This is a genomic window from Erwinia sp. CGal63 (genome assembly GCF_037026505.1).
GTDB lineage: Bacteria > Pseudomonadota > Gammaproteobacteria > Enterobacterales > Enterobacteriaceae > Erwinia.
Genome location: NZ_JAKUMN010000004.1, coordinates 1 through 395,834 on the forward strand (window position 1 = coordinate 1; position 395,834 = coordinate 395,834).

369 protein-coding genes, 3 tRNA genes, 1 rRNA gene, 4 pseudogenes and 1 riboswitch are annotated in these 395,834 nt (G+C 56.5%); of the genes and pseudogenes, 223 read left to right on the top strand and 154 right to left on the bottom strand.

Translation table 11 applies throughout. The features are described 5' to 3' along the window. Positions 1-109, top strand: a 5S ribosomal RNA gene (rrf, locus tag MKZ79_RS13445); the annotation flags it as partial. Positions 110-224: 115 nt separating this feature from the next. Continuing rightward, a tRNA-Asp gene (locus tag MKZ79_RS13450) sits at positions 225-301 on the top strand. Positions 302-416: 115 nt separating this feature from the next. On the opposite strand, the gene yafC is transcribed toward MKZ79_RS13450, so the two are convergent. Beyond that, positions 417-1,313, bottom strand: a complete 897-nt coding sequence (yafC, locus tag MKZ79_RS13455) for a DNA-binding transcriptional regulator YafC (protein WP_336142881.1) — start codon at positions 1,311-1,313, stop codon at positions 417-419. A gap of 271 nt (positions 1,314-1,584) precedes the next feature. On the opposite strand from yafC, the gene MKZ79_RS13460 reads away from it, so the two are divergent. Next, positions 1,585-2,370, top strand: coding sequence for an endonuclease/exonuclease/phosphatase family protein (locus MKZ79_RS13460; RefSeq protein ID WP_336142882.1), 786 nt, complete (start codon positions 1,585-1,587; stop codon positions 2,368-2,370). On the opposite strand, the gene MKZ79_RS13465 is transcribed toward MKZ79_RS13460, so the two are convergent. The 3 genes from MKZ79_RS13465 to gloB form a co-directional block, all read right to left on the bottom strand. Continuing rightward, positions 2,367-3,071, bottom strand: a complete 705-nt coding sequence (locus MKZ79_RS13465) for a cyclase family protein (RefSeq protein ID WP_336142883.1) — start codon at positions 3,069-3,071, stop codon at positions 2,367-2,369. The two genes, MKZ79_RS13460 and MKZ79_RS13465, sit on opposite strands and share 4 nt — an antisense overlap. A 110-nt stretch (positions 3,072-3,181) precedes the next feature. Beyond that, complete coding sequence (mltD, locus tag MKZ79_RS13470) at positions 3,182-4,534, bottom strand: murein transglycosylase D (protein ID WP_336142884.1); 1,353 nt, start codon at positions 4,532-4,534, stop codon at positions 3,182-3,184. A 70-nt stretch (positions 4,535-4,604) separates the two neighbouring features. Next, positions 4,605-5,360, bottom strand: a complete 756-nt coding sequence (gene gloB / locus MKZ79_RS13475; protein ID WP_336142885.1) for a hydroxyacylglutathione hydrolase — start codon at positions 5,358-5,360, stop codon at positions 4,605-4,607. Between the two features lie 45 nt (positions 5,361-5,405). On the opposite strand from gloB, the gene MKZ79_RS13480 reads away from it, so the two are divergent. Beyond that, complete coding sequence (locus tag MKZ79_RS13480) at positions 5,406-6,137, top strand: methyltransferase domain-containing protein (RefSeq protein ID WP_336142886.1); 732 nt, start codon at positions 5,406-5,408, stop codon at positions 6,135-6,137. On the opposite strand, the gene rnhA is transcribed toward MKZ79_RS13480, so the two are convergent. After that, entirely contained in the window at positions 6,122-6,589 is a 468-nt protein-coding gene (gene rnhA / locus MKZ79_RS13485; protein WP_336142887.1) for a ribonuclease HI, read from the bottom strand. The two genes, MKZ79_RS13480 and rnhA, sit on opposite strands and share 16 nt — an antisense overlap. A 51-nt stretch (positions 6,590-6,640) precedes the next feature. Here rnhA and dnaQ point away from each other — a divergent pair, with 51 nt between their 5' ends. Both dnaQ and MKZ79_RS13495 read left to right on the top strand, forming a co-directional pair. After that, positions 6,641-7,375 carry a DNA polymerase III subunit epsilon gene (dnaQ, locus tag MKZ79_RS13490; RefSeq protein ID WP_336142888.1) on the top strand — a complete coding sequence of 245 codons (735 nt, stop codon included), beginning with the start codon at positions 6,641-6,643 and terminating at the stop codon, positions 7,373-7,375. Between the two features lie 123 nt (positions 7,376-7,498). Beyond that, positions 7,499-7,575: transfer RNA gene (locus MKZ79_RS13495), tRNA-Asp, on the top strand. Positions 7,576-7,654: 79 nt separating this feature from the next. On the opposite strand, the gene fsa is transcribed toward MKZ79_RS13495, so the two are convergent. Beyond that, a complete protein-coding gene (gene fsa, locus MKZ79_RS13500; RefSeq protein ID WP_336142889.1) occupies positions 7,655-8,326 on the bottom strand; it encodes a fructose-6-phosphate aldolase in 672 nt (223 codons plus the stop codon). 141 nt (positions 8,327-8,467) lie between these two features. On the opposite strand from fsa, the gene MKZ79_RS13505 reads away from it, so the two are divergent. Next, positions 8,468-9,367, top strand: a complete 900-nt coding sequence (locus MKZ79_RS13505) for a glycyl-radical enzyme activating protein (protein ID WP_336143366.1) — start codon at positions 8,468-8,470, stop codon at positions 9,365-9,367. A 4-nt stretch (positions 9,368-9,371) separates the two neighbouring features. Then, positions 9,372-11,804 (top strand): formate C-acetyltransferase/glycerol dehydratase family glycyl radical enzyme, encoded by a 2,433-nt coding sequence (locus MKZ79_RS13510; protein ID WP_336142890.1) that lies wholly within the window; start codon positions 9,372-9,374, stop codon positions 11,802-11,804. A gap of 151 nt (positions 11,805-11,955) precedes the next feature. On the opposite strand, the gene MKZ79_RS13515 is transcribed toward MKZ79_RS13510, so the two are convergent. After that, on the bottom strand, positions 11,956-13,446 hold the full coding sequence (locus tag MKZ79_RS13515) for an NCS1 family nucleobase:cation symporter-1 (RefSeq protein ID WP_336142891.1): 1,491 nt from the start codon (positions 13,444-13,446) through the stop codon (positions 11,956-11,958). 145 nt (positions 13,447-13,591) lie between these two features. On the opposite strand from MKZ79_RS13515, the gene MKZ79_RS13520 reads away from it, so the two are divergent. The 4 genes from MKZ79_RS13520 (at position 13,592) to MKZ79_RS13535 (ending at position 16,875) form a co-directional block, all read left to right on the top strand. Then, positions 13,592-14,317: a GntR family transcriptional regulator gene (locus MKZ79_RS13520; protein WP_336142892.1), complete on the top strand. Its 726-nt coding sequence runs from the start codon at positions 13,592-13,594 to the stop codon at positions 14,315-14,317. Beyond that, on the top strand, positions 14,307-15,047 hold the full coding sequence (gene hpxA, locus MKZ79_RS13525; protein ID WP_336142893.1) for an allantoin racemase: 741 nt from the start codon (positions 14,307-14,309) through the stop codon (positions 15,045-15,047). Before MKZ79_RS13520 ends, hpxA begins: the two co-directional genes overlap by 11 nt. Positions 15,048-15,077: 30 nt before the next feature. Continuing rightward, positions 15,078-16,037 carry an allantoinase PuuE gene (gene puuE, locus MKZ79_RS13530; RefSeq protein ID WP_336142894.1) on the top strand — a complete coding sequence of 320 codons (960 nt, stop codon included), beginning with the start codon at positions 15,078-15,080 and terminating at the stop codon, positions 16,035-16,037. Between the two features lie 304 nt (positions 16,038-16,341). Next, positions 16,342-16,875, top strand: coding sequence for a hypothetical protein (locus tag MKZ79_RS13535; RefSeq protein ID WP_336142895.1), 534 nt, complete (start codon positions 16,342-16,344; stop codon positions 16,873-16,875). A 302-nt stretch (positions 16,876-17,177) separates the two neighbouring features. Here the strand turns inward: MKZ79_RS13535 and hpxZ are convergent, their stop codons facing one another. The 4 genes from hpxZ to MKZ79_RS13555 are packed head-to-tail and all read right to left on the bottom strand — an operon-like array spanning position 17,178 to position 20,729. Further along, the gene (gene hpxZ / locus MKZ79_RS13540) at positions 17,178-17,558 is read right to left on the bottom strand and encodes an oxalurate catabolism protein HpxZ (RefSeq protein WP_336142896.1); all 381 of its coding nucleotides are present in this window, start codon (positions 17,556-17,558) and stop codon (positions 17,178-17,180) included. Continuing rightward, positions 17,555-18,952: an AtzE family amidohydrolase gene (locus MKZ79_RS13545; RefSeq protein WP_336142897.1), complete on the bottom strand. Its 1,398-nt coding sequence runs from the start codon at positions 18,950-18,952 to the stop codon at positions 17,555-17,557. Before MKZ79_RS13545 ends, hpxZ begins: the two co-directional genes overlap by 4 nt. After that, entirely contained in the window at positions 18,949-19,131 is a 183-nt protein-coding gene (gene hpxX / locus MKZ79_RS13550) for an oxalurate catabolism protein HpxX (RefSeq protein WP_336142898.1), read from the bottom strand. Before hpxX ends, MKZ79_RS13545 begins: the two co-directional genes overlap by 4 nt. Positions 19,132-19,142: 11 nt before the next feature. Then, entirely contained in the window at positions 19,143-20,729 is a 1,587-nt protein-coding gene (locus MKZ79_RS13555; RefSeq protein ID WP_336142899.1) for a gamma-glutamyltransferase family protein, read from the bottom strand. A gap of 196 nt (positions 20,730-20,925) precedes the next feature. On the opposite strand from MKZ79_RS13555, the gene hpxU reads away from it, so the two are divergent. From hpxU to MKZ79_RS13675, 24 genes are all read left to right on the top strand, one after another. Beyond that, positions 20,926-21,765, top strand: coding sequence for a MurR/RpiR family transcriptional regulator HpxU (gene hpxU / locus MKZ79_RS13560; protein ID WP_336142900.1), 840 nt, complete (start codon positions 20,926-20,928; stop codon positions 21,763-21,765). Positions 21,766-22,007: 242 nt separating this feature from the next. Then, positions 22,008-22,787 (top strand): transporter substrate-binding domain-containing protein, encoded by a 780-nt coding sequence (locus MKZ79_RS13565; protein ID WP_336142901.1) that lies wholly within the window; start codon positions 22,008-22,010, stop codon positions 22,785-22,787. Positions 22,788-22,799: 12 nt separating this feature from the next. Beyond that, entirely contained in the window at positions 22,800-23,459 is a 660-nt protein-coding gene (locus MKZ79_RS13570; RefSeq protein ID WP_336142902.1) for an amino acid ABC transporter permease, read from the top strand. Further along, positions 23,456-24,112, top strand: coding sequence for an amino acid ABC transporter permease (locus MKZ79_RS13575; protein WP_336142903.1), 657 nt, complete (start codon positions 23,456-23,458; stop codon positions 24,110-24,112). The genes MKZ79_RS13570 and MKZ79_RS13575 overlap by 4 nt, the downstream gene beginning before the upstream one ends. Next, positions 24,093-24,830, top strand: coding sequence for an amino acid ABC transporter ATP-binding protein (locus MKZ79_RS13580; RefSeq protein WP_336142904.1), 738 nt, complete (start codon positions 24,093-24,095; stop codon positions 24,828-24,830). Before MKZ79_RS13575 ends, MKZ79_RS13580 begins: the two co-directional genes overlap by 20 nt. A gap of 29 nt (positions 24,831-24,859) precedes the next feature. Continuing rightward, entirely contained in the window at positions 24,860-26,098 is a 1,239-nt protein-coding gene (locus tag MKZ79_RS13585) for a pyridoxal-phosphate-dependent aminotransferase family protein (protein WP_336142905.1), read from the top strand. After that, complete coding sequence (gene hpxK, locus MKZ79_RS13590) at positions 26,098-27,381, top strand: allantoate amidohydrolase (RefSeq protein ID WP_336142906.1); 1,284 nt, start codon at positions 26,098-26,100, stop codon at positions 27,379-27,381. The genes MKZ79_RS13585 and hpxK overlap by 1 nt, the downstream gene beginning before the upstream one ends. Beyond that, complete coding sequence (uraD, locus tag MKZ79_RS13595) at positions 27,371-27,865, top strand: 2-oxo-4-hydroxy-4-carboxy-5-ureidoimidazoline decarboxylase (protein WP_442897156.1); 495 nt, start codon at positions 27,371-27,373, stop codon at positions 27,863-27,865. Before hpxK ends, uraD begins: the two co-directional genes overlap by 11 nt. Positions 27,866-27,878: 13 nt before the next feature. Then, positions 27,879-28,214, top strand: a complete 336-nt coding sequence (gene uraH, locus MKZ79_RS13600; RefSeq protein WP_336142908.1) for a hydroxyisourate hydrolase — start codon at positions 27,879-27,881, stop codon at positions 28,212-28,214. A gap of 850 nt (positions 28,215-29,064) precedes the next feature. Then, the gene (locus tag MKZ79_RS13605) at positions 29,065-30,096 is read left to right on the top strand and encodes a GNAT family N-acetyltransferase (RefSeq protein ID WP_336142909.1); all 1,032 of its coding nucleotides are present in this window, start codon (positions 29,065-29,067) and stop codon (positions 30,094-30,096) included. 17 nt (positions 30,097-30,113) lie between these two features. Next, on the top strand, positions 30,114-31,280 hold the full coding sequence (locus MKZ79_RS13610; protein ID WP_336142911.1) for an aminotransferase class I/II-fold pyridoxal phosphate-dependent enzyme: 1,167 nt from the start codon (positions 30,114-30,116) through the stop codon (positions 31,278-31,280). Between the two features lie 16 nt (positions 31,281-31,296). After that, on the top strand, positions 31,297-32,037 hold the full coding sequence (locus MKZ79_RS13615) for a hypothetical protein (RefSeq protein ID WP_336142912.1): 741 nt from the start codon (positions 31,297-31,299) through the stop codon (positions 32,035-32,037). Continuing rightward, positions 32,034-32,591 (top strand): histidine phosphatase family protein, encoded by a 558-nt coding sequence (locus MKZ79_RS13620; protein ID WP_336142913.1) that lies wholly within the window; start codon positions 32,034-32,036, stop codon positions 32,589-32,591. The genes MKZ79_RS13615 and MKZ79_RS13620 overlap by 4 nt, the downstream gene beginning before the upstream one ends. Next, positions 32,588-33,481: an NAD-dependent epimerase/dehydratase family protein gene (locus MKZ79_RS13625; protein ID WP_336142914.1), complete on the top strand. Its 894-nt coding sequence runs from the start codon at positions 32,588-32,590 to the stop codon at positions 33,479-33,481. The genes MKZ79_RS13620 and MKZ79_RS13625 overlap by 4 nt, the downstream gene beginning before the upstream one ends. Continuing rightward, positions 33,478-34,086, top strand: coding sequence for a methyltransferase family protein (locus MKZ79_RS13630; protein ID WP_336142915.1), 609 nt, complete (start codon positions 33,478-33,480; stop codon positions 34,084-34,086). The genes MKZ79_RS13625 and MKZ79_RS13630 overlap by 4 nt, the downstream gene beginning before the upstream one ends. A gap of 15 nt (positions 34,087-34,101) precedes the next feature. Continuing rightward, positions 34,102-34,368 (top strand): acyl carrier protein, encoded by a 267-nt coding sequence (locus tag MKZ79_RS13635; RefSeq protein ID WP_336142916.1) that lies wholly within the window; start codon positions 34,102-34,104, stop codon positions 34,366-34,368. Then, the gene (locus tag MKZ79_RS13640; RefSeq protein ID WP_336142917.1) at positions 34,365-35,588 is read left to right on the top strand and encodes a beta-ketoacyl-[acyl-carrier-protein] synthase family protein; all 1,224 of its coding nucleotides are present in this window, start codon (positions 34,365-34,367) and stop codon (positions 35,586-35,588) included. Before MKZ79_RS13635 ends, MKZ79_RS13640 begins: the two co-directional genes overlap by 4 nt. Continuing rightward, positions 35,581-36,534: a hypothetical protein gene (locus MKZ79_RS13645; RefSeq protein WP_336142918.1), complete on the top strand. Its 954-nt coding sequence runs from the start codon at positions 35,581-35,583 to the stop codon at positions 36,532-36,534. Before MKZ79_RS13640 ends, MKZ79_RS13645 begins: the two co-directional genes overlap by 8 nt. After that, a complete protein-coding gene (locus tag MKZ79_RS13650; protein WP_336142919.1) occupies positions 36,531-36,875 on the top strand; it encodes a hypothetical protein in 345 nt (114 codons plus the stop codon). The genes MKZ79_RS13645 and MKZ79_RS13650 overlap by 4 nt, the downstream gene beginning before the upstream one ends. A gap of 1 nt (position 36,876) precedes the next feature. Next, positions 36,877-37,311, top strand: coding sequence for a hypothetical protein (locus MKZ79_RS13655; protein ID WP_336142920.1), 435 nt, complete (start codon positions 36,877-36,879; stop codon positions 37,309-37,311). 62 nt (positions 37,312-37,373) lie between these two features. After that, on the top strand, positions 37,374-38,093 hold the full coding sequence (locus MKZ79_RS13660; RefSeq protein ID WP_336142921.1) for a 1-acylglycerol-3-phosphate O-acyltransferase: 720 nt from the start codon (positions 37,374-37,376) through the stop codon (positions 38,091-38,093). 100 nt (positions 38,094-38,193) lie between these two features. Further along, complete coding sequence (locus MKZ79_RS13665) at positions 38,194-39,351, top strand: efflux RND transporter periplasmic adaptor subunit (RefSeq protein ID WP_336142922.1); 1,158 nt, start codon at positions 38,194-38,196, stop codon at positions 39,349-39,351. Then, entirely contained in the window at positions 39,348-42,428 is a 3,081-nt protein-coding gene (locus tag MKZ79_RS13670) for an efflux RND transporter permease subunit (protein WP_336142924.1), read from the top strand. The genes MKZ79_RS13665 and MKZ79_RS13670 overlap by 4 nt, the downstream gene beginning before the upstream one ends. Further along, positions 42,425-45,490, top strand: a complete 3,066-nt coding sequence (locus MKZ79_RS13675; protein WP_336142925.1) for an efflux RND transporter permease subunit — start codon at positions 42,425-42,427, stop codon at positions 45,488-45,490. Before MKZ79_RS13670 ends, MKZ79_RS13675 begins: the two co-directional genes overlap by 4 nt. A 12-nt stretch (positions 45,491-45,502) precedes the next feature. On the opposite strand, the gene MKZ79_RS13680 is transcribed toward MKZ79_RS13675, so the two are convergent. Together MKZ79_RS13680 and MKZ79_RS13685 are read right to left on the bottom strand one after the other, a co-directional pair. Beyond that, positions 45,503-46,270, bottom strand: a complete 768-nt coding sequence (locus MKZ79_RS13680) for an amidohydrolase (protein ID WP_336142926.1) — start codon at positions 46,268-46,270, stop codon at positions 45,503-45,505. Further along, a complete protein-coding gene (locus MKZ79_RS13685) occupies positions 46,258-47,418 on the bottom strand; it encodes a pyridoxal phosphate-dependent aminotransferase (RefSeq protein WP_336142927.1) in 1,161 nt (386 codons plus the stop codon). The genes MKZ79_RS13680 and MKZ79_RS13685 overlap by 13 nt, the downstream gene beginning before the upstream one ends. Before the next feature lie 139 nt (positions 47,419-47,557). On the opposite strand from MKZ79_RS13685, the gene MKZ79_RS13690 reads away from it, so the two are divergent. The 9 genes from MKZ79_RS13690 to MKZ79_RS13730 all read left to right on the top strand — a co-directional run bounded on the left by MKZ79_RS13690 (position 47,558) and on the right by MKZ79_RS13730 (position 57,693). Beyond that, positions 47,558-48,169, top strand: coding sequence for a methylthioribulose 1-phosphate dehydratase (locus tag MKZ79_RS13690; RefSeq protein ID WP_336142928.1), 612 nt, complete (start codon positions 47,558-47,560; stop codon positions 48,167-48,169). Continuing rightward, on the top strand, positions 48,166-48,852 hold the full coding sequence (gene mtnC / locus MKZ79_RS13695) for an acireductone synthase (protein WP_336142929.1): 687 nt from the start codon (positions 48,166-48,168) through the stop codon (positions 48,850-48,852). Before MKZ79_RS13690 ends, mtnC begins: the two co-directional genes overlap by 4 nt. After that, positions 48,849-49,391, top strand: coding sequence for a 1,2-dihydroxy-3-keto-5-methylthiopentene dioxygenase (locus tag MKZ79_RS13700; RefSeq protein WP_336142930.1), 543 nt, complete (start codon positions 48,849-48,851; stop codon positions 49,389-49,391). The genes mtnC and MKZ79_RS13700 overlap by 4 nt, the downstream gene beginning before the upstream one ends. A gap of 618 nt (positions 49,392-50,009) precedes the next feature. Beyond that, positions 50,010-50,210 carry a class IIb bacteriocin, lactobin A/cerein 7B family gene (locus tag MKZ79_RS13705; RefSeq protein ID WP_336142931.1) on the top strand — a complete coding sequence of 67 codons (201 nt, stop codon included), beginning with the start codon at positions 50,010-50,012 and terminating at the stop codon, positions 50,208-50,210. A gap of 309 nt (positions 50,211-50,519) precedes the next feature. Further along, the gene (locus tag MKZ79_RS13710) at positions 50,520-50,915 is read left to right on the top strand and encodes a hypothetical protein (protein ID WP_336142932.1); all 396 of its coding nucleotides are present in this window, start codon (positions 50,520-50,522) and stop codon (positions 50,913-50,915) included. Between the two features lie 241 nt (positions 50,916-51,156). Beyond that, positions 51,157-51,972: a 4-hydroxy-tetrahydrodipicolinate reductase gene (gene dapB, locus MKZ79_RS13715; protein ID WP_336142933.1), complete on the top strand. Its 816-nt coding sequence runs from the start codon at positions 51,157-51,159 to the stop codon at positions 51,970-51,972. Between the two features lie 435 nt (positions 51,973-52,407). Then, positions 52,408-53,550 (top strand): glutamine-hydrolyzing carbamoyl-phosphate synthase small subunit, encoded by a 1,143-nt coding sequence (carA, locus tag MKZ79_RS13720; RefSeq protein ID WP_336142935.1) that lies wholly within the window; start codon positions 52,408-52,410, stop codon positions 53,548-53,550. 14 nt (positions 53,551-53,564) lie between these two features. Continuing rightward, complete coding sequence (carB, locus tag MKZ79_RS13725) at positions 53,565-56,795, top strand: carbamoyl-phosphate synthase large subunit (protein WP_336142936.1); 3,231 nt, start codon at positions 53,565-53,567, stop codon at positions 56,793-56,795. 169 nt (positions 56,796-56,964) lie between these two features. Further along, positions 56,965-57,693, top strand: a complete 729-nt coding sequence (locus MKZ79_RS13730; RefSeq protein WP_336142937.1) for an acid phosphatase — start codon at positions 56,965-56,967, stop codon at positions 57,691-57,693. A gap of 100 nt (positions 57,694-57,793) precedes the next feature. Here MKZ79_RS13730 and MKZ79_RS13735 read toward each other — a convergent pair whose 3' ends face one another. From MKZ79_RS13735 to MKZ79_RS13745, 3 genes are all read right to left on the bottom strand, one after another. Beyond that, a complete protein-coding gene (locus MKZ79_RS13735; protein ID WP_336142939.1) occupies positions 57,794-58,114 on the bottom strand; it encodes a helix-turn-helix domain-containing protein in 321 nt (106 codons plus the stop codon). Further along, on the bottom strand, positions 58,111-58,452 hold the full coding sequence (locus tag MKZ79_RS13740; protein ID WP_336142941.1) for a toxin: 342 nt from the start codon (positions 58,450-58,452) through the stop codon (positions 58,111-58,113). Before MKZ79_RS13740 ends, MKZ79_RS13735 begins: the two co-directional genes overlap by 4 nt. Positions 58,453-58,694: 242 nt before the next feature. Then, on the bottom strand, positions 58,695-59,309 hold the full coding sequence (locus MKZ79_RS13745) for a LysE family translocator (protein WP_336142943.1): 615 nt from the start codon (positions 59,307-59,309) through the stop codon (positions 58,695-58,697). A 193-nt stretch (positions 59,310-59,502) separates the two neighbouring features. On the opposite strand from MKZ79_RS13745, the gene folA reads away from it, so the two are divergent. After that, on the top strand, positions 59,503-59,982 hold the full coding sequence (gene folA / locus MKZ79_RS13750; protein ID WP_336142944.1) for a type 3 dihydrofolate reductase: 480 nt from the start codon (positions 59,503-59,505) through the stop codon (positions 59,980-59,982). A gap of 32 nt (positions 59,983-60,014) precedes the next feature. Here folA and apaH read toward each other — a convergent pair whose 3' ends face one another. The 6 genes from apaH to lptD are packed head-to-tail and all read right to left on the bottom strand — an operon-like array spanning position 60,015 to position 66,819. Beyond that, on the bottom strand, positions 60,015-60,845 hold the full coding sequence (gene apaH / locus MKZ79_RS13755; RefSeq protein WP_336142945.1) for a bis(5'-nucleosyl)-tetraphosphatase (symmetrical) ApaH: 831 nt from the start codon (positions 60,843-60,845) through the stop codon (positions 60,015-60,017). Positions 60,846-60,896: 51 nt separating this feature from the next. Further along, positions 60,897-61,271: a Co2+/Mg2+ efflux protein ApaG gene (gene apaG, locus MKZ79_RS13760; protein ID WP_336142946.1), complete on the bottom strand. Its 375-nt coding sequence runs from the start codon at positions 61,269-61,271 to the stop codon at positions 60,897-60,899. Between the two features lie 2 nt (positions 61,272-61,273). After that, on the bottom strand, positions 61,274-62,098 hold the full coding sequence (gene rsmA, locus MKZ79_RS13765) for a 16S rRNA (adenine(1518)-N(6)/adenine(1519)-N(6))-dimethyltransferase RsmA (protein ID WP_336142947.1): 825 nt from the start codon (positions 62,096-62,098) through the stop codon (positions 61,274-61,276). Then, the gene (gene pdxA / locus MKZ79_RS13770; protein ID WP_336142948.1) at positions 62,091-63,083 is read right to left on the bottom strand and encodes a 4-hydroxythreonine-4-phosphate dehydrogenase PdxA; all 993 of its coding nucleotides are present in this window, start codon (positions 63,081-63,083) and stop codon (positions 62,091-62,093) included. Before pdxA ends, rsmA begins: the two co-directional genes overlap by 8 nt. After that, positions 63,073-64,368 carry a peptidylprolyl isomerase SurA gene (gene surA / locus MKZ79_RS13775; protein ID WP_336142949.1) on the bottom strand — a complete coding sequence of 432 codons (1,296 nt, stop codon included), beginning with the start codon at positions 64,366-64,368 and terminating at the stop codon, positions 63,073-63,075. The genes pdxA and surA overlap by 11 nt, the downstream gene beginning before the upstream one ends. Positions 64,369-64,422: 54 nt before the next feature. After that, entirely contained in the window at positions 64,423-66,819 is a 2,397-nt protein-coding gene (lptD, locus tag MKZ79_RS13780; RefSeq protein WP_336142950.1) for an LPS assembly protein LptD, read from the bottom strand. A 147-nt stretch (positions 66,820-66,966) separates the two neighbouring features. On the opposite strand from lptD, the gene djlA reads away from it, so the two are divergent. The 5 genes from djlA to MKZ79_RS13805 all read left to right on the top strand — a co-directional run bounded on the left by djlA (position 66,967) and on the right by MKZ79_RS13805 (position 72,120). Then, positions 66,967-67,785: a co-chaperone DjlA gene (gene djlA / locus MKZ79_RS13785; protein WP_336142951.1), complete on the top strand. Its 819-nt coding sequence runs from the start codon at positions 66,967-66,969 to the stop codon at positions 67,783-67,785. Positions 67,786-68,131: 346 nt separating this feature from the next. Next, complete coding sequence (locus tag MKZ79_RS13790) at positions 68,132-68,494, top strand: DMT family transporter (protein ID WP_336142952.1); 363 nt, start codon at positions 68,132-68,134, stop codon at positions 68,492-68,494. 2 nt (positions 68,495-68,496) lie between these two features. Further along, positions 68,497-68,823: a DMT family transporter gene (locus MKZ79_RS13795; RefSeq protein ID WP_336142953.1), complete on the top strand. Its 327-nt coding sequence runs from the start codon at positions 68,497-68,499 to the stop codon at positions 68,821-68,823. Between the two features lie 8 nt (positions 68,824-68,831). Beyond that, entirely contained in the window at positions 68,832-71,213 is a 2,382-nt protein-coding gene (cutC, locus tag MKZ79_RS13800) for a choline trimethylamine-lyase (RefSeq protein ID WP_336143367.1), read from the top strand. Then, complete coding sequence (locus MKZ79_RS13805) at positions 71,173-72,120, top strand: glycyl-radical enzyme activating protein (protein WP_336142954.1); 948 nt, start codon at positions 71,173-71,175, stop codon at positions 72,118-72,120. The genes cutC and MKZ79_RS13805 overlap by 41 nt, the downstream gene beginning before the upstream one ends. A gap of 36 nt (positions 72,121-72,156) precedes the next feature. Here MKZ79_RS13805 and rluA read toward each other — a convergent pair whose 3' ends face one another. The 3 genes from rluA to polB form a co-directional block, all read right to left on the bottom strand. Next, the gene (rluA, locus tag MKZ79_RS13810) at positions 72,157-72,807 is read right to left on the bottom strand and encodes a bifunctional tRNA pseudouridine(32) synthase/23S rRNA pseudouridine(746) synthase RluA (RefSeq protein ID WP_336142955.1); all 651 of its coding nucleotides are present in this window, start codon (positions 72,805-72,807) and stop codon (positions 72,157-72,159) included. Between the two features lie 41 nt (positions 72,808-72,848). Then, the gene (rapA, locus tag MKZ79_RS13815; protein ID WP_336142957.1) at positions 72,849-75,755 is read right to left on the bottom strand and encodes an RNA polymerase-associated protein RapA; all 2,907 of its coding nucleotides are present in this window, start codon (positions 75,753-75,755) and stop codon (positions 72,849-72,851) included. A 133-nt stretch (positions 75,756-75,888) separates the two neighbouring features. Next, a complete protein-coding gene (gene polB, locus MKZ79_RS13820; RefSeq protein ID WP_336142958.1) occupies positions 75,889-78,249 on the bottom strand; it encodes a DNA polymerase II in 2,361 nt (786 codons plus the stop codon). Between the two features lie 254 nt (positions 78,250-78,503). Between polB and MKZ79_RS13825 the strand changes: the two genes are divergently transcribed. Then, positions 78,504-79,268: a DedA family protein gene (locus MKZ79_RS13825; protein WP_336142959.1), complete on the top strand. Its 765-nt coding sequence runs from the start codon at positions 78,504-78,506 to the stop codon at positions 79,266-79,268. Positions 79,269-79,290: 22 nt separating this feature from the next. Further along, the gene (locus MKZ79_RS13830) at positions 79,291-80,178 is read left to right on the top strand and encodes a LysR family transcriptional regulator (RefSeq protein WP_336142960.1); all 888 of its coding nucleotides are present in this window, start codon (positions 79,291-79,293) and stop codon (positions 80,176-80,178) included. Here the strand turns inward: MKZ79_RS13830 and MKZ79_RS13835 are convergent. Continuing rightward, entirely contained in the window at positions 80,165-80,956 is a 792-nt protein-coding gene (locus tag MKZ79_RS13835; protein WP_336142961.1) for a substrate-binding domain-containing protein, read from the bottom strand. The two genes, MKZ79_RS13830 and MKZ79_RS13835, sit on opposite strands and share 14 nt — an antisense overlap. A 9-nt stretch (positions 80,957-80,965) precedes the next feature. After that, a complete protein-coding gene (locus MKZ79_RS13840; RefSeq protein WP_336142963.1) occupies positions 80,966-82,276 on the bottom strand; it encodes an MFS transporter in 1,311 nt (436 codons plus the stop codon). A gap of 406 nt (positions 82,277-82,682) precedes the next feature. Here MKZ79_RS13840 and MKZ79_RS13845 point away from each other — a divergent pair, with 406 nt between their 5' ends. Together MKZ79_RS13845 and MKZ79_RS13850 are read left to right on the top strand one after the other, a co-directional pair. Further along, a complete protein-coding gene (locus MKZ79_RS13845; protein WP_336142964.1) occupies positions 82,683-83,291 on the top strand; it encodes a TetR/AcrR family transcriptional regulator in 609 nt (202 codons plus the stop codon). 210 nt (positions 83,292-83,501) lie between these two features. Beyond that, positions 83,502-84,182: a type 1 glutamine amidotransferase domain-containing protein gene (locus tag MKZ79_RS13850; RefSeq protein WP_336142965.1), complete on the top strand. Its 681-nt coding sequence runs from the start codon at positions 83,502-83,504 to the stop codon at positions 84,180-84,182. A gap of 77 nt (positions 84,183-84,259) precedes the next feature. Here the strand turns inward: MKZ79_RS13850 and MKZ79_RS13855 are convergent, their stop codons facing one another. The 5 genes from MKZ79_RS13855 to sgrR form a co-directional block, all read right to left on the bottom strand. After that, the gene (locus MKZ79_RS13855) at positions 84,260-85,096 is read right to left on the bottom strand and encodes an SDR family oxidoreductase (protein ID WP_336142966.1); all 837 of its coding nucleotides are present in this window, start codon (positions 85,094-85,096) and stop codon (positions 84,260-84,262) included. A 437-nt stretch (positions 85,097-85,533) separates the two neighbouring features. Beyond that, positions 85,534-86,235, bottom strand: a complete 702-nt coding sequence (gene thiQ / locus MKZ79_RS13860; protein ID WP_336142967.1) for a thiamine ABC transporter ATP-binding protein ThiQ — start codon at positions 86,233-86,235, stop codon at positions 85,534-85,536. Further along, positions 86,219-87,838, bottom strand: coding sequence for a thiamine/thiamine pyrophosphate ABC transporter permease ThiP (thiP, locus tag MKZ79_RS13865; RefSeq protein WP_336142968.1), 1,620 nt, complete (start codon positions 87,836-87,838; stop codon positions 86,219-86,221). The genes thiQ and thiP overlap by 17 nt, the downstream gene beginning before the upstream one ends. After that, positions 87,814-88,800 carry a thiamine ABC transporter substrate binding subunit gene (gene thiB / locus MKZ79_RS13870; RefSeq protein ID WP_336142969.1) on the bottom strand — a complete coding sequence of 329 codons (987 nt, stop codon included), beginning with the start codon at positions 88,798-88,800 and terminating at the stop codon, positions 87,814-87,816. The genes thiP and thiB overlap by 25 nt, the downstream gene beginning before the upstream one ends. A 36-nt stretch (positions 88,801-88,836) precedes the next feature. Continuing rightward, positions 88,837-88,935: riboswitch (TPP riboswitch) on the bottom strand. 35 nt (positions 88,936-88,970) lie between these two features. Continuing rightward, positions 88,971-90,632, bottom strand: coding sequence for an HTH-type transcriptional regulator SgrR (gene sgrR / locus MKZ79_RS13875; RefSeq protein ID WP_336142970.1), 1,662 nt, complete (start codon positions 90,630-90,632; stop codon positions 88,971-88,973). Between the two features lie 246 nt (positions 90,633-90,878). Here sgrR and MKZ79_RS13880 point away from each other — a divergent pair, with 246 nt between their 5' ends. Together MKZ79_RS13880 and MKZ79_RS13885 are read left to right on the top strand one after the other, a co-directional pair. Beyond that, positions 90,879-92,057 (top strand): sugar efflux transporter, encoded by a 1,179-nt coding sequence (locus tag MKZ79_RS13880; protein WP_336142972.1) that lies wholly within the window; start codon positions 90,879-90,881, stop codon positions 92,055-92,057. A 239-nt stretch (positions 92,058-92,296) separates the two neighbouring features. Next, a complete protein-coding gene (locus MKZ79_RS13885; protein WP_336142973.1) occupies positions 92,297-92,797 on the top strand; it encodes a hypothetical protein in 501 nt (166 codons plus the stop codon). A gap of 89 nt (positions 92,798-92,886) precedes the next feature. Here the strand turns inward: MKZ79_RS13885 and leuD are convergent, their stop codons facing one another. From leuD to leuA, 4 genes are read right to left on the bottom strand one after another with little or no spacing between them, the layout of a single operon-like run. Next, positions 92,887-93,492, bottom strand: a complete 606-nt coding sequence (gene leuD / locus MKZ79_RS13890) for a 3-isopropylmalate dehydratase small subunit (RefSeq protein ID WP_336142975.1) — start codon at positions 93,490-93,492, stop codon at positions 92,887-92,889. Positions 93,493-93,494: 2 nt separating this feature from the next. After that, the gene (gene leuC / locus MKZ79_RS13895) at positions 93,495-94,898 is read right to left on the bottom strand and encodes a 3-isopropylmalate dehydratase large subunit (RefSeq protein WP_336142976.1); all 1,404 of its coding nucleotides are present in this window, start codon (positions 94,896-94,898) and stop codon (positions 93,495-93,497) included. A gap of 2 nt (positions 94,899-94,900) precedes the next feature. Next, positions 94,901-95,989, bottom strand: coding sequence for a 3-isopropylmalate dehydrogenase (leuB, locus tag MKZ79_RS13900; protein ID WP_336142978.1), 1,089 nt, complete (start codon positions 95,987-95,989; stop codon positions 94,901-94,903). Continuing rightward, positions 95,989-97,548, bottom strand: a complete 1,560-nt coding sequence (leuA, locus tag MKZ79_RS13905; protein WP_336142979.1) for a 2-isopropylmalate synthase — start codon at positions 97,546-97,548, stop codon at positions 95,989-95,991. The genes leuB and leuA overlap by 1 nt, the downstream gene beginning before the upstream one ends. 890 nt (positions 97,549-98,438) lie before the next feature. On the opposite strand from leuA, the gene ilvI reads away from it, so the two are divergent. From ilvI to lpxC, 19 genes are all read left to right on the top strand, one after another. Continuing rightward, positions 98,439-100,160 (top strand): acetolactate synthase 3 large subunit, encoded by a 1,722-nt coding sequence (gene ilvI / locus MKZ79_RS13910; protein ID WP_336142980.1) that lies wholly within the window; start codon positions 98,439-98,441, stop codon positions 100,158-100,160. 2 nt (positions 100,161-100,162) lie between these two features. Continuing rightward, positions 100,163-100,654, top strand: coding sequence for an acetolactate synthase small subunit (ilvN, locus tag MKZ79_RS13915; RefSeq protein WP_336142981.1), 492 nt, complete (start codon positions 100,163-100,165; stop codon positions 100,652-100,654). 192 nt (positions 100,655-100,846) lie between these two features. Then, complete coding sequence (gene cra, locus MKZ79_RS13920; protein ID WP_336142982.1) at positions 100,847-101,857, top strand: catabolite repressor/activator; 1,011 nt, start codon at positions 100,847-100,849, stop codon at positions 101,855-101,857. Between the two features lie 537 nt (positions 101,858-102,394). Then, positions 102,395-102,853: a division/cell wall cluster transcriptional repressor MraZ gene (gene mraZ / locus MKZ79_RS13925; RefSeq protein ID WP_336142983.1), complete on the top strand. Its 459-nt coding sequence runs from the start codon at positions 102,395-102,397 to the stop codon at positions 102,851-102,853. A gap of 2 nt (positions 102,854-102,855) precedes the next feature. Then, positions 102,856-103,797, top strand: coding sequence for a 16S rRNA (cytosine(1402)-N(4))-methyltransferase RsmH (gene rsmH / locus MKZ79_RS13930; RefSeq protein ID WP_336142984.1), 942 nt, complete (start codon positions 102,856-102,858; stop codon positions 103,795-103,797). After that, complete coding sequence (ftsL, locus tag MKZ79_RS13935) at positions 103,794-104,114, top strand: cell division protein FtsL (RefSeq protein WP_253455285.1); 321 nt, start codon at positions 103,794-103,796, stop codon at positions 104,112-104,114. Before rsmH ends, ftsL begins: the two co-directional genes overlap by 4 nt. A gap of 8 nt (positions 104,115-104,122) precedes the next feature. Next, entirely contained in the window at positions 104,123-105,889 is a 1,767-nt protein-coding gene (locus MKZ79_RS13940; protein WP_336142985.1) for a peptidoglycan glycosyltransferase FtsI, read from the top strand. Further along, positions 105,876-107,363, top strand: coding sequence for a UDP-N-acetylmuramoyl-L-alanyl-D-glutamate--2,6-diaminopimelate ligase (murE, locus tag MKZ79_RS13945; RefSeq protein WP_336142986.1), 1,488 nt, complete (start codon positions 105,876-105,878; stop codon positions 107,361-107,363). Before MKZ79_RS13940 ends, murE begins: the two co-directional genes overlap by 14 nt. Further along, entirely contained in the window at positions 107,360-108,721 is a 1,362-nt protein-coding gene (gene murF, locus MKZ79_RS13950) for a UDP-N-acetylmuramoyl-tripeptide--D-alanyl-D-alanine ligase (protein WP_336142987.1), read from the top strand. Before murE ends, murF begins: the two co-directional genes overlap by 4 nt. Beyond that, positions 108,715-109,797: a phospho-N-acetylmuramoyl-pentapeptide-transferase gene (gene mraY / locus MKZ79_RS13955; protein WP_336142988.1), complete on the top strand. Its 1,083-nt coding sequence runs from the start codon at positions 108,715-108,717 to the stop codon at positions 109,795-109,797. The genes murF and mraY overlap by 7 nt, the downstream gene beginning before the upstream one ends. A 2-nt stretch (positions 109,798-109,799) precedes the next feature. Continuing rightward, complete coding sequence (murD, locus tag MKZ79_RS13960) at positions 109,800-111,116, top strand: UDP-N-acetylmuramoyl-L-alanine--D-glutamate ligase (RefSeq protein ID WP_336142989.1); 1,317 nt, start codon at positions 109,800-109,802, stop codon at positions 111,114-111,116. Beyond that, positions 111,116-112,330 (top strand): cell division protein FtsW, encoded by a 1,215-nt coding sequence (gene ftsW, locus MKZ79_RS13965; RefSeq protein ID WP_336143368.1) that lies wholly within the window; start codon positions 111,116-111,118, stop codon positions 112,328-112,330. Before murD ends, ftsW begins: the two co-directional genes overlap by 1 nt. After that, entirely contained in the window at positions 112,327-113,385 is a 1,059-nt protein-coding gene (murG, locus tag MKZ79_RS13970) for an undecaprenyldiphospho-muramoylpentapeptide beta-N-acetylglucosaminyltransferase (RefSeq protein ID WP_336142990.1), read from the top strand. The genes ftsW and murG overlap by 4 nt, the downstream gene beginning before the upstream one ends. Before the next feature lie 58 nt (positions 113,386-113,443). After that, positions 113,444-114,919, top strand: coding sequence for a UDP-N-acetylmuramate--L-alanine ligase (murC, locus tag MKZ79_RS13975; protein ID WP_336142992.1), 1,476 nt, complete (start codon positions 113,444-113,446; stop codon positions 114,917-114,919). Next, on the top strand, positions 114,912-115,832 hold the full coding sequence (locus tag MKZ79_RS13980) for a D-alanine--D-alanine ligase (protein WP_336142993.1): 921 nt from the start codon (positions 114,912-114,914) through the stop codon (positions 115,830-115,832). Before murC ends, MKZ79_RS13980 begins: the two co-directional genes overlap by 8 nt. A gap of 1 nt (position 115,833) precedes the next feature. Beyond that, the gene (gene ftsQ, locus MKZ79_RS13985; RefSeq protein WP_336142994.1) at positions 115,834-116,673 is read left to right on the top strand and encodes a cell division protein FtsQ; all 840 of its coding nucleotides are present in this window, start codon (positions 115,834-115,836) and stop codon (positions 116,671-116,673) included. Further along, complete coding sequence (ftsA, locus tag MKZ79_RS13990; RefSeq protein WP_336142995.1) at positions 116,670-117,926, top strand: cell division protein FtsA; 1,257 nt, start codon at positions 116,670-116,672, stop codon at positions 117,924-117,926. Before ftsQ ends, ftsA begins: the two co-directional genes overlap by 4 nt. 72 nt (positions 117,927-117,998) lie before the next feature. After that, positions 117,999-119,156: a cell division protein FtsZ gene (gene ftsZ, locus MKZ79_RS13995; RefSeq protein ID WP_336142996.1), complete on the top strand. Its 1,158-nt coding sequence runs from the start codon at positions 117,999-118,001 to the stop codon at positions 119,154-119,156. 101 nt (positions 119,157-119,257) lie between these two features. Beyond that, positions 119,258-120,175: a UDP-3-O-acyl-N-acetylglucosamine deacetylase gene (gene lpxC, locus MKZ79_RS14000; protein WP_336142997.1), complete on the top strand. Its 918-nt coding sequence runs from the start codon at positions 119,258-119,260 to the stop codon at positions 120,173-120,175. Positions 120,176-120,181: 6 nt separating this feature from the next. On the opposite strand, the gene MKZ79_RS14005 is transcribed toward lpxC, so the two are convergent. Then, on the bottom strand, positions 120,182-120,694 hold the full coding sequence (locus MKZ79_RS14005) for a DUF721 domain-containing protein (RefSeq protein ID WP_336142998.1): 513 nt from the start codon (positions 120,692-120,694) through the stop codon (positions 120,182-120,184). A gap of 21 nt (positions 120,695-120,715) precedes the next feature. Between MKZ79_RS14005 and secM the strand changes: the two genes are divergently transcribed. Further along, on the top strand, positions 120,716-121,198 hold the full coding sequence (gene secM / locus MKZ79_RS14010; protein WP_336142999.1) for a secA translation cis-regulator SecM: 483 nt from the start codon (positions 120,716-120,718) through the stop codon (positions 121,196-121,198). 70 nt (positions 121,199-121,268) lie between these two features. After that, the gene (gene secA / locus MKZ79_RS14015) at positions 121,269-123,974 is read left to right on the top strand and encodes a preprotein translocase subunit SecA (RefSeq protein WP_336143000.1); all 2,706 of its coding nucleotides are present in this window, start codon (positions 121,269-121,271) and stop codon (positions 123,972-123,974) included. Between the two features lie 193 nt (positions 123,975-124,167). On the opposite strand, the gene MKZ79_RS14020 is transcribed toward secA, so the two are convergent. Further along, positions 124,168-124,713: an A24 family peptidase gene (locus tag MKZ79_RS14020; RefSeq protein ID WP_336143001.1), complete on the bottom strand. Its 546-nt coding sequence runs from the start codon at positions 124,711-124,713 to the stop codon at positions 124,168-124,170. Positions 124,714-124,951: 238 nt separating this feature from the next. Between MKZ79_RS14020 and mutT the strand changes: the two genes are divergently transcribed. Further along, positions 124,952-125,347, top strand: coding sequence for an 8-oxo-dGTP diphosphatase MutT (mutT, locus tag MKZ79_RS14025; RefSeq protein ID WP_336143002.1), 396 nt, complete (start codon positions 124,952-124,954; stop codon positions 125,345-125,347). Positions 125,348-125,407: 60 nt separating this feature from the next. Here mutT and yacG read toward each other — a convergent pair whose 3' ends face one another. Genes yacG through coaE form a run of 3 tightly spaced genes read right to left on the bottom strand, consistent with a single transcriptional unit; the run spans position 125,408 to position 126,981 of the window. Continuing rightward, positions 125,408-125,611 (bottom strand): DNA gyrase inhibitor YacG, encoded by a 204-nt coding sequence (gene yacG, locus MKZ79_RS14030; RefSeq protein WP_336143003.1) that lies wholly within the window; start codon positions 125,609-125,611, stop codon positions 125,408-125,410. Between the two features lie 11 nt (positions 125,612-125,622). Beyond that, complete coding sequence (gene zapD / locus MKZ79_RS14035) at positions 125,623-126,366, bottom strand: cell division protein ZapD (RefSeq protein WP_336143004.1); 744 nt, start codon at positions 126,364-126,366, stop codon at positions 125,623-125,625. Positions 126,367-126,369: 3 nt separating this feature from the next. Continuing rightward, entirely contained in the window at positions 126,370-126,981 is a 612-nt protein-coding gene (gene coaE, locus MKZ79_RS14040; protein WP_336143005.1) for a dephospho-CoA kinase, read from the bottom strand. 233 nt (positions 126,982-127,214) lie between these two features. Between coaE and MKZ79_RS14045 the strand changes: the two genes are divergently transcribed. Next, positions 127,215-128,255: a GMP reductase gene (locus tag MKZ79_RS14045; RefSeq protein ID WP_336143006.1), complete on the top strand. Its 1,041-nt coding sequence runs from the start codon at positions 127,215-127,217 to the stop codon at positions 128,253-128,255. Between the two features lie 113 nt (positions 128,256-128,368). Here MKZ79_RS14045 and hofC read toward each other — a convergent pair whose 3' ends face one another. From hofC to nadC, 4 genes are all read right to left on the bottom strand, one after another. Then, a complete protein-coding gene (gene hofC, locus MKZ79_RS14050; RefSeq protein ID WP_336143008.1) occupies positions 128,369-129,568 on the bottom strand; it encodes a protein transport protein HofC in 1,200 nt (399 codons plus the stop codon). Further along, entirely contained in the window at positions 129,561-130,952 is a 1,392-nt protein-coding gene (gene gspE, locus MKZ79_RS14055) for a type II secretion system protein GspE (RefSeq protein ID WP_336143009.1), read from the bottom strand. The genes hofC and gspE overlap by 8 nt, the downstream gene beginning before the upstream one ends. Then, entirely contained in the window at positions 130,949-131,398 is a 450-nt protein-coding gene (gene ppdD / locus MKZ79_RS14060; RefSeq protein WP_336143010.1) for a prepilin peptidase-dependent pilin, read from the bottom strand. Before ppdD ends, gspE begins: the two co-directional genes overlap by 4 nt. A gap of 211 nt (positions 131,399-131,609) precedes the next feature. Then, the gene (gene nadC, locus MKZ79_RS14065; RefSeq protein ID WP_336143011.1) at positions 131,610-132,500 is read right to left on the bottom strand and encodes a carboxylating nicotinate-nucleotide diphosphorylase; all 891 of its coding nucleotides are present in this window, start codon (positions 132,498-132,500) and stop codon (positions 131,610-131,612) included. A gap of 246 nt (positions 132,501-132,746) precedes the next feature. Here nadC and ampD point away from each other — a divergent pair, with 246 nt between their 5' ends. Both ampD and ampE read left to right on the top strand, forming a co-directional pair. Beyond that, entirely contained in the window at positions 132,747-133,310 is a 564-nt protein-coding gene (ampD, locus tag MKZ79_RS14070) for a 1,6-anhydro-N-acetylmuramyl-L-alanine amidase AmpD (protein WP_336143012.1), read from the top strand. Next, positions 133,307-134,161: a beta-lactamase regulator AmpE gene (gene ampE, locus MKZ79_RS14075; RefSeq protein ID WP_336143013.1), complete on the top strand. Its 855-nt coding sequence runs from the start codon at positions 133,307-133,309 to the stop codon at positions 134,159-134,161. The genes ampD and ampE overlap by 4 nt, the downstream gene beginning before the upstream one ends. Positions 134,162-134,197: 36 nt before the next feature. Here ampE and MKZ79_RS14080 read toward each other — a convergent pair whose 3' ends face one another. From MKZ79_RS14080 to MKZ79_RS14090, 3 genes are all read right to left on the bottom strand, one after another. Further along, the gene (locus tag MKZ79_RS14080) at positions 134,198-135,142 is read right to left on the bottom strand and encodes a glycoside hydrolase family 43 protein (protein WP_336143014.1); all 945 of its coding nucleotides are present in this window, start codon (positions 135,140-135,142) and stop codon (positions 134,198-134,200) included. Next, positions 135,139-136,551 carry an MFS transporter gene (locus tag MKZ79_RS14085; protein WP_336143015.1) on the bottom strand — a complete coding sequence of 471 codons (1,413 nt, stop codon included), beginning with the start codon at positions 136,549-136,551 and terminating at the stop codon, positions 135,139-135,141. Before MKZ79_RS14085 ends, MKZ79_RS14080 begins: the two co-directional genes overlap by 4 nt. A 221-nt stretch (positions 136,552-136,772) precedes the next feature. Then, the gene (locus tag MKZ79_RS14090; protein WP_336143017.1) at positions 136,773-138,128 is read right to left on the bottom strand and encodes an amino acid permease; all 1,356 of its coding nucleotides are present in this window, start codon (positions 138,126-138,128) and stop codon (positions 136,773-136,775) included. 497 nt (positions 138,129-138,625) lie between these two features. On the opposite strand from MKZ79_RS14090, the gene pdhR reads away from it, so the two are divergent. The 4 genes from pdhR to lpdA all read left to right on the top strand — a co-directional run bounded on the left by pdhR (position 138,626) and on the right by lpdA (position 145,675). Continuing rightward, on the top strand, positions 138,626-139,390 hold the full coding sequence (gene pdhR / locus MKZ79_RS14095) for a pyruvate dehydrogenase complex transcriptional repressor PdhR (protein ID WP_336143370.1): 765 nt from the start codon (positions 138,626-138,628) through the stop codon (positions 139,388-139,390). Between the two features lie 121 nt (positions 139,391-139,511). Continuing rightward, positions 139,512-142,175: a pyruvate dehydrogenase (acetyl-transferring), homodimeric type gene (gene aceE, locus MKZ79_RS14100; protein WP_336143018.1), complete on the top strand. Its 2,664-nt coding sequence runs from the start codon at positions 139,512-139,514 to the stop codon at positions 142,173-142,175. A 13-nt stretch (positions 142,176-142,188) separates the two neighbouring features. Further along, positions 142,189-144,075 (top strand): pyruvate dehydrogenase complex dihydrolipoyllysine-residue acetyltransferase, encoded by a 1,887-nt coding sequence (gene aceF, locus MKZ79_RS14105; RefSeq protein ID WP_336143019.1) that lies wholly within the window; start codon positions 142,189-142,191, stop codon positions 144,073-144,075. A gap of 175 nt (positions 144,076-144,250) precedes the next feature. Beyond that, positions 144,251-145,675, top strand: coding sequence for a dihydrolipoyl dehydrogenase (lpdA, locus tag MKZ79_RS14110; protein ID WP_336143020.1), 1,425 nt, complete (start codon positions 144,251-144,253; stop codon positions 145,673-145,675). A 76-nt stretch (positions 145,676-145,751) separates the two neighbouring features. On the opposite strand, the gene MKZ79_RS14115 is transcribed toward lpdA, so the two are convergent. Further along, positions 145,752-146,663, bottom strand: coding sequence for a LysR family transcriptional regulator (locus MKZ79_RS14115; RefSeq protein ID WP_336143021.1), 912 nt, complete (start codon positions 146,661-146,663; stop codon positions 145,752-145,754). A 100-nt stretch (positions 146,664-146,763) separates the two neighbouring features. On the opposite strand from MKZ79_RS14115, the gene MKZ79_RS14120 reads away from it, so the two are divergent. The 6 genes from MKZ79_RS14120 to dtnK (MKZ79_RS14145) all read left to right on the top strand — a co-directional run bounded on the left by MKZ79_RS14120 (position 146,764) and on the right by dtnK (MKZ79_RS14145) (position 154,748). Beyond that, positions 146,764-147,756: an aldo/keto reductase gene (locus MKZ79_RS14120; RefSeq protein WP_336143023.1), complete on the top strand. Its 993-nt coding sequence runs from the start codon at positions 146,764-146,766 to the stop codon at positions 147,754-147,756. An 815-nt stretch (positions 147,757-148,571) separates the two neighbouring features. Continuing rightward, positions 148,572-151,169 (top strand): bifunctional aconitate hydratase 2/2-methylisocitrate dehydratase, encoded by a 2,598-nt coding sequence (gene acnB, locus MKZ79_RS14125; RefSeq protein ID WP_336143024.1) that lies wholly within the window; start codon positions 148,572-148,574, stop codon positions 151,167-151,169. 462 nt (positions 151,170-151,631) lie between these two features. Beyond that, positions 151,632-151,781: a Hok/Gef family protein gene (locus MKZ79_RS14130; protein WP_336143025.1), complete on the top strand. Its 150-nt coding sequence runs from the start codon at positions 151,632-151,634 to the stop codon at positions 151,779-151,781. 288 nt (positions 151,782-152,069) lie between these two features. Next, the gene (yacL, locus tag MKZ79_RS14135) at positions 152,070-152,432 is read left to right on the top strand and encodes a protein YacL (RefSeq protein WP_336143026.1); all 363 of its coding nucleotides are present in this window, start codon (positions 152,070-152,072) and stop codon (positions 152,430-152,432) included. Positions 152,433-152,547: 115 nt separating this feature from the next. Then, positions 152,548-153,492 carry a 2-keto-3-deoxygluconate permease gene (locus MKZ79_RS14140; RefSeq protein ID WP_336143027.1) on the top strand — a complete coding sequence of 315 codons (945 nt, stop codon included), beginning with the start codon at positions 152,548-152,550 and terminating at the stop codon, positions 153,490-153,492. Beyond that, positions 153,489-154,748 (top strand): D-threonate kinase, encoded by a 1,260-nt coding sequence (dtnK, locus tag MKZ79_RS14145; protein WP_336143028.1) that lies wholly within the window; start codon positions 153,489-153,491, stop codon positions 154,746-154,748. The genes MKZ79_RS14140 and dtnK (MKZ79_RS14145) overlap by 4 nt, the downstream gene beginning before the upstream one ends. 37 nt (positions 154,749-154,785) lie before the next feature. Here the strand turns inward: dtnK (MKZ79_RS14145) and MKZ79_RS14150 are convergent, their stop codons facing one another. The 6 genes from MKZ79_RS14150 to MKZ79_RS14175 form a co-directional block, all read right to left on the bottom strand. Beyond that, complete coding sequence (locus tag MKZ79_RS14150; protein ID WP_336143029.1) at positions 154,786-155,463, bottom strand: SDR family NAD(P)-dependent oxidoreductase; 678 nt, start codon at positions 155,461-155,463, stop codon at positions 154,786-154,788. Beyond that, a complete protein-coding gene (locus tag MKZ79_RS14155; RefSeq protein WP_336143030.1) occupies positions 155,460-155,924 on the bottom strand; it encodes a YhcH/YjgK/YiaL family protein in 465 nt (154 codons plus the stop codon). Before MKZ79_RS14155 ends, MKZ79_RS14150 begins: the two co-directional genes overlap by 4 nt. Then, positions 155,921-157,105 (bottom strand): sialidase family protein, encoded by a 1,185-nt coding sequence (locus MKZ79_RS14160; protein ID WP_336143031.1) that lies wholly within the window; start codon positions 157,103-157,105, stop codon positions 155,921-155,923. The genes MKZ79_RS14155 and MKZ79_RS14160 overlap by 4 nt, the downstream gene beginning before the upstream one ends. 1 nt (position 157,106) lies before the next feature. Continuing rightward, positions 157,107-158,513 (bottom strand): sodium:solute symporter family protein, encoded by a 1,407-nt coding sequence (locus MKZ79_RS14165; protein WP_336143033.1) that lies wholly within the window; start codon positions 158,511-158,513, stop codon positions 157,107-157,109. A 116-nt stretch (positions 158,514-158,629) separates the two neighbouring features. After that, entirely contained in the window at positions 158,630-159,514 is an 885-nt protein-coding gene (locus tag MKZ79_RS14170) for a dihydrodipicolinate synthase family protein (protein WP_336143034.1), read from the bottom strand. A gap of 12 nt (positions 159,515-159,526) precedes the next feature. Further along, positions 159,527-160,672 carry an iron-containing alcohol dehydrogenase gene (locus MKZ79_RS14175; protein ID WP_336143035.1) on the bottom strand — a complete coding sequence of 382 codons (1,146 nt, stop codon included), beginning with the start codon at positions 160,670-160,672 and terminating at the stop codon, positions 159,527-159,529. Positions 160,673-160,877: 205 nt separating this feature from the next. On the opposite strand from MKZ79_RS14175, the gene dtnK (MKZ79_RS14180) reads away from it, so the two are divergent. From dtnK (MKZ79_RS14180) to MKZ79_RS14190, 3 genes are read left to right on the top strand one after another with little or no spacing between them, the layout of a single operon-like run. Continuing rightward, complete coding sequence (gene dtnK, locus MKZ79_RS14180) at positions 160,878-162,179, top strand: D-threonate kinase (RefSeq protein WP_336143036.1); 1,302 nt, start codon at positions 160,878-160,880, stop codon at positions 162,177-162,179. After that, entirely contained in the window at positions 162,172-163,152 is a 981-nt protein-coding gene (locus MKZ79_RS14185; protein ID WP_336143038.1) for a D-threonate 4-phosphate dehydrogenase, read from the top strand. The genes dtnK (MKZ79_RS14180) and MKZ79_RS14185 overlap by 8 nt, the downstream gene beginning before the upstream one ends. Before the next feature lie 6 nt (positions 163,153-163,158). Further along, on the top strand, positions 163,159-163,920 hold the full coding sequence (locus tag MKZ79_RS14190) for a DeoR/GlpR family DNA-binding transcription regulator (RefSeq protein WP_336143039.1): 762 nt from the start codon (positions 163,159-163,161) through the stop codon (positions 163,918-163,920). A 40-nt stretch (positions 163,921-163,960) separates the two neighbouring features. On the opposite strand, the gene speD is transcribed toward MKZ79_RS14190, so the two are convergent. From speD to MKZ79_RS14205, 3 genes are all read right to left on the bottom strand, one after another. Beyond that, positions 163,961-164,770, bottom strand: coding sequence for an adenosylmethionine decarboxylase (gene speD / locus MKZ79_RS14195; RefSeq protein ID WP_336143040.1), 810 nt, complete (start codon positions 164,768-164,770; stop codon positions 163,961-163,963). 27 nt (positions 164,771-164,797) lie between these two features. Continuing rightward, on the bottom strand, positions 164,798-165,655 hold the full coding sequence (gene speE, locus MKZ79_RS14200) for a polyamine aminopropyltransferase (protein WP_336143041.1): 858 nt from the start codon (positions 165,653-165,655) through the stop codon (positions 164,798-164,800). A gap of 105 nt (positions 165,656-165,760) precedes the next feature. Beyond that, positions 165,761-166,108, bottom strand: coding sequence for a YacC family pilotin-like protein (locus MKZ79_RS14205; RefSeq protein WP_336143043.1), 348 nt, complete (start codon positions 166,106-166,108; stop codon positions 165,761-165,763). 184 nt (positions 166,109-166,292) lie between these two features. Here MKZ79_RS14205 and cueO point away from each other — a divergent pair, with 184 nt between their 5' ends. Together cueO and MKZ79_RS14215 are read left to right on the top strand one after the other, a co-directional pair. Further along, positions 166,293-167,945, top strand: a complete 1,653-nt coding sequence (gene cueO / locus MKZ79_RS14210) for a multicopper oxidase CueO (protein ID WP_336143044.1) — start codon at positions 166,293-166,295, stop codon at positions 167,943-167,945. A 524-nt stretch (positions 167,946-168,469) separates the two neighbouring features. After that, complete coding sequence (locus MKZ79_RS14215) at positions 168,470-168,619, top strand: Hok/Gef family protein (RefSeq protein ID WP_336143045.1); 150 nt, start codon at positions 168,470-168,472, stop codon at positions 168,617-168,619. Positions 168,620-169,028: 409 nt separating this feature from the next. Here the strand turns inward: MKZ79_RS14215 and MKZ79_RS14220 are convergent, their stop codons facing one another. Beyond that, positions 169,029-169,943, bottom strand: a complete 915-nt coding sequence (locus tag MKZ79_RS14220) for a LysR substrate-binding domain-containing protein (RefSeq protein WP_442897159.1) — start codon at positions 169,941-169,943, stop codon at positions 169,029-169,031. Between the two features lie 100 nt (positions 169,944-170,043). Between MKZ79_RS14220 and MKZ79_RS14225 the strand changes: the two genes are divergently transcribed. After that, entirely contained in the window at positions 170,044-170,637 is a 594-nt protein-coding gene (locus tag MKZ79_RS14225; protein WP_336143047.1) for a short chain dehydrogenase, read from the top strand. 31 nt (positions 170,638-170,668) lie between these two features. Here the strand turns inward: MKZ79_RS14225 and MKZ79_RS14230 are convergent, their stop codons facing one another. The 7 genes from MKZ79_RS14230 to MKZ79_RS14260 form a co-directional block, all read right to left on the bottom strand. Next, the gene (locus MKZ79_RS14230) at positions 170,669-171,490 is read right to left on the bottom strand and encodes an MBL fold metallo-hydrolase (protein WP_336143048.1); all 822 of its coding nucleotides are present in this window, start codon (positions 171,488-171,490) and stop codon (positions 170,669-170,671) included. Between the two features lie 99 nt (positions 171,491-171,589). After that, positions 171,590-173,794, bottom strand: a complete 2,205-nt coding sequence (locus tag MKZ79_RS14235; protein WP_336143049.1) for a glycoside hydrolase family 2 protein — start codon at positions 173,792-173,794, stop codon at positions 171,590-171,592. Further along, positions 173,791-176,478 (bottom strand): PAS domain-containing hybrid sensor histidine kinase/response regulator, encoded by a 2,688-nt coding sequence (locus tag MKZ79_RS14240; RefSeq protein ID WP_336143050.1) that lies wholly within the window; start codon positions 176,476-176,478, stop codon positions 173,791-173,793. Before MKZ79_RS14240 ends, MKZ79_RS14235 begins: the two co-directional genes overlap by 4 nt. A gap of 2 nt (positions 176,479-176,480) precedes the next feature. Further along, positions 176,481-177,875, bottom strand: coding sequence for a DUF3131 domain-containing protein (locus tag MKZ79_RS14245; RefSeq protein WP_336143051.1), 1,395 nt, complete (start codon positions 177,873-177,875; stop codon positions 176,481-176,483). Beyond that, complete coding sequence (locus MKZ79_RS14250) at positions 177,860-179,365, bottom strand: DUF3131 domain-containing protein (RefSeq protein ID WP_336143371.1); 1,506 nt, start codon at positions 179,363-179,365, stop codon at positions 177,860-177,862. The genes MKZ79_RS14245 and MKZ79_RS14250 overlap by 16 nt, the downstream gene beginning before the upstream one ends. A 41-nt stretch (positions 179,366-179,406) precedes the next feature. Next, positions 179,407-180,756 carry a DUF3131 domain-containing protein gene (locus MKZ79_RS14255; protein WP_336143052.1) on the bottom strand — a complete coding sequence of 450 codons (1,350 nt, stop codon included), beginning with the start codon at positions 180,754-180,756 and terminating at the stop codon, positions 179,407-179,409. Then, on the bottom strand, positions 180,753-182,573 hold the full coding sequence (locus MKZ79_RS14260; RefSeq protein ID WP_336143372.1) for a glycosyltransferase: 1,821 nt from the start codon (positions 182,571-182,573) through the stop codon (positions 180,753-180,755). Before MKZ79_RS14260 ends, MKZ79_RS14255 begins: the two co-directional genes overlap by 4 nt. Before the next feature lie 321 nt (positions 182,574-182,894). Between MKZ79_RS14260 and opgC the strand changes: the two genes are divergently transcribed. The 5 genes from opgC to MKZ79_RS14285 are packed head-to-tail and all read left to right on the top strand — an operon-like array spanning position 182,895 to position 187,080. Beyond that, a complete protein-coding gene (opgC, locus tag MKZ79_RS14265) occupies positions 182,895-184,109 on the top strand; it encodes an OpgC domain-containing protein (RefSeq protein ID WP_336143373.1) in 1,215 nt (404 codons plus the stop codon). Between the two features lie 14 nt (positions 184,110-184,123). After that, entirely contained in the window at positions 184,124-185,041 is a 918-nt protein-coding gene (locus MKZ79_RS14270) for a hypothetical protein (protein WP_336143053.1), read from the top strand. Positions 185,042-185,060: 19 nt separating this feature from the next. Then, positions 185,061-186,296 (top strand): PP2C family protein-serine/threonine phosphatase, encoded by a 1,236-nt coding sequence (locus MKZ79_RS14275; RefSeq protein WP_336143374.1) that lies wholly within the window; start codon positions 185,061-185,063, stop codon positions 186,294-186,296. Beyond that, the gene (locus MKZ79_RS14280) at positions 186,286-186,630 is read left to right on the top strand and encodes an STAS domain-containing protein (RefSeq protein ID WP_336143054.1); all 345 of its coding nucleotides are present in this window, start codon (positions 186,286-186,288) and stop codon (positions 186,628-186,630) included. Before MKZ79_RS14275 ends, MKZ79_RS14280 begins: the two co-directional genes overlap by 11 nt. Positions 186,631-186,633: 3 nt before the next feature. Continuing rightward, positions 186,634-187,080, top strand: a complete 447-nt coding sequence (locus MKZ79_RS14285; protein ID WP_336143055.1) for an ATP-binding protein — start codon at positions 186,634-186,636, stop codon at positions 187,078-187,080. Here the strand turns inward: MKZ79_RS14285 and MKZ79_RS14290 are convergent. Beyond that, the gene (locus MKZ79_RS14290; RefSeq protein ID WP_442897160.1) at positions 187,077-188,240 is read right to left on the bottom strand and encodes an esterase; all 1,164 of its coding nucleotides are present in this window, start codon (positions 188,238-188,240) and stop codon (positions 187,077-187,079) included. The genes MKZ79_RS14285 and MKZ79_RS14290 overlap by 4 nt on opposite strands. A gap of 95 nt (positions 188,241-188,335) precedes the next feature. Beyond that, complete coding sequence (locus MKZ79_RS14295; protein WP_336143060.1) at positions 188,336-189,619, bottom strand: cystathionine gamma-synthase family protein; 1,284 nt, start codon at positions 189,617-189,619, stop codon at positions 188,336-188,338. Positions 189,620-189,861: 242 nt separating this feature from the next. Here MKZ79_RS14295 and MKZ79_RS14300 point away from each other — a divergent pair. The 3 genes and pseudogenes from MKZ79_RS14300 to hpt all read left to right on the top strand — a co-directional run. Then, positions 189,862-189,996 (top strand): annotated as a pseudogene (locus tag MKZ79_RS14300) (DUF3289 family protein); the annotation flags it as partial. After that, complete coding sequence (locus tag MKZ79_RS14305; protein WP_336143062.1) at positions 189,980-190,444, top strand: DUF943 family protein; 465 nt, start codon at positions 189,980-189,982, stop codon at positions 190,442-190,444. The pseudogene MKZ79_RS14300 and the gene MKZ79_RS14305, both read left to right, overlap by 17 nt. 190 nt (positions 190,445-190,634) lie before the next feature. Beyond that, positions 190,635-191,171 carry a hypoxanthine phosphoribosyltransferase gene (gene hpt, locus MKZ79_RS14310; protein WP_336143065.1) on the top strand — a complete coding sequence of 179 codons (537 nt, stop codon included), beginning with the start codon at positions 190,635-190,637 and terminating at the stop codon, positions 191,169-191,171. A 60-nt stretch (positions 191,172-191,231) separates the two neighbouring features. Here the strand turns inward: hpt and can are convergent, their stop codons facing one another. After that, the gene (gene can, locus MKZ79_RS14315; protein ID WP_336143067.1) at positions 191,232-191,897 is read right to left on the bottom strand and encodes a carbonate dehydratase; all 666 of its coding nucleotides are present in this window, start codon (positions 191,895-191,897) and stop codon (positions 191,232-191,234) included. A gap of 106 nt (positions 191,898-192,003) precedes the next feature. Between can and MKZ79_RS14320 the strand changes: the two genes are divergently transcribed. Both MKZ79_RS14320 and MKZ79_RS14325 read left to right on the top strand, forming a co-directional pair. Further along, positions 192,004-192,930 (top strand): ABC transporter ATP-binding protein, encoded by a 927-nt coding sequence (locus tag MKZ79_RS14320; protein WP_336143069.1) that lies wholly within the window; start codon positions 192,004-192,006, stop codon positions 192,928-192,930. Continuing rightward, positions 192,927-193,697: an ABC transporter permease gene (locus MKZ79_RS14325; RefSeq protein ID WP_336143071.1), complete on the top strand. Its 771-nt coding sequence runs from the start codon at positions 192,927-192,929 to the stop codon at positions 193,695-193,697. The genes MKZ79_RS14320 and MKZ79_RS14325 overlap by 4 nt, the downstream gene beginning before the upstream one ends. Positions 193,698-193,766: 69 nt before the next feature. On the opposite strand, the gene MKZ79_RS14330 is transcribed toward MKZ79_RS14325, so the two are convergent. The 10 genes from MKZ79_RS14330 to thpR form a co-directional block, all read right to left on the bottom strand. Further along, positions 193,767-194,597 carry a substrate-binding domain-containing protein gene (locus MKZ79_RS14330; protein WP_336143075.1) on the bottom strand — a complete coding sequence of 277 codons (831 nt, stop codon included), beginning with the start codon at positions 194,595-194,597 and terminating at the stop codon, positions 193,767-193,769. 172 nt (positions 194,598-194,769) lie between these two features. Continuing rightward, entirely contained in the window at positions 194,770-195,150 is a 381-nt protein-coding gene (gene panD / locus MKZ79_RS14335; RefSeq protein WP_336143375.1) for an aspartate 1-decarboxylase, read from the bottom strand. A 29-nt stretch (positions 195,151-195,179) separates the two neighbouring features. Beyond that, entirely contained in the window at positions 195,180-196,034 is an 855-nt protein-coding gene (panC, locus tag MKZ79_RS14340; protein ID WP_336143077.1) for a pantoate--beta-alanine ligase, read from the bottom strand. Between the two features lie 14 nt (positions 196,035-196,048). Continuing rightward, entirely contained in the window at positions 196,049-196,843 is a 795-nt protein-coding gene (gene panB, locus MKZ79_RS14345) for a 3-methyl-2-oxobutanoate hydroxymethyltransferase (protein ID WP_336143079.1), read from the bottom strand. Positions 196,844-196,901: 58 nt separating this feature from the next. Beyond that, complete coding sequence (gene folK, locus MKZ79_RS14350) at positions 196,902-197,378, bottom strand: 2-amino-4-hydroxy-6-hydroxymethyldihydropteridine diphosphokinase (RefSeq protein WP_336143081.1); 477 nt, start codon at positions 197,376-197,378, stop codon at positions 196,902-196,904. Then, positions 197,375-198,793: a polynucleotide adenylyltransferase PcnB gene (pcnB, locus tag MKZ79_RS14355; RefSeq protein ID WP_336143377.1), complete on the bottom strand. Its 1,419-nt coding sequence runs from the start codon at positions 198,791-198,793 to the stop codon at positions 197,375-197,377. The genes folK and pcnB overlap by 4 nt, the downstream gene beginning before the upstream one ends. A gap of 138 nt (positions 198,794-198,931) precedes the next feature. After that, positions 198,932-199,858 (bottom strand): tRNA glutamyl-Q(34) synthetase GluQRS, encoded by a 927-nt coding sequence (gene gluQRS, locus MKZ79_RS14360; RefSeq protein ID WP_336143083.1) that lies wholly within the window; start codon positions 199,856-199,858, stop codon positions 198,932-198,934. Beyond that, positions 199,858-200,313, bottom strand: coding sequence for an RNA polymerase-binding protein DksA (gene dksA / locus MKZ79_RS14365; protein WP_246758256.1), 456 nt, complete (start codon positions 200,311-200,313; stop codon positions 199,858-199,860). The genes gluQRS and dksA overlap by 1 nt, the downstream gene beginning before the upstream one ends. Positions 200,314-200,492: 179 nt before the next feature. Beyond that, a complete protein-coding gene (sfsA, locus tag MKZ79_RS14370) occupies positions 200,493-201,197 on the bottom strand; it encodes a DNA/RNA nuclease SfsA (protein ID WP_336143086.1) in 705 nt (234 codons plus the stop codon). Then, entirely contained in the window at positions 201,194-201,733 is a 540-nt protein-coding gene (gene thpR / locus MKZ79_RS14375) for an RNA 2',3'-cyclic phosphodiesterase (protein WP_336143088.1), read from the bottom strand. Before thpR ends, sfsA begins: the two co-directional genes overlap by 4 nt. Positions 201,734-201,801: 68 nt before the next feature. Here thpR and hrpB point away from each other — a divergent pair, with 68 nt between their 5' ends. The 6 genes from hrpB to fhuB all read left to right on the top strand — a co-directional run bounded on the left by hrpB (position 201,802) and on the right by fhuB (position 212,994). Beyond that, the gene (hrpB, locus tag MKZ79_RS14380) at positions 201,802-204,243 is read left to right on the top strand and encodes an ATP-dependent helicase HrpB (RefSeq protein WP_336143090.1); all 2,442 of its coding nucleotides are present in this window, start codon (positions 201,802-201,804) and stop codon (positions 204,241-204,243) included. Between the two features lie 91 nt (positions 204,244-204,334). Next, complete coding sequence (mrcB, locus tag MKZ79_RS14385) at positions 204,335-206,836, top strand: bifunctional glycosyl transferase/transpeptidase (protein ID WP_336143092.1); 2,502 nt, start codon at positions 204,335-204,337, stop codon at positions 206,834-206,836. A gap of 275 nt (positions 206,837-207,111) precedes the next feature. Continuing rightward, the gene (fhuA, locus tag MKZ79_RS14390) at positions 207,112-209,304 is read left to right on the top strand and encodes a ferrichrome porin FhuA (RefSeq protein WP_336143095.1); all 2,193 of its coding nucleotides are present in this window, start codon (positions 207,112-207,114) and stop codon (positions 209,302-209,304) included. Between the two features lie 45 nt (positions 209,305-209,349). Further along, the gene (gene fhuC, locus MKZ79_RS14395) at positions 209,350-210,144 is read left to right on the top strand and encodes a Fe3+-hydroxamate ABC transporter ATP-binding protein FhuC (RefSeq protein ID WP_336143097.1); all 795 of its coding nucleotides are present in this window, start codon (positions 209,350-209,352) and stop codon (positions 210,142-210,144) included. A 10-nt stretch (positions 210,145-210,154) separates the two neighbouring features. Next, entirely contained in the window at positions 210,155-211,036 is an 882-nt protein-coding gene (gene fhuD / locus MKZ79_RS14400) for a Fe(3+)-hydroxamate ABC transporter substrate-binding protein FhuD (protein WP_336143098.1), read from the top strand. Beyond that, complete coding sequence (gene fhuB / locus MKZ79_RS14405) at positions 211,033-212,994, top strand: Fe(3+)-hydroxamate ABC transporter permease FhuB (protein WP_336143099.1); 1,962 nt, start codon at positions 211,033-211,035, stop codon at positions 212,992-212,994. The genes fhuD and fhuB overlap by 4 nt, the downstream gene beginning before the upstream one ends. Before the next feature lie 669 nt (positions 212,995-213,663). On the opposite strand, the gene MKZ79_RS14410 is transcribed toward fhuB, so the two are convergent. After that, the gene (locus MKZ79_RS14410; protein ID WP_336143100.1) at positions 213,664-213,987 is read right to left on the bottom strand and encodes a hypothetical protein; all 324 of its coding nucleotides are present in this window, start codon (positions 213,985-213,987) and stop codon (positions 213,664-213,666) included. 808 nt (positions 213,988-214,795) lie between these two features. After that, on the bottom strand, positions 214,796-216,079 hold the full coding sequence (gene hemL, locus MKZ79_RS14415) for a glutamate-1-semialdehyde 2,1-aminomutase (RefSeq protein ID WP_336143101.1): 1,284 nt from the start codon (positions 216,077-216,079) through the stop codon (positions 214,796-214,798). Positions 216,080-216,248: 169 nt separating this feature from the next. On the opposite strand from hemL, the gene clcA reads away from it, so the two are divergent. After that, positions 216,249-217,688 (top strand): H(+)/Cl(-) exchange transporter ClcA, encoded by a 1,440-nt coding sequence (gene clcA, locus MKZ79_RS14420; RefSeq protein WP_336143102.1) that lies wholly within the window; start codon positions 216,249-216,251, stop codon positions 217,686-217,688. A 77-nt stretch (positions 217,689-217,765) separates the two neighbouring features. Next, entirely contained in the window at positions 217,766-218,110 is a 345-nt protein-coding gene (erpA, locus tag MKZ79_RS14425; RefSeq protein WP_125289078.1) for an iron-sulfur cluster insertion protein ErpA, read from the top strand. 33 nt (positions 218,111-218,143) lie between these two features. Here the strand turns inward: erpA and MKZ79_RS14430 are convergent, their stop codons facing one another. The 3 genes from MKZ79_RS14430 to mtnN form a co-directional block, all read right to left on the bottom strand. Continuing rightward, positions 218,144-218,398 (bottom strand): hypothetical protein, encoded by a 255-nt coding sequence (locus tag MKZ79_RS14430; RefSeq protein WP_336143103.1) that lies wholly within the window; start codon positions 218,396-218,398, stop codon positions 218,144-218,146. Positions 218,399-218,535: 137 nt separating this feature from the next. Further along, positions 218,536-219,309: a vitamin B12 ABC transporter substrate-binding protein BtuF gene (gene btuF / locus MKZ79_RS14435; RefSeq protein ID WP_336143104.1), complete on the bottom strand. Its 774-nt coding sequence runs from the start codon at positions 219,307-219,309 to the stop codon at positions 218,536-218,538. Continuing rightward, on the bottom strand, positions 219,302-219,997 hold the full coding sequence (mtnN, locus tag MKZ79_RS14440; RefSeq protein WP_336143105.1) for a 5'-methylthioadenosine/S-adenosylhomocysteine nucleosidase: 696 nt from the start codon (positions 219,995-219,997) through the stop codon (positions 219,302-219,304). Before mtnN ends, btuF begins: the two co-directional genes overlap by 8 nt. A 93-nt stretch (positions 219,998-220,090) precedes the next feature. Between mtnN and dgt the strand changes: the two genes are divergently transcribed. From dgt to MKZ79_RS14455, 3 genes are all read left to right on the top strand, one after another. Beyond that, positions 220,091-221,605, top strand: coding sequence for a dGTPase (gene dgt / locus MKZ79_RS14445; protein WP_336143106.1), 1,515 nt, complete (start codon positions 220,091-220,093; stop codon positions 221,603-221,605). 145 nt (positions 221,606-221,750) lie between these two features. Further along, positions 221,751-223,178: a serine endoprotease DegP gene (gene degP, locus MKZ79_RS14450; protein ID WP_336143107.1), complete on the top strand. Its 1,428-nt coding sequence runs from the start codon at positions 221,751-221,753 to the stop codon at positions 223,176-223,178. A 145-nt stretch (positions 223,179-223,323) separates the two neighbouring features. Continuing rightward, a complete protein-coding gene (locus MKZ79_RS14455) occupies positions 223,324-224,481 on the top strand; it encodes a CdaR family transcriptional regulator (protein WP_336143111.1) in 1,158 nt (385 codons plus the stop codon). Between the two features lie 96 nt (positions 224,482-224,577). On the opposite strand, the gene MKZ79_RS14460 is transcribed toward MKZ79_RS14455, so the two are convergent. From MKZ79_RS14460 to map, 5 genes are all read right to left on the bottom strand, one after another. Continuing rightward, a complete protein-coding gene (locus MKZ79_RS14460) occupies positions 224,578-224,970 on the bottom strand; it encodes a DUF3461 family protein (protein WP_336143114.1) in 393 nt (130 codons plus the stop codon). A 302-nt stretch (positions 224,971-225,272) separates the two neighbouring features. Continuing rightward, positions 225,273-226,097 carry a 2,3,4,5-tetrahydropyridine-2,6-dicarboxylate N-succinyltransferase gene (gene dapD, locus MKZ79_RS14465; RefSeq protein ID WP_336143115.1) on the bottom strand — a complete coding sequence of 275 codons (825 nt, stop codon included), beginning with the start codon at positions 226,095-226,097 and terminating at the stop codon, positions 225,273-225,275. A gap of 110 nt (positions 226,098-226,207) precedes the next feature. Then, entirely contained in the window at positions 226,208-228,844 is a 2,637-nt protein-coding gene (gene glnD / locus MKZ79_RS14470) for a bifunctional uridylyltransferase/uridylyl-removing protein GlnD (protein ID WP_336143116.1), read from the bottom strand. A 198-nt stretch (positions 228,845-229,042) separates the two neighbouring features. After that, positions 229,043-229,648 (bottom strand): hypothetical protein, encoded by a 606-nt coding sequence (locus MKZ79_RS14475; RefSeq protein ID WP_336143118.1) that lies wholly within the window; start codon positions 229,646-229,648, stop codon positions 229,043-229,045. A gap of 402 nt (positions 229,649-230,050) precedes the next feature. After that, positions 230,051-230,845: a type I methionyl aminopeptidase gene (gene map / locus MKZ79_RS14480; RefSeq protein WP_336143119.1), complete on the bottom strand. Its 795-nt coding sequence runs from the start codon at positions 230,843-230,845 to the stop codon at positions 230,051-230,053. A 329-nt stretch (positions 230,846-231,174) separates the two neighbouring features. Between map and rpsB the strand changes: the two genes are divergently transcribed. The 20 genes and pseudogenes from rpsB to MKZ79_RS14580 all read left to right on the top strand — a co-directional run bounded on the left by rpsB (position 231,175) and on the right by MKZ79_RS14580 (position 252,300). Beyond that, positions 231,175-231,900: a 30S ribosomal protein S2 gene (gene rpsB, locus MKZ79_RS14485; RefSeq protein ID WP_336143120.1), complete on the top strand. Its 726-nt coding sequence runs from the start codon at positions 231,175-231,177 to the stop codon at positions 231,898-231,900. 205 nt (positions 231,901-232,105) lie between these two features. Next, positions 232,106-232,957 (top strand): translation elongation factor Ts, encoded by an 852-nt coding sequence (gene tsf / locus MKZ79_RS14490; RefSeq protein ID WP_336143122.1) that lies wholly within the window; start codon positions 232,106-232,108, stop codon positions 232,955-232,957. 143 nt (positions 232,958-233,100) lie between these two features. Next, positions 233,101-233,826, top strand: a complete 726-nt coding sequence (pyrH, locus tag MKZ79_RS14495; RefSeq protein ID WP_336143124.1) for a UMP kinase — start codon at positions 233,101-233,103, stop codon at positions 233,824-233,826. A 113-nt stretch (positions 233,827-233,939) separates the two neighbouring features. Further along, positions 233,940-234,497, top strand: a complete 558-nt coding sequence (gene frr / locus MKZ79_RS14500; protein WP_336143126.1) for a ribosome recycling factor — start codon at positions 233,940-233,942, stop codon at positions 234,495-234,497. Between the two features lie 123 nt (positions 234,498-234,620). Further along, positions 234,621-235,823, top strand: a complete 1,203-nt coding sequence (gene ispC / locus MKZ79_RS14505; protein ID WP_336143128.1) for a 1-deoxy-D-xylulose-5-phosphate reductoisomerase — start codon at positions 234,621-234,623, stop codon at positions 235,821-235,823. A 153-nt stretch (positions 235,824-235,976) separates the two neighbouring features. Next, positions 235,977-236,729 (top strand): (2E,6E)-farnesyl-diphosphate-specific ditrans,polycis-undecaprenyl-diphosphate synthase, encoded by a 753-nt coding sequence (ispU, locus tag MKZ79_RS14510; RefSeq protein ID WP_336143131.1) that lies wholly within the window; start codon positions 235,977-235,979, stop codon positions 236,727-236,729. Positions 236,730-236,747: 18 nt separating this feature from the next. Then, positions 236,748-237,605 (top strand): phosphatidate cytidylyltransferase, encoded by an 858-nt coding sequence (gene cdsA / locus MKZ79_RS14515; RefSeq protein WP_336143133.1) that lies wholly within the window; start codon positions 236,748-236,750, stop codon positions 237,603-237,605. Positions 237,606-237,613: 8 nt separating this feature from the next. Beyond that, complete coding sequence (rseP, locus tag MKZ79_RS14520; protein ID WP_336143135.1) at positions 237,614-238,963, top strand: sigma E protease regulator RseP; 1,350 nt, start codon at positions 237,614-237,616, stop codon at positions 238,961-238,963. A 51-nt stretch (positions 238,964-239,014) separates the two neighbouring features. After that, positions 239,015-241,417, top strand: a complete 2,403-nt coding sequence (gene bamA, locus MKZ79_RS14525) for an outer membrane protein assembly factor BamA (RefSeq protein WP_336143136.1) — start codon at positions 239,015-239,017, stop codon at positions 241,415-241,417. Positions 241,418-241,568: 151 nt separating this feature from the next. Continuing rightward, the gene (gene skp, locus MKZ79_RS14530) at positions 241,569-242,066 is read left to right on the top strand and encodes a molecular chaperone Skp (protein WP_336143138.1); all 498 of its coding nucleotides are present in this window, start codon (positions 241,569-241,571) and stop codon (positions 242,064-242,066) included. Positions 242,067-242,069: 3 nt separating this feature from the next. Further along, on the top strand, positions 242,070-243,092 hold the full coding sequence (lpxD, locus tag MKZ79_RS14535; RefSeq protein WP_336143140.1) for a UDP-3-O-(3-hydroxymyristoyl)glucosamine N-acyltransferase: 1,023 nt from the start codon (positions 242,070-242,072) through the stop codon (positions 243,090-243,092). Positions 243,093-243,260: 168 nt separating this feature from the next. Next, positions 243,261-243,716 (top strand): 3-hydroxyacyl-ACP dehydratase FabZ, encoded by a 456-nt coding sequence (gene fabZ, locus MKZ79_RS14540; protein WP_024965665.1) that lies wholly within the window; start codon positions 243,261-243,263, stop codon positions 243,714-243,716. Positions 243,717-243,719: 3 nt separating this feature from the next. Next, positions 243,720-244,508, top strand: coding sequence for an acyl-ACP--UDP-N-acetylglucosamine O-acyltransferase (gene lpxA / locus MKZ79_RS14545; RefSeq protein WP_336143147.1), 789 nt, complete (start codon positions 243,720-243,722; stop codon positions 244,506-244,508). Positions 244,509-244,511: 3 nt separating this feature from the next. Next, the gene (gene lpxB, locus MKZ79_RS14550) at positions 244,512-245,651 is read left to right on the top strand and encodes a lipid-A-disaccharide synthase (protein ID WP_336143148.1); all 1,140 of its coding nucleotides are present in this window, start codon (positions 244,512-244,514) and stop codon (positions 245,649-245,651) included. After that, positions 245,645-246,262, top strand: coding sequence for a ribonuclease HII (rnhB, locus tag MKZ79_RS14555; protein WP_336143150.1), 618 nt, complete (start codon positions 245,645-245,647; stop codon positions 246,260-246,262). The genes lpxB and rnhB overlap by 7 nt, the downstream gene beginning before the upstream one ends. A gap of 22 nt (positions 246,263-246,284) precedes the next feature. Next, the gene (gene dnaE, locus MKZ79_RS14560) at positions 246,285-249,767 is read left to right on the top strand and encodes a DNA polymerase III subunit alpha (protein WP_336143151.1); all 3,483 of its coding nucleotides are present in this window, start codon (positions 246,285-246,287) and stop codon (positions 249,765-249,767) included. Between the two features lie 12 nt (positions 249,768-249,779). After that, positions 249,780-250,739 carry an acetyl-CoA carboxylase carboxyl transferase subunit alpha gene (accA, locus tag MKZ79_RS14565; RefSeq protein ID WP_336143153.1) on the top strand — a complete coding sequence of 320 codons (960 nt, stop codon included), beginning with the start codon at positions 249,780-249,782 and terminating at the stop codon, positions 250,737-250,739. Between the two features lie 336 nt (positions 250,740-251,075). Then, positions 251,076-251,390, top strand: coding sequence for a DUF3289 family protein (locus tag MKZ79_RS14570; protein ID WP_336143154.1), 315 nt, complete (start codon positions 251,076-251,078; stop codon positions 251,388-251,390). Between the two features lie 8 nt (positions 251,391-251,398). Beyond that, a pseudogene (locus tag MKZ79_RS14575) lies at positions 251,399-251,911 on the top strand (YPO3983 family protein). After that, positions 251,908-252,300, top strand: a complete 393-nt coding sequence (locus MKZ79_RS14580) for a DUF943 family protein (protein ID WP_336143156.1) — start codon at positions 251,908-251,910, stop codon at positions 252,298-252,300. Before MKZ79_RS14575 ends, MKZ79_RS14580 begins: the two are co-directional and overlap by 4 nt. Before the next feature lie 185 nt (positions 252,301-252,485). Here MKZ79_RS14580 and mtnA read toward each other — a convergent pair whose 3' ends face one another. Continuing rightward, positions 252,486-253,523, bottom strand: coding sequence for an S-methyl-5-thioribose-1-phosphate isomerase (mtnA, locus tag MKZ79_RS14585; protein WP_336143158.1), 1,038 nt, complete (start codon positions 253,521-253,523; stop codon positions 252,486-252,488). A 129-nt stretch (positions 253,524-253,652) separates the two neighbouring features. Here mtnA and mtnK point away from each other — a divergent pair, with 129 nt between their 5' ends. Further along, complete coding sequence (gene mtnK / locus MKZ79_RS14590) at positions 253,653-254,852, top strand: S-methyl-5-thioribose kinase (protein WP_336143160.1); 1,200 nt, start codon at positions 253,653-253,655, stop codon at positions 254,850-254,852. Positions 254,853-255,083: 231 nt separating this feature from the next. On the opposite strand, the gene MKZ79_RS14595 is transcribed toward mtnK, so the two are convergent. The 3 genes from MKZ79_RS14595 to MKZ79_RS14605 are packed head-to-tail and all read right to left on the bottom strand — an operon-like array spanning position 255,084 to position 256,287. After that, positions 255,084-255,593, bottom strand: a complete 510-nt coding sequence (locus tag MKZ79_RS14595; RefSeq protein WP_336143162.1) for a DUF4865 family protein — start codon at positions 255,591-255,593, stop codon at positions 255,084-255,086. Beyond that, positions 255,587-255,979 (bottom strand): tautomerase family protein, encoded by a 393-nt coding sequence (locus tag MKZ79_RS14600; RefSeq protein ID WP_336143164.1) that lies wholly within the window; start codon positions 255,977-255,979, stop codon positions 255,587-255,589. Before MKZ79_RS14600 ends, MKZ79_RS14595 begins: the two co-directional genes overlap by 7 nt. Positions 255,980-255,984: 5 nt before the next feature. Further along, the gene (locus MKZ79_RS14605) at positions 255,985-256,287 is read right to left on the bottom strand and encodes a carboxymuconolactone decarboxylase family protein (protein ID WP_336143165.1); all 303 of its coding nucleotides are present in this window, start codon (positions 256,285-256,287) and stop codon (positions 255,985-255,987) included. 98 nt (positions 256,288-256,385) lie between these two features. Here MKZ79_RS14605 and MKZ79_RS14610 point away from each other — a divergent pair, with 98 nt between their 5' ends. After that, entirely contained in the window at positions 256,386-257,264 is an 879-nt protein-coding gene (locus MKZ79_RS14610; protein ID WP_336143167.1) for a LysR substrate-binding domain-containing protein, read from the top strand. A gap of 6 nt (positions 257,265-257,270) precedes the next feature. On the opposite strand, the gene MKZ79_RS14615 is transcribed toward MKZ79_RS14610, so the two are convergent. Beyond that, complete coding sequence (locus tag MKZ79_RS14615; protein WP_336143169.1) at positions 257,271-257,756, bottom strand: GrpB family protein; 486 nt, start codon at positions 257,754-257,756, stop codon at positions 257,271-257,273. A 51-nt stretch (positions 257,757-257,807) separates the two neighbouring features. Between MKZ79_RS14615 and MKZ79_RS14620 the strand changes: the two genes are divergently transcribed. After that, positions 257,808-258,215, top strand: a complete 408-nt coding sequence (locus MKZ79_RS14620) for an ASCH domain-containing protein (protein ID WP_336143171.1) — start codon at positions 257,808-257,810, stop codon at positions 258,213-258,215. A 65-nt stretch (positions 258,216-258,280) separates the two neighbouring features. Here MKZ79_RS14620 and fadE read toward each other — a convergent pair whose 3' ends face one another. Further along, positions 258,281-260,773, bottom strand: a complete 2,493-nt coding sequence (gene fadE / locus MKZ79_RS14625) for an acyl-CoA dehydrogenase FadE (RefSeq protein ID WP_336143173.1) — start codon at positions 260,771-260,773, stop codon at positions 258,281-258,283. A 214-nt stretch (positions 260,774-260,987) separates the two neighbouring features. Between fadE and lpcA the strand changes: the two genes are divergently transcribed. Together lpcA and MKZ79_RS14635 are read left to right on the top strand one after the other, a co-directional pair. Further along, a complete protein-coding gene (lpcA, locus tag MKZ79_RS14630) occupies positions 260,988-261,566 on the top strand; it encodes a D-sedoheptulose 7-phosphate isomerase (RefSeq protein ID WP_336143175.1) in 579 nt (192 codons plus the stop codon). 19 nt (positions 261,567-261,585) lie between these two features. Next, positions 261,586-262,353 (top strand): class II glutamine amidotransferase, encoded by a 768-nt coding sequence (locus MKZ79_RS14635; RefSeq protein ID WP_336143177.1) that lies wholly within the window; start codon positions 261,586-261,588, stop codon positions 262,351-262,353. Here the strand turns inward: MKZ79_RS14635 and dpaA are convergent. Further along, positions 262,324-263,061: a peptidoglycan meso-diaminopimelic acid protein amidase gene (gene dpaA / locus MKZ79_RS14640; RefSeq protein WP_336143179.1), complete on the bottom strand. Its 738-nt coding sequence runs from the start codon at positions 263,059-263,061 to the stop codon at positions 262,324-262,326. The two genes, MKZ79_RS14635 and dpaA, sit on opposite strands and share 30 nt — an antisense overlap. Positions 263,062-263,300: 239 nt before the next feature. Here dpaA and dinB point away from each other — a divergent pair, with 239 nt between their 5' ends. Continuing rightward, positions 263,301-264,356 (top strand): DNA polymerase IV, encoded by a 1,056-nt coding sequence (gene dinB / locus MKZ79_RS14645; RefSeq protein ID WP_336143181.1) that lies wholly within the window; start codon positions 263,301-263,303, stop codon positions 264,354-264,356. Positions 264,357-264,402: 46 nt separating this feature from the next. On the opposite strand, the gene pepD is transcribed toward dinB, so the two are convergent. Further along, a complete protein-coding gene (pepD, locus tag MKZ79_RS14650) occupies positions 264,403-265,860 on the bottom strand; it encodes a beta-Ala-His dipeptidase (RefSeq protein ID WP_336143182.1) in 1,458 nt (485 codons plus the stop codon). Between the two features lie 250 nt (positions 265,861-266,110). Between pepD and gpt the strand changes: the two genes are divergently transcribed. The 3 genes from gpt to crl all read left to right on the top strand — a co-directional run bounded on the left by gpt (position 266,111) and on the right by crl (position 268,393). Then, positions 266,111-266,569: a xanthine phosphoribosyltransferase gene (gene gpt, locus MKZ79_RS14655; protein ID WP_125289117.1), complete on the top strand. Its 459-nt coding sequence runs from the start codon at positions 266,111-266,113 to the stop codon at positions 266,567-266,569. 114 nt (positions 266,570-266,683) lie between these two features. Continuing rightward, the gene (frsA, locus tag MKZ79_RS14660) at positions 266,684-267,934 is read left to right on the top strand and encodes an esterase FrsA (RefSeq protein WP_336143184.1); all 1,251 of its coding nucleotides are present in this window, start codon (positions 266,684-266,686) and stop codon (positions 267,932-267,934) included. 57 nt (positions 267,935-267,991) lie between these two features. After that, positions 267,992-268,393 carry a sigma factor-binding protein Crl gene (crl, locus tag MKZ79_RS14665; RefSeq protein ID WP_336143185.1) on the top strand — a complete coding sequence of 134 codons (402 nt, stop codon included), beginning with the start codon at positions 267,992-267,994 and terminating at the stop codon, positions 268,391-268,393. A gap of 95 nt (positions 268,394-268,488) precedes the next feature. Here crl and MKZ79_RS14670 read toward each other — a convergent pair whose 3' ends face one another. After that, positions 268,489-269,589 (bottom strand): porin, encoded by a 1,101-nt coding sequence (locus tag MKZ79_RS14670; RefSeq protein WP_336143186.1) that lies wholly within the window; start codon positions 269,587-269,589, stop codon positions 268,489-268,491. Between the two features lie 240 nt (positions 269,590-269,829). On the opposite strand from MKZ79_RS14670, the gene proB reads away from it, so the two are divergent. The 5 genes from proB to MKZ79_RS14695 all read left to right on the top strand — a co-directional run bounded on the left by proB (position 269,830) and on the right by MKZ79_RS14695 (position 274,758). Then, positions 269,830-270,933: a glutamate 5-kinase gene (proB, locus tag MKZ79_RS14675; protein WP_336143188.1), complete on the top strand. Its 1,104-nt coding sequence runs from the start codon at positions 269,830-269,832 to the stop codon at positions 270,931-270,933. A 10-nt stretch (positions 270,934-270,943) separates the two neighbouring features. Then, complete coding sequence (gene proA, locus MKZ79_RS14680) at positions 270,944-272,197, top strand: glutamate-5-semialdehyde dehydrogenase (RefSeq protein WP_336143190.1); 1,254 nt, start codon at positions 270,944-270,946, stop codon at positions 272,195-272,197. Between the two features lie 45 nt (positions 272,198-272,242). Continuing rightward, on the top strand, positions 272,243-273,187 hold the full coding sequence (locus MKZ79_RS14685) for a zinc-dependent alcohol dehydrogenase family protein (RefSeq protein ID WP_336143191.1): 945 nt from the start codon (positions 272,243-272,245) through the stop codon (positions 273,185-273,187). A gap of 164 nt (positions 273,188-273,351) precedes the next feature. Then, a tRNA-Thr gene (locus MKZ79_RS14690) sits at positions 273,352-273,427 on the top strand. Between the two features lie 164 nt (positions 273,428-273,591). Beyond that, positions 273,592-274,758: a tyrosine-type recombinase/integrase gene (locus MKZ79_RS14695; RefSeq protein ID WP_336143194.1), complete on the top strand. Its 1,167-nt coding sequence runs from the start codon at positions 273,592-273,594 to the stop codon at positions 274,756-274,758. Positions 274,759-274,773: 15 nt separating this feature from the next. Here the strand turns inward: MKZ79_RS14695 and drt4 are convergent, their stop codons facing one another. The 3 genes from drt4 to MKZ79_RS14710 all read right to left on the bottom strand — a co-directional run bounded on the left by drt4 (position 274,774) and on the right by MKZ79_RS14710 (position 277,897). Beyond that, entirely contained in the window at positions 274,774-276,390 is a 1,617-nt protein-coding gene (drt4, locus tag MKZ79_RS14700; RefSeq protein WP_336143196.1) for an antiviral reverse transcriptase Drt4, read from the bottom strand. A 548-nt stretch (positions 276,391-276,938) separates the two neighbouring features. Next, positions 276,939-277,190 carry an ogr/Delta-like zinc finger family protein gene (locus MKZ79_RS14705; protein ID WP_336143198.1) on the bottom strand — a complete coding sequence of 84 codons (252 nt, stop codon included), beginning with the start codon at positions 277,188-277,190 and terminating at the stop codon, positions 276,939-276,941. Beyond that, positions 277,187-277,897, bottom strand: coding sequence for a hypothetical protein (locus MKZ79_RS14710; RefSeq protein ID WP_336143199.1), 711 nt, complete (start codon positions 277,895-277,897; stop codon positions 277,187-277,189). The genes MKZ79_RS14705 and MKZ79_RS14710 overlap by 4 nt, the downstream gene beginning before the upstream one ends. A 541-nt stretch (positions 277,898-278,438) precedes the next feature. On the opposite strand from MKZ79_RS14710, the gene MKZ79_RS14715 reads away from it, so the two are divergent. The 10 genes and pseudogenes from MKZ79_RS14715 (at position 278,439) to MKZ79_RS14755 (ending at position 286,657) form a co-directional block, all read left to right on the top strand. Next, a complete protein-coding gene (locus tag MKZ79_RS14715) occupies positions 278,439-278,696 on the top strand; it encodes a helix-turn-helix transcriptional regulator (RefSeq protein ID WP_336143201.1) in 258 nt (85 codons plus the stop codon). Next, positions 278,693-278,941: a hypothetical protein gene (locus MKZ79_RS14720; RefSeq protein WP_336143203.1), complete on the top strand. Its 249-nt coding sequence runs from the start codon at positions 278,693-278,695 to the stop codon at positions 278,939-278,941. The genes MKZ79_RS14715 and MKZ79_RS14720 overlap by 4 nt, the downstream gene beginning before the upstream one ends. 13 nt (positions 278,942-278,954) lie before the next feature. Then, positions 278,955-279,482, top strand: a complete 528-nt coding sequence (locus tag MKZ79_RS14725) for a host cell division inhibitor Icd-like protein (protein ID WP_336143204.1) — start codon at positions 278,955-278,957, stop codon at positions 279,480-279,482. Beyond that, complete coding sequence (locus MKZ79_RS14730; RefSeq protein ID WP_336143205.1) at positions 279,479-279,745, top strand: hypothetical protein; 267 nt, start codon at positions 279,479-279,481, stop codon at positions 279,743-279,745. Before MKZ79_RS14725 ends, MKZ79_RS14730 begins: the two co-directional genes overlap by 4 nt. Continuing rightward, entirely contained in the window at positions 279,735-280,070 is a 336-nt protein-coding gene (locus MKZ79_RS14735; protein ID WP_336143206.1) for a DUF5375 family protein, read from the top strand. Before MKZ79_RS14730 ends, MKZ79_RS14735 begins: the two co-directional genes overlap by 11 nt. A 9-nt stretch (positions 280,071-280,079) precedes the next feature. After that, on the top strand, positions 280,080-282,398 hold the full coding sequence (locus MKZ79_RS14740; RefSeq protein ID WP_336143209.1) for a primase-helicase zinc-binding domain-containing protein: 2,319 nt from the start codon (positions 280,080-280,082) through the stop codon (positions 282,396-282,398). A gap of 175 nt (positions 282,399-282,573) precedes the next feature. Further along, positions 282,574-284,400 carry a hypothetical protein gene (locus MKZ79_RS14745; protein WP_336143211.1) on the top strand — a complete coding sequence of 609 codons (1,827 nt, stop codon included), beginning with the start codon at positions 282,574-282,576 and terminating at the stop codon, positions 284,398-284,400. 337 nt (positions 284,401-284,737) lie between these two features. Further along, a pseudogene (locus MKZ79_RS21275) lies at positions 284,738-284,836 on the top strand (RNase A-like domain-containing protein); the annotation flags it as partial. A gap of 820 nt (positions 284,837-285,656) precedes the next feature. Then, positions 285,657-285,959, top strand: coding sequence for a contact-dependent growth inhibition system immunity protein (locus MKZ79_RS14750; RefSeq protein WP_336143213.1), 303 nt, complete (start codon positions 285,657-285,659; stop codon positions 285,957-285,959). 158 nt (positions 285,960-286,117) lie between these two features. Then, positions 286,118-286,657, top strand: a complete 540-nt coding sequence (locus MKZ79_RS14755; protein ID WP_336143215.1) for a DUF2058 domain-containing protein — start codon at positions 286,118-286,120, stop codon at positions 286,655-286,657. A gap of 59 nt (positions 286,658-286,716) precedes the next feature. Here MKZ79_RS14755 and MKZ79_RS14760 read toward each other — a convergent pair whose 3' ends face one another. Then, positions 286,717-287,415 carry an RluA family pseudouridine synthase gene (locus MKZ79_RS14760; protein ID WP_336143216.1) on the bottom strand — a complete coding sequence of 233 codons (699 nt, stop codon included), beginning with the start codon at positions 287,413-287,415 and terminating at the stop codon, positions 286,717-286,719. Between the two features lie 177 nt (positions 287,416-287,592). Here MKZ79_RS14760 and MKZ79_RS14765 point away from each other — a divergent pair, with 177 nt between their 5' ends. Beyond that, on the top strand, positions 287,593-288,075 hold the full coding sequence (locus tag MKZ79_RS14765) for a cold-shock protein (protein WP_336143218.1): 483 nt from the start codon (positions 287,593-287,595) through the stop codon (positions 288,073-288,075). Between the two features lie 37 nt (positions 288,076-288,112). Here the strand turns inward: MKZ79_RS14765 and MKZ79_RS14770 are convergent, their stop codons facing one another. Genes MKZ79_RS14770 through paoA form a run of 4 tightly spaced genes read right to left on the bottom strand, consistent with a single transcriptional unit; the run spans position 288,113 to position 292,895 of the window. Next, positions 288,113-289,045 carry an XdhC family protein gene (locus MKZ79_RS14770; protein ID WP_336143220.1) on the bottom strand — a complete coding sequence of 311 codons (933 nt, stop codon included), beginning with the start codon at positions 289,043-289,045 and terminating at the stop codon, positions 288,113-288,115. A gap of 9 nt (positions 289,046-289,054) precedes the next feature. Next, positions 289,055-291,253: an aldehyde oxidoreductase molybdenum-binding subunit PaoC gene (gene paoC, locus MKZ79_RS14775; protein ID WP_336143222.1), complete on the bottom strand. Its 2,199-nt coding sequence runs from the start codon at positions 291,251-291,253 to the stop codon at positions 289,055-289,057. Positions 291,254-291,255: 2 nt separating this feature from the next. Next, the gene (locus MKZ79_RS14780) at positions 291,256-292,206 is read right to left on the bottom strand and encodes an FAD binding domain-containing protein (RefSeq protein ID WP_336143223.1); all 951 of its coding nucleotides are present in this window, start codon (positions 292,204-292,206) and stop codon (positions 291,256-291,258) included. Further along, on the bottom strand, positions 292,203-292,895 hold the full coding sequence (paoA, locus tag MKZ79_RS14785) for an aldehyde dehydrogenase iron-sulfur subunit PaoA (RefSeq protein WP_336143226.1): 693 nt from the start codon (positions 292,893-292,895) through the stop codon (positions 292,203-292,205). The genes MKZ79_RS14780 and paoA overlap by 4 nt, the downstream gene beginning before the upstream one ends. 345 nt (positions 292,896-293,240) lie before the next feature. Between paoA and MKZ79_RS14790 the strand changes: the two genes are divergently transcribed. Then, positions 293,241-294,050, top strand: coding sequence for a flagellin N-terminal helical domain-containing protein (locus tag MKZ79_RS14790; protein ID WP_336139811.1), 810 nt, complete (start codon positions 293,241-293,243; stop codon positions 294,048-294,050). A 112-nt stretch (positions 294,051-294,162) separates the two neighbouring features. Here MKZ79_RS14790 and MKZ79_RS14795 read toward each other — a convergent pair whose 3' ends face one another. Next, positions 294,163-294,399: a hypothetical protein gene (locus tag MKZ79_RS14795; protein WP_336143231.1), complete on the bottom strand. Its 237-nt coding sequence runs from the start codon at positions 294,397-294,399 to the stop codon at positions 294,163-294,165. A 176-nt stretch (positions 294,400-294,575) separates the two neighbouring features. On the opposite strand from MKZ79_RS14795, the gene MKZ79_RS14800 reads away from it, so the two are divergent. The 5 genes from MKZ79_RS14800 (at position 294,576) to MKZ79_RS14820 (ending at position 298,989) form a co-directional block, all read left to right on the top strand. Then, positions 294,576-294,701 (top strand): hypothetical protein, encoded by a 126-nt coding sequence (locus tag MKZ79_RS14800; protein ID WP_336143232.1) that lies wholly within the window; start codon positions 294,576-294,578, stop codon positions 294,699-294,701. 97 nt (positions 294,702-294,798) lie between these two features. Continuing rightward, the gene (locus tag MKZ79_RS14805) at positions 294,799-294,999 is read left to right on the top strand and encodes a hypothetical protein (RefSeq protein ID WP_336143234.1); all 201 of its coding nucleotides are present in this window, start codon (positions 294,799-294,801) and stop codon (positions 294,997-294,999) included. A 151-nt stretch (positions 295,000-295,150) separates the two neighbouring features. After that, entirely contained in the window at positions 295,151-295,828 is a 678-nt protein-coding gene (locus MKZ79_RS14810) for a hypothetical protein (RefSeq protein ID WP_336143235.1), read from the top strand. 141 nt (positions 295,829-295,969) lie between these two features. Next, entirely contained in the window at positions 295,970-297,388 is a 1,419-nt protein-coding gene (locus MKZ79_RS14815; protein ID WP_336143236.1) for a sugar porter family MFS transporter, read from the top strand. A gap of 311 nt (positions 297,389-297,699) precedes the next feature. Then, positions 297,700-298,989: an MFS transporter gene (locus MKZ79_RS14820; RefSeq protein ID WP_336143237.1), complete on the top strand. Its 1,290-nt coding sequence runs from the start codon at positions 297,700-297,702 to the stop codon at positions 298,987-298,989. Between the two features lie 647 nt (positions 298,990-299,636). Here MKZ79_RS14820 and MKZ79_RS14825 read toward each other — a convergent pair. Further along, a complete protein-coding gene (locus MKZ79_RS14825; protein WP_336143239.1) occupies positions 299,637-300,686 on the bottom strand; it encodes an FUSC family protein in 1,050 nt (349 codons plus the stop codon). A 267-nt stretch (positions 300,687-300,953) separates the two neighbouring features. Here MKZ79_RS14825 and crcB point away from each other — a divergent pair, with 267 nt between their 5' ends. Further along, positions 300,954-301,334, top strand: coding sequence for a fluoride efflux transporter CrcB (gene crcB, locus MKZ79_RS14830; RefSeq protein WP_336143241.1), 381 nt, complete (start codon positions 300,954-300,956; stop codon positions 301,332-301,334). Between the two features lie 16 nt (positions 301,335-301,350). On the opposite strand, the gene MKZ79_RS14835 is transcribed toward crcB, so the two are convergent. Together MKZ79_RS14835 and MKZ79_RS14840 are read right to left on the bottom strand one after the other, a co-directional pair. Then, positions 301,351-302,133, bottom strand: a complete 783-nt coding sequence (locus MKZ79_RS14835; protein ID WP_336143243.1) for a hypothetical protein — start codon at positions 302,131-302,133, stop codon at positions 301,351-301,353. A gap of 80 nt (positions 302,134-302,213) precedes the next feature. After that, positions 302,214-303,662, bottom strand: coding sequence for a sugar porter family MFS transporter (locus MKZ79_RS14840; RefSeq protein ID WP_336143244.1), 1,449 nt, complete (start codon positions 303,660-303,662; stop codon positions 302,214-302,216). 262 nt (positions 303,663-303,924) lie between these two features. Here MKZ79_RS14840 and iraP point away from each other — a divergent pair, with 262 nt between their 5' ends. Together iraP and MKZ79_RS14850 are read left to right on the top strand one after the other, a co-directional pair. Continuing rightward, the gene (iraP, locus tag MKZ79_RS14845) at positions 303,925-304,215 is read left to right on the top strand and encodes an anti-adapter protein IraP (protein ID WP_336143245.1); all 291 of its coding nucleotides are present in this window, start codon (positions 303,925-303,927) and stop codon (positions 304,213-304,215) included. 23 nt (positions 304,216-304,238) lie between these two features. After that, positions 304,239-304,715 (top strand): nuclear transport factor 2 family protein, encoded by a 477-nt coding sequence (locus MKZ79_RS14850; RefSeq protein WP_336143247.1) that lies wholly within the window; start codon positions 304,239-304,241, stop codon positions 304,713-304,715. Positions 304,716-304,830: 115 nt separating this feature from the next. Here the strand turns inward: MKZ79_RS14850 and MKZ79_RS14855 are convergent, their stop codons facing one another. Beyond that, positions 304,831-305,031: a hypothetical protein gene (locus MKZ79_RS14855; RefSeq protein WP_336143249.1), complete on the bottom strand. Its 201-nt coding sequence runs from the start codon at positions 305,029-305,031 to the stop codon at positions 304,831-304,833. Between the two features lie 164 nt (positions 305,032-305,195). Next, a complete protein-coding gene (gene yjbE / locus MKZ79_RS14860) occupies positions 305,196-305,453 on the bottom strand; it encodes an exopolysaccharide production protein YjbE (protein ID WP_336143251.1) in 258 nt (85 codons plus the stop codon). A gap of 584 nt (positions 305,454-306,037) precedes the next feature. Here yjbE and MKZ79_RS14865 point away from each other — a divergent pair. Then, a complete protein-coding gene (locus MKZ79_RS14865) occupies positions 306,038-306,268 on the top strand; it encodes a hypothetical protein (protein ID WP_336143253.1) in 231 nt (76 codons plus the stop codon). Between the two features lie 65 nt (positions 306,269-306,333). Here the strand turns inward: MKZ79_RS14865 and MKZ79_RS14870 are convergent, their stop codons facing one another. Both MKZ79_RS14870 and MKZ79_RS14875 read right to left on the bottom strand, forming a co-directional pair. After that, complete coding sequence (locus MKZ79_RS14870) at positions 306,334-307,350, bottom strand: acyltransferase (RefSeq protein ID WP_336143257.1); 1,017 nt, start codon at positions 307,348-307,350, stop codon at positions 306,334-306,336. A 111-nt stretch (positions 307,351-307,461) separates the two neighbouring features. Next, positions 307,462-307,692: a hypothetical protein gene (locus tag MKZ79_RS14875; RefSeq protein ID WP_336143258.1), complete on the bottom strand. Its 231-nt coding sequence runs from the start codon at positions 307,690-307,692 to the stop codon at positions 307,462-307,464. 657 nt (positions 307,693-308,349) lie between these two features. On the opposite strand from MKZ79_RS14875, the gene MKZ79_RS14880 reads away from it, so the two are divergent. Further along, positions 308,350-308,544 (top strand): hypothetical protein, encoded by a 195-nt coding sequence (locus tag MKZ79_RS14880; protein WP_336143259.1) that lies wholly within the window; start codon positions 308,350-308,352, stop codon positions 308,542-308,544. Positions 308,545-308,577: 33 nt separating this feature from the next. On the opposite strand, the gene MKZ79_RS14885 is transcribed toward MKZ79_RS14880, so the two are convergent. From MKZ79_RS14885 to MKZ79_RS14915, 7 genes are all read right to left on the bottom strand, one after another. After that, positions 308,578-310,146, bottom strand: a complete 1,569-nt coding sequence (locus MKZ79_RS14885) for an ABC transporter substrate-binding protein (protein ID WP_336143260.1) — start codon at positions 310,144-310,146, stop codon at positions 308,578-308,580. Positions 310,147-310,286: 140 nt separating this feature from the next. Next, the gene (locus tag MKZ79_RS14890) at positions 310,287-310,949 is read right to left on the bottom strand and encodes an ABC transporter ATP-binding protein (RefSeq protein ID WP_336143380.1); all 663 of its coding nucleotides are present in this window, start codon (positions 310,947-310,949) and stop codon (positions 310,287-310,289) included. Continuing rightward, entirely contained in the window at positions 310,942-311,790 is an 849-nt protein-coding gene (locus MKZ79_RS14895; protein ID WP_336143261.1) for an ABC transporter ATP-binding protein, read from the bottom strand. Before MKZ79_RS14895 ends, MKZ79_RS14890 begins: the two co-directional genes overlap by 8 nt. Next, complete coding sequence (locus tag MKZ79_RS14900) at positions 311,780-312,637, bottom strand: ABC transporter permease (RefSeq protein WP_336143262.1); 858 nt, start codon at positions 312,635-312,637, stop codon at positions 311,780-311,782. Before MKZ79_RS14900 ends, MKZ79_RS14895 begins: the two co-directional genes overlap by 11 nt. After that, positions 312,634-313,686: an ABC transporter permease gene (locus MKZ79_RS14905; RefSeq protein ID WP_336143263.1), complete on the bottom strand. Its 1,053-nt coding sequence runs from the start codon at positions 313,684-313,686 to the stop codon at positions 312,634-312,636. Before MKZ79_RS14905 ends, MKZ79_RS14900 begins: the two co-directional genes overlap by 4 nt. Further along, positions 313,686-315,251, bottom strand: coding sequence for an ABC transporter substrate-binding protein (locus MKZ79_RS14910; RefSeq protein WP_336143265.1), 1,566 nt, complete (start codon positions 315,249-315,251; stop codon positions 313,686-313,688). Before MKZ79_RS14910 ends, MKZ79_RS14905 begins: the two co-directional genes overlap by 1 nt. A 123-nt stretch (positions 315,252-315,374) precedes the next feature. Beyond that, on the bottom strand, positions 315,375-316,103 hold the full coding sequence (locus MKZ79_RS14915) for a CPBP family intramembrane glutamic endopeptidase (protein ID WP_336143266.1): 729 nt from the start codon (positions 316,101-316,103) through the stop codon (positions 315,375-315,377). A gap of 174 nt (positions 316,104-316,277) precedes the next feature. Between MKZ79_RS14915 and MKZ79_RS14920 the strand changes: the two genes are divergently transcribed. Together MKZ79_RS14920 and MKZ79_RS14925 are read left to right on the top strand one after the other, a co-directional pair. Continuing rightward, positions 316,278-318,869, top strand: coding sequence for a bifunctional diguanylate cyclase/phosphodiesterase (locus MKZ79_RS14920; protein ID WP_336143267.1), 2,592 nt, complete (start codon positions 316,278-316,280; stop codon positions 318,867-318,869). A 284-nt stretch (positions 318,870-319,153) separates the two neighbouring features. Beyond that, on the top strand, positions 319,154-319,450 hold the full coding sequence (locus tag MKZ79_RS14925; protein WP_336143268.1) for an I78 family peptidase inhibitor: 297 nt from the start codon (positions 319,154-319,156) through the stop codon (positions 319,448-319,450). A gap of 4 nt (positions 319,451-319,454) precedes the next feature. Here MKZ79_RS14925 and MKZ79_RS14930 read toward each other — a convergent pair whose 3' ends face one another. Beyond that, positions 319,455-319,961 (bottom strand): redoxin domain-containing protein, encoded by a 507-nt coding sequence (locus MKZ79_RS14930; RefSeq protein ID WP_336143269.1) that lies wholly within the window; start codon positions 319,959-319,961, stop codon positions 319,455-319,457. 382 nt (positions 319,962-320,343) lie between these two features. Continuing rightward, complete coding sequence (locus MKZ79_RS14935) at positions 320,344-320,592, bottom strand: biofilm development regulator YmgB/AriR family protein (protein WP_336143270.1); 249 nt, start codon at positions 320,590-320,592, stop codon at positions 320,344-320,346. 512 nt (positions 320,593-321,104) lie between these two features. Between MKZ79_RS14935 and cspE the strand changes: the two genes are divergently transcribed. After that, the gene (cspE, locus tag MKZ79_RS14940; protein ID WP_125288360.1) at positions 321,105-321,317 is read left to right on the top strand and encodes a transcription antiterminator/RNA stability regulator CspE; all 213 of its coding nucleotides are present in this window, start codon (positions 321,105-321,107) and stop codon (positions 321,315-321,317) included. 130 nt (positions 321,318-321,447) lie between these two features. Next, a complete protein-coding gene (locus tag MKZ79_RS14945) occupies positions 321,448-322,650 on the top strand; it encodes a multidrug efflux MFS transporter (protein ID WP_336143271.1) in 1,203 nt (400 codons plus the stop codon). Positions 322,651-322,743: 93 nt separating this feature from the next. Here the strand turns inward: MKZ79_RS14945 and MKZ79_RS14950 are convergent, their stop codons facing one another. Beyond that, positions 322,744-325,818, bottom strand: coding sequence for a beta-galactosidase (locus MKZ79_RS14950; protein ID WP_336143272.1), 3,075 nt, complete (start codon positions 325,816-325,818; stop codon positions 322,744-322,746). Positions 325,819-326,093: 275 nt separating this feature from the next. On the opposite strand from MKZ79_RS14950, the gene MKZ79_RS14955 reads away from it, so the two are divergent. Together MKZ79_RS14955 and MKZ79_RS14960 are read left to right on the top strand one after the other, a co-directional pair. Then, on the top strand, positions 326,094-326,240 hold the full coding sequence (locus MKZ79_RS14955; protein WP_336143273.1) for a hypothetical protein: 147 nt from the start codon (positions 326,094-326,096) through the stop codon (positions 326,238-326,240). Positions 326,241-326,464: 224 nt separating this feature from the next. Continuing rightward, positions 326,465-327,994 carry an FAD-dependent oxidoreductase gene (locus MKZ79_RS14960; RefSeq protein WP_336143274.1) on the top strand — a complete coding sequence of 510 codons (1,530 nt, stop codon included), beginning with the start codon at positions 326,465-326,467 and terminating at the stop codon, positions 327,992-327,994. A gap of 33 nt (positions 327,995-328,027) precedes the next feature. On the opposite strand, the gene proC is transcribed toward MKZ79_RS14960, so the two are convergent. Beyond that, a complete protein-coding gene (proC, locus tag MKZ79_RS14965) occupies positions 328,028-328,837 on the bottom strand; it encodes a pyrroline-5-carboxylate reductase (RefSeq protein ID WP_336143275.1) in 810 nt (269 codons plus the stop codon). Between the two features lie 98 nt (positions 328,838-328,935). Between proC and MKZ79_RS14970 the strand changes: the two genes are divergently transcribed. The 4 genes from MKZ79_RS14970 to MKZ79_RS14985 all read left to right on the top strand — a co-directional run bounded on the left by MKZ79_RS14970 (position 328,936) and on the right by MKZ79_RS14985 (position 331,428). After that, positions 328,936-329,454, top strand: coding sequence for a hypothetical protein (locus MKZ79_RS14970; protein WP_336143276.1), 519 nt, complete (start codon positions 328,936-328,938; stop codon positions 329,452-329,454). Between the two features lie 9 nt (positions 329,455-329,463). Next, positions 329,464-329,910 carry a DUF421 domain-containing protein gene (locus MKZ79_RS14975; RefSeq protein ID WP_336143278.1) on the top strand — a complete coding sequence of 149 codons (447 nt, stop codon included), beginning with the start codon at positions 329,464-329,466 and terminating at the stop codon, positions 329,908-329,910. 293 nt (positions 329,911-330,203) lie between these two features. Next, complete coding sequence (locus MKZ79_RS14980) at positions 330,204-330,908, top strand: MgtC/SapB family protein (protein ID WP_336143279.1); 705 nt, start codon at positions 330,204-330,206, stop codon at positions 330,906-330,908. A 67-nt stretch (positions 330,909-330,975) separates the two neighbouring features. Then, positions 330,976-331,428 (top strand): YaiI/YqxD family protein, encoded by a 453-nt coding sequence (locus tag MKZ79_RS14985; protein WP_336143280.1) that lies wholly within the window; start codon positions 330,976-330,978, stop codon positions 331,426-331,428. 34 nt (positions 331,429-331,462) lie between these two features. On the opposite strand, the gene MKZ79_RS14990 is transcribed toward MKZ79_RS14985, so the two are convergent. Then, entirely contained in the window at positions 331,463-332,170 is a 708-nt protein-coding gene (locus MKZ79_RS14990) for a DUF2076 domain-containing protein (protein ID WP_336143281.1), read from the bottom strand. Positions 332,171-332,469: 299 nt separating this feature from the next. On the opposite strand from MKZ79_RS14990, the gene aroL reads away from it, so the two are divergent. The 4 genes from aroL to ppnP all read left to right on the top strand — a co-directional run bounded on the left by aroL (position 332,470) and on the right by ppnP (position 334,753). After that, the gene (gene aroL, locus MKZ79_RS14995) at positions 332,470-332,994 is read left to right on the top strand and encodes a shikimate kinase AroL (RefSeq protein ID WP_336143282.1); all 525 of its coding nucleotides are present in this window, start codon (positions 332,470-332,472) and stop codon (positions 332,992-332,994) included. Positions 332,995-333,121: 127 nt separating this feature from the next. Continuing rightward, positions 333,122-333,313 (top strand): YaiA family protein, encoded by a 192-nt coding sequence (locus MKZ79_RS15000; protein ID WP_336143283.1) that lies wholly within the window; start codon positions 333,122-333,124, stop codon positions 333,311-333,313. Positions 333,314-333,616: 303 nt separating this feature from the next. Beyond that, positions 333,617-334,408 (top strand): AroM family protein, encoded by a 792-nt coding sequence (locus MKZ79_RS15005; protein WP_442897157.1) that lies wholly within the window; start codon positions 333,617-333,619, stop codon positions 334,406-334,408. Between the two features lie 54 nt (positions 334,409-334,462). After that, a complete protein-coding gene (gene ppnP / locus MKZ79_RS15010; RefSeq protein ID WP_336143284.1) occupies positions 334,463-334,753 on the top strand; it encodes a pyrimidine/purine nucleoside phosphorylase in 291 nt (96 codons plus the stop codon). A gap of 30 nt (positions 334,754-334,783) precedes the next feature. Here ppnP and rdgC read toward each other — a convergent pair whose 3' ends face one another. Next, positions 334,784-335,695 (bottom strand): recombination-associated protein RdgC, encoded by a 912-nt coding sequence (gene rdgC / locus MKZ79_RS15015; RefSeq protein ID WP_336143285.1) that lies wholly within the window; start codon positions 335,693-335,695, stop codon positions 334,784-334,786. A 92-nt stretch (positions 335,696-335,787) separates the two neighbouring features. Then, the gene (gene eat, locus MKZ79_RS15020) at positions 335,788-337,152 is read right to left on the bottom strand and encodes an ethanolamine permease (protein ID WP_336143286.1); all 1,365 of its coding nucleotides are present in this window, start codon (positions 337,150-337,152) and stop codon (positions 335,788-335,790) included. A gap of 222 nt (positions 337,153-337,374) precedes the next feature. On the opposite strand from eat, the gene MKZ79_RS15025 reads away from it, so the two are divergent. Both MKZ79_RS15025 and qhpR read left to right on the top strand, forming a co-directional pair. Further along, positions 337,375-338,376 (top strand): phosphotransferase enzyme family protein, encoded by a 1,002-nt coding sequence (locus tag MKZ79_RS15025; RefSeq protein WP_336143287.1) that lies wholly within the window; start codon positions 337,375-337,377, stop codon positions 338,374-338,376. A gap of 62 nt (positions 338,377-338,438) precedes the next feature. Beyond that, the gene (gene qhpR, locus MKZ79_RS15030; RefSeq protein ID WP_442897158.1) at positions 338,439-339,491 is read left to right on the top strand and encodes an AraC-like transcriptional regulator QhpR; all 1,053 of its coding nucleotides are present in this window, start codon (positions 338,439-338,441) and stop codon (positions 339,489-339,491) included. Here the strand turns inward: qhpR and MKZ79_RS15035 are convergent. Further along, a complete protein-coding gene (locus tag MKZ79_RS15035) occupies positions 339,488-339,889 on the bottom strand; it encodes a cell envelope integrity TolA C-terminal domain-containing protein (protein ID WP_336143289.1) in 402 nt (133 codons plus the stop codon). The genes qhpR and MKZ79_RS15035 overlap by 4 nt on opposite strands. A gap of 241 nt (positions 339,890-340,130) precedes the next feature. Here MKZ79_RS15035 and MKZ79_RS15040 point away from each other — a divergent pair, with 241 nt between their 5' ends. The 4 genes from MKZ79_RS15040 (at position 340,131) to MKZ79_RS15055 (ending at position 342,929) form a co-directional block, all read left to right on the top strand. Further along, positions 340,131-340,808, top strand: coding sequence for a CsgG/HfaB family protein (locus MKZ79_RS15040; protein ID WP_336143290.1), 678 nt, complete (start codon positions 340,131-340,133; stop codon positions 340,806-340,808). 13 nt (positions 340,809-340,821) lie between these two features. After that, on the top strand, positions 340,822-341,175 hold the full coding sequence (locus MKZ79_RS15045) for a DUF4810 domain-containing protein (protein ID WP_336143291.1): 354 nt from the start codon (positions 340,822-340,824) through the stop codon (positions 341,173-341,175). Next, positions 341,175-341,822 (top strand): DUF799 domain-containing protein, encoded by a 648-nt coding sequence (locus MKZ79_RS15050; RefSeq protein ID WP_336143293.1) that lies wholly within the window; start codon positions 341,175-341,177, stop codon positions 341,820-341,822. Before MKZ79_RS15045 ends, MKZ79_RS15050 begins: the two co-directional genes overlap by 1 nt. 156 nt (positions 341,823-341,978) lie before the next feature. Continuing rightward, positions 341,979-342,929, top strand: coding sequence for a bifunctional helix-turn-helix transcriptional regulator/GNAT family N-acetyltransferase (locus MKZ79_RS15055; RefSeq protein WP_336143294.1), 951 nt, complete (start codon positions 341,979-341,981; stop codon positions 342,927-342,929). 34 nt (positions 342,930-342,963) lie between these two features. On the opposite strand, the gene MKZ79_RS15060 is transcribed toward MKZ79_RS15055, so the two are convergent. Both MKZ79_RS15060 and MKZ79_RS15065 read right to left on the bottom strand, forming a co-directional pair. Next, positions 342,964-343,440, bottom strand: coding sequence for a DMT family transporter (locus MKZ79_RS15060; RefSeq protein WP_336143382.1), 477 nt, complete (start codon positions 343,438-343,440; stop codon positions 342,964-342,966). Positions 343,441-343,447: 7 nt separating this feature from the next. After that, positions 343,448-343,882, bottom strand: a complete 435-nt coding sequence (locus MKZ79_RS15065; RefSeq protein WP_336143296.1) for a DMT family transporter — start codon at positions 343,880-343,882, stop codon at positions 343,448-343,450. A 99-nt stretch (positions 343,883-343,981) separates the two neighbouring features. Between MKZ79_RS15065 and MKZ79_RS15070 the strand changes: the two genes are divergently transcribed. Further along, positions 343,982-344,929 carry a LysR family transcriptional regulator gene (locus MKZ79_RS15070; RefSeq protein ID WP_336143297.1) on the top strand — a complete coding sequence of 316 codons (948 nt, stop codon included), beginning with the start codon at positions 343,982-343,984 and terminating at the stop codon, positions 344,927-344,929. A gap of 11 nt (positions 344,930-344,940) precedes the next feature. Here the strand turns inward: MKZ79_RS15070 and MKZ79_RS15075 are convergent, their stop codons facing one another. Together MKZ79_RS15075 and sbcD are read right to left on the bottom strand one after the other, a co-directional pair. Continuing rightward, positions 344,941-348,612 (bottom strand): SbcC/MukB-like Walker B domain-containing protein, encoded by a 3,672-nt coding sequence (locus MKZ79_RS15075; RefSeq protein WP_336143298.1) that lies wholly within the window; start codon positions 348,610-348,612, stop codon positions 344,941-344,943. Beyond that, entirely contained in the window at positions 348,609-349,826 is a 1,218-nt protein-coding gene (gene sbcD, locus MKZ79_RS15080) for an exonuclease subunit SbcD (protein ID WP_336143299.1), read from the bottom strand. Before sbcD ends, MKZ79_RS15075 begins: the two co-directional genes overlap by 4 nt. A 200-nt stretch (positions 349,827-350,026) precedes the next feature. Here sbcD and phoB point away from each other — a divergent pair, with 200 nt between their 5' ends. The 7 genes from phoB (at position 350,027) to MKZ79_RS15115 (ending at position 358,281) form a co-directional block, all read left to right on the top strand. Further along, positions 350,027-350,716 carry a phosphate response regulator transcription factor PhoB gene (gene phoB, locus MKZ79_RS15085; protein WP_336143300.1) on the top strand — a complete coding sequence of 230 codons (690 nt, stop codon included), beginning with the start codon at positions 350,027-350,029 and terminating at the stop codon, positions 350,714-350,716. 23 nt (positions 350,717-350,739) lie between these two features. Further along, complete coding sequence (phoR, locus tag MKZ79_RS15090; protein WP_336143302.1) at positions 350,740-352,053, top strand: phosphate regulon sensor histidine kinase PhoR; 1,314 nt, start codon at positions 350,740-350,742, stop codon at positions 352,051-352,053. 17 nt (positions 352,054-352,070) lie between these two features. After that, entirely contained in the window at positions 352,071-352,991 is a 921-nt protein-coding gene (locus MKZ79_RS15095; RefSeq protein ID WP_336143304.1) for a PstS family phosphate ABC transporter substrate-binding protein, read from the top strand. 387 nt (positions 352,992-353,378) lie between these two features. After that, on the top strand, positions 353,379-354,482 hold the full coding sequence (locus MKZ79_RS15100; protein ID WP_336143305.1) for a cobalamin-independent methionine synthase II family protein: 1,104 nt from the start codon (positions 353,379-353,381) through the stop codon (positions 354,480-354,482). A gap of 387 nt (positions 354,483-354,869) precedes the next feature. Next, positions 354,870-356,192: a branched-chain amino acid transport system II carrier protein gene (brnQ, locus tag MKZ79_RS15105; protein WP_336143307.1), complete on the top strand. Its 1,323-nt coding sequence runs from the start codon at positions 354,870-354,872 to the stop codon at positions 356,190-356,192. A 60-nt stretch (positions 356,193-356,252) separates the two neighbouring features. Then, positions 356,253-357,608 (top strand): proline-specific permease ProY, encoded by a 1,356-nt coding sequence (gene proY, locus MKZ79_RS15110; RefSeq protein ID WP_336143309.1) that lies wholly within the window; start codon positions 356,253-356,255, stop codon positions 357,606-357,608. A gap of 178 nt (positions 357,609-357,786) precedes the next feature. Beyond that, positions 357,787-358,281 (top strand): Hsp20 family protein, encoded by a 495-nt coding sequence (locus MKZ79_RS15115; RefSeq protein ID WP_336143383.1) that lies wholly within the window; start codon positions 357,787-357,789, stop codon positions 358,279-358,281. 154 nt (positions 358,282-358,435) lie between these two features. Here MKZ79_RS15115 and MKZ79_RS15120 read toward each other — a convergent pair whose 3' ends face one another. The 3 genes and pseudogenes from MKZ79_RS15120 to MKZ79_RS15130 form a co-directional block, all read right to left on the bottom strand. Continuing rightward, positions 358,436-358,621 carry an Ail/Lom family outer membrane beta-barrel protein gene (locus MKZ79_RS15120; RefSeq protein WP_336143384.1) on the bottom strand — a complete coding sequence of 62 codons (186 nt, stop codon included), beginning with the start codon at positions 358,619-358,621 and terminating at the stop codon, positions 358,436-358,438. Between the two features lie 84 nt (positions 358,622-358,705). After that, positions 358,706-359,119 (bottom strand): annotated as a pseudogene (locus MKZ79_RS15125) (POTRA domain-containing protein); the annotation flags it as partial. Between the two features lie 188 nt (positions 359,120-359,307). After that, positions 359,308-360,555 carry a histidine-type phosphatase gene (locus tag MKZ79_RS15130; RefSeq protein ID WP_336143310.1) on the bottom strand — a complete coding sequence of 416 codons (1,248 nt, stop codon included), beginning with the start codon at positions 360,553-360,555 and terminating at the stop codon, positions 359,308-359,310. A gap of 260 nt (positions 360,556-360,815) precedes the next feature. Between MKZ79_RS15130 and ycgZ the strand changes: the two genes are divergently transcribed. From ycgZ to MKZ79_RS15145, 3 genes are all read left to right on the top strand, one after another. Then, on the top strand, positions 360,816-361,061 hold the full coding sequence (ycgZ, locus tag MKZ79_RS15135; RefSeq protein ID WP_336143311.1) for a regulatory protein YcgZ: 246 nt from the start codon (positions 360,816-360,818) through the stop codon (positions 361,059-361,061). Between the two features lie 177 nt (positions 361,062-361,238). Then, positions 361,239-361,532, top strand: a complete 294-nt coding sequence (locus MKZ79_RS15140) for a hypothetical protein (RefSeq protein WP_336143312.1) — start codon at positions 361,239-361,241, stop codon at positions 361,530-361,532. Positions 361,533-361,576: 44 nt separating this feature from the next. Further along, complete coding sequence (locus MKZ79_RS15145; protein ID WP_336143313.1) at positions 361,577-361,825, top strand: biofilm/acid-resistance regulator YmgB/AriR; 249 nt, start codon at positions 361,577-361,579, stop codon at positions 361,823-361,825. Positions 361,826-362,299: 474 nt separating this feature from the next. Here MKZ79_RS15145 and MKZ79_RS15150 read toward each other — a convergent pair whose 3' ends face one another. After that, a complete protein-coding gene (locus MKZ79_RS15150) occupies positions 362,300-362,902 on the bottom strand; it encodes a peroxiredoxin C (RefSeq protein ID WP_125288397.1) in 603 nt (200 codons plus the stop codon). A 178-nt stretch (positions 362,903-363,080) separates the two neighbouring features. Then, a complete protein-coding gene (locus tag MKZ79_RS15155) occupies positions 363,081-363,662 on the bottom strand; it encodes an ACP phosphodiesterase (protein ID WP_336143316.1) in 582 nt (193 codons plus the stop codon). A 379-nt stretch (positions 363,663-364,041) separates the two neighbouring features. On the opposite strand from MKZ79_RS15155, the gene queA reads away from it, so the two are divergent. The 5 genes from queA to secF all read left to right on the top strand — a co-directional run bounded on the left by queA (position 364,042) and on the right by secF (position 369,539). Further along, positions 364,042-365,112 carry a tRNA preQ1(34) S-adenosylmethionine ribosyltransferase-isomerase QueA gene (gene queA, locus MKZ79_RS15160; protein WP_336143385.1) on the top strand — a complete coding sequence of 357 codons (1,071 nt, stop codon included), beginning with the start codon at positions 364,042-364,044 and terminating at the stop codon, positions 365,110-365,112. A gap of 91 nt (positions 365,113-365,203) precedes the next feature. Next, entirely contained in the window at positions 365,204-366,328 is a 1,125-nt protein-coding gene (gene tgt, locus MKZ79_RS15165; protein WP_336143317.1) for a tRNA guanosine(34) transglycosylase Tgt, read from the top strand. 24 nt (positions 366,329-366,352) lie between these two features. Next, on the top strand, positions 366,353-366,685 hold the full coding sequence (yajC, locus tag MKZ79_RS15170; RefSeq protein WP_336143319.1) for a preprotein translocase subunit YajC: 333 nt from the start codon (positions 366,353-366,355) through the stop codon (positions 366,683-366,685). 27 nt (positions 366,686-366,712) lie between these two features. Then, positions 366,713-368,560, top strand: coding sequence for a protein translocase subunit SecD (gene secD / locus MKZ79_RS15175; protein ID WP_336143321.1), 1,848 nt, complete (start codon positions 366,713-366,715; stop codon positions 368,558-368,560). A gap of 10 nt (positions 368,561-368,570) precedes the next feature. Further along, on the top strand, positions 368,571-369,539 hold the full coding sequence (secF, locus tag MKZ79_RS15180) for a protein translocase subunit SecF (protein WP_336143322.1): 969 nt from the start codon (positions 368,571-368,573) through the stop codon (positions 369,537-369,539). A 60-nt stretch (positions 369,540-369,599) separates the two neighbouring features. Here secF and MKZ79_RS15185 read toward each other — a convergent pair whose 3' ends face one another. Continuing rightward, the gene (locus tag MKZ79_RS15185) at positions 369,600-370,157 is read right to left on the bottom strand and encodes a DUF3251 domain-containing protein (RefSeq protein ID WP_336143323.1); all 558 of its coding nucleotides are present in this window, start codon (positions 370,155-370,157) and stop codon (positions 369,600-369,602) included. A gap of 6 nt (positions 370,158-370,163) precedes the next feature. Further along, positions 370,164-370,604: a peptidoglycan-binding protein LysM gene (gene lysM / locus MKZ79_RS15190; RefSeq protein ID WP_336143327.1), complete on the bottom strand. Its 441-nt coding sequence runs from the start codon at positions 370,602-370,604 to the stop codon at positions 370,164-370,166. A gap of 194 nt (positions 370,605-370,798) precedes the next feature. On the opposite strand from lysM, the gene nrdR reads away from it, so the two are divergent. The 6 genes from nrdR to pgpA all read left to right on the top strand — a co-directional run bounded on the left by nrdR (position 370,799) and on the right by pgpA (position 374,858). Continuing rightward, positions 370,799-371,248 carry a transcriptional regulator NrdR gene (gene nrdR, locus MKZ79_RS15195; protein WP_125288405.1) on the top strand — a complete coding sequence of 150 codons (450 nt, stop codon included), beginning with the start codon at positions 370,799-370,801 and terminating at the stop codon, positions 371,246-371,248. A 3-nt stretch (positions 371,249-371,251) separates the two neighbouring features. Further along, complete coding sequence (gene ribD, locus MKZ79_RS15200; protein WP_336143329.1) at positions 371,252-372,352, top strand: bifunctional diaminohydroxyphosphoribosylaminopyrimidine deaminase/5-amino-6-(5-phosphoribosylamino)uracil reductase RibD; 1,101 nt, start codon at positions 371,252-371,254, stop codon at positions 372,350-372,352. Between the two features lie 89 nt (positions 372,353-372,441). After that, positions 372,442-372,912 carry a 6,7-dimethyl-8-ribityllumazine synthase gene (ribH, locus tag MKZ79_RS15205; RefSeq protein WP_336143330.1) on the top strand — a complete coding sequence of 157 codons (471 nt, stop codon included), beginning with the start codon at positions 372,442-372,444 and terminating at the stop codon, positions 372,910-372,912. A gap of 16 nt (positions 372,913-372,928) precedes the next feature. Further along, positions 372,929-373,348: a transcription antitermination factor NusB gene (nusB, locus tag MKZ79_RS15210; protein ID WP_336143331.1), complete on the top strand. Its 420-nt coding sequence runs from the start codon at positions 372,929-372,931 to the stop codon at positions 373,346-373,348. A 54-nt stretch (positions 373,349-373,402) separates the two neighbouring features. Beyond that, positions 373,403-374,374, top strand: a complete 972-nt coding sequence (gene thiL, locus MKZ79_RS15215) for a thiamine-phosphate kinase (protein ID WP_336143333.1) — start codon at positions 373,403-373,405, stop codon at positions 374,372-374,374. A gap of 25 nt (positions 374,375-374,399) precedes the next feature. Further along, positions 374,400-374,858 carry a phosphatidylglycerophosphatase A gene (gene pgpA / locus MKZ79_RS15220; protein ID WP_336143386.1) on the top strand — a complete coding sequence of 153 codons (459 nt, stop codon included), beginning with the start codon at positions 374,400-374,402 and terminating at the stop codon, positions 374,856-374,858. Positions 374,859-374,916: 58 nt separating this feature from the next. On the opposite strand, the gene MKZ79_RS15225 is transcribed toward pgpA, so the two are convergent. The 4 genes from MKZ79_RS15225 to xseB all read right to left on the bottom strand — a co-directional run bounded on the left by MKZ79_RS15225 (position 374,917) and on the right by xseB (position 379,002). Beyond that, on the bottom strand, positions 374,917-375,891 hold the full coding sequence (locus tag MKZ79_RS15225; protein ID WP_336143334.1) for an aldo/keto reductase: 975 nt from the start codon (positions 375,889-375,891) through the stop codon (positions 374,917-374,919). Between the two features lie 84 nt (positions 375,892-375,975). After that, entirely contained in the window at positions 375,976-377,841 is a 1,866-nt protein-coding gene (gene dxs, locus MKZ79_RS15230; protein WP_336143336.1) for a 1-deoxy-D-xylulose-5-phosphate synthase, read from the bottom strand. 19 nt (positions 377,842-377,860) lie between these two features. Beyond that, positions 377,861-378,760 carry a (2E,6E)-farnesyl diphosphate synthase gene (gene ispA, locus MKZ79_RS15235; RefSeq protein WP_336143338.1) on the bottom strand — a complete coding sequence of 300 codons (900 nt, stop codon included), beginning with the start codon at positions 378,758-378,760 and terminating at the stop codon, positions 377,861-377,863. Next, on the bottom strand, positions 378,760-379,002 hold the full coding sequence (gene xseB, locus MKZ79_RS15240; RefSeq protein ID WP_336143340.1) for an exodeoxyribonuclease VII small subunit: 243 nt from the start codon (positions 379,000-379,002) through the stop codon (positions 378,760-378,762). Before xseB ends, ispA begins: the two co-directional genes overlap by 1 nt. A gap of 232 nt (positions 379,003-379,234) precedes the next feature. Between xseB and thiI the strand changes: the two genes are divergently transcribed. Beyond that, positions 379,235-380,683 (top strand): tRNA uracil 4-sulfurtransferase ThiI, encoded by a 1,449-nt coding sequence (gene thiI, locus MKZ79_RS15245; RefSeq protein WP_336143342.1) that lies wholly within the window; start codon positions 379,235-379,237, stop codon positions 380,681-380,683. Between the two features lie 242 nt (positions 380,684-380,925). Here the strand turns inward: thiI and yajL are convergent, their stop codons facing one another. Next, a complete protein-coding gene (gene yajL, locus MKZ79_RS15250) occupies positions 380,926-381,525 on the bottom strand; it encodes a protein deglycase YajL (RefSeq protein WP_336143344.1) in 600 nt (199 codons plus the stop codon). Next, positions 381,485-382,399 (bottom strand): 2-dehydropantoate 2-reductase, encoded by a 915-nt coding sequence (panE, locus tag MKZ79_RS15255; RefSeq protein ID WP_336143346.1) that lies wholly within the window; start codon positions 382,397-382,399, stop codon positions 381,485-381,487. Before panE ends, yajL begins: the two co-directional genes overlap by 41 nt. Before the next feature lie 151 nt (positions 382,400-382,550). Here panE and MKZ79_RS15260 point away from each other — a divergent pair, with 151 nt between their 5' ends. Then, positions 382,551-383,042 carry a YajQ family cyclic di-GMP-binding protein gene (locus MKZ79_RS15260; protein ID WP_336143348.1) on the top strand — a complete coding sequence of 164 codons (492 nt, stop codon included), beginning with the start codon at positions 382,551-382,553 and terminating at the stop codon, positions 383,040-383,042. 53 nt (positions 383,043-383,095) lie between these two features. Here MKZ79_RS15260 and MKZ79_RS15265 read toward each other — a convergent pair whose 3' ends face one another. The 8 genes from MKZ79_RS15265 to MKZ79_RS15300 all read right to left on the bottom strand — a co-directional run bounded on the left by MKZ79_RS15265 (position 383,096) and on the right by MKZ79_RS15300 (position 392,229). Further along, on the bottom strand, positions 383,096-384,460 hold the full coding sequence (locus tag MKZ79_RS15265) for an MFS transporter (RefSeq protein ID WP_336143350.1): 1,365 nt from the start codon (positions 384,458-384,460) through the stop codon (positions 383,096-383,098). Positions 384,461-384,585: 125 nt separating this feature from the next. After that, the gene (cyoE, locus tag MKZ79_RS15270; protein WP_125288628.1) at positions 384,586-385,473 is read right to left on the bottom strand and encodes a heme o synthase; all 888 of its coding nucleotides are present in this window, start codon (positions 385,471-385,473) and stop codon (positions 384,586-384,588) included. A gap of 13 nt (positions 385,474-385,486) precedes the next feature. Beyond that, positions 385,487-385,816 carry a cytochrome o ubiquinol oxidase subunit IV gene (locus MKZ79_RS15275; RefSeq protein ID WP_312046973.1) on the bottom strand — a complete coding sequence of 110 codons (330 nt, stop codon included), beginning with the start codon at positions 385,814-385,816 and terminating at the stop codon, positions 385,487-385,489. Beyond that, positions 385,816-386,430, bottom strand: a complete 615-nt coding sequence (locus MKZ79_RS15280) for a cytochrome o ubiquinol oxidase subunit III (RefSeq protein ID WP_336143354.1) — start codon at positions 386,428-386,430, stop codon at positions 385,816-385,818. Before MKZ79_RS15280 ends, MKZ79_RS15275 begins: the two co-directional genes overlap by 1 nt. After that, positions 386,420-388,411, bottom strand: coding sequence for a cytochrome o ubiquinol oxidase subunit I (cyoB, locus tag MKZ79_RS15285; RefSeq protein WP_336143355.1), 1,992 nt, complete (start codon positions 388,409-388,411; stop codon positions 386,420-386,422). Before cyoB ends, MKZ79_RS15280 begins: the two co-directional genes overlap by 11 nt. A 4-nt stretch (positions 388,412-388,415) precedes the next feature. Further along, complete coding sequence (gene cyoA / locus MKZ79_RS15290; protein WP_336143357.1) at positions 388,416-389,342, bottom strand: cytochrome o ubiquinol oxidase subunit II; 927 nt, start codon at positions 389,340-389,342, stop codon at positions 388,416-388,418. A gap of 787 nt (positions 389,343-390,129) precedes the next feature. Next, a complete protein-coding gene (ampG, locus tag MKZ79_RS15295; RefSeq protein WP_336143359.1) occupies positions 390,130-391,605 on the bottom strand; it encodes a muropeptide MFS transporter AmpG in 1,476 nt (491 codons plus the stop codon). A 45-nt stretch (positions 391,606-391,650) separates the two neighbouring features. Continuing rightward, the gene (locus MKZ79_RS15300; RefSeq protein ID WP_336143360.1) at positions 391,651-392,229 is read right to left on the bottom strand and encodes a lipoprotein; all 579 of its coding nucleotides are present in this window, start codon (positions 392,227-392,229) and stop codon (positions 391,651-391,653) included. 285 nt (positions 392,230-392,514) lie between these two features. On the opposite strand from MKZ79_RS15300, the gene bolA reads away from it, so the two are divergent. From bolA to MKZ79_RS15320, 4 genes are all read left to right on the top strand, one after another. Further along, positions 392,515-392,829 (top strand): transcriptional regulator BolA, encoded by a 315-nt coding sequence (bolA, locus tag MKZ79_RS15305; RefSeq protein WP_336143361.1) that lies wholly within the window; start codon positions 392,515-392,517, stop codon positions 392,827-392,829. A 322-nt stretch (positions 392,830-393,151) separates the two neighbouring features. Beyond that, complete coding sequence (tig, locus tag MKZ79_RS15310; protein ID WP_336143363.1) at positions 393,152-394,456, top strand: trigger factor; 1,305 nt, start codon at positions 393,152-393,154, stop codon at positions 394,454-394,456. A 328-nt stretch (positions 394,457-394,784) separates the two neighbouring features. Further along, the gene (gene clpP / locus MKZ79_RS15315; protein WP_336143364.1) at positions 394,785-395,408 is read left to right on the top strand and encodes an ATP-dependent Clp endopeptidase proteolytic subunit ClpP; all 624 of its coding nucleotides are present in this window, start codon (positions 394,785-394,787) and stop codon (positions 395,406-395,408) included. A gap of 79 nt (positions 395,409-395,487) precedes the next feature. Continuing rightward, a partial coding sequence (locus tag MKZ79_RS15320) for a ClpX C4-type zinc finger protein (protein ID WP_336143365.1) occupies positions 395,488-395,834 on the top strand: 347 nt, incomplete at its 3' end.

Here is a 395,834-nt window from a genome sequence, read left to right on the forward strand (position 1 = left end):
GCCGTAGCGCGGTGGTCCCACCTGACCCCATGCCGAACTCAGAAGTGAAACGCCGTAGCGCCGATGGTAGTGTGGGGTCTCCCCATGCGAGAGTAGGGAACTGCCAGGCATCAATTAGAGCAGTAAATGTGAGTTAACCATTTGCGCTCAGACCTTCCGGTGACGCGGAAAGGGTGAAACACCTGATATCAGAAGCGACATTCTGAGTTCAGTACAGAATCGGTGGAGCGGTAGTTCAGTTGGTTAGAATACCTGCCTGTCACGCAGGGGGTCGCGGGTTCGAGCCCCGTCCGTTCCGCCACTTAATATAAGGCCCTGAGCAATTGCTCAGGGCTTTTTTTTTTGCCTGTAGCTTTATCTGGTCAGCCTTTTCCCTCATCCTGTTTTCGTGAAAAGTGATATCACCCTCAATCCGTTCATACAGGATTGTGTCTGAGCCATTCGCTAACAAAGTCGATAAAAGATCTTATGCGCGAGTTAACCGCGCGGTCGCCGTAATATACGGCGTTGAAAGGCATATCTACCGGCAAGACTTTATCCGCCATGACTTCCACCAGCGTACCTTCGCTAAGATCTCTATTGATCATAAAATCCGACAGGCAGGCGATGCCATTTCCGGTCAGGCATAGCTGTCTGAGCGTTTCGCCGCTGTTTGAAGTGCTGGCAGGGGTAATATCATAAAGCTGACCGTCAGCGTTAGCGACAGGCCAGCGATTTAAACTCAGCGGCTCGACAAAGCCCAGGCAGGCGTGCTGTGACAGCTCTTCTACAGATTGCGGCGTACCATGCTGTTGCAGCCATTCAGGGCTGGCGACTATCTTACGGCGGCTGTTAAACAACAGGCGAGCGCGCAGGCTGGAGTCGGTAAGAGTACCGGCGCGGATCGCCACGTCCACTTTTCTTTCAATCAGATTGATATAGGTTTCAGAGGAAACCAGCGAGATCGCCACTTCAGGAAAGCGCTCACGAAAAGGTTTTATCATCGGCATCAGCAAATGCAGTACAACCGGCGTGGCGGCATCAATACGCAACGAGCCCTGCGGCAGCCTTTTACGCTCTGTTAGTTCATTTTCAGCCGCTAACATCTCCTGAAGGATCGTCTGCACTCGTTTAAAATAAATTTCGCCTTCCTCTGTGAGTTTAATTTGCCGTGTCGTACGGGTTAATAGTTCTACCTCCAGCCGCGTTTCCAGTCTCTTCACCGCACGGCTGACCGCGGAATTAGCCATCTTTAGCCGTTCGGCGGCTTTGCTGAAGCTACCGCTTTCCACTACGGCGACAAAAATCGCCAGCTCCTCTGAGTTTGCTTTCATAAACGCTTCCCGAACGAAATAAGTTTGCTGATGTGCTGCCGGCCATTAAAACATGGGGGAAACGGGGATGCCATCTGCCCACGGCTACCGGTTACAGAATGAAGCGCTGCAGCGGGACGCCGGCGGTAAATCGACTACAGTTATAGGCTGGGTTTGTACCTGCTTACTTTCAACGGGTACTTATCAGGCGCCTCTGATTGAAACCCGGCCATAAAGCCCCTATAACTGAAGGTAGAGATGATAAGTCAACATGCAGAGGTCAGACGCTAACGTGCGGAAAAAAACTTATGCCATGAGGTATGTTGCAGGACAGCCAGCGGAACGTATTTTTCCGCCGGGCGCGATGCTGCATATGGGCAAAGCGTTACCGCCCGGCGCGCCGCTAACGACTCATTCAACGCTGCGCGTTCTGGTCTGGAACATTTTTAAGCAGCAGCGTGCAGAGTGGCTGTCGGTACTGCAGGATTTCGGTAAAGACGCGCAATTGGTACTGCTGCAGGAAGCGCAAACTACACCGGAGCTGATACGCTTTGCCACCAGTAATTATCTGGCGGCGGATCAGGTGCCGGCTTTCGTGCTGCCCCAGCACCCTTCGGGCGTGATGACGCTGGCTGCTGCGCATCCGGTTTACTGCTATCCGCTAAGGGAGCGTGAGCCGCTGCTGCGACTGGCTAAATCTGCCCTGGTTACCGCCTATCCGCTGCCGGACGGTAAGATGCTGATGGTGGTCAATATCCATGCCGTGAACTTCAGTCTGGGGATCGACGTTTACAGCAAGCAGCTTGGCCCTATCGGCGAGCAAATTATTCACCATAAAGGGCCGGTGATCATGGCTGGCGACTTCAATGCCTGGAGCCGTCAGCGCATTAATGCGCTGTACTCCTTTGCCCATAATATGGGGCTGCACGAGGTCAATTTTACCGACGATCATCGCCGTAAAGCATTTGGCAGACCGCTGGATTTTGTTTTTTACCGCGATATGGACGTGGCGGAAGCCTCCGTACTGGTGACGCGTGCCTCCGATCACAACCCACTGCTGGTAGAGTTTACTCCTTAAGCCGTCCGCTTAACTAAAGCCACGGCCCGCACAGGCGAAGCGGAAGCGCCTTTAATACGCAACGGCAGGGCGATAAAGGTAAAAGCCGACGGCAGGCTATAGAGTCTGGCCAGGCTTTCGATAATCATACCGTCCGCGCTCAGTACCGCCTGATGGGCCGGATATTCTTTGCTGTCAGCACAATCCAGAGACATAGCGTCCGTGCCGAAAACGCTTACTCCCTTTTCCAGCAAGTAGTGCGCGGCTTCAGCGGAAAGTCCCGGCCAGCCGCACATAAACTCAGCATGATCGGGACGGCAGCGCCATTTTTTATCGTAGCCGGTACGAAACAAAACGATGTCCTGCGCGACGATCTCACCGTGACTCTCTTCCCAATCCTCAATCATGCCAAAGGTGATTAAACCGTTTTGCGGCAGGTGAGACATATCCAGGCAGCGGCCGCGTCCGGTTAGCCGACGCACGTTAACGCTATCAATGCTTTTTCCTTGCGGTATAAAATGCGCCGGCGCGTCTATATGGGTGCCGCAATGGTCGCCCAAGCTAAGCTGACAGTTATAATTACCATCGCCTGCAGCAAAGGTTTCCGCGCTGCTCAGAAAAAAACGGCCATCACCTGGCCAGACCGGCATACCTTCCTTGTAATCGTGGCTTAGTTCAATCAGGCGATGCTGGTTTAGTAGCGCAACTAATTCGTCAGTCATGGCGATCTCTGCTCTGTCACAGGAGCAGGCAGTAAAGCACAGCAGAGAGGGGCGGGAAACGACGGATATAAAAAAACCAGTCCGAAGACTGGTTTTTATACGCGGCACCTTTAGCTGTCAGGCGTGGTGGTGTTGCTGACAAACAGCGTTAGCTTGTCGCCAGGCTGGATATTATCCAGACCGCCGCTGTTCCAGCGCAGCAGATCTTTCATCCCTACGCCGTGACGTTTTGCGATGCTGGCCAGAGAATCACCTTTACGAACTTTATAGGTGATGCTGTTGCCATTATCGGCCAGTCTGGTTGCGCTTTCGCTGCCGCCCAGGCTGAGCGTCTGTCCCGGTTTGATTATTCCACCGCGCAGGTTATTGGCCTGCTGAAGCGTTTTAACCGATACGTTCAGGCGTTTCGCAATGCCTGACAGCGTATCGCCGTTGCGCACCTTATAGGTACTGTTACTGGCCAGCGCCGTCGGCTGTACTGCCGCAATATCGCCTGTTGCCAGGGAGTTGCGCAGTTTCGCCACGTTCGACTTCGGCACCATAATGTAGTGCGGGCCGTTAGGGGCGGTCTTGCCGCGCTTATAGCCTGTATTAAAGCTCTTCAGCTTGCTGAGCGACATGCCGGCCATTTCCGCCGCCTGCGTCAGTTCAATCTGCTGACCCACTTCGACACGCGCCAGCGCGCGGGTTTCGTTAGGTTCAGGAAGACGAATACCGTAACGCTTGTTGTTTTTCAGCAGCTCGCTCAACGCCAGCATTTTCGGCACGTACACCGTGGTTTCGCGCGGCAGCGACAGCGACCAGAAATCGGTCGGCTTACCGCGAGCCTTATTGCTCTTGATCGCCTTCAGCACGCGGCCTTCGCCACTGTTGTAGGCGGCTACGGTCAGCAGCCAGTCGCCATCAAACATATTGTTCAGGCGCTGCATCATATCCAGGGCGACTTTGGTGGAAGCGACAATATCGCGACGACCGTCATACCACTGGTTCTGTTTGAGCCCGTAGTTACGTCCCGTTTGCGGCACTATCTGCCAGATGCCGGCGGCATTGGCAGAAGAGGTCGCATGAGGATCAAAAGCGCTCTCCACTATGGGTAATAGTACCAGTTCCATCGGCATCTTACGTTGCTTAATCTGCTCGACTATCCAGTACATATACGGCTCAGCCCGTAACGTTACATCGTGGAGATAGCTCTTGTTTCTTAAATACTTTTGTTTTTGTTCGCGTATCCGGGGGTTTTCCGGAACCTTCATCTTCAGCTCATCGCTGACAAAACTCCATAGATCCTGATCTTTCGCCAGGCTGGTTCCATCGTCCTGCCAGCGTGGTGATAACAACCGATCTGCGTTTTGACTGCTCTGCGCTGAAGACAAACTCTGTGCATGCTGTTCAGGTGCGTCATGCTTTGACGCCTGGCACCCCACCAGCAGGACCGAGGCGAGTAATATCGCTTTAGCCTTCATGTGTGTGTCATTGTTCGCTTAAAAGACGAGCAACTATACGTGCTCGGGCTGCTCAACACAACCCGAAAAATCAAAAATGGTCTTTCTTCTCGCGTAGAGTTGCAAAAACATTCCATTCATGTTGCGGAGGTGTTTCAAATCCAATTACTTTTTGTAATTCATGATCTTGCGTACGCAGAAAAACATTTATTTGCCGCTCGAAAGCGAGCGTTACGGGCAAGGAAACTGCATTTTTTGCCCGTAACTCCTTAATTTCGCGGTAATAGCCTGCTATTTTCGCATCCTCAGGCAGCAGCGAAACGGCAAACTTCATGTTTGATAACGTATATTCGTGCGCGCAGCACACCAGCGTTTCACCGGGTAACTGATTAAGCTTTTGAAAAGAATTAAACATCTGTTCAGGCGTGCCTTCAAAGAGACGACCGCACCCGCCCGAGAACAGCGTATCGCCACAGAAAAGGTAAGGTCGGCTGTAGTATGAGATATGTCCTAAAGTGTGACCCGGTGTAGCGATTACGCTAAATTCAAGTCCCAAAATAGCGATTTTATCGCCTTCACGAACAATCCGGCCTGCGCCCTTATCCCTTGTTTCCTCAGGCCCGTAAACTATCAGATCGGGATACTTTCGCAGCAGTTCTTTTACGCCGCCGACGTGATCCTGATGGTGGTGGGTAAGCAGAATCGCTGCCGGCCGCCACTGGTTTTTTTGCAGTGTCGCCAACACTGGCGCCGCTTCGCCCGGATCGACGATCAGGCAGTCGCCCTGTTCGTTATTTAATGTCCAGATGTAGTTATCCTGAAAAGCCGGAATGCTGGTAAGATTCATTATCGCCTCGCTGACCTGGCCGCAATGGAAAGAAGATGGTAAAGCATGAAGCCCGCTAAAACACGCCAAATTCGTCACGTGCCGCACTCCTGGGATGAGATGCCCTGGGGAGACTATTATCGTGACGCGCTTAATCAGCATCTGCAACCCTGCCTCGACAGGCTGTATGGTTTCCATCTGTTGAAAATTGGCCAGCTAAGCGCGCAAATCGATACTGAAAGCTGCGCTATCTCGCATCAGGTTAACGTGGGATTAAGCGGTGAAAATCTACAGGTTATCGCCGAGTCCGGCAGCCTGCCTTTTGAATCCAAATCGATCGACGCCTGCCTGCTGGCGCACACGCTTGCCTGGAGCAGCGATCCGCATCGTATCCTGCGTGAGGTCGATCGCGTGTTGATCGATGACGGCTGGATGATTATCAGCGGCTTTAATCTCTTCAGCGTATTGGGTATGGGAAAATTGATCCCTGGCCTGCGTCGGCAGGTGCCGTGGAACAGCCGCATGTTTACGCAGACGAGGCTAATAGACTGGCTTAGCCTGTTGAACTATGAGGTGGTACAGCGCACACGCTTTCAGGTATTACCCTGGAACCGGCAGGGCGGCAAAGTCATCAGCACGCATCTTCCGGCGCTGGGCTGCCTGAGTATTATCGTGGCGCGCAAACGCACCTTTCCGTTAATTATGAATCCGGCCAAAAAGGCGGCCGCGAAAAGAAGGCTGGCGCCAGCCGTTGGCGCTACCAGCCGTATGCGCCAGCGCCATCAGGATTCCGACTGATAGCCAATATCTTCAAAGGCTGGACTGCCTGCGGCGGCACGCGCCAGCTCGTCGCAGCGTTCATTCTCCGGATGGCCCGCGTGGCCTTTAACCCATTCCCATTTTATCTGATGCTGGCCCAGTGCCGTATCCAGCCGCTTCCATAAATCGACGTTTTTTACCGGCTTTTTATCCGCCGTTTTCCAGCCGCGTTTTTTCCAGTTATGGATCCAGCTGGTAATACCCTGGCGCACGTACTGGCTGTCTGTGCTCAGCACCACTTCGCATGGCTGGGTCAGCGCTTCCAACGCGACGATAGCCGCCATCAGCTCCATGCGATTATTGGTGGTCAACTGATAGCCGGCGCTGAACGTTTTCTCATGCTGGCCGTAGCGCAAAATAGCACCGTATCCGCCTGGGCCGGGATTGCCAAGACAAGAACCATCGGTGAAAATTTCTACCTGTTTAGGCATCTCTGGTAGACTCCCTGTGGAAAAACGCCAAGTCTGACATAAACGGGTCCTATGAGCACAGTAAATACAACGCGCCAGATTGTCCTGGATACTGAAACCACCGGTATGAATATGATCGGGGTGCATTATGAAGGGCATCGCATCATTGAAATCGGTGCCGTTGAGGTGGTAAACCGTCGTCTCACCGGCAATAACTTTCATGTTTACCTCAAGCCCGACCGCCTGGTCGATCCGGAGGCTTTCGGCGTTCACGGTATCGCCGACGAGTTTCTGGCCGACAAGCCGACCTTTGCCGAAATCGCCGATGATTTCATCGACTATATAAAAGGCGCCGAGCTGGTGATCCATAACGCCTCGTTCGATATCGGCTTTATGGACTATGAATTCGGCATGCTGGGCCGCAATCTTCCCAAAACGGAAACCTTCTGTCAGATCACCGACAGCCTGGCGATGGCGCGCAAGCTGTTTCCCGGCAAGCGCAACAGCCTTGATGCGCTCTGCTCGCGTTACGAAATAGACAACAGCAAGCGAACGCTGCACGGCGCGCTGCTTGACTCCGAAATTCTGGCTGAAGTATTCCTGGCTATGACCGGCGGCCAGACGTCGCTGAAGTTCTCCATGGAAGGCGACAGGCAGGAGCAGAGCAATGACGAGGCTATTTACCGCGTTACGCGTCCGGCTTCCGGCCTGTGCGTGCTGGCGGCGACCGAGGACGAGATTGCCGCGCACGAAGCGCGCCTCGACCTGGTAATGAAGAAGGGCGGAAGCTGCCTGTGGCGCGCCTGAAAGGGCTGAAAAGCCGCACCAGCTGAAAAAACAGCCAGTCGATCGGAAAGCCGCAGAAAAAGCATTGACGCCATGCGGCGCGCACCGTAATATTCGCCCCGTTCCCGACGGGGAACAAAGCGCGGAGCGGTAGTTCAGTTGGTTAGAATACCTGCCTGTCACGCAGGGGGTCGCGGGTTCGAGCCCCGTCCGTTCCGCCAAGTATTCGAAAAGCCTGATGCAGAAATGCATCAGGCTTTCGTCGTTTCAGAACTGTGCAAGCAGTCTCTTGCTCGCCTTTTATCCCAGAGTTAATGAAGCTTTACCAAAAGCATCAAGCCACTGCTGCTCGAACTGCTCTACGGCGGCGGCCACCGCTGGGGAAGAAAAGATCTGCCCGGCGACGTCCAGCGGTAAAGTAATAGCGCCGCAGCCGGCCAGCATACAATCCAGCGCCTGGCGCGGCGTTTTAAAGCTGGCGGCCAGCACCATGGACGAAGGCGCATGCAGCGTCAGCAGCTGCTGAAGATCTTTTACCGTCTGGATCCCGCTGCCGCCCTGAGCGTCAATTCGATTAACGTAAGGCGCAACGTATTCCGCGCCAGCCAGCGCTGAAAACAAGCCCTGCGCCGCGCCATAAACCGCTGTGCCCAGCGTCGGCACGCCTTCCTGCTTTAGCCATTTAAGCGCGCTCAGGCCCTCAGCCGTCACGGGAATTTTCACCACTAAATTCGGCACGATTGCGCGTAGTTGCAATGCTTCCTGCGCCATTTCTTCCGCCCGGGAGGCAATCACCTGCGCAAACAGCTTGCCCTGACCGCCCAGCGCTTCCTGCAGCTCAGGCAGTAGCGTCGTCAGCGGCTTTTTGCCGCCCGCCACAATAGACGGGTTCGTTGTGACGCCTGCCAGCGGCAGCACGCGAGCTAAACGTTTCACCGCATTCACGTCAGATGTATCAAGATAGAGTTCCATACCAGTCCCTTAAGTCATTTGTGAGCTGAAGCCAGGTTTACGAATCTTATCCCGCCTGCGGTTTTTTTTATTGCTCAGGGTCAATGTTACTTTCTTTCGAAACCTATTTAATCTTCGTACGTAAGTTGCAGGGGCCAGATGATGATCTTTAATATCCAGCGTTACTCCACGCATGATGGGCCAGGCATTCGCACCGTAGTCTTTTTAAAAGGCTGCTCGCTAAGGTGCCGCTGGTGCCAGAATCCCGAGAGCTATTCACGACATCGGGAACTGTTATTTGACGCGCGGTTTTGCTTACCGGGCTGTCAGCTCTGTCAGCAGGCCGCTCCGCAGGCTATTGTCCGACAGCCTGAACAGCTGACAATTTGTCGCGTAAAGCTGCAGCCGCAGGATTTAACGGCGCTGGAAAACTGCTGCCCGACGCAGGCGCTAACAGTGTGCGGAGAGGAGAAAAGCGCGGAAGAGATTATGGCGGTAGTAAGGCGTGATAAACCTTTCTATCAGCGTAGCGCTGGCGGCATGACATTATCGGGAGGCGAACCTTTTATGCAGCCCGCGCTGGCGGAAGCGCTGCTGCGCGCCTGCCATCAGGAAAATATTCATACCGCTGTGGAAACCTGTCTGCACGTGCCGTGGCGCTCAATAATGCCCAGCCTTCCTGATATCGATCTCTTCCTGGCCGACCTGAAGCATACCGACGAAACGAAATTTCAGGCATGGACTAAAGGCTCGGCAAAGCGCGTGCTGGCTAACCTGCGTAAAGTGGCGGCGGCAGGCAAGCCAATGACTATTCGTGTGCCGTTAATCCCGGGTTTTAATACCGATCGGCAAGCCCTTCAGCAAATCGTCGATTTTGTCGCTGACGAACTGCAGGTCAGCGATATCCATTTTCTTCCTTATCACACACTCGGCAGAAACAAATACGCCTTACTCGACCAACCTTATCTGGCGCCGGATAACCCGCTGACCTGCCCGAAAACGCTCGATTTCGCGCAAGCCTACGCAGAGCGGCGAGGCCTGAAGCCTTTATTAAGAGGATAAAGCGATGACCGTACTTAATCTTGATACCCTGAGCAACCGTATCCGCGACCATAAAGAAGCGTTAATCCATATCACCAAACCGCCCATCTGTACCGAGCGGGCGCGGCACTACAGCGAAATTTATCAACGGCATCAGGACAAACCGGTGCCGGTTTGCCGCGCGCTGGCGCTGGCGCATCATCTGGCGGAGCGTACTCTCTGGATCCAGCACGATGAGCTGATTGTCGGCAATCAGGCAAGCAAAGTGCGAGCCGCGCCGATTTTTCCTGAATATACCGTTTCGTGGATCGAAAAAGAGATCGACGATCTGGCGGATCGTCCGGGCGCAGGCTTTACCGTTACGGAAGAGGATAAACGCGTGCTGCACGAAATCTGTCCGTGGTGGCGCGGCCAAACCGTACAGGATCGCTGCTACGGCATGTTTACCGATGAGCAAAAGGCGCTGCTGGCAACCGGCATCATCAAAGCAGAAGGCAATATGACTTCCGGCGATGCGCATCTGGCGGTGAATTTTCCACTATTGTTGGAAAAAGGGCTGGATGGTCTGCAGGAAAAAGTAGCGGCGCGGCGGGCGGAGATCGATCTGACGCGCCTGGATGATCTGCATGGCGAACAGTTCCTGAAAGCTATCGCCATCGTGCTGCAGGCCATCAGCGAGCATATTCACCGTTATGCCGGGCTGGCCCGCACGATGGCGGAAAGCGAAAGCAGGGCCGAACGCCGGAAAGAATTGCTAACCATGGCGGAAAACTGCGAAATCATCGCCCATCGGCCGCCGGAAACCTTCTGGCAGGCGCTGCAGCTTTGCTACTTTATCCAGCTGTTTTTGCAGATTGAATCCAACGGGCACTCTGTTTCTTTTGGTCGCATGGATCAATATCTCTATCCCTGGTACCGTCGCGATGTGGAAATGGAGCAGCGCATCGACCGCGAACAGGCGATTGAACTACTGCAAAGCTGCTGGCTGAAGCTGCTGGAGGTCAACAAAATTCGTTCCGGCACTCACTCCAAAGCTTCTGCGGGCAGCCCGCTGTACCAGAATGTCACCATTGGCGGCCAGAACCTGATTGCAGGTCAGGCGCGGGATGCCGTCAATCCACTCTCTTACGCCATCCTGGAATCCTGCGGTCGACTGCGTTCAACCCAGCCGAATCTGAGCGTGCGCTACCATGCGGGCATTAGCGACGATTTTCTGGACGCCTGCGTGCAGGTTATCCGCTGCGGTTTTGGGATGCCCGCCTTTAATAACGATGAGATCGTCATTCCTGAATTTATCCGGCTGGGCGTGGAGCCGGCGGACGCTTACCAGTATGCCGCTATCGGCTGTATCGAAACCGCCGTCGGCGGTAAATGGGGCTATCGCTGCACCGGTATGAGCTTTATTAATTTTGCGCGCGTGATGCTGGCGTCACTGGAAAGCGGTCGTGACGCTACCAGCGGCCAAACGTTTCTGCCGCAGGAGAAAGCCCTTTCCACGGGCAGTTTCGCGGATTTCAGTGAGGTCATGGCGGCCTGGGACAGGCAGATACGTTACTACACGCGCAAATCTATAGAAATTGAGTACGTCGTGGATACGATGCTGGAAGAAAACGCGCACGATATTCTCTGTTCGGCGCTGGTGGATAACTGTATTGAGCGGGCGAAAAGCATCAAGCAGGGCGGTGCTAAGTATGACTGGGTTTCCGGTTTGCAGGTAGGCATCGCTAATCTGGGCAACAGCCTGGCGGCGGTAAAAAAACTGGTATTTGAACAGGGCGCCGTTGCCCAGCAGGCGCTCGCGGAAGCGCTGGCGACAGATTTCGAAGGGCTGAGCGGCGAGCAGCTTCGTCAGCGGCTGGTGAACGGCGCGCCAAAATATGGTAACGATGATGACTATGTGGATGAACTGCTGAGGCAGGCTTATCAGAGCTATATTGATGAGCTGCAAAACTATGTTAATCCACGCTATGGCCGTGGCCCGATCGGCGGTCGCTACTATGCGGGCACCTCTTCCATCTCCGCCAATGTGCCTTTCGGCGCGCAAACTATGACGACGCCGGATGGCCGTAAAGCCGGAACGCCGCTGGCGGAAGGCGCCAGTCCGTCTTCGGGAACCGATCGCCTGGGGCCGACAGCGGTAATCAATTCCGTCAGCAAGCTGCCTGTGGAATCCATTCTGGGCGGCGTACTGCTGAACCAGAAGCTGAATCCCGCTACGCTGGACAACCCTGGCGATCGGCAAAAACTGATGCTGCTGCTACGTACCTTTTTTGAAGAGCATAAAGGCTGGCATATTCAGTACAATATCGTCTCGCGCGAGACGCTATGCGCCGCCAAAGAAAATCCTGACGCTTACCGCGATTTGGTGGTGCGGGTCGCCGGCTATTCCGCTTTCTTTACCGCGCTTTCGCCGGACACGCAGGATGATATTATCGCGCGTACTGAACATATGCTGTAGCTGTTGATTAGCAGGCCGATTTCGCCAGGCGAAGCCGGCCTTTTTTGCTGGCAGGTTCTTTACAGAATTATCTTCGTTAAAATTCCTGGCCGCCATCAACACGCCTTAATAACAGAAGACGGGGGACGCAATGTGCTTATACCGCGTCCTTTTACCTCTTCTGCACCGCCATACGGCTATAGCTTTGCGCAGCACCCGCGCACTCTTCACGCGCCATCCAGCGATAGCCGCCAGCCGCCAGGGCGACGCCAATAAACCAGCTAAAATTCGCCACTTCATGCAGCGAAGGCGAAAAACTGATCGCCAGCCCAATCAGCACCGACGGCAGCAGCGCGGCAATCGCCTTAGGATTGAAACCGCCGCGATACCAGTATTTACCCTGTGGCGTAGCGTTAAACAGATCGTCGGTTGAAATTTTTCCGCGCTTAATCAGATAGAAATCGCACAGCAGAATACCGAACAGCGGGCCGATAAAGGCGCCGAGCACGTCCAGCGTATAGTGGATCAGTTCAGGCGACTGAAAAAGATTCCACGGCGTCAGCAGCACCGAGCCGACAGCGGCGATCATCCCGCCGGTACGAAAGCTTATTTTCTGCGGCGAACAGTTGGAAAAATCGAAAGCGGGCGAAACAAAGTTGGCGACGATATTAATGCCGATAGTGGCGGTAATCATGGTGAGCAGGCCAACGGCTACCGCCAGATCGCTGCCTACGCGGCTGACGGTTTCAATAGGATCGGTGATCATATGGCCAAACAGCGACTGCGTACCGGAAACGATCACCACCGTCACCACGGAAAACAGCAGAAAATTAAACGGCAGACCCCAGCGGTTGCCCCGACGGATCGCTGTCATGCTCTTGCCATAGCGGGCGAAATCGCCAAAGTTAAGCAGCGGCCCGGAGAAATAGGAAACCACCAGCGCCGTCGCGGTAATCATCTGCCACAGCTGCTGGCCGCCGCTTAGCTGTTTGGCAGACAGCGTGAAAGAGATGCCGTCAAAACCCGTCTTGTATACAATCCATCCCGCCAGCGCCACCATTACCACATAAACCGCCGGGCCGGCGACATCGATAAAGCGTTTAATCGCGTTCATACCGTGCCAGAACACCAGCGCCTGCGCCAGCCACATAAAGCCAAAGCAGATCCAACCGAGCTGCGACAGGCCAAGCCAGGAAACCTGCGTCATCGGCGCCAGCGAAGGCCAGAATTTCAGCGAAACCAGCATCAGCGCGTTAGCTGCCAGGTAAGTCTGGATCCCGTACCAGGCGAAAGCGATCAGGCCGCGTATCACCGCCGGAATATTGGCGCCGAACACGCCAAAAGCCTGACGGCACACCACCGCATAAGGGACGCCGGTCATCTGGCTGGGCTTCGCCACCAGATTAGCGAAAAGCTGCACGATACAAATCCCCGCCAGCAGGCAAATCAGCACCTGCCAGCTCGCCAGTCCCAGCGTAAAGAAGCTGGCTGCCACCACATAGCCGCCCATGCTGTGCACGTCCGACATCCAGAAAGAAAAGATATTGTACCAGCTCCAGTTCTGCTCGCGCGTTGGGGCCAGATCCTCATTGCACAGCCGCGGGCTGTAGCTGGCGCGAGCTTCCTCTGCCGACGCCGGAGAAACATTTAGACTCTTTGGCATGAAACCTGCTCCTCAACAGTTAACTGACAATCACACGATTCAAAAGAGGCATTGCAGGATCCAGGCCAGAAACGCATTTCATGTATACAAAATAGAGATCTACTGTGTACGATTCTTAGCGAGATAAACCTGAACGGACCAGGAAATGAATAGTGAAACCGGCCTGAAAACGGCCTCCGACCTGAATGACAAAGACGAACTGATTTATCAGGCGTTGATGAAAGCGATGGTGGAACGCCAGCTGCCGCCGGGCTGCAAACTGCCGGAAGAGGCGCTTTCTGGCGTCTTTGGCGTCAGCCGCACCGGTATTCGTAAAGTGCTGACGCGCCTCGCCGCAGTGCAGATGGTTGTTTTAACGCCCAAACGTGGTGCACAGGTCGCCACGCCTTCCGTGGAAGAGGCGCAGGATATCTTCCGTACCCGCGAACTGCTCGAGTGCGCCAATCTGCCGGCCGTGCTGGCGCGCTGTCAATCGACTCATCTGGCCGCGCTGGAAAAGCTGATCCGCCAGGAGCAGCAGGCGCACGACGCGCACGACGGGCCGGCGGCGATTCGTCTTTCCGCCGCTTTTCATATTCAGCTACAGGCGATTTCGGGCAACCAGGTGCTGACCGAAATGGTGACGCGGCTGACTCAGCGTTCGTCGCTGGTGATTGCGGCCTGGGGCGCGCCCTGGCAGCAGGGTTGCCGCTGCGACGATCACGGCGAGCTGATCGCGTTGCTCAGGCAAAAAGCGCTGGCGCCGCTCACTGAAGCAATGCGGCAACATTTTGCGCATATAGTGGCGAGCCTGCACTTTGAGCGCGGCGGTGAAACGCTACCGGACTTTGCCAGCCTGTTCGCCGATTTTGGAGAAGAAAATGCACGCTAAACGACTTATCCAGGTGATCAACCCCAATACCAGCCTGGCGATGACCGACACCATTGGGGAAGCGGCGCGCGGCGCGGCTTCATCGGACACCGAAATCCTGGCGGTTTGCCCGTCCGAAGGCGTCCCTTCCATCGAAGGACATTTTGACGAAGCGGTAGCCGCCATCGGCGTGCTGGAGCAGGTTAAAGCCGGACGCGAGCAGGGCGTTTGCGGACACGTTATCGCCTGCTTCGGCGATCCGGGCCTGCTGGCCGCGCGTGAAATAGCCGCCGGCCCGGTAATCGGTATCGCCGAGGCGGCCATGCATATGGCCACAATGGTCGCCACTCGCTTTTCGGTAGTCACCACCTTGCCGAGGACGGTGATTATCGCCCGTCATCTGTTGCGGCAGTATGGTTTTGAACACCACTGCGCCGCGCTGCACGCCATTGATTTGCCGGTGCTGGCGCTGGAGGACGGCAGCGGGCTGGCGCAGGAAAAAGTCCGGCAGCGCTGTATACAGGCCAAAAAAGAGGATGGCAGCGGCGCCATCGTGCTGGGCTGCGGCGGTATGGCCCGGCTTGCGCGCGAGCTGACGCTGGAGCTGGAGATGCCGGTCATCGACGGCGTCGGCGCAGCGGTAAAAATGGTGGAATCGCTGGTGGCGCTGGGACTGTCGACCAGCAAACAGGGCGATCTTGCCTGGCCGGTGCGAAAAACCCTGTCGGGTCAGTTTAAGCGCCTAAACTAAGTTATCTTGCCCTGGAACAGGACTGCGATCATGACCGATGCTGATGAAAAAAAAGAGTACAGCTTTAATAAAAACTATCCCCGCGATCTGATCGGCTATGCAGGTAAACCGCCACATGCGGCCTGGCCGGATAATGCGCGCATCGCCGTGCAGTTTGTTCTGAACTATGAGGAAGGCGCGGAAAACAGCGTGCTGCATGGCGATACCGGATCCGAGCAATTTCTGTCGGACATTATCGGCGCGGCCAGCTATCCCGAACGCCATATGTCGATGGAATCGCTGTACGAATATGGCTCCCGCGCCGGTTTCTGGCGTATACACAACGAATTTCAAAAGCGCGGCCTGCCGTTAAGCGTGTTCGGCGTGGCAATGGCGCTGGCGCGGCATCCGGATATCGTCGAGGCGATCAAAAGCGCTGACTATGATGTGGTCAGCCACGGCTGGCGCTGGATCCACTATCAGGCGATGGATGCGAAAACCGAACGTCAACACATGCAGCAGGCGGTAGATACGCTGACCGATCTGTTCGGCAAAGCACCAACCGGCTGGTATACGGGACGCGACAGCCCGAACACGCGCAGGCTGGTGGTAGAGCAGGGCGGCTTTAGCTACGATAGCGACAACTATGGCGACGATCTGCCGTTCTGGACAAAAGTGACCTGTCAGGACGGCACGGTAAAACCGCATCTGATCGTCCCCTACACTTTAGAAACAAACGACATGCGTTTCGCCACGCCGCAGGGCTTTAATACGGCGGAACAGTTCTATACCTACCTGAAGGACAGCTTTGACGTGCTGTATGAGGAAGGCGAAACCGCGCCGAAAATGCTCTCTGTCGGTATGCACTGCCGCCTGTTAGGGCGACCAGGCCGCTTCCGCGCGCTGCAGCGTTTTCTGGACTATATCCAGCAGCATGAAAAAGTCTGGATCTGTACGCGCCAGCAGATTGCCGAGCACTGGATAAAAACGCATCCGGCGCCGGAAGTTTGACCGACGCGGCGCGGATTCGTCGTACTGCTCTTAAATAAGGCTCGCTCAGGCGAGCCTTTATTATTACTGTGGGGCGCTATTAATAAAGCGGGACGCCGCCAAATTACATGGCGTTGCATTATTTTACGAGCGGCCTTCCATATTAAAATAAAGCGTGCGTCGTTACCGGGAATGCTATTGACGGCGGAATACAAAGGAATAGAGTAGGCGAGCGTTACAGCAAAAAGGGTATAGCGCTGCGGGGCTGACGAAGAGAGCAGGCAAACTGCAATAAAAGTATCGCTGGCGCGGCAAGGAGCTGAAGATGGCAAGAAAGATGAATGAAAGAGAGCCGTACAGAACCCTGGCCGGTTCTGAAGCCGGATGCCGGGAGAGCAACCAGGGCTGGGGTGACAGGCTTGAAAGCCGCACAGCCAGGCTGGAAACAAGCGTTGATCATATCAAAACCGACATTCGCGATATCAAAATCGATTTGCGGGAGTTACGCCAGGATCTTAAGCATGAAACCACCGCTCTCAGAGAAGATCTGAATCGGGAAACCACTGCGCTGCGTCAGGACATTATGCGAGAAACGGGTGCGCTACGTGAAGATTTGACCCGGGAAACCACCGCGCTGCGTCAGGACATTGTGCGGGAGACGAGTGCGCTACGCGAAGATTGGACTCGGGAGACGACCGCGCTGCGTCAGGATCTCGTGCGCGAAACCACCAGCCTGCGGAAAGAAGCCACCAGCCTGCGCAAAGAAGCCAGAACGGACTTTCGCCTGATGTTCGGCGCGCTTATCTCTGTAGCGCTTGGCCTGGCGGGGTTAATGGCGAAGGGGTTTCACTGGCTTTAATTCCTGACGTCAGAGCCTGATATTTTTTCAGGGTTATGTTACGCATTATGCTTTTCTCGCGGCCGACGATAATTCGACAATATTTTCGCTAACGCTATAAATAAAATAAATAAGCGCAGCTCGTTATTGATTTCTTTAACCGGTCGCAATAAACAGCGCAGGATAACGTTGCGAACAATAGTGTCATACTCCGCTGTTAACCGATGACCAATACAGCGATCTGGCCGCCTGCGAATAATTGTCGGTTAAGGTGCAGTGAACCAGGCGGAGCGCAGCCTCCGTGCCGCGACGCTCGCTATTGATTAGCTCATCAGGCTTACCTGCGCGGCGACAATGCGCCAGCCTTCAGGCAGCTTTACCCAGGTCTGCTGCTGACGGCCAATTTTATCCGTGCCGTCACGGGTAAATTCCGTGCTGCATACCGCGTAATCTTCGCCGAAAGTGGTGATCACCGTGTTGTGCAGCTGACGGTCGAGTCCCTTAGCGGGCCGTGCGGCGCGAAAAGCGCGGATGGCTTCGATACCGTAAAGGTTTTCTCCGGCGCCCAGCCGCACGGTACGCTCATCGTGCCAGAACAGCTCGTCCAGCGTCGCTGTATCGTTACTGACCAACGCCTGCTCGTAGCGATAAAAAGCGCTGGTGACCTCTGCCAGCACCGCCGGCCTGTTAATTTGATTGCTCATGTTAATCCTTGTGCGACAGGCGCTTTGGCGATACCCATTTTTTCCAGCATCCAGGCGGCGCGCAGGCAGGCTTCTTCTTTAAACGGCGCGGCGATAAGCTGCAGGCCGATTGGCAGGCCGTCCGGCGTCAGCAGCGGCACCGTTGTCACCGGCAGACCGAGGAAAGAGATGGGCTGGGTCAGCATTCCCATGCTGGCACGGATTGGCAGATCGCTGCCGTTAATGCGCATTGTTTCCTGACCGATAGCCGTGGCGCTGGTGGGCGTGGCGGGCGCAATCAGTACGTCAAACTGCTCAAACAGCGGTAGCGTCTGTTCGCGGAAGTAGCGACGAAAGCGCTGCGCCTGCACGTACCAGGCTGAAGGCGTCATCGCGCCGGCCAGCAGCCGCTCGCGCGACAGCGGTTCGAAACGCTCCGGCTGCGCGCGCAGCGCAGGCAGATACGCATTGCCGCCTTCGGAAGCGGTAAGAATAAACGCGGCGGTGCGGGCCAGCGCGGCTTCCGGCATCAGGACTTCCTCCTGCGCGTTTAGCGCCCTGGCCGCTGCGGCCACGGCCGCACGCGCGCGATCGTCGCACCAGGTCTGGAAATAGCCGCCCAGCACGGCGCAGCGTAAGCCTTCGGCGCCGCGCTGCAGCAGAGGATATGCGGGATGCACAGCTTTTTCCGCCTGAAAATCGTCGCGCTTATCGCGGCCCTGCAGCGCGTCGTAAACCTGGGCCAGATCCTCGGTGGTGCGGGCGAAAGGGCCGACATGATCCAGGCTGGCGACGAACGGCTGGCTACCGCTGCGCGACAGCCGGCCAAAGGTCGGTTTCAGGCCGAAGATCCCGCACAGCGAGGCGGGCACGCGAATGGAGCCGTTGGTGTCCGACCCCAGCGAGAAATGCGCCAGCCCCGAAGCGACTGCGGCCGCCGAGCCGCCGGAGGAGCCGCCAGCGATACGCTGTAAATCATGAGGATTGCGCGTAGCATCGTAGTGACTGTTTTCCGTGGTAAAGCCGTAGGCATAGGCGTCCATATTCAACATGCCGGAGAGCAGCGCGCCCGCTTCGCTCAGTTTGCGCACCGCCCAGCTGTCTTCGCGGGCTGCGGGGCGATCGCTGAACAGGCTGGCGCCCGCCAGCGTGGTATGGCCCGCCACATCGAAAAGATTTTTTACCGCATAGGGCACCGCCGCCAGCGCAGGTAAAGGACGATCTTCTTTACGCAAACGATCGATACGATCGGCTTCGCTGAACATACGATCCGCCGTTACGGCTGTCCAGGCGTTGATCTGCGGATTGCTTTGTTCGATCCCGTCCAGGGTTTGCTGCGCGATCTCACGGGCGCTCAGCTCGCCTTTTACCAGCGCGGCCTGCAGGCCGGCAACAGAGAAATCACTGAGCTTCATGCTTTATAAACTCCCGCGACTTCCTGGCGCTCGTCCAGAGGGAAAGCCATCAGCGGCCCGGCCATATCGGCAATGCGTGAAAATTGCGTCAGCAGCTCGGCGCGACGCTGGTCGTCCAGCTTCATATCCAGCAGCTGCTCCATTTGCGCCACATAAGCGGCCAAATCTGTCGGTTGCATTCTCTCTCCTGTTAAAAACCGGCCGCGCTGCCGTTGCTGCGGGGATCGCAGGCGCCTTCCAGCATGCCGTTGGTATGGCGGACGATGGCGCCCGCGTGTCCGACCGCCTCGCTGAAATCGGGCAGCGCTTCGACTTCGTGCCCCAGCTCGCGCAGGCGGTTAAAAGTGTCGGGGGAAAAGCGGCCTTCCAGCTTCAGCGAATCGGAAGCCTGGCCCCAGGTTCGTCCAAGCAGCCAGCGCGGCGCGCTGACGCACTGTTGCAGCGGCATGTTCTGCACCACATGACGGGTAAAGATTGCTGCCTGAGTTTGCGGCTGGCCGTCGCCGCCCATTGAGCCATAAACCATCGTGCGTCCGTCGTTCAGCCGCGCGGCGGCGGGATTCAGCGTATGGAAAGGTTGCTTTCCCGGCGCCAGAGCCAGCAGATGGGCGGGATCGAGACTAAAGGCCGCGCCGCGGTTCTGCCAGGTAATGCCGGTACCGGGGATCACCACACCGCTGCCGAATTCGTGATAAAGACTCTGGATAAAGGAAACGGCCAGGCCGCTGCTGTCCATAACGCCCATCCAGACGGTATCGCCCGGGCCTTTGCCGGTTCCCCACGGCGCGGCGCGGCAATCGCTGATCTGGCCCGCCAGCGCCTGCAGCCGATCGGTATCCAGCAGCGCCTGCATCTCTTCGCTCATATGCAGCGGGTCGGTGATATAGCGGTCGCGCAGGTCGAAAGCCAGCTTGGTGGCCTCCACTATGCGGTGTATGGTCTGCGCCTCGTCCGCCTCTGCCATCTTCAGATGATTAGTAATGCCGAGGATCGCCAGCGATACCAGGCCCTGCGTCGGCGGCGTCATATTAAATATTTCGCCATAGTCATGCTTAACGCTCAGCGGCCTGCGGCGTTTCGCCCGCTGCTTATTCAGATCCTCCAGCGTAATCGGCATCCCGAGCGCGGACATTTCGCCAGCCAGCCGGTTCGCCAGCGAGCCGCGATAGAAACACTCCAGGCCTTCTTCCGTCAGCAGGCTCAGCGTGCTGGCCAGTTCCGGTTGGGTAAAGCGGCTGCCGGCGCGCGGCACTTCGCCATCCGGCAGAAAGGTAGCGGCGAAGCCGGGCTGATCCGCCAGCTCCTGATATTTGCCGGCGGTAGCGGTCGCCTGCGAGGCAGTGACGGGAATGCCGTCCGCGGCGTAGCGAATGGCGTCGGCCAGCAGGCGCGAAAGCGGCATAACGGCGCCGCCGGACTCTTTTGCCACCGCCAGCGCTTCCGCCCAGCCGCTTACCGTGCCGGCAACGGTCAGCGCCGCTTTCGGCCCGCGATGAGGGATCGCCGCCACGTCCTGATAGAAGGCGAAATCAGCCAGCGAACCCGCCGCGCCGCTGGCGTCGATAGCCACAGGATCGCCCTGTGGCGGCATGATTAGCCAGAAACCGTCGCCGCCCAGGCCATTCATATGGGGATAGACCACGGCGATAGTGGCCGCTGCCGCCACCATCGCTTCGATCGCGCTGCCGCCTTCGCGCAGGACGGCCAGCGCGCTTTCGCTGGCAAGATGGTGCGGCGTCACGGCCATACCGAGCGGCGCGATATTACTTTGAATCATCACAATCTCACTATTGGTGACAGAGAGCAGGATCAAGCAAGAGCCGTTCCACTTTGCCACGGCTTTGCCCGTTAGGTGTCGCGCGTGCCGTCGAAACCCGCCGCGACCGCCATGCGAACCAGAGAAAATTCTTCTTCAGGCATGGTATTTGTATAAGCTCTTCCTCTCTGAAACGAAAGTTACGAAGGGTTACGCCATGAAGCAGCTTGATGAACGTCTGAAAAGCCACTATCCGCAGCTGTCGCCGCAGGAACAGCGCGCGGCGGACTTTATCTTCGATCACTTCGACGACCTTATCAGCTACAACAGCGCGGAACTGGCGCGGCTCAGCGGCGTTTCCAAAGCGACCGTCAGCCGCCTGTTCAGGCGGCTCGGCTATGAAAAATATCGCGATATGCGCGATGAGCTGCGTACTTTACGCCAGAGCGGAATGCCGCTGACCGACAACCGCGACGCGGTGCAGGGCAACACTTTACTGGCGCGTCACTACAAGCAGGAGATGGCGAACCTCACGCAATTAGTCAGCCAGCTGGATGCGGCGCAGTTCAGCGAAGTCGTACAAAAGCTGGCCGTCAGCAGACGTATTTTTATTGTCGGGATGCGCAATTCCTGGCCGGTAGCGCTGCATTTCAGGCAGCAGCTGTTACAGGCGAGAGGCGATGTGGTGGTTTTACCGCAGCCGGGACAGACGCTGGCGGAAGAACTGCCGGATATCACGCCGGACGATATCGTGGTGGCTGTCGCTTTTCGCCGTCGTCCGCGCATCATAAAGCCGCTCCTGCAGCAGCTGCGGCAGGCAAACATCCCCACGCTGGTGATCTGCGAGCCTCAGGCGCAGACGATTCTTGCTCTGGCTCGCTGGCAGCTCTGCGCGCCGCTGGACAGCGTTTCCGCCTTCGACAGCTACGCCTGCGCCAACAGTTTAATTAACCTGCTGACCAACGCGCTGCTGCACGAGCTGTTGAGTAAAGGCCGCCAGCGCATTCATCAAATCGCCGACCTCTACAGCCAGCTGGAGGAGCTGGAGCAACGCTGACAGGGCACCATTTTGGTGCTTTGCTTTATGACGGGGCATCCTGCAGAACCCTGTTACTCTCTTATTAAGCGTCTCTGCTGCTGAACGTTGTTACCCGCTTTCTGCCTGGTTAAAAAGCCTTTTTATGCTTTCTCTGGCTCGCTGAAGTGATTTCCCGCGCTTGCTCTCTCTCTGGCACATTAGTTGCAGAAGCTTTTATCAGGAATCTTTCGTTTCATCTTGTATCGACCGGGGAAGAAAAAATGAAAAAAGCACTACTGATGATAGCGGGCGCGGCCCTGATGTTTACGCACTTCGCCAAAGCGGACCAGCTGCAGGATATTGAAAAGCGCGGCGTACTTCGCGTGGCGGTGCCGCAGGATTTTCCGCCTTTTGGGTCGGTGGGCACCGATCTGCAGCCTCAGGGCTACGATATTGATATGGCGAAATACCTGGCCGGCCAGATGAAACTTAAGTTACAGCTGGTGCCGGTAACCAGCGCCAACCGCGTGCCTTATCTGCAAACCGACAAGGTGGATCTGGTGATTTCCAGCCTGGGGAAAAATCCCGAGCGGGAAAACGTTATCGCCTTCAGCCGCGCCTATGCGCCTTTCTTTCTGGGCGTCTTTGGGCCAAAAGAGGCGGCGCTGAAGGACGCGGCTGCGCTGAGCGGTAAATCGATCGGCGTGACGCGCGGCGCGGTGGAAGATATGGTGCTGAGCGATGCGGCGCCGAAAGATGCGCAGTTAAAACGCTATGAAGATAACAACACCACGCTGTCGGCTTACCTGTCGGGTCAGGTGCAGTTTGTGGCGACCGGCAACCTGGTGGTTGCGGCGATTGCGCGACAGAACGCCGATAAAGCGCCAGTGGCGAAATTTATGCTGAAGGATTCGCCCTGCTTTATCGGTATGCGTAAAAACGAACCGGCGCTGAAGGCGAAGGTGGATGCGCTGATCGAGCGGGCGGTGAAGGATAAAACGCTGGATAATCTGTCGCAGCAGTGGCTGAAGGCGCCGCTGCCGGCCGACTTCAGCGCGTAAGGCGGCATCCCGATGGCGCAACTTAATTTTCCCGCTCTGCTGCCTTACTGGCCGCAGCTGCTGGCCGGGTTATGGGTCACTATACAGCTGACCGTAATGGCGACCATTGGCGGCGTGGCGCTGGGTATTCTGGGCGCGGCGCTGCGCAGCGGACAGCCTTCTGCGCTCAGCCGCCTGTGGGGCGGTTACGTAGAGCTCATCCGCAATACGCCTTTTGTCGTGCAGCTCTTCTTTATCGTGTTCGGTTTACCCAATCTCGGGCTAAAGCTGACCGCGGGCGAAGCGGCGCTGCTGGCGATGCTGATCAACCTCGGCGCCTACAGCACGGAAATTATTCGCGCCGGCATTCAGGTGACGCCGAAAGGGCAGTGGGAAGCGGGACGCGTACTGGGCCTGACGCGGTCGCAAACCTTTCTGCGCGTGGTGCTGCCGCCCGCGCTGAAGCGCATCTATCCGGCGCTGGTCAGCCAGTGCATTATCGTGATGCTGGGGTCGTCGGTGGTGTCGCAGGTTTCTTATGAAGAGCTGACCTTCGCCGCCAACCTGATTCAGTCCCGTACTTTTCTGAGCTTCGAAGTTTATCTGGCCACCACGCTGATCTATCTGGCGCTGTCGATCGCAATGCGTCAGCTGCTGCTGGCCGCCGGACGTAAATGGTTGGGAGCCTTATGAACACTTTTACCGACTGGGATATCTTGCGCAACCTGCTGCTGGCGGCTCGCTGGACGCTGCTGCTGTCGCTGACCGCTTTCATCGGCGGCACGCTGGTGGCGATGCCGCTGGTGATGGTGCGCCTGACGCGTCGCCGCTGGCCCAACCGGCTGATTAGCGCTTATATCGAACTGTTTCAGGGCACGCCGCTGCTGATGCAGCTGTTTCTGGCTTTTTTCGGCGTGGCGCTGTTTGGCGTGGATGTTTCCCCGTGGACGGCGGCTTCGCTGGCCTTAACCTTCTACAGCAGCGCCTTTCTGATCGATATCTGGTTCGGCAGCATCAAAGCGTTGCCCAAAGGTCAGTGGGAAGCCTCGCGCTGCCTGGGGCTGGATTTTGGGCAAACCCTCTGGCGCGTGGTGTTGCCGCAGGCGCTGCGCGTCGGTATCGCGCCGACCGTAGGCTTCGCCGTTCAGGTGGTAAAAGGCACCGCGCTGGCGTCGATTATCGGCTTCGTCGAGCTGACCAAAGCGGGCACCATTCTGAATAACGTCACTTATCAACCGTTTAAAGTTTTTGGGCTGGTGGCGCTCGGCTACTTCCTGATCTGCTATCCGCTGTCGCGCTACAGCCAGTACCTGGAGAAAAAATTCAATGCCGCTCATCACCATTAATCAGGTACAGAAATATTATGGCGACAACCACGTGCTGAAAGGCGTGGATCTGGACGTTGAAATGGGCGAGGTGATCTCGATTATCGGCCGCAGCGGCTCGGGCAAAAGCACGCTGCTACGCTGCATCAACGGGCTGGAAGGCTATCAGGAAGGCAGTATCAAGCTGGGCGGCATGACCATTACCGATCGCGACTCGCAGGCGCGCGAAATCAGCCGCTCCGTTGGCATGGTATTTCAGAACTTTAACCTCTTTCCGCATATGACAGCGCTGGAAAACGTGATGCTGGCGCCCAGGCGCGTGCTGAAGAAGAAAGAGGCGGAATGCCGCGCGCTGGCGGCGCAGATGCTGGAAAAAGTGGGGCTGGGCGATCGTATGGATTACTACCCGGCGAACCTTTCCGGCGGCCAGCAGCAGCGCGTGGCGATTGCGCGGGCGCTGGCGATGACGCCGAAAGTGCTGCTATGCGACGAAATCACCTCGGCGCTGGATCCGGAGCTGGTGGGCGAAGTGCTGAAAGTGCTGGAGCAGCTGGCGCGCGAAGGCATGACGCTGATTCTGGTGACGCACGAAATGAATTTCGCCCGCGAAGTCGGCGACCGCGTTGTGTTTATGCATCAGGGCCGCGTCCGCGAGCAGGGTGACAGCAAAAGCCTGTTCGCCAGCCCGCAGACGCCGGAGCTGAAACAGTTTATCTCATCGGTGCGCGGCCTGAGCTGAGCGCCGAATCCGCAAGAGAAGGAAAGAAAATGGACGTAACCCGCTACCCGCAAATCAATCCGCCGCAGCGCCTGCTGATGGGGCCTGGGCCCATTAACGCCGATCCTCGCGTTCTGCGCGCCATGTCCAGCCAGCTGCTTGGCCAGTACGATCCGGCGATGACGCATTACATGAACGAAGTCATGGAGCTGTATCGCGGCGTGTTCCGCACGCAGAACCGCTGGACGCTGCTGATCGACGGCACTTCCCGCGCGGGGATCGAGGCGATCCTGCTGTCGGCGATCCGCCCTGGCGATAAGGTGCTGGTGCCGGTATTTGGCCGTTTCGGCCACCTGCTGTGCGAAATCGCCCGCCGCTGCCGCGCCGAAGTCCACACGATTGAAGTACCGTGGGGCGAAGTCTTTACGCCAGACCAGATCGAAGACGCGATCAAAAGCGTGCGTCCGCGCCTGCTGCTGACCGTGCAGGGCGATACTTCCACCACCATGCTGCAGCCGCTGGCCGAGCTGGGCGCTATCTGTAAAAAATATGGCGTGCTGTTCTATACCGACGCCACCGCCTCGCTGGCCGGCAACGCGCTGGAAACCGACGCCTGGGGACTGGATGCGGTTTCCGCCGGCATGCAGAAATGCCTCGGCGGCCCGTCCGGCACCTCGCCGATCACGCTGAGCGCGGAAATGGAAGCGGCGATCCGCAAACGTAAATGCGTGGAGGAAGGGATCCGGACGGCAGAGCATCAGGATGGCGATGACGAGATGATCTATTCCAACTATTTCGATCTCGGCATGATCATGGACTACTGGGGGCCGGAGCGGCTTAACCACCATACCGAAGCGACTTCGGCGCTGTTCGGCGCGCGTGAATGCGCCCGTCTGATTATGCAGGAAGGCCTGGAAAACGGCATCGCGCGGCACAAGCTGCATGGCGATGCGCTGCTGAAAGGCATTCAGGGCATGGGGCTGGAAACCTTCGGCGACCTGAAGCACAAGATGAACAACGTGCTCGGCGTGGTGATCCCGCAGGCTGTTAACGGCGACCAGGTGCGCAAGCTGATGCTGGACGATTTCGGCATAGAGATCGGCACCTCTTTCGGCCCGCTGCACGGTAAGGTATGGCGTATCGGCACGATGGGCTACAACGCTCGCAAAGACTGCGTGATGCAGACGCTAAGCGCGCTGGAGTCGGTGCTGACGTATCTGGGTTACCAAACGCCGCAGGGCGCGGCGATGCAGGCGGCCTGGGATCATTACGCCGCTGGGAGCCGCTGATGACGCCGGTAAGCCTCGCAGAGGCGCAGCGAGCGGCAGCCAGGATAATGGCGCGCTGCGATCGTCTGGCGACGATCAGCGAAACCCCGGACGCGCTGACCCGCGTCTACCTGTCGCCTGAACATCTTCAGGCCAACAAACTGGTTGGCGAATGGATGGCCGCGGCCGGGATGCGCGTCTGGCAGGACAGCGTCGGCAACATTTGCGGGCGTTATGAGGGAGAGCAGGCCGGCGCGCCTGCGCTGCTGCTGGGTTCGCATCTGGATACCGTGCGCAACGCAGGTCGCTATGACGGTATGCTTGGCGTGCTGACCGCCATCGAAACCGTGCAGGCGCTACAGCGGCAAAATCAGCGGCTGCCGCTGGCTATCGAAATCGTCGGTTTTGGCGATGAAGAGGGAACTCGTTTCGGCATTACGCTGCTTGGCAGCCGCGGTCTGACGGGAAGCTGGCCGGAAAGCTGGATTAACCATCCGGACGGCAACAGCATCACCGTGGCGCAGGCGATGGCCGATGTCGGGTTAGATGCGCAGGCGATCGGCCTGGCAGCCCGCGAAGTAAGCGATATCGCTGCCTATCTGGAACTGCATATTGAACAGGGGCCGTGTCTGGAACAGGCGGATCTGGCGCTGGGCGTGGTCACGGCGATTAACGGCGCGCGTCGGTTGAACTGCCGCTTTGTCGGCGAAGCGGGCCACGCGGGTACGGTGCCGATGGCGCACCGTAAGGATGCGCTGGCCGCAGCGGCGGAATGGATGGTGTTTATCGAGCAGGCCGCGCCGCAGCATAGCCCACAGCTGGTGGCTACCGTCGGCACGCTGCAGTGCCAGCCCGGCGCGGTCAACGTTATTCCTGGCGAAGTCGCACTCAGCCTGGATATTCGCGGGCCGGAAGATCGCGCGCTGGCGGAGCTGCTGTCGGAACTGCTGACTCAGGCGGAAGCGATAGCGCTGCGTCGCGGTTTAAGCTTCAGCGCCGAAGAGTATTATCGCATCCCGGCTACGCGCTGCGATGAAAAACTGCAGGCCGTGCTGGTTGATGCGGTGACGCAGGTTCAGGGCCGTTCGCTGTCGCTGCCGAGCGGCGCGGGTCACGACGCCATCGCTATCGCCGAGCGCTGGCCGGTCGGTATGCTTTTTGTGCGCTGCGATGGCGGCATCAGCCATCATCCCGCAGAAGCGGTAAAAACCGAAGACGTGGCGCAGGCCGTGCGGGCGTGGACAAAAGCGGTCAGCGATGTGGCGATGCTATGGCCGTGCGCGGGAGGTGAACGTGTCGCCTGAACAATTTAACGAATTACCGACTGACGAAGCCAGAAAGCGGCTCGCCCACTGCGTGGCGTTGGCAGACTGGATTGAAAAACTGGTGGCCGCACGGCCTTTCTCATCGCTGGAAGAACTGTTGCAGACCGGCGACAGGCTGGCGCGCGGCTGGGATGGTCAGGCGCTGGACGCAGCACTTGCCGCTCATCCGCGCATCGGTGAAACAGCGTGCGGCGATGGCAAAGAGGCGGCGCTCTCCAGAAGCGAGCAGAGCAGCGTAAAAGAAACCGGCGACGAGCTGAAAGAAGCGCTACGCTCAGGCAATGCCGCTTACGAGCAGCGCTTTGGCCGCGTGTTTTTGATTCGCGCCAAAGGGCGAAGCGGCGAGGAGATGCTGGCCGAACTGCGTCGGCGGCTGGGCAACGAGGCGCAGCGTGAACAGCAGGAGGCGCTGGATCAGCTGCGGGAAATTACGCTGCTGCGCCTGCGGGAAACTTTTCAATAAAGGAGCGCGCTTAATGAGCACCATCACTACCCATATTCTGGACACTGCGCTGGGCAAACCGGCCATCGGCGTCGCGGTTTCGCTGGAGCAAAACAGTAGCCAGGGCTGGCTGCCGGTAGCGCAGGGCGACACCGACGCGGACGGGCGGATTAAAGATTTAACGCCTGAACCGCTTGCGCCGGGACACTATCGTCTGATCGCGGAAATTGGCGACTATTTCGCGGCAGATGGCCGCGACGCGCTCTATATCAGTGCCCAAATCGATTTTGTGCTGTCGGAAGCGGGTAGCCATTACCATCTTCCTTTTCTGATCTCGCCGTGGTCATGGTCGACCTATCGCGGTAGCTGACCCAATCGCGGGTGTTACCCGTCAGATATAGCTCTGTGCCTGCTGACAGCGGCTCACGCGACTTTTGGTCGTGCAGATACTCTTGCACCCAGGCTGCGCGCCGCTTCGCACAGTAACCCCTCGTTACGCTCACGTTTTAACTCTTTTCCTGAGTGGCTAACACGGTTTTTACATCGGAAACCGCTGTTATTATCGTGGAACTAAAACCGTTCTTTCGTCTTCTAAAAGGCTCCAAAAAGTGCCTGGATTTTCGCCGATCCGCAACGATGGGTCATCGTCATTTTAGCCTGTTATTTTCCTCGGAAGCGTTTTTAACCCCTTGTCTGAAAGCATGATTGGCAAAAAAAGCAGCACCTTGTCTTCTGGTAACTTAACGCAAAAGCGCGATTAAAATCTTTATGTTAATGAGAATTATTTGCATTATTTTAATCTAAAAAATATCTTTGCCAGCTTGCTGAGCGATGCCGATGGCTGAAGGAGATAGCAGACCTGAATGCGCAGACACGCCAGGCCTGGCGGGGAAGAAGCTATTTACAGGTAGTGGCAGGAGATTATTTTTTAATCTGCTCCGAAGAGCCTTTTTAAGAGTAACCTCACGCTTATCCTTCACCCTAAGCTTTGTTTATGTATCCTTTTACTTTTTTCACCCCTCTTTTTGCAGGGATAATTTTCTGCGCAGGGTAAAGGCAGCGATCGCTTCTCTTGTTGTGCTATAAATTTCAATCAACTACAGATATTTCTCAACAAAAATTATGTGCGTAGTTCAATTTTTATATTAATTCCTGTTGTTGACGTAATATTACAAATCGTGCAAGCATTAATTTACCTAATATAATCAGGCTGAATGGGTATGTACCGCTATAGCTGCGATCTGCAGGACGTTGAGAAAAAAGCGTTAACCGAAATTTATAACTCACAGCACCACACGTCTTTGGATGTAGCAGCGTTAAGCGAGCAGATCGACAGTGCCATTGGTTTATCAAATGCCGACGTGACTTTTCCGCTTATCGTGAGCGGACAGAATCAGGTCAAAGCATTTTGCCTGGTGCATTACTCCGCTCAGGAAAAAATACGCGACTCAGGCCAGCTGCATTTTTCAATGTTTATTGCGGCCAACGAAAGCGCGGTATTACGCTTTTTGTTCGACTCCGTTTTTGTTGAGGTGAACAGGCGTGCATTACCGCTGGCGGAGAAAACCGCTCTCTATGGCCCGCTGCATAATTCCGTTCTGATCAAACGAGGATTAAGAACCTTTGCAGATGAGCCATTTACTTATCAAATGCCGGATAACGATCCGGCCTGTTGTGAAAACCTGCTGGAAGCCGGAGCGGTAAAAGCGAAAGATCTGCTGGAAATTATCTATGAATATCATCCTGACGACAGTTTGCTGACGCAAGTGGATCCCCGTTTGCTGACTCGTCTGGAGGCGGTTTCATTTGAATTTGTGCAGAAAGAGCAGATAACGGCCTGTCAGGATGAAATCGCCGCCGTCTATAACGCCGCCTGGAAAGATAACTGGGGAACCAGCGCAGCCTCGCCCAATGAAATTGCCCTTGCTGCAGGCAATGTCAAAAATATTATGGGCATGCTGGCAAGAAAGGATGGACGCATTATTGGATTCACCATGATGCAGTTTATCGACGACGACAGTGGAAAAACCGGCCGGGCGTTTCTTTCCGGCGTGCTGCCTGAATGGCGCCAGCGTGGATTATCGGTGGTATTGACCTCAAAACTCTCCGCGATTGCTATTAGTCAGGGTATTAAAAACTTCAGCATCTCATGGATGCTGGAAGACAATAAAATGATAATCAGGACGATGCAAAAGTTTACCCGGCATGGAAAAGGGCGGGTCAGACGTTACAGAATATTCTCTTTTGCGTGAAATTTAAGGAAACCGGTATGAGTTTGTACGAAATGGTCAATGCCGAACAAGGCGGCATTAACCTGAACTATTTCCCTCAGGTACGTTCCGCCTGCGGAAGATATCTTCACCTTGCCAACGGCGATAAAAATATCAATTTTTCGTCGTGCGATTATTTAGGTATGGCGAATCATCCGTTAATGAAAGAAGCGGCGATCCGCGCCATTGAGAAATATGGCACAAACATCAGCGGCCCGATGATATTTTGTGGTTACACCGAATATCATGAGGAGCTGGAAAAGCGTTACGCGGAAATGTTCGGCGTTAACCAGGCGCTGATGTATACCACTTCCTACCAGGCTAATATCGGCGCGCTGCCTGTGATCGCGCAGGAAGTTGACCTGATCGTGATGGATAAACTTTGCCATGTTTCGCTTTATGATGCGGTCAAGCTCAGCGGCAAGCCGTTTCGCGTCTACCAGCACAATAATATCGCCAGGTTGGCGGATATTATTAATAACAATCCCGGCAAGAAAATCCTGGTGGTGTCAGACGGCGTATTCTCCGCTGACGGTGATTTCTGCGACGTGGCCGCCCTGTGTGAACTTAAAGCGGATAATCCCAACCTGATTCTCTATATCGACGACGCGCATGGCGTGGGCGCGCTGGGCGCAGAGGGCTGCGGTCTGGTAGAAGCCAGCGGCTGCCTGGGAAAAGTCGATGTGATTATCGGTACCATGAGCAAATCTTTCGGCTCAACCGGCGGTTTCTGCATCATTAAAGACGATGAGCTGGCGCAAAAAGTAAAATATAAAAGCCCGACCTATAACGCTTCGCGTGCCGTATCACCAGGCGTGGCGGCCGCTTCCTGCATGGCGCTGGAGCTGAATAAGCGGGAAGGGAAAAGCCGACGCGCGCAGCTGGCGGAGCTGATCGACTACGCGCACCGTCGTCTTGAGCAGACCAGCGTCAATAAGCAGTACTCCGTGTCTGCCGTGATCCCGATTATCTTTGAAAAGGCGGAGCAGGCGGCGGCGGTTAACGCTTTTCTGCTGCAGAAAAATATTATGGCTTCCCTGTTTGTGCCGCCTTATGTCGAAAGAAATAAATCACGCCTGCGCGTTACCCTGACCAGCAATCATACCAATGAGGATATCGATCTGCTGGTGGATGCCCTGGAAAAGGCAATGGCCGTCGCCAGCTGAAATTGAGCCTGAAACTATGAATGGAAATATTTTTCTCCCTACGGCCGTACTGGTTTGTTGCTACTGGCTGCTTTGTTCTGGCCTGGGAATGCTGGCCAGTAATTATAATATCAAGATTAACTACACGCGAAAGATTGGGCATTTCTCTATGTTCATTTTTCCGGGCGTGGTCTATCTGCTTTTTAATATCAGCAACTCGACCGACAAAATCATTATAGCCTCGCTTTCCAGCGTCTGCTTTTTTCTGAGCCTGTTAGGTTTTTTCCGCGAGAAGCTAAAATATTTGTCGCTCTCTTTTCGCGCCATTGACCGGCCAGAAGATCGCCCCTATACGCTGGTCTGGATATTTTCGCAAACCTTTGTCGGGTTTATCGTGCTGGGCGCATTCAGCCTGCTGTGGAATAAGTTAAATATCCCACAGGAATTTATGTATATGACCATACTGACCACCACGCTGGGCGATGGCCTGGCGGAGCCGGTAGGGGTCAGGTTCGGCAAACATAAATACAAGGTGAAAGGGTTTCTTATCGAGAAAACCTTCTATCGCAGCTATGAGGGAAGCCTGGTTGTTTTCCTGGCCGCGCTTATCCTGGCCCTCTGTTTTATTAATCAATTTCATGGCGCAGGAAAAATGCTGATGATTTTTGTTTTTCCGCTGGCCATGATGCTGACGGAAGCTAAATCTCCCCATACCTGGGATACGCCGTTTCTGTTTTTTGTCGGGAATATCATCATTACCTGTGCCTGCTTATTATGATTGTCCTCGTTCGTCACGCCACGCCGAAAATTGACTATTCGCGCTGCTGTTATCGCACGGCCAGGGAGCGTCTGAACGATTACGATCAAACCAGAGAGGTAGATGAACAGGAGATTCAGCGTTTTTTCGCTTCTCCTGTTTATCAAAATATCGGCAATAAAGAGCTGCGGGTTTATAGCTCGCCAACGGGCAGGGCGGAACGTACCTGCCAGTTACTTTTTCACGCTGTTGATGATTACGTTACAGAGCCGAACCTGAAAGAGGTTTCCCTGAGCATCTTTCCTGTGCCGTTATTAAAAATGAAGGTGCGAAGCTGGTTTTTGCTTTCGCGGCTGGCCTGGCTGGCGGGATTTAGCCGGGAAAAAGAACGGGCTCGCCATGCCGTTCAGCGCGCCGTCGATTTTTTTCCCGTGCTTGAGGAAAACGAAAACGTTGCGATTGTTTCTCACGGTTATTTTATGCATTACCTGAAAAAAGAGCTGCGTAAAAACCGCTACAGACAGGGCGAGATATTCCGTGAGGGTTGTTTTACCGTAGAGGTCTGGGACAAATGAAAAAGGTTCTGATTACGGGAGCCAGCGGATTTATAGGGAAAAGCGTAGCCGATTACCTGAGCAGGCAGCCAGGTATCGAAGTCGTGCGCTATTCCCGATATCCAAAGCCCGGTTACTTTAGCTGCCAGCCGGGCGACGACGCCTGGCTAAAAATCGTCGACGAGTGCACGGCCATTATTAATTGCGCCGGCGTTGGGCTGGCTAAAATCAAACGTCAGCGCAACGCCAATGAAGCGATCGCCAGAGAACTGGTCGCTTCGCTGCCGTTGAAGAGCGATAAAAAGTATCGGCTCTTACATCTGAGCACCATTAAAGCCTATAACGCCCGCGGCTACGACGACGCCTACGCCGATGACAAGCAGCGCGCGGAAACCGTTTTTCTTGATAACAGCGACAGGTTGCGCGGCGAGCTGCTGCGTATTCCGGCGGTCTTCGGGACGAATGATGCGAATCTCAATCCTCTACTGAAGCTGGCGCAAAAGGGAAAACTGCCGGAAATCGAAGGCGATATCAGTAACTGGTTCTGCATCAGTAATGAGCAGATTGCCTGCTATATCCATCGCTGGCTGGAAGAGGAAAATCAGCAGCAGCTGCGCTGCAGCTATCTGCTCAGCCGTGCGCGCTACAGCGTCAACGATTTGATTAAAGCGGTTAATCGTCATATTCACGGCGACGCTTATCGGGCGGGGCGCAAAAAGCTTTTCCAGATCAGGATGCTTTATCGAATTTTGGCCCTGAAAAGCCGCCTGGCGGCGGGATTTCGCTGGAACCAGTTTCCCGCCGAGCGTTTCCAGGATCTGTTTCAGCGTAGCTGGGAGATAGAGCAATCGGAAAACATCGCCTTACACCTGGTTAATTTCGCCCCTGACGATATATGGAAAGGAAAATGAAAAAATTCCGCTTTTCACTGCTGTTTGCGTTTCTGACGCCGCTGCTGGTTTCGCTGGTCGCCGCCGTTTATCTCCATCGCGAACTGTTTCTTTATCCGGCCGCTTTGCTGGCGGTACTGAACGAACTTCTCTTTTTACGCGAGGTTTCCGACGCGCAGTCGCGGGATAAAGGCATCCTTAGCGCGGTAGTTATCTCTTCCACTATTGCGGTACTGATTTACTTCTCCGGCTCTTTTCCGCATACCGAGCCGCAACTGTGGGCTGGCGCGCTGCTGGTGCTGCTGGGCTGCGTTCTGCGCACCTGGGCCAAAATCACCCTGGGCGTGCATTTTTCCCATACGCTCCGGGTCATTACCGATCATCAGCTGATTAATCACGGCCTGTTCCGCTTTATCCGTCATCCGGCCTATAGCGGCACCATTTTGCTGATGGCCGGATTCGGCTGTTTTCTGCATCCCGATGCCGCTCTGCTCAGCTTTTTCATCTTCTTTATTCTGGCGATGCGACGCATCGAAAATGAAGAAGAGATGATGAACGCCAGCTTTGGCCAGCAATATACCCTTTATAAAAGATATTCCTGGAAATTATTCCCTTTTATCATCTAGTTAACGGAGAAGTTTATGCACACTGAAGAGACTCAGGCAAAGCTGAAAGCGCTGGTTGCGGAAATCCTTGAGGTCGACGCGGACGAGATTGCTGACGACGCCAACTTTAAGCACGATTTCGGCGCCGATTCGATCACCGGCATTGAGATTCTGGCCGCCATCGAAGCGGAATTTGGTTTAAATCTTCCCGAAAGCTACGTGGAAAACATGACCGATATGCGTTCTGTCTACGCCATCACGCAGCAGCATCTTGAGGCGCAGCCCGTAGGGATCGGGGAATGAGTCAGCACAGCGCGCAGGACCACGAACGTATTGTCGTCACAGGCTTAGGGCCTGTTCATGCGTTGGGGATCGGTAAAGAGGCTTTCTTCGCCTCGCTGGCCGCCGGTACGGACAGCGCTGCGCCAATCCGTTCCGTTGACGCCACGCAATACAAACATCACTACGGCTGCGAAGTGAATGAAGAGGCGCTGTCGCGCTATCCGCTTGATGATTTGCCCGCTGGCTGTGAAAAAGCGAGCCGATACGCCATTCTGGGCACCAAACTGGCTATCGAAGATGCCGGACTAACGCGCGAAGCGCTCTCCGGTCAGCCGGTCGGCTGTTTTTTAGGCACTACCGATGGCGAGTCGCAGCGTATCGACACGCTGGTTCATCAGCTGCAGGACGAGGCGGAGCCAGGCGCAGGCAGCTTTGCGGCGGTCGCGCATGCCCGCATCAGCCGTAACGTCAGCCTCTACCTTAACGCCACCGGGCCGGCTTACACCATCGGCAACGCCTGCTCGGCCAGCAACGCCGCTATTGTTTCCGCCGTAGAGTACCTGCAGAGCAGCCAGGCGGATTTCGCCATCTGTGGCGGCAGCGATGTCGCCTGTCGCAAAACGCTCTCTATTTTTCATCGGCTTTCCGCTATCAGCGAAAAGAAATGCACGCCGTTCGATAAAGCGCGCAAAGGCATTATTCCTGCGGAAGGCGCGAGCATCCTGCTGCTGGAGAAACTCTCCTCTGCAAAGCGCAGAAACGCGCGGATCTATGGCGAAGTCGTAGGCTACGGCATGAACTGCGACGCGACGCACATGACCAACCTTAACCCCGACAAGATCAAAACCTGTCTTGAGCGTGGCCTGAGCAGCGCCGGTCTGATCCCTGCGGATGTGGACTACATCTGTATGCACGGCACGGGTACGCCCGCTAACGATCTTAACGAGTATCAGTCGGTACAAAAAGTTTTCGGCGACGCGATCCCGATGTGCGGTTCGATTAAATCTATGGCCGGACATGCAATGGGCGCGGCAGCGGGATTTGGCGCTATCGCCTGCCTGTTTGCTTTAAATAAAGGCATACCGCCGACCATCAACCTGACCGAGCAGGATCCGGCTATCGTCTTACCGCTTACCAGCGAATTTTTACCGCAAACCGTGAACGTCGCGATTAATAACGCTTTCGCTTTCGGCGGGAACAATGCCATCGTCGCTTTCAGAAGGATGAACCATCATGAGTAACCTTTCACTTGCTGTCGCTCACTGGCATAGCCTGAAAGATGGCGTGCAGGCAGGTTCCGGGCAGCCGCTGCCCGCTGAAAATGGCCGCATCAATCCGGCTGAGGTGCTGGCCGGTAAAAAGCTGCGCAATATCGATCCGCAAACCATCGATATGCTGTGCTGTTTCGCCGCCCTGAGCCAGGTCGCCAACTGGGAACCTCATGCCGCAATGGTCAGTGCGACATCGATGGGCGCGTTCGACAGCGTGTGTAAACTGCTGCGGGAATCGAGGGAAAACGCGCTGCCTCACCAGATTTCGCCGGGCAATATTCCCAATACGGTGATTAACTCGACGGCTGGCCTCTCGGCGATTCACTATGGGTTTGACGGCCCTAACATCAGCCTGTGCGCCAACGAACTCTCTTTTTATGAAGCGTTAACCAAAGCTTTCGCCCTGATGCAGCGTCAGCAGGCCAACGATATTTTTGTCAGCGCGGTAGAGAGCTGGCAGGGTTTGTATGGTCGCTCGTTGAATCCTTACAGAACGGAAGATAACCGGGAAAAGCTGCCTCAGCTTTCTTACGCCGCGCTGTTTATGTTTTCCCGCTTGCCCGAGAGCGACGCGGTCGATCGCGTGCTGGCGGTGACCACGGGACGAGTACTGCAGCCTGCCGACCTCAGTGACAAACTGGCCAGTTTTTTGTTCAGCAGCGGCCATGCCTGCGACGACATTGAGCAGATCAACCAGTGGGGCGCGGACGGCCAGACAGAGGCGATCGCGCAACTTCTTCCCGGCGCCACGCTGACCAGCCTGAGCGCTTCGGCAAAGGTACTGATGTCTGGCCTGGGCGCCTGGCAACTGGCGCAGCTGCTTTCCACCGTGCGGCCGGGAAAACTCGCGGTTCAGCTGGCGATGGACAGTGAAGGGTTTTACGGCATTGCGATTATTAAGAAGGCGCAATCTTGAAAAGTTCTGCAAACACCTCGACGGAGAGTGAAATCTTTACCCGCTATTATGAGGCCGGCCATCGGGCGTTTCAGGGGCATTTTCCCAATAACCCGATTTTACCGGGCGTATTCTATTTTCGGGAAATACGCAGCCTGCTGCCTTCCGCGATGACGGCGGGCAGTTATGTAATTAAACAGGCGAAGTTTATTAAAATGGTCGGGCCCGATACGCAATTATTTTATCAAATCGGCCAGCGTCCTGTTGCCGACGAGGATAAAACAGAAGTGACCGCCATAGTGAAAAACGCAGCGGAAGAAACGGTGGCTAAAATACAATTTATAGTAAAGGCGGAAGGGTGAAATGCAGGCTGAAAACCGGGAGCATATCGGCATTATCGGCGTTAATCCTCATCGGTTTCCGATGGTTCTGGTGGACCGAATTATTGAAAACGGCAGCCAGGTCATCACCGAGAAGTTCGTTTCGTTGAATGACTATGAATTCCGTCAGGCGGATTTTAACAAGCCGGACGAACTGATTTATCCCGACTGGCTGATCGTTGAATCTTTTTTTCAGTCAGCCGGGCTTTTTTTGCATGATGTCGGCCGCGAACTGTCACCTTACGTTATCTCATGCAAGCAGGTTGAAATTTGTCGAACCGTCATGGCTGGCGATATTATCCGCCATCATGTTTCGCTTGATGTCCGTAAGGAGAGCTTTATTATTGTCAGCGGTGAAAGCCGGGTAGGTGATGAAAAAGCCATCAGCTACCAGCAGGTAATGCTGGGTTTTCAATGAGATAAAACGCAACAGGGTTAATGATTAGGCAAAATATGATCGCGATAGTCAGACTGATTCTTATGGGAATATTTATAATAGCCAGCACCTTTATAGTGCTGATCGTTTGCCTGCTACGGCCGCGTAACGTTAAAAATGTCTACTTTGCCGCACAGCTTTACAGCAAAATAGCCTGGCTGCTTGGGGTAAAAGTGACCATAACTGGCCAGGAAAACATTCCCGCCGGAAGCTGCGTTTATGTCGCCAATCACCAAAGCAACTACGATATTTTTTTCCTGACGGCAGCGGTTCCTTCCGGAACGGTCAGCATTGGCAAAAAAAGCATTCTTTACTTTCCCTTTTTTGGTTTGATCTACTGGCTGTCAGGCAACATCTTTATTGAGCGCGGCAACAAGATAAAAGCGATGCAGGCGCTGAAGAAAACAAAGGAAAAGATGCTAAAGAAGAATATGTCGGTATGGCTTTTTCCTGAAGGGACGCGCAATTATGGCAAAGGCTTAAAGCCATTTAAAACCGGTGCGTTTCATCTTGCCCGCAACGCCGAGCTTCCTCTGGTGCCGGTCAGCGCCAGCAGCTATTACCCGAACTTCCGTCTGAATCGATTAAATAATGGCGAGATGATTATTAAATATCTGCCGCCTATTGATAAAGAGACGCTGCTTACGCAGCCGGTTCGGGAAGTGGTCGCTTCCGTCTATGAAAAAATAAATAATGAAATCGCCTTGCTGGATGAAGAAACTGCTCGCGCCAATCGCCGTGCGGTGAAACAGCACACGCCTTAATTTTACGTTATTCCGTGGTTTTTATGCTGCCAGCGAAAGCTGGCAGTGGATTTCTGCACGCTTTTTCTGGCAATACAGGCTGTATCAATCGGAACGATTTATGAAGAAATCAGGAAAAATAACCCTCAGGTTTGTCATTTTACTTCTCGGTCTGACTACGCTGGGAGGATTTTTCCTGCGGGGAGAAGAAAAAACCGCTTCAGCAGAAAACGACGCCGGGGAAACCGCGCGTCAGCCTGTACAGATAGCCGCCGTCAGGCAGGCGGACGTGCCTGTCTTGCTGCAGGCGCCGGGCAATATCGTTTCCGAAGCCACCGTGAATATTACCAGCCGGGTGGACGGGCAGTTGACGGCCATTTATTTCACCGAAGGCGAAGAGGTGAAAAAGGGCCAGCTGCTGGCGCAAATCGATCCCAGAGAATATGAAGCGGCCCTGCAGCGCTACCAGGGCGAGCTGGCTGAAAACCGGGCGATGCTGAAAAGCGCCGGCGAACAGCTGAAACGCTACAAAACGCTGCAGCAGCAGCACCTGATCGCCCGTCAGGATCTGGACAACCAGGCGGCGACGGTGGAGCAGCTGCAGGGCGCGATTACCGCCTCGCAGGGACAGATTGCCGCCGCGCAGCTCAAGCTGGCGTTTACCCGTATCACCGCGCCGGTTTCCGGACGGGCAGGCCTGCGGCTGATCGATGAAGGCAACATGATCATTGCCAGCGAAAACAAAGCCATTGTTACCCTGACTCAGGAGCAGCCGGTTGCCGTCACGTTCAGCCTGCCGCAGGAAAACCTGTTCGCTGTCCGGGCGAAACAGCAGCGCTCGCGCCTGCCGGTGGCGCTCTTTGACGCCGATAATCGGCAGACGCTGGCGCACTGCCAGCTGCGTTACATCAGCAATGAGATCGATTCCGCCACGGGCAGCATCAAACTCAAGGCCGTTTGCGATAATGAAAATCGCGCGCTTTACCCCAGCCAGTTGGTTAACGCTCATCTTCAGCTCGATCTGCTGAAAAACGTGGTGGTTCTCCCTCAGCGCGCTATTCAGTACAGCCATCAGGGCAACTTTGTTTATGCCGTCGATGCCGGACGAGTTGTTCAGCGCGAGGTCACTACCGGCGCGCCCTATGGTCAGGACGATGTCGTCCTGAAATCCGGACTGCGCCCCGGCGAAAAGGTGGTCACCGAGGGATTTGCTGATTTGCATAACGGCAGCGCCGTTGACATTGTCGACGCCTCCGCAGGCAAAGAGGCTGTGCCGTGAATCCTTCTCAGCCTTTTATACGTCGGCCGGTCGCCACGCTGCTGCTGGCGCTGAGCCTTTTCGTCGGCGGGCTGCTGGCCGCGATAACCCTGCCGGTGTCGGCGTTGCCGCAGGCCGATTATCCGGTGATTCAGCTGACCACCTACTATCCCGGCGCCAGCCCCAAAATTATGGCTTCCGCCGTCACCGCGCCGCTGGAGCGCCAGCTGGGCATGATGTCGGGACTGGCGCAAATGTACTCCACCAGCGGCAACGGCATTTCGCTGATCACGCTACGGTTTAACCTGACGCTACCGCTGGATGTCGCGCAGCAGGAAGTGCAGGCCGCGATTAACGCCGCGACGAAACTGCTGCCGGAAGATTTACCGACGCTGCCGGTGTACAAAAAAATCAACCCGGCCGATAAGCCGCTGGTCACGCTGATGGCGACTTCCGAACGGCGACCGCTGACGGAAGTGCAGGATGTGATTAACAAGCGCATTGCGTTGAATATTTCTCAAATCAGCGGCGTCGGTAATCTCTCGCTGCTGGGCGGCCAGCGGCCCGCCATTCGCTTAACCTTCAATGAAGAGGCGCTCGCCGCCCACCATCTGAGCCTGGAAGCGGTGCGGCAGCGCGTGCTATCCAGCAGCCTGCAGAGCGCCAAAGGCGATATCAGCGGCCGCTATGAAACCTTGCTGCTGGATACCAACGATCAGCTGCAAACCGTCGCCGACTGGCGTCAGTTGATTCTCTCCTGGCAGGACGGCGTCGCGCTGCGGCTTGGCGACGTGGCGCGGGTAGAGCAGGGCGCGGAAGATGTTTTCCAGGCCGCATGGGTTAATCGTCAGCCCGCGATCGTACTGAATATTCAGCGTCAGCCGGGCGTCAACGAGGTCAAAGTGGCCGAGGCGATTCGCCAGCATCTGCCTGAATGGCAGGCGTCGCTGCCGCCTGACGTCACGCTGAAAATGCTGGTCGATCACAGCGAGACGATAAAATCGTCGGTGGCCGGCGTGGGAAAAGAGCTGGGCTTTTCGATACTGCTGGTGGTGCTGGTTACGCTGTTTTTCCTGCGCGATAGCGCCGCCACGCTGGTTACCGGCATCGTGGTGCCGCTGTCGATGGCCGGCACCTGCGTGGTGATGCATTTTTGCGGCTTCAGCCTGAATAACTTCACGCTGATGGCGCTCACCATCGCCTGCAGCTTCGTTATCGACGACGCGATTGTGGTGGTCGAAAACATCTCCCGCTGGCTGGAACGCGGCATGTCGCGCGTCGAAGCCGCTTTAAAGGGAACGCAGGAGATAGGCTTTACCGTGATTTCCCTGACGCTATCGCTGCTGGCCGTGCTGGTTCCTTTGCTCTTTATGCCGGGTATTACAGGCCGGCTGCTGCGGGAATTTTCCATTACGCTGGCGACGGCGATCGCCATGTCGATGATCATTTCGTTAACGCTTACGCCATCGCTCTGCGCGGCGCTGTTGAAGAAGTCCGCTCAGACTGGCGAAGGCCGCTTATTAATGCGTCTCAGAACGCTTTATGGTCGGGCGCTGGACCGCTGTTTAGATAACTCACGCCTGATTGTTTTTTCTACGCTGGCACTGGCGGTTGTTGCCGCCGCGCTCTATATGGCTGTGCCAAAAAGCTTTTTTCCCACGGAAGACACCGGCGTTATCCGCATTACCGCTGTGGCGCAGGGCGCCATCTCCAGCACGGAAATCAATCGGCGTCAGCAGCAGCTAAACGCGCTCATCCTGCAAAATCCGGCGGTGGCCAGCGTCACAGCCAGCACCGGCGTCAGCCCGGAAAACCCGGCGCTTAACCGCAGCCTGATGGTGGTTAACCTGAAACCTTCTTCGCAGCGCCGCCTGTCGGCGCAGCAGGTAGCACAGCAGCTACAACGCGCGGCCCTGAAGAAAACGGCGATGAAGATCTATGCCACCGTCGCGCCGCGCCTGACCTTAAACGATCTCGTCGCGCCGGGACGCTATCAGTTTACGGTTGAAGATACCGCTCGCGACAGGCTGCAGGAGAGCGCCGCCAGGCTGGTGGAGGCGATGCGTCGGCTGCCCGGTTTGACCGACGTCAGCAGCAGCGCGGACGAGCAGGCGAAAACCGTCAGGATTTTGATTAATCGCGATAAAGCTGCCCGTTTGGGGCTGAGCGTCGCCGATATCGATGCCGCGCTTTACAACGCCTTCGGGCAGCGCCAAATTGCCACGCTTTACACCGAAGCCAGTCAATATCGGGTAGTGCTGACCGCGCGTTCGTTGCATAACGGCGGCCTTGATGCGCTAACCCACCTTTCGCTGACGACCGATACGGCGGAAAACCGTAGCGCCGCTCGCGTTCCACTCAGCGCCGTAGCGGATTTTCAGCTGGGTCGGGAGCCGGTCACACAGGAAAAGATCAATCAAATCCCGGCGGTGGCGTTTTCCTTTAATTTGGCCGAAGGAGAGTCGTTACAGGCGGCGACAGAGGCTATTCACCAGCTTAAGACCCGGCTCGGCCTGCCGGAGAGTACGGTACTGCGTTTCCAGGGCGAAGCCGCGCTGTTTGAATCCTCACCGGCCAGCGAGCTATGGCTGATCGCCGCCGCGATCTTTTCAGTCTATGTGATCCTCGGCATGCTTTATGAAAGCTTTATCCATCCGGTCACTATCCTCTCTACGTTGCCTTCCGCCGGAGTTGGCGCGCTGCTGGCGCTGTGGGCAGGCCGGATGGATTACACCCTGATCGCCATGATCGGCATGATCCTGCTTATCGGCATCGTGAAAAAAAACGCCATTATCATGATCGATTTCGCGATTCAGGCGCAGCGGCGCGAGAAGCTGAGTGCGAAAGAGGCGATTCGCCAGGCCTGCTTGCTGCGTTTCCGCCCGGTGATCATGACCACCATCGCCACGCTGCTGGGAGCGTTGCCGCTGATGTTTGCCGTGGGCGACGGCGCCGAGCTGCGACAGCCGCTTGGCCTGGTCACCGTTAGCGGCCTGCTGGTCAGCCAGCTTTTAACGCTGTTTAGCGTTCCGGTGGTTTATCTGAGCCTGGCGCGCTTCGCTTTTTCGTCCGCCTTCACGCAGCGGGTTACGGCATGAAAACGCTTATTCGGCTGTTTATCGGTCGGCCTGTGGCGACGCTGTTGCTGACCATCGCCATCACTCTGGCCGGTCTGATTAGCTACCGTTTGCTGCCCGTTGCGCCGCTACCGCAGGTGGATCTGCCCACGATAGTGGTGACGGCTTCGCTGCCCGGCGCCAGTCCCGATACCATGGCGGCGACGGTAGCCGCGCCGCTGGAGCGCACGCTGGGGCAAATTGCGGGCGTTACGGAACTCACCTCCAGCAGCTCGCCGGGCAACAGTATGCTCGTGCTGCAGTTTGCCGTCAGCCGCGACATTGACGGCGCGGCGCGCGATGTGCAGGCGGCGATTGACGCCGCACAGTCGCTGCTGCCTGCCGACATGCCGACGCTGCCCGCCTGGCGGAAAATCAATCCGGCCGACGTGCCGGTACTGGTGATCGCCATGACCTCGGATAAGCTCTCTCGTGCAAAACTCTACCAGCTGGTTTCAACGCAGATTCAGCAGCGGGTCGCGCAGCTTCCCGGCGTAGGCACAGCCGATATTCTCGGCAGCTCGGCGCCGGCCATCAGAATTGATATCGATCTGCCGCGCGTCACCGCGCTTGGGCTTTCGCCGGAAAAGATCCGGCAGGCGATCAAGAACGCCACCTCCGCCAGAGCGGAAGGCGTGCTGGAGGTAGCCGATTCCCGCTTGATTCTGGCGGGCGAGATGCAGGCCGACAGCGTTGAGCAGTATCGCTCGCTGATCGTCAGCTGGCAGCACGGTAACGCTGTCCGGCTGGGCGAGATCGCCAGCGTCTACGAAGGCGTGGAAGATAACAATAACGTCGGATTTTATAACCAAAGTCCGGCGGTGATGTTAAGCGTTACCCGCCAGGCTAACGCCAATATGCTGGAGGTGATCGCTGGCGTGAAGCGGCTGCTGCCCGAGCTGCAGGCCAGCCTGCCTGAACAGGTAGCCATGAATATCGTCGTGGATCGCGCCGACTACGTTCACTCTTCGCTACGGGAAGCGGAGTTGACGCTGCTGTTGGCGATCCTGCTGGTGATCGCGGTAATTTACTATTTTATCCGCGAAAAACGGGTGCTTTTTATCGCGGCCATCACGCTGCCGGTCGCGCTGCTGGGAACCTTCACGGTGATGTGGGCGATGGGATTCAGCCTGAACAACCTGTCGCTGATGGCGCTGATCGTCTCGACGGGCTTTATTGTCGATGACGCTATTGTGGTGCTGGAAAACGTCAGTCGTCATGCGGAAAAGAAAAGCGCGCTGCGCGCCGCGCTGGCGGGAACGCGCGAGGTCTTTTTTACCCTGATCGCGATGACGGCTTCGCTTATCGCTATTCTGCTGCCTCTGCTGCTGCTGGATAATTTAATGGGCCGGGTTTTTCGCGAGTTCGCGATTACGCTGGTCGCCACCTTGTTGATTTCGCTGTTTCTTTCTCTGAGTCTGACCCCCATGCTGTGCGCGTGGCTGCTGCGCAAAAAATCGGGGACGGCGGCAGAAAATAAACGGGGAGGCGCGCGACTCCACGCGGCCTACATGCGCGCTTTAGCCTGGACGCTGGCTCATCAGCGACTGACCGTTCTGGCGCTGGTAGTGATGACGGGCCTGAATATTCTGCTTTACGGCTGGGTCGACAAAGGCTTTTTTCCGCCTCAGGATACCGGTCTGCTGAAAGGCGTCGTTCAGGTGGAAGATAACGCCTCGTATGATGAGTTACAGCGGCAGTTGCTCAGCAGCGTAGAGCGTATTCGTCAGGATCCGGCGGTGAAAAGCGTGATTACCGCCAGCAACAATGGGCTGTTCGTTAACCGGACGGTGGCCACCATCTATATTTTACTCAAACCCTGGGAGCAGCGTGCCGACACGGCGCTGGCCGTCGCCAGCCGGCTCAACGCCACCATGCGCAAGCGATCGGGCGTAAAGGTCCTGCTGCGCCCGGCGGAAGATCTGCATATCGGCGCCCGCAACGCCAATGCCGCCTGGCAATATACCCTGACCTCAGACAGCAGCGATCGGCTAAGGAAGTGGGCGGCGATTATGAAAACGCGATTGCGCGCGCTGCCGCAGCTGCGCGATGTGGATAGCGATCTGCAGGCGGGCGGGATCAAGGCGATGTACACAGTCGACCGGGACAAGGCTGCGCGGCTGCAGGTCGACATGGCTGATATCAATAGCTTGTTTAACGATCTGTTCAGCCAGCGGCAGATTGCCACCTGGTATCGGGATGACGATCTGCGCCATGTGGTGATGAATATCGACAGATCGGCATTAGCGAACCCGCGCCTGGCGGAGGCGCTCTATGTGGTGAATGCGGCCGGAGAAAAGGTGCCGCTGCGGGCGTTTTCTCAACTGACGTACGTACCGGCTTCGGTCGCCGTAGCGCATCAGGGCGGCATCGCCGCCGCGACGCTGAGCTTTAATCTTCAGGAAGGCGTATCGCTGAAACAGGCGATGGAGTTAATCAGTCGCGAGGCGATCAAAGCCGGTCTGCCGGGCTCCGTGCAGGGCGAGTTCCAGGGCAGCGCGAAAGCTTCTCACCAGTTTACCCTGACCATGCCGCTGCTGATTTTCTCGGCCTTTTTTATTCTTTATGTGGTGATGGGGATGCTGTATGAAAGCTATCTTCATCCGCTGACCATTCTTTCCACGCTACCTTCGGCGGGCGTTGGGGCGCTGCTGCTGCTGCTGCTCACCCGCACGCCGCTGACTATCGTGTCGCTAATCGGCATTTTGCTGCTGGCGGGCATTATTATGAAAAACGCCATTATGATGATTAACGTGGCGTTGAAGGCGCAAAACAGCGGAACCACGCCGACCGAGGCCATAACCTATGCCTGCCTGCTTCGTTTTCGTCCCATTATGATGACTTCTCTGGCGGCGTTTTTAGGCGCTATGCCGCTGGCGCTGAATTATGGCGGCGACGCGGCGCTCAGGCGGCCTTTGGGGATTGCGATCGCGGGCGGGCTGGCGCTCAGCCAGATTTTAACCCTGTTCACCACGCCCGTTGTCTGGCTCTGGTTTGAACGGCTCCGCCGCCGCGTTGCAGCACGGAAAGCGCAGAGCCGTTAATATCAACGTCGATCAGAAGTGAAAATCATCCGCATCGCGCCAGGCCGGAAAGCGTTCACGATACTCACGCAGGGTTTCCAGCGACAGCTGCGCGTTAAGGATGGCTGGCTGATGCGGTTCGCCGGCCGCCACTATCTCGCCCTGCGGGGTGATGATGCGGCTGTCGCCGCTGTAGCTATGATTGTTGGCGTCCACGCCGACTCTGTTGCAGCCGGCGACATACGCCTGGTTCTCGATAGCCCGCGCCAGCAGCAGCGCCTGCCAGTGCGCCGAGCGCGCCTGCGGCCAGTTGGCGACATAGAGCGCCAGGTCGTAGTCGTCGCGATTGCGGGAAAAGACCGGAAAGCGCAGGTCGTAACAGATCTGCGGCAGAATGCGCCAGCCGCGAAACGTCACGATTTCGCGACGCTCGCCCGCCAGATAGTGCTGGTGCTCGCCAGCCATACGAAACAGATGACGCTTGTCATAGCGATGCAGCGTGCCGTCCGGCTCCGCCAGCAGAAAACGGTTAACCGCGCCCTGTTCCGTCTGAATGGCGGCGCTGCCGCCGACCATTGCGTTTGCCTGCGCCGCTTTTTCCCGCAGCCACTCGATCACGCGCGCTTCCGGCAGCGAACGTTGCGCCGCCTCCATCGCAAAGCCGGTGGTGAACATCTCCGGCAGCACGATCAGATCGCGATCCGTTAATCCCGCCAGCAGGCCGTCAAAGAAACGCAGATTGGCTTCGCCGTCCATCCAGACCAGCGGCTGCTGTAGCACGCTCAGGTTTAAAGCTGACATAAGCGCTCCGCGGCGGCGTCCAGCGTGGCTTCCTGCTTGGCGAAGCAGAGGCGGATAAGCTTGTGCGGGAAAGGCCCGGCGCAGAACACCGACAGCGGGATCGCCGCGACGCCCGCTTCTTTGGTGAGCCACTGGCAGAAGGCGACATCGTCCAGATCGGAAATCGCACTGTAGTCGGCCAGCAGGAAATAGGTGCCTTCACAGGGCAAAATTTGCAGGCGGCTTTTCGCCAGCGCCTGCACAAAACGATCGCGGCGCGCCTGATAAAACGACGGCAGTTCGCGATAGTGCTGCGGCTCGGCGTTGAGCATATCGGCCAGCGCCAGCTGGGCAGGCGTATTTACCGCAAAGGTCAGATATTGATGCACCTTGCGCACTTCCGCCGTTAATGCCGCAGGCGCTACGCAGTAGCCGACTTTCCAGCCAGTCATATGAAAGGTTTTGCCGAAAGAAGAGACGGCTACCGCGCGTTCGCGCAGCCGGGGATGCGCCAGTACGCTGGTATGGCCTTCTTTGGCGAAACAGATATGCTCGTAAACCTCGTCGCTCAGCACATAGGTTTCCTGCGCTTTTATCGCCTGCCACAGAGACTCGAAATCGCTTTTCTGCCAGACGGTGGCAGAAGGGTTGTGCGGCGTATTCAGAATAACCAGGCGGGTTCGTGGCGAGAGCAGCGCGGCAAATTCCTGCCAGTCGGCGCGAAAAGCCGGCGGATGCAGGGCGATGCGTTTCATTACGCCGCCGGCCAGCGTCACCGCGGGCGCATAGCTGTCGTAGCTGGGATCGAAGCAAATCACTTCGTCGCCCGTCCGCACCAGCGCGGTAATGGCGGCATAGAGCGCTTCGGTCGCGCCTGCCGTTACCGTGATTTCGCTGTCGCTATCCGGTTTGTAGCCATACAGCTCCGCAGTTTTAGCCGCGATCGCCTCGCGCAGCGGCTGCACGCCGGTCATCGGCGCATACTGGTTGGCGCCCGCGCTGACATGGTACGCCAGCCGTGCTTTCAGGTAGTCCGGCCCATCGAAGTCGGGAAAGCCCTGGGAAAGATTAATAGCGTTGTGCTGCTGCGCCAGCGCGCTCATCTGCGAAAAAATCGTGGTGCCGAGCGCGGGGAGTTTGCTCTCGGGGGTAATCGACATCTGGCTCATTAGCAGTAACCCTTGCGGAACGTTGTTTGTGAGGTGTCAGACCGTTGCCGCCACTATACCGGCAGTGTTAGTATTTGGCAATCAAGACGCTTAGACGTCTAAACGCATAAGCTTATGCCGTGCAAAAAAAAGGAAGGCTATGACAACATCGCAACTGGACCAGCTGGTGGCGGCCTGCCACTGGATTGGGGCTAAAGGCTGGGCGCCCGCGACCGGCGGCAATATGTCGGTGCGTGAAAGCGACGCATTTTGTCTGCTCAGCGAATCCGGCAAAGACAAAGGCGCACTGACCCGCGACGACTTTATTCAGGTCGCTATCGCCGACAATAGCGTGCCTTCCGGGCGTAAACCCTCAGCGGAAACCGGGCTGCACACCCTTATCTACCGGCTTTTTCCTGAGGCAGGCGCAATACTGCATACCCATACCGTTAATGCCACCGTGCTCTCAAGAGTTGAGAAGAGCGCCGCGCTGCAGCTGCAAGGTTATGAAATGCAGAAAACGCTCGCCGGACAGAACTCGCATCTGGAGAGCGTGCATATTGCGCTTTTCGACAACGATCAGGATATTGAAGCGCTGGCCAGGCGAATTGAAAGCTTTGCCGCCGCTAATCCGCTGCGCTACGGTTTTCTGCTGCGTGGCCACGGGCTGACCTGCTGGGGCCGCGACGTCAACGAAGCGCGGCGGCAGCTTGAGGGACTGGAATTTCTGTTTCAGTGTGAACTACAGCGTCGGCTTCTGGAGGCCAAATGATCCGCGCCATTGTCACCGATATCGAAGGCACTACCAGCGATATCCGCTTCGTGCATAACGTGCTTTTTCCTTATGCGCGCGAAAACCTGGCGGCCTTTATCGCCGCTTTTCAGCATCGCGACGATGTCGCGCAGGCGCTGAACGATCTGCGGGAAGAAATCGCGCAGCCGCAGGCCACGACAGAAGATCTGATCGCCGTGCTGTTCGGTTTTATGGATGAAGATCGCAAATCGACCGCGCTGAAAGCCCTGCAGGGAATGGTCTGGCGCGACGGCTACCTGAATGGCAGCTTTACCGGCCATCTCTATGCCGATGTGCTGCCTGCGCTGACAGCCTGGCAGGCGCAAGGCCTGAAGCTCTATGTTTATTCATCCGGTTCAGTAGCTGCGCAGAAATTGTTGTTTGGCTACAGCGACGAGGGTGATATTACCTCGTTGTTCAGCGGCTATTTCGATACGCATGTCGGCGCCAAACGCGAGACGGCCTCATATCGAAATATCGCGGCAAAGATCGGACTGCCGCCTGATGCGCTGCTGTTTTTATCGGATATTCATCAGGAGCTGGACGCCGCTCGGGAAGCGGGCTGGCACTGCGTGCAGCTTATTCGCGACGAGGCGGACAGCCAAAGCCGCCATCGTCAGGTCAGCGGTTTTAATGAGATAAATCTGGAGTGGTTTTTATGAGCGCACTGACTATTTTTACCGACAGCGAAGCCGCTACGCCGGTCTGGCACAGCACCGATGCCGAAGAAATCCGCCAGAAGCTGAACAGCAAAGCGGTGCGTTTTGAGCGCTGGCAGGCGGATCGCGACCTGGGCGAAAATCCGCAGCCGGAAACGGTGATCAAGGCCTATCAACACGCCATCGATCGGCTGGTGGCGGAGAAGGGCTATCAGAGCTGGGACGTTATCAGTATGCGGGCGGACAACCCTCAAAAAGAGGCGCTGCGAGAGAAATTCCTCTCTGAACATACGCATGACGAAGATGAAGTCCGCTTCTTTGTGGAAGGCGCCGGACTTTTCTGTCTGCATCTGGATGGGCATATCTATCAGGTGCTGTGCGAGAAAAACGACCTGATTTCGGTGCCGGCGGGGACGCCGCACTGGTTTGATATGGGTTCCGCGCCGCATTTCACCGCTATTCGCATTTTTGACAATCAGGAAGGCTGGATCGCCAGGTTTACCGGCGACAGGATTGCGGATGCCTATCCGCGGCTCTCTTAGCCGTTTACTTTAGCCCTGGTACGCAGCAGCGTGAATTCGCCAGATGATGCCGGATTTTCAGGCTGTTGCGTCCCGCTTCCGATGCGGTGGGCGAAGCTGTCACTGCCGCTATGCGCTTCTGTTTGGCAGCGGTTAAGCGGCGACTGCCTGTGGCGTCGGGTTGCACAGGCGCACCTGTTTGAATACGCATTCCGGAACGCAAAGCCTGCTCTAAGAGAGATAAGGTTAATTGTCGGCGCAGTGCATAAAATTTATCTGGAAAATAAAATCAATTTATTCTGATGTCGTTTTAGAATAACAGATTTAAAAACGCAGGCGCCTGATGATTTCTGGATGTTTATTGTTTCTTTTTTATAAGTCGATCAGGGTGTTTTATAATTTCCCGATATTTCCCTTTTGATTTATTTATCTTCACAAGGAATATTCCTGGGCGGAATAGAATAAAAAAGTTGAAGTATCTTTTTGTCCTGTTATTATCATTTCGCTACTTAAGATAATTGTATGCGGCTACCAGCCAGATAAACTAATGTCTTAAGTTGTCTGTTTCTGCTTTCAGCCTTCCAGGTTAATTCTGGATTTGTTAGCAGGCGATTGTGTAAATAAAAAAAGGAATTTATTATGAGAGAGTTAAATCAAAAAGAAGTTAACGAAGTTAGCGGTGGCTGTGGCCTGGTGACTGGCGTGCTGAGTGGCCTGGCTGCTGGCGCAGTAACCTTTTTCAGCGCTGTTTACAACCTCCTTAATCCAAAAACGTCGGATTCAAGCGCAGGCTCAGATTCCAGCTCTGATTCCAGCTCAGGTTCCGGCTCTTCTTCATAATTAAGGCTTTGCTTTTAATTCCGGTTTCTTTTATTAGCCTGTTCTGACCTGTGCGCAGTCCACTCTACGGCGCTCTGGTTTTGCTTATCTGACGGGTGGCCGGAAGAAAGTCAGGGAGGGCATTTTTAATGTGTCTGCTGACTATTAAAAACTGCCCTCCTGTTTAATTGCAAAGAAAAACCTATAATCGTTTTATGAGATTATGATGTTCTTAAATAAATGGCCTGTATAAAAGGTAATGTTGCTCCTCTTGGGGGAACAGGCTCTTTTCGGGCAAAAAATCTGAATTTTTATTTAAAAGGATATTATATGAGAGAGTTGACGGTTACAGAACTTAATGAAGTAAGCGGTGGGTTCTTTTTGTTGGCGACGGGCTGTGCGATAGCCTGTACGGCAGCGGTGGCGGCCGCCGGTATCGCTGGCGTCGCTGGTATCGCTGGCGTCGTTGTCGGCGGGGCGGCTGTCGGAGCGCTGGCCGCGGCGGCTGCAGTTGGCGCCCTGGCGGGCGGTGTGGCCGTGGGCGCCGGAGCGACCGCCGCCGCGCTGGCGATTGGGGCCGCCGCGGGCGCCGTGACAGTAGGCGTCGCCGCTGCAGCGGTTGGGACGGTCGCGGCCGGCGTCTATCTTGTAGGTGATTTTATCACTTATCGTACCATGCAGCAGGCGGGGCTTATCGCGCCAGTTGAGCTGCCGACGATCGGCTGATATTTTCGCGTAAGCGACGAGCGCGGCTGTGCCCTCTTTATCTGCTGCTTTGTCCGCTTCATCCTGAACGCCGTGACCGGAAGGCCGTGGCGTTTTTTGTCGTCCCGGACTGTGGATTGGCTTTACTGATAACTTTCTCCCTCCAGCCTGAAATTCTAATCCTGCTATTTTGTTGTAGCCTGACCAGCTATGCCTGGTTAACCTGTTTGCGTTTTGCATGCGTAACCTTAAGGGATTCATTATGAAAGATGCACAGATCCGCCTGGCGATAGTGGGCGCGGCCGGACGCATGGGGCGTCAGCTGATTCAGGCCGCTCATGAAGCGGAAGGCGTGGTTCTCGGCGCCGCGCTGGAGCGTGAAGGCTCTTCGCTTGTCGGCAGCGACGCGGGCGAGCTGGTGGGTATCGGCAAGCTGGGCGTTACGATCGGCGATCGACTGGTGGCGGAGGATTTTGACGTTCTGATCGACTTTACCCGCCCGGAAGCATCGCTGAACTATCTGGCTTTTTGCCGTCAGCATAAAAAAAGCATGGTTATCGGCACCACCGGGTTTGATCAGGCCGGCAAAGAGGCGATTAAAGCGGCGGCGCAGGAGATTGGCATCGTATTCGCCGCTAATTTTAGCGTCGGCGTTAATCTGGTGCTGAAGCTGCTGGAGAAAGCGGCCAAAGTCATGGGCGACTACGCGGATATAGAAATTACCGAAGCGCACCACCGTTATAAAGTCGATGCTCCTTCCGGCACCGCGCTGGCGATGGGGGAAGCGATTGCCGACGCAATGGCGTGGGATCTGGACGAACATGCGGTCTACAGCCGTGAAGGCCATACCGGTGAGCGTAAGCCGCAAACGATAGGTTTCGCTACCGTGCGTGCCGGGGATATCGTAGGCGAACACACCGCAATGTTTGCAGATATCGGCGAACGGGTAGAGATAACCCACAAGGCTTCAAGCCGTATGACCTTTGCAAAAGGCGCCATTCGCGCCGCTGGATGGATAAAAGCCAAAGATAAAGGGCTTTATGATATGAGAGATGTGCTTAATCTGGATGAAATCTGATTTTTAGTTTTCTAATATCTCAATTAAAACCTGCTATTATCAACAAGTTGCTTTGTTTATTGTTTTTATAGCGGGTTTTTATTATTTTTAAATTAAAGTTTGCGTTTTTGGTGATATTCTCTGGTTTTACTACGTCTCAAACCTAAATTTTGACCATTTGGTCTGGTTTTTCCCTCTCGCAAAGTCTTTATTCAGTTACTTTCAGCACGAAACCGTTTTTATCAGCGCATTATCTGCTGTTTTTGGTGGTTATCGTCCGCCTTTGCCGTCAGTTGCGTAAAAAAACATGCTTCAGGGTAGACATTAGCCAGAGCGATCATTAGAATGCGCGCAATTTGCCAAAAATCGAGCGGTCAGGCGGTTTTTGCATTGATTTAAGGGTACTCTCTGAATTAATATGCAAATAATGTGACTGTTTATTCTCTGGAGGATGTTTTGATTAAGTCAGCGCTATTGGTTCTGGAAGACGGAACCCAATTCCACGGTCGGGCCATCGGGGCAACTGGTACGGCCGTTGGGGAAGTCGTTTTCAACACGTCGATGACCGGTTATCAAGAAATCCTCACTGATCCTTCCTATTCACGCCAGATTGTTACTCTTACCTATCCTCATATCGGCAATGTCGGCACCAATATCGCCGATGAAGAATCCGCCCAGGTTCACGCCGAAGGTCTGGTTATCCGCGATCTGCCGCTGATTGCCAGCAACTTCCGTAATGAAGAAGGCCTGTCCGCTTATCTGCAGCGTCTTAATATCGTGGCGATTGCCGATATCGACACGCGCAAGCTGACCCGTCTGCTGCGCGAAAAAGGCGCGCAGAACGGCTGCATCATCGCGGGCGATGCGCCTGATGCGGCGCTGGCGCTGCAGAAAGCGAAAGCGTTTCCCGGTCTGAAAGGCATGGATCTGGCGAAAGAAGTTACCACGAAGGAAAGCTATCAGTGGCTACAGGGCAGCTGGACGCTGGACGGCCTGCCGACGCCGAAGAAAGCCGAGGAGCTGCCTTTCCATGTGGTCGCCTACGACTACGGCGTCAAACGTAACATTCTGCGTATGCTGGTGGATCGCGGCTGCCGTCTGACGGTGGTGCCGGCGCAAACGCCTGCGGAAGAGGTGCTGAAGATGCAGCCGGACGGCATCTTCCTCTCTAACGGCCCTGGCGACCCGGAGCCGTGCGACTACGCGATCGATGCGATTAAAACTTTCATGGAAACGGAGATTCCGGTGTTCGGTATCTGTCTTGGCCATCAGCTGCTGGCGCTGGCGAGCGATGTGAAAACGGTGAAGATGAAGCTGGGCCATCACGGCGGCAACCATCCGGTAAAAGATCACGACAACAACACGGTGATGATCACCGCGCAGAACCACGGGTTCGCCGTTGATGACAACAATCTGCCCGCGAACCTGCGTATCACGCATACCTCGCTGTTTGACCATACGGTGCAGGGCATCCACCGCACGGATAAACCGGCGTTCAGCTTCCAGGGCCATCCCGAAGCCAGTCCCGGCCCGCATGACGCCGCGCCGCTGTTCGATCACTTTATCGAACTGATCGAAGCCTACCGTTCAACTAAATAATCAGGAGCGAGAAAATGCCAAAACGTACCGACATAAAAAGTATCCTGATCCTTGGCGCTGGCCCGATCGTAATCGGCCAGGCCTGTGAATTCGACTACTCCGGCGCGCAGGCGTGTAAAGCGCTGCGCGAGGAGGGCTACCGCGTCATCCTGGTGAACTCTAACCCGGCGACCATTATGACCGATCCGGAGATGGCCGATGCGACCTACATCGAGCCAATTCACTGGGAAGTCGTTCGCAAAATTATCGAGAAAGAGCGTCCGGACGCGGTGCTGCCGACTATGGGCGGCCAGACCGCGCTGAACTGCGCGCTGGAGCTGGAGCGTCAGGGCGTGCTGGAAGAGTTCGGCGTCGCGATGATCGGCGCAACTGCAGACGCCATCGACAAAGCGGAAGACCGTCAGCGTTTCGACAAGGCGATGAAGAAAATCGGCCTGGAAACCGCACGTTCCGGTATCGCGCACAATATGGAAGAGGCGCTGAAGGTCGCTGAAGACGTCGGCTTCCCGTGCATTATCCGTCCTTCCTTTACTATGGGCGGCACCGGCGGCGGCATCGCTTACAACCGCGAAGAGTTCGAAGAAATTTGCGAGCGCGGCCTGGATCTGTCGCCGACCAACGAGCTGTTGATCGATGAATCGCTGATCGGCTGGAAAGAGTATGAAATGGAAGTGGTGCGTGACAAAAACGACAACTGCATCATTGTCTGCTCCATTGAAAACTTCGACGCGATGGGCATCCACACCGGCGACTCCATCACCGTAGCGCCAGCGCAGACGCTGACCGACAAAGAATACCAAATCATGCGTAACGCCTCGATGGCGGTACTGCGTGAAATCGGCGTGGAAACCGGCGGCTCCAACGTGCAGTTCTCGGTTAACCCGGAAAACGGTCGTCTGATCATTATCGAGATGAACCCGCGCGTTTCCCGCTCTTCCGCGCTGGCTTCCAAAGCGACCGGCTTCCCGATTGCGAAAATCGCCGCCAAGCTGGCCGTGGGCTATACGCTGGACGAGCTGATGAACGATATCACCGGCGGCCGCACGCCAGCTTCGTTCGAGCCTTCTATCGACTATGTGGTCACGAAGATCCCACGCTTCAACTTTGAAAAGTTCGCTGGCACCAACGATCGTCTGACCACGCAGATGAAATCCGTGGGTGAAGTGATGGCGATTGGCCGCACGCTGCAGGAATCGATGCAGAAAGCGCTGCGCGGCCTGGAAGTGGGCGCGAACGGCTTCGATCCCAAGGTAGATTTAAACGACGCGGAAGCGCTGACTACCATTCGTCGCGAGCTGAAGGATGCCGGTTCCGATCGCATTTGGTATATAGCCGACGCTTTCCGCGCGGGCATGTCCGTCGACGGCGTCTTTAACCTGACCAATGTTGACCGCTGGTTCCTGGTGCAGATTGAAGAGCTGGTGCGTCTGGAAGAGCAGGTCGCTCGTGAAGGCATCAACGGCCTGACGGCGGATTTCCTGCGCACGCTGAAGCGTAAAGGCTTTGCCGACGCGCGCCTGGCGGCGCTGGCCGGCGTGGCGGAATCGGAAGTGCGCAAGCTGCGCCATCAATATAACCTGCATCCGGTTTACAAACGCGTGGATACCTGCGCGGCAGAGTTCTCCACCGATACCGCCTATATGTACTCTACCTATGAGGAAGAGTGCGAAGCCAATCCGAACCAGGATCGCGACAAGATTATGGTGCTGGGCGGCGGGCCGAACCGCATCGGTCAGGGCATCGAGTTTGACTACTGCTGCGTACACGCCGCGCTGGCGCTGCGCGAAGATGGTTTTGAAACCATTATGGTCAACTGCAACCCGGAAACCGTTTCGACCGACTACGACACTTCCGACCGTCTCTATTTCGAGCCGGTGACGCTGGAAGACGTGCTGGAGATCGTGCGTATCGAGAAGCCGAAAGGCGTTATCGTTCAGTACGGCGGCCAGACGCCGCTGAAGCTGGCGCGCGCGCTGGAAGCGGCGGGCGTACCGGTTATCGGTACCAGCCCGGATGCGATTGACCGCGCGGAAGACCGCGAGCGCTTCCAGCAGGCGGTGGATCGCCTGGGCCTGAAGCAGCCGGCTAACGCCACGGTAACGGCGCTGGAGCAGGCTGTTGAGAAAGCTGTCGCTATCGGCTATCCGCTGGTGGTGCGTCCTTCTTACGTGCTGGGCGGCCGCGCGATGGAAATCGTTTATGACGAAGTCGATCTCAAGCGCTACTTCCAGACCGCCGTATCCGTATCCAACGATGCGCCAGTGCTGCTGGATCGCTTTCTGGACGACGCGGTGGAAGTGGACGTCGACGCGATTTGCGACGGTGAACGCGTGCTGATTGGCGGCATCATGGAGCATATCGAGCAGGCTGGCGTTCACTCCGGCGACTCGGCCTGTTCTCTGCCGGCCTATACGCTGAGCAAAGAGATTCAGGATGTGATGCGCCAGCAGGTAGAGAAGCTGGCCTTCGAACTCTGCGTGCGCGGCCTGATGAACGTGCAGTTTGCGGTGAAAGATAACGAAGTCTATCTGATCGAGGTTAACCCGCGCGCCGCTCGTACCGTGCCGTTCGTCTCTAAAGCGACCGGCGTGCCGCTGGCGAAAGTCGCCGCTCGCGTCATGGCGGGCAAAACGCTGGCGGAGCAGGGCGTAACGGAAGAGATCATTCCGCCTTACTACTCGGTGAAAGAAGTGGTGCTGCCTTTCAACAAGTTCCAGGGCGTCGATCCTATTCTTGGCCCGGAAATGCGCTCTACCGGCGAAGTCATGGGCGTTGGCCGCACCTTTGCGGAAGCCTTCTCTAAGGCGATGCTGGGCGCGCAAAGCAACATGAAGAAAAGCGGTCGCGCGCTGCTCTCCGTGCGCGAAGGCGATAAAAAGCGCATCGTGGATCTGGCCACCAAGCTGCTGAAATTCGGTTTCGAGCTGGATGCCACGCACGGCACTGCGGTGGTTCTGGGCGAAGCGGGCATTAATCCGCGCCTGGTCAACAAGGTGCATGAAGGCCGCCCGCATATTCAGGATCGCCTGAAGAACGGTGAATATGCCTATATCGTCAACACCACCGCAGGACGCCAGGCGATTGAGGATTCCAAACTGATCCGCCGCAGCGCGCTGCAGTACAAGGTGCATTACGACACCACGCTGAACGGTGGTTTCGCCACGGCGATGTCGCTGAATGCCGATCCGACCGAGAAAGTGATCTCCGTGCAGGAGATGCACGCGCAGATTAACGGTCAGGCTTAACGTCTTCCCCGTGTTAATTATCCCCGCTCCGGCGGGGATTTTTTTTGGAAATTTATCCGCTGCTTTGTTGAATCTGTGATCTTACCGTTGGCACATACGCTGGCGGTTACCTTATATTCAGTTTTCCATGATGGAACATTGTTCACAATACTGTAATAAGGGATTAAAGATGAGAAGAACCCTGGTGGCCGCGGTCACGCTGGCGATAGCCTTTCCTGGTTTCGCTACATTTGATGTCACTACCCATCCCGATCTGTTTTTCCTGAAAGAGTCTCAGTCTTTTGACAGTTTTGCTTTATTGCCGCCGCCGCCAGCGGGCGACAGCATCGAGTTTCTCAGCGATAAAGCGCAGTACGACGCGGCCAAATTGCTGCGAAATACGCCGCGCGGAAAGCAGGCCTGGCAGGATGCGCACGTTGCCGGCAACGGTCTGCCAGAGGTGTTCTCTGCCGCCTTTGGGCAGGAAATTTCCAAAGAGAAAACGCCGGAACTTCATCGTTTGATGACGAAAATGATCGAGGATGCCGGCACGCTGGCCACCAGCACTGCCAAAAAGCACTACATGCGTATCAGGCCGTTCGCTTTTTATAATGAACCCACCTGTCGGCCTGAGGATCAGGCTACGCTCTCTAAAAACGGATCTTATCCTTCCGGTCATACTTCCATAGGTTGGGCGACCGCGCTGGTGCTGGCTGAAATTAACCCCACCAGGCAGGATATTATTCTGAAACGAGGCTACGAACTGGGGCAGAGCCGGGTTATTTGCGGCTATCACTGGCAGAGCGATGTGACGGCCGCGCGAGTGGTCGGCAGTGCGATTGTGGCTCGTCTGCATGCCGATGAAGGCTTCGCCCGGCAGCTGCAAAAAGCGAAAGACGAGTTCAAGCGCGCTTTGTGATCGCATAAGTTCACTCATCGCCGCTTAAGAGCGGCGGCAGATCAGGCGCCGCTCTGTTTAGTCACGTCGGCCTTCTCTGAAGTGGGCCGCGAGCCGTTCTTTATGTTGAGAGGGTTGCCAGGGTTTGCAGCAGCTGTGGATCTTTTTCCACCATTTTGATCAGTAAAACCGCCTGATTATTGGGCTTCGCCCGGCCCTGTTCCCAGTTCTGATAGGTGGTAAGGCCGGTATGCAGATACTGAGCGAACAGCGCCTGCGACAGCTGCAGCGACTCTCTGATCCGCCGCAGATCGCCGGCGGGCAGCGCGATATCGCGCTCGATGCTCAGCCGGTGGGTTTTCAGGGTTTTTTTGCCCGCGTTCAGTTCGCCCCAGGCGTCCATACCCTCAACCAGTTCGGTAAATAACTGACGTTTTTTCATGGTTCCGTTTCCGCTATATGATAGTCCAGTAGGTGACGCAGCTGGCTCTTCTGCGTGCAGGTTAAATCCCCCATCTCCCCTTTGCTGTAAAGCGTAAAAAGAAGGAAATGCGACCTTTCCTGCCACCAGTAGTAGATAACACGCAGACCGCTTCGCTTCCCTTTATGGCGCTGGTCATCACCCAGCCTGAGCTTTCGCAATCCTCCGGTATGCTGCATGACATCGCCGCAGCAGGGTGAGAGCAGCAGCAGATTTTGCAGACTGCGAAACGCTTCATCAGAAAGGTATTCCGCACGGTGACGTGCAAAAGGGGGCAACTCAACAAAAACAGCGTCCATTGCCGTCTCTCCTTATCGCAATAAACTATCCCCATATTGAGGTTAGTTCAATGGGTTTGATCAATTTTTCATCGCTATTTTGCCTGTTATAGCGACGGCGCGCCGCTGCGAAATGTTCGTATTGCGTAACGTCTCGCAGGCGGAACAGACAAACCTGTCGGCAGAGCGCATCAAAGGAGGAGAGAAGCAGAGAACGTTGAAAGCGCCGTCGGCGCGCTGCCGACGGAGCCGGAAAAGCGTAATCAGGAAAGCGCGACCTTAATGCCGAAAGCAATCAGCACTGAACCCAGCAGCTTATCGATAATTTTTTGCGTTTTGGCCAGACCACGGCGTACCGGCGCGCTCTGGATCAGCATCACCAGCGTTGGCCACCACAGGGAGGAGAGCGCCAGAATAATCCCGGCATACCAGATCTTTTCACCAAAGCCTGAGTTGACGTTCAATACCTGGGTGAAAATCGACAGGAAAAAGAGCGTCGCTTTCGGGTTGAGCAGATTACACAGGTAGCCCTGCATAAACGCTTTCCTGAGCGAGGTCTGCTCCGGCTTCACGCTGTCGAGATCCAGCTTGCCGCCGCCGCGCGACAGCAGAGCCTGAATGCCGACATAGATAAGATAAGCCGCGCCCGCATACTTCAGCAGCATAAACAGCCACGGCGTGGTGGTGATCACCACCGCCATCCCGGCAACGCAATAGAGCATATGGGTCGCTACGGCGCAATTAACGCCCAGCGCGGTCATCAACGCGGCCCGACGCGGATAGCGCGCCGCGTTTTTAACGATAAGAAAGAAGTCGGGGCCAGGCGAGAGCATGCCCAGCGTCGCAATAGTGACGATCAGTAAACTGGTTTCTAACATGATGTTCCCGGAATCTTACGTAATAGAGAGGTTTTAAACGGCCTGATGCGGCTATTTTAGCCTGAAGTTCTGCTAAAAGACACGCAAACGAGATACCGTCAAACCTTTACGTATTTCGCTAAGCTTACCTATCGACGAAAGTTTCGCCTTTCCGTATGATGGCGCCAATTTTACACCTTGTGAGTATGCTCAGATGATAAGCCTGATTGCGGCCATGGCCGCCGACCGCGTTATTGGGATGGAAAATGCGATGCCGTGGCATCTGCCGGCCGACCTGGCCTGGTTTAAGCAAAATACCCTGAATAAGCCGGTCATTATGGGACGCCGCACCTTTGAATCCATTGGTCGTCCGCTGCCGGGCCGTTTGAATATCGTGATCAGCAGCCAACAGAACGGCGCGGAAGGAGTAAGCTGGGTTTCCTCTATTGAAGAGGCGCTGAAAGCGGCGGGCGACGCGGAGGAGATCATGGTGATTGGTGGCGGACGCGTTTACGAGCAGCTGCTGCCGCACGCCGATCGGCTTTACCTGACGCATATTGATGCGGAAGTTGAAGGCGATACCACTTTCCCGGACTACGAGCCGGACCAGTGGCAGTCAACCTTCAGCGAATTCCACGACGCGGACGAAAAAAACAGCCACAGCTACTGTTTTGAAATCCTCGATCGTCGTTAATAAAAAGGGCGGATACTCTCCGCCCGGTTTCTCTACTCTTCTGTCGCGCGCTCACGGTTAGAGGCCTGCGTGAACCAGGTTTTATCTTCCCAGCGCAGCATCGTCAGCACGCCGCCCCAGCAGCAGCCGGTGTCCAGACCTAAAACATTTTCCGGCGTGCCTTTTCCCTCCAGCGAAGCCCAGTGACCAAACGCAATGGTATAGTCGCGCGAAACCGGCCCGGGAATAGCGAACCACGGCTTAAGAGGCGCAGGCGCCGAAGCGGGCGAATCTTTGCAGATCATATCCAGCTGGCCGTTGGGAAAGCAGAAGCGCATACGGGTTAATGCGTTGGTGCTGAAACGCAGGCGCGCCAGACCGGTGAGTTCCGGCGTCCAGTTGTTAGGCATATCGCCGTACATCGCGTCCAGAAACAGCGGATAGGTGTCGCTGGCGAGCACGGCTTCTACCTCGCGGGCGCAGGTTTTCGCCGTGGCGAGATCCCATTGCGGCGTGATCCCCGCATGCGCCATCACCAGTTTCTTCTCTTCGTCGACCTGCAGCAGCGGCTGGCGACGCAGCCAGTTGATCAGCTCGTCGGCGTCCTCCGCCTCCAGCAGCGGCGACAGACGATCCTTCGGCTTATTGCGGCTGATCCCGGCGAAGACCGCCAGCAGATGCAGATCGTGATTGCCCAGCACTACTTTGACGGCGTCGCCCAGCGAGCGAACATAGCGCAGTACTTCCAGCGAAGCGGGGCCGCGTGCGACCAGATCGCCCGTCAGCCAGAGGCTGTCCTGAGCGGGATCGAAAGCAACCTGCCGCAGCAGCGCCCGTAGTTCATCGTAGCAGCCGTGAATATCGCCAATCAGGTAAGTGCTCATAAACAGTCCGGATCTCTGCGCCGGACAAGCCCGCCCGGATCGCAATCAGAATTAGTGTATGTGACTGGGAACGGCCAGCCGGAACACCGGGATCGCCACGCGGAAGGCTTCGCCCTCGCTGTCGATCATCTCGTAGTGTCCCTGCATGGTGCCCATAGGGGTTTCAAGAACGGCGCCGCTGGTGTACTGAAATTCATTGCCGGGCGCGATATGCGGCTGTTCGCCAACCACGCCTTCGCCCTGAACTTCCGTTTCGCGGCCGTTGCCGTTGGTGATCAGCCAGTAGCGGCCGAGCAGTTGGACAGCGTGACGCCCCAAATTACGCACGGTAATGGTGTAGGCAAAAACGTAGCGGTTCTCTTCCGGCGCGGACTGCGACGCAATATAAGCGCTCTGAACATGCACACAAACTCGGGGCGTATCCATATTTAACTCTCCTGCGGCAGCTGAGGATGCGCGAACAGCCAGTTCGCCAGCTGGCAATATTGCGCCACAGAGATGTTTTCCGCGCGCAGCGTCGGATCGATATTCATCTCCTGCAGCGCTTCCAGCGTAAACAGATGGCCGAGGCTGTTGCGCAGCGTTTTACGGCGTTTACCAAACGCTTCGGTAGTGATCCTGCTCAGGATTTTAATATCCTGCACGGGATTAGGAAGCGTTGCGTGCGGCACGAGGCGAACCACGGCGGAATCAACCTTCGGCGCCGGCGTAAAGGATTCCGGCGGGACTTCCAGTACCGGGATCACCTGGCAATAGTATTGCGCCATAACCGTCAGGCGGCCATAGGCTTTGCTGCCTGGCCCGGCGACCAGCCGGTTGACGACCTCTTTCTGCAACATAAAGTGCATGTCGCGGATCGCATCAGTATAGCTGAAAAGGTGGAACATCAACGGCGTGGAGATGTTGTAGGGCAGGTTGCCGAAAACGCGCAGCGACTGGCCTTTTTCGCGAGCGTAAGCCGCGAAGTCAAAGGTCATGGCATCCTGCTGGAAAATGGTCAGCTTTGGCCCCAGGAACGGATGGGTCTGTAAACGAGCCGCCAGATCGCGGTCAAGTTCGATCACCGTCATCGCTTCCAGCCGATCGCCGACCGGTTCAGTCAGCGCGCCCAGGCCTGGGCCGATCTCGACGACCGCCTCGCCTGGCTGTGGATGGATGGCGGCGACGATGCTGTCGATAATATACTGATCGTTAAGGAAGTTCTGGCCGAAACGTTTGCGGGCGAAATGGCCCTGATGGACGCGATTATTCATTACTGCTCTTGATCATGGTGATGGCGAGGTTAAGCGCCGTAATAAAGCTGCCCGCATCGGCGTTGCCCAGACCTGCCAGCTCTAAAGCGGTGCCATGGTCAACGGAGGTGCGGATAAATGGCAGGCCGAGCGTGATATTTACCGCTCGTCCAAACCCCTGGTATTTCAGTACCGGCAGGCCCTGGTCGTGATACATCGCCAGCACCGCATCGGCATGCTGCAGATATTTGGGCTGGAACAGCGTATCCGCCGGCAGCGGGCCGGTCAGCTGAATGCCGCTGCGCCGCAGTTCGTCCAGCGCAGGAATGATAACGTCGATTTCTTCACGGCCCATATGGCCGCCTTCGCCGGCGTGTGGATTAAGGCCGCAGACAAAGATATGCGGCTGCGCCAGGCCAAACTTAGTTTGCAAATCGCTATGCAGAATGTTGATTACCTCGTGCAGGCAATCGCGGGTAACCGCAGCGGAAACATCCTTCAGCGGCAAATGCGTGGTCGCCAGCGCGACGCGTAGCTCTTCCGTCGCCAGCATCATCACTACCCGCGCACGACCTGCGCGTTCCGCGAAGAATTCGGTGTGGCCGCTGAACGGGATGCCCGCGTCATTGATTACGCCTTTATGCACCGGGCCGGTAATCAGCGCCGCGAACTCGCCGTTAAGGCAGCCATCGCAGGCGCGCGCCAAAGTTTCCAGCACGTAGCGGCCGTTGGCAACGCAGAGCTCACCCGCTTTGACCGTCTGCGGCGTTGCTATCGGCAGCACCGTCAGCGTACCGGCGGTCTGCGGTCGGGCAGCGACGCCCGGCTGATATTCACGTAGCGTCAGAGGGAGATCCAGCTTTGCCGCGCGCTCGCGCAGCAAAGCTGGATCGGCAACGACGACCAGTTCAACCGGCCAGTCGCGCTGGGCCAGTTGTAAGGTGACATCGGGACCAATCCCGGCGGGTTCGCCGGGAGTGATCGCCACGCGCAAATTACTGAGCATTGGCATCCAGAATTTTCACGTAGGCAGAGGCGCGCTGCTCCTGCATCCAGGTTTGCGCTTCTTCTGCGAATTTACGGTTAAACAGCAGGCGATAAGCGCGCTCTTTCTGCGCCGCGTCGGTTTTGTCCACCTGACGGGTGTCTATCAGCTGAATCAGGTGCCAGCCGAACGAAGAGTGTACCGGCGCGCTCATCTGGCCTTTTTTCAGCTTCAGCAGGGCATCGCGGAAGGCAGGATCGTAAACCTCCGGCGAGCTCCAGCCCAGATCGCCGCCCTGGTTGGCGGAACCTGGATCCTGAGAAAGCTGTTTAGCAGCCTGCGCGAAAGAGGTTTTGCCGCTGTTGATATCGGCCGCAACCTGGGTCAGCTTCTGCCGCGCCTGGTCGTCGGTCATCACCGGCGATGGTTTCAGCAGAATATGGCGCGCGTGCACTTCCGTTACGGAGATGTTCTGCCGATCGCCGCGAATATCGTTCACTTTGAGGATATGGAAACCGACACCGGAGCGGATTGGGCCGATGATATCGCCTTTTTTCGCCGTCACCAGCGACTGAGCGAACAGCGTAGGCAGTTCCTGAATGCGGCCCCAGCCCATGTTGCCGCCTTTCAGCGCCTGCGGATCGGCAGAATAGGTAATAGCCAGCTTGCCGAAGTCCGCGCCGCCTTTAGCCTGACCAACCAGCTGTTTCGCCAGCGTTTCCTGGTCGTCTACCTGCTGCTGCGATGGGTTTTCCGGCAGCGGCAGCAGAATATGGCTGAGGTTCAGCTCGGTAGAGGCGTTGTTCTGCGAGGCAACCTGGGTCGCCAGCGAGTCCACTTCCTGCGGCAGAATAGTAACGCGACGACGCACTTCATTGTTGCGCACTTCGGCAATCGTCATCTCTTTACGGATCTGCTCGCGGTAAGTGCCGTAGTTCATGCCGTCGTAGGCCAGACGGCTACGCAGCTGATCCACGCTCATTTTGTTCTGGGCGGCGATATTGGCGATAGCCTGATTAAGCTGATCGTCCTGGATCTGAATCCCGGCCTGTTTCGCCATCTGCAGCAGAATGTTATCCATCACCAGCCGCTCGATAATTTGGTGACGCAGGGTTTTATCATCCGGCAGCTGCTGGCCAGCCTGCTGCGCCTGGCTTTTCACCGACCGCATCATGCCGTCGACGTCGCTCTCTAAAACCACGCCGTTATTGACCACGGCGGCTACTTTATCAACAACTTGCGGTGCTGCAAACGCGGTGCTGGCGGTGAGCGCAGCGCCAAGGATCAGCATTCTCCAGTTCTTCATACTTTTTCCATTCTTCTATCCGCACTGCGGGTTGGCATACTAATTATCACAACATCAGAAAGAGCGCTGATAAGGCAGGATGCCCTGACGCAGCATTTGCCCGGTGCCCAGGCTATAGGATGGGCTCAGGCCGCGCAGCTCAATGTTGAACGAGATTTGGTTGTCATAGGTACTGCTGTTGTTTTCCCAACTGGTGATCTTACGTTCGTAACCCAGACGAATAGCGTAGCAGCAGGAGCTGTACTGCACGCCAATCAGCTGATCGGCAGGCTGTTTGGCTTTGGTATCGTAATACCATGCGCCTACCACCGACCAGGCGTCGGCGATGGGCCAGCTGGCCGTCGCGCCTACCTGCGAAATCCCCTGCTGATAGCCAGGGTTGCTGATCTGGCTCAGCGTCTGCTGGATATATTCCGGGCTGGTGTAGCGATAGTTCAGCTGCACCATACGATCGGCATCGCGGCGATATTCCAGCACGGCGCTGCCCTGGGAAACGTTGTCGATGCGGGTATCGTACTGCACACCGCCGCGCGCGCCCCAGCGATCGCTAATCTTCCAGTAAGTGTCGCCGGCCCAGACCAGGCTACCGCGATCGTCACTGTCCGCGTTCTCCAGTCCGGTACGGGACGGAGTAAACGAGTAGATTTGACCAATAGAAGCGTTAAAACGTTCAACCAAATCGTTATCAAATATTCGCGTCGTCACGCCGCTGGTTAGCTGGTTGGCCGAAGCGATGCGATCCAGGCCGCTATAGGTGCGGTCGCGGAACAGGCCGGTGTAGTCGCTTTGCAGCAGCGTGGAGTCGTAAGCGCGGATGGTGCTCTGGTCGCGATAGGGGATATAGAGGTACTGCAGGCGCGGCTCCAGCGTCTGGGTATAGCCTTCTGCCCAGTCCATATCGCGGTCGAATACCATTTTGCCGTCGACCTTGAACTGCGGCATAACGCGGTTCACCGTGCTTTTCAGCTGGTTAACTTTGCTGGTGTCGACGTTGTCGTTGTAATACTCGATATCATCCTGCTGATAGTGCGTGGCCAGCAGTTTCGCTTCGGTATTGATGCTGCCCCAGCCGTTGGCGAGCGGCAGGTTGATAGTTGGCTCCAGATGCAGACGGGTCGCGTCCGGATAGGACTCGTTGACGTTGGTGAACTTCACCGCCTGCGCATAGAGATGCGTATCGAACGGGCCGACGTTGTTCTGGTAATAGTTAAAGTCGAACTGCGGCTCGGCGCGATAGACGTCGTTATTGGTCTGGGTGGAGAAGATCTGGAACTGTTTGGTCGACAGCGTCGCGTCCCAGTTTTTCTCGGCGTAGCCTATGCTGAATTTCTGCGTAACGTAGCCGTCGGTAGAATCGCCGTAGGTGGAATCCAGATCGGTGAAGTAGTAAGGATCGCTGACCTTGGTGTAATCGGCGTTGAAACGCCAGTTCTGGTCATAAACGCCGGAATGTTTCCAGAAGAAGAGCCAGCGATTGGAGTCTTTATCGTCCGCGATACCGCGCGTCGCCGCGTCTTTGTTGTATTGATCGTCGGTCGGCAGGTAGTCGAACTCGATCAGGCCCGCGCCCGCTTTGGTCAGGTAACGGAACTCGTTCTGCCACTGCAGGCCGCGCTTGCTCATATAGTGCGGCGTGATGGTGGCATCGGCCTGCGGCGCGATGTTCCAGTAGTAGGGCAGAATAAACTCGAAGCCGTTGGAGCTGCCATATTTAGCGTTCGGGATTAAAAAGCCGGAACGGCGGCGATCGCCAATCGGCAGCTGCAGATAGGGGCTGTACAGCACCGGTACCGCGCCGATTTTAAAGCGGGCGTTCCAGATTTCCGCTACCTGCTCTTCACGGTCTTCGATAACCTGCGTGCCCGCCACGCTCCAGCTGTTGTCGCCGGGCAGACAGGACGTAAAGGTGCCGTTCTCAAGGATGGTGTAGCGGTTTTCGCCGCGCAGCTTCATCTGGTCGCCGCTGCCGCGTCCCTGACGTCCCACCATCTGATAGGTGCCGTTCCAGACGTTGGTGTCTTTGGTATTAAGATTCGACCAGGCTTTCGGCCCTTTCAGGATCACCTGGTTGTCGTCGTAATGCACATTGCCCAGCGCGTCGACGGTACGTACCGGCGCCGTCTGGCCCGGCTGCTGGCGCTGATGCAGCTGCACCTCGTCGGAGAGCAGCCGGCTGTTGCCCTGGCGGATGTCGACATTGCCGGTGAACACCGCATCGTCAGGATAGTTGCCTTTCGCTTGATCCGCGTTGATAGTAACCGGTAGTTCATTGGTATTTTTACCCTGAACCAGAGGCCGGGTGTAGCTCGGTACGCCCAGCATACACTGCGAGGCAAGGTCATCTGCCAGACCCTGTTGGCTATAGAGCGCTGAGCCGATAAGCGTGGCCAGCAAAGTAGGTAGTCGTTTTTTCATACGCGGTATCGAAAATTCCGTGATAGCTGGCATCATGCCGACAAACGGTCAGAGACTAACGCACTCAACTGCGTTGCGCTAGTGTTATCCAGGCTGTTTGACCGCGTTGCCGTTAGGCTCAGAGATAAATGACGAGTATGATAATGCAATTTTTAGCCTTCAGCATGGCGAATTGAGGAGTATATGCGCTATTGGGGAAAAGTAATCGGGCTTGTGCTGGGATTGTTAAGCGGCACCGGCTTTTGGGGGCTGGCCATCGGCCTGCTTTTCGGTCATCTGATCGACAAGGCGCGAGCGGTGCAGGGACAGGGCTATTTCGCCAATCAGCAAACCCGTCAGGCGCTTTTTTTCAGCACCACCTTCCAGGTCATGGGCCATCTGACCAAATCTAAAGGCCGCGTGACCGACGCGGATATTCAGATGGCCTCGCTGTTAATGGATCGTATGCAGCTGCATGGCGAGGCGAGAACCGCCGCGCAGCAGGCTTTTCGTCAGGGAAAAGAGGGCGACTATCCGCTGCGTAGCAAACTGCGCGAGCTGCGCAGCGCCTGCTTTGGCCGCTTCGATCTGATCCGCATGTTTCTGGAAATCCAGATTCAGGCCGCGTTCGCCGACGGCTCGCTGCACCCGAATGAACGACAGGTGCTGTACGTGATCGCGGAAGAGCTGGGGATCTCCCACGCGCAGTTCGACCAGTTTTTGCGCATGATGCAGGGCGGACAGCAGTTTGGCGGCGGCGGTGGCTATCAGCGCGGCGGCTCGCAGGGCTATGCGCCCCCGCGCGGGCCGACGCTGGAAGACGCCTGCAGCGTGCTGGGCGTGAAAAGCAGCGATGACGCGACGACCATCAAGCGTGCCTATCGCAAGCTGATGAGCGAACACCATCCGGACAAGCTGGTAGCGAAAGGCCTGCCGCCGCAGATGATGGAGATGGCCAAGCAAAAAGCGCAGGAGATTCAGGCGGCTTACGATCTGATCAAGCGCGAAAAAGGCTTTAAGTAAACGCCTTCAGCCCGGCGACGCTCCGTCGCCGGCTTTTTAAAATTGATTATTTATTCTTAATTCCCTTCCGCTACGTTTCTAAACGCTGCGTTAACCACGCCAGAGTAAATTTATTATTACCGGGCTGAACAGCGCTAATAACCCCTTTTTTGTCAGTCTGGTAGCTTTATCAGCGCTTTTTTTAAGCAAATTATAAATAAGTCAGTTTATATAAATATTATTGGATGCCGGAATTTTTTTGTTTTCAGATCTGCGGTGTTGAGGCAGGGTTTACAGGCTCGTCGCTATGATAAAGAAAATAAAATAATTAATCATGGGTGATGATGGCAATCCGGTTTAATAAAATATGAATAAAGATAAACACTCGCTCTTCCTCTGTATTGCCGTAGCGGCTGAAATAACCGCCACTATGCTGCTGACGCTTTCCAGAGGCATGTCGGTATTGCTGCCGACCATTCTGGCGCTGAGCAGCTACGCGGCCGCCTACTATTTCTTAACGCTTTCGCTAAAAAGAATCCCGCTGGGCCTGGCCTATGCGCTCTGGGCCGGCGCGGGTATCGTGATGACCTCCACGATTAATTTCTTCCTCTTTAACATCTCTTTAAGTCCCGGCGGTTTTATCGGTGTGACAATGATTGTCACAGGCGTGCTGATTATTAATCTTCTGGCAAATAAAGGTCAGGATGAAAAAGCCGTGGAGGTAAAATAATTATGCACAGTACGCTGATCGGATTAGCGTGGCTTGCCAGCGCTATCCTGCTGGAAGTGCTGGCAACCAGTCTGCTGCCGAGTACTAATAATTTTAAACGCTGGCCGCTTACCGCTGGCGTGCTGGCGCTGTACGGCCTCTGTTTTTACGGGTTATCAAAGGCGATCGTTCTGCTTTCCGTCGGCCTTTCCTACGCGCTCTGGGCAGGACTGGGAATTGTGGTTATCAGCCTGGTCGGCGCGATTTTTTTCCGCCACAGCCTCGATAAATATTCCGTTGTCGGCATTGGTTTTATCGTTTTAGGCTGTCTCACTATGGGGATTTTTTAATGGCTACTCTGAACACGCAGCTTCTTCCTCGCGTCGATCGCCTGCGCGATCGCTATTTGCAGGCCAAACCTTTTATTTCCGCCGCTCGCGCCCGAGCGGTGACGGAAATTTATCGTCGCTATCCGGGGATGCCCGCTATTCTGCTGCGCGCGATGGCTTTTCGTCACGCCTGCCGCACGGCGCCGCTGGTGATAGAGCATGATGAACTGATTATCAGCCATCCGGCGGGTGCGGCGCGCGGCGGCGAAATTTCGCCGGAAATTGCCTGGCGCTGGGTCGCGGACGAGCTGGAGACTATGTCCACGCGTGCCCAGGACCCTTATGAAATCAGCGAAGAGGTCAAGCGCGAGCTGCGTGAAGAGATTTTCCCTTTCTGGCAGGGCCGCTCTCTTGATGAGGTGGCGGAAACCCAGCTGCGCCACGCCGGTTTATGGGAGTGGAGCACGGTAGAAGGCATCTGCGATTTAAGCATCAAAACGCAGAACGGCGGCGGCGATACCTGTCCGGGCTACGATATTATTCTGCTGCGAAAAGGCATGGGCGGCGTACGCGCCGAGGCCGAGGCGGCATTGGCCAGGCTGTCGCCGACCTGTCCGCAAGATCAGGACAAGCGCTATTTTTACGAGGCGATTGTCGAAACCTGTCAGGGCGTGGTGGATTATGCTAACCGCTATGCCGACTATGCGCTGGAGCTGGCGCAGCAGACGGCGGACGCGCAGCGCAAAGCCGAGCTGGAGAAGCTGGCCGCGATCTGCCGCCGCGTGCCGGAACAGCCGCCGGCCAACTTCTATGAAGCGCTGCAGGCGATCTGGTTCGCCCAGTCGCTGTTTATCCTGGAAGAGAACCAGACCGGGATTTCGCTGGGTCGCGTCGATCAGTATCTCTGGCCGCTGCTGGAAGCCGATCTGGCCTCGGGCGAACTGACGCAGGAGCAGGCGGAAGAGCTGCTCTGCTGCTGGATGATTAAAATGTCCGAATGCATGTGGATCTGCAGCGCCAGCTCCGCCATGTATTTCGCCGGCTATCAGCCTTTCGTCAATCTGGTGGTCGGCGGTCAGAAGCGCGAAGGCGGCGACGCCACCAATCCGCTTTCGCTGCTGATTATGGACTGTTCGCGCAAGCTGAAAATCTATCAGCCAAGCCTGGCGGTACGAATCCACAACCAGTCGCCGCAGCCTTTTATGCGCAAAATCGTCGAGGTGATCCGCGCCGGCATCGGCTTCCCGGCCTGCCACTTTGACGATGCCCATATCAAAATGATGCTGCGTAAAGGCTTCGATTACGACGACGCCCGCGACTATTGCCTGATGGGCTGCGTGGAGCCGCAGCGTTCCGGCCGCATCTATCAGTGGACTTCGGTCGGCTATACCACCTTTACCTGCGCTATCGAACTGGCGCTGAACAACGGCAGAAGCGCCAGCGGCAGCCAGATGGGGCCGCAGACTGGCGAAGCGGCGGAGCTGACCAGTTGGCAAGCCTTCGACGAAGCGGTGAAAACGCAGCTGCGCCATATTGTCAAACAGGCCGCGCAAGCCACGCTGATGATGCAGAAGCTGCATCGCGAGCTGGCGCCCAAGCCGTTTATCTCCTGCCTGGTGGAAGGCTGCCTGGAGCAGGGCAAAGAGGTGATGCAGGGTGGCGCGATGATCAACAATGGCCCAGGCCTGATCTGGACCGGCATGGCGGACTACGCCAACTCGATGATGGCAGTACGCGAGCTGGTTTATAAACGGCAGCAGGTGACGCCGGAAGCGATGGCGCAGGCGCTGCGCGACAATTTTAGCGGTCACGAAGCGCTGCGCACCGCCTGTCTGAACGTTGCTAAATTCGGCAACGATATCGAAGAGGTCGATTTGATTGCCCGCGATCTGATCCGCTTTATCGAAAACGAACATCGCCAGTATCGTATGCTCTATGGCCCGTTCACTCACGGCACGCTTTCTATTTCCAACAACACGCCTTTCGGCCTGGTGACCGGCGCGCTGCCCAGCGGACGCCTGGCCGGCATGCCGCTGGCGGATGGTATCAGCCCGTCGCAGCAAACGGATTACGCCGGCCCGACCGCCATTATCAACTCCGTTGGTCGCATCAATGTCGAAGAGATGGAGATCGGCGTGGTGCACAACTTCAAGCTGCTGCACGGCATCCTGGATACGGAAGAGGGCGAGCAGGGCATTATTACGCTGCTACGCAGCGCCAGCATGTTGGGCAACGCCCAGATGCAGTTCAGTTACGTGGATAATGAAACGTTGAAGAAAGCGCAGGAAAATCCGGAACAGTATCGCAACCTGATGATTCGGGTAGCGGGCTACAGCGCCTTTTTTGTCGAGCTCAGCCGTGAGGTTCAGAATGAAATTATCAGCCGTACCGAACTGTGTACCTTCGGTTAACGACAGCGGCAGGGTTTTCAATATTCAGCGCTTTTCCCTGCATGACGGGCCAGGCGTGCGCACCGTGGTTTTTCTGAAAGGGTGTCAGATGCGCTGCGCCTGGTGCTCGAATCCGGAAAGCCTGGCGCCGCAGCCGGAAATCTTATTCGACCGCCAGCGCTGCGGCAAAACGTCGTGCTGGCAGGCCTGTCCGGGCAAATCGGCGCTGAAAACCAGCGCCGTAAGCTATAAGAGCTGGCCGGATGAGGCGAGCTGTCCGGCGGCGGCGCTACGTAAGGTGGGCCAGACGCTCAGCGTGGAGGAGGTGATCGATCTGGTTGCGGCCGATGAGCTTTATTACCGCACTTCCGGCGGCGGCATGACGCTCAGCGGCGGCGAAATCGCGATGCAGCCGGAATTTTCCCGCGCCTTGCTGCAGCGCGCCAGAAAAGAGGGCATCCACACCGCGGTGGAAACCTCGGGCTTCGCCGCCTGGCCAGCGCTCTGGCAGGTCTGCGAGGCCAGCCAGCTGATTTTGTACGATCTCAAGCTGGCCGACGACGCTCTGCACCAGCGCTATACCGGCGTCAGCAACCGCAGCATTCTGCAAAATCTGGCGCGTCTGCTGGAGCAGCCGATCCCGCTACGCATCCGCGTACCGGTGATACCGGAAGTGAATGACGGTGATGAAGAAGCGGAGAAGATGATGCGGCTAATCGCCGGAATAACGCGAGAGAGCCGTAGCTTTCAGGGAATCGACCTGCTGCCCTATCACAACTTCGGCCTGCGTAAATATGCGCTGTCGGACAGGCAATATCTCTATGAGGAGCTGCATCCCGCACACGGCAAGCCGCAAACGGCAGTGCTGGAAGCGGTGGCCAGTCGCTATGGCCTGAAAACCGCGACGCTGTCGCACTGTATTGGCTAAAAAAAAGCCCCTGCGGCTGGCGCAGAGGCTTCTGGTTCAGAAATCCGCCGGTTGCCGGAAGGTCATCGGCGTCTGATATTTGGGATGGGTAATGGTCAACATTTCCGCGTGCAGCAGCAGGCGCGGCGCCATTGCCCTGGCCTCTTCATGGGCATAGAAATTATCGCCCAGAATCGGATGGCCGAGCGCCAGCATATGCACGCGCAGCTGGTGGGAACGGCCGGTAATCGGCATTAACCGCACGCGAGCGCTGTTATCCGCCGCATACTCAAGCACCTGATATTCCGTCTGCGCCGGCTTGCCGGTTTCAAAACAGACTTTCTGTTTCGGCCGCTGCGGCCAGTCGCAGATCAGCGGCAGATCGATCAATCCTTCTTCCTGCTCAGGATGTCCCCAGACGCGAGCCAGATAGGTTTTCTTCGGTTCGCGCTCGCGGAACTGACGCTTTAATTCCCGTTCGGCCGCCTTAGTCAGCGCTACAGCAATAATGCCGCTGGTGGCCATATCCAGACGATGCACGGATTCCGCCAGCGGAAAGTCGCGCTGAATACGCGTCATAACGCTGTCCTTGTGCTCGGGCAGACGACCGGGCACCGACAGCAGGCCGCTCGGCTTGTTGACCACGATAATATGCTCGTCCTGGTAAAGAACGGCCAAAGGATCTTGTGAAGGATTATAGGGTTCCATCTTTCTGCCTGTGTGGGGCGACCGCGGCCGCCCCGTGCCAATTACTGATGCGTGACAACAATCAGGCGCAGCGCGTCCAGCCGCCAGCCCGCGTCGTCCAGCGCCGCCAGCACCTGCTCGCGGTTGCTTTCCATTGCGTCGATCTCATCCTGACGGATATTGGGATTGACGGCGCTCAACGCCTGCAGACGCGACAGCTCCGCGCTCAGGTTCTCGTTCGCTTCGGCGCGTGCCGCCTCGATCAGCTTGCGTGCTTCCTCGGCCGCCTGATCTTCCGCCAGCTTGAGGATCGCGTGCACATCCTGCTGTACCGCGTTAACCAGCTTGCTGCCGGTATGACGGTTGACCGCGTTCAGCTGACGGTTGAAGCTTTCGAACTCCACTTTGCCCGCCAGGTTGGTGCCTTTGCGATCCACCAGCATACGTACCGGCGTCGGCGGCAGGAAGCGGGTCAGCTGCAGCTGCTTCGGCGCCTGCGCTTCCACCACGTAGATCAGCTCCAGCAGCAACGTGCCGACCGGCAGCGCTTTGTTTTTCAGCAGCGACAGCGCGCAGCTGCCGGTATCGCCGGAGAGGATCAGATCCAGACCGTTGCGGATGATCGGATGCTCCCAGGTTACATACTGCGCGTCTTCGCGCGACAGCGCCTGACCGCGATCGAAGGTGATGGTGCAGCCATCTTCCGGCAGGCCAGGGAAATCCGGCACCAGCATATGATCGCCCGGCGTCAGCACGATCAGGTTATCGCTGCGGTCTTCCTGGTTGATGCCGACGATATCAAACAGGTTCAGCGCGAAGTTGACCAGTTCGATATTGTTGTCCTGCTCGCTGATGGTTTCCGCCAGCGCCTGCGCTTTTTCGCCGCCGTTGGAGTTCAGCTCCAGCAGGCGATCGCGACCCTGTTCCAGCTGGCTCTTCAGCGCGTTGTGCTGCTCGCGGCACTCGCTGATAAAGTCGTCCAGGCCTGCCGTATTTTCCGGCGAGGCCAGATAGTCGATCAGCTGCGTGCTGACCTTGTCGTAAACGGCGCGTCCGGTCGGGCAGGTATGCTCAAAGGCGTCCAGCCCTTCGTGGTACCAGCGCACCAGTACCGACTGCGCGGTTTTTTCCAGATAAGGCACGTGGATTTTGATGTCGTGCGCCTGGCCGATACGATCGAGACGGCCGATACGCTGCTCCAGCAGATCCGGGTTGGCGGGCAGATCGAACATCACCATCTGGCTGGCGAACTGGAAGTTACGGCCTTCGGAACCGATTTCCGAACAGAGCAGCACCTGAGCGCCATCCTCTTCGGAAGCGAACCAGGCCGCAGCGCGGTCACGCTCGATAATAGACAACCCTTCGTGGAACACGGCGGCGCGGATACCTTCGCGCTCGCGCAGAACCTGCTCCAGCTGCAGCGCAGTGTTCGCTTTAGCGCAGATCACCAGCACTTTGCTGTTGCGGTTGCTGGTCAGAAAGCCCATCAGCCATTCGACGCGCGGATCGAAGTTCCACCAGGTACCGCTGTCGCCTTCGAACTCCTGATAAATCTGCTCCGGATAGAGCATGTCGCGCGCGCGCTCGTCGGCCGCCTTACGCGCGCCCATAATGCCGGAGACTTTGATCGCGGTCTGATACTGCGTCGGCAGCGGTAGGCGGATCTGGTGCAGCTCGCGTTTCGGGAAGCCTTTTACGCCGTTACGGGTATTGCGGAACAGCACGCGGCTGGTGCCGTGGCGATCCATCAGCATGCTAATCAGCTCCTGACGCGCCTCCAGCTTGCCTTCGCGATCGCTGTTGGCGATTTGCAGCAGCGGTTCGATATCCTGCTCGCCCATCAGATCGTTCAGCATATTCATTGCGGTGTTATCAAGCGGCTCGTCGGCCAGCAGGCCGGCGACGGCGTCGGCGATCGGACGGAAGTGCTGCTGCTCTTCGACAAAAGCGGCGAAGTCGTGGAAGCGATCCGGGTCCAGCAGGCGCAGACGAGCGAAGTGGCTCTCCATCCCCAGCTGTTCCGGCGTGGCGGTCAGCAGCAGCACGCCCGGAATATGCTCGGCCAGCTGTTCAATCACCTGATATTCGCGGCTCGGCTGGCCCTCTTCCCAGGCCAGATGGTGCGCCTCGTCGACAATCAGCAGATCCCATTCCGCTTCCGCCAGCATTTCCAGACGCTGCTTGTTGCGGCGCACGAAATCGAGCGAGCAGATCACCAGCTGCTCGGTGTCGAAGGCGTTGTCGCTGTCCAGCCGCGCCTGCGCATAGCGATCGTCGTCGAACAGGGCGAAGCGCAGGTTAAAGCGCCTGAGCATCTCAACCAGCCACTGGTGCTGCAGGGTTTCCGGCACCACGATCAGCACGCGCTCTGCGCGGCCAGCCAGCAGCTGCTGATGGATAATCATGCCCGCTTCGATAGTCTTGCCGAGGCCCACTTCGTCAGCCAGCAGCACGCGCGGCGCATGGCGGCGGCCAACGTCGTGCGCGATATGCAGCTGGTGTGGGATCAGGCTGGTGCGCATTCCGCGCAGGCCGCTGACCGCCAGGCGATACTGCTCGCTCTGATATTTACGCGCGCGAAAACGCAGGGCGAAGCGATCCATACGATCCAGCTGGCCGGCGAACAGGCGATCCTGCGGTTTACTGAACACCAGCTTGCTGTCCAGCATCACTTCGCGCATCAGCACGCCCGCTTCTCCGGTATCCAGACGAGTCCCGAGGTAGGCTACCAGCCCGTTCTCCTCAACGACTTCCGCGACCTCCAGCTGCCAGCCTTCGTGACTGGTGATGGTGTCGCCCGGATTAAAAATCACACGAGTAACAGGCGAATCATTTTTAGCGTAAAGACGGTTTTCGCCGGTGGCGGGGAAAAGCAGCGTCACCATGCGCGTGTCTACCGCGACCACAGTTCCTAATCCCAGTTCGCTTTCCGTATCGCTGATCCAGCGTTGACCAAGTGTAAAAGGCATAGATATTCGGCTCGATTCTCGTAGAGGTTATTTCAGGCAATAGCACGGCTACCCGGCGATAAAAGCCCGGCAGAATTTTTTCGTTTTGCAGGAAGGGCGCTATGGTACTGGAAGGTGGCGCGTTCGTCACCTGTCAAAAAAGCCCCAACTGTCCTGTAACCAGTGTAGCAAAGTCATCCTGAACAAAAGGCAGAATGCCTTCCGCCACCGGCTGCAGCTGGCGGGAAAGGTAGTGTTCGTAGTCCAGCGGCGTCAGGCGCGCCTCCAGCGGCTCCGGCCCTGACGTAGCCATCACATAGCGGATGCGGCCGCCTTTCTGGTACTGCAAAGGCCGATCCTGCTTGCGGTTCTGCTCGTCGGCCAGCCTTGCCGCGCGCACGTGCGGCGGCACGTTGCGCTGGTAATCATCCAGCGGTCGGCGCAGCTTTTTACTGTAAACCAGCTGATCGTCCAGCTCGCCGTCCAGCAGCTGGCGCACGGTTTCACGGATATAATCCTGATACGGCTGTTTTTTGAAAATCCGCAGATAAAGCGCCTGCTGGAAATTTTTCGCCAGCGGCGTCCAGTCAGTGCGCACTGTTTCCAGCCCTTTAAACACCATGCGCTCCGCGTCGCCTTCGCGGATCAGGCCCGCGTAGCGTTTTTTACTGCCCTGTTCCGCGCCGCGAATGGTAGGCATCAGAAAACGGCTGAAGTGGGTTTCGTACTCCAGCTCCAGCGCGCTTTCCAGCCCAAACTCCTGCTGCAAATGGCTGCGCCACCAGGCATTGATCTTCGTCACCAGCTGCTGGCCGATGGCGGCGGCCGCAGGTTCGTCGTGCGGCGCTTTCAGCCAGACAAAGGTGGAATCGGTATCGCCATAGATAACGTCGTAGCCTTCCGCCTCGACCAGCTCTCTGGTCTGCCGCATGATTTCATGGCCGCGCAGCGTAATAGAAGAGGCCAGCCGCGGATCGAAAAAGCGGCACGAGCTGGTGCCCAGCACGCCATACAGGGCGTTCATAATGATTTTTAGCGCCTGCGACAGCGGCTTGTTGCCCTGCTTTTTCGCGGCCTCGCGGCCCTGCCAGATTTGCCCGACGATCTCCGGCAGGCAATGAAGGGTGCGCGAGAACCGCGCTTCGCGGAAACCGCTGACCGAGTCTTTGTCGTCAGGATGCGCCAGGCCTTCCACCAGCCCGACCGGATCGATCAGGAAGGTACGGATAATCGAGGGATAAAGGCTTTTGTAATCCAGCACCAGCACCGAGTCGTAAAGGCCCGGCCGCGAATCCATGACGTAGCCGCCCGGGCTGGCTTCCGGCGCCACCTCGCCAATCCCCGGCGCGACATAGCCCGCACGATGCATACGCGGCAGATAAAGATGGCTGAACGAGGCGACCGAGCCGCCGTGCCTGTCTACCGGCAGGCCGTTGACGGTGGCTCGCTCCAGCAGAAAGGGCATGATCTCCGTGCGCCGGAAAATACGCGTCACCAGCTCGCAGTCTTTCAGGTTGTAGTGCGCCAGCGCTGGCTTATCTTCCGCGAAGCGCTGGTTAATCTCCTGCATTCTGTCCCACGGATTGTTGATGGCTTTGCCTTCGCCCAGCAGCTCGCGCGATACCGACTCCAGGCTGAAAGAGGGAAAATCCCAGAACGCGGACTTCAGCGCCTCGATGCCGTCGATAATCAGCCGGCCGCTCGCCTGGGCGAACCAGATCCCTGGCTTGAAGCCATGCTCGCGCCACTCCAGCGTCTCGTTGTTGCGCCCCAGCCGCAGCGGAATAGCATAGCGATCGGCATGTTTTTGCAGGATACGCAGATCGAACTGCACCACGTTCCAGCCAATCAGCACATCCGGGTCATGTTCGGCAAACCAGGCGTTGAGCTTTTCCAGCAGCGCCGGACGGCTGGCGACATATTCCAGTTGGAAATCGAGCCGGCTGGCGTCGCCGTTCTCCGGCCCCAGCATATAGACTACGCGCTGGCCGCAGCCTTCCAGCCCGATGCAGTAAAGCTCGCCGTGGCGCGTGGTTTCAATATCCAGCGACACCCATTTCAGCGGCGGGCGATAGTCCGGATTGGGTTTCAGGCGCGCTTCCGCCAGGCCGTTGCCGCTCTGCCGGCCGCTGAACCAGACCGGCGCGGTGATAAAACGCTCCATCAGGAAGCGCTCGGGCGGCCGGATATCCGCCTCGTAAACCATCACGCCGTTTTCACGCAGCAGCTTTTCCAGCTTTTGCAGCTGGCGATACTGTTTGCAGTAGAGCCCGGCGACCGGGCGCTGGCGGAAATCCTTCAGTTTCAGCGGCGTCAGCCGAAAGTCGCGTTCGGCGCGCAGCAGCGTCTCCGCCTGAACCATCTGCTGCTGCGGAATAAAGGCGACCGACTCCTGCGGCGGCAGCGTCACTCGCTGCGGGCCGTCGTCCGTGGCCAGCCACAGCACGATTTCCGTGCCGTTGGGCGTATCCCGCCAGTGTCGGGTCAGCAGAAAACCTGCGCGCGCGTCGTTCACCTGAATCTCCTGGAGCGAGAGGAAAAGAGGGTGGAACCGGCATCCGCAAAGACAACGCCGGTCAATCTGCCTACTTTAGCATGTTTATTTATACAGGGCTTTATTTGGCAAAGCGGCTTTTCATCGCGACGTTGGCGGCATTTTTTTCTTTACCGGACAACGAAAAATATCCGCATTCCCATACAAAACAGCGCTTGACGGAGCCTGATCGGGTCGGGACAATCCGACCTCCCGATAAGCAGAATGTGAAATTTATGGAAGCCTGGCTGGATCATCTTATTACTCAATCAGTTGCCTGGTCCCTGCTGGCGGTCGGGCTGGTCGCCTTTTTTGAATCGCTGGCGCTGGTCGGACTGCTGTTGCCCGGCACGGTGCTGATGGCGTCGCTGGGCGCGCTGGTCGGCAGCGGGCAGATTAACCTCTATCCGGCCTGGGGCGCCGGTATCGTCGGCTGCCTGCTGGGCGACTGGATCTCCTATTTTATCGGCTGGCAGTTTAAAGGGCCGCTGCACCGCTGGTCGTTTATCAGGAAACATCAGGCGATGATGGATAAAACCGAACATGCGCTGCATCAGCACAGCATGTTTACTATTATCGTCGGTCGCTTTATCGGCCCAACGCGGCCGTTAATTCCGCTGGTGGCCGGGATGCTGGAGCTGCCGGTAAAGAAGTTTATTCCGCCTAATCTGATCGGCTGCCTGCTGTGGCCGCCTCTCTATTTGCTGCCGGGCATTCTGGCGGGCGTGGCGATTGACGTGCCGAAAGATGCGCAGAGCGGCCTGTTTAAATGGCTGCTGCTGGCGGTGGCGCTGCTGGTCTGGCTGGGCGGCTGGCTCGCCTGGCGCTGGCTGCGCGCCAAAAAACAGCAGGACTGGGCGAGCGCGTATCTGCCCGCCAGCCGTCTGCGCTGGCTGGCGCCGTTGATGATGGCTATTGGGGCAGGCAGCTTTGTGGCGATCCAGTTCCATCCGATGATGCCGGTGTTCCGTCATCTGCTGTGGCAGGTGTTTATCGGCTAGCGCGGCGCGCAAGGGGGAGACTATGCCGGTTAATTTCGACCTGAACGACCTTTATGCTTTCCGGGCGCTGGTGGAGTACGGCAACTTTCGCCTTGCGGCGGAGTCGATTTGCCTTTCGCAGTCCGCCCTGAGCCGCAGAATCGACAAGCTGGAAAACGCGCTGGGGGTGAAGCTGTTTGAGCGCACGACCCGACGCGTCAGCCTGACGCTGACGGGGCAGAGCTTCGCCGAGCGTTCGGGACGGCTGCTGACCGATTTTGAGGACGTGATGGCGGATCTCAGCGAGGTCAGCCAGAACCGTACCGGGCTGGTCACCGTCGCCAGCGTGCCTTCGGCGGCCTACTACTTTATGCCCGACGTGATTCGCCGTTTTCAGCTGCGCTACCCGCGCGTGCGCGTCAAGCTTATCGACAGCAGCGCCAGCAACGTGTACGACTCGGTGGTCAGCGGCCAGGCGGATTTCGGCATCAGTTTTTCCGGCCGCACGCAGGCCGATATCGAATTTTTGCCGCTGTTGCAAGACAGCTACGTCGTCGCCTGTCGGCGCGATCATCCGCTGGCGCAGCGCGACGGCCTGACATGGCAGGAATTTTATCAGCAGGCGTGGATCGGGCTGGATAAGACTTCGGGAAACCGCAATCTGTTGGATCTGGCGCTGGCGGACATCGTTCCGGCACGGCCCAGCATCTGTGAAACCCGGCACGTCACCACCATGCTGGGCATGGTCGAAGCGGGGCTCGGCATCGCTGCCGTACCCGCTATGTCGATGCCCTCGTCAGGCCATTCCGTGCTGACCAGCGTGCCGCTGACCGATCCGGTGGTTCAGCGTACGGTCGGCTTGCTCAGGCGTAGCGGCCGCGTGCTGTCGCACGTTGCCGCCGAGCTCGAGAAGTTAATTATTGAACGGTAGCCGTCTGCTTCGCTACGGTTTTCAGGCCGGTAGCGCGTACGGTTTGCTGCACCGCTGGCGAAGAGAGATAGCGCAGCAGTTTTTGCGCCTCCTGGCCATCGACAGCGCCTTTCGTCACCGCGCCCGCGAAGCGGGTAGTGTACTGCACGCTGGCCGGTAGCTCGCCGATAAAGGTGACGCCGGGAACGGGAAGCAGTTCGCTGACCTGCTGAAAGCCCAGCGCGTATTGGCCGTCGGCCACGACGGAAGCGACCGGGATCCGCTCTATCATCCGCGCCTTGCTGCTCACCCGATCCGCAATGCTCAGCTTTTCAAACAGCTGGCTGCTGACGTATCTGCCGCTGGCGCTGTCCGAGTAAGCGACAGATCGCGCCCGCAATAAAACCGTGCGCAGCTCCTCTGTGGTTTTAATGCTGACGGGCGTGTCGCCTTTTTTAATCACTGCGCCAACGGGCGAATCGGCCAGCTCCACGCGGGAGCCAGGCAAAACCCAACCCGCTTTATCGAGTTTTTCCAGCGCGTCGCCAACCATAATCACTACGTCTGCTCGTTCCCCGCGAGCCAGTCTGGCGGGGATAGCCTGCGCCGATTGCCCCATCGAAGGCCCCGAAACCGTAGTGATTTTATAGCCTTCCTGCGCAGCGAAGCGCGGAGCGAGCTGCTCCCAGGCGGCTTTAAAACCGCCGGAAATCATGACCGTCAGCTCTTTTGCCTGTACGCCTGCGTTGAAAAGCGCCAGCAGCGGCAGCGCTATCACGATACGACCTGTTTTGTTCATGCTCTCTCCTTAACCGAGCGATTTAGCGGCAGACTGAAAATGCGTGGCGCTGCGGCGATAAAGGTAAAGCGTTGCCAGCAGCGCGCAAACGGCGGCAAAGCTCATCCAGTAAGCCGGTGAGGCTTTATCGCCTGTCAGCTCAATCAGGCCTGTAGAAACCACCGGCGTGAAGCCGCCGAAAATCGCGGTCGCCAGGCTATAGGCCAGCGAGAAACCGGCAACCCGCACCTCCGGCGGCATAATTTCCGTCAGGGCCGGGATCATGGCGCCGTTGTACAGGCCATAAATAAACGACAGCCACAGCAGCACGCCCAGCATCATAAAGAAACCCGGTGCGTCGGCCAGCAGGCGCAGCGCGGGCCAGGAGGTGGCAAGCGCCAATAGCGTCATGGCAATCAGCACCGGCTTGCGGCCGAAACGATCGGAGAGCGCGCCGCCCACCGGCAGCCAGCAGAAGTTGGAGACGGCGACCAGCAGCGTTACCAGCAGACTGTCGGAAGCGCTGAGCAGCAGCACTCTTTTGCCGAAGGTCGGCGCATAAACGGTGATCAGATAAAAAGCGGTGGTGGTCATGGCGACCATCAACATCCCGGCGACCACAACCTGCCAGTTAGCCAGCAGCGTTTTAAATACCTGGCGCATCGCCAGATGCGTGCGGCGGGCGTTGAATTCCTGCGTCTCTTCCAGCCTGCGGCGCAGCAGAAAAATAAAAGGCACGATCAGGCAGCCAAACAGAAACGGAATGCGCCAGCCCCATTCGCGGATAGCGGTTTCTCCAAGAAGAGCATTAAGCGCGAAGCCCATCGCTGCCGCCACCATAATGGCGACCTGCTGACTGCCCGATTGCCAGCTGGTGTAAAAGCCTTTGCGGCCTGGCGTGGCGATTTCAGCCAGATAGACCGAGACGCCGCCCAGCTCCGCGCCAGCAGAAAAGCCCTGTAACAGGCGTCCCGTCAGCACCAGTAGCGGCGCCCAAAGTCCGATAGCCTGATAAGAGGGGATCAGCACAATCAGAAAGGTGCCTGCGGCCATAATAGAAAGGGTGACGATCAACCCTTTGCGTCGGCCCACTTTGTCGATATAGGCGCCCAGCACTACCGCGCCGACGGGCCGCATCAGGAAGCCCGCGCCGAAGACGGCGAAAGTCATCATCAGCGAGGCGAACTCGCTGCTGGCCGGAAAGAAGGTGTGGGCGATATAGGTAGCATAAAAACCGAACAGGAAGAAATCGAACTGCTCCAGAAAATTGCCTGAAGTGACGCGGAAAATAGCGCCAATCCGGGCACGGGTAGTAAGGGGTGAGCCAGAAGTAAGTTGCATAGCCATCTCCAGTTTGTCAGTGGCGCTTTTCGCCGCGCCTGCTTTGAAGACTGGCTGAGTAAAGCAAAGTAAATAAGCGCAATTAACGCATGAATTGATGCGTTGGGCGCATTAATCCAGGCTAATCAAAGAAAACTGCTTGGAATTATTCAGGTTTTATTTTCAGGTTAATTTTCTGAGAGGTAAAAATTGTTAAGAGGAAATTGCGTATTTGTGACGTGATTCATAAAGGCGTACCAAACAATGACCGCTGTAACGCTACCACGCCATAATTTTCATCTAATTTATTGATAATTATAATTTTACTATGAGATTGGCTAAGGTAATGCGCGCATTCAAAGCAGCGGTAATAAAAAAGTTACCAGAAAATGTAGACGACCGGTCTAATCAGGGGTAGGGTTAAAACATGAACACAGCGACGCATAAACACAAAGACAACGTTCGCGAGCATATTCTCGCGACCGGCCAGCGCATTATGGCAGGCAGAGGCTATTCGGCGGTTGGACTGAATGAAATCCTGACCGAAGCAGGCGTGCCAAAGGGCTCTTTCTATCACTATTTTGGTTCGAAAGACGCTTTTGCGGTCGCTATGCTGGAGAGCTATTTCGCCGATTATCTGGACGAGCTTGATCGTACGCTAAGCCAGAGCGGCCTGACCATGGCGCAGCGGCTGATGAACTACTGGCAGCAGTGGCAGGATACGCAGTCCTTCCAGGATTGCCAGGGAAAATGCCTGGCGGTAAAGCTGGGCGCGGAAGTGGCCGATCTGTCGGAAAATATGCGCCAGGCGCTGGACAAAGGGACGTCGCAGATTGTCGCGCGGCTGGCGGAAGCGCTGGAAGCGGGTGCCACGGAAAACTCCCTGAGCCTCGGCGGCAGCGAGCCGCGTCAGGTGGCCGAAAGTCTTTACCAGCTCTGGCTGGGCGCCAGCGTGATGGTGAAGATCGCACGCAATAAAGCGCCCTTTGTGGCGGCAATGCGCTTGACCCGACAGACGCTTGGCGTAGCGCTTTAAGAAGCGGTTGCGACATGCCTTTGAGCGCGTCGCAGCAGAACGGCTTCAGAGATAGCGAACCGCTGTTGCTGTCGCGCAGTTTGCTGAACTAAAGCGATTGCGCGGCAACGGTTTTACAAATGGCACGGTCAGAAAGCCGGCCTGTTTTTTTACTCCGTTACAAGACGACTGGTCTACTATTGTTTAATAACCCCGATTCGGAGATAGCTGATGAAAATTTTAATGGTTCTGACCTCACACGATCGCCTGGGCGATACCGGCCGCAAAACCGGCTTCTGGCTGGAAGAGCTGGCCGCGCCTTATTACGCCTTTAAAGACGCGGGCGCCGAAATTACGTTGGCCTCGCCGGCGGGCGGCAATCCACCGCTGGACCCTAAAAGCAACGAGCCCGCTTTCCAGACGGAACTGACGCACCGTTTCGAAGCGGATGCCGATGCTATGGCGCAGCTGGCCGCTACCGTACGCCTTGATACGGTTTCTCAGTCCGATTACGACACGGTTTTCTATCCGGGTGGTCACGGCCCACTGTGGGATCTGGCGGAAGACAAACATTCCATCGCGCTGATCGAGTCATTTATTGCCGCAGAAAAACCAGTGGCGCTGGTGTGCCACGCGCCGGGCGTGCTACGTCATGTGAAAACGCCTGCGGGCCGTCCGCTGGTGGAAGGCAAGAAAGTGACCGGCTTCGCTAATAGCGAGGAAGAAGGCGTAGGCCTGACTGACGTCGTACCTTTCCTGGTTGAAGATGAGCTGATCGCACAGGGCGGCATCTACTCCAAAGGCGCGGACTGGGGATCTTATGTGGTTCAGGACGGTCTGCTGATTACCGGGCAAAACCCTGGCTCTTCCGCAGCAACGGCTGCGCTGCTGCTGGAACAGTTTTCGCGCTAATCGAGGTTTCCTGCGGCATAGCGCCGCAGGGAAAGCTATGTTGGTAGCCGTCTTCTGTCGCAACCATGGCTGAATGCCTAAACGGCCAGGCCGTTTACTCTTAGCATAAAGAGATCGCCTGCCCGGATCTCTTTTTTCCTCTCCATCAGCAGATCTAAATCGTCTTTGACCGTCAGATAGAGCCCGCTTAACGATTTATATTTTCCGCTGCACAGATGTTCGATATTGATCAGGCTTTGCGCTTCATCAACCGTATTTCCCGCGTCTTTTTCGCTATAAACCCATTGCAGAGCTTTACCGCGAGCGCTGTTGCTGTCGGTAATTGTTTCAATAAGGTTAGTGACCATGCCGGTGGAATGCACCAGACCCGGATGATAAGCGTAAAGAGAGATATTCTCTCGTTTCATTTCGACGGCGAGATTTTCCGTTAATTTAATCACGGCGGCTTTAGTGACGGAATAAGCCGTGCAGTAAGGCCAGCGGTAAACGCCCGCGTTGCTGACAATATTAATAATAATGCCGCGCTTTTTTGCACGCATGGGTTTTAACGCTTCATGCGTACACCAGGAGAGCCCGAGCAGATTGATATTAATCGCTTCAAACCAGTCATCCATTGCGATATCAACGAATTTATCGACCGGCCCCCAAACGCCCGCATTATTGATTACCACATCAATATGGCCAAATTTTTCAGCAATTTCAGCGAAACAGGCGGCGACAGCAGCTCGGTCGGTAACGTCGCACTGCAGGCAGTGAATGGCGCCGCGAAACTCATCTTCAAGCTCGGCCAGCCTCTGCGCGTCTCTGCCGGTAATGATGACCCGATGATCTTTAGCCAGCGCTCTGGCATAGGAAAGGCCAAGCCCTTTGGAACCGCCGGTGATTAATATCGTCTTTTTTTGCGCGTCGATCATTGCCCGTTTCCTTTAATGAAGTGTACTGCTGGCTATTTTCTCTCAGGGCATTAATAGCACTTTGTTGTGAAAGTTACATTACATCGGTCATTCATTTTGGTTATGGCGAGATAATATTCTGCCTGATGCGAAAGGTAATAATCCAGGAGAGGTAATATAACGGCATGAAACGAGTTTGAATGATGCTCTTTTTTGGCGAAGACAATTTTGTCATGAATACGGGCTAAGAGGTGATTAATAATGCTGGCCCTGTAACAGGAGCACTCCTCACCTTCTTAATTGTGAAAAAGATACCTGATAAAGCGGAGCAAATTATTGCGGCGCTGACGTGTCAGCGCCTCGCCGGTCAGGCTGTAGGACATTTTTCCTCGATCGCGTCGGCATGCAGTTTTTTGCAGGCTTGAACGGCGAAGCAACGCTGCTGCGGCTGGCCGCTTTTAGCGCAGAGCAATTCCCAGCACGGCAGCCTCTTTGACCTCGCCGTTAAGCAAGGCGGAAGTGCCGCCGTCCCAGCAGATCCGGCCATCGACCACCAGCGCGCTGCGCGGCGTGATACGCGCCGCATCCTCAATGCTGTGCGATACCATCAGCAGCGTGATGTTTCTTTCCCGACAGACTTCATCCGTCAGCGCCAGCATCTCCTTGCGCAGCGCCGGATCCAGCGCGGAAAACGGCTCGTCCAGCAGCAGGATCGGCTGTTGGCGCACCAGGCAGCGGGCCAGCGCGGCGCGCTGTCGCTGACCGCCGGAAAGCTCGCCGGGCAGACGTGCCAGGTACGCTTCCAGCCCGACTCTTTCCGCTATCCTCTGTAAACGCTGACGCTGATCGGCGTCCAGCCGCAGTCCCGGATGCAGTCCCAGCCCGATATTTTGCGCCACGGTAAGATGGGGGAACAGGTTGTTCTCCTGAAACAGCATGGAAACCGGCCGTTTCGCCGGCGGCGTAAGCAGGTGATCCGCGCCGTTAAGCTGCAGTTCGCCGCTGTCGGCAAGCAGAAAACCGGCGATCAGGCTTAGCAGCGTACTCTTGCCCGCACCGCTGGGGCCGAGGATGGCCAGACGTTCTCCCGCCTGCATTGAAAGGGTAAAGCGCATCGGCAGATGCTGGTAGATCCAGGTCAGGTTAGTCAGCGTCAGCATGGCGTCCCGGCAGTTTTTCAATCAGGGTAAACAAAAGGAAGCAGAGCAGCAGCAGCAGCAGCGCGCTTACCGCGCCATCTTCGCTGCGATAGGAGCCCATCTGCTGATAAAGATAAAAGGGCAGCGTACGGAAATCTTCGTTGCCAAACAGCGCCACTACGCCGAAATCGCCGACCGACAGCACGCTGGCGAAAGCCATCGCCTGCGCCAGCGGTCGTTTCAGCGCGCGCAGCTCTATCAGCCGCAGCCGGTTCAGGCCGCGAATATCCAGCGCCAGGCAAAGGCGGTTATAGCGTTCGGCGATATCGCGCAGCGGGTTTTCCAGCACTTTGATGGCATAGGGGATGGCCATCAGCGCGTTGGTAAAGATAACGATGCCTTCCGCCGACTGCGGCAGGCCGCTGGTCTCGTTCAGCAGCAGAAAGAAGCCGGTAGCAAGCACGATGCCGGGCATCGCCAGGATCAGCATACCGCTCAGTTCCAGCATCTGGCCGGCGAAGGGCTGCTGGCGCAGGCGCAGTTCCCGGCTGCTCCACAGCAGCATTACGGTAAGGATTACGCAAATCGCGCCCGCGCCCAGCGCGATGCTTATCGAGGTATAAACGGCTTGCCACAGCGCGGGCTGCTGAAGGACGCTAAACAGGCTGCTGTTTAACCCGCTGACGATCACCGCCAGCAGCGGCGGCGCTATCAGCAGCAGCGCCAGCGTCAGCAGCACGGTATCCAGAACCTTCGCGCGTCGGCTATCCTGCCGATCCCGCCAGCTTTGCAGGCTGGTTGTGCCGGAAGGCAGCGCCTTGCTCAGCCGCTGGCTCAGCAGCACCAGGCTCAGACAGCAGATCATCTGAATAAGCGCCAGCAGCGCGGCGCGCCCGGGGTCATAATCAAAATTCAACGCCTGGAAGATCGCCAGTTCGATGGTGGTGGCTTTGGGGCCGCCGCCCAGCGCCAGCACGGTCGCGAAGCTGGCGAAACAGAGCATAAAGATGAGCGAACCGGTCGGCAGCAGCTGCCGCCGCAGCCAGGGCCACTCCACCAGACGAAAAGAGTGCCATCCCGTTACGCCAAGCTGGGCGGCAAGCTGACGCTGCTCTGTCGGGATCTGCTCCAGCGTCTGCAGCAGCAGCCTGGCAGCCAGCGGCAGGTTAAAAAAGAGGTGCGCCAGCAAAATGCCCTGCAGGCCATAAGGCGAAAAGAGGTAGTCCACGCCAAGCCAGCCGCAAAGCGTCGCCAGCCATCCCGAGCGTCCGTAAACGCTCAGAATACCGAATACGGCCACCAGCACCGGCAGCACCAGCGTCATAGCACAGAGGCGCAGCAGGATGTTCCGGCCGGGAAAGCGGCGGCGCCAGAGCGCCCGCGCCAGCGGAACGGCAGGCGCCAGCGCCAGTAAAGCGGAGAGGAAAGCCTGCCAGAACGAGAAGCGCAGGACGTGCCACAGATAGCTGTCGTGCCAGAGACTGCCCGCATTGACCGACGCGTGACGCCACAGCGCCATAAAAGCGAGCAGCGCGACGGCAACCAGCAGCGTGGCGACAAGGCCGCCGGGAACCAGGTTGCCCGACGGTCTGCGGCGGCTTAGCGACTGACGGCGCGTTGCCATGCGCTGACCCACTCGCTGCGATGGCTGGCGACTTCCTGCGAGGAGTACTGCAGCGTGGTTTTCGGTACGGTCAGCGTGTCAAAGCCGGCAGGCAAGGCTGTCGGCACTGCCGGATACATCCAGTTGCCCTGCGGGATCGTCTGCTGGAAAGGCTTGTCCAGCATAAACTGCATAAATTTCTGCGCCAGCTGCGGCTGTTTGCTGCCCTTAAGCTGACCGGCGACTTCCACCTGTAAATAGTGCCCTTCGCTGAAGTCCGCCGCGGCGTACTGCGTTTTTTTCTCTTCGATCAGGTGATAAGCCGGCGAAGTGGTATAGCTCAGCACCATATCGGCTTCGCCTTTCAGGAACAGGCCATAGGCTTCGCTCCAGCCTTTAGTGACGGTAACGGTTTTCTTCGCCAGCTTCTGCCAGGCGGCAGGCGCGTCGTCGCCATAGACTTTTTGCATCCAGAGCAGCAGCCCCAGGCCAGGCGTGCTGGTGCGCGGATCTTCATAGATGACTTTCAGCGGCTGGCTGCCGTCGACCAGCTCCTTCAGGCTTTTGGGTGGATTGGCCAGTCGGGTTTTATCGTAAACAAAGGCGAACCAGCCATAGTCATAGGGCACGAAAGTGCTGTCGTGCCAGCCGCCCGGCACTTTAACCTCGTGGGTGTCGATATGGCTTTCGGTAAACAGGCCGGTTTTTTTCGCCGCATCCAGCAGGTTGTTGTCCAGACCCAGCACTACGTCAGCCTTGCTGTTTTTGCCTTCCATGCGCAGACGGTTCAGCAATGCAACGCCGTCGGCAAGGGCGACATAGTTCAGCTCGCAGCCGCAGTCGGCCTCAAACGCTTTTTTAATCGCCGGGCCAGGCCCCCAGTCAGAGGCAAAAGAGTCGTAGGTATAAACCGTTAGCGCAGGTTTGGCGGCGACGGCGGAGAGCGAGCAGAGCAGCAGCAGAGGCAGGGCTTTTTTTAACACTTTGCGTTCCTTGAGGGTCAGGGCGACGCGCGATCTGAGCAAAACACTCTCAAATCCCTACGCCGGTATTAGCCGGATCAGGTTCGACGGGTTTATCTCAGCCTCGGCTTGCGCCGCGCACCCCGTTGAGAACGCCTTATTCTAATGATTTCCAAAGAGTAGCGAAAGCGTCATGATTCCGGCGGCGCAAACCAGGCGGATTTGAAATCGAACCAGCCAAGCGTATTCATCCGCACGCCACGCATACTGCGCTCGCCCTCCAGCAGCAGCCAGTGGTGAAACAGGGGATGAAAGTAGCAGTCGGCTATCAGCTCTCTGCTCCAGTCGGCCAGCGACAGCTGCTGCTCGCGCCAGCGCTGCGCGTCCTTTTGCCAGTCAATCGGCACGCAATGCTGTAGCAGCGGGATCTCATAGAGCAGCGCAAACAGAGAGAAGGTCAGCGGCAGGGTGAAATTGGCGCTGCCCAGCCAGATATCGCTTTCCGCTTCGCCGCGATGCCAGCTGTCGTAATCGACCTGTCTGGTAACTAACTCAACGCCCTGAGAAGCCAGCAGCGGCTGCAGCAGATTAGCGATAGCCTGATGCTCGATATGATCGCCATACCAGGTCAGCGTCAGCGAGGTGAGGCCTGGAGGTTTCTCCGGCGCCGCCAGATCCCGGCGATGATGCCAGCGCGGCAGCAGTCCATAAGCCGGAAACCAGTAGCGCTGATAGCCGGTTCCTGCCTGGCTTAGCAACGTTATCGGGTTAGCGATGGCGCTAATCCAGCGGCGTACCTGCTCATCGCGACCCTGCGGCGAACGCTGATCGAACAGCAGAAAATAGCAGCCTTCTTCCAGGCGACTCTCCTCGGATTTTTCATCCAGGCTGCCGCCTTCCAGCCTGACGCCGGAGTAAACCAGCTCTTCGCTGATCTCCGGCAGTACCCAGATATTGACCTCGTCGATCAGCGCGCGGTAGCCGAAGTAGTCATCGAACGCTGCAATACGCAGCTGGCTTTGCTGGTTGCGCACTACGGCGTAAGGGCCGGTGCCGACGGGCTGGCGGCTGAAATCCGTCATCGAAGGCCATTCCCGCGGCAGAATTAGCGCGCTGACGCCTGCCAGCAGCCACGGCAGCCAGCGGTCGGGCTGATGAAGGTGGATATCCAACGTCCAGGGTGCGGAAGAGCTAACGCGCTGAATATGGCTGAAAAGCGGCTGCTTTTTTGCCCGCTCCAGCGTGGCGATCGCGTCCGCGACTTCCATTTCACGTCCGTGGTGAAAATGGACGGCGGGTCGCAGATAGAAACGCCAGTGCAGCGGCGTAACGGGCTGCCAGTGATGGGCGATATCCGGCTCGATTTCCCCGTTTTCCTCATTTATGCGAGTCAGGCCGCTGAAGATCTGTCTGGCCAGATGGGTTTCCGAGCGGCGCAGCGCCGTAGCGGGATTAAGGTTCAGCAGGGAACGATAGTAGAGTATCCGCAGGATATGTTTTCCCTGACGGAAGCTGCGGCCAAGATGGGAAATCAACATCTGCCGCACGGCGTTTTTATCGCCGACCAGCTGCACCAGCTGATCGATGCGATCCTGTTCCAGCAGCTCTTCCGCGCGCTGCTGCTGCAGCGCCAGGCCCGTATAGCGAAAGGTCAGCTTTGAGCGCTTGCCGCGGCCGGCTTCGGCCTGCCACTCCAGCCAGCCCGCCTTCTGCATGGCGCCAAGCAGGTTGCGCATATGACGGCGCGAGCAGCTTAGCTGAACCGCTAACCGCTCCAGTGTGGTTTCCTGCGACTGGCCTTCGCAGCTTTGCCACAGCCGGATAAACTGCTGCTGTAAACGTGTGGATTGCATAAAAGAGGAAATCCTGATGAAAACTCGCCTGTTTTTTCTGCCTTATATTAGAGCAATACTTATTGATGATGAAAGGGCGGGAGGCATTCTTTTGAATGGCGCGCTTTCAAGAATTTATATCTGAGTAGGGTGGGTTTTCACCAGCCAGCGGGCGTCTTGCCTGCTGGCTTTTTTCATTTTGCCGTTTTCTTCTATGCTTGCTGTTTGCGCCTGCAAGCAGGCCTTTTTATTTGCAGGGGATGAGGTATGAAATCGCTGCTGACGCGCCGTCGTCGTATTAATCCGGTTTATCTGGCCTTTATGGCGGTTTCTTTTATGGTTGGCGTGGCGGGCGCGCTGCAGGCGCCGACGCTGAGCCTGTTTCTGTCGCGTGAGGTAGAGGTACGGCCGTTTTGGGTCGGGCTTTTTTATACCGTGAATGCCGTCGCCGGCATTGTGGTCAGCCTGCTGCTGGCGAAAAGGTCGGACAGCAGCGGCGATCGCCGTATGCTAATTCTCTTTTGCTGTCTGATGGCGGTGGGCAACGCGCTGCTGTTTGCTTTTAATCGCCATTATCTGACGCTGATTACCTGCGGCGTGCTGCTGTCGGCGTTGGCCAGCGTAGCGATGCCGCAGATTTTCGCGCTGGCGCGGGAGTATGCGGACAGCTCCGCGCGTGAGGTGGTGATGTTCAGCTCGGTGATGCGCGCCCAGCTCTCGCTGGCATGGGTGATTGGGCCGCCGCTCTCTTTCGCGCTGGCGCTGAATTACGGTTTTACTACCATGTTTGTCGTCGCTGCCGCGCTGTTTGTGATCTGTATCGCGCTGATCTGGTTCGCGCTGCCTTCCGTGCCGCGCGTCGAGCAGCCAACGGAAATCGTGATTACCCAAATCAGCGCGTGGAAAAACCGGGACGTGCGGCTGCTGTTTATCGCCTCGCTGCTGATGTGGACCTGCAACACTATGTATATCATCGATATGCCGCTTTATATCAGCAGCGTACTGGGGTTGCCGGATCGGCTCGCCGGGCTGCTGATGGGCGTGGCCGCAGGTCTGGAGATCCCGGCAATGCTGCTGGCCGGCCATTACGTTAAGCGCTTCGGCAAACGTAAAATGATGCTGTTTGCCGTGGCTGCCGGCGTGCTGTTTTATCTGGGCCTGGTGCTGTTTCATTCACGGGCGGCGCTGCTGGCGCTACAGATTTTCAACGCCATTTTCATTGGCATTATCGCCGGGATCGGCATGCTCTATTTTCAGGATCTGATGCCCGGCAGGCCTGGCGCGGCCACCACGCTGTTTACCAACAGTATTTCAACGGGCGTCATTCTGGCGGGCGTTTTCCAGGGCGCGCTGGCCGAGACGTTCGGCCACTATGCGGTCTACTGGGGCGCGCTAATCCTCTCTGTCGCCGCGCTGGCGATGTCGGCTAAGGTAAAAGATGTTTAAGCTATTGGTGTTAGAAACTTCCAGATAGCGCCAGTTTTTGTTGCAAAAAAAGGCGAGTCGCCGCAAAATCCATCAGGTTATAATTTGTACTGGCGGGCATTGCCTGGTTGTCGAACGCAGTCTGCCTTTACTTCATGATGGACGGAATCAACATGTTGGCACCTAAGGAAACGCCCGAACGTTGCCGGAGGGAACAGAGCCGGTATTCGTTCGCTATGAAAAATCAGCAAGGAGGCGTAATGGACGATATCAGGGAAAAAATCGGGCGGCTGGAGAGCGAAACCAGCCAGATGCGGGTGGACATAGCGGCGCTGATCGAGCGCTCAAAGCATGCCGCCAATCAGTCATCGCTGGATACGCTGGTGGAGCAGGCGAAAGGGTTTGCCAGCCAGGCTGCGCTGGACGCGCTGGCGGAGCAGGCGAAAGGGTTTGCCAGTCAGGCTGCGCTGGACGCGCTGGCGGAGCAGGCGAAGGGGTTTGCCAGCCAGGCAGCGCTGGATGTGCTGGTAGAACGGTCGGAAAGCTTTGCGACGAAAGCCGACCTCGGGCTGTTACGAAGCGATCTTTATAAAGAAGTAGGTATGGTGCGAAGCGATCTTCAGCAAGAGATTTATGCTTCTGAAAACCGCCTGAACGCTAAGTTCGACGCGATCAATAACAGGATCACCTGGACGCTGCTGCTGCCCGCGCTAACGGCCATTATTCTCTGGTTCGTTAAGGTGGCTATCCTGAAAATATGAACGATAGCCAGAGAAGGATCTTTTCAACTTAACACACTGAATAAAAATATGTTTTGGCTATGATGTTGGGGCCGAAGCCCCAATAGCCTCTAGCGTAAAAACGTCGGCTGGCGCTGCTCGTAGTCGCTGATGCTGGCTTCGTGCTGGAGCGTCAGGCCAATGCTATCCAGGCCGTTCAGCAAACAGTGGCGGCGAAAAGCGTCAATAGCAAACGCGTAACGCTTCTCACCGGCAACCACTTCCTGTTTCTCTAAGTCCACGGTAAAGCTGATGCCTGGCTCAGCTGCCACCAGACGGAACAGCTCATCCATTTCCTCCTCGCTTAGCGTCACCAGCAGCAGCTGATTATTAAACGAGTTATTGGCAAAGATATCGGCAAAGTCGCTGCCGATAATCGCCCGAATGCCATAGTCGGTCAGCGCCCAGGGCGCATGTTCGCGTGAGGAGCCGCAGCCAAAATTTTCCCGCGTCAGCATAATGCTGGCGCCGCGAAACGCCGGTTTATTCAGGATAAACTCCGGATCGGGGATCTGGCCTTCCGCATCCTTATAGCGCCAGTCAAAAAACAGGTTGCGGCCAAAACCGGTGCGCGTCACCATCTGCAGAAACTGCTTGGGGATAATGGCGTCGGTATCGACATTGGCGGCATCCATCGGCACCACAACGCCGGTATGCTGCGTAAATTTTTTCGCCATAGTTACTCCTGATTCAGCTCGCGGATATCGGCAAAGCGTCCGGCGATCGCCGCCGCCGCTGCCATCGCCGGGCTGAGCAAATGCGTACGTCCACCGCGACCCTGGCGTCCCTCGAAATTGCGGTTGCTGGTCGAGGCGCAGCGCTCGCCGGGGCTTAAGCGATCGTTGTTCATCGCCAGGCACATTGAGCAGCCGGGCAAACGCCATTCGAAACCGGCATCCAGGAAAATTCTGTCCAGGCCTTCCGCTTCCGCCTGCGCCTTAACCGGCCCGGAGCCAGGCACCACATAAGCCTGTACGTTAGCGGCAATTTTATGGCCTTTCACCACCGAAGCGGCCGCACGCAGATCCTCGATACGCGAGTTGGTGCAGGAGCCGATAAATACCTTATCGATTTGCACTTCGGTCAGTTTGATTCCCGGTTTGAGATCCATATAGGCCAGCGCTTTTTCCGCCGAGGCGCGCTCAACAGGATCGCTGAAGCTGGCCGGATCGGGGATAACGTCGTTAACGGCAATAACCTGTCCCGGATTGGTGCCCCATGTTACCTGCGGCGCAATATCGGCGGCATTCAGCGTCACCACTTTATCAAAGCGCGCGCCGCTGTCGGATTTCAGCGTGCGCCAGTAAGCGATCGCTTTTTCCCACTCCTGCTCTTTCGGCGCGAACTGACGGCCCCGAACGTAGTTAAACGTGGTTTCATCCGGCGCGACCAGGCCCGCTTTCGCGCCCAGCTCAATCGCCATATTGCACAGCGTCATTCGGCCTTCCATGCTCAGCTGCTCCACCGCCGGGCCGCAAAACTCCACCACGTGACCGTTGCCGCCGCCGCTGCCGGTTTTGCCGATAATCGCCAGCGCGATATCTTTGGCGGTAATGCCCGGCGCGGTCTGGCCCACGACCTCAATCTTCATGGTTTTCGCGCGCGACTGCTTCAGCGTCTGCGTCGCCAGCACGTGCTCGACTTCCGAAGTGCCGATGCCAAAAGCCAGCGCGCCGAAAGCGCCGTGAGTGGAGGTGTGCGAGTCGCCGCAGACGATGGTCATACCGGGCAGCGACATGCCTTGCTCAGGGCCGATCACGTGCACAATGCCCTGAAAAGGATGCTTCAGGTCATACAGGCGCACGCCGAACTCTTCGCAATTTTTAATCAGCATGGACATCTGGATACGCGCCATTTCACCACTGGCGTTGATATCACGCGTTTGCGTAGAAACGTTGTGATCCATCGTAGCGAAGGTTTTCGCTGGCTGGCGCACAGGACGACCGTGCGCGCGCAGGCCGTCAAAAGCCTGCGCGGAAGTGACCTCATGCACCAGATGCCGATCGATGTAGAGCAGCGGCGTCTCGTTGGGCGCTTCGTGCACGACATGGGCGTCAAACAGCTTCTCGTATAATGTTTTCATAATCAGGCTTCGCGAATAAAGCGGGCGATAACGGTGCCCATTTCCTCAGTGCCGATCGCTTCGCCGCCGCCGGCCAAATCGCCGGTGCGGTAGTTTTCCGCCAGGGCGCGGCCGATCGCCTGCTCAATAGCTTCGGCTGCTTCGGCGGCATCCAGGCTGTAGCGCAGCAGCAGCGCCAGCGACAGGATCTGGGCAACCGGATTAGCGATATTTTTGCCGGCGATGTCGGGCGCGGAGCCGCCCGCAGGCTCAAACAGACCGAAGCCCTGTTCGTTCAGGCTGGCGGAAGGCAACATGCCCATAGAGCCGGTAATCATCGCGCATTCGTCAGAAAGGATGTCGCCAAACAGGTTGGAGCAAAGCATGACGTCGAACTGCGAAGGCTCCTTGATCAGCTGCATGGTGGCGTTATCGATATACATATGATGCAGCTCGACATCGGGATAATCCTGCGCCACTTCGGTGACGATCTGCCGCCATAAAATAGAGGACTGCAGCACGTTGGCCTTGTCGATCGACGTGACTTTTTTACGGCGCTTGCGGGCGGACTCAAAAGCGATACGGGCAATGCGCTCGATTTCGAAGCGGTGATAAACCTCGGTATCAAAAGCGCGCTCGTGCTGGCCGCTGCCTTCGCGGCCTTTCGGCTGACCGAAATAGATGCCGCCGGTCAGCTCGCGCACCACCAGAATATCGAAACCTTTCGCCGCGATATCGGCGCGCAGCGGGCAAAAGGCCTCCAGTCCCTGATGCAGGCTGGCCGGACGCAGGTTGCTGAACAGCTTGAAGTGCTTACGCAGCGGCAGCAGCGCGCCGCGCTCCGGCTGTTCTGCTGGCGGCAGATGTTCCCATTTTGGGCCGCCAACGGAGCCGAACAGAATCGCGTCCGCCTGCTCGCAGCCTGCGACGGTGGCGGGCGGCAGCGGCTTGCCGTGACGATCGATGGCGATGCCGCCGACATCATACTCGCTGGTGGTAATGCGCAGGTTGAAACGCTGGCGTACAGCGTCCAGTACCTTGCCGGCCTGAGCCATCACTTCCGGGCCGATGCCGTCTCCGGGCAAAACCGCAATATGATAAGTCCTTGTCATTATACCGCTTCCTTCTCGTTGGCTTTACGCTGCAGTTCCTGCTCGACCTGGCGCGCGCGCCAGATATTATTCAGGGCGTTGATCATCGCTTTGGCGGAAGACTCCACGATATCCGTCGCCAGGCCTACGCCATGGAATTTACGCCCGTTGTAGTTCACCACGATATCAACCTGGCCCAACGCGTCTTTGCCGTGGCCTTTGGCGGTCAGCTGATATTTCACCAGCTCGGCGTCAAATTCAGTAATGCGATTAATCGCCTGATAAACCGCATCGACCGGGCCGTTGCCCGTCGCCGCTTCCGCTATGGATTCGTCGCCGCAGGCCAGTTTAACCGAGGCGGTCGCCATCACGCTGGAGCCGGACTGCACGCTGAAGTAATCCAGACGGAAATGCTCCGGTTCCTCGTTCTGTTTGTTGATAAAGGCCAGCGCTTCCAGATCGTAATCGAACACCTGGCCTTTTTTATCGGCCAGCTTCAGGAAGGCGTCGTACAGGCTGTCCAGATTGTAATCCTGTTCTTTATAGCCCATCTCATCCATACGGTGCTTCACGGCCGCGCGGCCGGAACGCGAAGTCAGGTTCAGCTGAATCTGATGCAGACCGATCGACTCCGGCGTCATGATTTCGTAGTTTTCGCGGTTTTTCAGCACGCCGTCCTGATGGATGCCGGAGGAGTGCGCGAACGCGCCGGTACCTACTATCGCCTTGTTGGCCGGGATGGGCATATTGCACAGCTGGCTGACCAGCTGGCTGGTGCGATAAATCTCCTGATGATGAATATTGGTATGCACGTTCATCAGCTGGCTGCGGGTTTTGATCGCCATGATCACTTCTTCCAACGCGCAGTTACCCGCTCGTTCGCCCAGGCCGTTAATAGTGCCTTCAACCTGGCGCGCGCCAGCCTGCACGGCAGCCAGAGAGTTGCCGACTGCCATCCCTAAATCGTCATGGGTATGCACGGACAGAATGGCTTTATCGATATTGGGTACGCGGTTACGCAACTGACTGAAAATATTGCTGTATTCGCTCGGCAGCGTATAGCCTACGGTATCCGGAATATTGATAGTGGTCGCGCCAGCGTTGATAGCGGCCTCCACTACGCGACACAGATCGTCGATCGGCGTACGGCCGCCGTCTTCGCAGGAGAACTCCACGTCGTCAGTGTAGTTGCGGGCGTGTTTCACCATACGCACGGCGCGTTCAATTACTTCCGGCAGCGTGCTGCGCAGCTTGGTGGCGATATGCATCGGCGAGGTCGCCAGGAAGGTGTGGATACGATAGGCCTCCGCTACGCGCAGCGCTTCATAAGCCGCATCGATATCTTTTTCAACACAGCGGGCCAGCGCGCAAACACGGCTGTTTTTTACCTGGCGAGCGATAGTCTGTACGGATTCGAAGTCGCCCGGCGAGGAGACAGGGAAACCGACCTCCATCACGTCAACGCCCATACGCTCCAGCGCCAGCGCTATCTGCAGTTTCTCTTTCACGCTCAGGCTGGCCTGTAATGCCTGTTCGCCGTCACGCAGCGTGGTATCGAAAATAATAACTTGTTGGCTCATCAGATAATTCCTTTCATGTTTGCATCGCTAATGCTACGAGCATAAAAAAACCCGCGCAGTAGCGCGGGTTTTTTAGGTTTGCAAGCCTGAATCAGTGATTCATTCCGCCCACAAGTCTACCGCGCAAGAATCTGCGTTTAGTAGTAGACCGAGTAGGAGGAGGGTACGAATCATTGAGTCAGGCCTCATAAATTTGCTGTTCCCTTATTGATACTTGAAAGCAGGGGGCGATGTCAAGGCAAGCCGTAAGGTTATAATCCGCAGCGGAAAAGCGACGCAGGAAAAATATTCTGGCTCAGCTTTGGCAGGCAGAAGAAAAAGGCGAGTGCCGACAGGCGCTGTGTAGAAAAGCGTAGGGGTAAATTGCGCTTTTTTATCGTTAATTTTCTTTGCAAACAATGGGTTATCTGAGTTTCCCTCGCGGCGATCCCCCACTGGAAATTAGCAGTTAATTAGTTAATTCTTTTATGAAAATAATCACATTTAGCAGAAAAAACTAAATCATTCGGCCTGTTTGAACAGGTAAACTTTATTCAAAGAAATTTACTCGCCAATAACGAAACGATCACACTGAAAAAAAAGGCTTGGTCAGCATAAACCGCTTTTTTAGCAGCATATCATCAGCGTAAACGTCGACAGGCTGGCGTGACCCGTAGTGCCTTAATAGTCGCTTGCGTTCATTAACCGCGAGAAGGAGGTTTGCCTGCCAGGTTTTCTGCGGTTATGGTAAAACAAAAATAAAGAGGGCAGCGCCCTGTACCCGACGACTGAAATTATTTTCAGCGTTTGAATAAACACAGGTTTTGAACTTATTGGCATGCAGCCGCTATTTCTGCAATAAAAGCGGAAAGCATACTGATAAATCAGCACCTTAAAGCCTGGAGGCAAAAATGGAGATGTTGTCAGGAGCGGAGATGGTGGTCCGATCGTTAATCGATCAGGGCGTAAAACATGTGTTCGGCTATCCCGGCGGAGCCGTACTGGATATTTATGACGCATTGCAAACCGTAGGCGGTATCGATCATATCCTGGTGCGCCATGAGCAAGGCGCTGTGCATATGGCGGACGGCTATGCCCGCGCTACGGGTGAAACGGGCGTGGTTCTGGTCACTTCCGGCCCTGGCGCGACCAATGCCATTACCGGGATCGCCACTGCCTATATGGATTCCATTCCTATGGTAGTGCTTTCCGGTCAGGTTCCCTCTTCGCTGATCGGCTACGATGCCTTTCAGGAGTGCGATATGGTCGGGATTTCACGCCCGATCGTCAAACACAGCTTTATGGTGAAGCAGGTCGAAGAGATCCCCACGATAGTGAAAAAAGCTTTCTGGCTGGCTTCCAGCGGACGTCCTGGTCCCGTGGTGATCGACCTGCCGAAAGATATGATGAACCCGGCGAACAAGCTGCCTTATCAGTGGCCGGAGACGGTCAGCATGCGTTCCTATAATCCCACGACTCAGGGGCATCGGGGCCAGATCAAGCGTGCGCTGCAAAGCCTGCTGGCGGCGAAGAAACCCGTGCTCTACGCGGGCGGTGGCGTAATCAATGCCGACTGCGCCGCAGAGCTGCGTAAGATCGCCGAGCAGCTTAATCTGCCGGTAACCTGTTCGCTGATGGGGCTGGGCGCTTTCCCCGGCACGCACCGGCAGTGTCTGGGGATGCTGGGGATGCACGGCACCTACGAAGCGAATATGACCATGCATAACGCCGACGTTATTTTTGCCGTTGGCGTGCGTTTCGATGATCGCACCACCAATAACTTAATGAAGTACTGCCCGAACGCCACCGTGCTGCATATTGATATCGATCCGGCCTCTATCTCGAAAACCGTGTCGGCGGATGTGCCTATCGTTGGCGACGCGCGCGACGTGCTGCAGCAGATGCTGGAAATGCTAAAGCAAAACAGCGAACAGGATTTCGACAGCCTGCGTGACTGGTGGCAAAGTATCGAGCAGTGGCGTTCGCGCGAGTGCCTGGCTTTCGATCGCAACAGCGATAAGATCAAGCCGCAGGCGGTTATTGAGACTATCTGGCGGCTGACCAACGGTGACGCCTACGTGACTTCCGACGTCGGTCAGCACCAGATGTTCGCCGCGCTCTATTATCCTTTCGATAAGCCGCGCCGCTGGATCAACTCTGGCGGGCTGGGCACGATGGGCTTTGGTCTGCCCGCCGCGCTGGGCGCGAAGCTGGCGCTACCGGAAGAAACCGTGGTTTGCGTCACGGGCGACGGCAGTATTCAGATGAATATTCAGGAGCTGTCGACCGCACTGCAGTATGGTCTGCCGGTACTGGTCCTGAGCCTGAACAACCGCTATCTCGGCATGGTGAAGCAGTGGCAGGATATGATCTATTCGGGTCGCCATTCGCAATCTTATATGGAGTCGCTCCCTGATTTCATTAAGCTGGCGGAAGCTTACGGCCATGTCGGCATCCGTATCGACCGCCCGCAGGAGCTGGAGGAGAAACTGAGCCAGGCGCTGGCGGAATTGCAAAAAGGTCGTCTGGTGTTTGTGGATGTTAACGTGGATGGCAGCGAACACGTTTACCCGATGCAGATCCGCGGCGGCGGAATGGACGAAATGTGGCTGAGTAAAACGGAGAGGACATAATTATGCGTCGTGTTTTATCGGTACTGCTGGAGAACGAGTCCGGCGCATTATCGCGCGTGGTGGGGCTTTTCTCACAGCGCGGCTATAACATTGAAAGCCTGACCGTAGCGCCGACTGACGATCCAACGCTGTCGCGGATGACCGTGCAGACCGTAGGCGATGAGAAAGTGCTGGAGCAGATTGAAAAGCAGCTGCACAAGCTGGTAGACGTGCTGCGCGTCACCGAACTGGGGCAGGGCGCTTTTGTCGAACGTGAAATCATGCTGGTGAAAATTCAGGCGACCGGCTATGGACGCGAAGAGGTCAAACGCAGCGCGGAAATTTTTCGCGGACAGATAGTCGACGTGACGCCTTCGCTTTATACGGTTCAGCTCGCCGGCACCAGCGACAAACTGGATGCTTTTCTGAGCACGGTTCGCGAAGTGGCGGAAATCGTCGAGGTAGCGCGTTCCGGCGTCGTCGGCGTGGCGCGCGGCGAGCGTATTATGCGCTGATCGCTCAACGCGATGAAGGTGAAATATTGCTAACCCGGCGTAATGCCGGGTTTTTTCATTTTTGCCAGAAAGCTCCCGCCTGGCGCTAAAAGAGGTTGCTGGCGCTGCTGTTAGATGTAAAGATTATCTTATCCTTAGCCGCGACGTGGCTATTTTTTCTGCGCCGTCACGGTGCCTGAGCGTGGAGTGATTGTGAAACTGGATGAAATCGCGCGTCTTGCTGGTGTATCGCGCACGACGGCCAGCTACGTTATAAACGGTAAAGCCCGGCAGTATCGTGTCAGCGACAAGACCGTAGAAAAAGTTATGGCGGTGGTTCGCGAACATAATTATCACCCCAACGCCGTCGCCGCAGGCTTGCGCGCGGGGCGTACCCGCTCCATTGGCCTGGTGATCCCCGATCTGGAAAATACCAGCTATACGCGAATCGCCAACTATCTGGAGCGGCAGGCCCGCCAGCGCGGCTATCAGCTGCTGATCGCCTGTTCAGAAGATCAGCCGGACAATGAGATGCGCTGCGTGGAGCATCTGCTGCAGCGCAAGGTGGACGCCATTATTGTGTCTACCTCACTGCCGCCGGAACACCCTTTTTACCAGCGTTGGATCAACGACCCGTTGCCGATTGTCGCGCTGGATCGCGCGTTGGATCGCGAGCATTTCACCAGCGTCGTGGGCGCGGATCAGGACGATGCGGAGATGCTGGCCGCCGAGCTACGTAAACAGCCGGCTGAATCCATTCTTTATCTCGGCGCGCTACCAGAGCTCTCCGTCAGCTTTCTGCGTGAAATGGGTTTTCGTCAGGCCTGGCAGGGCGACGAGCGCCCTATCGATTTCATCTACGCCAACAGCTTTGAGCGCACCGCGGCGGCGGCGCTGTTCGAAGAGTGGCTGGAAACGCATCCAATGCCCGACGCGCTGTTTACCACCTCTTTTGGCCTGCTGCAGGGCGTAATGGATGTGGCGCTGAAACGTGAAGGGCGTATGCCGACCGATCTGTCGATAGCCACCTTTGGCGACCACGAGCTGCTGGATTTTCTGGATTGTCCGGTTCTGGCGGTGGGCCAGCGTCATCGCGACGTGGCCGAACGCGTGCTGGAACTGGTGCTGGCAAGCCTGGACGAGCCGCGTAAACCTAAAGCCGGCCTGACCCGTATCCGGCGTAACCTCTATCGCCGCGGGCGTTTAAGCCGTAAAGAAAGTTAATCATTCAGGGCGACATCATTGTCGCCCTCTCTTTTATGTTTCCCTCGTTATGCCCGTCGCGTCAGATCGCCAAATAAAAGCGATTCGCCGGACTCCCGCCGTTAACGTAAATAAAAGTAAAGATATAATTCCAGCTGATTTTAACTTTCCGAAAACTCTGGCTTATTAAAAAGTTACCTGACATGGGTTCAGCCAGCCCAGCCAGAACGGCGCTGTCGGTGCCATTCCTTAAGAAATTCCTTAAAATGCCGGCGGGACAGCAGCGCTGACGACAGCCTCTTTACAGGCGATAATTGATATATTTTTAAGCAATTTAAGATTCCTGAAAAATTTCCCGTCACTATTCATTGGTTTATTTTTCAATAGCTGACTAAAGCTCGCTCTTTTTTAACTCTTTGCTGATTTTTCAGGAAAAGAAATAATCCCTTGCGGCCTGCGCTGTCGCTTGACAATGATTTCCTCCGCTCCGTAAACTCCACCGGGTGGGAATTTGTGGTGTAAAGTGGGGCTTAAGGGTAACAGAGGGGGAAGACTGGCATGTTCCGTGGAGCAACGTTAGTCAATCTCGACGGCAAAGGGCGGCTCGCTGTACCCGTACGCTATCGCGAAACGCTGGTGGGAGAATCTCAGGGGCAAATGGTTTGCACTATTGACCTCCATCAGCCATGCCTTCTGCTTTACACCCTGCCTGAATGGGAAATTATTGAACGTAAGCTGGCTCGCCTGTCGAGCATGAACCCCGTAGAGCGCCGCATTCAGCGCCTGTTATTGGGTCATGCCAGCGAATGCCAGATGGATAATGCAGGCCGTTTGCTGATTGCGAGTACGCTCCGTCAGCACGCGAATCTGACCAAAGAAGTGATGCTGGTTGGACAGTTTAACAAGTTTGAGCTGTGGGATGAACAGACCTGGTATCAACAAGTCAGGGAGGATATTGACGCGGAGCAGTCGACTCGGGAACCGCTATCCGAGCGCTTGCAGGATTTGTCATTATAGCTATGCAGGAAAATTTCAAACATACCACGGTGCTGCTGGACGAGGCCGTCAACGGTCTCAATATCAAACCTGACGGCATCTATATTGATGGCACATTTGGACGAGGCGGACACTCCCGGCTGATCCTCTCCGCGCTGGGCGAACAGGGGCGTCTTTACGCCATCGATCGTGACCCGCAGGCCATCGCCGCTGCGGCAGCCATTACCGACCCGCGCTTTACCATTATTCACGGACCTTTTTCCGCGCTGGCCGAGTACGCCGAAGCCCGCGGGCTGACCGGCCGTATTGACGGCATTTTGCTGGACCTGGGCGTTTCGTCGCCGCAGCTGGACGATGCCGAACGCGGCTTCTCTTTTATGCGCGACGGCCCGCTGGATATGCGAATGGATCCAACGAAAGGTCTTTCCGCCGCGGAATGGCTGCTGCAGGCGGAAGAGAGCGATATCGCCTTTGTGCTGAAAACCTTTGGCGAAGAGCGCTTTGCGAAGCGTATCGCACGTGCCATCGTCGAGCGCAACCGCGAGCAGCCGATGACCCGCACCAAAGAGCTGGCTGACGTCATTTACGCCGCCACGCCGGTTAAGGACAAATTCAAACATCCGGCGACGCGTAGCTTCCAGGCTATTCGTATCTGGGTGAACAGCGAACTGGAAGAGATTGAGCAGGCGCTCAAGGGCGCGCTGCTCGCGCTGGCGCCGGAAGGACGCCTGTCGGTCATCAGCTTCCACTCGCTGGAAGATCGTATCGTTAAACGTTTTATGCGCGAACAGAGCCGTGGCCCGCAGGTGCCTGCCGGTCTGCCGATGACGGAAGCGCAGCTAAGCAAGCTCGGCGGTCGTCAGCTTAAGGCGCTGGGCAAAATGATGCCGGGCGAAGCGGAAGTGGCGGAAAACCCGCGCGCGCGCAGCTCTGTACTGCGTATTGCTGAGAGGACGGCTTCATGATTGGCAACGAGCGACACAGTTTACCGGGCGTTATTGCGGGCGATCTTCTGCGCCACGGCAAAATCCCGCTGATTCTGGCTGTCGCCGTGCTGGTTTCTGCGGTGTTAGTGGTTACTACCGCGCATAAAACGCGACTGCTTACCGCACAGCGCGAGCAGCTGGTTCTGGAACGCGACGCGCTGGATATCGAATGGCGCAACCTGATTCTGGAAGAGAACGCGCTGGGCGATCACAGTCGCGTTGAAAGAACGGCTATGGAAAAGCTGCAGATGCAGCATGTCGATCCATCGCAGGAAAATATTGTGGTACAGCCATAAGGGCATAAATGAAAGCCGCAGTTAAGACGCTTAAGACAAAACGTCAGGAAGATCAGGCCAGCTTTGTCAGCTGGCGTTTTGCGTTGTTGTGCGGCTGTATTCTGGTGGCGCTGGGCGGCCTGCTGGCGCGTATGGCTTATCTGCAGGTTATCAACCCGGATAAACTGGTGCGCGAAGGCGATATGCGTTCGCTGCGTGTGCAGGCTGTGCCGACCTCGCGCGGGATGATTACCGACCGCGCCGGACGTCCGCTGGCCGTCAGCGTGCCGGTCAACGCCGTTTGGGCCGATCCTAAAGAGCTGAACGCCAAAGGCGGTATCACTTTAGACAGCCGCTGGCAGGCGTTATCCGATGCGCTCTCTATTCCGCTGGATCAGCTGGCGAACCGCGTTAACGCTAATCCCAAAGGCCGCTTTGTTTATCTGGCGCGCCAGGTCAATCCCGCCATCGGCGACTACATCAAAAAGCTCAAGCTTCCCGGCATCTTTTTACGTGAAGAGTCGCGTCGTTACTATCCGGCAGGCCAGGTCACGTCGCATCTGATCGGCTTTACCAATATCGACGGCCAGGGCATCGAAGGCGTGGAAAAAAGCTTCGATAAATGGCTGACCGGCGAACCGGGCGAACGCACCGTGCGTAAAGACAGGCATGGCCGCGTAATTGAAGACGTCTCCTCTGTAGACAGCCGTGCTGCTCACAACCTCGCGCTGAGCATTGATGAACGTTTGCAGGCGCTGGTCTACCGCGAGCTGAATAACGCCGTGGCGTTTAACAAAGCGGAATCGGGCACTGCCGTACTGGTGGACGTTAACACCGGCGAAGTACTGGCGATGGCCAATAGTCCTGCCTATAACCCCAATAACCTTACCGGCACCACCAAAGACGTGATGCGCAACCGCGCCATTACCGATATTTTCGAACCCGGTTCCACGGTGAAGCCGATGGTGGTGATGACTGCGCTGCAGCGCGGCGTGGTGCGCGAAAGCAGCGTGCTGAACACGGTGCCTTACCGGATCAACGGCCACGAGATCAAAGACGTGGCGCGCTATAACGAACTGACCCTGACCGGAGTGCTACAAAAATCGAGTAACGTCGGCGTTTCCAGGCTGGCGTTAGCGATGCCGTCCTCGGCGCTGGTAGAAACCTACTCGCGCTTTGGGCTGGGCAAGCCGACCAATCTGGGACTTGTCGGAGAAAGCAGTGGCTTGTATCCCCAAAAACAACGGTGGTCTGACATAGAGAGGGCCACCTTTTCTTTCGGCTACGGGCTAATGGTAACGCCGTTACAGTTAGCGCGAGTCTACGCCACGATCGGCAGCTATGGGCTTTATCGTCCGTTGTCGATCACCAAAGTCGATCCGCCCGTCGGCGGACAGCGCGTTTTTCCTGAAGAGCTGGTGCGCACCGTGATGCACATGATGGAGAGCGTGGCGCTGCCCGGCGGCGGCGGCGTAAAAGCGGCCATTAAGGGCTATCGTATCGCTATTAAAACCGGTACCGCGAAGAAAGTCGGGCCGGACGGTCGCTACGTCAACAAATATATCGCTTACACCGCTGGCGTGGCGCCGGCGAGCCGTCCCCGTTTCGCTCTGGTTGTGGTGATTAACGATCCACAGGCCGGCAAATATTACGGCGGCGCGGTTTCCGCTCCGGTCTTTGGCGCCATTATGGGCGGTGTGTTGCGCACCATGAATATTGAACCTGATGCGCTGCCTGTCGTTGAAAAAAACGAGGTGGCAGACAACAGAAGTGAGGGATCAAGTGACAGATCGTAATTTGCGCGATTTACTGGCGCCCTGGGTGCCTGCCGCGCCTTCGCTGCCGCTGCGTGACATGATTCTGGACAGTCGCCAGGCGGCTGCCGGCGATCTCTTTGTCGCCGTGAAAGGCCACGCGGTCGATGGCCGTCGTTTTATTCCCCAGGCTATCGCTCAGGGCGTAGCGGCCGTCATTGCTGAAGCGGAAGGCGAGGCGGAAGATGGCGATATCGTCAGCCAGCACGGCGTACCCGTTATTTATCTGGCGCAGCTGAATCAGCGACTCTCCGCGCTGGCCGGCCGTTTTTATCAGCAGCCGGGCGAAAAGCTGCGCCTGATCGGCGTTACCGGCACTAACGGCAAAACCACTACCACTCAGCTGCTGGCGCAATGGGCGCAGCTGCTGGGCGAAACCGGCGCGGTGATGGGCACCACCGGCAACGGCCTTTATGGGCGTCTTAAGCCGGTCGAAAACACCACCGGTTCTGCGGTAGAAGTACAGCAAACGCTGGCTTCGCTGGTTGAGCAGGGCGCGACGCTGGCCGCGATGGAGGTTTCCTCCCACGGTCTGGTGCAGCACCGCGTAGCCGCGCTGCCTTTTGCCGCTGCGGCCTTTACCAACCTCAGCCGCGATCATCTTGACTATCATGGCGATATGACTCGCTATGAATCCGCTAAATGGCTGCTTTTCTCCGAACATCTGGTCGGCCAGGCGATTATTAACGTCGATGACGAAGCGGGCCGCCGCTGGCTGGAAAAACTGCCCGACGCCGTCGCCGTGACGATGGAAAATAATCTGCAGCCGGGCTGGCATGGCCGCTGGCTGAAAGCCACGGAAGTGAACTATCACGATAACGGCGCCGCTATCCGCTTCGACTCAAGCTGGGGCGGCGGCGAACTGCAGAGCCGTCTGATGGGCGCTTTCAACGTCAGCAACCTGTTGGTAGCGCTGGCGACGCTGCTGGCGCTCGGCTATCCGCTGGCCGATTTAGCCGCTACCGGCAATCAGCTACAGCCGGTTACCGGCCGCATGGAAGTGTTCAGCGCGCCAGCGAAACCAACCGTGGTAGTGGATTACGCCCATACGCCGGATGCGCTGGAAAAAGCGCTGGAGGCCGCGCGCCTGCACTGCAAGGGCAAGCTGTGGTGCGTCTTCGGCTGCGGCGGCGATCGCGATAAAGGCAAGCGTCCGCTGATGGGCGCCATCGCCGAACAATTTTCCGACGTGGTGGTTATCACCGACGACAACCCGCGCAGCGAAGATCCCGCAGCGATAGTCGCCGACGTGCTGACCGGGCTGCTCGATCCGGGCCGCGCTCACGTTATCGCCGGACGCGCGCAAGCGGTCACTAACGTCATTATGCAGGCTAAAGAAGAGGATATCGTGCTGGTTGCAGGTAAAGGCCATGAAGATTATCAAATTGTCGGCAATCGCCGGCTGGATTACTCCGACCGGGATACCGTGGCGCGTCTGCTGGGGGTGATGGCATGATCGCGCTTTCCCTGCAAAAGCTGGCCGAGGTCACCGGCGGCGAACTCTTCGGCAGCGACCTTACCTTTAGCGAAGTAACCACTGACACACGCAAGGTTAGCGCGGGCTGCCTGTTTATCGCGCTGAAAGGCGAACGCTTTGACGCGCACGAACTGGTCGGCGATGCGATAGCCGCGGGTTCGGCGGCTCTGTTGGTCGGTAAGCACTTACCTGTAGCGGTGCCGCAGGTCGTGGTGAAAGATACGCGGCTTGCGCTGGGACAGCTGGCAGGCTGGGTACGCCAGCAGTCATCGGCTCGCGTGGTTGCGCTGACCGGCTCTTCCGGCAAAACCTCGGTGAAAGAGATGACGGCGGCCATTCTGCGCCAGTGCGGTGAAACGCTCTATACCGCAGGCAACCTGAACAACGATATCGGCGTGCCGCTTACGCTGCTGCGCCTGACCGCAGAACACCAGTATGCGGTGATTGAACTGGGCGCCAACCACCAGGGTGAAATCGCTTATACCACTTCTCTGACGCGTCCGGAAACGGCGCTGGTCAATAACCTGGCGGCGGCGCATCTGGAAGGATTCGGTTCACTGGCTGGCGTAGCGAAAGCCAAAGGCGAAATTTTTCAGGGGTTGCCGGAGAACGGCACCGCTATTCTCAACGCCGATAGCAACGATCGGGCCAACTGGCAGCCGCTGCTGGCGGGCAAAAGAGTCTGGCGTTTTTCGCCGCAGCCGCAGGCAGAGAGCGACTTTTCCGCCAGCGAAGTGCGCATCACCAGCCAGGGCACGCATTTTCTGATGAAAACGCCAGAGGGCAGCGTGACCATCCATCTGCCGCTGCCTGGCCGTCATAATATCGCCAACGCGCTGGCAGCGGCGGCGCTGGCGCTCTCCGTCGGTGCCTCCCTTGAGGCCATTCAGCAAGGACTCAGCCAGCTTAAAGCCGTGCCTGGCCGCCTTTTCCCGCTACTGCTGGCGGAAAACAAGCTGCTGCTGGACGACAGCTATAACGCCAACGTCGGTTCGATGACCGCTGCGGCTCAGGTGCTGGCAGAGATGCCCGGTTACCGCGTGATGGTCGTGGGCGATATGGCGGAGCTGGGCGATGAAGCCGAAGCCTGCCATCGGGAAGTGGGCGAGGCGGCGCGGCGCGCCGGTATCGACAAAGTGATCAGCGTAGGCGTTTTGAGTCGAGCTATCAGCGAAGCCAGCGGCGCGGGCGAACATTTTACCGATAAGGCTGCCGCCACGGCGCGTTTGCGAACGCTGCTGGCGGAGCAGCCCGTTATTACCGTTTTAGTTAAGGGTTCACGTAGTGCCGCCATGGAGCAGGTAGTACAGAGCTTACAGGAGAAAGGAACATGCTAGTCTGGCTGGCCGAACATCTGGTCACTTTTTATTCAGGCTTTAACGTCTTTTCCTATCTGACGTTTCGCGCCATCGTCAGCCTGCTGACCGCCCTGTTTATCTCGTTGTGGATGGGGCCGCGCATGATCGCCCGCCTGCAGGAGCTCTCCTTTGGTCAGGTAGTGCGTAACGACGGCCCGGAATCGCACTTCAGCAAGCGCGGCACGCCGACGATGGGCGGCATTATGATCCTGTTTTCCATCACCGTTTCGGTGCTGATGTGGGCCTATCCCTCCAACCCTTACGTCTGGTGCGTGCTGGTGGTGCTGGTAGGCTTCGGCATTATCGGCTTTGTGGATGACTATCGCAAAGTGGTGCGCAAAGACACTAAAGGGCTGATCGCGCGCTGGAAATACTTCTGGATGTCGGTGATTTCGCTGGGCGTCGCCTTCACGCTTTATGCGACAGGCAAAGGAACGCCGGCGACACAGCTGGTAGTGCCTTTCTTCAAGGATATCATGCCGCAGCTTGGGCTTTTTTACGTGCTGCTCGCCTACTTTGTGATTGTCGGCACCGGCAACGCGGTAAACCTGACCGACGGTCTGGATGGCCTGGCGATTATGCCGACCGTGTTTGTAGCCGCCGGTTTCGCGCTGGTTGCATGGGCGACCGGTAATATGAACTTCGCCAACTATCTGCATATTCCCTATCTGCGCCATGCGGGCGAACTGGTGATCGTCTGTACGGCGATCGTCGGCGCCGGGCTGGGCTTTTTATGGTTCAACACCTATCCGGCTCAGGTATTTATGGGCGACGTGGGATCGCTGGCGCTGGGCGGCGCGCTCGGCACTATCGCCGTGCTGCTACGCCAGGAGTTCCTGCTGGTGATTATGGGCGGCGTCTTCGTGGTGGAAACCCTGTCGGTGATCCTGCAGGTCGGCTCCTTCAAGCTGCGCGGCCAGCGCATTTTCCGCATGGCGCCTATCCATCACCATTATGAGCTTAAAGGCTGGCCGGAGCCGCGCGTGATCGTGCGCTTCTGGATTATTTCACTGATGCTGGTGCTGATTGGCCTGGCGACGCTGAAGGTGCGGTAACGATGGCTGATTATCAGGGGAAAAAAGTTGTCATTATTGGTCTGGGGCTGACCGGACAATCGTGCGTTGACTTCTTTTTAGCGCGTGGCGTTACGCCGCGCGTAATGGATACCCGAATCGTGCCGCCAGGGCTGGAAAAGCTGCCTGCAGGCGTCGAGCGCTGGCTCGGCTCGCTGAATGACGACTGGCTACAGACTGCCGATCTGATTATCGCCAGCCCCGGTTTGGCGCTGTCGCATCCTTCACTGACGGCGGCGGCGAAAGCAGGCGTGGAGATTATCGGCGATATCGAACTGTTCTGCCGCGAGGCGCAGGCGCCCATCGTCGCCATTACCGGCTCTAACGGTAAAAGCACCGTTACCACGCTGGTAGGCGAAATGGCGAAGGCGGCTGGCTGGCAGGTTGGCGTTGGCGGCAATATTGGTCTGCCGGCGCTGATGCTGCTGGATAAGCCTGCGCAGCTTTACGTGCTGGAACTTTCCAGCTTTCAGCTGGAGACGACCCACAGCCTGAAAGCGGCTGCAGCCACCATTCTGAACGTGACGGAAGATCATATGGATCGCTATCCGTTCGGTATGCAGCAGTATCGTGCGGCCAAGCTGCGCATCTACGAGCAGGCTGAAGTCTGCGTGGTTAACGCGGATGACGCGATGACCATGCCGGTACGCGGCGCGGATAAACGCTGCGTCAGCTTCGGTGTGGACGTGGGCGACTACCACCTGACGCGCCAGCAGGGCAGTACGTGGCTGCGCGTGAAGGGTGAGAAAGTGCTGAACACGGCGGAAATGTCGCTGGTTGGCCAGCATAACTACACCAACGCGTTGGCGGCGCTGGCTTTGGCCGACGCCGTTGGCCTGCCGCGCGCCTCCAGTCTGAAAGCGCTGACCACTTTTACCGGCCTGGCGCACCGCTTCCAGCTGGCGTTCGATCGTAACGGCGTTCGCTGGATTAATGACTCCAAAGCCACCAATGTCGGCAGTACCGAAGCGGCGCTGAGCGGCCTTGAAGTCAAAGGTACGCTCTGGCTGCTGCTGGGCGGCGACGGCAAATCCGCCGACTTCAGCCCGCTGACCCGCTATCTGCAGCGCGACAACCTCAAAATGTACTGCTTTGGACGGGACGCGGCCGCGCTGGCGGCGCTGCGTCCGGAAATCGCGACGCAAACCGAAACCCTGCAGGAAGCGATGCGGCAGATCGCCGCCAAAGTGCAGCCGGGCGATATGGTACTGCTGTCGCCAGCCTGCGCCAGCCTCGACCAGTTTAAAAACTTCGAGCAGCGCGGCGATATCTTTACTCAACTGGCAAAGGAGCTGGGATGATGCGCGTACCCGGACTGAGCCTGGCTAACTGGCTGACGGAACATCTGAAAGAGTGGGTAATGGGGTCGCGTGAGAACGACGCCAGCACTATGGTGCTCTACGATCGCACGCTGCTCTGGCTGACCATCGGCCTGGCGATTATCGGCTTTGTGATGGTGACTTCAGCCTCCATGCCGGTCGGCCAGCGTCTCTCTGACGATCCTTTCTACTTTGCCAAGCGCGACGCTTTCTATATCGTGCTGGCGTTCGGCATCGGCCTGGTGACGCTGCGCGTGCCGATGGCTTTCTGGCAGCGCTACAGCAATATCATGCTGCTGGTCACGGTAATGATGCTGCTGATCGTGCTGGTCGTGGGCAGCTCGGTAAACGGTGCGTCGCGCTGGATTGCGCTTGGCCCGCTGCGTATCCAGCCCGCAGAACTTTCCAAACTTTCGCTGTTCTGCTATCTCGCCAGCTATCTGGTGCGCAAAGTGGATGAGGTGCGCAACAACTTTTGGGGCTTCTGTAAGCCGATGGGCGTGATGGTGGTGCTGGCGGTGCTGCTGCTGGCGCAGCCCGATCTCGGCACCGTGGTGGTGCTGTTCGTCACTACGCTGGCGATGCTGTTCCTGGCGGGCGCCAAATTATGGCAGTTTTTGGCAATTATCGGCTCCGGCATCTTTGCCGTTTGCCTGCTGATTATCGCCGAGCCTTACCGTATGCGCCGCGTGACCTCTTTCTGGAACCCGTGGGAAGATCCCTTCGGTAGCGGCTACCAGCTAACCCAGTCGCTGATGGCGTTTGGCCGCGGCGAATTCTGGGGGCAGGGCCTGGGTAACTCGGTGCAGAAACTGGAGTATTTACCGGAAGCGCATACCGATTTTATCTTCTCGATTATTGGGGAAGAACTGGGTTATATCGGTGTGGTTTTGGCGCTGTTAATGGTATTCTTCGTCGCTTTTCGCGCGATGTCCATCGGGCGCCGCGCGCTGGAGCTCGACCAGCGCTTCGCGGGTTTTTTGGGATGCTCCATCGGCGTCTGGTTCAGCTTCCAGGCGCTGGTTAACGTTGGCGCGGCGGCGGGGATGCTGCCGACTAAAGGCCTGACGCTGCCGCTGATCAGTTACGGCGGCTCCAGCCTGATCATTATGTCCACCGCCATCGTATTTTTGTTACGCATAGATTATGAAACGCGTCTGGCTAAAGCCCAGGCGTTTACGCGAGGTAGTCGATGAAAGGGAAGCGACTGATGGTTATGGCCGGCGGCACCGGAGGACACGTTTTCCCCGGTCTGGCGGTCGCGCACCATCTGATGGCGCAGGGCTGGCAGGTGCGCTGGCTCGGCACGGCCGACCGTATGGAGGCCGATCTGGTGCCGAAACACGGCATCGATATCGATTTTATTCGCATCAGCGGCCTGCGCGGCAAAGGGCTGAAAGCGCTGCTTGCCGCGCCGCTGCGGATTTTTAACGCGGTGCGCCAGGCCAGAGCCATTATGAAGGCGTATAAGCCTGACGTGGTGCTGGGCATGGGCGGTTACGTCTCCGGGCCTGGCGGTCTGGCGGCCTGGAGCTGCGGTATTCCGGTGGTGCTGCATGAGCAAAACGGCATCGCCGGCCTGACCAACAAATGGCTGGCGAAAATCGCTAAAAAGGTTATGCAGGCCTTTCCCGGCGCGTTTCCGGATGCGGACGTAGTCGGCAACCCGGTGCGCACTGATGTGCTTGCGTTGCCGCTGCCCGGCGAACGGATGGCCGATCGCAGCGGGCCAGTACGCGTGCTGGTGATTGGCGGCAGTCAGGGCGCTCGCGTGCTGAATCAGACTCTGCCTCAGGTGGCCGCGAAACTGGGCGACAGCATTACTTTGTGGCATCAGACCGGCAAAGGCGCGCTGGCGGAAGTCAACGAAGCCTATCGCGCGGTCGGACAGACGCAGCATAAGGTCACCGAGTTTATCGACGATATGGCGGCAGCCTACGCCTGGGCGGACGCGATCGTTTGCCGTTCCGGCGCGCTGACGGTCAGCGAAGTGGCCGCTGCAGGATTGCCGGCTATTTTCGTGCCGTTTCAGCATAAAGATCGCCAGCAGTACTGGAACGCGCTGCCGCTGGAAAAAGCGGGCGCGGCGAAAATTTACGAGCAGCCGCAATTTACGGCTGACACCGTGGCGCAGACGCTGGCCGCATGGGATCGCCCAACGCTGATGGCGATGGCGGCGAAGGCCCGTGCCGTAGCGATACCGGACGCGACCGAACGAGTGGCAGCCGAAGTCAGCAAAGCGGCGTTATAGCACAGGACGATTAGTTGTCCCGGAACAGGGTGCGTAAGGCACCGACAGGCAAAAAGAGATGAATACACAACAACTGGCGAAACTGCGTTCAATCGTGCCCGAGATGCGTCGCGTCCGGCACATTCACTTTGTTGGCATCGGCGGTGCCGGCATGGGCGGTATTGCCGAAGTGTTGGCGAACGAAGGCTATGAAATCAGCGGTTCCGATCTGGCGCCGAACGCCGTAACACAGCATCTGAGCGCGCTTGGCGCCACTATCTATTTTAACCATCGCCCTGAGAACGTCAGCGACGCCAGCGTGGTGGTAGTTTCAACGGCGGTGTCGCAGGACAACCCGGAAATTATCGCGGCGCGCGAAGCGCGTATCCCGGTGATCCGCCGCGCAGAAATGCTGGCCGAGCTGATGCGTTTCCGTCACGGCATCGCCGTCGCCGGCACGCATGGCAAAACCACCACCACGGCGATGGTTTCCAGCATCTATGCGGAAGGCGGCCTGGATCCGACCTTTGTCAACGGCGGTCTGGTTAAGGCTGCGGGCACGCACGCGCGTCTCGGCAGTAGCCGCTATCTGATTGCCGAAGCGGACGAGAGCGACGCTTCCTTCCTGCATCTGCAGCCGATGGTGGCTATCGTTACCAATATCGAAGCCGATCATATGGATACCTATCAGGGCGACTTCGAAAACCTGAAGCAGACCTTTATCAACTTCCTGCATAATCTGCCGTTTTACGGCCGGGCGGTGGTGTGCGTCGATGACGCGGTAATCCGCGATTTGATCCCGCGCATCGGACGGCAAATTACCACTTACGGCTTCAGCGAAGATGCCGATGTGCGCATCGCCAGCTACGAGCAGCATGGCGCGCAGGGCCACTTTACGCTGGCTCGCCATGATAAGCCGCTGATGCGCGTCACGCTGAACGCGCCCGGTCGTCACAATGCGCTGAACGCCGCCGCGGCAGTCGCCGTCGCTACGGAAGAGGGGATCGACGACGAAGAGATCCTCAGCGCGCTGGAGAGTTTCCAGGGTACCGGGCGCCGCTTCGATTTTCTGGGGGAATACCCGCTGCAGGAAGTCAATGGCGTGCAGGGCACCGCGATGCTGGTAGACGACTATGGCCATCATCCGACGGAAGTGGACGCCACCATCAAAGCGGCCCGCGCGGGCTGGCCGGATAAACAGCTGGTAATGATTTTCCAGCCGCACCGCTACACGCGCACCCGCGATCTTTATGATGATTTCGCCAACGTGCTGTCGCAGGTAGATGTGCTGCTGATGCTGGACGTTTATTCCGCTGGCGAAACGCCAATTCCGGGCGCGGACAGCCGTTCGCTTTGCCGCACCATTCGCGGACGTGGCAAGGTCGATCCTATCCTGGTATCGGACCATGAGGCGGTGGCGGAGATGCTGGCGCCAAAGCTTAACGGCAACGATTTGATTCTGGTGCAGGGCGCGGGCAACGTGGGACGCATAGCCCGCAGCCTGGCTGAGCAAAAGTTACAACCGCAGACGAAAGAAGGTAATCATCATGGCTGAGAAAGTAGCGGTATTGCTGGGTGGCACTTCTGCGGAACGCGAAGTCTCTTTAATGTCCGGCAACGCGGTGCTGGCCGGACTGATTGAAGCCGGCATCAACGCGCACGCCGTCGATATCCGCGATTTCCCGGTGACGCGCCTGAAAGAGGAAGGCTTTGATAAAGCCTTTATCGCGCTGCACGGTCGCGGCGGCGAAGATGGCACCTTACAGGGCGTGCTGGAGTTCCTGGATATCCCCTATACCGGCAGTGGCGTTATGGCTTCCGCTATTACCATGGACAAGCTGCGCACCAAATGTTTGTGGGCCGGCTGCGGCCTGCCGGTGGCGCCCTATGTGGCGATCACCCGTAAAGAGATGGACGCCGGCCTGAACGAGGAGATTCGTTCGCGCATCGCCGCGCTTGGCCTGCCGGTTTTCGTCAAGCCAAGCTGCGAAGGCTCCAGCGTCGGCATCAGCCGCGTCAACGAGGCTGGCTCGCTTCAGGCCGCGCTGGAAGAGGCATTCCGCCATGACGACGATGTGCTGGTCGAAGCTTTTTTAAGCGGCCCGGAATACACCGTAGCGGTAGTGGGCGAAGATATTCTGCCTTCTATTCGCATTCAGGTGGTTTCTGAGTTCTATGACTATGAAGCTAAATACTTTTCTGACGATACTCAATACTTCTGCCCAAGTGGTTTAACGGCTGAACAGGAAGCGGAACTGAGCGATATCGTCATTAAGGCCTGGCGCGCGCTGGGCTGCAGCGGCTGGGGACGCGTCGATGTCATGATGGGCGGCGATGGTCGATTTTATCTGCTGGAGGTAAATACCTCTCCGGGCATGACCAGCCACAGTCTGGTGCCGATGGCCGCGAAGCAGGCGGGTATGAGTTTTTCCCGGCTGGTAGCCCGCATTCTGGAACTGGCGGACTGATATGTCCCAGGCCGCTTTGAATGTTCGCAATCGCGAGGCGCAGGAAAAAGCGCGTACCGGCCGCAGCAACGGCTCGCGGCTGGCCGGCATTCTGTTCCTGCTGGTAGTGCTGGGCGTTATGGCCGCAGGCGGCTACGTGGTGGTGCGCTGGATGAATGACGCTTCACGGCTGCCGCTGTCGAAGCTGGTGGTGACGGGGCAAATGCACTACACCACCAACGACGATATTCGTCAGGCGATATTGTCGCTGGGCGCGCCGGGGACTTTCATGTCGCAGGATGTAGACGTCATCCAGCAGCAGATTGAACGGCTGCCGTGGATCCAGCAGGCCAGCGTTCGCAAGCAGTGGCCAGACGAATTAAAGATTCATCTGGTTGAATATGTGCCGGTTGCCCGCTGGAATGACCTGCATCTCGTTGATGCGAACGGTAAATCATTCAGCGTGCCGGCTAATCACCTCGGTAAAGAGAAGATGGTGATGCTCTACGGGCCGGAAGGCAGCGAATCCGAGGTGCTGGCAGGCTGGCACCAGATGGACGCGATGCTGGCCGCCGCAAAATTTAAGCTGAAGGCGGCGGCGATGACGGCGCGGCGTTCATGGCAGCTGGTGCTGGACGACGATACGCGTCTGGAGCTGGGGCGCAACGAGGATATGAAGCGGCTGAAACGCTTCATTCAGCTCTGGCCAACGCTGCAGCAGCAGGCGCAAGCGGAAAATAAGCGGATCGGTTATGTGGACCTGCGATACGACTCTGGCGCGGCAGTAGGCTGGGCACCGCCACTTATTCAGACCACTGACGGTAATAAGCAACAGAATCAGGCACAGGTTAAACAACAATGATCAAGGCGACGGACAGAAAACTGGTAGTTGGACTGGAAATCGGCACCGCGAAGGTCGCCGCTTTGGTAGGGGAAATTTTGCCCGACGGTATGGTCAATATCATCGGCGTGGGCAGCTGTCCTTCCCGTGGCATGGATAAAGGCGGCGTTAACGATCTGGAATCGGTCGTGAAATGCGTGCAGCGCGCTATCGATCAGGCGGAACTGATGGCGGATTGCCAGATTTCATCCGTTTATCTGGCATTATCCGGAAAACATATCAGCTGTCAGAACGAAATAGGGATGGTTCCTATTTCGGAAGAAGAAGTGACCCAGGAAGATGTGGAAAACGTTGTGCACACCGCGAAATCCGTGCGTGTTCGTGACGAACACCGAATTTTGCATGTTATTCCGCAAGAGTATGCGATCGACTATCAGGAAGGGATCAAAAATCCGGTAGGCTTATCGGGCGTGCGTATGCAGGCTAAGGTACATTTGATCACCTGCCACAACGATATGGCGAAAAACATCGTTAAAGCTGTCGAAAGATGCGGACTGAAAGTGGACCAGCTGATTTTCGCCGGTCTGGCTTCCAGTTTCGCGGTGCTGACGGAAGACGAACGTGAACTCGGCGTTTGCGTTGTGGACGTCGGCGGCGGCACAATGGATATCGCCGTCTATACTGGCGGTGCGCTGCGCCATACCAAGGTGATCCCTTATGCGGGGAACGTTGTGACCAGCGACATCGCCTATGCGTTCGGCACGCCGCCGACCGATGCGGAAGCAATCAAAGTGCGTCACGGCTGCGCGCTGGGCTCCATTGTCGGCAAAGACGAAAACGTCGAGGTGCCGAGCGTCGGCGGTCGTCCGCCGCGCAGCCTGCAGCGTCAGACGCTGGCGGAGGTTATCGAGCCACGCTATACCGAGCTGCTGAACCTGGTCAACGACGAGATCCTGCAGCTGCAGGAGCAACTGCGTCAACAGGGCGTCAAACACCATCTGGCCGCCGGCATCGTACTGACCGGCGGCGCAGCGCAGATAGAAGGCCTGGCGGCCTGCGCGCAGCGCGTGTTCCATACGCAGGTGCGCATCGGCCAGCCGCTGAATATCACTGGCTTAACAGATTATGCGCAGGAGCCTTACTACTCGACGGCTGTCGGGCTGCTGCACTACGGAAAAGAGTCTCACCTTAGCGGTGAGGCGGATGTGGAAAAAAGAGCTTCAGTGGGCAACTGGTTCAAGCGAATCAATAGCTGGCTGAAAAAAGAGTTTTAATTTAGAGAAAAGGAGATCATGCTAGGCTTATTTTATGATCTCCAGGCGACAGGCACATAACGGAGAGAAATTATGTTTGAACCTATGGAATTAACCAATGACGCGGTGATTAAAGTCATCGGCGTCGGCGGCGGCGGCGGCAACGCCGTAGAGCATATGGTGCGTGAGCGCATCGAAGGCGTAGAATTCTTTGCCGTTAATACCGACGCGCAGGCGTTGCGTAAAACGGCAGTAGGCCAGACCATCCAAATCGGTAACGGGATTACCAAGGGTCTGGGTGCCGGGGCAAACCCGGAAGTAGGACGCAATTCAGCGGAAGAAGATCGTGAAGCGCTGCGTCAGGCGCTGGAAGGCGCGGACATGGTGTTTATCGCTGCCGGTATGGGCGGCGGTACAGGTACCGGCGCTGCGCCGGTGGTGGCTGAAGTTGCCAAAGATTTAGGTATCCTGACCGTAGCCGTCGTCACCAAGCCTTTTAATTTCGAAGGCAAAAAGCGTATGGCCTTTGCGGAGCAGGGCATTGCCGAGCTCTCCAAGCATGTCGATTCTCTTATTACTATTCCGAACGACAAGCTGCTGAAGGTGCTCGGTCGCGGTATCTCCCTGCTGGACGCGTTCGGCGCGGCCAATGACGTGCTGAAAGGCGCGGTGCAGGGTATCGCCGAGCTGATCACTCGTCCTGGCCTGATGAACGTCGACTTTGCCGACGTGCGTACCGTAATGTCCGAAATGGGCTATGCGATGATGGGCTCCGGCGTGGCGTGCGGTGAAGACCGTGCGGAAGAAGCGGCGGAAATGGCGATTTCCAGCCCGCTGCTGGAAGATATCGATCTCTCCGGCGCGCGCGGCGTGCTGGTTAACATCACGGCTGGTTTCGATCTGCGTCTGGATGAGTTTGAAACCGTGGGTAACACTATCCGCGCCTTCGCCTCCGACAACGCGACCGTGGTCATCGGTACCTCGCTGGATCCGGAAATGAACGACGAGCTGCGCGTTACCGTCGTTGCTACCGGCATCGGCATGGATAAACGCCCGGAAATTACCCTGGTGACCAACAAGCAGACCCAGACTCAGCCTGTGATGGATCATCGCTATCAGCAGCACGGTATGGCGCCGCTGCCTCAGGAACAGAAACCTGCGGCGAAGGTCGTCAACGAGCCCGGCACGCAAACCAACAAAGAGCCTGACTATCTGGATATTCCGGCTTTCCTGCGTAAGCAGGCGGACTAAGAATTTCCCGAAGGTTGGGGTTCTCCGCTCTTTGTGTTAAAGTGTTCGCCCGTCAGTGATTTATACTGGCGGTCGGATGAGTAATTTTGCGAGATAATGCGATGATCAAACAACGGACATTAAAACGTATTGTTCAGGCGACTGGCGTCGGTTTGCATACCGGCAAGAAAGTCACTCTGACGCTACGCCCTGCGCCGGCTAATACCGGGGTCATCTATCGTCGCACTGACTTGAATCCACCGGTTGACTTCCCGGCTGATGCCAAATCCGTGCGTGATACCATGCTCTGTACTTGCCTGGTTAACGAGCATGACGTGCGTATTTCCACGGTCGAGCACCTGAATGCTGCGCTGGCCGGTCTCGGCATCGATAATATTGTGGTGGAAGTCAACGCGCCTGAAATTCCTATTATGGACGGCAGCGCCGCACCCTTTATCTATTTGCTGATGGATGCGGGCATTCAGGCGCTGAACAGCGCGAAGAAATTTGTGCGTATTAAGCAGCCTGTCCGGGTTGAAGACGGCGACAAATGGGCCGAACTGGTGCCGCATAACGGTTTTAAACTCGATTTTACCATCGACTTTAAACACCCGGCGATCGACGCCAGCTCCCAGCGCTACAGCATGGATTTCTCCGCTGAAGCTTTTGCTCGTCAGATCAGCCGTGCGCGCACCTTCGGTTTTATGCGCGATATCGAGGCGCTGCAGTCTCGCGGTCTTTGCCTGGGCGGCAGCTTTGATTGCGCCATCGTGGTGGACGACTATCGCGTGCTGAACGAAGATGGCCTGCGTTTTGAAGACGAGTTCGTGCGTCACAAAATGCTGGACGCAATCGGCGACCTGTTTATGTGTGGACACAACATCATTGGCGCCTTTACCGCGTTCAAAGGTGGTCACGCGCTGAACAACAAGCTGCTGCAGGCCGTACTGGCTAAGCAGGAAGCCTGGGAATGGGCAACGTTCGAAGACGAAGCCGAACTGCCGGTGACATTCAGGGCACCAAATCTGGTTTTGGCGTAAGCCGAACTATTTATTACGACTGGTCGAGCGGGTACTCTCTCCGGCCAGCAAGGCCAGTCGTTCTATTGTTCTCTTCAGTTTTTCCGGGCTACGGCTCGCGACTCCCCGTAAGATCTCCGCACTCTGTTCGCTAAGCTGGCGACCCGGACTCTGTTCCTGCTGTTGCCGATCGCTGCTTTCCTGCGCGTTTTCCTGTGCTTTTGCCGCCAGCGTTGGATTTATCCTGATGTCGATCGACGTCAATGATGGTAATATTTGCGCTCGTAAAGCTGACAGCAGGCTGGACTGCTCATAGCGTAAGCGCATCATCCAGCTGGCATTAGCGGTTTCAAGCACCAGAACGCCCTGGCGAAAATTCGCCACGCGGCACCAGGGACGCAGCTGAGCCGGGATGATTCCCTGCAGAGCACGGTTCAGCTTATTTAGCGCGATAGCGCGTTGCTGAATGGATTGCAGCATGCTCTGGCCTTCGGCGGCTTCGAAAAAACTTTCAATTGATTGCGGGCGACTATCGCGCATAGCAGGCTCCGGCGGAAAACAGTGGGTATTCTTAATTGTTGGCGACAATTTGGCAGACGTTACTTCTGGCCGCATCTCCTGCTGGGGATGGTCGCGGCGAGCTTTGGTCTGCCTCACGCTTCAGGTGATACCTTACCAGAAACCGCCTCCAGAAGTCTGAATATCAACAGCGGCGCGCGCTTTGAAAGTCTGGCGCTGCTGCATGCCCGCCGTGCCAGTTTCAATGTGGATTACTGGCATCAACACGCCATCCGCACCGTTATCCGCCATCTCTCTTTCACGCTAACGCCGGCCAGCGCCGTAGTCGAACAGGCGACGCCGCTTGAAGTGCATCGGCTGGCGTTGCTCGACACGCTAAACGCGCTGCTGACTCACGAAACCAAACCGCCGGTTATCGTGCGCCGCACAACGACGCAGCAAAGCGTTGACGTGCCCTGTTATCAAACCGGCCTGTGGCTGGCCAGCGTGCAGGGCATTCGCGCCGGGCCTGTCTCTCTCTCATAAATCGACTATAGTTCCCCCATTAAAAGTTTAGTGATGCCCCGCGAAAGCCGCGGCTGAGAGAATATTTTTTATGTTAATCAAATTATTAACCAAAGTTTTTGGTAGCAGTAACGACCGTACGCTGCGTCGTATGCGTAAAGTGGTTGAACAGATCAACAAGATGGAACCGGATTTCGAAAAACTTTCCGACGACGAGCTGAAAGCGAAAACCGCCGAGTTCCGCGCGCGCCTGGAAAAAGGCGAAGTGCTGGAAAACCTGATCCCGGAAGCGTTCGCTACCGTGCGTGAGGCGAGCAAGCGCGTGTTCGGTATGCGTCACTTTGACGTTCAGCTGTTGGGCGGCATGGTGCTGAACGATCGCTGCATCGCGGAAATGCGTACCGGTGAAGGTAAAACCCTGACCGCGACGCTGCCAGCCTACCTGAACGCGCTTAGCGGCAAAGGCGTGCACGTGGTCACAGTGAACGACTACCTGGCGCAGCGCGATGCGGAAAATAACCGCGCCCTGTTCGAATTTCTTGGGCTGAGCATCGGCATCAACCTGCCAGGTATGCCCGCACCAGCCAAGCGTGAAGCCTACGCTGCCGATATTACTTACGGCACCAATAACGAATACGGCTTCGACTACCTGCGCGATAACATGGCGTTCAGTCCTGAAGACCGCGTGCAGCGTAAACTTCACTACGCGCTGGTGGATGAGGTCGACTCTATTCTGATCGATGAGGCGCGTACGCCGCTGATCATCTCCGGGCCGGCTGAGGACAGCTCCGAGCTCTATATCAAGGTAAACAAAATCATTCCTCGCCTGATCCGTCAGGACAAAGAGGATTCCGATACTTTCCAGGGCGAAGGCGACTTCTCCGTGGATGAAAAAGCGCGCCAGGTGCATCTGACCGAACGCGGCCTGATGAAAGTGGAAGAGCTGCTGGTTAGCGAAGGCATTATGGAAGAGGGCGAGTCGCTCTATTCGCCGGGCAATATCATGATGATGCATCATGTTACGGCCGCGCTGCGCGCTCACGCGCTCTTTACCCGCGACGTGGACTACATCGTGAAAGACGGTGAAGTCATTATCGTCGATGAACATACCGGTCGTACCATGCAGGGCCGCCGCTGGTCGGATGGTCTGCATCAGGCGGTAGAAGCCAAAGAAGGCGTGGAGATCCAGAACGAAAACCAGACGCTGGCTTCTATCACTTTCCAGAATTACTTCCGTCTGTATGAAAAGCTGGCCGGGATGACCGGTACGGCGGACACCGAAGCTTTCGAATTCAGCTCTATCTACAAGCTGGAAACCATTGTGGTGCCGACTAACCGACCAATGGTGCGTAAAGATCTGCCGGATCTGGTCTATATGACCGAGAAAGAGAAGATTGACGCGATCATCGAGGATATTCGCGATCGTACCGCCAAAGGGCAACCAGTGCTGGTAGGCACCATCTCTATCGAGAAGTCGGAAGTGGTTTCTGCAGAGCTGACGCGTGCCGGCATCGAACACGCGGTACTGAATGCTAAATTCCACGCCCGCGAAGCGGATATCGTCGCTCAGGCGGGTCAGCCAGGCGCAGTGACCATCGCCACCAACATGGCGGGTCGTGGTACGGATATCGTGCTGGGCGGTAGCTGGCAGGCGGAAATCGCCGAGCTGGTCGATCCTACGCCAGAACAGATCGAAGCGATCAAGAGCGCATGGAAAGTACGCCACGATGCCGTTCTGGCTGCCGGCGGCCTGCATATCATCGGTACCGAGCGTCACGAATCACGCCGTATCGATAACCAGCTGCGCGGTCGCTCCGGCCGTCAGGGCGATAACGGTTCTTCCCGTTTCTATCTGTCGATGGAAGATGCGCTGATGCGTATTTTCGCCTCCGACCGCGTTTCCAACATGATGCGCAAACTGGGAATGAAGCCGGGCGAAGCGATTGAGCATCCGTGGGTGACGAAAGCCATCGCCAACGCGCAGCGTAAGGTAGAGAGCCGTAACTTCGATATTCGTAAGCAGCTGCTGGAATATGATGACGTGGCCAACGATCAGCGTCGCGCTATCTATACCCAGCGTAACGAGCTGCTGGATGCTTCCGACGTATCGGAAACTATCGCCAGCATCCGTGAAGACGTATTTAAAACTACTATCGACACCTATATTCCGCCGCAGTCGCTGGAGGAGATGTGGGACGTGCCTGGCCTGCAGGAGCGTCTGAAAAACGACTTCGATCTGGAGCTGCCGATTGCCCAATGGCTGGATAAAGAGCCGGAACTGCATGAAGAGACGCTGCGCGAACGTATTATGTCGCAGGCCAGCGAGCAGTATCAGCGTAAAGAAGAAGTGGTCGGCACCGAAATGATGCGCAACTTCGAAAAAGGCGTCATGCTGCAGACGCTGGATTCCCTGTGGAAGGAGCATCTGGCCGCTATGGACTATCTGCGTCAGGGCATCCATCTGCGCGGCTACGCACAGAAAGATCCTAAGCAGGAGTACAAGCGTGAATCCTTCGCTATGTTCGCCGCTATGCTGGAGTCGCTGAAGTATGAAGTGATCAGTACCCTGAGCAAGGTACAGGTACGCATGCCGGAAGAGGTCGAAGCGATGGAAGAGCAGCGTCGCGAAGAGGCCGAGCGTCTGGCGCAGCAGCAGCAGTTGAGCCATGTGGATACCGAAACCGAAGCGGCGATGGCGCTGGCGGAGCAGACTGGCGAACGCAAAGTCGGCCGCAACGATCCTTGTCCGTGCGGCTCCGGCAAAAAATATAAGCAGTGTCACGGCCGTCTGGCATAACACTCGTAGATAACGCAAAAACCGGGGAAATCCCCGGTTTTTTTATGGCTGGCATTCTCCGGGGATAAAGCTGATTCCTGTACAGCCACAGCCACAGCCACAGCCACAGCCACAGCCACAGCCACAGCCACAGCCACAGCCACAGCCACAGCCACAGCCATAACCACAGCCATAACCACAGCCAGAAGCGTCTTTAGCCATACAGCCAGAGAAAAAGCGCCCAGCCGGCAAAAGAGAGCGCAGGCCCGAAGGGAAAGGGCTTGTCCAGAGCGTGGCCAACTGTCAGCCAGGCGATAAACAGCGATGCCGCCGCGATCAGCGAGGCCGCCAGCACTATCCACGGCAAGCGCTCTACGCCCATCCATGCACCCAGCGCCGCCAGCAGTTTGGCGTCGCCCAGTCCCAATCCTTCTCTGCTTCTCAGCAGCCGGTAACCGCGTGAAAGCAGCCAGAGCGAACCATAGCCGGCCGCCGCGCCGTAAACAGCCTGCTCAGTCGTCATGCCCGGCAGCCATCCCGAAGTGCTGACAAGCAGCCCAAGCCACAGCAAAGGCAGCGTCAGCTTGTCCGGCAGCAGCAGCGACCGACTATCCACCAGCGACAGCGCCAACAACGCCCAGCTCAGCAATAGCGTCGGCAGCCACAGGCTGACGGGCATCCGCCACACAACGATTAGCGTTACTGCCAGCAGCGCTGACGTAACCCCTGCTTTTGCTCCACGGCTGAGTAGCTGGCACATTTCTCACCTCTTGTTCTGTCCCTGAGTCGGCGGCTGCCGGCATCCTGTTTCGCCTTTTTAAAGCGGTTGTTATGTGCGGAATTTTACGCTCTGTTTTTATCGACGTAACGGCAACAAAGCGGTTTCATGCCGTTACATGCTGCGTTTTCGAAATGCGCCGCAAATTTCGGTGGTACTTGTTATCACATGACAACGCTGGAATAGTGGCAGGGTACTTAAAGCGATTCAGAGAACAGTTATGAAGCATTTGCAGGTGGCAGTAGGCATCATCCGCGACGACCAGCGGAGAATATTTTTAACTCAGCGCTCCGCTAAATCCCATATGGCTAATCGTTGGGAGTTTCCCGGCGGCAAAATTGAAGCGGGCGAAACGCCTGAGCAGGCGTTAAAACGTGAACTTCAGGAGGAAACCGGCATCACCCTGCTGAGCGCTTCAGCCTGCGGCACGGCCAATCACAAGGACAGCGAGCTGCTGGTCACGCTGCATTTCTTTCTGGTCGAGGAGTGGCAGGGCGAGCCCTGGGGACGTGAAGGCCAGCCGCAGCGCTGGGTCGCGCAGCAGGCGCTGCAGGCGGAAGAGTTTCCTCCCGCCAACGCGGAGCTGATTGCTCGTCTACAGGCCGGACTGATTTAATCCACAGCCAGAGATTATCGCAGCGGGAATCGCATATCACCTGCCGTTTCCCGCTGCGGCTTAGTAGCGATCTTTAGGCTCTTCGCTCCACTCATCGCTGTCGGACAGATCGCCTTCGCTGGGAATGCGCTTCTCTTCGTTAGCCCATTCACCCAAATCGATCAGCTGGCAGCGCTTGCTGCAAAAAGGCCGATACGGGCTAAGTTCGTCCCAGATAACCTCTTTATCGCAGGTTGGGCAGTTAACCGTTATGACTTCATTCATCGCTTATTTCCTCAGCAGCAGGCAAGTTGAAAATCGAGGCGCGCCGGCACCTCGCCATGCTCACTGTCGAGCGGCAGAAAACGAATGGCGTAGCGGCTCTTATGGCCGGACACCTGCGGATAGAGCGAATCCTCCAGCGTCAGCTGCAGGCGCAGCAGCTCGGCATCCTCCGCGTTATCCTGATAAAAGCCGTTCAGGCTGGTCTGATGGCGAAAAGCGCCCGACTGGCGAATCAGATCCAGTATTAGCGTCAGCGCTTCGCGGATAGGCGACAGCGAATCCATCCACAGCGCCACCTGGCTGTCGCGCTTCTCCTGCGCGATATGCAGCCAGATATGCAGCGTAGGCAGGTCGAAACTGCAACAGCCGCCGGGAATGCTCAGGCGCTGACGCACCAGAGCAATCAGCCGATCTTCCCGCATCAGCTGGCCCATGCGCGGCGCCGCCATCAGGATAGCCGAACGCGACTTCAGACTGTCATGCAGCTGATGTACCACGTCCATATCCACGCCCGGCACTTCAGCCCAGGAGCGCAGCTTCTGCTGCTGTTTATCCAGCTCTTTAACAATTTCGGTGCGCAGTTCGCCGCGCTCAAACACGTCCAGCAGCTCGGCCGCGTTACGGAAAAAGGTCAGCGCGCTTAGCGAATCGACAATAATGCGGCTGCCTTCCAGCTGATTAAGTAAAAACTCGATACGCAGCCAGGTGCGCATTTTTTCATTTAAAGGGTGCTCAAATAAAACCGTTGTGCTCATGCTTTAATCCCGATCTGTTGCTCCGGCAAGCTGGCGATAGCGCTGGTCCAGCAGGGCAACTCTGGCGGCGACGTCTTCCGGCGCGCCGTCGTTATCAATAATGTCGTCGGCTGCCGCAAGTCGCGCTTCACGCGAGGCCTGCGCAGCCAGAATATGTTCAGCCTGTTCGCGACTGATGTTGTCCCTGGCCATGGTGCGCACCAGCTGCGTCTCGCGATCGACATCCACCACCAGCACCCGATCGGCCAGATGCTGCAGATTATTTTCGACCAGCAGAGGAACTACCCATAAGCACCAGGGCGAGCGGGTTAATGCCAGCTGGCGACGGGTTTCACGATGGATCAACGGATGCAGAAGGGCGTTCAGCCAGGCTTTTTCCGGCGCGGAACTGAAAATCCGCTGGCGCAGCGCGGCGCGGTCTAAGGTGCCGTCCGGACGGATGACCGCTGCGCCGAATCGCTCACGAATAGCCTCCAGCGCCGGCTGGCCAGGCTCCACAACCTGACGGGCGATGACGTCGGCATCGACAATATCCACGCCTCTTGCCGCAAAGGCGTTAGCGATGGTGGTTTTTCCACTGCCGATACCACCGGTCAGCGCAACAGTATAGCTCATAGTCCCGATTCTCATGGCTCTGATGTGGCTGCATCCGCTCTGACCTGCAGCTGGCTGGCCTTAAAGTGAGGTGCAGATCACATAAGAGAATCACAGATAAATTTATCGGATTGTAGCCTAAATAAACCTGTTTTCGCAGTCTTGTCCGCTGGTTTTTAGCGCGTATGATAAGGCTACTGGAGCTGGCCGCAGCACCCAATCATCAGATTGCGCCATCAACCAGGAAGTGATTTATGCGTATTGAAGAAGATATTAAGTTAGGTTTTAAAGATGTCCTGATCCGTCCCAAGCGTTCCACGCTAAAGAGTCGTTCACAGGTCGAGCTGAACCGTCAGTTTACCTTTAAGCACTCCAACGTTGCCTGGTCAGGCGTACCGATTATTGCCGCCAATATGGATACCGTCGGCACCTTCAGCATGGCGGAAGCGCTCGCCTCATTTGAACTGCTTACCGCCGTCCACAAGCATTACAGCGTGGCGCAGTGGCAGGCGTTTATCGCTCGCGTACCGGAAAGCGTACTGAAGTACGTCATGGTTTCCACCGGAACTTCCGACGCCGATTTTCAAAAAATGCAGCAAATCCTCGCTCTTTCGCCCGCCCTCAACTTTATCTGCATTGACGTGGCTAACGGCTACTCCGAACATTTTGTAGAATTCCTGCAGCGCGCCCGTGAGGCCTGCCCGGACAAAACGATCTGTGCGGGCAACGTGGTGACGGGCGAGATGGTGGAAGAGCTGATCCTTTCCGGCGCCGATATTGTCAAAGTCGGTATCGGGCCTGGCTCCGTTTGCACCACCCGCGTCAAGACCGGCGTAGGCTATCCGCAGCTTTCCGCCGTGATCGAGTGCGCCGACGCGGCACATGGCCTGGGCGGGCAGATCGTCAGCGACGGCGGCTGTTCCGTACCGGGCGACGTGGCGAAAGCCTTCGGCGGCGGCGCCGACTTCGTGATGCTCGGCGGTATGCTGGCCGCGCACGACGAATGCGAAGGCACGCTGGTGGAAGAGGATGGCCAGCAGTTTATGCTGTTTTACGGCATGAGCTCGGAGTCGGCGATGAACCGCCACGTCGGCGGAGTCGCGGGCTATCGCGCCGCAGAGGGTAAAACCGTTAAGTTGCCCTTACGCGGCCCGGTGGAAAACACGGCGCGCGATATTCTTGGTGGTCTGCGTTCCGCCTGTACCTATGTAGGCGCCGAGCGGCTGAAAGAGCTGACCAAGCGCACTACCTTTATTCGCGTGGCGGAACAGGAAAACCGGGTATTTAACCGTTAGCCGCTTTATCCAGCCTGCCGCTTGCGTCACGCGGCAGGTTTTTCAGTGCGAGCAGAATGCAACGTTACAAAGCCTGAGCCACCTGACCCTTTTGATAAAGCCAGTCAACCAACCTATCCCAACGCATCGCCCAGATTGAAAATAGGCAGATACATAGCGATTACCAGCGTTCCTACCAGCACACCGGTGACTACCATCATCAGCGGCTCCAGCGCGGCAGCCAGGTTATCCGCCAGATCGTGAGTACTGGCTTCGTGCCATTCGCCAAGCCGCAGCAGCAGGCTGTCGAGAGCGCCCGCCTCTTCGCCAACCTTGATCAGCTGGTAGCAGAGCGGGGTAAAAAGCTGGTGGTGCGCCAGCGCCTGATGCAGCGGACTGCCGCCAGCGATATGCTGTTGCAGCGCGACGATCGCTTCCCGCCACAGCAGGTGATGGAGTGTTTTTTCCACGGCCTGAAAGCCCTGCAGTAGCGGCAGTCCGGCCTGCTGCGTTAACGCCAGCGTCAGAAAAATACGGCTGAGCTGGCCGCCGCGATAGAGCCTGCCGATAAGCGGAAGCTGCAGCAGCCACTGCTGTTCGCTGCGCTGCCAGGCAGGTAGTCGGCGGCTCTGCCAGCGCCAGTAAGCGAAGCCGCCGCCCGTCAGCGGCAGGATAAGCAACCCATAATGCTGTAGCCCTTCCGAAAGCGCGATGACCGCGGCGGTAAAGGCTGGCAGCGGCGCGTTAAACGACTGATAGATGCTGACAAACTCCGGCAGAACGAACACCAGCATGCCGATGCTGACCAGCAGCGCGACGGCGACCACAAACAGCGGATAGCGTAATGCCCGGATCACTTTCTTTTGCAGCAGCTGCTCTCTCTCCTGCTGACCAGCCAGTCGCAGACAGCACTCATCCATTCTGCCGGTAAGTTCGCCAACCGCGATCAGCGCGGGATAGAGCGGCGGAAACACCACGGGCCACTCAGCCAGCGCCTGCGAAAAAGGCACGCCTTCCGACACGCTTTGCTCTATCTGCGTCAGCAGCGCCTGCCAGCCGGGATCGGCATGCCCTTCGCCGACGAGCCGCAGGCTGGCCGACAGCGTCATACCGGCCTGCAGCAGCGTTGCCAGCTCCCGGAAAAAGGCGATTTTGTGCTGCCATTTCCAGTCGCCCGCGCGATAGCGCCGTCCTTTACTCACCTTGAGCGGCAGCAGTTCAAGCGCCATCAGCCGCTCCATCGCTTCCTGGCGACCGCTGCAAAAGCAGGCGCCCTGATGAAACTCGCCTTTGTTATCCGTAGCCTGCCACTGAATCAGCAGCGGATCAGCCATCCTCGCTTCCCACTATCCTGTTCAGTTCCGCCAGCGTGGTTTCTCCACGGTTAACGCAGTGCAGGCCCTCGATAAACAGAGAGTTAATATTTTGCTGTCTGGCGAGCGTCAGCAGCGTTTCCTGCGGGCTGTCGGCCGCGATGGCGTTTTGCAGCTTTGCGGTAACGGGAAGCAGTTCGAACAGCGCCAGCCTGCCGTAAAAGCCGGAATAACAGCGTTCGCAGCCCACTGCCTGCCAGTTTTGTACCGTGCCTGGCCAGATTTCCTGCGGGAAATGGGCTACCGCTTCGGCCGGTTCACGGCAGTATGGACAGAGACGACGCACCAGCCGCTGGGCGATCACCAGCTTCAGCGCGGAGGCCAGCTGATAGCCGGGAATGCCTATTTGCCTTAGCCTGGTCAGCGTTTCCGCCGTAGAGTTGGTATGCAGGGTGGAGAGCACCAGATGACCGGTTTGCGCCGCTTTGATAGCAATTTCCGCCGTTTCGGCGTCGCGGATTTCACCAATCATAATCACGTCGGGATCCTGGCGTAGCAGCGCGCGCAGCACGAGATTGAAATCCAGACCGGCTTTGGGATGAACCTGAGTCTGGTTAACGCCAGACAGCGGGATTTCCACCGGATCTTCTACGCTGCACAGGTTGCGGCCAGGCGTATTAAGCGAGCTGAGGCCGCTGTACAGCGTGAACGTTTTGCCGCTGCCGGTTGGGCCGGTAACCAGAATTAATCCCTGCGGCCGCGCCAGCGCCTCGCGGAAAGCGCGCAGCGACGCTGGCGGCATCCCGAGGTTTTCCAGCGCCACTGACTGAGTGTCGTTTTGTAGCAGGCGGATAACCGCTTTTTCGCCGCAGCGCGTGGGCAGCGTCGAGAGGCGAAAGGAGGCCGGCTTGCCCGACAGCGTCAGCGTAAACTGACCATCCTGCGGTATCCGGCGTTCGGCGATATCCAGACTGGCCACTATTTTCAGCCTGGCCAGCAGCGCCGCGCCGCTGTCGCCCGGCATAGTCGGCACAGGCTGCAATACGCCATCGACCCGAAAGCGGATGCGCAGCCCGTCGGACTGGGGTTCGATATGGATATCGGAAGCGCGCTGCTGTATGGCCAGCGTCAGCAGATTGTCGATACGTTCGATAGTGGTTTCGCTGTTTTCCGTACCGAATTCAGCAACGGCGGGCCACTCCTGACGATGCTGCTCCAGCCGCGCAGGCGGCCAGTACTCCACGTCAATGGCGCCCTGAGCGGTGAAACGCAGCGCCGCCATCATTTCGGCAGAGGGCGGCGTAGCCACCGCGATATGCAGCCGCTGCGGCGTAAAGGAGATCACCACGGCCTGGTAACGCTGACAGAGGGCCTCCACGGCCCTCAGAGAAGAGGAGGTCGTCATTCGGCCACCTCGTCGCTGTCGTCAAAGCGGAAGATATTTTCGCAGGCTTCCTGCAGTCCTGTCTGTGTCGTGGCGCAGGTGCGCTGCCAGCTTATCTGACCCTCAGTGCCGTCCCAGAGCGGTTTCATCGTCACCTTCAGGCCATTCAGGCTTTCCTGACCGGTCAGGGTCAGCGTTCCGCTCTGCACGGTGACGGCGGATACATAGCGCGATCCTTTGCCTGAAGGGACGCCGTTGCTGCCTTCGCTACAGCCATCCGCGCCGCCATGTTCGATGGCGCACAGCTCCACCGCCGTTTTGAAAGGCATGGCCGTTTGCAACATATCGGTTAGCGCGGCCTTTTGCAGATAGTTCTGGTAAGCCGGCAGCCCGATGGCGCTGAGAATGGCGATGATAGCGATAACTATCATCAGCTCGACAAGGGTAAAACCCTGTTGGTTTTCCATGATACTGACCTCCGTGTGTTTAAGGAGTCAGCAAGGTATCGCCACAAAAAAGCGCAAACCAGCGGCAAAAAAGGGTTTCCCGAGCCGCGCTGGGGGAAATGTTTCCCTGTTGCAGCAATACATATTAAGGCCGGAAGACAGCTCGCAAAAATAGCGCGAGGAAAAGAAAACGCCATCCGAAGATGGCGTAAGCGGTATAGCCGAAAAGTGACTAACGAAAGCGCATGGAGAGATCCAGCGCTCGCACATGCTTGGTCAACGCACCGACCGAGATATAATCCACGCCGGTTTCGGCAAAGGTGCGCAGCGTGGCGTCGGTGACGTTGCCGGAGACTTCCAGCAGCGCGCGACCGGCGGTTTGCCGTACCGCTTCCCGCATCTGCTCAACGCTGAAGTTATCCAGCATGATAATGTCGGCGCCCGCTTCGATCGCTTCAGCAAGCTCCGCCAGCGACTCCACTTCGACTTCCACCGGCACGTCCGGATGCAGCCAGAAGGCTTTTTCCACCGCCTGACGAATGGAACCGGTGGCGATAATATGGTTTTCCTTGATCAGGAAGGCGTCGGCAAGACCGAGTCGATGGTTGGCGCCGCCGCCGCACAGCACCGCATATTTCAGCGCGGTACGTAGTCCCGGCACGGTTTTTCGCGTATCCAGCAGCTGGGTATTGGTGCCTGCGAGAATAGCGACATAGCGGCTGACCTCGGTCGCCACGCCGGAAAGCGTCTGCACGAAATTCAGCGCGGTACGTTCGGCCGTCAGAATCAGCGCGGAAGGGCCGCTGACTTCGAACAGCGGCTGGTTGGCCTCAATGGCCTCGCCATCTTCCACATGCCAGACGATCCGCGTTTTGTTGCCAAGCTGGATAAAAACTTCTTCCACCCAGCGTTTTCCGCAAAAAATGCCTGGTTCACGCGTAATCACTGTGGCATGAGAGCTGGCATCAGCGGGCAGCAGACTGGCGGTAATATCTTTGCTGGCGTCAATTTCGCCACCCAAATCTTCTCGCAGCGCCTGAGCTACAGCGGGCGGAATATCATCCTTAATACGTTCCAGCAGCACGGCGCGGCGGCTGTCCGGATCGTAGCGGCGGGTTGTCATGATCGAACTCCGAAAGAACGGCTTGAAGGTTTGACCATGCTAGCTTTTTTGCCTGCGGCTGGCGAGACGGTCAACTCCTGAACATGTTGAAATTTTTGTGTCAGCCAGCCAGCCCGTCGAGCCCCGTAAGCTGGCCGACGGAAGGAAAGGAAACGGCGTTTCACGGTTTTTTGCACATAAAGGCGGGCTTTTTGCCAAAAGGTTTCATGTTACTCTGACGTTATCTGGAAAGAAGGAGAGCAGGGCATGCAGTTACAGGCAGGATGGATTGTCGGCGCCAGGCGCGTGGCGTCGCCCCATTTTAATCAGCGTCCGGACAACGAAATCCCCACGCTTTTGGTTATTCACAATATCAGCCTGCCGCCGGGCGAGTTCGGCGGCCCGTGGATTGACGATCTCTTTACCGGCACGCTCGACCCTGCTGCGCACCCTTATTTTGCGGATATCGCCCATCTGCAGGTTTCCGCGCACTGCCTGATTCGTCGCGACGGCGAAATTGTTCAGTACGTGCCTTTCCATTTGCGCGCCTGGCACGCGGGCGTTTCCTGCTATCAAGGGCGTGAAGCCTGCAACGACTTTTCCATCGGTATTGAGCTGGAAGGTACGGATACGCTGCCCTATACGGAAGCGCAGTATGCGGCTCTGCAGGCGGTTACCCGGCTGCTGACAGAGCACTATCCGCAAATCGCGGAGAATATTACCGGGCATAGTGATATCGCGCCGGAAAGAAAAACCGATCCCGGCCCGGCGTTTGACTGGGAAAGATTTCGGGAAGGGCTGGAAACGCCCCACAGCAGGAGTAGCAGATGACGCTTTTTAGTTTGTTGTTGGTTTTAGGTTGGGAGCGCCTGTTTAAAATGGGCGAACGCTGGCAGCTGGATCACCATCTTTCCGGGCTGTTTCGGCGTCAGCGCCGTTTTTCTCTGCTGCGCACGCTGGGAATGACGTTTATCGCCATGGCGATTGTGGCGCTCTGTTTACTGGCGCTCAAAGGGCTGTTTTTCGGCCTGTTGCAGCTACTGTTCTGGATTGGCGTTGGGCTACTGTGTATCGGCGCGGGCTCGATGCGGCTGCACTATCACGCCTATCTGAAAGCGGCCAGCCACAACGACACGGAGGCGCATAAAGCGATGGCCGAAGAGCTGACGCTGATCCACGGACTGCCGATTGAGTGCAGCGAGCGCGAGTATCTGTGTGAGCTGCAAAACGCGCTGCTGTGGATCAACTACCGTTTTTATCTGGCTCCGCTGTTCTGGTTTGTCGTGGGCGGCGCATGGGGGCCGGCGTTGCTGGTGGGCTACGCTTTTCTGCGCGCGTGGCAAAGCTGGCTGGCGCGTCACTCTACGCCCCTGGAGCGTTCGCAATCCGGCGTGGACGCTATCCTGCACTGCGTGGACTGGATTCCGGTGCGGCTGGCGGGCGTCGCCTATGCGCTGCTGGGACACGGTGAGCGTGCGCTGCCCGCGTGGTTCGCCTCGCTGGGCGACCGGCATACTTCGCAGTATCAGGTGCTGACCCGCCTGGCGCAATTTTCGCTGGCGCGCGATCCGCATACCGACAAGGTGGAAACGCCCCGTATTGCCGTAGCGATGGCAAAGAAGGTTTCGTTGGTGATTGTGGTGGTAGTGGCGTTATTAACCATTTACGGCACGCTGGTTTAGAAACGATCCGGCTGCAAGGCCGGATCGAATCGCAGATCAGCCGGCAGGCGGCTCGCCGAATAGCGGCATTCCTTCGCTATCCCAGCCAAACGTTTTAATGCAGGTATGGCGGTTAGGATCGTAAAGCGGGTCGCCTTCGATCTCCGTGTAATTCCTCGCGTGATAGACCAGCACATCCTCGCCGTTTTCCGCTACGGTAAAACTGTTATGGCCAGGCCCGTACTGACGGTTTTCCCAACTGGTTTTAAACACCGGTTGCGGCGACTTCTGCCAGTTTTCCGCCTGCATAGGGTCGGCGTCCACATCGATCCACAATAATCCCATGCAGTAGTTTTCATCGGTGGCGCTGGCGGAATAGCTGACAAACAGACGGTTGCCGTGGCGGATAACCGCCGGCCCTTCGTTAACGCTAAAACCCACGCACTCCCAGTCAAACTCCGGGCGGCTGAGCATCACCGGCTTGCCTTTCAGTGACCAGGGCGTCTCCAGCTCGGCCAGATAGAGGTTGGAGTTGCCCGGAATAGCCGGATCTTTCTGCGCCCACAGATACCAGTTTTTCTGCTGATGCACAAAATGGGTGGCGTCCAGCGCGAAGCTGTCGATCGGCGTCACAACCTGGCCGCACTCGCGCCAGCTGCCGGTCAGCGGATCGTCATTGTGGCAGACGATGGCGAACATGCGATGCTGAAACAGACCGTCTTTTATCTCTCGCGTCGGCGCGGCAGCGAAGTAGATGACCCAAACGCCGTCGATACGGTGCAGCTCCGGCGCCCATATCAGTTCGCTCATCGCGCCGACATCATGCTTTCGCCAGACAACCACGGCCTCCGCTTCCGCCAGCCCGGCCAGCGTGTCGGCGCGGCGCAGCTCAAGCCGATCGTACTCCGGTACAGAGGCAATAAAGTAGTAATGCTGCTGGTAGCGCAGAATAAAAGGATCGGCGCGCTGTTCGATTAGCGGGATGGGCCAGTGGTTGCTCATGCTCCTGTTCCTTCTGGTTTTACCGGCGCTTTGCCGTGATGATAGTCGTTGAGTTCGCGATAATTATGGCGGCGCTGCTCCAGGTCGAGCTGGATTTTCTGCATGGTCGGACGGTCAACCTTCAGCAGCCTGACCACGCCGGCGGTAATCAGATAGCCAACGCCGGGAATAATCGTAAAGAGCAAAACAATACCGTTAACCGCCGTTGGCGACTGCGCTTTTGCGCCCGCGTCGTAGCCGTAGAAAGAGAGCAGGAAGCCGACCATCGCGCCCGCCACGGCCAGACCGACCTTAAGGAAGAACAGGTTGCCGGAGAAGCTGATGCCGGTAATGCGCTTGCCGGTTTTCCATTCGCCGTAATCGTCGACGTCCGCCATCAGCGACCAGTGCAGCGGCGACGGAATTTGATGCAGGATGTTAAGCAGAAAATACATGACCACTACCAGAAGCGTGGCCTGCGGATTAAGGAAGTAAAAGCCGCAGGAGAAGATCGCCAGCACGATATTGGTCCAGAAAAAAACTTTCAGCTTGCACCAGCGATCGGTCAACACCTTCGCCAGCGTGCTGCCCAGCATCATGCCGACCACGCCCAGGCTGATAAACAGCGTGGCGAAATGCGTGGACTGGCCCATCACCCAGGTGACGTAATACATTGTCGCCGCCATGCGGATAAAGCCAGGACAAACATTGCAGAAGGTCAGCAGCAAAATGCGTACCCACTGATCGTTTTTCCACACGTCCCGCAAATCGGATTTCAGATCGCTGTTGCTGGGAACCGCAGGATGGATACGTTCGCGTACGGTGGCGAAGCAGAACAGAAACATGCAGAGGCCAATAAAGGCCAGCACGCTCATCGCCATCTGGTAGCCGCGCGCTTTGTTATCGCCGCCAAACCACTCCGCCAGCGGCAGCAGCGAAAGCGACAGGATCAGCGTAGCGATGCCGACCATCACAAAGCGGTAAGACTGACAGGAGACGCGCTCGCCGGGATCGTTGGTAATCACGCCGCCCAGCGAACAGTAAGGAATATTGATGGCGGTATAGGTCAGCGACATCAGGAAATAGGTAGCGAAAGCATAGATAACCTTGCTGTCGTAGCTCCAGTCCGGCGTGGTGAACATCAGCACGCTGAACAGCACGTAAGGCAGCGAAATCCACAGCAGCCACGGGCGAAAACGTCCCCAGCGGCTTTGGGTTCTGTCGGCAATCGCGCCCATAATGGGATCGGTAATGGCGTCCACTACGCGCACCGAGAGCAGCAGCACGCCTACCAGCGCCGGCGCCAGGCCAAAGACATCCGTATAAAAATAGTTAAGAAAGAGCATGATGGCGCCGCCGATCATATTGCAGCCCGCGTCCCCCATGCCGTAGCCAATTTTCTCTTTTACCGACAGCGCCTCGCCCTTCATGGATAGTTCTCCCGCACAGGATGAAGTAAGCAGTATTATCGGCTTAGAGCAGGAACATGCTGGCGAAACAGGTTACAGAGATGGACAAAACGGCTGTGAACGAAAAAGTGTGAGTAAGCTGGCAATTCAATCCGAAGGCGTCAGGCGGGAAAAAAGGGTAAGGCTGGCTGGAGTGTCGCCGGCGAACCGGCGTAAAAAAGGGCGCCGAAGCGCCCCGATATTTATGCCTTTTGCAGACGTTTCTTCATCGCGTAGCCGATGGCCAGCACGGCGACCCACGGCGGGATCAGCCAGACGGAGATCGCCATGCCTGGCGTCAGCGCCATAACCACCAGGATGCCGACAATGAACAGCAGGCAAACCCAGTTGCCGACAGGATAGAACAGCGCTTTGAAACGCGTCTGCACGCCTTCACGAGCCTTGCCCTGACGAAACTTCAGGTGGGTATAGCTGATCATCGCCCAGTTAATCACCAGTGCGGAAACCACCAGCGCCATAAACAGACCGAGAGCCTCGCCCGGCATCAGGTAATTGACCAGCACGCAGATTGCCGTAGTGGCAGAGGAGAGCGCGAGCGCTACATAAGGTACGCCGCGACGGTCAACTTTCAGCAGAGATTTCGGGCCGTTGCCCTGACGAGCCAGGCCGTAAAGCATACGGCTGTTGGAATAAACGCTGCTGTTATAGACCGACAGCGCGGCGGTCAGGAACACCAGATTCAGCACGTTGGCCGCGAGGGTTTCGCCCAGATCGTGGAAAATCATGACAAAAGGGCTGCTGTTAGCCGTGACTTTCGTCCACGGATAGAGCGAAAGCAGCACGATAATCGAGCCAACGTAAAAAATCAGGATACGCCAGATAACCTGATTAGTCGCCTGAGGAATCGTTTTGTGTGGGTTGTCTGCTTCTGCCGCAGCAATGCCGACCAGCTCCAGGCCGCCAAATGAAAAGACGATAATCGCCATCGCCATTACCAGTCCGCCGACGCCATGCGGGAAGAAGCCGCCAATCGCCCAGATATTGCTGACGGCGGCTTCCGGGCCGCCCTGGCCGCTGAACAGCAGCCAGCAGCCGAAAACGATCATCGCCACCACGGCCACGACTTTTACAATTGCCAGCCAGAACTCCATTTCACCAAAAACTTTTACGCTGCTCAGGTTAATGGCGTTAATCAGCACAAAGAAAATGGCGGCGCTTGCCCAGGTCGGAAAGTGCGGCCACCAGACCTGAACGTACTGGCCCACGGCGGTCAGCTCTGCCATTGCGACCAGCACGTAGAGTACCCAATAGTTCCAGCCGGAAGCGAAACCGGCAAAGTCGCTCCAGTATTTAAAAGCGAAATGGCTGAAAGAGCCGGCAACCGGCTCTTCCACGATCATCTCGCCCAGCTGACGCATAATCATAAAGGCAATAAAGCCGGCAATGGCATAGCCCAGCAATACAGAAGGGCCGGCCATACGGATGGTTTGTGCTATCCCCAGAAAAAGGCCGGTGCCGACGGCGCCGCCCAATGCAATCAGCTGAATATGGCGGTTTTTAAGTCCGCGCTTCAGCGTATCGCCCTGCTGTTGTTCCATAGTTATCCTCTTGCTCTCGTTTTGTACTAAGGGCGAGCCTTTGTCATTTTTTTATTACAGTCTATGTAGTGAAAAGTTTACATAAAAAAGCCCGCTAAACCGGGCGTGCTACTACCTTCGCGACAAGAATAATGATAAGCGCGCGCTAATGCACTCGCTTTCTGTTTTAAGGAAGAAGAGCGTCAAAAAAAATTCATCACGCTGCATTTCCAGTTTTTGTCATAAAGGATTCATAAAGACGAATCGCTTTTACTTATGACGCTATACAGGGAGCGCAGATAACCATTTGCCCGCCTTATAAAAAGTTAATTTTTTTAACATTCTTTCCGGAAATTTACGCGAGTCTGAACGCGTTAATCCTTGTTAGTAAAACGAGACATGCGTCTGGTTTCGTGCCGTTGCCATATAGACATCAGGTGAATACTTTGTTACTTTACGGGCTCCTTTTTGCAATTGGTATGACCAATTTACTCGGGCAAACGGCACAAGAAGGGATGATGGCCTACAGCAAAATCCGCCAACCAAAGCTATCCGATGCTATCGAGCAGCAGCTTGAATCCCTGATCATGGAAGGGACGCTGCGTCCCGGTGAAAAGCTACTCCCTGAACGCGAGCTGGCTAAACAGTTCGACGTCTCCCGTCCCTCTTTGCGTGAAGCTATCCAGCGTCTGGAAGCGAAAGGCCTGCTGCTGCGCCGTCAGGGCGGCGGCACCTTTGTACAGAGCAGCCTGTGGCAAAGCCTGAGCGATCCGCTGGTGGAGCTGCTGGCCGGCCATCCTGAATCCCAGTTCGATCTGCTGGAAACGCGCCACGCGCTGGAAGGGATAGCGGCCTATTACGCGGCGCTGCGCGGCACCGAAGAAGACATCGATCGCATTCGCGACTGCCATCTGCAAATTCAGACCGCGCAGGAGAGTGGCGATCTGGATGCCGAAGCCACCGCCGTTATGCAGTATCAGATAGCCGTCACAGAGGCGGCGCATAATGTGGTGCTGCTGCATTTGCTACGATCAATGGGGCCGATGCTGCAGCAGAACGTCCGACAGAATTTTGAATTGCTCTACTCGCGCCGCGAAATGCTGGCAAAAGTGAGCGGTCACCGCGCCAGTATTTTCGAGGCGATTGTGGCACGCGAACCCGAACAGGCACGCGAAGCCTCACACCGCCATCTGGCGTTTATCGAGGAAATATTGCTGGACAGAAGCCGGGAACAGAGTCGAAGAGAGCGTTCCCTGCGCCGATTACAGCAGCGTAAGGATTAACGCGTAATCATAACGCGACAACCACGAAGGGCCTGTCTCCCTGTGCTTTAGAGCGAAGCAGAGTACAGCGAGACAGGCTCCAGACAATTCAACGTATTAGACACAGATAAGGAATACCCCCATGTCAGAACGTTTACACAATGACGTGGATCCGATCGAAACTCGCGACTGGCTACAGGCGATCGAATCGGTCATCCGTGAAGAAGGTGTAGAGCGCGCGCAGTTCCTGATCGATCAGGTATTAAGCGAAGCGCGCAAAGGCGGCGTAAAGGTAGCGGCGGGCACTGGGGCCAGCAGCTATATCAACTCTATCGCCGTTGAGGACGAACCTGACTATCCGGGTAACACCACGCTGGAGCGTCGCATTCGTTCCGCGATCCGCTGGAACGCCATCATGACCGTTCTGCGTGCGTCGAAGAAAGATCTGGAGCTGGGCGGCCATATGTCCTCTTTCCAGTCTTCCGCCACTATCTATGAAGTGTGCTTTAACCACTTCTTCCGCGCTCGCAGCGAGAAAGACGGCGGCGATCTGGTTTACTTCCAGGGCCACATTTCGCCGGGCGTTTACGCGCGCGCTTTCCTGGAAGGCCGCCTGACCGAAGAGCAGATGAATAACTTCCGTCAGGAAGTGCACGGCAAAGGGCTCTCTTCCTATCCGCATCCAAAACTGATGCCGGACTTCTGGCAGTTCCCGACTGTTTCGATGGGTCTTGGCCCGATCGGCGCGATTTATCAGGCGAAATTCCTCAAGTATCTTGAGCATCGCGGCCTGAAAGACACCTCACAGCAGACCGTTTACGCCTTCCTGGGCGACGGCGAGATGGACGAGCCAGAATCCAAAGGCGCGATCACCATCGCTACCCGCGAGAAGCTGGACAACCTGGTGTTCATCATCAACTGTAACCTGCAGCGCCTGGATGGCCCGGTTACCGGCAACGGCAAGATCATCAACGAACTGGACGGCATCTTTGGCGGCGCCGGCTGGGAAGTGATCAAAGTGATCTGGGGCGGACGCTGGGACGAGCTGCTGCGCAAAGACACCAGCGGCAAGCTGATCCAGCTGATGAACGAAACCGTCGACGGCGACTACCAGACCTTTAAATCCCGTGATGGCGCCTACGTGCGTGAGCACTTCTTCGGTAAATACCCGGAAACCGCCGAGCTGGTCAAAGATATGACCGACGACGAGATTTGGGCGCTGAACCGTGGCGGTCACGATCCGAAGAAAATCTACGCAGCGCTGAAAAAAGCGCAGGACACCAAAGGCAAACCTGTGGTGATCCTGGCACATACCATTAAAGGCTATGGTATGGGCGACACGGCGGAAGGCAAAAACATCGCCCACCAGGTGAAGAAAATGAACATGGATGGCGTTCGCTACATCCGCGATCGTTTCAATGTGCCGGTGGAAGACGACAAAATTGAAAGCCTGCCGTACGTGACCTTCGACAAAGAGTCCGAAGAGTACAAATACCTGCACGGCCAGCGTCAGAAGCTGGGCGGCTACCTGCCGACCCGCCAGCCGAACTTCAGCGAGAAGCTGGAGATGCCTGCGCTGGAAGATTTCCGTCAGCTGCTGGACGAGCAGAACAAAGAGATCTCCACCACTATCGCCTTCGTGCGCGCCCTGAACGTGATGCTGAAAAACAAGTCGATCAAAGATCGCCTGGTGCCAATCATCGCCGACGAAGCGCGTACCTTCGGTATGGAAGGCCTGTTCCGTCAGATCGGCATCTACAGCCCGAACGGCCAGCAGTATACGCCGCAGGACCGTGAGCAGGTTGCCTACTACAAAGAAGACGAGAAAGGTCAGATCCTGCAGGAAGGCATCAACGAGCTGGGCGCGGGCGCGTCCTGGCTGGCGGCTGCGACCTCTTACAGCACCAACAACCTGCCGATGATCCCGTTCTACATCTATTACTCGATGTTCGGCTTCCAGCGTATCGGCGATCTCTGCTGGGCGGCGGGCGACCAGCAGGCGCGCGGCTTCCTGGTCGGCGGCACTTCCGGTCGTACCACGCTGAATGGCGAAGGTCTGCAGCACGAAGATGGCCACAGCCACATTCAGTCGCTGACCATCCCGAACTGTATCTCTTACGATCCGGCTTACGCTTACGAAGTTGCGGTCATCATGCATGACGGCCTGGTGCGTATGTATGGCGAAGCGCAGGAAAATATCTACTACTACATCACCACGCTGAACGAAAACTACCACATGCCTGCGATGCCGCAGGGTGCGGAAGAAGGTATCCGTAAGGGTATCTACAAGCTGGATACGATTGAAGGCAGCAAAGGCAAAGTACAGCTGCTGGGCTCCGGTTCTATCCTGCGTCACGTGCGTGAAGCGGCAGAGATCCTGGCGAAAGATTACGGCGTAGGTTCCGATGTCTACAGCGTAACCTCTTTCACCGAGCTGGCTCGCGACGGTCAGGACTGCGAGCGCTGGAACATGCTGCATCCAACTGAAGAACCACGCGTGCCTTACGTTGCGCAGATCATGCACGACGCGCCAGCCGTGGCTTCAACCGACTATATGAAACTGTTCGCCGAGCAGATCCGTACCTATATTCCGGCCAGCGACTATCGCGTGCTGGGTACTGATGGTTTCGGTCGCTCCGACAGCCGCGAAAACCTGCGTCACCACTTCGAAGTGGACGCATCTTACGTGGTGGTTGCAGCGCTGGGCGAACTGGCTAAACGCGGCGAGATCGATAAGAAAGTGGTGGCGGAAGCGATTACCAAATTCAATATCGATGCCGATAAAGTCAACCCGCGTCTGGCATAAGAGGTAAAGATTAATGGCTATCGAAATTAAAGTACCGGACATCGGTTCTGATGAAGTGGAAGTTACCGAGATCCTGGTCAAGGTTGGCGACAAGGTGGAAGCCGAGCAGTCGCTGATCACCGTGGAAGGCGACAAAGCCTCTATGGAAGTGCCTTCGCCGGAAGCGGGCGTGGTAAAAGAGATCAAAATCGCGACCGGCGACAAAGTAGAAACCGGCTCGCTGATCATGATCTTTGACTCTGCCGATGCGGCTGCTGAAGCACCGGCTAAAGCGGAAGAGAAAAAAGAATCTGCTCCGGCACCGGCTGCCAAAGCGGAAAGCAAAGAAGTTAACGTGCCGGATATCGGCGGTGATGAAGTTGAAGTTACCGAGATTCTGGTCAAGGTCGGCGACAAGGTGGAAGCTGAGCAATCGCTGATCACCGTGGAAGGCGACAAAGCTTCGATGGAGGTGCCTGCGCCGTTCGCGGGCACGGTGAAAGAGATCAAAATCGGCACCGGCGACAAGGTCAGCACCGGTACGCTGATTATGATTTTCGACGCGGAAGGCGCTGCGCCTGCCGAAACGCCAAAACCGGCGATGAAAGAAGAAGCGGCGTCGGCTCCGGCTGGCGGCGGCTCGAAAGAAGTCCAGGTGCCGGATATTGGCGGCGATGAAGTCGAAGTCACCGAAGTAATGGTGAAAGTCGGCGATAAAGTCGCAGCTGAACAGTCGCTGATCACCGTGGAAGGCGATAAAGCCTCGATGGAAGTGCCGGCACCGTTCGCGGGTACGGTAAAAGAGATCAAAATCGCTACCGGCGACAAGGTCAGCACCGGCTCGCTGATTATGATCTTCGAAGTAGAGGGCGCGGCGCCAGCTCCTGCGGCTAAGCAGGAAGCGGCTCCGGCTAAGCAGGAAGAGAAAGCCGCTCCGGCTTCCGCACCGGCTCCGGCCAAAGCTGAAGCCAAAGGCGATTTCTCCGAGAACGATGCTTACGTCCACGCTACGCCGGTTATCCGTCGTCTGGCGCGCGAATTCGGCGTGAATCTGGCGAAGGTGAAAGGCAGCGGTCGTAAAGGCCGTATCCTGAAAGAAGACGTGCAGGCCTACGTGAAGGACGCGGTGAAACGCGCCGAAGCGGCTCCGGCCGCCGCTGCCAGCGGCGGTAGCCTGCCAGGTCTGCTGCCGTGGCCGAAAGTCGACTTCAGCAAGTTCGGCGAAGTGGAAGAAGTGGAGCTGGGCCGTATCCAGAAAATCTCTGGCGCGAACCTGAGCCGTAACTGGGTGGTGATCCCACACGTTACCCACTTTGATAAAACCGATATCACCGATCTGGAAGCGTTCCGCAAGCAGCAGAACGCCGAAGCCGAGAAGCGTAAGCTGGATGTGAAATACACGCCGGTCGTGTTTATCATGAAAGCCGTCGCCGCCGCGCTTGAGCAGATGCCGCGCTTTAACAGCTCGCTTTCTGAGGATGCGCAGAGGCTGACGCTGAAGAAATACATCAATATCGGCGTTGCGGTAGATACGCCGAACGGCCTGGTGGTTCCGGTCTTTAAAGACGTGAACAAAAAAGGGATTACCGAACTCTCCCGCGAGCTGATGGCGACCTCGAAAAAGGCGCGCGACGGCAAGCTGACCGCCAGCGACATGCAGGGCGGCTGCTTCACCATCTCCAGCCTGGGCGGACTTGGCACCACGCACTTCGCGCCGATCGTTAACGCGCCGGAAGTGGCTATCCTCGGCGTTTCCAAATCCGCGATGGAGCCGGTGTGGAACGGGAAAGAGTTTGTGCCGCGTCTGATGATGCCGATCTCTCTCTCCTTCGACCACCGTGTGATTGACGGAGCCGACGGCGCCCGCTTTATCACCATCATTGGCAATATGCTGTCCGATATTCGCCAACTGGTGATGTAAAAGTACTCAGGCCGGCTTATGCCGGCCTTCTTATAGCCGACTTCCGCTGTTTGAGTCGACAAGATAGTTGTTGTGGTTTGGGGCAGGTTGTTTGCACTATGTTAACAATTCTGTAAACTCTTGCCCTGAATACGAACCGGTGGATGGATATCCTCCAGTTAACTAAGAGGTCATGATGAGTACAGAAATTAAAACTCAGGTCGTGGTACTTGGGGCAGGTCCGGCAGGTTACTCTGCGGCTTTTCGCGCTGCCGATTTAGGTCTGGAGACCGTGATTGTTGAGCGTTACAGCACCCTGGGCGGGGTTTGTCTGAACGTCGGCTGTATCCCTTCCAAAGCGCTGCTGCACGTGGCGAAAGTGATCGAAGAAGCGAAAGCGCTCGAAGAGCACGGCATCGTGTTCGGCAAGCCGCAGACCGATATCAACAAAATCCGCACCTGGAAAGAGAAGGTCATCAATCAGCTGACCGGCGGTCTGGCTGGGATGGCGAAAGGCCGTAAGGTGAAGGTTGTGACCGGTGAAGCGAAATTCACCGGCGCGAACACCATGGTTGTCGCAGGCGAAAACGGCGAAACCACCATCAACTTCGATAACGCGATTATCGCTGCCGGTTCTCGTCCTATTCAGCTGCCGTTTATTCCACATGACGATCCGCGCGTATGGGATTCCACCGCTGCGCTGGAGCTGAAAGAAGTGCCAGAGCGTATGCTGGTGATGGGCGGCGGCATTATCGGCCTGGAAATGGGCACCGTTTATCACGCGCTGGGTTCGCAGATCGACGTGGTCGAGATGTTCGACCAGGTGATTCCTGCGGCGGACAAAGACGTGGTGAAAGTCTTTACCAAACGCATCGCTAAGCAGTTCAACCTGATGCTGGAAACCAAAGTGACCGCGGTAGAAGCCAAAGAAGACGGCATCTACGTCACGATGGAAGGCAAAAAAGCGCCAACCGAACCGCAGCGCTATGACGCGGTGCTGGTCGCCATCGGCCGCGTGCCGAACGGTAAAGGCCTGGATGCCGGCAAAGCGGGCGTGGAAGTGGACGACCGCGGCTTTATCCGCGTCGACAAGCAGATGCGCACCAACGTGCCGCACATCTACGCCATCGGCGATATCGTCGGTCAGCCAATGCTGGCGCATAAAGGCGTGCATGAAGGCCACGTAGCGGCGGAAGTGATCTCCGGCAAGAAGCACTACTTCGATCCGAAAGTCATTCCATCTATCGCCTATACCGAGCCGGAAGTTGCCTGGGTTGGCCTGACCGAGAAAGAAGCGAAAGAGAAGGGCATCAGCTATGAGACGGCGACCTTCCCGTGGGCGGCCTCAGGCCGTGCTATCGCTTCCGACTGCGCGGACGGCATGACCAAGCTGATCTTCGATAAAGAGACGCATCGCGTGATTGGCGGCGCGGTTGTCGGTACTAACGGCGGCGAGCTGCTGGGCGAAATCGGTCTGGCGATCGAAATGGGCTGCGACGCGGAAGATATCGCGCTGACCATCCACGCTCACCCAACGCTGCACGAATCCGTGGGCCTGGCGGCAGAAATCTTCGAAGGCAGCATTACCGATCTGCCAAACGCGAAAGCGAAGAAGAAGTAAAAGCTAATTTTATAACGGCTCCTTTATGGGGCCGTTTTTTTATCCGCAGAATACTAGCTGCATTCTGAACATACCGTTATTCCAGACCGCCTTTCTGATTAAACTCCTGCAAATACTCAATAAAACAGCGCAGCGCGGTGGAGTAATATTTCCGGCTGGGATAATAAAGCCAGAAGCCCGCCAGCGGCGCCGTAAAATCGGCGAGCACCTCAACTAATTCACCGCTGTCCAGCTTCGACTGCGCCAGACCTTTAATTACAAAGGCCAGACCTTCACCGCTGCCTGCCGCTTCGATCATCATCATATCGTTATCCAGCGTTAATCCGCCTTCCACCGCGATCTCCAGCGGCTGACCGTTATTGCTGAACTCCCATTTATAATTCACGCCGCTGGGAAAGCGGTGCTGGATACAGGAAAAATGCGCCAGCTCCCGAGGATGCTGCGGTGCGCCGAAACGCTTAATAAAATCCGGGCTGGCGATCACCGCGCCGCTCAGTTTTGGCCCAAAAGGAATTGCCACCATATCCTGCGGAATCGCCTCGCCGAAACGCACGCCCGCGTCAAAGCCGCTTTCAACAATATTAACGAAGCTGTCGCTGGTGGTGACTTCCAGCGCGATATCGGGATAGCGGCGACGAAAAGGCAACAGCAGCGTACGTAAATAGAGTACTTCCGCGCTACGGGGAAGATTCAGCCTTAACGTACCTCGCGGATCGCTGCGCCAGTCGTTCAGCTCATCAACGGCCAGAGAGAGATCCAGCATCGCCGGCTCAATACGCTGCAGAAAAGCGCGTCCCGCTTCGGTCAGCGAGACGCTTCTGGTGGTGCGACTGAGCAGGCGTACGCCGATGCGCTGCTCCAGATTGCTGAGCGTATGGCTGAGCGTGGATGGCGTAACGTTTCGCTCCTCCGCCGCTTTGCGGAAATTGAGATGGCGGGCGATGGCGATAAAGATTTCCAGTTCCTGCAGCGTGGCGCGTGTTTTCATATTAGTGATAATTCTTCATTAATTCGGTGCAAAAGGGTCAATTGTTGATTTTACTGCCGCAAAGTATAACTGTTCCGTCGCTAATTTAAGGAGAGAAAATATGAAACGCAGAACGTTAGGCAATCTGGAAGTATCGGCAATCGGGCTTGGCTGTATGGGAATGTCTTTCGCCTATGGCAGCAGCGATGAGAAAGAGGCTATCGCCACGCTGCATCGCGCTTTTGAGCTGGGCGTGGATTTTCTCGATACGGCCGAAGTCTATGGGCCGTTTGAAAATGAAAAACTGCTGGCGAAAGCGCTAAAAGGCTATAGCGGCAAAATTAAGGTCGCTACCAAGTTTGGTTTTAATATCACCGACAAAGGAGAAGGTTGGGAGCGAATCAAAGGCGTCAACAGCCAGCCGGCGAATATCCGCAAGGTGGCGGAAGCCTCTTTAAAGCGGCTGGGCGTTGAAACGCTCGACCTGTTTTACCAGCATCGTCCCGATCCCGCCGTGCCGGTTGAAGAGGTGATGAATACGCTGGCCGATCTGGTCCGTGAAGGCAAAATCCTGCATATCGGTCTGTCAGAGGTTTCCAGCGAAACGTTGCGTCGCGCGCAGGCGGTCTATCCGGTTACCGCTTTGCAAAGCGAATATTCGCTGTGGAGCCGAGATGTGGAAAACGACGTGCTGGCAACCTGCGGGGAATTAAACATCGGCTTTGTGCCTTACAGCCCGCTGGGACGCGGTTTTCTGACCGGGAAAATGGCGGCGCCTTCCGCGCTTGATGAGAACGATTACCGCCGGAATTTGCCGCGCTTTCAGCCGGAAGCGCTGGCGCATAACGAGAAGCTGGTTGCTCAGCTAACGGAAATGGCGGCAGGTTATCACTGTACGGCAGCGCAAATCGCGCTGGCCTGGGTACTGGCGAAAGGGCCGAATATTGTGCCAATTCCCGGCGCGCGCAAAATAGCGCATCTGGAAGATAACTGCCGTGCGGTGGATATTACGCTGCTGGCGGATGATGTTGCGCTGCTGGATCGCCTGTTCGACAGTAAAAATATTGCGGGCAAGCGCTACAACGACAAAGACTATGCACTCGTAGAGGGTTAACTTTCAGATCGACAGCCGGTGGCGACTGGCTGTTTAGCCGCACAATCGCCACAGGCTTTTTTGCCATGCCAATCCTGGTTTCTGGCCAGGTTCATAAACCCTTTTTTTGATGGCTTTTATAAGTGATTGTTTTTAAGTGGATTAAAACAGACAGCAAAAAAAAGGGTTTCTACCTGGTTTGCGTCAAAATTCTTTAAAGATAAAGGCGTTATCCTGCATCGCTAACAGTTCACTGCCGCACAGGCAGCTTAGAAAAACGTAACACCATTACGGCCTGATAAGCAGGCGTTCACTGCCGCACAGGCAGCTTAGAAAAGCCATCTCCTGCCATTCCATTAGCTGTCCCGGTTCACTGCCGCACAGGCAGCTTAGAAACGAACTGTAACGACAAAATTACCGCTGATAGAGTTCACTGCCGCACAGGTAGCTTAGAAAATAAACATTTTCTCTATAGCTTCTTTGAGCAACATACTGCCGTACAGGCAGCAATAAAAACCCTAATCCCTTACCACGCGGCCCATAACATCCGGTTAAACCCCCGCTTCTAAAAGCATACAAAAAGTGCTGAAAGTCAGCGTTAGGGCACCGTTTTTTGACCCGCTGACTATCCCAAAAGCCGTTTTTCCTGACTAATCCGTGTGCTGCGCCATCTTGTTAACTATGTTGCTTTTTTGTAAACAGATTAACATCACACCGAAATCCTGCTATGCTGGCCTCCGCGAAACCGGGCACCTTACCCTACAGAAAAGAGCGCAAACTATTTTGCGGCGAGCCTGAAGGCGCCCGGTCATTACACTGTGAGCGAGGAGAACGTCGTGCTAGAAGAATACCGTAAGCACGTTGCCGAGCGTGCTGCCGAAGGGATTGTTCCTAAACCATTAGATGCTTCCCAAATGGCCGCGCTGGTTGAACTGCTGAAAAACCCGCCAGCGGGTGAAGAAGAATTCCTGTCCGATCTGTTAATTAATCGAGTTCCGCCGGGCGTTGACGAAGCGGCCTATGTCAAAGCCGGATTCCTGGCTGCTGTCGCCAAAGGCGAAGCGACCTCTCCTCTGGTTACTCCTGAAAAAGCGGTTGAACTGCTGGGCACCATGCAGGGCGGCTACAACATTCATCCGCTGATTGAAGCGCTGGAAGACGAAAAGCTGGCGCCGATTGCCGCAAAAGCGCTCTCCCATACGCTGCTGATGTTTGACAACTTCTACGACGTGGAAGAAAAAGCCAAAGCCGGTAATGCTCACGCCAAACAAATCCTGCAGTCCTGGGCTGATGCCGAATGGTATCTGTCGCGCCCGGAGCTGGCGGAAAAAATCACCGTCACCGTCTTTAAAGTTACTGGTGAAACCAACACCGACGATCTTTCTCCTGCGCCTGACGCCTGGTCACGCCCTGACATCCCCTTACACGCACTGGCGATGCTGAAGAACGCCCGTGAAGGCATCGAGCCGGATCAGCCTGGCGTCGTCGGCCCGATCAAACAGATCGAAGCGCTGCAGGCCAAAGGCTTCCCGCTGGCCTACGTCGGCGACGTGGTCGGCACCGGTTCTTCCCGTAAATCCGCTACCAACTCGGTGCTGTGGTTTATGGGCGACGACATCCCGAACGTGCCGAACAAAAAAGGCGGCGGTGTGGTACTCGGCAACAACATCGCGCCGATTTTTTTCAACACGATGGAAGATGCGGGCGCGCTGCCGATCGAAGTGGATGTGCAGAACCTGAATATGGGCGACGTCATCGATATCTATCCGTATAAAGGCGAAGTGCGTAACCATGAAACCGGTGAAGTGCTGGCTAACTTCGCGCTGAAAACCGAAGTGCTGCTCGACGAAGTTCGCGCGGGTGGTCGTATTCCGTTGATTATCGGTCGTGGTCTGACCGCAAAAGCACGCGAATCGCTTGGTCTGCCGCACAGCGACGTATTCCGTCAGGCGAAAGACGTGGCGGCAAGCACGCGCGGCTACTCGCTGGCACAGAAAATGGTTGGCCGCGCTTGTGGCACCGAAGGCGTGCGTCCAGGCGCATACTGCGAACCGAAGATGACTTCCGTAGGTTCTCAGGACACTACTGGCCCAATGACCCGTGATGAGCTGAAAGATCTGGCCTGTCTGGGCTTCTCCGCCGATCTGGTGATGCAGTCGTTCTGCCACACGGCGGCCTATCCGAAGCCGGTTGACGTCTCCACGCACCATACGCTGCCGGACTTTATTATGAACCGCGGCGGCGTGTCGCTGCGTCCGGGCGACGGCATCATCCACAGCTGGCTGAACCGTATGCTGCTGCCGGATACCGTTGGTACGGGCGGCGACTCGCATACCCGTTTCCCGATCGGCATCTCTTTCCCGGCAGGTTCTGGCCTGGTGGCTTTTGCGGCGGCAACCGGCGTTATGCCGCTGGATATGCCAGAGTCCGTGCTGGTGCGTTTCAAAGGCAAAATGCAGCCGGGCATCACGCTGCGCGATCTGGTGCACGCTATTCCGCTGTACGCCATCAAACAGGGCCTGCTGACCGTTGAGAAGAAAGGCAAGAAAAACATCTTCTCCGGCCGCATTCTGGAAATCGAAGGCCTGCCGGAACTGAAAGTCGAGCAGGCGTTTGAGCTTTCCGATGCCTCCGCGGAGCGTTCTGCGGCTGGTTGTACTATCAAGCTGGGCAAAGATCCTATTATTGAGTACCTCAACTCCAACATCGTTCTGCTGAAGTGGATGATTGCGGAAGGCTACGGCGATCGCCGTACGCTGGAACGTCGTATTCAGGGCATGGAGAAATGGCTGGCGGATCCGCAGCTGCTGGAAGGCGATGCGGATGCGGAGTACGCGGCAGTGATCGAAATCGATCTGGCCGAGATCAAAGAGCCAATCCTGTGCGCGCCAAACGATCCGGACGATGCGCGTCTGCTGTCGGACGTGCAGGGCGAGAAGATTGACGAAGTCTTTATCGGTTCCTGTATGACCAACATCGGCCATTTCCGCGCGGCGGGCAAGCTGCTGGACAGCCACAAAGGCCAGCTGCCGACTCGTCTGTGGGTGGCGCCGCCAACCAAGATGGATGCGGCGCAGCTGACGGAAGAGGGCTACTACAGCGTCTTCGGCAAGAGCGGCGCACGTATCGAAATCCCGGGCTGCTCGCTGTGCATGGGTAACCAGGCGCGCGTAGCGGACGGCGCGACGGTGGTTTCCACCTCGACCCGTAACTTCCCGAACCGTCTGGGTACCGGCGCGAACGTTTACCTGGCTTCTGCGGAGCTGGCTGCGGTCGCCTCGCTGCTGGGCAAATTGCCAACGCCGGACGAGTATCAGCAGTTTATGGCGCAGGTCGACAAGACGGCGGTGGATACCTATCGCTATCTGAACTTCGACCAGTTAAACCAGTACACTGAGAAAGCCGACGGCGTCATTTTCCAGACGGCGGTGTAAATCAGCGAAGCGTTATTCGGTTGAATAGCGCTTATCTCTGAATAAAAATCCGGGCCTGTTCGCAGGGCCGGATTTTTTATGGGCGTAACCCAGCTTTGGCGACGGATAGTGAGCAAGATCAGAAATAGTCGTCTTAGCGTTATTAGCCGGTGTTCTCCGCGCAAGCGGAGATAAAGCAGTCGCCGGTATATACATTGGCCTGCAAACCCATATAGTCCACGCAATTCAGCTTAAAAATACCTGGAATATTGAAGCGGGCACGCAAAAAATGACGTAGGGAGATTGAGCTGGCAGCCAGGCTGGGTAGTATGGCACCGGGTGCTTTGGGCTTTCTGCCTGAAGCATTAGCCGACGGCAGAAAGAGAAAAGCCCCAGGTGACTATAAATCAACCTGAGGCCCATCTTTATGCTTCGACAACATAAAGGTAGCCTCTTACGCGCCGCAAGGCAAGGAGAGCAACCATGAAGCAGCGAACGGCGATCCTGATCGCCATCATCGTAATAGTGGCGGCTGCAGCCGTCCTTCTGGTGACGCGAAAAGACCTCTGCGAGGTACGTTTGCGAACCGGAGAGACGGAGATTGCTGTCTTTATGGATTACGAACCCAGGTAAGGGCAACCGGCGGGGAGTTTTCCCCGCCACTTAAGTTGTTCTGGCATAGTCTCATCGCACCCGCTCTTATTTTTTGGCTGCTGGTTGACTGAGTCGCAAAAGCATACTGATTTTGGTTGGTTTATTTGTAGTCTCTTTTTTTGAGACTGTCAGACACAGTCCCGCCCAGACGAAACAAACCCACGCTATTACTGAAGGCGGTCGCTGTTTTTCCGGCAACTTGTTGCGATAATTAACCTTATCGGCGATTATGCGCGCCCTCGGCGCAGCCGTTCAGAGGAAAACAGCATGGAATACGAATTTTTACGCGACGTTACCGGCACGGTAAAGGTACGCATGTCGATGGGGCATGAAGCCATCGGCCACTGGTTTAATGAAGAAGCGGCGGATAACCTGGCGCTGCTGGACGAGGTGGAAGCCGCCGTTGCCGAAGTCAAAGGCAGCGAGCGCCAGTGGCAGCGCGTGGGCCGTGAATACACCATCTGGCTGGATGAGGAAGAGGTGATCGTTCGCGCGAACCTGCTCAGCATCGAAGGCGACGAGATGGAAGAGGGCATGAGCTACTACGACGAGGAAAGTCTCTGCTTCTGCGGCGTAGAGGACTTTCTGGCGGTGATCGCCGCCTATCGCAGCTTTCTGCAGGGACGCTAGGCCCGTCTGCAACTATTTGCTCATTTTTAATGTTTTTATCTGCGATCCTGATCGTTTTTATTCACCGTTGATTTATTAAAATCAAAAAAGGAATAACAAACGAGGCAGGATGCTGATGAAACTGAAACAGGCTATCGAAAAAATTCCGGGCGGTATGATGGTCGTACCGCTGGTTGCCGGAACCGCTCTTAATACTTTTGCGCCGCAGCTGCTGCAAATCGGCGGCTTTACCACCGCGCTATTCAAACAGGGCGCCGCGCCGTTGATTGGCGCCTTTCTGGTCTGCATGGGCGCCGGGATCAGCTTTAGCGCGGCGCCAAAAGCTATTCTGCAAGGCGGCAGCATCACGCTGGTAAAACTGCTGGTCGCGGTGGCGCTTGGCTTTACCGTCGATAAACTGGCAGGCGCCGGAGGCTTTTTCGGCCTTAGCAGCGTGGCGATTATCGCCGCGATGAGCAATGCCAACGGCGGGCTTTACGCGGCGCTGGTCGGTGAGTTTGGCAGCGAAACCGATATTGGCGCTATCCCACTGATGTCCATGAGCGACGGCCCTTTCTTTACGCTGATTGTATTGGGCGCCGCCGGCATGGCTTCCATTCCTTTTATATCGCTGGTCGCCGTAATAGTGCCGCTGCTGGTCGGCATGCTGCTGGGTAATCTGGATGCGGAAATGCGACGCTTTCTTACCGCTGGCGGCCCGGTGCTGATCCCCTTTTTCGCCTTCGCGCTGGGCACAGGTATCGATCTGGCGATGCTGCTGGAAGGCGGTATCGCAGGCATCGTACTGGGCCTGTTGACCACTTTCCTCGGCGGCTGGTTTAACGTTCGCGTCGATCGGCTGGTTGGAGGAAGCGGCATTGCGGGCGCGGCGGCTTCCAGCACGGCGGGAAACGCGGTCGCCACGCCGCTGGCGATTGCGCAGGCCGATCCTTCTCTGCTGAAAGTGGCTTCGGCCGCCACGCCGTTAATCGCCGCTTCCGTGATTACCACCGCGATCCTTACGCCCCTTTTTACTTCCTGGATAGCTAAACGCAGCGCGCCGCAGGAGGCCAAATCATGAAAATGCTGGTGATTGCCGATGATTTTACCGGCGCTAACGATACGGGCGTGCAGCTGGCGAAAAAAGGCGCGCGCACTGAAGTTTTATTGCAAAGCGACCCGACGGTTAACAGTCGTGCTGACGTGTTGGTCATTAATACGGAAAGCCGCGCCGTCGATGCGCAAGCGGCGGCGCGCTGCGTGACTGAGGCGATAGAGCATTACGCCGAGCAGCGTCCGACCCTCTATAAAAAAATCGATTCCACTTTTCGCGGTAATCCCGGCGCGGAAATCGCTGCGGCGCTGGCAGCGACGGGCGCGCGTCTGGCGGTGATCGCGGCGGCGATCCCGGCGGCGGGCAGAACCACGCTGAATGGGGAGTGTCTGGTTAACCGGCAGCCGCTGCACACCACCGAATTCGCCAGCGATCCCAAAACGCCGATCCTCAGCTCGCGCATCGCCACCATTCTGGCCAGCCAGACCGCTTTGCCGATAGAGGAGTTCTCGCTGGCTGCGGTACGTTCTCCTTCGCTCGGCGAGCAGCTGGCCGCGCTGGCGCAGCAGCAAACGCTGGTGGTGATGGATGCGGAAACGGAAGAGGATCTTGCCGCCATTGCCCGCGCGGCCGCGCGACTCGCTTTTCCCGTGGTCTGGGTGGGCGCGGCCGGGCTGGCGAACGCTTTGCCCGCGACCTTATATATGCAGCCGCGCAGCCGACTGCCGCTGCTGATTGTCGCCGGATCGATGAGTGAGGCGACCCGCAAACAGATCCATTACGCCAGTGCGCATGAAAATACGGCTGTGGTGGATGTTTTTCCTCAGGCGCTGTTGGGCGAAGAGGCGGCTGACTGTCTCAACCGGCTGGCGGACGAAAGCGCGGCCGCGCTGCTGCGGCAACAGCACTGCATTCTGCGCGCCAGCCGCAGCGAGCAGGAGAGAGAGCTTATTGGCAGCCTTTGCCAGCAGTGGCAATTAAGCCGCCAGCAGCTGGGCGAAACCATCAGCAAACGGCTGGCTGAGCTGACGGTGGCCATCCTTAATCGGGCGCAAATCGGCGGGCTATTTTTGACCGGCGGCGATATTGCTACGGCAGTGGCCGCCAGCCTGCATGCAAAAGGCTATCGGATTTCCGGCGAGATCGCGCCCTGCATTCCCTGGTGTACCTTTGTTCATAGCGATCTTGACGATCTGCCGGTGATCACTAAAGCCGGCGGCTTCGGCAGCGAAAATATTATCAGCGAGGCAATTGGCTTTCTGGAAAGGCTCTACGAGGAGTAAGAAAGCGGCGGCGTGGTTTATCCTGGCCGCCGCTTTTTTACAGCGAGGCGCCGCCGCAGATCACCAGCTCCTGGCCGGTGATGGCATCGGCGGCGGGCGAGAGCAGATAGCCGACCAGCGCGGCCACTTCCTGCGGCTGGATGTAGCGGCCAATCGGCGGCAGCTTCGGCGGCGAGCTTTCGCGGCCCGGCTGGCTCAGCATCGGCGTTTCCGTCGCGCCGGGCGCAACAATATTCGCGGTAATGCCGCGCGGCGCCAGCTCTGCCGCCCAGCTTCTTACCATGCCCTTCATCGCCGATTTGGTGCAGACATACTGACTGCGTCCCGCCGCGCCGGTCGAGGTTCGACTGCCGAGCAGCACGATGCGGCCGCCAGTCGGCAGCCGTGACGCCAGCTGGTTCGCCAGTACTTCCGCTACGCGAATATGCAGCTGCCAGAGCTTTTCGCTCGTCTCCTCATCCAGCTCGCCCAGCGGCGCGGCCTTCATCATGCCGGCGGCGTGGATCACCGCATCTATCTGCGGCAGCGTGGCGAGCGCCTGTTTTAGCGCGGCGGTATCGAACAAATCCACAGAGAGCGAGGTGAAAGCGGGATTGTCGCGCTTAACCAGCGTACGGCTCAGCCCGGTCACGCGCCAGCCTTCCTGCAGCAGCTGTTCCGCGATGGCGGCGCCAATCCCCGAGCTGACGCCGGTAAGCAAAGCGTGACGACTCATAGCGCCTCCAGCGGGATTTTAAAGACTGCTTTACGAATGGTGGCCGGTTCGCCGACCGCGCACAGCGCCTGATGCGCTTCGCCGGGATAAAAGATGGCGAAATCGCCTGGCCGCAGATGCAGCGAGTGCGGCAGCTGCGGCTGCGCGACGATAAACAGATCCGGCTTGCGCTCTTCCGCCTGCTGCTGGCGGGCATCGGCGCAGGAAAAGTGAATAATCTCTTCGCCCTCAAGCAGGATCTGAATATCCAGATATCGGCGATGAAACTCGGTATGCCGTGTTTCCTCAGGCGCGGTATTCGCCACGCCGATATTGCAAAACCAGCCAGCCTCCTGCGGCTGAATTTTTCCATCATCATGAGCGAGCAGCGCCGCAAAGCTGTGCTCGGGTCGGGAAAGCAGCGCTGCCAGCGCGGGCGGCAGCGTTGCCATTTTCAGCGTCGCCAGATTGCCGGTAATCATTGCGCCTCCTTAACCCAGGCCTCGTCCACGCAGACATATTTAATCGCCTGGCGGAAATAAGTGTAGGCAATATGCAGTTCGCCATGAATGCCCTGTTTGATGCTGGGATAGGAGAACTCGCGATTCAGCTTCTGCTGGGAATTATTGGTCATGCAGTAGCCGTCGCCTTCGTCCAGATTACGCCGCCACGGCCAGCTTCTGCCGCCGTCGGTGGAAATCGCCAGCGTCATCGGCGCACGCGGCGCGCCCCAGAACGCCGTTTTGCCGCTATGCGTGACAGGTTGCGTCGCCACGGCTACGTCGTCCTCTTCATCTTCAATTTCGTCATAGAGCGACAGGCGACGTTCGCTGGCGCCTTCGGCGCTCATGGCGTTGTAGACCAGCGCCAGATCGCCGTTAGCCAGCGTCGTGAGCTGGATCGACGAATTATTATTCGGCAGCTCGGTCGGCTGCGGCGCCGACCAGCTTTCGCCGTTATCGGTCGAGCGACTGGCATAAATGTTATCCGCCCAGCGGCTGCGGAACAGCGCCAGCAGCGAGCCGTCCTTCAGCAGCGTGATGTTCATATGCACGCAGCCGGTGCTCTCCGGCACGGCCACGTCGCGCCAGCTTTTTCCCTGGTCAGAAGAGATCTTCACCGCGCTGGTATCGTAGTTGCCGACCCACTTTTCGCCGGGCCGCGTGGTGCAGTAAAACACCGGCAGCAGCCAGTTGCCGTTCTCCAGCACCACAATCGGCTGACGGATAAAGGTGCCGGGCTTGTCCAGCAGCGTGGCGATCGGGCCCCAGCTTTTGCCGAAATCCTGCGACTGGCGAAAGCGCACGATGGCGGTATCCTGGTTGCCGGACTTCTGCGCCGTCCACAGCAGCCACAGCACGTTATCGGGCGCGAGAAACAGTACCGGGTTCTGCTCGGAGCGACTGCTGTCGTCGGAAAGCTTCTGCGGCTCGCTCCAGCAATCGCTGTTTTTCGCCAGCCGCGAGCACCAGACGGAGATATCGGCGATGCCTTCCTGAGTGCCGCCAAACCAGACGCAAAGCAGGTCGCCGTCCGGCAGCGGCAGCAGATTGGCCGCATGGTTTTGCGGGCAGGGCGAAGGCAGCATCGCCACTTGTTGGCGAGGATCTTTATCGGCCGGCTGCACCAGACCATTACGTTCCACTGTCAGGGTTTCACTCATATCAGGCTCCACTTTTTTGCATGCTGTTTTTTACGCTCTGACGGCTCGGGATCAGATAGTCGATAGCCATAATCACCGCTGGCGTAATCAGCGCGATATACATGTTGTTGATACCAAAAGGATCGCCCAGCACGAACCAGACGGAAGTCATCACGCAGGCGCCGATCAGGCCCCAGTTCGCGCCGCGCGCGCTTTTAAACATCGGCAGATAGAAGGCGATAATCGCTACCACGGAGATCGACAGACGGATCGCGCGGGTAAAGAAAGAGAGCTTGAGTACTTCCGGGACGAACAGCACGAAAATCAGCGGCGCAAAGCCGATCGCCAGCGACAGCCAGCGGGTCATTTTAAATTCGCGCTCCGGCGTTGGCTTGCGGTAAGGCACATAGAAATCTTTTACGATCAGCGAAGCGATAGCCAATGCTACGGTGCCGACGCTGACAAAAATCGAGGCGACCAGCGAAGTGGTGACAATACCCGCCAGCCACGGGCTCATATCCTGTAAGAACACCGGCAGCGCATAGAGGCTTTGAATATCCGGGTGCAGATATTTCGCCGCCACGCCGATCATCGCGATAGCAATACCAATCGGCAGGCAGAAGAAGAACGCTACCCAGGTTGCGCGCCGCGCCGCCGCAGGACTTTTGGTGGAGGAAATTGCCTGGATCACAAACTGGGTACAGAAGATCGAGCCGATGGTGCCAATCAGCCAGGCGACGATGGTGCTGGCGCCTACGTGGCCGTCCCACGTCCAGTAGAAGGAAGGCATTTTCTCAACCATTGGCGTAATGCCGCCGGTCATTTTCAGCGCCACGCCGAGAATAATCAGGATACCGACATATTTCAGCGTGCTGTGCAGCATCGTCACCCAGGCCATGCCTTTCATGCCGCCGAAAGCGAAATAGAAAGTACTGACAATGGCGGTAATAAAGGCCGCAACGGGCAGATTCACTTTTAATACGGTAGAGATAGCCGCCGCGCCGCTGACGTAATTGCCGACGTTCACCAGCAGCAGCGCGTAAATCATAATAACAGAGATAATATTCTTGGTGGTGCTGCCGTACTTTTCCGCTATCGCGCCGGAAATAGTAATCTTGCCGGTATTATAAATGCGCTTCACCAGCAGCAGGCCGAAGATGGGAAAGCCAATCGCCGCGCCGATGACCGACCAGGATGCGGCAAAGCCATCTTCAAAAGCGGCCTGCGCGGTGCCGATGGTCGATTTGGCGCCGATATATTCCGACATCAGCATAATACCGACGATAAAAGCGGGCATGGCGCGCGACCCTTCCATAAAGTCGCCGGAGCTTTTACTTCTTAGCCGGTAAGTCAGCCAGGTGGTAAACAAAATATAGGCGACCACCATGCAAACAATAATTAGCGTGCCTTCAGCAGAAAACTCTTTCATTGTGATGCCTCACTATGAGCGGACGCGGCGGCCTGCGGCTCTTTTCGCGCCCTTGTAGGGTTAAGCGCCGGATAGGGCGCTGAAGGTGGAATATGCCCCAACGGCCTGCACAGGGATTATTGGGTGTACTGATTGACGATCTGGCGAATACGCTGCTCTTCTTCGGCGCTGAAGCGCACGGCATAGCGGCTTTCGCCCACGTCGTAGCCCATCAGCGCCACGGCTTTTTTCACCGCCGCAGGCGAGAAGGCGACGCCGTAGAGATCGGTGCGCAGGCCGGTGACGTTTTCCTGCTCTTTGCGCGAGCCTTCGATATCGCCATCGTTAAAGCGCGCCCAAATTGCGTTGATCTCTTTAGGCGCGACGTTGGCCAGCCCGGAGATGCAGGCGGAACAGCCGTCGACAAAGCCCTGGTGGATTAGCGAATCCGGGCCGTTGAGCACGTTAAAGTTTTCAGCGCCTTCGGCAGCCTGTAAAAAACCGCTCAGGCTCTCATAGCTGCCCGCGCTGTCCTTGATGCCGACGATATTGGGATGCGCCGCCAGCATGCGTACCGTCTCTGGCTGTAGCGTATTGCCGGTGCGCGCCGGGATGTTGTAGAGAAACACAGGCACTTCCAGCGCGTCGGCGACCGCTTCGTAATGGGCGATCAGCTCTTCCTGCTTCAGCGGCACGAAGTAAGGCGTAATCACTGAGACGGCATCCACGCCCATGCTGGCGACCTGTTTGCCCAGGCGGATAGTTTCGCGGGTAGAAATCTCGCCGACATGCGCGACCAGAAACGCCTTGCCGGCCACTTCCTCCACGCAGGTCGCGGTCACGGCCAGCTTCTCTTTTTCATTCAGCACGAAAAACTCGCCGTTGGTGCCGCCGCAAAAAATGCCGTTGCCCGCAGCGAGCTGGCGCTGGATCTGCTGACGCATCGCGCGCTCATGGTAGTCGCCCTCAGCGGTAAACGGCGTGACGATAGCGGTCAGCACGCCGGTTATTTTCTTTATCATGGCTTTGTCCAGTTAGTGATTCAGAGTGGGAAACAGCGTCAGATAAACCTCGCGCACATCGTCGGCGCTGACGCTACCCGGCACGTTTTTCATCAGGCGCTGTACGTCCAGCGCGGCCTCGACCAGATAGGGCAGGTGATCGGCGTTGATACCCAGTTCGTCCAGGCTGGCGGGTAGCTTCAGACGCTTCACCAGCGCGGCGAAGTAGTCCACCAGCGCTACGGATTTTTCTTCCTCGCTGAGTGAGGCATTGGCGTCCGGCAACAGATCGTAAGCCTGCGCGAATTTGCCGACCGCAGCCGGACGCACGAAGCGCATACAGGGCGCCAGCAGAATGGCGTTCGCCACGCCGTGCGGCAGATGGTATTTGCCGCCCAGCGGATAGGACATGGCGTGCACCAGATGTGTGCCAGCGTGCGCGATAGCCGCGCCGCCGTAGTAAGAAGCCCAGAGCATATCCAGACGCGCCGCCAGGTTATCCGGCTCCGCGATGGTCTTTTCCAGGCTGGCGAACAGCTTCTTCATGCCGATCAGCGCGTAGTTATCACTAACCGGATTAGCGACGTTGGCGGTAAAGCATTCGAGCAGATGACAGAGCGCGTCGATGCCGGTCGAAGAGGCGATATGCGCAGGCATACTGGTGGTCAGCTCGGGCGCCAGCACTACGTAATCGGGCAGCATCACCGGCGAAATAATGCCGACTTTGGTTTCTTTCTCCGGGATAGCCAGGATTGCGTTTGGCGTGGCCTCGGAGCCTGTGCCAGCGGTCGTTGGGATCAGCAGCGAAGCGGTGCGGCGCTGCGGTTTTTCGCCGGCCAGCAGCGCTTCCAGCGAGGGCGCGTCGTCCGCGCAGAGCACGGAAAGCAGTTTGGCGACGTCCAGCACGCTGCCGCCGCCAACGCCGATCACCAAATCCACTTTCCGCGTCGACAGAGAAGCCAGCACCGTCGCCACATCATGCTGACTGGGTTCCGGCGGCACCGAATCCACAATGTTCAGCATTGTCTGGCCGCTAATCTGCGTAATCAGCTGCTGTACCGCCGGGATACCGACGATATTTTTGTCCGTCACCATCAGCACCTGCTGATGGTTCTGCAGCAGATAGCCAATGTCGTTAAGCGTCTGGTATCCGCTAATCACGGTGCTGTTGATATTCATGCCTTTTACCCTGTTGTCGCTGCCGATGGTTGCACGGCGTGATTGTATTTGCTCATTTATGACCCTTCTCCGGCGGGAGAGGGATAAATTTATAGGGCAAATTGATTTTGATTAATTTGATCGTGCTCACATATAATCAATCGTGATTGAATATAATCATATCCGGCGAGAGCACTTCGCTTTCGCGCTGCCGTCAGGAGAAGAGATGTCGCGCTTAACGTGGAAAACGCCCGTGCTGGTGATCGCCGATGACTTCACCGGCGCTAACGACGCCGGAGCCGGACTGGCCAGCGTCGGCGCGCGCGTACAGGTGCTGTTTGATGCCGCCACATCGGCAAAACATTGCGATGTGCGAGTAGTGAATACGGATAGCCGGGCAGTTAGCGCAGAGCTGGCGGCCAGCCGCATCGCAGCAGCCGTAAACGCGCAGCAAGAGAGGGCGCGCGACGGCTGGCTGTTTAAAAAAATCGACTCCACGCTGCGCGGCAATCCTGGTGCTGAGACAGAAGCGGCGCTTAGGGCCAGCGGAAAAAGCGTTGCGCTGATTGCGCCAGCAGTGCCTGCGCTGGGCCGCACCACGGTAGAAGGCTGCTGTTATATCGACGGTCGTCTGCTAACGGAAACGGAATATGCCAGCGATCCTAAAACGCCGGTAAGCAGCGCCAGCATTCCGGTCAGGCTGCGGGAGCAAACGGCTTTAGCGATCGGCGTGATCCCACTGGCGGCGCAGGATCTGCGTCAGCGCATCGAGGCGGCCATTGCGGATGGCAAGCGGCTGATCGTGTTGGATGCGCAAACGGACGGCGATCTGCAACGCATTATGCAGGCGGCGGACGAGCTGCCAGAGCGGCCTTTGCTGGTTGGCGCCGCCGGGCTGAGCGAGGCGCTGGGCAGACAGCTGGCCGGAACCACGCGGAACCGCGCGGCGACAAATGCGCCGAAGATCGCGTCGGCAAAGCCCGTGCTGGCGGTAATAGGCTCAATGAGCGAAGCGGCGCAGCGGCAGATCGGCCGGCTGATGCAGCGACAGGCGATCGAGCTGATCGACGTCGATATCCGGCAAATTTTCAGCGGCGACTCGCAAAGTCTGATTTGGCGCCAGGCGGTCACGGCGGCGCTGCAGCAGGGCCGACACTGCGTGATCCGCACCTGCCAGCAGGCAGAGCAGCGCCAGGAGATTGCGGCGCTGTGCGAACGCTATGGCCTCAGCCGCCAGCAGCTCGGCGAACGGATTTGCGCTTATCTGGCGGCGCTTACCGCCGATGTGCTGCGGGACGTGACGCCGTCAGCGCTTTATCTTTCCGGCGGCGATGTGGCAATAGCGGCGGCGCGCGGATTAGGCGCGCAGGGCTTTCAGATTACAGGACAGATAGCGGGCTGCGTGCCTTATGGCTATCTGCTGCAAGGCAATGACAACCTGCTGGTGCTTACCAAGGCTGGCGGTTTTGGTGATGAAAACACCCTGGTAGAAGTTTTTCGTTTTATTGAGGAGAAGGCGAGTGAGTAAAATTATTGCGGTTACCATGGGCGATCCGGCGGGTATTGGCCCGGAAATAATCATCAAATCCCTGGCGGAAGGCGAGCTTTCCGGCGCGCCAGCCGTCGTCGTGGGCTGTGCCAGCACGCTGCGACGGATTATGGCAATGGGCATTACACCGCAAGCGGAACTGCGAGTGTTGGACAGCGTGGCCGATGCGCATTTTGCGCCGGGCATGATTAACATCATCGATGAGCCGCTGGCCGATCCCGAAGCTTTAAAACCGGGCGTGGTACAGAAAGCCGCAGGCGACCTGGCTTATCGCTGCGTAAAGCGCGCTACCGAGCTGGCGCTGGCGGGCGAAGTGCAGGCTATCGCCACCGCGCCGCTGAATAAAGAGGCGCTGCATTCCGCCGGGCATCTTTATCCGGGCCACACTGAATTGCTGGCGAAGCTGACCGATAGTAAAAACTACGCAATGGTGCTCTATACCGACAAGCTGAAAGTCATTCACGTCACCACGCATATCGCGCTGCGTAAGTTCCTGGATACGCTGAACCGCGATCGCGTAGAGACGGTGATCGGCATGGCGGAAACTTTCCTGAAGCGCGTCGGCTATGAAAATCCGCGCATTGCGGTAGCAGGGGTCAATCCCCACGCGGGCGAAAACGGCCTGTTTGGCGACGAGGAGATAAAAATTGTTGGGCCATCGGTAGAGGCAATGAAAGCCAAAGGCATTAACGCCTTCGGCCCTTGTCCGCCGGATACGGTGTTTTTGCAGTGCTACGAGGGGCAATACGACATCGTGGTAGCGATGTATCACGATCAGGGACATATTCCGCTCAAGCTGCTGGGCTTCTATGACGGCGTTAATATCACTGCTGGCCTGCCGTTTATTCGTACTTCCGCCGACCACGGCACGGCGTTTGATATTGCCTGGACAGGTAAAGCGAAGTCTGAGAGCATGGCGATTTCCATTCAGCTAGCGATGCAGCTTGCATAAGGACATATGAAGGGACAAAGTCGCCTTGACCAGATCATGGACTATCTGAAAAGCCATAATCTGGTAACCGTCGATCAGCTGGTGGCGGCCATTTCCGCGTCGCCGGCCACGATTCGGCGGGATCTGATCAAACTGGATCGGGAAGGGGTAATCAGCCGGACGCACGGCGGCGTTACCCTGAACCGCTTTATTCCCGCTCAGCCTACTACGGTCGAGAAGATGCAGCGTCATCTTAGCGAGAAACAGGCTATCGCGATGGCGGCGACCAGTCTGGTAAAAGCCAACGACGCCGTGGTGCTGGATGCGGGCACAACTATGCTGGAGCTGGCTCGTCAGCTTACGCATCTGCCGCTGCGGGTGATTACCGCCGATCTGCATATCGCCCTGTTTCTGTCGGAGTTTAAGCAGATTGAAGTGACGATTATCGGCGGACGAATCGATGACTCCAGCCAGTCCTGTATCGGCGAGCACGGCCGCAGGCTGCTGCGCAATATCTATCCCGACGTGGCTTTTGTCAGCTGCAACTCCTGGAGCCTGGAGAAAGGCATCACCACGCCGACGGAAGAGAAAGCGGGCCTGAAAGAGGATCTGCTGATTAACGCGCGCCGCAAAGTACTGCTGGCGGACAGCAGCAAATATGGTTCCTGGTCGCTGTTTTGCGCCACGCCGCTGCAAAGTCTGACCGATATCATTACGGATGAACAGCTGGGTGAGAAAGAGGTGAAGGAGCTGAGCGGCCAGCCGTTTACGCTGACGCTGGCGCGCTAAATGTAAAACGGGCCGCCCGAAGGCCGCCCGCTGGTGAAACCTACAGCGTTTTAAAGCCTACGGAGGGAATATTGCGTCCGTAGTAAATTTCCCGCATCTCTTTCCACAGCAAATCGGTAATGCGCTTGTGCTCATGCGGCGTCAGATCTTCTGGCCGCGTGTGGAAAAGATAGTGCTTCAAATCAAACTCTTTCAGCAGCATCTTGGTGTGGAAGATGTTCTCCTGATAGACGTTGACGTCCATCATGTCATACATCGACTTCATATCTTCCGACATAAAATTCTGAATCGAATTGATTTCATGATCGATAAAGTGCTTCACGCCGTTAACGTCGCGGGTAAAGCCGCGCACGCGATAGTCGATGGTGACGATATCGGACTCAAGCTGATGGATCAGATAGTTCAGCGCTTTCAGCGGCGAAATCACGCCGCAGGTCGACACTTCGATATCCGCGCGGAAGGTGCAAAGGCCGCCTTCTGGATGGCTTTCCGGATAGGTATGCACGCAGATATGGCTTTTATCCAGGTGCGCGACCACCGAGCCGGGCAGCGGGCCGGGATGTTCCGAGTTATCGATATCTTTGGGGTCGATCGGCTCCTCGCTGACCAGGATAGTGACGCTGGCGCCCTGCGGCTCGTAATCCTGGCGCGCGATATTCAGCACGTTGGCGCCGATAATCGAACAGGTTTCGCTAAGGATCTCCGTCAGCCGGTTGGCGTTGTACTGCTCATCAATGTACGCAATATAGCCGTCACGCTCCGCTTCGGTATTCGCGTAACAGATATCGTAGATACAAAAACTCAGGCTTTTCGTCAGGTTGTTGAAGCCATGTAGTTTAAGCTTTTGCAATTTCGTTCACCCCCTTAAAATGCCCGGTTAGTCGGCCAGCGCATTCAACAGATATTGCGGCAGGGCAAAGCTGCCGGTGTGGATCGCCGGATTGTAGTAGCGACAGGTCAGGCCGGACTGCTGATAACGCGCCGCAAGCGTGGCCGTATCCAGCTGGCGCAGCGCCGGGTTGTCGCTCGCCCAGGCGAACGTCATAATGCCGCCGTAATAGGTCGGCACGGCCGCCTGATAGAAGCTGACGTCCTTAAAGTAGTGGCTCAGCTTACGGTGGCTGTTGACGGCTTCATCCTGCTGGAGAAAGCAAACGCCATTCTGCGCCACAAAAATGCCGTTTTCATTGAGGCAGCGCCGACATCCTTCATAAAAGTCCGAGGTAAACAGACTTTCGCCCGGCCCGATCGGATCGGTGCAGTCGGAGATGATCACGTCGAACTTTTCGTTGCAGCTGCGCACAAAGTTTACGCCATCGTCGATCACCAGCTTAAAGCGCGGATCTTCATAGGCGCCGGCATTGTGGTTAGGCAGATACTGTTTGCAGAACGTCACCACGCCCGCGTCGATCTCCACCATGGTGATCTGTTCGATCTCTTTATGACGGCTGACTTCGCGCAGCATAGCGCCATCGCCGCCGCCGATAATCAATACGCGCTTCGCCGCGCCGTGCGCCAGCAGCGGCACGTGAGTCATCATTTCGTGATAGATAAACTCATCGCGCTCGGTGGTTTGCACCACGCCATCCAGCGCCATTACGCGCCCCAGCTCGGCGTTTTCAAAGATAACCAGATCCTGATGTCCGGTCTGTTCGCGGTATAAAATTTTATCGACAGCAAAATACTGCCCAAAACCGGTATGAAGCGTTTCATACCACATCTCTTTTTCGGCCATGGTACGGCTCTCCTGGTTGTAGCAGCCACGAAAAATGGGCGCGATATGATAGCCAACTCTGACCGTGCTTGCACGGTCAAACTGGCGGCGGGAAAACGGCGGGGGTTACTTCACGTAGGCAAGCAGGCTGAGCGAATCGCGCGCCAGAGATTTGCACTTGGTGTCGTTGGGAACGGCGATGCCGCTTAAATCGCGGTAGCTGTCTGCGCCCAGCGATTTCATATTAAAGCTGCTGTAATTGCTCAGATCCCAGCGGTTTTGCCGGGCGAAAAAGACCAGCGCGCGACGGATCTGACTATCCGGCAGACTCTGGTAGCCGCAGTCGTTTTTCAGATAAACAAAAACAGCGGTCAGATCCGCCAGATCTTCCGCTTCCGACTCGCTCAGCGCAAAACTTGTCGATGAGAAGCCAAACAGGCCCAGTAACAACAGAGCCTTGATGCTTTTCTTCATAACTCTACTCAAAGGGTGACAGTACTCTGACGTTAGCACAGTTACCGTCGCGCGACAGTCAATTTCAGCAGAGAAATGTTCGTAAATCGCAATTTTTCGGCGATAGGCGGCAAAACTTGACCTTCCCTCAGGGGAAGGGTTTATGCTGCGGACGATAAGTTAAAGCCGGGTTGAGGATGGATTAATGCAACGTCGTGATTTTATCAAGCTGAGCGCCGCGCTGGGCGCAGCCGGCGCACTACCTTTATGGAGCCGGTCGCTGATGGCCGCGCAGCAGCGCCCCGTACTGCCTGTTCCCACCTTACTGACGCCGGATGCGCGCGGCGAAGTGACCGTTACGGCGCAGCAGGGCGTCACAAGCTGGGCAGGAAAATCAGTGCCAACGTGGGGCTATAACGGCAGCCTGCTGGGCCCGGCGATTCAGCTGGAGCGCGGCAAAGCGGTGACGGTAAATTTACGCAATCAGTTACCGGAGGCGACCACGGTTCACTGGCATGGATTAGAGCTGCCTGGTGAAGTAGATGGCGGGCCGCAAGCGCGCATCGCGCCTGGTGCCACGCGTACCGTCAGTTTTACGCCCGATCAGCCTGGCGCGACCTGTTGGTTCCACCCTCATCAGCACGGGCGTACCGGCTTTCAGGTGGCGCAAGGTCTGGCCGGTTTAGTGATCTTAAAAGACGAGGCGACGGAAAAGCTGCTGCTGCCGAAAATCTGGGGCATCGACGATATTCCGGTGATCCTGCAGGACAAAAGGCTTTCGACGGATAACAGCAAGATTGACTATGAGCTGGATATCATGAGCGCCGCCGTTGGCTGGTTTGGCAATACCATGCTGACCAATGGCGCAATCTATCCACAGCATACCGTGCCGCGTGGTTGGCTGCGCCTGCGGCTGCTTAACGGCTGCAACGCCCGTTCGCTGAATATCACGGCCAGCGATCGTCGTCCGCTTTATGTAATCGGCGGCGACGGCGGCTTGCTGAGCGAGCCGGTAAAAGTCACCGAGCTGTCGATGATGCCGGGCGAACGCTTTGAGGTGCTGGTGGATACGCTGGACGCCAAGCCGTTTGATTTGCAAACGCTGCCGGTGCGGCAGATGGGCATGTCGCTGGCGCCGTTTGATCGGCCGCTGCCGCTGCTGAGCATCCAGCCGCTGCGGGTGATGGCCAGCGGTTCGCTGCCGGATAAGCTGGTCGATGTGCCGCCGCTGCCGTCGCAGGATGGGTTAAAGAGTCGTTGGCTGCAGCTGTCGATGGATCCGGAGCTGGATCGTCGCGGTATGCTGGCGCTGATGGAGCGCTACGGCCATGCTGCGATGGCGGGTATGAGCGGCGATGCGCACGACAGCGAAGCGATGGCCGGCGGCTCGCATGGCGGGCATCAGATGTCCGATATGGAAAACGGTGCGCATCAGAAGATGGAAGGGATGGAAGATCATGCGATGGAGCATGATGCCGGGTCAGCTAAGCAGACGAATTCAGCCTACGATTTCCATAACGGCAATAAGATTAACGGCGTTGCGTTCGATATGACCAAACCCTCTTTCGATGTAAAGCAGGGCGTTACGGAGAAGTGGACAATTTCCGGCGAAGGCGACGAGATGCTGCATCCCTTCCATATTCACGGCACGCAATTCCGCATTATTTCTGAAAACGGTAAGCCGCCGGCACCGCATCGCAGCGGCTGGAAAGATACGGTTCGTGTGGAAGGCTGGCGCAGCGAGGTGCTGGTGCGCTTTAACCATCTGGCGGATAAAGACCAGGCTTATATGGCGCATTGTCATCTGCTGGAGCATGAGGACACAGGTATGATGCTGGGCTTTACGGTTAGCGCCTGACCGCGATACCCTTTTTTCTACCGCTTTCTTATCTTATTGATTTAAGTGATTTTTATATAAGGGCTGAAAAAAGGGTTTTTACGGGTTTTACATCAATTTTTCTGGCAAAACATCAGGTTAAACTTTTCGCGCAACAGTTCACTGCCGCGCAGGCAGCTTAGAAACCCGCCAGATCGAGTGAAATAGACACCATTTTGTTCACTGCCGTACAGGCAGCTTAGAAAACGACAGTGTTACCAGGCTGCCGCTGGTTTTCGTTCACTGCCGTACAGGCAGTTTAGAAATTGCAGGCTTCAGCAAAGGTTAAATATTGGAGCTGTCGCGCAAAAAGGCAGCAGGAAACGTTGAGCTGGCTGGCAGGTTGAGTAGTATGACATCGGGTGCTTTGGGCTTTCTGCCTGAAGCATTAGCCGACGGCAGAAAGAGAAAAGCCCCAGGTGACTATAAATCAACCTGAGGCCCATCTTTATGCCTAGACAACATAAAGGTAGCCTCTTACACGCCGTAAGGCAAGGAGAGCAACCATGAAGCAGCGAACGGCGATCCTGATCGCCATTATCGTGATAGTGGCGGCGACAGCCGTCCTTCTGGTGACGCGAAAAGACCTCTGCGAGGTACGCTTGCGAACCGGAGATACGGAGATTGCTGTCTTTATGGATTACGAACCCAGGTAAGGGCAACCGGCGGGGAATTTTCCCCGCCACTTAAGTTGTTCTGGCGCAGTCTCATCGCACCCGCTCTTATTTTTTAGCTGCTGGCTAACTCAGTCATAAAAGCATACTGATATTTTTTCATTTATTTGAGTCGTCTCGCTATCTTAAGACTGTCAGACACGATGTATATTGTGGATGCAACAAAAGGCGATGAGAATTTTTAATTATGATTAAAAATCAATAGGTTAAAAAAAATAATAAAACGGTTTTGCTGGTGGAATTTGAGAGGTGGAAAAATACCTTATTTTTCAGGTATATGTTTTTAGAGTGTTCCCCGCGCGAGCGGGGATAAACCGGATCACTTGCCGCAGAACAGCTTTAGGAAATGGTGTTCCCCACGCGAGCGGGGATAAACCGCGCTATCTGACCTCTATTTTTTCTGCGGCAATGCCGTCTTGATTTGCAGCCTTTCCGGCACCCGCGTCAGCATCCAGTCAATAAAGCTGCGGTGCCTGGCGCTGGCGTGCAGATCCTGCCGCCATAAAAGGTGAACCGGTCGCGGCTCGGGTAGCTCGCTCTCCAGCAAAGAAACCAGCCTGCCCGCTGCGATATCTTCCGCCAACAGAACGGCAGGCTGCAAAATAAGCCCGGCACCGGAAAGGGCGGCGCGGCGCAGCGCCTGACCATCATTGCAGCTGAAGGTTGCGCTTTCTGGCCAGATAAGCGCATCGCCGCTGCGCCATGCGTTGCGCTTGTTCCAGAAGCTATAACGCAGGCAGCGGTGACCGGCGAGATCGGCCAGCGTTTTCGGTGTACCATGCTGGGCCAAATAGTCTGGCGCACCGGCGATAACCATTTGATAGTTGCCGACACGTCGCGCGATAAAAGGCGTGTCAGGCGACAGGTCGCCGGAACGGAAAGCAAAATCAAATCCTTCTGCCACGATATCGACAAATCGGTCGCTAAGATCCAGCTCAATATGCACATCCGGATAATGTAGCTGAAACTCGCTGCACAACGTGGCTATAGCGCAGCTTCCCAGCGTAGAAGGGGCAGTGACGCGCAGGCTGCCAGCCGGGAAGCGGCGTAAACTCTCAATCCGATTTTCTGCACTACGCAGCGCGGCCAGCACCTGCAAACTCTCTTCGTACCAGGCGCGACCCGCTTCCGTCAGCGCCTGGCGGCGAGTATTGCGCTGCAATAAACTGGCCTGAAGTGCCTTCTCCATTTGCGCCACCAGCTTACCGACCATCACGGCGGAAATATCCAGCCGCTTCGCCGCCTCGCTAAAGCTGCCGTTGTCGACCACGGCGACAAACACTTCCATCCAGCGCAGTTTATTCATCATTCCTAACCTGAAGTTTATTATCTTTAAATTTTTGGGTTATTTTTCCCTGGATTGCAATATCGCAGGATGGAATCTGGATAAAGCAGAGGGCAAAAAAATGAAAGTAATGGTGATTGGCGCAAGCGGTACAATCGGCCGTGGCATTGTAGAGAACCTGGAAAAAGATCATGAAATCATTCGCGTAGGCAAAACCCAGGGGGATTTGCAGGTCGATTTAACGGATGAAGCCAGCGTAAAACAGCTGTTTACGCAAAGCGGCAAGGTTGATGCTGTTATCGCAGCAACTGGCAGCGTGCATTTTGGGCCGCTGGCGGAAATGAGTAGCGAACAGTTTAACGTTGGCCTGCAAGACAAGTTGATGGGGCAAATACGGCTGGTACTGATTGGTAAAAATTATCTGCATGCAGGCGGTTCTTTTACGCTGACTACCGGCATTCTTACGCAACATCCCATCAGAACCGGCGTTAATGCTACAGCGGTAAACGCCGCTATAGAGGGCTTTGTACTGGCTGCGGCCAACGAGTTGGATTTTCGCATTAATGCAGTCAGCCCCACGGTATTGACCGAAGCGCTGGATAAATACGGCTCATTTTTTCCCGGTTTTGAAAGCGCGCCAGCCAGCCGCGTAGCGCTGGCTTATCGCCGCAGTCTGGAAGGCATAGATACCGGCAAGGTTTATCGGGTCTGGTAAAACAGGCGGTTTAAGAACAAGTTTTTCTGTATTAAGCCAACAGCCGTTCCAGCTCCCGAAAATCATGGCTGCAAAACAGAGTAATGTCTGAAGAATGAGCGGCAGCAAGCTCGCGCAGGCGCTGCTGGTTAACCAGCCTGGTGCTGTTATCGGCAGCCATAAACCACTGATAAAAACGTAATCCGGGCGTGCAGTGGCGCTGGTGTTCCAGCTCGCGCTGATAAAACCAGGCGTCGCCGCCGTGCAGCAGCCAGCCGGCGTCCGTTTTCACAGCGATGCCCGCATGGCCATGCGTATGGCCGGGCAGCGGGATCAGCAATATCTCTGGCGGCAGCCCTTTCAAAGCGGTAACGGAGTCAAAGCCAAACCACTTCTCGCCGGATACCTCATAGCCCGACCAGCCTGAAACGCCGCTCCACTGGCCTGGCCGATAACGGGAACGGGCCAGCCAGCTGTCGCGCTGGCGGGAAGTGTCGATTTCGCGCTGCATAAGGTGTACCTGCGCCTGCGGAAAATCGGTCAGCCCTCCGGCATGATCGAAATCCAGATGGGTCAGCACAATATGGCGCACGTCGGAGGCTTTATAGCCCAGCGCCAGAATCTGCGAAAGCGCGGTCAGGGAAGGCTTTCGCTGGATGTTATTCATCACACGGAAAAAAGTAGCTATACGGCCAGCCGGCGCCCGCATATCTTCGGTGCCGAATCCGGTATCAACCAGCACCAGGCCGCTGGTTTCCGTCTCGATCAGCAGGCAGTGACAGGCCAAATGCGCCCGAATCCCCTTGCTGAAGCCATCGTAAAGCGCGCCGCCGACAGGACACATACAGCCACAGTTTAGATGAATAACCTTCATAAATTCGTCTCCGTCAGGTTATGCCCGGTCGCTGCCGCCTGAACCAGACGCTGACCCGCAAATGATGAATAGTAGCAGCGGAAGCGGCATTGCGAACCTTTATCGTTTCTCGGCGACCAGCGGCAACGTCAGCTGGTTTCCGGCAATTTCTTTGCCGTCGGCGTCGACAATCTTGCTCTGCATCGTTAACGGCAAATCGCTTAGCGGCGTTATCTGAAGCTCAACGATTTTCTCCCCGGCGTCGGGCTGAATGTCCACCTTTTTTTTCCCTTCAGCCAATACCTTACGCCCCTGGCTTATGCGCCATATCAGCTGGCTGTGGGGATGACTTTTGGGTAGATCGTTAATCACCCAGAGATGCACTTTTCCGGGCTGCGCTTTCTTCCATTGAGTGGTCAGGGGATCAATTGAGGGAAGCAGCGGCTGATAAGCGCGCTGCAGAGCGAAGTAGCCCGCTTTGGGATGGCGCAGATAGTCGACCACGCCCCAGTTAATGGAAGGCCAGATTTCGACAAACATAAACTGGAACAGCGCCGTCACCGGCTGGAAGCGTTGACGACGATAGCTTTCCGCCGCCAGCGCCACCAGCTGCGCCTGATACCGCTGCGTATTGGCGATAAACGCCGGAATGTTATCGCCGCGCGAGATGCCGGCGTTTTTAAAGGTCTGAATAGGCTGAAAATTATGATACTTCCAGCGAGTCCATTTCGGATCGCCAGGCTGCGTGGTGGCAGGCCACCAGTCGCGTTTGGGAATAATGGTTTTCAGCGTGGCGAGTCGCGGCAGAGCCTGCGCGCCGAATTCGGTGATGGTGGCCGTTTTCGCCGGTTCCAGCAGATTATCAAGCGTGCCGAAATACCAGCCAGCCCAGTAGTGCTCCTCAACGGCGGAAAATGGATGCACGATGCGGCTGTTATCATCCGCCAGGGTATCGGCGACACGCTGCATCAGATTACGGTTGAGATCTTTATTCCAGTCAGGGAAGCGCTTGCCCATCCACGGCGAGTTAAACGGCGGTTCATTTTGGCCGCCCCAGACCACAATCGATGGCGCGTTGCCGAACTGCTCCACCATTTCTCTGGTTTGCCTGACGGCGTTATCCGCAAATGCCTGACTGTCGTTATAGCCCCACTGTAACGGCACATCCTGCCAGATCATCAGGCCGCGTTCATCGGCGGCCTGATAAAGGGCGCGTCCCGCCACGTGGCCATGCACGCGAATAGCGTTAGCGTTCATTTTCTCCACCAGATCGAAATCGCGGGCGTAGCGCTGTTTCGTCATGGTGCTTAGCCAGGGCGAGCCGATATAGTTAGTGCCACGGATAAAGACGCGCTGCCCGTTCACCAGCCAGCCGCGATTATCCGGCTGTTCGATCACCTGGCGTAAGCCCGTTCTGCTGCGCCGACGATCGAGCACGCCAGTTTTGTCGCGTAAGGTCGCGCTGACCTGATAAAGATTGGGCTTGCCGTAGCCGCGCGGCCACCAGAGGCGCGCCTCCGGCATCGGCAGCAGCAGCGTTATTTTTTGAGGCGTTGCGCCGGTTGCCGCCAGCGTTACCGACTGCCGTACCTGATAATTTTTTCCGGAAAAGTTGTCGGGACGCGCAGTCAGGATCAGCTCCGTGGTTTTTGCCGCCGGCGCGCGATAGACGATTTCCGCCTGCAGTTGAGGATGCGCCAGACCTTTCGACCAGTCGGGACGCAAAATCAGGTTATCGATAGCGGCGTCGCGGCTGAGGCGTACTCTGACCGGCGCCCAGATGCCGCCGGAGTTGGCGTCCTGTCCCTGCGGCGACCAGGCGCCGCCGGGCCGCGCATCGTGCTGATTTAAGATGCCCTTCATCAGGTTCTTACGCAGCGGCCAGTTGGTGTTGGGATCTTCGAAAGGGCTGTCGACGCGGACGGCCAGCTGATTATGGCGTCGCATTTCGCTGGTGACGTCCACGGCGAAGCGCTGAAAATAGCCTTCATGGCGCGCGTGCTGGCGACCGTTGAACCAGATATCGGCGTAGTAATCGACGCCGTCAAACTCCAGCGTAGCCAGCCGACCGGCGGGGATTTCAGGAACGGAAAATTCGGTGCGATACCAGAGCGCGCCCTGATGATCCCAACCCGCGCTGTACCAGTTGGCCGGCACGCGCAGCTTGCGCCAGTTTTTATCGCTGCCGCGCCAGCCGGAAAAAGCAGCGTCGTTGCCGTCATGCGCGCGCCACTGGCCTGCCAGCGACCATGCCTGCGGCGCTTCCGCTGCTGTGGCGGCAGCGGCAAAAAGAGTGCAAATCAACACGGCGATGCTACGGATCATAAAGCCTCCTGCAGATCGTTCAGCTGGCGCATGGCTTCTTCTGCCACCTGCGTCAGGGATGCGGTAAAGGCCTCGACGTCCAGCGGCGCCTGTTCGCCAGCGGCCGATTCAATCTTTTGCAGCAGCGCGGTCAGCGTATGAAAGCGGAATGCGGAAGCTTCGCCGCGCAGTTTATGCGCTGCCCGCCGTACCCGATCGCGATCGTCGCTGGCCAGCGCATCCTTCAGGCGGGCGACGTTCTCCGGAAGCTCGGCGGCGAAAAGCGCCAGCAGCTCATTCAGCAGCGCATCGTCAATGCCAAGCTGCGTTATCAGCGTTTGTCTGTCCGGCAATACCTCCGGCTCTCTTTCCTTGAGCGGCAGCGCCATCACCCGGCTGATTTCAGCCTGGATGATCTCCATACTCACCGGCTTGGCGATATAGCCGTCAAAGCCGTGCGCCAGACAAAACTCCTCGTCGCCTTTCATCGCATGCGCCGTCATGGCGATAATACGCTGGTGCGGTCGGGCCGGATTGCGGGCCTCACGCTCGCGGATCAGGCGAGTGGCGTGCTCGCCATCCATCTCCGGCATCTGTAAATCCATCAGGATCAGATCCCAGCGAGTGGTATCCAGCAGTTCCAGCGCTTCAATACCGTTGTTGGCGACCGCGAACTCGTGGCCCAGCCGGGTAAGGAAATGGGTCGCCAGCTTCTGATTAACTAAATTATCTTCGGCCAGCAGGATACGCAGCGTGTTCCCGCGGTCGACGGCTAAAGGCGCGGCAGGCGAGGGCGCGGAGAGCGAAGCGGGCTGCAGCTGCAGCGCGGCGAGAATCGCTTCATAAAGCTCGCGCTGATCCACCGGCTTGCTCAGAAAATGCGTTACGCCGATGCGCTTCATCTGCTCCGCATCCATATAGCGGCTCATGGAGCTGAGCATAATAATCTGACAGTGCGCCAGCGCCGGCGTGGCTTTGATCTCCTGAGCCAGCGTCATGCCGTCTTTGACCGGCATTTGCGCATCCAACAGGATCAGCGGGAAATCGGCATTTTGCTGCAGTAGAGCAAGGGCCGCGTCGGCGCTTTCCGCCAGCACCGGCTTCAGGCCCATATTGCGCAGCATATCGCTCATCAGATGCCGGTTAGTGGCGTTGTCATCAATCACCAGCACGGCGACGCTCTCCAGCGGCGGAGAGGTTTTCAGCGGATCGACGACGTTCTGCGCCGCCACGGGCAAACTAAAGCTGAACAGGCTGCCTTTGCCGGGCTCGCTTTTCACTTTCAGCTCGCCGCCCAGCATCTCTACCAGCCGCGCCGAAATGGTCAGTCCCAGCCCCGTGCCGCCATATTTGCGCGTGGTGGAGGTGTCGGCCTGGCTGAAGGATTCAAATATAATATGCTGTTTTTCCTCCGGAATGCCTATGCCGGTATCGCGCACCTGAAACCTTAAACGGTGCGGTTGGTCATCCGGGATCACCGCCAACTCCACTTCGCCCTCGTGGGTAAACTTCAGGGCGTTGCTGACCAGATTGGTCAATACCTGACGCAGGCGAACGGTATCCGTCAGCAGCCGCAGCGGGACTTCCGGCGCCACTTTGATCAACAGCTCGATATTTTTTTCCGAAGCCGCAGGCAGCAGCGGGCGCATTAACGAATGCAGGAAAGGGCGAACTTCAAACTCTTCTTCATCCAGTTCAATTTTGCCCGCTTCAATTTTCGAATAGTCGAGAATATCGTTAATCACGCGCAGCAGCGTATGGGCGGAGTGATAAACCAGCGTCATATACTCGCGCTGCTCTTCGGTAAGCGGATTATCCAGACAGAGCTGCGTCATGCCGAGAATACCGTTCATCGGCGTGCGGATTTCGTGGCTCATATTGGCCAGAAAGGCGCTTTTCGCCTCGTTGGCGGCCCGCGCGGCGGCCACGGCCTGCAGAGAGAGCTGCTCCGCCTCTTTGCGTTTGGTGATGTCCTGCAGCGTGCCGATAACTCGCGCCGTTCCGCCTTCCACCGTGACGCTGGCGACCTGGCCTGAAAGCAGCAGCCAGCGATAGTCGCCGTTGTGATGAAGCAAGCGGATTTCTCTTTCAAATATCGGCAGCTGTGAGTTGCTGGCGCTGGCGAATAGCTGCTGCAGCGGCTCGCGATCGTCGGGATGCAGCAGCGCGTCGAGGAAGCTGGCGCTGTAATGCCAGGTTTCGCGCGGATAGCCCAGCATATTCAGCAGAGCGTCGTTGACCTGTAACAGGTCTTTATCCTGCTGCCAGTCCCAGATGCCGATCTGGGTCGATTCCGCCGCCAGCACGAAATCCTCATGAAGCTGCTGGCGCGATTCGTTGATCAGCTCGAAACCGGACATATCGATATGCAGGCTGACGATGCCGCCCTGCGGCGTGCGGTTGTGCTGCACGAAGACTTTACGGTTGCCGATCCGGCGCATTTCGCTATGGTTGTCGAGACGACAGCGGCTGACCAGATTCTCCACCATCGCCTCTTTACGCGGCTCGTTTTCCGTCATATAGGCCGAGTCAACGAACTCCCGGGCAATCTGGGTCAGCGTCATTCCCAGACAGAGGCGATTTTCTATGCCGGGATAGAAACAGGTAACCTGCTTGTTATAGGCGGTCAGCCGCTCGTCCGCGTCGTACATCAGAACCGCGGCGCGCAGCGAATCCAGCGCTTGAGGTAACTTTACTTCAGGCATAATCACTCCTGGTCGACGGCCGGCGCCACAGGAAAACAGCGCTGCGGCGCGGTAAACGGATCGCTCAGCTGCCGGCGGAAGTAGCTGCGCGCAGGGATTTCGCCGTGCTGCAGCAGCGGCCCCATATTGCTTTTAAAGAACAGCGCCTCCAGCACCATCGCATTGGTGGAAAGCGTGATTGCGCGGTTATAGCTGCCCGTAGCCTCCACGCGCCCTTCAAACCAGCCGCGCGCCGGATCGTTTTGCAGGCGCGTCATTTTCATCAGGTTCTGGGTGAAAGGCGTATCCCAGAGCGCCCACAGGCCGAACACCGCGCGAGTAGAAACCTGAGCCAGCCGCGGCAGCCAGGCGCCGTCATCAGCCAGCGTATTCCAGGCGTAGCCGTTCGCGAAAATGGTGTCGTTGACGTGCCAGGGCGGCGCGGCGAGCGCGAAGTCGCTGCGGGCGGTCAGGATGTTCTCTTTTTCCCAGCGCTTTTCCTGCACGCGATAGACGTTGCTGGCGCGCTGGCGCAGCACCTTGATGATGTCGCGATCCGCGCCCGGCAGCTCCCAGCCATATTCGATGCCGCTCAGGACATAAGGCGTGGTAGTGATAGCGGCCGGCGTCCAGGTGGTACGGGGATCGCGTGAGTCAATATCCAGCGCCAGCCCGTCAATGATGACGTGCTGCGCGGGTGGCCGCAGCGACTGCTGGTTGGCGAATCCCCACAAACCCAGCCCGGCGGCGCTGTATTCGCTGTCGCCAAGTCGGCCTTCCGCCCGGTTAACCAGCTTGTTGTTTTGCATCTGCCCGGCGTAAAGCTGACCCTGAGCATCGACAAGGCGGCAGAAATCCCAGCGCAGGATGGTGCGCTCCAGATACTCGCTGTATTCAGGATGAAAAGCGGCCACGATACGCAGCGCGATCATCAGGCGGGCGATATCGCGCGATGACCAGCCGATAACCTGCGGCGTATTGCCGTAGCCGACCATAGTGACGTTTTGCGTGTTGTAGAGCAGGTTAGGCAGTTTGGCCGAGGTCAGCGGCAGCTGGTTTAGCGTGCCGAGCAGCGGAGTAAGGCGGCTGTCGAAGGCAATATCGTCGATCAGATCGAGCTGACGGGCAGCGGTCAGCGCAATCAGCGCATCGCCCATTTGCCAGAGGCTGGCAACCGGCCGCTTATCGCTGCCGTTGACCAGGCCGCTTCCGGGCTGAGTATTATTTTCCACATAGCGCCAGGCGATAGCGGCCCAGCGTCGCTCCTCCGAGTTCAGCTTGCCGAGCCGCGCCGTGGTATGCCATCCGCCGTTGACCAGCCAGCGCCAGCCTGCCGCGTCGTGTCGCGCCAGCAGCCAGCCGGCGGCCATAATGATAGCCAGCAGCAGCACAGCAAGGCGAATTACTGTTTTAGGCATGAGGTCGCTACCGGCGGCAGTTTAACAGGCGCCTGGCTGTCGCAGCGGGCGCATTTGCAGGCGCGACATGAAGGCGCCGTGCGCACGGCGGTACCGCTTTGTTCGCACCAGTTTTTAATGCCCGGCGTTACGTTAATAAACGGGCGATTGCGCTTGTTGTTGTTCTCTTCGAATATATTGACCAGCCGCTTTTCCCACATCGAGGGCGCATAGTCGCTTTTGCGCGGATCGTTGCTGTTAAAGCGCAGCAGCTTGCCCTCTTTTTTAAACAGCAGCGCTTCCAGCATGATGCCGTTGTTGTTGGCGGTGAACTCCTTGATTGGGCCGTCGCCGTTTTCATACAGGCCTTCGTAATAACCTTTGCCTTTCTCGTCGGCATTTTCAATCGCGTCCAGCAGGCGATCGGTATAGGGCGAGTCCCAAAGCACCCACATGCCCAGCGCCGCTTTCAGGGAAACGGCGGCCACTTCAGGCACGTACTGGCCTTTATCGGTGATGGTGTTCCAGTTAAAGCCGTCGCTGTAGATGGTGTCGTAAACGAAGTAGGGCGGTTTATCGAGCTGATGTTCCGAGCGCGCGGTCAGCGTGCCGGTGATCATATAGCGATTTTCCTGCGCCTGATAAACGCGGTCGGCGAAGTTTTTCATCCAGGGATGGCTGAAATTGTTGGGGCTGTTTTCCCGATCGTCGCTGTTGTCCCAGCCCATTTCCAGCCCGTGCAGCAGATAGGATTCGGTTACCACGTAGTTGTGCTGGTTGGTTAAGCGCGGATCGCGAGAGTCGTAAGGCACCAGCACGCAGTAAATATCCGCCAGGGCATAGGGTTCCGGTCGACTTGCCTGACAGGTGGTAAATCCCCACAGCTGATAGCCGGCCGCCGCGTACTCTTCATAGCCGAGACGGCCTTCCTGCACGTACTGCGGCTGCTTGTCCTTATCCAGATAAGCGCCGTAAAGCGTGCCGCAGTCGTCCACCACGTGGGTAAAATCCCAGCCAAGCACCACGTTATCGATATTGTTGGCGTGTTCCGGGTAGCGCTCTTTGATGATTTTCAGCCAGAGCAGCATGCGGCCGATATCGATGGCGGAGAAGCCGATCTCGCCCGGTTTGTTCAGGTAGTTCACCTTCTGGCCGGTAATGGTGTTATAGGCTTTGTTGGGTACCTGGTTCTGGAACAGCACGAGTTTGTTAAGGGTCGCCATAAACTGCAAAAAGCGGCGGTCGAATTCCGCTTTGTCGATAATGCCCAGCTCTCTTGCTGCCGTAAGCGCGGCCAGATAGGAGGCGCTGTCCCACATGGTGGTAGAGGGATATTTATTTACCGCGTTTACCAGGCCAGTCGTGGGCTGATAGTTGGCGATAAAGTATTCCCAGGCATTTTTCGCCACCGCCATTTCGCGCGGCGTCAGTTCGCCGTGGCGAACCTTGTAATCCGAGGCGGGCAGGCTGACCGCCGCCTGCAGCAGCGGCGCGGCAAGCATCAGCGCCATCAACAGGAGCCCTGCGCTGTAGTGACGAAGCCATAGTGATTTCATTCCGGGGTCGCTCCTTGTTGAGGGCTGTCGGCGGCCGGAGCCAGGCAGCCCAGGCAAAGTAGTTGGCCATGTGCGATATAAGAGAGGCTTTCCAGCACCATCGCGTTGGTGTCGGCATCGATAGCCGGATTGACGCTGCCGTCGGCGTTAAAGCCCGCTTTCCAGCCTTTTCCCGGCTCGATCATCGGTAGCATTTGCTGTCGCAGCGCCTCGCTCCATTTGTTGCGGAACAGCGCGTACCAAGCAAAAGCGGAGCGGGTCGAGGTCAGCGCGCGAGCGGTAAGCCTGTCGCTGGCGCGGGCGTTTTGATCCTGCAGCGGCAGCGGCTGGCTGCCCGGCAGCGCGCTGGCGAAGTCCGGCGCCTGTTCGGCGTAGTCCGTGTTGATCGTGTCTTTGTCTTCCGGCATACCGGTGCGCTGCTGCAGGATCTGCATCAGGCGCCAGGCGATCTCTCCGCTGCGGGCGTCGAATCCTTGCTCCAGACCGCCAAGCAGATAGGGCATACTCACCAGCGAAGGCTGCTTGCCCCACGGCGTTCGCAACCCTTCATCCGGTACGGCGTAGCCGTCGATCTCAACCATCTTCAGTCCGTCCGGCGGCTGAGTAACGGCCAGCCCGGCGGCGGCGTTAATAAGCCGCAGCACGCTGCCCGCATAGAGCCGATAGCCATAGCTGCCGCGCGGATCGTCGGTACGGATAACCCAGCGATTGAGCGGCAGGCTGGCGCCCTGCGGCCCGCTGCTTTGCAACAGCGCGGCCAGTCGCCACTTCGCCAGCAGTTGGTTGACCTCGACGGCGTGTTGAGGATAGCGCCAGAGCAGGATCTGCAGCGGCATCAGCAGGCGGCCCATATCGATAGCCGAGCCGCCGCTCTGGTCGGGCGAAACGACAGGCTGTAGGGTATCCGCGTGATAAAAAGCGGCAGGCAGGCCTTCCGCCTGCAGCGGCAGCTCGCCAAGCGAGTCGAGGGCGGAAGTAATGCGATCGTCAAATTCAGCGGCCGGGATAATTTGCAGCTGATACGCCGCGATAGTGGCCAGCAGATAGCTGCCGGTACTCCACAGGCTCAGCCAGGGCTTATCCGCTTCCGCGTTGACCAGCCCGTTGGCCTGACTGTTGTTGACGAAATATTGCCAGGCGATGCGCGCCCAGACGGCTTCGTCAAAGGTGAGATCGCGCGATTGCGGCAGCGGCGGAAAGCTCTTGCTCAAGACGATACCGTCCGTGGTTTCAACCCTGGCGGGCATCTGCCTTTCCACCCACAGCACGATGGCGAAGCCGATCAAAAAACCGATCAGAATGGTCAGATAGCTGCGGGCGCTGAGAATACCGGCTTTCAGGCTCATGCGGCTTCAGCCTCCTGCGCGGCGGGCGGCGTCCACATGGCGGCCATAATCATCGGCATCATGGCGGCGATATTCACCATTCCCCAAAAGATATTGATAACGTAGCCCGACGGGTCGTCAACATTGCCTCGTGCCACCTGGATTCCTCCCCAAATCAGCCCCAGCAGCGTCAGCGCGACGATAGCCAGCTGCGGCTTAACCAGATAGAGAAAACGGCCAGACTGGCGCTCTTTGGGCGTGACGTGAAACTTGATTTTTTCACCGCGCAGCACCGTGCCCAACGCCCGCAGGTTCACCGAGAAAAACGCCAGATAAGAGGAGCGTCCGTCCCAGGCGGAGATCCCCCAGGTGCCGAACATAAAGGCCAGCTCCGAAACGATAAAAAACGGCAGAAAATGCAGATAGAAAGGGGTGGAGTAAGCCGAGACGGGCGGAATGCCGGTAAAAAGGTAAACCAGCGGCGAAATCAGGAAAACGGTATTCCAGATGCAGGCGAGATAAGACCAGAAAGTGGTGCCGTACATCAGGGTTTGCCCCAGGCTCAGCTTAAAGCGGCGGCGGCTGAAAATTTTATCGTGAAACAGGATATCCAGCGAGCCGGCGGCATATTTAAAGCGCTGGATCATCCAGGTCAGCAGATCCTGCGGCGAGAGCATTTTAGACTCAATGCCGGGATGCATCACCGAGCGCCAGCGACGGCCGCTGTCGCCATGCAGCACGATAGAGGTGTAGATATCCTCGGAAACGTGGAATTTATACGGCGTCAGCTCGGTATCGTTAATTACGTGCGGACGCATCGCCATGCTTAACGCCGCGCGAGTCTCTTCGTCGCTGATATCGCGCGTGTAGCGTGCGATCTCTTCTTCGATGGTAAAGACGTAGCTGCGCAGCGCCGCCTGCATGACCGCTTCACGACGATGGATCGAAGCCGCGCCGCAGCAGAAGGCGGCATTGGCCCAGTTGCGCCGCCGCTGGATCACATCGTAGAACATGCGCGGATCGTTGAAAAACGGGTCGCTGCCAACGGTCAGAGGGCCGAACACGCCTTCGGTCAGGCGGCCCAGCAGATAGCCTGGCCGGCCAGCACGACGACGCAGCCAGCTGGCGAGGCGCTCGCCTTCAGGCAGATCGTAAAACCACTGCGGCGTCTGTACCCAGGCGACATCGGGATCGCGAAAATAGCCGAGCGTATTAGCCAGTAAGCCGGGAAACACGCGCGTATCGGCATCGCAAATCACCATAAAGTCACCGTCCGTTTGCTCCATCCCGTTACGGATATTGCCCGCCTTAAAGCCGATATTGTTTTCGCGGGTGATATAGCCCACGCCTTCCTGCTCGCAGACGGCGCGCATTTCCGGCCGCTTTCCGTCATCCAGCACGTGAATTTTAAAAACGATATCGCCGGGATAGCTCACCTTTAGCGCATCAAGGATCGATAGCCTGACCAGTTCCGGATCTTCCGAATAGGTGGCGATAAACAGATCCACTTTCGGCGGACGGGATTCGCCGCGATCCTCTGGCTGCAGGCACTGATTGATATCCTCCGGCGGCGAAGGGCAGGGCGGATCTTTTTCCTGCCAGATATTGATAGTAAACAGCAGCGTTCCGAACCAGGCGAAGGTTTCCGCCAGCGCCAGCGGGACGGCATACCACAGGGCATCCGTATTCAGCGAAGAAGTCCAGCGCCAGCGAATATAATTGGCGCCCAAAATTAACCCGGCGACGGCCAGAACCTGCCAGGTTTTCACTACCCATTTCGGGGTGGAAAGGGGCGAAGGCGGGCGGCGATGCTCAAAACGTGAAAAATAGTGATCCATTGGCATTCGGTCTCATTCGGAAAGTGCCGTTGTCTGCTTTTTCACCTGGTAAAATCGAAATAAATAAGAAAAATGAAGGTGTTTACTTAAGTTGTTGTTAACTGGAATCATAGTTTGTGCAAAGGCTATTGCAAGATATGTAAATGAAATGGGCGTCTTTTACTATTCAACTCACTGTTATCGCGATGTTTATGGAAATATTTTTATTTTATCGACCTCGTCGTGACTTAAAGCGTAACGCGGCTACACTTTTCTTTACGTTGTGATAAAGCGCGCTGCTTATCATTCCGCTTCGCTTGTTATTAACAATGGTAATGAATGATGGTGGATTCAGCTTCCGTTCTGCAGACCACGGCTATCGACCGGCGCGCCTGGCGTTACGCCATACCGGGAAAACGCGATCTGCGTATTGATATGCTGCGCGGCATCGCGCTGGTGATGATGGTGGTGGCCCATACCGAAGTGCTGTCGCTGGTGAATATTTTCACCTGGGAGCGCTTTGGCTTAACGACCGGCGCGGAAGGATTCGTCATTTTATCCGGCTTTATGCTGGGCATGTTAAACCGGCAGCGGCTGCAAAAAGAGGTGTTGCTGACGATTAGCTGGACGCTCTGGCGGCGTGCCGGAAAAATCTATCTGGTCAACCTGATTATTATTCTGCTGATGCTGGCGTTGACCAAACTGAGCTTTATCAACACCTTCGAGGTCACTCACTTCGTCGATCGCTTTTCCGGTACCGTCTGGGCGCTGTTTCCCACCACGCCGCAGATCAAAGAAACCTGGTTTAACATTATTCTTTATCTGCAAATCGGGCCCCATCAGACGCAGATCCTGGGGCTTTATATCTGCCTGCTGCTGGCAAGCCCGCTTTTTCTCGGACTGCTGCAGAGTGGACGAGTTATCTGGCTGCTGCTCATTTCGCTGGCGGGTTATGTCAGCTATCAGCTCTGGCCGACGCGGCTGACGGTGGCCGAGTTCGAGTTCGCTTTTCCCCTGCTCGCCTGGCAGCTGATTTTCGTCTGCGGCATGTGTTGCGGCTGGTATAAAGAGGAGCTGACGTCGCTGGCGCGGACGCCTATCGGCCGCATTGTTATCGGCGTGATGATTGCCTGTGCGCTGGTGATGATGTTTATCGCGCAAAATCATACCAATCCTTTTATGCCGCCGGCGCTGCTGATGCACGTGATACCGCCTGCGGATTTTAACTGGTTTTATCACCATCTGGCCGGCAAAAACGCGCTGGGGCCGTTTCGGGTGTTAAATGATTTCTGCCTGATACTGTTGGTCTATCTGGTGCTGACTTTCTACTGGCAGCCGCTTGAGCGCCTGTTCGGCTGGTTTTTGATCCCGCTGGGCCAGCACTCGCTCTACACCTTTATTCTGCATGTATTTATCGTGCTGGCGGTCAGCCAGTTTGTGCATTTCGATCTCTGGCATCACGCCTGGCTACGCAACACCTTTGTCCATCTCGGCGCGCTGGGCCTGCTGTGGTGGATGGCGAAAAAAGAAATCGGCGGCCGCTTTATTCCTAATTAAACGAGGGAAACTGCATGTTTTATCGCGGGCGGACAGCGCGCAACCGGAGGCTGCTGGGACTATTTCTCTGTGCGACGGCTCTGCCTTACGCGCAGGCGGCAACAACCGACAACGAAACGGTTTCAGCGAACGGCGAACCTGTGCAGGCTGGCGTGTTCACTAACCGCTGGGGCCGCCTGTTTTCCGGCAACAAAGATAAGTTCTCCGGCGCGCTGAGCTTTTCCAGCGGGCTGAAAGAGCAGTGGCTGACGATCCCGAACGGCTCGTCTTCCGCGCAGCAAAAAAAGAAAATCAATCAGCTGCTGAATCTCAGTATGCAGTACTCGCCATACAGCTACTGGTTCGGCAACGTGACGCTGCGCGCGCCGATTACCGATTTCGACAAATACACCACCGATTTCCGCTACAGCTTTGGCTATGACGACTGGCATCCCAATACCTTTAGCCTGGTCTACAGCAACTATGGCGATAATCATCTCTTCACCTCCGGCAATGCGCGCCACACCTATTTTGAGCAGGGCGCTTTTACTTTTGCCTATAAATTTTCGTTACCCAAATCGCTGGAAAAGCATCTGCTGATTAACAAAGGCGACGCGCTGACCTGCCAGGTCGGCTACAGCTGGATTCCTCGTTACTATTCGCTGGCCGACAACGATATCAAAGCCAATAAACAGGTCGGGCTGGGCGGCTGCGGCTACACCTTTAAGCAACACTTTTTTGTGCGCGCGACCGCTTTCTGGTTCCCCAAATCTGACCAGCAGCAGCCGTGGAACGGCGACTACAGCTATAGCTTCGGCTATGCCGGCTACACGCCCGGTTCGCTATCCTTGCAGTACAGCAACTACAGCGGAACCCGCTTCCCTGGCCGCAGCGGCGGTAACGCCAAATTCCGCGAAGGCACGCTTTCACTCATCTGGTTTCTGCCCTTTTAAGGCCGCTATTATGCTGACGCTGCAGTCTCAACCTGTTCTGGTCGTCGACGATGCCACCACCTATCGGAAGCTGCTGGCCGGACTGCTGAAAAAATGGGGCTATGAGGTTTTTGAAGCCGAAAACGGCGAGCAGGCGCTGGCGGTGCTGTCGGCTCACCCGATTAATCTGCTGATCAGCGACTGGGAAATGCCGGTAATGGATGGCCTGACGCTCTGTCGGCAGGTTCGTCAGCAGGTGCAGGATCGCTACGTTTATCTGATTGTTTTAACCGCACGTGAGAGCGTCGAAGATCTGCAGGCGGGCTTTGCCGCCGGCGCGGATGATTTTTTGCGTAAGCCCGTTAACCAAATTGAACTGCAGGCGCGGCTTCATGCCGGCGAGCGCGTCCTGCAGCTGGAAAGCACGCTGGCGGCGCGCAATCGACATTTAAGCCAGGCGCTCAGGCAGATCGAGCAGGATTTACAGGCGGCCGCCAGCCTGCAGCTCAGCATTTTGCCGCCGCACGATCTTCAGCACGGCCCCTATTATGCCGACTGGTTATTTATTCCTTCAGCGTGGGTATCGGGCGATATCTTTAACCTGTTTCCGCTCGATCATCAGGCGGTTGGCTTTTACTGCGTGGATGTCGCCGGACACGGCGTTACCGCGGCGATGATGTCGGTCGCCGTCGCCAGGCAGTTTTTGCATGGCCGCACGGTGGATCGCTTTCTGTTCAGCGGCGACAGCGTGACGCCGCCCGCTCAGGTGGTCAAAATTCTCAACGAGCGTTTTTGCGCTCAAAGTCAGGACATCCTTAGCTATTTCACCATGATTTATGGCGTGATCGATTTGCAGAGCGGCGAGGGCAGGCTTTGCCAGGCCGGTCATCCCACGCCTTTTATTGTCGGTCGCGCAGGAGAAATACGTCAGGTCGGCGACGGCGGCCCGCCGGTCGGCCTGCTTGACGAACTTAGCTGGGAAGAGAGCCATTTTCAGCTGGCGCCCGGCGAGCGGCTCTGTCTCTACAGCGACGGCATCAGCGAATGCGAGAACCCCGAGCATGAGATGTTCGGCAGCCAGCGGCTGGAAGCCCTGCTGGCAACGCTTGCCGCTGCGCCGTTGGGCGAGCTGCTGAGCCAGGTAGAGCATAGTCTTAATCTCTGGCGCGATACGGCGCCGGCAGAGAATGCGCCTGCGGCGGACGATATTTCGCTGCTGGTGATTGAGCGGCAGTCATCTTACTCATTTGAAAGAGAGGAAACCGATGAAAATTGAAACGGAAAAAGAGCAGGGCGTCACGCTGTTGACGCCGGTGACGCGACGGCTTGACGCCTCTGTCGCGCTGCGCTTTAAAGAAGAGGTGCTGTCGGTAATCCAGCAGGGAGAAGCGCGGCTGATTCTGGACTTTTCTCGCGTCGACTTTATCGACAGCAGCTGTCTGGGGGCGCTGATTTCCCTGCTGAAGGCGACCAGCGGCAAAGGCACGCTGGCGCTCTGCGCGCTGAACGGCAATATTAAAAATATGTTTACGCTGACCCGCATGGATCGCGTCTTTACTATCTATCCGGAGCGACGCGACGCGCTGGCCGCGCTGGGCGCAGGAGAATAGACAATGACGCTACAGGTGCCCGACGAAGAGTGGCAGCTTCCGGCCACGCTGAACAGCCTGACCACGCTTGGGACGCTGCTGCGCCGCTACCTTGACGGTTTCCCTGTCGACGAGAGCTGGACTTATCTTCTCGATCTGGCGCTTTGCGAAGCCGCCAGCAATATCATTCGCCACGGCTATCCGGACGATAAAGCGGCGGGCTATCGCGTCCTGTTCAGCCACGACGCCCGCGCCATAACCGTAATGCTGATCGATCGCGGTCTGGCTATTCCAGCGGCGCTGTTTACTTCTGCGCCAGCGGAAGAAGAGGAGCAGGCAACGCTGCCCGATACTGACGACCTGAGCGAAGGCGGCAGAGGCATAGCGCTGATTTTCGCCTGTGTGGATAACGTCAGTTATCGGTCGGAAAGCGGCGAGAATCAGCTGACGCTAACTAAGAAGCTGCCTTAAGGGCGAAACAGTTTTTGCACAAACTCAATGTAAGCGGGACGCCAGAGCGCCATTTCGTGACCTACGCCGGGCACGCTATGCCAGTCCGTCACGACGCCGCTGCGATCGAGCTGAGCCTTCAGGCCGGTCATATCACGCCCGGTTACCTTATCTTCTTCGCCCGTTACCAGGGTAAATAGCCTGAGCTGGCGATTAATCGCCGTTGGTTTTTTAAGCTGTGCGGCAACGCGGAAGTCGGGCACGCTTTCCGTGGTCACGCCGCTGAAAACGCCCAGCCACGCAAACTGGTTCAGATGGCGCATACCGCCGATCAGCGCCTGATAGCCGCCTTGCGATAAGCCCGCCAGCGCCTGGCCTTCCGCTTCCTTACGCACGTGATAGCGCTCTGCGATCAGCGGAATAATTTCCTGCATCAGTTCTTTATCCGCGGCCAGGGCGTTGCGCGGATAAAAGGTTTCCCGGCGGCTGGCGGGCGCGAAGCTTTCCGGTATGGCGTCAGCGATATCGGTTTCCGTATCGGGCATCACCACCAGCATGGGCACAATCTTCTTTTCCGCCAGCAGGTTATCCATGATCTGCGGAATACAGCCCTGAACCAGCGCAGAAAGGGCGCTATCGCCAAAACCATGATAGAAATAGAGCACAGGTAAAGGCTCGTCGCTTTTTTCCGCGCCCGGCGGAACCCAGACAGAGAGCTGGCGCTCGCGGTTTAACACGGAGGAGTGCCAGCTCAGGGTATGGATTTCGCCATGCGGCACGCTACGCACGTCCAACAGGCTGCCGGGCACCAGGATCAGGCTGGTATTAGCCTGACGCTGCGGCTTGACCTGGCCGCTGCCGGTATCGATGCTTCTGAAGCCGTCGACGTTAAAGAAATATTCATATAAGTCAGGTTTCATCGCCTCGCTGGTGAACGACCAGATCCCGCCTTCATCTTTGGTCATGGCGTGCGAGACATAGCTATCGGGCGTGGCGCCAGTCACCACGTCCACCGCTTTTGCCGCAGGCGCCCAAAGCCGCCAGGTGATGGTGTTGTCGTCGTTCACATGGGAGATATAGTTGTCCGGCGGCAGCGTTTCCGACGGCCTGGCGGGTAAGGGGATAGCCAGCAGCGAACCGCTCCAGAGCGCGGCGGCAAAGCAAAGAACGCGGCAACGAATATTCATCAGAATTCCTTTACTAAAAGCGTCGTCTCTCCATTGTGGCATATTCGTGGAAAAGCGCAGCCTGTGGCGGCTAAAGGCAGATCGGCGCGTTAAACCTGCGCCAGCGCCAGACGCAAATCCTCAATCAGATCGTCTTTGTTTTCGATACCTATCGACACGCGCACGGTAGCTTCATGAATGCCGATGCGCGTGCGAACGTCCGCAGGTACGCCGGAGTGTGTGGTACTGGCAGGATGGCTGGCGAGCGATTCGGTGCCGCCGAGGCTGACCGCCAGCTTGAAAAGCTGCAGAGCGTTCAGCAGCTTAAAGGCCGCAGCCTGGCCGCCGACCACATCGAAAGAGAAAGTGGAACCGGCGCCGGTGCACTGTCTTTGATAAACCTGTTCCGCAGGCGAACCGCTTTCCAGAAAAGGCAGATAGTGCAGCTTTTCGATTTTATCGTGGAAACGCAGGAATTCCGCGACCGCTGCGGCGTTGTCGTTGGCGCGCTCCATGCGCAGCGACAGCGTTTCCAGCGAGCGGCCAATCATCCAGCAGGAATGGGGATCGAGCTGGGTGCCGATAGCGCTGCGCAGCGCTTTGATCTGTTTGATCAGCGCCTTGCTGCCCATAGCTGCGCCCGCGATCAGATCAGAATGGCCGCCGACATATTTGGTCAGCGAATAGAGCGAGAGATCCGCGCCGTGTTCAATCGGGCGCTGAAACACCGGCCCCAGCAGCGTATTGTCGCAGGCGATAATGGGCCGATGCTGCTGCTGCCGTTCGATCTCTTCCGCCACTCGCTTAATCAGCGCGATATCCACCAGGCTGTTGGTGGGGTTGGCGGGCGACTCAATCAGAATAACCGAAACGCGGCCTTTGCTTATCGCCTCAGCCGCTGCGGCGCGAACGGAGGCTTCATCCACGCCATCGGCGAACCCCACCGAAGCCACGCCCAGCCGATGAAAGGTTTTGGTCAGCAGCGTTTCTGTGCCGCCATAAAGCGGCTGTGAATGCAGGATAACGTCGCCTGGCTCGACAAAAGCCAGCAGCGCGGTAGAGATGGCCGACATGCCGGAAGAGAACAGCGCCGCGCTTTCGCTGCGCTCATAAATCGCCAGGCGATCCTCGACAATTTCGCTGTTGGGATGATTGAAGCGGGAATAGACCAGACCGTTGCCTTCGCCTTCCGGCGGTTCGCGACGACCGGAAACGTAATCAAAAAAGTCGCGGCCTTCTTCGGCGCTGTTAAAAATAAAGGTGGAGGTCAAAAACACCGGCGGCTTAACTGCGCCTTCCGACAGCGCCGGATCGTAGCCGTAGTTGAGCATCTGCGTTTCAGGCTGCAGCTCGCGGTCGCCGAGATGCGTTTTCTTTGCATGTTGCGTAGCCATATAAACTCCTGCCTGCGGCGCAGGCGCTGACGAATGATTTTGAGGTAAGCTAGCACGGCGATCGGACGGCAATTAAATAAATTAAAATTCTAAGGTTAAAACCGAAAGCGCGATGAAATCTGGTGGAAAAGGATTTTGGAAGGCTGTATGTCTGTATGGCCAGAGCGTGCTGATTTTAAGCAGCAAGTAGAGTATGTTTTTCCCTGTTACTATTAATCACATTCGTAGTGTTTTTTTGGGGCCAGTTTAAACCTTTCCATTTTTTTCGTATCTGGTTTGTACTACAGCGCTACAATAATTTCGGGTTTAAACCCTTTATAACAAATATGGAAACCACAGTGGAAATTAACGGAAAACGTCATGAACGTAAAAACTAAAAAAAAGCTTAGTGCGCTGGTGTTACTTTTTTGTTTATCGATTAGCTATTTAATCTGGTTTTCGATACGTTCAGTAGAGGTTATCGCTGTGCATAAAGATGGAAACTATACCTCTGTTTTAGTAAAATATTTTCCTGTCACAGATAAAGGGAAAATATACTGGTGGCTGGCGAATCGGGATAAACTGCAAATTCGGTATGGCATCCCAAAACCGGCAGCCTATGGCGGATTCAATATTACTTTTTGGGACTTTGGCGATGGCTATAAAAAAGAAGGAAAATATGACAGGCTTTGTTTCGACGATATGCAGACGAAAATTAGCTGCATTGATAAGAAGCCTCTTTTTACAGTAAGACGTTTTAATAATGAAAGGGAGTTGTTTATTACCTATGAAGGTCGATACAGCCTGGGCAATGACGGCAGCATAATACAAGTCGACCGTGATTAGCTGGCATAGAAATTTTCGCGCGGCTGGCCATTTAAGGTTAAAACCGAAAGCGCGATGAGATCTGGTGAAAAAGGAGTTTGGAAGGCTGTATGTCTGTATGGCCATCAATAACGCCTGGGGCAAAAGCCAGTGAAAAGTGTGATAAACTTCGCGGCTTCTCTCTAAGCCACCGACGATATCGACACAACCTATGAAACACACTGTAGAAGTCATGATCTCCGAGCAGGAGATTGCCAAACGCATCGCTGAGCTGGGCCGGCAGATCACGGAAGACTATCGCGACAGCGGCAGCGAAATGGTGCTGGTCGGCCTGCTGCGCGGCTCCTTTATGTTTATGGCGGATCTCTGCCGTAAGATCGAGGTGTCGCACGAGGTCGATTTTATGACGGCTTCCAGCTACGGCAGCGGCATGTCCACCACGCGCGATGTGAAAATTCTGAAGGATCTGGACGAAGATATCCGCGGCAAGGATGTGCTGATCGTGGAGGATATTATCGATTCCGGCAACACGCTGAGCAAAGTGCGCGAAATCCTGCGCCTGCGCGAGCCGAAGTCGCTGGCGATTTGTACGCTGCTGGACAAGCCTGAACGCCGCGAGGTAGAGGTACCGGTCGAATACGTGGGCTTTACCATTCCCGATAAGTTCGTGGTGGGTTACGGTATTGATTACGCCCAGCGCTATCGCCATCTGCCCTACGTTGGCCATGTGGTGATGCTGGAAGAGTAGCTTACCGCACAATCGACTAAGGCCGGATTTTCCGGCCTGTTATAAAATGCCGCCCGGCAATCAGCTTTGGTTTTGCAGGCCTTTCAGGGCGTTAGCGATACCGGCGTGATGACGCTGTTCAAGCACATCCATGCTGGAAGCGCCAACTTCCAAATCGTGCAGATGGCCATCCTGAATACCGTAAACCCAGCCGTGAATTTTAACATTCTGACCGCGCTTCCATGCCGACTGCATGATGGTCGAGTGGCCCAGGTTATAAACCTGCTCGATCACGTTGATTTCGCAAAGTTTGTTAAAACGCTCTTCCGGCGTCGGCAGCTGTTTCAATGACGAACTATGCTTGTACCACAGGTCGCGGATATGCAGCAGCCAGTTGTTGATCAGGCCCAGTTCCGGGTTTTCAACCGCGGCCTGCACGCCGCCGCAGCCGTAGTGGCCGCAGATAATGATGTGTTCCACCTGCAGCACTTCCACAGCGTACTGCACAACGGAAAGGCAGTTCAGGTCAGTGTGGATAACCAGGTTAGCCACGTTGCGATGAACGAACAGTTCGCCCGGCTCCAGGCCGGTCAGACGTTCGGCTGGTACACGGCTGTCGGAACAGCCAATCCAGAGAAAACGCGGCTTCTGCGCCAGCGACAGGCGTTCAAAAAAAGCCGGGTTTTCTTCTTTCAGCAGGCGAGACCACTCGCGATTGTTACTGATGAGAGTATCAATATCTTTCATTTTTATAGCGCCATAACTTGATATGCGTGGCAGTAATATAGGCCATCAAACTGTGATTTAAAACGCTAAACAAGAAAACCATACAAAACAGGGCAATCTTTTACTTATGACTTATGCACTGGAACTCGAAAAACTGACCAAAACCTATACAGGTGGCGTTCAGGCGTTGAAAGGAATCGACCTTAACGTGGAAGCGGGCGATTTCTATGCGCTGCTCGGCCCTAACGGCGCGGGCAAATCCACCACCATCGGCATTATCAGTTCGCTGGTAAACAAAACCGCCGGCAAGGTGCGGGTGTTTGGCTATGACCTGCAGCAGGATGTGGTCAACGCCAAGCGCCAGCTCGGCCTGGTGCCGCAGGAGTTCAACTTTAACCAGTTTGAAACCGTGCAGCAGATCGTGGTCAGCCAGGCGGGCCTGTATGGCGTCGAGAAAAAAGAGGCGCTGAGCCGGGCGGAAAAATATTTAAAGCAGCTGGATCTGTGGGACAAGCGCAACGAGCGCGCGCGGATGCTTTCCGGCGGCATGAAGCGTCGCCTGATGATCGCTCGCGCGCTGATGCATGAGCCGAAGCTGCTGATTCTGGATGAGCCAACCGCGGGCGTTGATATCGAACTGCGTCGCTCCATGTGGAGCTTCCTGCAGGATCTTAACGCTAAAGGCACCACTATCATCCTGACCACGCACTATCTGGAAGAGGCGGAGATGCTCTGCCGCAATATCGGCATTATTCAGCACGGTCGCCTGGTGGAAAACACCACCATGAAAGGGCTGCTGGCCAAGCTGAAATCGGAAACCTTTATTTTTGACCTGGCGGCGAAAAGCCCGCTGCCGGCGCTGGAAGGGTTCCAGTACCGGCTGGTGGATACCTCGACGCTGGAGGTGGAAGTCATGCGCGAGCAGGGACTGAACAGCGTGTTCAGCCAGCTCAGCCAACAGGGCGTGAAGGTATTAAGTATGCGCAACAAGGCCAACCGTCTTGAGGAGCTGTTTGTCGACCTGGTCAACGGGCGCAAAGGAGAAAAAGCATGACACATCTTTACTGGGTCGCCCTGAAAAGCATTTGGGGAAAAGAGATCAACCGCTTTGCCCGCATCTGGATCCAGACGCTGGTGCCGCCGGTGATCACCATGACGCTCTATTTCATTATTTTCGGCAACCTGATCGGCTCGCGCATCGGCGATATGCACGGTTTCAGCTATATGCAGTTTATCGTGCCGGGCCTGATTATGATGGCGGTGATCACCAACGCCTACGCCAACGTGGCTTCATCCTTTTTTAGCTCCAAGTTCCAGCGCAATATTGAAGAGCTGCTGGTCGCGCCTGTCCCTACGCACGTTATTATTGCGGGCTATGTGGGGGGCGGCGTGGCGCGCGGCGTCTGCGTAGGGATTCTGGTGACGGCGGTTTCACTCTTCTTTGTGCCTTTCCACGTGCACTCCTGGCTGATGGTGGCGGTCACGCTGCTGCTGACGGCGATCCTCTTCTCGCTGGCGGGCCTGCTGAACGCGGTGTTCGCTAAAACCTTTGACGATATCAGCCTGATCCCGACCTTTGTGCTGACGCCGCTGACCTACCTGGGCGGCGTGTTCTACTCGCTGACGCTGCTGCCGCCGTTCTGGCAGATGGTGTCGAAGCTGAACCCTATTGTCTATATGATCAGCGGCTTCCGCTTTGGCTTTTTAGGCATTTCCGACGTGCCGCTGGTGTTTACCTTAGGCGTGCTGCTGGCCTTTATCGTGGTGTTCTACATTCTGGTCTGGACGCTGATCCAGCGCGGAAGAGGATTGCGCACCTGATTGTTGTCCGTTCCGCTAAACCCGGCCTCGCGCCGGGTTTTTTGCGTATGGCGGCAGCCGTAAGACTTTTTAGTGACGGTTCGCGCAGCCGCACTGCGACATTTCACCCGGTTTCGTTTTGCCCAGATGGGAATGCCTGCAGCGCAGTTCGCCCTGGCGCCACGCGCCGTTGATATCGGTGCGCTCTTCCAGCAGGCGATTGAGCGCCTCTTCAACCTGCAGGCCGCAGGGCTGCGACCAGCTGGTAAGATGCCAGGTTGTGGCGCGCGCCTCATCCATATCGCCGAATCCCACTACGCCGATATGCGCGCCCTGACCGAAATCGCGGATCGCCTGCATTGCGCCAAAGGCCAGCAGATCGTTCTCGCAAAACAGCGCGTTGATGCGCTCCGACGAGCGGGCCTGCTTCAGATAGGTCATCGTTGCCTGCCACGCCAGTTCGCGATCGCTCTCGCCTGCGGTCAGCAGCACCTCCAGCCTGATATTTTCCGCCGCCAGTGCGGCAGCATAGCCGGCCAGCCGCTGTGAGCGTAAATCGCTGGCGCTCAGGTAGCCGAAACGTTGGTAATGCTGGCTAAGCAGCAGCCGACCTGTCTCCACGCCAGCGGTATAGTCGTCAACGCTAATCGCTTCCGCATGGGTGCTGCACAGATGCACGGCCGGCACAGTGGCTGGCAGCGCGTCAGCGGGCATATCACCCAGAAAAATCGCGCCGCTAACCTGTAACCGATCGGCCAGCTGCGCCAGCGAATCGCTGTGGTTCAGTAGCAGGGGAACGTGGCCGCGTTGGGCCAGCTGGCGGGTGATTTCATTCAGCATTCTGCCATACAGCGGATGAGCAAAATCCTGGCTGATAATGGCAACCAGCTTTTCTGGCGCGTTGTTTCCACTCTTATTCATCACAGATTGACCGCTATTGATAACGAAGAATTAACAAAATAGAGTAATTCGCCGCGGCGTAACAGCGCGCGAAGGCAATTGTGTGGCGTGGTTCATTTTTTCAGAAAGGCGGCGCGTCGGCAGCAGAGCGCTGGCGACGCGCCGTAAAGGGCGCTATCGGTACTGGAGAGGATTAAGCGACCTGAACGGGTACGGCCTTCGCCAGGCGCTTCATGACGTTATCGCCTTCAAAATAGGCGACTTTTGGCTGCCACTCGCGGGCTTCGGCGTCCGGCATCGTTACGTAAGAGCAAATAATCAGGATATCGCCTTCGCAGGCGCAGCGGGCGGCCGCGCCGTTAACGGAGATAATTTTTGATCCGCGTTCGGCGGCGATAGCGTAGGTGGAGAAACGCTGGCCGTTGGTGACGTTATAGATATCGATAGCTTCATATTGCAGAATGCCGGCAGCGTCCAGAAAATCCTGGTCGATGGCGCAGGAGCCTTCGTAGTTGAGATCCGCCTGCGTTACTTTGACCCGGTGGAGTTTGCCCTGCAGCATGGTACGGTTCATCATTAACCTCTGGTGAAAATAAAAAGGCGTCAGGCGGTCAAATCGACCTGCTTATTATCGATCAGGCGCGCTTTGCCCAGCCAGGCGGCCATAAGAATAACCGCGGTTTTGCTCTCTGTGGTCAGCGGCAGCAGCGTTTCGGCATCAACGATAGCCAGCCCGTCGGCACGCAGCCCGTGGATCGCCAGCGCGGCTTCCGCGTCGGCGATAATCTCCTCTACGTGACGCTCTCCGTCAGACAATCTTTCCGCGACGCTGTTCATCACGCGGCTCAGCGCCGGCGCGATTTTTCTTTCGTCGGCGGAGAGATAGCCGTTGCGCGAGCTGAGCGCCAGGCCATCTTTGGCGCGTACCGTCGGCACGCCGACGATTTCAATGTCGTAGCCCATATCCGCCACCATTTTGCGGATCAGCGCCAGCTGCTGAAAATCTTTCTCGCCGAAGCAGGCCAGATCGGGCTGCACCAGGTTAAACAGCTTGCTGACGATGGTCGACACGCCGCGAAAATGGCCGGGACGGCTGGCGCCTTCCAGCAGCGAAGAGAGTCCCGGTACTTCGACGAAGGTTTGCTCGCCCAGCCCTTTGGGATAGACATCGGCGGGCGCGGGCGCAAAAACCAGATCCACCTTGCGGCGGTTCAGCTTTTCACAATCTTCCTGCAGCGTGCGCGGATAGCGCTCCAGATCGTCAGCGCGCTCGAACTGCATTGGGTTGACGAAAATGGTGGTCACCACAATGTCGGCGCGCTCGCGGGCTTCATCCACCAGCGTCATATGGCCATCATGCAGATTGCCCATTGTCGGCACCAGCGCGATACGTTTGCCTTCCTGCCGCCAGCGGCGGATCTCACGCCGCAGCATGGGTATTGTTTCAATAATCAGCACTTGCCGCTCCCGTCTCAGTAAAAACTGTGTTCTTCAGCAGGATAGGTTCCCGCTTCGACTTCCGCTACATACTGGCGAACGGCAGCGCGCATATCGCCAGCCTCCAGCAGGAAATTTTTGGCGAATTTAGGAATATGTCCGCCGGTAATGCCGAAGGCGTCATGCATCACCAGGATCTGACCGTCGGTGACATTGCCCGCGCCGATGCCGATTACCGGAATGGTCAGCGCTTCGGTCACGCGCCGCGCCAGCTCGACCGGCACGCACTCCAGCACCACCATCTGCGCGCCAGCCGCTTCCAGCGCCAGCGCGTCGGCCAGCAGCGTCTCCGCCGCCTCGCTCTCGCGGCCCTGAACCTTATAGCCGCCAAAGATATTCACCGACTGCGGCGTCAGGCCCAGATGGCCGCAGACCGGCACGGCGCGCTCGGTAAGCTGGCGTACGGTGTCGCACAGCCAGGCGCCGCCTTCAATTTTGACCATATTGGCGCCGGCGCGCATCAGCTCCGCCGAGCTGGCGCAGGCCTGTTCCGGCGTGGCGAAAGTCATAAAAGGCAGATCGGCCATCAGTAGCGCGGCAGGCGCGCCACGGCGCACCAGGCGAGTATGATAGGCGATATCCGCCAGCGTAACCGGCAGCGTGGAGTCGTGCCCCTGAACGACCATGCCAAGCGAATCGCCGACCAGCATCACCTGAATGCCTTCATCGGCAAACAGACGGGCGAAGCTGAAGTCATAAGCGGTAATGGAGGCGAACTTGCGCCCGCTCTTTTTCCACTGGCGAAGGGTGGAGACCGTTGTCGGTTTCATCACAACCTCTGAGAAAGTCTTCTGGTGGGCGTATCTTAATGGAAGGGCGGTAGCCTGGCTACCAGCACTTGATGGCGCGGGTATCCAGCGCGGCGACAAGGTTTTTCAGCGGCGTGCCGTCTGGCATCGTCAGCGTCGGCGCGATAGCCAACAGCGGCACCAGCATAAAAGCACGGTTGTGCATATCGTAGTGCGGAACGGTCAGGCGCGGCGTGTTCAGCGTCAGATCGCCAAACAGCATAATGTCCAGATCCAGCGTGCGCGGCCCCCAACGCTCATCCTTACGCACGCGACCCTGCTCCAGCTCGATGCGCTGGGTCTGGTCGAGTAGCGCTTCCGGCGCCAGATCGGTTTCCAGCAGCACGGCGGCGTTAAGGTAGTCAGGCTGATCCGGCGGCCCGTAAGGCGGCGTGCGGTAGAACGGAGAGGTGGCGAGCAGGGTGGTTTGCGGCAGCGTGGCCAACGCATCAAGCGCGGACTGCACCTGATGCAAAGGGTTGGCCAGATTGCTGCCTAAGGCAAGGTATGCCTTCATACGTTGCTGCTGCTGCCGTCGCGACGTGGGCCAGGCACGCGTTTGCGTGGACGGCGGGTACGGCGGCGCGGCACAGGATCGTCGCCCAGCGTGTTGAGCATGGTTTTCTGCTGCGGCGGCGCGGCGACCTGGAACTCGCTCCACCAGGCTGAAAGGCGCAGCAGTTCCTGGTTGTTCTCGACTTCGGCGCGCAGCGCCAGCAGATCGTAAGCGGCGCGGAACTTAGGATGCTCCATCAGTTTCCAGGCGCGCTTGCCGTGACGACGGGAAAGGCGCAGCTGTAGCTGCCAGATATCGCGCACCAGCGTGGTGATGCGTTTCGGGATCGCTAGCGAACGGCACGCCTCGTCCAGCACGTCGTTCATCGCCAGCGCGAAGGCGTCGTAATAGGCCAGGCCGCTCTCCTGCGCGATTTTCTGCGCCGCTTCCAGCTGCGGATACCAGAAGATGGCGGAGAACAGGAACGCCGGATTCACGCGCATATCGTTATGAATGCGGTTATCGGTGTTTTTCAGCACCTGGACGATCATCCGTTCCATATTGCTGTCGCCTTTGTCCGTAAAGTAACGGGTAATCAGCGGGAACAGCGGCTGGAAAAGCTGGTATTCGCGCAGCTGCAGATAGGTGGCGTAGCCGTAGCCGGCCTGCAGCAGCTTTAAGGTTTCTTCAAACAGGCGAGCTGGCGGAATATCGTGCAGCAGCGTCGCCAGGCGTGGAATAGGCTCGGCCGTTTCCGCGGCGATGCTCATATCCAGTTTGGCGGCAAAGCGGATCACGCGCAGCATACGCACCGGATCTTCGCGGTAGCGCGTTTCCGGATCGCCAATCAGGCGGATAATGCCCTGTTGCAGATCGTTCAGGCCGCCAACATAGTCGCGCACGGTAAAGTCCGCCACGCTGTAATAGAGGCTGTTGATGGTTAAATCGCGGCGCTGGGCGTCATCTTCAATAGAGCCGAAGATATTGTCGCGCAGCAGCATACCGTTCTGGCCGCGCTGCGAGCTGTTGCGATCGGACTGCGGCTGTTCCGCTTCATGGTGGCCGCGAAAGGTCGCGACCTCGATGATTTCCGGGCCGAACATCACGTGCGCCAGACGGAAACGGCGACCGACCAGACGGCAATTGCGGAACAGTTTGCGCATCTGCTCCGGCGTGGCGTTGGTGGTCACGTCGAAATCCTTGGGTTTTTTGCCCAGCAGCAAATCGCGGACGCCGCCACCGACAAGGTAAGCCTCATAGCCGGCTTTATTCAGTCGGTACAGTACCTTGAGGGCATTTTCACTGATGTCTTTACGCGAGATAGCATGACGATCGCGCGGGATCACGGTCATCTGAGGCGCTTCCACCACCTCGACGGGCGCCTCGCCTTCACGGCTCAAAACTTTTCGGCAAAAATTAGCAACTCGGGTAAAAATGGGACACCTCGATAGTGACGTTAAAGCTGGGCGATAAAAAACAGCGGCTAATCATAGCTCAGTGCGGCGCGTTTGAGAATGCTCATCTCAGATCCGGGCCTTTTTCACGCCAGAGCCGCCGCGCCTGTTCACCTCAGATTAACTATTTTGCAACAGTATGTTCTGACGCGGCACGCGCGCCAAATCCCAGGCGGCGACGGCTTTTGCCAGTAAAGCGGGCAGCGTTTCATCCCGCCATTCGTCGTCGACCGGCTGGCCTAAAAAACGCAGCGCCTGAACCAGCACGGGACGCGGATCGCCTTCCGGTAGCGGCGGCGCATGGTTCTGTTTGGAAAGCTTGTTGCCGTCGGCATTCACCGCCAGCGGCAGATGCAGATAGCGCGGCGCCGGCCAGCCGAAGCGCTGATAAAGGGCAATCTGTCGCACGGTAGGCTCAATCAGATCGGCGCCTCTGACCACTTCCGTCACGCCCTGAAAATGGTCGTCCACCACCACCGCCAGGTTGTAGGCGAACAGGCCATCACGGCGATGAATAATAAAATCTTCCCGCGCCAGTCCGGCATCGGCGATAACCTCGCCGCGCAAAATATCAGAAAAATGCTCAACGGGCCGATCGACTCGCAGACGTAACGCCGCATGGGTCGGGTCGCGACCAAGCAACCGGCAGTAGCCGTCGTAAAGGCCGCCGATTTCCCGAATGCGGCTGCGCGTGCAGGTGCAGTAATAGCTGTAACCCTGCTGATTCAGCCAGGCCAGCGCCTCGCGATAGGCTTCGTGACGCTGCGACTGCCAGAGCACCTCGCCGTCCCAGTGCAGGCCATACTGCTCCAGCTGCTGAAGAATACGCTGCGCCGCGCCGGGCACTTCACGAGGCGGATCGATATCTTCTATGCGCACCAGCCATTTGCCCTGCTGCGCGCGAGCCTGCAGATAACTGCCAAGCGCGGCAATCAGCGAGCCGAAGTGAAGTTCACCGGAAGGAGACGGGGCGAAGCGCCCGATATAAGACACCGAGGAAGAGACAGGCAGTGAAGCGGATGCCTCACTGCGCAATCCATTAGCCATTAACCGGCCATTTGTTTTTCGCGGATTTCCGCCAGCGTTTTACAGTCGATGCAAAGATCGGCGGTAGGACGCGCTTCAAGGCGACGAATACCGATTTCAACGCCGCAGGAATCGCAGTAGCCGAAATCGTCATCTTCTACTTTCTTCAGCGTCTTCTCGATCTTTTTGATCAGTTTGCGCTCGCGGTCACGGTTACGCAGTTCAAGGCTGAACTCCTCTTCCTGCGCCGCCCGGTCAACCGGATCGGGGAAGTTGGCTGCTTCATCCTGCATATGTGTGACCGTGCGATCAACTTCGTCACGAAGCTGGTTACGCCAGGCTTCAAGGATCTTCTTGAAATGCGCCAGCTGGGCTTCATTCATGTACTCTTCGCCCGGCTTCTCCTGATAAGGTTCCACACCAGCGATGGCGAGAATACTCAGGGACGAGGTTTTACGGTTTTGCCCTTCTTGCATGTTGTTTCTCCTGGATAACACGCACTATCGATCCCCAAAGGGGATAAAAACAGGTCGCTATAAATAGCAGAAGCGATCAAGGTTGGCAATTATTCCTGAACATCCCTTGACAAGGCTGTGAGGAAAAGCGTATCTGACGCAACATAAGACCCTTCATATAACAGCTAATTGCGTCCGGATCACCGATTCACAATCAATTCCTTCTCTAATGCCAGACCTTCAGGCGAGAAGCTTGCTTTAAAGGCAAGCACCTCAACCCCGCTTGCGCGCGCCTGAGCCATGAGTTCTGCGTAGCGTGCGTCAATATGACGCGCCGGGGTAACGTCCTCAATCCCCGAATGCAGAACGGCAAATAAAAGCACCGCTCGTTCACCATTTTCCGCTATCTTCGCCAGTTCGCGCAGATGCTTCTGGCCCCGTTCGGTGACCGCATCCGGGAAGTAGCCCTTACCCTGTTGTAAGAGCGTCACGGATTTGACTTCAATATAGCAGTTGACGCGATCTTCCGCCTTCAACAGGAAATCAATTCGGCTTTTTTCGGCGCCATATTTCACCTCGCCGCGCAGATCCGTATAACCGGATAATTCCGGAATTCGTCCGGCCAGCAACGCTTCTTTCGCCAGCGTGTTGGCACGCAGCGTATTGACGCAGATCCAGTAGCCCTGCTGCGTTTGCGTCAGTTCCCAGCTGTGCGGATACTTTCTGGTCGGGCTTGCCGACGTGGAGTACCACACGGTGTCGCCTGGCGTAGCGCAGCCGGTCATCGCGCCCGTGTTGGCGCAGTGCAGCGTCAGCGCCACGCCATCCGGCGTGACCACATCGGCCAGAAAGCGTTTATAGCGTTTTATCAGCGTCGCCTGGCGCAGCGGCGGATCAAAATTCATAAAATTTCCTGTTGCAGGTCCCAGCCCGCCAGTTCCCGGTAGCGCGTGCGGCCTTTACTGAACAGCGACTCGAAAAGCGCAAAGCGCTCTACGCGAAACTGCCAGCTAAAATTGCGCGGCGGCAGCGTGACCGGCTGATGAGCATTACGGAGTAATGTTACATGCGGATGAAAGGGTAGCGGACTTTGTGCGCAACCGCTGCGCGCGGCCTGCGAGCGCAGCAGTTCGGCCAGCTGCAGCAGCCCGCGCGGCGCCTGCTTCGGGCCCAGCCAGACCACGCCCGAGCGCGGCCAGTGACCGGCGTCATCCAGCCTGAGCGTAAACGGCGGCTGTTTAATCCGCGCAGCAAGCTGGCACAGCGCACGGCTTTTCTCCTGGCTGACGTCGCCCAGAAAAGCCAGCGTCAGATGCAGGTTCGCCGCCGCTATTGGGCGTCCGCTCTCTTCCGCAAAGGTCGCGGCGCGCCATTTGATAATGCTCTGGCCCTGCTCTTCCGGCAGCGCGACGCCGAAAAAGAGTCTTTTTTGCTCGCTCATGGTGCTCTCCGGTATTCCAGCAGCAGGAATGCTACAATGCCCGGCAAATTAAGGCCAGGAGCAGAGAAGTGAGTTTATTACCAGTCAGCGCCGTGTTACCTGAGCTGCTGGCGGCCCTGCGCGATGCGCCGCAGGTGCTGCTGGCGGCGCCGACCGGCGCGGGAAAATCGACGTGGCTGCCGCTGCAGCTGTTGCAGCAGGCGGATTTTAGCGGACGCATTCTGCTGCTGGAGCCGCGCAGGCTGGCGGCGCGCAACGTGGCGCAGCGGCTGGCGGAGCTACTGGGCGAAGAGCCGGGCCAGACCGTCGGCTATCGGATGCGTTCGGAAAGCCGCAGCGGCCCGTCGACGCGGCTGGAAGTGGTAACGGAAGGCATTCTGACCCGAATGCTGCAGCAGGACCCGATGCTGGAAGGCGTCTCGCTGGTGATCCTGGATGAATTCCACGAGCGCAGCCTGCAGGCCGATCTGGCGCTGGCGCTGCTGCTGGATGTACAGCAGGGATTGCGTGACGATCTGAAAATCCTGCTGATGTCGGCTACGCTTGATAACCAGCGGCTGCAGGCGCTGCTGCCGGGCGCGCCGTCGATCTGCTCCGAAGGGCGCTCTTTCCCGGTAGAACGTCGCTACGCTTCCTTATCTGCCAGCTACCGGTTTGAAGAAGCGGTGGCTCGCCAGGTCAGCGAACTGCTGCGGGAAGAGCAGGGATCGCTGCTGCTTTTTCTGCCCGGCGTTGGCGAAATCCAGCGGGTACAGACTCAGCTGACGGCGCTGGTCGGCAACGATGTCGATCTCTCTCCTTTATATGGCGCGCTGCCGCTGGCGGAGCAGCGTAAAGCTATTCTTCCTGCGCCAGTCGGGCGTCGCAAAGTGGTGCTGGCGACCAATATAGCGGAAACCAGCCTGACCATTGAGGGGATTCGGCTGGTGGTGGACAGCGCGCTGGAGCGTACGGCGCTGTTCGATACGCGCACCGGCCTGACCCGGCTGCAAACGCAACGCGTCAGCCAGGCTTCCATGACCCAGCGCGCCGGACGAGCCGGTCGTCTTGAGCCAGGTATCTGTCTGCATTTGCTCCCGAAAGAGCAGGCGGAACGCGCGGCTTCCCATAGCGACGCGGAGATCCTGCAAAGCGATTTAAGCTCGCTGTGGCTGGATCTGCTGCAATGGGGCTGTCACGACGTGGCGCAGCTTAGCTGGCTGGACAGGCCGCCAGCCGCCAATCTGGCGCAGGCGCAGCGGCTGCTGTTACAGCTTGGCGCAACCACCGCGTCGGGACAGCTAACGGCCAAAGGGCGACGCATGGCCGCGCTCGGCAGCGACCCGCGTTTCGCCGCTATGCTGATCGACGCGGGCGACGATGCCGATAGCGTTGCTACAGCGGCGATGCTGGTGGCGATTCTGGAAGAGCCGCCACGCGGCAATGTCGATCTGCGGGACGCGCTGCATCGTCGCCAGCCCAACTGGCAGCAGCGAGCCAGACAGCTGCAGCAGCGGCTGCGGATAACCGGCGGCACGATTGCGGCGGATTTGGCGGCTTCTTTGCTGGCAGGCGCTTTTCCCGATCGCATCGCCCGGCGACGCGGCATGGAAGGACGTTATCAGTTGGCCAACGGCATGGGCGCGATGCTTGATCGGGAAGAGGCGTTGACCCGTTATGAATGGCTGCTGGCGCCTGCGCTGCTGCAGGGTAGCGCGCAGCCGGACGCCAGAATATTGCAGGCGCTGCCGCTGGATATCGACGCGCTGGTCAGAGAGCGGCCGCAGCTGCTGGAGCAGCGGGTCGAAGTGGAATGGCACGACGAGCGCGGCACGCTTTCCGCATGGCGCCGCGAGCAGATTGGCGAACTGGTGCTAAAATCGCAGCCGTTGAGCAAGCCGGACGAAGAACTACTGCATCCGGCGATGCTGCGCTGGATCCGCAGCAAAGGGCTGTCGGTGCTGAACTGGAGCACGGCGGCCGAACAGCTGCGCGTGCGGCTGGTCTGCGCCGCGCGCTGGCTGCCGGAGCAGGCGTGGCCAGCGGCTGGCGAAGCGGATTTGCTCGCCACGCTGGAAAAGTGGCTGCTGCCGATGATGGGCGGCGTGCGCGATGCCAAAGGCCTGAAGCAGATCGACTGCGTCAACGCCCTATTACAATTGCTCACATGGCCGCAACGCCAGCTGCTGGATACTGTGCTGCCAACTCATTACACTGTGCCCACCGGAAGCCGGCTGCCGATTCGCTACGATGAAGAAAAACCGCCGGCGCTGGCGGTGCGGCTGCAGGAGATGTTCGGCGAGGCGCAGAATCCCTGCGTGGCCGAAGGGCGCATTCCGCTGGTGCTGGAGCTGCTGTCGCCAGCGCAGAGGCCGCTGCAGATCACCCGCGATCTGGCGGCGTTCTGGCAGGGCGCTTATCGTGAAGTGCAAAAAGAGATGAAAGGACGCTATCCCAAACATCTCTGGCCGGACGATCCGGCCGCGGCGCTGCCTACGCGGCGCACCAAAAAGTATTCTTCGCCTTCCTGAGCCGCGTTTCGGAAGGTTCCCGTTCCACAGCAACAGATGTAAGAACAAAGTAGTCGGCTTTGCCGACTACGGCTCCGGAGAAAAGAAACGAATGTCAGACGATCGCGAACCTATCGGGCGTAAAGGTAAACAGCCCAAACCCCCGCGTAATACCACGGGACGAGGTCGCCGCAGGGAAGTTGCTTTTCAGGATGACGATCAGGATAACGAGGAGATGCAACCCGTGCCACGTAAAGGAAAAGGGCGCCCGCCGCGTAAGAAAAGAGGCTGGCTGAGCTTAATGATTAAGCTGCTGCTGGTATTTATTGTGCTGATGGCGGTCTACGGGGTTTACCTCGATTCGCAGATCCGCAGCCGTATCGACGGCAAAGTCTGGCAGCTGCCCGCCACGGTTTATGGCCGCATGGTCAACCTTGAGCCGGGTATGGCCTACAACAAAAAAGAGATGATCGCGCTGCTGGAAGGCACGCAGTACCGCGAGGTTACGCGCATGACGCGTCCTGGCGAGTTTACCGTGCAGGGCAACAGCATCGAGATGATCCGCCGTCCGTTTGATTTCCCGGACAGCAAGGAAGGGCAAATCCGCGCGCGGCTGAGCTTTGACAACGACTCGCTGACCGAGATTAAAAACCTCGACAGCGGCCGCGATTTCGGCTTCTTCCGTCTCGATCCGCGCCTGATCACCATGCTGCAGTCGCCTAACGGCGAACAGCGTCTGTTTGTGCCGCGTTCGGGCTTTCCCGATCTGCTGGTGGATACGCTGGTCGCTACCGAGGATCGCCATTTCTATCAGCATGACGGCATCAGCTTTTACTCTATTGGCCGCGCTTTCCTGGCGAACATCACGGCGGGAAGAGCGGTGCAGGGCGGCAGTACGCTGACGCAGCAGCTGGTGAAAAACCTGTTCCTGACCAACAAGCGCTCGCTGTGGCGTAAAGCCAACGAAGCCTATATGGCGCTGATTATGGATGCGCGCTACAGCAAAGATCGCATCCTGGAGCTTTACCTGAACGAGGTTTACCTGGGTCAGGCGGGCAACGATCAGATCCGCGGCTTCCCGCTGGCCAGCCTTTACTACTTTGGCCGTCCGGTGGATGAGCTGAGCCTGGATCAGCAGGCGCTGCTGGTCGGCATGGTGAAAGGCGCCTCGCTCTATAACCCGTGGCGCAATCCGAAGCTGGCGCTGGAGCGGCGTAACCTGGTGCTGCGTCTGCTGCAGCAGCAGAAGGTCATCGATCAGGAGCTGTATGACATGCTCAGCGCCCGGCCACTCGGCGTGCAGCCGAAAGGCGGCGTGATCACGCCTCAGCCTGCGTTTATGCAGATGGTGCGCAACGAGCTGCAGGCGAAGCTGGGCGATAAGGTGAAGGATCTTTCCGGCGTGAAAATCTTTACCACGCTGGACTCGGTTTCGCAGGACGCGGCGGAAAAAGCGGTGGAAGAGGGCATTCCGGCGCTGCGTAAACAGCGCAAGCTGAACGATCTGGAAACTGCGATGGTGATCGTCGATCGCTTTAGTGGTGAAGTGCGCGCGATGGTCGGCGGCGCCGATCCGCAGTTTGCGGGCTATAACCGCGCCCTGCAGGCTCGCCGCTCGATCGGTTCTCTGGCCAAGCCGGCGACCTATCTGACCGCGCTGAGCCAGCCGGACACTTATCGTCTTAATACCTGGATTGCCGACAACCCGATCGCGCTGAAGCAGCCGAACGGTCAGATCTGGAAGCCGCAGAACGACGATCGTCGCTTCAGCGGCCAGGTGATGCTGGTGGACGCGCTGGCGCACTCAATGAACGTGCCGACGGTGAACCTCGGCATGACGCTGGGGCTACCGCAGGTGGTGGATACCTGGACCAAACTGGGCGTGCAGAAAGATCAGCTGCAGCCTGTTCCGGCGATGCTGCTGGGCGCCCTGAACCTGACGCCGGTTGAAGTCGCGCAGGCGTTTCAGACCATCGCCAGCGGCGGTAACCGCGCTCAGCTCTCCGCGCTGCGTTCAGTTATCGCCGAAGACGGCACCGTGCTGTACCAGAGTTTCCCGCAGGCGGAACGGACTATTCCGGCCCAGGCCGCTTACCTGACGCTCTACGCGATGCAGCAGGTAGCGAACGAAGGCACGGCGCGTGCGTTAGGTTCGCGCTATCCGAAAGCGCACCTGGCGGCCAAAACAGGGACGACCAACAACCAGATCGACAGCTGGTTCGCGGGCGTGGATGGTAAAGAAGTGGCGATCACCTGGATTGGCCGCGACAATAACCAGACCACCAAACTCTACGGCGCCAGCGGCGCGATGCAGATCTATCGTCGCTATCTGGACAATCAGGCGCCGATGCCGCTGCTGCCGACGCCGCCGGAAGATATCGCGCCGATGAACGTCGATTCGGCTGGCAATTTCGTCTGCGACACGGGCAGCAGCAGCTGGCGGACGCTGCCGGTCTGGACGATTGATGCCAACGCGCTCTGTCAGCAGCAACAGCAGCTCCAGCAGCAGCAAATGCAGCAGCAGGATGGGCAGCTGAACCAGCCGCAGCCGCAAAACGAGCAGAAAGACGCCGATGGCGTAGCGGGCTGGATTAAAGATATGTTTGGTAAGTAACTGACCCGCTGCGAAAAGCCGGCTCTGTACGAGCCGGCTTTTTTTTGCCTGCGGTTGCGCGGCGTGGCGAGCGTAAAGAGGCGAAAAGAGGCTTTTCATTCGTCCGACGTTTTTATGGCTCTGTTTTCCCTGCTTTACACTGGCTGCGAACCGCATTGATTTGTCCTGTCGTCAGCGGATTTTTTCTTGCGAAACTTCCGACAGTTCGCCTATTATCCTGTCGTTATAATAATAATTCTCGTTTACATTCCACTTTTCATTCAGAGAAACGCTAAATGGCTCTTTCATCTTTGAAATCATTCTCTTCACCAGTTAATACCCGTTTATGCCGCCTGGCCTGCCTTGTTGCCGCCGCGATCTCCTCGTCGGCTTTTGCCGCCGGCGAACAAACTATCACCGTGAGCGCCGATGCCGGCACCGCCAGCGAAAGCGCCTGGGGGCCGTCACCGACCATCGCCGCCAAACGCAGCGCTACCGGCACCAAGACCGATACGCCAATTGAAAAAAATCCGCAGTCCGTTTCCGTCGTGACCAGCGAGGAAATGGAATTACGCAACGTTAACACGGTAAAAGAAGCCTTTAATTACGCGCCGGGCGTGATGACGGGCAACCGCGGCAGCTCGCAGGTGATTGACGCGCTGTCGATTCGCGGCTTCAGCGAAACCAACACTAACCAGTATCTGGACGGCCTGAAGCTGCAGGGCGATAACTACTCTGAATTCGCTATCGATCCTTATTTCCTGGAACGCGCCGAGCTGCTGCGCGGGCCGGCTTCCGTGCTTTACGGCAAAAGTAATCCTGGCGGCGTGGTCGCGCTGGTCAGCAAGCGTCCAACGACGGAAACGCTGCGTGAAGTACAGTTCCAGATGGGCACCGACAACGAGTTTTCTACCGGCTTCGACTTCGGCGGCGCGCTGGACGACAACGGCGTTTACTCTTATCGTCTGACCGGCCTGGCGCGCAGCCAGGATGCGCAGCAGGCTATGCAGAAAGAAAAGCGCTACACCATTGCGCCTTCCTTTAGCTGGCAGCCGGACGCCAATACCAACTTCACGCTGCTGACCTATTTCCAGAACGAGCCGGAAACCGGCTATTACGGCTGGCTGCCGCGTCAGGGCACCGTGGTGCCGATCGTTGACGCCAACGGCCAACAGCACAAGTTGTCGGCCGATTTTGACGAAGGCGAAGCGAGCAACAAGATCTCCCGCAACACCAAAATGGTGGGCTATAACTTCTCGCACAGCTTTAACGATACCTGGACCGTGCGCCAGAACCTGCGCTACGCCGAGCTGCGCACTGACTATCGCAGCATCTACGGCAACGGCTTTGACAGCGCCAACAACATCACTCGCGGCTATGCGGTTTCCGAAGAGGAGCTGAACCAGTTCGCTGTCGATAACCAGGCGCAGGCGAAGTTCGCTACCGGCGAGCTGGATCACACGTTGCTGCTGGGCGTCGACTATCAGCGCACCCGCAACGATATCAACGCCGGTTTCGGCTCTGCCTCTTCCCTGAACGCGGTGAATCCGCAGTACGGCAACGACGCGCTGGTTCCCGGCTCGCTGTTCCCTTATCACTACCTGAACAAGCAGGAACAGACCGGTCTGTACGCGCAGGATCAGATGGAGTGGAATCGCTGGGTGATGACGCTGGGCGCGCGTTACGATTACGCGATGACCTCAGCGTTTAACCGCAACGGCGACAGCCTGACCAAAAACCATGACCAGGCCTTTACCTGGCGCGGCGGCCTGAATTACGTCTTTGATAACGGCGTGGCGCCTTACTTCAGCTACAGCGAATCCTTTATCCCGACCAGCGGCACCACCAAAGAAGGGCAGCCGTTCGATCCTTCGCGCGCCAAACAGTATGAAGCGGGCGTGAAATACGTGCCGAAAGATCGCCCGATTGTGATTACCGGCGCGCTCTACCAGCTGACCAAAACCAAAAATCTGACGGCGAATCCAGAGGATAGCGCCTACAGCGTACAGGGCGGCGAAATCCGCTCGCGCGGCGTGGAGCTGGAGGCGAAAGCGGCAGTAAATGCCAATGTCAACGTAACGGCGGCCTATACCTATACCGATGCGGAATACACGCATGACACCTTGCTGAAAGGCAGAACGCCGGTGCAGGTGCCGAAAAATATGGCTTCGCTGTGGGCGGATTACACCTTCCATGAAACGGCGCTTTCCGGCGTAACGCTGGGCGCGGGCGTACGCTACGTGGGCGAGAGCAAAGGGCTGTACAGCACCGGAAGCAATATTAATCAAAACTTTAACGTGGCGAGCTACACCACGGTAGACGCGATGGTGAAATACGACCTGGGCCGTTTTGGCCTGCCGGGTTCCTCCATTGGCGTCAACGTCAGCAACCTCTTCGATCGTGACTATGTCGCCAGCTGCTACCGTGACTACGCCTGCTACTGGGGCGCCGAACGTCAAATCACCGGTACCGCTACCTTCCGTTTCTAATCAAACCGGGCGCGGTTCGCCGCGCCCGTCAGACAGAAGATCGTTATGCACTCTCCGCACCTGACCGACAGTACGTTTTCGCTACACCAAACCTCTTTTGCCGTGCCTGGCCGTATTCTGCTTCAGCCGCTGTCGCTGACTTTTCCCGCCGGGAAAGTCTGTGGCCTGATCGGCCATAACGGCTCCGGCAAGTCCACGCTGCTGAAGCTGCTGGGTCGCCATCACGAGGCGACCGGCGGCGAAGTGCGCCTTAACGACAAAGCGGTGGCGCAGTGGCCGGCAAAACTATTCGCCCGCGAAGTGGCTTATCTGCCGCAGCAGCTTCCTGCGGCTGAAGGCATGACGGTGCGGGAGCTGGTAGCGATGGGACGCTATCCCTGGCACGGCGCGCTGGGGCGTTTTGGTAGCGAAGATCGCGAGCGCGTGGAAGAGGCTATCACGCTGGTGGGGCTAAAGCCTTTCGCCTCGCGGCTGGTAGACAGCCTGTCCGGCGGCGAGCGGCAGCGCGCCTGGCTGGCGATGCTGGTGGCGCAGAACAGCCGCTGTCTGCTGCTGGATGAGCCGACCTCCGCGCTGGATATTGCCCATCAGGTGGAAGTGCTGGCGCTTATCCGCCAGCTTAGCCGCGAACGAGGATTGACGGTGATCGCCGTGCTGCACGATATCAATATGGCCGCGCGCTACTGCGATCGTCTGGTCGCACTGCGCAGCGGCGGCATGATAGCCCAGGGCGACGCGAACGCGATTATGCAGCCGCAGGTACTGCAGGAAATCTACGGTATCCCCATGGGCATTTTGCCGCATCCGGACGGCGGTACGCCGATAAGCTTTGTTTATTAAAGGGATGACTATGCCGGATTTTTCTCGCCGCCGTTTGCTGATGGCGATGGCGCTTTCGCCGCTGCTGCCCGCTTTCAGCATCCACGCCGCCGCTGCTATTGACGATACGCGCATTATCTCGCTGGAGTGGCTGCCGACCGAACTGCTGATGGCGCTGGGCGTTAAGCCGATGGGCGTGGCCGAAATGTATAACTATCAGCTGTGGGTCGGCGAGCCGAAGCTGCCGGACACCACGGTAGATGTCGGCCTGCGCACCGAACCCAATCTGGAGCTGATGATGCAGATGCGGCCATCTTTGATTCTCTACTCTGCAGGCTACGGCCCCTCCGCTGAAAAATTCAACAGGATTGCGCCTGCAATGGGCTTTGCCTTCAGCGACGCCAGCGGCAGGCCGCTAACCGTGGCGCGCCAGTCGCTGATGCAGCTGGCCGAGCGTATCGATCGCGTGCCGCAGGCGCAGCGGCATCTGGCGGAGTTTGACACCTTCATCGCCGACACCAGAACGCGTCTTGCCGGGAGAAAGCGGCGCCCCGTGTTGCTGATGTCACTACTGGATGCGCGTCACGCGCTGGTCTTCGGTAAGGGAAGCCTGTTTCTGGAGGTCATGAACGAGCTGGGGCTGGAAAACGCCTGGCAGGGCGAAACCAATTTCTGGGGCAGCGCGGTTATTGGCCTGGAACGGCTGGCGACGATGAAGAACGTGGACGCGATCTGCTTTGCGCATGGCGATGACAATTTGATGCAGCAGGTCAGCGCGATGCCGCTTTGGCAGGCGATGGACTTTGTGCGGCAGAAGCGTTTTCGCCGCGTGCCGCAGGTCTGGTTCTATGGCGCCACGCCTTCCGCTATGCGCTTTTGCCGCTCGCTGGCTGGCGCGCTGGAGTCGCTATGAGATCTTTTCGTTTTCCTGTTGCCCTGCTGACGCTGCTGTTTGCGCTGGCGCTGAGCCTTACTTATTACAACTTTACCCGACAGCTGTCGCCCGCGCGGTGGTTCACTTCAGTCGATCCGGAAAACATCAGCCAGATGCTGTTTCACTACAGCCTGCTGCCGCGGCTGGCGCTTTCGCTGCTGGTTGGTGCCGGGCTGGGGCTGGCCGGGCTGCTGTTTCAGCAGGTGCTGCGCAATCCGCTGGCGGAACCGACCACGCTTGGCGTCGCGACCGGCGCGCAGCTTGGCCTGACGGTGGCCGCGCTCTGGAGCCTGCCGCTGTTCGGTCAACAGCTGGCCGCAATGGCGGGCGCGCTGCTGATCGGCGCTATCGTTTTCGGCATTGCCTGGGGAAAAAGGCTTTCGCCGGTGACGCTAATCCTTGCCGGGCTGGTGATGTCGCTCTATTGCGGCGCGGTAAACCAGCTAATCGGCTTGTTTAACCACGATCGGCTGCAGAATATCTTTTTATGGGGAACCGGCTCGCTGAACCAGATGGACTGGAGCAACGTGACCTTTCTCTGGCCTAAGCTGCTGCTGGCTTTTGTGCTGGCGCTGCTGCTGAGAAGGCCCATGACGCTGATGGGTCTGGATGACGGCGTGGCGAAAAACCTGGGGCTGGCGCTTTCGCTGGCTCGTTTTGCCGTGCTGGCGCTGGCGATAACGCTCAGCGCGCAGCTGGTGAACGCGGCGGGCGTCATCGGGTTTATCGGGTTGTTCGCGCCGCTGCTGGCGAAGATGCTGGGCGCGAGGCGGCTGCTCAGTCGTATGCTGCTGGCGCCGCTTATCGGTATGCTGCTGCTGTGGCTGGCCGATCAGAGCGTTCTCTGGCTGACTGAAAACTGGCAGGAGGTTTCCACCGGCACGGCCACCGCGATTATCGGCGCGCCGCTCTTGCTGTGGCTGCTTCCTCGTTTACGTGCCTCGTCTGCGCCGCCAGCGCTGAATCAGGGCGATCGCGTACCTGCCGAGCGTCGTCATCTGCTGCTGTGGAGCCTGGGCGGCGTGATGGTGCTGCTGTTGCTGACCGCGACGGCGCTCAGTTTTGGCCGCGGCGCGCATGGCTGGCAGTGGGCCACGGGCGAGCTATGGCAGCAGCTGCTGCCGTGGCGAATGCCGCGACTGGCGGCAGCGATAGCGACGGGCATGATGCTGGGTGCGGCTGGCTGTCTGGTGCAGCGGCTGAGCGGCAATCCGATGGCCAGCCCGGAAGTGCTGGGAATTAGTTCCGGCGCGGCGTTTGGCGTGGTGATTATGTTGTTTCTGGTACCCGGCGACGCTTTTGGCTGGCTGCTGCCTGCCGGCAGCCTGGGCGCGGCGGGTACGCTGCTGATAGTAACTTTTATCGGCGGCCGCGGCGGCTTTTCGCCTGAACGGATGCTGCTGGCAGGCATGGCGCTGAGCACGGCGTTCGCTACGTTGCTGTTGCTGTTGTTAGCCAGCGGCGATCCGCGGATGGCGACGCTGATGACGTGGATTTCCGGTTCGACCTATAACATAGATGGCGCGCAGGCGTTGCGAACGGCCATTGTGGCAGCGGTATTGCTGACGCTGACGCCGCTGTGCCGACGCTGGCTGACGCTATTACCGTTAGGTGGCGAGACGGCGCGTTCATTGGGCGTGGCGCTGAAAACCTCGCGTATGGCGATATTGCTGCTGGCGGCAGCGCTGACGGCGGCGGCCACGCTGACTATCGGCCCGCTTAGCTTTGTGGGGCTAATGGCGCCGCATATGGCAAGAATGCTGGGCTTCCGGCGAGCGCTGCCGCAGCTGACGATAGCGGTGCTGTTGGGCGGCGGGCTAATGATGATAGCGGACTGGTGCGGGCGGATGGTGGCCTTTCCGGCGCAGGTTCCGGCCGGCCTGCTGGCAACCTTTATCGGTGCGCCCTATTTTATTTATCTGCTGCGCAAGGTGTGAAGGGCGGCACCGGGTCAAAATGTAATGGCGTAAGCCCTGGGTTCCAGTCGCAGCGAATCTGGCGCCAGGCAGCATAAGGCAGCCTGGCTAAGCCCTACAAGCAGCGCGTGGGTTCAGGGCGGCTAATCCTCTGAGTTGCGATAAATTACTCAGGCCAGAGCGTTGCGATAAATATTGCTGCGATCGCAGCGCGACGTTGTGGCGAGGGAATGCGCCTGATTTTTTTGAAAACAATATTGCATAAAAACCGCGGCGAAATTCAGCCTGATTGATAAATTCAATGTCGTGGCTAAACCCAGCCAAGTTATTAAATCAATCGCTGCGGCTAAATTTAGCCGGTTTGATAAATTAAGCGCTGTGACTAAACCCAGTCAGGTTATTAAACTAAGTGCTGAGGCCAGGCCCAATGAGGTGGTTAAATTAAATGCCCTGGCCGAATACAGTCAGTTGTTAAACTAAGCGCTGCGACTAAGCCCAGTCAGAGCTTTAAATTAAGCGCCGCAGCTCAATTCAGTCTGGCTGTTAAATTAAACGTCGCGGCTAAATATAGCTATGATTTTAAATTAAGCGCTGCGGCAAAAGCTGTCGAAAGCCGTCAGCGAACGGCCACGGCAGCTATATGCTGTAAAATCGCAGCGGTATCCATAAAGCAGCGAAAAGACCGGGTTATCAGAACCTGATTATTTCGCCATGAGTGGTTTTATGACGTGACGCTTTAAGTAACTCTACCTGATAGCCGACTAAATCGAACAGAAGATCGATAAGCGTTACCTCTGTTTCCGGCTCGGTTTCACCGTTAATTAATACCTGCGTCAACGCACGACAATATTTCGTGACTTTCTCAGGCTCAATAATAAACAGGGCGTAAAGGAAATCAGGCTCGTTGGTCGCTGCCGACTGCGAAGCCGCTTCATCGCACGCTGGCTGCTCATGATTCATCTCCAGCTGCTCAAGGCTGGCGGCGATTTTTTTATAAAGTGAAAGACGTTCCATATCATTATCCATTTCTGTTCAGGCGACAGCCAGACTCTGGCTCTGTGTCGCTCTCCTCTAAGTCTGGTCCCGTAAAGGGAAGTTGTTTTGGTCTGAAAAAGTTCAGGTGCATGGTCTAAAGCTATAGTGGTTGCTCCTTTGAATTTTCATTTGAATGATGGGTTAGCTCTGTTTTCAGCTTGCCTTCTGGTGTTGCCATCTTTTTCTGTCTGACGCCTGTTCACTCTATGCTTATTTTTTTATTCGTCAATACTGTATGGGCAGGATATTTCGCTTTAGTAATGCCAGTATCAAATTATGGAAGATGGCTCGAAAAATAATGATTGGGATGTAATTTTATTCTGTTGTTTGCGAGCGGCTACGAAATAAAGATGTAATAAGCTTTTTTTTAGTGGCGGTGTCGATATCATGCGGTCAGGTTAATTAAGCGAAAGAGGGCTGCGCATAAATCTTTTAATAAGGCAGCTATCATAAATTTTTAGCCTGGAGAGGGTTAACAAACTAAACGGCCAGTCGTTTATCGTGAAGAGGCCCTGGCGTTTCCGGCACGATATCAATGAGCGTCAATCAACATCAGACATATGTTTATGCGGTGAACCGGCCGGACAAAAAGGTTATGCGGCTATAACGCGTATTCAGGGTAAAAAGCGCGGGCAGAGCAGGGCGTGCTTAGGCCGAAAGAAATACGGGCAGGCGCGAGGCGTACTCAGGGAAAAAAGGGCGCTTATCAGCAAGATTACCCGCTGCGGGCGGCGTCCGAAAGTGGAGCGCCGCCCAATCGCCTTAGCTGGCGATGCGCCGACTTTTATCAGGCCAGCTTAGCGAAGCTGCGACGTGCGGCGTCCACGGTGCGCTGAATATCTTCCTGGCTATGCGCCAGCGACATAAAGCCCGCTTCGAAGGCAGAAGGCGCCAGGTAAACGCCTTCTTCCAGCATCAGATGGAAGAAGCGCTTAAAGCGTTCTACGTCGCATTTCGTGACGTCGGCGTAGCTGGTCACCTGTTCAGCATCGGTAAAGAACAGGCCGAACATGCCGCCGACATGATTGACCACCAGCGGAATATTGCTCTCTTCCGCCGCTTTAAGCAGGCCGCGCGCCAGCTGTGCGGTAAGCTCGGACAGCGTGGTATGGGTGCCGGGTTTAGCGATTTCGCTCAGGCAGGCAAAACCGGCCGCCATCGCAATTGGGTTGCCGGAAAGCGTCCCCGCCTGATAAACCGGCCCGGTCGGCGCCAGCGCTTCCATTACCTCGCGACGGCCGCCGAACGCGCCTACCGGCATGCCGCCGCCGATGATTTTGCCCAGGCAGGTCAGGTCCGGCTTCACACCGTAATGCGCCTGTGCGCCAGCCAGCGCTACACGGAAGCCGGTCATCACTTCGTCGATGATCAGCAGCGCGCCAAATTCGTCGCACAGCGCGCGCAGGCCAGGCAGGAACTCCGGCAGCGGCGGGATACAGTTCATATTGCCTGCGACCGGCTCCACAATAATGCAGGCGATTTCATGCGGGTACTGCTCAAACGCGGCGCGCACGGAAGCGAGATCGTTATAGGTGCAGGTCAGCGTGTGTTTGGCGAAATCGGCCGGCACGCCCGGCGAGTTCGGCTGGCCCAGCGTCAGCGCGCCGGACCCGGCTTTTACCAGCAGATGGTCGGCGTGGCCGTGGTAGCAGCCTTCAAACTTGATGATTTTATCGCGATGGGTGAAGCCGCGAGCCAGACGAATAGCGCTCATGGTCGCTTCGGTGCCGGAGTTTACCATGCGCACCATATCCATCGTCGGCACCAGCTCGGTGACCAGCTCGGCCATTTTAACTTCCATCTCGGTCGGCGCGCCGAAGCTCAGACCGCGCTCTACGGCTTCGATTACCGCGTTGCGAATGGCAGGATGGTTATGGCCCAGCACCATAGGCCCCCAGGAACCAACATAATCGATATAGGCTTTGCCGTCGGCGTCGTAAAGGTAAGCGCCGTCAGCGCGTTCAATAAAGAGCGGTACGCCGCCGACGCCGGTAAAGGCGCGCACCGGCGAGTTGACGCCGCCGGGAATAACTTGCTGTGCCTGAGCATAAAGATTTTCAGACTTACTCATGGTTCCGCTCCTGAGGATGCATTAAGAAAAACCTGGTTATTCTAGGGAACATATAGCCGGGTTAAAAGGCCGATGGCGCTTTTGACACGAAAGGACAAGCATTTCTCCGCGACATCCACGTCGGGATGAGTAAAATATCGGCTTCGACTGAACTGCTAACGAATGGACTATGCACCAGACAACCTCTTCGTCTTCGTCCGACCAGTTAAACGTTGTGCCTGCCAGACGTGGCGATTTTCTTCGCCTGTTGTTAAGACGCGATAAAACGCCCGTCATCGTATTAATTATGGCGGGGATCGTGGGTTTGCTGGCCGGCCTGGTCGGCGTCGCTTTCGAAAAAGCGGTGCATACGGTAAACCTTTGGCGGCTGGCGATGCTGTCAGGCGTGGAGAAACACTGGATCCTGCTTTTTCCGCTGGCCTTTATTCTTTCGGCGCTGCTGGCCGTAGTCGGCTACTACCTGGTGCGGCGCTTTGCGCCGGAAGCATCGGGATCCGGTATTCCCGAAATCGAAGGCGCGCTGGAGGAGCTGCGACCGGTGCGCTGGTGGCGAGTTATTCCCGTTAAGTTTATTGGCGGGATGGGAACGCTGGGCGCGGGGATGGTGCTGGGACGCGAAGGGCCAACGGTGCAGCTGGGCGGCAATATCGGGCGGATGGTGCTGGATATTTTCCGCATGAAAAGCGCCGAGGCCCGCCACTCGCTGCTGGCTACCGGCGCGGCAGCCGGACTGTCAGCCGCGTTTAACGCGCCGCTGGCGGGCATTCTTTTTATTATCGAAGAGATGCGTTTGCAGTTTCGCTACAGCGTGATCTCCATTAAAGCCGTGTTTATCGGCGTAATCATGTCGAGCATCGTGTTCCGCGTGTTCAACGGCGAACATGCGGTGATCGCAGTCGGTAAACTGTCGAATTCACCGGTCAACACGCTGTGGCTTTATCTGCTGCTGGGCATGATTTTCGGCATTGTCGGCGTAGCCTTTAACGCGCTGATTTTTAAAGCTCAGGATATGTTTCAGCGTTTCCACGGCGGCAATCTGAAAAAAATCCTGATTATCGGCGCCATTCTGGGCGGCGTTTGCGGCGTGCTGGGGGTGATCGAGCCGGAGGCGGCGGGCGGCGGCTTCGAGCTTATTCCCATCGCGGCGGCCGGCCATTATACGGTAGGCACGCTGCTGTTTATTTTTATTGCCCGCGTAGCGACGACGCTGCTTTGCTTCGGTTCCGGCGCGCCGGGCGGCATTTTCGCGCCTATGCTGGCGCTGGGTACGCTGCTGGGCACCGCTTTCGGCATGGCCAGCGCCTCGCTGTTTCCCGCTTACCATCTGGAGGCGGGCACCTTTGCGATAGCGGGAATGGGCGCGCTGTTCGCCGCTTCGGTCAGGGCGCCGCTGACCGGCATTGTGCTGGTGCTGGAGATGACCGATAACTATCAGCTTATTCTGCCGATGATTATCACCTGTCTTGGCGCAACATTGCTGGCGCAGTTTCTGGGCGGCAAGCCGCTTTATTCCTCGCTACTTGCCCGCACGCTGGAAAAACAGCAGCAGGCGGATGACGCGGTAGCAGCGGCTGCTAACACGCCGACCGACAAACAGGCGCATACTTGATTGCTATACTGGTGTGTAAGATAATGGTGCAATTAATGGTCGAATTATGACCGGCCGAGCGCCTGATGGAGTATAAAATGAGTGAAGATGTAGCTCTGCCCCTGCAATTTACCGAAGCAGCGGCCAGTAAAGTTAAAAACCTGATCTCAGATGAAGAGAATCCCGACCTGAAGCTGCGCGTCTATATTACCGGCGGCGGCTGCAGCGGCTTCCAGTACGGCTTCACTTTTGACGACAAGGTCAATGACGGCGACATGACGATTGAAAAATCGGGCGTGGCGCTGGTGGTGGATCCCATGAGCCTGCAGTATCTGGTGGGCGGATCCGTGGACTATACCGAAGGGCTGGAAGGCTCGCGTTTTATCGTGACCAATCCTAACGCGAAAACCACCTGCGGTTGCGGTTCCTCTTTCAGCATCTGATAAAAAACCCCGGCGTTTCCGCCGGGGTTTTACTTACCATTCTACAGTGACCAGTTTCGACGTCTGGCGCGTTTCGCGGTTAGACGAAATCACCGTCTGCGTAACTTTCGGCTGTGCTGCGATCTGTTGGCCGCAGTCCACTGCAGGTGTTGCTGCTGTGATAGTACTCTGCCCGTCAATGTGACATTGCGAGTAAATGGTCAGCCTGACGCCAATGCTGCCGGTAATGGAAGCAGCAGAGGCCTGACCTGCCATCATCAGGCCTAAGGCCATATAAACGGCTTTCATTGCTGTAGTTTCCTGGTGTAAAAGGGCTAACGCCCTGATAATGCGGACAGCGTTTGTATTATCCTCGCCGCCTCGTAATTAGGTTAACGACCATCTTTGCTGAAACTTTAGTCGACTTAAGTACAGTCCTCTTCGCTTCAGGGCTGCAATTTACCGCACAATTCCCGCGCAGCCTGAATAATACGAGGGCCGGGTCGGCTGAGCCAGTCATCATTTATTACAATTACTTGTGCGTTTAGCTGCGGTTGCCAGAAAGCGCGGACGGCGGCCGCGTCGCTGCCGGTGACAATTGCTGCGGGACGGCGCATTAATACCTGCTCGCGGCTTACCTGCGGCCAGGGAACGCGGCTGTCGGCAAAGATATTTTCTCCACCGCATACCTGCACGATCTCATTTTGCAGCGTACTGCGCGAGGCGGTGAAAAGCGGCTGCTGACTAAACTGCAGGAATACCGGGATTTTAGTCGTGCTCTGATAACGCTGTTTTAGCGCCACCCACTCTTGCAGCAGGCTGTCTGCTGCCTGTTCAGCCTGCTGCGGATGTGGGCTGAAAGCTTTCAGATCGCGCACGCTGGCGATCATCTCGCTAACACTTTTTGGCGCTATCCAGACAACCTTAACGCCGAAAGCCGCCAACTGTTCGACCTGACGCCGTGGATTACCTTCGCGCCACGCCAGCACCACGTCCGGTTTCAGGCTCAGGATGCGTTCAACGTTGATGCCCTGCCAGTTGGCGACCTGTTCGATAGCGGCGGCGGCGGGCGGATAATCTGAATAAGCGCTGACGCCGACAGGCGTGATGCCTGCGGCAAAAGCCATCTCGGTAAGGTTTGGGGCGAGAGTGACGACGCGCGGAGCGGCAGCTGCTGCTCCGTAACAGAGCAGCAGCAGAAGGGCGAAGAACTTAGCCATGAAGCTGAGTCAGCAGCTTTTCCACCAGTAAGGAAGACTGCTTAGCGGCAACGGTCAGGAACTCGTCGAAGCTCAGATGGGATTCCTGGTCGGCCACGTCGGAAATCGCGCGCACGACCACAAATGGCGTGGCGAACTGGTGGCAAACATGAGCGATAGCGGTCGCTTCCATCTCCACGCCTACCGCCTGCGGGAAAGTGGCGCGAATGCGTGCCAGCGGTTCAGCACCATTGATAAAGGCGTCGCCGCTGACCACCAGGCCACGCACGGCGTTCAGGCCCAGCTGGGCGATGCAGCTTTCTGCGGCGGCAATCAGCTTGTCATCGGCCTTAAAGGCTGCCGGACAGCCCGCCATCTGACCCGGCTCATAGCCGAATGCGGTAACGTCGGCATCGTGATAGCGCACTTCATCGGAAACCAGGATATCGCCGACTTTCAGCGTTGGCGCCAGCCCGCCGGCAGAACCGGTGTTGATCACCAGATCTGGTTTGCAGAGCTCCAGCAGCAGCGTGGTGCCCATCGCTGCGGACACTTTACCGATACCCGATTTCAGCAGGGCAACCTCAACACCGTTCAGCGTGCCGGTATAGATCTCGCAGCCGGCCAGCGCGATGGTCTGGCGGTTTTCAATTTTATCGCGCAGCAGGGTAACTTCCTGCTCCATCGCGCCAATAATGCCTGCTTTCATAGAATACTCGCTATTGTTGTGGAAGTTGTTCAATGTGGTGCATAGTTTAACATGATTACCTGATTCAACTCATCAAGGCGGGCGAGGGCCATTATGACAGCGACAGATTTCAGGACGAAATTCAGTTTCGAACGCCCTTTTAATAACCGTGAGAAGCCAGAAGGCGAATATTATATTACCCGCCATTTTGAAAGCGATCGCGGACGTATTATTAATTCGGCGGCTATCCGCCGACTGCAGCAAAAAACGCAGGTTTTCCCACTGGAGCGGAACGCCGCGGTGCGCTCGCGGCTGACGCATTCGCTGGAGGTGCAGCAGACCGGCCGCTATATCGTGAAAGAGGTGATTCAGGCGCTGAGAAAGCAGCCCGGCGGGCTGGAGCAGTATGGCCTGACCGATCTGACTGGCGCATTTGAAAGCCTGGTGGAGATGGCCTGTTTACTACACGACGTCGGCAATCCGCCGTTCGGCCACTTTGGCGAGGCGGCGATCAACGACTGGTTTCGCGTCAACCTGCCCGGCATGCTGACCGAGCCGCAGGAAGCGGGCGTTGAAAACAGCGAGCAAAACGAAAAGTTCCTCGCGATGAACGCGCGGCTTCGTCAGGATCTTTGTCATTTCGAGGGTAACGCGCAGGCTATTCGCCTGGTGCATACGCTGCTGCAGCTTAATCTCTCTTATGTGCAGGTCGCCTGCATTTTAAAATATACGGCCCCGGCCTGGTTTCAGGGCGAAAAGCCGGCGCAGTTCAGCACGCTGATGAAAAAACCGGGTTACTACCTTTCCGAAGAGAAGTACGTCGCCGATTTACTCAAAGCCACCAACACGCAGCAGTATCATCGCTTTCCGCTGACTTATATTATGGAAGCCGCCGATGATATCTCTTATTGCATCGCCGATTTAGACGACGCCGTAGAGAAAGCGATTTTCAGCGTCGATCAGCTTTACCAATTCCTGCGGGACGAGTGGACGCTGTTAAGAAAAAATAAAAAGGTCGCTTCTGACGAGCTCTTTGTAAAGATCGTCGATTTCGCTTACACAGAAGCGCAAAGCAAAGAGCGCTACCGCAGCCGAAGCGACACCTTCTTTATGAAGCTGCGGGTTAAAGTTCAGTCCGCGCTTGTCGAACATGCGGTGAAACGTTTCGTCGATAATATTGAGCCGATCTGGCAGGGAAGTTTTAATCATTCCCTGCTGGAAGATGACGGCGCCGAAAACCAGCTGCTGAATATTTTTAAAAAGGTGGCGAGAAAGCACGTATTTAATCATCCGGAAGTCGAACAGCTGGAGCTACAGGGATATCAGGTTATCAAAGGGCTGCTGAATATTTATAAGCCTTTGCTGCAGCTTTCTTATCAGGATTTTAACATGCTGATAAATGAAGATTTCCATAAAGATTACCCTATTGAAACGCGCCTTTTTCATAAATTATCCGGCAAGCATCGGAAAGCCTATTCCGTGCATATGAAAAATCTGAAGATTGAACATCGATTTGAACGGCTGCTTTGGGAACGTTATTATCGTGCGCGGCTGCTGCAGGATTATGTCAGCGGCATGACCGACCTTTATGCCTGGGACGAATATCGTCGTTTGATGGCAGTGGAATAAGCGTTTTTTCCGGCGGGTTTGTAAAGGCAGAGAATAATTTTTTACTTTTCGCTGAAACTTATACATGAACTTAGCGTTAAAAAATGACTCTTACCAGCACGTCCGCTGCATGTTTTGCTTATCAGATCATAAGAGAATCGAACGCATGAAAAAAACACTTTTAGCCAGTGCGCTGGCCCTGAGCCTGGGAATGGCAATGGGGCCGCTAACCGCTACGGCCGCAGAAACGGCTTCCTCTTCCAGCCAGCAACTGCCAAGCCTGGCGCCGATGTTAGAAAAAGTGATGCCTTCAGTAGTGAGTATCAACGTTGAAGGAAGCACAACGGTACGCACGCCGCGTTTACCTCAGCAGTTCCAGCAGTTCTTTGGCGGCAACTCGCCATTCTGTCAGGACGGCTCGCCTTTCCAGGGCTCGCCAATGTGTCAGGGCGGCGGTCAGCAGGGCGGCGCCGACACTCAGCAGGAGAAATTCCGCGCGCTGGGCTCTGGCGTGGTGATCAACGCTGAAAAAGGCTACGTCGTTACCAACAATCACGTTGTGGATAACGCCACCAAAATTCAGGTGCAGCTGAGCGATGGCCGTAAGTACGATGCCAAAGTCATCGGCAAGGATCCGCGCTCCGATATCGCGTTAATCCAGCTTAACGACGCGAAAAACCTGACGGCGATTAAAATCGCGGATTCCGACGATCTGCGCGTTGGCGACTATACCGTGGCTATCGGCAACCCTTACGGTCTGGGCGAAACAGTGACGTCCGGGATTGTTTCCGCGCTGGGCCGCAGCGGTCTGAACGTAGAAAACTACGAAAACTTTATCCAGACGGATGCGGCCATTAACCGGGGTAATTCCGGCGGCGCGCTGGTGAACCTGAACGGCGAGCTGATCGGTATCAATACTGCTATCCTGGCGCCGGACGGCGGAAATATCGGCATTGGCTTTGCTATCCCAAGCAATATGGTGAAAAACCTGACGGCGCAGATGGTTGAGTATGGCCAGGTGAAACGCGGCGAGCTGGGCATCATGGGTACCGAGCTGAACTCTGAACTCGCGAAAGCGATGAAGGTGGACGCGCAGCGCGGCGCCTTTGTCAGCCAGGTGCTGCCGAAATCCTCGGCCGCTAAGGCAGGCGTGAAGGCGGGCGACGTCGTGGTTTCCATTAACGGCAAGCCGATTTCCAGCTTTGCGGCGCTGCGCGCGCAGGTAGGGTCGCTGCCGGTCGGCACCAAAATGGCGCTGGGCCTGATCCGCGACGGCAAGCCGCTGACGGTGAACGTTGAGCTGCAGCAGAGCTCGCAGGCGAAAGTCGATTCCGGCAATATCTATGTCGGTATCGAAGGCGCCGACCTGAGCAACTACGATGCGAAAGGCATGAAGGGCGTGAAGGTCGACAGCGTGAAAGCGGGCTCCGCCGCGGCGCGCATCGGTCTGAAGAAAGACGACGTGATTTTGGGCGTGAACCAGCAGGCGGTCAGCAATCTGGGCGAACTGCGCAAAATCCTCGACAGTAAACCTTCCGTGCTGGCGCTGAACATTCAGCGTGGCGACAGTAGCATCTACCTGCTGATGCAGTAATTTCCTCTCTGATGCCGGCCTCAAAGGCCGGCACGATCCCCTTCCGCTTATTTTTCCACTCTGGATCACGCCTGGGGCATTTGCCTGATGTCGTGGCGTCAGCCTGCGGGTATGCTGGCCCGACAAGACTTTTCAGGAGTGACGAATGGCCACCTATCATCTCGATGCCCGGCTGGCGCAGGAAATCGTCGCCCGGACCATGAAAATAATTGACAGTAATGTCAACGTGATGGACGCGCGCGGCCGGATTATCGGCAGCGGCGATCGGGAACGTATTGGGGAAATGCACGAAGGCGCGCTGCTGGCGCTTTCGCAGGCGCGAATTGTAGATATCGACGAGGCGGTGGCGAAGCATCTTCACGGCGTGCGTCCCGGCATCAATTTGCCTATGCGCATTGACGGTGAAATCGTCGGCGTTATCGGCCTGACCGGCGAGCCGGAGTCGTTACGGCACTACGGCGAACTGGTCTGCATGACCGCCGAAATGATGCTGGAACAGGCGCGACTGCTGCATATGCTGGCGCAGGACAGCCGCCTGCGCGAAGAGCTGGTATTGAATCTGATCCGCAGCGATACGCTCTCTCCGGCGCTGAGCGAGTGGGCGCAGCGGCTGCGCATCGATCTTAATCAGCCGCGCGTGGTCGCGGTGGTAGAGGTCGACAGCGGGCAGCTTGGCGTGGACAGCGCCATGTCGGAGCTGCAGCAGCTGCAAACGCTGCTGACCACGCCGGAGCGGGACAACCTGATCGCCATTGTTTCATTAACCGAGATGGTGGTGCTGAAACCAGCTTTTAATTCGCATGGCCGCTTTGATGCGGAAGATCACCGTAAACGTGTGGCGCTGCTGCAGTCCAGGATGAAAGAGAGCGGACAGCTGCGGATGCGCATCGCGCTGGGCAACTTCTTTACCGGACCAGGCAGCATTGCCCGCTCTTATCGTACCGCGCGTACGACTATGCTGGTGGGCAAGCAGCGAATGCCGGAGCAGCGCAGCTATTTCTATCAGGATCTGGTACTGCCGGTGCTGCTGGACAGCCTGCGCGGCGGCTGGCAGGCGGAGGAGCTTTCCCGACCGCTGGCTAAACTTAAGGCAATGGATAATAACGGGCTACTGAGAAGAACGCTGGTCGCCTGGTTCAGCCATAACGTACAGCCTTCGGCCACCGCGAAAGCGCTCTATATCCATCGTAATACGCTGGAGTATCGGCTTAACCGCATTTCGGAACTGACGGGCCTGAATCTGAGTAATTTTGATGACAGGCTGCTGCTCTATGTCGCGCTGCAGCTCGATGATGAACCCTGATAAACAGCACGCTGGCTAAAAAGCGGAGAAGAAAAAAAATGCGCCGGAAAAGCGTTCCGGCGCATTTAGTAACGTTTAACAGCACCGTTCGCGCGATTAGTGACCGTTGCGCGTCAGTTTTTCTAAATCGGCTTCGATCTCGGCAATCTTGTTGGTAACTACGCCTTCAAGATGACGGAGATCGTCCAGAATTTTGCGTTTCAGATCGACTTCCGCCCGATCGCGCTGGCAAATCTGATCCAGCTCGTCGATAACGTAGCGCAGGTTAGGGCTAATCTCCTGAATCTCTTTAAAACCCTGGCTGACGTTGTCGGCCACCACGGTTTTACGCTGGCGCGGGTATTTAAATTTGACGCTTTTTGCGAAAAACTCGCCCTTGTCCTTGCGGAAATAGATTTTCAGGATGTCGTTGCTGGCTTCCTGACGCAGGCTGTAGCGATCGATGTCGTCAGGATTGGCGATACCTAAACCTTTCAGATTGTCATACATAAGATTTTTTCCTGTGCGGGAGAATAAAAATATGCTGCGATTCACAAATATTCTGCGGGTCAACACGCCGTTTCTGGCGAATGCGTGGCACATTGCCCATTCTGTCTTTTCCAGGCCTGCTCGTCCCGTGCTCAGCTGAGTATATGTGAAAATCTGAAAAAGGGGCCGGTACGCCTGATGGCGCGGATTATCGCCTGGTTATTGCGCAATAGCATTACTTATTTCGCGGGGGAAAACATCTTTTTGCGGCTGCGCTGTAAAGAAAAGATGACGGGCCGCGGAAGGCGGCCCGGAAGGAAAATTTAGTCGATAGTGCGCAGCAGTTCGTTGATGCCGACCTTGCCACGGGTTTTCGCATCCACTTTTTTTACGATAACCGCACAGTAGAGGCTATAGCTGCCGTCTTTAGAAGGCAGGTTGCCGGAAACCACCACGGAACCGGCAGGCACGCGGCCGTAGTGTACTTCGCCCGTTTCACGATCGTAGATTTTGGTGCTCTGACCGATGTAAACGCCCATGGAAATGACCGCGCCTTCTTCAACAATCACGCCTTCAACGATTTCTGAACGCGCGCCGATAAAGCAGTTGTCTTCGATAATGGTTGGGTTAGCCTGCAGCGGCTCCAGCACGCCGCCAATGCCGACGCCGCCGGACAGGTGAACGTTTTTACCGATCTGCGCACAGGAACCTACGGTTGCCCATGTATCTACCATCGAGCCTTCGTCCACGTAGGCGCCAATGTTAACGTAAGAAGGCATCAGCACGGTGTTACGTGCGATAAAGGCGCCCTGGCGAACGGCAGCAGGCGGTACTACGCGAAAACCCTCTTTCTTAAAGCGCGCATCATCGTAGTCGGCGAATTTCATTGGCACTTTGTCGTAGTAGCGGCTTTCGGCGCCCTCAATCACCTGGTTGTCATTGATGCGGAAAGAGAGCAGCACGGCTTTTTTCAGCCACTGATGCGTCACCCACTGGCCGTCGATTTTTTCGGCCACGCGCAGCGCGCCGCTGTCCAGCAGCGCGATAACCTGGTTTACCGCTTCCCGCGTTACCGTATCGGCATTAGCGGGGGTGATCTCGGCGCGGTGCTCAAAGGCGCTCTCAATAACACTCTGTAATTGTTGCATTAATTCAGCTTTCCTGTGTCAAATCATGTTTTGGGGCGAATTTTACGGCCTCTATGGTAAAAAAAGGCCGATCCGATTGCGCCCGCAAACGGGGTAAAAGTAAATCCTGGTCACACTTTATCGTTTGGATTAAGGGCCTCTGTCAACCGTTGTCGCAGCTCGTGACGTAATTCGCGGCTGAGCGCGCGTCGATCGCTGTTCGCCAGGATAAAGAGATCCTCAACTCTTTCGCCTATGGTGCTGATGCGCGCGCCGTGCAGCGAAACATTAAGATCGGCGAAGATCTCTCCCACGCGGGCCAGCAGACCGGGCTGATCGAGCGCGATCAGCTCCATGTAGGTGCGCCTGTCGGTGTGGCTCGGCAGAAACTTGACCTCGGTATCCACGCTAAAATGCTTTAACCGGGCTGACTGGCGACGCATTCTGGCCGGCTGAAAGCTGCTTTGTCCGATGGCCTGCTCCAGCGCCTGGCGGATGGTTTCATGCCGATCCGGCGCCAGCGGACTGCCGTCCGGCTCCAGCACGATAAATGTGTCCATCGCCATGCCGTCACGGCTGGTGAAGATCTGCGCGTCGTGTACGCTGAGATTGCGACGATCCAGCTCGCCCGCGACGGTGGCGAAAAGATAGGGCCTGTCAGGACTCCAGATAAAGATCTCTGTGCCGCCGCGGGTCGCCTGCGGACTCAACAGAACCAGCGGCTGCGAGAGATCGTGCTCCATCAAATGGCGGGCATGCCAGGCCAGCTGATTCGGCGTGTGACGCAGGAAATAGTCCGCGCGACAGCGCGCCCAGATATCGCGCAGCGCCTGTTCGTCCAGGTTATCCATACGCAGCAGCGCCAGCGCCTGCAGACGATGATGCCGGACACGCTCACGCAGATCCGGACTGTGCTCCATGCCGCGCCGCAGCTGTTTTTCGGTAGCGAAGAACAGCTCGCGCAGCAAACTCTGCTTCCAGCTGTTCCATAACGTTTCATTGGTGGCGCAGATATCCGCTACCGTCAGGCAAACCAGATAGCGCAGGCGGTTCTCGTTTTGCATCACTTCGGCGAACTGCTGGATTTCCGTGGGATCCTGAATGTCGCGGCGCTGCGCCGTCACCGACATCAGCAGATGATGGCGCACCAGCCAGGCAACGAGCTGAGTTTCCCGTGAATTCAGTCCGTGCAGCTCAGCGAACGCCAGCGCGTCCTGCGCGCCCAGAACAGAGTGATCGCCGCCGCGGCCTTTAGCGATATCGTGAAACAGCGCGGCCATCAACAGCAGTTCCGGCTGAGGCAGGCGCGGCCAGATTTCCACGCAGAGCGGATGGCGCGGACGAGTCGTCTCATCCGCAAAACTCTCCAGCTTCTGCAGAACGCGAACGGTATGCTCATCCACGGTGTAGGCGTGAAACAGGTCGAACTGCATCTGGCCGACGATATTGCCCCATTGCGGCATATAGGCCCACAGCACGCTATGGCGATGCATCGGCACCAGCGCCCGGCTGACCGCGCCCGGATGGCGCAGAATCGACAGAAACAGCTGGCGCGCTTCGGGAAGCGTGCACAGCGGCTGCTGGAGATGGCGACGGGCGTAACGCAGCTGGCGCAGCGTTGTGGAGTAGATACCGGTAATATTCGGCGTTCGCACCATAGTGTAAAACATACGCATAATGGCGACCGGATCGCGCGTAAACAGCTTTTCGTCGATCAGGTCGATCAGCGTGCCGCGCAGCTGAAACTCATCGTCGATGGCGCGCGGCTTCTCATCCTCGCCCAGCGCCAGAATCGCCTCGTCAAACAGCTGCAGCAGCATCTGATTCAGCTCGCCGATACGACCGGTAACGCGATAGAAATCTTTCATCATTCGCTCGACCGGCTCGTTGCCTTCGCCCTGATAGTTCAGACGCTGCGCCACGTTCAGCTGACGATCGAACAGCAGCCGGTTGTCGTAACGACTAAGCGTCAGATGCAGCGCGAAACGCATCCGCCAGAGCAGCGTCTGGCATTCGTTCAGCTCGTTACGCTCGGCCTGGGTCAGAAAGCCAAAACCAACCATTTCATCCAGCGAGGTGGCGCCGAAGTGACGGCGCGCGACCCACAGCAGCGTGTGAATATCGCGCAGGCCGCCCGGGCTGCTTTTAATATCCGGCTCCAGGTTATAACTGGTGCCGTGATAGCGCTGGTGACGCTCCTGCTGTTCGGCGATTTTAGCAGCGAAGAAACGATCGGAAGGCCAGAAGCCTTCGCTGAAAACGTTTTTCTGCAGCTCAAGAAACAGCGCCACGTCGCCGGTCAGCAGGCGCGACTCAATCAAGTTGGTGGCGACGGTCAGATCCGACAATCCTTCCAGCAAACACTCTTCCAGCGTTCTGACGCTGTGGCCCACTTCCAGTTTTAAATCCCACATCAGCGTCAGCAGCTCGCTGGCGCGCTGAGCATCCTGTTCGGAGAGGGGACGCCGGCTCAGAATCAGCACGTCGATGTCGGAAAGCGGATGCAGCTCGGCCCGGCCATAGCCGCCAACGGCGACCAGCGCGATATCCTGCTGTTCAGGGAAACCATAGAAACGCCACAGGCGACGCAGCAGACGATCGATAAACAGCGTGCGGGCAGCGATAAGATGCTCAACGGCCTCGCCCGCGTCAAAAGCCCTGGCCAGCTGCTGCTGGAAACGATCGAGATGCTGTTTTAACGCTTCCCGCGTCAGCTCTTCATCCTGCCATTCGGCAGCCTGCCCGTAATCTTTCAGTATCGTACTCACGCCAGCGCTCCCGCATTTTCTGCCGCATAAAGACAAGCAGTGACAATAGCGTTTCCTGGCGCCTGAGATCAAAAAATTCCAGCGGCGCGGGTTTGATTTTTTTTGCGCGGTCGCCATACGGCGACAGGCGACGCGATAAAGCAGCATCGGCCAGGAGCGGAGCACAATTTTCTGCTGGCAGGATAAAAGTTGCCGCGGTTACCTGAACCAGGCGCCGACGGCAGCGATAGCCGCCAGCGTCGCAGGAATAACCGTTAGCAGCAGCACCGTTTGTTTGCTTATGGCTTTGCGCAACTCTTCGTGGAAATAGCCACGTGTACTGGCCATTTCTTCTTTAAGCTTGCCATGAATAGTGCTTATTTCAGTTTTAAGCCCACCGCATATAGTCGCCATGTCGCTTCTAAACTCGCCGCGCATGGCTGCCGTCTCTTCTTTAAATTCGCCGCGCATGGCTGCCATCTCTTCCTTAAACTCGCCGCGCATAGCTGCCGTCTCTTCTTTAAACTCACCGCGCATAGCTGCCATGTCACTCTTAAACTCGCCGCGCATAGCTGCCATCTCTTCTTTAAATTCACCGCGCATAGTCGCCATCTCCGTACAGATATTCGCTATATCCACTTTGGTGGCGAAATTTTCAGAGCGAATAGTCAGGATGTTGACATCCTGTCTGATAGCGGCGACATCCTGCTCAAGTTTTCCTACGCGTCGTACAAGATTATCCGTCATGTTTCCTCCTCCATCACCGCCTGCGAAAGCGGGTAATGTCCGTTCACTCTCAAGGTCAATTAAGGCGGCATGGCTCATGATCGCCTCCTTTTTCTTTGGCGACCTCCAGCCCGGTGGTCAGAGAAAATCTGTGTTGATAACACCTGAACAGGCGTTGATTGAGGATTTTTCTTGATAAAGAGGGTATTGCCATAATCACGATCTCCCTGGGTAACGAAAGTGCTTCCTGCACGAAAACGCAGGGTTAAATACCCTTACGCTTCTCGTGGTTTGTGCAGTTTATAACCCAATAAAAAATCCTGTCCAGAAAAACTTTCCTGTTGTTTCCAGAAAATAGCAATGGGGAAGGCACCGCAGATGTTCGCGGGTCAGGCAGCGCGTGTTATGGGGAGATTAATTCGTGGGATCGACGTGGTGAAAAAGGTTAGCGCCAGGCAGACGTCCCGACAGCGACAGGCGCTGCCGGGGAAGGCTCAGGGATCAAGCCTCGGCGGTTAAAATAGCCGGAATAGTGTCGTCTTTACGCAGCGTCATGATCTCGCAGCCGGTTTCCGTCACCACGATGGTATGTTCGTACTGAGCGGAGAGACTGCGATCTTTGGTTTTTACCGTCCAGCCGTCTTTCATGCTGCGGATACGGTAGTCGCCTGCGTTGACCATAGGTTCGATAGTGAAAGCCATACCGGCCTGCAGCACCACGCCGCCGTCATCTGCATCGTAGTGCAGCACCTGCGGCTCTTCATGGAAGCCTTTACCGATGCCGTGACCGCAATATTCACGCACTACGGAAAAATCCTGTGCTTCGACGAATTTCTGAATTTCACGTCCGATAGTGCGCAGGCGAATGCCCGGCTTCACCATGCGCAGCGCCAGGTAGAGGCTCTCCTGGGTGACGCGGCACAGACGCTCGCCCTGGATAGTAGGTTTACCGACGATAAACATTTTAGAGGTGTCGCCGTGATATTCGTCCTTGATGACCGTCACGTCGATATTAACGATATCGCCATCTTTCAGGATCTTGTCGTCGCTTGGAATGCCGTGGCAAACCACTTCGTTGACCGAGATACAAACGGACTTGGGAAAACCGTGATAGCCCAGACTGGCCGAAACCGCTTTCTGAGTGTTAACGATATAGTCATGACACAGGCGATCGAGTTCGCCGGTGCTGACGCCCGGTTTCACGTGCTCTTCGATCATCTCCAGCACTTCGGCCGCGAGGCGACCGGCTACGCGCATTTTTGCGATTTCTTCAGGGGTTTTGATTGTAATTGCCATTAATTTAGTCCGCAGCTGTCGCTATTTTCGACAATAATAGAGGAAGTGCAGCAATGGTAGCAGTCCGCCTGGCCGCTGCCAATTCCCGTTTAGGGCGCGGGCGGTAAAGCGAACAATCATTGGCTTCATGGGTGGCTTTATGGTATAAAGCGCGCCGACGATTCTCTGTGGGCAAGATTGCAGAGAAACGCATAACTCTCACTATGTGTAAATAACACACATGTATCGACACGTACGCCGGGGTGCCTTAAGCGCTGCGCAAGCGGCCCGAGAGGTCGGTCGTATGGGATACATGGAGGCTTAACCCCAACTCATTTACAGAGGTAATCATGGCAACTGTTTCCATGCGCGACATGCTCAAGGCTGGTGTACACTTCGGTCACCAGACCCGTTACTGGAACCCAAAAATGAAGCCATTCATTTTCGGCGCTCGTAACAAAGTTCACATCATCAACCTTGAAAAAACCGTACCAATGTTCAACGAAGCCCTGGCTGAACTGAACAAAATCGCTGCCCGTAAAGGCAAGATTCTGATGGTTGGTACCAAGCGCGCTGCAAGCGAAGCGGTAAAAGAGTCTGCGCTGAGCTGCGATCAGTTCTTCGTAAACCATCGCTGGTTAGGCGGTATGCTGACTAACTGGAAAACCGTTCGTCAGTCCATCAAGCGCCTGAAAGATCTGGAAACTCAGTCTCAGGACGGCACTTTCGACAAGCTGACCAAAAAAGAAGCGCTGATGCGTGCTCGTGAGCTGGCCAAGCTGGAAAACAGCCTGGGCGGTATCAAAGATATGGGCGGCCTGCCGGACGCGCTGTTCGTTGTTGATGCAGACCACGAACACATTGCTATCAAAGAAGCTAACAACCTGGGCATCCCGGTTTTCGCTATCGTTGATACTAACTCTGATCCAGACGGCGTTGACTACATCATCCCAGGTAACGATGATGCAATCCGTGCTGTAAGCCTGTACCTGAACGCCGTTGCCGCCACCGTGCGTGAAGGTCGCTCTCAGGATCTGGCTCAGCAGGCTGAAGAAAGCTTCGCTGAAACTGAGTAATAAGGTCTGCTCCACAGAGAGCCCTTATACCCGTCAGGGTAAAATCAGATGTTAATCTGTAAGGGGCCTTAATTGGCCCCTTTATTTTGAATTCGCTTTGCTGCTGGTTATTCATCGGCAGGGCAATATTTCTCCCGCGAACAGGCACCTGTCGTGGCGTCAAACGGCGAACCGGGCGGGTGCTGAGCTAACCGAGGATTCGAGAATGGCTGAAATTACTGCTGCTCTGGTAAAAGAACTGCGCGAGCGCACTGGCGCTGGCATGATGGATTGTAAAAAAGCGCTGACCGAAGCTAGCGGCGACATCGAGCTGGCGATCGAGAACATGCGTAAATCTGGCGCGATCAAAGCGGCGAAAAAAGCAGGCAACGTGGCTGCTGACGGCGTGATCAAAACCAAAATCGAAGGCAACTACGGTGTGATCCTGGAAGTTAACTGCCAGACCGACTTCGTTGCTAAAGACAGCGGTTTCCAGGCGTTCGCTGACAAGGTGCTGGATGCGGCTGTTGCCGGCAAAATCACCGACGTTGAAGTACTGAAAGCGCAATTCGAAGAAGAGCGCGTGGCGCTGGTTGCTAAAATCGGTGAGAACATCAACATTCGTCGCGTTGCTTCCCTGGAAGGCGATGTGCTGGGCAGCTACCTGCACGGCGCACGTATTGGCGTACTGATCGCCGCTACCGGCGCTAACGAAGAGCTGGTTAAGCAGCTGGCGATGCACGTTGCCGCAAGCAAGCCAGAATTCGTTAAGCCAGAAGACGTTTCTGCTGAAGTGGTTGAGAAAGAGTACCAGGTTCAGCTGGACATCGCTATGCAGTCCGGCAAGCCGAAAGAAATCGCAGAGAAAATGGTTGAAGGCCGCATGAAGAAATTCACCGGCGAAGTTTCTCTGACCGGTCAGCCTTTCGTTATCGACCCGTCTAAAACCGTTGGCCAGCTGCTGAAAGAGCAGGGCGCTGACGTTGTTAACTTCATCCGCTTCGAAGTGGGCGAAGGTATCGAAAAAGCTGAAACCGATTTCGCAGCAGAAGTTGCAGCGATGTCCAAACAGTCTTAATCGATTGACCAGAACCGCCATCCGGCGGTTCTTTTTTATCCGCCGAATCCGGCAATTTTCAGTCTCATCCCAATAGTATTTTCCTAACGTACGCGGGATGATAGCGCAGATTTAAATCTTCTATAGCTTCCAGGAAAAAAACCATGGCGACCAATGCAAAACCTGTTTATCAACGTATCCTGCTGAAACTGAGCGGCGAAGCTCTGCAAGGCGCGGAAGGCTTCGGTATCGACGCCAGCGTGCTGGATCGTATGGCTCAGGAAGTGAAGGAACTGGTCGAGCTGGGTATTCAGGTTGGCGTGGTTATCGGTGGCGGTAACCTGTTCCGCGGCGCAGGACTGGCGCAGGCCGGCATGAACCGCGTCGTGGGCGACCATATGGGTATGCTGGCGACCGTGATGAACGGTCTGGCGATGCGTGACGCGCTGCATCGCGCCTACGTCAACGCTCGCCTGATGTCGGCTATTCCGCTGAACGGCGTCTGCGACAACTACAGCTGGGCAGAAGCGATCAGCCTGCTGCGCAATAACCGCGTGGTGATTTTCTCCGCCGGTACCGGCAACCCGTTCTTCACCACAGATTCAGCGGCCTGCCTGCGCGGTATCGAAATCGAAGCGGACGTGGTGCTCAAGGCGACCAAAGTGGATGGCGTCTACTCAGAAGATCCGGTAAAAAATCCGGACGCCACGCTGTACGATCAGCTGAGCTATACCGAAGTGCTGGATCGTGAACTGAAAGTGATGGATCTGGCCGCCTTTACGCTGGCCCGCGATCATAAACTGCCGATCCGCGTGTTCAATATGAACAAGCCAGGCGCGCTGCGCCGCGTAGTGATGGGTGAAAAAGAAGGCACCCTGATTACGCAATAAGATCCGTTAGGGCGTAAAATAAGGTATATTCAGCCTTTGTAGTGCGTTACGCACGCTAACAGATAGCTAACAGGCTTAGCCTGTCAGGTTAACCAGAATTCAAGGGTTACAACGTGATTAACGAAATCAGAAAAGATGCTGAAACGCGCATGGAAAAGTGCCTGGAAGCATTTAAAAACCATATCAGCAAAATCCGTACCGGCCGCGCCTCGCCAAGCATTCTTGACGGCATCATGGTCGATTATTACGGCTCCGCCACGCCGCTGCGTCAGCTGGCAAGCGTAACGGTTGAAGACTCCCGCACGCTGAAAATCAACGTGTTCGATCGCTCTATCAGCGCGGCCGTTGAAAAAGCGATTATGGCGTCCGACCTGGGTCTGAACCCAAGTTCGGCGGGCAGCGATATTCGCGTGCCGCTGCCGGCGCTGACGGAAGAGCGTCGTAAAGACCTGATCAAAATCGTGCGCGGCGAAGCCGAGCAGGGTCGCGTCTCCGTGCGTAACGTTCGCCGTGACGCCAACGATAAGGTAAAAGCGCTGCTGAAAGACAAAGAGATCAGCGAAGATGAAGAGCGTCGTTCACAGGATGATATCCAGAAAATGACCGACCTTTTTATCAAGAAAGTTGATGCCGCGCTGGCAGAAAAAGAAGCGGAGCTGATGGACTTCTGAGTCGATCCGCGCCGTGACTTAACGCCGTACAGATTGCCGTCTCCGGATGGCAGTCTTACGGCGTTTTGCGTTTAATCCTTTACCTGGCGAGCCGCTCGTCCGGTCACTACACAGAGCATTTTCATGAAGCAACTGACCATTCTCGGTTCCACCGGTTCAATCGGCACCAGCACGCTGGCCGTTATCAAAGCGAATCCCGACCTGTTCGCCGTTAAGGCGCTGGTGGCCGGACGTAACGTCGGGCTGATGATCGAGCAGTGTCTCGCTTTTCGGCCCGCTTACGCGGCAATGGCGGATGAAGCTTCCGCCAGCGCGCTGCGGCTGCGGCTGAAAGAGCTGAACGTGGCGACAGAGGTGCTGTGGGGCGAGCAGGCGGCCTGCGACCTGGCCGCGCTGGACGAGGTGGATCAGGTGATGGCGGCGATTGTCGGCGCGGCGGGACTGCTGCCGACGCTGGCGGCGATCCGCGCTGGTAAAGCCGTGCTGCTGGCCAACAAGGAGTCGCTGGTGACCTGCGGCCAGCTTTTTCTGGAGGCGGTCAGCGAATTTAAAGCGCAGCTTCTGCCGGTCGACAGCGAGCATAATGCCATTTTTCAGAGTTTGCCCGCTTCCCTCCAGCGCCAGTTAGGATACGCTTCCCTGCAGGATAATGGCATCGACAGCATTATTCTTACGGGATCGGGTGGCCCTTTTCGCGAAACGCCGCTGGCAGACCTGGCGCAGATGACGCCAGACCAGGCCTGCGCGCATCCGAACTGGACGATGGGGCGAAAAATCTCCGTCGACTCGGCCACCATGATGAATAAAGGTTTGGAATATATTGAAGCTCGCTGGCTGTTTAACGCTACCGACGCGCAGATGGAAGTGATCCTGCACCCGCAGTCGGTGATCCACTCGATGGTGCGCTACCGTGACGGCAGCGTACTGGCGCAGATGGGGTCGCCGGATATGCGCACGCCGATCGCTCATGTTATGGCCTGGCCGCAGCGCGTGCACTCAGGCGCGAAGCCGCTGGATTTTGCCCGCATGGGCGCCATGACTTTTGCCGAGCCCGACTACGCTCGCTACCCTTGCCTGAAGCTGGCTATCGACGCCTGTAAAGCAGGGCAGGCCGCCACTACGGCGCTGAACGCCGCCAATGAGATCGCCGTCGCCGCCTTTCTCGCCGCGCAAATTCGCTTTACCGACATTGCGAGCGTGAATATGCACGTTTTAGAAACGCTCTCCTGCCGTGAGCCGGAAAGCGTGGAAGCGGTGCTGGATATCGACAGGCGCGCGCGCGAGGCGGCGAAAGCCAGCCTGACACGCTTTGCCGCGGCGGGCTAAACAGCGTGCGTTTGTGGGGCAGGGTTGGAGGTGATACAATCTGCGCCCGTTCTGAGAGCGATTATCGGCCGTCGCTGCGACAGGCTTTTAGCCAGGCGGGCAAACTATTTCAGAAACCGTCGTATTTCTGATTAAAGGAAATAATTACGCGTTATGTCGTCCGAAAAGCAAATAAAAACCGATGACCAGCCGGGAGAATATCCCCGCCACGTGGCCATTATTATGGATGGCAATGGCCGTTGGGCCAAAAACCAGGGGAAAATGCGGATTACCGGCCATAAGGCGGGCGTGAAGTCCGTGCGCCGCGCGGTAAGTTTTGCCGTCAGCAACAAGCTGGACGCATTGACCCTGTACGCCTTCAGCAGTGAAAACTGGAACCGTCCTCCGCAGGAGGTTATGGCGCTGATGGAGCTGTTCGTCTGGGCACTGGACAGCGAGGTGAAAAGCCTCCATAAACATAACGTACGCCTGCGGATTATTGGCGATACGAGCCGATTTAACGCGCGTTTGCAGGAGCGTATCCGGCGCGCCGAAGAACTGACTCAGCAAAATAATGGACTTACCCTGAACATTGCCGCGAATTATGGCGGACGTTGGGATATTATTCATAGCGTCAGGAAAATTGCGGAGCAGGTGCAGGAAGGTCTGGTGCGTCCGGACCAAATCGAAGAGGAAACTCTCGCCCGGCACCTTTGTCTCAACGATCTGGCGCCGGTGGATCTGGTAATAAGGACAGGGGGAGAGCATCGAATCAGTAACTTTTTGCTGTGGCAGGTCGCCTATGCGGAGTTCTTTTTCACCGATGTTCTCTGGCCTGATTTTGATGAACAAGTTTTTGAAGGTGCACTGAATGCGTTTGCACAACGAGAGCGTCGCTTTGGCGGCGCAGCACCCGGCGGCGCCTGAGCGCACTGGGGGTAATCCTTGCTGAAGTCACGCCTGATTACCGCGTTGATACTTATTCCGATTGTGATTGCGGCGCTGTTTCTGCTGCCGCCTCCTGGCTTCGCTATCGTCACGCTGGCCGTCTGTATGCTGGCGGCATGGGAGTGGGGACAGTTCGCTGGCCTCGCTTCACGCTCCCAACGCGTCTGGCTCGCCGTCCTGTGCGGGCTGCTGCTCGCCGTGATGACGCTCACGCTGCCTGCTTATCACCATTCCGTTCATCTTCCTCAGATCGCAGGTTCGCTCTGGACGGCGCTCGGCTGGTGGATTGTCGCGCTGCTGCTGGTGCTGACCTATCCCGGCTCGGCGGCGCTGTGGCGCAAGTCCCGTGTCCTGCGCCTGCTGTTTGGTATTCTGACCATAGTGCCCTTTTTCTGGGGCATGGTGGCGCTGCGTCAGTATCATTACGACACGGATCACTTCGCCGGTGCCTGGTGGCTGCTCTACGTGATGTTTCTGGTGTGGGGCGCGGATTCCGGTGCCTATATGTTTGGCCGCCTGTTTGGCAAACACAAGCTGGCGCCGAAGGTTTCTCCTGGCAAAACCTGGGAAGGTTTTTTCGGCGGTCTGCTTACTGCGGCCGTCATCGCCTGGCTGTTTGGCCTTTGGGCGCCACTGAGCGTATCGCCAGCAGCGCTGTTGACCTGCTCCATCGTCGCCACGCTGGCGTCGGTGCTGGGCGATCTGACTGAAAGTATGTTTAAGCGTGAAGCCGGGATCAAAGACAGCGGACAGCTTATTCCCGGCCACGGCGGCATTCTGGATCGTATTGACAGCCTGACGGCGGCGGTGCCGGTGTTTGCCTGTCTGCTGCTGCTGGCTTTCGGCACGTTATAAGGGACGTTATGTTGAGTATACTCTGGAGCCTCGGGGCCTTTATCGTTGCGCTGGGCATATTGATTACCGTGCACGAATTCGGCCATTTCTGGGTAGCGCGCCGCTGCGGCGTCAAAGTCGAACGGTTTTCTATCGGCTTTGGCAAAGCGCTATGGCGACGTCGCGACAGCCAGGGCACCGAGTATGTCATCGCGCTTATCCCGCTTGGCGGCTATGTCAAAATGCTCGACGAACGCGTTGAGAGCGTGCCGCCAGAACTCCGCCATCTCTCCTTTAACAACAAAACCGTAGCGCAGCGTGCCGCCATTATCAGCGCTGGCCCGCTGGCGAACTTTTTGTTTGCCGTCTTCGCTTACTGGCTGGTTTTTATTATCGGCGTGCCTGGCGTTCGGCCAGTGGTTGGCGAAATAGTAAGCGGTTCGCAGGCTGCTGAAGCGCAAATTGCGCCGGGAATGGAACTTAAGGCCGTTGACGGTATCGAAACGCCTGACTGGGAAGCTGTACGTATGGCGCTGGTGGCCAAAATTGGCGACCAGCAGACTACACTAAGCGTGGCGCCTTTTGGCACCGACCAGGTTCGGGACGTTCGGCTTGATTTACGCGACTGGCATTTTGCGCCAGACAGAGAAGATCCGGTCGCTTCGCTGGGCATTCGCCCTCGTGGCCCGCAGGTGGAAACCGTGCTGGCGGAGATACAAACCGGCTCGGCAGCGGCCAGAGCAGGTTTGCAAGCGGGCGACAGGATCGTTAAAGTCGGGGGTCAGCCGTTAAACCAGTGGCAGCAATTTGTTGCCGAGGTTCGCGAAAACCCGGGTAAACCGCTGGCGGTAGAAGTTGAGCGACAGGGCGCGTCTGTTTCCCTGACGCTGACGCCAGATGTGAAGCCCGGCAAAGGAGCGGAAGGATTCGCAGGCGTGGTCCCGCGCATTATTCCACTGCCGGACGAATATAAAACGGTACGCCAGTATGGGCCGTTTGCGGCCGTTGGCGAAGCCGGCGCGAAAACCTGGCAGCTGATGAAGCTGACGGTGACGATGCTGGGCAAGCTGATTGTTGGCGAAGTGAAGTTGAACAATCTCAGCGGGCCGATTTCGATCGCCCAGGGTGCTGGGATGTCGGCGGAATATGGCTTGATTTATTACCTGATGTTTCTTGCGCTGATCAGCGTGAACCTCGGGATTATCAATCTGTTCCCCTTGCCGGTATTAGATGGTGGGCACTTGCTGTTTCTGGCGATCGAAAAGATCAAAGGTGGGCCGGTGTCTGAGCGAGTTCAGGACTTCAGTTATCGCATTGGCTCGGTTTTGCTGGTGCTGTTAATGGGGCTTGCACTATTCAATGATTTCTCGCGTCTCTGACAGGCAAGCCTGTTCGATGCGAGAACCAGTTAGGAAGAATGCATAACAACGATGGCGATGAAAAAGTTGCTCATAGCGTCGCTGCTGTTTAGCAGCGCCACCGTATACGCGGCTGACGGCTTCGTGGTGAAGGATATCCATTTCGAGGGGCTGCAGCGAGTCGCCGTCGGGGCGGCATTGCTTAGTATGCCTGTCCGCGTTGGAGATACCGTCTCCGATGATGATATCAGTAATACCATCCGCGCTCTTTTTGCGACCGGGAACTTCGAAGATGTTCAGGTACTGCGCGACGGCAACACGCTGATCGTTCAGGTGAAAGAGCGCCCAACCATTGCCAGCATCACCTTCTCCGGCAACAAGGCGGTGAAAGATGACATGCTCAAGCAGAACCTTGAAGCCTCCGGCGTGCGCGTGGGCGAAGCCCTTGACCGCACCACCATCTCGTCCATCGAGAAAGGGTTGGAGGACTTCTACTACAGCGTCGGTAAATATAGCGCCAGCGTAAAAGCCGTGGTCACGCCGCTGCCGCGTAACCGCGTCGATCTGAAGCTGGTCTTTACCGAAGGCGTTTCCGCGAAAATTCAGCAGATTAACGTGGTCGGCAACAAAGCCTTCAGCTCGGATGAACTGATCTCCCGCTTCCAGCTGCGTGACGAAGTGCCGTGGTGGAACCTGGTCGGCGACCGTAAATATCAGAAGCAGAAACTGGCGGGCGACTTAGAAACGCTGCGCAGCTTCTATCTGGATCGCGGCTATGCGCGTTTTAATATCGATTCGACGCAGGTCAGCCTGACGCCGGATAAAAAAGGTATCTACATCACCATCAACATTACCGAAGGCGATCAGTACAAGCTTTCCGGCGTGGTGGTTAACGGCAGCATGGCCGGGCACTCGGCGGAAGTCGAATCCCTGACCAAAATCGAGCCGGGCGAACTCTATAACGGCGCCAAAGTCACCCGCATGGAAGACGACATCAAAAAGATGTTCGGTCGCTACGGCTATGCCTATCCACGCGTGATGACCCAGCCGGAAATCAACGATGCGGATAAAACCGTCAAGCTGCACGTCAACGTGGACGCGGGCAACCGCTACTACGTGCGCAAAGTGCGTTTCGAAGGCAACGACACCTCGAAAGATTCCGTTCTGCGTCGTGAAATGCGCCAGATGGAAGGTGCCTGGCTGGGCAGCGATCTGGTGGAGCAGGGCAAAGAGCGCCTGAACCGTACCGGCTATTTTGAAACGGTGGAAACCGATACCCAGCGCGTACCGGGTGCGCCCGATCAGGTAGACGTGGTCTACAAGGTTAAAGAACGCAACACCGGTACCTTTAACTTCGGCGTGGGCTACGGCACCGAGAGCGGCGTCAGCTTCCAGGTCGGCGTTACTCAGGATAACTGGCTGGGCACAGGTAACACCGTTGGTATCAGCGGTACCAAAAACGATTACCAGACCTATGCGGAATTCTCTCTGACCGATCCGTACTTTACGGTTGATGGCGTCAGCCTGGGCGGCCGCGTCTTCTACAACGACTTTAAAGCGGACGATGCGGATCTTTCCGACTATACCAACAGAAGTTATGGTCTGGACGGCACGCTGGGCTTCCCGGTTAACGAGAACAACACGCTGCGCGTGGGCCTCGGCTATGTGCATAACGATCTGTCTAATATGCAGCCGCAGGTTGCGATGTTCCGCTATCTGCGCTCCGTAGGCCAGGATCCGAGCATCAACAGCGATGCGGATTACTCAGCCGATGACTTCACGTTTAACTACGGTTGGACATACAACACGCTGGACCGCGGCTTCTTCCCGACTTCGGGTAACCGCACCAACCTGAACGGCAAGGTTACTATTCCGGGTTCGGATAACGCCTTCTATAAAGCGACGCTGGATACCCAGCAGTATCTGCCGCTGAATCAGGATCGTACCTGGGTGCTGTTGGGTCGTGGCCGCGTAGGCTACGGCGACGGCCTGAACGGCAAAGAGCTGCCGTTCTACGAGAACTTTTACGCCGGTGGCTCCAGCACCGTACGTGGTTTCCGCTCGAACACCATCGGTCCAAAAGCGGCTTACTACAACAACGGTTCCAGCAACTGTTCTACGGGCACGCTGTGTGACTCTAACGACGCCGTGGGCGGCAACGCGATGGCGACAGCCAGCGCCGAGCTGATTACCCCAACGCCGTTCCTCAGCGAAAAATACGCCAATTCCGTGCGTACCTCGCTGTTCGTGGATGCCGGTACCGTGTGGGATACTGCCTGGGAAAATACCGCAGAGACGCGCGCGGCAGGTATTCCTGACTATAGCGATCCGGGCAATATCCGTATGTCGGCCGGTCTGGCGCTGCAGTGGATGTCGCCGCTGGGGCCGCTGGTCTTCTCTTATGCCCAGCCATTCAAGAAATATGATGGGGATAAAGCCGAGCAGTTCCAGTTCAATATTGGTAAAACCTGGTAAGCTTGCAAACTTTGAGAAAAGCGCAGTCCGGCTTTTCTCATCGCTCGCGGTAGTGTACCGCGAGTATCGCGCCGTTCACTGGCAGCCCTGAGCTGCCTTAACGCGCAACACCTGTGTCCCTGACACAAACGTTGATGGTAAGGAGTTTATAGTGAAAAAGTTGTTATGTGCCGCAGGCCTTTCCCTTGCTCTGGCGGCTTCCGCCGGCGTTCAGGCCGCTGACAAAATCGCAGTGGTAAACGTTTCCAGCATTTTCCAACAGTTACCGGCGCGTGCGACAGTTGCGAAACAGCTCGAGAACGAGTTTAAAGGCCGTGCGACTGAGCTGCAGGGTATGGAGCGCGATCTGCAAACCAAAATGCAGCGTCTGCAGCGTGATGGTTCTACCATGAAAGCGAGCGAGCGCAGCCGTCTGGAAAAAGACGTCATGGCGCAGCGCGAAACTTTCTCCAGCAAAGCCCAGGCTTTCGAGCAGGACAACCGTCGTCGTCAGGCTGAAGAGCGCAACAAAATCCTGAGCCGTATCCAGGACGCAGTGAAAAAAGTGGCGGCTGATGAAGGTTATGACGTCGTGGTTGACGCCAACGCTGTAGCTTACGCCAGCTCATCCAAAGACATCACTGCCGATGTTCTGAAACAGGTTAAATAATCAATGTCTTCAATTCGACTGGCTGATTTAGCCCAGCAGTTGGATGCAGATTTGCACGGAGATGGCGATATCGTCATCTCCGGCATTGCTTCTATGCAATCCGCCCAATCCGGTCAAATCACCTTTCTTGCCAACAGCCGCTATCGCGAGCAGCTGGCTCTCTGCCAGGCTTCCGCCGTCGTGCTGCAGGCTGCGGATGTAGAGTATTGCCAGAGTGCCGCTCTGGTGGTGAAAGATCCTTACCTGACCTACGCGCGTATGGCGCAAATTCTGGATACCACGCCTCAGCCCGCCACGAATATCGCGCCGAGCGCGGTCATTGATGCAACGGCGAAGCTGGGCAAGAATGTTTCCGTCGGCGCGAACGCCGTTATTGAATCCGGCGTCGAGCTGGGCGATAACGCGATTATCGGCGCCGGCTGCTTTGTAGGTAAAAACGCCCGTATTGGCGCAGGCACGCGCCTGTGGGCCAATGTTTCCGTCTATCACGAAGTGCAGATCGGTGAAAGCTGCCTGATTCAGTCCGGCACCGTGATTGGCGCGGACGGCTTTGGCTACGCCAACGATCGCGGCAACTGGGTGAAAATCCCCCAGCTTGGCACGGTGATTATTGGCGATCGCGTGGAAATCGGCGCCTGTACCACTATCGATCGTGGCGCGTTGGATAACACTCAGATCGGGAATGGTGTTATCATTGACAACCAGTGCCAGATTGCACACAACGTGGTGATTGGCGACAATACCGCGGTGGCAGGCGGCGTGATTATGGCGGGCAGCCTGAAAATCGGCCGCTACTGCATGATCGGCGGCGCCAGCGTAATCAACGGCCATATGGAAATTTGTGACAAAGTAACGGTCACGGGAATGGGAATGGTCATGCGACCAATCACGCAACCTGGGGTATACTCGTCCGGGATCCCGCTGCAACCGAATAAAAACTGGCGTAAAACCGCCGCGCTGGTAATGAACATTGATGAAATGAGCAAGCGCTTAAAAGCCATCGAGCGTAAAATTAGCGCGGACTAAGCGTCTGGTTAACCAGCCTTCGCTATTCCACCGCATGCGGTGAAATATAAAAAGAATGCCAGGCATGGAAGGCTGGAGCACGGAAACTGATTTGCGGCCTGCGGACGACTTTTTCGTTGCAGGCCGTGTTATTGATGCCATCAGAATTTTTAGGACAGGAAGAGTATTTTGACTACTGAAACTCATACTCTGAAAATTGAAGAGATTATTGAACTGCTGCCGCACCGCTATCCGTTTCTGCTGGTCGATCGCGTACTTGAATTCGAAGAACACAAGTTTCTGCGTGCGGTAAAAAACGTATCGGTCAACGAACCGTTTTTCCAGGGCCATTTCCCTGGTAAACCGATTTTCCCAGGCGTGCTGATTTTAGAAGCTATGGCGCAGGCGACCGGTATTCTGGCGTTTAAAAGCGTGGGCAAACTGGAGCCAGGCGAGCTGTACTATTTCGCCGGCATCGATGAAGCGCGCTTCAAGCGTCCGGTCGTGCCGGGCGACCAGATGATTATGGAAGTCACCTTCGAGAAAACCCGCCGTGGTCTGACCCGCTTCAAGGGCGTAGCGACCGTTGACGGTAAAATTGTCTGCGAAGCAACCATGATGTGTGCCCGCAGCCGGGAGGCGTAATTCGTGATTGATGAAACTGCTGTTATCCACCCCAGTTCCGTGATTGAAGAGGGCGCCGTCATTGGCGCTCGCGTGCATATCGGCCCGTTCTGCGTTGTTGGCCCGAACGTTGAGATCGGCGAAGGCACCGTGCTGAAATCACACGTGGTTATCAATGGCCACACGAAAATTGGTAAAGACAACACCATTTACCAGTTTGCGACCATTGGTGAAGCCAATCAGGATCTGAAGTATGCCGGTGAACCTACCCGCGTTGAAGTTGGCGATCGCAACAGCATCCGCGAAAGCGTCACCATTCACCGCGGCACCTCGCAGGCGGACGGTCTGACTAAGGTCGGCAGCGATAACCTGCTGATGGTCAATGCGCACATCGCGCACGACTGCGTCATCGGCGACCGCTGCATTATGGCCAATAATGCTACGCTGGGCGGCCACGTAACCGTGGATGATTTCGCTATTATTGGCGGGATGACAGCCGTTCATCAATTCTGCATTATCGGCGCGCATGTGATGGTCGGCGGCTGCTCCGGCGTCGCTCAGGACGTACCGCCGTTTGTTATCGCCCAGGGCAACCACGCCACGCCGTTCGGCATCAATCTGGTGGGTTTGCAGCGCCGAGGCTTTAGCAAAGAGGCGCTGCACGCTATTCGCAACGCCTATAAGGTGCTCTATCGCAGCGGTAAGACGCTGGATGAAGCGAAGCTGGAGATCGCCGACATCGCCCGCGAGCATCCTGAAGTGCAGCCGTTCTCCGATTTCTTTACCCGCTCTACCCGGGGTCTGATCCGTTAACCCATGCCTCAGCCATTAACGATAGCCCTGGTCGCCGGAGAAACCTCCGGCGATATTCTTGGTGCCGGCCTAATCCGCGCGCTAAAAGAGAAGCATCCCGATACGCGCTTTGTCGGCGTCGCCGGGCCGCTGATGCAGGCCGAAGGCTGCGAAGCCTGGTACGAGATGGAAGAGCTGGCGGTAATGGGCGTGGTTGAGGTGCTGGAGCGCCTGCCGCGTCTGTTGAAGATCCGCCGCGATTTGACGCAGCGCTTTACCGAGCTCAGGCCTGATGTCTTTGTCGGCATTGATGCACCGGATTTTAATATCACGCTGGAAGGGCGCCTGAAACAGCGCGGCATCCGCACTATTCATTATGTCAGTCCTTCTGTCTGGGCGTGGCGGCAGAAGCGCGTCTTCAAGATAGGCCGCTCGACCGATCTGGTGCTGGCGTTTTTACCCTTTGAAAAAGCCTTCTACGATCGCTATAACGTTCCCTGCCGCTTTATTGGTCATACAATGGCCGACGCGATGCCGATCGAGCCGGACAAGCGCGCGGCACGGCAGGCGCTGGGCATTGCGGACGACGTGCCCTGTCTGGCGCTGCTGCCGGGCAGCCGCAACGCGGAAGTAGAGATGCTCAGCGCGGACTTTTTAAAAACCGCGATGCTGCTGCGCAAAAAATGGCCCGCGCTTGAAATCGTAGTGCCGCTGGTCAACCCGCGCCGCCGCGAGCAGTTTGAGAAGATCAAGGCTGAAGTGGCGCCTGATTTACCAATGCATCTGCTGGATGGTCAGGGTCGAACCGCGATGGTCGCCAGCGACGCGGCGCTGCTGGCATCCGGTACGGCGGCGCTGGAGTGCATGCTGGCGAAATGCCCGATGGTGGTGGGCTATCGCATGAAACCCTTTACCTTCTGGCTGGCGAAACGGCTGGTGAAAACCGACTATGTGTCGCTGCCGAATCTGCTGGCCGGACGCGAGCTGGTGAAAGAGCTGCTGCAGGATGAATGCCAGCCGGAGCAGCTGGCTGCCGCGCTGGAACCGCTGCTGGCGACGGGCGAAACTCGCGATCGTTTACTGGCGACCTTTGCCGATCTGCACCGGCAGATTCGCTGGAATGCCGACGAGCAGGCCGCTGCCGCCGTACTGGAGCTATGTTAATGAGTTTTATCTATCCTCTGGCCAATTTGATCGCTGGCGTGGATGAAGTGGGCCGCGGCCCGCTGGTCGGCGCGGTAGTGACCGCGGCGGTGATGCTGGATCCGGCAAGACCCATCGTAGGCCTGGCAGACTCGAAAAAGCTGTCGGAGAAGCGTCGTCTGGCGCTGTTCGACGAAATTAAAGAGAAAGCATTATGCTGGAGTCTGGGTCGCGCGGAGCCGGAAGAGATTGACCAGCTGAATATTCTGCATGCTACCATGCTGGCGATGCAGCGCGCCGTGGCGGGGTTGTCGATCGCGCCGGATTTCGTGCTGATCGACGGCAACCGTTGCCCGGCGCTGCCGATGCCTTCGCAGGCGGTAGTAAAAGGCGACAGCCTGGTGGCGGAAATCAGCGCGGCGTCGATTATCGCCAAAGTCACGCGCGACAGAGAGATGGCGGAGCTGGATCTTCTGTTCCCGCAGTATGGCTTCGCTCAGCACAAGGGTTACCCGACGGCGCTGCATATGGAAAAACTGGCGCTGCATGGCGCCACGCCACACCATCGCCGCAGCTTTGCACCGGTGCGCAACGCGCTGCTGGATGCCGAAGTGCTGGCCGCAGCGCGCTAATAAGTTTTCAGCAGGATTAAAAATGGCCGAACCTCGTTTTATTCATTTACGCGTACACAGCGACTACTCCATGGTAGATGGATTAGCCAAAACTGCTCCGCTGGTGAAAAAAGCGGCCGCGATGGGAATGCCCGCGATCGCGATTACCGACTTTACCAACCTTTGCGGACTGGTGAAGTTCTACGGTACGGCGCACGGCCAAGGCATGAAGCCGATTATCGGCGCGGACTTTAACGTCGCCAGCGAGGCAATGGGCGACGAACTCTCGCAGCTCACCGTGCTGGCCGCGACCAATACCGGCTACCAGAATCTTACCCTGCTGATTTCTCGTGCTTATCAACGTGGCTACGGCGCTGCCGGCCCGACGATAGATCGCGACTGGCTGATTGAGCTGAACGAAGGGCTGATCCTGCTTTCCGGCGGTCGCCGCGGCGACGTCGGCAAAATGCAGCTGCGCGGCAATCAGGCGCAGGTGGCTGAATGCCTGGCGTTTTACCAGCAGTACTTTCCAGATCGTTACTATCTGGAGCTGATCCGCACGGGTCGACCCGATGAAGAAAGCTGGCTGCACGCCGCCGTCGAGCTGGCAACGGCCGAAAACCTGCCGGTTGTCGCCACTAACGAAGTCTGCTTTCTGGAAGAAGGCGACTTCGACGCCCATGAAATTCGCGTAGCCATTCACGACGGCTTTACGCTGGACGATCCAAAGCGCCCACGTAACTACAGTCCTCAGCAATACCTGCGCAGCGAGGAGGAGATGTGCGAGCTGTTCTCGGACATCCCGGAAGCGCTGGCCAACAGCGTTGAGATTGCTAAGCGTTGTAACGTTACCATTCGACTCGGCGAATACTTCCTGCCGCAGTTCCCAACCGGCGATATGAGCACCGAAGATTTCCTGGTGATGAAATCGAAAGAGGGGCTGGAAGAGCGCCTGGAATTTTTATTCCCGGACCCGGAAGAGCGCGCGCAGAAAAGGCCGGAATATGACGAACGCCTTGAGGTTGAGCTGAACGTTATCAACCAGATGGGCTTCCCCGGCTACTTCCTGATCGTGATGGAGTTTATCCAGTGGTCGAAGGATAACAACGTGCCGGTTGGGCCAGGCCGTGGTTCCGGCGCCGGCTCGCTGGTGGCCTATGCGCTGAAAATTACCGATCTCGATCCGCTGGAGTTCGATCTGCTGTTCGAACGTTTCCTTAACCCGGAACGTGTCTCCATGCCCGACTTCGACGTCGACTTCTGCATGGAAAAACGCGATCTGGTGATTGAGCACGTGGCTGAGATGTATGGCCGCAAGGCGGTATCGCAGATTATCACCTTCGGTACGATGGCGGCGAAAGCGGTTATCCGCGATGTGGGCCGCGTGCTGGGGCATCCATACGGTTTCGTCGATCGCATCTCCAAGCTGGTGCCGCCCGATCCGGGCATGACGCTGGAAAAAGCCTTTGCGGCCGAGCCGCAGCTGCCGGAAATCTATGAGGCGGACGAAGAAGTCAAAGCGCTGATCGACATGGCGCGCAAGCTGGAAGGCGTCACGCGTAATGCCGGTAAGCACGCGGGCGGCGTGGTCATCGCGCCAACGCAGATCACCGACTTCGCGCCGCTCTACTGCGACGAAAACGGCAACCATCCGGTTACCCAGTTTGATAAAAACGACGTGGAATATGCCGGTCTGGTGAAGTTCGACTTCCTGGGCCTGCGCACCCTGACCATTATCGACTGGGCGCTGGCGATGATTAACGCCCGCCGCAAAAAGCACGGCGAGCCGCCGATCGATATCGCAGCGATTCCGCTTGATGACAAGAAAAGTTTCGATATGCTACAGCGCTCGGAAACCACAGCGGTATTCCAGCTTGAATCGCGCGGCATGAAAGATCTGATCAAGCGTCTGAAACCGGACTGCTTCGAAGATATGATCGCGCTGGTGGCGCTGTTTCGTCCCGGCCCGCTGCAGTCGGGCATGGTGGACAACTTTATCGACCGTAAGCACGGCCGTGAAGCGATCTCCTACCCGGATATTCAGTGGCAGCACGAGTCGCTGAAGCCGGTGCTGGAGCCGACCTACGGCATCATTCTGTATCAGGAACAGGTGATGCAGATTGCGCAGGTGCTGGCAGGCTACAGCCTGGGCGGCGCGGATATGCTGCGTCGCGCTATGGGTAAGAAAAACCCTGTCGAGATGGCGAAACAGCGTGGCGGTTTTGAAGACGGCGCGAAAGCGCGCGGTATCGACGGCGAGCTGGCGATTAAAATCTTCGACCTGGTGGAAAAGTTCGCCGGTTATGGCTTTAACAAATCGCACTCCGCCGCCTACGCGCTGGTTTCCTACCAGACGCTGTGGCTAAAGGCGCACTATCCGGCAGAATTTATGGCGGCGGTAATGACTGCCGATATGGATAATACCGAGAAGGTAGTCGGTCTGGTGGATGAATGCTGGCGTATGGGGCTGAAAGTCCTGCCGCCGGATATCAACTCCGGGCTTTATCAGTTCCACGTTAACGACGACGGCGAGATCGTTTACGGTATCGGCGCAATCAAAGGCGTGGGCGAAGGGCCGATCGAAGCGATTCTGGAAGCGCGTAATAAAGACGGTTATTTCCGGGAACTGTTCGATCTGTGCGCGCGCACCGATACGAAAAAGCTTAACCGGCGCGTGCTGGAAAAGCTGATTATGTCCGGCGCGTTCGATCGTCTGGGGCCGCATCGCGCAGCCCTGATGAGCGCGCTGAACGACGCGCTGAAAGCGGCGGATCAGCATGCCAAAGCCGAGGCCATCGGCCAGGCTGATATGTTTGGCGTGCTGGCGGAAGAGCCGGAGCAGATAGAAAAATCTTATGCCGATGTAACGCCCTGGCCGGAACAGGTCAGGCTGGATGGCGAAAGAGAAACCTTAGGGCTTTACTTAACCGGGCACCCGATTAACCAGTATCTGAAGGAGATCGAGCGCTACGTGGGAGGAATGCGCCTGAAGGACATGCACCCGACCGAACGCGGCAAGATGACAATGGCCGTGGGTCTGGTGGTGGCGGCCCGCGTAATGGTGACAAAGCGCGGTAACCGCATCGGTATCTGTACGCTGGACGACCGCTCTGGTCGTCTGGAAGTGATGCTGTTCACCGATGCACTTGATAAGTTCCAGCATTTGCTGGAAAAAGACCGTATCCTGATCGTCAGCGGACAGGTAAGCTTCGATGACTTCAGCGGCGGCCTGAAAATGACCGCTCGCGATGTGATGGACATTGACGAAGCTCGCGAAAAATATGCGCGCGGGCTTGCTATCTCGCTGACGGACAGGCAAATTGATGACCAGCTTTTAAACCGTCTCCGTCAATCCCTGGAGCCTTATCGTTCAGGGACTATTCCGGTTCATCTCTATTATCAGAGAGAGGATGCGCGGGCGAAGCTGCGTTTCGGCGCGGCATGGCGCGTATCGCCCAGCGATCGTTTATTAAACGACCTGCGATCGCTGATAGGGTCGGAGCAGGTGGAACTGGAGTTTGACTAAAACAGGAATATTATGAGTCTTAATTACCTGGATTTCGAACAGCCAATCGCAGAACTTGAGGCGAAAATCGATTCGCTTAAGTCGGTTGGCCGTCAGGATGAAAAACTGGATATTAACCTGGATGAAGAGATTCAGCGTCTGCGCGAAAAAAGCGTTGAGCTGACTCGTAAGATCTTCTCCGATTTGGGTGCATGGCAGATCGCGCAGCTGGCGCGTCATCCGCTGCGTCCTTACACGCTGGACTATGTCCGTAACGTGTTTACCGATTTCGACGAGCTGGCGGGCGACCGCGCCTACGCGGACGATAAAGCCATTGTTGGCGGCATCGCTCGCCTGGAAGGGCGTCCGGTGATGATCATTGGTCATCAGAAAGGCCGCGAAACCAAAGAGAAAATCCGTCGTAACTTCGGCATGCCGGCGCCGGAAGGCTACCGTAAAGCGCTGCGTCTGATGGAGATGGCCGAGCGGTTTAATATGCCGATCATCACCTTTATCGACACGCCAGGCGCTTATCCGGGCGTGGGCGCGGAAGAGCGTGGTCAGTCAGAAGCTATCGCACGCAACCTGCGTGAGATGTCTGGCCTGACCGTGCCGGTCATCTGCACCGTGATTGGCGAAGGCGGCTCCGGCGGCGCGCTGGCGATCGGCGTGGGCGACAAAGTCAACATGCTGCAGTACAGCACCTACTCGGTGATTTCGCCGGAAGGCTGTGCGTCAATTCTGTGGAAGAGCGCCGACAAAGCGCCACTGGCTGCGGAAGCGATGGGCATTATTGCGCCGCGACTGAAAGAGCTGAAGCTGATCGACACGGTGATCCCGGAGCCGCTGGGCGGCGCGCACCGCAATCAGCTGGCGATTGGCGAATCGATGAAGGCGCAGCTGCTGGCCGATCTGGCGGAGCTGGACGAGCTGAGCAAAGAAGAGCTGCTGGATCGTCGCTATCAGCGTCTGATGAGCTACGGCTACGCCTGACGGCTTAGCCAGCGCTGAAAAGCGGGTTCTGAACAATGCACTGTCGCGATTGCGGCGGTACAGCGTTCAGCGCCCGCTTTTTTATTGGATCTAAAACAGCGGTCGTTTTGACAGGAAGACAGGCTGCCTGACACTGGCTTAAGCGTTGGCCGGAGCCTCAGGACAAATACAATCCGGCAGGGAGTGAACCTTTCTTTTGTCCATGCTGGTTAAAAAGAATACACTGCAGTACAGCGTTAACCCGGATGTCAGCGTCTGAACACGCTTTTTAGCCGCGAACGGCCAGCTTGCGTACCCGTTCAGCTCGATCTCAAACTCAGTAAAGGATTACTGTTTATGAGCAATGCGATATTTCCACAAACAATATTTACGACTCAGCGCCGCTTCAACGACTATGGCGCCAATGATATGCGTTACGGTGATATGTCGGCGGAGAAGCTAAAGAAAGAATTCGGCCTGGAAAATATATCAAACGTGGTTGATCCCTATACGCTAACCCGGTTAACCGCCTTTGATAATCCGCAGTCAAGGTTTGCGGGTGTCTATGGTCGTGGTCGCCGTCGGGAAAAGGTCAGTGTTCAGGAGTGCGCCAGCGTATTATTTCAGGAACCCCGCTGCCTTATTCCTGGGCAGGGCCATACCGGCATTTAATCAACCAGATGCTCAGGCACTTCCAGCATTCTGTCGGGACACCTTTTTGCGACCCACAGCTCAATGCTGCCTACCGTCAAAAGCTCTATTCTGATTACGCGACTAACAATACCAGGCGTAAACTTCAGGAAAGTATTGCAAGTTTTATTGACTATAAAAATAGGGGCTTTCCGTAAGAAAAGATTGCGGATGTGATATCGGCATTAAGGATTACAGTTCTTCCCATGTTCGATTCTCTTATACTCGATAAAATCAATGGAATGGGTATAACCGTTCATGGCGTTTATGCTACCAAAATAGATATATTACAACTTGATGTAAACGAGAAAGGCTGGAGAGCTACCGTCAGGTTTACAGGTCAGGATCACTTTGGTCTGGATGAAGAAGATATACGCAATACAAAATTTAACCAGTTCCAGTTCTTTAAAATATGGTTCATCCTGCAGCGCTTTAACCGATTCGGTTTTCGCCCATTTTTTACCAATATGGAAGCAGTAGTAACTATAGGAGAAGACCGTTGAAGCGCCATATTGTCATTATCGTTGTAGCGGTATTAGCGATCTACATTTTCAGTTTATTTCTTAACCGGCAGGATGTGACGGTTATTGATGCGCACTATGATGGGCATACCGCGCAAATCATCGTTGACAGACTGCCTTTCAGTGAATCGGCGAAAATCGACTGGTGGCTGAGCAATCAGGATAAAATTAGAAGCAAGTACTATATCCCTTCCGGTAATAAAGGCCCATTTCTGATAGCTGTATTCGCCTTTGGAGAAGGCTATCAGGAAGAAGGAAAAGAAGACAGGCTATGTTTTAATGATATAAAACCGCCACGAAACTGTATTGATAAAAACATACTTATGACTATCTGGCGCACCCGTGATGGCGGCGTTAAGTATGAGTTTTAAGCGGGACTGCATCATAAAACTGCTGTTACCAGAATCAGGTGGCAAAGCGATCTGCCGCCGCAATAAAATAAATGCGCTACTTCCTGCGAAAGATGAGGTCAGCAGTCGCCTGAAAAAGCGACTGCAACACTATACCTCAATCGCCATCAGCAATAGCGCTGCGGCAGGCCGCCAGCGCGGGTTGCTTAGTTTCTTTTGTCGCCAGCAGGCTGAAAAATCCCGTTTTCCACCTGTGCAGGCGTCACCACGCCCGTATCCAGCACCCAGCCGCTAATCAGCGCCGCTGGCGTCACGTCGAAAGCCGGGTTGTATACCTGTGCTTCCTCTGGCGCCCACTGTACTTCGCCAAAGCTGCCCGCTACACCCGTGACTTCGCTGGCGGCGCGCTGCTCTATCGGGATCGCATCGCCGTTTGGGCAGTGGGGATCCAGCGTGGTATGCGGCGCAGCGACGTAAAACGGCACGTTATGGTAGCGCGCCAGCACCGCCAGGCTGTAGGTGCCGATTTTGTTCGCCACGTCGCCGTTGGCGGCAATGCGATCCGCGCCGACCCAGACCGCATCCACCTGATTTTTCGCCATCAGGCTCGCCGCCATGCTGTCGCAAATCAGCCGATAAGGCACGCCCAGCTCGCCCAGCTCCCAGGCTGTCAGGCGACCGCCCTGCAGCAGCGGACGGGTTTCATCAACCCAGACTTTCTCCACGTCTCCCTGCTGCCAGCCGCGCGCAATCACGCCCAGCGCCGTGCCCACGCCAGCGGTAGCCAGGCCGCCCGTATTGCAGTGGGTCAGCAAACGGCTGCCCGGTTTTATTAATTTAACGCCCGCAGCGGCAATGTTATCGCACAGCGCTTTGTCCTCTTCCACCAGGCGCAGCGCCTCAAAAGTGAGCGCGGTCGTGAAATTTTCCTGGGCCAGCGCCAGCTTCATCCGGTCAAGATTGTTCATCAGATTGACCGCGGTAGGGCGAGAGGCGCGCAGTATGTCGAGCGCTTCAGCCAGCGCTGGCTTCGACATGCCGTTTTCCGCCAGCAGCGCCAGCAGCAGGCTGGCCGACAGGCCAATCAACGGCGCGCCGCGTACGCGCAGCGTTTTAATATGGTCTACCAGTGCGGCCACGTCAGGCGTCGGACACCAGACTTTCTGTTGCGGTAGCGCCTGCTGGTCAAGGATCCAGAGCTGATTATCCCGAACCTGTAAGCTGGTTGTGCTAAGTGTCTGCATGGAAGTTAAATCCTGGTTGCGAAGTCTGGTGATATTGTGCCAACATGCCAAAAAGATGTATAGACGTCTGAACGGCTCGAAGTAAAGAAAGCTGTGGACTGGCTGAAGAATTCTGATGAGGGTGAGTTAATGACGCAATACCGTACGTTCACCGCAGCGGATGCTGTGGAATATGCCCGTGAATTTGGCGGCATCGCCGATCCTGAAAACCTGGTCGATGCGCAGGAAATCGGCGACGGTAATCTCAACCTTGTTTTCAAAATTTTCGATCGGGACGGCAACAGTCGCGTTATCGTCAAACAGGCTTTACCCTATGTTCGCTGCGTGGGCGAATCCTGGCCGCTGACGCTGGATCGCGCGCGTATCGAAGCGGAAGTGCTGCAGATCCACGGCGGCTTCTGCCCGGAACATACGGTAAAAATCCTGCACCACGATCCGGCGCTGGCGGTGATGGTAATGGAAGATCTTTCCAGCCATGCCATCTGGCGCGGCGAGCAGGTGAAAGGCGTCGATTATCCGCAGGCGGCTGCTCAGCTCGGCGAATACCTGGCGCAGACGCTGTTCCATACTTCCGATTTTTATCAGCATCCGTATGAAAAGAAAGCGCAGGTGATTCGCTTTACTAACCCGGAGCTATGCGACATCACCGAAGAGCTGTTCTTTAACGAACCGTATGAAGTGCACGAGCGCAACGGCTATCCACGCGTGCTGGAGCCGCTGGTGGCGCAGCTGCGTACCGATGACGAGCTACGGCACAAGGTAGCGGGCCTGAAGCATCGCTTTCTGTCGAACGCGGAAGCGCTGCTGCACGGCGATGTCCACAGCGGTTCGATCTTTGTGGCCGAAGGCAGTTTAAAAGTGATCGACGCGGAGTTCGGTTTTTATGGCCCGATCGGCTTCGACGTCGGCAGCGCTTTGGGCAATCTGCTGCTTAACTACTGCGCGCTGCCTGGCCTGCTTGCGCCGCGTGAGGCGGCCGACGTACGGGAAAAACGCCTTAACGATGTGCGTATAACCTGGCAAAGCTTCGCCGAGGGCTTTCTGTCGCTGGCGGCAAAGAAATCGCGGGATCGTGCGCTGGCTTACTCGGGCTATGCCGCTGAATTTTTACGTAAAATCTGGTGCGATACGCTGGGCTACTGCGGCACCGAGCTGATTCGCCGCACCGTCGGCATGTCGCAGATTGCCGATTTCAAATCCATCCAGGACGAAGCGATGAAAACAGAGTGCTTCCGTCAGGCGATTACGCTGGGCAGAACGCTGATTCTGGCCGCCGATCGTGTGGAAGATATCGACGCGCTGATCGCCCGCGTGCGGCAGAACGGCTGAGAAAAAACGCGGTGTGCCCTGTTTAGCTCGCTTATGCCGGGCGAAAAAATCAAGCAGGCTGGTTCGCCCGTTCCGGCCCGCTTTTCGGTTAGTTCTCGGCGCGACTCGACAAAATCTTCTCTGTTTACCGGACGTCGGTACAGTAACAGCAGTACAACCAAGATAGAATCAATTCATTTCGGTCTTCCGAAACCGGCTACTCTGAAAGATAATCGCGCAACGGATTGTCAGTTAAATACCGCCGTGCGCCACATAGCCAATACGATAAATCGTTTCATGCGGATTAGTGACCGGCCACTCTTTAAAAAAATTAGCGGTTATCCGTTGCCATCGGCTAATATCCCAGGCGCACAGCATATCTTGAGTCGCAACAGTATTTAGATCGTCAAAGGGACAAACTTTGCCTTCCCTGATAACGGCGTAAGCGGCCTGGCTAATGGCATTTGCGTCAGGCGCGTGGAAAACTGTCCAGCAATGGATTTTGGGCCAGCCAAATTCTGCAGTAAGTGCAGCAAAACCGGCGGACTGTAGAAAATGATGCATTGATTCTGCATCCTGCCAGAGGTAAAAAGGCGCATAACGGTTTTCCGGGCTGCCATCCTCAGTGCAGGAATAAAGGAAAGTTTTAAACAGTAAACCGCAAAAATTATCCAGCTTAGGGCCTGCTTGTTCAATACGCCTTTTAATTATTGCCATATCGTAGCTGGCGGGGAGAGTGAACTTATATTGCATAGCTAGCATAATTCCTCCGGGCAATACATTTTACCGCCGCTGAAACTCCAATCATCCGAGTTGTTAAACTGCATAATGACCATGAGATCATCAGAATGAATCCCGCACTGAGTAAAAAGCCTTTCACTTAACACCCGATAAAAGTTCTTTTTTTGCTCACGGCTGCGCGGCTTTCCTGCCACAAGGTGAAACAGGATGAATTTTTTACTACGCATCCTACTTAAATAATGACGATTAAAAATAAACTGACTATCGGATAATATTTCAAAAATCTGAAAGCAATCATGTTCAGGCACGGCAAACTCTTCGACCAAAGTCTGCTGCAGAATGGCCGACAGCTGACAAAGATGACTTTCCATACAGTGCTGATGCAGTGTAATACGGGTAAAAGGCATTAGTGTCACTCCTTATCCAGACAGGATAAGGCCGTTACGGCAGCTGGCCATCCTGCGTAAAAAGCCAGGTGGGTGAAAATCTCTGTTATTTCTTCACTCGTCAGACCGTTTTGGCGGGCGAAGGCAATATGCCAGCCGAGTTGCTGGTCGCGTCCCAGCGCGGCTAAAGCCGCCAGCGTAATTAAACTTCTGTCGCGTGTGGAAAGCGCAGGGCGCATCCAGATATCGGCGAATAAAACTTTTTCGGTTAGCTCTGCCAGCTTAGGGGCAACCTGAGCAAGTGTTTCTCTATCCAGTGACTGAGGCATCTTTTTCTCCTTCTTCAAGATGGCATTATAGTGGCTCGGTGTTACAATCCTGAAAATCAAATTAATCCGAAGTAATAATCCCGTTTTTAAGGATGATTATGGAAAAAGTTCCTTTGTGCCTGGATTTAGATGCGCTCCGAAGTCTCGTCATCGGAATAGAAAAAGGAAGCTTTGCGGCGGCGGCTCAGCGGCTTTGCCGCTCGACATCCGCGGTCAGTGCCCAGCTAAAAAAGCTGGAAGCGCAATGTGATACGGCGCTTGTGGTAAAAAAAGGGCGTCATCTTGAACTGACCGCCAGCGGAGAAATAATACTCAGCTATGCTCGCCGTATGCTGGCGCTAAATGACGAAGCGCAGCAGGCCGTAAAAGGCGAGCTATTACAGGGAGAAATTTGTTTTGGTATGCAGGAGGATTTTGGCGAATCTGTCATGCCTGGTATTTTGGGTCAGTTTAGTCGCCAGCATCCGGGATTAAAAATTACGGCGAGAGTCGACCGAAATCAAACATTGATGGATGCACTAGGTGCCGGGACGCTGGATTTGGCACTGGTCTGGCAGCCTGAAACTGGTCAATACGATCGCATAGGGCAATGTGAACTCGACTGGATCTATCACCGCAATGTTGACCTTTTATCGCTAATTAAGTCTAACGAGCCTTTACCTCTGGTCATGTTCGATACGCCATGCCTGATGCGCTCAAAAGCAACCGCCGCGCTCGATCGTGCGGGTATCCCGTGGCGGATTGTGTTTACCAGCCATAGCCTGAGCGGCATTTGGGCAGCCGTTCAGGCCGGGCTTGGCGTTACCGTGCGGACGAAAATAGGTATGCCCACCACTCTGCAGCCCTCATCCGGATTGTTGCCTTCGCCCGGAACAATAGGAATCTCGTTGCTACAGGCGGCAGGCGTCTCGCCCGATTCGGCGAGACGGGTACTGCATAATCTGATAAAGGAAGCCGTTTCCGGTTTCTCAAAATAATATGCGTTAAAAATTAGCCAGGAAAGGGGATTTTAACCTGGCGTAGAGTGAGCCATTATTGTTGCAGGCGCGGGCCGCATGACGTTTTATCTCACTGTATTCGGCTGCCGCCGCAGGGTTAGCCCTTAAAAAATCCCGGAAAGCCAGGTGCCGCACAATATTGGCATCGTCGGTAGCAAAGGCATGCAGATGATGCGTTCTGACGCTGTCGCCTTTGATAAAATAACGGCGGCCGACGATGCCGTATTCGCCTCTGGCCTGATAATGCAAGGTTGTCAGGGGATTAGCCTGTGTTAAAGCCGCCAGGTCGGCAACTTGCAGCAAAATATCAATAACAGGCTTTGCTATCATTCCCGGTACGGCAGTGCTACCAATATGATAAATGTTGATAGCGTTAGCGCCCAGCACGGCCTTAATAGCTTTGGCCTCGCTGGCGAAGAGAACCGGCCAGTCAGGATTATACTCGGCCAGCTCTATTTTCCTGGCACCCATGTTTACTCCTTAATTTAAGGTTTGCTCATTTTGAAAAGCACCGAGAAGAGTATGAAAATCATAGCTGCGCTTCAAAAAAAATATCCCGACAGTCAGGCTTGGTCTTTCGGCGATTCGCCGGAAATGGCCGATGAGCTGGCCGCGCTGGTGGCTAAAGGCGTTAAAACGGCAAGCTGCTCTTCTTATACGTCGTATTCGCAAGATCGGAGCATTACGCCGGGCAGCTATCATATTATCCTTGATGGGCAGAATGCGCCCGTTTGCGTCATCCGCATCATCGCCATGAGCCTGGTGCGTTTTAACGATGTGACGGCCGAGCAGGCGTATAAAGAGGGCGAAGGCGACAGAAGCCTGCGCTACTGGCGTCAGGCTCATCGGGAATTTTTCGAACGCGCCGGCTGTTGGGCTGAAGAGATGGAGCTGATTACCGAGGAGTTTCGCCTGGTGGAAACTCTGTAGGGTAATCACAAAAAAGCCTGTCATCATAACGCCGGATGACAGGCTTTTATCTGCTATCAATTCGCTCAGGCCGCTTCCGTTTTACGCGTAGCTTCCTGCTGCCTGTTATCCTCGGTGAACGCCTCGTTCTGTTGTTCGCTCTTTTGCGCTTTTACCGGCATTGTCGCCAGTTCATCCGCCTCGAATTCATCGACGTTAATTGAGCGCAGGCGGCTGGCTTCGGCTCGTGTCAGCACTGCGGCTTCTTCTTCGCTCAGCCATTTTTCCTGCAATCCTTTTTGCGCCAGCTTATCCAGGCGGGTAAAGGAGAGCGGTTTTTTCGACTGCTTGTTAAGCCTGTCGTGAATCACTTCCGCCGCCATTACATCCTGCAGCGCTTCTTCCAGCTGGCCCGCCGGATTGTTCTCGACCGGCGCCAGATACTGGCCTCGGCCTAAGCGTGTGCGCGTCGCTGAAGGGATTTGCAGGATACGCGCCAGCTGGTGATCAAGCCGGTCAGAAGGCGCGCGACAGTGACGTCCCAGTGGGAAAATTATCCCCTGCATTACGCCCGCAACGGCGCGATTCGGGAAGTTACGCAGCAGCTCTTCCATAGCCGTTTCCGCCTGGTTCAGCGCGTCCTGCACGCCCCAGTGCAGCAGCGGCAAATCGGCCTCGTTACGGCCTTCATCTTCATAACGCTTCAGCGTGGCGGAAGCGAGATAAAGCTGGCTGAGCACGTCGCCAAGCCGTGCCGAAATGCGCTCGCGCCGCTTCAGGCTGCCGCCCAGCACCGACATCGAAATATCGGAAAGCAAAGCGAGGTTGGCGCTTAAACGGTTCATATGCTGATAGTAACGACGCGTCGCGTCGCGGGTTGGCGTACTGCTGGTGTGGCCAGCGGTCAGCCCAAGCCACAGGCTACGCAGGGTATTGCTGGCGACGTGACCGACATGGCTGAACAGCGCTTTATCAAACGCGTGTAGATCGCGGTTTTGCGCCGCGGCCATCTCCGCCAGAATATAAGGATGGCAGCGAATCGCACCCTGACCAAAGATAATCATGCTGCGGGTCAGAATGTTCGCACCTTCCACGGTAATAGCGATAGGCGCGCCCTGATAGGCGCGAGCCAGGAAGTTGCTGTTGCCCAGCATGATGCCTTTGCCGCCGGCGATATCCATCGCGTCCATAATGGCGCGCTGGCCGCGATGGGTGCAGTGGTATTTCACGATAGCCGAGAGCACCGCCGGTTTCTCGCCCAGCATGATGCCGCTGGTAATCAGCGAAGCGGCGGCGTCCATTACGTAGGCGTTACCGGCGATGCGCGCCAGCGGCTCTTCAATGCCTTCCATCTTGCCGATCGGCAGACGGAACTGGCGACGAATATGCGCGTAGGCGCCAATCGCCAGCGCGATGCTTTTCAAACTGCCGGTAGAGTTAGAAGGCAGCGTGATGCCGCGGCCGACCGAAAGACATTCCACCAGCATCCGCCAGCCCTGACCGGCCATCGCCGGGCCGCCGATAATATAATCGATGGGCACAAAGATATCCTGACCGCGCGTCGGGCCATTCTGGAAAGGCACGTTAAGCGGGAAATGGCGTTTGCCGATCTCTACGCCTGGCGTCTGCGTCGGGATCAGCGCACAGGTAATGCCCAGCTCTTCTTTATCGCCCAGTAAATGATTGGGATCGGAAAGCTTAAAGGCCAGGCCAAGCACGGTCGCGACCGGCGCCAGCGTAATATAGCGTTTATTCCAGGTCAGCCGCATACCGAGCACTTGCTGGCCCTGCCATTCGCCCTGGCAAACCACGCCGGTATCCGGGATAGCGCCGGCATCGGAACCCGCTTCCGGGCTGGTGAGCGCGAAACAGGGGATTTCCTGGCCGCGAGCCAGACGCGGCAGATAGTAATCTTTCTGCGCATCCGTACCGTAATGCTGCAACAGTTCGCCCGGGCCAAGCGAGTTGGGCACGCCGACGGTGATCGCCAGGATACCGGAAACGCCCGCCAGCTTCTGCAGCACGCGCGCCTGAGCGTAGGCGGAAAACTCCAGGCCGCCATACTCTTTCTTGATGATCATGGCGAAAAAGCGCTGCTCTTTCAGGTAAGCCCACAGCTCCGGCGGCAGGTCGGCCATCTCATGGGTGATCTGAAAATCGTTCGCCAGCCGACAGGCTTCCTCGACCGGGCCTTCCAGAAATGCCTGCTCTTCCGGCGTCAGGCGCGGCTGCGGATAATCGTGCAGCTTTTTCCAGTCGGGTCTGCCGCGAAACAGGTCGCCTTCCCACCAGGTGGTGCCCGCCTCAATCGCCTCTTTCTCGGTGCGCGACATCGGCGGCATGACTTTCTGGAAAGTATTCAGCATCGGTTTAGAAAAAATCGCCTGGCGCAGCGACAGCAGATTGAAAGGCAGCAAAATAATGATTAACGGAATAAGCAGCCACGGCGTCCAGACGTGCGCCATCGCCCAGGCCGCCGTCCAGAGTAGCGCCAGCAGGCTTGCCAGCCGCAGATTGACGCGGTGATAAAACAGCGCGCCAATCAGCACGATTGTCGCAACGCAACTGAAAACCATCATAACCATCGCTCCGCATGTTGTAAGAGGTCTGACCTGTTAGCTACAGATGTAACGGAGATAATTTTCTTTATCAATCTATTTACATGATAATTACAACCTGGCTCACAAAGCGCGTCCGGCGCGCCGCAAAGCGCGGGCCGGGCGAGCAGGGCGCTTTTCGCCCGCGCGGCAACTTGCTAAACTGCCGCAGATCTCACCAAAAAGGACTCTCCCTATGTATCAGGACATCATTCGCGCCGAGCTGAGTGAAGCACAGGACACGCTCAATAACTTCCTCAGCGATGAAGCAAATATTCACGCCATTCAGCGTGCTGCCGTCTTGCTGGCGGACTCATTTAAAGCCGGCGGCAAGGTGCTTTCCTGCGGCAACGGCGGATCGCACTGCGACGCTATGCACTTTGCCGAAGAGCTGACCGGTCGCTATCGCGACAACCGTCCTGGCTATCCGGCGATCGCGATTTCCGACGTCAGCCATATCTCCTGCGTAGGCAACGATTTTGGTTACGACCATATCTTTTCCCGCTATGTGGAAGCCGTTGGCCGCGCGGGCGACGTGCTGCTGGGCATTTCAACTTCCGGCAACTCCGCTAACGTGATGAAAGCGGTAGAAGCGGCGCGCGCGCAGGGCATGAAGGTGATCACCCTGACCGGTAAAGATGGCGGCAAGATGGCGGGCGGCGCCGATGTGGAGATCCGCGTGCCGCACTTCGGTTATGCGGATCGCATTCAGGAGATCCATATTAAAGTGATCCACATCCTGATCCTGCTGATCGAAAAAGAGATGGCTAAGTAGTCTTACACGAGGAGCGGCTATGTGCGAATTGCTCGGGATGAGCGCGAATGTCCCTACGGACATCTGTTTCAGCTTTACCGGGCTTGTGCAGCGCGGCGGTAAAACCGGGCCGCATAAGGATGGCTGGGGCATCACCTTTTACGAAGGAAAAGGGTGTCGCACCTTTAAAGATCCGCAGCCCAGCTTTAATTCGCCAATCGCGCGCCTGGTGCAGGATTATCCTATTAAATCCTGCTCGGTGGTGGCGCATATCCGCCAGGCGAACCGCGGCGAAGTCTCGCTGGAGAACACGCATCCCTTTACCCGCGAGCTGTGGGGACGTAACTGGACCTACGCGCACAATGGTCAGCTGAAAGGCTATCGCGGGCTGGAAACCGGCAACTTCCGGCCCGTCGGCGAAACGGACAGCGAGCAGGCTTTCTGCTGGCTGCTGCACAAGCTGACCACGCGCTATCCGCGCACGCCGGGAAACTGGCCTGCGGTGTTTCGCTATATTGCGGAGCTGGCGGCGGAGCTGCGGGAAAAAGGCGTGTTTAACATGCTGCTGTCGGATGGTCGCTATCTGATGGCGTTCTGCTCGACCAATCTGTTCTGGATTACGCGGCGCGCGCCGTTCGGCAAGGCGACGCTGCTGGATCAGGACGTAGAGATAGATTTTCAGAAGCAGACCACGCCGGATGACGTGGTGACGGTGATCGCCACTCAGCCCTTAACGGGCAATGAAACCTGGCACAAGATTGCGCCAGGCGACTGGGCGTTATTTTGCCTCGGAGAGCGCCAGCGCTGACTGGCTGGTCGACGTGCTGTTCAGTAGCGCACTGTTCAGCACGTATTTGCCGCCGCTGACGCCCATTGAAGGCGGCTGGCGGTTCTTCACAAACTCGGCATAGCCGGGCTGAAGCTGCTGCCAGAAGCTGTAGTAAACCGAATAGCGATGGCGCTGCAGATTGCTGTCCGTCATGCGGAACGGATAGATGCTCACTTCCACACGCGGCTGGCCGTTGCGCAGCGCCGCTTCCACATAGTGGTAAATATCGTCAATATTGGCGTCGGTCATCGCGTAGCAGCCGATAGAGACGCAGCTGCCGTGGATCATCAGGTATTTCCCTTCATAACCCTGCTGGCGATCGTATTCGTTTGGAAACCCGGTGTTGATGGCGCGGTAAAAGCGGCTGTCCGGCTTCAGCTGGGAAAGGCCCACGCTGTAAAACCCTTCCGGACTTTTAAAATCGCCCTGACGACGTTTCGGGCCTAATCCGCCGGAAAAATTACAGATACGGTAGCTGTCGAGCAGCCGATACTCGGTGCCGATTTTGCCGTACAGCTCCAGCGTGCGCTCTTCTTTGAAGATCTGAATATAGACGGGGGTGCCGAGTAACTGCTTTTTTAACTCTTTGCTTACCGGCGCCAGGGGGGCGATCGGTGCGACCGGCGCGCTGGCGAAAACAACGGCTGGCAGAAAAAACATCGCAAACAGCAGTGCGATTTTGCCCATTCTGGTTCCCTTGATAGTAGGGTTGATACGCCGTCCGAAGACGTGGTTGACTCGCTGTTTCGGAAATATCCGTAAAAGCTGCGTCACATTAGCATTGTCTATTTTTTTATCAAGAGAGCCGTGCAGAAAAAACCGAGAAAAGTTGATCCAGGCCGCTGCCGCTGCGCTTTCACAGAGTGTTAACCTGTTGAAAACGCGCTCGCTGGCTGTATACTTATCCAGTGTTGGCGGAGGGGCGAATGCGCAAGATTATACATGTAGATATGGACTGTTTTTACGCAGCGGTAGAGATGCGCGACAATCCCGCTCTGCGTGATATTCCTATTGCCATCGGCGGCAGCCATACGAAGCGTGGCGTAATCAGCACCGCCAACTATCCCGCCAGGAAGTTCGGCGTACACAGCGCGATGGCGACCGCGACGGCGCTGAAGCTCTGCCCGCATCTGAAAGTGATCCCCGGCCGTTTCGACGCCTATAAAGAAGCCAGCGCGCATATTCGGGAAATTTTTTCGCGCTATACCGCGCTGATTGAACCGCTGTCGCTGGATGAAGCCTATCTGGACGTTTCCGACAGCCCGCACTGTCATGGTTCCGCCACGCTGATGGCGAAAGAAATTCGCCAGACCATAGAGCGCGAGCTGGATCTCACCGCTTCGGCGGGCGTGGCGCCGATTAAATTTGTCGCCAAGATCGCTTCCGATTTGAACAAGCCCAACGGCCAGTTTGTGATTACGCCGCAGGAGCTGCCGCAGTTTCTGCTGACGCTGCCGCTGGCGAAAATTCCCGGCGTCGGCAAGGTCACCGCGAAAAAGCTGGAGGAGCTGGGCCTGCATACCTGCGCCGACGTGCAGAAAACGGATCTGGCCGCGTTGCTTAAGCGCTTCGGTAAGTTTGGCCGCGTGCTGTGGGAGCGCTGTAACGGCATTGACGAGCGCGAAGTAGTAACGGATCGCCTGCGCAAATCGCTGGGCGTGGAGCGCACGCTGTCGGCGGATATCCATGAATGGGAAGAGTGTCTGGAAATTATCGACTATCTCTATGCGGAGCTGGAGCGGCGACTAAAAGTCGTCAAACCCGATTTGCATATCGCCAGGCAGGGCGTAAAGCTGAAATTTAACGATTTTCAGCAGACTACCCAGGAGCACGTCTGGCCGGTTTTAAATAAAGAGGATTTTATCAGCGTGGCCAGGAAAACCTGGGAAGAACGACGAGCAGGGCGCGGCGTGCGCCTGGTCGGGCTGCACGTCACGCTGCTGAATCCTCAGCTGGAGAGGCAGCTGCTGTTGGGGCTGTAGAAAACGCGCCGTTCAGGATAAAACGGCGCGATAAAGCGGCCTGCGCTTACTTAGCCGGAATCGCCTTCAGCAGCGCGGTCAGCAGCTGCCAGTAAAGGCCGACGCTGCCGATATGCACCTGCTCATCCGGCGAGTGCGGGCCGGTGATGGTCGGGCCGATGGAAACCATATCCATTTCCGGATAGGGCTTCTTAAACAGACCGCATTCCAGACCGGCATGGATCACCTGAATATTCGGCGCTTTGTTAAACAGCTTTTTATAGGTTTCCTCTACCAGCGCCATCACCGAAGAAGAAGGGTCCGGCTGCCAGCCAGGATAGCTGCCTTTCGCCACGGTTTTCGCGCCGGCCAGATCGCCCAGCGCGGTCAGCGTTTCCACCAGATAATCTTTGCCGCTGTCGATCAGCGAGCGTACCAGGCAGTTGATGCGCGCTTCATCATCCTTGAAAGAAACCACGCCGACGTTCAGCGAGGTTTCCACCACGCCTTTCATCACGTCGGAGTTGCGGATTACGCCGTTTGGCGTGCTGTTCAGCAGCGCGATAAAGGCATCGCGGCTCTCTGCGGTCAGCGCCTGTCCGTGAGCGGCGATATTCTCCACCACGATATTGATGTTCTTCTCTTTCAGGCTCAGCTCGGACTTGAGCGTTTCCAGATAGTGCAGCGCCTGGCCCTTGAGCTGGTCAAGTTTGTCTTTTGGTACGGCCAGCGTCGCCATCGCTTCGCGCGGGATAGCGTTGCGCAGCGTGCCGCCATTGAAATCCACCAGGCGCAGATCCAGCGCTTTGGCGTGCGCGAACAGGAAACGAGCCAGCAGCTTGTTGGCGTTGCCCAGGCCCAGATGAATATCCGCGCCGGAGTGGCCGCCTTTCAGGCCTTTCAGGATCAGCTGGATATGCTCGTAGCCGGCAGGCACCGCTTCGCGGCTCAGCGGCAGCGTGGTGGTGAAATCGATGCCGCCCGCGCAGCCCATATAGATTTCGCCTTCCTCTTCCGAATCGGTATTGATCAGAATATCCGCCTCAAGCCAGCTTGGCTGCAGACCGAAAGCGCCGACCATACCGGTCTCTTCCGTCATGGTCAGCAGCACTTCCAGCGGGCCGTGCTCCACGGTTTTATCCGCCAGCACCGCCAGCGCGGAAGCCATACCGATGCCGTTGTCCGCGCCCAGCGTGGTGCCGCGTGCCTTGACCCATTCGCCATCCACCCACGGCTGAATCGGATCTTTAGTAAAATCGTGCACGGTGTCGTTGTTTTTCTGCGGCACCATATCCAGGTGCGCCTGTAGCGCGACCGGCTTCAGATGTTCCAGACCCGGTGTTGCCGGTTTACGAATCAGAATATTGCCCACTTCATCGCGAAAGGTGACAAAACCCTGCTCGCCCGCCCAGCTCAGCACGTAATTAGCCAGCTCTTCCTCATGATAAGAGGGATGCGGAATCGAGCAGATTTTGGCAAAAATATCCCACAGCGGCTGTGGTGACAGTTGAGAAAGTTCGGACACGTTAAATCTCCTGTGTCGACATCCCCGGCCAGCGGCGCGCGGGATAGTGAGCATTTTAGGGTTTGTCAGGTTTTGACGCAGCAAACCTAAAGAATATCATTGTTTCCAGAGGGATGCTTAGTTCGCACCGGCAAAAAAGCGCCATCTGGGCTATCCGGCGCTGGTTTTTAGCGGCTCAGATCTCTATAATTCCGCGCAACCCATCCCATTGTACATTTTTAAGCCGTTATTACCGGCCGGGACTCCTTTTATGAGTGAAAAATACGTCGTCACCTGGGACATGCTGCAGATTCATGCCCGTAAACTGGCTCAGCGCCTGCTTCCTGTCGAACAGTGGAAAGGCATTATCGCGGTCAGCCGCGGCGGCCTGGTTCCCGCTTCGCTGCTGGCTCGCGAGCTGTGCATCCGCTACGTCGATACCGTATGTATCTCCAGCTACGACCACGACAATCAGCGCGAAATGCACGTGCTGAAGCGTGCGGAAGGCGACGGCGAAGGCTTTATCGTGATTGACGATCTGGTCGATACCGGCGGCACCGCGCAGGCTATCCGCGATATGTATCCGAAAGCGCGTTTCGTGACTATTTTCGCCAAACCGGCCGGACGCCCGCTGGTGGATGACTATGTTGTGGATATTCCACAGAATACCTGGATTGAACAACCGTGGGATATGGGCGTGGTTTATATCCCGCCAATCGTAAAAGGTTGATTTAACTCAAGCAAAACGCCCGGATTCGCCGGGCGTTTTGCTTTTTGCGGTTCGCGCCGGCCGCCGGGCTGCTATAAACTATGACGATTCTCCGTGTGTCGAAGGATCGTAGCCATGCCGCCTAAAAATCTTAGCGAAGAACTCTTTAAGCCCCGTTTTAAGCATCCTGAAACCTCCTCACTGGTTCGCCGTCTACATCATCATAAACCGCTGCCGATGCACTCCGCGCTGGAAGGGGAAAGCCATGCCGGCTGGTACAGGATGATTAATCGCCTGCTCTGGACGTGGCGAGGACTTCCGCCGCTGGAAATCGGGGAAGTTCTGGCAAGAATAGCCAGCAGCCGCGCTGAACGCACCGATGAAAACCTGCTGGATACGGTGATTGGCTATCGCGGCGGCAACTGGATTTACGAATGGTCGCAGCAGGCCGCGCGCTGGCAGGATAAAGCCGCCGCAGCCAGCACCGACGCCGAAGTGGGCCGCTGCTGGCTGCACGCCGCCAACCTTTACGGTATCGCAGGCTACCCGCATCTGAAAGGCGACGAGCTGGCGGAGCAGGCGCAGCAGCTGGCGAACCGCGCCTATGAAGAAGCCACTTCTCGCCTGCCGGGCGAGTTAAAAGAGCTGGAGTTCCCCATTCCCGGCGGCAGTTCGATTTTCGGCTTCCTGCATATGCCGGAAAAAGTCCGCGCGCCATATCCTTGCGTGCTGCTTTGCAGCAGCCTGGATTCCCTGCAGACCGATCACTATCGCCTCTTTCATGACTACCTTGCGCCGCGCGGCATCGCCATGCTGACTATTGATATGCCCTCGGTGGGATTTTCCGCTAAATGGAAACTGACGCAGGATTCCAGTTTTTTGCATCAGCAGGTGCTGAAACAGCTGGAAAATGTTCCCTGGATCGATCATACGCGCGTGGCCGCTTTCGGCTACCGTTTCGGCGGCAACGTCGCCGTGCGGCTGGGCTGGCTGGAAGGGCCGCGTTTACGCGCCGTCGCCTCTCTTGGGCCTGTGGTCCACAACCTGCTGAGCGATACCGCGCTGCAGGACAGCATTCCCGAAATGTATATGGACGTGCTGGCAAGTCGGTTGGGTATGGCTTCCGCGGCCGATAGCGCGCTGCGGGTAGAGCTGAACCGCTATTCGCTGAAAATGCAGGGATTGCTGGGGCGCCGCTGTCCGACGCCGATGCTCTCCGCTTACTGGCCGAACGATCCTTTTAGCCCGACGGAGGAATCAAAATTGATCGTCAGCTCGTCCACCGAGGGCAAACTTATGCCGATCGCACTTTCGCCTGCATTGAGCAACTTTGATAAAGCATTACGTGATATTGTTGACTGGTTAGCTAAACGATTAACACGCTGAGTTGCTAAATAGTCACATTCAGCTAAAACTAACGGGCTCAACAAAGGAGTTTTAACAATGGCGTTACCGAGTGGGCATCCCAAAAGCCGCTTAATGAAGCGTTTTGGCGCGTTAGGCCCTTATATCCGCGAGGCCAAATGCGTCGACGATCGTTTCTTCTTCGACTGTCTGGCCGTTTGCGTCAATGTGAAACCTGCACCAGAGCTGCGTGAATTTTGGGGCTGGTGGATGGAGCTGGAAGCGCAGGACGATCACTTTACCTACGAGTATCATTTCGGCCTGTTCGACAAAGAGGGCAACTGGAAGCCTTCGGCGATTAAAGGAAAGGAAAACAACGAACGGCTGGAAGAGACGCTGCGTAATTTCCACGTGCGTCTGAAAGCGCTGCTGGAAGAGCTGGAGCTGGGCCTGAAGCCGGCGGCCGATTTTGCCGACGAACCGGTGAAGCTGACCGCCTGAGGCGGAGAATAAAAAAGGCTGGCGATTGCCAGCCTTTTGCTTACTTACAGACACATAACGAGGGGCACAACGACCGCGTCCGTGCGGCTCACATCTTAGAACTGGTAAGTCACGCCGACCGCGACGATATCATCGGTGTTCTGCGCAAGTTTGTTATCGTCATCCAGCAGGTTGATTTTATAATCAACGAACGCGGACATATTCTTGTTGAAGTAGTAAGTCGCGCCGACGTCCGCGAATTTATAAATATCCGCATCGCCCACGCCGTTCTCAATATCTTTCGCCTTGGTCTGCACATAAGCCAGAGAAGGGCGGAAACCGTTATCAAACTGATACTGCGCCACCAGCTCGATATTCTGCAGATAATTAGCGTAACCGCTTACCGCGATGTTGGCGTTATTGATGCGCGCCGTGCCGCTGATTGGCGACATATTGCGCGTTTCGGCATAGGTTGCAGCCAGATAAACGCCGCCGTTGTCATATTTCAGGCCGGTCGCCCAGGCATCCGCTTTCTCACCGCGCCCATAAACGCTGGCCTGCTGGCCGTTGGTGCGGTCGGAAGAAGAGACAGCGCCGTTGATGGTCAGGCCCTGCATCAGCGTATAGGCTACCGATGCCGCCATGCCGTCGCCGTTAGAAGTCGAGTTGGAACGGGTACTGCTTTCGTTTTTACCCTGATACTGCAGTGCGAACTTCAGGCCATCGACCAGGCCGAAGAAGTTGGTGTTGCGGTAGGTGGCCACGCCGTTGGTACGGGTGAGCATAAAGTTATCGGCTTTGGTGTACGCCGTCGCGCCGAACTCCGGCATCATATCGGTGTAGGCTTCAACATCGTAAATCAGACCGTAGTTGCGGCCATAATCGATGGAGCCATAGTCGCCAAATTTCAGACCCGCGAAACCTAAACGCGTTTTGGTGCCGGTGGTGCCGTCGCTTTCCGCATTGTTCAGCGGCACGTGGTATTCCCACTGGCCGTAGCCGGTCATCAGGTCGTTGATCTGCGTCTGGCCTTTAAAACCGATACGCACGTAAGATTTGTCGCCGTCATTGCTGTCGGCGTCGCTGAGGTAGTGCATGGCTTTTAACTTGCCGTAGAAATCGAGTTTATTGCCGTCTTTATTATAAATTTCTGCGGCCTGAGCGGCTGTGGTCATGGCCAGAGCGGCGGTCAGGATTGCCAGTGCGCTTTTCTTCATTTTGTTATCCCAAATGAGTAAAATTTTAAATGGCCCGGTAGCATCGTTTCGGGCACGAACGTTTTACCCTGCGCAGATGAAATTTTTATTACACTTATTCGCAATTCTTGTTAATCCTGAACTTTTGGTCTACGCCCCAGTCGGCCTGTTTTCCCTCTTTTCTGGCGGCGGCTGTTGGCTTCCGGCACCACACCTGATAAAACGTCTGCTTCTACCTTTTTAAAGCTATGGCGGGAAATAATGAGCAGCAGCCAGACCCTGGTCGTCAAACTGGGCACCAGCGTATTAACCGGCGGATCGCGTCGGCTGAACCGGGCGCATATTGTCGAACTGGTGCGTCAGTGCGCGCAACAACACGCGGCAGGCCACCGGATTGTGATCGTCACCTCAGGCGCGATGGCCGCCGGGCGCGAACACCTGGGCTACCCGGAGCTGCCGCCGACCATCGCCTCAAAGCAGCTGCTGGCTGCGGTGGGGCAGAGCCGGTTGATTCAGCTGTGGGAGCAGCTCTTCTCAATCTACGGCATTCATATCGGCCAGATGCTGCTGACGCGCGCCGATATGGAAGATCGCGAACGTTTTCTGAACGCGCGCGATACGCTGCGGGCGCTGCTGGATAACCATATCGTGCCGGTCATTAATGAAAACGACGCGGTCGCCACGGCGGAGATCAAAGTAGGCGATAACGATAATCTGTCGGCGCTGGCCGCGATGCTGGCGGGCGCCGACAAGCTGCTGCTGCTGACCGATCAGGCCGGCCTGTTTACCGCCGATCCGCGCAATAATCCGCAGGCCGAGCTGATCCGCGACGTGCACGGCATTGACGACGCGCTGCGCGAGCTGGCTGGCGACAGCGTTTCCGGCCTGGGCACGGGCGGCATGGCGACCAAGCTTCAGGCGGCTGACGTAGCCTGCCGCGCCGGCATCGACACCATTATCGCTGCCGGTAGCCGTGCCGGCGTTATCGGCGACGTCATCGACGGCAAGCCGGTCGGTACCCGTTTCCATGCGCTGCAAACGCCGCTGGAAAACCGCAAACGCTGGATTTTTGGCGCGCCGCCTGCGGGCGAGATCACCGTGGACGACGGCGCGCTGGCCGCTATGCTGGAGCGCGGCAGCTCGCTGCTGCCGAAGGGCATTCGGGAAATTACCGGCAACTTCTCGCGTGGCGAGGTTATTCGTATTCGCAGCCTGCAGGGTCGCGACGTGGCGCACGGCGTCTGCCGCTATAACAGCGACGCGATGCGCATGATCGCCGGCCACCACTCGCAGCAGATTAGCGAAATTCTGGGTTACGAATATGGCCCGGTCGCGGTTCACCGTGACGATATGATCGTCAGTTAAGGAGCAGCAGATGCTTGAAGAAATGGGTAAAGCCGCGAAAGCCGCTTCTTACCAGCTGGCGGTGCTGTCCACCGCGCAAAAAAATCGGGTGCTGATGAGCATCGCGGATCGCCTGGAGGCGCAGAGCGCCGATATCCTGGCGGCCAACGAGCAGGATCTGGCGGATGCCCGCCGCAACGGCCTGAGTGAGGCGCTGCTGGATCGTTTGATGCTCAATCCCGCCAGGCTGAAAGGCATCGCTGACGACGTGCGTCAGGTTTGCCATCTTGCCGATCCGGTCGGCGTGCTGATGGACGGCGGCGTGCTGGACAGCGGGCTGCGCATCGAGCGGCGTCGTGTGCCGCTGGGCGTGGTCGGCGTGATTTATGAAGCGCGGCCAAACGTGACCGTGGATGTCGCGTCGCTCTGTCTGAAAACAGGCAACGCGGCAATCCTGCGCGGCGGCAAAGAGACTTATCGCACCAATGGCGCCACCGTACGAGTGATTCAGGATGCGCTGCAAGAGCACGGCCTGCCGGCTGGCGCGGTGCAGGCGATCGAAAGCCCGGATCGCGAGCTGGTAAATCAGCTGCTGAAGCTGGATCGCTATGTGGATATGCTGATCCCGCGCGGCGGCGCGGGCCTGCACAAGCTGTGTCGCGAGCAGTCGACCATTCCGGTGATTACCGGCGGTATCGGCGTCTGCCATATTTTCGTTGACCGCGATATGGCGACCGACGCAGCGTTAACCGTGATCGTCAACGCTAAAAAACAGCGGCCGAGCGCCTGCAACTCGGTGGAAACGCTGCTGGTGCACAGTGAGATTGCCGCGACGTTTCTGCCCGCGTTAAGCGAGCGGATGCAGCAGGAAGGCATTAAGCTCCATGCCGATCCGCGCTCGCTGCCGCTGCTGCAGCAAGGCCCGGCGGAAGTCAGCGCGGTAACGGAAGAGCAGTATCGCGACGAGTGGCTGGCGCTGGATCTGAACGTCAGGCTGGTGGACGATCTCGACGAAGCTATCGCCCATATCCGCGAATACGGCACGCAGCACTCCGACGCGATTCTGACGCGCAGCATCGTAAATTCCGGGCGCTTTGTGAACGAGGTCGATTCCTCGGCGGTTTACGTTAACGCCAGCACGCGTTTCACCGACGGCGGCCAGTTTGGTCTGGGCGCGGAAGTGGCGGTGAGCACGCAGAAACTGCATGCGCGCGGCCCGATGGGGCTGGAAGCGCTGACCACCTACAAGTGGGTAGTTTTCGGCAACGATACCGTGCGCGGCTAAATCCCAAAGCCACAGGGAAGTGGCCTGAGCAGCCGTGGAAATCAAATGAATAACAGCGCCATCTGGTGCAGAGCGTTCGGCGAGCCGGAGAAGGTTCTGTCGCTGGAGTCCGCGTCCAAGCTTGCGCTGCCTGCGCATCACATCAGAGTAAAAATACTCTGTGCGCCGGTTAACGCCTCGGATCTGATTCCCGTGACCGGCGCCTATCGTCACCGTACTTCTCTGCCGTTGATAGCGGGTTATGAAGGCGTCGGCATCGTGACCGAAGCGCCAGCCGTATACACGCATCTTCTGGGCCAGCGGGTTCTGCCGCTGCGAGGCGAGGGCACGTGGCAGCATTACGTGGATTGCTCGCCAGACGAAGCTATCGCGGTGCCGGAAGATATTGATCATTCGCTGGCCGCGCGAGCTTATATCAATCCGCTGGCCGCCAGCCTGATGCTGAAACGCTTTGCGCCAGCGGGCAAAAAGGTGCTGATTACGGCTGCGGGATCGGACTGCGGCATCCTGCTGGCGCAGTGGGCACGAAACGCTGGCGCAACGCACGTCACCGGCGTTTATCGCTCTGCTGTGCACAGAACAAGACTAGAAGCGTGCGGCGCAACGCCGGTGCAGCAGGATAATCTCGCTTTGCTGACTCGCTATGCCGCTGAAGCCGAAGTGGTTTATGACGCCACCGGCGGCAGAATGGCGGAGTTGATACTTAGCCAGATGCCAGCTTCGGGCGTGTTTGTCTCTTATGGTCTGCTATCAGGCCAGCCTTTCCGCACGACGCAGCCTTTGCCAAAGGTACACTGGTTCCATATCCGCAACGCGCTGCAGACTATGTCTGCGGCTGCGTGGCAAAGCGAATTTGCCGCGTTATGGCCACTACTGAGAAGCAGCCAGACCAGCGGAACAATGCTTTTTCCGTTAAGCGACTGGCAGGAAGCAATCAGGATGTACCGCACGTCCGGAAGAACCACAAAGCCGCTGCTGGCGATGGCGTGAAGGCGGATTCAGGTCTGGCGAAGCAGGATTGCTTGTCGGCTGACAGCGAACCAGGCTCGCGATATCAGGCATGTCGCTGATTGCAAAGTAATCATTTAGCGTGCGGGCTATTGACTCTATAAGAGGTTTTTTTTAATTTAGGGGCCGCAGTATCCTCTCTCTAAGCCGATATAGCTCAGTTGGTAGAGCAGCGCATTCGTAATGCGAAGGTCGGAGGTTCGACTCCTCTTATCGGCACCACCCCAACTTCCTCAAACGTCCGTAACCATCCATAACCCCTCTGATTTATAACGTTTTTACTGCATCTTTAATCCGTGTTAGTCCATAACCATCCAGTAGAATCCGGTACTGAATGTGTATAGGATTGTGTATATGTTCCTATTCGGTCTTGGATTTCTATACACATGCCTTTAAACGATATGCAGATTCGACGCGCTAAGCCTGAAGATAAACCCTATACGCTTGGGGATGGTCAAGGCTTGTCATTGCTTATAGAACCTAATGGGAGCAAGAGCTGGCGGTTTCGTTATCGCTATGCCGGTAAACCCAAAATGATCTCGCTTGGTGTTTACCCAACGATCACCCTTGCCGATGCTCGTTCCCGTCGTGATGAAGCTCGAAAACTAGTGGCAGAAGGAAAGAATCCTAGTGAGGTTCGAAAAGAGCAAAAGCTAGCTCTGCAAACAGAGTCAGAGAACGCCTTCGAAAAGATAGCCAGAGAGTGGCATCAGCTTAAATCTGCTAAATGGTCAGCGGGATATGCATCAGACATCATGGAAGCGTTTAAGAACGACATTTTTCCTTATGTCGGAACAAGGCCAGTGGGAGAGATTAAACCGCTAGAGCTGCTGAACGTTCTGCGTAAAATTGAGAAACGTGGTGCGTTGGAGAAAATGCGCAAAGTGCGGCAGCGTTGCTCCGAAGTGTTTCGCTACGCAATTGCAACGGGTAGGGCGGAGTACAATCCTGCGGCTGATCTCTCCAGCGCTCTCGAAGTACACCAATCCAATCATTTCCCATTCCTAAAAGCTGATGAGATACCTGATTTTCTACGTGCCTTAGAGGGTTATTCCGGGAGTAAGCTTGTCCAGATTGCAACGAAATTACTGATGATTACGGGCGTGAGAACCATCGAATTACGTGCGGCCTTATGGTCAGAATTTGATCTAGATAACGCTATTTGGGAAATTCCTGCGGAAAGGATGAAAATGCGTAGGGCGCACCTTGTGCCATTGTCGACTCAAGCGTTAGATTTACTCAATGAACTCAAGATCATGACAGGGAACTATCGTTATGTTTTTCCGGGGCGGAACGAGTCGAACAAGCCTATGAGTGAGGCGAGTATTAACCAAGTTATCAAGCGTATTGGTTATAGTGGGAAATTAACGGGGCATGGATTTAGACATACTTTATCTACTATATTACATGAAAATGGATTTGAAAGTGCTTTAATTGAGATGCAGCTAGCTCATGTTGATAAAAATAGTATACGAGGAACTTACAATCATGCTCTATACATTGAGAAAAGGAGAGAAATGCTTCAATGGTATGCAAGAAACTTAGGCCTCTGAAATGAGGCCTGAAAACTACGCCATGTAATCGTTAAAGCTTAGAATCTCATCCTGGTCTTCGATGAATGGGTTATTGACGACATGACAGTATGACTCAGCTTTGGTATTATAATTTTCATCTGGCATAAAGTTAACGCCATAATTTTTCATAATGTCAAAGCATTTGTCATTATAAGGGCTTGGAGCTTTATCACTAAGGAATCGCTGATAAAAAAGGAGCCAATATCTGTCTATGTCATATTCATAATCTAATTTAATAATATCCGTAACAAAATCATTGATTTTTTCTTCATATATGCCTATGCTATCTAGCAAGCATAAGCTCAAGCAATCACCGAAATATATAATCATATTTATAACATCATCATCTATATCAATGTTATTCTTAATGCAAAAATAAAGAGTCCAAGCCATACCGTCAGAGTATTTATTCTCTGCACACATTCTCAAGATCTCATTAAATTTATTCTTATACTCATCTCCATCATCTAAATAAATATGCTCGATAAGAACGCCCAGATATGGGATAAGCATTGGATAGTGCCATGATAAGTTCAGGAGATAGTCATACACCTGGGTGATTGTATACTCATCTAAATTATTTATAACCAGTGAAATAGCGTATTTTAGTATACTCCCACCACCTACTTGAGTGTTCAATTGCACAGCATAATCTAGGAAGTTAATTACTTCTGAAGAACTTAGAGTGTTTAGTTCCTTATCTGTGAAACGTTTCTTTGTTGGTGAGTTTACATTAAGCAAAGAAACCCAGTTATCATTCAAAGTCCCAGGGAGATTAGTTATTTTAGTTTTATGTAAATTTAGTGATAATTTATACTTAGAAAGCTCTACACCCAGTAAATGTAAAAAAGCTTTGGCGTCATCATGTGTTTTACAATAACATGTATAATCATCTATATAACGTCTGAATAAAAATCCATCATCCCTCAGTCGTTTATCTACAGCGCTTAAAATAATCTCGCAAACAATACTTGATGTTGCAGGGCCAATAGGAACACCATGTGTCTCATTCCTCTTGGTCTGACGCTGAAAATAGTCGAGCTTGTCGCTCCAGTGTTTATCTTGATTTTTTACTTTAGTATTTAAGGCTGTTTTTGCATTATTAATACCTACAACCGCCCACGGAATAGAGTGTGAGTAGATGTTAGTAAAGCAACCTGATATATCTGCGTTAACTTTAAATCGCCGTCCAAAACCATCATTCAGTTCTCTTACGGTTTTAGTTTCTGCATCCTCATAATTCATGATTATAACACGGCCATCAGTATGCATATCTGGTTTGATCATGCTGCTTTCATTTTGTTTTATAAACCGTATTTCCTCCCAGTTATCGTGTATATGCTTGGCTAATTTTGCGTACGCTTTTGGATGAATGATTGAGAGTGTTCTTGGGAAATTGTTATATCTGGTAGCATAATACTCTATACAATCATAACCTTGTAAGCTTCTACGCCCTGATGTGTCAGATGAAACTAATTCCGCTATTTCCGGTGTGAATGTTCTGGAAGAAAAGCACGGTGGGATTTCACTTATCGAACCTTTTTGATTGGGAAAGTAATTATGTCTCAGCAAGGCTTCATACAAATGCCGCTTTTCATCAAAAATTGCCATAAGTCCTCACGGTTAGCTAAATAATGATAAATTTCAAGAGCCATTAAATCACCATTTTCAACTAAACCCAATAAGTAAAGGTCATACACACCTCACATATCCCCACTTTTACCCATTTGCTAATTTATTAGTTTGATACCACACGGTTTCACTGAAAGGTTCATATTTATTGTTCGCTATTAAGTAAATCAGCTCCGATGCTAAGTGGTTTTATCGAAACCCGGGAAAACCCTACGTTAAGTAGTGACCTATCCTGTAGATGGGGGTGAGTGTCAAAAAATGCTGAAAATATATCATTACACTTTGGCGCGCAATGCTACCCCCTCCTCGCCTGCCCGCTTTATGCATCGTTTTTTATGCAGCTGCATGAACCGGGCAAAGCCGCGCCGGGTGTGGGCTGACTGGGCATCTGAGGCGCTGCATTCTGCGTGCAAATCCATGCACCTTATGCATGCATCGCTCTTTACAAACCGGGCTGGCCAGAAAAAGGGCGTTGAAAGGACGAAAGGCAGAGAAAAAAAAGCCGCTGTTTTCAGCGGCCGTTGTGGTCAGTGGAGGGTGCGGAAGGCTGAGCCGTAGCGTCCGAGCGTCTGCCGTTCTTTCACCGGCTCCGGGGTGGTGACGGGAACCGGTTCGGGCTGCGGCGGTGCGGTGATGACTTTCGTGATGCTTTCGCTGGTTTTGAACGTGCAGGAGCAGTCGAGGCTGGTGCACTGGTGATAGCGCTCCTTCACTTGCTCCGACATATAGCGGCTCGATTTGGCATGCGCCGGGCTTTTGCAGTACGGGCAGTGCATCATTTCTTTTTACCTTCCCTTATCCATGGGCGGTGTACATGGATGGCGTCCCACAGCTTGTGGCGCTTACCCGGACTGGCATACAGCACCATATCCACCCCGGTGAATGCCGGGCGCCACAGGCCGATATTCTCCAGCACCGGCGCTTCCGTTAGCGCTTTCTCAGGCAGTGCGGCGGCCGCACGGGTCAGCGCATTACCAATCAGCTCCGCCACGACCTGTACGTCGCTGCGGTCATCGTCGTCACGGGGATTGATTTTCTCACGCTGAAGGCGCAGGCGGATGGCCCACAGGAGCGACGGACTGACGTTACGCATTGCAGACTGCCAGGTCGCATCGGCAAACTCGTTAAACGCCAGCTTGTGCGCGTAGATATATTCCTTGCCCGTGCCGCATGCATTCAGCATGGCGACCTGCTTATCCAGCTCCAGCTCGGCAATCAGCCCGGTAAACTCTTCCGCCAGTTCCCGGCTGGCAATGCGCTGGCTGTGTTCCGCCTTCAGCTCGTCGGTCAGGTTGCCGCGCAGGCTGCGAAAGTGGGTGCGCCAGTTCGCCTCGGCTTCCTTTCCGGCCTCAATGGCCGCCTCACGCTCTTTCGTGCAGCGGGTGATATCAGCGCAGATGGCGTTGTACTCTTTCATCTTCTCAAGATGTGCGGTACGGGCCTGCTCAAAGGCCGCCAGGGTACTGCTTTTTTCCGGGGTGCTCATAGCATTGTCTCTTCATCTGTAAAGGTTGTCGCTATTCTGTCGTTCACCACCGGACAAATCATTTCATTGCTGTCTGCCTGTCGCTCAGCAAACACGGCTGTATTTTCGCCAGATACCCCCACTGAGCTTTTAGTTTTATATAAAACTGTTCACTACTCTTCACCTTAAGAAAAAAGATAATAAATACAGTAAGTAAAGGGGTGAACACTTGAAAATCAACTGTTCACCGGGTGTTCACCACTGTTCACCCGCTTTTAAATGAGCCTTTTTCTGGCAAGCCTTCTTTAATGTTATTTCCGGTTAATTATCCAGTATTAATAGCTATAGCTTTTCGATATTAACATTTTGTTACTCTGCTCACCTATATTCACCTATATTGCCCTATATTCAACACAAGCTCATTTTTCATACTATTTTTACCTGCCTCTCAGCGGACGGGGGGCTTGTTTACACGGGCAAAAATATTCTCACAATAGGGGGTTACCAGCACAACATGACCGGAACCGGCCAGCGCCGCCCGGATACAAAACGAGGTAACACCATGCTTTCCACCGCTTCACCATCCGCCCCGGCCGCGCCGACCGTGAACGACCTGCAATACCCCCGCGATCGCTTTATGCGCCTGCCGGAAGTTATCAGCATCTGCGGCCTGTCCCGCTCCACCATTTACGATTTAATCTGCCGTGAGCAATTTCCGTCACAGATTTCTCTCGGCGGCAAGAACGTCGCCTGGCTGGCCTCGGAGATTGACGACTGGATGCAGTCCCGTATCACGCAGCGTGCCGGAGGTGCGGCATGATTAAGCTTAACTTTGGCACCCGCAGCTACCCGCTCAGCCAGGAAGAAGCCGTGTACGTGGCCGAAAGCCTGCTTTCCGCTGCCGGTGGCAAAACCGCCATGCTGCCCGCGTTTAACAGTAGCCGTCACGGTCATATTTCTGTACTCGCTGAAAAACCTGAGCCTGCAAAGGGAAGTGAAGGCACGCAAAGCGAGAACTTCCGATCAAATCCGCCGCAATCCGATCACGTCCTGACCGATTGCTGAGGAAAAAGGCCCGATGTCTAAAAAAAGGCTTTTTTCTGGCGAGCTACCGGTATACAGTTTCCCCGCTGTCGCAAAATCGGCAGCCGGGATTGGCGTCCTGAGCAACTCAATGGTGACACCAGACGCGCCATGCGTCTTTTTTTGTGTCTTCGCCTCAGTGCACCCATTTTACGGGCAGTGGCTTTTACGCCATTGTTTCGTCAGCGTAATGGTGGCTCGGGCAGGGGCTTCTCACGAAGCGCCGGTATCCATTGAGGCCGGTTACGCCAACCCTGTTCGGGCTACCACCAGTGAAATTGGCGTTTCCGGTGGTGGCGTTAACCGCTACTCAATGGAGTCTGCCACTATGGCCGCAACCCTTATCCCTGCACGCATGCAGTTCACTTTTCTTTTTGCCGCCGTGCGCCGTGCCGATACCGCCGCCCGTCCCTGCATGCTGCGCACCACCGCCGAAACCGAAACTGCCGCCCGCCGCCTCCTGGCCCGCGATTACGTGCTCTCTTTTGCCGGTCGCCTGCTGCTCTGTGAGGTGGCCGCATGAACACCCTGTCAGCCCGACTCAATAACCACGACAGCTACCCCATTCCCCACGCCGATTTCCTGCGCCTTCAGCATGCCCACAGCGTCGGCGTGACCGTGCTCGATATGCTGAACGTTATCGAATGCTCCGGTAACCGCCACAGCGGGCCGGACGGCGATGCGCTGGCGTCCGTGGTGGCGCTACTTACCGACCAGCTGGGTAAAGTGGTCAGCACCTGTGAATCCGTCATGCTCACCGATATGGAGGTCTCCCGTGACAACTAATCAATCCTGCCTGCCCGTTGAGGTGCGCACCGCCGTTTACCGCCGCGCCGTTGCCCAGGGCTATCTTTCCGCCTGCGAACATTACGGTCTCGACGTGTCCGCCTCGCTGGACGAGGTGCAGATGACCATCGCGCTGGAGCTGGAGGGCTACTACGTACGCAAGTACAGCCCGGAAAACGGTATGGACATGGCCTGCACCATGCTCAGCGAAATGGTGCAGCCCGACGTGCTGGTCGCCGCGCCGCGGCTGACGCGCATGGGGGAAACCATGATGGATGAACTGCTGTGCGGCCGCCTGGCCGCATCAAAAGCCACGCTGCATTAAGGAGGCCGCATGAAACATATCGTCACCGACACCGTGCGCGCCGCCGCCGGTCACTGGCCCCAGCTCTTACCCGCGCTGGGTATCAGCATCAACGCCGCCGGGCAGCACTCGCCGTGCCCGGTCTGCGGCGGCAAAGACCGCTTTCGCTTTGACAATCAGGCCGGGCGCGGTACGTGGGTCTGCAACCAGTGCGGTGCGGGCGACGGGCTGGCGCTGGTTGAAAAGGCGCTGGACGTCAACACAAAGGAGGCCGCCTGCCGGGTGGCTGACCTGATTGGTACGCTGCCGGTTAAGCTGGTTCAGACGCCCACAGAGAAAACCGACGAAGAGAAGTCGCAGGCGCGCCTTAACGCCACAAAAGAGGCTTCACGGCTTATCGCCGGGGCGAAGGCGCACACCGGTAATGCCTACCTGACGGGTAAGGGGCTGGCTGACGTCACCGCCCTGACGCTGACCACCTCAAAGCGTATCAGCGACACCACCTATCAGCCCGGCGACCTGCTTGTGCCGCTGACGGACTTTACCGGCGACACGGTTAACGCCCAGCTGATTAATGCTGACGGCACAAAGCGCACGCTGGCGGGCGGTCAGGTAAAAGAGGCGTTTCACCGCCTGGGCGAACCCGGCGACACGCTCTGGCTGACCGAAGGGTATGCTACCGGCCTGACCGTGCACCGGCTCACCGGCCAGACGGTTTACGTGGCATTAAGCGCCAACAACCTGCCCGCGCTGGCGGAGCGCCTGCATGCGGAATACCCGGAGGCGCTGATACTGACTGCCGCAGATAACGACGAGAACGGCACCGGCCAGCTGCGCGCCGAAGCGGCGGCAAAGCGCTGCAACGGCAAACCGGCATTGCCACCCTTCACTGGCGACTGGAACGACGTCTTTCAGGCGCAGGGCGAAATAGCTACCCAGACCATGCTGACCGGCTTCATCCAGCCGAAAGCGCTCAGCCCGTTTGAGTCGGTAAGCGAGGCCGACCTGAAGGCCATGAGCGCCAGCCAGAAGGCCGAACTACTGGCCGCGCACTACCTCAACACGCTGGCCGTGCCGGTCGTCGGCGAAGACCTGTGCCGCTATGAGGGCGGCGCGTGGCAGGTGCTGCCGTACCGCGTGCTCAGCCGGGAAATCGCCGCGCTGTTCCAGAAGGTGCGCGCGCCGTTCTCGGCAACCGGTATCGGCGGCATCGTGGACACCCTCAAGCTGATGGTGCCGCAGATGGGCGCACCGGCCCGGCGGCTGATTGGCTTTCGTAACGGCGTGTTTGACACCGCGACCGGCACCTTCGGCCCACACAAGAAAGAGCACTGGCTGCGCACCGTTAACAGCGTCAACTACACCACGCCAAAGGCGGGCGAGAACCTGGCGGACGACGCCCCTAACTTCTGGCAGTGGCTGACGCGGGCGGCCGGACGCAATGAGGCGAAGCAGGAGCGTATCCTCGCGGCGTTATTTATGGTGCTGGCGAACTGCTACGACTGGCAGCTGTTCCTTGAGGTCACCGGCCCCGGCGGCAGCGGGAAAAGCGTGATGGCCTCCATTGCCCGCCTGCTGGCAGGCGAGGACAACACCACGGCCGCCACCATCGACACGCTGGAGTCATCACGCGAACGTGCAAGCGTGGTCGGCTACTCCTTAATTATCCTGCCCGACCAGGAAAAGTGGAGCGGCGACGGTGCGGGCATTAAGGCGATTACCGGCGGCGACGCCGTGGCGATTGACCCGAAGTACCGCGACGCCTACTCCACGCATATCCCGGCGGTAATACTGGCCGTGAACAACAACCCGATGCGTTTCAGCGACCGCAGCGGCGGCGTCTCCCGTCGCCGGGTAATCCTGTCTTTCCCGGACGTGATACCAGCGAACGAACGTGACCCGCAGCTGCTGGAAAAGATTGCCGGGGAGCTGGCCGTAATCGTGCGCCATCTGATGCAGCGCTTCACCCGCCCGGACGACGCCCGCGAGCTGTTGCAGGCGCAGCAGTCGTCAGAGGAGGCGCTGGAAATCAAGCGCAGCGCCGACCCGCTGGTCGACTTCTGCGGCTACCTGACGCCGCTGAGCACGCCTACCGGGCTGTTTATCGGCAACGCCAATATCCGGCCGATGAACCCGCGTCGCTACCTTTATCACGCCTACCTGTCGTTTATGGAGGCCAGAGGGCATCAGCACCCCATGAGCCTGACCGCGTTCGGCCAGGCGGTGCCGCAGACGCTGAAGGAGTATGAAATAGAACTGCTGAAGCGTAAGACGAAGAACGGCATCCAGACCAGCCTGGAGCTGAGCGAAGACTGCGAGGCCGACTGGCTGCCGCGCTGCGATGCATAGCACATTATATAGTTATTAAAGAAAAACCGGCTTAGGTCGGTTTTTTATGATCCAATCACTCCGGAAAAGTAATATCTTAATTTTCTATCCTTAAATAAAGTGATCTCTATCACAGAAATAATTGTTAAGAATTAATAAATTGTATCAGGAAGCTAATGCATGGCAGGAGAACTTTATGGATGGTATTGCTAAAAAACAAATAAAGCCTTTTCTTTCAATTCTCTTGGCATGTAGTGATGGAAGTCGAAATGCATGCGATATTCACTCTGTTATTACTAAAATTTTGGAGACAGAAGGTAGGAAAGAGCAAGCCGTTATTATCCATAAAACTCAAGAGGATTTTTCCGGTAAAGCTCAAGTATTTTATACGCATTACCAAGTGCTTAAAAACCCTAGTTGGTTTAAAGGGGGCTTCCTCACCGATGAGGAAAATCATGTATTTATTACTATCTGCTTAAATAAAATCTTTGCCTTTTACTTTTCTGAAAAAGGCATGAAGGATGAAGTAAGAGCATACTTTTTCACGACATTACTTCCTGATCTACAAGTAGTAAACATAGAGTGTCTTAATTATCTTTTCATAAATGAAGATAAGATTAAAATGTTATGGCTGCTTGGGATACACGGGAGGGAAAGCTTCAAGCCCGATTCCAAAATATTGGGGGGTGAAAGTGTTGCTGAAACTTTAAACCCATTAGAAGATCAATCTTTTGCAATGTCTGCTGTACGCACGTCTTTGGATGAAACCGAAACAACTATAGGATTAAATCCTTATAAATCCTCTTTATGGCGAGGGCCTTGTAAGGATTGGGATACATTTGAAAATCGCGTTATTGAAATTATAGATAAAATTGATAAAAATAAAGACAGGATTGAAAATCCCATCAGTATCTTAGCAATTCCTATAGCAGAAGTTAAAGATGTACATGGACTGTACGACTTGTCATTTTTGGATCCTGAGTTTCATAGCCATGGATTAAGTGAGGCCAAAAAAGAAAGATTGCTGAAGATAAGGGAGGGTTATACTTATAAAATATGTGATACCATCAAAACTGCATCAATAAATTTAGAGGTTTTTAAAGAAGGCATCAACTTGGGTAGTATAAAAGCCACTCCTGTTATACAAGATTATGAAATAGGATTTAAACCAGTTGAATTGTTTGAAAGTAAAGGTAAAAAGAAGGAGTTGGATTACTTCTCGAAAACTTTCAATCATCCAGAGTTAATAAGATGTTGGTATGAGTCAGGCCATGCTATTGTTAATTCTCGCGCTTACAAAACAGAGTATCGTGATGTTTCTTATAATAACTTTATTTGGGCTAATTTTGATGGGTTTGATGTTTCAAAAGAAAAGCCCGAGCATCAAGGTAATGTTGCATTAAATAAAATAGGTGCTCAGAATTCGCTTTTTTGCTGGGTAAAGCATAATTGGAGTGGTCTTTGGAACACCCATGAAAATTTTCTAACCACTGATAAACCATCTGGATGGCTACTGTGTGATGACGGAGCAGGAGAGAAAGCTGATTTTATTCATATTGTCGAACATGATGGGAAAGTCTACATCTCGTTAATACATATTAAAGCTGCAAACTCGAATAGTATTGAAAGAAGGATTTCTGTTGGTGCACATGATATCGTACTTAATCAAGCCATTAAAAATCTAAGGTATATTAATAGAAAGCAGCTTGTAAAAGATTTAAGGGAGCGAGCTGGGAATTCAAGTGTAAAATATTGCTGGAATAATAATAAAAAAAGCGATCATGATTTATTCATTAATGCATTAGAATCTTTTGAAAAGAACAGTCAGATTAAATTTAGGGTGATAGTAATTCAGCCCCATACATTAAAAAGTTATTATGGGAAAAATTTGCAATCTAATATAAGAAGACAGTTAGATGTTCTGCTCGTCAGCGCAGATTCAGCAATCAAAGCATCGGGAGCAGAATTTTTTATTATAGGACATGATGATGAAATCATCAGGCCAACAAAAGTCATAACGTAGCACAGAATATTATTAACCTAAATCTCATGTTGTGATTTATAGTTATGCTGTGAAGTTGGCATTGGCATTGGCATTGGCATTGGTGCCGGTGTTTTTTCGCCCAAAGACCAATAGTGTTCACCTAGGGTGAAGAGCAGTGAAGACTACACAAATAAGTGATCATCACTTAAGGTGTTGATATTAAACAATAAAAATGAAAGGTGAACAGTGTGAACACTTTTTCATAAAATCTTTTTTTAGCTGTCAGTGAAGCTAAAGCCTGAAATACGCATACAATCTAGCCGCGTATCTACTACTCACATGGGGTTTCATTATAGATGATGGTATAAAAATCGTGATGTCCCCGGTTCAGCTTACTGCGGCGTTCTCTGATAAAACCGTTACGGAAGGTGAAATACTTAGTAGTCGTATATATGGTGGGCTGAATCTGGCAGGCCCGAACCGTAATCGGTTATGGCTTCAGGCAGGGAAGTACAACTCATCTGGATGCTTATGCCGTAAGAATTTTTTTGCACCGCAAAGTGTTTGACGGCAAACCGTATTATTTTCTCACTTAATGTCCTTCTTTTTGAGGCTATCAATGAATTAAGATCATAAAAATATTGGAACGTTTATTCGATTTTTTTCTTTCAGGATTACGATTTTTTGGCGAAACAGTAGAAGATGTGCTGGACAGTTACTTAGAGACTGAGAACCCAAAAATAGCAGAGATAGCTTGTTAGGAGGCAGAGAAATTACTGTCATTAAATAATGAAGCGCTTACAGACGAGTTTGAACCATCGGTCAGTGAGAGTTCTATCCTGAATCTTGGGGAGAAACCGTACGCACTTTTCTAGAAAAGATAAAAAGTCATTTACGAGCCAGACTTCAATGTCCTTAATAAACTGATCATGCGGCTCATAGCTGTAGGTAGGGTTTCTGGCTCAATGAATGGCTAATGAGGAGAGGGTACATAGGAAGCATCCATTCAGGCACGCTTTCACCAATGTGTATAGCTTTGTGTATAGATTGATTTTTTCGTTTTACTTTTAACTAAACTAATCAATGACTTATGTGATAAGATTCATTCCTCTTATCGCACCAACAGCCTCAAAGACTGATATCTCCTTAACGCCATCCTCATTTTCTGTATGAAACAGATTTAAGATACAGGCGTCAAAACCGTTTCCTGTGCTTCGACAGAAAACCCGATATAGCGTAAATAAACTCGTTACCTTCTCTGTTCTGGTTTCAGGTCTTTCTTTTTGAGGCTGGCAATGGCTAAAAGTTACAAAAATATCGGAACGCTTATACGGGTGTTTTTCGGTCAGGATTACGATTTGTTTGGCGAAACGGTAGAAGAGATAGCAGACAGCTACTTAGAAATAGAAAGCCCAGGAACAGTAATGAAAGTTTATCAGGAAGCGGATGAGCTGCTTTCGCTAAACAATAGAGTACTTACGGAACTATTCGAAACTCTCTGCCAGGGAGAGTTTTGCCCTGAACTTTGGGGAGAGACGGTTCGATCTTTTCTGGAAAAGATTAAAGGTCATTTTGAGGACAAACCGCTACGTTCTTGATTCACCTCTTACGGCAGGTTGATGACTCATCTCAGCCTCTTAAAAAAGCGTGATAAAGCCTGAGCTGGGCAGGCTGGTCATACGCGCTTCCCCCAATCTGGCACAGCCTTAGCCTTTCCGGCTATAATCCATCAAATTTTCTAACCGGTTTAAAGACGATGACAAAACTCACCCTGCAAGAGCAGATGCTGAAAGCTGGCTTAGTGACCAGCAAAAAAATGGCTAAGGTTCAGAAAACCGCTAAAAAATCGCGGGTTCAGGCTCGTGAGGCCAGAGAAGCGGTAGAAGAGAACAAAAAAGCGCAGCTTGAACGCGATAAGCTGCTGAGCGAACAGCAAAAACAGGCGGCTTTATCGAAAGAGTATAAAGCGCAGGTAAAACAGCTGATTGAAATGAACCGGATTTCGGTGCCGAAAGGCAATATCGATTTCAACTTCACTGATAACAACCTGATCAAAAAAATCGTGGTGGATAAGGCGACGCAGACGCAGCTGATTAATGGCCGTCTTGCTATTGCTCGCTTGCTTGCCGATAACGGCGGCGAAAGCACCTACGCAATCATTCCCGCCAGCGTCGCCGATAAAATCGCGCAGCGAGACGCCAGCAGCATAGTGCTGAACAGCGCGCTGAGTCAGGAAGAGCAGGATGAAGACGATCCTTACGCTGACTTTAAAGTGCCGGATGATTTGATGTGGTAATTAACTATTTCTGATGCCGCAAACCCGGCCACAGCGCCGGGCGTCCTTGCGGCAGCCTGTCAGAACGGACTGCTACTCTGTGCTTTTATCGCTTCTCCGCTGACCGGATGTATAAAATGCAGCTCGCTGGCATGCAGCATCAGCCGCAGCGTTTGTTCGCTGCCCGGCAGCAGGCGGCCGCCATACAGATCGCAGCCCAGAATGGCATGGCCCAGATGCTGGCAGTGAATACGTAGCTGATGGGTGCGCCCGGTTTCCGGCGTTAAAACCACCCTTGTTAACGGCAGCTGGGTTCCATCCTTCTGTTGCTGATAAAAGCGCTCGACGACCCGATAGCGTGAACGGGCGGGTTTGCCGTGCAGAGCGCAAATCGACATTAGCGGAAACAGCGCCGGATCTTTGGCAATCGCCGCCTCGATCACGCCTTCGTTCTCTTGCAGATGGCCGCACAGCAGCGCGCTGTAAATCTTACTCACCGTGCGCTGGCTAAACTGCTGGCAGATGGCGGCATTGATTGCTTTAGTCAGGGCAATGACCATCAGGCCGGACGTGCCGAAATCCAGGCGATGAACCAGCGTACAGCCGGGAAAAAGTTTCACCAGCCGATAATGCACCGAATCAACATTCTGCGGATTTTTTCCGGAAAGGCTGAGCAGCCCGGCGGGCTTGTCGATTAACAGCAGATGTTCATCCTGAAAGAGGATCTTTATCTCGTCATGGCAGGGCGGAGCAATAAAGGGATCATAAAGCGTAGACATCAGGCTGTCCGGATAGCGAGCGGGAGCGGATGATAGCGAATTTGCGGCCCGCTGGCGAATCCGCCTGCTGGCCTGATGAGGTTTTATCATCCAGGCTTACAGCAAAGGCGTAGTCTGCGCGGAGATTGTGCTTTACACTGCGCGCAGCAAAAATCGAGATAACAAACAGGCAGGCTAATGGCGATGAACGGCACAATCACAACCTGGTTTCAGGATAAAGGTTTTGGATTTATCAAAGATGAAAACGGCGACAACCGCTATTTTCACGTGATTAAAGTCGCCAATCCCGATCTGATTAAGAAAAACGCGGCGGTAACCTTCGAGCCCACGACTAACAGCAAAGGGCTGTCGGCCTATGCGGTAAAAGTGATCCCGGAAAGCAAATATATCTACATTGCAGGCGAGCGCCTGAAGCTCACCGCGATCAAATCCTGGCTGATCTATAGCGAAGAAGTGCCCGTGGATAGCGGCATCGATAAAGAGAACACGGTGCTCTCTGTGGGCCTGCTGATGAACAGCATCAGGCCGAAGTCAGAGGTTAAGCCAGGTGAAATGCGCTCGGTGAAAAAACTGGCGATCACCACCTTCCAGGGAGCAACGCTAATCTTCTCGGAAGATGAGATAGATATCGACGCCACGGTCAAACTGCTTAAGGTCTGACAGTAAGATTCCGCGCCCGACGGCGCGGAAGAGGGCGCTATGCATCTTCCAGCCGGAGGCGCGCCGCAGCGACATCCGCCAGCACGGAGAGCGCCAGCGAGTGCGCATCCCGCGCTTTGGGGAAGATGCCGATTGGTGCCTTGATGCGGGCAATATCCTCGCGACTCCAGCCCAGTTCAACAAGTTTCTCCGTTCGCCTGGCGTGAGTGCGCTGGCTGCCCAGCGCGCCGATATAGAATGGTTTCGCCGTCAGCGCGGCCTGCAAAACCGGCAGCTCACGATCCAGATCGTGCCAGAGCAGCAGCACTGCGGTATGCGCATCAATTTCTGTTTGCACATCAAAACTGTCGCAGAGGCGTACTTCGTAGCCCGCCGCCTGCGCCATGCTGGCCGTCACCTGCGCTTCCAGCGAGCGACCAAAAACGATCGCCTGCGTGCAGGGGCGATAAGCCGTGCTGAAAAAACCGTTATGCCAACCGCTCCTTCCCGGCGAAGCGGTACTCTGCAAACGCTGGCTCCGCGTGCAGTAGCGTAAGCCCGCAGGCTTGCGCTGTTGCAGCAGATTCAGCACCGCCAGGAGCGGCCCGGCGCCGCGCAGCTTATGCACCCAGAGCGTAATGCCGCCGCCGCAGGGAAGCACGATATCGAAGTAAGGCGATCCCTCGCCATACATTACCTGACGATCCCGGCCCGTAGCGATCACGGCCATTGCCTCGTAAGCGACGGCGGATTCAACGCAGCCGCCGGAGACGAAGCCGCAATAGCGTCCGTCTTCGCAAACTACCATCTGCGCGCCTACGGGACGCGCCGCGCCGCCGCGGATCTCTGTCAGCGTGACCAGAGCCGCCGCAGTGCCGGCCTTAAGCGCTTCTACAGCGAAGCGCAGGATAGTCGCACTGTCATCGGTCAGCAGCGCTGGTTCCGGTACAGGCATGGCTGGCTGCGCGTCAGGGAAAGCGTGTTGCAGCATCGCGCCTCCTTAAACCACGTCCGGCAGCGAACCGAGCAGCTTATCGAGCGTGACAGGATACTCACGCACCCGCACGCCCGTAGCGTTATAGACCGCGTTGACGATAGCGGCGCTGACGCCGCACAGGCCAAGCTCGCCCACGCCTTTGGCTTTCATCGGCGAAGAGTAAGGATCGTCATCCTCCAGGAAAATCACTTCCTGTTCCGGCACGTCGGCATGAACCGGCACTTCATAGGCCGCCATATCGTGGTTAACGAAATAGCCCAGACGCTTGTCGACCGCCAGCTCTTCCATCAGCGCGCCGCCCAGGCCCATCGTCATCGCGCCGATCACCTGACTGCGTGCGGTTTTAGGATTGAGAATGCGGCCAGCGGCGCAGACCGCCAGCATCCGGCGTACCCGCACTTCGCCGGTCATGCTGTCCACGCCCACTTCGACAAAATGACCGGCAAACGTGGACTGCTGATACTTTTCATCCAGATCGCCGAACTCAATGCTGTCCTCAACGGTCAGCGTGCCGTTCGCTGCCGCATCGGCCAGTCGGACGCTACGATCGCCGCTGCGGATCTGCTCGTCGGCGAAAATCGCCTCATCGGCGTTAAAGCCAAGCTTGCCAGCGGCCGCCTCGCGCAGTTTGACGCAGGCGGCATAAACGCCAGCGGTAGAGCTGTTCGCGCCCCATTGGCCGCCCGAACCGGCGGAAACCGGAAAGCTGGAGTCGCCCAGCCGCACGGTCACTTTCTCCAGCGGTACGCCCAGCATCTCTGCCGCAGTCTGGGCGATGATGGTATAGCTGCCGGTGCCGATATCGGTCATATCCGTTTCCACCGTGACGATGCCGTCGCTGTCCAGATGCACCCGCGCGCCGGATTTCGTCACCAGATTGTTACGGAAGCCCGCCGCCATACCCATGCCGATCAGCCAGCGGCCATCTCTTACCTGCGCAGGCTTAGCGTTGCGACGGTTCCAGCCGAAGTGCTCCGCGCCGGTGCGCAGGCATTCCACCAGCTGACGACGCGAGAAAGGGCGATCGGGATTGGCGGGATCGACCTGAGTATCGTTGAGGATGCGAAAAGCGACCGGATCGAGGCCCGCTTTCTCCGCCATCTCATCAATCGCTATCTCCAGCGCCATCAGGCCTGGCGCTTCGCCCGGCGCGCGCATGGCGTTGCCCTCAGGCAGATCGAGCTTCGCCAGCCGCAGCCCGGTGTAGCGGTTAGCGCCCGCATAGAGCAGCTCGGTCTGCTGCACTGCGGTTTCCGGCGTGCCGCCAGGCAGGTTTCCCGACCAGCTTTCGTGAGCGATAGCGGTGATATGGCCGCTGCTGTCGGTGCCGATACGGATATGCTGAATGGTCGCCGGTCGATGGGTGGTGTTGTTAGGAATCATGGGTCTTGGCAGCATCACCTTGACCGGACGCTTCGCGGCGCGCGCGCCCAGCGCGGCCAGTAGCGCATCGCTGCGCAGAAAGAGCTTGCCGCCGAATCCGCCGCCGATATAGGGCGAAATCACGCGCACGTTCTCTTCCGGCAGCTTAAGCGTTTTCGCCAGGTCGCTGCGGCACCAGTTGATCATCTGGTTAGATGTCCAGACGGTGACTTTATCGTCCTGCCAGACCGCCATCGAGGCGTGCGGTTCCATCGCCATATGGCTTTGATCCGGCGTGGTGTAAGTGGCGTCCAGCTTCACCGCGGCCTCGGCGAAGGCGCTGTTGAAATCGCCGACGGTTTTATCCGGCTGATCTTCCGGCGCCTGGCTGACGGTAGGTTTCTCTGCGGCGAGATCGTAAGCGCCGCGCTCGCGGCTGTAGCGTACGTCAACCAGCTGCGCGGCCGCTCGCGCCTGCTCAAAGGTTTCCGCCACCACCAGCGCCACGGCCTGGTGATAGTGCTCGATTTCCGGGCCGCCCAGCAGCGTGGCGGTGTTTTTCTCACCTTTGCCCAGGCTGCCGGCATTCTTTGCCGTTACCACGGCCAGCACGCCCGGCGCCTGTTTTGCCGCCTGAAAATCGATCGAGACGATGCGGCCTTTGGCGATGGCGGAGCCGACGATATAGCCATAGGCGACGTTAGCGGCTTTGTCGTGCCACTCATAGGCGTAGTGCGCGGTGCCCGTGGTTTTCATCGGGCCGTCGATACGATCGTGAGGACGTCCTACCACCTTTAACTGATCGATCGGGTTTTCGCCCGCAGGCTTGTCGAATTTCATTGTTATGCCCTCGCTTCCGTCAGCACAGAGGCGAGCGTGCGCTTCGCCAGTAGCAGCTTGTATTCGTTCTCATGGGTTGGCTGAGCGCCAGCGAAGAGGCGATCGTAAACCGCCTGCGCGCCTTGCGGCAGCTGCGCATCGGCTTCCGCCAGCCGCCAGGGCTTGTGCGCTACGCCGCCCAACGCGACCCGGCCTGTTCCGTCAGGCTGCACCACAGCGGCGACCGAAACCAGCGCGAAGGCGTAAGAGGCGCGATCGCGTATTTTGCGGTAGATATGCGTGCCGCCGAGCGGTGCCGGCAAAGTCACGGCGACAATCAGCTCGCCCGGTTTGAGCACGGTTTCACGATGGGGCGTTTCGCCTGGCGCCAGATAAAATTCGCTGAGAGGGATTCTTCGTTCGCTGCCGTCCGCGCTGGCCGTTTCCACTACGGCGTCCAGCAGCTGCATAGCGACAGCCATATCGCTGGGATGCGTGGCGATACAGGCTTTACTGGCGCCTATCACCGCGTGCTGACGGCTAAAGCCTTCCAGCGCGGCGCAGCCGCTGCCCGGCAGGCGTTTATTGCAGGGCTGATTGGTGTCGTAAAAATAGGGACAGCGCGTCCGCTGCAGCAGGTTGCCCGCCGTCGTGGCCTGATTGCGTAACTGGCCCGACGCGCCAGCCAGCAGCGCTCTTGCCAGCACCGCATAATCGCGGCGCACGCGGGCATCGGCGGCCAGATCGGTATTGCGCACCAGCGCGCCGATACGTAAACCGCCGTCGGCGGTCGGTTCAATCTTATCCAGCGCCAGATGATTCACATCAATCAGATGAGCCGGCGTTTCGATTTCCAGCTTCATTAAATCCAGCAGGTTGGTGCCGCCAGCGATAAATTTAGCGCCGGGCGTGCGCTGTGCGCTGGCTGCCGCTTCGGCAGGCGTGTTAACGCGTTCGAACGTGAAGGCCTTCATGCTTTTTCGCTCCCGGCGACATCTTCGATCGCGGCAAGAATATTGGCGTAGGCGCCGCAGCGGCAGATATTGCCGCTCATACGTTCGCGCAGCTCGTCCGCCGTCGCTTCCGGCGGCGAAACCAGATCGAGCGTGACGTGGCTGGGAATTCCCGCTTCGATCTCTTTCAACACCGCCACGGAAGAACAGATCTGGCCTGGCGTACAGTAGCCGCACTGATAGCCGTCGTGTTTGACGAAGGCCGACTGCATAGGGTGCAGGTTATCCGGCGTGCCTAAGCCTTCAATGGTGGTGATTTCCGCGTCCTGATGCATCACAGCGAGCGTCAGGCAGGAATTGAGTCTGCGGCCGTTGACAATCACGGTGCAGGCGCCGCACTGGCCGTGGTCGCAGCCTTTTTTGGTGCCGGTCAGGTGCAGATGCTCGCGCAGCGCGTCCAGCAGCGTGGTGCGGGTATCCACTTCCAGCTGCTGGCGAATGCCGTTGACCTTAAGCGTCACAGGCAGGGTTTCCGGCGCACGGGTTGTGGAACCGTCGTCGCCAAACGCCGTGCCGGGCGCGACCGCCGCGCTGGCCGCCGTGGCCGCGCTCACCTTCAACAGGGTGCGGCGCGTCAGATGTAAAGAAGGGGATTCAGCTGGCTTGATGCCTGGCTGGTGCTGCTCGTTATTATTGCCTTGGTTGCTCATGCCAGGCCTCCGGTATGCATAAAGAAACGACAAAGAATGAAAGGGCTTTCTCTTTTTTTGAGCATTAAGCATAGACGTTGCAGGGAAAATGATTATCCCGGAATAGCGCATGGGGTTATGAGGGAAATTAATTACTGACGCGGCATAAAGTTTGGCCAGCGTCGGCCGACTATTTCAGGGTATCCGGCCCGCCCGTGTTAAGACTTATCCTAAACGCCGCTTTTTGCAGATTTTTTTGCAGCCGGCTTTAAAGTTTCTTCGGGACGGGACGATAAAGAATACAGACGGTGACGGGCATCCTGGCGCCGTATCCGAACTCTGGTAAATTTTTTAAAGGAAACGACTATGTCCGTTATCAACACTAACATCATGTCACTGACTACTCAGAACAACCTGAACAAATCACAGGCTTCTCTGAGCACCGCTATCGAGCGTCTTTCTTCCGGTCTGCGTATCAACAGCGCTAAAGACGACGCAGCAGGCGAAGCTATCGCTAACCGCATGAACTCTCAGATCAAAGGTCTGACTCAGGCGGCACGTAACGCTAACGACGGTATCTCTCTGACCCAGACGGCTGAAGGCTCTCTGAACGAGATGAACACCAACCTGCAGCGTATCCGTGAACTGACCGTGCAGGCGAAAAACGGCACCAACAGCGCCGACGACATCGACTCAATCCAGAAAGAAGTTGACGCTCGCCTGTCTGAAATCAACCGTATCGGTAAAGCTTCTACCTTCAACGGCACGGCGATTTTCGACACTACCGGCAGCGTAAAAATTCAGGTTGGCGCTAACGACGCGACCGACGCTAACGTTATCAGCATCGACCTGTCCGGCGCTGGCTTCCAGACTACTGGCCTGGGCGCGACTTTCGACGTGACCGGCGGCGACCTGTCTGACCTGGACGCGCGTATCAAGAACGTCGATACCGCACGTAGCGGCCTGGGTGCGATTCAGAACCGTTTCGAATCTACCATCAACAATCTGAACACCTCTGTGACCAACCTGACCGCGTCACAGTCCCGTATCCAGGATGCTGACTACGCAACTGAAGTTTCCAACATGTCGAAGGCGCAGATCCTTCAGCAGGCTGGTACCTCTGTGCTGTCAAAAGCCAACCAGGTTCCACAGGGCGTGCTGTCTCTGCTGCAGTAAGTTCTGCAACATGTGCGAAACCCGGCTTCGGCCGGGTTTTTTTTATGCGTCAAAAAGGTTACGACCCGCTTGTATCGAACTAAAAATGTCGCTGGCGGCAAGGCTACGCGCCTTACTTATTGGTAAAAATAAAATGCTGCGGCACTTCGTCGCTGAGAATATAGTCGTCCTCGCCCAGCCTTTCGGCTTCAAAATTAAAGATCTCCCGTAACGCGCCGCTGAACAGCGCCGTGCTCTGCTCGGTTTTGGCAATAATCAGCGTTTTATCCACGCTGCTGTCACCGGTTCGCGTCTCGCTGTACTCTGCGGGAAAGGTTAAATTGCCATACTTCACCGTCACTTTTTCCATCGTTTTCCCCTTTGAGGCGTTGATCTGAAAAATTTACAGCGTCGTAACCTGTTAAAACCTTAGAGCAGCGCAACGGAAAAGTCATCCTGCCGCCACTATGCCTGCGCGCCTTTCGGGACTCAGGTCTTAAATTTGCGTTTATACTTATTTTTCATTCGCCATTCAGGAGGTCATCTATGTTCACCTGTTCTCGCAAAGATCCGCGTATCGCCACTTTCGGTTATCAGATCGAAAAAGATCCCAAAGAGCAGAAAGACAGCCCGGACGAAGCGCCAGAATCGGGCGATAAATTGCCGGAATAAATCGCAACGAGTTTTACCGGATCTGTGACGCAAAGCGGGATCGGTTTAGTGTCAGCCACTATAGTTAACTGACCCATATGGGTTGATGGAGGTGGCTATGTCTGAACGTCCCGATTACCAGGAACCCGTTCCTGATGACGCTGAATACCCGGCTGATGAGGACCATAAGGATATCCCGGAAGGCAGCGATGAAATCGTCGATCCGCTGGAGGATGATGAGGAAATCGATGCGCCTCTGGAAGATGACGATCTCGACTCCGATGATGAGGACGACGAGGATATGGAGGAGGATGTCTGATTGTCAGGTCTGAACCGTGAGCCGCCTCTGAATTTACGCAGAGGCGGCTCGCGTTTCCCGCACCCCAATTGTTTTCTTACAGCCTGCCGTTTGCTCAACGCCGCTTATCTCCTACACTGGAACGCTATTTTTAACGCTCCGGAGAAAAAGCATGTCGGCAAGCGACGATTTAGCGCAAATCTATCATCAGCGTTCGCAGGAGACGCTGCGCCTCTGGCGCGCTCCTGCGGCGGCCGAAGCGCATCGGGGTTTCTATCCGGAAAAGTTAAAAGCCATCGCTACCGGTATTCAGCCTGAGTTAACCCAGCCGTTGCAGACGCTGCTGACGGAACTGCAGCAGCGGGTGCTGGACGATCCGCTCGCCGATATTATGCAGCCCGCCCATTTTCACCTGACTTTTCTGGCGATAACGCTTTCACGCTACGATTTTGCGCATCCACCAGAAGGCGTCGATGAGCTCAGGAAAATAGCCGCAGCGCACTGTCTGGGAAGCGAGCTGAGCATACGCGATCTGCGGCTGGTGGCTTTGCCTAATCAACTACTTATCGCCGGCATTCCACAGGCGGCGGACGTCGCGCGCAGAAAAGCCTTCTGGGAGGCGCTGGCCGGTTCCGACTGGGCAGAGCCGCTGCGGGCGAGGTATAACGGCAGCGATCGACCGCCGCCGTTCTGGCACAGTACGCTGCTGCGTTACGAGGCGCCAACGCTGCCCGAACGCCTGCAGCAGTTTTTTAAGGCGCGGATTAATCAGCGTTATGGCGATATTACCGGCGCTATCCGGCTACGACTGGTGACCTATAACTGGTCGGAAAGCGATCCGCTCGCCTGAACACGCGCAAAGGAATGCGATCGCCATCACATCTCGCTCCGCCACAGCCGTTTTGTCCATGCCTGTGGACTCTTTTACATAACTCCGCTCAGCCCGAATCTGTATGTTACCGACAGACAGATTAAAAACCGGGGTTAGATAATGGCTTCAATCGATAACAGTATGGCGCTGCCGCAGGCGCAGAAGAATAAAGTCCGGCGGATGAATCTTTTTATTTCGTTCTCGGCCGGGCTGGCCGGGCTGCTGTTCGGGCTGGATATCGGCGTGATTTCGGGCGCGCTGCCCTTTATCACCCGACACTTTGCGCTCGACAGCCACCAGCAGGAATGGGTCGTCAGCAGCATGATGCTGGGCGCGGCGATTGGCGCGATCTGTAACGGCTGGGTATCGCACCGGCTTGGACGTAAATATAGCCTGATGGCCGGCGCGCTGCTGTTTATCATAGGCTCGCTCGGCTCGGCGCTGTCGGTCAATCTGGAGCTGTTACTGCTCTTTCGCGTGCTGCTGGGCATCGCCGTCGGCATCGCTTCCTATACTGCGCCGCTCTACCTTTCCGAAATGGCGACCGAAAACATTCGCGGTAAGATGATCAGCACCTACCAGCTGATGATCACCTTTGGCATTCTGCTGGCGTTTTTATCGGATACCGCCTTCAGCTATAGCGGCAACTGGCGCGCCATGTTGGGGATACTGGCGTTACCCGCCGTGCTGCTGTTCGTGATGGTGATTTTTCTGCCTAACAGCCCGCGCTGGCTGGCGGCGAAAGGTCTGCATGTGGAAGCGGAAGAGGTACTGCGGATGCTGCGCGATACCTCCGACAAGGCCAGGCAGGAGCTGAACGAAATCCGCGAGAGCCTGAAGATGAAGCAGGGCGGGCTGGCGCTGTTTCGTAAAAACAGCAACGTGAAGCGCGCCGTGTTTCTCGGCATGTTGCTGCAGGGGATGCAGCAGTTTACCGGTATGAATATCATCATGTATTATGCGCCGCAGATTTTTAAAATGGCGGGCTTTCAGAGCACTCAGCAGCAGATGATGGCGACGGTGGTGGTTGGCGTCACCTTTATGCTGGCGACCTTTATCGCGGTCTTCACCGTGGATAAAGCCGGACGCAAGCCTGTGCTGAAAATCGGCTTCTCGGTCATGGCTTTTGCCACGCTGATCCTCGGCTACTGCCTGATGAAGGTAGGCGAGGGCGAAGCCAGCATGAATCTCTCCTGGGTCGCGGTCGGCATGACCATGCTCTGTATCGCGGGTTATGCGATGAGCGCCGCGCCGGTAGTCTGGATACTCTGCTCGGAGATCCAGCCGCTGAAATGCCGCGATTTCGGCATCACCTGTTCCACCACCACTAACTGGGTGGCGAACATGATTATCGGCGCGACCTTCCTGACGCTGCTGGACGGCATCGGCGCGGCGGGAACGTTCTGGCTCTATACCGGCTTTAACCTGCTGTTTATCGCCATCACTTTCTGGCTGGTGCCGGAAACCAAAAACGTCACTCTTGAGCATATCGAAAAGAATTTGATGGCGGGCAAAAAGCTGCGGGAGCTGGGGCAGTAGAAAGGTTTTACTTTCCAGGGCGCTGTCAGCGCCCTTTTTAATAACTTGCGTAACCTGCCGATACCGCTGCCTGTACGGGTTGCCGGAGATAGATACCGTCATCGTCGCGCGTCTGTCAGGTTTTTCTTCCGTCATCGCGTTCCGACAAAATTTCAAAGCGAAATTTAGCGTTAATCCAACAGAATGGCGGCGAACATTTCGCGGCGTCGGCTGATTTGGTTGTTTTTATAAAAAGTCTCTGCCAGGTTTTCATTACCCTTTCAGTAAAGTCGATACACGCGGATAGAGTCCGAAAAAAGACAGGAAGCGCAATGAAGAAAGTCCTCGGCACCTTTTTACCTTTGTATACCACCACGCTGCTGATGCTGCTGGGTTCCGGCCTGCTGACCACCTATGTCTCGCTGCGCCTGGCGCACGAGCAGGTCAGCGGCAGCCTGATCGGCGGCATTATCGCCGCCAACTATATCGGGCTGGTGATCGGCGGCAAGGTCGGGCATAACCTGATTGCCCGCGTCGGCCATATTCGCGCCTATGTCGCCTGCGCCGGCATCATTACCGCTTCCGTATTGGGACACGGTTTAACGGAGTGGCTGCCCGCATGGATAGTGCTGCGGCTGATTATCGGCCTGTGCATGATGTGTCAATATATGGTGCTGGAAAGCTGGCTGAACGACCAGGCGGAACCGGGCCAGCGCGGCCTGATCTTCGGTTTTTATATGGTTGCGACCTATCTTGGCCTGTCGTCAGGGCAGATCATCCTGATGAGCCAGGCCGCGTCCGGCAGCGCCAGCCTGCTGATTGTCGCGCTCTGCTTTGCGCTCTGCCTGGTGCCTATCGCGCTAACCACCCGCACCAACGCGCAGCCGATGTCGCCGGCGCCGATGGAGCTGGGCTACTTCTTTCGGGCTATTCCGCGCATCTTGCTGATTACGCTGGCCACCGGCATGGCGGTTGGCGCGTTTTACGGCATGGCGCCCGTTTACGCCAGCCAGCTGGGCTTTACCACGCGGCAGACGGGCCTGTTTATGGCTATCGCTATTTTCGCCGGCCTGATTTCGCAGTTTCCTCTGAGCTGGCTTTCCGATCGCTTTAATCGTCATCGCCTGCTTTGCGGCACCGCGCTGCTCTACGCGTTGACGGCGCTGCTGCTCACTTTACCGCTGCATTTTACTTTTGTCTGGATAACCGCCGCGGCGTTTATCACCAGCATGATGCAATTTTCCCTTTATCCGCTGGTGGTGGCGATGGCGAACGATAGCGTGGCGCCGGAAAGACGGGTGTCGCTGACGGCCTGTCTGCTGATGGCTTTCGGCATCGGCGCCTGTATCGGGCCGATGATCACCGGTGCGCTGATGCAGCCGCTGGGCGGTCATATGCTCTACCTGTTCTTCGCGGTCTGCGGCGCGATGATCGCGGCGTTAAGCTGGCACCGTAATGAAGTTCAGCAGGAAAACGCGGAAAATCCAACGCCACACGTCGCCGTGCCGGACAGCCTCGCCAGTTCGCCGCTGGCCGTCGCGCTGAATCCGTCGCTGGATGAAGAGGAGATCCAGGCCGCCATGGTCAACAACGAGGAAGAGCAGGCTGAAGCGACCAGCTGACCGTAGCGCCAGCGGTTTTCACTGACGATGCCGACTGCCTGAGGTCGGCGTCGTTTTTATTTATGGGGTTTATAAAATTTATTTGGAAATTTATCCCTAAGGTAAAATGCTAAGTAAAAGTGAAAGGTTCTTCTTTTGTTTTATTTAAGTGAGTTAAATTGTCTTTTAATTCGTTGAATAATGTTGCGAAAATTAGAAGGGTTTGTTTATTCACTGTTGTCGCTATTATCAGGTAATATCTGGATAATCGTTATTATATTTGTCGAAGTACGCCAATAACCTGCTTTTTAAAGGAAATTAATAACCTGCCAGAAGGTTTTTTGCTATATTTTACCTCGGATCTGTTATTGGCCGAGATAGGGAGCATCAGTGGGTAAATATTTATCGCACCGCGGCAAAGTCTGGCTGATGGTCGTGCTGGGCTGCCTGATATTCTGGATAGTGATAGCGCTATGGGAGTTAGGGTAATGGAAAATCTTGCCGGGAAATCTATTAAAGCGCGCCTGCAGCAGTGGAAAATGAATTCGCGGCAGCGTGAGTTTCTGGAATCGTTGATCGAGAAAGAAGAGCAGCCTGAATCAGATAGCGGAGAAAACGTGGCGCCGGAAGCGCGGACTGCGGCGCTTCCGGCGGGTAAGGCAGAGTGTTCAGCCAGGGTTTTTTCCGGCCCGACGCAGCAGGATCTGCTTACGGGTAACCAGGCGGGCCATCACCAGCGCAAACAGGGCGAACAGGCCGCCGATAGCCGTGGCTTCCAGACGATGCGTGGCGACAGCAAGCTGTGAATTGCCCAGGCTGGCAATCATAAAAACCACCATCATGGTAACGAGCAAAGCCAGAATAAAGTAGGATTTGGCGACCAGCGAATAAGACCAGGTAAAAGCAAGATAGCCAAACAGCATAAATCCGCCGATCAGATAAAGCGGCGAATGGCACAGATCGATTAGCGCCGCTGCCGTGACGCTGCCCAGCAAAGTCCCTGACACGCGCGCCCGCACCCGCGACAGCGAATCCCGATAGTTGTTGCGCAGGCAGATCAGCAGCGTCATGCCTGCCCAATAGCCGTTTTTTAGCTGGAAAAACTCCACGGCCGAAAGCGCCAGCCCCATCGCCAGCAGCGCGAAAAACACTGACCACTGCAGATGAATTTTATGTTTGTATTTACCGGTAGTGACGCGTAAAAAGCGCAGCCAGGCGCGCGGCCAGACGTCTTTCAGACAGAAAGGGTAGCGGCGGAAAACCAGGTAAAGAAAAAATATCTGAATCAAACCGCCGGAGCCGACCAGCATCGCCCGATCGGTGGCGTGCGCCAGCGAACCGGCGTAATAACCAGACACCAGATAAGCAATCGACCACTGCAGCAGCATCCACCAGGCGCTCTCGTCGACGTTGGCCATGGTGACGTAGACGGCCGCATAGAGCATGGCGACAAGAATATAGAGCGGCAGAATATCGCCTGTCACACAGCCGAGCCAGGAGGAGAAGGCGATGCCCAGCGTGGTAGTGAACAGCAGAGAAAAAGAAGATCCGCCCCAGGTTTTATTGGCGCCGAACGCCAGCGTCAGCGCGCCGCTCGCCACCAGGCCGGCGGCCGGTAGCCGATCAAAAGTAAAGCCGGCGAGCCAGATGGCGATTAGCGCAGGCAAACAGCAAAGGCCCAGCAATAAATCCTGTTTTGGAATAGGGAAAAAACGCATGGCTATAACACAGCTTCCGGATCGACAATACCCGGGCAAGCATAGCCTGGCAGGCGAGCCGCGCTATAAAAAATCAGTAAATTCATATGACTGCCGTTATGGACAGGACTCATATCCGGGCGACGTGCTTGCAAAAAAAGCGTGGACTGATTAGGCTGAGCTGCCCTGAACATCTGTCTTTGCCAACCGGGACGGGTAGCGCTTTCGGTACGGAGGATCGCGCGTTGGGCTTATCGCGCCAGTTTCGCTATCTTACTGAGAAAATTCATGTTTAAACCGCTGATTGCTTTGATTGTCGGCGCTTCAGCCGGCTGTATCATCCGCTGGTTGCTGGCCGTTCGCCTTAACACGCTGTTTCCCAACCTGCCGCCGGGAACGCTGCTGGTCAATCTGCTGGGCGGGTTTATTATCGGCGGCGCGATGGCCTGGTTTCTGCGCCATCCTCAGATCGATCCCTTCTGGAAATTGTTAATCACCACCGGACTTTGCGGCGGCATGACGACGTTTTCCACTTTTTCGCTGGAAATCGTGACGCTGATGCAGGCGGGCAACTATCTGTGGGCGATGATTTCTATGCTGACCCACGTCGTCGGTTCTCTGCTGATGACTTTCGTCGGTTTCTGGCTGATTACGCTGCTGATGGGCTGACAATGCCGCCAGCGCGTTACTGCGGCGGCTGTTCTTCGTCGTCGTCGCTGTCGAAAGCCAGTGCGCTGGCGCTGGCCGCATCGAACAGCGACAGGCTTTCAATCTGGTCCAGCAGAATCACCTTACGAAACGCCATCGCGGATTTCGGTTCTGAATCCAGCGTAATGTTGTGTTCCGCATACCATTTACTGTAGTTGTGCTCAACGCACAGATTCAACGTTTTGCCGTCACGGTAGCCGCTCAGCATCGGGATCAGGACGATATTGGCGGTGTTCTCGGTTTCATAGGAAGCGGTGTGGATCATGCCGATATAGATACGACGTGACTTTAGCGTTACCCAGGCGAGTTCGCCTTCTTCCATACACTGGAAAAGCAGCCCTTCGACGCCATTAGAGCGCGAAAGCTTTTTATAAAGTTTTTTGCGGCCCGTGCTGTTCAGGCGAGCGCTGCCTGACCAGTTAGAGCGATAGAGGCAGAACAGCACTGCGAAGGTAAGCATCACCACCACCGGCGCCTGGATGCCGAGAAAGCTCCAGTTCATAAACTCCATCTGCCAGTTGTAGTGATGGCTGCCGGTCAGCTCAGGCATAAGATTAAGCAGGGAAGAGCAGATAAGCAGGAAAAGCCAGACCAGCCCGGTGGCGATAACGCCCTGAAGGACGAAAATACAGCCGTAGAGCGCGACCAGGAAATAGACGTCCCAGCCAAACGAACGTTTGATTTTAAAGCGGGTAGAGAGGTCGCGGCTGGTGTACCAGTAGCCGCAGACCATTAAAACCATAAATATCGCCGTTCCCATATCAGGCCTCCTTATACGCCAATAACAGCCGGCGGAAGCGGGCTGTCAGAAGGTTAAAAGCGCCTTCCCTGGCGCTTCGGTTAGCTGCCCGTCTGTGGGGCAGGATCATCCTGCAAATGCTTTTTAAAGTGTTTCTCAATCTGTTCCAGCGTTTTGCCCTGCGTTTCCGGCGCGAACAGGACGGCGAAAATGCCGCCTGCGATGCCGATAGCGGCGAAGGCGAAAAAGGTGTTGGTCAGACCAAACGTCTCCAGCAGCGTCGGGAAAAGAAACGCGATGGAAAAGTTGGTCATCTGCATGGCGAACACCGAAATGCCGTTAGCCATGCCGCGGATGCGCATCGGGAACATCTCCGACAGCAGCAGCCAGGTCACTGGCGACAGCGCGCCCTGCTGGAAGCAGAGGAAGATTAGCATACCGGCCAGCACCAGATAGCTGCGCAGCACGTCCGGATGCCCGTCGACGGTTTCCGGCATCAGCCAGGTCAGCAGCCCGATCGCCAGCAGCGTACAGGTACAGCCGATCTGACCGGTCAGCAACAGCGGACGACGACCGAAGCGGCTCAGCAGCATAATGCCTACAAAGGTCATGATCACCGAAATTACGCCGTTGGCGATGGTCGCCAGCAGCGAGGCGTTAGTGCCGAGGCCCGTAGCCTGCAGCATCGTCGGCGCATAGAACATTATCGTGTTGACGCCGGAAAGCTGTTGCAGCATCGCCACGCCGATGCCGAGCGCCACCAGACGCTTCATCCAGGTCGAAATTGTTTTCTTACGGCGAGCATTTTTCTCGCTTTTGGAAGACATCGATTTGCGAATATCGCCCATCTCTTTCTCAACCATGCGCGAATGACGAGTGCGCTCCAGCACGTCACGCGCTTCGCGGTAGCGGCCATGCATCGCGTACCAGCGAGGCGTATCGGGCAGAAACAGCATACCTACCCAGAGAATAACGGCCGGGACGCAGGCCACGCCCAGCATCCAGCGCCAGGTGGTTTCGCCGCCCCAGATTTCGTTGATGGCGGCGTTGCTGGTATAGGCGATCAGCTGGCCGGAAACGATCATCAATTCCTGCAGCGTCACAAACTGCCAGCGACGGTTCGCCGGCACTATCTCTGCGATATAGACAGGAACGATAGCTGCCGCGCCGCCAACGGCCAGGCCGAGGATAAAGCGAAAGCTAATCATCATTTCCACATTTGGCGCGGTGGCGCAGCCCAGCGAGCCGATCATAAAGATCACGGCCATCAGCAGAATGATTTTTTTACGGCCAAAGCGATCCGCCACGCGTCCGGCGAAAATGGCGCCGATAGCGGAGCCGAGGATCAGAAAGCTGGTGACCATGCCGGTAGTCAGCGAGGTCAAATGCAGGTCGTGCTTCATAAACAGCAGCGCGCCCGCGATAACTCCGGTGTCGTAACCAAAGAGCAGACCGCCCAGCGTGGCGATAAACGCAATGACTTTTACCAAAGGTTCAATCGAAGTGTTCGACGTGGTGCCGGCTGTCCCGCCGTTTGAGGTTTGAGTCACAAGTTACTCCCTTGCCAATGTTATTATTTTGGTGTGATAAAGATCACAGGATTAAATCTAATCCACCGGCGGCATTTAGCCAGGCGAAACGGGAAATATAATTGGCCTGGCGATGGTAAAATGACCATTTCGCCTGAAAATCACGCTGGATCATGAAAAGGCGTTGCAGAAAGCGTCGGAAGAGGCGTCAGAAGTCGGTTTCAGTTTGCTCGTGGTAAAGCTCGGTGGTAATTTCTGGAATGATCTATTTCGGGGATAAATTATGAAGCAGCTTGTAATCGATATTTTACTAAAAATGGCCAAAATTGAGGTCGACGCAAAGGAACTGACGGCGCAGGTGGAAGCGCAGTCGCTGGTAGTGGCCGCGCTGGTGCTGACGGCGGGCAAAGGCGACGGCGCATCGACGATCTCTGAAAATATTCAGAACGCCATCGTGGCGGCCACGACGTCAGGCCAAAGCTTTCTGCAGTCGGACATCGATCTGCTGCTTACCCATATCAACCGACTGCTGGCGGTGACGCGCTACGTCGACGAGAAGGCGGAAGCGCAATAGCCCGCAGCCTGCCAGGAGAAGCCATGACTGAAAACGAACGCCGCCTGCCGTTGCCGCCTTTCACGCGGGAAACGGCCATGCAAAAAGTCCGCCTGGCGGAGGATGGCTGGAACAGCCGCGATGCGCAAAAAGTGGCGCTGGCCTATACCCTGGATACGCAGTGGCGCAACCGGGCGGAATTTATTACTGGCCGTCATGAAGCCGAAGCTTTTCTCAGCCGTAAATGGGCGAAAGAGCTGGAGTACCGGCTGATTAAGGAGCTATGGGCGTTCGAAGGCAACCGCATTGCGGTGCGCTACGCCTACGAATGGCATGATGATTCCGGCAACTGGTTTCGTTCCTACGGCAATGAAAACTGGGCGTTCGACGAGAACGGATTAATGTCTCAGCGTTACGCCTGCGTGAACGATTTACCGATTAAAGAGAGCGAGCGTAAATATCACTGGCCATTGGGTCGTCGACCGGACGACCATCCCGGCCTGAGCGAGCTGGGTTTGTAGCCGACAGACCAGGCGGTTCGAATTGAGCCGTCTGCGTGAATTTTTATTCATATTAAACAGGTATAAATAAAATCCCTCTTCATCCGCAACTGGCGAAATACCAGGCGCTCCCGCCCTATTTGACATTAGTTATTTCATTACCATGATTGCGGTAAACTTCGCCGCACAGCAGAACCGCGTTGGGGCGACGCTCATGTATTCGGTCAGCCATACGCTCACAGGCTGCGCGCGTCGGAAAAATATGCTCGGACACGGGCAAGGCGTCACAGGCGTCGTGACCGCAGGCGCTAACCAGTAAAACGAAGCCGATTAACATCGCTTCCTCCGTAGTAAAACCAAATCAGTCCCAAGTATAGGTGAAAAGCGAGGCGGCCGATGGACGCCATCTGTACAGATAGCGTGGCGGCCGGATAAATAAGGAACAGCAACGGCGGGTTAAAACCGGCCTTTTGGCGTGAAAAGGCCGGCAACGCAGTAAAATTAATGCGCGGTGGTGGACGTTGTGGTGGTGGTCGTGGTGCCGGTGCTGGAACCATCGCCGCCGCCGCCCATCGTCGCCAGAGCGATGCCAAGCAGCGCGCCTACGGCGCCAACGCCAACGGCATTAGAGTTGCCGTCGGAAAGGGTAGTGGCTTCACTGCCGGCGGCGACGCCGGCAGCGGCTGGTGCTGGTGCGGCAAAAGCGCTGTGGCTGCCCGTTGCAATCAGGAACAGAGCCAGCGCGGTGATTTTTTTCATTATATTTATCCTCAAGCGTTATGCAGGTGTTGTTGCCTGAAAGAGTAGTTTTAATCCTTTGCGTTGCAAATAGTGACAAAACAGCCTTTTTGCCTTTTTTCTATTTAAGAATGGCGTAAACAGATCCACGTTTTACCAGAGCGTGGGTGACGCGGCGTATTGCCGCCGCCGCGCTTATTTTTATCCAGGTGGCGCGCCATACGGGCGATAATGCCGGTAATACAGATTAATCTTAATAAATATTTTAAGGGCAGGCGGCGATAAAACGATCGCTGCTGGACATAAATAAGATCCGAACGTATCCAGAGTTTTACTGCTATTTTCAGATTAAACGATGGATAAATTTTTTTAGGTTGGGGGTGGAAAGTATTTAAGGCAAATTTTGGACCGAAAAAAGTGTGTAGCCATATTTATTGTGGTTAAAAAGTGTGAACAGAAAAAAGCGTCATGCCTGTCGGCGACTGATTTAATTAACAAAAGTGGAAAATAGCGGCAGCATCGAAATAATTAGTTTAAAAGACCATGAGATGGCAATCTCGTCAGCTTCTGCCAGACTTAACGTTTACCCATAACAGGAGGAGACGATGAGTACAGACCACGATCTACTGACTTCGAGCGATGAGGAAGTGTGTACCATTATCGGCAAAGCGGTGGTTGACCTGAGCATCACCGGTCAGCCTGTCAATAAGGCTACGCTGGCGCTGAAGCTGCTGGCGATGGCGGATCAGGACGTCGATGAAGAGAGGATATTGCTGTACTGGATTGCCCGCAGAGCGATCAATCAGCCACAAAAATTTGCTGCAGCCAGCTACTGACTGCTCGTGGCGCCCGGTTATTTGCCGGAAGAACGGCCGCTTCCACCGCGGCCGTTTTCAATTTATCAGGTAATACGACGCACCCAGGGGATCTGCCGCAGCAGCCAGCTGACGACAGCGGAGATGGCGAAGCAGACCAGCGCCACGGCGGGAATAGTCAGCGCCGACCAGTAACCCTCAAAATTGATATGCAGCAGACGAAGCAGCGTCTCCAGCACCATCATATGCACAAAGAAAATCCCCAGACTCAGGCGCGACAGCCCATGAATCAGTCGCACCGCTCGTTTGCCGTAGCGGAAGGGCGCGTTCAGCAGCATAAAGAAGCAGGCCAGCGACACCACCACTATCGTTGGCGCGGAGTAGAACAGAAAAATCTGGTTTGGCGCAAAGGTGCTGATGGAGAGCGAATAGCTCATCACCGCGGTTAAGACGGCGGAAAGGACAAACACGATGCCGGAAATCACCACTTTGGGATTAATGGCAAAACGCCTCGCCACGCCGCCGATAATATAAAAGCCTGACAGATACACCACCATATCAATATTGCTGGGTGCCGGAATAGCATGACCTTCCAGCAAATTGGCTTTTACGTTATCAAACAGGACATAAACCGAAGCCAGCACAAACCAGACGGTCACCGTATAATTAACGCGCTGCTGGCTACCGTTCTGGATAAAGGTGTTCAATAGCGGCGTCACCAGATAAAGCAGGATCATGGTGTAAATAAACCACAAATGCGGATAAGCGGGCGTGCTGAGCAGCTCCAGCACGCTGACCGGAGAAGTATCCGCATTCACCTCTTTATTATAAATAATATAAATAGCGGACCAGGCGATCAGCGGAATAACCAGATCCAGCACGCGGGTTTTTAACGTGCTGAGCAGCGACTCATTTTTATTTAAGGAGACGTAGCCGGCGATAAGCAAAAACAGCGGAAACGCGACGCGACCAAGCACTTCGTACATGACGGAAACTGACCAGGCCTGGTGGAAATAGCTGAAAGGGATAGCCGCCGTATGCAGCAAAATAACCAGACAGGTGGCCACCAGCGTCAGCAGCTTAATATTCATTCTTCTCAACACTTAACTCCTTGTCAGAAAGCGTAATCGGCCGCGAGCAGTCAGATTATAGCCATTCGGCTAAAGGTAACATACTCCATCGTGCAGACGTATCTCCGGACAGGAAAAAAGCGTTCAGGCGCGGTGCGTCGGGCTCTCAACAATCAGCGTGGCGGGGCAGATCTCATCAGGTTTGACGACGCGGTATTCAGCCTGTCCCTGATGGATATACATGCAGGCGCGTCCCGCTGTACCGCCGTCCTGTTCCTGGGAGAGCGTCAGCGTGATGGTTTCCGCCTGCGCGGTCAGCGGCAGCAGCGCGGCAACAAGAAGCGGCGCGGCGAGAAGAGCGTTAGATGCATTCATGATAAAAAGCCAGAAGTTAACAATAAGGGCCTGGCTCAGCCACCGCCAGCGATAAGCCATGACGTTAGCGCTCCGGTACGGCCGCCTGCAAGCCTTCGCGGATAATATCGGACGAAGCCTGGTAAAATCAGCGGGAAAACTCTTAATATAGCCGGGATTGAAATTCCTGCCGGTCTGACGGGAAAACAAGCTTAAAAATCAGCAGATTTCAGGAAGTAAAATGATCAATATCAAAGCGCAGCGGCGGCGTATTCAGGGCCAGCGGAAGATCAACAGCGAATCAAAGAAGAGAAATTTGGCTTAGGCGAGGCAAAAGGGGATTTGGCTTAGGCGGAAAAAATTGCCTCGGGAAGTGGGAAACCCTACTGCACTTCCTGAGGCTATGCAAATGCATAATACGTTACGGACGGAAATGTAATCGTTTTTACCTTGTTGTACAAGTTTTATTTAAACCTGTACAAAGCTTTGTTAATGCATAGTTATGCATTATTAATGGATTAGAAAACCCGGAGGCGATCCACCGTAGCCGAACGATCGACGAAAGATCGTGACAACACGGCGATCCAGGGGAGTCTGTCGCCCTGAACGCGAAAATTTTCTGCCGGGATCGGTGAAAGTTGTTAAAATTACGCTTTACTCTTTTTCAAGGAAGTCGCTATGTCATCTGAAATCGCCCATCCTTCAAGCAGCCCGAAACAGGCCGCGCTGCAGCTGGTTATCGAGCTGGTTCGCGCAGGTAAACTCAGCCCAATGCAGGGCGACGCCTCGAACATGATCTCTATTTACGAGCAGTTCAAGACGCATTTCGAGTCCGATAAGCATAAACACGCCTCTGACTCCGCTATCTCCTGATAGCCGCCGGGCGGTTCGCCGCCCGTCTTCCCCTTACAGCTTACTAACGCTATCGTAATAGAGCGTACTCACGCCGATGCTTTGCTGGGCGCCCCGCACGTTACTGCGCAAACCCACCAGCTTCTCTCCCTGCAGCGTTACCACATAAGGCGAATCCTGCTGAACCCGCGTCTGCAGCTGCTGATACAGCGCGCTGCGCTTCTGCTTATCGCTTTCTGCAGCGGCATCTTTGGTCTGCTGGCTTAGCTGAGGGATCGTCCAGCCCAGCCGCCAGGCCAGGGTTTTCGAGCCGCCCGGCACATTAAAGGCGAAGGCGCTGGCATTGGTGTTGGGATCGATATAGTCCGCGCCCCAGTAGATAAAGATCGACTGAAAATCTCTGCCGCGCATTTTGCTCCACAGCTCCGCTTCCGCCACCGGCTGGATAGCGATATCGATATCTGCTTTGGCAAAGCTGGCCTGCAGCGCCTGGGCTATATCGGTATAAGGCGGCTGATTCACAATGGTCAGCGCAAAGCGGGTGCCGGGCGCGATGCCTCCCTGCTGCAGAATCGCTTTGGCTTTCGCCAGATCGTAATGGAAAGGCTGGTTCTCCAGCGCGCCGTCGAAACCCTGCGGCAGGAAGCTTTGATGTATCTGATACTGGCCTTTCAGCAGCTGCTGTGAAATCGCCTGATAGTCCACCAGCCAGCGCGCTGCCTGCCACAGCGCCGGATTGCCTAAAGCGGGCTGCTGTTTATCCTGGGTATTGAAGCCCAGATAGTAAATCAGGCTGGAAGGGAAGCTGGCAACCTTGACGCCAGGCTGATTTTGCAGCGCCGCGAACTGATCCGCGCCTAAATCATAGGCGACATCGACGTCGCCCTGTTGTAGCAGCAGGCGACGCGACCCCGGATCGGCCACGCCTTTCAAAATTACCCGCTTCAGCTTTGGCTGCGGCCTGGCATAACTGCTCTCCTCCAGCACCAGCGCCTGCTGCGGCACAAAGTTGCGGATGGTGTAAGCGCCGCTGCCGGCGGAGCGATCGCGCAGCCAGCCATTGCCGTAATCATTGTTGCTGTGCTGCTCCGCAAGTTTGCGATCGACAATCGAAGCAACCGGCGCGGTCAGCAGGCGCAGCGCCAGATCGCGGCCGATAGCGGCGGGCCAGCGGATTTCCAGCTGGCTGTCGCTGCGGCGGATTAGCTGCCGATCGACGTTTTCCGGCGTCCAGCCAAACTCGCTCAGGATAAAAGAGGGCGTTTTGTTCAGCTTTATCACGCGGCTCAGCGACCAGATAACATCATCCGCAGTTACCGGATTGCCGCTGGCGAAGGTCGCGCCCGGCTTCAGGGTGAAGATCAGGCTGTGCTCGTCGTCGCCTGGCCGCCATGAAGCCGCCAGCTGCGGCGCCAGCTTTGTGGGATCGTTGCGATCGGCATCCACCAGTTTTTGATAAAGGTTGATCAGACTGCTGCTGCTGACGGTTTCAAAGCTTTCCGCCGGATCGAAGCTGATAATGCCGTCCAGCGGAATAGCGACAATCAGCGTATCGGCTGGCGTGGCGGCGTAAGCCTGAGCGGCGAACAGGCTGGCGAGAACAACGGAAGCAATTTTGCGCATCGGGATATCCTGAACAGGGCGTTATCAGGACTATAGGAGGAAAAAAGCGGCGGGGAAATGCGAATTCCGGCAAGGGTTAGCAGTTTAAGAGATTAGCCAGATCAAGCGCTTATGGCTGAACCGGGGTTCAGCCATAAGGTTTATTTGATGTAGCCGCGTTCCATCCTCACCGCGCGATCGCACATATGATCGATCACGTCCGGGTCATGGCTGACCAGCACCATCGTCAAATTGTCCTGCTGCTTAAGGTTGTTAAGCAGATTGAGGATTTCCGCCTGCACCGACATATCCAGCGCGGAAGTCGGCTCGTCCAGCAGCAGAATTTTCGGCTCCAGCAGCAGCGCCCGCACGATAGCGACGCGCTGGCGCTGACCGCCGGAAAGCTGGTGCGGATAGCGATCCGCCATAGCCGGGTCGAGGCCGACGTGACGAAAACCCTGGTCGATGCGATCGTTGATATCGCGCACCTTCAGCAGCTTTAAAGGCTCTGCCAGCGTGCGACGTAAACGGTGGCGCGGGTGCAGCGAGGCGTAAGGGTCCTGAAACACCATTTGCACATCGCGGCGCAGCTGACCGGTAAAAGGTTTGCCCGGCGAGGCCTGGTGCCCGGCCAGCGTCATTTCTCCCTGCCAGTTGGGGTTGAGTCCGGCCATCACCCACAGCAGCGAAGATTTGCCGCAGCCGGAAGGGCCGACCAGCCCGAAGCATTCGCCAGCCGCCACCTGCAGCGAAACGTCATGCACCACGGTGCGCTGCTCGTAGCCCTGGCGATGCGCGACGCTGAGATTTCGCAGATCAATCATGTTCACGGTAAGCCTCCAGCGCGGCGCGATCCAGCGTCGGCAGCGGTTTGCCCTGTGTGGCCTTGCTCGGGCGGCAGGCCCACAGCGTGCGGGTATAGGGATGCGTCGCCTGCGGCAGATTCGCGGCGGGCAGGGTATCCAGAATGTTGCCCTGATACATCACCATCACGCGTTCGCAGTGTTCGGAAACCTGCTGCAAATCGTGGCTGATCAGCAGCAGTCCCATATTGCGCTCTTCCACCAGCCGGCGGATTAGCGCCAGCACCTGATCGCGCATGGCGTGATCCAGCGCGGAGGTTGGCTCGTCGGCGATTAAAAATTGCGGATCGGCGATCAGCGCTATTGCCAGCATCACGCGCTGGCCCATGCCGCCGGAAAGCTGGTGAGGATAGCGCTGCATCAACTGCGCGGGCTGCGGCAGGCCGACCGCGTCCAGCATCTCGCAAACCTTTTCTTTTATCTCCGCGCGGCTAAAGCGGCCATGCAGCTTAAGCGGCTCCGCGACCTGCCAGCCGATGGTGCGCATCGGATTGAGCGCATATTTGGGATCCTGCATCACCATTGCCAGTTTGCTGCCGCGTAGCTGGCTCCAGCGGCGTTCGCTCAGCGCCAGCGCGTTTTCACCCGCCACGCTGAGCGTCGAGGCCTGTAAATGCAGCGAAGGGGAGAGCAGGCCCATCAGGCTGCGTGCGGTCAGCGATTTGCCGGAGCCGGATTCGCCTACCAGCGCCACGCGCTCGCGGCCCAAAGTAAAGCCGATGTTTTTAACCAGCGGCACACCGGCGGCGCTGTTTATCGTCAGGTTTTCCGCTACAACCAGCGGCGTGGAATCAGTTGGCATTTCGGGTATCCAGTCGGTCACGCAGGCCGTCGCCCGTCAGGTTAAAGGCCAGGCTGGCGAAGAGGATCGCGCCGCCCGGCGCGGCGGCAACCCACCACTGGTCAAAGATCACTTTGCTGCCTTCGGCGACCATCGAGCCCCATTCCGCGGTCGGCGGCTGTACGCCCATGCCGAGGAAGCCCAAACCCGCGGCGGAAAGAATAATGCCGCCCAGGCTCAGCGCGGCGCGCACCACGGCGCTCGGCAGGCAAAGCGGCAGAATATGGCCGAACATCAGGCGCAGGCCATTAATGCCCTGCATTCTGGCCGCGGCCAGATAGTCGCTACGACGCAGCGCCAGCGTTTCAGCGCGCGCCTGTCGGGCAAACGGCGGCCAGCTGGTTAATGCCAGCGCCAGCGCGCCATTGAGCAGTCCTGGGCCAAGCATCGCCACCAGCGCCAGCGCAATGACCAGGTTTGGCAGCGACAGGAAAATATCGGTCACGCGCATCAATACGCGTTCGGTCCAGCCGCCCAGGTAGCCCGCGCAGATGCCGACCAGCAGGCCGACCGGGATAGTCAGCAGCAGGATCAGCGACACCAGCAGCAGAGTAGGGCGCGAGCCGTAGATCACGCGGGAAAGCAGATCGCGGCCAAAGCCATCGGTACCCAGCCAGTGCGCGGCAGAAGGCGGCAGCAGGCGCGCCGAAATAATCTGCGCGTTGGGGTCGAAGGGCGCCAGCAGCGGCGCGAACAGCGCGGCCAGCAGCAGAATAGCCACCAGCGTGCCGCCGATAGCCAGCGAGGTGACGCGCGCGCGGCGACGGCGCGGCGCGGCGATTTCAATATCGGTAAGATTTTGCGTCATCGGGTTCTCGGATCGGTGAGATAAGTTAACGCATCCGCCAGCGCGTTCAGCAGAATAAAGCAGCCGCCGATCAGCAGCGTAGAGCCGAGAATGGCTGGCGTATCGGAAGCGAACAGCGCCGTGGTCATATAGCGGCCGACGCCGGGCCAGGCGAAGACGGTTTCAGTCAGCACCGAGCCTTCCAGCAGCGTGGCGTAAGAGAGCGCCAGTACGGTAATCAGCGTGCCGCGCACGTTAGGGAAAACGTGCAGCAGCAGGATGCGGCCGCGGCTGGCGCCTTTGGCGCGCGCCAGCGTCACATACTCTTTACCGCTCTCTTCCAACAGCGCGGCGCGCAGCAAACGGGTAATGCCCGCCATCGCCAACAGGCCCAGCACCACTACCGGCAGCCAGAGATGCGCCAGAGCGTTGCCGAACATTTCACGATCGCCGGAAAGCCAGCTGTCGACCAGCACCAGTCCGGTTTTCGGCTCCAGCGTATAGATCCAGATATCGTCCAGGCGACCCGGCCCGGCTGACCAGTGCAGCACGGCGTAAAACAGCAGCAGGCCGAGCAGGCCAAGCCAGAAAACCGGCACCGAATAACCCAGCAGCGAAACCAGGCGCGCGAGGTTGTCCACCAGGCTGCCCGGTTTCCAGGCGGCGACCAGCGCCAGCACGATGCCAAAAAAGGCGCCGAAAATCATGGCACAGGTCGCCAGCTCAATGGTCGCCGGAAAGGTGCGCAGCAGATCGCTCGCCACCGGCGCGTTGGTCAGGCGTGAAATCCCCAGGTCACCGTGCGCCAGGTGCGTCAGATAGTGCCAGAACTGCATCAGCAGCGGCTGATCCAGACCCAGCTCTTTTCTTACCTGCGCGTAGGTCGATTCGCTGGCGTGGTCGCCGGCAATCTGCAGAACGGGATCGACCGGCGAAAGATGCGAAAGCGTAAAGGTGAAGGCGAGCAGGCCGAGCAGCGTGACCGCCAGCGAAAGCACGCCTGTCGCCAGGCGGCTGCCGCGCAGCCAGAACAGCCGGGCGGACCCGGCTTCAGCGGTAAAACGCGCCATTACTTGCTGACCTGGCTGTAGTAGACCATATCCGGGTTGATACCCTGCACGTAGCCTTTCAGGTTAGCGCGCAGCGCAATCAGATTGCGTGCCTGCAGGCCAATAACGTACGGCGAGTTTTTCTGCACTTCGCGCTGCAGGCTTTCATACATCTCAACGCGCTTAGCCTTGTCGCTTTCCGCCGTAGCCGCCAGCGTCTGCTTGCTCAGCTGCGGAATGTGCCAGTTAGAGCGCCAGGCCAGCGTTTTGCTGCCATCTTCCGGGTTATAGGCAAAGGCGGAAGCGTTAGTATTGGGATCGAAATAGTCTGCCCCCCAGGCGTTCAGCGTCGCTTCATACTGATGCGCTTTCACCGAAGTCGCGACTTCAGTGCTGATGCCAGGGATCAGCTCAACTTTGACGCCGCCGCGCGCAAAGCTGGCCTGCAGCGCCTGCGCGATATCGAGATAAGGCGGCTGATTGCTGACGCTCAGCTTAAAGCTGACGTTGCTCAGGCCCGCTTTTGCCAGAATCGCTTTGGCTTTGTCCGGATCGAAAGTGTAAGGATTATCGTTCAGCGCGCCGGGGAAGCCCTGCGGCAGGAACGACTGATGCACCTGGAACTGGCCTTTCAGCAGATCGTCGGCGATGCCTTTATAGTCGAACAGATAGCGTGAGGCTTCCCAGAACGCCGGGTTTTTCAGCGCCGGGCTGGCGTCGATATTGAACTGCATGTAGTAAAGCGACGCCATCGGGATCGCCATTGGCTTCACGTCCGCTTTGCCTTTCAGCGCCGCCATCTGATCGGCGCCCAGGTTGCGGGCGATATCGGCATCGCCCTGTTCCAGCAGCAGACGGCGCGCGGCTGGTTCCGGCACGTTCTTAATCAGCACGTTTTTCAGCTTCGGCGCGCCCGCTGGCGAAGAGGCGTTGGCGGAGAGCAGCAGCACCTCATGCGGAATGTATTTGCGGATCTGGTATGGGCCGCTGCCCGCCGAATGAGCGATCAGCCAGGAGTTGCCGAAGTCATCTTTTTGCGCGTTGGCCATCGCGGTTTTTTCATCGACGATGGAGGAAACCGGCGCGGCTAGCAGGCTCAGCACGTAAGTCGGGCTGACATCCGCAGTCCAGCTAATCTGCACGTGTTTGTCGTCGATCTTTTTCAGGTGCGAATCAACGTTCTCTTTGCTCCAGCCCAGCTGCGTCAGGATAAAAGAGGGGTCCAGGTTCAGCTTAACCACGCGGCCCAGTGAGAAGATCACATCTTCCGGGCGCAACGGATTGCCGGATGAGAATTTCGCGCCATCGCGCAGGGTAAAAGTCAGGCTGCGGTTGTCGCTGCCCGGCTGCCACGAGCTTGCCAGCGTCGGCTGCAGCTCGGCAGGATTTTGCGGATCTGGCTGCACCAGACGCTGATAGAGGTTGGTAAACGCCTGTACCGAGGTCAGCTCAAAGCCCTGCGCGGGATCGAAACTGTTGGCATCGTCGATAGACTGCGCGATAACCAGCGTATCCGGCGGCGTGGCGGCTTCGGCTGCAAAAGAACTGGCCAGCGCGACGGCGATGGCTGGAAGCAGAATTTTCATGACGTTTCCTTACCCTGTTTTAATTTGTTGGCGAGTGTAGATTACCTCTGCATCCGACAAATAGTAGATTATCCGCTATCGATATGCGAATTGGTTATAAGCGAAACGGATTAGTTATAAACGTTAAACAATTTTTTCATTTATGAAGGTCGCCCAGAGCCAGGGCGCGACGCCGATAAAGTTATTCAGCATATGCAGAGCAATGGGCAGCTTGAGGCCGCCGGAGCAAAAGCGGGCCAGGCAGAGCAGCAGGGAGAGCGCTGTCAGGGCAAGCAGGGTTTGCAGATGAACGTACTGCGTGTGCAGTGCGGCGAAGATTAGCGAGGCGAGCAGCGAACAGGCCAGGCGCTGGTCGGGTACCGCCGTCAACAGCGCCCGTAGCAGGAAGCCGCGAAACACGATCTCCTCAACCACCGGAGCCAACAAAACCACCGCCAGTGAAAAGGCGAGCGTACGCCAGGCGGCGGTCTGCTCACCATCGGTTAGCTGCGCGGCGGTCCAGCTTTCCTGCTGCAGATAAAAAGACTGGGAAAAAATCAGCCCCGCCAGCAGCAGGCTGAACAGCAACAGCTGACGGCCGCGCAGCTTGCCTGACGGGACACCGGCGTAGCGACGGCTATACCAGCGCCAGATCGGGAGCAGCACGACAAATTCCGTCAGGCAGAGTACCGGCATCAGGATACCGTTTTGCAGCAGAAAAGCGTGAAACGGCGCGATGCCGATGAGCACAGTTATGCCGTACCAAATCAGGCAAAACCCCGCGCAGAGCAGAGCGTCGGTCACATTATCCGTTTCTTTATTCATCGACATATTTTCGGAAGGCGCGTCGCCGGATGGTAGCAAGCGCGACATAGCGTGTCGAGGCGGCAGAATTACTACGCGCCGTACCTAAATTGTTCAGTCGCCAGGCCGATAGTGCATTAACGATCGCGTCTGGAGGATACAAGGACCTGCGATTTTCAACTGCCAGTCAGGGCGTAGCGAACAGGAAGCGTTTGTCAGCCCGCAGGATTAAGGTCCGGATTCATGAACTTTCCACCGCTCTTTCACCATCAGGTGCCTTACGGCCAGAAAAGCACCTTTTTTACCCGACGAATCGCCATGTCGCTGACGCTGCTGCTGAGCGGCGTGATGCTGCTCGCCATGATGATGGTTGTGGGAATTTCCTGGCGGCAGAATGAGGATGCCGTTAATCAGGAGCGTTTTCTGCTGCATAACGCCTGGCAGGACGCTCGCCTGGAAATGATGACCAATATCCGCGACTACGCTTTCTGGGGCGAGGCCTGGAACCATCTGCATCTGACGATGGATAAGGTCTGGGCATACGATCAGCAAAACCTGGGGCCGGGTCTGTACAGCGAATACCATTATGAAGGCGTGTTTGTGGTGGATGGCGAAGGCCACACCACCTATTCGATAATCAACGGCAAACTGGACGATCTGCCGCTGGAGAGCTGGCTCGGTATTCAGGCCGCGCCGCTGATTGCCCGCACGCGTCTGCTGGAAAATGAGGGACGCGGCGCCTCGCTGAATATCATGATCGGCGCCACGCCGGCGATCGTGGCCACTGCGGCGATCACCACTGGAAAAGTGCCGGGCCTGAAAGAGCGGCCCGGCCCGCATTCGGTGATGGTTTTCGTCAGCCGCTATACGCCGGAGAAGCTGGTGGCGTTTGGTCAGACCGTTGGCGTAAAAAATGCCCGTATTCCCGATAGCGCTCAGGATTCCTTTACCACGGCGTTTTTGCAGGAGGCGACGGCGGACGGCGCGCCGCTGGTGCTTCGCTGGGATTCCTCTCAGCCCGGAAAAGCGCTTTTGCTGCTGCTGCTGCCGATACTGCTGGCCGCTGCGGCCGTGCTGGGGCTGCTGGTGCGCCGCGTTATCAATCACGCGATGCATAACGCCATGCTTTGCGATGAGCGTTTTTTACAGTTAGCGCACAGCCAGCGCGAGCTGGCCGCCAGCGAGGCGCGCTTTCGCGACGTCGCCGAAACCGCTTCGGACTGGATTTGGGAAACCGATGCCAAAGGGGTGATCGCCTATCTCTCCCGCCGTTTCACCGTCGCTACCGGGCTGGAAGTCGGCAGGGTGCTGGATAAGTCGATCGACGCCATTCTGCAGCACGATACGCAGCCGGTTTCCGCCTGGCTGGGGCGCCTGCGACAGGATGGACATCGCCAGACGCTGCGCTGTTACTCAATATCGGCCAGCGGCGAAAAGCGCATCTGCAGCCTGATCGCCAACGCGGTGGAAATCAACGGGCAGATTACCGGCTATCGCGGCACGGTTTCCGATATCACTCAGGAAATCGAGTCGCAGGCGCAGATTCATTATCTGTCGCAGCACGACGCGCTGACCGGCCTGCCGAACCGTCTCTATATGAATGAATTTTTACTCAGCAGGCTACAAACCCGGCCGACGGCGGAACGGCCGCTGGTGCTGATCAGCCTGGACCTCGATCACTTCAAGCCGATTAACGACACCTTCGGCCATGCCGTGGGCGACAGCGTGCTGAATGAGGTTTCGCACCGGCTACGCAGCGTGCTGAAGGCGGGCGATCTGGTGTCGCGTCACGGCGGCGACGAATTTATCATCATCGTTTCCGATCTTAACGGCGAACATGAGATCGACGCCTGCTGTCAGGCGCTGCTGGACGAGGTCTGCCGTCCTTTCCAGCTGGGCCAGCAGGAAATTTTTATCGGCGCGAGTATGGGCATTGCGCTGGCGCCGGATGACGCGATGCAGGCCGAAGAGCTGCTGCGGCTGGCGGATATCGCGCTGTATAAATCGAAGCGGGAAGGACGTAACCGCTGGACGTGGTACAGCGCCGAGATGGCTGAGCAGCTGGTGCAGCGCCGTGATATGGAACGCAGCCTGCGGAAAGCGATTGCCGGCAACGAACTTACCCTCTTTTATCAGCCGCGCTACTGCCTGAAGCAGGCGCGACTGGATGGAGCTGAGGCGCTAATTCGCTGGGAGCATCCGCAGAACGGGCTGATTATGCCGGATAAATTTATTCCGCTGGCGGAAGAAACCGGGCTGATTATCGATATCAGCGACTGGGTGCTGCAGCGCGCCTGCCGCGACGCGCTTGGCTGGCCGGAACCGATGTACGTTTCGGTGAATATTTCGCCAGTCGAGTTCCGTAGCGGCAACCTGGCGCAGCGCGTGGCCAGCGCGCTGGCAGTCAGCGGTCTGGAAGCGCGCCGTCTTGAACTGGAGATCACGGAAAATATCACGCTGGAAAATCCGCAAAGCGCGCTGGAAGTCATGCTGGCGCTGAAAGCGCTGGGCGTTAAGCTGACGGTGGACGATTTCGGCGCCGGGCATGCTTCGCTGGGCTATCTGAAAACCTTCCCGTTTGACGGCATGAAGATGGACAGATCTTATATGAACGACTTCCCGCATTCCGCGCAGGCGATGTCGATCGTTGAAGGCATTATTGGGCTGGGCAAGGCTTTCTCACTGACGGTAACGGCGGAAGGGATTGAAACGCAGGAACAGCTTCAGGAGCTGCAGGCCATCGCCTGTCAGGAAGGTCAGGGCTACTACCTGGGAAGGCCGATGCCGCTGGAGCGTTTTCATCAGCTGCTACAGGCGCCCGACAAATTTGTATGACAAACAAAAGCGGGACCACAGCCCGCATAAAGCGGGCTGTGAATTAGCGGACTTTCACCGCGACCAGCGTCATCATGGCCGCAAGCAGCACAAAAATAATCAGATCCATGAGTCGCTCCTTTGCTAAGATAATTCTTAGATTATAGCCTGTTTTTCAGCCGGAAATGAAAGCCATGCGTGCCATTTCAAACCGGAACAGCGGGCTATGAACACGGCTTTTTGGCGGGATAACGCTTATCTGCTACCCTTGCGGCGACAGAAAAAGCAAGCTGAGGAGAGAAAGCATGATCTTTAAGAAAAAACTGGCGGTCTTTGCAACGGCGATGCTGCTGGCTGGCTGTCAGTCCGCGACGCATAAAAACGCCGCCTCCGGCCCGACCGATCCGGAACTGGATCGCTGCGGCGCTTCCGATTATCAGCAATACGTGGGCAAACCGCTTTCCGCTATCGACGGGCTGCGCTTTGAACATCCTGCGCGCGCGGTGCCGTGGAACGCTGCCGTCACGATGGACTTCAATCTTAACCGCCTGAACTTTATGGGCGACAGCCAGAATAAGATTACCCGCGTTTACTGCGGTTAACGGCTTAATACCACTTGTTAACCCACCAGTGCCGCAGCTTAATGCCGGTGGCGCTGGTCCAGCCGGTAGTGCTCTGCACCACTTTGCCTTTCTTGACGATGAGCAGCGTCGGCATAACGTCAATCTGCCACTGCGCGGCTATAGCGCCGGCGGGATCGTTAACTACCGGCATGGTTAAATGTTTACCCTGCAGCTGCCGGACAATCTGAATATCGTTGCCCGAGCGCTGCGCTATCGCCAGCACGTTATAGCCGCTGTCGCTCATGCTGATCATATTGCTGGTGGTGTAGTGGCAAACCCCGCAGTCTCTGCTCCAGAAATAGATCAGCAGAGTTTTCCTGGCGCTGAGGTCGGCGATGGTGAGATCCCGGCCATCGATGGTGTGAAAAACCTGCTGCTCAAAACCTTGCGGCGCTTTTGGCGCGCGCAGCCAGTCCATTAGCCATAAAACCAGCGCTATCATCGCCAGCAGCAGAAGAATGGTACGGAAACCCTGTCTGATATTAGTCATTTGTTTGCCCTGCGATGCCAGCGTTCCGGAGAGGGCAAAAAGCTGTCGCGCAGGGCGCTAAGCCTGTAAGCATATCCATTTACCTGTATGAGAAACAACGAATCCAGCCGTTGCTGATAAGCCCCGCAGCTAATCTACCAGTTGATTTGTCAGTATTTTTCACAATACGAAAGGTTTTCTGATTGTCATACGTCTGCAACAGTGGCGCTGTACTTTACCTGATTAATAAAGGTGAAATCTTGATCTCGCCACAGATATGTTTGCCCGCCTTATTCCCGCCCCGTGCGGGTTTTTTTCGTCGGGGCGGAGGTTGGCATAAGGCGGGAAGGCTGAGGCAGGGAAGTGACGTTGTCGAAAAGGGCAACGGCACGGACAGAAGAGGTCAGGGCGCTTTCTCCTCCAGCAGCTGCGTCAGCAAATTGCGATAGCCCTGTAGCCGGCTTTCATCCGGTTCGCGTTCGAGTCTGGCGATAACGGTGGCGATAATCGCTTTGCTGGTGGTTGGCCTGCCGCTGCGCATCAACTCAACCATAATGGCCGCCAGCAGCTCGCTCTCTTTCGGCGCGCTGAAAGCGGGACTGTTAAAGTAGTCGGTAATCTCCCGGCCCGCGCCGGTTGCGTGATGAACCATGGTAATCCTCCAGCAAAGCGCTATCGCCAGCCTGACGGCTACGCAATGAGATCGAAAAGGGGTAAATTCGACTTACCGGAGAGGATAAGCCGCCACTTAGCCTGGAAAATAACCAGGTGCAGATTTTTATTAGTCTGGATGGGCGCGGTGAAATGTCCAGCTACGGCAGCACAATTTTTTAGCTATAACGCGCTGAACCTCAGGCGCAGCGGCGGCCCGAGCAGAGTTAAAACAGCAGAAACCTAAAGTAATTATTATTAAAATCATCGACTTGACATTAAATTACCTTTTTTTAGCTGGAAAGGCTTGTGCCAGAGCGCTGGTTATGAGTAAATGCATCGTCGGTTTTGAAACAGACAACGTATGCGAGCAATTTTAGTAAAGCAGTTTTCAGTTAAAGCGTTATCTCAGATATCTCTTCTTCCTGACTTCCTTCTTGAGTGCCCCATAAGTCCACCCTGTTGACAAACCTCGTGCCCTTAGCGGCTTCATACTTATTGAAGGAAAGACAAATGTCTAACAAAATGACTGGTTTAGTAAAATGGTTCAACGCTGAGAAAGGTTTCGGCTTTATCTCCCCAACTGACGGCAGCAAAGACGTGTTCGTACACTTCTCTGCTATCCAGAACCAGGGTTTCAAAACGCTGGAAGAAGGTCAGAAAGTTGAATTCTCTATCGAAAACGGCCAGAAAGGCCCTGCAGCTGCTAACGTAACTGCGCTGTAATTCGAGAGACGCTTCCGCAGCGGCGATAGTCGCGCAGAAGACCCAAAAACCCGCCTGATGGCGGGTTTTTTGCATTCAGGCTCTGAGTTGTTACACTCACCGCTCGCATTCTCCTGCTGAGCATAAAAAAATGGAATCCTGGAAGGTTAACCTTATTTCTGTCTGGTTCGGCTGTTTGTTTACCGGCCTTGCTATCAGCCAGATTATTCCTTTTCTGCCGCTTTACGTGGAACAGCTCGGCATTACCGATCCCGGCGCGCTGACCCTGTGGTCAGGGTTGATCTTCAGCGTCACCTTTATGGTTTCCGCCGTGGTATCGCCGATGTGGGGCAGCCTTGCCGACCGTAAAGGGCGCAAGCTGATGCTGCTGCGCGCCTCATTGGGAATGGGCCTGGTTATTCTGCTGCAGGCTTTTGTCACCAACGTCTGGCAACTGCTGCTGCTGCGGGCGCTGATGGGGTTGACCTCAGGCTATATTCCTAACGCGATGGCGCTGGTGGCGTCGCAGGTGCCGCGCGACCGCAGCGGCTGGGCGCTGAGCATGGTTTCTACCGCGCAGATTTGCGGGGTGATCATGGGGCCGCTGCTGGGCGGTTTTCTGGCCGACTGGGTAGGCCTGCGTGCCGTTTTCCTGATCACTTCCTGCCTGCTGCTGACCAGTTTTCTGATCACGCTGTTTTTGATCAAGGAAACCGGGCACCGCAAAGTCAGCAAAGCGGAAAAGCTCAGCGGCGCGATGGTTTTTCGCTCGCTAAGCAATCCCGGGTTAATTATCAGTCTGTTTATCACCACGCTGGTGATCCAGCTCTGCAATGGCTCCATCAGCCCAATTCTGACGCTGTTTGTGCGCCAGCTGGAACCGAACGTCGAGAATATCGCCTTTATCAGCGGCGTGGTGGCGGCGATCCCCGGCGTTTCTGCGCTTTTCTCCGCGCCGCGACTGGGCAAACTGGGCGACCGTATCGGCGCGCAGCGTATTCTGTTTGCCGCGCTGATGCTGACTATCGTGCTATTTCTGGCTATGTCCTGGGCGAGCAGCGCGCTACAGCTGGGAGCGCTGCGTTTTCTGCTGGGATTTGCCGAAGGCGCCATGATGCCGGCGGTGCAAACGCTGCTGCTGCGCTACTCCAGCGACAGGATCACCGGCCGCATTTTCGGCTATAACCAGTCGTTTATGTATCTGGGCAATGTGGTCGGGCCGCTAATCGGCTCGGGTGTTTCCGCTATCGGCGGCTTTCGCTGGGTTTTCACCGCCACGGCGATAGTGGTGCTGATCAATACCGTGCAGCTGATGCTCGCCTGGCGGCGCAGAAAAGTGAACGCGACGGCCTGACCGAGTAGATGCGGCTGGTCAGCCGGTGCCAGGCAACCAGCAATCAGCAACCAGCGCCAGACGGGCGATAAACCCGCCCGCCGGCCAGCGCGACTACGCCTGATTCGCCGCTTTCAGCGTCACGGCATAGCGATAGTGCGAGGCAGAGAGCAGATACTCCGGGCTGACGCTCGGGCTCCAGGAGTCGTCGCCGCCCACGCCCATATGCCAGCCGTCGATATGCAGCCAGCAGCCCGCTTCCGGCCGCAGCAGATGCCGGTGCGAAACGTCGCGCAGCTGCTCCGTGCCATAACGGCTCAGCGAAAAGGCGAAGTCGCCCTCAACCTGCAGCGCGCCAGCGGTCAGCGATTTTGTGCCGCCGCGCAGCCCGTTTTCGCAGGGAAAGACATAAGGCGTATAAAGCGCCTCCAGCGGCAGCGACCAGCGGGAGAACTGTGCCGACAGCTGACGATCCGGATAGTTTTCATGTGGCCCCAGCCCCAGCCAGCTTGCCGTCGCGGGCGCTTCACGCAGCTGGCAGCGCAGCCCGATTCGCGCGGGCGCAGGCAGTCCTGAAGCCAGCGAAACCTCAATCTCTATCCGCATTTCTCCCTGTCCGTTGACGCAATAGCGCTTGCGGCTGAGGAACCTCAGCTCGTTCTGGTAGCGCCAGGCATGCAGCGTTTCCAGCTGAACACTTTCGCTGAGCGTCTCACAGCGCATCTCCAGCAGCGCACTCTCCAGCTGGTCATAGCCCGCGCGCCGCCAGCGTTCGACCCAGGCGTTGGGATCGATATTGCTGACCTCGCTGATGCCGATATCGTTATCCAGCGGCGCGCGCGTGAAGGCGTCCTGCAGCGGCGCAAGCAGCTGAGGCTGTCCGGCTATCAGCCACTGCGTCAGCTCGCCGCGCTGCGGGCAAAACTGCCAGCTTTGCTGTTGATGGGTCAGCGTAATGGCGACATCGTTTTGAGTTACCTCGGGCGCGCAGAGCGTAACGGCGCGCACGGGCTCTGCCAGCTGTGACGGCAGCCGGAACTGATCCCAGGCGACGCGATGATTTTCATCCGACCAGCATGTGGCGCGCGGCTGCACGATGGCGACATTCAGCCAGACTTCGCCGCTTAGCGACGGCAGTTCGCCCAGCTCCAGAACCGCAATGCCTTCCGCTGCGAGCTCCAGCGGCTGCTCGCCGCCGGTAACCTTCACGCCGTTTTGCTCAATCTGCCAGCGCAGCGTTTCGTTGTCGGTCGAGCGGAAAAGATAGTCGCTGCGCACCTTCAGCCGTAGCGGCGCGCTGCTCTCCAGTGAAAACTGGAAAAACTGCTGGGCGCGCTGCGCTTCAAACAGGCTGGGATGCGGCGTGCGATCGGCGAAAACCAGCCCGTTCATGCAGAACTGACGATCGTTGGGTTTGTCGCCGAAATCGCCGCCGTACGCCTGCCAGGCGCTGCCGTCTTTCTCGACGCGGGTCAGGCTCTGATCGACCCAGTCCCAGACAAAGCCGCCCTGCAGGCGAGGATGCTGACGAAAAGCCTGCCAGTATTTAGCGAAGCCGCCCAGGCTGTTGCCCATCGCATGCGCATATTCGCAGAGGATCAGCGGCCGGGTTTCTCCGGGCAGGCCAATCCACTTTTTAATCGACCATTTGGGCACCGCCTCGAACGGCTGATCCTGGTCCACGCGCGCATACATCGGGCAGATAATATCGGTGGCCGCCGTGTCCGCGCCGCCGCCTTCATACTGGACAGGACGCGTGGGATCGTTGCTTTTTACCCAGCGGTAAAGCGCGTCGTGGGTAGCGCCGTGACCCGATTCGTTGCCCAGCGACCAGATAATAATGGCGGCGTGATTGCGGTCACGCTGCACCATCCTGGTGACGCGCTCGCTAAAGGCGTTAAACCAGTGCGGATCGTCAGAGAGGCGATTCATCGGCTGCATACCGTGCGTTTCGATATTGGCCTCGTCCACCACGTAAAGCCCGTAGCGGTCGCAAAGACGATACCAGAGCGGATGGTTAGGGTAGTGAGAACAGCGCACCGCGTTGAAATTATGCTGCTTCATTAACTGGATATCGCGCAGCATGGTGGCTTCGTCCACCGCCTGGCCCAGCTCCGGATGATGCTCGTGACGGTTGACGCCGCGGATCAGCAGCGGCTTGCCGTTCAGCTTCAGCAGGCCGTGGTCGATTTCCACTTTGCGGAAGCCGACGTCGAAGGCTTCCGCTTCCACCAGGCGATCCTGAGGATCGAACAAGGCTACGGTGACGCGATAAAGATCGGGCGTCTCCGCGCTCCACAGCGCCGGGCGATCGACATGAAGGTTCAGCGTGGTGCGATCACGGTAGTTGCCGCGCTCGTCGATGGTTGGGCTGTAAAGCGGCTGGCGCTGCTGCGCAATGCAGCGGTCGCCCTGCCAGAGCGTGACCTCAGCCTGATAGTCGGCGGCTTCGATCTGCGAGCAAACGGCGAGCACCTGCAGCCGGGCGCTGGAGAACTCCGGGCTGAGATGCGTTTCAATTTGTACATCAGTGAGATGGACGAGCGGTTTATGCAGCAGCGTGACGTCGCGAAAGATGCCGCTCATCCGCCACATATCCTGGTCTTCCAGGTAGCTGCCGTCGCTCCAGCGCAGCACCAGCACGGCAAGCCGGTTTTCGCCTGCCCGCAGCGCGCAGGTGAGATCGAATTCCGCAGGTAAACGGCTGTCCTGGGAATAGCCGATAAACTGCCCGTTGCACCAGAGATAAAAAGCGGAGCTGACGCCGTCAAACTGAATGCGGGTTTGCCCGTCGCTCAGCCAGCTTTCGTCGAGGCTAAAGGTGCGTGAATAGCAGCCGGTTGGGTTTTCCGCCGGGACGTAAGGCGGGTTCACCGGAATGGGATACTGGACGTTGGTGTAAATGGGGATATCGTAGCCGGCCAGCTGCCAGTTGGACGGTACCGCCAGCGGCTGAGCCTCTGCCAAATCCTGCTGCAGCCAGCTCTCCGGCACCGCTTCGGGCCGCGCGAAATAGCTGAAGGCCCAGCTGCCGTTCAGAGAGCGGCGGCTCGCACTGGGCGCGTCTTCCCTGGCGGCGGTCAGCGAACGCCAGCTGGCGAAAGGCGGATGCGCCGCCAGGCGATAAAGCTGGGTGACGGCCGGGTTTTCCCAGTCGCGGCGGCAGAGCTGTTTTATTGGCGATGTCATTGGCGATACCTCGTTATTTTTCTGCGCACACACTGAAAGGAATCCGTCAGGCTGTAAAGCTGAATGCGTTCAACTTGCGAGGCGGCTCGCAGCAAATTCGCCGCGCTTTTTTCCCCGGCGAGAATAGCGGCTTAAGGTTTGTCGCGGTTTCCCGCAAGGAAAGCGTTAAGCGTGGTTACACCGCGTAAAATCAGCAGTTAACAGGATATTTCTGCATTGTCGGCCCACGTGGCGACGCTTACTATCAGCGCCATTGTTACCACGAGGAAAGAGCTATGGGTCGTTTAATTAAGGTAGTTAGTGTGGTCGCGCTGGTAACGGCACTGAGCGGATGTCTGTTCCCGCCTCCGGGTGGCGGCGGCGGCGGTTGGGGCGGTGGCGGCGGCCCTCACGGCGGTTTCTCTCAGGGGCCAGACCGTTAATATAAAACGCCGGAGCAACGCGCTCCGGTTTTTTCCAGGCCTGCTGCGTATTCCGCCAGGCACTCTGCGAATTTTTCCCGCCGTTAAAAATTAATGTCATTCAAAATCATTTAGTTAATCCTGTTCATGCGCGCTTTCTCCCGTTTCGGCGTGGCCGTTCTCCCTGTTAATGCCAGGCTTATTAGCTGTGATAATGTCGAAACATAACAAGAAAGGAGCCTGTCGTGAGCTATCAAAATGCTATCGTCCTGCAGGATTTGCCGCAGCTGAAACCGGTCAGAGTCCCCATTGGCGAGCAGGAGATCCTGCTGATTCGCCAGGATGAAGAGGTCAACGCTTTTCAGGCCAAATGTCCCCATTCCGGCGCGCCGCTGGAGCAGGGCGCCATTCGTGACGGCTACCTGGTCTGCCCGTGGCATAAAGCCAATTTCGCCATCAGCGACGGTAGCCTGTGCGAGCCGCTGGCTTTAAGCGATCTGCAGCGCTATCCGGTCAGGATTGAGAACGGCATGGTGCAGGTCGATCCGGAAGCGCTGCCGCCGCTGTATCGTTTCTCTGAAGAGGATGACGAGCCGGTGTTTGTCGTACTGGGAACGGGCGCGGCGGGTGCGGCGGCGGCCTGGACGCTGCGCAGAGAAGGCTTTAAAGGGCGTCTGGTATTGGTCGATCGCGAAAAGCAGGCGCCTTACGATCGTACCGTTCTGAGCAAGTTTGTGCCGTCCGGCAATATGGCCATCGAGGAGGTGCCGCCTCTGCTGGATGAGGATTTCTGGCACTACGCCGAACGCAAGCATGGCGATGTCGAGCAGCTGGACAGCCGCGAACAGCTGCTGCGCTTTGCCGATGGTTCGACGCTGAAATATGACCGGCTACTGATCGCCACCGGCGGCATTCCGCAGCGGCCAGATCTGAGCGGCAAAGCGCTATTCGGCGTTCACGTGCTGCGCAGCATTGAGCAGGCGGCGACGCTGCTGCAGGAAGTAGACGCAACCAGCCAGCTGGTGATTGTGGGCAACAGTTTTATCGGCATGGAGCTGGCTTCCGCTCTGCGCTCGCAGCAGGTGAAAGTGCAGGTTATCGCCCGCGATCCGCTGCCGTTTAAAAAGCAGTTTGGCGAGCAAATCGCTGAATATTTTCGTGAGCTGCACGAAGAGAACGGCGTGGAATTTATCGAAGGCGAAGTGGCCGGCCTGAAAAACGATGGCGGGCATGTCAGCGGCGTGGAGCTTAAGAATGGTCGCGTCGTGCCGGCGAATATCGTGCTGCTGGCGACCGGCGTGGCGCCAGGCACCGATTTTATTCACGATATGCCGCTTAATGAAGATGGCAGCCTCACCACTAACGAGCAGCTGGAAATTGCCAGCAATGTCTGGTGCGCAGGCGATATCGCCACTTTCCCTGCCGCTTCCGGCCCGATGCGCATTGAGCACTGGCGCGTGGCGCAGCAGCAGGGCAGAGTGGCGGCAAAAAATATGCTGGGACGCGGCGAAAAGTTCGATCGCGTGCCCTTTTTCTGGACGGCGCAGTTCGGGACGCGCTACGAATATTTAGGCCATGCTGAAGACTGGGATGATTTTCGGCTGTTCGGATCGCTGAAAGAGAAAAAATTCGTGGCGCTCTACGGGCAAAGAGGGCAGTTAGCCGCCGTCGCCTCCTGCGGGCTTTACACCTTTACTGCGGATCTGGTGCGGCGAATGCAGCAGCCGATGACCATGGCGGAAGGCGCGGCGCTGGCGCAAAACGAGCTGGGTTAATCGGTATGCCCCGAAACCGGGGCATACCGAGCATCAGGCTTTGCTCATGCGCTCTGATTTAGCCATGCACTGCTGCATCGCTTCCATCACTGCCGCGCGGAAACCTTTCTCCTCCAGCACTTTTACCGCCTCGATAGTGGTGCCGCCCGGCGAGCAGACCATATCTTTCAGCTCGCCCGGATGCTTACCGGTTTCCAGCACCATTTGCGCCGAGCCTTTAACCGCCTGCGCGGCAAACTGGTAAGCCTGCGCGCGCGGCATGCCGCCCAGCACAGCCGCGTCGGCCATCGCCTCAATAAACATAAATACGTAGGCCGGTGCCGAGCCGCTGACGCCGACCACCGCGTGGATTTGATACTCCGGCACCAGCGCCGCTTTACCGAAGCTGTTAAAAATAGCGACGATTTCATCCGCTTCTTCTTTGGTGACCAGCACGTTCGGGGTCACGGAAGTCATGCCTTCGTTCACCAGCGCAGGCGTATTGGGCATCACGCGCACCAGTTTGCGGTCGTGACCCAGCGCCTGAGCGAGTGAATCCAGCGTGACGCCAGCAGCGATAGAAACCACCAGCGTCTCTTTATTCAGACAGCTGGAGATCTCTTTCAGCACGCTGAGGATGACATTTGGCTTTACCGCGCCAAACAGGATATCGGCCTGTTTCGCCACTTCTTCCGCGCTGTTGCCCGGCGTAACGCCATATTTTTCCTGCATCGCCCGATTGGTTTCAGGCTTGTGGTCGTAAACCCAGATATCTTCCGCCTTCACCTGGCCAGCGGCAACCAGGCCGCCAATGATAGCTTTCGACATATTGCCGCAGCCGATAAAACCGATTTTTTTCGTCATCCTTCTGCACCTTTTCGCGTTTTCATCCCATCCAGCTTACGTCATTACCCGGGTTAATTCAGCTTCGGCTACGCTTAAGCGACAACCAGGAGCCGGGTATGAACGTAGAGCCTCAAGATGAAACGCGCAGCCGTCGCTATCCCGTTCAGGAGCATATGCGCTGGCAGCGGATTGAGTGGCGAATACAGCGCATTGGCTATATTTGCCTGTTTGCCGTGGTGCTGCTGGGCGCCTGCGGCCTTTTTTCCAAAGGCGTGCTGAGCGACAAAAAAGTGGTTTCCGCCGACGGTTCGCTGCAGGTGGAGTATGAGCGTTTTGGGCGGCTGGACAGCGATATGGCGATGACCATCCGCATTAAGCCGCGGCAGAGCGGGCATTTCACGTTGATGATTAACGGCGAAGAGATGGACAATTTTCAGATCCAGTCGCTTCAGCCGCAGCCGCAGCAGGCGGTCAGCAGCAAAAATACGCTTGAGCTGAGCTGGCGCTTTCCAGGCCGCCGTGAAGGCGCGACGGTGTGGGTCGGATTACAGGCGCAAAAACCGGGTCGCTATCCGGTTACCATCACGCTGGACGATAGCGCCAGCGTGCAGTTTACCCAGTGGATCTACCCTTAGGAGCGCGTTATGGAAACCGTTTTGCGGGCGGCCAGCATGTATCTGCTGCTGATGGTGGTGCTGAAAATCGCCGGACGACGCACATTGCTGGAGATGACCTCGTTCGACCTGATCCTGCTGCTGATTATCAGCGAAGCCACGCAGCAGGCGCTGCTGGGGAACGACTTTTCAGTGACCGGCGCCTCGCTGACCATTATTACGCTGATTGTGGTCGATATCCTGTTCGGCATGCTGAAGGCGCGCTTTCCCCGGCTGGATATGTTGATTGACGGCTCCGCGCTGATTCTGGTGGAAAATGGCCATCTGCTGCCGGAACGGGCCAGAAAAGCGGGGATTTCCGAAAAGGATATTATGAACTCGGCACGCAGTACGGCCGGGCTGGAACGGCTGGATCAAATCAAGTTCGCCATTCTGGAGAAAAACGGCAAGATCAGTATTATCCCGAATTCTTCTTAATTCAGAAACGGCAGTGAATCAGCAAACCGTTTTATTTTCGTTCAGGAAAGCGGCTTGCCTTCGCCATTACCTGAAATTACTATTTTGCGGCTTATTCACTCACTGAGGAGTCCTGCATTGGACAATTATCCCGGCGGATTGCGCCAGGTTTCCCGGTAAGTCAGCCTCCTTCACCGGTCGCTGACTTGATGTCAGGCGACCAGATCCTTTCTGTTCTTCCTGTTTACTGCGCTTACGGGCAGCCTGCGCGCGATCCTCATATCGTTCGGAATTAATCCGGCATCGAGGTTGCTATGGACTGGAAAATGTTTTTTCTGCGCGCGCTTGTCGCGCTGCTGCTGGGTGCGTTGATCGGCGCCGAGCGGCAAATTCGTCAGCGTCTGACCGGCCTGCGCACCAACGCGCTGGTCAGTACCGGCGCCTGCCTGTTTGTGTTAATGACGCAAAGCGTGCCTTTCCTGGCGGCGGACGCGTCGCGAGTCGCGGCTTATGTGGTTTCCGGCATAGGATTTCTCGGCGGCGGCGTCATCATGCGCGACGGCATAAACGTGCGCGGCCTGAATACTGCCGCTACGCTCTGGTGCACCGCCGCTATCGGCGTGCTTTGTAGTATGGGGCTGCTGCTGGAGGCTACGCTGGGCTGTTTTATTATTTTGTGCGCCAATATCCTGCTGCGCGAACTTACGCTACGCCTGAATGGAAGGCTGGGCACCATCGCCAGCGAAGCCGTCCAGCATTATCATCTGCATTTGACCTGCCTGGCCGAAGAGGAGGTACAGATGCGTAAGCTGATTCTGGAAGGCCTGAAAAGCGGACGACTGCAGCTGCAGGGGCTGGAAAGCGAAGATTTACCGCAGCCCGGCAAAATGCGGGTGCAGGCGGATATTCTCGGCCTGCCTGGCGGCGCGGTGCAGCTGGAGAAACTGGTTAACCGCCTGAGCCGCGAAAAAGGCGTTAGCGCCATACGCTGGCAGTTGGGCACGATGGCGGCGGAATAAAGGGTTGCCATTCCCGAAAAGCCAGGCAAGATCGCAACCAGTATTGTGCTGATAAAAGGAAAGGGCGATGCCAGTCTGGGTTGATGCCGACGCGTGTCCGAAAGTGATTAAAGAGGTGCTGTATCGTGCAGCGGAGCGCGAGCAGATTAAGGTAACGCTGGTGGCGAACCAGGCGCTGAGCGTGCCGCCGTCGCGTTTTTTGCAAACGCTGCGCGTGCCGGCGGGTTTCGACGTGGCGGACAATGAGATTGTACGTCGCGTGGAGCCGGGTGATTTAGTGGTAACGGCGGATATACCGCTGGCGGCGGAGGTGATGGAAAAGGGCGCGATAGCGCTGAATCCGCGCGGCGAGCGCTATAGTGAAGCCACGATTCGGGAAAGGCTGACCATGCGTGATTTTATGGACACGCTGCGGGCCAGCGGCGTGCAGACCGGCGGCCCTGCGACGCTGAGCCAGCGCGATCGACAACAGTTTGCCAACGAGCTGGACAAGTGGCTGCAGGCGCAGCGCCGCAAATAGCGAAAAGGCGGGGAAATCCCCGCCTTCAGCTTATTCAGACAAAGCTGTCATCGTCGTCAAAGCCGCCGTCGTCAAAATCATCGCCATAGTCGCTGGCGTAGTCCTGCGGCAAGCCAGCATCCTGATTCAGGAAAGGCGCATCGGTGCCGTTGTTGAACGTATCCAGATTATTGTCGAAATTCTCCTGCGGCAGCGCCGGTTCGTTAATGATGTTTACAATCTCTTCCGGCTGCGAGTGGTGGAACATGCTGGTCAGCATATCCGCCATCACCACGCCGCCCGCTACGCCAACCGCCGTTTGTAAGGCGCCGCCTAAAAAGCCGCGGGTTGCCGATGGGGCGGCGGGCGCAGAGTATGGCTGTTGTGGCGCGCTGTTCCATGGCTGCTGCTGCTGTGGCGCGTTGCCCCAGGCAGAGGATTGCTGCTGAGGTTGTTGCGGCTGCGACTGTTGGCGACCGCCGCCAAACAGGCCGGACAGAAAGCCGCCGCTGCTCTGCTGCGGCTGTTGTTGTTGCTGTGCCGCCAGCTTTGCTTCCAGCTCGCTTACCCGGTTGTTCAGCTGCTTCATGGCGGCTTCCTGGATCAGGATCGCCTGCGCCATGTAGTAGGGCGCGCCCGGCTGCTGCTGTAGCTGCTGCTGGATCAATTTTTCTGCAGCGGCGTCACGCGGGCCCGACTGGGTTTCAGCCTGTTTCAGACGGCTAAAAAGGCTTTCAATTAATTTTTGTTCTTCGCTCTGCATAAGGGATCCTCATTAACGGGCTCTATCTCTATTCTGGAACAGCCGCCGGGAAAGTAAACGTGGTTCGGGTAAGGAAATGTTGCCGCTGTCACCGCTGGCTTATAACTGGCTGTAACGTTAGCTTTACACACTATTTTTGTTTTATATCAAAATGATGTCTGATTTTACGCTCTGAAGAGGTGTAAAGAAAAAGTGACTGCTGGTGACGATGAAGAATTCTCGGTATGATGCCAGGCTCTTACTTTACCGGCGGCTGCCGCCAAAGCGGCCCATAAAACAAGGCTGAGGAATTTTTCGCCATGTCCTTACCTCTCTTTCTTATCGGCGCGCGCGGCTGTGGAAAAACGACCGTGGGCCAGGCGCTGGCGCAGGCTCTGGGCTATGCCTTTACCGATACCGACAAACATCTGCAGCAGACAACGGGCATGACCGTGACGGAGATTGTGGCGGCGGAAGGATGGCAGGGTTTCCGGCAGCGCGAATCGCTCGCTCTGCAGGCGGTAACGGCGAATCGTACGGTGATCGCCACCGGCGGCGGTATGGTGCTGGCACCGGAAAACCGCCAGTTTATGCGCGAGCGCGGCCAGGTAATCTGGTTACAGGCCGAGGCGGCCGTGCTGGCTGCCAGGCTGGAAGCTTACCCGGAACAGGCGCAGCGTCCTACGCTGACGGGCCGGCCCATCGCGGATGAGATGATTGAAGTGCTCGCTGCCCGTGAGGCGCTCTACCGCGAAGCCGCTCACTTTATTATCAACGCCATGCAGCAGCCCGTTAATGTGGTTGAGGAAATTATCAGCGTGCTGGCGCAGGCTCGCGCCAGTTAGCGATACGATTTTTCCCAACTTGCAGAGGCCGGGCAGAGAAATGCCAGCCTTTGTCTATACTTGAAGGACGGAAGCTGTTCGTGCAGTGAACCGAACAGTTCGGTAATCCTTTAAGGAGGGAAAAACTATGCCAGGCAGACCGCCCTATCCTCGTGAAGCGCATATTGTTCCAATAAAAAAAGGCTCGGCCGAGCATTGTGAAACCTGGTATGAGCTGCGTGCCGATCATCCAAAACCCGACACGTTAATCAGCGAACACCAAAGCGAGCAGGAAGCTATCGATGCTAAAGCTCGTTATGAAGATATAGAGAAAGAGTAATAGCACTGCGGCAGGGATGCCGGAAAACACCGGGACACAGCAAAATGTGGCGAAAATGTAAGCGCTACCACCCGTAATTCAGGTGATTCTGCTGCCAGGCTGGCGATAATCGCGATAGCGGCCAGCCATTTGGCTTAAGCGAAAAATAAATTTGCAGCAAAAAGAAAATTGCCCGCAGATTTTGCTGTGTATTCTTATTCATATCATGGGATTAAAGCTTGACCACGACTGGCCGGCGGCCTATTTTCGCTGGATAGTTTATCAAGCCCGACGCTTCTCATAAGCCCTTAACTGGACAGACCATTGACCGACATCCTCACTAAATCACATCCTTCTGCCGAGCAGCCGACCTTTTCCGGAGCGGAACTTCTGTTCTCCGAAAGCCTGATGGCCGATATGCTGGGCGAAGCGGAAAGTAACGCAAATAAACTGGCTACTTTAACGTTAGGAAAGGCGCCTCGCAGAGATCTTCTTCCTCTGTTACTGGAACACCTGCCTGAAGAGAATATCGCCCATTTTGGACTGCTCGATGGCCTTTCTTCGGCTGAAATCGAGCAGCGCTATGGGCCGGTAGCGGGCGAAAAGGTGACGATGACACATATGGAGGATGGCTCTTACGTCATTTTGTCCGCTGGCAAAGTCGAAGCGGAGCTGCAAAAGCTCATTTTCAGGCTGGAAGCGAAAGGTTTCGCCAATATTCTGATCCTGTGCGCAGGAGAATATAAAAACCTGAAGGCAAACAGCGCCATTCTGCTGGAGCCTTATCGCATGTTGCCGCCGCTGGTCAACGCCATTACCGACGGCCATCAGGTTGGCGTGATGGTAGCGCGGGAAGAGTATCTGGGCGAGCAGGCCTACAAATGGCAAAGTCTGGCCTCCAGGCCGCGCTTCGCCGTAGCCAGCCCCTGGGTTGAGAACGACGATGAACTGATCGACGCCGCTCTGCATCTGCAGGAGCAGGGCGCCGACGTGGTGGTGCTGGACTGTCTTGGCTACCACCAGCGCCATCGTGATTTTTTACAAAAACTGTTGGGTATTCCCGTACTGCTTTCCAACGTACTGCTGGCCGGACTGGCTGCGGAACTGGTAGCGTAACAGCAACAGGCAAAGTCGGGCCGCCCGTTTTTTTCTCTGATAAAGGATAGTGCCATGCTCAACGTCAGCGAGTACTTCGAAGGAAAAGTGAAATCGATCGGTTTCGACAGCGCCAGCACCGGACGCGCCAGCGTCGGCGTGATGGCTGAAGGAGAATATACGTTCGGCACCGGCCAACCGGAAGAGATGACGGTGGTCAGCGGCTCGCTGAAGGTACTGCTGCCGGGCGAAACCGAATGGCGCCATTACGATCCGGGCCAGGTTTTTAACGTGCCGGGCCACAGCGAGTTTCATCTGCAGGTAGCCGAGCCCTCTTCCTATCTTTGCCGTTACCTGAAAGAGTGATGCAAAAAGGCCGGATCTCCGGCCTTTTTCTTAACGCTGCGCTTCGCCGCCCAGCGCTTCGATCGTGTTGGCGATCAGCGCGCTCAGCTCGCCGGTCATCAGGATAAAGTCGGCGTCAAAGCGGCCCGCCACATCTTCCCTGTCGATATCGTCGTTTTGCTCGCGCAGCGCGTCGGCGAACTTCAGGCGTTTCAGCGAGCCGTCGTCCGACAGCACCAGCTGTACGCGCTCCTGCCAGTCCAGCGCCAGCTTAGTCACCAGCTTGCCCGCTTCGATATGGTTAGCGATTTCGTCGCAGACCAGATCCTGCTTTTTACAGCGGATGACGCCGCCATCTTCCAGCAGCGCTTTCAGCTCCGCCTCATCCATCAGCGCGAAGCCCGCCGGCGTCTCGCCGGAGCGCACCCATTCGGTCAGCGTCAGCTCAATCGGGCTTTCCAGCGTCAGCGGCACCACCGGCAGCGATCCCAGGCTTTTACGCAGCAGCGCCAGCGTATCTTCCGCTTTTTTAGCGCTGGCGCAGTCCACCATAATCATATTGTTGACGGTGTCGATCCACAGGAAAGTCTGGCTGAAGCGGCTGAAGGCGCGCGGCAGCAGGCTGTGCAGCACTTCATCCTTGAGCGAATCCTTCTCGGTTTTTTTCAGCTTGCGCGCCTGTTCCGCTTCCAGCTTGCTGATTTTCGCCTCCAGCGCCTGTTTGATCACCGGCGACGGCAGGATTTTTTCCTCTTTGCGGGCGCAGATCAGTATCTGTCCGTTATTGACGTGGGTCAGCGCATCGCTTTTCGAGCCCATCGGCGACACCCAGCCGGTTTTCGCCATGTCCTGACTGCCGCAGGGAGTGAAAGAGAATGCCTCAAGTTGTTTTTCCATCTCGTCTGCCGCCAGCGGAATTTCGCGGTTCAGACGATATACCATCAAATTTTTAAACCACAGCATTGTGCTTTCCCTCTCCGGCGCGTCATGCGCGCTCATTCAAAGTCAGCGCGCATGATAGCGAATCGGCGACGGGGTTTCATTGCCTTTTAGCGTTATTCTCCCACCAGCATCGCATCGCGCGGCGCACTGGCGCGCTGGCTTTTGGTCAGCAGAAAATAGCCGTAGCCCGCCGCCATCAGCAGCACGAACAGCGCGCCGATCAGCGGGTTGAACCACAGCATGGCTATCAGGCAAACCAGCGCCAGCAGCAGCGCGATGCCCGGCACAATCGGGTAGCCCGGCGCGCGAAAGCTGCGCTCCAGCTCCGGCGCGATGCGGCGCAGGCGGAACAGGCTCAGCATACTCATCAGATACATTACGATCGCGCCGAAGACGGCCATCGTGATCATCGCCGCCGTCAGCGTCATGCCCTGCAGGTTAATCCAGCCGTCGCTGAAAATCGCCGCGATGCCGATAACGCCGCCGGCGATAATGGCGCGGTGCGGCGTCTGAAAGCGGGAGAGCTTCGCCAGGCCTGCAGGCAGATAGCCCGCGCGGGAAAGGGCGAAAAACTGACGCGAATAGCCGAGAATAATGCCGTGAAAGCTGGCGATTAGCCCAAACAGACCGATCCACACCAGCATATGCATCCAGTTGGAGTGCTCGCCGACAATCATTTTCATCGCCTGCGGCAGCGGATCGTTGATGTCGGAGAGCTTGCGCCAGTCGCCCGCGCCGCCCGCCAGCAGCATCACGCCAATCGCCAGCACCACCAGCGTCAGAATACCGGCGATATAGGCTTTGGGAATGGTGCGTTTCGGATCTTTGGCCTCTTCGGCCGCCATCGCCGCGCCTTCAATAGCCAGGAAAAACCAGATGGCGAAAGGGATAGCGGCAAAAATGCCGGAGACGGCAGGCAGGCCGAAGCTGTCGCCGCCCGACCAGCCGTGCGCCGCGAAGTTGCTCAGGCTAAAGCCCGGCGCCACCACGCCCATAAAGACCAGCAGCTCAATAACCGCCAGCACCGTCACCACCAGTTCGAACATCGCGGCCAGCTTTACGCCGAGAATGTTCAGCGTCATAAACACCAGGTAAGCGCCAACGGCGGCATATTTAGGATTGAGGTCAGGATACTGCACGTTAAGGTAGGCGCCGATCGCCATCGCGATAGCGGGCGGCGCGAAGACGAACTCAATCAGCGTCGCCATACCGGCGATCAGGCCGCCGGTTTCGCCAAAGGCACGACGGCTGTAGGCGAACGGGCCGCCCGCGTGCGGAATGGCCGTGGTCAGCTCGGTAAAGCTGAAGATAAAACAGGTGTACATGGTGGCGATCAGCGCGGTGGTCGCCAGAAAGCCCAGCGTGCCCGCTACGCCCCAGCCATAGCTCCAGCCGAAATACTCGCCGGAAATGACCAGGCCTACCGCGATGCCCCACAGATGTATCGTGCCCAGCGTGGGCTTGAGTTTGCTTGTCATATCGCTTTTCCCGCCAGTGTGTGTCCTTCGATAATGCAGCCGCCGCCGCAGGGAAACTTGACGCGGGCACAGGGATTTCTGCGCTCTGCTGTCAACTTACAAGCAAAAAAAGCGCCAGCTGCGCGCTAAGGTCAAAAGTCTGTTTCCTGCGGTCAAGCGGGTCGGGTAGCGTCACGCCATGCTGATGTCAGGCCATCTCACCTCTATTCTGGAGTCCGCCCTATGACCAGCCAATATGACAATCTGACCACCGCTGCGCTGACCGCGCTCGCCTGCAGCGCGCTGAGCCGCTATCCCGCGTATTTACAAGGGAAACTCAGCCTGCTGTGTCGGTCAGAAAACGCCACTTTTCTGCTGGAGGCCGCCGGACAACGCTACGCGCTGCGCCTGCATCGCGGTAACTACCACCAGCGAGCCGATATCCTCAGCGAGCTGCGCTGGCTGGACGCGCTGCGGGAAACCGGCATTGTGGTGCCGCAGGCGATCGCCGACAGAGAAGGACGACTGGTGCAGGATTTGCCGCTGGAAGACGGCAGCGTGCGCCATGCGGTGCTTTTTCACTGGATCGAGGGCGAAATGCCGGGCACGGACGTCGATCCGCGCGCTTTCCGGCAGCTGGGCAATATCACCGCGCGGCTGCATCAGCAGAGTAAAAGCTGGCAAAAACCGGCAGACTTTCAGCGAATTATCTGGGATCACCAGACTATGGTCGGCGCGCAGAGCCACTGGGGCGACTGGCGGGACGCGCCTGGCCTGAAGCGCGAAGATTGCGGCGTAGTGGAGCAGGCGATTGCGCGCGTTGGTGAAGAGCTGGCGCTATTTGGAAAAGATCCTTCCCGCTATGGCTTGATCCACGCCGATCTGCGCCTGACCAATCTGCTGCTGCACAAGGGCGAAACGCGGGTTATCGATTTCGACGACTGCGGCATGGGCTGGTATCTGCACGATCTTGCGGCAGCAATCAGCTTTGTGGAGCACCATCCTCGTGCAGCGGAATGGGTGGATAACTGGATCCAGGGCTATGAACAGGTGGCGCATATCGACGACGCAGAGCTGGCGCTGGTGCCGACGCTGCTGATCCAGCGCCGCATTCAGCTGCTGGCCTGGGTCGGTTCGCACGCGCAGACAGAGATGGCGCAGAGCCTGGGGCCGCGCTGGGCCGATCATTCCGTCCGTCTCTGTCATCGCTATCTGGAAACCTGCGAGCTGCCCATCGGCGCTTAGCGGCGGCGCTGGTACGAAAATTGCTGAGTATGCCGTGTCTTTTTGCAGCGAGGCGATAAATGATGGAAAGCGGCGTAATCAAACAGCCAGAGATGGCGGCGATACTCAACGCGGGCTGTAATCGGGGCGTGCTGGCCGCCGCCGCCAGCGGCCTGAGCGACTTTATTGTAGAGAAGGGCGGCGACGTCGATCGCATTTTCGGCGTCAGCGGCATCGATCCCGAGCAGCTCGCCAGCCCGACGCTGAGCCTGGGGCTGGTCAACTACTGTCGGGTGATGGAAGAGGCGGCGCGCTGTTCAGGTTTTGATAACTTCGGTTTGCACTACGGCAGGCAGTTTAAACCACAGTCATTAGGTCTGATTGGCTATGTCGGGCTTTGTTCCGCCACGCTGGAGCAGGCGCTGCACAACGTGGTGAACGCTTTTCCGTGGCATCAGCACGATACGCTGACGCGGCTGACCGATAAAGGCGACTGCTGGCGGCTGGATTATCAGGTACGTCACGGCGCTATTCTGTGCCGTAGGCAGGACGCCGAGCTGACAATGGGCATGTTTATGAACCTGATCCGTCACGTGGCGGGCAAACACTGGGCGCCGCGCGAGGTGCATTTTGAACATCCTCGCCCTGAACAGTGGCACGAACACTGTAAAATCTTCGACGCGCCGGTCTGGTTCGATCAGCCCTGTAACTCAATGGTTATCCCTAAAAAAGATCTGGCGCGCGCGATGCCGGAAAGCGATCCGACGCTGCTGCTGGTGATGCAGGACGCAATCCGCCGTCTTAACAGCGCCACGCCGCAGCAGAGCGTGGTCGATCAGGCGCGTTCGCAGGTGCGCCTGATGCTGATGCAGGGCGAACCAACGCTGCCGGAGGTGGCGGAAAAAATGGGGATGTCGGGCTGGTCGTTACAGCGACGCCTGCGCGAGGAGAACCTGAGCTTTACCGCGCTGGTGGATAAGGTTCGCTGCGAAATGGCGACCTGGTATCTGCAGCAGCGCCAGCTACCGGTTTCTGAAATGGCGCTGCTGCTGGGCTATTCCGAAGTCAGCGCCTTTTCGCGCGCCTTCCGCCGCTGGTTTGGCGTCAGCCCGCGACAGTGGCGACAGGCAAGCTAGTTTGGCTTAAGGTCGATAACCATCGAGGCAGGCAGGGAAGCCGGCGGCGGCGGCAAGTTTTCTGCGCTGCCGATCACGCCCCAGGCTTTCAGACAGAGCTGCTCATCGCCCTGAGTGCTCTGCACGCTGTAGCGGCCGTTCTTACCATAGGTAATGGCGACCTGGCACTCGCGGCCATGATAGCGATGCGCGTTATAGAAGTTGCGCTGAATAGCGTACTGCATCTCTGCGAAATAGCGGCAGTGCTCATCTTTGCTGTCGTGACAGATCTGCTCTGCCCAGGCCTGCATCTCCTGCGGCGTGGCCTGGACGGGACGCGGTTCTTCGACGCGATGCTGACAGGCCGTCAGCAGCAAAACCAGCAGCGCCAGCCCGCTTTTCATTATCCCCGATGACATTTTTTCCCCATGATTACTAAAGGTTTCCTGATGTAAGCCGATAGTTTAGCCTGTTAGCCTCTGGCTGGCAGTTTATTCCGGCGATCGCGGGCCATTTACAGATTAATTACCTGGCCTGGTCATGCGGTTAAAAAGACGCTTTTTGATTAAACCGCAATTATTCTCAGGATTTTTCTGTCGCGATATTGTATTCTGCACGCGGACGTTGGATGTCTTTTTTTTATTCATGGAAAAGAAAAGAATGAAATTTTATTATAACCTTGTTGCATTTTCTTTATTAAGTTGCACGCTACTAAGCGGTTGCGCCACTGAATCTTCCCGCGCTATTGAAGCGCCGCAGGTTACCGCGGCAAGCCAGCCCGTTTATCAGGGCGCGAAAAGTCCGGTAGCCGTAGGAAAATTCGATAACCGTTCCGCCTATATGAACGGCATATTCTCGGACGGCGTGGATCGCCTCGGCAATCAGTCCAAAACCATTCTTATTACCCATCTGCAGCAGACCGGCCGGTTTAACGTGCTGGATCGCGCCAATCTCGACGAACTGAAAAACGAAGCGGGCTACAAGCACAGTACCCAGTCTATTAAGGGCGCGGACTATGTTATTACCGGCGATATTACCGAATTTGGCCGCAAGGAAGTGGGCGACCAGCAGCTGTGGGGCATTCTGGGGCGCGGGAAAACTCAGGTAGCCTATGCGAAGGTCAACCTTAACGTGGTCGACGTGGCAACCTCGGAAGTGGTTTATTCCGTGCAGGGCGCGGGCGAGTATCAGCTCTCCAACCGTGAAGTCATTGGCTTCGGCGGCACCGCCAGCTACGACTCCACGCTCAACGGCAAGGTTATGGATCTGGCCGTACGCGAAGCGGTAAATCATCTGGTCAGCGGTCTGGAATCCGGCGCGTGGCGCCCGGTTAAATAACAGGGAATAAAAAATGCGAGTAGTAAAATATAGCGCGGCGGTCGCCACGGCACTGCTGTTAACCGCCTGCGCCCAGAAAAAAGAAAATATCTATTACTGGGGCGACTATCAGAGTTCTCTTTACAGCTTTTATCAAAATGGCAGCGCGCCGCAGAAAGAGATTGAGACGCTGAATAAAGTTATCGAGCAGGCAAAAGCGAAAAATAAACCTGTGCCGCCAGGCCTTCATGCCCAGCTGGGATTACTTTATGTTAACGCCGGTCAGCCCGATTTAGCATTCCAGCAGTTTACCGCGGAAAAAACGGCTTTTCCTGAATCCGCCTCTTATATGGATTTCCTGATGCGTAATAAACAGGGAGCAAAATAATGAAAAAGCTTTTCGTCTTTATCTCCCTGCTGGCCGTGATGACGCTGACCGGTTGTGCGAAAAAAACGCCTTATGACTACAGCGCTTTCCGCGCCAGCAAACCGGCTTCCATTCTGGTGCTGCCTGCGGAAAACCATTCACCGGATATTGCGGCGGCCCACAGCTTTACTTCGCAGGTGACGCAGCCGCTGGCGGAATCGGGCTATTACGTTTTCCCGGTCGCGGTAGTAGAAGAAACCTTTAAGCAGAACGGTCTGGAGAACGCCACGGATATCCGTAACGTGCCTGCCGCGAAGCTGCACGACATCTTTAACGCTGATGCGGCGCTCTATATCGATATCAGCGACTACGGCACTAAATACCTGATTGTGGATAGCGAAACTCGCGTTTCCGCCACGGCAAGGCTGGTGGATTTGCGTAACGGTAAGCAGATCTGGAGCGGGCTGGCAACGGCTTCCGACAACGAAGGCAACAATAATAACCAGTCCGCGCTGGGTATATTGATTGCCGCCGCCGTGCATCAAATTGCCAGTAACATTACCGATAAAGCGCATGACGTTGCGGCCATCACCAGCGATCGCCTGCTGACGGCAGGCAACGATGGCGGCATGCTGCCGGGGCCGCGCGCCAAAGCCGCTAAGCTCTGACATTGACTTACTGCGACGAAAAAACCTGCGCCCTCAAAAGCGCAGGTTTTTTGTTTCACATTCCACTCTTCAAAAAAATCATAAAATCAGGCGGTTGACAGCAGGATAGATAGATGGTTGTATCATGCAACCATATAACAGGAGCACAGCCTTGGTATGTCCACACTCGATCTGATCGAACAAATCCGTTCATCCTCGCGCCTGATGGTGCGAGAACTGGGATTTATGAATGCTACGTTGGCGGCGACGGACTATTCGCCTTCTGCCGTGCACAGCCTGTTGGAAATCGACAGTCGTGGCGCCATGACCGCTACACAGCTGGCGCAGCTGCTGGGGCTGGAAAAGTCCAGCGTCAGTCGTATGCTGACCCGCCTGCTGGCCGCTGGCGAGCTGGCTGAAAAGCCGTCGGCTGAGGATGCGCGCGTCAGGCTATTACGCCTTACAGGGCAGGGAAAGGCGACGGTCGGTAGGATAAATGAGTATGGTGCAAGACGCGTAATGGAGGCGTTGCAGCAGCTTAATGCCGCACAGCAGCAGCAGGCTGCGCAGGGGCTGACAGCTTGGGCGCAGGCGCTGGAGCGTTGCCGTACCGGCGAGAAAGCGGCCATACCGGCACCGGAAATTATCACGGGTTTCGTTCCCGGTGCCATTGGTCGTATCGCCGCCATGCACGGACGCTATTATGCGGAAAATCACGGCTTCGGCACCTATTTCGAAGCTAAAGTAGCCAGCGGCCTGGCGGAGTTTGCCACCCGTGTGGATAACGAGCGCAACCACATCTGGCTGGCCGTGTGCGGTGGCAACATTGTTGGCTCAGTGGCGATCGACGGCGAAGACCTGGGCGATAATCAGGCGCATCTTCGCTGGTTTATCCTGGACGAAAGCTGTCGCGGTACCGGCATCGGCAAAAAATTGCTGGATGCGGCTGTGGCCTTCTGCGACCAACAAAAATTTGCGTCAACCCAGCTCTGGACGTTCAAAGGGCTGGATGCGGCACGCCGTCTTTATGAATATTACGGCTTCTCGCTGGCGAAGGAGTGGCAGGGCGATCAGTGGGGGAAGAGGATCACAGAGCAGCAGTTTACCAGGTACGGCAACGGTCAATAAACAGCCCGGACGTGGCGTCCGGGCCAGGGTAAAACTATTTGGCAGCGCTTTGGGCAACCGCCGCGTTTTTACTGCGGTTGCTGGCGTAGATAAAGAACAGGGCGATGCCCAGGCAGACAATCGCGCCCAGACGGCTGGCGGAAAACGGCACCGCCGCGTTGCCCAGCCAGCCGAAGTTATCGATTAACATACTCATCGCCAGCTGGCCGAAGATCACCGCGACCGTGGCGACAGCGGCGCCGATACGCTGCACGGCCAGCACCATAATCACAATATAGGGAACGCCGCACAGCGCGCCCAGCAGCTGCCATTTCGGCACGTCCAGCAGGCTGACCGCCTGTTTCGGCTCAAAGAAGAAGATCAGCAAAGCGGTAATCAGCGCGCCGACGGAAAAAGTCAGAAAGGCGCAGCGGAACACGCCGACTTTGCTGCCCAGCTGGCCGTTGATCGCCGCCTGAATGCTCAGCATTGCGCCGCCGACCACGGCCAGAATAATCATCGTTATTGTTATCATTACCTTACCCCTTTGCCACCAGCGCCAGCGCGGCGACGATAAAAATTAGCGCGATCAGGCGCTTGCTGTCTGTCTTCCGCTGCGGCGTGCCCAGCAGACCGAAGTGATCAATGATCAGGCTTTTAAACACCTGTCCGGCAAGAATGCCAATCATGGTCATGGCGACGCCGATAACCGGCGTCGCTATGGTCAGGATCACCACATAAACCGGCCCGAGCACGCCGCCGAGTAGCTGCCAGCCTGGCTGGGCGAAAAACGACGGGCTGTTGCGCGGGCTGAAAAAGAGCATCAGCAGAAAAGTCAGCGCGGCGCCGACGCCGAAAATGCTGAACGTCGCCCAGAGATCGCCGACTTCGCCGCCCAGCGGCCCTAGCAGTCCGGCCTCTACGGAGAGCCCCATACCGCCGATAACTACCAGCAGTATCAATAAAAGTTGCATAGTGAAATTTCCCTGTTGAATAAAGCGCGGAAGAGTACAGCAGGCGATGAATGAGAAAAATGCTATAGTGCGGTAAACACCTTTGCGGGATATGCATTAATGCACGGTCTGGATGCCGTTAATCTGCGTGCGCTGAGAATTTTTATCGGCGTTTTCGACGCGCAAAATTTTTCTCAAGTAGCACGGCGCGAAGGCATTTCGGCTTCGCAGGTTTCGCGCGTTATTCACCAGCTGGAAGATACGCTGGGCCAGCAGCTTTTTTACCGTAATACCCGCTCGATTACGCCGACGGAAAGCGGGCGTTTATTTGTCGAGTATGCACGCGCCATGACCGGCAATATGGAAGAAGCCCGCAGAACGCTGTATGAAAGAACGCTGGCGCCTTCCGGGCTGGTGCGTATCAACGCGCCGATCTATTTCGGCCAGCGGCACGTCGCGCCCGGTCTGGCCGCGTTAGTTGAGCGCTATCCCCAGCTCTCAGTGGAAATGATGCAGACCGATGACTATATCGATCCGCATAAAGAGCCGGCTGACGTGATTTTCCGTATCGGCACGCTGACCGACTCGTCGTTTCATGCCCGTATATTCGGCACGCAATATTACTATCTGGCCGCCGCGCCAGACTATCTGCGCAGGCATGGGACGCCCGCGCATCCTGACGAGCTAAGTCGTCACCGCTGCCTGGTTTATCGCGGGTCATCCGGCCCCAACCGCTGGCTGTTCCGTCAGCCGGGCAGGGAATGGATTCACTATGCCGTAACGCCGTTGCTGGTGTCGAATCACGCGGAAACGCTGCTGGTCGCCGCGCTGGGCGGCATGGGACTGGTGCTGTTTCCGGACTGGCTGATTAACGACGGGCTGCAAACGGGCGAGCTGGTAAGAGTGCTGCCCGCATTCGAAGCCGCCATCAATACCGAACCGCAGCATATCGCGGCGATCTATCCCAATACGCGCCATCCGCCTCTTAACGTCAGGGCGGTGATCGATCATTATGTAGAGACTTTCGGATCGCCGCTCTACTGGCAGGATGCAGCGGATCGTCCCTGATGCCGCTTTCGTCAGGCTACAGGCGTTTCCAGCCTGCTGTAGCCCAGGCCGTTAACCTTGCGCACCTTGATCTGCACCGGAATGCGCTCTTTCATCGCCTCCACGTGGCTGATCACGCCGATGGTTTTGCCGCTGGCGTTCAGCGCGTCGAGCGCGTCGAGCGCGCCATCCAGCGTGGCGGCATCCAGCGTGCCGAAACCTTCGTCCAGGAACAGCGACTCGATGCGTGTTTTATGGCTGACCAGATCCGACAGCGCCAGCGCCAGCGCGAGGCTGACCAGGAAGCTCTCGCCGCCGGAAAGCGTACGGGTATCGCGCAGCGCATCCGCCTGCCAGGTATCGACCACCTGCAGCTCCAGCGCCTCCTGCGATTTGCGCTGCAGCAGATAGCGGCCATGCAGCCGGTTCAGCTGGTTGTTCGCCAGCCAGACAAGGTGATCCAGCGTCAGGCCCTGAGCGAATTTGCGGAACTTGTCGCCTTCTTTTGAGCCGATAAGCTGGTTCAGATAGCTCCAGTCCTCCAGCTGGCGCGCTTCCTGCTCGATGGTCGCCAGCAGATTTTTCTGCTGTTCGCGCCGCGCCGCGTCGCTGCTGAGCTGCTGCCGCGCCTCGCCCTGGCGGCGGGCGTTTTCCCTGAGCTGTTGTGAGAGGTTTTCCACTGCCGCCTGCAGAACAGCCCCGTCTTCCGGCAGATCGTGCGGTTTCTCCGGCAGCGTCGCCAGATTTTTTTCCGCCTGCGCCAGCAGGATGGCCGCCTGCTGACGTCGCTGCTCATGCGTTTTTTGCAGCGCCTGCAGCTGTCGCAGCCGCTCTTCGTCCAGCAGCGCCGCCATAAAGGCGCTTTCGCTGGCAAAGGCGCTGGCCGCCAGGGCTGAATCAAACGCCTGCTGCGCCTGCTCCAGCCGCTGCGTCAGCGTCTCCAGCTGCGCGCTCAGCGAATTATGCTGTCCGGTCAGGGTATTGTGCTGGTTCTGCCGCTCCTGCCACTGTCGCTGTAGCTGCTGGCAGCGGTCGCTATGCTGTTGAGAGAGCGCGCGCAGCAGCTGTTGCACCTCCGTCGCCGTCTTATCGCCAAACAGCTGCCGCCGCTGTTCGCGCAATGCGGCCAGCTCCTGCTGCGCGGTTTTGCCACGCTCTTCGCGCTGCGCAAGCTGCGCCTGCTCGCGCACTATCTCTTCCTGCAGCGTCTGCTGCTGCGCGGCCAGCGCGGTCAACTGCGAAGCCGTTTCACTCAGCGTCTGCGCCGTTTTGCTCCAGGTTTCCCACTCTTTCTGCCGCGCCGTCAGCCAGGCGTCGGTTTCTTCCGCCGACGGCAACGTCAGCGCCAGCCCGGTCAGCGAGGCGCGCAGCGTTTCCCGCTGCTGCCGGGCTTCCTGCTGCTGCCGGGCGAGCGCCTGTTCCTGCTCCTGCTGCGCCCTGACAGAAGTAAGCAGTTGCTGACCTGCCAGCTCCTGCTGCTGCGCGATGTCGCTTAGCGATTTTTGCAGTTCTGCCAGGCGATCCTTATGCTGCTGCAGCTGGCGCGTACGCTGCTGTAAAGCCAGCAGCTGCGTCTGCAGCTCGCTCTCCTGACGATCCTGCTCCGCCAGCCAGGCGTTAGCCTGCTGCAGTTCATCGGGAGAAGAGTCAAGCTTCAGCGCCTGCGCCGTCGTTTGCCACTGCGCGCGTAAATTCGCGGCTTCGCTTTCACTTTCTGCCAGCTCGCGCTGGAGCTTTTCCGCCTGCGCCTGCAGGTTCTTTACCTGCTCGCTTCTGGCCGTACCGCTGTCTTTCAGCTGCTCGACCTCCAGCTTTAACGCGGCCAGGCGCTGCTGGTTTTCAGAGAGATTCAGCGCCTGGTAGTCGGCTACGGCAGGATGCTGACAGGAGCCGCACAGCGGGCAGGGCTGTTCCGGCTCCAGGCGGGCACGATACTGCTCCAGATCGGCAATGCGCTGCTCAAGCTCACAGCGTTTTTCCAGATCCTGCTGATGCTGCCGCTTCTCTTTATAACCGTTGCGCAGGTGCTGCAGCTCGGTTTGCGCCTGCTGCAGCTGCTGTTGCAGCGTCTTAAGTTCGCTCTGTCGCCGCTGGCTGCGCTGCGTCAGCGCCGGCCACTGCGAAGCGATCAGCGCCAGGCTCTGCCGCTGCGGCCGCTGCTGCTGCAGTATGGCGAGCGTGGCCTGCAGCTGCTCTTCGGTATGCTGCTTTTGCTGCTGCGCCAGCGCCGCTTCGGCTTCCGCTACCTGCTTTTGCTGCGCTTCAAGCTGCTGCCGCTTCGGCTTCGCCTGCTGTTCCGCCTGTGCAATCTGCTGCTGTAAACGACTGACGGTTTGCTGCTCTTCATCCAGCCGCTTCTGCTGCGCCGTCAGCGCCTGTTCGCTCTGCTGCAGCTGCTCAAAGCGCGCACGCCAGAGCGGCAGCGATTCGCCCCAGCGGGCATAGTGCTCATGCTGCTGCTGCCAGCGCTGCTGCTCCTGCTGGCGGGCAAGGGTTTCCTGATGCTGCTGTTGCGCCTGTTGCAGCGCGGCGCGGCGTCCATGCAGATAGAGTTTGTAATCACTTACTTCTTTTTCCAGCGTCTGGCTCTGCTGCGCCAGCGTGGCGATACGGCTATCCAGCGGCAGCAGCTGTTCGGCGATCAGCGTCTCCTGCCGCTGCCGATCGTCTTCATGCTGCTGTCGCGCCGCTTCCGCCTTTTTCAGCTCGTCGGCCAGCTCGTCCAGCTGATGCTGAATCTGCTGGCGCTGCGTGCTGATTTGCTGCTGCTGCTCCGCTGTTTTTTGCCGATCCTGATGATGCTGATTACGCGACAGCCATTGCGGGCGCAGCTTTTCCGCCGGTTCGGCCTGTTGCAGCAGGCTCAGCTGCGGCAGCGCCGCCTGCCAGGCCGTTTCCGCCTGCTGCTGCTCTGCCGTCGCGGCTTCTTTTGCCTGTAGCGCCGCCTGATAGTGCTGCTGCCACTGCAGCAGCTGCTGCTGATGCTGTAATTGCGAAGTAAGCGCCTGCTCCTCTGTCAGCAGCTGTTCCGACAGCAAAGTAAGCTGTTGAATTTTCTCATCGTCCAGCAGCGCCATGCCGCTTGCCTGCGCCCGCAGGTTCTCCAGCGCGTTGCGGGCGTTTTTATGCCGCTCGAAAACGCTGGCGGAGAGGCGACCGTATATCTCTGTGCCGGTCAGCTCTTCCAGCAGCCCGGCGCGGCTGTTGGCATCGGCGTTCAGAAACGCGGCGAACTGCCCCTGCGAGAGCATCATTGATTTGGTAAAGCGATCGAAATCCAGACCGGTCAGCTCGGTCAGCATCTCCAGTTTGTCTTTGACCTTGTCAGCGACAATTTTATTGTCCTCACAGCGCGCCAGCTCGACGCGCGGCGCCTGCAGGTTGCCGTCTACCGCGCCGCGTGCGCGATTCTGGCTCCAGAACGCTCGCCAGGCTACGCCTTTGACTTCGAACTCCACTTCCGCGAGGCATTCGGCGGTATCGCGCGTCATCAGATCGTTTTGCGTCTGCGACAGTTTCCCCAGCCGCGACGTTTCGTGATAGAGCGCCAGGCAAATGGCGTCGAGCAGCGTGGTTTTCCCGGCGCCGGTCGGACCGGTAATGGCGAACAGCCCATTGCTGGCGAAAGGTTCGGCGGTAAAGTCGATTTTCCATTCGCCTTTCAGCGAGTTGAGGTTCTTGAATCTTAAGGTCAGGATTTTCATGACGGCTCCTCGTCCATTTCCGCCAGCGTCTGTCTGAACAGCAGCGTGGCGCGCTCAATACGGGCCGGATCCTCCTGTTCGGCGGCGAGGCGTCGCTGAAACACCTCTTCCACGCTCAGCTCGCTAAGGGTTTCCTTGTTCTGCCGGCTGAGGATGTTTTCGCGCTGTTCGCGGCTGCGGCGCAGCAGCACCACTTCTACCGGCAGAGTTTCAGCCAGCTCCTGAATATGCCGCTGGAGATCGTTCAGCCAGGTTTGCGTGACGATTTCAATATCCAGCCAGACTTTCTGGCCCGTTTGCGGCGGTTCAATCGCGCCGAGCTGTCGCTCTATCTCCTGCAGCGAGCCTTTGATCATCTGCATCGGCTGAAAAAGCGGCACCGTCAGCGGCGTCACCGCGCTTAGCTTGCCGTCAGCGAAATCCACCAGGAAGACGCTTTTTTCCCGGCCCAGCTCGTCAAAGCTGAGCGGTATGGGCGAGCCGCTGTAGCGGATATAATCCGTGTCGGCGATGCGCTGCGCGCGATGAATATGGCCCAGCGCGATATAGTCCGCGGGCGGAAAGGCCTGAGCGGGAAAGGCGTCCAGCGTGCCGATATAGATATCGCGCACGGCGTCGCTTTTGGTGACGCCCATCGTAGTCAAATGGCCGGTGGCGATAATGGGCAGCGGCAGGCCCAGCTCGTCGCGCCTCTCAACCGCCGCCGCATAGCTGCGCTGATAGTGGTGAGTAATCGCTTCCAGCAGCGTCTGCTGTTTCTCTCGTCCCGACTGTCCCGCTTTGCTTAGCGTAATGTCGCGCGGACGCAGAAAAGGGATGGCGCAAAGCAGCGCGCCGGGCTCGCCGTCGCGACGATTCAGCAGCAGCACCTGATCGGCCGGATCTTCGCTGGCGGCGGCGATAACCCGCGTGTTCAGGCAGGCGAGCAGCTCGCGGGATTCGTTCAGCATGGCCACGGAGTCGTGATTGCCCGCCAGAATAATCAGCTGGCAGCCGGTCTGCTGCAGTCTGACCACAAAGCGGTTGTAAAGCTCGCGCGCATAGCTGGGCGGCGAACCGGTATCAAAGATGTCGCCGGCGACGACCACGGCATCGACCTGATGCTGCTCCACCTGCGCGACCAGCCACGTCAGAAAAGCTTCATGTTCCGGCGCACGGCTTTTGGTGTAAAAAAACTGGCCGAGATGCCAGTCGGCGGTGTGAATAAGTCGCATAGCGTCCCTTCTGTGTCAGGTAAGCGAGACGCCGATTATAAACGGCTGGCCAAAAAACCTCAGCAACGCATTTTCATCCTGCTGAAAAGTGTTATAAAACTGATGAATAGCGGCTGGATTTTTTCATAAAAGTGTCATAAATCTGACGCATAATGGCGCCGCATATCCGGTGACATTCCGTCACAGACGCAGGAGCAATAATGGCTAAGCGCATTCTGGTAGTCGAAGATGAAGCCCCAATTCGTGAGATGTTGTGTTTTGTGCTGGAACAAAATGACTATCAGCCGATAGAAGCGGAAGATTATGACAGCGCCATTAATCTGCTGATCGAACCCTGGCCGGATCTGATCCTGCTGGACTGGATGCTGCCTGGCGGCACGGGTATCCAGTTTATCCGTCATCTGAAGCGCGAGGCGATGACCCGCGATATTCCGGTGATGATGCTGACCGCGCGCGGCGAAGAAGAAGACCGCGTGCGCGGGCTGGAAGTCGGCGCCGACGACTATATTATCAAGCCTTTCTCACCCAAAGAGCTGGTGGCGCGGATTAAAGCGGTAATGCGCCGTATATCGCCGATGGCGGTGGAAGAAGTCATCGAAATTCAGGGACTGAGCCTGGATCCCTCTTCGCACCGCGTGATGTCCGAGACACAGCCGCTGGAGATGGGGCCAACAGAATATAAGCTGCTGCACTTCTTTATGACGCATCCCGAGCGCGTCTACAGCCGCGAGCAGTTGCTTAATCACGTCTGGGGCACTAACGTCTACGTGGAAGATCGTACTGTGGACGTGCATATTCGCCGTCTGCGTAAGGCACTTGAACTGACCGGACACGATCGTATGGTGCAGACAGTTCGCGGAACAGGCTACCGTTTCTCTGCGCGTTACTGATTGTCCCCACTGGAGTTTTCATTGTGCTGGAACGCCTCTCCTGGAAGAGATTGCTGCTTGAGCTGCTGCTCGCCTGTTTACCAGCGCTGATCCTTGGACTGCTGGTCGGCGGGCTGCCCTGGTGGCTGCTGCTGGCCACGCTGGCCATACTGGGCTGGCATTTTACCAACCTGCTTCGCCTCTCTCACTGGCTGTGGATCGACCGCAGCATCACGCCGCCGACCGGGCGCGGCAGCTGGGAACCGCTGTTTTATGGCCTGTATCAAATGCAGGCGCGCAACCGTCGCCGCCGTCGCGAGTTGGGACATCTGATTAAAAGGTTTCGCAGCGGCGCGGAGTCGCTGCCGGACGCGGTGGTACTGACCACCGAAGAGGGCACGATTTTCTGGTGCAACGGCCTGGCGCAGCAAATGTTGGGGCTGCGCTGGCCGGAAGATAACGGTCAAAATATCCTTAACCTGCTGCGCTATCCCGAGTTTACCCTTTACCTGCGCCAGCGTGACTTCTCACGACCGCTGACGCTGGTGCTGAACAGCCATCGTCACCTTGAGTTCCGCGTGATGCCCTATAGCGAAGGCCAGTGGCTGCTGGTGGCGCGCGACGTAACCCAAATGCATCAGCTGGAAGGCGCGCGACGCAACTTTTTCGCCAACGTCAGTCATGAATTGCGCACGCCGCTTACGGTGCTGCAGGGTTATCTGGAGATGATGAGCGACGCGGTGCTGGAAGGGCCGTCGCGCGATAAGGCGTTGCACACCATGCAGGAGCAAACCCGACGAATGGACGCGCTGGTGAAACAGCTGCTGACGCTGTCGCGAATCGAGGCTGCTCCGGCGCTGGATCTGCAGGAAAAAGTCGATGTGCCGCTGATGCTGCGGCTGCTGCAGCGCGAGGCGGAAACGCTCAGCCAGGGTCGCCACCAGATCCATTTTTCCGCCGATCCGCAGCTACGGGTATTCGGCAACGACGAACAGCTGCGCAGCGCCATTTCCAACCTGGTTTACAACGCGGTCAACCATACGCCGGAAGGCACGCGTATTGATATCAGCTGGAAAAAAACGGCGCATGGCGCGCAATTTAAAGTTTGTGATAACGGGCCAGGCATCGCCGCAGAACATATTCCTCGTCTGACCGAGCGCTTTTATCGCGTTGATAAGGCGCGCTCGCGGCAAACCGGCGGCAGCGGCCTGGGACTGGCTATCGTTAAACATGCGCTCGGCCATCATAATACGCGCCTGGAGATAACCAGCCAGCCGGGAAAAGAGACCTGTTTCGGCTTCTCGCTGCCTGCAAGGTTGATTGTCAGCGGTGAACTGGCTCAGAATGCGGTTCACTGAGCAGGCGGACGAGAAAAATGAAAAAGTGGTTTGTTGCGCTGATGCTGCTGTGCAGCTCGGCTGGTGCAAGCGAAACTATGCTGGCTGGCAACCTCAGCAGCGTAGGCTCGGATACGCTCGGCACATTAATGACGCTGTGGGGCGAAAGCTTTAATCGCCTTTATCCCGGCGTCAACGTGCAAATTCAGGCTTCCGGTTCCTCAACGGCGCCTACCGCGCTGGCGGCGGGCGCGGCGCAGCTGGGCGCGATGAGTCGGCCGATGCAGGCGGTGGAGCGCCAGCTGTTTGAAAATCGCTACGGCTATGCGCCGCTGGCCGTACCGGTGGCGATGGACGCGCTGGTGGTGGTGGTCAATCAGGATAATCCGCTGCAGGGCGTAGATGCCCGCCAGCTGGATGCCATTTTTTCCGTTACCCGCCGCTGCGGCGCGCCTTTTACCGTGCGCAGCTGGGGCGATCTTCAGCTAACGCAGGGCGAATGGGCGCGGCGACCCATCCAGCGCTTTGGCCGTAACTCCGCTTCCGGCACCTGGGGCTTTTTCCGTCAGCAGGCGCTGTGCAACGGGGATTTCCGCAGTGACGTAAGCGAGTATCCCGGTTCCGCCGCGGTTATCCAGGCAGTAGCGAGCACGCTGAACGGTATCGGCTACGCCAGCATGGGCGTGCATATGACCGGCGTAAAAACGCTGCCGGTTTCCCGCGACGGCACTGACTGGATCGCGCCTTCGGTGGCAAACATCCGCAGCGGCAGCTATCCCTATGCGCGACCGCTTTATATTTATGTGAACAGGGCGCCAGGCCAGCCGCTGGAGCCGCTGACCAGAGCTTTTTTACGGCAGGCGCTGTCGCCGCAGGGCCAGGCGCTGGTGACGCAGGCGGGCTATCTGCCACTGTCGGATGCGCAGCTGGAAAAGGCCAGGATGATGGTGAATGAGTAGGGCAAACGGCCCGGCCTGAGCATTTCATAGCGCAATTTCAACCGTATGCAGCAGCGGCATCATGGCTTCGGCAGGCTGTAAGGCGTAATCCAGGGCCGCGCGCGCTCTGTTACCGCCGGGCGCCGCACTGTAGCGTCCCAGGCGCGCTGCTGAAAACTGCTTCTTCTTTTTTACTACGGTTACCTGCGCTGATTCCGTCGCACGTTTTATGCCAAATCCTCAACTTGAATTTTTTTCATGTGTGATGAAATTTCCTCGTTTGCCGCTGAATCTTTCTCATGACATTCTTGACTTCAGACGTTTAGCCATCCAGATGTCCTGAGTGGCAAACAGTAACTATTTCACTAAGAAATTATGCGCCGTTGCGCCGGCCAGGAGTGACCGATCATGCAAAGAGATTCAGCCCAATACCGCGCCGAAGTTGTCGGCAGTTTTCTGCGTCCCGTCGTTATCAAACAGGCTCGTGAGCAGTTTCAGGCAGGTGAAATCGATGCCGCCGCGCTGCGTCAGATTGAAGACGAAGCTATCCGTGACGTAGTGGAACAGCAGCGCGCCAGCGGCCTGAAAGTGGTTACCGACGGCGAGTTTCGCCGCGCGTGGTGGCACTTCGATTTCTTCGACGGTCTGCAAGGCGTGGAGCGCTATGAAGCGGAGCAGGGCATCCAGTTTAACGGCGTACAGACCAAAGCCCGCGGCGTGAAAGTCACCGGCAAGCTGGGTTTCGGCAATCATCCAATGCTGGAGGATTTCCGTTTCCTGCAAAGCGTCAGCGGCGACGCTATCCCTAAAATGACGATCCCCAGCCCAAGCGTGCTGCACTTTCGCGGCGGCCGTAAGGTTATCGACGAAACGGTCTATCCGGATCTGAAAGACTATTTTCACGATCTGGCGCTGACTTACCGCGACGCGATTAAAGGTTTTTACGACGCTGGCTGCCGCTATCTGCAGCTGGACGATACGGTATGGGCCTATCTGTGCTCGGAAGATCAGAAGCGCCAAATTCGCGAGCGCGGCGACGACCCGGAAGAGCTGGCGAACATCTACGCTCAGGTGCTGAACAAAGCGCTGGAAGGCAAGCCGGAAGATATGACCGTCGGCCTGCATGTTTGCCGCGGCAACTTCCGCTCTACCTGGATTTCAGAAGGCGGTTACGAGCCGGTAGCGGAAATTCTGTTCGGCACCGTGAAAATCGACGCCTTTTTCCTGGAGTATGACAACGAGCGTTCCGGCGGATTCGAGCCGCTGCGCTTTATCAAGCCTGGCAAGCAGCAGGTGGTGCTGGGCCTGGTGACGACCAAAACCGGCGAGCTGGAAGATCCGGAAACGGTGAAAAAACGCATCGCGGAAGCGGCGCAGTTCGTTAGCCTGGATCAAATCTGCCTTAGCCCACAGTGTGGTTTTGCCTCCACGGAAGAGGGCAACAGCCTGACGGACGCGCAGCAGTGGGCCAAACTGCGCCTGGTTGTCGATATCGCTAAGCAGGTCTGGTAATACGATTAGCTTATGCAAAGGGCGCGGCGATACGCGCCTTTTGTACATCTTGCGGAAAAATTGAACAGAAAATAACGCCACTAAGCGCAAAAAAAATACAAATCATGTAATGCATCTCGCCTGTAATCTGAAGCTATCATCTGCCTGTGCCGATTTTTACGCTATATCACTCTGCTTTCTCGATCCCGTATTGCCTTTCACCGCTATAAACGATTTACTTAGCGCCGTTTTTACTTTATTTCCCTGTAAAAAAGATCATAAACAGCGCAATCGCACCAGTATTCCAGCCGGGCAGTAAAATAGCCGCAGCAGGAAGAAAAAAGGTTTGCATGCGTGCCGGGAAAAAGAGCCAACATCACGACTTTACTCAACATCAGTACGGGCCTTATGACTAATCGTTTAACTTCTAAAGACATCCTCGCGCTGGGCTTTATGACTTTCGCGCTGTTCGTGGGCGCCGGTAATATTATTTTCCCGCCAATGGTAGGCATTCAGTCCGGAGAACACGTCTGGATTGCGGCGCTCGGCTTTCTGCTAACCGCCGTGGGCCTTCCGGTGATCACCGTTATCGCGCTGGCGCGCGTAGGTGGCGGTATTGACGCGCTCAGCTCCCCTATCGGCAAAGCGGCCGGTATCGTGCTGGCTACCGTTTGCTACCTGGCGGTTGGGCCGCTGTTCGCCACGCCGCGCACCGCGACCGTTTCTTTCGAAGTCGGTATCGCGCCGCTGACCGGCGACAATCCGCTGCCGCTGTTTATCTACAGTCTGATCTACTTCGCGCTGGTCATCGGTATTTCGCTCTATCCGGGCAAGCTGCTGGATACCGTCGGGCATATTCTGGCGCCGCTGAAAATCGTCGCGCTGGCCGTGCTGGGTATTGCTGCGCTGATCTGGCCTGCGGGCGGTCTGTCGCCGGCGACGGAAACCTATCAGCATGGCGCCTTCTCCAGCGGTTTTATCAACGGCTATCTGACGATGGATACGCTGGGCGCGCTGGTGTTCGGGATTGTTATCGTCAACGCGGCGCGCTCTCGCGGCGTCAGCGAGGACGGGCTGCTGACTCGTTACACTATTATTGCGGGCCTGATCGCTGGCGTGGGTTTGACGCTGGTTTACCTGGCCCTGTTTAAACTGGGTTCCGACAGTGCTTCCATCGTTGACCAGAACGCCAATGGCGCGGCTATCCTGCACGCCTACGTTCAGCATACTTTCGGTAACCTGGGCAGTTTGTTCCTCGCGGCGCTGATTTTCGTCGCCTGTATGGTAACCGCAGTTGGCCTGACCTGCGCCTGCGCTGAATTCTTCCAGCAGTATCTGCCGCTGAGCTATCGCCAGCTGGTCTTTATTCTGGGTCTGTTCTCAATGCTGGTATCCAACCTGGGGCTGAGCCAGCTGATCCAGTTCTCTATTCCGGTGCTGACGGCGATTTATCCGCCTTGTATCGTGCTGATCCTGCTGAGCTTTACGCTGCGCTGGTGGAACAAAAGCAGCCGTATTATTGCGCCGACCATGCTGGTCAGCCTGATTTTCGGCCTTATCGACGGTGTCAAGACCACTGCTTTTAAAGATGTGCTGCCCGCGTTTACCGCTAATCTGCCGCTGTCGGAGCAGGGCCTGGCCTGGCTGCCGCCTTCGCTGGCGATGCTGGTGGTCGTGATTGTTTGCGACCGCATGATGGGGCGGGCGCAGGTGAGTGCGCGCCAGCAGTAAAAATGTGATACCTTCTCCTGCCCGTTCTCCGGCAGGAGAAGTTGACAGAGTTTAAGCAGAATGAAAGAAAATAATACGCTCAAAAAGGGACTGAGTACCCGTCACATCCGCTTTATGGCGCTGGGATCGGCCATCGGCACTGGCCTGTTTTACGGCTCGGCAGACGCGATGAAAATGGCCGGCCCCAGCGTAATCCTGGCCTATATTATTGGCGGCGCTATCGCCTATATCATTATGCGCGCGCTGGGCGAAATGTCGGTTAACAATCCGCAGGCCAGCTCGTTCTCCCGCTATGCTCAGGACTACCTCGGCCCGCTGGCCGGTTATATCACCGGCTGGACTTACTGCTTTGAGATCCTGATCGTCGCCATTGCCGACGTCACCGCCTTTGGCATCTATATGGGCGTCTGGTTCCCGGACGTGCCGCACTGGGTCTGGGTGCTGAGCGTGGTGCTGATTATCGGCGCTATCAACCTGGCAACGGTAAAGGTGTTCGGCGAAGTGGAGTTCTGGCTGTCGCTGTTCAAGGTCGCCACCATCATTATTATGATCGTGGCGGGCATCGGCATTATCTTCTGGGGGATTGGCAACGGCGGTCAGCCTACCGGCATCAGCAATTTGTGGACGAACGGCGGTTTCTTCGCACATGGCGTGATGGGAATGGTGCTCTCTCTGCAGATCGTGATGTTTGCCTATGGCGGTATTGAGATTATCGGTATCACCGCTGGTGAAGCGAAAGATCCCGCAACCTCCATTCCGCGGGCGATTAACACCGTACCTTTGCGTATTCTGGTGTTCTACGTGGGCACGCTGTTTGTGATTATGTCCATCTATCCGTGGAACCAGGTCGGCACCAACGGCAGCCCGTTTGTGCTTACCTTCCAGCATATGGGTATCGCGGCGGCGGCGGCCATCCTGAACTTTGTAGTGATCACCGCTTCGCTTTCCGCCATTAACAGCGATGTGTTTGGCGTTGGGCGTATGCTGCACGGCATGGCGGAGCAGGGCCATGCGCCTAAAATGTTCGCTACCGTCTCGCGTCGCGGTATTCCGTGGATTACGGTGCTGGTGATGATGGTCGCAATGCTGGTGGCGGTCTACCTGAACTACCTGATGCCGGAAAAAGTCTTCCTGGTTATCGCTTCGCTGGCGACCTTCGCTACCGTTTGGGTATGGATTATGATCCTGTTCGCGCAGATCGGTTTCCGCCGCACGCTGACGCCGGAGCAGAAGAAAGAGCTACAGTTCGCCATGCCTGGCGGCATCTTTACCGCCAGCGTCGGTATCCTGTTCCTGTTCTTTATTATTGGCCTGATCGGCTACTTCCCGGATACCCGCGTATCGCTTTACGTCGGCGTTGGCTGGATAGCTTTACTACTGCTTAGCTGGCTGCTGGTGAAAAAACGCAAAGCCTGATAAGAAGGCCGGAGATTCCGGCCTTTTTTGTGCGCGCCGATCGGGTGCAGCCACAGCAAAAAAATTTTATTTTGGCTGCTTGAAAAAAACCAGGCAGCCCCTATTTAGAAAACGAGCAGGTGGCGAACCTGCCAACATTGAGCTTTTGAATAGTAATTTTATTCAGGAGGTTATGATGATGACGCTACGCAATTTTTCCCTGATCCCTTCACTGACCGATACGCTGTTTTCAGACCGCTTTAACCGTATGGACAGGCTTTTCAGCCAGCTGACCGGCGATACGCCCGTTGCGGCGACGCCTGCTTACGATATCCGTCGCGTGGATAAAGAACGGTATGCGCTGGCGGTTAGCGTGCCGGGCTGGAAAGAGAACGAGCTTTCTATCGAAACGGTTGGCGGCCAGCTGACTATTTCCGGTAAAAAAGCAGAGCAGAGCGAAACGGAAAATCAGGAAAGCGGGTGGCTGCATCGCGGCATCAGCCGTGCCGACTTCCGCCTGAGCTATACCGTGCCGGAACACGTTAAGGTCACTGGCGCGAAGCTGGAAGACGGTATCCTTTCTGTGGACCTGTATCAGGAGATCCCTGAAAGCGAGAAACCTCGCCGGATACCTATCAGCCATAGCCAGAAAGCGATTGAAAGCCAGCAGGCTATTGAACATCAGTCAGCTTAAGGTTAGATGGAAGGCGATAAAAAGGCCGCTATCTTTGGATAGCGGCCTTTTTTTAAAAGAGAGAAAGCTGATATGTAATAAAGAGAAAGTAATGCCGGACATAATTTATCCGACGATAATATACATCACCGCTTTAGCTTTGAATTATCTATAGTTAAAAACTGTACCCCAGGCCGATATTAAAGCCGTTAATTGCATGGGTGCTGTCACCGCTACTCAGACGAGAGCCCTCATAGCCAATATCAATCGCCAGATACTCTACCGGGTTGAATTGTAGGCCCAGTCCGTACATTAGCGAGGCTTTGTTTTGCGATTCATCGTAATATTCACTTCCACCCAAAGTACTAACTGAAGGGCCGATGCTGGAGGAGGCGGGTTTCGGAACCGGAACGCCGGTTAACGTGCGGGTGATACCGGTACATCTGCTTTTAAGATCTTGCGTGGAAGCCAGCACGCGCGTGGTGATATAGCCATGATCGATAAGACGGTTTTGCAGCGCGCTCATCAACAGGTTAATGCCTTTGGCGCCCAGGCACTGACCTACTGCCTGGCTGGCGATGCTCTGCAAAGGTAGCCAGCGCGGCAGGCTTTCTTTTCCCTGCAGCGTTATTTTCGACAGGGGAAAGCAGGGCTGCTCTGCAGGAAAACGCAGGCGGTTCGAGCCAGCCGCGGGCGGCGCAAGCCTGACATCCGGCGCGGAAGGCGACAACTGTTGCTCCAGCGCGTTCTGACGCTGAAGGATTAAGGGTTGGTTAACGGGCGCGGCGTGAGACAAAGGTAAAATGGCAGCAGAAAACAGGGCGCAGCAAAGCTTTCTGTAAAAGCGAATTTTTAGCATTGACCTATCCTTGTCAATTAACTTAATTAGTCAGATTAATATTTATATTAAGTCTGCAGGCCTTCCGGTTGGTCTGTTATCAGGGCGGTTTGTATATTAAATAGGCTTATTCTGATTTGCAATTGGTAACGGCAAAGCGTGAATGACTCTTCTGGCCGCCTGCAGAAAATAACCAATTAAATTAAAAGTTAAGGATTCTCCTTATATTGCGTGATGCGCCGCATCGCCGCCTGATAAGGGCAAAGCGTGCCTACGCTTGTTTTTCGACAGCCGGGAAAACTTAGCTCGCTCAATAACGGCGGATTCTCTGCGGAGAGCGGCGTTAGCGAGCGCAGCTGGGCAAGGCTTTGCGCCTGAAAATAGATGCGGATATAACGCCGATCTTTATCGCGCCAGCGTTCAAATACCAGGCTGCCGCCTGGCGGAATATTGCCGTGCGGATAGTCGGCCTGCTGCCAGTGGAAATCAAGCAGCGTACGCAGCCAGGCAATATTGATATCGTGGGCGACATACAGCAGCCAGCGCACGTCCGGCGGCGCGCCGGAGGCATTGACTACAGGCGGATAACGTAATCCGGCCGCTATCTGTTCCATCAGCCGCGATGCGCCCTGTTTGGCTAATCCGGGTAGATCGTTGGTGTAATCATATTTAACGCTGAGCAGCGGCAGCAGCTTCGCCAGTTCCGTCTGGTTTTTAACCTGACCAAAAGCGATTTCGTCGAGCGGTTTATTCTCGCTCCATTCCAGGCGCAGAGTTTCCGCCATCGCGGCCAGCGTATCCAGGCCCTCTACGCCGACAGTACCGTTTGACCAGACGGCGAGCCGCCAGGATTGGCTGAAAGCGGGGCAGGGCCGCGCAGGCTGGCAAACGACCTGCTTAAGGGCGTTGATTTGCGGTTGTAACCGCTGCTGCGCCGCGGTCAGGCTGCCGCCCATTGCGCGTAGTGCTTCATGTCGATTCAGAGCGGTTTGCCGCTCGCTGGCCTTTTCTTTTGGCAGTTGAAACAGCGGATCGAAAGCGGCTTCCGAATGTATCGTTATGCTACAGCCGGGAAAGGCCGCTTCCGCCAGCGCGCGCGCCGTGGCTCTGGTACGCTGCACAGGACTGGCACGCAGGTAAAAATCCCCTTTGTTCGGGCAGCCATCCCTGAGCAAACCCATTCGACGGTAATAGCCGCTCTGATAAAGGCCCTTTAGCCAGACCGCCGTATAGCCGTGTCCGGTCAGTTCGCCATCGCGCGTTAACCAGCTGCTCCAGCTTCGGGCCGAACCTTGCTCAATAGCCCGCCGATTATCCGGCGAAGGCGGACGCACACCGTGTCGGCTCACTTCCACTACCTTCTCAAGCCGATAATCTGCGCTAGCCTGGCCTGGTAAACTAAACAGGCCGGATAAAGCGGCTAAAAGCAGAGCGGTAAAGTTGTACATCCTTAGCATCCTTGAGGTTATATCTTATATTTATCGTATTGGTGAAAATTCAGCCTGACTAAAGCGAAAAAGGGACTAACAGCGGCCGTAACGGTCGAATTTACCTCTCAAAAAGTTGTCTGGCAGAGTATTACACTGTTGACAGCACTTTTTGCTACAAGAAATCGCCCTGTACAACTTCAATATAGCTGTACACATTTGTCGAAAGTGGTTAACTTAAGCGCAGAATTATTTAAACACGTTTTAACCTACCGACTGAAGGGGGCTGTATGCGTCAGGATGGATTTAACCCGAAAACTGAAGGCGATATCAGTCGCTACTTCAGTGAAGCGATGCTGCCTTCGCAGCAAGAGACGCTGGGACAGATTGTGGTGGAAATTCTGCGTTCAGGTAAAAATATTAACCGCAAGGCGATCTGTTCGAAATTGCTGAGGCGCCTTGAGTTGGCTTCCGATGCCGGACAGGAAAAGCATTATCACGAGCTGATAGGCATGCTGTTTGGCCGTGAGGACTGAGTTTCAGAGCCTGGATAACCACTACCAGACGTTCGTAACTTTTCTGCTCGGCCCGGCCTGCTCTCCCGCCCGGTCTTTTTATCGGCGGGCTTCGGCAAGTCTGCTGTCTCCCAGGGTTGGCTACCGGGAATTGTGGCCGTTTAAACGTGTCCACATCACTGATACAGAGAAGCTGGTATGTACAGAAACGACGAAGAAAAACTGATCGATATCATCCTGGGCGAAGCCGTGCTGGCGTTGTTGAAAAGTGATGCTGCTATCAATAACGCAGCGCTGATCCGTCAGCTACAGGCGATGGCCGCCGCAGAAAAAAGCGCGGTCAGACATCGCGCCTGTAAGCAGGCCATTGTGGATGTCAGAAACAACATTACGTCTGGTAGCAATCGCTATACGCACGAGATCCGCGATATGGATAACGTGAAGCATCTTTTTACCAGCGAAGGCCCGCCGAACGGCACTAAAAAACATTGAGTCAATTCAGGTGGGATATCCCGCCCTTTATGAAGGCGAATACTATGCAGCAGCACTCTTCAGAGTCCGCGATCCTTGAGCACTTTCAGGGCGAAGGCGATTTACTGGCTCAGGAAACAAAAGTTATTGGCGCGGTGATCAGAGAGATCGTGGCAGGCGGCGGTTATGTAACCAATAAAGCGATTATCCTTAAGCTGATCGAAAAGCTGGAAAATACCTCTGATGTGGTGCAGCTGGACGTTTATCGTCAGGCGCTGGAAGTGGTTGTCGCCCGGACGCCTGATGACGCGTAAGGCGTCGACAGCAATGCGCCGGGCGGAAAGGTAGAAAGGGAAAAGCGCCAGCCTGGATGGCGGCCTGATGCCCGGTCATTGCTGTAGAACGTTAGAAAAAGGGACTAGTTGAAGCGTTCAAGTAGTGAGCGAAAAGCTCGTTGAATAGTGGCCTGCGCCTGCTGGTCGGTAGTTTGTGCGCTATAAACCTGAAGTCTTATCAGGATATTATGTCTTCCTATAGGCTCGCCGTCTGCAAGAAGCTCCGCCACGGCTCTGCCAATGAGGGCACAGATTTCTGAAGAATAAGCCTGCTCTTTATTGGGCACTTTCTTCCCTCTTTAAGCTGTACCTGGCAACAGGTTATCATAGCCCGTCATCACGGGTATACTTTCGCTGCATATTTCGCCTTTCATCCCCGCATCAATAGCTTAGATCGCATAAATTTTCCACAAAAAAAGCCCGCCGAAGCGAGCTTTATTCTGTTCGACAGGCTTACAGCTTGCCGGCGTTTTCAGACAGGTATTTAGCTACGCCGTCCGGAGAAGCGCCCATGCCTTCTTTGCCTTTTTCCCACTGAGCCGGGCACACTTCGCCGTGCTCTTCGTGGAACTGCAGCGCGTCAACCATACGCAGCATTTCGTCAACGTTACGGCCCAGCGGCAGATCGTTAACCACCTGGTGGCGAACCACACCGGCTTTGTCGATCAGGAAAGAGCCGCGCAGCGCAACGCCTGCATCCGGATGCTCGATGCCGTAGGCTTTCTGGATTTCACGCTTGATATCGGCAACCATCGCGTATTTTACTTCGCCGATGCCGCCTTTATCGATAGGGGTTTTACGCCATGCGTTGTGGACGAACTCGGAGTCGAAGGAAACGCCCACGACTTCCACGCCACGCTTCTGGAACTCTTCATAGCGCTTGTCGAAAGCGATCAGCTCAGAAGGGCAGACGAAAGTGAAGTCCATTGGCCAAAAGAACACAACGGTGGCTTTACCAGCGGTGTGTTTTTTAAAGTTAAAGTTTTCTACGATCTCACCGTTGCCCAGCACAGCTGCGGCGGTAAAATCAGGGGCTTGACGAGTTACCAGAACCATAGTCACTCCTGTAAGGATAAATTAAAGGAAACGGCCGCCAGTATAGGGGCGACGTCTGTTTGCAAACCAGCGTGAATCGCCGATTTCTCTGATAGGCTCAGCCTGTCAAAAAATGTGTTTTTCAAGGCGGCCTTCTACAATAACCTTTTCCTGCAAAAGGGCAAGCTTCCCGTTCCGGTTAAAGTGAACGATCGACAGCCTGCGCCATCATCTGCGGATAAAATTGCCAGAACAGCGCGTCGAGTAATTGATAATTATCAACAAAGTCCTGATAACAGTCCGCTAATGCCGCCAGGCGCGGGCGGCGGCTGGCCATACCGCTCAGTACATTTTGCAGATAAGGCGCCTCGGCGTACTTTTCCATCCAGCGATCGCGCCATAGCCAGCGATTCAGATTTTGAAAACGCTCCGGCGTGACCGCGAGATGCGGAACGATCGCCGTTTGCGCCTGCCGCAAAAACTCGGGCAGAGAGAGATCCGGTACAATCTTATCCCAGTGAAGCGATAAAAAATGGTCCCAAATAACGTCCAGCGCGATGGGCGATACGCGATAAGTTTCTGCGCGGAAGTAGCCGCGGGCGACGCGAACCTGCGGCAGCGCGTCGGTCATCACGTCAATACGGCGGTGCAGAAGAATGCCGGCGGCAATCTCGTCAGACCAGACGCCGCGCGGATTGCCGCGAACAAAATCAGCCATCAGATTACCGAGAGGAGAGCTGTGGGCCAGCCGCGCCAGATGAAGGTGTGCAAGATAGTTCATGGCGCCAGTATACCGTCTTCTCCCTTGACTTCACATCGGCGTTAGCGGCGTTCCCTCACCCGAATCACTTATCTGAATAAGCTCATCGGGATTCACTCTCTTGCTGCCTTGCTGTGAAGCCAATGGCTTTGACGGGTCTTCTCCCTTGACTTCACATCGGCGTTAGCGGCGTTCCCTCACCCGAATCACTTATCTGAATAAGCTCATCGGGATTCACTCTCTTGCTGCCTTGCTGTGAAGCCAATGGCTTTGACGGGTCTTCTCCTTTGACTTCACATCGGCGTTAGCGGGCGTTTAACCGATAGATGCGGCGAATGGTTCAGAATTGGCGGGTTTTCAGCTAGAATGTGCGCCCTGATTTCCCTGACTGTGAATGACCATGCGCGTTGCCGATTTTTCTTTTGAGTTACCCGAATCTTTGATTGCCCACTATCCGCAGGCTCAGCGCAGCGGATGCCGTCTGCTTTCCCTGAATGGGCCAGACGGCACGCTGACTCACGGGGTCTTCACCGATTTACTGGATCTGCTCAATCCGGGCGACCTGCTGGTTTTCAACAACACGCGCGTTATTCCGGCGCGCGTCTTTGGTCGTAAGGCCAGCGGCGGAAAAATCGAGGTGCTGGTGGAGCGTATGCTGGACGAGCATCGCGTGCTGGCGCATATCCGCGCCTCGAAAGCGCCTAAACCCGGCGCGGAGCTGCTGCTTGGCGACGACGAGAGCGTAAAAGCGACGATGGTCGCTCGCCACGACGCGCTGTTTGAGCTGCATTTCGACGACGAACGCGCGGTGCTGGATATCCTGGAAGCCGTTGGCCATATGCCGCTGCCGCCCTATATCGATCGTCCTGACGAAGAGGCGGATCGCGAACTCTATCAGACCGTCTACAGCGAGCGTCCCGGCGCGGTAGCCGCGCCGACGGCCGGTCTTCACTTCGACGAGCCGATGCTGGAAGCGCTGCGGGCGAAAGGCATCGAAACCGCTTTCGTGACGCTGCATGTTGGCGCTGGCACTTTCCAGCCGGTACGCGTGGAAAGCATCGAAGATCATATTATGCACGCCGAATACGCCGAAGTGCCGCAGGAAGTGGTGGACGCGGTGCTGGCCTGTAAAGCGCGCGGCAACCGCGTCGTCGCTGTCGGCACAACCTCTGTGCGTTCGCTGGAGAGCGCGGCGGCGGCGGCGAAAGATGCGTTAATCGCGCCGTTTTTCGACGACACCAAAATTTTTATCTATCCCGGCTATGAGTATCAGGTTATTGATGCGCTGGTGACTAATTTCCATTTGCCGGAATCGACGCTGATTATGCTGGTTTCCGCTTTCGCGGGTTATCGCCACACCATGCACGCTTATCAGCAGGCGGTGGCGGAGAAATATCGCTTTTTCAGCTACGGCGACGCAATGTTTATCACCCGCAATCCGCAGGCGGTAAACGAACAGGTCGGCGAATAAATTCTCGCGGTCGGCCTGGCCCGGCCGCTATGCTCACCGCTTTCGGGCGGTGGTTAACTAATCATCAGACTGTTTCTCTGGTGGAGGCAACGTGAAGTTTGAATTAGATACTACTGACGGGCGCGCGCGTCGCGGTCGTCTGGTTTTTGAGCGCGGCGTGGTGGAAACCCCGGCGTTTATGCCTGTCGGCACCTACGGCACGGTAAAAGGGATGACGCCGGAGGAAGTTCAGGATACCGGCGCGCAGATTATTCTCGGCAACACTTTCCATCTGTGGCTGCGTCCGGGTCAGGAGATCATGAAGCTGCACGGCGATCTGCACGACTTTATGCAGTGGAAAGGGCCAATCCTGACCGATTCCGGCGGCTTCCAGGTTTTCAGCCTGGGCGATATCCGTAAAATCACCGAAGCGGGCGTACACTTCCGCAATCCGATCAATGGCGACAAGATCTTCCTCGATCCGGAAAAATCTATGGAGATCCAGTTCGATCTCGGTTCCGATATCGTGATGATCTTCGACGAGTGTACGCCGTATCCCGCCGACTGGGATTACGCTAAACGCTCAATGGAAATGTCGCTGCGCTGGGCGCAGCGTAGCCGCGACCGCTTTGATTCACTGGGTAATAAAAATGCGCTGTTCGGCATTATTCAGGGCGGCGTTTACGAAGATTTACGAGATGTCTCCGTCAAAGGGCTGGTAGAGATCGGCTTTGATGGTTACGCTGTGGGCGGCCTGGCGGTCGGCGAGCCGAAAGAGGATATGCACCGCATCCTGGAGCATGTCTGCCCGCAGATCCCCGAGGACAAACCGCGCTACCTGATGGGCGTCGGCAAGCCGGAAGATCTGGTTGAAGGCGTGCGTCGCGGCATTGATATGTTCGACTGTGTTATGCCTACTCGCAACGCCCGCAACGGCCATCTGTTCGTCACCGACGGCGTGGTGAAAATCCGCAACGCGAAATATAAAGACGATACGGCGCCGCTGGATGCGGAGTGCGATTGCTATACGTGCCGCAACTATAGCCGCGCTTACCTTTATCATCTCGATCGTTGCAACGAAATACTGGGCGCTCGTCTCAACACTATTCATAACCTGCGTTATTACCAGCGCCTGATGGCCGGTTTACGCCAGGCTATCGAAGAGGGTAAATTAGAGCACTTTGTTAGCGAATTCTATGCGCGGACGGGCAAAGCGGTTCCGCCGTTAAACGTCTGATAATCAATCAATGAGGGAAAATTAATGAGCTTGTTCATTTCTGACGCAGTGGCCGCCGCTGGGGCTCCAGCACAGGGAAGCCCGTATTCGCTGGTAATTATGCTGGTGGTGTTCGGCCTGATCTTCTATTTCATGATCCTGCGCCCACAGCAAAAACGCGCGAAAGAGCATAAGAAACTGATGGATTCCATCTCCAAAGGCGACGAAGTGCTGACCACCGGCGGTCTGGTTGGACGCGTAACCAAAGTGGCGGAAACCGGCTATGTGGCTATCGCGCTGAACGAGACGACGGAAGTCGTGGTTAAACGTGATTTCGTGGCTGCCGTTCTGCCGAAAGGTACGATGAAGGCGCTGTAATTTTTTGTTTTCCCTAAGGGAACTGCCGTGTTAAACCGTTATCCTTTGTGGAAGTACATCATGCTGATCGTCGTGCTAATCGTCGGTCTGCTCTATGCGCTTCCCAACCTGTATGGTGAGGATCCGGCTGTTCAGGTCACCGGCGCGCGCGGAAGCGCCGCCAGTGAGCAGACGCTGAATCAGATCCAGAGTGCTTTAAAAGAAGAGAACATCCAGAGCAAATCAATTGCGCTGGAAAACGGCGCTATTATGGCGCGCTTCGCCAACGGCGACGTGCAGCTGCGCGCTCGCGACACTATCAGCAAAGTGCTGGGCGAAGACTACGTAGTGGCGCTCAACCTGGCTCCCGCCACGCCAACCTGGCTGAGCATGCTGGCCGCAGAGCCGATGAAGCTCGGTCTTGACCTGCGCGGCGGCGTACACTTCCTGATGGAAGTCGATATGGATACCGCTCTCGGCAAGCTTCAGGAGCAGAATATCGACAACCTGCGCAGCGATCTGCGCGACAAAAGCATCCCCTATACCAACGTGCGTAAGACCGATAACTACGGTCTGGAAATTCGTTTCCGCGACGCACAGGCGCGCGACAACGCCGTCAGCTATCTGACCGGCCGCTATCGCGATCTGGTGATCAGCGCCAGCGGCAGCAACCTGCTGCGCGCGGTGATGACCGATGAACGTCTGCGTGAAGCGCGCGAATATGCGGTGCAGCAGAACATCACCATCCTGCGCAACCGTGTCAATCAGCTGGGCGTCGCCGAGCCGCTGGTGCAGCGTCAGGGTTCCGATCGCATCGTGGTTGAACTGCCGGGTATCCAGGATACGGCGCGGGCGAAAGAGATTCTGGGCGCAACCGCCACGCTGGAATTCCGTCTGGTGAACACTTCCGTCGATCCGACCGCCGCCGCCAATGGCCGCGTGCCGGGCGATTCCGAAGTGAAAAATACCCGCGACGGCCAGCCGGTAACGCTGTATAAGCGCGTGATCCTGACCGGTGACCATATCACGGACTCCACGTCGAGCATGGATGAGTACAACCAGGCGCAGGTGAACATTTCGCTGGACAGCGCCGGCGGCAACATCATGTCCAACTTCACCAAGGATAATATCGGCAAGCCGATGGCAACGCTGTTTGTCGAATATAAAGACAGCGGCAAGAAAGACGCCAACGGTCGCGCTATCCTGGCGAAGCAGGAAGAGGTGATTAACGTCGCTAACATCCAGTCACGACTGGGCAACAGCTTCCGCATCACCGGCATCAGCAATCCAAACGAAGCTCGTCAGCTCTCGCTGCTGCTGCGTGCGGGCGCGCTGATTGCGCCAATCCAGATCGTGGAAGAGCGCACCATCGGCCCGACCATGGGTGCGCAGAACATCACTCAGGGTCTGGAAGCCTGCCTGTGGGGCCTGATCGCTTCTATCGTCTTTATGGTGGTTTACTACCGTAAGTTCGGCGTGATTGCGACCACCGCGCTGGTGGCGAACCTGGTGCTGATCGTGGGCATTATGTCGCTGCTGCCGGGCGCCACGCTGACCATGCCGGGTATCGCCGGTATCGTGCTGACGCTGGCGGTGGCGGTCGACGCCAACGTGCTGATCAACGAGCGTATCAAAGAAGAGCTGAAGAACGGGCGTTCCGTGCAGCAGGCGATTCATGAGGGCTACAGCGGCGCGTTCTCCAGTATTATCGACGCCAACGTCACCACGCTGATCACGGCTATTATCCTTTACGCCGTCGGAACGGGATCCATTAAAGGCTTCGCTATCACCACGGCAATCGGTGTAGTGACCTCTATGTTTACCGCTATTGTCGGTACCCGCGCCATCGTCAACCTGCTGTACGGCGGTAAACGCATCAACAAGCTGTCTATTTGAGGAGTGCGTTGTGGCACAGGACTATAGCGTTGAACAATTGAACTACGGCCGTAAAGTCCATGACTTTATGCGCTGGGACAAGCTGGCCTTTACCCTTTCCGGCCTGCTGCTGATCGCTTCTTTTGTGATCATGGGCGTAAAAGGGTTTAACTGGGGTCTTGATTTTACCGGCGGTACGGTAATTGAAATTTCTCTGGAGAAACCGGCCGAGCTGGATAACCTGCGCGGCGCGCTGGAAAAAGCGGGCTTTACCGATCCGCAGGTGCAGAACTTCGGCAGCAGCCGCGACGTGCTGGTGCGGATGTCGCCGCATGAAGGCAACGCGGGCCAGGAGCTGGGCAACAAGGTGGTCAGCGTCATCAATCAGGCGACGGCACAGAACGGCACCGTGAAGCGCATTGAGTTTGTCGGCCCGAGCGTCGGCAGCGATCTGGCGCAAACCGGCGGCATGGCGCTGCTGGTAGCGCTGATCGCCATCCTGGTGTATGTCGGTTTCCGCTTTGAGTGGCGACTGGCGTTAGGTGCCGTGCTGGCGCTGGCGCACGACGTGATAATCACTATGGGTATTCTCTCGCTGTTCCATATCGAGGTTGACCTGACCATTGTCGCGTCGCTGATGTCGGTTATCGGCTACTCGCTGAACGACAGCATCGTGGTATCGGACCGTATTCGTGAGAACTTCCGCAAGATCCGTCGCGGTACGCCTTACGAGATCTTCAACGTCTCGCTGACGCAGACGCTGAGCCGTACCATTATGACTTCCGCGACCACGCTGGTGGTGGTGCTGATGCTGTTTATCTTTGGCGGCGCGCTGCTGGAAGGCTTCTCGCTGACCATGCTGATCGGCGTTTCCATCGGTACGATTTCATCTATCTATGTGGCCTCGGCGCTGGCGCTGAAGCTGGGGATGAAGCGCGAGCATCTGATTCAGCAGAAAGTGGAGAAAGAGGGCGCCGATCAGCCTTCGATTCTGCCTTAAGCTTTTCGCTGCATAAAAAAGCGCCGCATTTGCGGCGCTTTTTTTATGGCTGAAACGTTATTACGGCGCTGGCGCGCTCTGCGCGACCAGATCGTGTACGCGCACATAGCCAAGCTGCTCCGGCGGCAGGTTGCTCAGGCGCAGCGGCACCGTCACTTCACTACGCGGCAGGAGCGAGGCGGCCACGCTAAAGCTCTGGCTCTGGCTGCTGACCTGCAGCGGTTTGCCCGTAGTGGGATCCAGTTCGCCCCATTCTACCGTCGCGGTAAACGCCGGCAGGCTGTTGTCCGCCGCCGAGCGAATGTGCAGAATCGCTCGTGTGCCGTTGGCTTCGCTTTCGACATGGCTGAGCGACAGTCTGACCTCGCCCAATTGGCTCTGCAGCGGCACGGCCGTATTAGCGACCGGCAGCAGCCACGCGCCCTGAGTGGAGCTGCTGTTCAGCCCATTCTGCCGGGTTAGCGCGGTTGCCTGCTCGGTCAGCTGCTCTACCTGCGTATTGAGCTTGCCAACCTGATTATGCAGCTTCACGATCTGCGGCTTCTGCTGCGATGAAGCGCAGCTCGCCAGCAAAACGATAAGAGGCAGCAGCGCTGCCTTTTTCAGGAGTTTCTTCACGGGCGCCTACTGCGGAATACGTAAAGTCTGGCCCGGATAGATCTTGTTCGGGTCGGAAAGCATCGGCTTGTTGGCTTCGAAAATCTGCTGATACTTGTTCGCATCGCCATAGACTTCTTTGGAGATGGCGCTCAGCGTATCGCCTTTTTTCACCGTATAGAATTTCGCTTCCGTACCGGCCTGTTCGACCTTAACATTATCTTCCACATGGGTGATGCCGGCCACGTTGCCTGCCGCGACCAGGATCTTTTCCTTCAGCTCCTGAGAAATGCTGTCGCCGCTGATGCTGGCTTTGTCGCCGTCCACCTTCACGTCAACCTTGTCGCTGCCTGGCAGGCCCAGTTTATGGATATACTCTTTCAGCTTCGCGCTCTGGTCCTCGCCAGCGCCGCTCACCGAATCCCATAACTTCTCGCCAGCTTCTTTTACAAAGTTAAATAAACCCATATCTCCTCCGTCTAATCCCTGTTTTGAGAAAAAATTACGCTCGCGCGTTTTGTGAGTATAGCGGAAGAACGAGACGCTGGCCGACTCGCTGTTGTGCGAACCGCCTGAAAAGCCAAAGAAGGAGAGCCCGATATTTTGTTGCCCGCCACTTCGCGCTACACTGTGCACACTTTTCCAGACCATCAGGAAGCATCATGCATTGCCCGTTCTGTTCCGCTGTGGATACTAAAGTCATCGACTCCCGCCTGGTTGGCGAAGGAACCTCGGTGCGCCGTCGCCGTCAGTGCCTGGTGTGCCATGAGCGTTTCACCACTTTTGAAGTTGCCGAACTGGTGATGCCGCGCGTGGTAAAAAGCAACGATATCCGCGAGCCTTTCAACGAGGACAAGCTCTGCAGCGGCATTATGAAAGCGCTGGAGAAACGGCCGGTCAGCTCGGACGACGTGGAAAACGCCGTCAGCCATATTAAAAGCAAGCTGCGTTCCACTGGCGAACGGGAAGTGCCCAGTAAAATGATCGGCAACCTGGTGATGGATGAACTGAAAAAGCTGGATAAGGTCGCCTATATCCGCTTCGCCTCGGTTTACCGCAGCTTTGAAGATATCCGCGAATTCGGCGAAGAGATCGCCCGCTTACAGGATTAAGGTATGGATGAACGCTATATGGCGCGCGCGCTGGAGCTGGCCAGACGCGGACGCTTCACCACAACGCCAAACCCTAACGTTGGCTGCGTCATCGTTCGCGACGGTGAAATCGTCGGCGAAGGTTACCATTTTCGCGCGGGCGAACCCCATGCCGAAGTTCACGCGCTGCGCATGGCGGGCGAGAAGGCTCGCGGCGCAACGGCTTACGTCACGCTGGAACCCTGTAGTCATCATGGCCGTACGCCGCCGTGCTGCGACGCGCTAATCGCCGCAGGCGTGGCGCGAGTCGTCGTTGCGATGCAGGACCCCAATCCACAGGTAGCGGGACGCGGGCTTTATCGCCTGCAGCAGGCCGGGATCGAAGTCAGCCACGGCGTGATGATGCAGGAAGCGGAGGCGCTGAATCGCGGCTTCCTGAAGCGAATGCGCACCGGTTTTCCCTGGGTGCAGCTTAAGCTGGGCGCGTCGCTGGATGGCCGTACGGCGATGGCCAGCGGCGAAAGCCAGTGGATCACCTCGCCGGAAGCGCGTCGCGACGTGCAGCGCCTGCGAGCGCAAAGCTCCGCCATCCTGACCACCAGCGCGACGGTGCTGGCTGACGATCCTTCTCTGACGGTACGCTGGGACGAGCTGAATCAGGATGTGCAGGCGGCGTATGCTCGCCAGCATCTGCGTCAGCCGGTGAGAGTCGTTATCGACAGCCAAAACCGCGTTACGCCGCAGCATCGCCTGATCGCCCAGCCTGGCGAAACCTGGCTGGCGCGTCAGCAGCCGGACGAACAGAAGTGGCCGGACAACGTGGAGCAGTTCAGCGTGCCTTCTGTACAGGGACGCACCGATCTGGTGGCGCTGCTGATGCTGTTGGGACGCCGCCAGATCAACACTGTCTGGGTGGAAGCGGGCGCGGAACTGGCTGGCGCGCTGCTGGCCGCAGGCGTGGTGGACGAGCTGATCGTCTACCTTGCGCCGAAATTATTGGGCGATGGCGCGCGCGGTTTGTGCCATCTGCCCGCTTTAGCACAACTTGCTGAAGCACCGACGTTTATATTCAGCGATAGTCGTCAGGTCGGGCCGGATTTGCGCCTGACGCTAACGCCGCGATAGCGCTCTGCAGAAAAGCGGAAGCAGAGCGTTAAAGAGTGTGATAGAATCCGCCCCCCTGCGGGGCCATAACAAACCCTGAAAGGAAGATTATGAACGTTATCGAAGCTGCTGTTGCTACTCCTGACGCGCGCGTGGCCATTGTTATTGCGCGTTTCAACAACTTTATCAACGACAGCCTGCTGAGCGGCGCCCTGGATGCGTTGAAGCGTATCGGCCAGGTAAAAGATGAAAACATCACTGTTATCTGGGTACCGGGCGCTTACGAGATGCCAATGACGGCGCGCGCGCTGGCGAAAGCCGGCAAACACGACGCGGTCGTGGCGTTAGGCACCGTGATCCGCGGCGGCACCGCCCACTTCGAATATGTTGCTGGCGAAGCCAGCTCTGGCCTGGCCAGCGTCGCTATGAACAGCGATATTCCGGTTGCTTTTGGTGTCCTGACCACGGAAAACATCGAGCAGGCCATCGAACGCGCCGGTACTAAAGCGGGCAACAAAGGGGCGGAAGCCGCTCTGACCGCACTGGAAATGATTAACGTACTGAAAGCCATCAAAGCCTGATTTTAAGGGGAATTTTGTGAAACCTGCTGCTCGTCGCCGCGCCCGTGAATGCGCTGTCCAGGCGCTTTACTCCTGGCAGTTGTCCAATAACGACATCTCTGATGTCGAATACCAGTTTCTGGCGGAGCAAGACGTCAAAGACGTTGATATCAGCTATTTCCGCGAGCTGCTGGGCGGCGTTGCGACCAACAGCGCATACCTTGACGGCCTGATGAAGCCTTACCTTTCCCGTCAGCTGGAAGAGCTGGGTCAGGTAGAGAAGGCGATTCTGCGCATTTCGCTGTATGAGCTGAGCAAGCGCTCCGATGTTCCCTATAAAGTTGCTATCAACGAGGGGATTGAACTGGCGAAAGTGTTCGGCGCTGAAGACAGTCATAAATTCGTCAATGGCGTGCTGGATAAAGCCGCACCGCAAATCCGCCCCAACAGGAAGTAATCCTCTCAGGCCGGTCTTATCCGGCCTTCTTTCTTTTTTCTGCTGGAAAGCATTATGGCATGTGGCGAATTTGAACTTATTGCGCGCTATTTCAATCGCGTAACCAGCTCTCGTCGCGATGTGGAAAAAGGCATCGGCGACGACTGCGCGCTTCTTAACCTGCCCGAAAAACAGACGCTGGCGATCAGCACCGATACGCTGGTCGAGGGCGTCCATTTCCTGCGGGATATTCATCCGGCCGATCTCGGCTATAAAGCGCTGGCGGTGAACCTCAGCGATCTGGCCGCGATGGGCGCCGATCCCGCGTGGTTGACGCTGGCGTTAACGCTGCCTGAAGTCAACGAAGCCTGGCTGAAAGAGTTTAGCGACAGCCTGTTCGAACTGCTGGACTACTACAATATGCAGCTGATCGGCGGCGACACCACGCGCGGGCCGCTGAGTCTGACGCTGGGCATTCATGGCCTGGTGCCGGCGGGCAGGGCGCTGAAGCGCTCCGGCGCACGTCCCGGCGACTGGATCTATGTGACCGGCACGCTGGGCGACAGCGCGGCAGGGCTGGCGCTGCTGCAGCACCGCATTAAAATCAGCGATCCCGCCGCGCATGAGGCGCTAATCAAGCGCCATCTGCGGCCAATGCCGCGTATTCTGCAGGGTCAGGCGCTACGCGATCTGGCCAGCGCCGCTATCGATATTTCCGACGGCTTAATCTCCGATCTGGGCCATATTCTGCAGGCCAGCGGCTGCGGCGCACGCCTGAATCTGGACGCGCTGCCGCTCTCCGGCGTGATGCAGAGCCACTTTACGCCGGAGCAGGCGATAAACTGGGCGCTGAGCGGCGGCGAAGACTATGAACTCTGCTTTACCGTGCCGGAAATCAATCGCGGCGCGCTTGACGTGGCGCTGGGCCATTACGGCGTGCCTTTTACCTGTGTTGGCCAGCTGGCGCCGCAGTCCGAAGGGCTGGTGCTGCTGGAGAACAATCGGCCGGTGCAACGCAACCTGAAAGGATTCGATCATTTTGGATAAGCGCGAAGCGAAAAAACGGCTGCGGATGAGCAATCCGTGGCATCTGCTGGCGACCGGATTCGGCAGCGGCCTTAGCCCTGTAGTGCCGGGAACGATGGGATCGCTGGCGGCTATTCCTTTCTGGTACCTGATGTCCTTTCTGCCGCAGGATATCTATTCCCTGCTGGTGATGTTTGGCATCTGCATTGGCGTCTATCTTTGCCATCGCACCGCGAAGGATATGGGCCTACACGATCATGGCAGCATCGTCTGGGACGAGTTTATCGGCATGTGGATTACGCTGATGGCTATTCCGGTCAACAGCTGGCAATGGGTGCTGGCGGGCTTTGTGATCTTCCGCGTGCTGGATATGTGGAAACCCTGGCCAATTCGCTGGTTCGATCGCAACGTGCACGGCGGTATGGGCATCATGGTGGATGATATCGTCGCCGGGATTATTTCGGCGGGCATTCTCTATTATGCCGGGCACCATCTGGCGCTGTAGCGCGCCGCGATACCAAGAGGCCAGCGCAAATACGCTGGCCTCTTTACTTTATAACCCTTTATTCAAAACCCACCACAGAGTGCGGCTGATAGGCGCTTTCCAGTTCGTTTACCTCTTCCGGCGTCAGTTCAATATCCACGGCTTTAACCAGATCGGCCAGCTGTTCCGAACGTGACGCACCGATAATCGGCGCGGTCACCACAGGTTTTGCCAGCAGCCACGCCAGCGCTATCTGCGCCCGGCTGGCGCCGCGTTTTTCGGCGATGGTCGCCAGGCGCTGCGCGATAGCGGCGTCGTTTTCTTCGCTTTTGGCATAGAGCGTGGCGCCATACTCATCGGAAGCGGTACGCGCCGTTGTTTCGCCCCAGGGACGCGTCAGGCGACCGCGCGCCAGCGGGCTCCACGGCAGAACGGCAATGTTTTCCGCCTGGCATAATGGGTACATTTCTCGCTCTTCCTCACGCTGAATCAGATTGTACTGATCCTGCATACTGACAAACCTCGTCCAGCCGTAGCGATCTGCCGTATAGAGCGCTTTGGCAAACTGCCAGGCGTACATCGACGACGCGCCGATATAGCGGGCTTTCCCGGCCTTCACCACGTCATGCAGCGCTTCCAGCGTCTCTTCCAGCGGCGTATTGTAATCCCAGCGGTGAATCTGCAATAAATCCACATAGTCGGTGCCCAGACGAGTCAGGCTGTCATCTATCGACTGCATAATGTTGGCGCGAGAGAGGCCGCCCGTAAGATTACTCATCGGAAAATAGACTTTGGTCGCCAGCACGATTTCATCGCGGCGGGCATAGTCTTTCAGCGCTCGGCCCACAATTTCTTCACTACTGCCGTCGGAGTAACTGTTGGCGGTATCGAAAAAGTTAATTCCGGCCTCCAGCGCCTGCTTGATTAGCGGGCGGCTGCTCTCTTCCGGCAGTGTCCAGGCGTGGCGACCCCGATCTGGTTCACCATAGGTCATACAGCCCAGGCATAAACGGGATACGGTGAGATCGGTGCTACCTAACTTGATGGATTTCATGCGTGCTCCTGCTGATGTTGAAAAGGCGCAAAGGCCTAAGCATAGCAGGTGGCGTGCTCCCCGGATGGGGAGCATCGTGCGGGATTATAGCGCCAGCCAGGCCTGGATCTGTTGTTCGATGCCTTCGGCATCCAGCAGATAGTCGTGGCGGATCTCTTCCTGAGTGCCCTGTGGAATAAACTCATCCGGCAGGCCGATATTCAGTACCGGTACCAATACGCGTTTCGCCATCAGCAGCTCAATCACGCCGCTGCCTGCGCCGCCTTTGATTGCGCCTTCTTCCAGCGTGATCAGCGCTTCGTGACTGGCGGCCAGCTCAATAATCAGCGCCTCGTCCAGCGGCTTCACAAAACGCATATCCACCAGCGTGGCGTTGAGTGATTCCGCGACGGCGGCCGCTTCCGGCAGCAGCGTGCCGAAGTTGAGGATGGCCAGCTTTTCGCCTTCGCGCTTCACCACGCCTTTACCTAACGGCAGCGACGCCAGCGGCGCGAGTTCGGCGCCGGTGCCCGTTCCGCGAGGATAGCGTACCGCGCTTGGCCCGGCATTGTAGTGATAGCCGGTGTAGAGCATCTGGCGACACTCGTTCTCATCGCTTGGCGTCATGATCACCATATTGGGGATACAGCGCAGGAAGGAGATATCGAAAGCGCCCTGATGCGTCTGGCCGTCCGCGCCGACGATGCCGCCGCGATCGATGGCGAACAGCACCGGCAGCTTCTGGATCGCCACGTCATGGATCAGCTGATCGTAAGCGCGCTGCAGGAAAGTTGAGTAAATCGCTACAACCGGTTTATAGCCGCCAATCGCCAGTCCGGCAGCGAAAGTCACGGCGTGCTGCTCGGCTATCGCCACGTCGAAATATTGCTGCGGATAGTCACGCGAGAAGCTGACCATGCCGGAACCTTCACGCATGGCTGGCGTTACCGCCATCAGCCGCTGATCGTCCGCTGCGGTTTCGCACAGCCACTGCCCAAAGATTTTAGAGTAGCTCGGCAGACCTTCAGCCGCTTTCGGCAACAGTCCACTGGCCGGATCGAACTTAGGCACCGCGTGCCAGCTGATGGGATCTTTCTCCGCCGGCGCGTAGCCTTTGCCTTTTTTCGTCATGATGTGCAGGAACTGCGGGCCTTTCAGATCGCGCATATTGCGCAGCGTCTGTACCAGCGTCAGCACGTCGTGACCATCGACCGGCCCGATATAGTTAAAACCCAGCTCCTCAAACAGCGTGCCCGGCACTACCATGCCTTTCAGATGCTCTTCGGTGCGTTTCACCAGCTCTTTGATCGGCGGCAGGCCCGTCAGTACTTTTTTGCCGCCTTCGCGCAGGCGTGAATAGGTTTTGCCGGAGAGGATCTGCGCCAGGCGGTTGTTCAGCGCGCCGACGTTTTCTGAAATCGACATCTCGTTGTCGTTCAGCACCACCAGCAGATCGGATTTGATGTCGCCCGCGTGGTTCATCGCCTCAAAGGCCATGCCCGCCGTGATGGCGCCATCACCGATAACGCAGGCGGTGCGGCGGCCCTTGCCCTCTTTTTCGGCGGCGACGGCGATACCCAGCCCGGCGCTGATCGAGGTGCTGGAGTGGCCGACGTTCAGGACGTCATATTCGCTCTCGTCGCGCCACGGAAAAGGATGCAGGCCGTTTTTCTGACGGATGGTGCCGATGCGATCGCGACGACCGGTCAGAATTTTATGCGGATAGGCCTGGTGACCCACATCCCAGATCAGGCGATCGAAAGGGGTGTTGTAGACGTAGTGCAGGGCAACGGTCAGCTCCACCACGCCCAGACCCGAGGCAAAGTGACCGCTGGAGCGGCTGACGCTGTCGAGTAAATACTGTCGTAGCTCATCACAGAGTTTTGGCAGGCTCTCTTTCGGAAGCGAACGTAATTCTTGTACCGAAGCGGCCTGCGCCAGCGTCGGATATTTTACAGTATCAAAACTCATCAGAGACTCATTGTGGAAGTTATTTATTGCGTTCAATTATGTAGCTTGCAAGCGCTTGTAATGATGTTGTGTCGAAGCCTTGCGCGGCAAGCGTTTCCAGTGCGCTGAGCGACTCCTGACAGAGTTCCCACGCTTTTGCCCGCGCGCTCTCGAGTCCCATCAAGGCCGGGTAGGTACTTTTTCCAAGCTGCTGATCGGCTCCCTGCCGTTTGCCGATGATGGCGGTATCGCCCACCACATCCAGAATATCGTCCTGCACCTGGAACGCCAGGCCGATAGCTTCGGCGTAGCGATCCAGCGCAGGCAGTGCTTCGCGGCCACGCTGGCCCGCGGCTAAAGCGCCCAGCCGCACCGCTGAGCGGATCAGCGCGCCGGTCTTGTAGCGGTGGATCTGCTCAAGCTCGTTCAGGCCGACCTGCTGGCCTTCCGCCGCCAGATCCAACGCCTGGCCGCCGCACATGCCCGCCACGCCGCTGGCCTGAGCCAGCTCGGAAATCATCGCGATACGATGCTCTGCCGTTACGCCTGGCATGCTGGTATCGGCAAGTATAGTGAAGGCGAGCGTTTGTAGGGCGTCGCCAGCTAAAATAGCCGTATCTTCGCTAAATTTAATATGGCAGGTTGGCTGGCCGCGCCGCAGGCTGTCGTCATCCATCGCCGGCAGATCGTCGTGGATCAGCGAGTAAGCATGGATACACTCGACCGCGGCGGCCGGCGCGTCCAGCGCGGCGTCATCGGCATGGAGCATCTGGCCGGTGGCGTAAACCAGGAAAGGACGCAGGCGTTTGCCGCCCAGCAGCGCGCCATATTCCATCGCCTTGACCAGCGGCGACTGCTGAAAAGGCAGAGCGCTAATAAAGTGTTGTAATGCCTGGTTGACGCGTGCGTGCTGCGCGGTGAGAAGAGCGCTAAAATCCATCAGTCGTTTTCCGGCGTAAAGGGCTGCAGATCGCCATTTTTATCGTCGTTAAGCAGGATCTGCACGCGCTGTTCCGCCTGCTGCAGCTTCTGCTGGCCCGCGCGCGCCAGCTGCACGCCGCGTTCAAATTCGTTGAGCGCCTCTTCCAGCGGCAGGTCGCCGCTCTCAAGACGGGAAACAATCTGCTCCAGCTGGGCGAGCGAGGTTTCAAAACTGGCGGGCTGTTCGGCTTTTTTCGGCATAATAACGTTAGCTCAGTGATGTTTTTATTTTGTCAGGCCACTCATGGTAGCCGACTCAAATTGATAAGCAAAATAATGATTCCGACCGCTGTTGAAGAAGCAGTCGCCGGGCGGATGTGATACAATCCTCTCCCCCTGGATGTGAAGGGCGTAAGCTACTTTGCAATTCTCTGATTTTACCAGCTAAGTGCGCTCCATTTCAGCACTTATTGCCCGTTGAGCCCGTGCCGCCATGAAGTTTATCATTAAATTATTCCCTGAAATCACCATCAAAAGCCAGTCCGTTCGCCTGCGTTTTATCAAAATGTTAACAACGAACATCCGTAACGTGCTGAAAGAGTGCGACGAGACGCTGGCCGTGGTGCGCCACTGGGACCATATCGAAGTCCGTTCCAAAAACGAAAGCCAGCGCGGCTATATTATTGATGAGCTGTCGCGCATTCCCGGCATTCATCACGTACTGGAAGTGGAAGAGCGTCCCTATACCGATCTGCATAATATCTTTGAGCAGACGCTGGCGATGAACCGCGAGCGTATCGAAGGCAAAACCTTCTCCGTACGCGTGAAGCGCCGCGGCAAGCATGAGTTCAGCTCTCAGGATGTCGAACGCTACGTTGGCGGCGGACTAAACCAGCACGTCGAAAGCGCTCAGGTAAAGCTGAACCATCCGCAGGTCACGGTGAATCTGGAGATCGAAGACGATCGCCTGCTGCTGATCACCGGTCGCTATGAAGGCATCGGCGGTTTCCCTATCGGCAGCCAGGAAGATGTGCTGTCGCTGATTTCCGGCGGCTTTGACTCCGGCGTCTCCAGCTATATGCTGATGCGCCGCGGCTGTCGCGTGCATTACTGCTTCTTCAACCTGGGCGGCGCGGCGCATGAGATCGGTGTACGTCAGGTTGCGCACTATCTGTGGAATCGCTTCGGCCGCTCGCACAAGGTGCGTTTTGTCGCTATCAACTTTGAGCCGGTAGTCGGCGAAATCCTGGAGAAAGTGGACGACGGCCAGATGGGCGTGGTGCTGAAGCGCATGATGGTGCGTGCGGCCTCAACTATCGCCGAACGCTACGGCGTACAGGCGCTGGTGACCGGCGAAGCGCTCGGCCAGGTATCCAGCCAGACGCTGACCAACTTGCGCCTGATCGACAACGCTTCCGATACGCTGATTTTGCGTCCGCTGATTTCCCATGATAAAGAGCACATCATCAAGCTGGCGCGCCATATCGGCACGGAAGATTTTGCCCGCACCATGCCGGAATACTGCGGCGTGATTTCAAAAAGCCCGACGGTAAAAGCGGTGAAGTCCAGAATCGAAGCGGAAGAGCAGAATTTCGATTTCGCTATTCTGGATAAGGTTATCGAGGAAGCCACCAACGTGGATATCCGCCAGATTGCGGAAGAGACGGAGCAGGAAGTGGTGGAAGTGGAAACCGTGGTTTCCTTCGGCGACAACGATGTGGTGCTGGATATTCGTTCCCCGGACGAACAGGACGACAAACCGCTGGAGCTGGACGGTGTTGAAGTGAAAGGAATGCCGTTCTATAAGCTCAGCACGCAGTTTGGCGATCTCGACCAGAGCAAAACCTGGCTGCTCTACTGCGATCGCGGCGTGATGAGCCGTCTGCAGGCGCTCTATCTGCATGAGCAGGGCTTTAAAAACGTGAAGGTTTATCGTCCGTAGCGGCAAACAAGGGCGCTGACTGTAGCGCCTGGGATGATATAACAGGTCGCTTTCGGATTAATGAACCAGCAGCAGAGGCAGATCGGAACACGGTCACGCCGTGAATCCGTCCCTGCAGGCTCGTTTCGCGCGTCCATGCGCGAAAACGGGCCGCTAATCCGCTCAGCCTCTGCCGCTGCGAACAATGCCAGAATGGACGAATGCCAGATCTATTGGTCACATAAAGGCGAAGTAATCACGCGCTACTCCACCCATTCGCGATAGTCGAAAATCCCGGCGGCCGGCACCAGCTGCTGCGCGACCTCATGCGCTTTCTCTTTGCCAACCAGCAGATCGATCAGCTTCAGCGCGAAATCTATCGAAGTGCCTGGTGCCTGGCTGGTCAGTAAATTGACGCGGCGATCCCAGACCACGCGTTTATCCATCCACTGATTTTCCGGAATGGTTTCCTTCAGGCCGGGAAAGCCGGTCATATTGCCGACCGGAAAAAGGTTATGCGGTACCAGCACCGTTCCGGCCGCGGCGCATATCGCCGCGACGATACGGCCGGACTGATGAAACTGCCGCACCGTTTCCACCAGCAGCGGGCTGTCGCGAAACGCCTCCGCGCCTTTCAAACCGCCGGGCAATACGATAGCGTCGAAGTCATTGTCGGCAACCTCAACCAGCGTGGCGTCGGTCAACAGCCGCACGCCGCGCGAACAGACAATCTCTTTGCCGCAGTCGTCCGTAACGCTGGCGGTGGTTACCGCAATCCCGGCGCGCACCAGCAAATCGATAGTGGTGACGGCTTCAGTTTCCTCACTGCCAGGTGCCAGGCAAACCAGTACGCTCGCGCTCATAATCTTGTTCCTTACGCTTAATCATTTCATAAAGTCGGCTGTTTTCCGGCGTGGACAACCCTTGCGCCCGCGCGCGGCGGATAACGTAGCCGTTGATATAGTCTATTTCCGTACGCCGCTGGGCGCGCACATCCTGCAGCATGGAGGACGTATTCGCGGCCGTGGCGCTGATAATCGCCCGCACATAGTCCAGCAGCGTTTCCCGCGAGGTGTGCTGACCCTCGCGCTCCATAACCATCGCCACTTCATTGCAGAGCGCGGCAACCTCCTGCGGATGCTGCAGCAGCTCACCGTTAGCACAGTCATACTGCACCGTTAACGGGTTAATCACACAGTTGACGGCCAGCTTTTGCCAGGCGGCGGAGGCGACGTTATTGTGCCAGGCGACGTCCGGCAGCGCCTGCTGCAAGGTCTCCGCCAGTTCGCTGAGCAGCGCGCTGTCCGGCGAGGTCGGGCCGATATGGGTAACGCCGGCAGCGACGTGGACGATAACGGTGCCGTCGCGCTTTGCCGCGTGAGTGGTAATGCCGCGCAGTAAGGGTTGAGGAAGCGATTTGAGCTCGTCCAGCGTGCCCATGCCGTTGTGCAGCAGCAGCACAGGGCAGGACTCGCGCAAGATAAATTGCAGATTTTTAACCGCTTCCGATACCTGCCAGGCCTTTAGCGTGACCAGCAGCAGATCGCTTTGCGCCAGAAAAGTGGGGTCGTTGGCGATAAAGGTTTTATTCGTCGTCGTGCCGTCAAGGTTAATGACGTTCACCGAGCAGTAAGGCTGCGGCACGCGTAGCCAGCCCTGAACCTCGTTACCCTGGGCCGCCAGCGCAGCAAGCCAGATCTGCCCTAAAGCGCCGCATCCCAATACGGTAATCTTCATCTATCCTCCCCGCACGCGGGCTGTGTGGTTTCTGCCGGGCTTCGGGCCGCGTCGGCAGAGCTATTCTTATTATAGCTTTCCGTGTCGATGGTTTTTTTACTGGTGCTAAGTGGGTATTATGCCTGTCACAACAGATTCAGGAGAATAAATCATGCCATCTTTCGATATCGTTTCAGAGATCGATTTACAGGAAGTCCGCAACGCCGTAGAGAATGCCAACCGCGAACTCTCCACCCGTTTCGATTTTCGCAACGTGACGGCCAGCTACGAGCTGAATGAGAAAAACGAAAGCATTAAGGTATTAAGCGAATCCGATTTTCAGGTAAAGCAGCTGGTGGATATCCTGCGTGAAAAGCTGCTTAAGCGCGGCATCGAGAACGGCGCGCTGGAAGTGCCGGAAGAGATTGAGCACAGCGGCAAAACCTGGGCGGTGGAAGCCAAACTGAAAAAGGGTATTCCGGCCGACGTGGCGAAGAAAATCACCAAGCTGATTAAAGAGAGCAAGCTGAAAGTGCAGTCGCAGATTCAGGGCGAGGAGATCCGCGTGACCGGTAAATCCCGCGACGATCTGCAGGGCGCGATGGCGCTGGTGCGCGGCGGCAATCTGGGCCAGCCTTTCCAGTTCAAAAACTTCCGCGATTAAACGAAAGGGCAGGGCGGTTAAAAATGGGGCGAAACGCCCCATTTTTTCATGGTTCAGCAGCTGCCGACCAGCGCTTCCAGTTCCGGGCGGCTGGTGACTTTGCTGTCGATCTTCACATAGGCGCTGCGCTCTTCCGGTACGATAAAGACCGCGGCCACGCCCGGTTGCGCCTTCAGACGTTTTTCCAGCGCGGCGATATCGGTGACATCATCGCGCAGCACGATGCGCAGGCTGCTGACATAAGGCGGTTCCTGCATCGTGCAGCTCACCAGCAGCCAGATCACGGCGATAAAGGCGCCGACCACAAAGACCATGGAGGCGTCGAAATGCCCATACAGCCAGCCGCCGAGGCTGCCGCCGATCGCCACACCGATAAACTGGCTGGTGGAGTAGACGCCCATCGCGGTGCCTTTATAGCCAGGCGGCGACTCTTTGCTGACCAGCGAAGGCAAAATCGCCTCCATCAGGTTAAAGCCGATAAAGAACAGCTGCACGCCGACAACCAGCGTCCAGAAGTGAGGGCCGGCGCCCCAGAGCACGATCTCCGCAATCAGGATTATCGCCACGCAGGCGACAAATACCCGCTTCATCTGGCGCTTCACTTCCGCGTAGATAATAAAGGGGATCACGCCGCCGAAAGCGATCAGCATGGTGACAAGATAAATCTTCCAGTGCTGCTCCGCCGGGAAGCCCGCCTGCTCAAACTCGCCGGGCAGCGCCACAAAGCTCGACATCAGCAGAATATGCAGGCACATAATGCCGAAATTCAGCTTCACCAGACGGCTGTTGCCCAGCACGGCGCGGAAGCTGCCTTTAACGATGCCGGATTCGCGGTTAAGCAGATGGCTGGAAGCGGAGGGCACCATCAGCAGCGTAATCACGATGCCGCTGGTCGCCAGCAGCGCGATCATCCAGAACAGCGCGTGCAGGCCCAGCGCGTGAGTCACGATGGGGCCGAGCACCATAGCGATAGCGAAAGTGATGCCGAAGCTGATACCGATAAAAGCCATCGCTTTGGTGCGATTCTGTTCGCGCGTTAAATCGGAAAGCAGCGCCATCACCGCCGCCGCAATGGCGCCGGAACCCTGCAGTGCGCGGCCCAGAATCACGCCCCAAATCGACGTGGTGCTGGCCGCAATCACGCTGCCGAGCACAAAAATCAGCAATCCGCCTACGATCAGCGGCTTGCGGCCAATTTTGTCGGAAAGTAGTCCAAAAGGAATTTGAAATACGGCCTGCGCTAAACCGTAAATACCAATGGCAAGCCCAATCAGCGCCTCGCTTGCTCCCTGTAACGCCATGCCATAAGTGGTCAGGACAGGCAGAACCATAAACATGCCCAGCATACGCAGGGAGAATACCGTTCCCAAACCCCAGGTCGCACGCAGTTCGACCGGCGTCATTTTATTATCGTTCATTACTACCTCAGTTCATCTGGTGAACATATTTTAAGGCGTTGGGAAAGGTGGGTAAAATTTTTATTAATTAAAGTAGTAACAAAAAGAAAGGGCGCGATAGTCGCGCCCTTTAGAGGAGGTGGAAGTTACCAGACGTAGGTCAGTAAATCCTTTGAGGCCGGCGTCATAAAATCGACCGACATCATCACGCTTAGCGCGGTAATAGCGACGATGGAGAAAACGAACAGCTTGCGCGCCCAGACGCGATCGTTCTGCGTCTTGTAGCCCGACAGCGCCATTCCCAGCCACCATACGCTTACGGCGGCGGCGACCACCAGATACTTATAGCCCGCGTAACCTACCAGCGTCAGCATCAGGGTAGCGACCATAAACGCCAGGATATAGAGCGTGATATGGTTTTTCGCCACCGAAATGCCTTTTACCACCGGCAGAACCGGGATATTCGCTGCCTGATAATCTTTAAAGCGGAAGATGGCAATCGCGTAGGAGTGCGGCATCTGCCACAGGCTAAAGATAGCCAGCAGGATCAGCGCGCCAGCGTCGAACTGGTTGCTGACGGCACAGTAGCCGATAACCGGCGGCGCAGCGCCGGAAAGACTACCAATCAGCGTGCCGTACACGGATTTACGCTTCATATAGAGGCTGTAAATACCGACGTAAACCACAAAGCCCATCACCGCCAGCCACATGGCCAGCGGGTTTGCTCCGAGATACAGCAACGCGAATCCAGCAATACCCAGAACGGTTGCATAAACCAGAGAGACTGTCGGAGAAATGAGGCCTTTTACCAGCACACGGTTTCTGGTTCTCTCCATTTTTACGTCGATGTCACGGTCAATAAAGTTGTTATAAACACAACCCGATGCGACCACCAGCGAGACGCCGACTAAGGTGGTGAGAAACAGGGAATAGTCGATGCTGCCTTTAGAAGCCAGCAGGAATCCCCCGATGACAGAAATTAAATTCCCGAAAATAATTCCTGGTTTCGTTACTTGCAGGTATTGCTTAATCATCACAGGCGACTCTTTAACGGACCATCATGTTGTAATTGAGGTTCCACATAATCCATATAGAGCCCACTACGACAATCAGAATGATGACGGCGGAAAAGACTATCGCCACCAGATTCCAACGCTGATCGGTAGACGTGCTGAGGTGCAGGAAGTAATAGAGATGCACCAGCACCTGTACCACGGCTGCAATCACCACCACGGCCAGCATCGTCGATTTAGACGCGCCGCCTTCCATGACGATCCAGAATGGAATCGCAGTCAGAATGATCGACAGGATAAAGCCGATCATATAAGTCTTCACGTTACCGTGAGAGGTACCATGATCGCTTAATGTCTTGCTCATTACATGGCCCCCAGCAGATAAACAATGGTGAATACGCAGATCCAGACAACGTCCAGGAAGTGCCAGAACATGCTCAGGCACATCACGCGGGTATGGTTGGTGGAGGTCAGGCCTTTAGTAGCAACCTGATACATCAGCACCAGCATCCAGATCAGACCTGAGGTCACGTGCAGACCGTGCGTACCAACCAGCGTAAAGAACGCTGACAGGAAGCCGCTGCGCTGCGGGCCAAAGCCTTCGGTAATCAGGTGATGGAATTCATAGATTTCCATCCCGATAAAGCCCAGACCAAACAGGAAGGTCAGGCCCAGCCAGCCGAGAACGGCGGATTTGGACCCTTTTTCCATGGTGATCACGGCAAAGCCGTAGGTAATGGAGCTAAACAGCAGCAGAGCGGTTTCAACCAGAACAAAAGGCAGTTCAAAAATATCCTTGCCTGACGGGCCGCCAGCGGTGCTGTTGACCATTACTGCATAGGTCGCAAACAGCGTTGCGAAGATAATGCAGTCGCTCATCAGGTAGATCCAGAAGCCAAACAGCTTGTTGGCTCCCGCATCGTGATGCCCATGCTCCGCATGGGCGTCGTGGTGCTTAGTCAGAGTTTCAGTTGACATTTTTCAGACCTGCTTTGCTAATTTCGTCAAAGTGCTGATTCTCGATTTTTTCGATCTCGGCAACGGGCACGTAGTAATCCACGTCATCGTCAAAACTCTTGATAATCCAGGTAAGGATCATGCCGACAAATGACAGACCAACCAGCCACCAGATGTGCCAGATAGCGGCGAAACCAAAGATCATGCTGAACAGACCGATGATCAGACCCGCGCCGCTGTTTTTCGGCATATGGATCTCTTCATACTTAGCAGGACGTTTGTAAGCTTCGCCTTTCTCTTTCATTTCCCAGAACGCATCGCGCTCGTGGATAACTGGCACTTCAGCAAAGTTGTAGAACGGTGGTGGTGAAGAGGTTGCCCACTCCAGCGTACGGCCGCCCCACGGGTCACCAGTCAGATCGCGCAGCTGCTCGCGGTCACGCACGGATACCCAGAACTGAGTGATCTGGCACAGTACGCCACAGGCGATCAGCGCCGCACCTACTGCCGCTACAACCAGCAGAGGATGGAACTGCGGATCGATGTTCTGGCTCAGACGACGGGTCATACCCATGAAGCCCAGCGCGTACAGCGGCATAAAGGCAACGAAGAAGCCGATAATCCAGAACCAGAAGGCGCGGATGCCCCATTTTTCGTTCAGCGTGAAGCCAAACGCTTTCGGGAACCAGTAAGTCACGCCAGCAAAGCAACCGAATACCACACCGCCGATAATTACGTTATGGAAGTGGGCAATCAGGAACAGACTGTTGTGCAGCACGAAGTCAGCACCTGGCACCGCCAGCAGAACGCCGGTCATACCACCTACAGAGAAGGTGACCAGGAAGCCTACGGTCCACAGCATGGCAGAGTGCATCTGAATGCGGCCCTGGTACATGGTGAACAGCCAGTTGAAGATCTTAACACCGGTCGGAATGGCGATAATCATCGTCATGATGCCGAAGAAGGCGTTAACGTTCGCGCCTGCACCCATCGTAAAGAAGTGGTGCAGCCACACGATGAAGGAGAGAACGGTAATAACCACCGTCGCCCACACCAGTGAGGTATAGCCAAACAGACGTTTTTTCGAGAAGGTCGCAACGACTTCAGAGAAGACGCCGAAGACCGGCAGAACCAGGATGTATACTTCCGGATGGCCCCAGACCCAAATCAGGTTGACATACATCATCATGTTGCCGCCCATATCATTGGTGAAGAAATGGAAGCCCAGATAACGGTCAAGGGTCAGCAGCGCCAGCGTCACGGTCAGAACCGGGAAGGAGACGATGATCAGCACGTTAGTACACAGCGATGCCCAGGTGAAAACAGGCATTTTGAACATGGTCATGCCCGGCGCACGCATTCTCAGGATAGTAACGAAGAAGTTAATCCCTGTTAATGTCGTACCGATACCGGAGAGCTGCAGACTCCATATCCAGTAGTCGACCCCGACCCCCGGACTGTACTCCGCGCCGGAAAGCGGCGGATAAGCCAGCCAGCCGGTCTGAGCGAATTCGCCCACGCCCAGCGACAGGTTAACCAGCACCACGCCCACAGCCGTGAACCAGAAGCTCAGGTTGTTCAGGAACGGGAAGGCCACGTCGCGCGCGCCGATCTGCAGAGGAACAGCGATGTTCATCAGACCGATAACGAACGGCATCGCTACGAAGAAGATCATGATCACGCCGTGAGCGGTGAAGATCTGGTCGTAGTGATGAGGCGGCAGGAAGCCGGCGCCGCCATCGGAAGCCAGCACCTGTTGGCTACGCATCATCACCGCATCGGCAAAGCCGCGCAGCAGCATGACGAAAGCCACGATGATATACATGATACCGAGTTTTTTGTGGTCGACGGACGTCAGCCATTCGCTCCACAGGTATTGCCACTTACCGAAGTAAGTAATTGCTCCAGCAACGGCCAAACCACCAAGAATGATGGCGGCAACCGTAACCACGATAATCGGTTCGTGGTACGGAACTGCATCAAGGGTTAATTTTCCCAACATCGTATTATTCCTCGGCTCCCGCATGAGAGGCTTCGTTCATGTCCATGCCTTCGTGCATTGGCATGTCCATTTTCCCGTGGTTCATCTTGAATTTGCCAATCACCTGCTTGAACAAATCTGGATTCGCCGTAGAGAAGAACTCCACCGGATGGTTTTCGCTTGGCGCAGCCAGTTTCTCGAAATCATCCATGGTCATCAGCTGGTTAGAAGACTCTTTAGCTTTCGCTACCCACTGATCGAATGCTGCATTATCAGGCGTGGCGATGGCCTTGAACTTCATGCCGGAGAAGCCGCGACCGCTGAAGTTAGAGGAGATACCGTCAAACGTGCCGGCTTCATTCGCGATCAGATTCAGCTGAGTCTGCATACCCGCCATAGCGTAGATCTGGCTACCGAGGGTAGGAATGAAGAAGGAGTTCATCACGGAGTTCGAAGTGATCTTAAAGGTCACTGGCGTGTTAGCCGGGAAAGCGATCTGGTTGACCGTAGCGATACCCTGCTCCGGATAGATAAACAACCATTTCCAGTCCAGCGCCACCACATCAATCTCAATTGGTTTCACGTCGGAAGCCAGAGGTTTGCTTGGTTCCAGCGCGTGGGTTGATTTCCACGTCAGAACGCCAAGGAAGAGAATGATTAGGATTGGCACAGTCCAGACCACGGCTTCCACTTTATTCGAGTGTGACCAGTTCGGGCTGTATTTTGCTTCAGTATTCGATGCCCGATATTTCCAGGCGAATACCACTGCCATCAGGACTGCGGGAATAACGACGATCATCATCAAGCCGAAGGCTGTCAGTATCAGCGAACGTTGCTCCATTGCAACCTGTCCTTTGGGACTCAACAATGCACTATCACAGCCACTTAACAATACAGTGCCTGCGATTAATGACAGAATCCCCAAACTTTTATTGTATTTCCTGAGTCTCATTTAACGACCTCAATGACAAGGGCTCTATTGTCGTTTAAGTGTGGCGGCATTTTACGGGAACGTTTCAGTACTGTAAACCAGCAACAGCTTGTGTCAGCGCGGTGTTGACACCTTTTGCAAACACTGTCACAGATGTTGCGGAGGGTGACAAAATATGAATAACAGCAAGGCTTTGGCCGCAATATAACAAAAACAGATGGAAAAGCCCCTTGAGAAATCATGGACGCTATAAACAGCGAAATTGGCACCCAATTATTTAACATATTTTTATCATTTGATCTATGTCAAATAAACAAAAATAGTTTCGCAGCGGTTTTTGTTACGCGTTAATTTGTAAATGTAAAGGTGAGAATCTTTAAGAAATAACGGACGGGCGGAAATAAACGCAGCGGCGCAATTGTTAAAAATTGACTGAATTTCCCGCGTCGCCGCCGCAAATTTCAGCGGAAAAAAAAGGGGTTTGTTAAGTTGCTGTTAGCTTATTTTCTGCTACCCGTGCCGGGCTATCCCGGTAATAAGCGTTTGTAGCAATGACGCTAATGTAAATAGCTGATTTTAACAACGGTTTTGCCGGTTTAGCGAGGGCTGAGTTTGCCTTAAGCGCTGCGGATGAGGCTATCACTTTCCGCACTGACCGCGCCTTTTTACGTGAGCAATGTCACATTATTCAGCGCCGTTATTAATTTTAATTAATATTCGCCCGCTGGTTTGTGGGGATGACTCGCTCTGCTACGCCAGCTGGAGCCGGCGTAACAGCCTGGTATCAGAGCTTACAGGATTAGTTGGCCTACTCAGGCGCTCTGCGCAGCGCCAGATAGTCCAGCAGCGACCCCAGCATCACGCCCGCAAGGCCCAGCAGCGCCGCGCTGCTAAACAGCACGCTAAGCAGATGATCGACATGCATCAGCTTCGCGGCGTCCAGCGCCAGCAGCAGCAGCCCAACGCCCGCCAGCGCGCAGCCGATCAGCAGCAGACGAATCGCCCAGCGATAAGCCGTGGGCCAGCTATCGCGCGGCGCGAACTCACGCGTTTTCTCCGCCCGATCCAGCGTGCGCTTACAGCCCGCCAGCAGAATCAGGCCGGGCAGCGCCGCCGCTACGGAAAAGGCGTAAAAGGCGGGCCAGTCCCAGTTGGCGACGAACCAGCCTGCGACCGGCCCGACATAAACGCGCCCAACGGCAGAAAGAGCGGAAAGCAGTGCGAACTGCGTGGCGGAAAACGAGCGGTTGCACAGCGTCATCAGCAGCGCCACGAAGGCTGCTGTCCCCATCCCGCCGCAGAGATTTTCCGCGAAGACCGCAGCGGCCATGCTGTAAAGATGCTTGTCGGTTACCGACAGCAGCCAGTAGGCGAGGTTAGAGAGCGCCTGCAGAATGCCGAACAGCATCAGCGCGCGATAAAGGCTCAGCCGCTGCATCAGCACGCCGCCGTATAGGGCGCCGAGAATAGTGGCGAACAGGCCGAGCGTTTTATTGACCAGGCCTACATCGCCGGCATCGAAGCCTACGCCGCGGATCAGAAAGATGGTGGTCAGGCTGGCGGCAAAAGCGTCGCCAAGCTTATAAAGCACGATCAGCGACAGGATCAGCCAGGCGTTATTGCGGGTGAAAAAGTCTCTGAGTGGCGCCAGCACCGCTTCTTCCAGCGAGCGCGGCTGCGCTATCGCGTCGTCCGGCTCTTTCGCCAGCAGCGTGGCGACAACGCCCGGTATCATCATCGCCGCCATCAGCCACCAGATAGCCTGCCAGCCGAGATAGCGGTCGGCCAGCCAGAGCGCCAGCCCGCCAGACACCAGCATCGCCAGCCGGTAGCCGAAGACACTGATCGCCGCGCCGCTGCCGCGCTCTTCCGCGGGCAGGATATCCGTTTTCCAGGCATCAAAAACAATATCCTGCGAGGCGGAGCAGAAGGCCACCAGCACCGCCAGCGCGGCAAGCAGCGTTAGATCGCGGGAAGGCTGCATAAATCCCATCAGCGCGATGGCGACAATCAGCAGCAGCTGGGTCAGCAGCAGCCAGCCGCGGCGACGCCCTAAAAACGGCGGCGTGTAGCGGTCCATCAGCGGCGACCAGAGAAATTTAAAGACGTAAGCCTGTCCAACCAGCGAAAAGAAGCCAATAGTTTTGATATCGACATTTTCTACGGCCATCCAGGCCTGTAACGTGCCGGAAGTCAACGCCAGCGGCAAACCGGAAGAGAAACCGAGCAGAAGCAGAAGAGCAGCATTACGACGGGTGAAAATTTGCAGATAGTGACTGGGCATACGAACCTTAAAACAGTGCCCGCCTGAGCGACGGGCAAGACTATATTAACGGGCGTTCTGCTTGACGAACTCGTGGACGCTGGTGTCCTGGGCCATATCGTCGATAACGTCGCCCAGCGTGGAGTTGACCGCTTTAGTGATCTTATCGTTAGTGGCGGTAAGCGCGCCTTCAACGCTGTAGGTCTGGCGGTAGTTCTTCACCTGCTTGTTGCCGTTTTTCGCGGTGGCGATAATAGAGATATCCGCTTTGGTGGTGATGCTGTAGCGCAGATTGCCCTGCGTCACGTCGGCATAGAGGTTGTTGACCACGATCTGCAGATCTACCGCGCCGTTCGGGCCAATCATATAGCCGCGCGCGCCCATCTGTTTCTCCAGCACTTCCTGCAGCAGGAAACGCAGATCGCGCGAAGGCGTCAGCGTCACCAGCTGGCCGTCGCGGTTCACTTTGGCAAGGGCTTTATCGGTGCGCTGGTCGGCGCCGTTGATGCTGACGGTCACGCCCATCAGGCTCGGATCCTGCTGCGGCAGTTTGATTTCCGGCGAAATATTGAGCGTGGTGCTGCTGGTGGCGCAGCCGGCCAGCATCATGACGGCCAGCAGGGGAAAGAATAATTTTTTTAGCATGCTTATGTTCTCGATTTTATGGGGTGTAGTCCGGACAAAACCGGGGTCATCATAACATTGCCTGTAGCAAGAGGAAGCCCTAACGCGGCGCAAATTCATCATGTTATCTTCTCGTTTCTGTTGTGATAGCCGCTTCCGTTGCGCGGAGGGTTGCGGCAAGGCGCGGGAAAATGCAGAGTAGCGGCCCGAAGCGGCAGATATTTTTCCGCTAACGAATCGGCAGGCGGCGAAATCCGGCTAATATTTAAGAAGATGGGGCGCATCAGGTCGTAGAGGAGTAGGGTTATGATCCGCGAACAAATAGAAGAAAAGTTGAGAACGGCATTTACACCCGTGCACCTGGAGGTTCACGACGAAAGCTATCGTCACAATGTTCCTGCGGGCGCGGAAAGTCACTTCAAGGTGGTCATCGTCAGCGACAGCTTTCTGAATCAGCGATTTCTGCTGCGTCACCGCGCCATTTACGGCACGCTGGCGGACGAGCTGGCAGGAGGCGTGCACGCGCTGGCGCTGCATACCTATACCGAAAAAGAGTGGGCGGGCCTGCAGGACACCGTACCCGCTTCACCGAACTGTCGCGGCGCCGGCACGCTGGCCTGAGGCACTAATCTGAAATCTGAAGCGGCCTGCGGGCCGCTTTGTTGTTTCCGGGCGAAAAAATCGCCTTAACTTCCTCTTTTACCTCTCTCAGAAGCAAAAAGCGTGAACGTTAACAAAATGCTGGCGTGTTGCAGCCTCGACTCGCTTTGCCGTTGCCGCTATAATGCTGCGTCTGTTTTTCCGAATGTCTTCGGGACGCTTCTGACAACAGGGAATGCGGTTCTGACATCAGAGGCCGTCCCGGTTCTTAGTCTTACTTTGCCTCAGCGTGGGCGAAGCGAGTCTGAAGTTGACCGAGCACGTGATTTTTTGAGGTAATAAGATGCAAGTTTCAGTAGAAACAACTCAGGGCCTGGGCCGTCGCGTTACGATTACCGTTGCTAAAGATGTGATCGAAAACGCGGTGAAAAATGAGCTGGTCAGCGTAGCGAAAAAAGTGCGCATCGACGGTTTCCGTAAAGGGAAAGTGCCGATGACCGTGGTTGCACAGCGTTATGGCGCCTCTGTTCGTCAGGACGTGCTGGGCGATCTGATGCAGCGCAACTTTGTTGATGCGATCATCAAAGAGAAAATCAATCCGGCTGGCGCGCCAAACTACGTGCCGGGCGAATACAAAACCGGCGAAGACTTCACCTACTCCGTAGAGTTCGAAGTCTACCCGGAAGTCGAGCTGAAAGGTCTGGACGCGATCGAAGTTGAAAAACCGGTTGTTGCCGTGACCGACGAAGATGTCGACGCGATGCTGGATACCCTGCGCAAGCAGCAGGCGACCTGGAAAGAAACCGATCGCGCGGCGGAAGCTGAAGATCGCGTGACCATCGACTTCTCCGGCTCTGTAGACGGCGAAGAGTTCGAAGGCGGCAAAGCGTCCGACTTCGTGCTGGCGATGGGCCAGGGTCGTATGATCCCAGGCTTTGAAGACGGCGTTAAAGGCCACAAAGCGGGCGAAACCTTCACTATCGACGTGAACTTCCCGGAAGATTACCACGCTGAAAACCTGAAAGGGAAAGCGGCGAAGTTTGAGATCGTGCTGAAGAAAGTTGAAGAGCGCGAACTGCCGGAATTCACCGAAGAGTTCATCAAGCGTTTCGGCGTGGAAGATGGTTCCGTGGCGGGTCTGCGCACCGAAGTTCGTAAGAACATGGAGCGCGAGCTGAAAGGCGCCGTACGCAACCGCATCAAGACTCAGGCGATCGACGGCCTGGTCAGCGCTAACGAAATCGACGTGCCTGCTGCCCTGATCGACAGCGAAATCGACGTGCTGAAGCGTCAGGCTGCACAGCGCTTTGGCGGTAACGAGAAGCAGGCTCTGGAGCTGCCTCGTGAACTGTTCGAAGAGCAGGCTAAGCGCCGCGTTCTGGTTGGTCTGCTGCTGGGCGAAGTTATCCGCAGCCACGAGCTGAAAGCGGACGAAGATCGTGTGAAAGCGCTGATCGAAGAGATGGCTTCCGCATACGAAGATCCATCAGAAGTGATCGAGTTCTACAGCAAGAACAATGAGCTGATGAACAACATGCGTAACGTCGCGCTGGAAGAGCAGGCGGTGGAAGCCGTACTGGCGAAAGCCAAAGTGACTGAAAAAGAAACCAACTTCCAGGAACTGATGAACCAGACCCAAACGGCCTGATCGTCTGATATTTCAGGATAAAGCAAAGCCCGCCGTCGCTATGACCGCGGGCTTTTTCTTTTATCCGTCGGCAGACGTAACATTATGGCCTCTATTCGCTTATTAAAGCGGCAAATTATCGTCTATGCTACTTTTCCTGGTTAGCAGCGGTCTGAAAACGTTGTTATGCTTGAATTAGCGGGGCTGCGTCCCCAGATAGAAATGTTACGGTAAAGCTTCAGGCTGGCCGATAGCTTTCGGCAGAGTCGGAGTTGGGGACATAGTGTTCCGGAACGCTCTCAAGTAGAATTGGTAGTGTTGCCAAGAGAAATTTATCCAGGAGACGGTAATGTCATACAGTGGCGAACGTGAACAAACAGCACCTCATATGGCTCTGGTGCCAATGGTGGTTGAACAAACTTCTCGCGGAGAGCGTTCTTACGACATCTTTTCCCGCCTGCTGAAGGAACGCATCATTTTCCTGACCGGCCAGGTCGAGGATCATATGGCGAACCTGATCGTCGCGCAGATGCTGTTTCTGGAAGCAGAAAACCCGGAAAAAGATATCCACCTTTATATCAACTCTCCTGGCGGCGTGATTACCGCGGGCATGTCTATTTACGACACCATGCAATTTATTAAGCCTGATGTCAGCACGATCTGTATGGGCCAGGCCTGTTCGATGGGCTCATTCCTGCTGACCGCCGGCGCGAAAGGCAAACGCTACTGCCTGCCGCACTCGCGCGTAATGATCCACCAGCCGCTGGGCGGCTTCCAGGGTCAGGCGTCGGATATCGATATCCACGCGCGTGAAATCATCAAAACCAAACGTATGATGAATGAACTGATGGCTAAACATACCGGCCAGAGCGAAGAAACCATCGAGCGCGACACCCAACGTGACCGCTTCCTCTCTGCCAGCGAAGCGGTGGAGTACGGCCTGGTTGATTCCATTTTGAACCAGCGCGGCTAAGCGGCGCTGAGAGATTGCTGCCGTCATAAAGGCAGACTGACGGCCCGGGCCGTCAGCGTTAAACAAGAGGGGCAAGTTAATGACAGATAAGCGCAAAGACGGTTCAGGAAAGCTGCTGTACTGCTCTTTTTGCGGCAAAAGCCAGCATGAAGTCCGCAAGCTGATTGCCGGCCCGTCAGTGTATGTCTGCGACGAATGCGTCGACTTATGTAACGACATCATTCGCGAAGAGATCAAAGAGGTCGCGCCCCATCGCGAGCGCAGTTCGCTGCCGACGCCACACGAAATCCGCGAGCATCTGGATGACTACGTCATTGGCCAGGAGCGGGCGAAGAAGGTGCTGGCGGTAGCGGTTTACAACCACTACAAGCGCCTGCGCAACGGCGACACCAGCAACGGCATCGAGCTGGGCAAAAGCAACATCCT

Excerpts from the sequence above, each read along its gene's own strand:
- MKZ79_RS14875 (WP_336143258.1), bottom strand. The coding sequence starts at position 307,692 with ATGAATGCATCTAACGCTCTTCTCGCCGCGCCGCTTCTTGTTGCCGCG.
- MKZ79_RS15145 (WP_336143313.1), top strand. The coding sequence starts at position 361,577 with ATGCAGCAGCACTCTTCAGAGTCCGCGATCCTTGAGCACTTTCAGGGC.
- MKZ79_RS14020 (WP_336143001.1), bottom strand. The coding sequence starts at position 124,713 with ATGTGCCAGCTACTCAGCCGTGGAGCAAAAGCAGGGGTTACGTCAGCG.
- rdgC (WP_336143285.1), bottom strand. The coding sequence starts at position 335,695 with ATGCTGTGGTTTAAAAATTTGATGGTATATCGTCTGAACCGCGAAATT.
- MKZ79_RS14895 (WP_336143261.1), bottom strand. The coding sequence starts at position 311,790 with ATGCCAACTGATTCCACGCCGCTGGTTGTAGCGGAAAACCTGACGATA.
- panD (WP_336143375.1), bottom strand. The coding sequence starts at position 195,150 with ATGAACCGTACCATGCTGCAGGGCAAACTCCACCGGGTCAAAGTAACG.
- zapD (WP_336143004.1), bottom strand. The coding sequence starts at position 126,366 with ATGAGCACAACGGTTTTATTTGAGCACCCTTTAAATGAAAAAATGCGC.
- MKZ79_RS14975 (WP_336143278.1), top strand. The coding sequence starts at position 329,464 with ATGGAAACCGTTTTGCGGGCGGCCAGCATGTATCTGCTGCTGATGGTG.
- folK (WP_336143081.1), bottom strand. The coding sequence starts at position 197,378 with ATGAAGGCATACCTTGCCTTAGGCAGCAATCTGGCCAACCCTTTGCAT.
- MKZ79_RS13620 (WP_336142913.1), top strand. The coding sequence starts at position 32,034 with ATGATTGTCCTCGTTCGTCACGCCACGCCGAAAATTGACTATTCGCGC.
- ycgZ (WP_336143311.1), top strand. The coding sequence starts at position 360,816 with ATGCGTCAGGATGGATTTAACCCGAAAACTGAAGGCGATATCAGTCGC.
- MKZ79_RS14220 (WP_442897159.1), bottom strand. The coding sequence starts at position 169,943 with ATGAATAAACTGCGCTGGATGGAAGTGTTTGTCGCCGTGGTCGACAAC.
- MKZ79_RS14205 (WP_336143043.1), bottom strand. The coding sequence starts at position 166,108 with ATGAAGAAAAGCATCAAGGCTCTGTTGTTACTGGGCCTGTTTGGCTTC.
- MKZ79_RS14820 (WP_336143237.1), top strand. The coding sequence starts at position 297,700 with ATGAAGAAAGTCCTCGGCACCTTTTTACCTTTGTATACCACCACGCTG.
- MKZ79_RS14245 (WP_336143051.1), bottom strand. The coding sequence starts at position 177,875 with ATGCCTAAAACAGTAATTCGCCTTGCTGTGCTGCTGCTGGCTATCATT.
- cspE (WP_125288360.1), top strand. The coding sequence starts at position 321,105 with ATGTCTAACAAAATGACTGGTTTAGTAAAATGGTTCAACGCTGAGAAA.
- mraZ (WP_336142983.1), top strand. The coding sequence starts at position 102,395 with ATGTTCCGTGGAGCAACGTTAGTCAATCTCGACGGCAAAGGGCGGCTC.
- lysM (WP_336143327.1), bottom strand. The coding sequence starts at position 370,604 with ATGGGTTTATTTAACTTTGTAAAAGAAGCTGGCGAGAAGTTATGGGAT.
- proA (WP_336143190.1), top strand. The coding sequence starts at position 270,944 with ATGCTTGAAGAAATGGGTAAAGCCGCGAAAGCCGCTTCTTACCAGCTG.
- pdxA (WP_336142948.1), bottom strand. The coding sequence starts at position 63,083 with ATGCTCAGTAATTTGCGCGTGGCGATCACTCCCGGCGAACCCGCCGGG.
- MKZ79_RS14980 (WP_336143279.1), top strand. The coding sequence starts at position 330,204 with ATGGACTGGAAAATGTTTTTTCTGCGCGCGCTTGTCGCGCTGCTGCTG.
- qhpR (WP_442897158.1), top strand. The coding sequence starts at position 338,439 with ATGGAAAGCGGCGTAATCAAACAGCCAGAGATGGCGGCGATACTCAAC.
- thpR (WP_336143088.1), bottom strand. The coding sequence starts at position 201,733 with ATGAGCGAGCAAAAAAGACTCTTTTTCGGCGTCGCGCTGCCGGAAGAG.
- pdhR (WP_336143370.1), top strand. The coding sequence starts at position 138,626 with ATGGCCTACAGCAAAATCCGCCAACCAAAGCTATCCGATGCTATCGAG.
- thiP (WP_336142968.1), bottom strand. The coding sequence starts at position 87,838 with ATGGCAACGCGCCGTCAGTCGCTAAGCCGCCGCAGACCGTCGGGCAAC.
- mraY (WP_336142988.1), top strand. The coding sequence starts at position 108,715 with ATGCTAGTCTGGCTGGCCGAACATCTGGTCACTTTTTATTCAGGCTTT.
- MKZ79_RS15045 (WP_336143291.1), top strand. The coding sequence starts at position 340,822 with ATGCGAGTAGTAAAATATAGCGCGGCGGTCGCCACGGCACTGCTGTTA.
- lptD (WP_336142950.1), bottom strand. The coding sequence starts at position 66,819 with ATGATGCCAGCTATCACGGAATTTTCGATACCGCGTATGAAAAAACGA.
- MKZ79_RS15025 (WP_336143287.1), top strand. The coding sequence starts at position 337,375 with ATGACCAGCCAATATGACAATCTGACCACCGCTGCGCTGACCGCGCTC.
- MKZ79_RS14330 (WP_336143075.1), bottom strand. The coding sequence starts at position 194,597 with ATGAATAAGAGTGGAAACAACGCGCCAGAAAAGCTGGTTGCCATTATC.
- yajC (WP_336143319.1), top strand. The coding sequence starts at position 366,353 with ATGAGCTTGTTCATTTCTGACGCAGTGGCCGCCGCTGGGGCTCCAGCA.
- rnhB (WP_336143150.1), top strand. The coding sequence starts at position 245,645 with ATGTTAATGAGTTTTATCTATCCTCTGGCCAATTTGATCGCTGGCGTG.
- MKZ79_RS13625 (WP_336142914.1), top strand. The coding sequence starts at position 32,588 with ATGAAAAAGGTTCTGATTACGGGAGCCAGCGGATTTATAGGGAAAAGC.
- murC (WP_336142992.1), top strand. The coding sequence starts at position 113,444 with ATGAATACACAACAACTGGCGAAACTGCGTTCAATCGTGCCCGAGATG.
- MKZ79_RS15070 (WP_336143297.1), top strand. The coding sequence starts at position 343,982 with ATGCACGGTCTGGATGCCGTTAATCTGCGTGCGCTGAGAATTTTTATC.
- MKZ79_RS14900 (WP_336143262.1), bottom strand. The coding sequence starts at position 312,637 with ATGACGCAAAATCTTACCGATATTGAAATCGCCGCGCCGCGCCGTCGC.
- xseB (WP_336143340.1), bottom strand. The coding sequence starts at position 379,002 with ATGCCGAAAAAAGCCGAACAGCCCGCCAGTTTTGAAACCTCGCTCGCC.
- hpxX (WP_336142898.1), bottom strand. The coding sequence starts at position 19,131 with ATGCAACCGACAGATTTGGCCGCTTATGTGGCGCAAATGGAGCAGCTG.
- lpdA (WP_336143020.1), top strand. The coding sequence starts at position 144,251 with ATGAGTACAGAAATTAAAACTCAGGTCGTGGTACTTGGGGCAGGTCCG.
- ftsQ (WP_336142994.1), top strand. The coding sequence starts at position 115,834 with ATGTCCCAGGCCGCTTTGAATGTTCGCAATCGCGAGGCGCAGGAAAAA.
- MKZ79_RS14970 (WP_336143276.1), top strand. The coding sequence starts at position 328,936 with ATGAACGTAGAGCCTCAAGATGAAACGCGCAGCCGTCGCTATCCCGTT.
- hemL (WP_336143101.1), bottom strand. The coding sequence starts at position 216,079 with ATGAGTAAGTCTGAAAATCTTTATGCTCAGGCACAGCAAGTTATTCCC.
- fhuB (WP_336143099.1), top strand. The coding sequence starts at position 211,033 with ATGAGATCTTTTCGTTTTCCTGTTGCCCTGCTGACGCTGCTGTTTGCG.
- djlA (WP_336142951.1), top strand. The coding sequence starts at position 66,967 with ATGCGCTATTGGGGAAAAGTAATCGGGCTTGTGCTGGGATTGTTAAGC.
- MKZ79_RS14225 (WP_336143047.1), top strand. The coding sequence starts at position 170,044 with ATGAAAGTAATGGTGATTGGCGCAAGCGGTACAATCGGCCGTGGCATT.
- MKZ79_RS14605 (WP_336143165.1), bottom strand. The coding sequence starts at position 256,287 with ATGCCTCAGTCACTGGATAGAGAAACACTTGCTCAGGTTGCCCCTAAG.
- MKZ79_RS14615 (WP_336143169.1), bottom strand. The coding sequence starts at position 257,756 with ATGGGTGCCAGGAAAATAGAGCTGGCCGAGTATAATCCTGACTGGCCG.
- ribH (WP_336143330.1), top strand. The coding sequence starts at position 372,442 with ATGAACGTTATCGAAGCTGCTGTTGCTACTCCTGACGCGCGCGTGGCC.
- crl (WP_336143185.1), top strand. The coding sequence starts at position 267,992 with ATGGCGTTACCGAGTGGGCATCCCAAAAGCCGCTTAATGAAGCGTTTT.
- MKZ79_RS13545 (WP_336142897.1), bottom strand. The coding sequence starts at position 18,952 with ATGAAGCTCAGTGATTTCTCTGTTGCCGGCCTGCAGGCCGCGCTGGTA.
- mutT (WP_336143002.1), top strand. The coding sequence starts at position 124,952 with ATGAAGCATTTGCAGGTGGCAGTAGGCATCATCCGCGACGACCAGCGG.
- MKZ79_RS13605 (WP_336142909.1), top strand. The coding sequence starts at position 29,065 with ATGTACCGCTATAGCTGCGATCTGCAGGACGTTGAGAAAAAAGCGTTA.
- MKZ79_RS15150 (WP_125288397.1), bottom strand. The coding sequence starts at position 362,902 with ATGGTTCTGGTAACTCGTCAAGCCCCTGATTTTACCGCCGCAGCTGTG.
- MKZ79_RS14920 (WP_336143267.1), top strand. The coding sequence starts at position 316,278 with ATGAACTTTCCACCGCTCTTTCACCATCAGGTGCCTTACGGCCAGAAA.
- MKZ79_RS13730 (WP_336142937.1), top strand. The coding sequence starts at position 56,965 with ATGAGAAGAACCCTGGTGGCCGCGGTCACGCTGGCGATAGCCTTTCCT.
- rnhA (WP_336142887.1), bottom strand. The coding sequence starts at position 6,589 with ATGCCTAAACAGGTAGAAATTTTCACCGATGGTTCTTGTCTTGGCAAT.
- ampD (WP_336143012.1), top strand. The coding sequence starts at position 132,747 with ATGCAGTTACAGGCAGGATGGATTGTCGGCGCCAGGCGCGTGGCGTCG.
- lpxD (WP_336143140.1), top strand. The coding sequence starts at position 242,070 with ATGTCTTCAATTCGACTGGCTGATTTAGCCCAGCAGTTGGATGCAGAT.
- proC (WP_336143275.1), bottom strand. The coding sequence starts at position 328,837 with ATGACGAAAAAAATCGGTTTTATCGGCTGCGGCAATATGTCGAAAGCT.
- MKZ79_RS13840 (WP_336142963.1), bottom strand. The coding sequence starts at position 82,276 with ATGCAACTTACTTCTGGCTCACCCCTTACTACCCGTGCCCGGATTGGC.
- MKZ79_RS13700 (WP_336142930.1), top strand. The coding sequence starts at position 48,849 with ATGAGCGCACTGACTATTTTTACCGACAGCGAAGCCGCTACGCCGGTC.
- nadC (WP_336143011.1), bottom strand. The coding sequence starts at position 132,500 with ATGACAACCCGCCGCTACGATCCGGACAGCCGCCGCGCCGTGCTGCTG.
- brnQ (WP_336143307.1), top strand. The coding sequence starts at position 354,870 with ATGACTAATCGTTTAACTTCTAAAGACATCCTCGCGCTGGGCTTTATG.
- MKZ79_RS13505 (WP_336143366.1), top strand. The coding sequence starts at position 8,468 with ATGATCTTTAATATCCAGCGTTACTCCACGCATGATGGGCCAGGCATT.
- leuB (WP_336142978.1), bottom strand. The coding sequence starts at position 95,989 with ATGACAAGGACTTATCATATTGCGGTTTTGCCCGGAGACGGCATCGGC.
- MKZ79_RS14255 (WP_336143052.1), bottom strand. The coding sequence starts at position 180,756 with ATGAGCCTGAAAGCCGGTATTCTCAGCGCCCGCAGCTATCTGACCATT.
- frsA (WP_336143184.1), top strand. The coding sequence starts at position 266,684 with ATGCCGCCTAAAAATCTTAGCGAAGAACTCTTTAAGCCCCGTTTTAAG.
- MKZ79_RS14725 (WP_336143204.1), top strand. The coding sequence starts at position 278,955 with ATGTCTAAAAAAAGGCTTTTTTCTGGCGAGCTACCGGTATACAGTTTC.
- mtnA (WP_336143158.1), bottom strand. The coding sequence starts at position 253,523 with ATGCAGACACTTAGCACAACCAGCTTACAGGTTCGGGATAATCAGCTC.
- ftsA (WP_336142995.1), top strand. The coding sequence starts at position 116,670 with ATGATCAAGGCGACGGACAGAAAACTGGTAGTTGGACTGGAAATCGGC.
- MKZ79_RS14795 (WP_336143231.1), bottom strand. The coding sequence starts at position 294,399 with ATGGAAAAAGTGACGGTGAAGTATGGCAATTTAACCTTTCCCGCAGAG.
- MKZ79_RS13830 (WP_336142960.1), top strand. The coding sequence starts at position 79,291 with ATGCCGGTTAATTTCGACCTGAACGACCTTTATGCTTTCCGGGCGCTG.
- MKZ79_RS14730 (WP_336143205.1), top strand. The coding sequence starts at position 279,479 with ATGAACACCCTGTCAGCCCGACTCAATAACCACGACAGCTACCCCATT.
- uraH (WP_336142908.1), top strand. The coding sequence starts at position 27,879 with ATGAGCACCATCACTACCCATATTCTGGACACTGCGCTGGGCAAACCG.
- MKZ79_RS13735 (WP_336142939.1), bottom strand. The coding sequence starts at position 58,114 with ATGAAAAAACGTCAGTTATTTACCGAACTGGTTGAGGGTATGGACGCC.
- bolA (WP_336143361.1), top strand. The coding sequence starts at position 392,515 with ATGATCCGCGAACAAATAGAAGAAAAGTTGAGAACGGCATTTACACCC.
- MKZ79_RS14620 (WP_336143171.1), top strand. The coding sequence starts at position 257,808 with ATGAAAATCATAGCTGCGCTTCAAAAAAAATATCCCGACAGTCAGGCT.
- cueO (WP_336143044.1), top strand. The coding sequence starts at position 166,293 with ATGCAACGTCGTGATTTTATCAAGCTGAGCGCCGCGCTGGGCGCAGCC.
- MKZ79_RS14890 (WP_336143380.1), bottom strand. The coding sequence starts at position 310,949 with ATGATTGATCTGCGAAATCTCAGCGTCGCGCATCGCCAGGGCTACGAG.
- puuE (WP_336142894.1), top strand. The coding sequence starts at position 15,078 with ATGACCGATGCTGATGAAAAAAAAGAGTACAGCTTTAATAAAAACTAT.
- MKZ79_RS13510 (WP_336142890.1), top strand. The coding sequence starts at position 9,372 with ATGACCGTACTTAATCTTGATACCCTGAGCAACCGTATCCGCGACCAT.
- MKZ79_RS14880 (WP_336143259.1), top strand. The coding sequence starts at position 308,350 with ATGTCATCTGAAATCGCCCATCCTTCAAGCAGCCCGAAACAGGCCGCG.
- tig (WP_336143363.1), top strand. The coding sequence starts at position 393,152 with ATGCAAGTTTCAGTAGAAACAACTCAGGGCCTGGGCCGTCGCGTTACG.
- fhuD (WP_336143098.1), top strand. The coding sequence starts at position 210,155 with ATGCCGGATTTTTCTCGCCGCCGTTTGCTGATGGCGATGGCGCTTTCG.
- MKZ79_RS14570 (WP_336143154.1), top strand. The coding sequence starts at position 251,076 with ATGAGCAATGCGATATTTCCACAAACAATATTTACGACTCAGCGCCGC.
- dpaA (WP_336143179.1), bottom strand. The coding sequence starts at position 263,061 with ATGGGCAAAATCGCACTGCTGTTTGCGATGTTTTTTCTGCCAGCCGTT.
- surA (WP_336142949.1), bottom strand. The coding sequence starts at position 64,368 with ATGAAGAACTGGAGAATGCTGATCCTTGGCGCTGCGCTCACCGCCAGC.
- fadE (WP_336143173.1), bottom strand. The coding sequence starts at position 260,773 with ATGATGGTTTTCAGTTGCGTTGCGACAATCGTGCTGATTGGCGCGCTG.
- map (WP_336143119.1), bottom strand. The coding sequence starts at position 230,845 with ATGGCAATTACAATCAAAACCCCTGAAGAAATCGCAAAAATGCGCGTA.
- MKZ79_RS14950 (WP_336143272.1), bottom strand. The coding sequence starts at position 325,818 with ATGACATCGCCAATAAAACAGCTCTGCCGCCGCGACTGGGAAAACCCG.
- pyrH (WP_336143124.1), top strand. The coding sequence starts at position 233,101 with ATGGCGACCAATGCAAAACCTGTTTATCAACGTATCCTGCTGAAACTG.
- MKZ79_RS14885 (WP_336143260.1), bottom strand. The coding sequence starts at position 310,146 with ATGCGCAAAATTGCTTCCGTTGTTCTCGCCAGCCTGTTCGCCGCTCAG.
- MKZ79_RS13520 (WP_336142892.1), top strand. The coding sequence starts at position 13,592 with ATGAATAGTGAAACCGGCCTGAAAACGGCCTCCGACCTGAATGACAAA.
- proB (WP_336143188.1), top strand. The coding sequence starts at position 269,830 with ATGAGCAGCAGCCAGACCCTGGTCGTCAAACTGGGCACCAGCGTATTA.
- MKZ79_RS13850 (WP_336142965.1), top strand. The coding sequence starts at position 83,502 with ATGAAAATTTTAATGGTTCTGACCTCACACGATCGCCTGGGCGATACC.
- MKZ79_RS14930 (WP_336143269.1), bottom strand. The coding sequence starts at position 319,961 with ATGACTAATATCAGACAGGGTTTCCGTACCATTCTTCTGCTGCTGGCG.
- MKZ79_RS13710 (WP_336142932.1), top strand. The coding sequence starts at position 50,520 with ATGAGAGAGTTGACGGTTACAGAACTTAATGAAGTAAGCGGTGGGTTC.
- MKZ79_RS14935 (WP_336143270.1), bottom strand. The coding sequence starts at position 320,592 with ATGGTTCATCACGCAACCGGCGCGGGCCGGGAGATTACCGACTACTTT.
- sbcD (WP_336143299.1), bottom strand. The coding sequence starts at position 349,826 with ATGCGACTTATTCACACCGCCGACTGGCATCTCGGCCAGTTTTTTTAC.
- MKZ79_RS13675 (WP_336142925.1), top strand. The coding sequence starts at position 42,425 with ATGAAAACGCTTATTCGGCTGTTTATCGGTCGGCCTGTGGCGACGCTG.
- MKZ79_RS13790 (WP_336142952.1), top strand. The coding sequence starts at position 68,132 with ATGAATAAAGATAAACACTCGCTCTTCCTCTGTATTGCCGTAGCGGCT.
- MKZ79_RS15115 (WP_336143383.1), top strand. The coding sequence starts at position 357,787 with ATGACGCTACGCAATTTTTCCCTGATCCCTTCACTGACCGATACGCTG.
- rsmA (WP_336142947.1), bottom strand. The coding sequence starts at position 62,098 with ATGAATAATCGCGTCCATCAGGGCCATTTCGCCCGCAAACGTTTCGGC.
- MKZ79_RS15280 (WP_336143354.1), bottom strand. The coding sequence starts at position 386,430 with ATGTCAACTGAAACTCTGACTAAGCACCACGACGCCCATGCGGAGCAT.
- MKZ79_RS14260 (WP_336143372.1), bottom strand. The coding sequence starts at position 182,573 with ATGGATCACTATTTTTCACGTTTTGAGCATCGCCGCCCGCCTTCGCCC.
- MKZ79_RS13740 (WP_336142941.1), bottom strand. The coding sequence starts at position 58,452 with ATGGACGCTGTTTTTGTTGAGTTGCCCCCTTTTGCACGTCACCGTGCG.
- MKZ79_RS15130 (WP_336143310.1), bottom strand. The coding sequence starts at position 360,555 with ATGCTAAGGATGTACAACTTTACCGCTCTGCTTTTAGCCGCTTTATCC.
- clpP (WP_336143364.1), top strand. The coding sequence starts at position 394,785 with ATGTCATACAGTGGCGAACGTGAACAAACAGCACCTCATATGGCTCTG.
- MKZ79_RS14170 (WP_336143034.1), bottom strand. The coding sequence starts at position 159,514 with ATGATAAAGAAAATAACCGGCGTGCTGACCGCTATCGTCACGCCGTTT.
- MKZ79_RS14005 (WP_336142998.1), bottom strand. The coding sequence starts at position 120,694 with ATGCGCGATAGTCGCCCGCAATCAATTGAAAGTTTTTTCGAAGCCGCC.
- MKZ79_RS15265 (WP_336143350.1), bottom strand. The coding sequence starts at position 384,460 with ATGAACGATAATAAAATGACGCCGGTCGAACTGCGTGCGACCTGGGGT.
- MKZ79_RS14825 (WP_336143239.1), bottom strand. The coding sequence starts at position 300,686 with ATGCGTTTTTTCCCTATTCCAAAACAGGATTTATTGCTGGGCCTTTGC.
- MKZ79_RS14955 (WP_336143273.1), top strand. The coding sequence starts at position 326,094 with ATGGGTCGTTTAATTAAGGTAGTTAGTGTGGTCGCGCTGGTAACGGCA.
- drt4 (WP_336143196.1), bottom strand. The coding sequence starts at position 276,390 with ATGGCAATTTTTGATGAAAAGCGGCATTTGTATGAAGCCTTGCTGAGA.
- dapB (WP_336142933.1), top strand. The coding sequence starts at position 51,157 with ATGAAAGATGCACAGATCCGCCTGGCGATAGTGGGCGCGGCCGGACGC.
- murD (WP_336142989.1), top strand. The coding sequence starts at position 109,800 with ATGGCTGATTATCAGGGGAAAAAAGTTGTCATTATTGGTCTGGGGCTG.
- MKZ79_RS15095 (WP_336143304.1), top strand. The coding sequence starts at position 352,071 with ATGAAAAAGTGGTTTGTTGCGCTGATGCTGCTGTGCAGCTCGGCTGGT.
- dxs (WP_336143336.1), bottom strand. The coding sequence starts at position 377,841 with ATGAGTTTTGATACTGTAAAATATCCGACGCTGGCGCAGGCCGCTTCG.
- MKZ79_RS13575 (WP_336142903.1), top strand. The coding sequence starts at position 23,456 with ATGAACACTTTTACCGACTGGGATATCTTGCGCAACCTGCTGCTGGCG.
- rseP (WP_336143135.1), top strand. The coding sequence starts at position 237,614 with ATGTTGAGTATACTCTGGAGCCTCGGGGCCTTTATCGTTGCGCTGGGC.
- MKZ79_RS13690 (WP_336142928.1), top strand. The coding sequence starts at position 47,558 with ATGACAACATCGCAACTGGACCAGCTGGTGGCGGCCTGCCACTGGATT.
- ftsW (WP_336143368.1), top strand. The coding sequence starts at position 111,116 with ATGCGCGTACCCGGACTGAGCCTGGCTAACTGGCTGACGGAACATCTG.
- MKZ79_RS13885 (WP_336142973.1), top strand. The coding sequence starts at position 92,297 with ATGGACGATATCAGGGAAAAAATCGGGCGGCTGGAGAGCGAAACCAGC.
- yafC (WP_336142881.1), bottom strand. The coding sequence starts at position 1,313 with ATGAAAGCAAACTCAGAGGAGCTGGCGATTTTTGTCGCCGTAGTGGAA.
- hpxU (WP_336142900.1), top strand. The coding sequence starts at position 20,926 with ATGAAGCAGCTTGATGAACGTCTGAAAAGCCACTATCCGCAGCTGTCG.
- MKZ79_RS15260 (WP_336143348.1), top strand. The coding sequence starts at position 382,551 with ATGCCATCTTTCGATATCGTTTCAGAGATCGATTTACAGGAAGTCCGC.
- MKZ79_RS14090 (WP_336143017.1), bottom strand. The coding sequence starts at position 138,128 with ATGGAACAACAGCAGGGCGATACGCTGAAGCGCGGACTTAAAAACCGC.
- ppdD (WP_336143010.1), bottom strand. The coding sequence starts at position 131,398 with ATGGAAAACCAACAGGGTTTTACCCTTGTCGAGCTGATGATAGTTATC.
- ispC (WP_336143128.1), top strand. The coding sequence starts at position 234,621 with ATGAAGCAACTGACCATTCTCGGTTCCACCGGTTCAATCGGCACCAGC.
- MKZ79_RS14760 (WP_336143216.1), bottom strand. The coding sequence starts at position 287,415 with ATGTCTACGCTTTATGATCCCTTTATTGCTCCGCCCTGCCATGACGAG.
- MKZ79_RS13685 (WP_336142927.1), bottom strand. The coding sequence starts at position 47,418 with ATGAGCCAGATGTCGATTACCCCCGAGAGCAAACTCCCCGCGCTCGGC.
- proY (WP_336143309.1), top strand. The coding sequence starts at position 356,253 with ATGAAAGAAAATAATACGCTCAAAAAGGGACTGAGTACCCGTCACATC.
- MKZ79_RS14250 (WP_336143371.1), bottom strand. The coding sequence starts at position 179,365 with ATGGCGCTGATGCTTGCCGCGCCGCTGCTGCAGGCGGCGGTCAGCCTG.
- folA (WP_336142944.1), top strand. The coding sequence starts at position 59,503 with ATGATAAGCCTGATTGCGGCCATGGCCGCCGACCGCGTTATTGGGATG.
- MKZ79_RS14765 (WP_336143218.1), top strand. The coding sequence starts at position 287,593 with ATGGCGATGAACGGCACAATCACAACCTGGTTTCAGGATAAAGGTTTT.
- MKZ79_RS15300 (WP_336143360.1), bottom strand. The coding sequence starts at position 392,229 with ATGCTAAAAAAATTATTCTTTCCCCTGCTGGCCGTCATGATGCTGGCC.
- MKZ79_RS14120 (WP_336143023.1), top strand. The coding sequence starts at position 146,764 with ATGAAACGCAGAACGTTAGGCAATCTGGAAGTATCGGCAATCGGGCTT.
- mtnN (WP_336143105.1), bottom strand. The coding sequence starts at position 219,997 with ATGAAAGCAGGCATTATTGGCGCGATGGAGCAGGAAGTTACCCTGCTG.
- eat (WP_336143286.1), bottom strand. The coding sequence starts at position 337,152 with ATGACAAGCAAACTCAAGCCCACGCTGGGCACGATACATCTGTGGGGC.
- MKZ79_RS14430 (WP_336143103.1), bottom strand. The coding sequence starts at position 218,398 with ATGAAAGCCGTTTATATGGCCTTAGGCCTGATGATGGCAGGTCAGGCC.
- MKZ79_RS14745 (WP_336143211.1), top strand. The coding sequence starts at position 282,574 with ATGGATGGTATTGCTAAAAAACAAATAAAGCCTTTTCTTTCAATTCTC.
- MKZ79_RS15055 (WP_336143294.1), top strand. The coding sequence starts at position 341,979 with ATGTCCACACTCGATCTGATCGAACAAATCCGTTCATCCTCGCGCCTG.
- MKZ79_RS14810 (WP_336143235.1), top strand. The coding sequence starts at position 295,151 with ATGTCGGCAAGCGACGATTTAGCGCAAATCTATCATCAGCGTTCGCAG.
- MKZ79_RS14160 (WP_336143031.1), bottom strand. The coding sequence starts at position 157,105 with ATGAGTGAAACCCTGACAGTGGAACGTAATGGTCTGGTGCAGCCGGCC.
- MKZ79_RS14295 (WP_336143060.1), bottom strand. The coding sequence starts at position 189,619 with ATGGCTACGCAACATGCAAAGAAAACGCATCTCGGCGACCGCGAGCTG.
- ispA (WP_336143338.1), bottom strand. The coding sequence starts at position 378,760 with ATGGATTTTAGCGCTCTTCTCACCGCGCAGCACGCACGCGTCAACCAG.
- MKZ79_RS13515 (WP_336142891.1), bottom strand. The coding sequence starts at position 13,446 with ATGCCAAAGAGTCTAAATGTTTCTCCGGCGTCGGCAGAGGAAGCTCGC.
- MKZ79_RS13855 (WP_336142966.1), bottom strand. The coding sequence starts at position 85,096 with ATGATCGACGCGCAAAAAAAGACGATATTAATCACCGGCGGTTCCAAA.
- MKZ79_RS14270 (WP_336143053.1), top strand. The coding sequence starts at position 184,124 with ATGTTTTATCGCGGGCGGACAGCGCGCAACCGGAGGCTGCTGGGACTA.
- MKZ79_RS14460 (WP_336143114.1), bottom strand. The coding sequence starts at position 224,970 with ATGTATGACAATCTGAAAGGTTTAGGTATCGCCAATCCTGACGACATC.
- clcA (WP_336143102.1), top strand. The coding sequence starts at position 216,249 with ATGCACCAGACAACCTCTTCGTCTTCGTCCGACCAGTTAAACGTTGTG.
- accA (WP_336143153.1), top strand. The coding sequence starts at position 249,780 with ATGAGTCTTAATTACCTGGATTTCGAACAGCCAATCGCAGAACTTGAG.
- MKZ79_RS14150 (WP_336143029.1), bottom strand. The coding sequence starts at position 155,463 with ATGAGTCGTCACGCTTTGCTTACCGGCGTCAGCTCGGGGATTGGCGCC.
- MKZ79_RS14165 (WP_336143033.1), bottom strand. The coding sequence starts at position 158,513 with ATGAAAGAGTTTTCTGCTGAAGGCACGCTAATTATTGTTTGCATGGTG.
- aceE (WP_336143018.1), top strand. The coding sequence starts at position 139,512 with ATGTCAGAACGTTTACACAATGACGTGGATCCGATCGAAACTCGCGAC.
- MKZ79_RS13795 (WP_336142953.1), top strand. The coding sequence starts at position 68,497 with ATGCACAGTACGCTGATCGGATTAGCGTGGCTTGCCAGCGCTATCCTG.
- MKZ79_RS14080 (WP_336143014.1), bottom strand. The coding sequence starts at position 135,142 with ATGAGCAACCACTGGCCCATCCCGCTAATCGAACAGCGCGCCGATCCT.
- MKZ79_RS13635 (WP_336142916.1), top strand. The coding sequence starts at position 34,102 with ATGCACACTGAAGAGACTCAGGCAAAGCTGAAAGCGCTGGTTGCGGAA.
- MKZ79_RS14610 (WP_336143167.1), top strand. The coding sequence starts at position 256,386 with ATGGAAAAAGTTCCTTTGTGCCTGGATTTAGATGCGCTCCGAAGTCTC.
- MKZ79_RS15035 (WP_336143289.1), bottom strand. The coding sequence starts at position 339,889 with ATGTCATCGGGGATAATGAAAAGCGGGCTGGCGCTGCTGGTTTTGCTG.
- MKZ79_RS15065 (WP_336143296.1), bottom strand. The coding sequence starts at position 343,882 with ATGCAACTTTTATTGATACTGCTGGTAGTTATCGGCGGTATGGGGCTC.
- degP (WP_336143107.1), top strand. The coding sequence starts at position 221,751 with ATGAAAAAAACACTTTTAGCCAGTGCGCTGGCCCTGAGCCTGGGAATG.
- paoA (WP_336143226.1), bottom strand. The coding sequence starts at position 292,895 with ATGAGCAACCAAGGCAATAATAACGAGCAGCACCAGCCAGGCATCAAG.
- MKZ79_RS14635 (WP_336143177.1), top strand. The coding sequence starts at position 261,586 with ATGTGCGAATTGCTCGGGATGAGCGCGAATGTCCCTACGGACATCTGT.
- btuF (WP_336143104.1), bottom strand. The coding sequence starts at position 219,309 with ATGGCTAAGTTCTTCGCCCTTCTGCTGCTGCTCTGTTACGGAGCAGCA.
- yjbE (WP_336143251.1), bottom strand. The coding sequence starts at position 305,453 with ATGAAAAAAATCACCGCGCTGGCTCTGTTCCTGATTGCAACGGGCAGC.
- rapA (WP_336142957.1), bottom strand. The coding sequence starts at position 75,755 with ATGCCTTTTACACTTGGTCAACGCTGGATCAGCGATACGGAAAGCGAA.
- MKZ79_RS14410 (WP_336143100.1), bottom strand. The coding sequence starts at position 213,987 with ATGGAACGTCTTTCACTTTATAAAAAAATCGCCGCCAGCCTTGAGCAG.
- dtnK (WP_336143036.1), top strand. The coding sequence starts at position 160,878 with ATGTCGCGCTTAACGTGGAAAACGCCCGTGCTGGTGATCGCCGATGAC.
- MKZ79_RS13665 (WP_336142922.1), top strand. The coding sequence starts at position 38,194 with ATGAAGAAATCAGGAAAAATAACCCTCAGGTTTGTCATTTTACTTCTC.
- lpcA (WP_336143175.1), top strand. The coding sequence starts at position 260,988 with ATGTATCAGGACATCATTCGCGCCGAGCTGAGTGAAGCACAGGACACG.
- bamA (WP_336143136.1), top strand. The coding sequence starts at position 239,015 with ATGGCGATGAAAAAGTTGCTCATAGCGTCGCTGCTGTTTAGCAGCGCC.
- mrcB (WP_336143092.1), top strand. The coding sequence starts at position 204,335 with ATGTCAGACGATCGCGAACCTATCGGGCGTAAAGGTAAACAGCCCAAA.
- MKZ79_RS14990 (WP_336143281.1), bottom strand. The coding sequence starts at position 332,170 with ATGCAGAGCGAAGAACAAAAATTAATTGAAAGCCTTTTTAGCCGTCTG.
- fhuC (WP_336143097.1), top strand. The coding sequence starts at position 209,350 with ATGCACTCTCCGCACCTGACCGACAGTACGTTTTCGCTACACCAAACC.
- MKZ79_RS13745 (WP_336142943.1), bottom strand. The coding sequence starts at position 59,309 with ATGTTAGAAACCAGTTTACTGATCGTCACTATTGCGACGCTGGGCATG.
- secA (WP_336143000.1), top strand. The coding sequence starts at position 121,269 with ATGTTAATCAAATTATTAACCAAAGTTTTTGGTAGCAGTAACGACCGT.
- MKZ79_RS14720 (WP_336143203.1), top strand. The coding sequence starts at position 278,693 with ATGATTAAGCTTAACTTTGGCACCCGCAGCTACCCGCTCAGCCAGGAA.
- MKZ79_RS14855 (WP_336143249.1), bottom strand. The coding sequence starts at position 305,031 with ATGTTAATCGGCTTCGTTTTACTGGTTAGCGCCTGCGGTCACGACGCC.
- MKZ79_RS14800 (WP_336143232.1), top strand. The coding sequence starts at position 294,576 with ATGTTCACCTGTTCTCGCAAAGATCCGCGTATCGCCACTTTCGGTTAT.
- MKZ79_RS13825 (WP_336142959.1), top strand. The coding sequence starts at position 78,504 with ATGGAAGCCTGGCTGGATCATCTTATTACTCAATCAGTTGCCTGGTCC.
- MKZ79_RS14695 (WP_336143194.1), top strand. The coding sequence starts at position 273,592 with ATGCCTTTAAACGATATGCAGATTCGACGCGCTAAGCCTGAAGATAAA.
- ftsZ (WP_336142996.1), top strand. The coding sequence starts at position 117,999 with ATGTTTGAACCTATGGAATTAACCAATGACGCGGTGATTAAAGTCATC.
- MKZ79_RS15140 (WP_336143312.1), top strand. The coding sequence starts at position 361,239 with ATGTACAGAAACGACGAAGAAAAACTGATCGATATCATCCTGGGCGAA.
- MKZ79_RS14240 (WP_336143050.1), bottom strand. The coding sequence starts at position 176,478 with ATGCCTGAAGTAAAGTTACCTCAAGCGCTGGATTCGCTGCGCGCCGCG.
- MKZ79_RS14715 (WP_336143201.1), top strand. The coding sequence starts at position 278,439 with ATGCTTTCCACCGCTTCACCATCCGCCCCGGCCGCGCCGACCGTGAAC.
- mtnK (WP_336143160.1), top strand. The coding sequence starts at position 253,653 with ATGACGCAATACCGTACGTTCACCGCAGCGGATGCTGTGGAATATGCC.
- cyoA (WP_336143357.1), bottom strand. The coding sequence starts at position 389,342 with ATGAGACTCAGGAAATACAATAAAAGTTTGGGGATTCTGTCATTAATC.
- MKZ79_RS14805 (WP_336143234.1), top strand. The coding sequence starts at position 294,799 with ATGTCTGAACGTCCCGATTACCAGGAACCCGTTCCTGATGACGCTGAA.
- dksA (WP_246758256.1), bottom strand. The coding sequence starts at position 200,313 with ATGCAAGAAGGGCAAAACCGTAAAACCTCGTCCCTGAGTATTCTCGCC.
- MKZ79_RS14175 (WP_336143035.1), bottom strand. The coding sequence starts at position 160,672 with ATGAATATCAACAGCACCGTGATTAGCGGATACCAGACGCTTAACGAC.
- sgrR (WP_336142970.1), bottom strand. The coding sequence starts at position 90,632 with ATGCAATCCACACGTTTACAGCAGCAGTTTATCCGGCTGTGGCAAAGC.
- MKZ79_RS15000 (WP_336143283.1), top strand. The coding sequence starts at position 333,122 with ATGCCAGGCAGACCGCCCTATCCTCGTGAAGCGCATATTGTTCCAATA.
- pgpA (WP_336143386.1), top strand. The coding sequence starts at position 374,400 with ATGAGCAATCCGTGGCATCTGCTGGCGACCGGATTCGGCAGCGGCCTT.
- MKZ79_RS15050 (WP_336143293.1), top strand. The coding sequence starts at position 341,175 with ATGAAAAAGCTTTTCGTCTTTATCTCCCTGCTGGCCGTGATGACGCTG.
- ispU (WP_336143131.1), top strand. The coding sequence starts at position 235,977 with ATGTCGTCCGAAAAGCAAATAAAAACCGATGACCAGCCGGGAGAATAT.
- MKZ79_RS13640 (WP_336142917.1), top strand. The coding sequence starts at position 34,365 with ATGAGTCAGCACAGCGCGCAGGACCACGAACGTATTGTCGTCACAGGC.
- hpxK (WP_336142906.1), top strand. The coding sequence starts at position 26,098 with ATGACGCCGGTAAGCCTCGCAGAGGCGCAGCGAGCGGCAGCCAGGATA.
- MKZ79_RS15225 (WP_336143334.1), bottom strand. The coding sequence starts at position 375,891 with ATGAAATCCATCAAGTTAGGTAGCACCGATCTCACCGTATCCCGTTTA.
- rpsB (WP_336143120.1), top strand. The coding sequence starts at position 231,175 with ATGGCAACTGTTTCCATGCGCGACATGCTCAAGGCTGGTGTACACTTC.
- MKZ79_RS15100 (WP_336143305.1), top strand. The coding sequence starts at position 353,379 with ATGCAAAGAGATTCAGCCCAATACCGCGCCGAAGTTGTCGGCAGTTTT.
- dnaE (WP_336143151.1), top strand. The coding sequence starts at position 246,285 with ATGGCCGAACCTCGTTTTATTCATTTACGCGTACACAGCGACTACTCC.
- phoB (WP_336143300.1), top strand. The coding sequence starts at position 350,027 with ATGGCTAAGCGCATTCTGGTAGTCGAAGATGAAGCCCCAATTCGTGAG.
- MKZ79_RS14905 (WP_336143263.1), bottom strand. The coding sequence starts at position 313,686 with ATGGCGCGTTTTACCGCTGAAGCCGGGTCCGCCCGGCTGTTCTGGCTG.
- MKZ79_RS14925 (WP_336143268.1), top strand. The coding sequence starts at position 319,154 with ATGATCTTTAAGAAAAAACTGGCGGTCTTTGCAACGGCGATGCTGCTG.
- can (WP_336143067.1), bottom strand. The coding sequence starts at position 191,897 with ATGAAAGATATTGATACTCTCATCAGTAACAATCGCGAGTGGTCTCGC.
- ilvI (WP_336142980.1), top strand. The coding sequence starts at position 98,439 with ATGGAGATGTTGTCAGGAGCGGAGATGGTGGTCCGATCGTTAATCGAT.
- MKZ79_RS13805 (WP_336142954.1), top strand. The coding sequence starts at position 71,173 with ATGAAATTATCAGCCGTACCGAACTGTGTACCTTCGGTTAACGACAGC.
- sfsA (WP_336143086.1), bottom strand. The coding sequence starts at position 201,197 with ATGAATTTTGATCCGCCGCTGCGCCAGGCGACGCTGATAAAACGCTAT.
- iraP (WP_336143245.1), top strand. The coding sequence starts at position 303,925 with ATGAAGCAGCTTGTAATCGATATTTTACTAAAAATGGCCAAAATTGAG.
- murF (WP_336142987.1), top strand. The coding sequence starts at position 107,360 with ATGATCGCGCTTTCCCTGCAAAAGCTGGCCGAGGTCACCGGCGGCGAA.
- MKZ79_RS14320 (WP_336143069.1), top strand. The coding sequence starts at position 192,004 with ATGACTTATGCACTGGAACTCGAAAAACTGACCAAAACCTATACAGGT.
- MKZ79_RS14710 (WP_336143199.1), bottom strand. The coding sequence starts at position 277,897 with ATGAGCACCCCGGAAAAAAGCAGTACCCTGGCGGCCTTTGAGCAGGCC.
- MKZ79_RS14305 (WP_336143062.1), top strand. The coding sequence starts at position 189,980 with ATGAACGTAAAAACTAAAAAAAAGCTTAGTGCGCTGGTGTTACTTTTT.
- MKZ79_RS14750 (WP_336143213.1), top strand. The coding sequence starts at position 285,657 with ATGGCTAAAAGTTACAAAAATATCGGAACGCTTATACGGGTGTTTTTC.
- MKZ79_RS13660 (WP_336142921.1), top strand. The coding sequence starts at position 37,374 with ATGGGAATATTTATAATAGCCAGCACCTTTATAGTGCTGATCGTTTGC.
- MKZ79_RS13845 (WP_336142964.1), top strand. The coding sequence starts at position 82,683 with ATGAACACAGCGACGCATAAACACAAAGACAACGTTCGCGAGCATATT.
- MKZ79_RS14670 (WP_336143186.1), bottom strand. The coding sequence starts at position 269,589 with ATGAAGAAAAGCGCACTGGCAATCCTGACCGCCGCTCTGGCCATGACC.
- MKZ79_RS14325 (WP_336143071.1), top strand. The coding sequence starts at position 192,927 with ATGACACATCTTTACTGGGTCGCCCTGAAAAGCATTTGGGGAAAAGAG.
- MKZ79_RS15040 (WP_336143290.1), top strand. The coding sequence starts at position 340,131 with ATGAAATTTTATTATAACCTTGTTGCATTTTCTTTATTAAGTTGCACG.
- cyoE (WP_125288628.1), bottom strand. The coding sequence starts at position 385,473 with ATGATTAAGCAATACCTGCAAGTAACGAAACCAGGAATTATTTTCGGG.
- aroL (WP_336143282.1), top strand. The coding sequence starts at position 332,470 with ATGTCCTTACCTCTCTTTCTTATCGGCGCGCGCGGCTGTGGAAAAACG.
- MKZ79_RS13580 (WP_336142904.1), top strand. The coding sequence starts at position 24,093 with ATGCCGCTCATCACCATTAATCAGGTACAGAAATATTATGGCGACAAC.
- MKZ79_RS14230 (WP_336143048.1), bottom strand. The coding sequence starts at position 171,490 with ATGAAGGTTATTCATCTAAACTGTGGCTGTATGTGTCCTGTCGGCGGC.
- ampG (WP_336143359.1), bottom strand. The coding sequence starts at position 391,605 with ATGCCCAGTCACTATCTGCAAATTTTCACCCGTCGTAATGCTGCTCTT.
- opgC (WP_336143373.1), top strand. The coding sequence starts at position 182,895 with ATGGTGGATTCAGCTTCCGTTCTGCAGACCACGGCTATCGACCGGCGC.
- thiQ (WP_336142967.1), bottom strand. The coding sequence starts at position 86,235 with ATGCTGACGCTGACTAACCTGACCTGGATCTACCAGCATCTGCCGATG.
- dapD (WP_336143115.1), bottom strand. The coding sequence starts at position 226,097 with ATGCAACAATTACAGAGTGTTATTGAGAGCGCCTTTGAGCACCGCGCC.
- nrdR (WP_125288405.1), top strand. The coding sequence starts at position 370,799 with ATGCATTGCCCGTTCTGTTCCGCTGTGGATACTAAAGTCATCGACTCC.
- dtnK (WP_336143028.1), top strand. The coding sequence starts at position 153,489 with ATGAAAATGCTGGTGATTGCCGATGATTTTACCGGCGCTAACGATACG.
- MKZ79_RS13465 (WP_336142883.1), bottom strand. The coding sequence starts at position 3,071 with ATGACTGACGAATTAGTTGCGCTACTAAACCAGCATCGCCTGATTGAA.
- MKZ79_RS13940 (WP_336142985.1), top strand. The coding sequence starts at position 104,123 with ATGAAAGCCGCAGTTAAGACGCTTAAGACAAAACGTCAGGAAGATCAG.
- ftsL (WP_253455285.1), top strand. The coding sequence starts at position 103,794 with ATGATTGGCAACGAGCGACACAGTTTACCGGGCGTTATTGCGGGCGAT.
- speE (WP_336143041.1), bottom strand. The coding sequence starts at position 165,655 with ATGGCCGAAAAAGAGATGTGGTATGAAACGCTTCATACCGGTTTTGGG.
- rluA (WP_336142955.1), bottom strand. The coding sequence starts at position 72,807 with ATGGAACCCTATAATCCTTCACAAGATCCTTTGGCCGTTCTTTACCAG.
- MKZ79_RS14835 (WP_336143243.1), bottom strand. The coding sequence starts at position 302,133 with ATGGGAACGGCGATATTTATGGTTTTAATGGTCTGCGGCTACTGGTAC.
- MKZ79_RS14455 (WP_336143111.1), top strand. The coding sequence starts at position 223,324 with ATGGCCACCTATCATCTCGATGCCCGGCTGGCGCAGGAAATCGTCGCC.
- MKZ79_RS14850 (WP_336143247.1), top strand. The coding sequence starts at position 304,239 with ATGACTGAAAACGAACGCCGCCTGCCGTTGCCGCCTTTCACGCGGGAA.
- MKZ79_RS15075 (WP_336143298.1), bottom strand. The coding sequence starts at position 348,612 with ATGAAAATCCTGACCTTAAGATTCAAGAACCTCAACTCGCTGAAAGGC.
- MKZ79_RS13615 (WP_336142912.1), top strand. The coding sequence starts at position 31,297 with ATGAATGGAAATATTTTTCTCCCTACGGCCGTACTGGTTTGTTGCTAC.
- gloB (WP_336142885.1), bottom strand. The coding sequence starts at position 5,360 with ATGAATCTTACCAGCATTCCGGCTTTTCAGGATAACTACATCTGGACA.
- rsmH (WP_336142984.1), top strand. The coding sequence starts at position 102,856 with ATGCAGGAAAATTTCAAACATACCACGGTGCTGCTGGACGAGGCCGTC.
- fsa (WP_336142889.1), bottom strand. The coding sequence starts at position 8,326 with ATGGAACTCTATCTTGATACATCTGACGTGAATGCGGTGAAACGTTTA.
- MKZ79_RS14780 (WP_336143223.1), bottom strand. The coding sequence starts at position 292,206 with ATGAAGGCCTTCACGTTCGAACGCGTTAACACGCCTGCCGAAGCGGCA.
- MKZ79_RS14285 (WP_336143055.1), top strand. The coding sequence starts at position 186,634 with ATGACGCTACAGGTGCCCGACGAAGAGTGGCAGCTTCCGGCCACGCTG.
- gspE (WP_336143009.1), bottom strand. The coding sequence starts at position 130,952 with ATGACGACCTCCTCTTCTCTGAGGGCCGTGGAGGCCCTCTGTCAGCGT.
- MKZ79_RS14740 (WP_336143209.1), top strand. The coding sequence starts at position 280,080 with ATGAAACATATCGTCACCGACACCGTGCGCGCCGCCGCCGGTCACTGG.
- MKZ79_RS13655 (WP_336142920.1), top strand. The coding sequence starts at position 36,877 with ATGCAGGCTGAAAACCGGGAGCATATCGGCATTATCGGCGTTAATCCT.
- yacL (WP_336143026.1), top strand. The coding sequence starts at position 152,070 with ATGGAATACGAATTTTTACGCGACGTTACCGGCACGGTAAAGGTACGC.
- MKZ79_RS14280 (WP_336143054.1), top strand. The coding sequence starts at position 186,286 with ATGAAAATTGAAACGGAAAAAGAGCAGGGCGTCACGCTGTTGACGCCG.
- MKZ79_RS13645 (WP_336142918.1), top strand. The coding sequence starts at position 35,581 with ATGAGTAACCTTTCACTTGCTGTCGCTCACTGGCATAGCCTGAAAGAT.
- queA (WP_336143385.1), top strand. The coding sequence starts at position 364,042 with ATGCGCGTTGCCGATTTTTCTTTTGAGTTACCCGAATCTTTGATTGCC.
- gpt (WP_125289117.1), top strand. The coding sequence starts at position 266,111 with ATGAGTGAAAAATACGTCGTCACCTGGGACATGCTGCAGATTCATGCC.
- leuD (WP_336142975.1), bottom strand. The coding sequence starts at position 93,492 with ATGGCGAAAAAATTTACGCAGCATACCGGCGTTGTGGTGCCGATGGAT.
- thiI (WP_336143342.1), top strand. The coding sequence starts at position 379,235 with ATGAAGTTTATCATTAAATTATTCCCTGAAATCACCATCAAAAGCCAG.
- MKZ79_RS13610 (WP_336142911.1), top strand. The coding sequence starts at position 30,114 with ATGAGTTTGTACGAAATGGTCAATGCCGAACAAGGCGGCATTAACCTG.
- MKZ79_RS15155 (WP_336143316.1), bottom strand. The coding sequence starts at position 363,662 with ATGAACTATCTTGCACACCTTCATCTGGCGCGGCTGGCCCACAGCTCT.
- hpt (WP_336143065.1), top strand. The coding sequence starts at position 190,635 with ATGAAACACACTGTAGAAGTCATGATCTCCGAGCAGGAGATTGCCAAA.
- gluQRS (WP_336143083.1), bottom strand. The coding sequence starts at position 199,858 with ATGGCTAATGGATTGCGCAGTGAGGCATCCGCTTCACTGCCTGTCTCT.
- panE (WP_336143346.1), bottom strand. The coding sequence starts at position 382,399 with ATGAAGATTACCGTATTGGGATGCGGCGCTTTAGGGCAGATCTGGCTT.
- fhuA (WP_336143095.1), top strand. The coding sequence starts at position 207,112 with ATGGCTCTTTCATCTTTGAAATCATTCTCTTCACCAGTTAATACCCGT.
- MKZ79_RS14215 (WP_336143045.1), top strand. The coding sequence starts at position 168,470 with ATGAAGCAGCGAACGGCGATCCTGATCGCCATTATCGTGATAGTGGCG.
- MKZ79_RS15275 (WP_312046973.1), bottom strand. The coding sequence starts at position 385,816 with ATGAGCAAGACATTAAGCGATCATGGTACCTCTCACGGTAACGTGAAG.
- apaG (WP_336142946.1), bottom strand. The coding sequence starts at position 61,271 with ATGGATACGCCCCGAGTTTGTGTGCATGTTCAGAGCGCTTATATTGCG.
- dgt (WP_336143106.1), top strand. The coding sequence starts at position 220,091 with ATGACAGCGACAGATTTCAGGACGAAATTCAGTTTCGAACGCCCTTTT.
- paoC (WP_336143222.1), bottom strand. The coding sequence starts at position 291,253 with ATGAAATTCGACAAGCCTGCGGGCGAAAACCCGATCGATCAGTTAAAG.
- MKZ79_RS14790 (WP_336139811.1), top strand. The coding sequence starts at position 293,241 with ATGTCCGTTATCAACACTAACATCATGTCACTGACTACTCAGAACAAC.
- aceF (WP_336143019.1), top strand. The coding sequence starts at position 142,189 with ATGGCTATCGAAATTAAAGTACCGGACATCGGTTCTGATGAAGTGGAA.
- lpxC (WP_336142997.1), top strand. The coding sequence starts at position 119,258 with ATGATCAAACAACGGACATTAAAACGTATTGTTCAGGCGACTGGCGTC.
- MKZ79_RS14235 (WP_336143049.1), bottom strand. The coding sequence starts at position 173,794 with ATGATCCGTAGCATCGCCGTGTTGATTTGCACTCTTTTTGCCGCTGCC.
- MKZ79_RS14915 (WP_336143266.1), bottom strand. The coding sequence starts at position 316,103 with ATGTCGCGCTTGCTACCATCCGGCGACGCGCCTTCCGAAAATATGTCG.
- MKZ79_RS13570 (WP_336142902.1), top strand. The coding sequence starts at position 22,800 with ATGGCGCAACTTAATTTTCCCGCTCTGCTGCCTTACTGGCCGCAGCTG.
- MKZ79_RS14705 (WP_336143198.1), bottom strand. The coding sequence starts at position 277,190 with ATGATGCACTGCCCGTACTGCAAAAGCCCGGCGCATGCCAAATCGAGC.
- dnaQ (WP_336142888.1), top strand. The coding sequence starts at position 6,641 with ATGAGCACAGTAAATACAACGCGCCAGATTGTCCTGGATACTGAAACC.
- MKZ79_RS14115 (WP_336143021.1), bottom strand. The coding sequence starts at position 146,663 with ATGAAAACACGCGCCACGCTGCAGGAACTGGAAATCTTTATCGCCATC.
- MKZ79_RS14815 (WP_336143236.1), top strand. The coding sequence starts at position 295,970 with ATGGCTTCAATCGATAACAGTATGGCGCTGCCGCAGGCGCAGAAGAAT.
- yajL (WP_336143344.1), bottom strand. The coding sequence starts at position 381,525 with ATGAGCGCGAGCGTACTGGTTTGCCTGGCACCTGGCAGTGAGGAAACT.
- erpA (WP_125289078.1), top strand. The coding sequence starts at position 217,766 with ATGAGTGAAGATGTAGCTCTGCCCCTGCAATTTACCGAAGCAGCGGCC.
- apaH (WP_336142945.1), bottom strand. The coding sequence starts at position 60,845 with ATGAGCACTTACCTGATTGGCGATATTCACGGCTGCTACGATGAACTA.
- ribD (WP_336143329.1), top strand. The coding sequence starts at position 371,252 with ATGGATGAACGCTATATGGCGCGCGCGCTGGAGCTGGCCAGACGCGGA.
- MKZ79_RS14085 (WP_336143015.1), bottom strand. The coding sequence starts at position 136,551 with ATGAAGGGCGAGGCGCTGTCGGTAAAAGAGAAAATTGGCTACGGCATG.
- mltD (WP_336142884.1), bottom strand. The coding sequence starts at position 4,534 with ATGAAGGCTAAAGCGATATTACTCGCCTCGGTCCTGCTGGTGGGGTGC.
- MKZ79_RS13480 (WP_336142886.1), top strand. The coding sequence starts at position 5,406 with ATGAAGCCCGCTAAAACACGCCAAATTCGTCACGTGCCGCACTCCTGG.
- MKZ79_RS13680 (WP_336142926.1), bottom strand. The coding sequence starts at position 46,270 with ATGTCAGCTTTAAACCTGAGCGTGCTACAGCAGCCGCTGGTCTGGATG.
- MKZ79_RS13705 (WP_336142931.1), top strand. The coding sequence starts at position 50,010 with ATGAGAGAGTTAAATCAAAAAGAAGTTAACGAAGTTAGCGGTGGCTGT.
- leuA (WP_336142979.1), bottom strand. The coding sequence starts at position 97,548 with ATGAGCCAACAAGTTATTATTTTCGATACCACGCTGCGTGACGGCGAA.
- MKZ79_RS13555 (WP_336142899.1), bottom strand. The coding sequence starts at position 20,729 with ATGATTCAAAGTAATATCGCGCCGCTCGGTATGGCCGTGACGCCGCAC.
- tsf (WP_336143122.1), top strand. The coding sequence starts at position 232,106 with ATGGCTGAAATTACTGCTGCTCTGGTAAAAGAACTGCGCGAGCGCACT.
- leuC (WP_336142976.1), bottom strand. The coding sequence starts at position 94,898 with ATGAAAACATTATACGAGAAGCTGTTTGACGCCCATGTCGTGCACGAA.
- MKZ79_RS13565 (WP_336142901.1), top strand. The coding sequence starts at position 22,008 with ATGAAAAAAGCACTACTGATGATAGCGGGCGCGGCCCTGATGTTTACG.
- MKZ79_RS13585 (WP_336142905.1), top strand. The coding sequence starts at position 24,860 with ATGGACGTAACCCGCTACCCGCAAATCAATCCGCCGCAGCGCCTGCTG.
- hofC (WP_336143008.1), bottom strand. The coding sequence starts at position 129,568 with ATGGCTGATCCGCTGCTGATTCAGTGGCAGGCTACGGATAACAAAGGC.
- crcB (WP_336143241.1), top strand. The coding sequence starts at position 300,954 with ATGTTTAAACCGCTGATTGCTTTGATTGTCGGCGCTTCAGCCGGCTGT.
- MKZ79_RS14045 (WP_336143006.1), top strand. The coding sequence starts at position 127,215 with ATGCGTATTGAAGAAGATATTAAGTTAGGTTTTAAAGATGTCCTGATC.
- MKZ79_RS14945 (WP_336143271.1), top strand. The coding sequence starts at position 321,448 with ATGGAATCCTGGAAGGTTAACCTTATTTCTGTCTGGTTCGGCTGTTTG.
- dinB (WP_336143181.1), top strand. The coding sequence starts at position 263,301 with ATGCGCAAGATTATACATGTAGATATGGACTGTTTTTACGCAGCGGTA.
- MKZ79_RS14475 (WP_336143118.1), bottom strand. The coding sequence starts at position 229,648 with ATGAGCCATGCCGCCTTAATTGACCTTGAGAGTGAACGGACATTACCC.
- panB (WP_336143079.1), bottom strand. The coding sequence starts at position 196,843 with ATGAAACCGACAACGGTCTCCACCCTTCGCCAGTGGAAAAAGAGCGGG.
- MKZ79_RS13535 (WP_336142895.1), top strand. The coding sequence starts at position 16,342 with ATGGCAAGAAAGATGAATGAAAGAGAGCCGTACAGAACCCTGGCCGGT.
- MKZ79_RS14770 (WP_336143220.1), bottom strand. The coding sequence starts at position 289,045 with ATGCTGCAACACGCTTTCCCTGACGCGCAGCCAGCCATGCCTGTACCG.
- MKZ79_RS14910 (WP_336143265.1), bottom strand. The coding sequence starts at position 315,251 with ATGAAAATTCTGCTTCCAGCCATCGCCGTCGCGCTGGCCAGTTCTTTT.
- thiL (WP_336143333.1), top strand. The coding sequence starts at position 373,403 with ATGGCATGTGGCGAATTTGAACTTATTGCGCGCTATTTCAATCGCGTA.
- ilvN (WP_336142981.1), top strand. The coding sequence starts at position 100,163 with ATGCGTCGTGTTTTATCGGTACTGCTGGAGAACGAGTCCGGCGCATTA.
- cyoB (WP_336143355.1), bottom strand. The coding sequence starts at position 388,411 with ATGTTGGGAAAATTAACCCTTGATGCAGTTCCGTACCACGAACCGATT.
- MKZ79_RS13835 (WP_336142961.1), bottom strand. The coding sequence starts at position 80,956 with ATGAACAAAACAGGTCGTATCGTGATAGCGCTGCCGCTGCTGGCGCTT.
- hpxZ (WP_336142896.1), bottom strand. The coding sequence starts at position 17,558 with ATGAGCAATCAAATTAACAGGCCGGCGGTGCTGGCAGAGGTCACCAGC.
- coaE (WP_336143005.1), bottom strand. The coding sequence starts at position 126,981 with ATGAGCTATACTGTTGCGCTGACCGGTGGTATCGGCAGTGGAAAAACC.
- ampE (WP_336143013.1), top strand. The coding sequence starts at position 133,307 with ATGACGCTTTTTAGTTTGTTGTTGGTTTTAGGTTGGGAGCGCCTGTTT.
- carB (WP_336142936.1), top strand. The coding sequence starts at position 53,565 with ATGCCAAAACGTACCGACATAAAAAGTATCCTGATCCTTGGCGCTGGC.
- lpxB (WP_336143148.1), top strand. The coding sequence starts at position 244,512 with ATGCCTCAGCCATTAACGATAGCCCTGGTCGCCGGAGAAACCTCCGGC.
- hpxA (WP_336142893.1), top strand. The coding sequence starts at position 14,307 with ATGCACGCTAAACGACTTATCCAGGTGATCAACCCCAATACCAGCCTG.
- mtnC (WP_336142929.1), top strand. The coding sequence starts at position 48,166 with ATGATCCGCGCCATTGTCACCGATATCGAAGGCACTACCAGCGATATC.
- MKZ79_RS14130 (WP_336143025.1), top strand. The coding sequence starts at position 151,632 with ATGAAGCAGCGAACGGCGATCCTGATCGCCATCATCGTAATAGTGGCG.
- MKZ79_RS14190 (WP_336143039.1), top strand. The coding sequence starts at position 163,159 with ATGAAGGGACAAAGTCGCCTTGACCAGATCATGGACTATCTGAAAAGC.
- MKZ79_RS14155 (WP_336143030.1), bottom strand. The coding sequence starts at position 155,924 with ATGATTACCGGCAATCTGGCGACGCTGAAAATGGCAACGCTGCCGCCC.
- MKZ79_RS14685 (WP_336143191.1), top strand. The coding sequence starts at position 272,243 with ATGAATAACAGCGCCATCTGGTGCAGAGCGTTCGGCGAGCCGGAGAAG.
- yacG (WP_336143003.1), bottom strand. The coding sequence starts at position 125,611 with ATGAATGAAGTCATAACGGTTAACTGCCCAACCTGCGATAAAGAGGTT.
- murG (WP_336142990.1), top strand. The coding sequence starts at position 112,327 with ATGAAAGGGAAGCGACTGATGGTTATGGCCGGCGGCACCGGAGGACAC.
- MKZ79_RS14140 (WP_336143027.1), top strand. The coding sequence starts at position 152,548 with ATGAAACTGAAACAGGCTATCGAAAAAATTCCGGGCGGTATGATGGTC.
- MKZ79_RS13980 (WP_336142993.1), top strand. The coding sequence starts at position 114,912 with ATGGCTGAGAAAGTAGCGGTATTGCTGGGTGGCACTTCTGCGGAACGC.
- MKZ79_RS13880 (WP_336142972.1), top strand. The coding sequence starts at position 90,879 with ATGAAATCGCTGCTGACGCGCCGTCGTCGTATTAATCCGGTTTATCTG.
- MKZ79_RS14865 (WP_336143253.1), top strand. The coding sequence starts at position 306,038 with ATGAGTACAGACCACGATCTACTGACTTCGAGCGATGAGGAAGTGTGT.
- MKZ79_RS14755 (WP_336143215.1), top strand. The coding sequence starts at position 286,118 with ATGACAAAACTCACCCTGCAAGAGCAGATGCTGAAAGCTGGCTTAGTG.
- MKZ79_RS13630 (WP_336142915.1), top strand. The coding sequence starts at position 33,478 with ATGAAAAAATTCCGCTTTTCACTGCTGTTTGCGTTTCTGACGCCGCTG.
- MKZ79_RS14600 (WP_336143164.1), bottom strand. The coding sequence starts at position 255,979 with ATGCCTTTTACCCGTATTACACTGCATCAGCACTGTATGGAAAGTCAT.
- ppnP (WP_336143284.1), top strand. The coding sequence starts at position 334,463 with ATGCTCAACGTCAGCGAGTACTTCGAAGGAAAAGTGAAATCGATCGGT.
- MKZ79_RS14985 (WP_336143280.1), top strand. The coding sequence starts at position 330,976 with ATGCCAGTCTGGGTTGATGCCGACGCGTGTCCGAAAGTGATTAAAGAG.
- MKZ79_RS14595 (WP_336143162.1), bottom strand. The coding sequence starts at position 255,593 with ATGCTAGCTATGCAATATAAGTTCACTCTCCCCGCCAGCTACGATATG.